Raw genomic sequence first — 451,948 nt, 5'->3', positions numbered from 1 at the left:
TCTCGGTCGGCTCGACGTCCATCCGGCCCGCCTCGATCTTGGACAGGTCGAGGATGTCGTCGATCAGACGCAGCAGATCCGAGCCGGAACCGTGGATGGTGCGGGCGAACTCGATCTGCTTCGGGCTGAGGTTCTGCTCCGAGTTCTCCGCCAGCAGGCGGGCGAGCAGCAGCAACGAGTTCAGCGGCGTCCGCAGCTCGTGGCTCATGTTGGCCAGGAACTCCGACTTGTAGGCCGACGCCCGGGTCAGCTGCTGCGCCTTCTCCTCCAGGCCCAGCCGAGCCAACTCGATCTCCCGGTTCTTCGTCTCGATGTTGCCCTTCTGCTCGGAGAGCAGCGTGGCCTTCTCCTCCAGCTCGGCGTTGGTGCGCTGCAACTCGGCGGACTGCTCCTGCATCTCGTGCGCCAGCCGCTGCGACTGGGCCAGCAGTTCCTCCGTACGCCGGTTGGCCTGGATGGTGTTGACCGCGATGCCGATGGTGAGCACCAGCCGCTCCAGGAACGACAGGTGCAGCTCGGAGAAGGCCGACACGCTGGCGAACTCGATCACCCCGAGCAGCTCACCCTCGAACAGCACCGGGAGCACCACCAGGTCGGACGGGGGCGTCGCGGCCAGCCCGGAGCGCAGGGTGAGCCGGCTGTCCGGGGAGGCGCTGACGCGGATCGTGCGCCGGGACAGCGCGGTCTGCCCGACCAGCCCCTCACCCGGCCCGAAGGTGACGTCGCTCCCCCGCGCCACGTACCCGTACGAGGAGGTCAGCCGAAGCCGCATGCTGCCGTCGGTGTCGTCGGCCAGGAAGAAGGCACCGAGCTGGGCCTCGACCAGCGGGGTCACCTCCGTCATGATCATGCGGCAGACCTCGCCGAGATCGCGCTGGCCCTGCAACAGGCCGCCGATCCGGGCCAGGTTCGAGTCCAACCAGCCCTGCTCGGCGTTCTTCTTGGTCGTCTCCCGGAGGGTGACGATCATCTGGTTGATGTTGTCCTTCAGCTCGGCGACCTCGCCCTGCGCCTTGACCGCGATCCGCTGGGTCAGGTCACCCCGGGTCACCGAGGTGGACACCTGGGCGATGGCCCGCAGCTGGGTGGTCAGCGTCGAGGCGAGCTGGTTGACGTTCTCGGTGAGGTCCCGCCAGGTGCCGGAGACGCCCTTCACCTGGGCCTGACCGCCCAGCTTGCCCTCGATACCGACCTCGCGGGCGACCCGGGTCACCTCGTCCGCGAACGACGACAACTGGTCCACCATCGTGTTGACGGTCGACTTCAGCTCCAGGATCTCGCCCTGCGCGTCCACCGTGATCTTCTGCGACAGGTCACCCTTCGCCACCGCCGTGGTCACCGAGGCGATGTTGCGGACCTGACTGGTCAGGTTCGACGCCATCGAGTTCACGTTGTCGGTCAGGTCCCGCCAGGTGCCCGAGACCCCCTTCACCTGGGCCTGACCGCCCAGCTTGCCCTCGGTGCCCACCTCACGGGCCACCCGGGTCACCTCGTCCGCGAACGACGACAACTGGTCCACCATCGTGTTGACCGTGGACTTCAACTCCAGGATCTCGCCCCGGGCGTCCACCGTGATCTTCTGTGACAGGTCACCCTTCGCCACCGCCGTGGACACCTGGGCGATGTTGCGCACCTGGGCGGTCAGGTTCGACGCCATCGAGTTCACGTTGTCGGTCAGGTCCCGCCAGGTGCCAGCGACCCCCCGCACCTGGGCCTGACCACCGAGCTTGCCCTCGGTGCCCACCTCACGGGCCACCCGGGTCACCTCGTCCGCGAACGACGACAACTGATCGACCATCGTGTTGACCGTGGACTTCAACTCCAGGATCTCGCCCCGGGCGTCCACCGTGATCTTCTGTGACAGGTCACCCTTCGCCACCGCCGTGGTCACCGAGGCGATGTTACGGACCTGACTGGTCAGGTTCGACGCCATCGAGTTCACGTTGTCGGTCAGGTCCCGCCACGTACCGCTGACGCCCTTGACCTGGGCCTGACCGCCCAGGTTGCCCTCGGTGCCCACCTCACGCGCGACCCGGGTCACCTCGTCGGCGAACGACGACAACTGGTCGACCATCGTGTTGACGGTGTTCTTCAGCTCCAGGATCTCACCCTGCGCGTCCACCGTGATCTTCTGCGACAGGTCACCACGCGCCACCGCCGTGGAGACCTGGGAGATGTTGCGGACCTGGCTGGTCAGGTTGCCGGCGAGCTGGTTGACGTTCTCGGTGAGGTCGCGCCAGGTGCCGGAGACGCCGCGCACCTGGGCCTGACCGCCGAGCTTGCCCTCGATGCCCACCTCACGGGCCACCCGGGTCACCTCGTCGGCGAACGACGACAACTGGTCCACCATCGTGTTCACGGTGTCCTTCAGCTCCAGGATCTCACCCTGCGCCGCCACCGTGATCTTCTGCGACAGGTCACCACGCGCCACCGCCGTGGAAACCTGCGCGATGTTGCGGACCTGCGCCGTCAGGTTCGACGCCATCGAGTTGACGCTGTCGGTCAGGTCCTTCCAGGTGCCCGCCACGTTCGGCACCTCGGCCTGGCCGCCCAGCTTGCCCTCGGTGCCCACCTCGCGCGCCACCCGGGTGACCTGCTCGGCGAAGAGGCGCAGCGTGTCGGTGAGGTAGTTGATGGTGTGCGCCAGCTCGGCGACCTCACCCTTGGCCGACACGGTGATCTTCTGGGAGAGGTCACCCTTGGCCACGGCCGTCGACACCTGGGAGATCGACCGCACCTGGTAGGTGAGGTTCGAGGCCATGGTGTTCACCGAGTCGGTGAGGTCCTTCCAGGTCCCGGCGACGCCCCGAACGTCCGCCTGACCGCCCAGCTTGCCCTCGGTGCCCACCTCACGGGCCACCCGGGTCACCTCGTCGGCGAACGACGACAACTGGTCCACCATCGTATTCACGGTGCGCCCGATGCGCAGGTACTCACCGCGCAGCGGCCGACCGTCGATCTCCAGTGCCATGTGCTGGGACAGGTCGCCGTCCGCGACCGCGACGATGACCCGGGCGATCTCGGTGGTCGGTCGGCCCAGATCGTCGATCAGCGAGTTGATCGCCCGCTGCCCCTCGGCCCAGGAGCCGTCCAACCCCTCGTCGTCGAGCCGCTCGGTGAGCCGGCCGTCGCGACCGACGATCCGGCTGATCCGCCGCAGGTCGAGATACTGCCGTTCCTGGAGCGAGACCACCTCGTTGAAGGCGTCCGCCACCTCACCGGCCGTGCCGGCACGGCGGGGAAGCCGAACCTTCAGATCTCCGCGACGGACCCGTCGCAGTGCCTCGGTCAACTCACCGAGGAGCGCCTCGTGGTCGGGCGCGGACGGATCCGCCACCGACTGCTTCGCCGTGGTCATCATTCCTCGCTCAACTCGGGGGCACCGGTCCGTGCGGACACACCGGCACCCCATATTGTGCCCGCGAGCGCCGTAGTGCCAGGGTGTGCGACCCGCCAGGTGGCCCCGATCGCCGTCTATTCCGCCCGATCGGCGGCGCGCCGGCACGACCCACCACAGACCTCGCTGCCAGGGCCTTTCGGCGCGACAGGCCCGCACTCCACCGCAGGTGCCCCTCTGCGTCGCACCGGCCCGCCACGGCCGATCGGCTTGGCACCCAATGGGGGAACGGTGGAGGATACGAGGGTGTCAGCCGAGGCGGGGCCCGCGACGGCCGGGGCCCGGGACGGGGCGGTCCGGCGTGTCCGCCTGCCCGCCGACCGCCGTACGCCCGCTGCCGCCCGCGCCGTCGTCCGCTCGGTGCTGACGGAGTCACACCTGGACGAGTTGGCCAACGAGGCCCTGCTGCTCACCACCGAACTGACCACCAACGCCGTCGAGCACGCCCGCACCGAATTGGACATCGAGGTCGTCGCCGACGAGATCGGGCTGACCGTCACCGTTTCGGACTTCGCGCCCGGTTCGGGCGACGAGCTGACCGTCGGCACCCGCAACGACTCCACCGAGATCAACGAGATCTCCGAGCGGGGCCGAGGCCTGCTACTGGTCGACCACTTCGCCAGCCGCTGGGGCACCACGTACCTGCCCACCGGGAAGGGCGTCTGGTTCCGGCTGGACCGTCCAGGCGCCGACCCAACTGCCGGGGGCACCGTCGGTGGCGAGTCGACGCCATCCAGTGCCGGCCCTCCTGCGACCACCGACAGGTCCGCGCCGAGCGCCAGCGCCATGAGCGAACTCATGCAAACCGCCCCCGACCTGTACGCCGACGACCCGCTGCCCGACTTCGCCACCAGCCTGCTCAGCCGGGTCGCCGAGATGGTGGGCGCCGCTGGCGGCACGATCCGGCTGGACCGGGGCGACGGGCAGGGCCGCCAGGTGCTGGCCCGCTTCGGTCGCGCTCCCCGCCCCGGCACCGAGCTGCTCCGGGTGCCGCTGACGGTGCACCGCCCCTACGCCGGGGAGCTGGAGTTGGACGCCGCACCCTCGGCGTACGCCCGACCGTTGGCGGTGCTCACCGCCGAGCGGCTGTCGCTGCACCTGGAGAACGACCGGCTGCGGAGGGCCGACGTCCGCCGCCAGGTGTGGCTGACCTTCCTGGCCGAGGCGAGCGAACTGCTCGCCCAGTCGTTGGACGTCGAGCTGACCATGGCGCTGATCCCGCAGTTGGTGGTGCCACGACTCGGCCAGTGGTGCGCGGTGCACACCACCGACGAGTGGGGCCGGCTCCGGCTGGCGGCGGCCAGCCACGCCGACGAGTCGGTGCTGCCGCAACTGCACAAGGTGCTGGCGGAGACCGGGCCGGATTCGATCCAGGCCCGTCTGCGCGAGGCGTCCCGCAGCGCGGCGCAGATCCCGCTGGGCGGGCCGATGGAGGGGTTCGCGGTCCCGCTGATAGCGCGCGGGCAGCGGCTCGGCACCCTGGCGGTGGGGCGGCACCAGCGGCACCGGCACGACCCGGACGAGGTGTCCGTGTTGGAGGACGTGGCCCGGCGGGCCGCGCTGGCCATCGAGAACGCCCGGATCCACGCCGAGCGTCGCCGCGTGGCCCAGACGCTCCAGCAGTCCCTGCTGCCGCCGGTGCTGCCGCTGGTCGACGGGATCGGCTTCGCCGCCGAGTACGTCCCGACCGGCGACGACGCGGAGGTGGGGGGCGACTTCTACGACGTGGTGCCGCTGCCCGACGGGCGCTGGCTGGTGGTGATCGGTGACGTCTCGGGCAAGGGCGTCCAGGCCGCCGCGGTGACCGGGCTGGTCCGGGACGTGATCCGGGTGCTCGTCGGCGACGGGAAACCGTTGCCGGAGGCGCTGGCGCGGCTCAACGAGACGCTGGTCGAGCGGGGTAGCGGGCGGTACTGCACGTTGGCGCTGGCGGCGGTCAGGCCGGGTGAGGACGACAAGCTGGACGTGTCGCTGCACCTGGCCGGGCACGACCGGCCGGTGTTGCTGGCCGCCGCGGGCGGCGCCGGGTTCGTGGGCACCGGCGGCACCGCACTCGGCCTGCTCGACACGATCACCTCGCCGACGGCGGAGATCACGCTCGCACCGGGCGACTCGCTGGTCTTCTACACCGATGGCGTCACCGAGCGGCGGCGCGGCCGGGAGCTGTTCGGCACCGACCGGCTGCGGGACGCCGCCGCGCCCCTGGCCGGGTATTCGGCCGACGTCGTGGCCGCCCGGCTGCGCGCCGCCGCGATCAACTTCTCGGTGGAGCCGCCCCGGGACGACATCGCCATCCTGGTGCTCCGCAACGATTCGACCGACCGGCGCACGCGGGCTCCGGATGCCCGGCACGCTCGGTAGATTGACGGCCATGCCGGGTGTCGCGCAGGCCACGTCGTACTCCTCAGCAGCAGTCCGAGCGCTGATCACTGCGCAGCTGGCCACCCTCGGCGCGTTCCTCGCCGTGCTGCTGCTCTACCTGGGTCGGATGGCGGCCGCCGGCGTCGGCCCAGCCGAGATGCTGACCGGCGCGTACGACCCCAAGGAGCTGATTCCCTTCGGGATGCACGGCGCGAACCCGTTCCTGTGGCTCTACGCCGTGGTGGGGATGCTCTACGTGCTGGGCGCGGTGCTCGGGCTGCCGTTGGCGATCGCCGCCGTGGCACTGGCCGCCCGGGAGCGCGACGCACTCCCCCGGGCCACCCGGGCGCTGCTGCTGGCCGGCGCTGCGGCAACCCTGCTGGTGCTGGTGGCCCGGTTCACCCCGCCGCTGCTGGACATGCAGCGGTGGTGGCTGGACTGACTGTGAGCATGGCGGGGTCGGTTCAGCAGTGGTGAGCTGATAGCTGGCAGTGGTGGGCGTGACTCTTGGCCTGACTGGCTTTGTGCCTTTGGCTGGACTTGTCCGTCCGCTGCTGCCGGCGCCGGCCCGGCGGGAGACGTTTGGCCTGATCAGGAGCTTGACCGCCAGTTAGCGGCTGGCGTGTCTCATCACAGTCCTGCCATCTCCGCACCGGACCGGACCTTTGCGTCCCCACGGTGAGGAGAGAACGCATGTCCATGCTGGCAGATCTGGTCGAGGTCGTCATCGGCGTCGACACGCACAAAGACACCCACACTGCTGCGCTGCTCGATACCCGCACCGGCGGGGTCTTGGCGCGGATCACGGTCAACACCGACGCAGACGGCTACGCGCAGCTGGTGGCCCTGGCCGGACAGCATTCAGGGCTGCGGGCCTGGGCCCTCGAGGGCTCCGGCGGCTACGGCGCCGGCCTCGCCCGACACCTGGCCGATGCCGGTGAGCTGCTCGTCGAACTGGACCGGCCGCTGCGACCGGCCCGCCGGGCCGGGGCGAAGTCTGACCCGATCGACGCCGAACGCGCCGCCCGCGACGCCCTGGCCCGCACGCGGCTGGCGCAGCCCAAGACCGGCGCGCAACGAGCAGCACTGCAGGTGCGGCTGACCGCCCGCCGAGCGGCCGTGGAAGCCAGTGCTGACGCTCAGCGGCAGCTGCACGCGTTGGTGATCACCGCTCCCGAGGTGGTGCGGGCCCGCTTCCGCGGCCAGAGCACCCGGGCCATGCTCACCACCGCCACCCGACTACGCCCCTCCAGCAGCGCGGATATCGACGTGTTCACCTGCCTGACCGTGCTGCGCGACCTCGCCCGCCGCGTCCGCTTCCTCGAAGCCGAAGCCGCCGAACACGAAAGGGCGATCCGCACGATCGTCCGCTCCTGGCGACCCGACCTACTCGACCTCACCGGAGTCGGACCGATCGTTGCCGCCACCGTGCTCACCGCCTGGTCCCACCCCGGACGCTGCCGAAACGACGCCGCGTTCGCCATGCTCGCCGGCGCCGCCCCGATCCCCGCATCATCAGGAAAGACCATCCGCTACCGGCTCAACCGCTCAGGCGACCGCCAACTCAACCGCGCCCTGCACACCATCGTCCTGACCCGCCTACAACGCGACCAGGACACCCGCGCCTACGCCGAACGGCGCCGCGCCCAAGGCAAAACCGACCGAGAGATCAAACGCTGCCTCAAACGCTACGTCGCCCGCGAAATCTACCGACGCCTCGAAACCCCACCCCAAACACTTGACCCGGCATAGGAGCGTCCGACCCGGGCCACCGACGGCGGCGATGTCACAGGCCGCCGGGGAGACGCCCGGGGGCGAGCCGATGCTCCGGGTCGAGATGCTCCTTGGCCGCCCGCAGCTGGGCCAGGCCGGCCAGCTCGCCCCAGAGGTCGACGGCCTGCCGGACCGGCGCGGGAGCCGAGACCACCACGCAGCGGCCCTGCCGAGCCAGCAACACCCCTCGGACGGCGGCCAGGATGGACGCCACCCGGTCGGGAGCCAGCGCGCCGGGCAGTGCCGCGTGCACCACGCCCAGCCCGGCGGACCCTCGCACCGGCACCGGGGTGCCGGCCGCGTCACGCAACGCGTAGACGGCGGCGTGCAGATCGCCGATCGGCACCTCCAGGCGCAACGCCGTGTCGCCGGGCGCGAACGGGTAACGGCGCCACCACGTCGGCGCGGAGTGCGCGATCGTCGCCTCCCCGTGCAGCAGGCCGACCAGTCGCTCGGCGCGCTCGGTGACATCGGCGGGGCCGCCCTCCAGCAGCACCACCAGGCTGCCCGCCCGGGACGGGGCACCGACCCGCCCGGACATCGACGGATGGCGCTCACGGGCGGTGGCGGCGGGGTGGCCGGGCGGGTACGGCGTACGCGGCCGGGGCGTGCCTCCGGGCAGGTCCAGCTCGATGGCGGCCGGATCCAGCCGGGCGGCGAGGATCGCCCGAACCAGGTCGTGCACCTCCAGTGGCGTCCACACCGGGCGGGACACCCAGAGCCGGCTCGCCGGCACCGGCTGGACCCGCAGGCTCGCCGAGACCAGGACGCCGAGCGCGCCCTGGGAGCCGCAGAGCAGCCGCGCCAGGTCGAGCCCGGGGGCGCCACCCCCGGTGCTGACCAGCTCACCGTCGGCGGCGAGGTAGCGGACACCGAGCAGTTGGTCGCAGGGGCTGCCGTGTCGGTGACGCAGCGGGCCCGCCTCGCCGGCGGCGAGCACCCCGCCCAGGGTCGCGCCGGGTGACGGGGCGTCCATCGCCAGCCGCTGCCCGGTGCGCTCGAGCGTGGCCTGCACCGCCCGCAGCGGGGTGCCGGCGCCCACCTCGGTCACCAGCGCACCGACCGGCTCGTGACCGATGCCGGCCAGCCGGCCGGTGTCGAGCATGATGTCGACCTGGACCGGGGTGGCACCCCAGTCGATCTTCGTGCCGGCACCCCGGGGCACCACCGCCAGGTCGTGCGCGGCGGCCAGCCGCAGCACCTCCGCGGCGGCGTGCGGGCCGCCCGGCACCGCCACCCAGCGCGCCGGCCGCCCCGCCACCTCGTCGGCCGGCCCGGCCAGCCGGGAGAACGGTGGGCCGCAGATCGCCGCCAACCGCCGGGTGATCTCGAGTGCTCCGGACCGGTCGAGGGAACTAGCTGCTGCCGCCATGGCGCTCATCGTACATGTGTTCGAAAGGCGTGGTGGCGACTATCGGGATGCCGCTGGTCCGGCACATCGTGGGGGGCGGCCGGTAACGTGGCCGCCGTGACCACCGAGACTGCCCCGCCCGCGGCGAAGCGGGTGCCCAGCGAGCGCACCCACCACGGCGACACCGTCATCGACGAGTACGCCTGGCTCGCCGTCAAGGACGACCCGGAGACGATCGCCTACCTGACCGCCGAGAACGAGTACACCGACACGCGTACGGCGCACCTGGCCGAACTGCGCGCCGAGTTGTTCGAGGAGACCCGCCGGCGCACCAGGGAGACCGACCTGTCCGTGCCGACCCGCAAGGGCGGGCACTGGTACTACACCCGGACGGTCGAGGGGCAGCAGTACGGGGTGCAGTGCCGACGCGCGGTCCGCGACGGTGAGACCGAGCCGCCGATCAGCGCGGACGGCGCACCGCTCGACGGCGAGGAGGTGCTGCTCGACGGCAACCTGCTGGCCGAGGGGCACGACTTCTTCGCGCTGGGCGCGTTCGACGTCAGCCCCGACGGTCGCTGGCTGGCCTACTCCACCGACTACTCCGGCGACGAGCGGTTCACCCTGCGCGTGAAGGACCTCGCCACCGGCGAGCTGCTGCCGGACGAGGTACCGGACACGTTCTACGGCACCGCCTGGTCAACCGACGCCTCGGTGCTGTTCTACGTGACGGTGGACGACGCCTGGCGGCCGAACCGGGTCTGGCGGCACACCGTCGGCTCGGCCGCCGCCGACGACGTCGTGGTCCACCAGGAGGATGACGAGCGGTTCTGGGTGGGCGTGGAGCTGACCCGGTCGGAGAAGTTCATCCTGATCGACATCCACAGCAAGGTGACCAGCGAGGTGCTGGTGATCCCGGCCAGCAACCCGACCGGCGCGCCGGCGGTGATCGCTCCCCGCAGGCAGGGCGTGGAGTACACGGTGGAGCACCACGGCCACCGCTTCCTGATCCTGCACAACGACGGCGCGGAGGACTTCGCGCTGGCGTTCACCTCGGCGGACGTGCCGGGCGACTGGGTGCCGCTGATCGAGCACACCCCCGGCACCCGTCTGGAGGCCGTCGACGCCTTCGCCAACCACCTGGTGGTGTCGCTGCGCACCGACGGGCTCACCGGGCTGCGGGTGTTGCCGGTGGGCAGCGACGACGCGCACGACATCGACTTTCCCGAACCGCTGTACAGCGTCGGGCTGGACGCCAACCCGGAGTACCGCACCGGGCAGGTCCGGCTGCGCTACTCCTCCCTGATCACCCCCGACTCGGTGTACGACTACGACCTGGTCACCCGGCAGATGGTGCTGCGCAAGCAGAAGCCGGTGCTGCCCGGGCCGGACGGCCGACCGTACGACCCGGCCGAGTACGAGCAGCACCGTGACTGGGCGCTCGCCGACGACGGGACCCGGGTGCCGATCTCGCTGGTCTGCCGGGTCGGTACGCCCCGGGACGGCTCGGCGCCCTGCGAGCTGTACGGCTACGGCTCGTACGAGGCCAGCATGGACCCGTGGTTCTCGGTGGCCCGGCTGTCCCTGCTGGACCGGGGCGTGGTCTTCGCGGTGGCGCACATCCGGGGCGGCGGCGAGCTGGGCCGGCGCTGGTACGACCAGGGCAAGCTGCTGGCCAAGAAGAACACCTTCACCGACTTCGTCGCGTCCGCCCGGCACCTGGTCAAGGCCGGCTGGACGGCCAGCGACCGGCTGGTCGCCCGGGGCGCCTCGGCCGGCGGCCTGCTGATGGGCGCGGTGGCCAACCTCGCCCCGGACGCGTTCAGCGGGATCGTGGCGCAGGTGCCGTTCGTGGACGCGCTCACCTCGATCCTCGACCCGTCGCTGCCGCTGACCGTCACCGAGTGGGAGGAGTGGGGCAACCCACTGGAGGACCCCGAGGTGTACGCGTACATGAAGTCCTACACGCCGTACGAGAACGTGGCTCCGGTGGACTATCCGGCGATCCTCGCGGTGACCAGCCTCAACGACACGCGGGTGCTCTACTCGGAACCGGCGAAGTGGATCGCGCGGCTGCGGGCGGTCGCCCCGGACGGCGACTACCTGCTCAAGACCGAGATGGGTGCCGGGCACGGTGGCCCGAGCGGCCGCTACGACGCCTGGCGTGAGGAGGCGTTCATCAACGCCTGGATCCTGGACCGCCTGGGCCGCGCCTGACGACGACGGGGCGGCGGCGATGACCGATGAGGACGAGCGCGGGTCGGCGCCCCGGCGCGCCTCCACGTGGATGATCCTCGCGGTGGTCGGCGCCGCCCTGCTCGTCTGCTGCTGCTCCGCCGCCGTCGGCCTGCTGGTCTCCTGGTCCGCCGGCCTCTTCCGCACCCCGACCTGACCGGCCGGGGTTGACGCGGCGCTGGTGCGGCGTCAGCCTCGGCCGGCGCCCACCAGCGCGGCGGCCTCGCCGGTACGCACCATCCGCTGCCAGCGCAGCCGGTTGCCGATCAGCGCGGTGACCACCGACTGCACCACCACCAGGTACATCAACTGTCGGTAGACCAGTTGCTGCAACGGCAGCGCCCACAGCGGGCCGTACCGTTCCCGGTCCAGGCGCAGCGCGTAGCCGGCGGTGACCGCCTGGAGCAGCAGCAGCCCGGCCCAGGCCAGGGCGAGCGTCGACCAGGGCAGGAAGAGCAGGCCGTAGACCGCGAACACGTCGACCGCCGGCGCGGTCAACGGCAGAATGATCTGGAACACCGCGAGGTACGGCAGGCCGCGCCGGCCCAGCTTGCCGCCGGCGCCCGACTCCCATAGCGCGTGCCGGTGCTTCCACATCGCCTGCATGGTGCCGTAGCACCAGCGGTAGCGCTGTCGCCAGAGCTGGCGCAGCGACGACGGGGCCTCGGTCCAGGCGATGGCCGATTCCTCGTAGACCACCCGCCAGCCGGCGCGGAGGACCTTCATGGTCAGGTCGGTGTCCTCGGCCAGGGTGTCCGCGGGCACCCCACCAACCCGCAGCAGCACCTCGCGGCGGAACGCGCCGATCGCACCGGGAATGGTCGGCATGCACTCCAGCACGTCGTACATCCGCCGGTCGAGGTTGAAGCCGATCACGTACTCCAGGTGCTGCCACCGGCCGAGCAGCCGACGCCGGTTGGCGACCTTCGTGTTGCCGCTGATCGCGCCGACCGACGGGTCGGCGAAGCCCTGGACCAGCCGGTGCACGGTGTCCGGTTGGAAGACGGTGTCACCGTCCACCAGCACCAGCAGGTTCGCCCGGGCGGCCCGGATGCCGGTGTTCAGCGCCGCCGGCTTGCCGGCGTTGGCCTGCCGGATCACGCGTACCCCGCGCAGCCGCATCCGCTCGACGATGTCGGCGGTGCCGTCGTCCGACCCGTCGTCCACCACGATCACCTCCAGCGTCGGGTACGCGCTGGCTACCAGGGAACGGACCGTGGCGGCAATGTTCGCCGCCTCGTTGTACGCGGGGACGATCACCGACACGGGTGCCCGCACCTCGGGCCGGTCCCGCTGGGGACGGCGGACCCGGCGCACGTGCCGCTGGGCACAGAACACCTGCACCGCCAGACGTGCCACCCCGAGCGCGAGGGCGATCATGAGCAGCAGGTTCATCACCTCGGCGGACCAGCGCGCGCCGGTCTGGGTCCAGCGCAACGCGGTGCCGCTCAGCCGGGCGCCACCGCCTGCCGGGACCATCGACGACGTGGCGTCGACACCGGCGGAGACGGTGGTGAACCGGTAGCCCTGGTCGGTGAGCGCGGGCAGCAGTCGGTCCAGCGCGGCGATGGTCTGCGCCCGGTCACCGCCGCCGTCGTGCATCAGCACGATCGCACCCCGTCCCCGGTTCGGGGTGGCCGCCCGCACGATCTGGTCGACGCCGGGGCGCTGCCAGTCCCTGGTGTCCAGGTCGGAGAGCACCGCGATGTGCCCGGAACCGGCGGCGGCGCGCAGCGCGGCGTACTCGGGGCCGGTCAGCGCCGTCGGCACCGACGAGAACGGTGGCCGGAGCAGGGTCACCTCCCGGCCGGTGGCCGCGGCGATCGCCTTGCGGGTCAGCGAGAGTTCGAGGTCACGCCGCCACGGCGACACCTCGGCGAGGTCGGCGTGGGTGAAGGTGTGCGACCCGATCTCGTGGCCCTCGGCGAGGATCCGCCGGACCAGCTCGGGATGCTCGTTGACCCGGGCGCCCACCACGAAGAAGGTGGCGTGCGCGCCGTGCCGGCGCAGCACATCGAGGACCTGCGGGGTCCAGCGCGGGTCCGGCCCGTCGTCGAAGGTCAGCGCGATGGTGCGGTCGGGCACCGCCCGGCTGACCGGTTCGGCCTGGTCCAGCCGCAGCACCGGGCCGCCCGAGCCGACCGCGGCCGGCACGTCCGATGCCGGCTGGCCGCCGGCGACGGGGGTGCCGGAGCCGCCGGCCAGACCGCTCACCAGGCCGTTGACGGTGAGCGCCACGAGCAGCGACAGTAGCCCGAGGACGAGCAGGAACCAGTGTGCCCGGGGGTCCCGCCGGGCCACGTGTCTGGCCTTCATCATTGCGGCTTACCGGGCGACCTGCTCGGCTTCTCGGTGTTGCGGTGCTCGTCCCCTCGACCAGGTTGGCTCGTGGCGGACGGCGCCCCGGTGGCCGTGGTGGGGGGTCGTTCACCGGTGGTCGAGGTGGGACGCGGCAGGGGAGGCGACGTGCGGTTCACCGGGGAGGGCGACGGCGAGTCGGCCACCTGTGGCTTGGTGATCCCGTCTACGCCGGCCTCCACCGGCACGGATCCCCGAGGGTCGTCCGACCAGCCGGGCAGCGGCACCGAGGTGTCCAGGAAGAGCCCCGCGAGGATCAGGGCGAGGCTGGTGAGCAGGCCGAGGCCCATGGCGGTGCCGGCGACGACGGTGAGCCGTCGGCGACGCCCGGTGCCGTCGACGAACACCGGCGGGGCAGAGCCCGGTTGACTGTGCATCTGGCGAACTCCCACGGTCACCGTGCCGAGGACCGTCCGGCCCGGCACCGGAGACCCGATGGTCCGGGCCTCCGGTGCACACAGCGACACCACCACCAGCGGCGTTACATCGACTCAGGTCGCGCGCAGCTCGTCCAGAGCGGTGCTGGCGCGCAGGAAGATCAGGCCGACGCCCACCGTGACCAGCACCGCGACCAACGCGCCGGCACCGAGCCAGGCCAGGCGCTCCAGGGGTACGGCAACGGCTCGCTCGATCCCGGGTGTCTCCACGATCCGGGTGTACTGCTTGCGAGTGACCGGGTCGTCACAGAGCGCGGCCGTCGCGTCGCACACCTCCCAGGACGACCCGCCCCCACCTCCCTCCAACCCCCCCGGTTGATCAAGAGGTTTGCGTCACCAGCGCGCCGAGAACTGACGCAAACCTCTTGATCACCGGGGCGGTGGGGGCGGGGGCGGGAGGGGTGGGTGGGGTTAGGGGGTGGGGGGCCAGGTGGGGGTGCGGCCGGTTTGGGACAGCAGATGGGCGAGGTCGGGGGCCGGGGTGGTGGGGGTCGGCACCGGGTCGGCGAAGACGCCCATCTTTCGGGCGGTGGGGCCCAACTGCTCCACCAGCCCGTGCAGCTCGGCCAGCGCCTCCGGGGCCGGCTGGTACGGCTGGCCGGTGGCGACGGCGAGATCCCAGCCGTGCACGGTCAGGTCCAGCAGAGCCATGCCACCGATGACGGCCTGCGGCATGCCCATGCCCGGCGACACGCCCTCCAGGGTGGACGGGTCCGACCAGGCGGCGACCAACCGTCCGGTCTCCGCCTCGAACCGGTCCCGCCAGCCGTCGCCCAGGTGGTCGGGCTTCTCGGCCCACTCCACCTGTCGCTTCTCGGCCAGCTCCTGAAAGTTGACCACCACCTGGAAAAGGTGATTGAGCAGATCGCGGACCACGTAGTCACGGCACGGCGTGGGCAGGTCGAGCTGGTCGTCGGCGATGCCTCGCACCACATCGACGGTTCGCGGCGCGGCAGCCGCCAGCAGATCGCTAGTCTGAGTGGTCATAGGGCCAGCGTATGAGGGTGGTCTTGAACAAATGCGACAGCGACCGCGTGGCGACAGCCGGGGAATTCTCGACCCCGGGCGCATGCTGCGCGAGGTCCGCTTCCGGCGGCACCTGCCGGTGGAGTCGCTACGCCCGTGGGTCGAGCACTACTGGTTGATCGACTGGGCGTTGAGCACACCGTTCGAGCAACGGGTCGTGCCGCACCCGGCGGTGAACGTGGTGTTCCGGTGGGACGGCGACGGGCCCGAGTCCGGCGAGGTGGCCGGGGTGGGCCGCGACCTGTTTCGGATCACGTTGACCGGCACCGGCCGGGTGTGCGGAGTGCAGTTTCGTCCCGGTGGCTTCCACGCGTTCTGGCGGCGGCCGGTCGCCGAGCTGACCGGCCGCCGGGTGCCGCTGCCCGCCGGCCGGCTGACCCGCCCCGACGCCCCGGTGTGCGCGGCCACCGACGACGAGCGCTGCCACGCGTTGGACGCCCTGCTCACCGCCTGGCGACCAGAGCCGGACCCGATGGCCGAGGAGGCCGTCCGGCTGGCCGAGGCGATCCGCACCGACCGGGCGGTGCTGCGGGTCGACGACTTCGCCGCGCGGCACGACCTTCCGGTCCGCCGGTTGCAGCGGCTCTTCATGGAGTACGTCGGGGTCGGACCGAAATGGGTGATCCGCCGCTACCGGCTCCAGGAGGCCGTCGAACAGGCCGCTGGTGGCCCGCTGAACTGGGCGGATCTCGCCGCCGACCTCGGTTACAGCGATCAGGCCCACCTGGTTCGCGACTTCACCGCCGTCGCCGGGATGTCACCCGCGGCGTACGCCCGCTCGGTGCACTGACGCCAGCCGCGTGCCGAAGGCCGGCACCGAACTCAGCGGCGGCGCAGGACGACCACGGCGACGTCGTCCTGGATCTCCGGTGGGGCCAACTCCACCAGCAGCCGGGCACAGAAGCGGTCCAGGTCGTCGTCGACCGTGGCGGCGATCGCGGCGACCGCGGCCAGCCCCTCGTCGATGGTGGCGTCCCGTCGCTCGATCAGCCCGTCGGTGTAGAACACCAGCGTGGCCCCGGCCGGCAGCACGAACTCCAGGTCGGGCGGACGCGGCGCACGGACGCCCAGCAGCGGCGCCGAGTGCTGCACGAACTCGACCTTGCCGTCCAGGCTGAGCACCGGCGGAAGATGCCCGGCGCTGGCCAGCCGGACCCGGCCGGTCGGCGGGTGCAGCAGCAGAACGCAGAGCGTGGCCAGCTCGTTCGGCAGCAGTGTCCGCATCAGCTCGTTGACCCGGTGCAGGATCTCGCCGGGCTGGTGGCCCTCGACCGCGTACGCCCGCACCGCGTGCCGCAGCTCGGCCATCACGGTCGCCGCGTGCAGCGAGTGGCCGGCGACGTCGCCGATCGCCAGCAGCAGGTGCCCGTCGAGCATCACCAGCTCGTAGAAGTCGCCGCCCACCTCGGTCTGCGCGCTGGCCGGTTCGTACCGCACCGCGAGGTCCAGGCCGGCCACCGTGGGCAGCCCGCGCGGGAGCAGGCTGCGTTGGAGGGTGACCGCGATCCGGTGCTCCTCGTCGAACGAGCGCTGCGCCTCCACGGCCGCCGCCACCGCTTGGGCGAGCTGCACCAGCACCGGGGTCCGAGCGGTCTGGGTGGCGGTCGGTACCACCACGTACAGCGGGGCTCGGTCCTCGCGCAGCCGAGCGGCGGCGACCGTCACCGTGTCGTCCGCCGGCCAGTCGACCAGGGCCCAGTTCGCCGGGGTCTCCACCCGGACCGTGGCGCCGGTCGGCACTCCGCTGTCGTCGACGACCCACGGCAGCACGGCCGCCTCCGCGCCCGGACCGGCGCAGATCCCCGCGAGACAGTCACCGTCGAACGTCTCGGCGATCACCGCCGCCGGGCTCTTGAAGATCTGCGCGGCGCCCTCGGCGGCGGCCTCCAGCAGGCGTACGAAGGTCGGCGCGGCGTGCACCGCGACGGTCGTGTCGGCCAGCCCGAGCAGCCGCTCGGCGAGGAGTTCGGCGCGCTGCCGTGCCTGGTAGTAGCGCAACACCGCCCGCGTGGTGGCGATCAACTCCTCCGGCTCGATCGGCTCGGTCAGGTACGCGTCCGCACCCCGGGTCAGCCCCTGAGCGCGGTCGGCCACGTCCACGGCGTGCGCCGACACGTGAATCACCGGCATCGCCGGGTGCCGCGCCTTGATCAGTTCGCAGACCTCGTAGCCGCTCAGGTCGGGCAACCGGACGTCCAGGACCACCAGGTCGATCCGGTCCGTCTCGACCCGGGCCAGCGCCTCGGCGCCGTTCTCCGCCTCGAGCACGGTGAACCCTGCCCGGGTCAGCCAGCTGACCAGCAGGTAGCGCTTGGTACGACTGTCATCGACCACCAGGACGGTCGCCGGCATGCCGTCCACGCCGTCACATCCCGCCTGCGGGCAGGGACACTGTGAAGGTGCTGCCCCGGCCCGGCTCGCTGGTCAGCTCCAGCGTCCCGCCGAGCAGCGTCACCAACCGCCGGGCGTACGGCAGGCCGAGGCCGGTGCCGCCGACCCGGGTGGCACCGGGCACCTGATAGAACTCCTCGAAGATCCGGTCGTGCAGCTCGGGAGCGATGCCCGGCCCGGTGTCGCTGACCTCGAAGTCCCACCGGTCGTCGCGCCGCTGGGCACGCAGTCGCACCTCGCCGCGTTCGGTGAACTTCAACCCGTTGTGCAGCAGGTTGCGCAGCACCTGGCCGAGCAGCACCTCGTCGGTGCGCAAAATGGCCGGCGCGGCCGGCTCCTCCACCACCAGCTCCACCTCCGGGCGGGTGGCCAACGCCCGCAACGTGCCGCGCAGTTGACCGAAGACGGGGCGCAGGTCGACGTCCGCCAGGTCCGGCTCGATCCGGCCGGACTCCGCCTTGGCCAGGTCCAGCAGATCGTTGACCAGCCCGAGCAGGTCCGTGGCGGAGGAGCGGATCAGGCCGACCTGGCGGGCCTGTTCGGCGGTGAGCGGGTCGGAGGCGGAGTCCGAGAGTAGCCGCCCCAACCCGATGATCGCGGTGACCGGGGCGCGCAGCTCGTGGCTCACGTTGGCCAGGAACCGGCTCTTCGACTCGCTCGCCGCGCGCAGCTGGGCCGACTTCTCGTCCAGCTCGGCGTAGAGGGCGACGACCCCCCGGTTGGTCTCCTCCAACTCCTCGGTGAGCTGGTTGTAGAGCGCCAGCACACCACGGTTGGTCTCGGCCAGCTCCTCGTTCAGCACGGCCAGCTCGTCGCGCTGGCTGCGCACCTCGTCGAGTGCCGCGATGAGCTGCCCGTTCTGCACGGTCAACTCGTCCAGCGCACTGCCCGGCGCGGTACGGCCGAGTTCGGCACGGAACTCGGCGAGCCGCTCCGGGGTGGGCATGGGCGCGTTGGCCGGGACTCGTCGGGACATCCTCACGACCGTAACCCCCGCGACGGTCGACACGCTCAACGTGTCGACCAGTCGGGACACCGCACCGGACTGCGGTTGGTAGCGGCCGTCCCGCAGCGGGGCCAGCGGGGCCAGGTCGGCGCGCAGGTGGAACCGGCCGCTGTCGTCCGCGTCGACGTGGAAGGAGACGTCCGCGCCTCCGGCCGTCCGCAGCAGGTCCCGGGCCACCTCGCTGAGCGCGGTGGCGATCCGGACCTGGTCCTGGTGTTCCAGGCCGACCACGGTGGCCACCTCGCGGCCCCGTTGGCGGATCACGAAGATGTCATGTTCGACTCGCAGCGCCATCTGCAGCAGCGGCGGCGCGGCCGACTCCCCGGTCATGCCCAGGACCTCGCGACCAGTACGCAGGCGTCGTCGCGTCGCACACCGGCGTCGCGCAGGAGAGTCGCCGCCATCACCAGCGGGGATCGCTCCGCCAGATCCGGGTAGTCGGTCAACCGCCAACGGTCCACCACCCCGTCGCTGTGCATCACCAGCCGGGAACCAGGGCGGAGCGGGTAGTCGTACCCCCGGATCGTCGGCCGCTGGTGGCCGGCGATGCCGGGCAGCGACACCAGCCCTCGGCGCCGGCCGTCGCCCTCGACGACCACTCCGGCGATGTTGCCCAGGCCGGCGTAGTGCAGCACCCCGGCCGCGGGCACCAGCTCGGCGACCGCGAGCGCGGCGCCACGGGTGTGCGACATGCTCCGGTGCAGGTGAGTGACCACGTCTGCCGGTGGGCCGGCCGGGGCGTCGCGGAACGCGGCCAGCGCGGCATCGGTGGCGGCGGCGGCCAGCGGGCCGTGCCCCAACCCGTCGCTGACCAGCACCTGGTGCCGCCCGTCGGCGACCCGGACGGCGTATCCGTCGCCGCTGACCGTCTCGCCGGTCAGCGGCCGGGCGAGGGCACCGGCCCAGGACGGCTGGGCCGGCTCCGCCGGCCAGACCTGCACGGCCAGGACGGTGCCTCGACCGGGTAGCGAGTATCCGTCGAACCAGCTGGCCTGCCGCACGATGGCACCCAGGCCGATGCCGAGCGTGCCGGTGGTGGAGTGCCCGTCCTGGGACGAGACGGTCAGGTCCGCCATGCCGGGCCCGGAGTCGATGGCCACCAACTCCACGCCGGCCTCCCCGGCCCGGCGCACCGGCCGGAGCAGCAGAACGCCCTCATCGGCGTGCTTCACCAGGTTGCTGGTCAGCTCGGCGGCCACGATGGCCAGGTCGGCGATGCGCGCCGGACCCATCTCCACCTGCGCACCGAGGCGTTCGGCGGCACGCCGGACGGCGCTCGCCGCGCTACTGGCCTCGACCCGGAACCAGATGCCACGGTCGGTGACCGCGTCGCCGTTCACCGGGACCACTTGGTGACCGTGACGCGGGTGCCGGTCTCCGCCGACGTCTCGATCTGGAACTCGTCGACCAACCGTCGGGCACCGCTGAGCCCGAGGCCGAGGCCGCCGCCGGTGGTGTAGCCGTCGGTGAGCGCCAGGTCCAGGTCGGGGATGCCGGGCCCGGAGTCGCTGAAGACGATCTGCACGCCCTGACGTCGGCCGTTGTCCACCGTCGTCACCTCGACCGTGCCGCCGCCGCCGTACACCAGGGTGTTGCGGGCCAACTCGCTCGCCGCGGTGACCACCTTGGTCTGGTCGACCAGGGACAGCTTGACGGCCACCGCCACGGTACGGACCAGCTGCCGGACGCGCACCACGTCCTCGTCGCTCCGGATCGCCTGTGCCTGCGGTTGGTGGCCCAGGTCGATGCCCGCGGTCACGGCGTGGCCGTCTCGGCGTCCGGATCGTCGTCGAGCTGGTGGTCGAGCTCGTCGGCGCGGGCCGCTGCGATCAACTCCATGCCGCGCTCGACGTTGAGCGCGGTACGGATGCCGTTCAACGACAGCCCCAGTTCGACAAGGGTGATGGCGACGGCGGGACGCATGCCGACCACCACCGTCTCCGCGTCGAGCACCTTGGAGATCGCCGCGATGGTGGAGAGCATCCGCCCGACGAAGGAGTCGACGATGTCCAGTGCGGTGATGTCGATGATGACGCCGTGGCAGCCGGTGGCCACGATCCGCTCGGCGAGGTCCTCCTGGAGTTGGACCGCCGTCTGGTCGGACATGTCGAGCTGGATGGAGACGAGCAGGATGTCGCCGATCTTCAGGATCGGCACCCGTTCCATCAGACGTCCCGGCGCGGCTGGCGGCGGGCGGTCTCCACCCCGGTGAGCCGCAGCACGTGACGCAGCGCGTCGGCGAGGCTCGCCTTGGTGGCGATGTCGCCGAACTCGATGCCGAGCGCGACGATGGTCTGGGCGATCTGCGGACGGATGCCGGAGATGATGCAGTCCGCGCCCATCAGCCGCGCGGCCACCACGGTCTTCAGGATGTGCTGGGCGACCTGGGTGTCCACCGCCGGGACGCCGGTGATGTCGATGATCGCGTACGGGGAGCTGGTGTCGACCAGGGTCTGCAGCAGCCGCTCCATCACAACCTGGGCGCGGGCCGAGTCCAGGGTGCCGACCAGCGGGACGGCGACCACGCCCTCCCAGAGCTTCACCACCGGCGTGGAGAGCTCGAGCAGCTGCTCGGCCTGGTCGGCGATCAGGCTTTCCCGGGTGCGGACGTAGCTCTCGAAGGTGAACAGGCCCAGCTCGTCGATCAGCTTGGAGAAGGCGACGAAGTCGTGCAGCGCGTTGGTGCCGCCGGTCTCCTGCACCAACTCGGCCAGCACGTCCTTGAGCGCGAAGATGCTGATCGTGGTCTCGGTGGCCGAGAAGCCCTGCCGGGCCCGACCACGGGACAAGTCGGAGAGCGTGGCCCGCAGCTCGGCCGCGTTCTCGGCGGACAGGTCGAGACCGCCCTGCTCGCCCGCGGTGACGATGGCGCGGTGCAGGTCCTGGACCTGCCGGCGCAGCTCCGCCTGACTCAACCGACCCCGCAACGAACCGGCGACGATCTCGGTCCACTGAGACGTGACCCGTTCGGCGTTCCCGCCGAGCAGCGCGACGAGCCGACCGCTTTCCTCGATGCTCAACGCCATTTCGAACCCCCTTGACCTGGACCGGGCGGACTCTATCACCGGGGGCGACCAACTACTTGCCCCGTAGCAACGGAATGATGATGGCCACCGGATCCCGGCTCCCGTTCGGCGTACGACGCCCATGGTGGGATACCGTTCCCCCGATAACAGGAGGTCTGGCGAATGTCCTTGACGGTGCACACGGAACAACGCGGCGACGTGGTCGTCGTGTCGGTCGCGGGCGAGCTGGACATGGCCACCGCACCGCAGCTGCAGGACCAGATCACCGACCTGCTCGACAAGGGCCGCAACCGGTTGGTGTTCGACCTGGCCGACGTCTCGTTCTGCGACTCGACCGGCCTGTCGGTGTTCGTCCGCGCCAAGAACAGCTGCGACGAGGCCGGTGGCGTGGTCCGGCTGGCCGCCCCACAGCGGGGTGTGCTGCGCATCCTCGAGGTGAGCGGGCTGGTCGAGGTGCTGCACACCTATCCGACGGTGGATGAGGCGGTCGCCGGCGAACCGACGCCGGCCTCCTCCTGACCGCTGGCGTACCTCACTCGTCCTCGACGTAGCGGGGACGAGCGATCGCCATGCCCGCCGTCGTCTGCACGGCGAGGGCGCCCAGCAGGAACCCGATCGGCGCGGTCCAGCCGCCGGTGGCCTCATAGAGGATGCCGACCATCAGCGGGCCGAGGGCGGCGATCACGTACCCGGTGCTCTGCGCGAACGCGGAGAGCGCGACCGTCCCCTCGGCGGTGCGGGCGCGCAGACCGATGGCGGTGAGGATCATCGGGAACGCGCCCTGACCGATCGCCAGCAGGGCGACCCAGAGCAGCGCGGCCCCGTGCGGGGCTAGTGCCAACCCCAGGTAGGCCAGCGCCGACGCGGTGGTCAGCCCGAGCACCAGCGGGCGCAGGCTGCCCAGCCGGCCGGCCAGGGTGGGCATCAGCAGCGCGATCGGCACGCCGAGCGCGGTCACCCCGGCGAGCAGCAGCCCGGCCGACTCCGGCTGGTAGCCGGCGTCGCGGAACAACTGGGCCAGCCAGCCCATGATCGCGTACCCGCTGAGCGACTGCGCCCCGAAGTAGACGGCCATCGCCCAGCCGAGCCGGGTCCGCGCCGGTCGGACCCGCGTCGGCGCGGCGACGGCCGCCGTCGGGGTCGCTCGCCGCGCGGCGGCGCGGGTCCGCAGCGCCAGCGGCACCCACGGGAGTACGGCCACCGCGGCCATCGCGGCCCAGATGCCGAGCCCGGCCCGCCACGACCCGAAGGCGTGCGCGATCGGCACCGCGGAGGCGGCGGCCACCGTCGTGCCCACGGTCAACGCCATCGTGTACGCGCCGGTGACCAGGCCGGTGCGATGCGGGAAGTGCTGCTTGACCAGCATCGGCAACAGGATGTTGGCGACCGCGATGCCGGAGAGCGCAAGCGCGCTGGTGAGCACGAAGATCAGGGCCGAGTCGGTGACGACCCGGAGCACCTGCCCGACGGCGAGGGCGAACATGGCGACCACCAGCACCCGGGCCGGCGCCACCCGGCGGACCAGCCACGGGGTGAGCGCGCCGAGCCCGGCGAACGCGATGGTCGGCAGGGTGGTGACCAGACCGGCGGTGGCGCCGGAGAGGCCCAGCCCGTCGCGGACCTCGTCGAGCAGGGCACCGAGGCTCGTCACCACGGCGCGCAGGTTGAGCGCGACCAGCAGCATCCCGACCAGCACGAGCGCCCCACCGGTCGCCGGATGGGTCCGCCGGCCCGTACCGGGGTCGCGCGCCGGGCGCGGGTCGACGGCAATGGGAGCGGGCAGCGCCGGAGCGGCGGTCGGTGGCGGGGTCATGACCTCTAACCTACAATCATGGGATGAATTTGGGACCGGTGATGTAACAAGTGCCACCGTCGGTCGATTTCGCTTCCGCGCCACCGGTGCCACCCCGCGGCCACCGGGTCCGGCAGACCATCGAGCAGCTCCGCGCCCGGATCCTCGGCGGCGAGTGGCCCGTCGGCGGGCGCATCCCCACCGAGCCACAGCTGGTCGCCGCGCTGGGCGTGGGGCGCAACACGGTCCGCGAGGCGGTCCGCGCCCTGGTGCACGCCGGGGTGCTGGAGTGCCGGCAGGGCTCCGGCACGTACGTGGTGTCCACCGACGAACTGGCGCCGGTGGTGGCCCGCCGACTCGGCGACGACCGGATGACCGAGGTCATCGAGGTACGCCGCGCCTTCGAGGTGGAGGCCGCCCGGCTCGCCGCGCTGCGGCGTACACCGGAGGACCTGGCGGCGCTCGACGACGCGCTCGCCGACCGCGAGGCCGCCTGGCACGGCGGCCGGGTCGACGCGTTCGTCGAGGCCGACGCGGCGCTGCACACGGCGGTGGTCGCCGCCGCGCACAACGCCATGCTCGCCGAGCTGTACGCCTCGGTCGGCGCCGCCCTGCGCAGCACCGTCGCCCAGGCGATGGGGGACGCGCTCACCCCCGAGCGTTACGTCGACCACACCCGGCTGGTCGAGGCGATCCGGACCGGCGATCCGGGCCGGGCGGCGATCGAAGCCGGCGCTTTTCTGGAGCCCGCCGAAGGGGCATAGGTTGTGCCGGACGGAAAACCGGACACCTCGGGAGTACGGATGCTCAAGGGCTTCAAAGACTTCATCATGCGCGGCAACGTCGTCGACCTGGCGGTCGGTGTCGTCATCGGCGCCGCGTTCACGGGCGTGGTCACCGCCCTCACGAACTCGTTCCTCAAGCCGATCATCAAGCTGGTCGGCGGCGGGGAGGACCAGTTCGCCGGCCAGTGGGAGATCAGCAAGGGCAACTTCATGGACTGGGCGGGGTTCCTCAACGCCCTGATCACCTTCCTGCTCACCGCGGCGGTGCTCTACTTCTTCGTGGTCTTCCCCATGAACAAGCTGGCCGAGCGGCGGCAGCGGGGCGAGGAGCCGCCGCCTGCGGCGCCGAGCGAGGAGGTCAAGCTGCTCACCGAGATCCGGGACGCGCTGGTCTCCGCCGGCCACACCACCCCGGGCCAGCAGCGCGGGGCGCTGGACGACGTGCTGGGTCGCCGGACCGAACCCCCGGCGCCGCGCTGATCCGAACGGATGCACATCGGCCCCTGTGGGATTCCCGCAGGGGCCGCACCTTCTCGTACGTGTGTTCGATAGAGTCCCGTCATGGAGCAGCGAAAGCACTGGTGGAACGGGAAGTGGGGGCGGTTGGCCCGGCGGGACGTCTTCCTTCGGGTGGACGCCGACCGGTGGCACGTCGAGCAGCGAGCCGGCGGCGCCGAGGGCATCTCCCGGTTCTACGAGTACGGCAGTGTGGACGAGGCCGAGGAGACCGTCCGGGCGCTGCTCGACGGGCCGGACACCTGGCGGGAACTGTCCCCACGCCCGCCGGGCGGCTGGACCTCGCCGAACGACTGAGCGGTGGGCGGTCGGCGACGGCGTTTAGCGACATCCCGCCCCGGGAACCGCGGTGGGATGGACCAGCAGGACGAGCAGCAGGCGACCATCTCGCGGATCACCACCGGGATGCCGGTGATCGACTCCGCCGGCACCGAGGTCGGGACCGTGGACCTCGTCCAGCGGGGCGATCCGAACGCGGTCACCGTCCAGACGCCGACCGCCGACCCGGGCAGCAGCCTGGACGAGCTGATCGAGGCGACCGCGGTCGAGGAGCCGGACGTCCCGGCCGATCTTGCGGCACGGCTGTTGCACAGCGGCTACCTGAAGGTCTCGACCGACCTGACCCGTACCGGCGCGGTCTACGTGCCGGCCGACCGGATCGGGTCGGTGGCCGACGGCCGGGTCCTCCTCGCCGTGGGCGTGGCCGACCTGCCGCCTGAGGAGTGATCCCCCCTTGATCGACTCGACTTCAGGGAAGTCGGGGCATCCCCGAGACCGGACACCCCGACTTCCCTGAACCCGCGTGGCGCCGCCGGAGCAGGCACCGCCGGAGCAGGCTGATCGGGTGCGGCGGGTGAGCGGCGGTGGAAGAGCAGCAGCATCAGGCAGCCGGCCACCAGGCCCCAGAACGCGCCGCCGACGCCGATCAGCGTCACTCCGGAGGCGGTCACCACGAAGGTGACCACGGCGGCCTCACGGGTCGCCGGGTCGGTCACCGCCGAGGCGAGCGCGGTGGCGAGCGCGCCGAGCAGGGCCAGCCCGGCGACCGCCTCGATGAGGATCGGCGGGGCGACCGCGACCAGCGCGGTGGCCGCGCCGGCGCCCAGCCCGAGCAGGGCCAGCCCCGCGCCGGCGGTGATCGAGGCGACCCACCGGCGCTCCGGGTCCGGGTGCGCGTCGGGGCCGGCGGCCAACGCGGCGGTGATCGCCGCGAGGTTCACCGCGTGCCCGCCGGCCGGGGCGGCCAGCAGGCTGGCCAGGCCGGTGGCCCGCAGCGCGGCCCCGAACGGCGGGCGGTAGCCGTAGCCGACCAGCACCGCCATGCCGGGTACGTTCTGCGCGGCCATGGTGACCAGGAACAGCGGCAGGGCGAGGCCGACCAGCGCGGACGCGTTCCAGGCCGGTGTGGTCAGCGTGACCGTCGGGGCCAGCGCGGCACCGGTCAGGCCGGCTGGCGGCGCGGTCAGCGTGATCGCCACCACCGCCACCACCAGCGCGCCAGGCACCGCCCAGCGGCGGGCGAACCGGTGCAGCAGCAGCCAGCCGACCACTACCGGACCGGCCACCGTGGGCAGGTCGACCAGCGCGCGGACCGGGGCGGTGCAGAGCGGCAGCAGCACCCCGGCGAGCATCGCGCCGGCCACCGGCTTGGGGATGGCGGCCACCGCACGGCCGAGCGGCGGGAACAACCCGGCCGCCACGATCAGCACACCGGCGACGAGGAAGGCGCCCACCGCGACCGGCCACCCGCCCGGCGGTGGCCCGGTCGCCACCAGCAGCGCCGCACCCGGGGTGGACCAGGCCACGCTCATCGGTATCCGGTGCCGCCAGCCCAGCCAGGCGGCGGCGAGGCCACTCGCCACGCAGAGGGCGAGCAGGCCCGAGGCGGCCTGCGCGTCCGACGCGCCGGCCGCCCGGAGCCCGGCCAGCACGACGGTGAACGAGCTGGCGAAGCCGACCAGCGCGGTCACCACGCCGGCCAGCACCGGTTGCACGCGTCCGGCCATCCCGCCCTCCCAACTGTTCCGTTTACGGAACGACAGCGTGTAGCACGATAGCCGGGTGCCGCATCCACCACCAGCCCGCCGCCCGGGCCTCGACGTGGACCCCGCCGTCGTCGGCCGCCGGGTCCGCGCCCTGCGCGAGGAGCGGGGGATCTCCCTGTCCACCCTGGCCCGGCTCGCCGGCGTCGGAAAGGCCACCCTCTCCGGCCTGGAGCACGGCACCCGCAACCCGACGCTGGAGACGCTCTGGGCGGTCACCGCGCAGCTCGGCGTGCCGTTCACCGCCCTGCTGGCCGAACCGGCGGCCGAGCCCACGGTGCACGGCACCGCTGTCACCGCCACCCTGCTGGAGGTGTTCACCGAGACCGACGCGACCTACGAGCTGTACCGGATGCGGGTCGCACCCGGCCCGGGGCAGCTCTCACCCGCGCACCAGCCGGGGGTCACCGAGCACGTCACCGTCTTCGCCGGGGTGCTGCGCGCCGGCCCGGCCGACGCGCCGCTGACCGCCCCGGCCGGCGGTCACCTTCGGTGGGTGTCGGACGTGCCGCACAGCTACACGGCAGTGGGTGACGAGGAGGTCGCCGCCAGCCTGCTCCTGCGCTACCCGCGCCGCTGAGGCCCGGCCGATCGCCCACGATCCGCCCATCCCGACGGCGGATATCGCGATCATTTTCTGGACTACGCAGTGGGCGTAGAGACGAATGCGGGGTGTTCTTGGCAAGCTTGTCCCCATGACGCTGATCCTCCGCTCGGTCATCCTCAACGACATCGGTCTGGTCCGCACCAACAACGAGGACTCCGCCCTCGCCGGTGACCGCCTGATCGCCGTCGCCGACGGCATGGGCGGGCTGCCCGCAGGCGAGGTGGCGAGCGAGATCGTGATCCGGATCCTGGACGAACTGGCTCCACCCACCGAGCCTGACGCCGCCGCCGACGCCCTGCGTGCCGTGGTCAGCACCGCCAACCAACGCATCCACGCCGCCATCACCGTCGATCCGAGCCGGGACGGGATGGGGACCACTCTCACCGCGGCGCTGCTGGCCGGGGAGACGCTGGTGCTGGCCCAGGTCGGTGACTCCCGCTGCTACCTGCTGCGCGACGGGGAGCTGACCCAGCTCACCCGGGACGACACGTTCGTACAGGCGCTGGTCGACCAGGGCACCCTCTCCCCCGAGCAGGCCCGCCACCACCCGCAGCGGTCCCTGGTGACCCGGGCCGTGCAGGGCGCCGACGCCCCACCGGCGATCGGTGTGCTCACCGTGGCCCCCGGCGACCGGCTGTTGCTGTGCAGCGACGGGCTCTCCGACTACGTCGAGGACGAGGCCATCGCGGCGGCGCTGGGCATGTACGCCGACCGCCAGCAGTGTGGCGAGCAGTTGGTGAAGCTCGCCCACCACGCCGGCGCACCGGACAACGTGACCGTCGTGGTCTCCGACGTGGTCGCCCGCTGACCCACACGGCCTGCTCGGCGGCCCATTGGACCAGCCGGTCGGGCTCGGTCGCGCTCACTAGGTAGTTGTGCCATCTAGGTTGCGCCGCTAGTGTCCGGCCTGTGGATTCCGACCGGCGTGGGCAGTGGCTGCGGGGGGTGCTCGACATCTGCGTCCTGGCGCTGCTGGCCGAACGCGAGTCCTACGGCTACCAACTCGCCCAGGCACTCGATGCGGCGGGCGTCGGGCCGATCCAGGGCGGCACGCTCTACCCCGTGCTGCTGCGTCTGCAGAAGACCGGCCTGGTGACCGCGCAGTGGCGGGAGGGCACCGCCGGGCCGGCCCGTAAGTACTACCGGCTCACCGACGACGGGCAGGCGGCTCTACGCGAGGGCGGCACCGCCTGGCTCACCTTCGTCAGGCCGGTCAGCGACATCGTCACGAAGGGGGTCACCGGGTGAACGCCGACGACTGGCTACGGACGTTCGCGGTCGAGCTGAACCAGCGCCGAGTCGCGGCAGACGCCGCCCGGCACGTGGTCGCCGAAGCCGCCACACACCTGCGCGACTCCGGCGGCGACCCGTGGGTCGTCTTCGGTTCGCCCCAGCAGTACGCGGGCGCGATCGTGGAGAGCATCGGCACCGCACCCGGCCCACGCCCGGGACCGGTCCGGCTGCACGCCCGGGGCATCACCAAGCGGTACGGCCGGCAGACGGTGCTGCGCGACGCGACGCTGACCGTGCGGGCCGGACAGATCGCCGCGATCGTCGGCGCGAACGGCTGCGGCAAGAGCACCTTCCTGCGGATCTGCGCCGGGCTGATCTCACCCGACGCCGGTGAGGTGGCCGTCTCCGGGCGACTCGGCTACTGCCCGCAGTCCGGCGGCACCGCCGACTTCCTGCTCGCCGACGAACACTTCGTGCTGGTCGGTGCCGGTCAGGGTGTCGCGCGGGGGCCGGCTCGCCGCGCCGGCAGGGCGGCGGCCCGACAGCTCGGCTGGGAGGCGGGCGGAAACGTGCAGGCCCGACACCTCTCCGGCGGCACCCGCCAGAAGCTCAACCTGACCATGTCCACGCTCAGCGCGCCGGACGTCCTGCTGCTCGACGAGCCGTACCAGGGCTTCGACCAGGGCACCTACGTCAACTTCTGGGACCAGCTCAGCCGGCTGCGCGACGCGGGCACGGCGGTCGTCGTGGTGACCCACCTGCTCAACCAACTCGACCGGGTGGACATCGTTCTCGACCTGACCGCGGCACAACCGTCCGAGTGGAGCGCACCCGGCGTCCAGGGAGGCCGTCCATGAACCAGCTCGTCACCGTCGCCGAGATGACCCTGCGGGAGTTGCTGCGGCGTCGCGGCGTACTCCTGCTGTTGCTGTTGATGCCGTTGACCTTCTACCTGATCCGGCGGGACTCCTACCTCGGGCAGTCGGTCCGGTCGCTGCTACTCGGCGTGAGCTGGGCGGTGAGTACCGCCGCGCTCTTCGCGACCACCGCGGCCCGCGAGCTGGAACCGAGGTTGCGGCTGGTCGGCTACCGCCCGCATCACCTCTATCTCGGTCGGATGCTCGGCCTGTGGGCGGTGGGGCTCGTCATCTCCGTACCGTTCTTCCTGCTCCCCCTGGTCGATGGCGCGGACCTGCGGTACGGCGGTCTGGCCGCCGCGATGCTCTGCTCCGTCGGCGTGGCGGCGCCGTTCGGCATGCTGGTCGGCACGCTGCTGCCCCGCGAGTTGGAGGGAGTGCTGCTGCTGCTCACCGTGGTGACCGTGCAGATGCTGATCGACCCGGCCGGATCGGGGGCGAAGCTCACGCCGTTCTGGTCCAGCCGGGAGATCACCACCTGGGCGGTGGACCACACCGACGACGGTTACCTCACCAGGGGCATGGTGCACGGGTTCGTCGTCACCGCCCTGCTGGTCCTCGGCGTAGCCACCGTGGCCAGTGTCCGGCTGCGCCGTCGCCGGCATCTGCGCCATCTGCCCGTCGGCTGACCGGCGCTCGCCCGTCGGCTGGTTTCGCGCGCCGCCGCCACAGATCGGGCCAATTCGGTTGCTCAGGCCGTCAGGGCAGGTTGAGATGGGCGGATGACCATCCGCCGGGTGACCGCCGACGACCGTCTCACCACCAGCTTCCCGCTTGCCGCGTACGCCTTCGAGTCGTCGCCGCTCGGTGCGGCGCGAGCCGAGCAGTTCCGCGACTACCTGCCCTACCACCAGGGCAACACGACGCTGGTCGTGGAGAAGGGCGGCGAGACGCTGGCCGCCGTCTCGGCCATCCCGATGCGGCAGAACCTCCGCGGAGTGGTGCTGCCGATGGCCGGCGTCGCCGGGGTGGCAACCCATCCGCTGGCCCGCCGGCAGGGGCACGTTCGGGCGCTGCTGCACCAACTCCTCGACGAGATGCGCGACGAGGGGATGCCGCTCAGCGCGCTCTACCCGTTCCGGCCCAGCTTCTACGCCCGGTTCGGCTACGCCGGGCTGCCCAAGCCGCGCACCGTCACCTTCACCCCGACCGACCTGGGGTCGCTGCTCCGCGTCGAGCTGCCCGGTGAGGTGGGCTGGGAGCGAATCTCCGCCGGCTACCCCGTGTGGCGCGCATTCACCGAGCGTTGCCTCCAGCAGCGGCACGGTTTCTCGGTCTTCCCGGACTACCGGGCGATCGGGTTGCGCGACCGGGACGAACACTGGCTGCTCACCGCCCGGGTGGACGGCGAGACCACCGGCGCGGTCACGTACCGGATCGACGAGCACGGCGGCACGCTGCACTGCAACGAACTGCTCGCCACCGACCCGCTCTCCCGGACACTGCTGTTGCAGTTCTTCGCCCGGCACGTCGATCAGGTCGAACGGGTCACCATGCAGGTCCCACCCGACGAGTTGCCAGAGCTGTGGCTGACCGACCTGGACGTGCGCGTCGAGGCGCGGGTGGGCCGACCGGGCTCGTCCGCGCCGATGGCCCGACTGCTGTCACTGGACGCGCTGAGCGGCCTGCCAACCGGGCCGGGCCGGGTACGGATCGAGCTGACCGGGGACCGGTGGCTGGCCGGCAGCCACCTGCTGGACGGCACAACCGGCGCCCTGGAGCTGGTCGCCGACACCGCCGGCCGTGCGCCGACCGCCACGCTGACGGCGGCCGGGCTCTCCGCTCTGGCGTACGGGGTGTTGGACCCGGCCGAGCTGCCGTTGCGGGGCCTGGGCGAGGTGCCTGTGGACGCCGCGGCGGAGCTGCGCGGCATCTTCCCCCGCCGGACGCCGTACCTCTTCGCGGACTTCTGACCTCTTTTAATAAGGGATTAAGCCGGCATGGCGGATTCGTCGGGACGCCGTTGCGGCTCCTAGCATCACGGCGTGCGGATGACCTCGCTTGCTGCTCTGCTCGCCCTGGGTGTCGCCACCGCGACCCTGCCCGCCTGCGCGCCCAACGACCCGGCGCCCACCTTCCAGCCCGGCTCGACGGCTGGGCCGGAGGCGCTGGCGACGGGCGACCAGGGCGAAGCGCCGGCTCCCGTTGCCAGCCCGTCGGCCAGCGCGAGCCCGAAGCCCGCCGACAAGGTGCTCGCGGCCGGCAACCCGAACGGCAGAGCCACCGTGCCGGCCGAGGCGCGGGCGGTGAGCACCTCGAAGCCGACCCGGACCATCGGCACCGGCACCCCGGCGAGCTGCACCTCCGCCGCGGTGGTGAAGGCCGTCGCGGCCGGCGGCGTCATCACGTTCAACTGTGGACCGGCACCGGTGACGATCAAGATGACCGCCACCGCGAAGGTCCGCAACGCCAACGGGCCGAAGGTCGTGCTGGACGGCGGCGGCAAGGTCACGCTCAGCGGCCAGGGGCAGCGCCGCATCCTCTACATGAACACCTGTGACAGCGCCCAGGGCTGGACCACCTCGCACTGCCAGAACCAGGATCACCCGCAGCTCACCGTGCAGAACCTGACCTTCGCCGACGGCAACTCCACCGGCGACGAGGCCGAGGGCGGCGGCGGTGGGGCGATCTTCGTACGCGGCGGGCGGTTCAAGGTGGTCAACTCGCGCTTCGTCCGCAACCGCTGCGACCGCACCGGCCCCGACCTGGGTGGCGCGGCCGTCCGGGTGCTGAGCCAGTACGAGAACAAGCCGGTGTACGTGGTGGGCAGCACCTTCGGCGGCGCCGCCGGCCAGGGCGGCTCCTGCTCCAACGGGGGTGCGCTGAGCAGCATCGGCGTCTCCTGGGTGGTGTTGAACAGCGTGTTCAGCCACAACGAGGCGATCGGCAACGGCGCCAACCCGGCGAAGGCCGGCACGCCGGGCGGCGGCAGCGGCGGCGCGATCTACTGCGACGGCAACGAGTTCACCGTACGGATCGCCGGCACCATCATCGAGAACAACAAGGCCAGAGAGGGCGGCGGCGCGGTCTTCTTCGTGAGCAACAACCGCACCGGCACGATGAAGATCGAGAGTTCGACCCTGCGCCGCAACCCGAGCGGCACGTTCGAGACCCGCGGCTTCCCCGGCATCTTCTTCCTGGGCGCCCGCAACCCCACGGTCACCAGTTCCAAGCTGACCTGACCCCGCCCGTGTCCCACCCCGCGCCTCCGGCCCGCCTCCGGCCCGCCATCGGCCTGCCTCCGGCCCGGTGATCAAGAGGTTTCGGTCACCGGGCCGGCGTTCGCTGACCGAAACTTCTTGATCACCGCCATCCGGGTGGGGTCAGTAGGGGTTTCCCTGGCCTGGGGGGCGGCCTTGGAGGAGGGCTGCGGGGCGTCCGGGTCGGTTGGGCGCGCCGGAGAGGGGCGGGCTTCCGGTGTGGTCGCCGTCGGCCATTCCGACGAAGAGTTCCTTGAGCGCGGCCAGCGCGCTGATCTTGGGTTGCCAGCCCAGCTCGGTCTCCGCGCGCTCGCTGGACATCAGCGGGGCGTTCAGGCCCAGCTCCACCCAGCCCGCGTCGATCGGCTGCAACCGCGCCCGCCAGCTCAGCGCCGCCGCCAGCCGCAGCACCGGCGCGGCGACCGGCACCGTCCAACCGTGGAAGTGCCGGGCCACCAGCTCCGGGGTCAGCACCGGGTCCGCGGCGACGTTGAAGGCGCCGCGCACATCACCCAACACCGCCCGGGTGTACGCGTCAGCCACGTCGTCGGCGTGCACCGCCTGCATCCGCAACCGGCGGTTCGTCGGCACCAGCGGGATCCGGCCGAAGCGCAGCAGCCGCACCGGCGCCAGAGGGCCGAGGAAGTAGCGGGTGATCTCCACACCGGCCGCCCGCTGGAAGATCAACCCGGGTCGCATCCGCACCACCCGTAGCGTCGGGTGATCCCGCTCGACGCCGTCCAGCAGCGCCTCCACCTCCGCCTTGTGCTCGCTGTACGACGAACCCGGCACCCCCGTCGCCGGCCAACGCTCGCTGACCGGGTGGTCCTTCGGGCCGGACGCGTAGGCACCGATCGAGGACGCGTACACCAGCGCCGGCACACCGGCCCGGATGACCGCGTCGAACACCGCCCGGCTGCCCTCGACGTTGGTCCGGCGGAGTACCCGCTGGTCGTGGCTGGGCTGGATCTGCCAGGCCAGGTGCACGACCGCGTCCGCACCCGCGAACACCTCGGCGAGTTGCCCCGACGCACCCGGCGCCCCGATGTCGCAGGAGTGCCACTCCACCTGGTCGTACGGCTCGCCAGCATCCGGACCGGGCAACCGCCGGACCACCCCGGCCAGCTCCACGCCCCGCTCCCGGCGCAGCCGCCGCAGCAACGCCGTACCGACGTTGCCGCTCGCCCCCACCACCACGATCCGCATGCCCGACCCCGTACCCGCCCAGCCGCAGCTCAACCGCCCATCCCGCGCTCTCCCTGGCGCGACCCGCGCGGCGCGCGCGGCCTGGCGCTTGCCGGCGCGGCCTAGCGCTTGATCCACACGACTTCCTGAAAGTCGGGGCATCCGGGCGGGCAGGACAACCCGACTTCCGGCATTCCGAGTCGATCAAGGGCGAGGTGAGTCCCGGACCCAGCCGTGCTTCTCCTTCCCCCGCCGGTCGGTGGTGGCGGCCAGGCAACGCGGGCAGATCCAGCCGACCGCGTCGGCCTCGGTGAGGACGTCCGTGCCCGAGTAGTCGAAGCGCACGTGCGGAAAGCGGCGCAACCTGGTCCGGCTGAGGGCCAGGCCGCAGACCGTCTGGTTCTGACCGGGCAGCCAGGCGTGCACCTCGCCACCTGGCTGGCGTACGCCATCAGGCCCGATCTCCTCCCCGGACGCCGCCACGGCCGCGGTGCTACTCGATCTCATACCTGTCCTGGTTCCCTACCCGCCCGCGCCCATGCACCGCCGCACCTTCCCGACACGGGGGCATCCAGCGAGCCGGACACCGCCGGGTCGCCGATCTGGTGATCAGGTGCGGTGAGCGGCGGCCATCCGTACGCATCGACGGCCGGCCGGAAGCCGAGAGTCGGCGGCGCTCACCGTCGGGTAACCTGAGCGCGCGGGCCGCTAGCTCAATGGCAGAGCTGTGGACTTTTAATCCATAGGTTCAGGGTTCGAGTCCCTGGCGGCCCACTCCTCCGCAGGTCGGTGGTTCTTTCGGGACTAGCGCACGGGTGCGGACAGCCGGGCGAATCGCGGGACGAACCGGACAGAACCTGTCGGCGAGGCGTCCGGATTACCGGCCGGCGTTGGAGCCGTCGTCGGCGCCCCCTATGTATGGCGCCGCGTCGCTACGATGACGCCCGCCGGCGTCGATCGGGGCGCCGCCACGGGGGGAGGAACACGTCCACATGAAACGCCTCAGAGCGGTTATCCCGTTGACGGTCGTCGCGGTCACGGCCTCTGTGCTGACCACCATCTCCCCGGCGTCGGCCGCGGACTCGTCCAATGTACCTCTGACGAGCTGGGCCTATCTCGACTCACAGAAACCGCACGCGAAGGTCGTCGATGCGGCGGTGGCGCCGCCGGTCGGCACGTCCCGCGACGACGCCGGTCGGACGCACACCTACCGCTCCTACTTCACGTACGACCTGACCAAGTTGAAGGGTACGGTCGTCCACAACTCGTACCTGTGGACGAACGAGAAGACGGTCACCGACTGCTCCGCCCCGGCAACCATCGAGGTGTGGCGGACCGGCCCGGTCAAGAGCGACACGACCTGGCTGCGCCCGCCGGCCGAGCTCGAGAAGCTGGTGACCGCCAACCGGGGCGCCGGCGCTATCTACTGCCCGGGCTACCTGGGCTTCGACATGGTGGCCACGCTCAACGCGGCGCTGGGCCGGCACGAGAAGAGCATCACCCTGGAGTACCGGGTGACCGCCAATCAGGAAGCCGACGCGCGGACCGGTCGTACCTTTGACAAGCCGGTGCTCAGTGCGACCGTGAACCATCCGCCCACGGTCACGAACCTCCATCTGGCGTACCCGGACCGGCCGTGCGGCACGCTGGCCAAGCCGTCGCCGGCGGCGCGGAACACGGTGTTCGCGGCCACCGCCAGCGATGCGGACGAGGGCGACCACCCGACCGTGCTGTACGCGATCTGGCCGGTGGGCCACCCCGATCAGCGTCGCGAGTTCAATGACTACGGCGGCACCGACCTGAGCCAGTACGCCGACGGCACGGTCCTCGCCTGGCAGGCACAGGCCAGCGACTACTACGACCCGGGGCCGTGGAGCGCGACCTGCTACCTCGTCATGGACCGGACCGCTCCGGCGAATCCGCCGAAGGTCTCATCGCGGACCTACCCCGAGGGCGACACCCCGGGCGGTGGCACCGGCATCGAGGGGACGTTCCGCTTCGACGGGGCTGGCGACCGCGACGTGGTCGCGTTCGCCTGGCGTGACTCCATGGGGTATTCCGGGCAGATTCCGGCCAAGCGCCCGGGCGGCACGGCGATCCTGAAGTACACCCCGAAGCTACGGTTCATCACTGACCTCTTTGTCGCGTCCGTCGACGCGGCGGGCAACCGCGGGCCCGAGAAGAACTACCAGTTCCGGGTCGCCGAGACGGCGCCGAACGCCGTCGTCACCGTGAACGGCGTCGGCTTGCCGAGCACGATCACGCTAATCGCGTCGAAGCCCGAGACCACCGCGTTCGGGTATCAGCTCAAGGACGGCGCGGAGGTCCGCCTCCCGGCTGTCGACGGCAAGGCGACCGGTCGTATCACGTTCACCGCCACCGGCTCAGTCGACGTGGCCGTCCGGAGCTACGCCAAGAACGTGCTGATCGGGCAGGACACCCTGCAGGTCTGGGTCACCGACGCCCCCGGTGTGGAGTCGGCGGAGTTCAACCTGGACACCGACCAGATCGCTGGCAAGACCGGCTCGTTCCGGTTCATCCCACACAGCAACGATGTCGTGGCCTACGAGTACAACCTCGACAACGAGTGGAAGACCATTCCGGCGGCGGCCGACGACACCGCCGTACTGACGTGGACGGCGACGCCGGGCTGGCATTCGATGACCGTACGGTCGGTGCGGTCGGATGGCTCCACGTCGATGGAGGCGGACTATCAGTTCAACATCATCGACCCACGTCCGATCGCGTACGCCCACGAGCTGACCAGCTGGCCGCGCCGGGACGGTGTCGGCGTGCCGTTGAGCATCGAGTTGGGGAGCCAACTGCCAAACCTGACCGGTTTCGTCTACCGGTTCGACGGCGGCGCCGAGCAGACCGTGTCCAACGAGGGCAACCCGTACGCGTACATCACGGTCACGCCGACGCACGCCGGCGACAATGCCGTGGTCCTTCAGGCGCTGTTGTCGGACGGTACGCGATCGCCCGCTGCCACCCACACGTTCGGTATCTGGTCCGGTCCCGTGGTCACGCACACGCCGGAGGGCAGCGGCACCGTCGGCCGGCCCGCGACGTTCACCTTCCACCCGGGGCTGCCGGATGTCGCCTCCTACCGCTACTCGTTGAACGGCGCCGACGAGGAGACGATCGCGGCCGGTCCCGACGGCACCGCGACGGTCACGTACACGCCGAGCTCGTGGGGTTACCACGAGGTGCGGGTCACGAGCATTGGTGCGGACGGCACCGAATCGGACCTGCGGATACAGCCCTTCGATGTCCGGGACAACAGAGTCGACGTGTACAGCCTCTACGACTGGTCGCGCAGGGGGATCGGCTGGACCGGATACTTCTACTTCCACACCCAGCTGTTCGGCGAGGTGACCGAGTACCACTACCGGGTCAACGACGGCCCGGAGCAGGTGCTGCCGGCCAGCACCGACGGCACGTCGACGATGGTCGCGGTGCCATTCGAACGCAATGGCACGAATACGCTGCACGTACGCAGCCTGACGGCGGGCGGCGAACTCTCGCCCGTGACGGACTACGACTTCACGGTCGGCAACGCTCCCTACGTCGTGAGCGCTCAATATCCGGACAGCGCCTGGTCGGGCGGTGGCGGTGTTCCCGGCACCTTCGAGTTCAGCGGCGGCACCGCGGGAATCGTGTCCTTCTCCTGGCAGATCGACGACGGCCCGTCGACGGACGTGCCGGCCGACAGTAACGGGAAGGCGTCGATCACTTACACGCCGGCGCAGGACTTCGAGACGCACGCCTTGTCGGTGACCGGCCACAAGGCGGACGGCACGGAGACCGATGCCACCCGCTACTACATCTACGTGGCCAACGGCGACTGACGACGACCGCGATGTGCCACGGCCGGCCCCTTGGTGTCAGTGTCCGGGACGCCAGGGGTGCCGGCCGTAGCCCACACCCTCGGTCGCACTACAACCGCCCGCAAGGATGGGTGCCACGGTAACGTTGGATGACGCTCTGGGCGGCCAAGATATCGGGATGTGGAGAGGGCGGGGAACTTCGTCTGGGCCTTCGAGCTTCCGGCTACGTGGTCAGGCGCGCCCAGAGGTCGCGCAGCCTCGCTCGTACCCCGATCGCGCTCGTGGTGCCGACATGCCTGACGGGCACGATGACGGCCTCGCCGCGGTCGAGGTTGAAGTAGGACATCTGCCCCGCCTTGATGAACACCACGTCGCCAGCCACCAGGGGCACCGCAGAGGTCGTCGTCCACAAGGTGGCGGGTTGAAGCGTGTAGAGCGGCCAGAGCGTCAGCCGCGTTTCGCCGTCCTCGACTTCCAGCTTCGCCAATGAGTACGGCGACCAGGCGCTGACCCCATATGACAGCCCGACCGACGTGAGGCCGCTGTTCCCAGTCCCGTCGAGAAGGGCCGCGTGCTGTACGGAGCTCCTGCCCTTCGCGAAGCCATAGCGGACCGGGGCACTGCGCCCGACGGGGTAGGGCGAGCGCTCCCGGTACGAAGAATTGTCGGTGCACGGATGCTTGGGCCAAGGCGGGCCCACTTCATCGAAGAAGACTCGGCTGCCGTGTTCGTTGGAGTAGAAGAACACCATCGCCCCGCACACCGGGCATCGGGCATTCGGGCGCAGCCAACGCTCCGAGAAGCTCCGTGGACGTTGCCGCACGTGAGGCTGCGCGAAGACCGTGGGCTTGTACGAGCTCCGGGAGCTCTGCCGTGACCATCCCGCGGAGCCGGAGCGGGTCACATAGTGGGACCCAACCCAGTGCCGACCACCACCGGGGCTACGTCTCCAGTGCCCACGACGCCGATAGGTGGACATCGGTGTCACAGGCCCGCGAGGACGACGGCGAGGGTGCGCTTCACGCCTGCGCGGGCGAGGAAGCCCTTGCGGGTCATCGTGAGGTAGGCGCCGTCGACGTGAACCTGGCCGGTGTCTCCGTGTGCGGACACCGAGGCTGGCTGAGCGTAGGGAGCATGTGTCACGGCGACGAGTGTCGCTTCCAATGTTCCCGGGGGCACCCGGCGATCGGAGGATGCCTCATCGGCCGGGCGGGGACGCGTACGGCACCGAAGTGCAGCAACCGACGGACGAAGATCATCGGGCACCACCGAACGGCCAGGGGCTGTCAACGGGCCGCAGGGAGTACCGGAGCGGCCGCCCTGGCAAGCTGGCGGCGAGAAGCATCGACGGCAGGACGGAGACGCGCAGGTGGCGGGCTGGAGCGCGATGGCGGGAACACACGACTTCGTCGTGCCGGACGAGGCGGCCGCACAGGCGTCCGCCGGCGAGCTCGCGGCGTACGGGTTCCCGCGCGTCTTCGCCCGGCCGCGCCCGGACGGCGGCTGGGTGGTGATGGCGCTGGACGAGGGCCCCTATCCGGTCGACACCGTGGGCCACCGGCAGATCGAGGAGGTGAGCCGCGAAGCGACGGCGATCGCGCGAGCGCACGGCGGACAGCCCAACGGGGGCAGTCGGTTCGACGTCAGCCGGATCGCTGGTTTTCAAACCTCGACCGCCCCGATCGAGGTCATCGGCACCAAGTCCCGTCCACCGGTCCCGGAGGTCATCATCGCCCCGGCGCCACCCCTGGCGCCCTTGGCGCTCACGCCGGATCTGGCCACGCCCGGGGGAGCTGACCGGGCTCGACGACGTGCCGTGGGCTGATCTGGAGCATGCGCACGGCTCCGCGGACGACGTGCCCGACCTGCTGCGTGAACTGGCGGGCGGGACGCAGGAGTGGGACGAGGTCCTCGACGAGCTGTTCGGTGACGACCTGCTGCACCAGGGCGACTGCTACGAGGCCACGGCCCCGGCGCTGCCGTTCCTGACTGAGCTGATCGTCGCGGACGTGGTGCCGGCGCCGCAGCGTCGCGCTCTCTACCTGTGGCTGACGGTTGCCGGTGGGCGCCGCAACGACAACCTGGTCGGGTTCGCGGAGCTCGCCCAGGACGAGGGGGAACCGCTCCAGCCGGGTGCCTGGACGGAGGAGGTCTTCCGGACCGTCGGCGATCAGGTTCCGGTGTTGCTGGACCGGTGGGACGCCGAACCGCAGGGGATCCGGTTCGTGCTCGCCGTCCTCGCCGCGCAACATCCCGGTCACGGGGTACGAGCCGTCGACGGGATCGCCGCCCTGGCCGACGAGCTCGACGGGACGCAGCAGGGCGCGTACCTGCGGCTCGCCCTGGAGCTCGCGCACGGCCGGGACGAGCGGGCGATTGCGCTCGCGACGGAGATCGTCGGCTGGGCAGATCGGCTGGAGCCGGGGTGGTTGAAGGCTCCCGGCGTGCCCGACGGGATCAAGGCGGCGCACGTGCTCACCGAAGGCGCGCTCTCCACCATCAGGTAGCCGCGACGGCCGGAGGGCCCGGGGCTACGGCATGACCGCCGATGCCACCGGGCCCTCCGGTCACCGTCAGTCGATCACCACAGGTACTTGGACACCACGCCGGCGTCGATGACCGCCTCTTCGCCGCTGGCGACAGTGACCCAGTCGCTGTAGCCGTACCGGTTGTAGCCGCCGGTCTCGTTCAGGTAGTAGACCAGGTCGGAATCGGGCGAGGTGATGAAGCTGTACGGGTCGCGTACGTAGAACTCGGTCCGGTAGGTACCCGGCCGCACCTGGGCGGTGTACGTGCCATCCGGGTTCACGGTGGCAACCGCACCGAATCCCTGGCCACCCACCACGATCTGGTAGATGCCCTGCTCGCCGGGGGGTGCACCGGGCTCGCCGGCGTCCCGGACGTTGTCCCGGTCGCTGTCGACCCAGACGACGCCCCGTACGGTCGCCGACTGGAGGACGGTGACCCGGGTGCGCAGGGTGTTGTTGTCCAGGCTCGTTTCGGTGGAGGTGGTTGCCAGGGTTGCGGTCATGTCGAGGACGTCGCCGGGGTTCGCGCCCGAGATGGTGGCCGCGATGTCGAGTCCGGCGCTGTTCTCCCCCGGGCGCAGCGGCCCGTGGGTGCAGCGCCAGCCCGGCTGGCCCCCGGCGAGCTCGTCGCCGTACTCACAGGCCCAGCCCTCAACGCTCTCGCTGTAACGAACGGCGCCGGCCGGAAGCGGCACCGTGACGGTGAGGTCGCCGGAGGGAGAGGTACCGGTGTTCACCACGTACGAGCTGAGGCCGAACACCTCACCATTGATCAACTCGTAGTCGCGCGACTCGCTCATGAACCCGACGTCCACCGTGCCGGGGATGTAGCGCAGGCTGGCCTGACCGGTGTTGTTGTCGGTGGACGATTCGCGCCCGCCGGTGGCTGTCGCACTCACCACGACCTCGTCACCAACCGTGCCGGCGTCCACGCCGAACGGGATGCGCAACGGCTCTGCCGTCGCACCAGCCGCGATTGGCGCGTGGGTGCAGGTGGCGGGAGCTTGGAAGGTGCACCGCCAGCTCGGTGGGACAGTGAATCCGTCGTTGAACCAGGCGCCGCTGGAGAGGGACAGGACCACTGTGACATCCTCGCTGGCCCTGGTTCCTGCGTTGTGGAGGCCGATCGTCAGGGCGGAGGAGCCGCCGGTGTGCGGCACCTCGGCCGGGTCGACGCTCGTGGTGACGACCAGGTCCGCGCGGGTCGGTGCCGCGCTGGCGGGGGCTGCGACGAGCATGCCCGCCATCGTCACTGCCAGTGAACTCCCCGCGAGTGCACTGAGCCGGACAAGGCGCTGTTTAGGGGTTGCAGACATCGGATCCTTCCGTACCAGGGATCACGCCGGGCCGATGAACCCGGCCGGGACAACAACTTCTGTTGTCCGTCCACTGAGCGCCACAAGATCAATGCCCGTTACATCGCAGTCACCGGCATCGACTGTTCGAGGTCGATGCGGGTCGTGTGGCCGTACGGCTGTCAAGATCGACGTGCGTGAAGGGGCATGATGCCGTGACGTCCTGGGAGTGGCGCGGTGGCCAGACGTGGTCGGGGACGGCAGCGTCGGGTCAGCGAGCGGCTTCGGCCGTCTCGAGATCCGTCGCGATCATCGTGCGCTCACGGTATGTACCAGCGAGACGGACCGGTCGTCACGAGGGCTGGAGTACGTGGCGAGTTCCTGCTCGTAGTGCTTGACGGCTGCCTCGTGGGGGGACATCTGCGCCAGGTCCGTACGGCTGTGTGCGTCCAGGGTCCCGTCCAGCGTGCGGGTCATCAGCGCGACCAACTCGTCGGTGTCGTCGGCTGGGCGGAAGGCCAGGCGCTGGTCGGGCGCGGGCAGGCCGGCCTCGGGGCGCCATTCCAGGCGTAGTCGTTCGACCGTCAGGTGTGCGCCGGTGTTCTCGAGAACGCCCATCCTCAGCCGCACCGCCCGGTACGTGTCCGGGTCCTCGCGCCAGTCCGCCGGGATGAAGCGACCGTATGCCGGAGGGACGGTGCCGGATGGCAGGACCTGCTTCGAGGCCGTCTCATACAGCGCCTGCGCCACCTCGGTCAGGTCCTCGGCGCTGTCGTCGACGTCGAGGATGTCCAGCAGTAGCGGGGTGCTGTCGCCGCTGCGGCCCCACCAGGCGACCCTGGCGAGCAGGCGGTCTCCGTGCAGGGCCACCCACATCCACTCGGGTCGGCGGCATTTCGCGCCGAGGTCGTCGGAGAGTTCGTGGTTGACGGTGTAGGGCAGGTGGTTGAACAGGCCGATCTCGTCCGGCCCGGTGATGGGACGGATCGTGACGCTGTCGGGGGAGGTACTCATGCGGACTCGTCTCCGGCCTGTGCGCGGGTGTAGGTGAGGAAGAGGGCGCCACTGTCCAGGACGGTGTGGTCGGTCAGGCGCCAGGTGCGCGGTGCGAAGACGGCGTCCCGGCCGAACAACGGAATGCCGACGCCGATGGTCAGCGGAGCGAGTTTGACGATCAGTTGATCGATCTCGGGGTAGAGCACGCCGGCAAGGGTGCCCCCGCCGATCACCCAGACGTCCTTGCCGTCGTGTCGCTTGAGCTCGCGTACGGTGGCAATTGGATCCTCGGCCAGGACCTCGACGGCCGGGTCCGGACTCCCACCCAGCGTGCGCGAGAACACCAGGTGACGCAGATGGGGGTACGCGTCGGTCACGCCGGCCTTCAGTCCCACCTCGTAGGAGTGACGCCCTTCCAGAACGGTGTCGAACCGGCTGCCCTCGTCGACGATGCCGAACGCCTGCCTGGCCGGACCCGGCAGGGTCTCCGGATACTCGGCGACGAGGTGGTGCAGGTAGTCGTCTGGAAGTGGCCAGAATCCGCCGGGGCCGGTGGGGTCGGCGCCGTCGGGACCGGCGATGAAACCGTCCAGGGTGGCGGCTATGTAGTACACGAGCTTACGCACGAACAATCTCCTTGCGTGGGTGCCGGATGCTGTTGCTGGCTCCGATGTCCATCAGCGTGCCCGGCGACGCCCCCCGACTTCAAGATCACGTCTGGTAACGTGCCATAACTCTTCGCTAATGCGTGAGGCAGGAAATGCTGATGGAACTTCGGGACATCGAAATTTTTCTCACCCTGGCGGAGGAACTGCATTTCACCCGCACCGCTGAGCGGCTGCACGTGACCCAGGCCCGGGTCAGCCAGGCGATCAAGAAACAGGAACGCCGGATCGGTGCCGCCTTGTTCGAGCGCAACAATCGGAACGTGGCGCTGACACCGATCGACCAACGGCTCTTCGACGACCGGACCTCACTGTCGGCCCGGTCATCTACACCGAACCCATCGTGCTGGCAGTGGGGGCAACCCACCCGCTAGCCAGTCGTGAGTCGGTCTCCTACGAGGATCTGGCGGACGAGACCGTCATGGGCGGGGCCCGGCCCGACTACTGGCGAGAGGTTCTGGTGCCCCTCCGCACACCCAGCGGACGTCTGATCCCGATCGGCCCGTCCGTCTCCAACTTCCAGGAGATGATCCCGATCCTCGCCACGGGCGAAGCCGTGTCGCCTGTCCACGCCCAGGCCGCCCGCTACTACGCGCGGCCGGACATCGCCTACGTGCCCGTCCGCGACGCCCCGCTGGCTCGGTGGGGGCTGATCTGGCGTACCGGCAACGAGACCGAACTGATCCGATCGTTCGCCGACACCGCGCACCGCCTCAACTCCGTCGAATAGCCTGCCCGCGTAGGCCGTCACCGTTCCATCTGCTTCTCGAACCAGTGGTGGGCGTAGTGCTCGGTGTTGTACGGCTCGATCTCCCGATAACCCGCCGCGCGGTACAGGGCGATCGCCTCGGTGAGATTGCGGTTGGTGTCCAGCCGCACGGCGGTCGCGCCACGCTCGGCGGCGTATCGTTCCAGCTCACCCAGCAGCCGCCGCCCGATGCCGAGCCCGCGTACGGTGTCGGCCACCCAGACGCGTTTGATCTCGGCGGGTGCGTCGGGGTGGATTTTGACCGCACCGCAGCCGACCGGTTCGGTGTTGAGGGTGGCGAGCAGGAGCACACCGGCCGGCGGGACGAGTGCCTCGTCGTGGACCGGTTTGCTCAGCGCCGGGTCGAACCCGTCGTCAAACCGACGAGCGATGTCCCGGGTGTAGGCACGCAGGCACGCTCGGGCCCGTGGGTCGCTCGGCGGGCATGGCTCGATGACGACCATCGACCCGATGAGCAACTGTTCGACCTCGGCCATGGCGGCGACGAGTCGTTCGCGGCGGTGCTCGGTGAGCGGTTCGAGGATCGAGGCGGCGAGTTCGTCGGACCGCTCGTCGAGTTGGGCCCATGCCGTACGGCCGGCGTCGGTGAGCGACGCGGTGCGGACCCGGCCGTCGCCGCCGGACCGGTCGGCCGGGCCCACGGTGACCAGGCCGTCGTTCTCCAGGGTGCGGAGGAGCCGGCTGAGGTATCCCGAGTCCAGCCCGAGCCGGGTCCGTAACGCGGCGACCTCGGCGCCGGCGGGGCCGATCTCCCAGAGCAGGCGTGCCTGCCCCAGGGGGCGCCCCTGGGCCATGTACTCGTCGTCGAGTGCACCCACCCGCTGGGTGACCGTCCGGTTGAAGCGCCGCACGGCGGCGATAAGCGCGGAGTCCATATGCCTGACTTTAGTCAGGAGATCGCGGGCGGCGGTAGGACATGATGCCGGCGTGGTCCAGGACGACCACCACGAGCACCACGCCGGTGGCGACCGCGCTGACCGCCAGCAACGGCAATCGCACGACGGCTGCCGCACCGGCCAGCACCAACAGGGCGGCCACCCGGGGCCAGGAGAGCCGCCGGTGGATCGCCAGTGAGAACAGGATCCGCCCGCCGAGAAACAGCATCGGACCACCCAGGATGACGACGACCGCCGTCATGTCACCGACCCTGGTGGGGTGGACGATGCTCAGTTCGGCTCCGACGGCGGTGACCACCAGGCCGGCGATCATCACCAGATGCAGGTATCCGGTGACGACGCCGAGCCGGGACGGATCGGCCCGCTCGATGACCGGCCCCAGGCGCAGGCCGGCGGGCGTCACGTAGAGCAGACCGATCAGCACGGCCGTGGCGAAGACCAGCAGGAAGGCGGCGGTCTGCGGGAGGTCGAGGCGGGTTTCGGCGTACGAGAGGCCGGCGACCAGGACGAGTTCGCCGAGCGCGATGATCATGATCTGTTGGTACCGCTCGGCGAAGTGCTCGCCGGCGAGGTGCAGTTCCTCCCGCACCGCGCGACCCAACTGCGGGGTGGGCCAGCCAAGCCGTGGGCCGGTGAGGTCGATCGCGAGGGCGAACGCCCAGAGTGGCACCCGCCAGTCCGGCCAGAACCCGCCAGCCAGCCACGGCACGGCGGAGACGCTGTACCAGCTGAGGATCCGCAGCGCCCGGCGTTGCCGCGGGTGCCCCCGCAAGGTGAAGGCGGTAATCGCGCTCCGGCCGGTGTGCAGCACGACGAACGCACCGGCGAAGAGCAGGCCCCGACCATCCAACGCCTGCGGAATCGCCACCCCGACCAGCAGGCTGGCCAGCGCGGCGGCGATCAGCAGCCCTCGGACCAACGGGCTCTCCGGGTCGTACCAGTCGGCGAACCAGGTGGTGGTCACCCAGATCCACCAGACCCCGGTCAACAGCAGGGCGGTACGCAGCGCGCCGACGAGCGTGAGGTCGTGCAGCAGATGCGTGGCCAACTGGCTGAGTGCGAGGACGAACGCCAGGTCGAAGAAGAGCTCCAGGAACGAGGCGCTGAGCGGCGACTCGCTTCCCCGCAGCAGCCTTTCGGGCTTGCTCGCCATCGGCGCTCCTCCCGGTGGCACGCCCTGCGTCCGTCGTACCACCCGGGAAGCGCCGCTGGAGGCGAAAGCGGGTCAGCGACGAACGCCGACCCCGGCATAGCCGTGCGAGTCCACGAGATCCGGCTCGCCGTCCGGTCGCCACCGGGTGGTCTCGACCAGGCCGGGCTCCACCAGGTCGTACCCGGCGAAGAAGCGCAGCGTCTCGGCGTGCGTGCGGGGCACCAGTGGGGCGCTGCTGTTGCGGTAGATCGCCTGCCCGCGCTCGGCCAGCTCCGGTGAGATGCCGTCCAACGTCAGGTGCGACAGCACCAGGTGACTGCCGGGCGCGGTGGTGTCGCGCAGCCGCGCGACCGCCGCCCACGGGTCGTCGTCGTTCGACACGAAGTGCAGCACCGCGAGGAGCAGCACCGCCACCGGCTGGTCCAGGTCGAGCGTGGCCCGCACGTCCGGGTGCGCCAGCAACTCGTCGGGCCGGCGCAGGTCGCCCTGGACGACCGCCGTGCCGGGCACGTCCGTCAACAACTGCCGGGCGTACGCGACGGCCACCTCGTCGTAGTCGACGTAGACCACCCGCGCGTCCGGCGCCACCGTCCGCACCACCTCGTGCACCGTGCCCTGGGTGGGCAGGCCGGCACCGATGTCCAGGAACTGGCGTACGCCCTGCTCGGCGGCGTGCCGGACGGCTCGGCGCAGGAAGTGCCGGTTGGTCTGGGCGGCGACCCCGGTCTCCGGGAAGATCTCCAGTACGCGTTCGGCGGCGGCCCGGTCGGCGGCGAAGTTGTGGCTGCCACCGAGAAAATAGTCGTACATTCGGGCGACGTTGGGTTTGGTGGTGGTGTCGGCTGCCTGCTGGTCGGTCATGGGGGTCCCTTCGAGCGCGGGGCGAATCTCGATGTCTAGCACCCGTGCCGACGACCCGCTGACCCCTCGTGTCGTTGATCCGGCTGCGCCCATGGTCGTCGCTGACCACGGTGGGGGCACCGACTCAACGAGGAGGGACGTCGATGACCACTCAGCGGGAAACCGTGCAGGTCGACCACGACCTGTTCCGCGCCGTGTACGACTCGCCCGCGTCGCTGCCCGGCCGACACCGCTGGACCACCCCGGAGTCGGACGTCCGGCGGCTGGAGAAGCTGCTCGGCATGCCGGCACGCAGCATCGGCGCCCCGCTCTGGGTCAGCGGCGACGAACCGGACTGCCCGAAGTGCCGCCGACGGATCACCTGGTACGACATCGTCTCGTCAGCGCTCTCCGGCCTGCACGACAAGGCCATGATCGCCACGGTCATCCTCGGCGAACGCAAGTACGTCAACACCGAGATCCCGGATGCCATCGCCGGCGTGCGCTGCGCCGACTGCCACACCGCGATCGACGGACTACGCAGCTTCAAGTGCCACAACTGGGCGTACGCCTTCGAGGCGCTGGAGGCCGTCCGCGAGCGGATGGCCGGCGGGCCAGCGCAGATCTGAGGTTGGCGCGGCGGCTCCGCGCCGATCTCAGCTGGCCGCGGCGTCTCCCCGCCGATCTCAGCGGGCCGCGGCGGCTCAGTCGGCCGAACGGCGGGTGGGACGGCGACCGGGCGGGGAGGGCGGCTCCGGTCCGGGGTCGGGCACCTGCGGCATCGGCCGGCTAACCGGCTCGGTGCCGGTGACCCGCAACGACTCGCCGTGGTGCCACAGCTCTACCTCGGCGTCGGGGGTGGCGTCGGGCAGCTCGTAGCGGGCCTCGGCCGGAGTGAGCGTGACCCTGAGCCGGTGGCCGCGCCAGCGCAGGCCGAACACCAGCCGGTCGATCCGCCGGGGCAGCCGGGGGTCGAAGGAGAGCACCCCCCGGTCGTCGCGCAGCCCGCCGAAGCCCTGCACCAGCGCCAGCCACGCACCGGCCAGCGAGGCCAGGTGCAGCCCGTCGGCGGTCTTGTCTCCCAGGTCTTCCAGGTCCTGCAGGACCGACTCGGCGAACAGGTCGTACGCCAGATCCAGGTGCCCGACCTCGGCGGCCAGCACCGCCTGCGGTGCGGCCGACAGTGACGAGTCGCGGACCGTGCGGGCCTCGTAGTAGGCCAGGTTGCGGGCCTTCTCGTCGGCCGTGAACTCGCCGGGGCAGAGCTGCATGGCCAGCACCAGATCGGCCTGCTTGACCACCTGCTTGCGGTACAGCTCCAGATAGGGGTAGTGCAGCAGCAGCGGGTAGTCGTCCTCACCCGTGTTCGCGAAGTCCCACTCGGGCTGCTCGGTGAACCCGGCGGCCTGCTGATGCACCCCGCGCTCACGGTCGTACGGGATGAAGACGGCGTCGGCGGCGGCCCGCCAGCCGTCGATCTCGTCGCGATCGACCCCGAGCCGGCCCGCCAGGTCGGGGTGACGCTCGGCGGCGTCGGCCGCGCCCCGCAGATTGCGCCTGGCCATCAGGTTCGTGAAGACGTTGTCGTCGACCAGCGCGGCGTACTCGTCCGGGCCGGTCACCCCGTGCAGGTGGAAGTCGCCCGTGTCCGACCAGTGGCCGAAGCCGTGCCAGAGCCGGGCGGTCTCCACCAGCAGCTCCAAACCCGCCTCGGCGAGGAAGCACTGGTCGTCGGTGGCGGCCAGGTAACGCAGCACCGCGGCGGCGATGTCGGCGTTGACGTGCAGCGCGGCGGTGCCGGCCGGCCAGTAGCCGGAGGACTCCCGGCCGCCGATGGTGCGCCACGGGAAGGTCGCGCCGGTCAGCCGCAGCTCCGCAGCCCGCTCCCGGGCCTCGGGCAGGTGCGCGTGCCGCCAGCTCAGCGCCGCACGGGCCACCGCCGGGGCCAGGTAGGTGAGCACCGGCAGGACGTAGCTCTCGGTGTCCCAGAGCACGTGCCCGTCGTAGCCGTTGCCGGTCAATCCCTTGGCCGGGATGATCCGGCCGGAGTCCGGGCGGCCGGCCTGGATCAGGTGGAACATCGCGAATCGGACCGCCTGCTGGAGTTCCGGGTCGCCGTCGAGCCGAACGTCGGCGACCTCCCAGGCCGCGTCCAGGGCGGCCCGCTGGTCGGTGAGCAGGGCGTCGAAGCCGTCCGCGCGGGCGGCATCCGCCTCGGCCGCCACCAGGGCGGCCAACTCGTCGGCGGGTGTCCCGTCGACCGCCGACCACTCGTACGCGGCGAACTTCGTCAACCGCAGCCGCTCCCCCGCGTGGAGTCGACCGGTCACGGTCAGCCGGATCCGCTCCGGGGTGCGGTCGCCGGTCGTGGTGACCGTGCCCGGCGCGTCCACCAGGTGGCTCACCGCGACCGCGACGCGCTGGCCGCTGCGCTCGGTGCGGTGCACCAGCACCCCGTCGAGGCCGGCCGCGCGGTAGGTCTCGGCCGTCAGCGGGTCGGTGGGCACCGAGGCGGCCCGGGGGTCGTCCGAGCGCTCCGGCACCTTCTCGTTCGCCAGAAGGTCCGAGCAGACCCGCAGCTCGACGGCGGCGTCCAACGGCTCGACCTCGTACCGAACGGCGGCCACCGGGCGACGCGGCAGGGACACCAACCGGGTGCTGCGGATACGCACCCCCCGCCCGGCTGGTGAGACCCACTCGGTCTCCCGACGCAGCACGCCGGCGCGCAGGTCGAGCACCCGTTCGTGGCTGCGCAGCGTCCCGGTCCGGATGTCCAGCGGCTCGTCGTCGACCCAGAGCCGAATCAGCGCCGCGTTCGGCGCGCTGATGACGGTGTCGCTGGCCTGCGGAAACGCGTACCCCTCCTCGGGGTAGCTCAACTCGCGCCGCTCGTGGAAGCCGTTGACGTAACTGCCCGGCATCCCGCACGGCGCGCCCTCGTCGAGGACACCGCGCCAGCCGACCCACCCGTTACCCAACGCGAAGATCGATTCGGTCTCGCCGAGCCGGTCCAGGTCGGCCGCCGTACGCCGGATCCGCCAGGTCTTGTCCTCCACCGCCCCGGCGGTGCGCGGCGGTTGATCGGTTGCCGAACTGGTGTGCACGAAGCCTCCTGTCGATGCCGACGTCGGTGACCAGCCGAGCAGAGCCCGCTGAAGGAACCCTGGACCAAGGTCGTGAAGGCCACCTGACCTTCGACTGGTGCGCTGCCCTCTGACGTGTTCCTACGGTGTCTCCAAGGTGAACAGGGTATGAACATGAAGTGAGGTGATGCATGACTGACAACGGCAGCATGGACGTTCCGGAGATCAGTGCGGAGTGGTACCGCGACGTCGTCGACGCCGCGGCCAGCACCCCAGAGCCCGTGCAGTGGTTCGCGGGGCACGCCACCGAGGGGGTGATCCTGCTGCTCGGCGCGCTGCTGCTGGTGGCCGCGCTGAGACGCCTGGCCGGCGGCCCGCACGACCGGGCGCTCGCCTTGGTCGCGCCCGTGCCGGCCCTCCTGGCGTACGCGGGCAGCGAATGGTTCAAGACCGTGGTGGACGAGGACCGCCCGTGCCGGGCCATCGGATCGGCGATCATCGCGGGTGCCTGTCCACCTCCGGGCGACTGGTCGTTCCCCAGCAACCACTCCACCGTGGCCGGCGCGCTGGCGGTCACCACGCTGCTGCTCTCCCGCCGACTCGGTCTGGTCGCGCTGCCGCTGGCCGCGCTGGCCGCCTTCTCCCGGGTCTTCGTGGGCGTGCACTACCCGCACGACGTGATCGCGGGCGTGCTGTTCGGCGCCCTGGTCGCCGTGGTGGCAACCCCGCTGCTGGCCCGCCCGGCGACCGAGGTGCTGCGCCGCCGGGCCGACGGCCCGATCCCCAAACTGGCCAGCCGCTCCGGCCCCTGACCCCCACCCACCCCCGCCCGTTAGATGGTGAGGAGGAGCGCGGCTGTGGTGCCGAGGAGCAGGAACGGGCCGAAGGGCAGGTGGGTGCTCCAGCGCACCCGACGCGCGGCCAGCAGGACCAGACTGACCAGGGCGGACAGCCCGAAGGCGAGCAGCAGCCCGAGGAGCAGGACCGGCCAGCCGTACCAGCCGAGCAGCGCGCCCACGCTGAGGGCCAGCTTGGCGTCGCCCAACCCGAAACCCCGGCGGCCGAGCAACAGCGTGCTGGTGGCGAAGAACAGCGCCAGCCCCGCGCCGGCGAGGACCGCCCTCAGCCAGTGCCTCGGCTCGGCGTCGAGCGCGGCCACGCCGAGCAGCAGCCAGGTCCCCGCTGCCGCCGGCAGGGTGAGCCGGTCCGGCAGCCGGTGCACGGCCAGGTCGACGAAGACTGCCGGGATCGTCCAGCCGAGCCACCAGGCCAGTGCTGGCAGCGCCCCACCCTGCGGACCTGCCAGTGCCAGCAGCACCACCGCGGCGAGCGCGGCCAACTCGACCGTACCCGGCGGCGGGCCGACCCGGGCTCGGCAGCGACCACACCTGGCGGCCGGCCCCAGCGCCGGCCACGGCCGGGTCAGGCCGACCGGCGCGCCGCAGGCGTCGCAGCCGGTCCGACTGGGCATGCCCGGGGGTACGGCGTAGCGCAGCGCAGCCAGCCGCATCAGCGGGCCGACCGCGAGGACCGCGAGCGCGGTCGAAGCCCGGGCGCGAGCCCCAGCCGAGGCGACCCTCGCCGTTCGTTCGGGGCGCGGAGGTGGCGTTGCCTGGCGGTCGGGTTCCGTCGCGCCACCGGACAGCCGGGGTGCCGGGCTCCGATCGGGTGGGTCTTCCCGACCGGGGACGGCCGCAGGGGGGCCGGTCAGCGCCATGTCGCCTCCATCGCGCCCCGGGGCTCCCCTCCAAAGGCGAACACGGATCGTGACTGAACGATCGCTTTGGTGTAGCGGATGGCGCGGAAAGCGACCTGCCGGCCCGGCCACGAGAGGCCGCACTCGGCCGGATCCGGCCCGGGCGCCCCGGGAGATGAGGCAGCTCCACCATCGGTCGACAACCCCGCCGGGATGCCGGGATGAGGCCGCGATGTCCCACTCGCGGGACCGGCGACGAGGCCGCGGCGACCCCGTCCCACCCGGCGACGCCCGATCATTGACGACCCTTCGCTCGGCCACTGCCCGGGGCGCACTGCGGACACCCGCCACCACCACCTGTCATCACGGAGAGTGTTCACTTGAATTGCCTCTGTTGCATCGGCGAGCGTCAGCCTATGCTCGCCCCTTGGGTGTGACGCAAGCCTCACCTCAACAACCGGACGACTCAGGACCTGGCATTTGTAGAAGATCCGTAACGGTGAATGCGAAGCGCGATGAACGGCTCCGGATGTACTGATCCGGGCGCGCTTCCGCATGCCCGACGGCGGTGACCCCTCACCGCTTCGGGCGACCACGAGGAGGCTCGACGGTGCGCGGACGGCAGCTCAGGCGAGCGGCAATCTGCCTGCTGGCGGTCGCTGTGGCGGTGCCGGTCACCGCCTGCGCCAGCGGGCAGGAGGCCATCGAACGGCCGACAGCGGCCCGTGACAACGGACGACCGGCAGATCCCGACGTCGAACGACGAGCCGCCGAAAAGGCGGCACTTGACGCGTACTCCGGTTATCTCGCGGCCTCGCGGGTGGCGAGTGGGCGCAGTGATCCCCGCGCGCCGGAACTGTCCCGGTTTCTCGCTGATCCACTTCTCACTCGGGTCCGATTGTCCATTCGCGAGGCCAAGGAGCACGGCGCGATGCGTACCGGGACGTTGAAGTCCGACCCGACCGTGACGGCCGTCAGCCTGGACGCGAAACCGGCCACCGTGGAGATCCAGGACTGCCTGGACACGACCGGCTACCGGCTGGTCTACGCCAAGGACAAGCGCGTGGTCCCCGGCAGCGGGGGCGGCAGGCATCTCTCCACCGCCACCGCGACCCGATATCCCGACGGCCGCTGGCTGATCAACTCGGGCGCGACGCACCGGGACCAGCCGTGCTGACCCGGGCCGCGACGACCCGACGGGCCCTCACCGGGATCGGCCTCGCCCTCCTGCTGCTGCTCGGCGCGACCCTGCCGGCCGCCGCTCGACGCGCCGACCCGGGGGCCGGCTGCCCACCCGACCAACCCGACTGCAGCGTCTGGGACGACGAGCCCGGCAACCCCGGCGATCCTGGCGGTGGCGGGGACGACGGCGGTGGCGGAGACTCCGGCGGCGGTGGGGGTGGCGGCGTCTGCCAGTGGGGCGGGCGGACCATCCCCTGCTACGACGATCTGTTGGGGTGGTTCAACAACGGCGACGGGTGCTACTACAAGCTGACCGAGGGGCCGGTCGAGCCGCCCGAGGGTCAGCAGTGGTATCTGCAGACCTGCAATGGCGGCGACCTGGGTGCCCAGGACGTGGTGCTGCTGGATGGGCCACCCCCTGGTTTCGGGGCGCCGCCCGATCCCGAGGAGTTGGCCCGCCGCGCCCTGGCGTCGATCAAGCTGCTGCCGGCGCGGCTCAGGGTCGCACCCCGCAAGGACGTCGGTCCGGGCCTGGTCGGTCTGCCGGTGTGGATGTGGGCGACACCGAGCCCCAGCTATTTCGGCCCGCTGACCGCGTCCGCGTCCGACCGGGGGCTGACCGTCTCCATCGAGGCGAAGGTCAACCGGATCGTCTGGGACATGGGCAACGGCGACAAGGTCACCTGCACACGCCCCGGCACCCCGTACGACGCGAAGGGCAGCCACGCCGGGCTTCCCTCGCCGGACTGCGGCTACGACAACGGCTACCCGAAGGCCGGCACCTACCGCGTCGGTGCCACCACGTACTGGACGGTGCGGTGGTGGACCGACGGTGGCGTCGAGGGCGAACCGATTCCGCAGACCCGCACCAGTGGCACCGTGCCGATCCAGATCAACGAACTCCAGGTGGTGACGCGATGAGCGCGAGGAACACGTGGCTTCGGACGGCGGTGGCCCGGTGAGCCTCGCGACCCGCAACGGGACCGGGTCGGTGGACGCACCGGTCAACCCGCCCAAGGTGGTCCGGCAGCGCCGGGTCCGCCCGGGGCTGCTCGGTCTCGCCGTACTCCTGATCGCCCTGGGTGGGCTGGGCGCGGCGTTCGCGGTCACCTCGGTCCGGGCCACCGGCAGCTATCTCGCGGTGGCCCGGCCGGTGGAGGTGGGCCGGGAGATCAGCTCCTCCGATCTGGTCACCGTGCAGGTCGCCGGCGGCCAGGGGCTGCGCCCGGTGCCCGCCGGCCGGCTCGACGAGGTGATCGGCAAACGGGCCGCCGTGGCGCTCGTCCCGGGCACGCTGCTCACCCTGGGGCAGGTCACCGACGACCCGCTGCTCGGCCCCGGCCAGCAGCAGATCGCGCTCGGCCTGAAGACCGCCCAGGTGCCGGCCCGCGAACTGCATCCCGGGGACAAGGTCCTGCTGGTCAGCACCCCGGACGACAACGCCACCGGAGAAACGGCCGCCGCCGGCACCCGGTTCTCGGCCACGGTGATCGACATGGTCAGCCCGGCGAACGACGACAAGGTCCTGTACCTGGCGCTCACCACCCGGGACGTACCCGCGGTGGTGGCGCTCGCCGCGCAGGAGCGGATCGCCGTCGTGCTGACCGAGGCGGCCTGAGCATGGCGATCATCGCCCTGGTGTCCGCGAAGGGTTCGCCCGGCGTCACGACCTCGGCGCTGGCCTGCACGCTGGCCTGGCACCGACGGCTGGTGCTCGCCGAGTGCGACCCGGCCGGCGGCTCGATCCTCGCCGGCTACCTCGGCGGCCAGTTGGACGGACCACGCGGGATCGGCGAGTTGGCCGTCGGGGAGCTGCGCGACGGCAACCTGGAGACCGCGTTCTGGTCGCAGCTCGTCGACCTGGACGCTCCCCGCCGGGAACGACTACTGCTGCCCGGTCTCGTCGACCCGACACAGGGCGGCAGCGTGACGCCGCTCTGGCAGCGCTTCGCCGACTACTTCAACGCCCTGGATCGCGGCACCCCCGGCTACGACGTCCTGGTCGACTGTGGCCGGCTGCACGTGACCGGGCCGCCCTGGCCGGTGCTGCGGGCCGCCTCGGTGGTGCTGCTGGTCACCCGGGCGCAACTGCCGGACCTCTCCGGCACCCGCGCGGTGGTCACCGCGATCGAACGGGACTTCGCCGAGCACCGGGTGCCGCCGGGCACACTGCGGCTGCTGCTGGTCGGCGACGGGCACGGGCGAGCTGAGATCAGCCGCGGCCTGAAGCTGCCGGTGATCGCGCGGCTGCCGCACGACCCGCGTACCGCCGGGGTACTGGCCCTGGGTGGGACGGTGCGGGCCGGACGGCCGCTGATGCGCGCGGCGGCCGCGCTGGAGGTGCCGATCGGGGCACTCCTGGAGCGGCGGCGGGCCCGGCTCGCGTGGCCCGTGCAGCAGGGGGTGCCGGATGCGGTTTGAGCCGGTCTCCGCCGACCCGCGCCAACAGCCGCCCGGCGTCACCTCCACGGCGCCGCCGCTGGCCGTACCGAACGGCCGGCACCACCCGTCGATGCCGCAGCCGTCGCCCGCGGCCACGCCGCCACCGGAGTCGTCACCCCGGCCCCGGATGGACTTCCAGGTGGTTCGGGAACTGCGGCGGGAACTCACCGAACGGCTCACCCTGTGGCAGCGCGGCCGGGAGTTCACCGTCGACGAGGAGGACACCGAGCGGGCCAGGCTCGCCGTCGCGGTGGTCGCCGCGTACGCGGACTCCGTGCGCCGGGCCGGCACGCCGATGGCCGCCGGTGAGGAACGCCTGCTGCTCGACCAGGTGACCGCCGAGCTGGTCGGGCTCGGCCGGCTACAGACCCTGCTGGTCGACGACACCATCGAGGAGGTGCACATCCTCGGCTGCGACCAGGTACGCATCACCCGGCACGGCGGTGGGGTGGACTGGGCCGAGCCGATCGCCGACAGTGACGCCGAACTGGTGGAGATCCTCCAGGCGGCGGCCCGCCGGGCGGGCGCGACCGAGCGCTCGCTGTCCACTGTGAAGCCCACCCTCGACCTGCAACTGCCCGACGGCAGCCGGCTGGCGGCGGTGTTCCTGGTCAGCCACCGACCGTACGCGGTGATCCGCAAGCACAACACCCTGGACGTGAGCCTCGACGACGTGGCCGGTGCCCGCCCTGACCTGGACGAGATGATCGACCCGCTGCTGCGCGACTTTCTCCGCGCGGCGATGCGCGCCGGGCTGAACATCATGGTCGCCGGGCTGGCCGGCGCCGGAAAGACCACGATCATCCGGGCGCTGATGAACGAGATTCCGCCCGACGAGCCGTACGTGCTGCTGGAGGAGAGCCGGGAGCTGCTGCCGGCCCGTCGCCGGGAGCGGCACCGGGCGGTGATGAGCTTCGAGGCCCGGGAGGGGCACGGCGAGCGCGGCTTCGACGGTCGCCCGGCCGGTGAGGTGACAATCGCCGACCTGATCCCGCTGTCGCTGCGGATGGGCGTACTGCGGATCATCGTGGGCGAGGTGCGGTCCCGGGAGATCGTGCCGATGCTCCAGGCGATGACCACCAGCCGGGGCTCGATGTGCACCATCCACGCCCGCACGGCGGCCGGCGTCGGTGAACGGATCGTCGAACTGGCGTTGGCGCACGGCCGTGAGATGACCGTCGACCAGGCCCGCCGGATGGCCGGCAACGCCCTCGACCTGATCGTCTACGTCACCGTCGAGGACGAGACCGCGATCGGTGGACGTAAACACCGGTTCGTCTCGCACGTGGAGGAGGTCATCGGGGCCGGCGAAGCCGGTCGGATCACCACCACCACGGTCTTCGGGCCCGGCCCGGACGGTCGCGCGGTCCCCCGGCACCTGCCGGAGCGGGTCCGCGACCAGTTGCTGCGGGTGGGCTACGACGCGCGGCTGCTGACCCGGTGGATCGAGGCCGGCGCCGGTGCCTGGCGGCGGCCCCGGCAAACCCGCCTGGCCCGGCGGTGACCTGATGCTGGGCAGCCTGGAGTTGATCGCGGTGGTCTCCGGGGCCGCCTGTGTGGCGGGGCTGCTGCTGGCCGTGGTCGCGCTGGTCGGCACCCGCCGACCCCCCGGGCCACGCCCGGGTGGCGGGCCGGGTCTCGGTCGACTGTGGCGCGGACCCGGCACCACCCCGGCCGAGCAGCGGGCCTACCAGGCGCTGCTCATCGCGGCACTGGTCGCTGGCGCGTTGGCCTTCCTGCTGACCGGGCTGCCGGTGGTGGGTCTGCTGGTCGCGGTGGCGGTGCCCGGCACCCCGTGGCTGTTCGGGGTGGGCAAGGCCGAGCAGCGGGCAATCGCCCGGATCGAGGCGGTCGGCGAGTGGACCCGTCGACTCAAGGACGTCTCCGGCACCGGGCAGGGCCTCCAACAGTCCATCATCGGCACGATCGGCAGCGTCCCACCCGGCGTCGAGGACGAGGTACGGCTGCTCGCCGCCCGTCTGCAGGCCGGCTGGATGGCCCGCTCCGCGCTGCTGGCGTTTGCCGACGACATCGGCGACCCGGTCTGCGACCAGGTGGTCGCGGCGCTGATCCTGCACCTCAGCGACCGGGGTGAGCGGCTCGGTGACGTGCTCGGCTCGATCGCCGGGGCGGCGTCCGCAGAGGTGGCCACCCGCCGGGAGATCGAGGCCAAGCGCACCCAACCCCGGTTCGCGGTCCGCTTCCTCACCGGAATGACCCTGGCCACCCTGGCGTACGGGCTGATCAACACGGAGTACATCAAGCCGTACGGCACGCCGGTGGGCCAGGTGGTGATGGCCGCCCTCGGTGCCGCCTTCATCGGCCTGCTGGCCTGGGTGCGGTCGATGAGCCAGCCGCAGCGGCCGGCCCGGTTCCTGCCGGCGCCCGACCCGACCGAGGTGATCGCGTGAGCGCGAGGAGTGCAGCGCAGCGGAGCCCCGCAGTCGCGAACGAAAGGCGGCTCCGATGATCATTAACTGGCACCTGGCCATCGCGGTGTGCGGTGGAGCCGGGGTTGGTCTGGGCCTGTTCCTGGTGGTTCGCGAGCTGGTGCCGGCGAGCCCGGCGCTCGGGCCGGCGTTACGCCGACTGCACCAGCCGCCGGGCACGGGCCGGGTCGCCACTCCCGCCTCCCGGCGACTGGACTGGCTGACCGGGTTGTCCCGCTGGCTGCGCCCGCCACACCGGCAGCTGGCCCTGATCGGTCAGACCCCCGAGCAGTACGCGCTGTCGGTGCTGCTCTCCGCACTGTTCGGGTTGGCCACGCCGACTCTGCTCGGGGTGGCGCTGTTGGTGCTCGGCATCTCGTTCCCGCTGGTCATTCCGGTGCTCGGCAGTCTCGGCCTGGCGCTGCTGGCCGGCCTGCTGGCGCACCGGGCCGTGCTGACCAAGGCCGATGCCGCCCGGGACGAGTTCCGCCAGGCCGTGTGCACGTACCTGGACCTGGTGGCGTTGCAGCTCTCCGCCGCGCACGGGCCGGTGCAGTCGCTGGAGCGGGCGGCGGCGGTCTGCGACGGGTGGGTGTTCGACCGGCTCCAGGAGTCGCTGCGGATCGCCCAGATGCAGATGCACGCGCCCTGGGACGAGTTGCGCGACCTCGCCGACAAGATCGGCATCCCGGAGTTGGGCGACGTCGGCGCGATCATGCGCTCGTCCGGCAGCGAGGGGGCGCAGGTGCACGAGACCCTGCGCAGCCGGGCCGACTCGCTGCGGGACCAGATCCGCACCGACAACCTGGCTCGCGCCGAGGGTGTGACCAGCAAGCTCGACATTCCGGGCGCACTGCTCGTCTTCGTGCTGCTCGGCTTCGTCGTCTATCCGTTCATCGCCCGTGTCTGACCCGACCCCGAGAAGGAGTAAGACATGTCCATCCTCAGCTATTTGCACGTCGTGATGTCGACGCGCCTGGCCGAGCTGCGCCGTGACGGTGAGCGCGGTGACAGCCCGGTGCCCACCGCGGTGATCATCTTCGGGCTGGTCTTCGTGGCGACCATCGTCACCGGCCTGGCCCTGAGCAAGGCCAACGACTGGATGACCAACATCCCGACCCACGTGAACCCCAAGTAGCCGGCATGCGCCGAGCCGCGTACCCGAGGTGGCGCCGGACGGTCTCCGCCGCCCGGCGCCGCCTCGCGGCCGGCGACCGGGAGCGAGGTGCCAACCCGGTGGAGTTGGCCGTGATGATGCCGTTGATCCTGGTGCTGCTCTTCGCCTCGATCCAGGTCGCGGCCGTCTTCCTGGCCCGCTCCGCAGCGCTGAACGCCGCGCAGAGCGGCGTCAACGCCCAGCGGCTGTACCAGGCCGGGGACGGTGCCGGGGTGGCCAGCGCCACCCGCTTCCTCAAAGCTGCCGGTGGCTGGCTGGTGGGCTGGGAGAAAACCGGCCCGAGCTGCGTCACCACCGACACGGAGGTGACCTGCACGGTGAGCGGCCGGTCCCTGTCGGTGGTACCCGGCGTTGACTTCGCGGTGCGGCAGACCGCCCACGGGACGGTGGAGCGGGTGACCCCGCCATGAACCGCAGCGCCGAGCGCGGCTCGGTCTCCATCGAGGTGGCGGTGCTCGCGCCCGCGTTCATCGCGCTGATGGTGCTGGCCGGTGTGGTGGGGCGCAGCGCGGTGGCGGCGGAGGCGCTCGATGCTGCCGCCCACGACGCCGCCCGCTCCGCCTCGATCTCGCGGAACTCCGGCGCCGCCCGGGAGGCGGCGGTGGAGGCCGCCCAGAAACAACTGGACTGGCACGGCCTGGCCTGCACCAACGACCTGAGCCCGACGTTCACCGGCTCGGTGGCCGGCACGTCCACCAGCTTCGACAACGCCTTCAGCAGCCCGGTCGGTGTGGACGCCACGGTGACGGTGGAGATCAGCTGCCTGGTGTCCTTCAAGGACATCGCACTCGACATCCTGCCCGGGATGCCGACCGACAAGCGCATCACGTCGAGCTTCACCTCGCCACTGGACCGCTACCGGAGCCGGCAGTGACCGCCACCGACTCGGCCACCCGACGCCCGCACGCGGGCGAGCACGGGCGGGTGAGCATCTTCCTGGCGGTGACAATGATCGGCGTACTGGCCATCGTGGCCCTCACCTTCGACGGTGCCGGACAGCTACGCACCCTGCAACGCGCCGAGAACCTGGCCGCCGAGGCGGCCCGCGCCGGCGGCCAGGCCATCGACCGGGCCACCGCGATCGAGGGCGGGCCCAAGCGGATCGACCAGCCGAAGGCACTCGTAGCCGTGGCCAACTACCTGACCTCCGCCGGCACCACCGGCCACACCGTGAGCTTCCCGCAGGTCGGCGGGGAGACCCTGATCCAGGTGTCCGTCACGATCACCTACCACCGCTCGATGCTCGGGTTGTTCGGCTTCGACAACACCGTCACCGTCACCGGTGAGGCGACCGCGCGAGCCATCACCGCAGGACCGTAGGAAGGAAGGCAGCCATGCCCGTATCGGGTGGGTCCGTCGTACGGCGGACCGGACGGATCCTCACCGGCATCGGCGCGCTCGCCGTGCTCTGCGCCCTGCTGGCCGGTGCGCCGATCGCGCTGCTGGCCTTCGCCGGCAACCCCCTGCCTGATCACCTCCCCACGATCAGCGAGGTGAGCACGGCCCTGACCAGCAGGGACGACGGCCAGCTCTTCCTGCGGGCCCTGGCTGTGGCCGGCTGGTTCGGCTGGGCCACCTTCGCCTTCTCCGTCCTCGTCGAGTTGGGAGCACAGAGCCTGCACCGGCCGGCGCCGAAACTGCCCGGGATGGGTCGCCAGCAGAAGGCCGCCGCCGCGCTGGTCGGCTCAGTTGTGCTGATCCTCGCCGCCAGCCCGGCCGCCGCCAGCGCCGCGGCCGTCTACGGCGGCCCGGCGTACGCGAGTCCGGGCGCACCGCCCGCCGCCGCCCTGGCCGCGCCGACCCGTGCGGGCGCGACACCCGACACGGCGGCTCCGTTCGCCCGGAGCGGGCTGCTCGGCCTGGCCGGGACCGGGCTCGCCGCACCCGGTGGCTCGACGGTGAAGGACGAGGCGGCGCCGGTGTACCGGGTGGCGCGGGGCGACTACCTCGGTGAGGTGGCCGAGCGTTACCTGGACGAGTTCGGCGACTACCGACAGCTCGCCGAGCTGAACCAGCTCGACGACCCGGACCGGATCCGCCCGGGCCAACTGCTCCGACTGCCCACGGAGGCCGTCGACCAGGGGGCCCGGCAGCACGCCACCGGCCGGCTGGTCGACCGGCACACGGCGCCGAAGCCGCCTGCGCCCCGGCCCGCGCCCGAACGGGCCGCACCGGAGCGGGTGAGCCCGGCACCACCCGGCGGTACGGAGTCAGCCGGCCAGCCGCCCGCGATGACCGTCGGCGCAGCCGGAGCCGGCGTCACCGACCGGGTGAACCGGCCGTTGGCGGTCTCGGCCGTGCTGGCCGTGGCGAGCATCGTCGGCGCTCAGATCGGCGCGGTACTGGGGCTGCGTCGTCGCCCGGCCACCGCCGGGGCGGCTCCCCGGTTGGCCACGTCCCGCCGCACGCCTCGGGGCGGCGCAGGCCTCGGCACCGGCAAAAGCACGAGCCGGGGTGCCGACGGCACGGGCCGAACCAGCAGTGGCACCCGGCGAACCAGTGGTGGGGCGGCCGGGAGCGGTGCCGCGTGGGCCGCCCGCCGGGCGGCGGCAGCCATCGAGGCACCAGCAACGCCGAACGACAGCACGGCACCGAACGGCGGCGGGATGGCCCCTCCCGGCGGTGGGCCGACGCCCGCGAACGGCGGGATGGCCCCTCCCGGCAGTGGGCCGACGCCCGCTGGCACGTCGGGCTGGAGTGGTGACGACGGTTGGGCTGGGGACCGTGGCGAGGACGGGCTGTTCACCGGCGGGCACGGCCTGGACGCCGTGCCCGACGGACCGCCGGTCGGCCGACACCGACGCACCTGATCGGAGCGGCCAGCGCGGGCGGGCCCGGTCCGAGGTGTCCGGAGAGCGTGATGCCTGTGAGGCATAAATATGACTCAGAGGCATCAGCGTCATGAGCAACACCGCCGTCAGGGCGCGACGCACCGGCGTCGGGCAGGCGGGTCAGGGCAGGCGGGTCTGGAGCACTCCGTTCTCGACCCGGGTCGGCAGGATCTGTTGGTCGTTGCCGGACGGCCCCTGCATGACCTCGCCACCATTGAGCCGGAACGCGCTGCCGTGCCACGGGCAGACCACGCAGGCATGGCCGTCGATCTCCTGAACCTCCCCCTCGCCGAGCGGTCCGCTCTGGTGCGGGCAGCGCTCCAGCATCACGGTGACCTCGTCACCGTGCCGGTAGAGGATCACCGAGATGTCGTCGTCCACCTCTTTGGTGATCAGGGTGCGTTGCGGCAGCGTCGCCATGTCGGCCAGCGAGTGCCAGCCGTCGCTCATCCGATGCAACTCGGAGATGCTCTGGTTGACCTGCGCCCCCTGCTTGTACGCGAGGTGACCGCCGATGTACGCCCCGAGGCTCACCGTGGAGAGGCCGAGAAAGCCGAGGGCACGGCCGACGCCGTGCCGGCCGGACAGCCGCGCGGCCAACGAGCCGGCGTAGAGCGTCAGGCCGACGGTGTTGGCGGCGGCGTGCACCAGGCCCACGCGGCGCTGGTCCCGGGCGAGTGCCGCCCAGTCGTTCAGCCCCGCAACCGCCGCCGGCAACGCGCTGACGGTGCCCAGGCCGACCAGCATGGTGGCGGGCCGGCGTTGCCCCGGCATCAGGTCCAGCACCGCCGCGCTGATCCAGGCACCCACCGGCACCTGCACCATCGCCGGGTGCAGGGGATGTCCCAGGGTCACCCCGTGCAGCAGGTCCCGCAGCCGCCGCGGACGCAGCGTGCCCAGGACCACCCGCTGCAACCGGTCACCCGCCCGGTCCAGCCTGGAATCCTGCTCAACTCTCGTCAGAAGTGCTCGCACGGGTACCGACTTCCCGGCGAACGGGGTCGCAAACCGGTCTCGCACGACAAACTGTCACCCCCGCGATCTTGCAGTTTCTGCCCCGGCAATCCGGACAGGTCGGGGCGGATCGGCGACCCCAAGTGCAAGATCGACGGGGATTGTGGGTGTGGGATGGGGCGGGCATGCTGGCGGGATGGGTGTGCGGGTGGAGCGTGCCGGGGCGGTTAGCACCGTGGTGTTGGATCGAGTGGCGGCTCGGAACGCCGTCGACGGGCCAACGGCTCGGGCGCTGGCGGACGCCTTTCGGGCCTTCGAGGCCGACGCGGACGCGGCGGTGGCTGTGCTCTGGGGCGCCGGTGGCACGTTCTGCGCCGGAGCCGACCTCAAGGCGATGGGCACGCCGAGCGGCAACCGGGTCGAGCCGGAGGGAGACGGCCCGATGGGTCCGACCCGGATGGCGCTCAGCAAACCGGTGATCGCCGCGATCTCCGGTTACGCGGTGGCGGGCGGGCTCGAGTTGGCGCTCTGGTGCGACCTGCGGGTCGCCGAGTCCGACGCGACGCTCGGGGTGTTCTGCCGCCGCTGGGGGGTGCCGCTGATCGACGGTGGCACCGTCCGGCTGCCCCGATTGATCGGCGAGAGCCGGGCGATGGATCTGATCCTCACCGGCCGCCCGGTGCCGGCCGATGAGGCGTACGCGATGGGGTTGGTCAACCGGTTGGTGCCACCCGGCCAGGCGCGGGCCGCGGCCGAGGAGCTGGCGGCGACGATCGCCCGGCACCCGCAGACCTGCCTGCGCAACGACCGGGCGGCGGTGTTGGCCGGCGCCGGGCGGCCCGAGCCGGAGGCGCTGGCGACCGAGTTGGCGTACGGGATGGTTTCGCTTGCCACCGACGCGGCGGCCGGCGCGGCCCGATTCGCCGCCGGGGAGGGTCGGCACGGCACGATGCCGCCGGGAGGGGTGAACCTCCCGGCGGCACCCGGCGCGAGCCAGCTCAGTTGCGGTTGATGGTGAAGGTTGTCGTGGTGTTGCGGATGTCCTGGTAGTTGTTGGTCAGTCGCAGGTTGTTGAAGGTGACCGAGCCGACCGCTGGGCCCTGACCGGGTTCCGGCATCTCGTTGGCCCAGATGGCGAAGCCGGACTTCGCGTCGAACGCGTCTCCGCTCTTACGGACGCCGCTGATCGAGACGTTGGTGAAGATCGTGTCGGTGATCGGGTTCTCCGGCTGCGACCCGTTGTACTTGGTCTGGAACATGATTCCGGTGTACGTCGGATCGACGATGTCCACGTCGGACACCCGGATGCCCCGGAACTCCTTTGAGGCGGAGAAGACCCAGATCGCGGGGAATGTCTGGGCGCCCCAGAAATGTCCACCCGCTCGGATCAGCGAGATGTTCTGGAACTGGGTCGGTGGGCTGGCGCCGAACCCGATGAACGGGTAACCGAAGTCCAGCGAGCTGATGGTGAGCCCCGAGTACGTCAACATGTCCGCGATGTACAGGTTGCGGAAGATGTTGTTGTAGCCGCCGTAGACCGCCAGCCCGGCCGCCCGCCAGGTCAGCGTGGCCGAGAGGTTCTCGAACACGTTGCCGTTGTTGCCGGTCGACGCACCCTGGTCGGTGGCCGAGAAGAGGGCGAACGCGTCATCGCCGTTCGACCGGCCCTCGGTGTTCGTGACCAGGTTGTTGGTGCTGCCGTTGGTCAGGTTCACGCCGTCGGCGAAGGTGTTGCGGAAGCGGCTGTTGCGGATCGTCAGCCCGCTGACGCTCACCCCCCAGTACGCGCAGACGGTGTGCTCGACCCAGACGCTGTCCAGGGTCATGTTGTCGACGTCCTTCAGCTCACCCCAGACCTTGCCCGGCCCGTCCTGACGGACGGTGTAGTTGCCGAAGAAGGCGATGTGCGAGAAGGACGACCCGCTGGCCGAGGACTCCACCCGGAAGCCCGCGTCGGTGTTCTGCTGGTTGGTCGGGGTTTGGAAGCGGGTGTACCACATGCCCGCACCGACCACCGAGATCGGCTTGCCGTACACCTGGAGCTTCTGCGCGGTCTCGTACGTGCCGGCCGGCAGGTAGACGCCGATCAGGTTGCCGGTGGTGTCCATCCGCACCGCGTCCAACGCGTTCTGAACGTCCTGGTGGCTGAAACCGGTCGGCACCCGGTACCGGGCCGGATCCGGGTTGGCCCGAGGTGCGACCAACTCCAGGTTGATGAAGTCGATCGCGTACGTGGTGGTGTTGGCCGGGTCCTTCTGCAGGCGGATCGTGCTGCCGGCCGGGATGGTCGAGTTCAACATCACGTTCGCCTCGTCGTACAGGTGGCGAGGCGGGCCGGCGCTCGGCGAGTCACTCGGGCTGGCCTCCGCGCCGTAGAGCCAGATGTGCTTGGAGGTCAGGTTGATCGGCTTGTGCAGGGTGCCGTTCACGTAGATGTTCAGCGTCGAGTCGATGCCTCCGCCGCCCGGCGAGTCGGGGATCGAGAACCGGGTGACCAGGGTGTTGGTCGCGGCCCGGGTGGTCCACTCGACGTACGCGCCGCTGCTGTTCAGGGTCACCGCCCGACGTCCGGACGCCTCGCCGCCGAGGTTGCCGATGTCCCGGTTCGGCCCGACCTGCCCGGCGCCACCGCCGGTCGTGCCGTCCTCGGCCTCGTACATGTCGTAGCCGAGGTTGGCGCCGCGCCCCACGAAGAGCGGGCGGTCACTGGAGTTGTTGGTCTGCTTGACCGGCAGCTCGTTGCCGTCGACGGCGAGCACCACCCGGACGGTGTACTTCCCGTTCGCGGCGGTCCAGGTGCCTAGGTTGATCGGGCCGACCGTCGCGCCGGCGTTGATCACGCCGGAGTAGGAGCCGGTCAGGGTACGGACCACGGTGCCGGATTCGTTGAGCACGGTCAGGGTGATGCCGTGCGCACCGGACGCGGACGCCTGGTTGCCGGCGTTGCGGATCGACACGGAGAAGGTCACCGTGCTGCCCGGCGGCGGGTTGCCCGGCGACCAGTCGACCGCGGAGGCGACCAGGTCGGAGCTGGCGACCGCGCCGACCACCAGCGGGCTGGGGTTGGTGTAGCTGTTGTTGGTGTCGTCCTGCTCGACGACGGTGTTCGACTCGTCGACCTTCGCGCTGAGCGGGTAGCTGCCCGAGTCCCGCGTGCCGATGTTGGCGTTGACCGTGGTCGAGGCGCCGGCCGCGAGACCGCCGACCGACGCGGTGCCGACCCGGGTGGAGCCCAGGTAGAAGTTGACGTTGGTCGCACCGGAGGCCGCCGAGCCAGCGTTACGCACGGTCGCGGAGAGGGTGATGGTGCTGGTCTCCACGGGCGCCGACGGGCTGAACGACATGCCGGTCACGGTCAGGTCGGGGTTCGGTGCCGGGGTGCCGAAGACCTGGAACTCGGCCACCTGACCGGCCGGGGCGCCGGTGTTCGAGGCGATCGAGAGGCGCACGTCCGCCGCCGCGCCGGAGACCGGGATGGTCACCGTGTTGCCGCTGGCCGGGCTGAAGCTGTAGTTCGTCGCGCCGACCAGGGTGGTGAAGGTCGACGAGCCCTGGTCCCGGCCGAGGACGGTGATGTTCTGGGTACGCGCACCCCAGGCCGAGTCCGGGTTGAGCTTCACCACGACCTGGCTGAGGCTGGCGTTGGCGCCGAGCTGCACGGTCAGCGTGCTCGGGTTGCCGTTGCCCTCCCAGTAGGTGGCCACGTTGTTGTCGTTGGCGTTGGTGGCCACGAACGTGTGCACGAACCCGGAGGCGGTGATCGGCTTGCCGACCGCCAGGTTGGTGCCGACCGGTGGGTTGCCGGTGCCGGTCCGGGTCACGGTGTTGCTGTTCGCCGACTGGTTGCCGGCCGCGTCCTTGGCCCGCACCTGATACGAGACCGTGGCGCTGTCGGGCTGGCTGTCGGTGTACGTCAGGGTCGAGCCGTTGACGCTGCCGCGCAGCGCGCCGTTGGCGTAGACGTCGTACCCGGTCACCCCGACGTTGTCGGTCGACGCCGACCAGGTGAGCCGGATCTGCCCGGTGGCCGGCTGCGTGTACGCCAGGTTTCCGGGGACGCTGGGGGCCTGGGTGTCGGGGCTGCCGACGGCGCCGTAGACCTCGAACTCGGAGAACTGCGCGGCGGGCCAGCCGGTGTTGCCGGTGACCTGCACCCGTACGTAGCGGGTGCTCGCCGCGGTGAAGCTGACGGTCGCGGTGTTGCCGGTGGCCGGGTTGAACGTGTAGCCGGCGGACGCCTTCAGGGTGGTGAAGGACGAGCCGTTCGTCGAGCCGAGCACCGACAGCGTCTGGGTACGGGTCTGCCAGGCCGACGCCGGTGGCAGTTTGAGCACCACCCGGTCGACGTTGACCGTGGCGCCCAGGTCGGCCTGGATCCACTGCGGGAACGCGTTGTTGGCGCTCTCCCAGTAGGTGTCCGCGTTGCCGTCGTTGGCGTTGCTCGGCACGTAGTTCTGGACCTGGCTGCTGGCGGTCATGGTGGCGGAGAGCCCGGCGAGCAGGGCCGCGCGAGCCGCCGCCTTGGACGCGTCGACCGCCGGCGCGGCGCTGGCCGTGGGGGTGACGACCGGGGCGGTGGCGAGGAGCACTCCGGCGAGCACACCGGCGAGCAGCCGTCGGTGGCCCGTACGGGCGGTTCGGGGTGCGAGGGCGGGCGCGCCGGTCGGCGGGGAGCCTCGTCTGATGCCGTTGCTGGACATGGGGTCGCTACACCTCTTTCGGGGGTGGGTGTGGGTGCGTTGCCCGGTGACGGGTGCAGGGGTACGCCCGTCGTGCCGCGACAGGTGGGGGACGGTGCGGGTTGGGGGACGGGATTCAGGCCGGGCCGGGGCGACGCTGCTCCCGGACCGCCCAGACCGGGTGGCCCCCGCCGTGCCGGGGCGGGGGCCACCGGTCTAGCTGGAGTAGACCTCGAACTCGCTGAGCTGACCGGCCGGCCAGCCGGTGTTGCCGGTGACGGTCAGCCGCAGGTACCGCTGGCTGGTCGCCGTGAAGGTCACGGTGACCGTGTTGCCGCTGGCCGGGTCGAAGGTGTGGCCGGCGGACGCCTTGACGGTGGTGAACGACGAGCCGCTGGTCGAACCGAGCACCGACAGGGTCTGGGTGCGGGTCTGCCACGCCGACGACGGCGGCAGCTTCAGCACGACCCGGGACACGGTCCGGGCGGTGCCCAGGTCCACCGTCAACGACTGCGGGAAGGCGTTGTTGGCGCTCTCCCAGTAGGTGTTCGGGTTGCCGTCCACCGCGTTCGGGGCGGCGTACACGTCGGAGTGGCTGGTCTCGGTGACCGGCCGCCCGGCCGCCAGGTTGCCGCTCGGCGGCGGCGTGGTCGGCGGCGGCGTGGTTGGGGGCGGCGTGGTTGGGGGCGGCGTGGTCGGCGGCGGGGTGGTGGGCGTGCCGCCGTACACCTCGACCTCGGAGAGTTGCGCGGCCGGCCAGCCGGTGTTGCCGGCGACGGTCACCCGGATGTAGCGGCGGTCACCAGCGGGCAGCCCGATCGACGCGGCGTTTCCCATGCCGGGATCGAAGACCCGACCGGCGGAAGCCGCCAGCGTGACGTACGACGATCCGTCGGTGGAACCGAGCACCGACAGGGTCTGGGTGCGGCTTCCCCAGCCGCCGGGCAGCTTGAGCACCACCCGGTCGACCGACCGGGCCGAGCCCAGGTCGATGGTGAGTGACTGGGGGAAGGCGTTGTTGGCGCTCTCCCAGTAGCTGGCCGCGTTGCCGTCCACCGCGTTGGCCGCCGTGTAGCTCTGGTTGGTGCTGGTGGCGGTCGCCGGCCGGTTCAGCGCCAGGTTTCCGCTGGTGGGCGGCGGAGTGGTGGGCGGAGGCGTCGTGGGCGGAGGCGTGGTGGGCGGAGGCGTCGTCGTTGTCGGAGGCGGCGTGGTGGGTCCGCCGCCCCACTGCGGGTTCGGCCACGGGCCGCAGTACGGGGTCGGGGTGTACCAGCCGGAGTTGCCGGCGCCCTGGGTGATCTGGAAACCACCACCGACGCAGTTGTGGATCGGGTTGCTCTGCGCGATGTTGCTGGCCCGCACGTTGGTGAACGACACCTGGCTGGGCGCCTGCACCTGGAGCGCGTACGTGCCGGCACCGTCGATCCGTACGTTGTTGAGGTTGATCCCGTTGGTCTGGCCCTCGATCCAGTGCAGCGCCGCGTACGAGCTGTCCAGGATGTCGGTGTCGGTGATGTTGATGGTGGGGTTCTGGAACGCCTCGTTGAGTGCGGAGAACCAGATCGCGCCGACACCGAAGTTCCAGTTGTAGTCCGAGTTGCCGTTACGGATCAACGTGTTCCGGGCGATGGTCCAGGTGCCCTGGACCCCGGTGGCGCCCTGCACGCCCGGGTAGCGGTTCGCGACGTGGATGCCGCCACCGTTGGTGAGCGAGTCCGCGGTCACGTTATCGGTGATCTTGATGTCGCGGCCGCCGTAGCTGACCAGGTGGTTCGCCAGCAGGGTCACGCCGATGGTGTTGTGGGTGAAGGAGTTGTTGACGTTCGGCACGCTCTGCGCCCACATCGCCAGCGCGTCGTCGCCGGTGTTGCGGACGAACGTGTTCGTCACCGTCGAGTTGGTCACGCCGGTGTGGAAGTTCACCCCGTCCGCGGTCTGGTCCAGGATCCGGCTGTTGCGGATGGTGAAGTTGTCCATCGGGCCGTCCATCCACGCCCCGACCTTGGTGTTCTCCAGCCAGAGGTTGTCGACCACCGAGTTGGTCATCGCGCCGCCCAGGGCGTTGACCTGGTCGTCGTCGATCCGTTCGCGGATGTCGCCGATGATGGCGAAGTCCCGCAGCGTCACGTTGCGGCTCGGCCCGTTCGCCTCATGCGGGCGGACCGGCCCGGTGTAGCCGCCACCGGGCACGTACTTGCCGTAGATGCCGACGGATCTGTTCCGCTCGGTGGGGTGCCGCCCGCCGAGCACCGAATACCAGGGGCCCGCGCCGCGCAGGGTCACCCCGTCGACCACCACGTGGTCCCAGAGGGTGAAGGTGCCGGTCGGGATCCAGACCGCCCGACCCTGGGCCTTTCCGGCGTCGACCGCCGCCTGGAACTTCGCGGTCGAGTCGGTCGCGCCGCTCGGGTCCGCGCCGAAATCGGCAACCACGTCGAGCACACCGGTGGGCTTGGTGATCGCCGGGGCGACCAGCTCGAAATCCGCCAGGTCGATGGTGAAGGTGGGCGACTGGGCGGTCGAGGACACCTGCAACCGGATCTTCGTGCCGGCCGGCTGGGTGCTGCCGAACATCGCCCGGGTCTCGTCGTAGAAGTGGTGCGGGTTGGTGTCGCCCGGGTTGTTGTTGAACGGGTAGCCGCCGTAGTACCAGCCGTACCTCGATGTCACCGGGACCGACTTCAGCAGGTTCCCGTTGGCCCGTAGGTCGATGGCGGCGTCCCGGCCCGTGCCGGCCGGGCTGTCGGGCAGGCTGATCCGGAAGGTCACCGCGTTGGCCGGGGCGGTGAGGGTGAACTCGACGTACTCACCGACGGAGTCGAGGGTGACCGCCTCCCGGCCGGATGCCTCGGACGGCAGCGTGCCGTAACGCCGGTCCGGGCCGATCTTCGTGCCGTTGTGGGCGGCCTCCTCCGCCTCCTGCTCCACGAACGGGACGGTGGCGCCGCGGCCGGGGATGTCGAAGGGGGACAGCCCGGCCGCCGAGGCCCGGGTCGCGGTGCCGGTGACCGCGAGGGCGGTCAACGATGTGGCGGCGAGCAGGGTGGCGGCGATGGCGGCCAACCCTGCCCGGGTCGGGTGTCGGAGGTGGTGCGGGGTGCCGGTGGTGTGGTTGGCCATGAGCTGCGCTCTCCCTTTCGTCAGGCAGGCCAGATCCCCCCGTGTCGGTGCGGCGTGGCGAGTTCCCCCCTCGTTCCTCCTTCCTGTGGTGGCGCGGTGCCGGCGGCCGGGACGGGCCGCCGGCACCACGGCGATCAGAGTCAGGTCCGGCCGGGTCCGTCCGCCGCTCGCGGCGCGTCCGCCCATTCGGCGGTACGCAGCCAGACGGCGGTGTCCGACGGCAGCAGACCGTCGTCGAGTGGCCCGCTGGCCAGCAGCAGGTCCCCGTCTGCGGGCAGCGGCACGGGTGCGTCGGCGAGGTTGACCAGACAGCGGAAACCGCCGCCACGGCTGAAGGCGAGCACGCCGTCCGGGGCGGGCAGCCAGGTCATCTCCCCGTCGCCGAGCGCCGGGTCGGCCCGCCGGATCTGGATCGCCGCCCGGTACAGCTCCAGCATGGAGGCCGAGTCGCCGGTCTGCGCGCGGGCCGTCCGGTCCTTCCAGTCGGCCGGCTGGGGCAGCCAGGGCGCCGGAGAACCGGAGGGGCTGAACTCGAACGGCGGCTCGTCACCGGCCCAGGGCAGCGGCACGCGGCAGCCGTCCCGACCGGGGTCGATCCGGCCGGACCGTTCCCACATCGGGTCCTGACGCAGCGCGTACGGGATGTCCTCGACCTCGTAGAGGCCCAACTCCTCGCCCTGGTAGACGTAGGCGGCGCCGGGCAGCGACAGCGAGAGAAGCGCGGCGGCCCGGGCCCGGCGGGTGCCCAGCTCCAGATCGGTGGGCGTCCCCTCGCGCTTGGCCGCGAAGCTGAACCTGGTGTCCGCCCGGCCGTAGCGGGTGACATGCCGGGTGACGTCGTGGTTCGAGAGCACCCAGGTGGCCGGCGCGCCGACCGGCGCGTGCGCGCTCAGCGTCCCGTCGATGCTCTCGCGCAGCGCCGAGGCGTCCCACGCGCAGCCGAGGAAGTCGAAGTTGAACGCGGCGTGCAGTTCGTCCGGGCGCAGGTAGTTGGCGAACCGCTGCCGGTCCGGCAGCCACACCTCACCGATCAGCGCCCGATCGGGGTACTCGTCGGCCACCCGCCGCCAGCCCCGGTAGATCTCGTGCACCCCGTCGAGGTCGTGGAACGGGTGCGGCTGGTCCGGTCGAACCTCGGGCAACGTCCCGTCCTTGACCAGCAACCCGGCCGAGTCGATCCGGATGCCGTCCACCCCCCGGTCGAACCAGAACCGCAGGATGTCCTCGAACTCGGCCCGCACCGTGGGGTGGTCCCAGTTGAAGTCCGGCTGTTCGGGCGCGAACAGGTGCAGGTACCAGTCACCGGGGGTGCCGTCCGGGTTGGTGGTCCGGGTCCAGGTCTCGCCGCCGAACTCGCCGACCCAGTCGGTGGGCCGCTGGTCGCCGTTCGGGCCCCGGCCGGGGCGGAACCAGAACAGGTCCCGCTCGGGCGCGCCGGGCCCGCCGGCGAGCGCGGCCTGGAACCACGGGTGCGCGTCGGAGCAGTGGTTGGGCACCACGTCGACGATGGTCCGGATGCCGAACGCGTGTGCCTCCGCGATCAGCGCCTCCGCCTCGGCGAGAGTGCCGAAGACCGGGTCGATGTCGCGGTAGTCGGACACGTCGTACCCGGCGTCGGCCATCGGGGAGGGGTACCAGGGACTGAACCAGATCGCGTCGACGCCGAGCGCGGACAGGTGGTTCAGCCGGGACCGGATGCCGGCGATGTCGCCGATGCCGTCGCCGTTGCCGTCGGCGAAGCTACGGGGATACACCTGGTAGATCACCGCTCCACGCCACCACGGACTTCTGTCAGCTGTGGACACGAGCACCTGCTTTCTGCGTCAGTACGTCGGCGGGTTCGCCGGACCTGGTTATGTGTCGGCGAACGGTCGTTGTTCGCCGCCGGAGGTTGCGCTGGTGGTTATCCCTTGAGGCTGCCTGTGGTCAGCCCGGACATGATGTTCCGTTGGAAGATCAGGAAGATGATGACGGTCGGGATCGCGGCGATGACCGACGCGGCGATGACCACGTTCATGGGCGTACCACCCGCGAAGGCGTAGATGCCGACGCTGACGGTCCGGGTCTCGGGCGACGGCATGACCAGCTTCGGCCAGAGGAAGTCCTTCCAGACCGCCGTCACGGCGAAGATCGAGACTACGCCGAGGATGGGCCGTGACATCGGCAGGATGATCGACCACAGCGTGCGCAGTGGCGTCGCCCCGTCCACCAGGGCCGCCGCCATCAACTCCTCGGGAATCGAGTCGAAGAACCGCTTCAGCAGGAAGATGTTGAACGCGTTCGCCACCAGGGGCAGCCAGATCGCGAACGGCGAGTCGAGCAGGTTGATGTGCAGGATCGGCAGGTCGATCACGGTCACGTACTGCGGGACGATGAGCACCATCGCCGGGATCATCAGCGTCGCCAGCATCAGGGCGAGGATCACGTTGCCGAACACCGGCCGAAGCTTCGACAGCGAGTACGCCGCCGCGGTGTCGAGGACCAGTTGCAACACCACCGCGCCGGCCGCGTAGTAGAACGTGTTGAACAGCAGCTTGGCGAGGTCCAGGTTGTTCCACGCGTCGATGTAGTTCTGCGGCTGGGGGTCCTTCGGGAACAGCGACGGCGGCGTCTGCGCGATCTCCTGGCCGGACTTGAGCGCGCCGGTGACCATCCAGTAGAGCGGCCCGAGGAAGACGAGCGTGAAGCCCACGACGACGACCGTGAGCAGCGTCCAGTAGATGAACCTGCCACGCCCACGGCGGAGCTGCGCGTGAGAGATGAGGGTCCGGGTCCCGGAGTCCTGTGCCATGTCTCGCCCGTCCTAGTCCTGTTTCGCGCTCAGCCGCAGGTAGACGGCGGAGAAGCCGGCCAGCACCACGAGCATGATCACGCCGAGCGCCGCGGCGCCGTTGAGGTCGTTCTGGAAGAAGCCGTGCTGGTAGATGAGGTACGCCACGGAGGTCGCGGAATCCTCCGCGCCCGCGCCGTTGGCGAGGATCAGTGGCTCGATGAAGAGCTGCATCGTTGCGACGATCTGGATCATCGCCAGGAGCGCGAGGATCAGCCGGGTCTGCGGGATCGTCACGTGGCGGATCCGCTTCCAGATCCCGGCGCCGTCGAGCTCGGCGGCCTCGTAGAGTTCGCCCGGGATGTTCTGTAGCGACGCCAGGTAGATCAGCACGGCGCCGCCCATGTTCATCCAGGTCGACGCGATCACCATCGCCGGCATCGTCATCTCGGGGGACTGCATCCACTGCGACGTGGGCAGGTGCAGCGCCTTGAGGATCGCGTTGAAGAGACCCGCCTCGCTGGGGTCGTACGCGTAGAACTTGAAGAGGTACAGCGCCGAGGCCGGGGGCAGCATCACCGGCAGGTACACCAGGATCCGCAGGTACCCCTTGGCGTGGCGGAACTCGTTGAGCAGGATCGCCACGAAGAACGGCGCCGCGTACCCGAGGAGGAGCGCGAGCAGCGTGAAGTAGAGCGTGTTCTGCCAGGCGGGCCAGAAGCTCGGGTCGGCGATGATGCGGGAGTAGTTGTCCCAGCCCACCCAGGTGGTCTCGCCGCGCCGGGTGCGCTGGAAGCTCATGACGATGCCGCGGACCATCGGGTACCAGGAGAAGACGACGAAGCAGAGCACCGCGCCGATCAGGAACGTGTGACCGGTGAGGTTGTCCCGTACCTTGCGGCCGAGGCTCGTGCGCTGCGGCCTCGCCGAGTACGGCGACGGCGGGCGGCCCGGTTTCCTGGGGGTCTCCGGGACGGTGGTGATCGCCAAGGCAACTCCTGGGTGAGTCGGTGACGTCGACGATGCGGTGCGGATGGCGTGGGGGCCGGGTCGGCGTCCCGGCCCCCACACGATCGGTCAGCTCTCGGCGGCGAGGAGCTGGTTGACCTTCTCCTCGGCGGTCTTGAGCAGGGCGTCGATGTTCGAGTTCGGGTTGGTCAGCACACCGGACATCGCGGCGTCGAGCACCGCGTAGACCGCCTGTGCGTTACGCGGCTCGCCCTTGATCGGGACGGGGGTCGCCTCGAAGAGCGCGAAGTTCGCGGTGTCGACGTTCGCGTTCGCCCTGCGCAGCTCGAGCTCCTGCTTCTGCGCCTCACTGCCGTTCGCGAAGAGCAGCGGCTGGGGCAGACCCACCGGGTAGTTCTGCGGCTTTGCCCGGACGTAGTCGAACTGGCCCTTGCCCGGGGTCAGCTTCTGGTACGCAATCCACTTCAGACCGGCCTTGACCTGCTCGGGGGTGAGGTCCTTCTTGAAGAAGTAGCCCTCGCCACCACCGAGCGTGCCCTTCGCCGCGCCGTCCTGGCCGGGCAGCGGGGCCATCGCCCAGTCCTGGAACTTGCCCTGGAACTGGCTGACGATCGCCTGGGTGGCGTCCGGTGCGCCGATGAACATGCCGACCTTGCCCGCGCCGGCGTTGGTCAGCAGGTCGCCCCACTGCAGCAACTGGCGGGCACCCATGCTGTTGTCGCCGTAGCGCATGTCCTTGAGGTTCTGCAGGACCTGCTTGCCCATGGCGTTGTTGAAGTCGGCCTTCTTGCCGTCCGCCGTCAGCACCTGGCCGCCCTGGGAGTAGAGCAGGGAGGTGAAGTGCCAGCCGCCGGTGTTGCCGGCGCTGTACTCCGAGTAGCCGGCGATGCCGTTGCCGAGCGCGGAGATCTTCTTGGCGGCTGCCCGGACATCGGCCCAGGTCTTGGGCGGGTTGTTGACGTCGAGCCCGGCCTGCTGGAACAGGACCTTGTTGTAGACCAGACCCATCGAGTAGTTCTTCACCGGGACGGCGTAGAGCTTGCCGCCGTCGGTGAAGACCCCCTTGAGTGCGGGATCGACGCTGTCCCAGGTGGGGATCGCATCCTTGTTGGCGTACTGGGTGATGTCCATCGCCTGACCGGAGTCGAGCACCTGCTGGAGGTCGGTCATGTACCCGTAGAAGACGTCGGTCACGGTGCCGCCGGCGAGGCGGGCGGTGAAGTCCGGCGGGTTGTTGCACTGCTCGCCGACGCTCACGCTCTTGATGACGATGTCCGGGTTCAGCCGCTGGAACTCGGCGACATCGTCGTTCCAGTTCTTCAACAGCTCTTTCTGCGCGCCGACCGGCTGGCAGTCGACCGTGATGGTGACCTTGCCGGCAGCGTTCGTGTCCTTGTCGTCGCTCTTCGTGGAGCATGCCGTGAGGCTGAGCCCCAGGCCGGCCACGAGCGCGATCGCCGCAGCCTTTCGGTATTGCGGTACGGACATCTGTCCATCCCTTCGGGGAACGGGTGTCTCGAATGACCTTCGCTGATCTGCGGTGATGCGACCTGACGCCCAGTAGCTGCGTCGGAGCCAGGTGTGAGTGGAGTCACTGTAACGAGGCCGACTCATTTCAGCAAGGTGTCGACCTGGTTTTGAAAAGACGCGACATCTTGACGACAGATATCGACAGCGACACGATTTGCGCCGCATCTGAACCGATTTGGGTGCCTATGCAGCAGCAACGATTGGGGCCCCGCTGCCACTGGCAGCAACGACGAAAACGGCCGCCGACCGCGAGAAGCGGTCGACGGCCGAAGCGTCGTGCGGTGCAGCCCCTAGCGACCCGGGGCGGGCGCGGTGGAGCCGCGTACCACCAACTCGGGCTCGAACAGCAGCTCGTCGTGCAGCACGCCGGCACCTTCGATCTGGGTGACCAGCAGGTCCACGGCCGCCTGCCCCATCGTCTCGATCGGCTGCCGCACCGTGGTCAACGGCGGGTCGGTGCACGTCATGAACGCGGAGTCGTCGAAGCCCACCACCGACACGTCGGTCGGCACCGAGCGACCCAGCCGCCGGGCCGCGCGGATCGTGCCCAGGGCCAGCACGTCGCTGGCGCAGATGATGCCGGTCACGCCACGCTCGACCAGCTTGGTCGCGGCGACCCGCGCCCCCTCCATGGAGAAGCTGGAGCGCTCGACGCACTCAGCGTCGTCGTCGCCCCAGCCCGCGGCCTGGATCATCGCGTTGAGCTTGCGCCGCGACGGCACATGCCCCTCCGGGCCGAGCACCATCCCGATCCGCTCGTGCCCGAGCGAGCGCAGGTGCCCGTACGCCTGCTCCACCGCCACCGCGTCGTCCGTGGAGACCCGGGGGAAACCCAACTCGTCCACACCGGCGTTGACCAGCACGACCGGAAGACCACGATCGGTCAGTCGACGGTAGTGATCGTGCCGGGCATCGGCGAGCGCGTACGAACCACCGGCGAAGATCACCCCGGAGACCTGGTGGTCGAGGAGCATCTCCACATAGTCCATCTCGGACACGCCACCGATGGTCCGGGCACAGAGAGCCGGGGTGTAGCCACGCTGGGCGAGTGTCCCGGTGACGACCTCGGCCAGCGCCGGGAAGATCGGGTTCTGCAACTCGGGCAGCACCAGCCCGACCAGCCGGGCACGTTCGCCGCGCAGTTTGGTCGGCCGCTCGTAACCGAGCACGTCCAGCGCGGTCAGCACGGCGGTCCGGGTCGCCTCGGAGACTCCGTCGCGGCCGTTGAGCACCCGGCTGACGGTGGCCTCGCTGACGCCCGCCTTCTTGGCAACTTCAGTCAACCGCTTGGTCACAGCCGCAATCGTACGTCACCGCTATGAAAGAAATGAACAGCAAATTGCCGAGCACTTGCTAGCCGACTGCCGCGTTCTTCCCATCGCCCACCATTCCGGCGCTGCCACAGCTCGGGTTTGTTGATGTCGGGGTATCCGGATGGCCCGGATACCCCGACTTTCACGAAAGGCGAGTGGATCATGCCGGCGCAGAGTCGGGACCGAGGCCGTGGCTGACGTCAGGACAGGTTGCGCAGCGCGTCCTCGATGGCCCGGTGGAACGTCGGGTACGCGTAGATCATGTGCCGGAGCTGACTCAGCGGTACCGCCGCGTGCACCGCCACCACCAGCGCGGAGAGCACCTCACCACCGGTCGGGCCGACCGAGGTCGCACCGATCAGCACGCCCTGGTCGGCGTCCGCGATGAGCTTGATGAAACCCTCGTCGCCGACCTGGTGGATCCAGCCCCGGGTCGAACTGCCGAGCTTGGTGAAACCGACCTGCACGTTGATGCCGCGCTCGCGAGCCTGCCGCTCGGTGAGCCCGACCGCGCCAACCTCGGGATCGGTGAAGGTCACCCGGGGCAGCGCGCGATAGTCGGCTCGCGGGACGGTGCCGGGCGCCCCGCTCGACCCGCTGGCGGCCAGCGAGCTGGACGCACGCATCGCGCCGCCGACCACGCTGGAGGTCCCGCTGGCGTCCGCGCCCGCTTGCGCCTCGCGGGCACGGGCCAGGATGTCGGCGACCACGATCCCCGCCTGGTACATGGCGATGTGAGTGAACGCGCCTTCGCCGGTCAGGTCGCCGACCGCCCAGACGTGGTCGGTGGCGTGCAACCGGTCGTCGACCGGCAGGAAACGCTGGCCGGCGTCCAGGCCGATGGTGTCCAACCCCAGCTCATCCAGGTGGGCCTTGCGCCCGGTCACCACCAGCAGCCGGTCGGCGGTGAACTCCCTCCCGCCACCACCGTGCAGGGTGAACCGGGTCCCGTCGTGCTCGACCCGCTCGGCGCGTACCCCGGCGTGGATCTCCACTCCGTCGGCGCGCAGCGCCGCGGCGGCGACCTCGGACGCCTCCGGCTCCTCGACGGCCAGCACCCGGTCCAGCGCCTCGACCACGGTGACCCGGACCCCGAAGCGGGCGAAGACCTGCGCCAGCTCCAGACCGATCGCGCCGCCGCCGAGCACCAGCAGCGACTCCGGCAACTCCTCGACCTCGATCGCCTGGTGATTCGTCCAGTACGGCGTGTCGGCCAGGCCGTCGATCGGGGGCACGGACGGACGGGTGCCGGTGCCCAGCACGATCCCGTGCCGGGCCTGGAACACCTGGTCACCGACGCGGACCCGACCCGGGCCGTCGAGCCGGCCACTACCCCGGACGAACCGGCCGCCCTTACCGGTGAACCGCTCCACCGCGACCCTGTCGTCCCAGGTGTCGGTGGCCTCCTCCCGGATCCGCTTCGCCACCGGCGCCCAGTCCGGCTGGACCTGCGCCGTCCCGGCAAGCCCATCGACCCGGCGGGCCTCAGCGAGCGCGTTGGCCGCTCTGATCATCATCTTGCTCGGGATGCAGCCCCAGTACGGGCATTCCCCGCCGACCAGGTCCCGTTCGACGCCGACGACGCTCAGGCCAGCCTCGGCGAGCCGCTCGGCCACCTCCTCGCCGCCAACCCCGAGCCCAACCACGACCACGTCCACCAGCTCCGGCTCCGCCACTGCAACAGCATCCCCCAGCGGCATCGCCCCGGCCACCAGGGTCGGAGGAAAATGTCGACAGGCTCACCGGGCCGGCTCGCCTACGGTGGCGGCATGCACGCACGCTTCGCCCCGGTCCGGGACTGCTTCCACGACCTGCTCACCTCCGGCCGCGAGACCGGCGCCAGCCTTGCCATCAGGTACGACGGACAGCCCGTCGTCGACCTGGTCGGGGGCTCCCGGACCGGTGGTGGGCCGGGCGGCGAGCCGTGGCTGCCGGACACGCTCGCCAACGTCTACTCGGTCGGTAAGCCGGTGGCCGCGCTCTGCCTGTTGATGCTCGTCGACCGGGAGAAGGTCGACCTCGACGCGCCCGTCGACGGGTACTGGCCGGGGTTTCGCACCCCGGCCACCGTGCGTCAGGTGTTGTCGCACACCGCCGGGCTTCCGACCTTTCCGCTGCCCCGGCCGGCCAGCGCGATCGCCAACTGGGCGCTGCTCACCGGCGACCTGGCCGCCGCCGACCCGGAGTGGTCCCCGGGTTCGGTGGCCGGGGAGCACGCCTGGACGTACGGGCACCTGGTGGGCGAGCTGGTCCGCCGGGTCGACGGACGTTCGGTGGGCCGGTTCCTGGCCGAGGAGATCGCCGGTCCGTGGCAGCTCGACCTCGGCTTCGGGCTGGCCGATGCGGACCAGCGGCGCTGCGCCGAGATGCGCTACGGCGACCCGGAGTGGCCCACCCGGATGCTCGGTGAGCCGGGCTCGCTGCGGGCACGCGCGATGGGTAACCCCGCCGGTGGACAGGACCTGACCGTGCTGAACAGCCCCCTCTGGCGGGGCGCGGAGGTGCCGGCGGTCAACCTGCACGCCACCGCGTCCGGCCTGGCCCGGCTCTACGCCGGTCTGCTGGCGGGGGGCGTCCTGGACGGTGTGCGGCTGGTCAGCCCGGAGTTGGTGGCCGAGGCGACCCGGGTTCAGTACGACGGGCCGGACCTGGTGTTGGACCGCCCGGCCCAGTGGACGCTGGGCATGCAGTGGGAGTCGGACGGCAGCTGGGGCATGGGTGGCATCGGTGGCAGCAGCGCGTGGGCCGACCCCGAGCGCGGCTACACCTTCGCGTACGCCACCGCGCACCTCGCCGAGCACGACCGGGTGGACGAGCTGGTCGAGGCACTGCACTCAGTGCTCTGACGTCACCGGGTCGCAGGGTGGACCGTCGGCCCGGGAAGGGTGACCGGGGTACCGGTCGAGCTGAGCAGGGCACGTGCGGCCACCGCCATCCGTCGGCGCTGCGGCACCAGCGCCCGCCGGACGAAGACGTCGTAGCCCTGCGCCGCCACCTCGTCGAGGATGCCGCCGTAGAGCGCGTACGCGGTGCGCATGCAGGCCTGCGAGGCCGGTTCCAGCATGGTGATCCCCGGTGCGGCGGCGGCGTAGTGCGCCTGAGCACGGGTCACCTCGTACTCGATCAGCTCGCGGATCCGGGGCGTACCGCGGCCCCGGGCGCGGGCCTCGACCAGTTCGTCGCGGGTGACCCCGAACTTCGCCAGGTCCTCGTCCGGCAGGTAGGTGCGGCCCCGGTCCAGGTCCTCGGCGACGTCCCGGATGAAGTTGGTGAGTTGGAAGGCGAAGCCGAGCTGCCGTGCCGGCTCCCGCGCCGCCGCCGGGTCGGAGCTGCCCAGGATCGGCAGCATCATGGTGCCGATCACCGCGGCCGAGCCCTCCATGTAGTCGAGCAGATGGTCGTAGGTCGGGTACGCGGTGACGGTCAGGTCCATCGCCATGCTCTTCAGAAACGACGCAAAGTCGTCCCGGTCGAGATCGAAGACGGCGATCGTGTGCAGCACGGCCGGCAGCAACGGGTCGTCGACGGGCGCACCGTGCAGACCGGCCACGAACTGGTTGGCCCAGTCGTCGAGGCGGGCGGCCCGCTCGGCCGGCGGCAGGTCTTCGGTGCGATCGACGATCTCGTCGGCGTACCGGGTGAACCCGTAGAGGGCGTGCACATGCCGTCGTTTCCAAGCGGGGAGCAGCCGGGTGGCGAGATAGTAGGTGCGGCCATGACGTCGGTGCAGCTCACGGCACCGGTCATAGGCAGGGGCGAGATCAGTGTCCACCGGCCCTCCTCGTTTATCGACGCACCAATCGACGCAACTCGTAGCCTAGGGTACGCTCAGCCGCATGGCCAACGACGCGGTTGCGGGCAATGCGACCCGCCTGGCGCCGGCAGGGCCGGGCGACGGGGACGATCCGGTCCGCGCCGTGCTGGCCGCGTACACCCATGACCTGATCACGGCGGTCGACGACACCCTGACCGCCTTCCTCACGGCCGAGGTCGACTCCCTCGCCGAGATCGACCCGGCGATGGGCGGCTTCGCCGCCGCGGCGCGGGAGGCCGTCCTGTCCGGCGGCAAGCGGATCCGGTCCACGTTCGCCTACTGGGGTTGGCGCGGGGCGGTCGGCGGCACCGAGGCACTGCCGCCCGTGCTGCCCGCGCTGGCCGCACTGGAGTTGCTGCACACCTTCGCGCTGGTGCACGACGACGTGATGGACGCGTCCACCACCCGCCGCGGCCGGCCCACCGCCCACGTCGCACTCGCCGAACAGCACATCGCCGCGGGCCACCGAGGTGATCCCGGCCGATTCGGCGAGGCCGTCGCCGTGCTCATCGGCGACCTCTGCATGGTCTGGGCCGACCGGTTGCTGGCCCAGGCCACGGTGCCCTCGGCCCGGCTGTTCGAGGTCCGCCGCTGCTACGACCAGATGCGGGTGGAGACGGTCGCCGGGCAGTACCTCGACGTGCTCGGCGACAACGACCCGGGCAACTGGTCGGTCGAGCAGGCACTGCGGGTGGCCCGCTACAAGACCGCCAGCTACACCGTCCAGCGACCACTGCTCTTCGGCGCCGGTCTGGCCGGGATGCCCGCCGATGCTCCGCTGGTCTCCGCGTACACCCGCTACGGCCTGGCCGTCGGCGAGGCGTTCCAGCTCTGCGACGACCTGCTCGGCGTCTACGGTGACCCGGCCGCCACCGGCAAGCCGGTCGGTGACGACCTCCGCAGCGGCAAACCGACCACACTGCTCATGCTGGCCCGGGAATTGGCCACGCCAGCCCAGCTCACGGCGCTGGAACGGGCCGGCGACGGACCGGTCTACCGGCTCGCCGAACTGGTCGCCGAGACCGGCGCGGTGGCGCGGGTGGAGCGGATGATCGCTGAGCGGGTGGGTGACGCGCTGGCCGCGCTCGACGCCGCACCCGTGGACCGGACGGCACGGACCGCGCTGACCGGGCTGGCCACCGCCGCTACCAACCGGCGGGCCTGATGAGCGACTTTCTGGAGGAGGTGGTCAGGTGCGGACGGTGACAGGACGGACGGACCGGGTGGTGGTCGTCGGTGCCGGGCTGGGTGGGCTCGCCTGTGCGCTGCACCTGGCGGGCAGCGGCCGACAGGTGACCGTGCTGGAGCGCAAGCCGGTGCCCGGCGGGCGAGCGGGCCGGCTCGCCGTGGACGGCTACGAGTTCGACACCGGCCCGACCGTGCTCACCATGCCCGACCTGATCGCCGAGGCGCTCGGCGCGGTCGGTGAGGAGTTGCGCGACTGGCTCGACCTGACCCCGCTCGACCCCGCCTACCGGGCGTACTACCCGGACGGCTCGACCCTCGACGTGCTCACCGACACCACCCGGATGGCGGCCGAGATCTCCCGGGTCTGCGGTCCACGCGAGGCGGACGGATACCTGCGCTTCGTCGACTACGCGCGGGAGCTGTGGCGCCTGGAGCGGGCCGACTTCATCGAGCGCAACCTGGACGCGCCGACCGACCTGATCACCGGCAACCTGCTCAAGCTGCTCACCGGCGGAGCCTTCCGCCGTCTCCAGACGAAGATCAATCAGTTCTTCCGGGACCCCCGTACCCAGCGGATCTTCTCCTTCCAGGCCATGTACGCCGGCCTCGCGCCGCATGACGCGCTGGCCATCTACGCGGTCATCGCGTACCTCGACTCGGTGGCCGGGGTCTACTTCCCGCGCGGCGGCATCCACGCGGTGTCCAAGGCGATGGCCGGCGCGGCCGAGAAGCACGGCGTGCAGATCCGATACGACACCACGGTGACCCGGGTGGAGACCGCGAACGGCCGGGCCACCGGCGTGCTCACCGCCGACGGCGAACTGGTGCCGGCGGACGTGGTGGTGCTCAACCCCGACCTGCCGGTCGCCTACCGGGACCTGCTCCCCGCCGCCCCGCGGCGCCGGCTCACCTACTCGCCGTCCTGCGTCGTTCTGCACGTCGGCTCCCGACAGGCATATGCGAAGATCGCCCACCACAACATCCACTTCGGACGCGCATGGAAGGGCACCTTCGATGAGGTCATCCGGCGGGGCGAGCTGATGACCGACCCCTCGCTGCTGGTCACCAACCCGAGCCGGACCGACCCCTCGGTGGCCCCACCGGACCGGCACACCTACTACGTCCTCGCACCGGTGCCCAACCTCGACCGGGCCCCGTTCGAGTGGCGCGGAGACCTGACCCAGCGCTACAGCGACCAGCTCATCGGCACCCTGGAGGAGCGCGGCTACGTCGGCTTCGGCGCCGGGGTCGAGGTGCTGCAGGCCATCACCCCCGCGGAGTGGGCGGAGCAGGGAATGGCCGCCGGCACTCCGTTCGCCTCCGCGCACACCCTCTTCCAGACCGGCCCGTTCCGCCCGTCGAACCTGCACCGCGACCTGTCGAACGTGGTCTTCGTCGGCTCCGGCACCCAGCCCGGCGTCGGCGTACCGATGGTGCTGATCTCCGGCAAGCTCGCCGCCGGCCGGATCACCGGAGAGGGCCGATGAGCAGCCGCGAGGAGCACCTCGTCGAGTTGGTCGACGAGACCGGCAAGGCCCACGGCGAGACGACCGTCGCGGCCGCACACCAGCCCCCGGGGCGGCTGCACCGTGCCTTCTCGGTGCTGCTGGTGGACCCGGACGGCCAGGTGCTGCTCCAGCGGCGGGCCGCCGTCAAGACCCGGTTCCCGCTGCGCTGGGCCAACTCCTGCTGCGGCCACCCCCGCCCAGGCGAGTCGCTCGCGGAGGCGGCCAACCGGCGGCTGCACGAGGAGTTGGGCGCGGGCCCGGTCGAGCTGACCGAGGTCGGCGTCTACATGTACTACGCCGAGGACCCGGCGACCGGTCGGGTCGAATTCGAGTACGACCACGTGCTGCGCGGCGAGTTCCTGCCCACGGCCCCGCTACTGCCGGACCCGGACGAGGTGGCCGAGTTGCGGTGGGCCGATCCCGCCGCGCTGGAGACCGAGCTGGGCCTCGACCCCCGGTCGTACGCGCCCTGGCTGGGCGGGGTGGTGAACCGGCTGCTGCGCCCCACGGGGCCGACGTCCGGCGCATCCGGCCCGGCGGTGACCCCGCCCGGATCGTCGGCGGATGACACGGCGGAGTGGTCGGGTGGCCGATGAGGCGCTGAGCGCGGGCGCCGTCGCACGCCGGCTCGGGGTCGCGGTGACGACCCTGCGTACCTGGCACCAGCGCTACGGGCTCGGGCCCAGCGAGCACATCCCCGGTCACCACCGTCGCTACACGCCGGCCGACCTGGCCCGTCTCGAGATCATGCGACGGCTCACCGCCGAGGGGGTGAGCCCGGCCGAGGCCGCCCGTTGGGCCCGCCAGGCACCGGATCCGATGCCGACCGGCACCGTCGCCGAGAGCCGGATCCGCCGCCCACCCGGCCGTGACGGTGGCGGCACCATCCCGGTGGGCCGCGCCGGCCCGGCGGCCCGTGGGTTGGCGCGGGCCGCGATGCGACTGGACGCGGCGGCGATCAGCGAGACGATCGCGCACGCCCTGGCTGCTGGCGGGGTCGTCGCGACCTGGGAGGGCCTGCTCCGCCCGGTGCTCGCCGGCATCGGCGAGCGTCACGCCGCCACGGCCGGCCTGATCGAGGTGGAGCACCTGGTGTCCCGCTGCGTGTCGGAGGCTCTCGCGGCGGCCAGTCGGGCCAAGGCTCCCACCGGGCCGGCCCGGATTCTGCTCTCCTGCGCGGACGAGGAGCAGCACACCCTGCCGTTGGAGGCGTTGGCGGCGACTCTCGCGGAGGCCGGGGTCAGTTACCGGATGCTCGGCGCCCGGGTGCCGGTGGCCGCCCTCGTCGAGGCGGTCAACCGGACCGGGCCGGCCGCCGTGGTGCTCTGGTCGCACACCCGGGCCACCGCCGACCCGGCCCAGCTCAGCGCGCTGCTCGCGGCACCCCGCCGTCCGTTGCTGGTGCTCGCCGCCGGCCCCGGCTGGCACGCCGACACGCTGCCCGCCGGGGTGGTGCGGCCGGCCGACCTGGCCGAGGCGGTCTCGCTCGCCGTCGCGGTCCGCGACTCCCTGGACCGGTCGAGGGGTGACTGATCGCACTGTCGTCCGCTGACGACGTGAACTAGCGTCGGGTGGTCCGCCTACCCCGACCCCTCCGGGAGCGAACAGATGCAAGCCCGCGCCGTCGTGGCGTCCGTCCTCGCCATGGCGCTGGTCTTGTCCGGCTGCGCCCAGCCGGACCACACCATCGCACCCGCCGGCGCGCCGCAGCCGGTGGAGTCGCCCACGTCGCCCACCCCTGCCCCACCGCCGCATCCCACCGTCACCAAGCCACCGAAGCCGCCGCTGCGGCCGCTGCCGGCCAAGCTTCCCGCCGGCCTGCGGCGCAACACCGGCGTACGCCCGGTGGCCCTGACCTTCGACGACGGGCCCAGCCCGGCCTGGACGCCCAAGGTCCTCGACCAACTGCGGGCCGCCAAGGTGACCGCCACCTTCTGCGTCGTCGGTCAGGAGGTGCAGCGCCACCCGGAGTTGGTCCGCCGGATCGTCCGCGAGGGACACCAGCTCTGCAACCACAGCTGGCGGCACGACCTCGACCTGGCCCGGCGACCTGTCGCCGAGATCCAGGCCGACCTGGCCCGGACCAACAAGGCCATCCGGACGGCGGCTCCCGGCGCGAAGGTGTCCTTCTACCGGCAGCCGGGCGGTCGGTGGACGCCGGAGGTGCTGGGGGTGGCGAAGGGACTCGGCATGCGTCCCCTGCACTGGTCCGTCGACCCGCAGGACTGGGACAAGCCGAACGCCGCCACGATCGGCAAACGAATCCACACCGCCGCCCGTCCCGGCGCCATCGTGCTGCTGCACGACGGGGGTGGCAACCGGGCCGCGACGCTCGCCGCCTGCCCGCACCTGATCGCCGACCTGAAACAGCGCTTCGGCATCACCCAACTCCGCTAAACCGGCTTTGACCTGCGGTTATGCGCCGACCCAGGCCCTTGCCGATACCGATTTTGTCGACCGACCAGGCATCACGTATGCTTTCCAAGCCTCCGGCGGGGCCGGATGGGAGCAAGTCCGCTTGAAGTTGCGAGTGTGCAATGATGGCGGGGCCGCCCTCATCGTCTAGCGGCCCAGGACGCCGCCCTTTCAAGGCGGTAGCACGGGTTCGAATCCCGTTGGGGGCACGACCGGCGCAAGCCGGAGCAATACAAGCTAGGTCCTGTGGAGCAGTTGGAGTGCTCGCCGCCCTGTCAAGGCGGAGGTCGCGGGTTCAAGTCCCGTCAGGACCGCAGCGCCGACGCCGCGCCTCGCGCGGCGTTCTGCGTATCGGAGCATGTCGCCTTGGCGCCGGTTCGTCCGGCTGGCGGGTAACATGAGCCGAGCGGCACGGCCAGGTAGCTCAGTTGGTACGAGCGTCCGACTGAAAATCGGAAGGTCGGCGGTTCGACCCCGCCCCTGGCCACATAGCCTTTCGCCGGGCTACAGAGGTCCCCACCAGCGGAAACGCAGGTGGGGATCTTGCTTTTTCTGGCCCTGACGCGCTGTTTCTTCCCAATTCGCTGCGGCAAGTCCTGTCCTGCCCCTGCTGTCCGCCGTGACGGTCTGGCGGCACCGGCAGGCGTACAACACTTAGCCCTTGCGCTAAGTATCTGCTCAGAGCAATACTTAGCCGCATGGCACAGTATGCAGCGGAGCTCGACGGCGTATTCGTCGCGCTCGCCGATCCGACTCGGCGTGCTGTCGTCCGTCGCCTTGGCCTCGGGCCCACGAGCGTCGGCGATCTCGCCCGCGAGTTCCCGATGACCCTCCCCTCGTTCATGAAGCACGTGCGGACGCTCGAGTCGACCGGGTTGATCCACACCGTCAAGTCCGGCCGGGTGCGCACCTGTGTGCTCAACCGCGAGCGTCTCGTCCTTGTCGACGACTGGCTCGCGGAGCAGCACCGGATCTGGGATGAGCGCACCGACCGCCTGGAGCAGTTCGTCACCAATCTCAAGGAGAACCAGCAGTGAACCCGGACCTCGACCTCAGCCTGGAGCGGGTCATCCGCGCCCCTCGGACAACCGTGTGGAGCGCGTGGACCGACGCCTCCCGCCTCGAACAGTGGTGGGTGCCCGCTCCGGCCGTGTGTCGTGTCGACCGCCTGGAGGCCCGGCCGGGCGGCGCGTTCGTGACGCGGCTGAGTGACGACGGAACCACGTTCGTTCCGCACATGAACGCGTGCTTCCTTGTCGTCGACGATTTTGAGCGAATCGTGTTCACGAACGCCATCGACAGTGAGTGGCGCCCCACGAGCCCGGCACCGGTGCTGATGACCGCCGAGATCACGCTGCACGATCATCCAGAGGGCACGAGATACCAGGTCGTCGTCCGCCACGGCGATCCCGCCGCCCGCGCTCGCCATGAGGAGCTCGGCTTCTCCGACGGCTGGACGTCGGTCACCGAACAGCTCGCCGGGTTCGCCGAGAGCGTGGCCCCGCGATGAAGATCACCGTTACGGAGTTCATCACGCTCGATGGGGTCAGTCAGGGGCCAGGCTCGGCCACCGAGGACACGAGCGACGGCTTCACGAAAGGCGGCTGGCTGGTCCCCTATATGGACCAGCTGTTCATCCAGCGCGCCTCCGATTGGCTCGACCTCGCCGACGGCCTGCTGCTCGGGCGCCGGACGTACGAGGCGTTCGCGCGCGACTGGCCGCAGATCACCGCGCCGGACGATCCCTTCACCGGCCGGATGAATTCGCTGCCGAAGTACGTCGTGTCGAACACTCTGATCGCGGGGAGCTGGCACCCCACGACCGTGCTGCGGGGCGACCCGGTCCAGACGGTCAGGGCACTGAAGGCGGAGCCGGGGCGGGAACTCCAGATCCACGGGAGCGCACTTCTGGGCAACTCGCTGCTGTCGGCGGGCCTGGTCGACACACTGCGGCTCGTCGTCGCCCCCACGGTCATCGGGTCCGGGCGCCGACTGCTCGCCCACCCGAGTGAGTCTGTCGGCCTCCTGCTGATGCATCAGGAGGCGACGGCGAAGGGTCTACTCCTCCTCGAATACGAAGCCGTCGGCGACGCACCCAGCGGAGAGTACGAGGGGGTCGCCGCTTTCCTGTAGACGCTTCCCACGTATCTGACCACTCCCTGAGCCCTGCTTGCCATCGCTTGCTGCACGCTGGCCGTACATCCGCCGTCCCCGAGACGTTTTCGTGTGCTGCCTACACTGCCGCGATGGACAGAAGGCCTGGTGAGATCGTCGAGACCATCGGAACTCTGGGTGCGGTGATCGGCGGCGGGATCTTCGCCGTTGGCCTGGCTGGCGGAAGCTACGACGGCGAACTCCTTGCCGCGGGTGCGCTCCTGGTGATCGCGGGCCTGTTGCTACGCATCGAGGCTGCGGTCTCGGGGAGCGGCAGAAGGGGATCGGGCTTCTGACGGACGCGGGCCCCTTGCTTTCTGCCGCCCCTGAGCACGGTCAACAGCGCCCAACCATCGCCATACCCGGCTATCATCGCCACATGACGATCGTTCTCGCTCCGGCTGCCGCGCTGTTCCGGTCCCTCGGTGACCCGACCCGGCTGGCCATCCTGCGCCGGGTCGCGTCCGGCGAGGTTCGCGTGGTGGACGTGACCGGCGAACTGGGGCTGGCACAGTCGACGGTGTCGAAGCACCTGGCATGTCTGCGGGACTGCGGTCTGATCGACTATCGGGTCGTGGGCCGCCAGTCGTTCTACTCCCTGACCCGGCCGGAACTACTCGACCTCCTGCGCTCGGCGGAACAGGTTCTGGCCGCCACGGGCGCAGCGGTCGCGCTGTGCCCGACCTACGGCACTCCGGCCGACGCCTCGCCGGCGTCGGGCGCATGAGCGCCGCACTGCTGGCCCCCGAGCGTCGGGCGGTGCTCGCCCGGCGCAGCCTCTGGCTGGCCTACGCCACCGCCGGCTACAACCTGATCGAGGGCCTGGTCGCGATCGCCGCTGGCGCGGCGGCGTCCTCCGCGGCGCTGATCGGCTTCGGCCTCGACTCGTTCGTCGAGGTGTCCAGCGCGGCCGTACTGATCTGGCAGTTCCGCGCTCGGGTTCCCGAGGACCGCGAACGGCTGGCGCTCCGCCTCATCGGCGCATCGTTCTTCGCCCTCGCGGCATGGGTGGTTTTCGATGCCGCTCGCTCGCTGCTGTCCGGTGGCGACGCCGACGCCAGCCCGGTCGGCATCGGCCTCGCCGCCGCGTCACTGCTCGTGATGCCCCTGCTCGTACGGGCCAAGCGGCGCACCGGGCGGGAACTCGGCTCGGCGACCGTCATGGCCGACTCGACACAGACCATGCTCTGCACCTACCTGTCAGCGGTGCTGCTCGTCGGCCTGGTCCTCAACGCCGCCTGGGGCTGGTCGTGGGCCGACCCGGTCGCCGCACTCGTCATCGCCGGGGTCGCGGTCAAGGAAGGCATCGAAGCCTGGCGCGGTGAACACTGCGACGACTGCGCACCCCTGCCCGCCGCCGGCATCGCCGGCGACGGATCTCCGGGCTGCGCCGATGGCTGCTGCACCGACCGGAAGGCGTGATCACGACGCCCAGGCGGGGCATCCCGTCGGTGACGACTCAGCAACCCAGTGTCCGGAACCGGGCACCTCGTGAAGCTGCGCACCCGGGCATCAGCCGGTATGGTCCGGGCCTATGGGACAGGAATTGACTGATCCGGCCGACATCCGGCAGGACGGCGACCGGTTCTCCTTACGGTGCAGCCTCCTGGTCCCGGGCTCCGCTGAGCACGCGTTCGCGGTCTTCACCGACGAGCTGACCGACTGGTGGGTCACCGAGTACACCTGGTCCGGCCCCGATGCTCTCGCCGAGCTGGGCATGGAGCCGCGGGCCGGCGGCATGCTCTACGAGATCGGCCCGTACGGCTTTCGCGCCGACTGGGGCCGGGTGCTCACCTGGGACCCACCGCGGCGGCTGGTCTTCGTCTGGCAGATCGGCCCCGACCGGGCACCGGTGCCGGACCCGGCCCGGGCAAGCGAGGTCGAGGTGCTGTTCCATGCCGAGGGACCGGAGCGCACCCGGGTCGAGCTGGAGCATCGGCACTTCGACCGGCATGGCGAGGCTGCCGAGGGATATCGCAAGGCGCTCACCGCCGGCTGGCACGAGCTGCTCACCCGCTATGTCGCCACGGTGTCGCGCCGCCCCACCACGTCTGCCTGACGAGCCCGCCGAATCACCGGCCGAGCCGCCGATCAGCAGCGAAGCCGCCACCGAGGTCCCGACCACCCAGGTTCGCGCGTTGGCCCGCCTCGGCTCCCGAGCCGAAGCCGGTGCCGCCCAGCCGGCGCGGTGGTGCGGTGCGTAGCCGCGGATATTCCTCGGCGAGCCGTCGCTGCACCCGATCGGACCGGTCGGCCAGCACCAGTGCCACCGATGAGGTGCCCGACTCGCTGGCCGCCGCCGTCTCGGCCGCCCAGAGCCGACCTCCGATCACCTGCGCGAAACCGGCCAGCCAGGACCGGCGGAAGGCGGCGGGATGGTCGTCGGCGGGCACCGCGGTGGCGGCCAGGCCGTGTGCGGCCTGCACGAGCAGTGAGGTGAAGAGCAGGTCGACCCGTTCCAGGTCGCTGGCGAAGCCGAACAGGTGCAGCGCGAAGCCGTTGCTCTGCTGGCGGCGTACGCAGCGGCAGCGCAGGGGTTCGGCGACCGCGGCGAGCAGGCCGACCTTGTCGCGGGCGTACGGAGCGACGATGGCCAGCACCCGGTCGCCGACCGGGTCGGTGGTCGGGTCACGGGCGGCGAGCAGCGCCCGGTCCACGCCGTAGCGGGCGATCAGCTCGGTCGCCTTGGCCGTGAACGCGGCGGACTCGGCGGGCGTGCAGGCCGGGTCCTCGGCCTGAGCCAACAGCTTGCGAACCTTGCTGAGCATGGCCTCGGACATGCCTACAGAGCTACCACACGGGCCGGACAGCATCGGGGCCGCGCCACCATTGATCGATCCACATCATCGTCACGGTCAGATGATCAGTCCAACACGGACGGTCAGTTCCGCACCACGACCCGCTGTCGCGACATCAAGGTCCGCAACGCCGGCGTGTACGCCACCGAGGCGTGCGTGATCTTCGTCGACAAGACGGACGCCTGCAACTACTGGACCTACCTACCGACCAACTCGGGCTGGATCACGGTGGCGACCAACGTCCGGGACGGGGTCAACTTCCGGGTCCGCTTCGAGAACCTGCGGTACGAGTACGAGCCGCTGATCGCGTACCACGCGTTCTGAGTGACCCGCGCGGTCGCGGCGTCCGCCCCCCGACGGACGCCGTGACCCGGCCGCGTGTCACCCGGCTCGGCTGCGCAGGGTGGCGATCGTCGAGCCGGCCAGCGTGAGCAGGCAGTCGGGGAGCAGCCCATCGGCCGCCGCGGCGCCGAACAGCGCCTCCCCGGTCGGTTCGTCCCGGTTGGCGCACGCGCTCACGAAGCGGGCCACCCAGCGGGTGTCGTAGCCGGCCTGATCGATCCCTGGGAAGTCCAGCGTTGCTCCGCTGGCCGCCGGCGTGTCACCGAGCATCGTCGCGGCCAGGCACCAGGCGACCCCGTACGCGCCGCTCAGGCCGGCCCGGTCGACGACCGCGTCGAACGCTCCCACCACCGCCTCTCCATCCCCGATGAGCGCCGAGTGGAGCACGGCGGCCGCGTCGTCGAACGTCTGCTGTGGTAGGTCCGTCACGCAGCGCACAGTAGGACGGGCGGTCAAGACCCCTTTCGATGGTCACTGTCCGTGTTCAACGCGAGCGACCTGCGCATTACGCCACCTCCACGGTCCCGCCGCCGGCCTCGGCACGCTAATGTGCGCAGCGGACCTTCGCCGGAGGAAGGACGACCATGCTCGTATCACGCCGTTCGCGGGTGGCCTCACTGGCTGCCTGCGCGACGATCCTGCTCGCCACAAGCGCCTGCGGGGATGACAAGCCCGAAGAGGCAAGCGCCCAACAGGTGCGCCTCTACGGCACGGACGGCAACATGCTCAACTCCTATCCTGCGGAGTTGAAGGAACGTGCAAGTCTCGTCGACGGGATGAAGGGGACCACGCCGCTCACCCCGCTGCCGGACGACTTCAAGAGCCGGCTACGGGCTGTCGATCCAGCGCTGACGGACTACCTCTATTCCGCCGAGACGTACGACGCGGTGGTGATCGCCGTGCTCGCCGCCCAGTTGGCGGGGAGCACCGACCCGGCTGCCATCGCGAAGCAGATCGTCGGTGTGACCAACGACGGGCAGCGCTGCGAGGACCCGGCCACCTGCCTCGCGCTGGCCCGCAACGGACAGGACATCGAGTACCGCAGCGTGTCGCTGACCCGGGCGGGCTTCACCGACAAGGGTGAGCCGGCCACCGCGAGCTACGCCACGCTGACCTTCGACGGGCAGCAGATCAACGACGGCAAGACCGAGTTCGTCGGGGCCGGCAACGAGTCGGCGGCGAGCACCAAGACGCCGCCGAAGCCGAAGAAGCAGCGCCCGGGCGCAAACCCCGACCAGAAGCCGCTGATCCTGGGTGGCCTGCTGCCGAAAACCGGTGACCTGGCGATCGCCTACCCGCCGATGGCCGCTGGCGCCACGTTGGCGATCAAGGAGATCAACGCCGCTGGCGGCGCGCTGGGCAAGCCGGTGACCTGGATTGACGGTGACGACGGCACCAGCCCGACGGTGGCCAAGGCGACGGTGGCCAAGCACGTGACGGACGGGGTCAGCGTGATCATCGGCGCTGGCGGCTCGGGCATCTCCCGGGAGGTGCTGCCGGACGTGGTACAGGCCGGGAAGATCCTCTTCTCGCCGTCCAACACCGACAGCGGCCTGACCGACGTGGAGGACAAGGGCCTCTACTTCCGCACCGCCCCGCCGGACAGCCTGCAGGGCCGGGCCCTGGCCGACGTGATCCTCCGCGACGGGTCGCAGAAGATCGTCATCGTCGCCCGCAAGGACTCTTACGGTGAGGGCCTTCAGGCCACCGTCCGTGACGAGCTGGAGAAGGCCGGCATCGGCGGCGACCGGCTGAAGCTGATGACCTACGAGCCGCCGGCCGATGCCAAGGCACCCCCGGTCGACTTCGGCGACGGCGCGAAGGAGATCAAGAGCTTCGGCGCGGACGCCGTGCTGATCATCGGCTTCGGCGAGTCCGCCCAGGTGATTCGCGGCTTGGCCGACGCCGGGGTGCAGATCCGGCAGTAAGCACGACAGCGGACCACGACGGCCGCACCGGCATTCCGCCGGTGCGGCCGTTTCGGTGCGGGAGTCACCGCGTTCGGCGGCGCTCCAGGAACTCGGTCATCCGCCGGTGCTTCTCCTCGTCCTCGAAGAGCACCGCCTGGCTGACCAGATCGAGCTGTGGGTGCGCGGCGGCGGGCGCGTCCACCGCCAACTTGGTCAGCCGCAGCGCGAGCGGCGAGCCCAGGGCGATCTCGTCCAACAGCTCGTGTGCCACCGTCAGCAGATCGTCGGGCCTGTCCACCACCCGGTTCACCAGACCGATCCGCAGTGCCTCCGCGGCGTCCACCCGCCGGCCGGTGAAGAGCAGCTCCTTGGCCCGGCCCTCGCCGATCAACGCGGGCAGCCGGTGGGTCGCGCCGGCACCGGCCAGGATGCCCAACCGCACCTCGGGCTGGCCGAAGACCGCCCGCGCCGTGCACACCCGCAGATCGCAGGCGTACGCCAGCTCCGCGCCGCCGCCCAGGGCCGGGCCGTCGACGGCGGCCACGGTCGGCATCGGGAGCGCCCGGATCCGGGCGAAGGCGGCGGAGTTGATCGCGGCGAGGGCGTCCGTGCGGCCCCGTTCCCGGAGCTGACCGATGTCGGCGCCACCGGCGAAGATGCCCGCCGCGCCACCGGTGAGCAGCAGGAGCCGGGGGCGCGCCTCCAACTCGGCGCAGACCTGGTGCAGCTCGGCGATCAGGTCGGCGTCGATGGCGTTGCGCTTCTCCGGCCGGTCCAGGGTGACGACCAGCCGGCCCGGCCGCTCTTCGATCCGGAGCCCCGTCACTGCTTCGCACCGCCGTCCCACCGGTAGAAGCCGTGCCCCGACTTCTTACCCAGCCGCCCCTCGGCCACCATCTCCAGGAGCAGCGGCGGCGGCGCGAAACGGTCTCCGTACGCGGCCTGGAGGGTGCGGGCGATGTCCAGCCGCACGTCGAGGCCGACCAGGTCGGTGAGCTCCAGCGGCCCGATCGGGTGCCGGTAGCCCAGCACCATCGCCTTGTCGATGTCGGCCGGGCTGGCCACCCCGTCGGCAACCATCCGGATCGCCTCCAGCCCGAGGGTGACCCCGAGCCGGGAGGTGGCGAAGCCGGGCAGGTCGCGTACGACGACGGGGTCCTTGCCCAACCGGCCGGCGAGCGCGACGGCCGCGGCGGTGGTCTCCTCGGCGGTGGCCGGGCCGACCACGATCTCCAGCAGCGCCATCGCCCAGACCGGATTGAAGAAGTGCAGGCCGAGGAAACGCTCGGGCGCGTCCAGCCCGGCGGCCAGCTCGCCGATGGCGATGCTGGAGGTGTTGCTGCCCAGCAGCGCCGGGCGCAGCGCGGCGGCGTCGCGCAGCACCGCCCGCTTCAGGTCGAGCCGCTCCGGCACCGCCTCCACGATCACCTCGGGGGTGGGGGCAACCTCGGCGAGCGTTGGGCTCAGCGTCACCCGCTGCCGGTTCGCGGCGGCCTCGTCGGCACTCAGCTTCCCGCGCTGCACCGCCCGCTCCCACAGGTCGGCGAGCCGGTTCAGCGCGCCCGCACCCCGGTCGGGGTCCACCTCGACCAACTCGACGGCGTGCCCGGCTCCGGCCGCCACGTACGCGATGCCGAGCCCCATCGTGCCGGCACCGACGACCACGAAACGATCGCTCATCACGCCTCCCTGTCCCGCCCACCGGCACGCGGGGTCCCCGCCACACCGGCCCGGGTGTTGCGCCCGCTCCGCTCGCTCATGGTGCGACCCTAGACAGCTCGTCGACCCCCACGATGCGTGGGGGAACGCGGGATCGGGTAATGACGGCCCGTCAACCGAGGGAAGGACCGCACCGACATGAGCCAGGCACCGGAGAGCGTCACCGACGGGGAGACCGTGGAGACGCGGGGCGACGAGCGGGTCGAGCTGCTGCGCGCCGACACCAACAACGACGGCCAGACCGACGTGTGGGTGGTGGACACCGACGGCGACGGCAAGGCTGACCTGTTCCAGTTCGACACCGACGGTGACGGCAAGGTGGACATCACCATGGTCGACATCGACGAGGACGGCACCCCGGACGAGGTGGTCGACGGCGACGGCGGCCTTCCGCCCGAGCAGCTCCCCCCGACCGTCCAGGTCTGAGCTGTGCGGAAGGGACCCTTGTCGTCGCCTGGTGCATGACCGGGTCCCTTCCGTACCTCAGCCGGCGAGGCGCAGGGTGGCCAGGTAGTAGGGGGCGTCCCGGTCGTCCACATCGGTCAGCCGCCAGCCGGTGCCGTGCACCAGTGCGGCGAACTCGTCCGCCGAGCAGACCAGGTAGTCGAACCACTCGGTGCCCAGCTCCCGGTAGCGCAGCCGGAGCCGGAGTTGGCCGCCGAGCCGGCCCCGACGGCGATTGCGCTCGTGGTAACCGGTGTGCAGCGGGTCGCGGGTGCCGTACGGGTCGGTGCCGTGCGCGATGATCTGCGCCCCCGGTCGGGCCAGCGCGGCGAGCGCGGCCAGGAACCGGGGGGCACGCTCCCGACCCTCGAACAGTCCGAGATTGTTACCGAGCAGCAGGAAGGTGTCGTACCGCTGACCGTCGGCCACGTGCGTGTCGACGGTGCCGTGCACCAGCCGGCGGACACCGCGACGCCGGCTCACCGCCAGCGCGCCCGCGGAGGTGTCCAGCCCGGTGACCGGTACGCCGCGCTCCTGGAGCAGCAGCGCGATCCGTCCGGCACCGGTGCCGATGTCCAGCGTCTCGCCGCGGACCCGGTCCACCGCCCGGTGGTCGTACGGCTGCCAGTCCGCCGGCCCGTCCAGGTAGTGCGCGGCCGGCGCGCCGTTGATCAGACCGTCGTCCCGCTCGATGATTTCGATGACCGGCCGAGGCAGCCGACCGCCGACCAGTGGTCGGGGGCCCACCCCGGTGGCCACGGCGAGCGTGTCCCGCAGCAGTTCGCCGATCACGTCACCGATTAGAGGCTCTCCCGTCACGACGTTCACGCTATCCGGCCACTCAGTGGCCCGCAGCGGTCGTATCCTGGCGGCGTGACCACGCTGGACCGGCTGTCGGCCGAGAAATACATCCTGCTCACGACCTTCCGCAAGGACGGTCGGGCGGTGCCGACCCCGGTCTGGGCGGTACGCGACGGCGAGGCGTTGGCGGTCTGGACCCGAGCGGACTCGGGAAAGGTGAAGCGGATCCGCCACAACGGAGACGTGACTGTGGCGCCGTGCGACGTGCGGGGCCGACCCCACGGGGCGGAGCTACCCGCCCACGCGACGATCTGCGGTAACGGCGACACCGGTCGGATCCGTGACCTGCTCAAGCACAAGTACCGCCTGATCGGCCGGCTGAGCCTGCTGGGCAGCCGGCTGCGCCGCGGCGAGGGTGGCACGGTCGGCATCCGGGTGACGTTGGCCGAGGCGCAGCGCTGAGACGGGCCGACGTCGGGCCCGGCGGACATGGAAAGGGGCGGCGGATCGAGATCCACCGCCCCTGACCGGAAAAACTGCTGCCGGCTCAGTCGCCCTGCCGCTGCTGCGGGATCTGGCCCTGCAACAGCGCCCTGACCTCCGACTCGCGGTACCGACGGTGGCCACCCAGGGTGCGGATGGCGCTGAGCTTGCCAGCCTTGGCCCACCGGGTCACCGTCTTCGGGTCGACACGGAACATCGACGCCACCTCGGCCGGTGTGAGTAGCGGCTCTGGTTCGTGCGTTCGCGATGCCATCGGTCACTCCTCCACGTGTATAGACATCGGCCGGGGTCCCGCCGGCCGACGCGTCTCCCATGGTCCGGCTAGTCCCCGATGTCCGACATGGGCCGAACGGATGAAGGTCCCTAGACGGACGGATGAACCATGCCCGATTTTTACGACTTTTACATGGCAGAAAGTACCTTATTCGGACTCATGATCACGGTTCGTGATGCGTCAACTACGAGCACAACTCACCTTGGGAGCGTTCCTCGGGTGATATGCCCTAGTTGCACCGCTCCAACAACTGCACCGCGCGCCACCGGGCCACCAGCTTGTCGTACGCGGCGGACGCCTCCTCGGCCTCACCGCGCGACAGCCCCGCGAGGCCGCCGGCGACCAGCTCGGGTGAGTCGTCCGCGGCCAGCGTCTCGTCGGAGAGCAGGTCGACCAGGCCGCCATAGTCCAGCTCCACCACCGACCGCGGATGGAACTCCTCCAGCCAGCGCGCCGCCTCCTCCACCGCCTCGGTGATCGGGGCCTCGCCCACCGACTTGCGCAGCACCGACAGCGCCCGCGACGACCGGCGGCGGGCCTTGGAGATCTCGGTGCGGTAGCGCAGCGCCCGCCGGCCCGGCTGGCTGACCAGGTCCCGCTCCGCCGGGTCGAAGAGCACGAACCAGCGCAGCGGCACCCCCCAGGTGGCGATCTGCTCGTGCACCCGGGGCACCCCGTGCTCCAGCACCCGGGCTCCACTGCGCCAGTCGTCGACCACCGCCCTGGCCTGCCCGGCGAGCACCGGCGGCACGAAGGCGTCGGCGAGCACCGAGGGCACCCCGTCCCGGGCGCTGAGAGCCGCCTCAGCGACCCGGATCCGCAGGTTCCAGGGGCAGACCAGCAGGCTGTCGTCCGTCTCCAGGACGTACGCCTCCTCCGGCAGGTCCGGCAGTCGGGTCCAGCCGGCGCCCAGCGCCTCGATCACCGCCGTCCGCTGCCGACCGGGCCCCTCGACCGGGGCTACCGCCCGGCCTTCGGAGACGTAGCGGCGCCAGTAGGTCTGCCGGTCCCGATCGAAGGCGGTCAGCGGCTCGTACACGCGCAGGTAAGAAGCGAAGAGCGACGGCACGGCGCGATCCTCCCACGAACCGCACGCGAACGCGGTCAGCGGCCGGACCACGCGCGCCGCAACGTGGGACGGCGGCCGGCACGTCGAGCACCCTCACGGCGGCCGATACTAGGCTCGATCACACCGGCAGCATCCCCGCCGGGGTCCAGCAGGTCCGCGTCCCACAAGGGCGCACACCACTCCAGGAGCAGTCATGGGCGTATTCGCGAGCACCGACGACCCGGCATCGACCGGTCACGAACAGATCGTGTTCTGCCAGGACAAGCAGAGCGGGCTGAAGGCGATCATCGGGATCTACTCCACCGCGCTGGGGCCGGCGCTCGGTGGCACCCGCTTCTACCCGTACGACAGCGAGGACGACGCGCTCGCCGACGTGCTCGACCTGTCCCGCGGGATGGCGTACAAGAACGCGCTCGCCGGGCTGGACCTGGGTGGTGGCAAGGCCGTCATCTGGGGCGACCCGGAGCAGATCAAGAGCGAGGCGTTGCTGCGCGCGTACGGTCGCTTCGTGGAGTCGCTGGGCGGTCGCTACTACACCGCCTGCGATGTCGGCACGTACGTGGCGGACATGGACGTCGTGGCGCGCGAGACCCGGTACGTGACCGGCCGCAGCGTGGAGCACGGCGGCGCCGGCGACTCGTCGATCCTGACCGCCTGGGGCGTCTTCCAGGGCATGCGGGCCGCCGCCGAGCACGTCTGGGGCACCCCGAGCCTGCGTGGCCGGCGGGTGGGCGTGGCCGGCCTGGGCAAGGTCGGCAAGTACCTCACCGGGCATCTGCTGGACGACGGCGCCGAGGTCGTCGCCACCGACGTCAACCCGAAGGCGTTGGCGTGGGTCCGCACCAACTACCCGCAGGTCAGCGTGGTGGACGACGCCAGTGCGCTGATCGCCTCGGACATCGACGTGTACGCCCCGTGCGCTCTGGGTGGCGCGTTGAACGACGACACCGTGCCGGCGCTGCGCGCGAAGGTGGTGGCCGGGGCGGCGAACAACCAGCTCGCCCACCCGGGCATCGAGAAGCTGCTGGCCGACCGGGGCATCCTCTACACCCCGGACTACGTGGTCAACGCCGGTGGCGTGATCCAGGTCGCCGACGAGATCGAGGGCTTCAACTTCGACCGCGCGAAGCTGCGGGCGACCCGGATCTACGACACCACCCGCGAGATCCTGCGCCTCGCGGACGCTGAGGGCGTGCCGCCGGCGGTAGCTGCGGACCGGCTGGCGGAGCGGCGGATGGCGGACGTCGGCCGGCTGCGCGCGATCCACCTGCGCTGAGCGTTGCCGGAGGCGGATCGGATCGACGGGATCCGCCTCCGGGCCTCCTTTGCCGGCCTGGGCTCGGTAAGCTGAGGCAGGATCAAGTTTGATGCGGTTTGTCCGGTGTCACGGGTGCTAACCGTTCCGCTCCTTACCCGGTACACTGGGTGACGGCCGGATCGACGCGACGCGCAGAGCCGGCTGACGGTAACCCGAGGTGCCGAACGGTGGCATCCCCATGTACCGTAAGAGCCACGAGAGATGCCTGACGTCATCGGGGCCCGCCTTCGGGCTGCCCCGCATTCTGTGCGAGGGGGTCGAGCCATGGGGCGCGGCCGTGCTAAGGCCAAGCAGACAAAGGTGGCCCGGGAGTTGAAGTACCACTCCCCGAACACCGACCTCACCGCCTTGCAGCGCGAACTGGCGGGTGCTGGTAAGTCTGAGCACCACTTCGACGACGACTCTAAAGAGTTCGTCGACGACGATGATGAGGATCACGCGGACGACGACCCGGATCCCTGGGTCCGTCCGACCCGCTGACCTCTCGACGCAGCTGAGCACGCGGTGACCCCCGCGTGCTCAAGCACGTCCCCTGCGGGTGTAGGTGCCGACGATCAGGGGCCTGGCGCGACCGGAGCCACTCCGGTCGCTCGACAGGCCCCTGATCACGGCTAGCCTCAACGCGGGCGGTTGTTCCAGTTGTAGAACGTCGGGATGTTCTCGAAGTGGTTCCAGGCGCAGACCGCGCCGGCGCCGTCCCCGCCCGACACCTCCGAGCGCAGCCGTCTTGCGTCCTCGGCCTCCTGCAGCAGCGCGACGAGCGCAGGAGCCGCCTCCCGCACCCGCTCGGCGACTCCGTCATCCGCTTCGCGCTCAGGCCGCCGGTGACTGGTGGTCTCGGGCATGCTCCAACACTCCCTCCAATAGGCGGATCTTGCTGTTGCGGCAGTGCTCGGTCTCCGTGCCGTCGAAACGCCCCAGCTCGAAGTAACGGTTGGCGGCATGGCCGCCCCCGCAGAAGCCGAAGTATGGGCAGGACGCCCGACACGCCTCCACCCCAGCCAGGAACTCCCCCACCCACGGCGTCGCCGCCGCACCGGTAAGGATCTCCGCCAGCGGGGTCGTCAGCACGTTGCCGCTGCTGAAGTCGCCGTAGCGGGGGTCGGTGAAGCCGGCCAACTCCGGGGAGAGGACGGTCACCGAGCCGTCGTGACCGACCGTCGGGATCGGGTCCAGTTTGCGGGGCAGCACCCCGTCCGCCGAGTTGTCGAGCACCGCCGCGGCGTAGCGCAGCGACCACTCGATCTCGCGCAGGTGAATCCGGGGCTCACGGCGCCAGGCCGCGACCAACTCGGCCCAGAACGCGGTAACCGCCGACGGGTCGTGGCGGTTGTCGCGGGTGTTGACCCCCTCGGTCTCCTCGATGTTGATGCCCAACACGTCGCAGCCAAGCTCGAGGAAGTAGTCATACAACTCGGTGGCGAGCCCCGACTCAGGCCGCGACACCACGGCCAGCGCGGAGAAGGCCAGGCCGCGACGGCGCAGCACGGTGACGCCGCGCAGAATCCGGTCGTACGCCGGCTGGCCGCTCCGATTGACCCGGTCGCCGTTACGCGCCCGCGGCCCGTCGACGCTCACGCTCACCCGCATCTCATGCCGGGCGAAGAAGTCGCACCAGTCGTCGTCGATCAGGGTGGCGTTGGTCTGCACGTGGTGCTCGACCTCAGGCCCGAACGGCGCGATCAGGGCGGCGAGATGCTCCCGACCGGCCGCCAACGGCTCGCCGCCGTGCCACACCACCGAGAACCGGCCGGCCGCCGCCCAGGGGTTGACCGCCGCCGCCACCGCCTCGGCCACCGACACCGGCATCCGCCGGTCGACCGCACGGAACGGCAGGTAGCAGTACGCGCAGTCGAGGTTGCAGAGGGTGGTGGGCTGCATGACAACGTACGACGGGACGGCGGCAAGACCGCGCATCCCGCTGAACGACTGTCCCCGAGCAGCCATCGCCCTCCTCCGCCTAGCCTGAGCCCTTCAGGCTAGGCGGCATTGGCCACTCGGGTGAAGCCCTGATCAGGTGCCCGTACGATCACCAGAGCGTGATCATCCCCGGGTGTGCTGACCAACCATCTGCACGTTGCCGGTGCCCTCGATGATCTCGCCGGCCTGCCACGCCTCGACCCCACGGCCGGTCAGCGTGGCCAGCGCCCGGTCGGCGTCCTCGGCCGAGACGATCGCGAACATGCCGACGCCCATGTTGAAGGTCGACTCCATGTCCTGGTCGTCGATCCGACCCTTCGACTGGATCAGGTCGAAGATCGGCTGCGGCTTCCAGGTGGACCGGTTGACCACCGCGTCGACGTGCTCCGGCAGCACCCGGACCAGGTTGCCGGGGATGCCGCCGCCGGTGATGTGGGACAGCGCCCGCACCTCGGCCTCGGCGATCAGCTTGAGGCAGTCCTTGGCGTAGATCTTGGTCGGGGTGAGCAGCTCCTCACCGAGGGTCCGCTGCCGACCGAAGTCGTCGATCACGATGTCCAGGCGCATCCGGGCCGCGCCGAGCAGCACGTGCCGGACCAGCGAGTAGCCGTTGGAGTGCAGCCCGGACGAGCGCATGGCGATCACCACGTCGCCCACCTCGACCCGCTCGGGGCTGAGAATGTCGGCCTCCTCGACCACCCCGACACCGGTCGCGGAGATGTCGTACTCGTCCGGGCGGAGCACGCCGGGGTGCTCCGCGGTCTCCCCGCCGAGCAGCGCACAGCCGGCGTACCGGCAGCCGTCGGCGATGCCCGCGCCGATCTCGGCGACCTTGTCCGGCACGACCTCGCCGGTGGCGATGTAGTCGAGCAGGAACAGCGGCTCGGCACCGCAGGCCACCAGGTCGTCGACGACCATCGCGACCAGGTCGATGCCGACCGTGTCGTGAATGTCCATCTGTTGGGCGATCACCAGCTTGGTGCCCACCCCGTCGGTGGACGACGCCAGGATCGGGCTCTTGTACTTCTTCGTGTCCAGCCGGAACAGGCCGGCAAACCCGCCGAGGTCACCCAGCACCTCGGGGCGGCGGGTCTGACGCACCTTCGACTTGAGCAGTTCCACCGCGCGGTCGCCCGCGTCGATGGAGACCCCGGCGTCGGCGTACGAGACCGAGCGTTTGCGCGCCTGACGGCCGGCACCGCCCGTCCAGGGCTGGTGGTCGCCGCCGGCGCCGGTCGGGCTGCTTCCTGCGCCGCTGCGCTCGGACACGTGCGTCACGGTTCTCCCCTTTGGTTCTCGGTGCCGCGCCGGCGGTGGCCGGGCCGCGCCGGTTGGTGCTACGGGCGGTTTGCGGTAACGCCACCCGGAGTGGCGACGGACGAGCCGTTGGTGTGCGGAGCTTCCGGTGCCGAGTTGGTCACCCGTCGGCCCACCCCTTCGAGCACGTGCTTGCCGATCAGGTCGCCGGCCGGCAGCTCGATCGGGTACTCCCCATCGAAACACGCCCGACACAGCCGGGTCTTCGGCTGCTCGGTCGCGGCGATCAGGCCAGGAAGCGAAACGTAACCCAGCGTGTCGGCTCCGATGGAGCGCCGGATGCCGTCGTTGTCCAACCCGTTGGCCAGCAGCTCCGCCCGGGTGGCGAAGTCGATGCCGTAGAAGCACGGCCAGCTGACCGGCGGGGAGGAGATCCGGACGTGCACCTCCAGCGCACCCGCCTCGCGCAGCATCCGCACGATGGCGCGCTGGGTGTTGCCGCGCACGATCGAGTCGTCCACGACCACGAGCCGCTTGCCCCGGACGTTCTCCCGGAGCGGGTTGAGCTTGAGTCGGATGCCGAGCTGACGCAGGGTCTGCGACGGCTGGATGAAGGTGCGACCCACGTACGGGTTCTTCATGAGGCCGGCGCCGTAGGTGATGCCGGACGCCTCGGCGTAGCCGATGGCGGCCGGGATGCCGGACTCCGGCACACCGATGACCAGGTCCGCCTCGATCGGGTGCTCCTTGGCCAACTGTCGGCCGATCTGCACCCGGGTCGCGTGCACGTTGCGCCCGGCGATCGTGGCATCCGGACGGGCGATGTAGACGTACTCGAAGAGGCAGCCCTTCGGCTCCGGCGCGGCGAACCGGGTGGAGCGCAGGCCGTTCTCGTCGATCGCGATCAGCTCGCCCGGCTCGACCTCACGCACCACGCTGGCACCCACGATGTCCAGTGCGGCGGTCTCACTGGCCACCACCCAGCCGCGCTCCAGGCGACCGAGCACCAGCGGGCGGACGCCGTGCGGATCGCGGGCCGCGTAGAGGGTCGACTCGTCCATGAAGACGAAGCTGAAGGCGCCGCGCAGCTGCGGCAGCACCTCCAGTGCGGCCGCCTCGACCGACAGATCCGGTCGGCTGGCGAGCAGCATCGTCACCAGGGAGGTGTCGTTCGTCGAGCCATCCGCGACGAGGCCGCGCTCGGCGACCTCCTTCTCCAGCTCGGCCGTGTTGACCAGGTTGCCGTTGTGGGCCAGCGCGATGGTCGTGCCTGCGGTGGTCGACCGGATCGTCGGCTGGGCGTTCTCCCAGTTCGACGCGCCGGTCGTCGAGTAACGGGCGTGGCCGATCGCCAGGTGGCCGCGCAGGCTCGCCAGGGTCGGCTCGTCGAAGACCTGGGCCACCAGGCCAAGGTCCTTGTAGACCACCACGCCGGAGCCGTCGCTCACCGCGATGCCCGCCGCCTCCTGGCCGCGGTGCTGCAGAGCGTAGAGGCCGAAGTAGGTCAGATTGGCAACCTCTTCGCCGGGGGCCCACACGCCGAAGACGCCACAGGCATCCTGTGGGCCAGGTCGTTGGGGGTCAAGGTCGTGGCTCAGCCGGCCGTCGCCTCGGGGCACCTACCGCTCCCTCATGCTGGTCTGGACCGGCCGGGCGGGGATCACGGGCGGATCCACACTCCTCTGCCGGGACCACTGTCGTCGCCTGACAGTGTACGCGAATCGCCGTCGATACAGCGAGTCACGACTTCCGCGCTCAGCGTTACGCTGAGTAGGACATCGGGACAACTAGAGGGGCAGATACGCCGAGAGGTCCGCCCGGACACCGCTCATCTGGACGCGACCCTCGGTGACCGCCTCCGCCCACCCGATCCTCCCGGTCGCCAGCTCCAACCAGGTGTCCGGACCCATCTCGACCACGTTTGGCGGGTTTCCCCTGGTGTGTCGAGGTCCGGGTACGCACTGGATCGCCCCGTATGGTGGGACGCGCACCTCCACCGATCGGCCGGGGGCGCGCTCCGCGAGGACGGCCAACAACGACCGGACCGCCTCTCGGAACACCGGCCGTTCGGGTGTACGCCCCTCGTCGAGCGCCGACAACGCGGCCGTAACAGCAGCGGACTTACTGTGCGGAGAGGACACGACGGGACGATACGACCCACAGGCCAAGCATCCGACGCTGGCCCTGGGTCGCGCCGATCCAGTCGGACAAGGCATAGTTGCCGACGGCGTATTCGTACCGTGATGATCCCCGGCCCGGCGCCCCGCCGGTCAGAGGGAAGTCAGCCCGGAAGGCGGTGGACGTGTCAACACACCGACGTGCCTGGAAGCAGCGGGCCGGTGTGGTCGTAGCGCTGGTTGCCGGCGCTCTGCTCGCCGTCCCCGCCACACCAGCCATGGCCGCTCCCGACGTTACCGATGTCTCGGCCTCGCCGAGCAGCGTCGAGGCCGGCAAGACCACAAAGATCAGCTACCGGCTCGCGTTCGAAGACGGCGCGGAGCCTGCTGACATCAGTTTCAGCTCCAGCAACCCGAAGTTGACCTGCGTCGACGGGTGCTCGCGCGGCCGGGTGACGGCGAGTGGCAGCTACGACGCCACCTTCAGGCTTGCGGACGACGCAGCCAACGGCAGCGCCACCATCACCGTGAAGGCCACCGACTCCAACGGCCCGATCAGGCAGAGCCAGGACGCGTCGACCACCGTCACGTTGGTCGCCAAGGCCGCACCGCCGCCGCAGGCGCAGACCGTGCGGTCGATCTCCGGCAGGGTGGTCTCGCAGGCCGACAGCAAGGCGGTCGCGAACGCGACGGTCATGCTGCGGGACAGCACCGGCCGGCAATTCGACACCACGAGCAACAGCAGCGGCGATTTCCGCTTCACCGGCACCACCGACAGGCCGATCGCGCCCGGCCGGATCGACCTGGGTGCAAGCTTCGACAACGTGGTGGCCACCAAGACCATCAACGCCGCCGCCGGGCAGGCCGTCACCGGGCAGCGGATCAGCCTCGCGATCAAGGTGGAGGTGACGCCGAGTGCCACGCCGTCCGCCACCCCCGAGGCCACGCCCACCGAGGAGGCGACCGAGGAGGGCACCGAGGAGGAGCCCACCGAGGAGGCCAGCGAGGGTGCCCCGGCAAACGCCGCGAACACCGAGGACAGCGGCGGCATCGGCAACTACCTGATCATCCTGCTCGGTGGTCTTCTGGTCGCCGCCGGTGTCGGCACGATCGTGCTGCTCTGGATGAAGCGCAAGGAGAACGGCGACGACGATGACGACCCGGCGACCGGCGGTGGCGGCGGTGTGGTCCCGCCCGCGCGGGGCGGGTTCCGTGGCGCCGACGACCAGACCCGCGTGGTCGGCGGCCGTCCCGGCGGAGCCGACCCGACCATGGTCGGCGGCGCGGCGTTGAGCGAGGCCCCGACGATGATGCACCGCCCGGTGGTCGACGACGTCCCGCCGGACCCGTACGGCGCGCCGGCTCAGCCGTACGGCGGTGCGGGCCAGCAGGGTTGGGGCGGCACCGGCTACGGCGACGAGCCCCCGGCAACCGGCGGCTACGGGGCGGGCGGCTACGGCAACGCCCCCGCCTCCGGCGGCGGCTACGGCGCTCCGGCAGGCCCCGAGGGCGGCTACGGCGCTCCGGCAGGCCCCGAGGGCGGCTACGGCGCTGGCGCGGCCGGCGACGGCTACGGCGGCGCACCCGGTGCCGGCGCTGGCTACGGCGGCGCACCAGCCTCCGGTGGCAGCTACGGCAACGCTCCGGCCTCCGGCGGTGGCTACGGCAGCCGGGACTACACCGCCCCGGCCGGGACCGCTGCCTACCCGCCGGCTCCCGCTGGCGGAGCGGCCTACGGCGAGCGGTACGACGAGCCGACCGGCCGTTACACCGGCGACAGCACCCAGTACCCGGCTCCGGCCGACCCGTACGCCACCGGCGTCTACCAGCCGGAGCAGGGGCAGGGGTACGGCCAGTCCGACCCGGCCCCGTACGGCGGTCGGGCTGCCGAGCCGACCGCTGGGTACGGCGGCCAGGAGGCCGGCGGCTACGAGCAGGGTGGCTACGGCCAACCGGCCGGTGGGTACGACCAGGGCGGCTACGGCCAGGAGCCCCCGCCGCAGCAGCGCGGCGGCTACGACGACCGGGGCTACGAGCAGGGTGGCTACGGCCAACCAGCCGGTGGGTACGACCAGGGCGGCTACGGCCAGGAGCCCTCGCCGCAGCAGCGCGGCGGCTACGACGACCGGGGCTACGAGCAGGGTGGCTACGGCCAACCGACCGGCCGGACCCGACCGGAAACCCCGCCGCCGACCGAGCGGGGCGGCCGACGCCTCGACTGGCTGGACGACTGACCGAGAACAGCGCACGGAAACGGCCACCCGGAGATCCGGGTGGCCGTTTCGCTGTTGCAAGACCCACTCGGGTTCGGTGAAGTCGGGGCATCCAGGTCAGCGGGATGCCCCGACTTCACGAAAACCGAGTTGATCACCGGGAGGGTAGGCGCCCGGTGCGGGTAGGCGCGCCCGTGTTGCCTGCCAGGCGGCGAGCCGCCCGCGTTGCTCAGGCGGCGGAGAAGACGCCCTGGTGGAGCACCGGCACGACGTCCGACACGCCGATCCGGACGGCGACGTCCACGTCCTCGGCGAAGCCGCCCTCGGTCAACTCCCGCCCGGAGACGCTCCCGCGCACCGCGGCGGGCACATCCGGAGTGCTCGCCAGTGCGGCGAGCGCCATGGCAGCCTCCACGGAGAGCCCACCCGGCACACCGGACAAGGCGTCCAGCACCGAGGCGGCGCCGAGCTGGTCCTCCACCGACGGTCGCAGCGACCCGTCCGGCCACCGCTCCCCCGAGGCGATCACACCGATCGGGGCGTCCGTCGTCCCGTACCCCTGGCGGCGCAGCCAACGCCCGACGGCGCGTGCGTTGCGCAGGCATGCCGCGACCACCGGCAGGCCGGTGGCGCTGGCTGCGGCGCTGATGGCGGAACCGTTGGGCGAGGGCAGCACCAGGTCCGCCACCACCGGTGCGGTGCTGAGTGCGGCGGGCGACAGCGACCAGGGATGTTCCGCGGTCGTCTGCCGCCGCCCGACCGCAGCTGTCGCGCCGACCCGCACCGCGTACTCGGCGGCCTGCTCACCCCACGGGAACGGGTGCACCCGCATGCCACGGGACACCGCCACCTCGACGGCGGTGGTGAACGACAACACGTCCACCACCACCAGCGCCGCGCAGACCCGACCGAGCTCGGCCGCCCCGGTCAGGCCCCAGTCGAACCGGGCACCCGAACCGGGTTGGCCGTAGACAGCGGCCGCCAACGCCTCAGCGCTCGTCAGGCGACGGTTCGGTGTCACCGTAGTCAGACTCGGACGACCCACCGGGCTGCTCCGACTCGACCGGCTCGACAGCGCCCACCTGCGGGGACGGACCGGCCGAAGCGATCGGCTCGGAGACCACCGTCGCCGGGTCGACCGGCTCGGCCTGCGCGGCCGGCAGCGGCACGGCCTCGACCGCACCCGCCATGCCGGCGGCCGGCGCGGGCACCTCGACGGCGGCCGCGCCCCCGAAGAGACGCGGCAACGTCTCGGTGTGCGCGGCGCGCAGCTCGTCCAGGCCGATCCGGAACTGGCCGTGCACCTCGAGTGCACCGCCGGACGGGTCGGTGACGCCGATCAGCTCGAACGGCACACCCCGCTCGGCGCAGAGCGCGGCGAACGCCTTGTCGTGGCCGCGCGGCACCGACACCAGCGCCCGCGTGGCGGACTCGCTGAACAGGTAGACGAACGGCATCGAACCGTCGGTGAACTGCTCCGGCACCGCGACCCGGGCACCGACACCGCGACGCAGGCAGGACTCGACCAGGCTCTGGGCGAGGCCACCGTCGGAGAGGTCGTGCGCCGAGCTGAGGTGACCGACGCGGGCCGCCTCGGCCAGCAGGTCGGCCAGGGCCTTCTCCCGTGCGAGGTCGACCTGCGGGGGGATGCCGCCGAGGTGCTCGTGCGTCACCCAGGCCCACTCCGAGCCGGAGAGCTCCACGTTCGTCTCGCCGAGCAGGTAGAGCTGGTCGTGGTCGCCACCGGCGCGCGGCACGAAGCCCATCGGCACCCGGTCGGCGACGTTGTCCAGTACGCCCAGCACACCGACCACCGGGGTCGGGTGGATCGCCGCCGCGCCGGTCTGGTTGTAGAAGCTGACGTTGCCGCCGGTCACCGGGATGCCCAACTCCAGGCAGCCGTCCGCCAGGCCACGCACGGCCTCGGCGAACTGCCACATCACGCCCGGGTCCTCCGGCGAGCCGAAGTTGAGGCAGTTGGTCACGGCGATCGGCTTCGCGCCGGTCACCGCCACGTTCCGGTACGCCTCAGCCAGGGCCAGCTTGGTGCCGTTGTACGGGTCGAGCCGGGCGTACCGGCCGTTGCCATCCACCGACAGCGCCACGCCGAGCCCGGTCCGCTCGTCGATCCGGATCACGCCGCCGTCCTCCGGCTGGGCGAGCACGGTGTTGCCCAGCACGTAGCGGTCGTACTGCTCGGTGACCCAGGTCTTGTCGGCCAGGTTGGGCGACGCGATCATGCGCAGCACGGTCTCCCGCAGCGCCTCCGGGTCGGCCGGGCGGGGCAGGGTCTCGGCCCGGTCGGCCTGGAGCAGGATCAGGTCGGCCGGCTCGCGCATCGGCCGCGCGTAGACCGGGCCGTCGTCGACCAGGGAACCCGGCGGTACGTCGACGACCAGGTGGTCCTGCCAGGTGATCAGCAGTCGGCCCGGCTGACCGTCCGGCTCGGGGGCGGTGACCTCGCCGATGGCGGTGGCGAGCACGCCCCACTTCTCGGCGGTCTTGAGTACCGCGTCGAGCTTGTCCGGCTCGACGACCAGCAGCATCCGCTCCTGGGACTCGCTGGCCAGGATCTCGTGCGGGTCCATCGAGGGCTCGCGCAGTGGCACCCGCTCCAGCCAGACCCGCATGCCGGTGCCGGCCGCGGCGGCGGTCTCGGTGAGGGCGCAGGTCAGACCGGCGCCGCCGAGGTCCTGGATGCCGACGACCAACTGGCCGTCGTACAGCTCGAGGCACGCCTCGATCAGCAGCTTCTCGGTGAACGGGTCGCCGACCTGCACGGCGGGCCGGCGTGCCTCGCTGCCCTCGTCGAAGGTCGCGCTGGCCAGCACCGAGACGCCGCCGATGCCGTCCCGGCCGGTCTTGGCGCCCATCAGCACGACAACGTTGCCCGGACCGGCGGCGGCCTTGTTCTGCAGCCGGTCGACCGGCAGCACGCCCAGGCAGAGCGCGTTGAGCAGCGGGTTGCCCTGGTAGGAGGGGTCGAAGACCAGCTCGCCACCGATGTTGGGCAGACCGAGGCAGTTGCCGTAGCCGCCGACGCCGGCAACCACGCCGGTGAGCACCCGGGCGGTGTCCGGGTGGTCCGCGGCACCGAAGCGCAGCGGGTCCATCACCGCGACCGGGCGGGCGCCCATGGCGAGGATGTCCCGGACGATGCCGCCGACGCCGGTCGCCGCACCCTGGTACGGCTCGACGAAGCTCGGGTGGTTGTGCGACTCGACCTTGAAGGTCACCGCCAGCTCGTCGGAGATCTGCACGACACCGGCGTTCTCGCCGATGCCGGCGAGCAACCGGTCACTGTGCGGGGCCTTCTCACCGAACTGGCGCAGGTGCACCTTGCTCGACTTGTAGGAGCAGTGCTCGCTCCACATGATCGAGTACATCGCGAGCTCGGACTGCGTGGGCCGGCGGCCGAGGATCTGCCGGATCCGGTCGTACTCGTCGTCGCGCAAACCCAGCTCGGTGTACGGCTGGAGCTCGCCCGGGGTGCCACCGGCGCGCGGCACGGTGTCCACGCCCTCGATCCAGACGGCGGTGGCCGGCTGAGCGGGAGCGGTCGCCGGTGCGACGGGCCGCGACGGGCTCGGCTCGGCCGACTGCGCCGGGGCGGAGTATGCCTCCGGTGTGTCCCGTACCGGGTCCGGATGGGTGGTCATGACCTCTCCTCGCTGCGCTCGTGCCCGCCAGACCGGCGGTTGAGCTGACCGATGATCGTGCCGCCGGTCATGCCGGCGCCCCCACCAGGTGCTTGAGGACCGACGTGAAGAAGCCGAGGCCGTCCAACGAAGGGCCGGTGAGCGCCTCCACCGCGTGCTCGGGGTGCGGCATGATGCCGACCACGTTGCCGGCGGCGTTGGTGATCGCGGCGATGTCGCGCTGCGACCCGTTGGGGTTGCCGCCGACGTAACGGGCGACCACCCGGCCCTCGGCTTCGAGCTGGTCCAGTGTCGCGGTGTCCGCGACGTAGCAGCCCTCGCCGTTCTTGACCGGGATGAGCACCTCCTGGCCGGGCTGGAACGTGTTGGTCCACGCGGTGCCGGCCGACTCGATGCGCAGGATCTGGTCCCGGTTGCGGAAGTGCAGGTGCTGGTTGCGGGTGAGCGCACCGGGCAGGAGGTGCGCCTCGCACAGGATCTGGAAACCGTTGCAGATGCCGAGCACCGGCAGGCCACCCTGGGCGGCGTCCACGATCGTCTCCATCACCGGGGCGAACCGGGCGATGGCGCCGCAACGCAGGTAGTCACCGTACGAGAAGCCCCCGGGCAGCACGACCGCATCCACGCCGTGCAGATCCGGGTCACCGTGCCAGAGCCGGACGGGCTCCGCACCGGCGATCCGGACGGCACGGGCCGCGTCCCCGTCGTCGAGCGAGCCAGGGAAGGTGACCACACCGACCCGGGCGGTCACGAGCGGGCGTCCGCGGTCTCGTCGGCCTCGACCAGGCGGACGGTGAAGTCCTCGATGACCGGGTTGGCGAGCAGCTTGTCGGCAATCTCCCGAGCGCGGTCCAGGTCCGGTTCACCGGTGAACTCGATCTCGATCCGCCTGCCGATCCGAACCGAGGCGACGTCACCGACGCCGAGCCGGGGCAGCGCGTTTGCGACGGCCTGGCCCTGCGGATCGAGGATCTCGGGCTTGAGCATGACGTCGACGACGACGCGAGGCACTGGGCACTCCTGACTGTGTACGCAGTTGGGTGCCGACCCACAAATGGGCGAGCGCAGCCAGCGTACCTGGCAGATACCGTCGCGGACGCACCGGCCGGGTGCAGTTCAGGCAGTGATCAACATTACCGGCACCCAGGGCGGCCCGCCACGCGGGACAGGCGGCCTCAGCAGGGCATTTAAGGCGCAACGGGTCGCCGAATCGTTACATTGAGTTGCCTCGATCAGGTTCTTGAAAACCATTGCCCCGGGCCCTACTGTACATCGACGTAAGTCGATTTAGGCGTCGGTGGGAACCCCCGCTGCCGCCTCCCGCTCCCGGCGACCCCGGGCCCGCCCGTCCAAGGAGTCCACCCGATGCGCATCCGTCCCCTGCTCGCCGTGCTCAGCACCGCATTGGTCGGCGCCCTCGGCGTCGCGTCCGGCGCGTCCGCCGCCCCACCGGGCCCGCAACCCATCATCGGCGGCACCACCGTCTCGTCCGCACCCTGGGCCGCCGCGGTGATGAGCAACGGCTCGTTCACCTGCTCCGGCAGCGTGATCTCCCCGCAGTGGGTGCTCACCGCCCGGCACTGCATCAGCGGCACCATGTCCGTCCGGGTCGGCAGCGTGTACCGCTCCTCCGGCGGGGTCACCCGTACGGTCAGCGCCACCTACACCCGCAACGACCTCGCCCTGATGCGGCTCTCCAGCACCGTCAGCACCTCGACGGTGACCCTGGCCAGCAGCAACCCGCCGATCAACTCGACGAACTCGATCTACGGCTGGGGCATGACCTGCTACAGCGGCTGCTCCGCGTCCAGCCAGCTGAAGACCGCCACCGTGCGGGTGACCAGCAACAGCGCCACCGACGCGTACGGCGGGCAGGCCATCCGCAGCACCGAGATCAGCGGTAACGCGTGGCGGGGCGACTCGGGTGGCCCGCAGTTCTACAACGGCCAGCAGGTCGGCGTCGCCTCCACGGCCGACGGGTCGAGCATCCAGAACTACGGCAGCGTTGCGTACAACCGGGCCTGGATCACCTCGGTGGCCGGTGTCTGACGGTTAACGCCCGACGAGGCGCGGATGGTCGGCCACGTGCCGGCCGTCCGCGCCGCGTCGTTTTGCAGCATCCGATCAGGTGAACAATGCACCCGATCGGGTCCCCCCGCTCCTGACAGCATCGGAAACGTGCTGGTCGTGACGACAGAGCAACTGCCCGGCTACGAGATCCGTCAGATTCTCGGTGAGGTGGTGTCATCGATGGCCAGAACGCGCAACCCGTACCGCGAGGGGGTCAAGAACCTGCGCGGTGGCGCGTACGACCCATTGGCCCCGGACAATCTGACCCGGTGGCGCACCGACTCGGTGGCCCGGCTCGGCGAGGAGGCGCTGCGGCTCGGCGCGAACGCCGTGATCGGCATGCGGTTCGACAGCCGGGACTGCGGTGAGATGTGGATGGAGATCTGCGCGTACGGAACGGCAGTGGTCGCCGTACCCAAGATGCCCGAGGTCATGCCGGCCGACCAGCCGGCGGTCGCCGCGGAGGCGGCGGAGGTCGCCGGGTTCACGGGGTCGCCCGGAGGCATCGCCGAACCGGCCAGCGCCCCCAACCTCCGAACGGCCGCGGAAACCCCAACAGGCGACTAACCCCGCCCGGGCCGGCGGCATCGCGCCGCCCGGGCCGTTGATCATGAAGTTATTGCCGTCCACCTCGGCGTTTCGAGGCAATAACTTCATGATCAACAAATGGGCCGGGTTAGAGGATGGGGGGCGGGCTGTAGGTGGCGGCCTCGGGGTGGGCCGTGACTACGGCGGTGATTCGGCGGGTTACCGCTGCGATCTGGGCGGGGGCTGCGCCGACGAAGGCGGTGCGGTCGGCGACCAGGGTGTCGATGTCGGCGCGGGACAGGCCGAGCCGACCGTCCGCCGCCAGCCGGTCGAACAGGTCGTTCTCGGGCGAGCCCTTCTCGCGCATCGCCAGCGCCACCGCGACCGCGTGCTCCTTGATCACCTCGTGGGCGACCTCTCGGCCGACGCCACGCCGGACCGCCGCGACCAGGATCTTCGTGGTGGCCAGGAACGGCAGGAACCGCTCCAACTCCCGGTTGATCACCGCCGGGTACGCGCCGAACTCGTCGAGCACGGTGAGGAACGTCTGGAACAGCCCGTCGGCGGCGAAGAACGCGTCCGGCAGAGCCACCCGACGGACCACCGAGCAGGACACGTCCCCCTCGTTCCACTGGTCACCGGCCAGCTCGCCGACCATCGACAGGTAACCCCGGATGATCACCGCGAAGCCGTTCACCCGCTCCGACGAGCGGGTGTTCATCTTGTGCGGCATCGCGCTGGAGCCGACCTGACCCGGCTTGAAGCCCTCGGTGGCCAACTCCTGGCCGACCATCAACCGGATCGTGGTGGCCAACGACGACGGCGCGGCGGCGGTCTGGGCCAGCGCGGCCAGCACGTCGAAGTCCAACGAGCGGGGGTAGACCTGCCCGACGCTGTCCAGCACACGGGAGAAACCCAGGTGCTCGGCGACCCGCCGCTCCAACTCGGCCACCTTGTCGGCGTCGCCGTCGAAGAGGTCCAGCTGGTCGGCGGCCGTGCCGACCGGCCCCTTGATCCCACGCAGCGGGTAACGGGCGATCAACTCCTCCAGCCGCTCGTACGCGATCAGCAGCTCCTCCGCCGCCGACGCGAAGCGCTTGCCCAGCGTGGTGGCCTGCGCCGCCACGTTGTGCGAACGACCGGTCATGACCAGCTCGGAATGCTCGTGGGCCAGCCAGGCCAGCCGGGCGAGAGTGGCCACCACCCGGTCCCGGATCAACTCCAGCGAGGCGCGCACCTGGAGCTGCTCGACGTTCTCAGTGAGGTCCCGCGAGGTCATCCCCTTGTGCACGTGCTCGTGCCCGGCGAGCGCGCTGAACTCCTCGATGCGGGCCTTCACGTCGTGCCGGGTGACCCGCTCCCGCTCGGCGATCGAGGCGAGGTCGACCTGGTCGAGCACCCGCTCGTACGCCTCGACCACGCCGTCCGGCACCGGCACGCCCAGGTCGCGCTGCGCGCGGAGCACGGCGAGCCAGAGCCGCCGCTCCATCCGGACCTTCTCCTCCGGAGACCAGAGGGCGACCAATTCGGGCGAGGCGTACCGGTTGGCCAGCACGTTGGGGATCGTCGTCACGTACCTCATTGTCCCGCACCCGCTGGTCGGCGCCGGGACCGGGCCGGGGTCGTCGAGGCTGGCCGTCAGAAGGTGACCCACGTTCCTGACCTGCCCTGGTCTGGTGTCCCTTATGCCGCATGGGACCATCGGCTACCCGAGGACAGGCGAGAATGATCTCTACCAGAGCACCCCCATTCCCAATCCTCGATCGAGGACACCCATGCGCAAATCCCTTCTCGCCGGTCTCACTACCGCCGCGGTGGCCAGTGGTGCCCTGCTGGGCACCACAACTCCCGCTCAGGCGGCCGACGGCGACATTCTTTATGTCAATCAAAAGCCCGCCGCCTGCTCGGACACGGGCTCGGGCACCTTGGCGCAACCGTTCTGCACCATCGGAGCCGCGGCTGCGGTGGTCGCCGCCGGGCAGACGGTCGACATAACCAGCGACCTCTATCCGGAGCGCGTCGTCATCTCCCGTTCCGGCACACCGGGCCAGCCCATCACCTTCCGCGGCAATGCGCCCGGCACGTATCTCACTGGGCCGACCGGTGGCATCGTCATCGACGGTCAGCACGACATCACGATCCAGAATCTCTGGATGATCCACGCGGTGGACGTACCCGGCCTTGAGGTCAGCAACGCCTCGGCCATCACGGTCGACGGCGTGAGGGTGGGTGGGAGCAAGGCCTCGGCGGTACCGGCCGTCCGGCTCTCCGCCGTCACCGCGTCGACCCTGAAGCGCCTCACCGTCCCCGATTGGAATCTGGCCACCGGCCTGACCATGGACGCCGCCACCAGCGGGGTCACCGTCAGCGACTCGTACCTGGAACACAAGGTCGGGGGCACCACCAGCCAGGCCACGGCCATCCACGTCGCCGGGTCGAACAACACCATCGTCAACAACTACGTGAAGGGCTTCGGCGGGGCGGGCATCGCGATCGGATCCGGTGCGACCGGCACTGTGGTCGCCAACAACCAGATCTCCCAGGGCACCGGCTACGGCATCCGCAACAGCGGCGCCACCGGCACCGCGATCACCAACAACACGGTCCAAGACCGGTGCCTCGACGGCATCCGGGTCGACGGAGCCTCCGCCGGGGTTTCCGTGCAGAACAATGTGCTCAGCAAGAACGGGTCGTCGGTCGGAGGGTCCTGCGACTCGCCGGGCGTCGAGATCGCCGTCCATGCGGCCGCGTCCACCCAGGTCGACTACAACAACACGGACCACGGCACCGTGCCGGGGGAGGCCTACTCCTGGAACGGCACCCGGATGGGCCTCGCTGCCTTCCGCACCGCGTCCGGGCAGGCCTCGCACGACAAGGCAACGAACCTGCCGGCCGACAGCATCGATTCGGCGAACTCCGCGGCACCCGGCTACCAGGCCACCGACCGCTTCGGCGCCGCCCGCCTCGATGATCAGGGCGTGCCCAACACCGGTGCCGGCCCGGTGACCTACGCCGACCGGGGCATGGCCGAGACCATGCGGCCGCCAGTGGCCCGCAACGACGTGGCCGTGGACCTGCGCGCGAGCTCCGTCAAGGTGAACTCCTCCGCATCCTCGCCCGGCACCTACCCGATCGCCTCCTACCTGTTCGAATTCGGCGACGGAACCTCTGTCAGTCAGACATCGCCGATCGCTTCGCACCGCTACGCGAAGCCGGGTGACTACTCGATCAGAACCACCGTCACCGGCACCGACAACAGGTCGAACTCGCGGACGACCGCTGTCACCCTGCGCCCATGGATCGGCAGCGTCGGCCTGCTCGCGCTGCACAACCGTCGCTACGTCGCACACGCTCCCAACCATGCGCTCGGCATGAACCAGACCGGGCTGGTCGCGAGCGCGGAATTCGACCTCGCCGACGCGAACAATGGTCAGGTCAACCTCGTTCGCCGGGCAACGGGAAAGTACGTCACGGCCAGCGAAACCGACGAACTGCTGACCGCGAACACCACGACGTCCTCCTCTGGAGTGTTCGCCGTCGTAGCCAACTCGGACGGGACGATCAGCCTCCGGTCGAAGGAGACCGGTGGCTACGTCGGCCCGCAGTCGTCAACGTCGCCGAACCTGACCGCGAAACACACCACCATCGGCACCTCGCAGAAGTTCTACCGGGTCAACCTCACCGACGCCGCTCGCTCACTCAAGGCCAGCGCGAACGGCCGGTACGTCACCGCGTCGAAAGCCGGCGCCGGGCCGCTGATCGCCGCCCAGACCAAGGTCGGCGGCTGGGAACGGTATGACGTGATCGAACTCGGCAACGGACAGATCGCCCTCTTCTCCCGCGCCAACAACCGCTTCGTCAGCGCGGACAGCGCCGGGACGAAGCCGTTGATCGCCAACCGCGACACGGTCGGGCTCTCGGAGAGATTCAGAATCATCCCCAACAGCGATGGCACGGTAAGTATCAGAGCCGCCGTCAACAGCCGGTACGTGACTGCCGAAGACGCCGGAGCGAAGCCGTTGATCGCCAGAGGCGCCACCATCGGCCTCTGGGAGAAGTTCACGCTCGGCTGACGTACCGACCTGAGACGCCCGCCAGGCAACCTGCCTGGCGGGCGTCGGCACGTCCAGTTCCAGCGGGCCCTGCGCCGCCGCCTCGCGGACAAACCCGAGCCGTCGCCGTCGGTCGGTCGGCCTTGAGCACCTGGACGCAGGCCCGGGTGGCTCAGGCCGTCAGGGGCGATTCAGCTCGTAGACGGTGACCGTGCCGGCGACCAGCCGAACCTGTGCCAGCCTGGCCAGCTCCGGCGACACCGCGCCCGCCCTGGTGTCGGCGAACAGCCACCGGACCCCGTGCCGCGTCCGGAGCCGGTCCAGGTCGGCCACGGTCGGCGTGGTGAACACCCCGTCGTTGAACGCGAGCAACTCCTGATCGGGGAAGTTCTGCCGGGCGTACCCCAGGTTGTCGACGCCGTGCGCGGCCACGACGGCGTCGGTGTAGCCCCAGCTCTCCACCACCGTCCGATGCCCGCCCAGACCGGTCACCCAGAACGCCCGGGCATCGCAGTGCGGCGTGGTCCGCACCGGCCGGCAGTGCACGTTGGTCGCCACCACGTCGTCGTCGGCGGCATGCTCGTCCAGCCACAACGCCGCGCTCATCTCGGCGACGGTCAGCGCGTACGGCTGCGGCCCGGTCGTCGGCACCGGCTCGTCGAGGACCGAACGGACGGTCCCGCCCACGGCGACGGCGACGCTGGCACCGAGCATCGCGGCGGTGACGCCGGCCATCGCGATCGTCGCCGCCCGCCGCCGGCCCCCCGGTGACGGGACGCGCCGCCGCCACAGGGCGGCCACCCCGACGGCGAGCGCGGCGGCCACCGCCACGAACAGCACGTACCGGACCGCCGAGGTGCCCAGCACCCGCAGCCACCCCTCGATGGTCGAGGTAGCGGGGGTGCCGGGACGGTCGATCATCGGCACGGCGAAACCCACCACCGTGCCGGCCGTGGCAAGCGCCGCCAACGCGCCGGCCACGGCGGGCACCACCAGCACCGGCCAGGGTGCCCGGGCCGCGGCGAGCGACCACGCGGTCAGCACGACACCGACCGGAATGACACCCATCCAGAAGTAGATCTGACTGATCGACGGGTGCTGGAACACCCAGGTGGTGGCAGCGCCGGCCAGCACCGTGCCGGCGAGCAGCCAGACGGCCGGATCGGCCCGGTGCTCCCGACCGGCGAGCAGGCTCATGCCCACCCACCGTGGCGCCTGGCCCAGCACCCACCATGCGACCACGGCGAACGCCAACAGGAACCCGAGGGCGCCGCCGTCGTTGATGCCCGGCGGCAGCGGCGCGTCCGGCCAGATTCCGTCACCCCCACCGAGGGTCTCGGCGTACGGGCCGATGAAGTGCAGCAACGCCAACGCCTGTACGCGCAGCGTGGAGGCCCCGCCGCCGGCGAACAGCCGGAAACCGAGCGCCATCGCCGCCACGAGGCAGGCCAGCGCCACGAGCCCTGGCCGTGGGATCCGCCGATCCCGCCACCAGACCACGACCGCGGTGAGAGCCAGGCCGGCGATCAGCGGTGGCAGGGCACTGGACTTCGCCCCCGCACAGACCAGCCCGAGCGCTGGGACCAGCGGCCAGGCCGGCCCGAGGGAACGCCCCCGGGCCGCGTCGACGCAGAGCCCGGCGAGCAACAGCAACGGCACCAGCACGTACGTCTGGGACGGGCTGGCGTACGCCAGCGGCATCTCACCGGACGCGCCCACGGCGGAACCGAGCGTGACCGTGGTTCCCACGAAGCCGGCAACGGCGACCACCGGGCCGGTCCAGGCGGCACCGCTCAGGTCCCGAGCCAGCCCGGCGCCGAGCACCACCGCCGTGCCGATCACCGGCACCAGCCAGAGTCGCAGCAGCACCACCGCCGGCGAGATGCCAGTGATCATGCTGCCGCTGGCGATGTGGGCGTCGGAGAGGTAGTGGTAGCGCAGTTCCTCCCCCGCGACGTGCGGCAACTCGAACGGCATCGCCCGGGTCAGCTCCTGCACCAGCCCCAGGTGGTAGAGCAGGTCCTGGTAGTAGCCGCCGTACACCGGAGGCAGCGGAACCATCCGCCACTGGGTGTATCCCCAAACCAGCACCACCAGCAGTGCCGCGCCCATCCCCCAGTGCCACGCGACCGGCAGCGGTCGGCGCTCGCCGATCCGCCAGTGCCGGCGCAGCCCGGGAACGGCGGCGAAGGCGATGAGCACGGGCAGCGGCCACCACCGCAGCAGGGACTGCTGGCCGGTCGCGGCGGCCGACGCCCAGACGACGATCTCGAGCAGCAGGCCGGTGGCCGCGCCGTAGGCGAGGTCCTCCGGAAGGTTGCCCCGGCTGCCGCGCAGTGCGCGGTGCACCAGGGTGCCGGGGAGCACCAGCGCGAATACCCAGTACGCGGAGAACCGGGCGACGTCGGCGGCCGGCACACTGCCCCGCGACCAGACCAGGAGCAGCCCTGCTATGGCGAGCGCCCACGGGAGCGTGGTGACTATCGGCAGCAGGACGTTCCGACGTGCCGCCGGAGCCGGAGTGTCGATCCGCTCGGCCAGCAGGGTATCAGCCACGGACGCCGACCACCGAGTCGAGGCTCTGCGTACGTGAGCCGTCAGCGGCCTGGCCCGGGGCCTCGTCGCGGGAGTCGAACCCGACGTGGAAGGCCGGGCGATTCTGCACGGTGGCGTAGATCCGGCCGACGTACTCGCCCAGGAGGCCGAGGCAGACCAACTGCACCCCACTGAGCAGCAGCACCGCGACGAACATCGAGGTCCAGCCGGGGATCGTCGCACCGGAGACGTGGACGATCATGCCGAACACGATCAGCGCGAGGCAGAGCAGGAAGCTCGACATGCCCAGCCAGGTGGCCAGTCGCAGTGGAGCGGCGGAGAAGTTCGCCGTGCTCTCCCAGGCCAGGGCCACCATCCGGCGCAGCGGGTACTTCGTCTCACCGGCAGCCCGCGCGGCGCGGTCGTAGCGCACCTCGGCGCTGGGGAAGCCGAGCGACGGCACCAGCAGCCGGTAGACCGGTGCGCGTTCCGGCAACCGGCGCAGCACCTCGATCACGTCCCTGCTGAGCAGCCGGAAGTCGCCAGCCTGGGCGGGCAGGTCGGCGCCGACGAGCCGGCGCATCAACCAGTAGTAGACCCGGGCGGTGTTGCGCTTGAAGATCGTGTCGGTGCTGCGGTCGGCGCGGACGCCGTAGACGACGTCCACACCGTCCTCGCGGGCCACCCGGAGCATCTCGGCGATGGTCTCCGGCGGATCCTGGAGGTCGGCGTCGAGGCTGACCACCCACTGGCCGACGGCCCGGTGCAGTCCGGCGGTCAACGCCGCCTGGTGGCCGCTGTTGCGCCGCAGCCGGAGCACCCGCAGCTGCGGCCAGTCCCGGCCGTGGTCGAAGAGCACCGACACGGTGTCGTCCCGGCTGCCGTCGTCGACGGCGACCACCTCGTAGTCGACGCCGAGCGCGTCGAGAACCGGCCGTAGCCGGGCGACCAGGACCGGAATGACCGCGGTCTCATTGAACATGGGGATGACCACCGAAAGGATGGTCTTCCGTAGGACGTCCGACTCCATGGTGTTACGGCCCCGTTCCGCACGCAGGAGTGATCACCTCCGCACCGAGGGCGCGGAAGCGATCACGGTCGCGCGGCGAACCTTCCGCCAGCGGGCCGGCTATTGAACAGGTCGTTAACGTCTGTTGGCCGCTGCCCCGGTATGGGGCGGGCCGGGACGATCGGCGCGCGCTCGGCTCAGCGCTCCAGGACGGCCGTCACGCCCTGCCCACCGGCCGCGCAGATCGAGATCAGCCCGCGCCCGCTGCCCCGCTCGGCCAGCAGCTTGGCCAGGGTCGCCACGATCCGCCCGCCGGTGGCGGCGAACGGGTGCCCGGCGGCCAGCGACGATCCGTTGACGTTGAGCCGGTCCCGGTCGATCGCACCCAGCGGCGTGTCCAGACCGAGCCGGTCCTTGCAGAACTCCGGCGACTCCCAGGCGGCGAGGGTGGCCAGCACCTGCGACGCGAACGCCTCGTGGATCTCGTAGTAGTCGAAGTCCTGCAACGTGAGCCCGGCCCGGGCCAGCATCCGGGGCACCGCGTACGTGGGGGCCATCAACAGACCCTCGTCGCCGTGCACGAAGTCCACCGCCGCCGTCTCCGACCAGCTGAACCAGGCCAGCACCGGCAGGTGGTGGGCGCTCGCCCACTCCTCGCTGGCCAGCAGCACGGTCGACGCGCCGTCGGTGAGCGGCGACGAGTTGCCGGCGGTCATCGTGGCCTGCTCGGCGTCCGGGCCACGGGTGCCGAAGACCGGCTTGAGCGAGCCGAGCTTCTCCAGGCTGGTGTCCGGGCGCAGGTTCTGGTCCCGGGTCAGCCCCAGGTACGGCGTCATCAGATCGTCGAAGAAGCCCCGGTCGTACGCGGCGGCCAGCCGCTGGTGTGAGCGCAGCGCCAGCTCGTCCTGGGATCGCCTGTCGATCTGCCAGCGCAGCGCGGTGCGGGCGGCGTGGTCACCCATGGACAGGCCGGTACGCGGCTCGGCGTTGCGCGGGATCTCCGGCGTGAACGGCTGGAGCGGGCGCAGCTTCGCCGCGACCTTGAGCCGTTCGCCCAGCGTGCGGGCCGAGTTGAGCTTGAGCAGCGTGCGTCGCATCTCCTCGTTGACCGCGAGCGGCGCGTCGGACGTGGTGTCGACACCGCCGGCGATGCCCACGTCGAGCTGGCCGAGGGCGATCTTGTTGGCGACCAGGATCGCCGCCTCCAGGCCGGTGCCGCAGGCCTGCTGAATGTCGTACGCCGGGGTGTGCGGGTCGAGCCGGGAGCCGAGGACCACCTCGCGGGTGAGGTTGAAGTCGCGGGAGTGCTTGAGCACCGCGCCTGCCACCACCTCGCCGACCCGCTGCCCGGCCAGCCCGTACCGGGCGATCAGTCCGTCCAGCGCGGCGCCGAGCAGGTCCGCGTTGGACGCGTCCGCGTAGCGGGAGTTGGAACGGGCGAAGGGGATGCGGTTGCCCCCGATGACCGCGACCCGCCGGATGCTCTGCACGATCCGCCTCCTCGACATGTGTTGCTCGAACCCTACTCGCCAGTAGGCTACGCCCATGACCGACAGGTACGCGAGCTTCGTCCAATCGGCCGCCGGCCGCGCGCTGGTCAAGCGCCTCGGGCTGCCCGACCCGCCGCGACTGCGCCGACACCATCCCGGCGACCCGCTGCTGCCCGGGCCGGCCCTGCTGGGCGCGGCCACCGGCGGCCGGCTCGCCGAGCCGGTCGCCAAGATTCTGACCGCCGCCGGGGTCGAGCTTGCCGACCCGGCCGCCGCAGCGACCGCCGACAGTCCTCAGCGGTACGGGGCACTGCTCTTCGACGCCACCGGGATCACCGACTCGACCGACCTGCGCCAGCTCTACGACTTCTTCCACCCGCAGGCCCGGGCCGTGCTGCCCACCGGCCGGGTGATCGTGCTGGGCACCCCGCCGCAGGAGTGCGCGACGCCGCGCGAGGCGACCGCCCAGCGGGCTCTGGAAGGGCTGGTCCGCAGCATCGGCAAGGAGTTCGGCCGGGGCACCACCGCGCAGCTCGTCTCCGTGACCCGCGGCGGCAGCACCGCCGGCACCCGGACGAGTCTCGAATCAACCCTCCGCTTCCTCCTGTCCGGCCGATCCGCGTACGTCTCGGGGCAGGTCATCCGTGTCGGTACCGGCGAGGCGAGTGCCCCGGCCGACTGGGATCGCCCGCTGGACGGGCAGGTGGTGCTGGTCACCGGCGCCGCCCGGGGCATCGGTGCGGCGCTGGCCCGGGTGCTCGCCCGCGACGGCGCACGGGTGGTGGCACTGGACATTCCGGCCGCCGGAGACGCGCTGGCGGCGGTGGCGAACGACATCGGCGGCACCGCCGTACAACTCGACCTGACCGCGCCGGACGCGTCGACCCGGCTCGCCGACCACCTGGCCAGCCGGCACGGCCGGGTCGACGTGGTGGTGCACAACGCCGGCATCACGCGGGACAAGACGCTCGGCCGGATGGACGCCGACCGGTGGGACCAGGTGATCGACGTCAATCTCTCCAGTCAGGAGCGGATCAACGACGTGCTGCTGGAGCGGGAGCTGATCCCGACCGGCGGGCGGATCGTCGCGGTCTCCTCCATCGCCGGGATCGCCGGCAACCGGGGGCAGACCAACTACGCCACCAGCAAGGCCGGCGTGATCGGGCTGGTCGACTCGCTCGCCCCGGCCCTGCGCGACCGGGGGATCAGCGTCAACGCGGTCGCCCCCGGCTTCATCGAGACCCGGCTGACCGCGCGCATTCCGCTGGTGGTCCGCGAGGCGGGCCGACGGATGAACAGCCTGGCCCAGGGCGGGTTGCCGGTGGACGTGGCCGAGACGATCGGCTGGTTGGCCTGGCCGGCCAGCGGCGCGGTCAGCGGCAACGTGGTCCGGGTCTGCGGCCAGAGCCTGCTGGGGGCGTGATGGGCGCGCGGAGGAGGCCGGGCGACGACGACGACGTCTCCCTGCACGAGTTGATCGAGGGCCCGACGGAGAGGCTGTCGGCGGAGACCCTGGCGGCGGCACAGCTGCCGGAGTCGCGCAGCCGTACCCGGGTCGAACTGCCCCGGATGCCGGCGGCCGGTGCGCTCTACCGGCGGGCGGTGCTCGGTGCGCTGCCCCGCCTCGGCGGCGGGCGGCGTGGGCCCGGCCTGCCGGCGGTCGAGTTGGCCACAGGCGGGGTGACCGTCGACCGGGCGCACCTGGCCGACTACGACCGGGTCTGCGGGTTCCGGCTCACCGACCGGCTACCCGCGACGTTCCCGCACGTCATGGGGTTCCCGCTGGCGCTGCGGCTGATGACCGCGCCGGAGTTCCCCATCCCGCTGACCGGCGTGGTGCACGTCGGCAACCGGATCACCGTGCGCCGCCCGATCAGCGCCGACGAGACCCTCGACTTCACGACGTACGCGGAGGACCTGCGCCCGCACGATCGGGGGCGGCAGGTGGACGTGGTGCTGGTCGGCTCGGTTGACGGGGAGGAGGTCTGGCGCGGCGTCTCGACGTACCTCGGTCGGGAACGCAAGCCCGGCGGCGGTGAGCGGCGCGACCGGAGCGGACGCCCCGAGGCGCCGGCCGCCACGGCCCGCTGGCGGGTGGAACCCCGCGTCGGTACGCAGTACGCGCGGGTCTCCGGGGACCACAACCCGATCCACACGTCCCGGCTCGGGGCGCGGCTGTTCGGCTTCCGCCGGCCGATCGCGCACGGCATGTGGAGCAAGGCGCGCTGCCTGGCCGCGTTGGAGACCCGGTTGCCGGACGCCTACACCGTCGAGGTCGACTTCAAGCTTCCCGTACCGCTACCGAGCACGGTGAGCTTCGCCCTCCTGCCGGACGGCGGGTTCGCCGTGCACGACTCGCGCGGTCGACCACACCTGGTGGGTCTCGTGCGCTGACGCGCCCCTGCCGAGCCGAGTTCGGGCTTGGCAGGGGCGTTCTCGTCCGCTAAGTTGTTCTCACAACGAGATGTTCTCAGAATGAGAGAGTCATGGTTGACGAGCAGGACTTCCTGGCCGCGTACGACCCCCAGGCCTACCCGTCGGTCGCCGTCACCGTCGACGTGGTGGCACTGACCATTCGCGACGGCGCGCTGCACCTGCTGCTGATCCAACGCGGCCAGCCGCCCTTCGAACGGCACTGGGCGCTGCCCGGCGGCTTCGTCCGCCCCGACGAGGACCTGACCGCCGGCGCCCGACGGGAGCTGGCCGAGGAGACCGGGCTCGGCGGTGCAGGGCTGCGCCGCGTACACCTGGAGCAGTTGGGCAGCTACGGGGCTCCCGACCGCGACCCACGGATGCGCGTCGTCTCGGTCGCCCACCTCGCGTTCGCCCCCGACCTGCCGGACCCCGCCGCCGGCACCGACGCCGACGAGGCGATCTGGCTTCCGGTGACCGCGCTGACCAGCCGGCAGCTCGCCTTCGACCATGGCCGGATCATCGACGACGCGCTGGAGCGAGCCCGGTCCAAGCTGGAATACACCCCGCTCGCCACGCGATTCCTCACCGCCGAGTTCACGATCAGCGAGCTGCGCGCCGTCTACGAGACGGTCTGGGGCCACCCGCTGCACGCCGGCAACTTCCACCGCAAGGTGCTCTCGGTGCCGGGCTTCGTGGAGAGCACCGGCGCCAGCACCGAGCGCGGCGGCGCCCGGGGCGGCCCCCGCGCCCGGCTCTACCGGGCCGGCGACGCCCGGCTGCTGCACCCGGCGCTGCTGCGGCCCGCGCGCGAGGAGACCGTGCGATGAGGACGGCGGAGGCCGTCCGCCTGGTCACTGCGGCCCGCACCGACGCCGACCTGTTCGGCACGGACCAACCGGCCCGGCGCTACCGCGAGCTGGTCGCGGCCCTGCACCCCGACCGCCTGCCAGCCGCCCCGGCGGTACGCGCCGAGGCCACCGAGGCGTTCATCCACGTGACCAGCCGGTGGCGGGCCCGGCAGGGCATCGCCCTCGGCGACTACCGGCTCGGCGCGCCCGCCCACTCGGGCGACCTGGCCGACCTCTACGACGTCGGCGCCGACCGGCTGCTCAAGCTTCCCCGGCGGCCCACCGACAACGACCTGATGGCCCGCGAGGCGCACGCCCTGCGCACCATCGCCGAGCGCGGGGACCCGCGCTACCTGCCGTACGTACCCCGGTTGGTCGACGAATTCCGGCACCGCGACGCCGCGACCGGCGCGGAACGGCAGATCACCGTGCTCGCCACCGCGCCCGGCCTGCACGACCTCGACGAGGTACGGCGCGCGTACCCCGGCGGGCTGGACGCCCGGGACGTGGCCTGGATGTGGCGGCGGCTGCTGGTGGCGCTCGGCCTGGCCCACCGGGCGGGCGTGGTGCACGGCGCGGTCCTGCCGCGTCACGTGCTGATCGAGCCGGACGCCCACGGCGTGGTGCTGGTCGACTGGTGCTTCTCCGCCCGCGCCGGGAGCACGATCCCGGCGCTGGTGCCCGGTCAGGAGGACTGGTACCCGCCTGAGGTCGTCGAGAAGCTGCCCTGCGGGCCGGGCACCGACATCGCGATGGCCAGCAACTGCATGACCTCGCTGATGAACCGCCAGGCGCCGCGCGAGCTGCTCGACTTCGCCCACGGCTGCCGGCAGCGGCCCCTGGGCTCCCGACCCGACGACGCCTGGCGCCTGCTCCGCGAACTCGACCAGGTGCTGGACCGGCTCTACGGGCCCCGCACCTTCCGACCCTTCACCCTCACCCCGTAAGGAGCTGTCATGGGCAGTGGCATCTGGTCCACCGACGTGTACGACGCCGCCGACCGCTACCGGCGCTCCACCGGCCGCAGCGCGTTCTCCTACAGCGACAGTGGGGCGCGCACCGTGCACCCGACGCTCGACCCCCGGGACGCGACGCGGGAGAGCCGAGACTCCGACGAGCACCCCCGGTCGACGCCCATCGCGGTGCTCTTCGACGTGACCGGCTCGATGCGCACCGTGCCGCGCGTCCTGCTGACCAAGCTGCCGCAGCTGCTCGGGCTGTTGCAACGGCAGGGCTACGCCAGCGACCCGCAGATCATGTTCGGCGCGATCGGCGACGCCACCTGCGACCGGGTGCCGCTACAGGTCGGCCAGTTCGAGTCGGACAACCGGATGGACGACGACCTCGGCCGGATCGTGCTGGAGGGCGGTGGTGGCGGGCAGATGACCGAGTCGTACGAGCTGGCCATGTACTTCATGGCCCGGCACACCGTCACCGACAGCTGGGAGAAGCGCGGCCGGCGCGGCTACCTGTTCATCATCGGCGACGAGCTGGCGTACCCACGAGTGAAGGCTCGGGAGGTGGCCGGCCTGATCGGCGACGACCTGGCCGAGGACGTCCCGCTGCGGCAGGTCGTCGACGAGGTGACCCGCCGCTGGGACACCTACTACCTGCTCCCCGCGGGCAGCCACTACGCGGGCAACGCCATGGTGCTCGACTTCTGGCGGGACCTGCTCGGGCAGAACACCGTCGTGCTCGACGATCTCGACGCGGTCTGCGAGACCATCGCGCTCACCATCGGCCTCGGCGAGCAGGCCATCGACCTCGACGAGGGCCTGCGCGACCTGGACCACGCCGGTTCCGGCGCCACCGGCACCGTGTCCAAGGCGCTGGCCCGCCTCGCCCGGGGGCGGCAGGCCGAGGTGTCGACGCTGCCCGCCTTCCGCGACACCGGCGGTGGGGTGACCCGGCTGTGAGGCACGTGGCGGTGGTCGACCTCGGCTACGGCGACGCGGGCAAGGGCACGGTGGTGGACTGGCTCTGCGCCACCCGTCCCGTGCACACGGTGGTCCGCTTCAACGGGGGCGCGCAGGCGGCGCACAACGTCGTGCTGCGCGACGGGCGGCACCACACGTTCGCGCAGTTCGGTGCCGGCACGTTCCATCCCGGTGTCCGTACGCACCTGTCCCGGCACGTGGTGGTGGACCCGCTGGCGCTGGCCGCCGAGGCCGACCACCTCGACACGGTCGGGGTGCCCGACGCGCTCGACCGGCTGACCGTCGACGGGGAGGCGCTGCTCGCCACCCCGTACCACCGGGCCGCCAACCGGGCCCGGGAGATCGCCCGGGGAGCCGACCGGCACGGCTCCTGCGGGCTCGGGGTGGGCGAGGCCGTCGCGTACGGTCTCGCCCACCCCGACGACGCGCCCCGGGTCGCCGACTGCCGCAGCCCGGCGCTGCTGCGCCGCAGGCTGACCACCCTGCGGGACCGGCTGACCGCCGAACTCGGCCCGCTGGACGCCCCGCCGGTCGAGGACTGCCTGCCCGCGTTCACCGGGTTCGCCGGGCGGGTCGCGATCGTCGACCGTAGCTGGCTCGCCGGGGCGTTGCGCGCCGGGACCTGCGTCTTCGAAGGCGCTCAGGGGGTGCTGCTCGACGAGTGGCACGGCTTCCACCCGTACACCACGTGGAGCACCACCACGTTCGCCAACAGCGACAGCCTGCTCACCGAGGCGGGCCTGCCCGGCGGCGCGACCCGGATCGGGGTGCTCCGGCTGGTCACCACCCGGCACGGTCCCGGGCCGCTCGTGACCGAGGACCCGGCCCTGCCACTGACCGACCCGCACAACCCGACGAACCCGTGGCAGGGCCGGTTCCGGTTCGGCCACTTCGACGCGGTCGCCCACCGGTACGCCCTCGCGGCGGCCGGCGGGGTCGACGGTCTGGCGCTGACCCACCTCGACCTCGCAGGCCCGGGCCTGCGAATCTGCCGCCGCTACGACACCACCGACCGACTCACCCCGGGCCCGCCCGGGGACCTGGACCGACAGGCCGCGCTCACCGCCCGCCTGCTGCGCTCCCGCCCGCTGTACGACGCCCCGTCGCCCGACTGGGTGGAGGCGGTACGCGCCGAGCTGGGCAGGCCGGTGGTGCTGACCTCGCACGGTCCCACCGCCGACGACAAGACCCCGCACGGCCCGCTGCTCGCCCCACCGGCCCTGGTCCGCTCGGCCTGACGCCCACCACCGAAGGCGCGGGCGATCCGGCGACTCGGCCACCGGGCGGGGCGCGCCCGACAAGCATGGGGGCATGGACTCCGCGCTCGACCTGCTCCGACAGCTGGTCACCTCGCCATGGGTGTACCTGCTGATCTTCGGGCTCACGGCGGTCGACGCGTTCTTCCCGGCCGTACCCGGCGAGGCAGCCGTCATCACAGCCGCTGTGCTCTCCATCGGCGGCAACCCCAACCTGGTGGCGGTGATCGTCGCCGCCGCGCTGGGCGCCTGCGCCGGCGACCACGTCTCGTACGCCATCGGGCGCGGCGGCGGCGCGAACTGGTTCGCCCGGTTTCCCGACGACAGCCGCCGGCGGGCCAGCTCGGAGTGGGCCCGACGCGCGTTGGAACAGCGCGGCGGGCTGATCCTGACCACCTCCCGGTACGTGCCCGGCGGCCGGACCGCGGTCACCCTCACCATGGGCGCGGTCCGTTATCCCCGCCGGGCGTTCCTGCTCTATGACGCGATCGCAACGGTCACCTGGGCGCTGTACTGCGGGCTGCTCGGCTACTTCGGCGGGCTGGCCTTCGAGCGCCACCCCGTCAAGGGCATCCTCGCCGGGATCGGCCTCTCGGTGATCGTCACGTTGGGCATCGAGGGCTTCCGTTGGCTGCGCCGCCGCGCACGCAGCCGCGCCGCTGCCCGCAACTGACCGGCGCAGCCGTCACAGCAGGTCCGCGTCGTGCACCAGGATCGCCAGCTGCACCCGGTTGTCCGCCTGGAGTTTCGCCAGCGCCCGGCTGACGTGTGCCTTCACGGTGGCCTCGCTCATCGTCAGCCGCCGGGCGATCTCCGCGTTGCCGTGCCCGCGCGCCACCTCACGAACGATCTCCAGCTCCCGCGCGGTGAGCGGTGCGAGGCGCTGGCGAGCCGCGTCCCGGCGGGCCGGGCCACGCTCGGCGAACGAGCTGATCAGGCGTCGGGTCACCGTCGGGGCGAGCATCGCGTTCCCGGCGGCCACCGTCCGGACGGCGGCGGCCAGGTCGCGGGGCGGGGTGTCCTTGAGCAGGAAGCCGACCGCCCCGGCCCGCAGCGCCCGGTGCACGTACTCGTCGAGGTCGAAGGTGGTCAACATGATCACCTTCGGCCCGGCGGCGACCACCTCGGGCGCGACGGTCAGCCCGTCCACCCCCGGCATCCGCACGTCGAGCAGCACCACGTCGGGGCGTAACCGGCGGGCCTGCTCCAGCGCGCCGGCGCCGTCCGCCGCCTCGCCCACCACCGTGATGTCCTCCGCCGCCTCCAGGATCAACCGCAGCCCGGCGCGGACCAGTTGCTCGTCGTCGACCACCACCACCCGGATCACGCCGCACCCGCCAGCGGGATCAGGGCCCGGACCAGGAAACCGTCGTCCACGGGCGTCGCCTCCAGCCGGCCGCCGAGCAGTTCCACCCGCTCGCGCAGCCCGAGCAGCCCCTGCCCGGCACCGGGCAGAACGGGTCCGCCCGCGGACGGGCCGTTACGGACCACCACCTCCAACCCGTCGGGCAAGTAGCGCAGGCGGACGGCGGTCTCGGCGTCGGCGGCGTGCTTGCGCACATTGGTCAGCGCCTCGCGGACCACCCGGTAGGCGGTGCGTTCCACGGTCGCCGGTAGTGCCGTCGGAACGCCCTCGTCCCGCCGGTACACCCGCAGCCCGGCGGTGCGGGACTCCCCGATCAACTCGTCCAGCGCGTCGAGCCCTCGCTCCGGCAGCACGGCCGGGCCGGCCTGTCGCAGCACGCCCAGCACCTCGCGCAGGTCGGTGAGCGCCTGCCGGCCGGTCGTACGGATCAGCGCGGCCGCCTCGACGGTCGCCGGGTCCCGGGCGGTCACCTCCAGCGCCCCGGCATGCACCACCATCAGCGAGACCCGGTGCGCCACCACGTCGTGCATCTCCCGGGCGATCCGGGTCCGCTCCTCGGCGCGGACCCGGTCGGCGTGGGCCTCCCGCTCGCGTTCCAACTGCTCGGCCCGGTCCCGCAACGCGGCGAGCGTGTCCCGGCGTGCCCGCACCCACAGGCCGACAACGAACGGGAGCCCGACGCCGCAGGCGGCGAGCAGCAGCACGTTGCCGAAGGTGGCGGTGGTGAGCCGGCGTACACCGCCCACCGCCAGCCCGACCAGCACTCCACCGGCCAGCACGAGGGCGGCGCCGACGAGGAAACCGGTGAGCCGCCGGCCACGCAGCCGCAGGCCCGCCTGGTACGAGGCGACCACGCCGGGTGCCGCGGCGGCGAGCACCAACCAGCCGACCGCGGCGGCCAGGAACAGCGGCCAGCGGCGGGTCCAGGCCAGGCCGGCGGCGCAACCGGAGGCCACGGCGATGAGCAGCACGACGACCCTCGGCAGCGGCGAGCGGACCCCGATCGCGCCGGTCGCGCTGGCCCAGACGGCGGCGGCGACCACGACGGCGAGCAGCAGCGGGGCGTACCGCTCGACGACCCGCCGGGGCACGACGGCGCTGGAGGCCACGCAGTGAGCGTAGGGCTCCACCGGCGGGTCGGCTCGCCCCCGCCCGGCAGACCCGGGTGCGGTGGGGGAAGACCCCTACCCGCCGTCCGGGCCGGTCGCTACCTAAGTAGTGGCGCCCACCTGACCACTGGCCGATGGCGGAAGCCGCCGCCGGTACCAGCATCGGAATCATGAATCTGCTCGACCTGCTGCACGAGACGATGTCTTCACCCTGGGTGTACCTGGCGATCTTCGCGATCGCGGTGCTCGACGGCTTCTTCCCGGTGGTGCCGAGCGAGACAGCGGTGATCACCGCCGGGGTGTTCGCGGCCTCCGGCGCGCCGTACCTGCCCGCGGTGATCCTGGTGGCCGCCGCCGGGGCACTGGTCGGCGACCACGTGTCGTACGCCATCGGCCGGCGCGGCGGCGGCCGGCTGCTCGACCGGCTGCCGCCCGACGGCCGGCGCCGGACCGCCATCGAGTGGGCCCGTCGGGGGATCACGACGCGCGGCGGTCTGATCCTCACCGTGGCCCGCTACGTACCGGGCGGCCGGACCGCGGTCACCCTCACCATGGGCGCGGTGCACTATCCCCGGCGGCGGTTCCTGGCCTTCGACGCGCTCGCCGCCGGCTCGTGGGGGCTCTACTCGGCGCTGGTCGGCTACGTCGGCGGGCTGGCCTTCGAACAGGACCCGGTGCGTGGCCTGCTGCTCGGTCTGGGGCTCGCGCTGACGGTGACCCTGGTCGTCGAGGTGGTCCGCTGGCTCGGCAACCGTCGCCGATCCACGCGACCGGCTCCGACGACCGAGCCGGTGGGTCGGACACGGGTGCGGTGATGTCGGGGCGGTCAGTCGGCCGGCGGTCGCCAGGTGGCGCCGTGCAGGAGCTGGCCGGCACCCAGCCAGGCGACGTTCATCATCCGGGTGGCCGTCTTCTCCGGGTCGGCCTCCGGGTGGTCCGCGAGCCAGTCGGCCAGCGACTCGGTCGCGCCGACCAGCGCGTACGCGACGACCTCCAGGTCGGTGGCGGCGATCTCGCGGCCCTCGGCGCGCAGCGCGTGGTCGAGCATCCCGGCGACCACCTCGACCAGCCGGGCCCGCATGGCGGCCAACTCACCGGCGAACGGCTGCTCCCCCCGAGCCTGCCGGTAGAGCACCGCCCAGCCGTCGCGGTGCGCGCCCACGAAACCGAAGAACGCCCGCAGCCCTCGCCAGAGCCGCTCGTCGGCGGGCAGGTCGGGGGCTGCGGCGCCGGCGATGGCCTGCATCATCCGGGTGCCCTCCCGGTGCAGGCAGGCGACGAAGAGCTCCTCCTTGGTGCCGAGGTACGCGTACACCATGGGCTTGGAGATGCCGGCGTCCTCGGCGATCTCGTCCATGCTGGCGGCGTGGAAGCCACGGCGGGAGAAGACCTTGACGGCCGCGTCGAGCATCTGCTGCTCGCGGACGGCGCGCGGCAGGCGCTTGAAGGCGGGGACGCTGGACACCTTGCGAGCATACCTACTCGTGCGTAAGGTTACGCGCGAGTAGCCAATCTTCCGGAAGGCGCACCTGATGACTGACTTCGACCCGGCCACCTTCGCCAACGTGGGCCCCAAGGAGTTCGCCCAGCTGGTCAAGTCCACCCCGGATGACAAGATCGCCCAGGTGATGTCCGGCGACCTGCGCGGCAAGGTCCTCAGCGAGGTGTTCGGCCGGATGCCGTCCCTGTTCCGCGCCGACCGGGCTGGTTCCACCAACGCGGTCATCCACTGGGTCATCACCGGTCGCCCCGACGGTGGCAGCGACACCTACGAGGTGGTCGTCGCCGACGGCACGTGCGTGGTGAACGAGACCCCGCAGCACGACCCGAAGCTGAGCCTGACCATGGGCCCGGTCGAATTCCTGAAGATCGTCTCCGGTGGCGCCAACCCGGTGATGATGTTCATGACCGGCAAGCTGAAGGCGAAGGGCGACCTCGGGCTCGCCGCCAACATCGCCAACCTGTTCGACATCCCCAAGGCCTGACATGGCTGAGTTCTCGCTCGACCTGAACGAGGAACAGCGGGATCTACGCGACTGGGTGCACGGCTTCGCCGCCGAGGTCGTGCGCCCGGCCGCCGCCGAGTGGGACGAGCGCGAGGACACCCCGTGGCCGGTCATCCAGGAAGCCGCCAAGGTCGGCCTCTACGGCTTCGAATTCCTCGCCACCTGCTGGGCCGACCCGACCGGGCTCTCCCTGCCCATCGCCAGCGAGGAACTCTTCTGGGGTGACGCCGGCATCGGCCTCTCCATCTTCGGCACCTCGCTCGCCGTCGCCGCCATCTACGGCGCCGGCACCCCCGACCAGATGGTCGAGTGGGTGCCGCAGTGCTTCGGCGACGTCGACTCGCCGGCCGTCGCCGCGTTCTGCACCAGCGAGCCGGAAGCCGGCTCGGACGTCGGTGCCATGCGGACCCGGGCCGTCTACGACGAGGCGACCGACGAGTGGGTGCTGACCGGGCAGAAGGCGTACGCCACCAACGGCGGGATCGCCGGGGTGCACGTGGTCACCGCCTCGGTCGACCCCACGCTCGGCTCCCGGGGGCAGGCGGCGTTCGTCGTACCGCCGGGCACCCCCGGCCTGGCCGCCACCCGCAAGCTGCGCAAACTCGGCCTGCGCGCGTCACACACCGCCGACGTCTTCCTCGACGGGGTACGCGTGCCCGGCCGCTGCCTGCTCGGCGGGCGGGACGCTCTGCTGGAACGCCTCGACCGGGCCCGCTCCGGTCAGCGGGCCACCGGACAGGCCGCCATGCGCACCTTCGAACTGTCCCGACCCACGGTCGGTGCGCAGGCGCTCGGCGTGGCCCGGGCCGCCTACGAGTACGCCCTGGACTACGCGAAGGACCGGGTCCAGTTCGGACGGCCGATCATCGAGAACCAGGCGGTCGCGTTCGCGCTGGCCGACATGCGGATGGAGATCGACGCGGCGCGGTTGCTGGTCTGGCGCGCCTCCTGGATGGGCCGCAACAACCGCCCGTTCACGGCGGGCGAGGGCTCGATGTCCAAGCTCAAGGCCGGCGAGGTGGCCGTGTCGGTCACCGAGAAGGCGGTGCAGTTGCTCGGCGGAGCCGGTTTCCTGCGCGACCATCCGGTCGAGCGCTGGTACCGGGACGCCAAGATCTACACCATCTTCGAGGGCACCTCCGAGATCCAACGACTGGTCATCTCCCGGGCGATCTCCGGGACGCAGATCCGCTGACTCCTCGGCCCGGCACCGCCTCGGCGGCGCCGGGCCGAGACGGCCGCCGCATCCGCGTACCACGCCGCCCCGGATTCCACGATCTGTGCCGTCTTCGTCACTCCACGCCGACGCCAACTGGGCCTCCAGCCGCGCCCAGTGCATGATCAAGGAAAGACGCCCTGATGGACGGGGCACCTGATCACCCCGTCCGCGCACCACCCCCTAGGAGGTCTGCGGCATGGACCTGCCGTTCATCGTCGCCACGCTGACCCGTCGCGGGCTACTCACCCCCGGCAGCCCGGTCCGGATCGCCTCGCAGCTCAACGCCTTGCGTACGTGGGGGTGGAGCCTGGCGGGCGAGCTACGCCAGGCAGCGGCCCGGGACCCCGGCCGGACGGCGGTCATCGACGAGAACGGCGTCGAGCTGACGTACCACGACCTGCTCGACCGGGCCGAACGGATGGCCCGATCGATGCGGGCCGGTCTCGGCGTACAGACCGGCGATCGGATCGGCGTGCTCTGCCGCAACCACCACGGGCTGATCGAGACGATCGTCGCGGCCACCCTTCTCGGCGTCGACGCGGTGCTGGTCAACACCGGGCTCTCCGCAGCCCAGCTGGGCACCGTGGCCGAGGAGCAGCGGTTGCGGCTGCTGGTGCACGACGACGAGTTCGCCGATCGGGTCCTCGGCCTTCCCGCCGACCTGCCCCGCCTCGACGAACGCGCCCGCGAGGACCTGGTGGCCGGGGCCCTGCCCGGTGACCTGCACCCGCCGGAGCGGGACGGCCGGATCATCGTGCTCACGTCCGGCACCACCGGTACGCCCAAGGGTGCCCGTCGACCCACGCCGAGCGGCTTCGGCCCGCTGGTGTCCATCATCGACCGCATCCCGCTACACGCCCGCGACCGGGTGATGATCGCCGCGCCGATCTTCCACACCTGGGGGTTCGCCGCCCTCCAGGTCTGCCTGGCACTGCGGGCCACCGTCGTGCTGCACCGACGCTTCGATCCGGCCGCCACGCTCGCAGCCCTGACGGCGAACCGCTGTGACGCGCTGTTCGCCGTACCGGTCATGGTGCAGCGCCTGCTGGAGGTACCCCCGCCGGAACCGCGCCCCCCGCTCAAGGTCGTCGCGGTCAGCGGTTCGGCGCTGCCCGGCGGGCTGGCACCCGCATTCATGGAGGTCTACGGCGACGTCCTGTACAACCTCTACGGTTCCACCGAGGTCTCCTGGGCCTCCATCGCCGGCCCGGAGGACCTGCGCCAGGCACCCACCACGGCCGGTCGACCGCCGCACGGCACCCGGCTGGAGATGCTCGACGACGACGGCCAGCCGGTGCCGAACGGACGGGTCGGGCGGATCTTCGTCGGCAACGAGATGCTCTTCGAGGGCTACACCTCGGGAGCCAGCCGGGAGGCTCACGACGGCCTGCTCGACACCGGCGACCTCGGCCGGCTCAACGCCGACGGGCTGCTCTTCGTCGACGGCCGGGCCGACGACATGATCGTCTCCGGTGGCGAGAACGTCTTCCCGTCCGAGGTGGAGGATCTACTCGCCCAACTGCCCCAGGTCCGCGAGGCGGCCGTGATCGGCGTCCCCGACCCCGAGTACGGCCAGCGTCTGTCCGCGTTCCTCGCCCTGTACCCGGGCGAGACGCTCGACCCCGAGGCGGTACGCGAGTACGTCCGGCACTACCTGGCCCGATTCTCCGTCCCCCGAGACGTGATCTTCGTGAAGTACCTGCCCCGTAACGCCACCGGCAAGGTGCTCGCCCGCGAACTGCGCCGCTACTACGGCTGAGCCCGCGGGTGCCCGGCTCAGCCCGGGATCGTGATCCGATCCTCGATCGCGGCGGTGGCGATGTCGGTGCGATGCTGCGCGCCGGCCAACTCCACCCCGCCCACCAGCGCGTACGCGGCGTCCCGCGCGGAGGCCAGGTCGGGGCCGGTGGCCGTACCGCAGAGCACCCGGCCGCCAGCGGAGAGCAACGCACCGTCGCCGGCCCGGCGGACGGTGCCCGCGTGGATGATGCCCGGCCGGTCGGCGCCGGTGATGACGTCACCGGTACGCGGCGCGACCGGGTAGCCCTGCGCGGCGAGCACCACGGTGACCGCGCTTCCGTCCCGCCAGCGCAGCGGCGGATGCTCGGCCAGCGTGCCGGTGGCCGCCGCGTGCAGCAGCCCGCCCAGCGGGGTCTCCAGCAACGCGAGCACCACCTGGGTCTCCGGGTCACCGAAGCGCGCGTTGAACTCGATCACCCGAGGGCCGGCAGCGGTGATCGCGAGCCCGACGTAGAGCAGGCCAGCGAACGGGGTGCCCCGGCGGCGCATCTCGGCCAGGGTGGGATGGACCACGTCACGCATGACGTCGTCGACCAGGCCGGGCGGGGCCCAGGCCAGCGGTGCGTACGCTCCCATGCCGCCGGTGTTCGGCCCGGTGTCGCCGTCCCCGAGCCGCTTGAAGTCCTGGGCCGGCAGCAGCGGTAGCGCCGCCGCACCGTCGGTGACCACGAAGAGGCTGACCTCAGGGCCGTCGAGGAACTCCTCGACCACGACCCGTCCACATTCGCTGGCATGCGCCAACGCGGCGGACCGGTCGTCGGTCACCACCACGCCCTTGCCGGCGGCGAGCCCGTCGTCCTTCACCACGTACGGGGCGCCGAACTCGTCCAGCGCCCGAGCAGTGCTCTCCTCGTCCGTGCAGACGTACGCCCGGGCGGTCGGCACGCCGGCGGCGGTCATCACGTCCTTGGCGAACGCCTTGGAACCCTCGAGCTGGGCGGCCGCACCGGAGGGACCGAAGACGGCGATGCCCTTGGCGCGTACCGCGTCCGCGACCCCGGCCACCAACGGCGCCTCCGGCCCGATCACCACCAGGTCGGCCGCGGTCTCCACGGCCAGCGCCGCCACCGCCGCCGGGTCGGTCCCGTTGACGGCCCGCGACTCGGCCAGGCTCGCGATCCCGGGGTTACCCGGCGCCGCGATCAACGCGGTAACAGCCGGATCCGCCACCAACCCGAGCGCAAGCGCGTGCTCGCGTCCCCCACCACCCACCAAAAGAACCCGCACGACCCCAGATCCTACTGTCCCCGCCGCCACACTCGTTGATCATGAAGTTGTTGCCCACCACCTCGGCGTTTCTTGGCAACAACTTCATGGTCGACGCCGCCGGGCAGCGGCGATTGCCCGGCGGACGGTCCACGGGATGTAGTCCGGGCGGAGGGTGTCCGACCAGGTGAAGCGAAGCACGGTCCAGCCGGCATTGACCAGGCGGTTCTGCCGGCGACGGTCCGCGTAGGCGGCCTCGGGAACATCATGCGGGCCGCGACCGTCGGCCTCGGCGATGATCCGGGGACCGCGCCAGCCAAGATCGCCGATGCCGAGCAGATAGCCGTCTTCGTCGCGGACCTCGAGCTGCAACGCGTCGGGCGCAACCCTGCCGTCGACACAGCGGAGCCGGGCGCGCGTTTCGAGCGGCGACTGCGCCCGCCCGTCCGCCTCGCCAAGGTAGCCACGAGCAGCGATCGCACCGCGCCGCCCGCGAATGAGACGCGGGATGGTCAGCAGGTCATCGGCGGTCACGAGACGGCGATTCACCGCCGAATCCAGCACGCTCACCGCCGAGAAACGATCAGCCCACAGACAGAGATCTGCGAGGGTCCGCAGCGGCCCAGTAGCGCTGATTCCGTTCACCCGGACGAGGTGCTCAGCTGGAATCACCAACTGATGGACCACGACCTGCGGATGAGCGAGTCGAGCCGGCCTGGCTACAGGACCCGGCACCGACAGATGAATCAACTCGGTGACCCTCATTCCGGCCACCCCGTGCAGCTCGGCGGCCGTTGAGAGCACTGCGGCGGCCGCCAGGCCAAAGGAGGCCACCGCAGCCCTGATCTGCGCCCGTCGGGGCACGTCGTCGTACAGGTCGGCGTCGACGAGGTAGCTTCCCCGCGCCACGACACGCCAGCGCCCGGCCCGGCAGAACCGCCGCACCTCATGCGTGCTCAAGCCTGCGGCTCGCGCCTGCGCGAGCGTCACAATGCCATCCCGCTCGGCCGCGACCCGCCGCACAACCTCCAAGGCGTCCACCCGGCCACCCTGACCGACCAACAAGCCCAGGGCACCCCCCTGTGGACAACCACCCTGCCCCTGTGGATAACCCGCACCTAGATCGCGTCGATCATGAAGTTATTGCCACAACACGCCCAGCGAGATGGCAATAACTTCATGATCGACCAGGATGCCCCCCGGGGGGCAGTGCCCGGGGGGTGGGGTGGGGTTAGGGGAGGAGGGGGTGGAGGAGGACGTTTTCGTCTCGGCCTGGGCCTACGCCTACGACGCTCACTCTGGTGTTGCAGAGTTCCTCTACCCGGGCGATGTAGCGGCGGGCGTTCTCCGGCAGGTCGTCGGCGGTACGGGCCTTGGTGATGTCCTCCCACCAGCCGTCGAGTTCCTCGTAGACGGGCGTGGCGTGGTGGAAGTCCGTCTGGCTCATCGGCATGTCGTCGACCCGGACGCCGTTGATCTCGTAGCCGACGCAGATCGGGACCTTGGGCATCCCCGTGAGCACGTCCAGCTTGGTGATGACCAGGTCGGTGACGCCGTTGAGGCGGCAGGCGTACCGGGCCACGACCGCGTCGAACCACCCGCACCGGCGTTCCCGCCCGGTGGTGGTGCCGTACTCCGCACCGATCTTGCGCAGGTGCTCACCGTTGGCGTCGAAAAGCTCGGTCGGGAACGGCCCGGCGCCGACCCGGGTCGTGTACGCCTTGCTCACCGCGATCACCTTGTTGATCGCGGTCGGCGGGATGCCAGCGCCCACGCAGGCACCACCGGCGGTCGGGTTGGACGAGGTCACGAAGGGGTACGTGCCGTGGTCCATGTCGAGCATGGTGGCCTGGGCGCCCTCCAGCAGCACCGTCTCGCCCCGGTCCAGGGCGTCCCAGAGCATCGCCCGGGTCTCCGCGATGTACGGCTTGAGCCGCTCCGCGTACTCCAGGTACTCCTCGACGGTCGCGTCGACGTCGATCGCCTTGCGGTTGTAGACCTTGAACAGGATCTGGTTCTTCTCACGCAGCGCGAGTTCCAGCTTCTTGCGCAGGATGCCCGGGTCGAGCAGGTCCTGGAGCCGGATGCCGATCCGGGCGACCTTGTCGCCGTACGCCGGGCCGATGCCCCGGCCGGTGGTGCCGATCCGGGACGAGCCGAGGTAGCGCTCGATCACCCGGTCCAGGGCCCGGTGGTGCGGCATGATCAGGTGCGCGTCACCGGAGATGCGCAGCCGGGACACGTCGACGCCGCGCTCCGCCAGGCCGTCGATCTCGGCGAGCAGCACCTTCGGGTCGACCACCACACCGTTGCCGATGACGATCATCGCGTTGGGCGAGAGCGCACCGGAGGGCATCAGATGCAGTGCGTACTTCTGGCCGTCCGGGGTGATCACCGTGTGGCCGGCGTTGTTGCCGCCGGAGTAGCGCACGACGTAGTCGACCCGCTCACCCAGCAGGTCGGTAACCTTGCCCTTGCCCTCGTCGCCCCACTGAGCGCCGATGAGCACGATCGCTGGCATCTTTTCCGCCTCCAGAAGGCTCGGGTGCCAGGTGGCGACCGGTTGGCGAGCCCGGGGTGTCAGGTTAACAAGTAGTGACGGCGTGGCCGGCAGGGGTCGCGTCGAGAGGCAGGAGGCTCCTTCCGTGTACGACGTGGTGCTGCTCACCCTCGGTTCGGAGCGGGACGCTCCAGGGGGCTGTGGCAGCGGAGGGGCCTGCTGCGGCGGTGCGACCGAGGCCGACACCGACCCGACAGGCGAGACAGACAACGGCCGGACCGACACCGGCCAGACGACCCAGGCCGGCGGTGACACCGAGCGGTGCGCCACCGAGCGGCCGCGGGTGCCGGTGCTGGCCTGCGCCGATGCGCTGAACGCCCGGGGCGCCCGGGTGGAGACGGTCACCGCCCGCTCCGACGCGGAGATCGACGCGGTATTGGCTCGCCTCGACGGCCCGGCCCGCCCGGACGGCCTCACCTGGCCGGACCCGGACGGCAAGACCCGCCTGGTCGTTGCGACGGCCAGCGACGGGCAGTTGCGCGCCGTGCTGCGCCGGCTGGTCCGGCGGTACGCACCACCGCCGAGCCGCCGCCCGGCGGATCTGCCCGGCAACCGGACCCTGCCGGATCTGCCGCCGGTGGCCGTACTCCCCCTCGACCCGGCCCGTGGCGGCACCCACCGGGACCTGGCCGCGCAGCTCGGGCTGCCTCGCGACCCGGCAGCGGTGGCCGCAGCGGTGCTGGACGGCACGCCCCGCCGGCTGGATCTGCTACGCAACGACGGCGGCTCGGTGACCCTGGACGGCGCGCTGCTCGGCGCCGCCGACGACGCCGGCCGGCCGCTGCACTGGCGGGCCCGGGTGGAGGTGGACGACACCGTCCTCACCAACGGCGACGAGCCGTTGTTGGCCTGCGCGGTCGGCAACGCCGGCGGGTACGCGGCGCTCGGCGACGTGACGCTGCTGACCGCGCCGGATCCGGCCGACGGTCAGGTCGAGGTCGCGGTGGCCGTACCGGTGGTCGTCCGCTCGGCGTTGGGTCGCAAGCGGGTACGCCTGGAAGTCCGGCGGGCCCGTGGACGAGCGGTGTCGGTGCTGCCCAGGGAGGAGAAGGTGCCGTACCTCGACGATGGTGTCGAGGGCGAGCTGACCCGGAAGCGTTCCTGGTGGGTCGAGCCGGGCGCCTGGGCCGTCTGGTCGATCTGACCTCGACCGCGCCGACCGGCCCTCGTGGGCGGATGGGCCTATCCTCGCAGGAGGACTGGGGAGGGCCGTAATGGACGAGAACGCCGACCGGGCTCAGGTGCCCGGCCAGCAGCCGGTGCCGGAGCGGGACATCGAACCACTCTGGCCACCGGATTCGGCCGACCTGGGCGCGGGTGGTCCGGTACCGCCCTGGGCGGCGGTCTCCGAGCAACGGGGTGCGCCGTCGTCGGTCGCGCCTGCGCCGGTGACACCGCCGGTGGCCGCGCCGCCGATCGGCCGACCGCCGGTTCCCGGGCAGCCCGGGGCTGCGGCCCTGCCGCCGCCCTCTCCGTCCGACTACCCGTCGCTCACGGGCGCCGTCTCGCCGCCTGGGGGCTGGGGGGTGAGCGGCCCGTCCGGTGCCGAGTCGGGCTGGGCGCCGCCGCGGCCGAGTTGGCCACCGCCGGCTGACGCCGCCGAGCCAGCCGCTGCGTCGACTCCGCCCGCTCCGCCGGCAGCGGGCACGCCGCCGGCACCGGCTACTCCGCCGGCACCGCCGGCAACGGGCACGTCCCCGGCACCGCCGGCAACGGGCACGCCCCCGGCACCGCCGGCAGCGGCCACCCCGCGGGCGCCCTCGGCAGCCGGCGCTTCCGCGAGCAGCGACGGGCCGGGCGGCACCGGGATACCCGCCACTCCTGCGAGCGCTGCGACAGCGAACACCGCCTCCGTGCCGACGGACAGCCCACCCGATGCCGCGAGCACCGCCGGGGTGGCGCCGACGCAGGCGGGTGACCGGGGTCGGACCACTGTCCCCGCCTCTCCGAGCACGCCGGGCGGTGTCGACCTGGACCTGCCGTTCACCCTGGATCGGCCCACCGCAGCAGCCACGTCCACCGGCCGCCCCACCGCAGGGGCCGCGCCCACCGACAGCCCTGCCAGCGCAGGCCCCACCGCCGCAGGCCGCACCGGCGCAGGCCCCACCGCCGCAGGCCGCACCCCCGCAGGTCCCGCGACGGCAGACTCCGCGACGGCCGGTCCCGCGCCGGCCGGACCGGCGAGTCAGGGTGGCGGAACCGGGGGCGCGGGGTCCGCCAGCGGAGCGGCGCGGCCGGGCACCGAGTCCCCGTGGGCGTATCCGCCGCAACGTCCGGCCGGGGCGGGTACGCCGGCCCGCGACGAGGCCGCCACCGCGACGCCACCGATCCCCGCCCCGCCCGGACCGCAGGCGCCGCACTCCGGCGACCCGCAGGCCGGCCGTGGCGAAGCGCACTCCGGTCCGACGTACTCGGCTCCGTCGTTCACCCCGGCGATCCCTGGCCAGGCGGGCCCACCGCAGATCCCGCCCCCGCCCGACCTGACGCAGTTCAGCAACCCGCCGCACGGTGGCCCAGCGCCGCAGCAGGCTCCCCCGCAGGCCGGGCCGACGACCCCACCACCCGGGCCGTTCCCGCCGTCACCGGGTTGGTACCCACCGCCATGGCAGCAGGGTTCGCCCGGTGTCCCCTCCGGGCAGCCGTACCAGGAGGCCGAGGGGGTGGCCCGCGTGCCCACCACGGGATACCCGGACGCCACCGGATACCCGGACGCCAACTGGACGCCGGAGGCCACGCCGGCACCGACCGCGGAGGACTTCGCCCGGCGTCGGCAGGTTCGGCCCGCCGACCCGGTGGCGACCATGGGTGTACGCGCGGTGGTCAACAAGATGGGGCTGCTCCGGCTCTCCCCGGGGCGGCACGAGCAGGAACTCAAGCGGGACATCGAGATGGTGCGCCGCAACTTCGGCGGGCTGCGTCAGGTGACGGTGGTCAACCCGAAGGGTGGCGCCGGTAAGACGGTGGCCATCCTGCTGCTCGCGATGACATTCGGCCAGAAGCGCGGTGGCTACGTGCTGGCCTGGGACAACAACGAGACCCAGGGCACCCTCGGGATGCGCGCCCAGCAGGATTTCCACTCCCGCACGGTGCGGGACATGCTGCGCGACCTCGGGCAGTTCCAGGGCGCGCACGGGCGGGTCGGCGACCTGTCGCAGTACGTCCGCTCGCAGGGCGAGGGAATGTTCGACGTGCTCGCCTCGGACGAGTCGGCGACCGGTGGCGAGATGCTGACCGCGGCCGCGTTCGCCGAGATCCGCGAGGTGGTCAGCCGGTTCTACAAGTTGATCTTCGTGGACACCGGGAACAACGTCCGGGCGCAGAACTGGCAGGCCTCGATGGACGCCACCGACCAGTTGGTGGTCACCATGTCGGCACGTAACGACTCGGCGGAGACCGCCGCCCGGATGCTCGACCACCTGGAGCAGAGCGGCCGGCAACGGCTGGTCCGGCAGGCCGTGACGGTGGTGTCGATGCCGCCGTCCCGCAAGGAGATCGATCTGCCGGCCATCCAGGAGCACTTCGCGGCCCGTACCCGGGCGGTGCTGCTGGCCCCGTACGAGCGGCTCATCGACAGTGGTGAGCCGATCCGGTACGGCGGACTCTCCTCGGCCACCCGAGACGCCTGGCTGAAGATCGCCGCCTCGGTCGCCGAGGGGCTGTAACCCGTACGACGGCCGACCCCGCAGCGGGCCGGCCGTCGCAGCGGGGTCAGTTGCTGGCCAGCGCGTCCGCCGCCTCGGGGTCGCAGTCGCGCAGGAACTGGGCGCAGCGGGCCGCCTCGTCGGCCTCGCCGATCTCGTCCGCCGCGCGGGAGAGCACGTACAGGCAGCGGAGGAAGCCCCGGTTGGGCTCGTGTGACCACGGCACCGGGCCGTGGCCCTTCCAACCGCTGCGGCGCAGCTGGTCGAGGCCCCGGTGGTAGCCGGTACGCGCGTAGGCGTACGCCGTCACCACCTGGTCCTGTGCGAACGCCCGGGCCGCGAGCTCCGCCCAGGCTGCACTGTAGGTCGGGAAGCCGGCCGCCACGCTGGCGAACGCCTCATCGGTGCCGGCCTCCTCGGCGGCGGCCAGGGCGGCGTCGGCCTCGTCGTTCGCGGGCAGGCGGGTGGCCGGTGGCTCTGGCAAAAGGTTCTGCATCGCCCCATTCAACCCGCTGGACAGTGCGACACGCGAGCGGGTCGGCCGACGCGTTCCGCTAAACGGCTGAGGAGTTGGTCACGCCTGCGGCCTATGCCGCTGCCAGGTGTTTTCCACTACAACTAATGGTCCGGAGCCTCCCCAGGACCCGGTTAAGCAGGAGCCCGGTGGCCATGGCCGCCGGGCTCCTGTCGGTCCCACTCCGGGGCCGAGGTGTGGCCGGGCCCGGCGGACGGGCAGGATGGCCCGGTGCCGACCCCACCTCCCGCGGACGTCATCGAGCCGCACCTGCACACCGGCGAGATCCAGAGCCGGGACGAACTCGACCGGCAGTTGGCCACCGGCCGGCTGACCGGTCTGACCGTGCAAGGCCTGCGCCTCGACCTCGCGCCGGTGCCCGACCTGACCGGCATCGAGGTCGCCGGCACCCTCTTCGTGGGCTGCCGGTTCGCGTCCCGGGACGTCGGCGCCGACCTGGTCCGGCGCGGCGCGAACGTGGTCCCGCCGTTCTCGGGGCTGCCGTACCCGACCCAGCCGACACACCTCTACACCCCGGAGGACCTGGCCGCCGGGTTCGCCGAGGGCGGGTTCACCGGGATGTACGACAGCCGGGTGTACGACCACTACCGCGCGCACGGCGGTGCGCTGCCGGATGTCAGGGAGGCGCTGGGCCAACGGCTGCACGACCACGGGGTGGACAACGCACTGGTCGACGCCACCCGGGTCTGGCTGGCCAGGTACGGGCCGCAGTCGGTGGTGGGCATCATGGGCGGGCACGCGGTGCGGCGCGGCAGCCCGGCGTACCGGATGGCGGCCGTGCTGGGTTGGGAGCTGGCGCGGGCCGACCGGCTGGTGGTGACCGGCGGCGGTCCCGGGGTGATGGAGGCGGCGAACCTCGGCGCCTACCTGGCGGACCGGCCGGCGACGGATCTGACCGGGGCGATCGACCTGATGGCCACCGCGCCGGACTTCACCGACCAGAGCCGGTACACGGCCGCGGCGTTGACGGTCCGGCAGCGGTACGCGGGCGTGCCCCGGCAGCGCGGCGACGACCTGGCGTGGGCGCGTGCCGGTGGGCTGGCCATCCCGACCTGGCTGTACGGGCACGAACCCGCGAACCTGTTCGCCGGGCGGATCGCCAAGTACTTCTCCAACGCGATCCGGGAGGACACCATCCTGCGACTCGCCCGGGGCGGCATCGTCTTCGCTCCGGGGCGGGCGGGCACGGTGCAGGAGGTGTTCCAGGCGGCCACCAAGACCTACTACGGCACCGACGGGGCCAGCGGCGCGTACATCTTCCTGGACCGGGGCTACTGGACCCGGGAGCTGCCGGTGGAGGCGTTGTTGCGTCCACTGCTGGCCGCGTCCCCGTTCGGTGACCTGTCGTCGACGATCCACCTCACCGACGACGTACACGAGGCCGTTCGCCTGCTCACGACGTAGAAAATGCGGCGGCCGGCCCCCGAGGGGAGCCGGCCGCCGGTGGTACGTCGTTACTTGGCCATCGTGGTGCCGCTGGAGCGCAGGTGCTCGCACGCCTCGACGACACGGGTGGCCAGGCCAGCCTCGGCGGCCTTGCCCCAGGTGCGCGGGTCGTACTGCTTCTTGTTGCCGACCTCGCCGTCGATCTTCAGCACGCCGTCGTAGTTGCGCAGCATGTGGTCGGCGACCGGCCGGGTGAAGGCGTACTGGGTGTCGGTGTCGATGTTCATCTTCACCACGCCGTAGTCCAGGGCCTCGCGGATCTCGCTCAGCAGGGAGCCCGAGCCGCCGTGGAAGACCAGGCTGAGCGGCTTGTCCTTGCCGTACTTCGCGCCGACCGCGTCCTGGATCTGCTTGAGGATCTCCGGACGGAGCTTCACGTTGCCCGGCTTGTAGACGCCGTGCACGTTGCCGAAGGTCAGCGCCGCCATGTAGCGGCCCTTCTCGCCGAGGCCGAGCGCCTCGACCATGGCCAGGCCGTCCTCGACGGTGGTGTAGAGCTTGTCGTTGATGGCGTTCTCGACGCCGTCCTCCTCGCCACCGACGACACCGACCTCGATCTCAAGGACGATCTTGCCCTTGGCGGCCTCATCGAGGAGCTGGGCGGCGATCTGCAGGTTCTCCGCGACCGGCACGGCCGAGCCGTCCCACATGTGCGACTGGTACAGCGGCTCCTCGCCGCGCTTCACCCGCTCCTGCGAGATGCCCATCAGCGGACGGACGAACCCGTCCAGCTTGTCCTTCGGGCAGTGGTCGGTGTGCAGGGCGATGTTGACCGGGTACTTCTTGGCCACCTCGTGGGCGTACGCGGCGAACGCCACCGCGCCGGTGACCATGTCCTTGATCGAGGGGCCGGAGAGGTACTCGGCACCACCGGTGGAGACCTGGATGATGCCGTCGCTCTCCGCGTCGGCGAAGCCCTTGAGCGCCGCGTTCAGCGTCTGGGAGGAGGTCACGTTGATCGCGGGGTACGCGTACCGGCCAGCCTTGGCGCGGTCCAGCATCTCCGCGTAAGCCTCGGGGGAAGCGATGGGCATGTCAAACGCTCCTTACTTACCACTCTCGGCCGTGCTGGCCGCTGTTGTTCATTTGTGCGCCGGACCGCGCTGTCCTCCGCCGGAAGTATCCCGTAGGTGAGGTGCGCCGGAACAACCGGCCCGGTGCTAGCCGTTCACCGCTCACCCAGGTTGTCCGGCACGATGACGCTGATCAGCCAGGTGACCACGGTCATCACAATGGCTCCCCAGAACGCCGCCCAGAAACCGTCCACCTGGAACGGCAGGTCGAGCCCGCGGGCGATCCGGTCGGTGAGCAGGAACAGCAACGCATTGACCACCAGCGCGAACAGGCCCAGGGTCAGCAGGTAGAACACGCAGCCGACGACCTTGATCACCGGTTTGAGCACCGCGTTGATCACACCGAAGATCAGTGCCACCACGATCAGGGTGAGAACGGTGTTGCCACCCGAGCGGCCGTGTACGTCGACCCCGGGCACGATCAGCGTGGTTATCCACAAGGCGACCGCGGTGATCGCCAGTCGGATGATGAAACCCACGGCACCATCCTGGCATCGGGTCGCGTCGCGGAGGGCTGATTCCGCCTACTCCGCTTCCGGGCGCGGCGCCGGCACAGCCCGTACGGTGGGTGGGAACCGTGCCCCGAGACCCCCGGGAGGGACCATGGGTCAGCCCGATGAGGACTTCACCCCCGGCGACCACCTTGCCCCGGACGAACGCGACCCCGAGGCGGAGCCGGCCGACGCGGTCGAGCAGGCCGCGGTGGTCGGCCCCGACGACGTCGACAGCGAGCCGCACCGCGGCCTGGAGGTCGACGACTGGGACGCGATGGAACAGGCCCGGGTGGTCACCGGGGACGAGGACGACTACCGCTGACGGTTCAGCGAGTTCCGTCGACCAGTTTCGGGTGGCGGGCCGCCCAGTCGCCGAGACGATCCTCGCGGAGTGCGGTCAGGAACTCCGGGGCGAGCTTCGGGTCGGCGCGCAGGTAGCGGTCCTGCCCGGTCGGCTCGACGACAGGCAGGCTGAGCCCGACCGGGTCGACCGATCGCAGTGTGGGTGCGAGCCGCAGCAGGTCCAGTAGGGCGGCCCGGTCAGGCGACACCACGAGGTCCGGGCCGACGGCGGCCAGCAGCTTGGCGAGTCGTACCGGATTCGTGAGCACACCCTGGTCGGTGGCCTGGCGGACCAGCCCGCCCGCGAAGATCCGGGCGTTGCGGTCCCGGTCCTGGCTGCCCTCGGGCAGCCCGCGCCGCTGGCGGAGCAGGTCGACGGCGGCGGCACCGTCGAGACGCTGGCACGCGGCCGGGAAAACCCGCCGGGTGTGGGCCGATCGCACCTGATCAGGGAGGCAGACCGGCACTCCGTCCACGGCCTCGGTCAGCGTCCGCACGGCACGGTAGGTCAGCACCACACCGGCGTCCACCCGGATCCCGGTCAGTTCCGCGACCGTACGCCGAGTCAGCTCGTAACCCCTGGTCATCTCCGGCCGGGTGGATCCCACGCCGTGCGGGAACGCGGCGTTCAGCTTGTCGGTCCCGTAGCCCGGGATCGACACCCCCAGGTCACGAGGCAGCGAGATCAGGTACGGGCGACTGCGGTCGGCCGGGATGTGCACCAACAGCACCGCGTCCGCCCGCGTCGCCTGCGGCCCGTCGCCGTCGATACCGAGCAGCAGCATGTTCAGCGCGCCCGTCGGCACCGGCCGACCCGACTCATAGAGCAGCTCGGCGGCGGGCGGCGGCCCGGCGCGCTCCGGAGTCAACAGGGGCACCCCGATCCCCAGTACGCCGAGCATGGCCAAGGCCGTACCACCGGCCTGCCAGCGGCGGCGACGCCGCCGACGTCCGATCGCCAGCCGGTCGATCGCGGCCCGCAGCGGGCCGGTCGGTGGAGTCAGCGGCTCATGCCTGGCGAAGGCGGCACGCAGGTCGTCCTCGATCATGTTCACGCCTCCACGTACTCGGCCCGGAGCGTGGCCAGGGCCCGGGAGATGGACGAACGCACGGTCCCGACGGCGCAGCCGAGGATGTCGGCGATCTCGGCGTCGGGCAGGTCTTCGTAGTAGCGCAGCACCAGGGTGGCCCGCTGCCGGCGCGGCAGCCGGGACAACCAGGACCAGATCTGGTCCCGGTCCACGGCGGACTGGGCGTGATCGGTGGGCACCGGCACCGTCGCGTCGGGCTCCCCGCGCAGCAGCACCCGGCGTACCCAGGAGCCACGCCGCCAGTCGACGTACTGATTGGTGAGCATCCGGCGCACGTAGCGCTCGGGTGAATCCGCCCGGGCGACCCGACGCCAGTTGAGCTGGACCCGGACCATCGTTTCCTGGACCAGATCCTGAGCCTGGTGCGGATCGCCGGTCAGCATGACCGCGTACCGCAGTAGCGGGGCCAGCCGCGTATCCGCGAAATCCTCGTACGTCACTGCACCTCCCGGGTTCCTGTCTGAGATGACGGACGTGGACCCGCGAAACACTGCACTGATCTGCCGAGGTGACATCACGTCAGGTTCATCGGGGTGCACGAGGCGCAACATCGATCAAGCCGATACGTCCGCTCTGATTGGCCGTTCGGTCGGTATCCGCTCAGGACGGCCGGACGGGGCCGACAGCGTCTTAACGAATCCTTAAGATCCGCTAGCCACCCACGGCAGCTCATGGAGGAATCCCCATATGCTCAAGCACTCCACCCGGCGCTGGCTCGCTGGGCTGGGCGTAGCAGGCGCGTTCGTCGCCGCCTCCGCCAGCCCGGCCGTAGCGGCACCGACCCCGGCCGAAGCGCTGGCCGCGCAGGGCTTCGACCTTTACGCAAACAACATCATCGTCGCTCCCGGCGGCCCCGAGAAGTGGGTCTCGCTCTACTCCCTGGTCGAGCAGCCGTTGACCGACTACACCGTCACGGTGGACCGCAGTGCGGTCAATGGCTTCGCCGAGGTGCAGAACCCAGGCGGGCCCGGCTCCTGCACAGAGACCACCACCGTCATCACCTGCACCGTGAAGGATCAGCAGGAGTCGGGCGTACGGCTACTCGCCCTGACCGTGCTGGCCCGTGATGCGGCAAAGGCAGGCCAGAAGGGTGAGCTGACGTTCACGGTCACCACCCCCGAGGCCGGTACGGCCAGCTTCCGCTCCACCATCACAATCGGCGAGGGTGTCGATCTGGTGTCGGAGCCACTCGTGTACCTGGATGGTGCCCCCGGCGCCACCGTGAAGACACCCCTGTCCGTGGGCAACACGGGCGAGAAGACCGCCGAGGACATGGTGCTCTTCTACTTCGGCTCGTACGGCCTCGCCCCGAAACAGCGGTACGAGAACTGCGAGTACACGGAGGAAGACTTCGACGCTCACGCCTTCGCTTGCAAGATCGATGTGACGTTGGCATCGGGTGACGGTGCGAAGCTCGACTCGTCATTCGGTTTCGCCATTCCCGGTGACACCTGGGCGCCCAGCGAGCACTACGGCTTCGCCACGTGGCTCACCCCCGCCGACTGGGAGGCTTTCCGCGCCGAGGTGCCGACCGCAGGCGAGCTGGGCGAGAAAGGCACCGACGGGGTCCTGAAGCTGGAGCCCGTCGAGAAGCCCAAGGCTTTCGCCCGCTCGGCGCAGACCGACGTGAACCCGTCCAACAACGAGACGTTGCTTCGGCTCGAGGTCCAGGGCGACCAGCAGGCCGACGTGGTGGCGAACGGCGCGTCGGTGTCGGCGGAGGTTGGCAAGACCGTGCCGGTCAAGGTCGGTTTCACCAACAGCGGTCCGGCGGCGATCAACGCCGGCGGTGACCGGGGGCTCTACACCCTCGCGGTGGTCACTCTGCCCAAGGGCACCACGGCGGTGGAGGCACCCGAAACCTGCGCGGACGCGGAGGGTGAGTTCGGCGAGGACAACGGCAAGCCCGGAGCAGCCGTGTACACCTGCTTCGTGGACGGCGTGCTCGGCAAGGGCAAGACCGCCGAGTTCCCGTTCTCGCTGAAGGTGACCGAGCCGGGCAGCCTGGCCGGCAGCATCGAGTTGATGCACGGCGGCCCGGACGAGAACCTCGCGAAGGACCTCGTCCCGTCGAACGACGTCGCGAAGATCCTGGTCAACGCGGGCGGCGGCGGCACGGGCGGCGGCGACGGTGACGGCGGCGGTCTGCCGGTCACCGGTCAGTCCACCGGCCTGATCGCCGGCCTCGGCGCACTGCTGCTGGCCGTCGGTGTCGGCGGCTACCTGGTGGCCAAGCGCCGCCGGACCCGCTTCGTCGCCTGATCCACCTCGCACCACCGGTGCCCCGCCGACCACCACGGTCGGCGGGGCACCATCGTTGATCCCATTACGCGGCCGGGTGGCGCGGGGCCGGTCCGGCGCGGCACGGGACCTGAGCTTCGGTACCCTTTGTGGCCGTGGACACAGCTGAGAAGACTCGCGCTCTCGTGGAGAGCGTCGCCCTGAACCCGCTCGATCCCAAGGATCTGTTGCAGACCTTCGGGCTGATCGGCGTGTGGGTGATCCTCTTCGCCGAGACCGGCCTCCTGGTGGGCTTCTTCTTCCCTGGAGACTCGCTGTTGTTCCTCGCCGGGGTGGCGTCGTCACCGGTGGCGGACGCGATCTTCGGCGACGGCACCCGCCTCTCCCTGGCTGGCCTCCTGATCGGCGGGCCGATCTGCGCGATCGTCGGCGCCCAGCTGGGGCACTGGCTCGGCGCGCGGTATGGCCGGCCGATGTTCGAGCGGCCGAACTCGCGGCTCTTCAAAAAGGAGTACGTGGAGAAGGCCGAGTACTACTTCCAGAAGTTCGGCCCGGCGAAGGCCGTGGTGCTGGCGCGCTTCATCCCGATCGTCCGGACGTTCCTCAACCCGGTCGCGGGCGCACTCGGCATGCCGGCGCGGAAGTTCCTGCTCTGGAACATCGTCGGCGCGGTGCTCTGGGTGGACGGCATCCTGCTGATCGGCTACCTGCTGGCCGAGCAGATCTACCAGGCCATCGGCGACAAGATCGACCACTACATCCTGCCGGTGGTGGCCCTGATCATCCTGATCTCGGTGCTGCCGATCTTCTTCGAGTTCCTCCGCGACCGGCGGGCTCGTAAGCGCGGCGAGGCGGTCGCGGTGGTCGCGGCGGCCAGTGCCGCTGGCGCGGTGGAAGCGGCCCGCGAGGCGTTCGACCACGACGGGCACCAGCACGGCCGCCAGCGCCCGGAGCACGGCCAGGACCGCTGAACCCGGCGTACGACGACGGCCGGCCCCCGGTATGGGGGTCGGCCGTCGGCATGTCGGACCCGGCCTCCGGCGGTGCGGCCGGGGACGAGCAGGTGTCACCCACCGGTGGCGCCACCCCTGGCTCGCCACCGGACGCCGTCCCGGCGCGGGACGGCGTGCAGTACCTACGTCAGCGGGCCTTCTTGGTGGCCCGCTTACGCGGCGGGGTCAGCAGGTCGGCGATCGTCGCGATCGCACTCGGGACCAGGCTGTAGTACGCCCAGACACCGCGCTTCTCCCGCTGCAGCAAGCCGGCCTCGGTGAGGATACGCAGGTGATGACTGACCGTCGGCTGAGAGAGGCCGAGCGGCGCCGTCAGGTCACAGACGCACGCCTCACCCTCGGGGGCCGACTGGATCAGGCTGAGCAGCCGCAACCGAGCAGGATCAGCAAGGGCCTTGAGGACCCCGGCGAGACGCTCGGCATCGGCACGTTCGATCGGCTCGCCGTTGAGCGGCGAGATCTGAGGCATAGTCATTTCGGCCAACGCAGTTCCCACGTATTCCATCCTTCCACCAGCAGCATCGATCCGCCTGCATATCAGCAGATCCGAATCGGCAAACTTTTACGCCACAAGGCCGAGGTCAGCCAACGTATAGGCCGCCCGATAGGGCAATCCGGCGGCTCGCACCGCGTCGCCGGCGCCTCGATCAACAATAACCGCCACGCCCACGACTTCCGCCCCGGCCTCACGAAGCGCCTCGACAGCGGTCAAAACACTTCCGCCCGTCGTGGACGTATCCTCCACCGCCAACACCCGGCGGCCGGCCACCTCCGGTCCCTCGATCCGCCGCTGCAAACCGTGCGCCTTGCCCGCCTTGCGCACCACAAAGGCGTCCAGGGCCCGGCCGGTCGGAGCGGCGGCGTGCAGCATCGAGAGCGCGACAGGATCCGCGCCCAGGGTGAGGCCGCCGACAGCGTCGTACTCCCAGTCGGCGGTGAGGTCGAGCAACACCCGGCCGACCAGAGGAGCGGCCTGGTGATGGAGCGTGACGCGCCGCAGATCCACGTACCAGTCTGCCTCACGCCCCGAGGAGAGCACGACCCGTCCGTGGACCACAGCCAGGTCGGTAATGAATTTACGCAGGTCGTCGTGGTCCCCCATGGCGATAGAGGTTACTGCGCAAGTCTGAACGCCGCGTGCGGGGTCCACCCTGATCAGCCCGGCGGGGGACCGATGGTTGGCGATGCACGACTACGCTCAGCGACCGTCCTGGTAGCGGCGCGCCAATGTTGCGCCAACGACCTCCCGGCACTGGCGTGCCGGTCGAGGCTCAGCGTTCGTCGCGACCGATGCGACCGCGGGTGTCCCGCGCGACCGCCTGGAGCAGCCGGCGTGGGGCGTGCCGCATGCCGGCGACGACCACCTTGTACTTCCATGCCGGGACGCTGACCATCTTGCCTTTGCGCAGGTCACGCAGGGCCTCGTCGACCACATCCTCGGCCCGCAGCCACAGCCATTCCGGCGTCTTGGACATGTTGATGCCGGCCCGCTGGTGAAACTCGGTGCGGGTGTAGCCGGGACAGAGGGCCATCACGCGAACACCGAACGGCCGCGCCGACTGACCGACGGACTCGCTGAAGTTGGTGACCCACGCCTTGCTGGCCGAGTATGTCGACCCGGGCATCGCCGTACCGAACCCGGCGACCGAAGAGACATTTATCACTGCCCCATTTCGGCGTTCGGTCATCGGTCGCAGCGCCGCCAGGGTCAGCCGCATGACCGCGTGCACGTTGAGCCGCAACAGGCGCGCCTCGTCCTCCGCCGTGGAGCGCAGGAACGGTTTGTTGAGGCTGATTCCGGCGTTGTTTACCAGCAGGTGAACAGGGCTGCCGTCGGCGAGCCGCTGCTCGACGATGGCGCAGCCGTCGTCGGTGGACAGATCCGCCGGGATCGTCTCCACCTCACGGCCGTACGCGGAACCCAGCTCATCGGCCATCTCGGTCAACCGGGCCGCGTCGCGGGCGACCAGCACCAGGTGCCAGCCGTCGGCGGCGAGCCGCCGGGTGAACGCCGCGCCGATGCCGGCGGTGGCCCCGGTGATCAGGGCCCGGCGCTCGGCAGTCGTGGGGTCGAGCGTCACGGGCGGTCCTCACCTGGGCGGGTACGGGGGAGCGGGCGGGGCGGACGGCGGTTGGTGCGGGGCGGGCGGGAACGCGGGCGGTGCGGATGGCATGGTCGGCGCGGTCGAACGGTGCCGACCGAACCAGGCGTTCGCCGCCGGCAGGGCCAGCAGCGTAGCTACTACAAGGTAACCGAGCCCCTGCCCGACGGAAAGCCCGGCGTTGAGCGGGATCCACCACGACGGGTACGCGTCGCCGATCAGGCCCAGCAACTCGGCGAGAGCCTGCTCGCTGGCACCCAGTTGCAGAGGCGCGGCCCGTTCGCCGATGAGCACCGCCACGCTGCAGCAGCCAGCGAGCAGGCCGAGCCCACTGACCACCCAGGTGGCCACCCGGACGCCCGAGCGCCCCGCCAGCAGCCCGAGGGCCAGGCCGGCGAGCACCAGCGCGGAGAGCGCGGCCACCACCGCCGACAGCACGGCGGACGCGCGGAGCAGGGTCACCACGTCGTCAATCTGCTGCGGGCTCGCTGAGGTGTCGCGAGCGGCGGAGCGGAAGGCGTCGACCGTCCCGTTCAACACCACCAGATCGACCACGGTGTACGCGAGTGCGGCGACCGCCATCACGAGCAGCACGGTTACGGCGAACAGGACGACGGCGGGCCGGCGGGCCGGTGCCGATTCGGGGTACGACACGACGAATCCCTCCGGTAGGCGTCGGGTTGCAACCTACTCGGAGGGATCGTCGGCGTCGTGGTTATCGAGCCGTCAACTCGTCGACGGCGGGGTCGACCCGGGCCGGTCCGCGGGTGGCGTGTCGTCCGGCCGGTTCGCGGGCGGTGCCGGCGGGTAGCTCGGCTCCCCACTGGACGGATAGCCCGGTTGACCGGCCGACTGCGGGTAGCCGGGCTGACCCGGAGCCTGCGGGTAACCCGGGTAGCTGGCGCCCGGGGTCGGGGGCTCCCAGGCCGCGGTGGGCTTGCGGAAGAACGCGTTGGCCTGAGGCAGTGCCAGCAGGATCAGCGCCGCGAGCAGCGCGATCAGGCTGATCACGCCGAGCAGGAGACTGACCGGGGTGACCCAGGACGGCAGTGCCTCCTCCAGTCGGCGCTGGACCTCCTCGCCGCTCGGCCCATTGCCGCCGGTCTCCCCACCGGTGGTGAAGCTGCCGGCTGCCCCGCTGAGCAGGCCGCCACCCGTGCAGCAGACCATGATGCCGCCGACGATCCAGGTGGTGATCCGGGCACCGTTGCGACCCTGGTTGTTGAAGAGGGCCAGGACGCCCAGCACGATCGCGAGCAGCAGCAGCAGGACGCTGCTGGCGAGGCCGATGGCGAAGAAGACATCCGCCACCTGGTCGGCATTGTCGACGGTGCTACCCGCGTACACGTCGCGGAGCGCGTCACGCGTCTTGCCGATGGTGCTGAGCGTGATGATCAGACTGATCACCTGGCACGCCAGGAACAGGAAGAGCAGGTAGCTGGAAATCGACACAATGGATGGCCGCTGACGGGCCGGCGTGCTCTGGGAATCGACCACGATTCTCCTTCCCTAAGATCGCGCCCACACCGTATCGACAACCGGCCACTTCGGCATGCCCTGGCAAGCCCGGCGCGCCCACCCGGTCTGGTTCAGCGCTCCTCGGACGTGGGACGGATCGTCAGGTCAGCGGGGTCGAGCAGGTCGCCGCGGGCCACTCTCCAGCCCTCTTCGCCGTACGCCTCGAAGGAGAGCCGGGCTGCGCCACCGGACTGGTAGTCGTGGTAGCGCATGGTCCCGGCCGACGGCAGCCCGGTCTCCCCGGTGGCGGTGTAGCGCGCCTGCCCGGTCTCGGCCCAGGTGTAGCGCCGCCCGTCAAGGTCGATGGTGGGGGCGCCCGGGGTGACGGTCGCGCCAGGCTCGGCTGTCCAGAGCACCAGCTCCAGTTCGGGGCCGTCCTCCACGGAGAGCCGGTGGCGGGTGCCCGACTCGTCGTCGAGCAGGTGCTGCACCCAGCTCCAGTCCCCCTCGACCAGGCGGATCGTGCCGCTCACCGCGTACTCCCGCTCGCGGATCCGCACGCGGTCGCCCGGGGCCAGGCGGAGCGGGCCGCCGCGCGCTGGCCGGGCGGTCGGCAGCGCGCCGTCGGGCCGGGCCGCCGCCCGCCGCCGGGCCCGCACGACGATCGCGACCACGACAACGGCGAGTACGGCAACCGCCGCCACCAGGTACGTCACTGACCCGCCCACCTCCCCAGGTACGTCGGCGCAGACGGTACAACCTTCGGCACCGGCGGGACCCGTACCGTGACCGACAGCTCAGCTACCAACGGCACCGGCGGTGACGCCCGATGTGCACGTTGCCTCATGGGCGGCCCGGTGGGCGCTGGTTCGCCCGGTGCCGGGAGGGATGGATCACGCTGCGGCGAGCCGCTGGCTGGCGTAGTTCCCGAGGGTTTCGCGGTCCATCAGGCAGCCGACGAAAGTAGTGAACTCGCTCGGGTCGTCCCGCAGCGACGTCCAAACGTCTCGGGCCGCCGCCGGGTCGATTCGCTCCAGCAGCGTGGCCGCGTACGCCCGACCGGCGGGTGTGCCGTCGGCCAGCACCCGGTCGAGCTGCCGGCGTACGTCCTCAGGGTGGTCGTCGAGGGCGGCCTCGACCCGGTGGTACGCCTCGGTGACCGGCAACGTCGTGCCAGCGATCCCGACCCCGCCGAAGGCGAGCGTGTCGGCGGCCACCAACTCGTCAACAGCCGCGTGAAGGTCCCGTTCCCAGGCGTTCCGCATCCCGAACATGACCCAACCCTTTCCCCGCCGACCCCCACTCCACCCTGTTGATCAAGAGGTTTGCGTCATGAGAAGACTCTTCCATGACGCAAACCTCTTGATCACCGCGTTCAGGCGGGGGTGACTGTCAGGGTGTTGGTGGGGGTGGCCAGGTCTACCTTGACCGTTTCGCCGTCTCGGATCTGGCCGGACAGGAGGGCTTTGGCGAGTTGGTCTCCGATGGCCGTCTGGACCAGGCGACGTAGCGGGCGGGCCCCGTAGATCGGGTCGTATCCGTGCTCGGCCAACCAGCCCCGAGCGGCATCGGTGATCTCCAGGCCGAGCCTGCGGTCGGCCAGCCGTCGCCGCATCCGGTCCAGCTGGATGTCGACGATGGAGCGCAGATCGTCTCCGCGCAGCGAGGCGAAGACCACGATGTCGTCCAGCCGGTTGAGGAACTCCGGCTTGAAGTGCGACCGGACCACGGCGAGGACACCCTCCCGGCGCTGCTCGTCGGCGAGCGTCAGGTCGCTGATCACCGACGAACCCAGGTTGGACGTGAGGATCAGGATCGCGTTCCGGAAGTCCACCGTGCGGCCCTGGCCGTCGGTGAGCCGACCGTCGTCGAGCACCTGGAGCAGCACGTCGAAGACGTCCGGATGGGCCTTCTCCACCTCGTCCAGCAGAACCACCGAGTACGGCCGCCGGCGCACCGCCTCGGTGAGCTGGCCGCCCTCGTTGTAGCCGACGTAGCCGGGTGGGGCACCCAGCAGACGGGCGACCGAGTGCTTCTCGCCGTACTCGCTCATGTCGATGCGGACCATCGCCCGCTCGTCGTCGAAGAGGAACTCGGCGAGGGCCTTGGCCAGCTCCGTCTTGCCGACGCCGGTGGGGCCGAGGAAGAGGAAGCTGCCGGTCGGGCGATCCGGGTCGGCGATACCGGCTCGCGCACGGCGTACCGCGTCGGAGACGGCGCCGACCGCCTCGGCCTGGCCGATCACCCGGCCGCCCACCGACTCCTCCATCCGCAGCAGCTTGGTCGTCTCACCCTCGAGGAGGCGACCGGCGGGGATGCCGGTCCAGGAGGCGACCACCGCGGCGATGTCGTCGGCGCTGACCTCCTCCTTGAGCATCGCGCCGTCGGCCTGGAGTCGGGCCAGCTCCTCCTCGGCCTGGGTCAGCTCGACCTTGAGCGCGGGAATCCGGCCGTAGCGCAGCTCGGCGGCGCGCTCCAGCTCACCGTCGCGCTCAGCCCGCTCCGCCTCGCCGCCGAGGCGCTCCAACTCCTCCTTGGCGGTGGAGAGCTTGGTGATGTGGCTCTTCTCGGTCTGCCAGCGCTCGGAGAGCACGGTGAGCTGCTCGCGCTTGTCGGCCAACTCCTGACGCAGCCGCTCCAACCGCTCGGCGGAGGCCGCGTCCGGCTCCTTGGCCAGCGCCATCTCCTCGATCTCCAGCCGGCGGACCGCCCGCTCGATCTCGTCCACCTCGACCGGGCGGGAGTCGATCTCCATCCGGAGTCGGGACGCGGACTCGTCGACCAGGTCGATCGCCTTGTCCGGCAGGAACCGGTCGGTGATGTAGCGGTCCGACAGGGTCGCGGCGGCCACCAGCGCGGCGTCGGTGATCCGTACGCCGTGGTGCACCTCGTAGCGCTCCTTGAGCCCGCGCAGGATGCCGATGGTGTCCTCGATCGTCGGCTCGCCGACCAGCACCGGCTGGAAACGGCGCTCCAACGCCGGGTCCTTCTCGATGTGCTCGCGGTACTCGTCCAGCGTGGTGGCACCGACCATCCGCAGCTCACCGCGGGCCAGCATCGGCTTGAGCATGTTGCCGGCGTCCATCGAGCCCTCGCCCTTGCCGGCGCCGACGACGGTGTGCAGCTCGTCGAGGAACGTGATGACCTGCCCGTTGGAGTTCTTGATCTCCTCCAGTACGGACTTCAGCCGCTCCTCGAACTGGCCGCGGTACTGCGCACCGGCAACCATCGCGCCGAGATCAAGCGAGATCAACTTTTTGTCGCGCAGCGACTCGGGCACATCGCCGGTGACGATCCGCTGGGCCAGGCCCTCGACGATCGCGGTCTTGCCGACGCCGGGCTCGCCGATCAGCACCGGGTTGTTCTTGGTACGCCGGGAGAGCACCTGGATGACCCGGCGGATCTCGGAGTCCCGGCCGATGACCGGGTCGATCTTGCCGTCCCGGGCGCTGGCCGTGAGGTCGACGCCGTACTTGGTCAGGGCCTGGTAGGTCTGCTCCGGGTCGGCCGTGGTGACCCGGCGGTCCCCGCCCCTGACCGTCGGGAAGGCGGCGACCAGGGCCTCCTCGGTGGCACCGGCCGACTTCAACGCTCCGGACACCGCGCCGCCCACCCGGGCCAGGCCGGCGAGCAGGTGCTCGGTGGAGGTGTACTCGTCGCCCAACGGCCGGGCGATCTGCTCGGCGGCACCGATGGCGTTGACGAACTCCCGAGCCAACGTCGGCTCGGCGATGCTGGAGCCGCGCGCGGCCGGAAGGGCGTCGACCGCGCGCTGGGCGGCCCGGCGCAGCTCGGCCGGGTCGGCCCCGACGGCGCGCAGCAGGCCGGAGGCGGTCGAGCCATCGGTGTCCAGCAGTGACAGCAGCAGGTGCCAGGGCTCCACGGTGGCGTGACCACGCTGGTTGGCCAGCGCGACAGCGCCCGTGATGGTCTCGCGGCTCTTGGTGGTGAGTTTTTCCGTGTTCATGGGCTCCCCCGGATCGGCGTTGTCCACTGGGTTGGACACAACCAGAGTTGAGCGTATTCCGCTCAACCTTAGCGCTATGACGCCCATCACTCCCGGCGGCGCCACCGCCAGTCGAACTCCCCGGCCGCCGGAGGTGGGCCGGGCAGCGGGTCTGTGGCCGGCTCCGTCGACAGGCCCGCCAGCAGCACCGCGAGCTGGCGCCGGCGCAACTGCCCGGTGCGCTCCGGATCGGGTACGCGCACCGCGGCGCACGACTCCAGCAGCAGCCCCAGATCCTGTACGACCACATCGCGGCGCAGCCGCCCACTCGTACGGGCCCGCTCGAACAGCGTCGTGGCCAGCTCGTTGGCGCGCATCGCGTCCCGGCCCATCTCCTCGGTCGGGGTGAAGGTGCCGGCCAGGTGGACGGTGAGCGAGTGCACGTCGGCGTCGACCACCCGGGCCAGGAAGCTGGTGAACGCGCTCCAGTCGTCCGGCTCGGCGAGGGCCGCCTCGGCCTCGGCGACGTACCGGCGCAGCCCGTCGTGGCAGAGCTGGCGCAGCAGGTCCTCCTTGCCCGCGTACCGCCGGTAGAGGGCGCTGATGCCGACGCCCGCGCGTTCGGCGACGGCGGCGATCGGGGCCTTCGGGTCGTCGAGGAAGACCGCACGGGCGGCTTCGAGGATGACCTCGTTGTTGCGGGCGGCCTGGGCGCGGCGACCGGCCAGCGGGGCGTCGGTCTTTCCGGGGGGAGTCGGCATGACGCCAGACTAACAGTGGAACGGATCGTTCCGGTCTGCTATCGTCGTAGCAGAACGAAACATTCCGTTCCGAAGGAGTTCCGAGATGACCGGCACCGCGATCCGCCCGTTCCGCGTCGAGATCCCGCAGACCGCCGTCGACGACCTGGCCGACCGACTGGGCCGCACCATCTGGCCCGCCGACCTCCCCGGCGCGGGCGACGCGTACGGGATGAGCACCGACCGGGTGCGCGCCCTCGCCGACCGGTGGCGGGACGGGTTCGACTGGCGTGCCGTCGAAGCCCGACTGAACACCCACCCGCAGTTCGTCACCGAGATCGACGGCGAGCGGATCCACTTCCTGCACGTCCGCTCGTCCCGCCCGGACGCCACCCCGCTGGTGCTCACCCACGGTTGGCCCGGCTCGGTGCTGGAGTACCTGGACGTGATCGCCCCGCTCACCGAGCCGACCGACCCGGACGCGCCGGCCTTCCACGTGGTCATCCCGTCGCTGCCCGGCTTCGGGTTCTCCGGCCCGACCCGCAGCGCCGGCTGGAACCGGTACCGCACCGCCCGGGCCTGGGCCGAGCTGATGAACCGACTGGGGTACGACAGCTACGGCGCGGTCGGCAACGACGCCGGCTCGATGATCGCGCCGGAGTTGGGCCGGTTCGACCCGGAGCACGTGCTCGGCGTACACGTCACCCAGCTCTTCTCGTTCCCCTCGGGCGACCCGGCCGAGTTCGCCGGGCTCTCCGAGGCGGATCAGGCGGCGCTCGGGCACCTCCAGTGGTTCTACGAGAACAAGTTCTCCTTCAACCAGGTGCACAGCCAGCAGCCGCAGACCCTGGCGTTCGGGCTGGCCGACTCGCCGGTGGGGCTGCTCGCCTGGAACGCCCAGCTCTTCGACGAGAGCCTGGATGCCGACTTCATCCTGGCCAACGTGGCGCTCTACTGGTTCACCGGCACGGCCGCCTCGGCGATCCGCCTCTACTGGGAGGACGCGCACGCCGGCCAGCCGCCGAGCGAGCCAACCACCGCGCCGACCGCGCTGGCCATGTTCCCCGGCGACTTCCAGTCCATCCGCCGCTTCGCCGAGCGGGACCACGCGAACATCGTCCGGTGGACGGCGTACGAGACCGATGTCGAGGGCCGCGGTGACGTCGGCGGTCACTATGCCGCGCACCAGGCCACCGAGGTGCTGGTCGCCGACATCCGCGAGTTCTTCGCCAGCCTTCGCTGACCCCGGCGTGCCCAGGTGCCCGCGCCCGCTCTGCCGGGGCGGGCACCGGCGCGTCCGGCCCCGACCCCCGGCGCCCGACGCGGTTGATCCACTCTGCTTTCAGAAAGTCGGGGTAACCGGACCGCCAGGACCCCGCGACATCATGAAAACCGAGTCGATCACCTCAAGGAACGCTGCGCCGGGCCCGGTCCGAGGGTCGCTGTTTCTCCAAGATCTGCGCTCTGTTCACGAAGCGATAGCCTTGACGGGTGCGAGTACGTGTCGAGCAGACCGCCTTACCCGGGATCGGGGTACGTCACGATCTGGTGACGGAGTCCGGACGCCGCCTGGGCGTCGTCTCCCACCGCAACGGCCGCCGTGATCTCGTCCTCTACGACCCGGACGATCCGGACGCCTGCCAGGCGGACATCCCGCTGACCGACGACGAGGCAGAGGCCCTGGCCGACATCCTCGGCGCGTCGCTGATGCTCGGTCAGCTCTCCGGGCTCCGCGAGCAGGCCGCCGGGCTGCTCACCGAACAGATCGCCATCCCGGCGGGATCCCGGTACGTCAACCGCAAGCTCGGCGACACGAAGGCGCGCACCCGCACCAGCGCCTCCATCGTGGCGGTCCTGCGTGAAGGCGAAGTGATCGTTTCGCCACTCCCCTCCTTCCGCTTCGCGGCCGGCGACGTGGTGGTCGTTGTCGGGACCCGTAGAGGTCTCGACGGCGTGTCCGCCATCCTCGCCGACAGTGACCCGGACGGCTGAGGCGGATGCACGATTCCACCACTCTGCTCGTCGAAGTTGGCGCGCTGCTGCTGCTGCTCGGCGTCCTCGGTCGGCTCAGCCGCCGGGTAGGCCTGTCACCCATCCCTCTCTACCTGCTCGCCGGGCTGGCGTTCGGGCACGGCGGGCTACTCCCGCTCGCCGCCAGCGAGGAGTTCTTCGCGGTGGGCGCCGAGATCGGCGTCATCCTGCTGCTGGTGATGCTCGGCCTGGAGTACTCGGCCAACGAGCTGGTCGGCAACCTCCGGTCGGCGGCCCCGGCCGGGCTGATCGACGGCGTGTTGAACGCGCTGCCCGGCGCGGCGTTCGCCCTGCTGCTCGGTTGGGACTGGGTCGCCGCCCTGGTTCTCGGCGGCATCACCTGGGTCTCCTCCTCCGGCGTGATCGCCAAGGTCCTCGCCGACCTGGGACGACTCGGCAACCGGGAAACCCCGGTGATCCTCTCGGTCCTGGTGATCGAGGACCTGGCGATGGCGCTCTACCTGCCGCTGGTCACCGCCGTCCTGGCCGGCACCGGCTTGCTTGGCGGCAGCATCGCGCTCGCCGTCGCGGTGGGAACGGTCCTGCTCGTGCTGGTGGTCGCCATCCGGTACGGCCACCTCATCTCCTCTGCCCTGTCGGCGAAGGATCCGGAGGCGCTGCTGCTCGGCGTACTCGGTCTGACCCTGCTGATCGCCGGGCTCGCGGCGAAGCTCCAGGTGTCGGCGGCGGTCGGCGCGTTCCTGGTCGGCATCGCGCTCTCCGGCCCGGTGGCGCACCACGCGACCGAGCTGCTCTCGCCGCTGCGGGACCTGTTCGCGGCGGTGTTCTTCGTCTTCTTCGGCCTGGTCACCGACCCACGCGACATCCCGCCGGTGCTGCTGCCGGCGCTCGCGTTGGCCGTGGTCACCATGGCGACGAAGACGCTCACCGGTTACCTCGCCGCCCGCCGGGTCGGCATCGCGGAACCCGGTCGATGGCGGGCCGGCCTGGCACTCGTACCCCGGGGTGAGTTCTCCATCGTCATCGCCGGACTCGCGGTGGCCGCCGGGAGCGTCGAGCCGCGGTTGGCCGCGCTGGCCGCGACGTACGTCCTGATCACCGTGGTGACCGGGCCGATTCTGGCCCGGCTGCCGGACTTCCCGTGGTTCAAGCGGTGGCTGCGCACCCGCGCGGCGGCCCAGCGGCAGGAGCGGATTCCGGTCGCCGACTCACTTCACTGACCTGGACAACGTCAGCGGGTGGGTCCTTCGGTCCACCTGAACGCTGCGGCTGCGTGGGTCGCACCCTCACGAAGGTAGAAGCGGTGCGCCTCGGTTCGGGCCAGACCGGACTCCAGGAAGACGTAGTCGGCGCCCTGTTCGTGCGCCCACGCCCTGGCCGCCGCCAGGAGGTTTGCGCCGACACCCCGGGAGCGCCAGTCGGGGTGCACAGCGAGATCCTCGATCGAAGCCCGACGGCCGAAGCGCACCGAGAGGATGTCCACGTAGACGCTGGCCACACCGACCAACTGATCCTCATCCGATCGCGCCTCGAAGAGCGCGGCGTCTTCGTGGGCGAGCAATTGCGCGGTCCGCTCGACGGCGCGGTCGCGGTCCCAATCCACGGGACGGCTACCGGGAGGGGCGAAAAGCCACTCCAGCCCCGTGACGAACTGAGCCTCGGCGCCCCGCTGGAACCGTCGAACGTGGATTGCCATAAGAGCATCATCGGCTGCGCTGTCGATGCAGTGGACCCGCCCATGCCAACGGTTGCGGAATTGCTCCCCATGGGGACTACCGCAGCACCCGGCGGCGGGTTACCGTTTCGCCGCAGCAGCCAGGGTCCGCAGGCAGCGTTGCCAAACGCGGGCGAGAGCGGAAGGTTGGCCGGTGAGCGTGCAGGAGTCGACTTTCCACGGCTTCGCCAACCCCGTCGATCCGACTCCGGCGGAGTTGCGAGCCTGGGCGTACAAGCCCGATTCGGTGCCGTTGGCCTCGATGCCACCCGACTGGGACCTGTTGGTCTCCGGCGACCGCCTGGTGCTGACACTCTTCGAGTTGGCGATGGACCCGACCTGCCCGGCGCGGCGTTTCGCGCTGCACTGCCTCTACATCTACGCGGCCGACGGCATTCGGACGAACTTCCGCGCCCACCCCAAGCGTCGCTTCCGCAAGCTCGTCGAGCAGGCCGAGCGTGACGGCGACGAGCTGATGAAGATCTGGGCGCACAACGGCCGGGTGCTGCTGGCTCGACCGGACCTCTTCGTCTACCGCGACTGGTGCGAGGGCGGCCTGGTCCGGGAGAACCGCCGCCTCGGCTGAGGCGGACGACGGTTCAGGCGCCCGCCTTCGACGAGAACGGCGAACGGGCCGGGACCCCCCGTGGGTCCCGGCCCGTACGTCGGCTTCCGGTCAGTCCTGCTTCCGTTCGGTCTCGGCCGGGGCCTTGTCGCCGCCGTGGTCGCCCTGTTCGGCGAACCGGCCGGCCTTGATCTGGTCCCGGAAGGTTCCCTTGGTCACCTTGTCGAACTTCTCCCGAACGGTGTCGGCCAGGCCTCCCAACCGGTCCTCCGTCTGCTGGGCCACCTTCTCTGCCGGCTCCGTCATCGCTCCCCCTCGCCATGCCGGTAGTCCGTATTGAGATGATTGGACCCTTATCGACAGGCTAACCGAACCGGCCCGGACCGCGCCGGGATTCCGGTGCGGTCCGGGCCGAAGAAGCGGAACCGGGTGAGCGGCTGATCAGCGATCGGGCGTACGGCGGGGCCGCCAGACCACCAGCGCGGTGGAAGTGCGATTGGTCGGCACCAGATCCCGGCCCGGGAAGCGGGCCAGCGACTCCAGCTCGGCCACCCGGCGGTACGCGGCGTCCAGCTCCGCCTCCAGCCGGGCCACCCGCTGCTGCGCCTGCTCCAGCAGCCGCTCCAGCCCGATGATCCGCTTGACGCCGGCCAGGTTGATCCCGTCGTCCTGGCTGAGCCGCTGCACCTCGCGCAGCAGCACCACGTCGCGGACGCTGTACCGACGCCCGCCACCAGCGGCCCGGCCGGGCTGCACCAGCCCCAGTCGGTCGTACTGGCGCAGGGTCTGTGGGTGCATCCCCGCCATTCGGGCCGCAACCGAGATCATCAGCACCTTGGCCTCGTAGGCAGGGTCGCCCGAACCGAGGAACTCGCCCGACATCCCGCTCACCTCCGCGTCCATTCCACCGGACTAACTGACCCGACGCACCCGCGCGTCGAGATGTTCCCGGGCTGCCGGCGGGCTCTGCTCGGCGAACGCCTCCAGCGCCGTACGCGCCTCGTCCGACAGCCGGGCCGGCACCACCACGTCCAACGTGACCAGCAGGTCACCGGCCTGCCCGTCGCGGCGGACCACACCCTTGCCGCGGGCCCGCAGCACCCGCCCGCTCGGCGTGCCCGGCGGAACCCGCAGGGTCACCGCGCCGTCGAGCGTGGGCACCCGCAGGTCCGTGCCGAGCACGGCCTCCGCGAAGGTGACCGGCACGGTCAGCGTCAGGTCGTCGCCGGTACGCCCGAACAGCTCGTCCGGCCGAACCTTGACGTGCACGAACAGGTCACCGGCAGGGCCACCACGCTCACCCGGCTCACCGCGCCCGGCCAGCCGGATGCGCTGGCCGTCGGCCACCCCGGCCGGGAAGCGCACGTTCATCGTGCGGGTCTTGGTGACACCGCCGCTGCCGTGGCACTCCGGGCACTTCTCCTCGACCACGGTGCCGACGCCCTGGCAGGTGCGGCACGGCTCGGAGAAGCTGAACGACCCCTGGTTGCGGGTGGTCACGCCGGCACCGTGGCAGACCGGGCAGGTTTGCGGCTGGGTGCCGGGCTTGGCCCCGTTGCCGTGGCAGGTTTCGCAGACTCCCGGCGCACGCAGCGTCAGGGGCAACGTCACCCCGCGCACCGCGTCACCGAAGTCGAGCGCCACTTCCGTCTCCACGTCCCGACCACGGGCCGGGCCGCGCGGCGCGGCCTGCCCACCACCCTGACCGCCGGTGAAGATCGAACTGAACAGGTCCTGGAAACCGGTGCCGCCGAAGCGACGGTCACCGCCCCCGCCGCCGAACATGTCGGAGACGTCGAACGGCATGCCACCCGCCTGGCCCCCGCCCCGGGCGTTGCGCCGGAACGCGCCCGAGCCGAACAGCGAGCGCATCTCGTCGTACTCGCGGCGGCGGCCGGTGTCGGACAGCACGTTGTACGCCTCGGACGCGGCCTTGAACCGCTCCTCGGCCTTCGGGTCGCCCGGGTTGTGGTCCGGGTGCGACTCCCGGGCCACCTTGCGGTACGCCTTCTTGATGTCATCCGCGGAGGCGGCCTTGTCCACGCCCAGCACGGCGTAGAAGTCCTTCTCGATCCAGTCTTTCGAACTCACCGGTCCACCCCCTTCCGACCGCCGTGGCCCGGCCGTCCCGCCCCCCGCTGCGCGCGGGGCGGGACGGCCCGGTCACTCTCTCGCACTATTCCGGATCCGCGACCGCGACCAGCGCGGGACGCAGCAGCCGCTCACCGAGCTGGTAGCCGCGCCGCATGACCTGCACGCAGGTCGGCTCGCTGACCTCGGCCGAGGTCTGGTGCGCGACCGCCTCGTGCCGGGTCGGGTCGAACGGGTCGCCCTGCTCGCCGAAGGCGTTCAGGCCGAACTTGCCCAGCGCGCTGGTGAGCTGTTCCGCCACCGTGCCGAACGGCCCGACCAGGTCGCCATGTTCCCGGGCCCGGTCCAGGTCGTCCAGGATCGGCAGCAGCGCGGCCAGCACCGAACCGGTCGCCTGCTCCTGCACCAGGCTGCGGTCCCGATCGACCCGCTTGCGGTAGTTGGCGTACTCCGCCGACACCCGTTGCAGGTCCCTGGTCCGCTCGTCCAGCTCGGCCCGGAGCGCCTCCAACTCGGCGCCGAGCGGGCTGCCCGTGCCACCGCCGTCGACCGGCTGTGCCGGGGCGTCCACCACCGGCGGCCCGGACGGCTCCGGACCGTCGGTGGAGTTGACCTCGACCTCGATCTCGTCGACCACGATCTCGGCGTCCTCGACAAGGCCCTCGGCCGGGGCGTCACCGCCCGCGTCGGCGGCGGTGCCCTCCGGCTCGGCTGTGTCGACGAGCTTGCGGTTGTTGCGGATGACGACCCGCTCCCCGTCGCCGGTGGTCGGCTCCGTGGGCGCGGAGCCACCCGGCGTCGACCCGGTGTCGCCCGGGTCGGCGGCTCGTGGCTTCTGCGTCATGCGGCTACCTCATCCCCTTCGCCGTGGATACGTGTCGGAGGCCGACGGTCACTTCTTGCCGTCCTCGTCCACGATCTCCGCGTCGACCACGTCGTCGGCACCGCCGGCCTGGGCGCCGGTCGCGCCGGTCGCACCCGGGCCGGCCTCGCCACCCGGCTGCTGGCCCTGCTCGGCCTGCTGCGAGTAGAGCAGCGAGCCGGCCTGCTGGGAGACCTGGGCCAGCTTCTCGTGGGCGGACTTGATCTTCTCGATGTCCTGGCCGCCGAGGGCACCGCGCAGCTCGCCCAGTGCCTCGTTGAGCTGCTCGCGGTTCTCGCTGGGCAGCTTGTCGCCGCTCTCGGCGAGGAACTTCTCGGTCTGCCACTGGAGCGCCTCGGCCACGTTGCGGGTCTCGGCGTCGTCGCGACGGCGCTTGTCCTCCTCCGCGTGCTCCTCGGCGTCCCGGCGCATCCGCTCGATGTCGTCCTTCGGCAGCGAGGAGCCGCCGGTGATCGTCATCTTCTGTTCCTTGCCGGTGCCCAGGTCCTTGGCGTGCACGTTGACGATGCCGTTGGCGTCGATGTCGAAGGCGACCTCGATCTGCGGAACGCCGCGCGGCGCCGGCGGAAGGCCGGTCAGCTCGAAGGTGCCGAGCTTCTTGTTGTAGGCCGCGATCTCCCGCTCACCCTGGAAGACCTGGATCAGCACCGACGGCTGGTTGTCGTCCGCCGTGGTGAAGACCTCGGAGCGCTTGGTCGGGATGGTGGTGTTGCGCTCGATCAGCTTGGTGAAGATGCCGCCCTTGGTCTCGATGCCCAGGCTCAGCGGCGTCACGTCGAGCAGCAGGACGTCCTTGACCTCACCCTTGAGCACACCGGCCTGGAGGGCTGCGCCGACGGCGACCACCTCGTCCGGGTTGACACCCTTGTTGGGGTCGCGACCGGTGAGCTGCTTGACCAGGTCGGTCACGGCGGGCATCCGGGTCGAGCCGCCGACCAGGATGACGTGCTCGACGTCGGAGATCTTGATCCCGGCGTCCTTCACGGCCTGCTCGAACGGGCCCTTGCACCGGTCCAGCAGGTCCTGCGTCATCCGCTGGAACTCGGCGCGGCTGAGCGTCACGTCGAGGTGCAGCGGGCCGGCCGCGCCAGCGGTGATGTACGGCAGGTTGATGTTGGTGGTGGTGGCGGCGGACAGCTCGATCTTGGCCTTCTCGGCGGCCTCACGGAGCCGCTGGAGGGCCATCTTGTCCTGACCGAGGTCGATGCCGTGCTCACCACGGAAGGTCTTGACCAGGTGGTCGATGATCCGCTGGTCCCAGTCGTCGCCACCGAGGTGGTTGTCACCGCTGGTCGACTTGACCTCGATGACACCCTCGGCCAGCTCCAGCAGCGACACGTCGAAGGTGCCGCCGCCGAGGTCGAAGACCAGGACGGTCTGCTCCTTGGAGCCCTTGTCCAGCCCGTACGCCAGGGCGGCCGCGGTCGGCTCGTTGACGATCCGCAGCACGTTGAAGCCGGCGATCTCACCGGCCTCCTTGGTGGCCTGGCGCTGGCTGTCGTTGAAGTAGGCCGGAACGGTGATCACCGCGTCGGTGATCTGCTCGCCCAGGTACGCCTCGGCGTCCCGCTTGAGCTTCATCAGCGTCCGGGCCGAGATCTCCTGCGGGGTGTACTTCTTGCCGTCGATGTCGACGGACCAGTTCGTGCCGACCTCGCGCTTGACCGACCGGATCGTCCGGTCCGGGTTGGTCACCGCCTGGCGCTTGGCGACCTCACCGACGAGCACCTCGCCGTTGCGGGCGAACGCGACGATCGACGGGGTCGTCCGCGACCCCTCAGCGTTGGCGATGACGGTGGGCTCACCGCCCTCGAGAACGCTGACGCAGGAGTTCGTCGTGCCGAGGTCGATACCGACCGCACGTGCCATGTTCGCTTCCTCGCTTCGTAAGGTTGTGCAGGTGACGGGCATCGCCCGTGGGCTGCCTGGCGAGCACCGCCCGCAGCGGGCCCCACCACAAGTTGAGTGAACTTGACTCAATAGTGCCACGCCCCGGCGAATCGTCAAGTTGAGTTGAGTCAACCCGACGCAACCCACCCGTTATTACTGTCCGGTTGTCTTCCCTTGCGTCGGTCGGGCACGCTTTAGCGGTGACGACGCACGGCGATCCCGCCACCCGTTCCGGCGCGCCCGCCGTCGCAGCCCGCACCGACCCGCCGGACGCCGCGGAGGAGCCACCCCGCACCACCGGGGACGACAGCCTCCCCGGCGCACTGTCGGGCCTCCGGGAGGCGATCGGCGCGACCCGGTACCCCCTCGCGCTGCCCTCCGCCAACTCCGCCCGGCACACCGCGACCGCCCTTACCGACCAACTCGACGACTACCTACTGCCCCGGCTCGCCCGGCTGGACGCCCCGCTGCTCGTGGTGGTCGGCGGCTCCACCGGCGCGGGCAAGTCGACGCTGGTCAACAGCCTGGTCAAGGCCCGGGTCAGCGCCGCCGGTGTGCTCCGACCGACCACCCGCTCCCCGGTGCTGGTCTGCAACCCGTCGGACGCGGCCTGGTTCCGGCAGGGTGATCTGCTGCCCGGGCTGACCCGCACCACCGAGCCGAGCGATGACCCGCGCGCCCTGCACCTCGTCACCGCCCCGGCCCTGCCCGCCGGGCTGGCCTTCCTCGACGCGCCCGACATCGACTCGGTGGTCGATGCCAACCGGGCGCTCGCCACCCAGCTGCTGGCCGCCGCCGATCTCTGGCTCTTCGTCACGACCGCCGCCCGGTACGCCGACGCGGTCCCGTGGGAGCTGCTGCGCAGCGCCCGGGCGCGCGGCGCGGTGATCGCCATGGTGCTGGACCGGGTGCCCGCGGAGGCCACCGACGAGATCGCCGCGCACCTGGCCGAGATGCTCGCCGACCAGGACCTCGACCGGGCGCCGCTGTTCGTGCTGCCGGAGACCTGGGTCGACGGTCAGGGGCTGCTCCCCGAGGGGGTGACCGCACCGCTGGCCGACTGGTTCGCCCGGCTGGCCGCCGACGCGGACGCTCGGGCCGCGGTGGTCCGGCAGACGCTGGACGGGGCGCTGGCCGCGCTTCACCCCGCCGTCGAGCAGTTGGCCGACGCCGCCGACGAGCAGGTTGCCGCCGCCGACGGGCTGGACGAGCGGGTCCGGGCCGCGTACCGGGGTGCCGAACGCACCGTCGAGCAGGGCCTGCGGGACGGCCGGCTGCTCCGCGGTGAGGTGCTCGCCCGCTGGCAGGAGTTCGTCGGCACCGGGGAGCTCTTCCGCACCCTGGAGGCACGGATCGGGCGTCTACGGGACCGGGTGGTGGCCGCTGTCACCGGCCGAGCGGCACCCGCGGCCGAGCTGCGCGACGCCATCGAATCGCAGTTGGTCACGCTGCTGCGTGGGGTGGCCTCGGAGGCCGCCGAGTCCGCGTACACAGGGTGGAAGGCGCACCCCGCGGGGTCCGGGCTGCTCGACCCCGCGCTCGCCCACCCGAGCGACGACCTACCTGAACGCGCCGAACGAATGGTCCGGGACTGGCAGCGCGGGGTGCTGGAGCTGGTCCGGGTCGAGGGCGGCGACAAGCGGTTCGTGGCCCGTACCGCCGCGTACGCGGTCAACGCCACCGGGTTGGCCGTGATGATCGCCGTCTTCGCCTCCACCGCGTTCATCCCGACCGGGCTGGAGGTCGCCACCGGGGCCGGCACCACGGTCGCCGCGCAGGCCGTACTCCAGGCGATCTTCGGCGACCAGGCGGTGCGTACCCTCGCTGCCAGGGCCCGCGCCGACCTGCTGGAGCGGGTGCGGGCGCTGCTCGACGTGGAGGCCGACCGCTTCCTGAGCCGCACCGCCGACGCCCGCCCCGCCGTGGACGCCGGCGACGGGCTGCGCCGGGCCGCCGGCCGGGTCGAGCTGGCCCGGCACCGCAGCGGTCTGTCCGGCGGCGGCGACACCCAGCCGACCGCCGACGAGGAGGGTTCCCGGTGACCAACATCACCGGCCGGGTACGCGAAGCGTTCCGCGGTGACCAGCGGATCGACCCCGACGCGCTGATCGCCCGACTGGATGCGGTACGCCGGTTCCTGACCGCGGTGGACGGCCTGCTGCCGGACGCCGACCTGGTGCCCGCGCACACCCTGGTCGAGCGGGCCGGCACCCGGCTCGCGCTGTCCCGGGACCACACCGTGGTCGCCCTGGCGGGCGCCACCGGCAGCGGCAAGTCCAGCCTGTTCAACGCGCTGGCCCAGCTGGAGCTCTCGCCGGTCGGGGTCCGCCGGCCGACCACCGGCGTCGCTCACGCCTGCGTGTGGGGGCCGCTGGAGGGCGCCAACCATCTGCTCGACTGGATCGGCGTACTACCCCGACACCGCTTCGTCCGGGAGAGCGCACTGGACGCGGACGACGAGACGGCGCTGCACGGGCTGGTCCTGCTCGACCTGCCCGACTTCGACTCGGTACAGCGGTCCCACCGGCTCGAGGTGGACCGGCTACTCGGCCTGGTCGACCAGGTGGTCTGGGTGGTCGACCCGCAGAAGTACGCCGACCGGGTCATCCACGACAGTTACCTGCGCGAGTTCCACCGGCACCGCGACGTCACCCTGGTCGTGCTCAACCAGGCCGACCGGCTGCCTCCGGCCGAGCTGCCCCGGGTCCTGGACGACCTGCGCCGGCTACTCGACACGGACGGGCTGACCGGCGTACCCCTGCTGTCCACCACCGCCATCGACCCGGCCGGGATGGTCGGGCTGCGCGGCGCGCTGGAGCGTACGGTCGCCGAACGGCAGGCCGCGCTGCGCCGGCTCGCCGGTGACGTCGACACGGTCGTCGCCGGGTTGGACGAGCTGGTCGGCTCGGCCCGACCGGCGGGTCGACCGGACGACTCGGCCGTCGACGGGCTGAACCGGGCGTTGGCCGGTGCGGCCGGTGTGCCGGCGGTGACCGAGGCGGTGGAGCAGGCGTACCGCCATCGGGCCGGCGCCGCCACCGGCTGGCCCGTGGTCCGTGGCTGGCGGCGGTTGCGGCCCGACCCACTGCGCCGGCTACATCTGCCCGGCCCGACCGGCGACCCGGCCGACCCGGCCGAGAGCCTGGTCGCGGCCACCTCGGTGCCGGACCCGACGGCGGCCCAGCGCTCGGCGCTCGGTTTGGCGATCCGCGCGGTGGCCGACCGGGCCGCCGTCGACCTGCCCGCCGCCTGGCCCGACGCGGTGACCTCTGCCGCCCGGTCCCGCCTCGGCGACCTGCCGGACGCGCTGGACCGCACGATCGCGGGCACCGACCTCGGCCTCGGCCGCCGACCGTTGTGGTGGCGGGCCGTCGGCGGTGTGCAGTGGTTGGTCACCCTGGCGGCCGTGGTCGGGCTGGGCTGGCTGGTGCTCGGTTACGCGCTGCGGGCGCTCGGCCTGCCCGAGCTGGACAACCCGATGGTCGGTCAGGTGCCACTGCCCACCCTGCTGCTGCTCGGCGGCCTGCTGGCCGGGCTGCTGGTGGCGGCGCTGGCCCGGCCGGTGGTGCGCTGGGCCGCCCGACGCGCCCGGGCCCGGGCCGAGCAGCGGCTGACGGAGAAGGTGGCCCGGGTGGGCGAGGAGTACGTGCTGGCACCGGTGCGGATCGTGCTCGGCTCGTACGCGCAGGCACGCGACGCGCTGCGGGACGCCGCCCGCCGCTGACGCCCCGCGCGGCTCGCTACCCCTCTCCGTACGCCCCGGGCGGCGTAGGGTCGGAGCATGGCCACGCCTCAGACCCCCTACGACGCGGTGCTGCACGCCGCACGCGACGTGACCAAGCTGGAGTCCGCCCTCGACGCCGAGATGCTCGGCAGCGCACTGCTGGGCAGTGTCTACGCCATCGCGGAGACCGACCGCGACACCGCCGTACGGGAGTTCGTCACCGGGTTCCTCGCCGCCACCACCCGCCGCCGGGTCGCGGCGGCGACCACCATTCGACAGGTCTTCGCCGCGCTCGTCCCGAACGCCGAGGGCACCGAGCGGGTACGTCCGGGCAGCCAGGCGCCCACCTGGTCCGGCCAGCTCGGCCGGGTGCACCTCACCGGTAGTTGGGCGTACGGCGACGTGTACGGCGACCAGACCTCCTACCTCGCCACGTTCGCCTACGACGACGCGTCCGGCGGCTCCGAGCACGCGCTGGTGGCCCTGGTGGACCACAACATCGGGATCACCAAGGACATCTTCGTGGGCGGGCCGGCGGAACGGATCCTGGACCAGGTCCGGCAGATGTGCGCGGACGACGAGTTGACCTGGTTCCGTACCGAGGATCCGGCCCGGCTCCGTGGCGAGGTGGCCCGTCACCTCGCGGTGACCGACGACCTGGGCGAGTTGCCCGGCGAGGGTTCCCTCGCCACCGACCGCGCGCTGGTCGGCGCCCGGTTGGCGCTGCTGCCCACGGCGGCCGACCCGACCGGTCCGGCGGAGGTCGAGCCGCTCTCCGCCGCCGAGCGCACCGACCTGGTCCGGCGGTTCCTCGCCGCGCCGGAGGCCGCCCGGTTCGGACTGGACTCCGTCGACGGCCCGGAGTTGGCCTCGCTGCACTTCTGCCTGAGCCTCCTGCTGGACCACTCGGCGACGTTCCCGGACGCCGACCCGATGCGCTGGAGCCCCGCGGTGTCCGGGCTCTTCCTGCTCGACTGGGTGCACCGCCGTGCCGTGCTGGACATGGACGACGCGGCGATGCTGCCCCGGGTGCTGCGCGCCTGGGCCCGGTACGCGTCGCGCCAGCGCGGGCTGCCCGAGGCGGCGGCGACGCGCACCGACGAGGCGATCGAGGAAATGGTGCCGGAGTTCGCCCGCCTGTACTCGACGGGTGAACGGCGCAGCCCGGCCACCGCGGCGGTGGCGCAGCTGATGGCCGACGGGGTGGACCCGGACGACCCGGCCGCACTGGACGCCTGGATCGAGGCGAACCGGCACCGGCTCGCCGACGACGGCGCCTGACGGTGTCCGGGGCCGGGCGGCACGCACCGCCCGCCCCGGGCCCTGACGCCGCCCGCCCCGGGGCCTAACGCAGCGGGCCGAAGACCAGCGCGGCGATCAGCGCGCCGAGCACACCGCCGGCCAGCACCTGCGGCACCGTGTGGTCCCGCAGCCGCACCCTGGACCAACCGACCAACGCCAGCAGCGGCGCGGCGACGACCAGCCGGATCCCGAAGGTCAGCATCAGGATGACCAGCGCGCCGGCGGCCACCGCCGAGTGGATCGACATCTTCCACCAGTGGCTCACCGACACGGCGACCACGAGGCCGACCAGCCCGGCCACCGCCAGTGCCAGCACCGGGCGCGGCGCGCCGAGCACGGCGAGCAGGGCCAGCCCGCCCGCGACCGAGCCGAGGCCGACCAGCAGCGGTGCCCGGCGCTGCTCCCGAAGGCCGACGTGGTGATCGGTGAGCCGGCCACGGCGTACCCCGCCGACGATGTAGGCGAACGGGATGCCGGTGACGAAGAGCGTGGCGAGCAGACCCCAGATGAGGCCCAGACCTGGACGACGTGCGCTGTGCCAGCTCACGGTGAGGATCAGTAGCGACACGAGCACAGCCGGTGCGGTCACCTCGGTGACCAGCCGGGCCACCCGCAGCCCTGGGCCGGGCCGGGTGGTGACCGGGCGGAGTTTCGCACCGCCGCCCACGCCACCCCCTCCGGTACGCGCCTACCGCCGAACGCCGCCGGCACCGGATGGGCCGCGCCTGATCGTCACCGTACCGTCGGAGACGCCGTGGAGTGCGGCGGTCCGGACAGCGGCGACAGGCTGACCGGGGGCGGCGGAACCGCTGGGCCGGGCCGGCTGGTCGGTGTCGCCGGGGTCGCGGGCGGCGCGAATGTGGTGGCCGGCGCGGACAGGGTGATGGTCGGCACGGCGGTCGCGGTCGAGGCGTCCGTCGGCGTGGGCGTCGGGTCCAGCGGGGGCGTCGGGTCCACCGTCAAGGTTGGCGTCGGGTCGGGATCCGTTGGATCGTCGGGATCCGTTGGATCGGGGTCCGGCGGGTCAGTCGGATCGGGAGCTGGTGGGTCGGTCGGGTCGGGGTCCGGCGGGTCGGTCGGGGATCCGGTCGGTGGCGGCGGACCGGGCGGGGGGACCGGCGGCGTGGTGCCCCGGGTGGGCTTCGGCGCCAGCGGCGGGGAGGTCGCTCGCCCGGCGGGCCCCAGGTTGGCCGCGCTTGGCCCTTCCGGCGTACGCCGGGGAGCGGCGGGCAGCCAGCCGCTGGTCGGACCGACGCTGGGGGTGCCGGGTGGCGGGAGCGCCGGTTGGCTGGTCACCGGCAGCGGGATCACCACCGGCCCGACCGACGGGGTCGGGATGAACGGGGTGCTGCTGTCTGGCAGCGCGGTGCTGCCCGGGGTGGCCGAACCCGCGCTGATCGCGGCGAGGATGGGCATCGACGCGGTGCCGGCCAGCAGTGCGACGGTGAGCAGGTAACCCCGGGAGGGGCCGCCGGCACCGGGGGCACGGTGGACGCCGACCACCCGGTGGTAGCCGCCGGCCGACCGGTGCCGGCCGAGCGCCGGTGTGCCGGGACCGTCACCTGGCTCGTACACCGCACACCTCTTGTCGTCGGCCGTCGAAGGGCAGGGAAGGACAGGGAAGGACGCCGCCAGCCAGAAACCCGGCAAACAACCCGATAGGCGCGATCCTGCGGTAATCAGCCTTGCCTAGTCACCCTCCGTCAGCCAACCTCCACCGCGTGTCGACACGCGGAGCTGACCGAACGGTGACGAATCGTCGCCGTAACGCCCTGTGGACGCAGGCCGGCATGATGTCGACAAACAGCATCAAAGCGTGGGCGGTCGGAATGCGGGGCAGGCGTACTGTGGGCGCGCTCACCTGCTCTGCGAATATGGAGCACGACGGCAACGCAGCCGTGACCTCCGCGCACCCTCGCGGCAGGCGCGGTTGAACGCCGGCGCTCCCGATCCGGGTTCGGCCAGAACCCGGCTCACGCCGTGCGGCAACCCCCACCGGGGCTAGGCGCGGCCGCCAGGAACCGGTCCGGCAGCAGCCGGACAGGCGCACGAGTTGCGCGGCCGGGTGACCCCCCGGTGCCGACGCAGACACGACAGGGAGAGACCGATGGCAAAGGGCGACCCCGGGGGCACCAGCCGCAGCAGGCGGGCGGCACCCCGCACCAGGAAACGCGCGGCCGGCGACCCCGAGCTGGTGCAGCTACTCACCCCCGAAGGCGAGCGGATCGACAGCGTCACCGGGCCGGACGGCACCGAGTACCGCGTCGACTTCACCGACGAGGAATACCGCGGGCTCTACCGCGACCTGGTGCTGGTCCGAAAGCTGGACGCCGAGGCGACCGCTCTCCAGCGCCAGGGCGAGCTGGGCATCTGGGCCAGCCTGCTCGGCCAGGAGGCCGCCCAGGTCGGCTCCGGGCGGGCCCTGCGCACCCAGGACATGGCCTTCCCGACCTACCGGGAACACGGCGTCCTCTACTGCCGGGGCATCGACCCGATCATGCCGCTCGGCCTGTTCCGCGGCGTCGACCAGGGCGGCTGGGACCCGAACGAGTTCAAGTTCAACATGTACACGATCGTGATCGGGGCGCAGACCCTGCACGCCACCGGTTACGCCATGGGCATCACCATGGACGGCAAGACCGGCACCGACGACGGCGAAGCCGTGATCGCGTACTTCGGCGACGGGGCCACCAGCCAGGGTGACGTCAACGAGGCGTTCGTCTGGGCCGGCGTGTTCAACAGCCCGATGGTCTTCTTCTGCCAGAACAACCAGTACGCGATCTCCGAGCCGCTGGAGCGGCAGACCCGGATCCCGCTCTACCAGCGGGCCGCCGGCTTCGGCTTCCCGGGCGTACGGGTGGACGGCAACGACGTGCTCGCGACGTACGCGGTCACCCGCACCGCACTGGACAACGCCCGGCACGGGCAGGGCCCGAGCCTGATCGAGGCGTACACCTACCGGATGGGCGCGCACACCACCTCCGACGACCCGACCCGTTACCGGATCGCCAGTGAGGTCGAGGCGTGGCAGGCCAAGGACCCGATCGCCCGGGTCAAGGCCTTCCTGGAGAAGCAGCAGATCGCCGACGCGGACTTCTTCGCCGAGGTCGACGAGCAGGCCCGCCGCGAGTCGGTGCACCTGCGCGAGCGGGTGCTCGCCATGCCCAACCCGGAGCCGGTGACGATGTTCGACCACGTCTACCCCAACGGGTCTCCGCTGCTCGATGAGCAGCGCGCGCAGTTCAGCCGGTACATGGAGTCGTTCGAGGGGAGCGCCCACTGATGGCCACGGAGACGCTCACCCTCGGCAAGGCCCTCAACAACGGCCTGCGCCGCGCCCTGGAGAACGACCCCAAGGTCATCATCATGGGCGAGGACGTCGGCAAGCTCGGCGGCGTCTTCCGGATCACCGACGGGCTCCAGAAGGACTTCGGTGACCAGCGGGTGATCGACACCCCGCTGGCCGAGTCCGGCATCATCGGCACCGCTGTCGGTCTGGCCATCCGCGGCTACCGGCCGGTCTGCGAGATCCAGTTCGACGGCTTCGTCTACCCCGCGTACGACCAGATCGTGTCGCAGGTGGCGAAGATGCACTACCGCTCGCGCGGCAAGCTCAGGATCCCCATGGTGATCCGGATTCCGTTCGGCGGCGGCATCGGCGCCGTCGAGCACCACTCCGAGTCGCCGGAGGCGTACTTCGCGCACACCGCCGGTCTGAAGGTGGTGTCCTGCGCCAACCCGCAGGACGCGTACGTGATGATCCAGCAGGCCATCACCTCGGACGACCCGATCGTCTTCCTGGAGCCCAAGCGGCGCTACTGGGAGAAGGGTCAGGTCGACCTGGACGCGCCGTTGTCCGAGGCGTACCCGCTGCACTCGGCCCGGGTGGTGCGGCCCGGCACCGACGTCACCGTGCTGGCGTACGGCCCGATGGTGCGGACCTGCCTGGAGGCGGCGACGGCCGCCGCCGAGGACGGCCGGGAGCTGGAGGTCATCGACCTGCGCACACTCTCCCCGCTGGACCTGTCCGCGGCCTACGAGTCGGTGAAGCGCACCGGCCGCGCGGTCGTGGTGCACGAGGCACCCTCCAACATCGGCCTCGGTGCCGAGTTGGCAGCCCGGATCACCGAGGAGTGCTTCTACTCCCTGGAGTCGCCGGTGTTGCGCGTGACCGGCTTCGACACCCCCTACCCGGCCGCCCGGGTGGAGGAGGAGTACCTGCCCGACCTCGACCGGGTGCTCGACGCCGTCGACCGCACCTTCGGCTGGTGAGCGGCATGTCCCGGATCGAGACGTTCAACCTGCCCGACCTGGGCGAGGGGCTGACCGAGGGCGAGATCCTGGCCTGGTTGGTCAAGGTCGGCGACACCATCGAGCTGAACCAGCCGATCGTCGAGGTGGAGACGGCCAAGGCGGCGGTGGAGATTCCGGCGAAGTGGGCCGGGCAGGTGCAGGCGATCTTCCACCCGGAGGGCACCACGGTCGAGGTCGGTACGCCGATCATCGCGATCGACACCGACCCGGGCGCCGGCCCGCTGGACGCCCCGTCGACCACCGCCACATCCGGCGGTGACCTGCCCACCCCGTCGGCGGCTTCGCTGGCGGCGGTGGAGGTTGCGCCCGCCGAGGGCATGGTCGAGCCCGGCCTGATCGGCGGTCCCGCCCCGGGTGGGCGGACCGCCGTGCTGGTCGGCTACGGCCCGCGTACGACCGCCGCCAAGCGCCGCCCGCGCAAGGGCGCCGTCCCCGCGCAGGCCCTGGCGGCCCCCGCACCGGCGGTGGATCATGGAGTTGTGGTGGGCGACAAACCCGCCTCAAGCCCCATCGTTCCGGCACCACAGGTCCATGATCGGGGCGACGGGGCGACGGGCGGTCCGGTTCTGGCCAAGCCGCCGGTTCGGAAGCTCGCCAAGGATCTCGGGGTTGACCTCGGCACGTTGACCGGGTCCGGGCCGCTGGGCTCGATCACCCGGGAGGACGTGCAGCGGGCGGCGAGCGGTACGACGGTGACAGCCGAGCCGATCACGGCGACGGCGGTGGCCACGAGTGCCGCGAGCTTCGGTGTGGACCGCGAGCAGCGCATCCCGGTCAAGGGGGTCCGCAAGCTCACCGCCGAGAACATGTCCCGCTCGGCGTTCACCGCCCCGCATGTCACGGAGTTCCTGACCGTCGACGTGACCCGGGCGATGAAGGCACTGGACCGGCTGCGCGGTCGGCGGGAGTGGCGCGACGTACGGGTCTCGCCGCTGCTGCTGGTGGCGAAGGCGGTGCTGCTCGCGGTGAAGCGGCACCCGATGGTCAACTCGACCTGGGCCGGCGACGAGATCGTGGTCAAGGAGTACGTCAACCTCGGCATCGCGGCGGCCACCGAGCGCGGCCTGATCGTGCCGAACGTCAAGGACGCCGGCCGGCTCTCGCTGCGGGAGCTGGCGGACGCGCTGACCGACCTGGTGCAGACGGCCAAGTCCGGCCGCACCTCGCCGGCGGACATGTCTGGCGGCACCCTGACCATCACCAACGTCGGCGTCTTCGGGGTGGACACCGGCACGCCGATCCTGCCGCCGGGCGAGTCCGCCATCCTGGCGTTCGGCGCGGTGCGGGAGATGCCCTGGGTGCACAAGGGCAAGGTCAAGGTGCGTCAGGTCACCACGCTGGGGCTGAGCTTCGACCACCGGATCATCGATGGCGAGCTGGGCTCGAAGTTCCTGCGCGACATCGGCGACTTCCTCGCGGATCCGGAGGCGGCGCTGCTCGCCTGGACCTGATCGTTCGAGACGCCAGCCACGGCCGGTGTGTCACGGGTTAACGCCCGGCACACCGGCCGTGTCCGTTAGGCGACGGAACCGTTGGTCGCTGACCCTGTTGACCTTTGATTGTTAGGCGGGTGTCTCAGCTCACCTAATAATCGATGGAAGTTGCTCGGGTTCTGCGGTTGAATAGATGCATCAGGGGCTGACAACCGAATAGCTAGGGGGACCCACCAATGAGCATGATCGAGCGAATCCGCAACCACCGCGACGCCACCCGCCGCGCCCGTGCCATCGAGCACGCGCTGCGCTCGGCGAACTCGCCGGCAGTTCGCGAGGAACTCCTCGTCATCGCCCAGCGTCACATGAGCTGACGCTCCACGACATTCCTCATCTCCTCCAGATCGATGGCCCGCCCGGCCCACCGGGTGGGCCATCGGCGTTCCCAGCCACCGCCACCGGGATTCCGCCCTGCCGCAGCGCCCGGTACGGTGGGCTTCGGTCGCCGCCCGCCGACCCGGCAGAGGCCGAGTCGATAGAAGCTGCTCGACACCGGCCGGTCACGAGGAGTGACGACCGGTGCTCCTTGGACGTGCTGTGCCGCCACCCGATACCGTGCGGGGAGCCGGCACAGCGGTACGCCGGTGACGCCGGCAGCCATGCCGAGGAGACCGATCGGCACCGGCGAGCCGACATGTGATGGAGGAGGCGCACCCATGACGTCCGAGGGCCCGCACCGCCCCGGCCAGGAGCCGGACGAGGTGTCACCGGGCGCCGGCGGACCGGCGCCGTACGGCGACCGCCCGGCGCAGCCGGACAACGGCCACAACGCCGCCGGCCCCGACCTGGGCTGGGCGCCCCCGCCGCCGACGCGGCCGAACCCGTCGGCGCCGGCATGGGCGACCCAGTCCGAGCAGCCGCCCACCCCCGCCTGGGGTGCTGCCGCTGCTCCGCAGCCCAACGATCCCGCTCAGCCCGCCTGGGGTGCTGCCCCTGCTCCGCAGCCCAACGACCACGCGCAGCCCGCCTGGGCCGCTGGCGGTGGCGCGAGCGAGCCGCCGCAGCAGCAGTCCGGGACCTGGCCTGGCAACGACGGCACGCCGGCCCCGCCGCAGCCCGGCCCCTGGGCCAACCAGCAGCAGGGCTGGACGCCGGCCGAGCAGAGCCCACCCGCACCCGCCTGGACCGCGAACGCCGCTGAGCAGCCCGACTGGGTGCAGGCCCAGCCGGCCGCCCGGGGTGCCGCGCAGGTGCCTCCGGCCACCGCCGCCTGGCCCGCCCAGGAAGACCCGGCCCGCACCGGAGCCTGGGGCGGCACCGCACCGGCCAACGCGCCGGCCGGTGACTGGCGCGGCGCCGAGTCGCAGCAGCCCGAGCCGCCGCAGGCCGCCGGCTGGCCCGGTGGCGCTCAGCAGGACGACGCGTCCGGCAACGGCGGCTGGCCCGCCGGTCCCCCCGCGCGCGACGACCAGCCGGTGTGGACGCCGGCCGAGCAGTCGCCGCCGACCTGGGGCCAGCCCGCCGAACCGACCGAGCAGCCCGCCCCCGGACGGGCGCAGGCCGCCCAGCCGAACGCGGCCCGTGGCGCGGCCCAGGTGCCGGCACCGGCGACGAACTGGCCCGGGCAGGACGAACCGTCCCGCTCCGGCGGTTGGGCCGCCCAGCAGCAGGTGCAGCCCGCTGGTTGGGGCGACGGCGGCGACGTACGGCAGGACCAGGCCGCGCAGCCGGCCGCCTGGGGCGGCGCCGAGAGCCGTCCGCAGCAGCCCGACTGGGTGCTCTCGCCGCAGGACCAGCCGACCGAGCGGCCGGAGCCGGCGGGGTGGACCCCCGCGGAGCAGAGCGGCCTTCCCGCTCGTGCGAGCGCCAGTGTGCCGGGCAACGACGGTGCGCCCGGCTGGGCCGCCAGCCCGGACAACGCCGCGCAGGGCAACTCCGGCGTGCCAGAGGTCCAGCCGTGGGCACCCGGCGAGGTGTGGGGTCGCGCCGAAGCGGAAGCTTCCGCCCAGGCCCGCGGTGGCTGGGAGGCGGACCGGGGCGACGAGGCACCGGCCTACCAGCCGGGGCCCGCACCGGGCATCTCGCCGGCGAACGCGGTGCCGCTGCCTCCGCAGGAGCAGCGCGTGCCGGGCGCCAGCCTGGCCGCCGCCCCGCCGTCCGACTACGCGCCTCAGTCCCAGTTCGCCCCGATCCCCGAGCAGCCCGCGTACGCCGAGCGGGACACTCCGGACGCCGCCGCACAGTACGAGGCGGAGCCGGCCGGTTGGGGCCGCGCCGAGGACGCTGCGGCGAGCGGCGCGGTGGTGCCTGCCCCGCGTACCTCCCCGGAGTCCGGAGCGGGCCGCGCGGTCGTGCCGGTGCCGGAGGTCGAGTCGGCGGCCAGCGCGGCGGCCCGTGCCACGGCGAGCGCGTCGGTGCCGTTGGCCAGCCGGGTGATGCCCCCGACCGACCAGGCCATCCGGCCAGCCGGCGCGGCCACGCCACAACCCCGGGTGTACGGCCGTCCGGCTCGACCCGAGCCGGAGAACGAGCCGGAGCCGGAGGCGTTCCAGGTCGACCCGGGTGCCGAGCGCCAGGGCGCACCGGAGTGGCCGAACGACCCGCAGCGCCAGGGCGCACCCGACTGGCAGAGCGACCCGCAGCGGCAGGTTGGCCCCGGCTGGGGCGGCGAGTCGGCTGCCGAGCCACGCTTCGACGACCGCCAGCCCGCACCGAACTCGTTCAACGAGGCCCCGTCGGCGCCCCCGGCGTTCCCACCCGGTGTGCCGTCCTTCGTCGACGCGCCGGGCAACAACCGGCCGGTGAACGGCACTCGGCCGCACGCTGGTGCCGAACGGCCGGCCGACCAGTTCGGCGGCCCCGGGTCGCCGGCTGCCGGTACCGCCGCCGTCAACGAGACGACGGCCTTCGGCGGCCCGAGCTTCGGCGGCCCGGGCTTCGGCGCCGGGCCGGCAACCGAGGCGGCGCCCAGTGCCGGCTTCCCGCCGGCCTTCCCACCGCCGCAGCAGCCCGTGCCGTCCTGGGGCCAGGAGGCCGGCCAGTCGGACCAGGGCCGGTTCGACGCGTTCAAGCCGGACGCCGAGGAGCCGAAGGCGGAACCACCGACGCCGAAGGTACGCAACGGGCGGGTGCTGGCAGCCGTGCTGATCGCCGCGGTGCTCATCCTGGCGGTGCCGCTCGGCCTGCTGATGCTGCTCGGCAAGTTCGGTGGGAACGACGCACCGACCTTCGATCCGGCGGTCGGCACCTGCGTGAAGCAGTCCGGCCAGGGTGGCGCCTCGGCGGCGGACTGCGGTGAGGCGGGTGCTTTCACGATCGTCTCGAAGGTGGACGCGAAGGAGAAGTGCACCGACACGACGCAGCCCCACGTGGTGCTGCCGGGTGACGGCACCAACCGGGTGCTCTGCCTCAAGCCGGCCACGAAGTAGCTCCACCGACGGCGGGGTCACGGGCAACCGTGGCCCCGCCGTCGTCGTACCTCCAGGGGTGGCGTCGGCGACAACGCGGATCGCCCCCTCCGGCCAGGCTCGGGCCGGTGTTCAGGCACGATGGGTGCATGAGCGCACGAGTACGGGCTCCCGAGCTGCGCGGTCGGGGCTGGCTGAACACCGGTGGACGCGATCTCAAACTCGCTGACCTTCGCGGCAAGATCGTCTTGGCGGATTTCTGGACGTTCTGCTGTATCAACTGCCTGCACGTGCTCGACGAGCTGCGCCCGCTGGAGGAGAAGTACGGCGACGTGCTCGTCGTGATCGGCGTGCACTCGCCGAAGTTCGAGCATGAGAAGGACGCCGACGCGCTCGCCGCCGCCGTCGAGCGGTACGGGGTGCACCATCCCGTACTCGACGATCCTGAGATGGACATGTGGCAGCAGTACGCGGCCCGGGCCTGGCCGACCCTGTCGGTGATCGACCCCGAGGGTTACGTGGTGGCCACCATGGCCGGCGAGGGGCACGCCGAGGGGCTGGCCCGACTGATCGACGAGCTGATCGCCACCCACGAGGCCAAGGGCACCCTGCACCGGGGTGACGGCCCGTACGTCCCGCCACCGGCACCGGAGACGGCGCTGCGGTTCCCGGGTAAGGCGGTGCTGCTGCCCAACGGCAACCTGCTGGTCTCGGACTCGGCCCGGCACTCCCTGGTCGAGGTCGCCCCGGACGGCGAGACGCCGGTGCGCCGGATCGGCTCGGGCGAGCGGGGCCGAGCCGACGGGCCGGCGGGTTTGGCGGCCTTCTCCGAGCCGCAGGGCGTATGCCTCCTGCCCACGCACGTCGCCGAGGTCGCCGGCTACGACCTGGTGGTTGCCGACACGGTCAACCACCTGCTGCGCGGCGTACGGCTGGAGTCCGGCGAGGTGGTCACCGTGGCCGGCAGCGGACGGCAGTGGCGCGCGTCGGTCGACGACCACGCCCACGACGCGCTCGCCGTGGACCTCTCCTCCCCGTGGGACCTGGCCTGGTACGACGACAAGCTGATCATCGCGATGGCCGGCATCCACCAACTGTGGTGGTTCGACCCGATCAAGCGGACCGCCGGCATGTACGCCGGCACCACGGTCGAGGCGCTGCGCGACGGCCCGCTGGCCGAGGCGTGGATGGCGCAGCCGTCAGGGCTCTCCGTCTCTGCCGACGGCACCCGGCTCTGGGTCGCGGACAGCGAGACCAGCGCCGTCCGGTACGTCGAGAACGGTGTGCTGGGCACCGCCGTCGGGCAGGGCCTGTTCGACTTCGGGCACGTCGACGGGCCGGCGGAGTCGGCGCTGCTGCAGCACCCGCTGGGCGTGTGCGCGCTGCCGGACGGCTCGGTGCTGATCGCGGACACGTACAACGGTGCCGTCCGCCGGTTCGACCCGGCCAGCAACCAGGTCTCCACCGTCTCCGACGGGTTGGCCGAGCCGAGCGACCTGGTGCTCACCCCGGCCGGTGAGGTGCTGGTGGTGGAGTCCGCCGCGCACCGGTTGACCCGGCTCGCGCCGGGCGCCCTGACGGCGGCCGGGGCCAGCACGGTGGACGGGCCCCGGCACCGCACCGAGCGCAAGCCGACCGACGTCGCGGCCGGTGAGGTCACCCTGGACATCGTCTTCACCCCGGCGCCGGGGCAGAAGCTGGACGAGACGTACGGGCCGTCGACCCGGTTGGTCGTCTCCGCGTCCCCGCCGGAGCTGCTGGTGGACGGTGCCGGAACGGGCACCGAGCTGTCCCGCCGGCTGGTGCTCAACGGCGAGGTCACCGCCGGAGTGCTTCAGGTGACCGCTCAGGCGGCGACCTGCGACGCGGACGTCGAGCACGCCGCGTGCCATCTGACCCGGCAGGACTGGGGTGTACCGGTCCGGGTGGTCGACGGTGCCGTGACCCGGCTCCCGCTGGTGCTTCGCGGCCTGGACGCCTGACGCGATCGGAGGGGCCGGCTGGGCCCCTCCGGTCAGGTGAACGGGGCCAGGGGGATGCCGGCGTCGATCAGGGTGGCGCGGACGAGCTCGGCGGCGGAGACCGCACCAGGGGTGTCGCCGTGTACGCAGATCGAGTCCACCGAGCAGGGGATGACGGTGCCGTCCACCGCCACCACGCTCCGGTCGATGGCCATTCGCGCCGCCCGTTCGGCCACCTGCTCCGGATCGGTGATCACCGCGCCGGGGGTGCCGCGCGGCGCCAGCGCCCCGGTGGGCAGGTAGGCACGGTCGGCGAAGGCCTCGGCGACGACCGGCAGGCCCGCGCCGACGGCGAGCTGGGCGAGCGTCGAGCCGGGTAGGCAGAGCACGGGCAGCTCGGGGTCGTAGCCGGTGACCGCGGCGACCACCGCCGCCGCCTGGGCTTCGTCGGTGCTGGCCGCGTGGTAGAGCGCACCGTGCGGCTTGAGGTAGCGGACCCGGGTGCCGAACAGCCGGCAGAACGCGTCCAGTGCCCCCAACTGGTAGGTCACCTCGTCGCGTAGCTCGGCGAAGCCGTACGCGATGTGCCGCCGGCCGAAGCCGGCCAGGTCCCGGTAGCCGACCTGGGCGCCCACCGCGACCCCGCGCCGTGCCGCACCCTCGCAGACCCGGCGCATGGTGGACGGGTCGCCGCCGTGAAACCCGCAGGCGACGTTGGCGGAGGTGACGAGGCTCAACAACGCCTCGTCGTCGCCGAGTCGCCAGATGCCGAATCCCTCGCCCAGGTCAGCGTTGAGGTCCATGGAATCTGACGGTAGTCCCTGGCCCGGCCTGCGCGAGCGGGGTCACGTCGGTGACCACCCCGATGACGGGGTATCCGCCGGTTGTCGGATGGTCCGCGAGGAAGATCAGCGGTTGTCCGTCCGCCGGCACCTGCACCGCGCCGAGCACGATGCCCTCGCTGGGAAGCTCGCCGGCGACCGCGCGGGGCAGCGCCGCGCCGGCGAGCCGCGCGCCGACCCGGTTGCTCACCGGGCTGACGGTGTACGCGGTGCCGAACAGCCGGTCGAGTGCGGCCGGGGTGAACCAGTCGTCGCGAGGGCCGGGGCGCAGCATCAGGTGCAGCTCCGGCGGGGGCGCGGGGCAGACGGTCAGGTCCACCGGCGCGGGTGCGCCGAGCGGCTCGCCGAGCGGCAGCCGGTCGCCGTCACGCAGCGGAGGCGGGCCCAGCCCGGAGAGGGTGTCGGTGGCCCGGCTGCCGAGCACCGGCGGCACGTCGATGCCGCCCGTCACCGCCAACCAGCTCCGTACGCCCCGTCGGGCGGGGCCGATCCGCAGCACCGTCCCAGCCGGCACGGTGAGCGGGCGCCCGGTGTCACCGTGCCGATCGTTCGTGCGGACCGTCACCTCGGCGCCGGTGAGCGCCACCGTGGTCGCCCGGGTCAGCCGCAGCGTGCAGCCGGTCAGCGTGATCTCCAGGCCGGCGGCGTGCTCCGGGTTGCCGACCAGCCGGTTGGCCAGCCGCAGAGCCGCCGGGTCGAGGGCACCGGACCGGGGTACGCCCAGGTGCGCCCAGCCGGGCCGGCCCAGATCCTGCACGGTGGTGAGCGCGCCGGCGCGTAGCACCTCGACAGCGGCCTGGTGGGTCACGCCACCGCCATCCGGACCGGGGTGCCCGGGCCGAGCCGTGCCGGCGGATCGGCGTACACGTCGAAGAGGACCAGGTCGGTCCGGCCGACCAGCAGCCAGCCGCCGGGGGACGCGCTCGGGTAGATGCCGGCGTACGGGCCGGCGAGGGCGACCGAACCGGCCGGCACCCGGGGGCGGGGTGTGGCCAGCCGGGGCAGCGCCAACTCGGCGGGCAGCCCGGTCAGGTAGGGGAACCCCGGGGCGAAGCCGCAGAACGCGACCCGGAACCGGGTGTCGGTCAGCCGCCGCAGCACGGCCGGCACGTCCACCTCCCAGTGCTCGGCCACCGCAGGCAGGTCCGGTCCGTCGAAGTCCACCGGGACGATCACCTCCGTACCGTCGCCGTCGCCGTCACCTGGTCCGTCGTCGGCACGACGGGTGGCGGCGGCGTGGACGACAGCGGACGCCCATCGGGTCAACTGCCCGGCCGTGGCGGTCGGGTCGGGCAGCCCGTCGAGCAGGACGGTGTTGGCTGCCGGCACGATCTCGACGGCGGTCAGTTCGCCCTGCTCGCGACGCCGCCACAGCTCGGCCCGCCACGCCTCGACCAGGGCGGCGTCGGGGACGTCGGCGAGGGCGGTGCAGTCGAGCAGCAGGGCGTGCGCCCCGGCAGGTCGGATCCGCATCCGCTCATCCTCGCCGATGTCGTGTCGGTGCGTTGTTCACGGCGACGGTGCCAGGTGTCACCAACGCCACTACTTGCAAGTAACCTACGGTGCCGTAACCTGTTTGTCGTGACCACCTCCGCCCCGCTTCGCCTGAAGCCGGTCGACATCGGTAAGCCCCGGATGCGCGGCTGGCTGCACACGTACGCCTTCTTTGTCGCAGTGGTCTGCGGCATCGTGCTCTGCTCGATCGCCGCCACCCGGCCGGGCTGGGCACCCCTGGTCAGCTGTCTCATCTACAGCCTGACGGTCTGCGGGCTCTTCGGTACGAGCGCGCTGTACCACCGTCGTGTGTGGTCAGAGCGCGGCTACCAGGTGATGCGCCGGATGGACCACTCAATGATCTTCGTGTTCATCGCCGGCACGTACACGCCGCTCTGCGCGATGCTGCTCGCACCCCGGCCGGCCACCGTGATGCTGGCCCTGGTCTGGGGTGGTGCACTGGCCGGCGTGGCACTCAAGGTGGTCTGGCCGCACGCGCCGCGCTGGGTGTCCGCGCCGCTCTACCTGGCGCTGGGCTGGGTGTCGGTGGCCATGCTGCCGGAGATCCTGCACGGCGGCGGCGTCGCGGCACTGGTGCTGCTGATCATCGGTGGCGCGATCTACAGCGTCGGCGCGGTCTTCTACGCGTTGCGCCGGCCCAATCCGTGGCCGACCGTCTTCGGCCACCACGAGTTCTTCCACGCCTGCACTCTGCTGGCGGCGCTCTGCCACCACATCGCGATCTACTTCGCGCTGTTCGCCTGACCGCGGGCACACGTCTCGGGCGCCGGGTCGATGGGTCGGACGCGAGCCGGGGCCCCGCGACGCTGCGGGACCCCGGAGTGCGCGAGCGAGGATCAGACCGGCCGGCCCGGCCGACGCACCTCGCGGTACTCCCGCATGACCTGGTCGTCCTGCACCGGCACCACGGGGTCAGCCATCACGCGCTCCTCGCGCACCGGCGCGGCGACCACGGTGCGGCGACGGCTGCTCCAGAAGTAGAGGGTGACAATCAGACCGGCGACGCCGGCCAGCATCAGCACCCAGCCGACCACGGCCAGGTTCAGCCAGCCCAGGTCGGCCTCCACGGCGAATGCGAAGATCGCGCCCAGCGCGATCAGGAAGATGCTGCCACCAATGCCCATGTCTCGCTCCTCGGCTCTAACCTGGCGTACGCCGCGCCGCGGCCATCGGTAGGGGTGCGGCATCCATCGACTTACCCCGGCACGGAGATCGCCAATCGGGCAAGCTGAGGGCATGACGGACGCGGCCCCTGAGACACGGACACTGGTGCTGCTGCGGCACGCGAAGGCCGAGCAGGGCAGCGACGCGGCGGATGACGCCGAACGGCCGCTCAGCGCGCGCGGGGAGGCCGACGCCGAAGCGGCGGGGGCCTGGCTGGCGCAGCACGGGTTGCTACCCGACGTGGTGATCTGCTCGACGGCCAGACGCACCCGGCAGACCTGGCACGGGGTGGCGACGGGGATGACCGGTTCGCCGCCGGAGGGTGGCCCGACCGGTCCCCGCCCGACCGTCCGCTACGAGCCCGGCGCGTACGACGCCCACCCGGAGGAGTTGTTGGCGCTGGTCCGCACTGTCGACCCGGCTGCCCGCACGGCGCTGCTGATCGCCCACAATCCGGGCATCTCCCTGCTGTCCGCGCTTCTCGCCCCGGAGGGGGTGGATGAGGGGTTGCGCACCGCCGAGCTGGCGGTGCACCGAAGCTCACTCGGCTGGGGGGAGCTGGGGCGCGCGGGAGCGCCGATCACGGCACGGCACACCGCGCGCGACTGAGCCACCCGCCGGTCTGTCGGCGGGTGGCTCAGGGGTACGCGCTCAGGTCGCGCGGCTCAGGACGGCGGCGCGGTTGGCGGCGGCGGGTCTGGCGGAGGCGGCATCATCGCCGTCGGATGAGACAGCCGGTTCTCCTCCACGATGAGGGTCCGGGCCCGCTTGCGCCGGTCCTGCCAGAACCAGAGCGTGGTCAGCAGTACGGCCAGCCCGGCCAGGATGAACACCCAGCCGACCGCCCGCACGTCGATCCACCAGACATTGGCTCTCAGCGCGAACGTCAGGATCGCGCCGATCGCGATGAGAAAAATGCCGCTTCCTACACCCATGTGCGCTGCACTCCCCCGTGCGGTGGCTCTGGGCGTTCCCTTTCGAGGTCACGCGACGGTTACCCGCCACGCCACCGGCATACCCGACCGGGCTCGCCCAATACGTGGCGGCACCGACACCGACGGCCGGCGGGGCAGTAACCCCGCCGGCCGTCGGTGTCGGTGCCGGGTGGTGCGAGGACCCGGAACCTTTCAGGCGTGCCGTGGCACGGTCAGAAGGCCTCCTCGGGGAGGTCCATGATGTCGAGGTCGACGCCCTCGATGATCCGCCGGTCGGCACCGATGCGGGGCAGCACCTCGCGGGCGAAGAAACGGGCAGCGGCCACCTTGCCGGTGTAGAACGCCTTGTCACTGGCGGAGACCTCGCCGGCCAGCGCCTTGAGCGCCACGTCGGCCTGCCGCTGGAGCAGCCAGCCGACAACCAGGTCGCCGATCGCCAGCAGGAACCGCCGGCTGCTCAGCCCGACCTTGTAGAGCGCGCGGGTGTCGCCACCCTGCGCCTCGCCCAGCCAGCCGGTCAGTACGCCGAGGATGTTCTGGATCTCGGCCAGCGCCTTGCCGAGCGCCTGCCGCTCCTCCTTGAGCTGGCCGTTGCCCGCCTCCGAGGAGATGAACTCCTGGATCTCGCCGGAGACCGCCAGCAGTGCTCTGCCGTTGTCCCGGACGATCTTGCGGAAGATCAGGTCCAGGCTCTGGATGGCGGTGGTGCCCTCGTACAGAGTGTCGATCTTGGCGTCGCGGACGTACTGCTCCAGCGGGTAGTCCTGGAGGAACCCGGAGCCGCCGAAGGTCTGCAGGGCCTCGTGCCCGAGCAACTCGTACGCCCGCTCCGAACCGACGCCCTTGACCAGCGGCAACAGCAGATCGTTGACCCGCTTGGCCAGCTTGGTGGCCTTCTCGTCACCGGCGGCCTCGGCGATGGCGACCCTGTCCTGCCAGGAGGCGGTGTAGAGAACCAGGGCACGGAGCCCCTCGGCGTACGACTTCTGCAGCAGCAGCGAGCGGCGCACGTCCGGGTGGTGGGTGATGGTGACGCGCGGCGCGGTCTTGTCCGCCTGCTGGATCAGGTCAGCGCCCTGCACCCGGTTCTTCGCGTACTCCAGGGCGTTGAGGTAACCGGTGGAGAGGGTCGCGATCGCCTTGGTGCCGACCATCATCCGGGCGTACTCAATGATCATGAACATCTGCCGGATGCCGTCGTGCTTGTCGCCGAGCAGCCAACCCTTGGCCGGTACGCCGTGCTCGCCGAAGGTCACCTCGCAGGTGTTGGAGACCTTCAGGCCCATCTTGTGCTCGACGTTGGTGGCGTAGACGCCGTTGCGCTCGCCCAGCTCGCCGGTGGTCTCGTCGAAGTGGAACTTCGGCACCACGAAGAGCGACAGGCCCTTGGTGCCGGGGCCACCCACGCCGTCCACGCCCACCGGGCGGGCCAGCACGTAGTGCACGATGTTGTCGGTCAGGTCGTGCTCACCGGAGGTGATGAAGCGCTTCACGCCCTCGATGTGCCAGGAACCGTCCGGCTGCTGGATCGCACGGGTGCGGCCGGCGCCGACGTCCGAGCCGGCGTCCGGCTCGGTGAGCACCATCGTGGAGCCCCACTGCTTGTCGATGAAGAGCTTGGCCCACTTCTTCTGCCGCTCGTTGCCCTCGACGTGCAGCACGTGCGCGAAGGACGGGCCGGAGGCGTACATCCAGACCGGGGCGTTCGAGCCGAGCACCAGTTCGGCGAGTGCCCACCAGAGGGCGCGCGGCGCGTTGGTGCCGCCGAGAGCCGGCGGAAGGTCCAGCCGCCAGAACTCGGAGTCCATGAAGGCCTGGTAGGACTTCTTGAACGACTCCGGCAGCGGCGCCGTGTGCGTGGCCGGGTCGAAGACCGGTGGGTTGCGGTCACTGTCCGTGTAGCTGGCGGCCAGGTCCTCGCGAGCGAGGCGGTCGACCTCAGCGAGGAAGCTGCGGGCGGTGTCGGTGTCGAGATCCGAGTACGGCTCCTGGCCGAACGCCCGGTCCGCCCCGAAGACCTCGAACAGGTTGAACTCGAGATCCCGGAGGTTGCTCTTGTAGTGGGTCATGCTCACTGGCCCCGCTTCCGGACATGGTTACCGATCAGTAACCCCGACTGTATTACTCGCGGGTAGGCAGCGACAAGCGGATCGCCCAAGTGACGGCGATTACACACCTCCGTGCCACACCGACCGGAATCAGCTCTCGGCGGCGCCGACCTCCCAGCTCGGGACGACCGCCGCCGCGCCGGTACGGGCGCCGACGTACTCCATCAGGACCAGGGCGATGTCGTCATCGAGCCGACCCTGCACCCACTCGACCAGGGCGGTCTCCAGTGAGGCCAACCCGTCGGCGACCGTGCCGTGGCCGAGCAGTCGCCAGGCCCGGTCGGCGGTGGGGAAGAACTCGCCGTCGCGCCGGGCCTCCCCGAGGCCGTCGGTGAACAGCAGCAGCCGGTCCCCGGGTTCCAGTCGTTCGACCCGGGGACGGACCACCGGCATGAACCCGAGCGGAGGCGCGGGCGCCGGCGGCTCCAGCGGGATCACCGCGCCCCGACGCAGCAGCAGCGGTGGCGGATGCCCGCAGTTGACGATCGTGAGCGTGCCGCCACGCTCCTCGACCAGTGCCGCGGTCACGAAGTCCTCGTCACCGACGTTGCGGGCCACCGCGCGGTCCAGGTCGGCGACGACGGCGCGCAGGTCGGCCCGCTCGTACGCGACGTGCCGGTAGGAACCGAGGACGATACTGGCCAGCCGGACCGCGTCCAGGCCCTTGCCACGCACATCGCCGATGATCATGCGTACGCCGTACGGCGTGTCGATCGCCTCGTACAGGTCTCCGCCGATCTCGGCCGTTGCCGTGGAGGAGATGTAGCGACCTGCGACCGCCAGCGTGCCGACCTGCGGCCCGAGCGGACGCAGCACCGCCTGCTGGGCCACCGAGGCGAGCTTGGTCAGCTCGACGATCCGCTCCGCCTGCCGCTGCCGGACCGACGCGACCGCGACCGCCAACCCGGTGGCGAGCGCGACCGCGACCACGTTGACCGAGGTGACCAGTGACATCTTCGGCTCGGCCAGGGCGAAGCCGGCCCCCATCAGGGTCGCCGCGACGCCCACCCCCAGCACCACCAGCCAGGACGCCAGACCGGCGGCCAGGAACGGTACGGCCGCCAGAAGCGCGATGTAGTGCGCCGGACGGCCATCCGCTGCCTCGACCGCCGACACGATGGCGAGCAGAACGAGGGCCGCGCCGAGGCCGGCGCGGGATCCGGGGCTCAGCGGGCGACGGCCCGACTGGAGGAGTCGCGTGGATACGAGGGACAGTTTGCCTGATCGGCGTGAACCGGTGAATGAACCTGACCCGTCGTCCGAGGAGGTTCTGTCCGGCCGGCCCGCTCGACCGACCGAATCGGCGTCACCCGCCACGGTCAGCCGAGGACCTCGTAGCGGACGGTGAGCGCGCCCACGTCGACCGAGGCGATGGTGGCGAACGCGGCCCGGGAAAGGTCCAGGCAGCGGCCGTCGATGAACGGGCCGCGGTCGTTGATCCGCACCACGACCGACTTGCCGTTGGCCGGGTTGGTCACCCGGACCTTGGTGTTGAACGGGAGCGTCTTGTGCGCGGCGGTCAGCGCGTTCGGGTTGAACGACTCGCCGTTGGCGGTGAGCTGCCCGTCGGAGTAGAACGAGGCGCCGCACGAGCCGCTCTCCAACACCTTCGGTGCCGCCGTGGTCCTCTTCGCGGTCGGGCTCGGCTTCGGCGACGCGGTGCGGGCCTTGCCCCGGGAGGCAGCCTGCGACGACCGGGTGGCTGACGGGCTGGCCGTCGCGCTCGGCGAGGCGCTGACACTCGGGGAGACGGTCGGGGAGCCAGGGGTGAGGCTGCTGGCGGCGGTGGTCGGGGTGAGTTCGAGAGTCGCCTGCTCCGACTGGGCGGAGCCGGAGGTCAACTGGACGGCACCGACCGTGCCTCCGACGGCGAGGGCGACGCCGACCGCCGCGGTGGCCACGATGCCCGCAGGGGAGGAGAAGATGCGGGTACGGGAGTGCTTACCAGCCACCAGCCCGGTCCTTTCGTCGACGACTGAACAAACCGGGTCGGACCGTAACGAGAGAAGCACTTCCGAAGTCAACGTGATCATTGTGGTATGCCCGTATTTGAACGGATACGTGTAGCCGATCATCCGATCCCGGGTGGGCCGGCCGGCCCGGGTGTGGAGATGTCGAACTCCCGTGCCGCAGGATGAGCGGATGCCCGCTGAGCTGACCGACCGTTTGGCCGCCCTGTTCCAGTGGATCGACCCCGGCCCGGGCACCAGTCACCTGGTCAGCGACATCTCCGGTTGGTGGCGGGACCCGGCGGTGCTGGCCGAGCTGGGACCGGCCCTGGTGGCGCCGTACCGGGCTGCCGGGCCGACGGTGGTGCTCGCCCCGGCGGTCACCGGGCTGCTGCTCGGGCCGCTGGCCGCCACCGCCCTCGGGGTCGGCTTCGTGGCCGCCCACAAACCCGGCGACGGGCGCCTGCCGGCCGGGCCGCTCACCTGGGCGCAGAGCCCACCGGACTACCGGGGCCGGCGAGTCGACCTGGCCGTACGGGACCGGCACCTCGGCCCCGGCGACCGGGTGCTCGTGGTGGACGACTGGGTACGCACCGGGGCGCAACTCCGCGCGCTCTACGACATCTGCGCCGCACGCGGTGCCGAGGTGCTGGGCACCGCCGTGGTGGCCGTCGACTGCCCGCCCGAGGTCGCGGCCGACCTACGGATCACCGGTCTGATCAGCGCCGCGGATCTGCCGGGTTGACCTGAACCATGGTTCAGGTCAGACGATCGACGCATGAGTGACGGGATCCTCGACGAGGCGTACGAACGACTGCACCGCACCGGCCCCGAATACCAGGGCTGGCTCTCCAACCACGGACCGATGGCCGTCGAGGCGCTGGCCCGACACGGGCACCAGCAGCGGGTGCACCGCTGGCTCGACGACTACCTCGGCCGACTCGACGAGCTGCCCCGGGCTCTGCACCCGATCGACGACTGGCGGGCGGCGCTGGGCGATCCGAAGCGGGCCGGTGACTGGCTGGCGTACTTCGACCGGCAACTGCGCGAACGGCCGTGGCGCGAGGTGCTCGGCACCTGGTGGCCCCGACTACTGCCGGGCATCGCCGCCGGCGCCACCCACGGTGTGATCCGGGTCGGGCACGCCGTACGGGCCCTCGGCGAGGACGACCTGAACTCACAGCGGCTCACCGAGTTGGGCCAGGCCCTCGGCTACTGGGCGGCCCGCTGGCAGCCGGTCCCGGGCGCCGACCGGCTGCGCGACGGCGCCCCCACCGACACGTCGGACGGGCCGGACACTGACGCGATCGACGTGGACGCCGCGTTCGCCGGTCTGCCCCGGATCGACAACCAGACCGGGGGCGTCCGGGACCGGCTGGGCCAACTGCCGGGCGTACCCCGATGGGAGCCGGCGCTCGCGGCACTGCGCCCGGCGCGGAGCCCGGCCGAGGCGGAGCGCGGACTCACCACGCTGGTGCACCGGGCCGGCCTGGACTACCTGCGCTTCGGGCACGCCGCGCCGGTCATGCTCGTGCACGCGGTCACCGCGCCGACCGCGGTGCTGCGTACCCTGCCGGCACTGGACCGGCGACTGTGGGCGCCGAGCCTCGCCGCGGCCTGGGCCGCGACGGCGGCCATGACCTCGGTGTACGCCCCGGCTGACGGCATCGCGCCACCGGCCGTGACCGCCGCGACCCCGGCGGAGGTCTTCGCCCGCGCGGCCCGGCACGGCGACGAGCACGTGGTCAAGCTGGCCGATGCGGTGCTCGACGCGCACGCCGCCACCGGCGACGACCGGCTGCTCAGCGCCGCCGGCTACGCAGGGCAGCTGATCTGAGCCGGGCCGGGCGAATTGCGGCGGCGGCACGGGCCGCGCTGGCCTAGCCTCGGCAGGATGTGGCCTCGGATCGGTGAACTGCGCGCCCTCGCCCTCGGCACCCCCGGCGAGCTGCGAGCGACCCTCAACACCCTGGTGCTGGCCGGCGTGAAGACCGCGACGGCCGGCCGGCTCGCCGAGTACGCGGAGGAGGGCGAGGAGCTGGAGCACGTCGGCGAACGGCTGGCCCTGGTCGACGACGACGACGCGCTGGCGGGGGTCGTGGAGATCACCGGAGTCGAGGTGGTCCGCTTTGCCGACGTGCCATGGGACTTCGCCCGCGCCGAGGGTGAGGGTGACCGCTCGATCGAGGAGTGGCGGGCCGGGCACTCGGCCTACTGGGCGCGCCTCGGCACCCCGGTCGACGACGACACCCCGATCGTCTGCCTGCGCCTGCGGCTGGTCTCCGGCGGCGAGGGCGGCGTGGCCAGCGGCGACCTCGGCACCTGAGCCCTCGCTACCCCGCGGGGCGACTCAGCGCAGCTCGGGCAGCAGCCGGGTCGCCACGTCCACCAGGACGGCCTCGTCGCCGGCGTACCAACTGCTGGCGCGCGGCCAGTGCGTCACCACGTCGGTGAAGCCGAGATCGGCGGCCCGGCCGACCTGATCGGCGAAGAACTGCGCACTGCTGAGCGAGAAGGCCGGTGCCGCGTCCAACGAGAGATAACGGTCCAGAGTCGCCGGATCGCGGCCGGCCTCGTCCAGCGTCCGGTTCATCCGCGCCGACAGTGCCGACACGGTGCCCCACCAGCCCTCCACGTCGTCGGCGTCGGTGCCGGTGGTCACCCAGCCCTGACCGAAGCGGGCCACCAGTCGCATCGACCGTGGCCCGTTGGCGGCGACCACGAACGGCACCCGGGGCTGCTGCACGCAGCCGGGATTATTGCGGGCGTCCACCGCCGCGAACCAGTCACCACGCCAGGTGGTGCCGTCCTCCCGCAGGATCAGATCCAGCAGTTCGGTGAACTCGGCGAACCGGTCGACCCGCTGACGCGGGGGCAGCGTCTCGCCACCCAGCACCGCCGAGTCGAAGCCGATGCCGCCCGCGCCCAGGCCCAGCAGGAGCCGACCGTCGGAGACGTCATCCACCGTGGTGATCTGCCGGGCGAACGCGGCCGGGTGCCGGAAATTCGGCGACGCCACCAGGGTGCCCAGCCGGATCCGGGAGGTCACCGTGGCCGCGGCGGTCAGCGTCGCCATCGAGTCGAACCACGGGCCGTCGACCAGGTCCCGCCAACCCAGGTGGTCGTACGTCCAGGCATGGTCGAAACCCCACTCGTCGACCTGCCGCCAACGACGCTGCGACTCCGCCCAACGCTGGTCCGGCAGGATCACGATGCCAATGCGCATGATCGCCAGCCTAGCCGGGTCGGATACACCTGCCTGAGCATCGTGCCTGCCGGGCCGTAGCCTGCCGGCATGTCCGTCGAACCATCCGGTGCCCGCGCCCCTCTCGGTCGACGACCGCGCACGGTCTTCACGGCGGCGATGGTGCTCGCGGTGCTCGTCCCGGCCGTCATCATCCGCGAGTTGATGGAGGCCCGGTTCGGCCGTGGCCCGATGGCCGACCTCAGCGCGATCACGGTGCCGGTGGCGGCGACCGCCTGGCTCGCGCCGTACGCCTCCTACCGGCGACGCGACGCCCTGCTCTGGCTGGTCGGTCCGGGCATCTACGTGTTCACGGTGATCGCCTGGCGGTTGGCGCTGGCGCCGTACCGCGACTGGAGGCCCCGCCCGGAGGAGGTGCCCCGGATGCGCTGGTCACGCGACCCGGAACACGCGGGGTTGTGGCACCTGGGCTGAACCTCCGATGTGGCACGCATCACAGTTGTCCTCGGTAGGGACGCTCCCGTCGGCTCCGACCTCTGCCTGAGCGGCACCCGGGCAGGGTGCCATCCGAGGAGAGGAACAGGCGTGATGACGAAGGTGACCGCACAGCTGTCGGTGTCGGCGGACGGGTTCTACGCCGGCCCGCAGTTCACCGGCGACGGCAACTGGATGGACTCGGCCGAGAGCGCCGGCTTCTTCCGGGTCACCCGCTGGGTGACCGACGCGATGGCCTGGCGGGAACGACTGGGCTTCGCCGGCGGGGAACAGGACACGAACTCCGAGGTGGTCGCCGAGTCGTTCGGGGCGGCCGGCGCGTACGTGATGGGGCGCCGGATGGCCGACGGGGGTGAGGTGCCCTGGGGCGAGGAGCCGCCGTTCCGCGCGCCGGTCTTCGTCGTCACGCACCGCTCCCGCCAGCCTCTGCTGCGCGGAGGTGGCACCAGCTTCACCTACGTCACCGACGGGGTGGTCAGCGCCGTCGAGCAGGCACGCGCCGCAGCCGGCGGCAAGAACGTCGCCGTGGCCGGAGGGGGCAGCCTGGTGCGGCAGGTCCTCAAGGCCGGCCTGCTCGACGAGTTGGAACTGCATGTCGTGCCGGTCGTGCTCGGCACCGGCCTTCGACTGTTCGACGCGGATCTCGACCTCGGCGACAAGGAGGCGATCGAGCTGACGCCGACCCGCGTCATCCACACACCGCAGGTCACCCACATCCGGTACGCCGTGAACGGTCGCGCCCCGCTGGTGCTCGACGACCGGGGCAGCGGCGGCGGCCCGACGGTGACCACGCACTGAAGCACCCCGACCCGTCGACCTGGAAGGAGATGAAATGCCGCAACTGTTGCGGGTGCAGTGCTTCAACGTTTCGCGCGACGGGTTCGGCACCGGAGAGGGGCAGAGCCTGGAACGGCCCTTCGGCCACGCGGACCCCACCCCGCTGTTCTCCTGGCGGGCCGCCACCGCCAGCTTCGTGTATCGCACCGAGCCCGGCGGTAGTCGCGGCCTGGACGACTACCTGACCCGCGACGCCGAGTGCACCATCGGCGCGGAGATCATGGGTCGCAACAAGTTCGGCCCCCAGCGTGGCCCCTGGGAGAACCATGACTGGCAGGGCTGGTGGGGGGACAACCCGCCGTTCCACACGCCGGTCTTCGTGCTCACCCATTACGAACGCCCGTCGTTCACCCTGGCCGGCACCACGTTCCACTTCCTCGATGCCAGCCCGGCCGAGGCACTGGCCCAGGCGAAGCAGGCAGCCGACGGTCGGGACGTACGCCTCGGCGGTGGGGTCGCCACCATCCGCGAGTTCATCGAGGCCGACCTGGTCGACACGATGCACATCGCCGTCGCGCCCGTCGACCTTCACCGGGGTGAGCGGTTGTGGGGCAGCCCCGACGAGCTGCTCGACCGCTTCCACCTTGAGTCGGTGCTCAGCCCCAGCGGAGTCACCCACCTCCTGTTCTGGCGACGATGACCCGCCGACACGATCACGAGATGGTGATCCGGCCGACCGCTCACCTCATGGCTGGTCGACCGGCTCCTCGGTGACTGTCGCGCCGCCCGCACGCAGCCGGCGGCCAGGCCACCCTCAGATCTTGGACAGTTTCCGTTACGCCTGAACGGAAACTGTCCAAGATCTGTGAGCTTTCGACGGCACCGATCGTCCGAAGGCCCCGGTGTTGCCCGCACTGCCACCAGTCCGGCCTGAGCGGCAACAAGTCCGGTGATGTCGCGAGTCCACGCTCGCGTGGACCGACCCCGATCTTCACCGTTAGCGCCGCCCTAGCGGTCCGACACTGCCGTCTCCCATCGCCCTGCACCGGGAGAATTCGGCCGTTAAATCGCGCTGCGGGAACGCCTAAGGCAGGCGTGACAGCACCAGCAACCGGTTGCCATCGGGGTCGGTGACCCGCGCGGACCGCTCACCCCAGGGCTGGTCGACCGGCTCCTCGGTGACCATTGCTCCGCCCGTACGCAGCGCGCCCACGGCTGCGTCGCAGTCGTCGGCGTAGACGCACAACTCCCAGCGGTGCGAGTCAGCCGGCCCGCCAGCCTCCGGGTTGGCGGCCAGGCCGAGCTCACTGTTGCCCAGTCGGAGCGCGACGAACTCCGGGGCACCCTCGTCCGGGAACCGGTAGGTCAGCTCAAAGCCGACCACGTCCCGGTAGAACGCGATCAGTCGTGGCAGGTCAGGTGTCGTCACGATCGGAAAGGCTTCGGTGAACACGGACCACCTCCAAGCCGGACACTATCCGGTGCCGAAGTGCAGCGGGAACCACCAGGGTCGATCCCAGCAGGGTGTCACCGCACCACGGGAGCTCCTCCGATGCCACCAGGAGTTCCGGGCATCCACCTGACGGCCAGCGTGTCCGGGCGAAGCACCCGTGTCAGTGGTCGTGTCAGGGTCGCGTCAGGGGCGTGACAGGCCGGCCGCCGATGGTAGTCGCATGACGAACTCAGCGATTGCGGTCTCCGGGCTGCGAAAGGCATACAAGGACAAGGTGGTGCTCGACGGCATCGACCTGGACGTCCAGGCGGGCACCATCTTCTCCCTCCTCGGACCGAACGGGGCGGGTAAGACGACGACGGTGAACGTGCTGACCACGTTGGTGAAAGCTGACGGTGGGACCGTACGGGTCGCCGGCCATGACGCCGCCACCCAGGCCAAGGCGGTACGCGCGGCGATCGGGGTCACCGGGCAGTTCGCGGCGGTGGACGAGCTGCTGACCGGCCGGGAGAACCTCCAGCTGATGGTGGACCTGAGCCCGGTGCCCGCCAAGGACGGCAAGCGGGTCGTCACGGAACTGCTGGAGCGGTTCGACCTGGTCGAGTCGGCACAGAAGCCGGTGTCGACCTACTCCGGGGGCATGCGCCGCAAGCTGGATCTGGCGATGACGCTCGTCGGCGACCCGCGGATCATCTTCCTCGACGAGCCGACGACGGGCCTCGACCCGCGCAGCCGCCGCACGATGTGGTCGATCATCCGCGACCTGGTGGCCGACGGGGTGACGATCTTCCTCACCACCCAGTATCTCGAGGAAGCCGACCAGCTCGCCGACCGGATCGCCGTCCTCGACCAGGGGCGCCTGGTCGCTCAGGGCACACCCGACGACCTCAAGCGCCAGATTCCCGGCACGCACGTCCGGCTCCGGTTCAGCACCGTCGCCGAACTCGACGCGGCAGCCCGGGTGCTCAGCGACTCCACGCGGGACGACGAGGCACTGGCCCTGCGGGTTCCCAGCGACGGCGGGACGGCCTCGCTGCGGACCCTGCTGGACCGGCTCGACGAGTACGCGATCAGCGCCGAAGGGTTCTCCGTACAGACACCTGACCTCGATGACGTCTTCCTCGCCCTGACGGGCAACCGCACCCCGGAGGTGGCAGCGAAATGAGCACCAAGTCCCACTCGATCGTCATGTTGCGTCGCAACTTCAAGCACATCGCCCGGAATCCGACCTCGGTGTTCAATGCGGTCCTGATGCCGATCGTGATCATGTTGATGTTCGTCTACATGTTCGGTGACGCCTTCAACGTCGGTGTCGACTACATCGACTACGCGACTCCGGGACTGATGCTGTTGGCGGTCTGCTACGGGTTGGGGTCCACCGCGACGGCCGTGAACTCCGACATGACGAAGGGCATCATCAACCGGTTCAAAGTCATGCACGTCTCCCGTGGTGCGGTGCTGACCGGTCACGTCGTCGCCAGCGTGCTGACCAACCTGGTCGCCATCGCGGCCCTCATCGGGGTGGCCTTCCTCCTCGGATTCAGCCCGTCGGCGACTCCCCTCGGCTGGCTCGGCGCGATCGGCATCATCGTGCTGCTCGCTTTCGCCGCAGGCTGGCTCACGGTCGCCCTCGGGCTGTCGGCGAAGTCGCCGGAGACCGCCGGGCTGGCCTCCGTACCGCTGGTCATGCTGCCGTTCTTCAGTAGCGCGATCGTGCCGGCGGACAAGATGGGGCCCGGGCTCCGGGAGTTCGCCGAGTATCAGCCCTTCACGCCGATCATCGAAACCCTGCGCGGGTTTCTCAACGGCACGCCGTCCACCGGCGACGTGATCCCCGCCCTCGCTTGGTGCGTCGTCATCGCTCTGGTCGGTTACCTGTGGGCGCGTTCCACGTTCACGAAGCGAGCGTGACCGCGACCAACCGACTCCAGTCCGTCCGAGTGCCTTCCAGCGCCGCCTCTGCGAATCCCCCTTCGCCGAGGCGGCGCCGCACTGCCTGCTCGATCCGGGCCACGTCCGGCTGGGAACGATCCGGCCGCCCGCGCACGGCGGTGCTCGCCGCGATCAGCCGTGCGGCCTGCTCGTACTGCTCAAGGCGGAGGGCCAGGTCCGCGACTCCGACGAGTACCTGCGCGATCGAGGGTGCGTGCCCCGTCTCGGCTGCCGCCGCACACGCCGAGGAACGGTGCCGTCGAGCCTCGTCGAAATCATCGGTGAGATAACCGAGCAGGTCGTGTGTCACCGCGCGGATGTGCGCCTGCTTCGCTTCGTCGCGCAACAGGGTCGTCGCGACCCCGATCTGCCGGGCCACCTCCTCGGCGTCGCCGCGCCACCGAGCGAGTTCCGCCTGCGACAGGGCCAGCACGGCCAGCGCACCCGGCCACGTGACCAGTTCCGCGCATCGCCGCGCCTCGGCCACGGCGGCCGCGCTGGACTCCTCATCACCCAACAACCAGTACAGCTGAGCCTGCCGCGACCGCATCCGGATGATGTCCTCAACGGTGCCGACTTCGGTGACGACCGCGATCGCCTCCTCGTAGTGCTCGCAGGCGCCGGCGAACTCACCGCGTACGGCGATCAGCTCCGCCAGCTCGGTGAGGGCGAACGAGATCCCGAACCGCTCGCCGAGGGCTCGGAACTCGGCGAGCGCCGCCTCGAGGTACGCGTCAACATCCCGGCCGTCCTGGCCGAGAATGATCCGCATCTTGCCGAGTTGCAGCCGGGCCAGTGCGCGTACCCAGGGATCCTCGTTGTCCAGCAGCGGTTCCCACGCGGGCAGGATCGCGTCCGGGGCCCGCACCATGCGTTCCAGCGGGACGACGAGCGCCATTCCCGGGTGGCTGCCGTGACTGCGCTGACTCAGCTCGTACGCCTTGTGGATCCACTCCGCCGCCTGGTGTTCGTCGCCCGGCCCGGAGTTCAGGAAGAGCACGACGAGCGCGTACACCGTGGCCCGGATCTCGTCGGCGACCTCGCCGGGCGTCTCGGTAGCCGCCGTGATCAGCTCCATGCCTTCGGTCCGATGGCCGCCGAGCCACCAGTACCAGCCGGCACCGGCGGCCAGCCGCATCGCCGCGTGCGCCTCGCCGGTCGCGAGCGCACCGCGCATCGCGGACCCGATGTTGTCGTGCTCGGCTTCCAGGGCGGCGAGCCATTTCACCTGGTCGGCACGACGAAGCTGCGGCTCCGCGGTTTCGGTGAGTTCGGTGAAGTAGGCCAGATGCGCATGGCGCGCCAGGTCCGATTCCCCCGCCTCGGCGAGCCGGTGCGCGGCGTACTCCTTGATCGTGCCCAGCATCCGGTAGCGCGGGGCCTCGTCGCCCTCGGCGACCAACAGCGACTTCTCGGCCAGCGCGGTGAGCAACTCGAGCACCTCGTCCCGCTCGACCACATCGCCGGCGCAGACCCGTTCGGCCGCTTCCAGGCTCACCCCGCCCGCGAACACCGAGAGCCTGCACAGGACCGTCCGTTCGGCGTCGGTCAGCAACTCCCAGCTCCAGTCGACCACCGCGCGCAGCGTCCGGTGCCGGGGCAACGCGGTACGGCTGCCACCGGTCAACAGGCGGAACCGGTCGTCGAGGCGCCTGGCGAGCTGGTCGATGGACATGGTGCGCAACCTGGCCGCGGCCAGCTCGATCGCCAGCGGCATCCCGTCCAGCGCCCGACACACCCGCGCCATCGTCGACAACGTGTGGGCGTCGGCCCCCAGATCCCTGCGTACCGCGCCCGCCCGGTCCCGCAGCAACCGGACGGCAGGGGAGGATTCGATCTCGGCGGGGCCGGCGTCGGCTGCCGGCATGGCCAGCGGCGCGACCGGCCACAGCGCCTCCCCGGTGATGCCGAGCGGCTCCCTGCTCGTCGCCAGGATCCGCAGCCGCCGGCACTCCCCGAGCAGCCGATGGGCGAACGCCGCCGCCGACTCGATCACGTGCTCGCAGTTGTCCAGGATGAGCAGCGCCTCACGGTCGCGGATCGCGGCGACGAGCCTGTCGATCAGCTCCATGCTCGGTGCCTCGCCGAGCAGGGCGTCCCGGAGCCCGAGCCCGGCGAGCGCCGCCTGCACCACGTCACCGTCGGCGCCGATGGCGGCGAGTTCCACCAGCCAGGCACCGTCCGGCAGATCGTCGAGCATCCTGCGCGCTGTCTCCGTTGCCAGCCGGGTCTTCCCCGAGCCGCCCGGCCCGATCAGGGTCGTGAGCCGATGTTCGGCGACGAGCGCGCCGACCTCGGCGGCAGCGTCGTCCTTGCCGATGAAGCTGCTCAGCTCGGCCCGCAGGTTGGTCTTCCGGTTCTCCTCCCGCCGTCCCACCTCGCCCCGCAGCAGCGCGACGTGCAACGCCGAAAGCTCCGGCGAGGGGTCGACGCCCAGCGCGTCGGCCAGGGCTTCGCTCGTACGCTGGTACACGAGCAGCGCCTCGGTGTCGCGACCGGACGCGGCGAGGGCACGCATCAACGCGATGACAAGCCGTTCCCGCACCGGGTGCGCGGCCACCAGGTCGGTCAACTCCGCGACCACCTCCGGACCGTGGCCAAGGCTGATCTCCGCGTCGAACCGATCCTCGATGGCGGTCAGGCGCAGCCTCTCGAGCCGGGTGACCGCCGCGTCAAGCGCCGCGCTGTCGGCCAGCCCGACGTCCTGCATGGCCGCACCGCGCCACAGGGCGAGGGCCTCACGCAGCCGCCGTACCCGCTGCGGGCCCTCGTCATCGCGAGCCTGGCCGACAAGGCGTTCGAACCGTACGGCGTCGACGACGTCGGGTTCCACCGTCAGCCGGTAGCCGTCCGTCTGCCCCTCGATCAACCCTTCCGGCAGCAGTTTCCGCAGCCGGGAAACCAGGCGTTGCAGGGCGTTCGACGCATCGGAGGGCGGGTGTTCACCCCAGATCCAGTCGACGAGAGTCGCCTTCGGGACCACGTGACCTGGGTTGAGCGCGAGGGCGGCCAACAGTCCGCGCAGTCGCGCGCCCGGCACGTCGGTGAAGGCGCCGTCGTCCGTACGAACCTCGAATGGACCAAGCATCCCGACCTGCACGCAGCAGATCTTGCCACGGACCTGAGAAACATCCGTCTTGGCGATGCGAGGGTGCGACCGCAGAACATCGAAGGCCCTCCCCGACCACAACGGCGGCGAGCACCGCCGGCTTCATGCCGTTCACCACAGCCGCCAACGCGGGGCCAGCCTGAGTCACCAGATCTGCGCTCGCTCGTCGATGAACCGGGGCGGCTCGCCAAGGAAACAGCCGACCGGGACGGGTCCGTGCGCGATGTTGAGGGTGTCCAGGCGGTATCGCCAAGCACCGCCGGAAAGCGCCCTGAAGCGGTAGTTGATCTGCCAGCGCAGCCACTCGCCCTCGGCGATTCGCACGGCGGGCGGGCGGCGATGACGGCGCGGCATACCCCACGCCGACGCAATCAGTTCGACCCGAAGCTGACCGTCCATCAGACGCAAACGAACACCACTCCGATACGGCTCGGGTACCCATGCCGCGCGAGGCTCGAACGCGTTGGCCTCATCCATGTCGACCTCGTGCGTGATGGGCGCAGCCTGTGCCGGCAGCGGGAACGACGCGGGTACGGCGTTCCGTCGAGCTGCCTGCACACCCCCACGTGACTGCTTGGTCCAAGAGGTTCGGACCCACTGCACGACGGCATCCATACGCGGGATTCTTGACGGACCTGCTCCGGCGAGCAACACAGTGAACGATGCCCAGGTCGGGAACGCGTCGGGCCCGGCGGTCCATCCCTTCTGTCAGCGGCGTCCGAGGAACTCGGCGATCCGCATGAACCCGTCTGCGCCATGACCACGTCCGATGACGCGGCGGGCCATGCCCTCGGCCGCGCGCATCATGCCCGCGTCGATGCCATGCTTTTCGGAGGTGTGGACGATATGGGCCATGGACGATGCCGCCGAGGTGATCGGATTACCCTCGACGGAGAAGTTGCCGCTGTCCATCTCCTCGGCGCTCTGTTCGAAGATCGGTGGGAGGATGGCGCCGATGCCCTTGGCGAAGGGTGCCAACTCCCGCCCACTGACACCTTCCGCCTTCGCCACCGCCAAGGCGTGCGCGTAGCCCGCCATCGCGGTCCAGAAGATGTCGAGCAACGCTATGTCGTACGCCGCCGCCCGACCGATCTCCTCGCCGAGGTGCGTGTGGGTGCCACCCAGCGTGTCCAGCACCGGCTGGTGCTTCCGGTAGAGATCCTCTGGGCCGCTGTAGATGACCACCGCGTCCGGCGTTCCGATGGTGGTGATCGGCGTCATGATGGCCCCATCCACGTACGAGATGGCATATCCGGCCGCCCACCGCTCGGTGTCCCGGGCTCGGTCGGGTGTATCGGCAGTCAGGTTCACCACCGTGCGGCCCTTGAGCGCATCGGTGACCGCACTCTGCCGCAGGATCGCGTCCGAGGCGTCATAGTTCACGACGCAAACAACGGTCAACCCGCTTGCGGCAACCGCCTCCTCGGCCGATGGGGCACTGACCGCACCCGCCTCGACCAACTCTTGATCCCTGCCCGGCGTCCGGTTCCAGACCGTGGTCGGCATGCCGGCGGCCAGAAACGCACCGGCCAGAGACCGCCCCATCGGCCCAAGCCCAAGCACGGTGACAGACTTTTCGTTGTACGAGGACATGATTCAACTCCCGTTTTATCAACAAAATGCTATGAATAGGACGAAGATGACGCGCAGTCGTGCCCAGGACCCGAACGTCTGCGGAGTGACCGCCGCGATCGCTGTGATCGACGGCAAATGGAAGACGGCTCTGCTCTGGCTGTTGGAATCCGGTCCGCGCCGCCCCGGAGAACTGCGCAGGCAACTGCCGGGCCTCACGGAGAAGGTGCTGACTCAGGCCCTCCGTGAGATGGAGGCCGACGGCCTGGTGCACCGGGAGGTGCACGACGTGCTGCCGCTGAGAACCGAGTACTACCTGACCACTTTCGGCCGCGAACTCTCCGAGGCGTTGGCTCCCCTTTCCGACTGGGGCCACCGCCGCCTGGCGAAGCTCACCGAGGCCCCAGCCGTCTCCTGAAACATCGGTTACTCCATCTCGTTCAGAACTGGTTTTCCCCGACTGCTCATGACCAGCTTCGACCCGTCGACGATGACCAACAAGTACCCACAAAAAGGTGGCTACTGGGCCGACGCGAGGCGGCTGGCCGCGCTGTCGGACCGTGACGGTCCGCGCGACTCTGGTCGAGCGCCAACGGCAGGCCGTCGCCGAGGCGCAAGCCGCCGATGGATCTCTACGACTGCTCGACGCGCTCTCACGTGCCCTGGTCCGGCCCGAGGTGACACCACTGTCGCCCGTGGGCGGCCCGGCTTGCGCTCCGCCAGGAACCTGCTCTTCAGTCGGCCTGACCGTCGTCGGCGATGGAAACGAAGCCGTCGTTCCACTGGTCCTCGTCGAGGCTGTAGCGGTTGATGTCGAAGCAGTCAGGCTCGTCGCGGAAGCCAGGCAACTTCCTGGCTCGCTGGATCCGTTCCTCCGCTCGCGCCTCCGACGAGTACACCCCCAGAACCTTGAGATCGTCGCCGTCTTCCTCGTCCCAGACCAGCTCGCCGCCTTCGTCCCGGTGCGTTGTCGGTCGCCCGTCGAGCCACCGGGCGTGGCGGACGTGCCAGAGCAGGAAGACCTCCATGCCGGCGCACGCTACCCGCCACCGCTCTGCCTGGTGGGGGGCAGCGTGATCGATCCACGACACGGGCGCGCCGCCCGAGGCAATGCAGCCGTACGCATGAAGACGCTTATCGCACCCCCGGTGCGACGTCACAGGACCGGCAACGGTCCCACCCGGGTGACCAGCCGGCGGATGGCCTCCCCGTGACCTCCACTGGCCGAGGTTCCCCGTGGTTCCCGGCCGTGACGAGCACGTAGGGGGCACGCACGGCGTGCCAGGTACAAAGCCCTGAGTGAGCATGGCGGACGGCGACCGAAGCGACCCGGTGGCAAGCCAGTCCGGAGTGTGGACTGGCGCCGCAGCTGGAAGCCCCGCCACGACCGGCGGCCAACCCCACCGGCTTCCGGGCCACCTCGACGCGGGCGTTTTCAAGGTCAGCTCTGGCCTGAAATCGTGCGGGCAGCCTCGTCCGCGACGTCGCTCCAGACCTCTACTCCTTCCTCGTTGAACGCCTGGGCTAAGGCCACCCGTACCTCTTCAACCGGGCGTCCCCCGTGTGTCACCCGCACCCTCGCCCAGGCTCGCTCGAACTTCGCCAGGTTCGCCTGAACGGCGGGCATGCTCTGGTCGTACTCGCTCGGCTCCGACATCCCGTTGTACCGCGCCATGAGCGCCAGCTTGCCGGACCCGCGCACTGAGTGAAACCTGACCGCCGGTGCATCGCAGTGGCCCACGGCGCGGCGAGCCGGGATCGGAAGATCGTCGACGCGCTGAGCAGGCTCGTTGAAGCAGCTCAACACCGGCAGGCTGGGGTTGGAGAAGGCGGGTGACGGGAATCGAACCCGCACTGTCAGCTTGGGAATTGTCGATCTCGGGTAGGCCCCGGTCTTGAGGCCTGGTCTCGGCAGTCTCGCGTGGCCTCGGCTGGCCCCTGTTGTCCTCGCCCAATGGCACGCTAATGGCGAACAGGTGCTTGCCCCGACCCTCGACCGGAAGCGATCATCGACCACCGCCAGCAAAGATCAAATGCACCCGAAATGTGAGCTCATCGCTTCTGTACGAACTTGACTTGGTGGCCGTCCGGATCGCGGACCCACGCGTAGTGGAGCCGCCCATCAGGCGAGTCCATCGGCGGCACGACGCTCGTCGCACCTGCCGCCATAGCTCGGTCGTAGAACGCGTCGGTGTCCTCGCACCACAGCACGAGCTCGGTTGACGGACTGCTCCCAGGGTCCACACCAAGACCCACAAGCGCATTGGCGACCTGCGCCGAGGTCAGTCCTATCCGAATACCGGCAGCCTCGACCTCGACATGTTCGATGGGACCCGTAGTCGGTGCCCGGAACGCTTCAGCCAGTCCAAGGCGGGTGAAGAAGGTGAGACAGGCGTCGACGTCGGCGCAAAACAAGTTGATCTGAACCTGGCTGGCGATCGCCGTCATGGCGAGACTCTATCCAGACAGGGTGCTAATGGATCCAGCGAGGCCAAGGCAGCGAGTGCGTGACCGTTCGTGCGCACCTTGTGTGGCGGATCTCTGAGGAGGATCAGGGTTCGGGGCGGAGCCCCGAGGTCTTCATGGTCCTGGTCGTCTGTCAGCGTGGCCGGCCGGCCCGGCCGATGCCGGCCGGAGGTCGCCGGCAGGCCGGGGCCGGGTCGGCGCGGCCCGCTTGCGGGCCGCCTTGAAGGCGGCCGTCGAGCAGATCGGGCAACCGCATCTGCACTTCCACGATCTGCGACACACCGGGAACACTCGCGCCGCGCGGACCAGGGCCAGCACCCGTGGCCTGATGGCGCGCATGGGGCACGACTCATCCCAGGCGGCGTTGATTTACCAGCACGCCACGGCTGAGGCGGATCGAGCCATCGCCCAGGCGCTGCACGATGCAATGCGGGTCGACCGGAAGAAGGTTAAGGAGTCGGCCGACGGCTCGGGCAGGGCCAAGGACAAGCCCGGCAAGAAATCGGGCGACAAGAAGGGCAAGAAGCGGGCAGCGAACCCGGACGGAGCCGGGGATGGCCGGGGCTAACGGCACGCCGCATGATCCCTGGCCTTGGTCACGTCCGCGCTGGTGGTGTAGGAGACGGCCATCGTCGGATCCGGTTTGATGTTAGGCGGCAATCTGGGTCGGGTCTGGATGGTTGGTGGTGTGTTGGTCTGGCTGGACGGTGACGCGGCGGGCTTTGGCGAGTAGTTCGATGCCCATGTAGCGGCGGCCTTCGGTCCATTCGTCGGTCTGCTCGGCTAGGACCGCGCCGACGAGGCGGATGATCGCCGGTCGGTTGGGGAAGATTCCGACGACGTCGGTGCGGCGGCGGATCTCCTTGTTCAGCCGCTCTTGCGGATTGTTCGACCAGATTTGGCGCCAGATCTCGCGAGGGAATCCGGTGAAGGCGAGGAGGTCGTCGTGGGCGTCGGCGAGGTGTTCGGCGGCGGCGGGGAACTTCGTGTCGATGGTGGTCACGACGCGGTCGAACTGGGCTCGGACGGCGTCGGCGTCGGGTTGGTCGAAGATCGTCCGGACGAGGGTGGCGATCCACGGCTGGGCCGACTTGGGGACCTTCGTGAGCAGGTTGCGCAGGTAGTGGGTGCGGCAGCGCTGCCAGGCCGCGCCGGGCAGGGCGGCGCCGATCGCGGCGACCAGGCCGCGGTGGGCGTCGGAGATGACCAATTGGACACCGGACAGGCCGCGGGCGGTCAGCGACCGCAGGAACGCCAGCCAGCCGGCGCCGTCCTCGTCGGAGGCCACGTCCAGGCCAAGGACTTCGCGTTGTCCGTCAGCGTTGACGCCGACGGCGATCAGCGCGTGGACGTTGACGGTGCGCCCGTGCTCGCGGACCTTCATCGTCAGGGCGTCCATCCACACGAACGTGTAGTGGGCGGCGTCCAGCGGCCGATTGCGGAACGCCTCGACCTGCACGTCCAGGTGCGCGGCCATCTCCGACACCTGCGACTTCGATAGCTGCCGGATGCCGAGTTGCTCCACCAGCTTCTCCACCCGACGAGTCGAGACGCCGAGCAAATACGAAGTCGCCACGACCGAGACCAGGGCCTGCTCGGCCCGCCGGCGATGCGTCAGCAACCAGTCCGGGAAGTAGCTGCCAGAGCGTAGTTTCGGGATCGCCAGGTCGATCGTCCCGGCGCGGGTGTCCCATTCCCGCACCCGGTATCCATTGCGGGAGTTGACCCGCTCCTCGCTGCGTTGCCCGTAGCCGGCGCCGCAGACCGCGTCCGCCTCGGCGGACATCAACGCCTGCGCAAACGTCTTCACCATCGCCTGTAACACGTCCGGCGACGCGCCCTCGATCTGCTCGCGCAGCAGCTCAACAGGGTTCACACTCTCAGATGCGGCCATCGCGTTCTTCTTCCTTCTCTGACTTGGTCGTCTTGAAGGATCACGCGATGGCCGTCTCCTATCTACGCAACACGCCCATCACGGGCAAGTCGTACACCACTCCCGTGGACGCAACCCTGGCCTTGAAATATCGAAGGCCCTGGCTAGGACTCGCGTCCTGGCCAGGGCCTTGATCGTGGAGCGGGTGACGGGAATCGAACCCGCACTGTCAGCTTGGGAAGCTGATGTTCTGCCATTGAACTACACCCGCAAGCGGCACCACTGTACCCGAGTCGCCGGGCCTGTGCACCCAGGCACCCCCGCTCGCAGCTTGTCCGCGTGCCACTTTGCCCTGATGGGCGCGAGTTGATCCACTCGGCTTCCTGGAAGTCGGGGCGTCCGAGCCGCCGGGACGCCGCGATATCACTGAAACCGAGTTGATCATTCGGGGCGGCGGGCCGTTGTGGTCAGGCGGCCGTGCACTGGACGTCACGACTGCGACGGGTCGGGCGAGTCTGCGGTACGGCGAGCGGCGCGGCCGCCGCCGACGGGGCGTGCGGGTCGAGCCAGACCCGAACGGCCGGCCGGCCCGGCGCGAGACCCGGAATGCCCGCGGTGTGCTGCTCGCGGCGGGTCAGCATCGCCACCTCGACGGTGAATTCGAACAGCCGCCAATCGACCTGCGGCTCCGCGCGGGCGCCCTGCGCCAACCGGGCCACCCGCGCCGGGTCGGTCACCGGACGGGCGCGCCCCGCCACGTAGGCCTCGTCGTCGCTCTCCTCCGGTGGGAACGAGTGCAGCGCGTAACGGCCGTCCCGTTCGAGGTCACGGCGCTTCGGAGAGTCGATGATGAAGCAGAACAGACCCTCGTCGGTGATGACCGGGGAGACCGGATGGACCCGGGGCCCGCCGTCGGCGCGGACCGTGGCCAGGTAGCCGAAGCCCGGCCCGTACTGCTGGAGGAGAACGCGGATCCCGTCGGCGAGGCGGGGCTCGTCAGCGGCGAATTCGGACCAGGAAGCCATGCGGACATTCTATCGAACAAATGTACGAGCAGCGACCTCGACGCGCTGGTCACCGGCACCGAATCCGGCCGCCCTCGGCAGCGCCGCTATGGTGGTCCGATGCTGCTCTCCGACCGCGACCTGGTCTCCGAGATCAAGGCCGGCACGCTGGGCCTCGAACCGTTCGAGCCCACCCTGGTCCAACCGTCCAGCATCGACGTCCGACTCGACCGGCTGTTCCGGGTCTTCAACAACCACCTCTACACACACATCGATCCGGCGATGCAGCAGGACGACCTGACCTCGGCGGTCGAGGTGCCCGACGGCGAGCCGTTCGTGCTGCACCCGGGCGAGTTCGTGCTCGCCTCGACGCTGGAGGTCATCTCGCTCGGCGACCAGCTTGCCGGCCGGCTGGAGGGCAAGAGCTCACTGGGCCGGCTCGGGCTGCTCACGCACTCCACCGCCGGCTTCATCGACCCGGGCTTCTCCGGTCACGTGACGCTGGAGCTCTCCAACGTGGCGAACCTGCCGATCACCCTCTGGCCGGGCATGAAGATCGGGCAGCTCTGCATCTTCCGGCTCTCCTCGCCGGCCGAGCACCCGTACGGCTCGGCGGTGTACGGCTCGCGCTACCAGGGCCAGCGAGGGCCGACGCCCAGCCGCGCATGGCAGCACTGGCGCACCTGGCCCACGCGCTGATCCTCTGAACGCAGACGAGGGCCCGCCGCGACGGATCGCGGCGGGCCCTCGTGCGTCTGGGCTGGGTCAGCCTGGGCGGCCGTAGCTGTGGATCGGGCCGTCGTCGACCTTCTTCATCTTGACCGGTTGGCCGGCCTGTGAGGCGTGCACCACCCAGCCACCGCCGACATACATGCCGACGTGGTGGATGTCGCTGTAGTAGAAGACCAGGTCACCGGGGCGCAGGTCGGCCCTGCTGACGTTCTTGGTGACGCGGCTCTGCTGGGCGGCGTTGTGCGGCAGCGACACACCGGCCTTGGCCCAGGCGGCCAGCATCAGCCCCGAGCAGTCGTACGAGTTCGGGCCCTCGGCACCCCAGACGTAGGGCTTGCCGATCTGCGCGCAGGCGAACTTGACCGCCGTGCCCGCCGCACCGCCGGGGTAGCTGCCCGGGCAGGGTGCCGGACGCAGCGGACCGCCGCCACCGTTGCCGTACACCTTGAGGCGCAGCTTCTGCAGTCGGTCGATCTCCTCGTTGATCTGCTTCTTCTTCGCCGCCAACTGAGCCTCGGTGCGGGTCAGCTGGGCAACCATCTCGTCCAGCGGCGCCTTCTGCCGGGCCAGCTCGTCGCGCAGGTCGGCCACCTGCCGCACGTCCTGCTGCTGGTTGTGCGCGAACCGGTCGAGCATTTCGAGCTGACCGACCACCTCGCTGGGTGACCGGCTGCCCAGCACCGCGTTGACGGTCAGCACGTTCTCGCCCTTGTACGCACGCACCGCCAGTGCGCTGACCTTGTCCATCGCGGCGTCGACCTGACGCTCCAGCGGGGCGATGCGGGCGGCCAGTGCCTCGGCCTGCCTGCGCTTGACGGCGAGGTCGGCGCGGGTGGCGTTGTGCCGTTCGATGATCGGTTCGAGCTTGTTCCAGTCGGCGTCGATCTGGCGCTCGATCTCGGCGACGGACGGGTCGGCGTGGGCTGCCGTGGCGCTGCCCGTCAGGACGACGGCGACGCCGACCAGTGCGGCGAGTGCGGTGGTGAAGCGGGACCAGCGTGGGCGCGGCACGATCGACGCCGGGCCGGCTGATGCCGACCGCTCGGACGACGGCCGCGGGGCATGGAGTGCCACCGGGGTTCCGTACTCCTTCTTCCTGACCGCCTACCGGGTTAGCTGACGGGTTCGGGCGGGAAGTCGGCGCCCTACCGCAGTGGCTGCGGATTCACCCCGAGGGACCTGGGTCCCCGGTTCGCTCGGAAACGACTCGGCGGTGTCGGTCCGTTACCGCCCGGGCTGGGCGGAGCTGATGTCGGGCCGACGAATGACCAGAGTAGAGACGCCTGTTACCAATCCGCAACCCGTGCGGCCGTGACACTCCGTACCAAGAGAATCGGATCACCGAGGGTACCGGCGGGTCCAGTAACGACACGAGGGCCCCCGGTCGGACGACCGGGGGCCCTCGTCGCGCTGTGGATCAGCCGGGTCTGCGGAACCCGGCGACCGGCATGTTGTTGATGCTGGCCACCTGCACCGGTTTACCGGCGCGCGGCGCGTGCACCATCTTGTCGTTGCCCAGGTACAGGCCGACATGATGCAGGTCGCTGAAGAAGAAGACCAGGTCACCGGGGCGGGCGTCGGCCCGCGAGACGACCTTGCCCTCGTGCCACTGGTCACCGGTGTGGTGGGTCAGGCTGATCCCGGCCGCCTTGTAGGCGTACTGGGTCAGACCCGAGCAGTCGAACGAGTTCGGGCCGGTCGCACCCCAGACGTACGGGTCGCCGACCTGCTGGCAGGCGGTCCGGATCGCGGTGCGGGCAGCGGCGCTGACCACACCGTTGATGGTCGGGCAACCTTCGGTCTTGACCGTCGTCTTCGGCAGGGACGCCTCGAGCTGCTTGATCTCGGCGTCGATCTGCTTCTTCTTGGCCGCCAGCTCGTTCTGCTGCCTGGTCTGGGTGGCGATGAGCGCGTCCAGCTTCTGCTTCTCGCCGTCGTACTTGGCCCGCACGGCCAGCACGCCCTCGACCTCCTTGCGCTCCTGCGCGGCCAGCCGGTCGAGGACGGTGAGCTGCTCGGTGAGCGTGTCCGGCTTGGCGCTGATCAGCAGTGCGCCGATGTCGTGCGACGGGCCCGAGATGTAGTAGCGGGAGGCGAGATCGCCGACCCGGTTGAGCGCCAGCTCGCTCTGCAGCGCCAGCGGCTCGATCTTTTTCTGCAGGTTCGCCGACTTCTGCCGGTTGACCTTCAGCTGCGCCCGGACCTTGTTGTACTGCTCGATGGTGGGCTCCAGCTGCTCCCACTTCTTGTCGATCTGCGCCTCGATCTCGTCGACCGTGGGCTCGGCGTGTGCCGGCGCGGCGAGCAGACCGGCGCCGACCGCCGCCGCGGCGACGAGAACAAGCAAACGGTGGGCGGCACGGCGCAGGCCACGTGGCCGTGCGGACGCTTCCAGGTCGTGACGATGAGGGGGCATGGTTGCCACCGGCACCGACTCCTTTGCAACCGACCGCCGGGCGCCTCGCGTGAGGGAAGGGCCGAGGCAGACGACCCACAGCGGTCGGTGCCCCACATTAGGGAAGCTCGGGGCGGTAATCAAGGTGAGCTGAGTAATCATCACTGTCCTGCAACTGCTTGCACACCAAGGGTATTGGTCCATCAACCAACGATTGCGGTCAATACATCGTCGAGTGTGACCACACCGAGTGGGCGCCGGCCGTCGCTGACCAGCACCATGTGCCGCCGCTCGCGGCGCATGGCCAGCAGCAGGTCGGCCAACGTACGCTCCGGCGGCACCACCGCCAGCGGCCGGTAGACCTGGGCCGGCACCGGCGAGCGGCGACCCTGCCCGGCGTACCCGAGCACGTCCTTGACGTGCACGAAGCCGAGCACCCGACGGGTGGACCGCTGCACCACCGGAAACCGGGACCGGCCGGTCCGGGTCGCCAACACCTCCAGCGACGCCGGCGAGACGTCCTCAGCCACCGTCACCACCGTCGACCACGGCTGCAGCGCGTCCGCCGCTGTGCGGCTGTGCAGGGCCAGGGCACCGGTGATCCGGGCGTGCTGCTCCTCGTCGAGCAAACCCTCGGTACGCGCCTGGGAGACGAGACCGGCCAACTCCTCGGCGGTGAACACCGTCTTCACCGACTCGGACGCCTCGATCCGCCAGAACGCGAGCACCCGGCGGGCCGCCCACTTCATCGCGAGCAGCAGCGGCTTGGTGGCCACACAGAACGCCAGCATCGCCGGCCCGAGCCAGAGCGCGGAAACCTCCGGACCGGCCAGCGTGATGTTCTTCGGCACCATCTCGCCGACGACCGTGTGCAGGAAGACGACCACGCCCAGCGCCAGCACGAACGCCACCGGGTGTACCGCCCGCTCGGGTAGGCCGGCCGCGTGGAACGGCGGCTCCAGCAGGTGAGCCAGCGCCGGCTCGGCGATCGCGCCCAGACCCAGCGAACAGACCGTGATGCCGAGCTGCGCCCCAGCGATCATCAGCGGGATCTGGTTCATCGCCGACAACGCCCACCGGGCCCGCTTCGATCCGGCGGCCAGCGGCTCGATCACCGTCCGGCGGGACGCGATGAGCGCGAACTCGCTGCCCACGAAGAACCCGTTGCCGAGCAGCAACAGCACGGTCACCAGCAGCTCAGTCATCGTCGTCCGGCTCCGCCGGGCGCAACACCCGGACCTGTTCGATCCGGTGTCGCTCCACCTCCACCACCGTGAACTCCCAGCCGCCCGCGTCGACCGTCTCGCCGGCCGACGGGATGTGCCCGAGCCGGGCCATCAGGAACCCGGCCAGCGTCTCGTACGGACCCTCGGGCAGGCGGAAGCCGGTCTGCTCGGCCAACTCGTCGGAGCGCAGCACCCCGTCGACCAGCACGGTGCGCTCACCGCCGGGCACGGTCAGCTCGACCGGACCGGCGTCGTCCACGCTGGCCGGGTCGAACTCGTCGGCGATCTCCCCGACCAGTTCCTCGACGAGGTCCTCGATCGTCACCACGCCGTCCGTGCCGCCGTACTCGTCGACCACGATCGCCAGGTCGGCCCCGGCGGCCTTCAACGCGGCCAGTACGCCGTCCAGGTTCAGGCTCTCCGGTACGTACACCGGCTCGCGGGCCACCGAGCCGACCATGGTCGACGCCCGGTCGGCCAGCGGCACGCCCAGCGCGTCGGGTACACCGGCCACTCCGGTGACCAGGTCCAGGGTCTCCTCGTACACCGGGAAGCGGGTCCGCCCGGTTCGCCGGGACTGCTCGAGCAGCTCGGCCACGGTGGCCGTGACCCGCAGCGCGACCACGTCCACCCGGGGGGTCATCGCCTCGGCGGCCCGCTTGTCACCGAACCGGATGGTGCGGCGCAGCAGCATCGCGGTGTCCGTCGGCAACGCGCCGGCCCGGGCCGAGATGGCCGCGAGCAGGCCCAGCTCCTCCGGCGAGCGGGCACTGGCCAGCTCCTCCTGTGGCTCCACGCCGAGCGCCCGGACCAGCCGGTTCGCCGAGCCGTTCAGTCCCCGGATCACCCAGCCGAACATCCGCGAGAAGGTGTGCATCGGGCCGGCCGTGGCCAGCGCCGCCGGCATGGGACGGGCCAACGCCGCGTTCTTCGGCACCAACTCACCGAAGAGCATGGAGATCAGGGTGGCCAGGGCCAACGCGAGGAACGGGGTGAGCCGCCCGGTGTTGTCCCCGGCCAGCGGGCGCAACAGCGGGGTGAAGAGCCGAGCCAGGGCGGGCTCGGCCAGGTAGCCGGTGAGCAGGGCGGTGATGGTGATGCCGAGCTGCGCCCCGGAGAGTTGGAAGGAGAGTTCGCGCAGCGCGGTGCGTACCGTCAGAGCGGTCTGGTCGCCGGCTGCGGCCCGCCTGTCGATCTCCGCGCGATCGACCGTGACCAGTGCGAACTCGGCCGCGACGAAGAACGCGTTGCCCGCGGTCAGCGCAACGAAGCCGACCAGGGGCAACAGCGTTGTCAAGAGTAGGCCGTCGATGTCGCCTCACCTCGGCGAGATTCTTACACGACGGCGGCGGCCCCACGGGGCCGCCGCCGTCGATGTTCAGATGCCAGGTGTACGCGCCTCAGCCGGCGATCGGCGCGGTCTCCTTACCGCCCTGCGGCTGCTCCGGCTTGACCGAACGGAGCAGCACACTCGCCACGTCGATCACCTCGACCTGCTCGCCGGCACCCTTGCCGTTGACCCCGTCGTTGAGCATCGTCGAGCAGAACGGGCAGCCGACGGCCACCGTCCTCGCCCCGGTGGCCATGGCCTCCTCGACCCGGTCCACGTTGATCCGCTTGCCGATCTTCTCTTCCATCCACATCCGGGCGCCGCCGGCGCCGCAGCAGAAGGAGCGCTCGCTGTTGCGCGGCATCTCGGTGAGGTCGCCCGCGATGGCGTCACCAAGGACCTCACGGGGGGCCGCGAAGACGCGGTTGTGTCGGCCCAGGTAGCAGGGGTCGTGGTAGGTGACCCCACCGTCGACCGGTTGCACCGGGGTGAGCTTGCCGGTGGCGACCAGGTGGGCCAGCAGTTGGGTGTGGTGGACCACCTCGAACTCGCCGCCGATCTGGCCGTACTCGTTGCCCAGGGTGTTGAAGCAGTGCGGGCAGGTGGCGACGATCTTGCGCTTGGCCTTCTCCCGGCCCTCGAACGCCTCGTTCAGCGTCTCCACGTTCTGCTGGGCGAGCATCTGGAAGACGAACTCGTTGCCGATCCGCCGGGCCGGGTCACCGGAGCAGGTCTCGCCCTCACCCAGGATCGCGAACGTCACGCCCGCCTCGTTGAGCAGGGTGGCGACCGCCCGGGTGGTCTTCTTGGCCCGGTCCTCGAACGCGCCGGCGCAGCCGACCCAGAACAGGTACTCGAAGTCGTCCACCTCACCGACCCGGGGCACCTCGAAGTCCAGGCCCTTGGTCCAGTCTTCCCGGGTGTTCTGCGGGGCGCCCCACGGGTTGCCCTTGTTCTCCAGGTTGCGCAGCATCACGCCGGCCTCGGAGGGGAAGCTCGACTCGATCAGCACCTGGTAGCGGCGCATGTCGACGATGTGGTCCACGTGCTCGATGTCCACCGGGCACTGCTCGACGCAGGCGCCACAGGTGGTGCAGGACCAGAGCACGTCCGGGTCGATGACGCCGCCCTCCTCGGCGGTGCCGATCAACGGCTTGTCGGCCTCGGCGAGGGCGAGTACGTCCAGGTGGGCGAGCTGCGCCTGGGTGGCCTTCTCCTCACCGGTCAGGTCCTTGCCGCCACCGGCCAGCAGGTAGGGCGCCTTCGCGTACGCGTGGTCCCGCAGGCTCAGCACGAGCAGCTTGGGCGACAGCGGCTTACCGGTGTTCCAGGCCGGGCACTGCGACTGGCAACGACCGCACTCGGTGCAGGTGCTGAAGTCCAGGAGGCCCTTCCAGCTGAACTGCTCGACGTGGGCGACGCCGAACTGGTCCTTCTCCGGGTCGGCCTCCTCGAAGTCGAGCGGCTTGCCCTGGCTGGTCATCGGGCGCAGCGCGCCGAGGCCGGAGCCGGCCGGCTTGGCCGGCTCGCGCTTGAAGAAGATGTTGGGGAACGCCAGGAAGCGGTGCCAGGCGACGCCCATGGTGACGTTGAGGGAGATGACGATCAGCCAGGTCATCGAGATGACGATCTTGATGACCGCGGCGACGCTGACGCCGTCCGCCCAGTCGGGCAGCACCGCACCCACCGCGTGGCTGACCGGGGTGGCCCAGAACGGGAACTCGAAGTGGTCGGTGGCGACCTTGAAGCCCCGGATCACGAAACCGAAGATCAGGACCAGCAGCACGATCCACTCGACGAAGTAGCCCTGCCACATCGTCGAGCCGGTGAACCGGGACCGTCCGCCCGGCCGGGTCGGCCGGTTGCGGAGCCGGATCGCCATCAACACCAGGATGCCGGCCAGACCCAGTACCCCGATGATCTCGGTGACCAGGCCGAAGACCACCCAGTGCCCGATGATCGGCAACCCACCGGTCGTGGTGGCCACCTCGAAGTACGCCTCGAGCACCAGCAGCGACAGCACGACGAAGCCGACCATCACGAACCAGTGCGCGGCACCCACCACGCCCCACTTGAGCATCCGGGTGTGGCCGGCGGTCTCCACCAGCATGGTCCTGGCGCGGGTGACCTTGTCGCCGAACCGCTCCGGTGCGGGCTGCCCGAGCCGGATGACTGCCACCATCTTGAGGACCGCACGCACCGCAAGCCACACCGCCACGGCGGTGATGGCGGCCGCGAGGATCGTGGTGACGATCTGGACGCTGCCCATCGAGTTGGCCTCCCCGGTCTACTGCCTGATGACCTCGCTCTGCTCGGTCATGCAGTGCAGCCTACGCGAAGGTTACCCAGCAGTAACGTGAGTCATCTCGCAGTAGGCCACGCTGCCTGCGGACACCATAGGGGGCCCCACCCGATCACGCCGGGCAGGGGCTCGGTGGGGTGACGCGAAACCGTCGACGCGACGGCGCCGAGTTGGCTCAGCGCCAGCGGGAGAGCAACGCCAGCGAGGCGACCATCGCACCGAAGCCGACGGCGAGGTTCCAGTAACCCCATGCCATGACCGGGTACTCCTGCTCGGACAGGTAGTAGAGCACCAGCCAGCCGATCCCGACGACGATCAAGGCGACCGCGGTGGCCGGCAACCACACCGGGCTAGGCTTGCGCGACGACGCCGTCGTCGTCGGACGGACGTCCGTCGGCGGGGTGTACACCTTCTTCTTACGGACCTGAGACTTGGGCACGGCGCTCTCCAGAGGGGTGACGACCTCGTCCGGCCTGACAACCGGGCGCGGGGGCGACGGTCCATGGCCAATAATGTTCGAGAGCTAGCGTAGTCCCGATTGCCCGCCCGGACCACGAATGGGGTCAGGCCGGTGCACGGAGTGACCGAAAGAGGCGGGACTGTTCGCATCACCGGCCCGCCCGGCGCGAACCGATCCCCGACACGCGGAAGGAACGCTCGGTGGAGTACACATCCGGCGCAACCTCCTGGCAGAAGGTCCTCCGACGGGCCGCCGCCGGGCTGCTGCCCCGGCGACCGCGCCAACGCCGACCAGGCTGGTCGATCGGGGTGCCCCTGATCGCCGCCGCGGCGGGGCTGCTCTTCACCACCACCGCGACAACCGCCGGCGGCACCGCACTGCGCGAGGACCGGCGGCCCCAGCTCAACCAGCTCATCGAGGACCGGCGCGAGCAGGTGGCGGCGAGCGAACGCCGTGCCGCCACGCTGCGCGGCGAGGTCGAGGAACGGACCAACACGTTGGCCGGATCGGACGCCCCGATCAAGGATCAGCAGGATCGCGCTCAGGGCAGCCTCCAGGCCGCCGGGTTCACCGCCCTCAGCGGCCCCGGGGTCACCGTCGAGCTGAACGACGCGCCACAACTCGACCAGACCCAGTCCGACGCCAGCAACGACGACCTGGTGGTCCATCAGGGGGACGTGCAGGCGGTGGTCAACGCGCTCTGGGCCGGTGGAGCCGAGGCCATGTCAATCATGAACGTCCGCGTGCTCGCAACCAGCGCGGTACGCTGCGTCGGTAACACCCTGCTGCTCCATGGCCGGGTGTACTCCCCACCGTTCAAGATCGTAGCAATCGGCGATCCCGCTGCCCTCCAGCAGGCCCTCGCCAGCTCTGAGGGAGTCCGGTTGTTCAAGGACGCGGTCGACGACTACCAGCTCGGCTACAAGGAGGCGACCTCCACGGTGCGAGTTCCGGCATTCGAGGACTCGACCGCCCTGCGCTCGGCGACGGTGCCCAAGTGAGCGGGCCGGACGAGCGTCGCGACGGGCGACACCGGGACCAGGCCGACGAGCCGACCGCCTTCCTACCCAAGGTCGACCGGCCCGAGCCGACACCGGGCCGACCGGCCCCGGCCGGCAACTGGCCCGAGCCGGTGCTGCCCGCCCGGCCTGGCGCGTCGCGCCCACCGGCGACCCCCGAGCCGCACCGCGCCGCCGAGGCTCCCCGCACCCCTGACCCCCTTCGGGACGACCGGTCGGCCGTGCCGCCGCCGGCCCGATCCGAGCACCCGGCGCGCACCGAATACCCGCCTTACACCGCACAGCCGCACCCGGCGCCGCCGAACGCTGGCCGACCCGATCCGGGCCGCCCGGGTGTCGACGCCCCACCGCCCTGGCCGGGCAGCACCGCGCCCGGGCCGGGCCCGCACGGAGGATCCGGCGTTTCCCCCGCGACCGCCCCTGGCCGGCCGACCGCACCCAACCAGGGCCCGGTTCGGCCCGCTGCCCCCGGCAACGCCCCGACCCGACCACCCGCGTCCGGCGCCTCGTCCACCCGACCGGCTGCGCCTGGGGAAACCCCGGGTGCCACCCCGACCCACCCGGGTTCGCCCGCTGCGTTGCCGGCCCGCCCGACGACCTCCGGCACGCCGAGCCGGCCCGCCACGTCCGGCCCTTCGACCCCGCCAGTCGCCGACTCGCCGACCGCGTTCATTCCGCACGTCGTCGCCAGGCCCGCCCGACCGACCGGCTCCCCGGCCGTCCCGGTCTCTCCGGCCGCCCCGGAGCGCGTCGCACCGGTCGGCCAGGATCGCGTCTCGGCGGCCGGGCAGGACGGCGTCCCGCCCGCCGGGCCGGACCGCACCGCCGACCCGACCGCCACCGCCTTGATTCCGGCCGTGCCCGCCGCACCCACCACCCGGCCGCCGGCAATGGACTCGACGGCGCTGATGGGTGCCGTCCCCCGCACGTCGGTCCCCGACGAGCCGACCGGTGGCGACGACAACCCCGCCGAGCCGCCCCGGCCTCGACGCGGCGAACGGGTGGTTCAACTCCGGCCCCACCAGACCGGCGAGGGCTACAAGAGCGTCTACTCGGAGCTCACCCGTCCGTCGCTCGGCTCACGACTGCGCACCGGCGTGCGCGTCACCGGCGAGGTCCTGATCACCTTCGGCCTGGTGGTGCTGCTCTTCGCCGGGTACGAGGTCTGGGGCAAGTCGGCCATCGTCGACGCCCACCAGAACGACCTCACCAACGAGTTGGCTCAGGTCTGGGGCCCGACCGGCGACCCGACGGTCGCACCATCGGCGGCCGGGCCGAGCGCCAAGCCGACACCGCCGGTACGCGGCAAGCCGCTCGCGGGCCTCTACATCCCCAAGCTCGACAAGAACTGGGTCGTCGTCGAGGGTGTCACCCAGGCTGACATCCGCTATGCCCCGGGCCACTACCCGGCCAGCGCGCTACCCGGCCAGGTGGGCAACTTCTCCGTCGCCGGCCACCGCAACCGGGCCACCTTCTGGCGACTGGACGAGCTCAACGACGGCGACGCGATCGTGGTCGAGAGCAAGACCGACTGGTACGTCTACCGGGTGTCGCAGTCGCGGATCGTCAGGCCGACCCAGGTCGAAGTGGTGGCACCGGTGCCTGGCGAGCCGGACAAGAAGCCGACCAAGCGGATGCTCACCCTGACCACGTGCAACCCGAAGTTCGACAACTACCAACGCCTGATCATCCACGCCGAGCTGGACCGGACCCAACCCAAGTCGGCGGGCCGCCCGGCGGAGCTGGGAGGCTGATCCGATGTACGCGTTCATCTGGCGCAAGCTGCCGTTCGGCCTGGCCGGAAAGCTGACCGGCTCGGTGCTGCTCGTGGCCGCCACGGTGGCCCTGCTCTGGTATGTCGCCTTCCCGTGGGCCGAACCCCTGCTGCCCTTCGACGACGTGCAGGTCACCCAGGAGTCCGGCGTACCCGGGGAATCGGGCGACGGCGGCCCGGTGACCGGGGACACCCCGGCCGGGGACGAGCACGAGCTGCCGTACGACACCGACCAGAACAACCCCGCGCCGTCCTCCCCGAGCAGGTGACCATGCGCGTCCTGGTGATCGACAACTACGACTCGTTCGTTTTCAACCTCGTGCAGTATCTTGGCCAGCTCGGCGTGGACTGCGAGGTCCGCCGCAACGACGAGATCGACGTCGCCGAGGTGGGCAAGGTGGGCGCCGCCGGCATCCTGCTCTCCCCGGGGCCGGGCAGCCCCGACCGGGCCGGTATCTGCCTCGACGTCATCCGGGAGTACGCGGGCGAGCTGCCGATCTTCGGCGTCTGCCTCGGCCACCAAGCGATCGGCGAGGCGTTCGGGGCGACCGTGACCCGCGCACCCGAGCTGCTGCACGGCAAGACCTCCGAGGTACGGCACCACTCGGTCGGCGTACTCGCCGGCCTGCCCGACCCGTTCACCGCCACCCGGTACCACTCACTCGCCGTGCTGCCCGAGACGCTCCCCGACGAGCTGGAGGTCACCGGCTGGACCGGGTCCGGTGTGGTGATGGCGATGCGGCACCGGACCCTCCCGATCGAGGGCGTGCAGTTCCACCCGGAGTCGGTGCTCACCGAGGGTGGCCACCTGATGCTGGCCAACTGGCTGGCCGGTTGCGGTCACCGTGAGGCGCTGGAGCGCGCACCCGCGCTGGCCGCCGAGGTCGACGCCCGCCGCCTGGCCGCCTTCGCCACCACCTGAGGCCGGGTCAGGGCCCCGTCACCCGGTCACCGGGCCCGGCACTCATGCCGGCCAGGTCAGGTCCGCAGCGCGTTCTGAACCGCCGGATCGGCGGGCGAGCGGACCGCTGGTGCCCGACCCCGGACCGCGTCCCACGCCGCCTTGCCACTGGCGAAATAGTCCCGGACCGACTTCTCGGCGAGGAGGACGGGTCCGCAACCGTCGCACCGAGCGGTGACTCCGTCGACATCGAGGCCGAGATGCCGGCACAGCGTCACCGCTCGGGACAGGTGATAGGACTGGGTCACGATCAGTGCCCGCTCGACGCCGTACACCTCGCGCGCCCTGGCACAGCTGTCGTACGTGTCCAGGCCGAACGGGTCGGCGACCACGCGCCGCGGATCGACACCGAGTTCGGTCAGGTACGACGTCATCATCGCCGGCTCGTCACCCGAGGTGCCGCCGCCGTCGCCGGACACGAGGACGACCCTGGCCCGCCCGCTGGTCACCAACTCGGCGGCGGTCTCCAGGCGGCCGGCGAGGCGTTCCCCGGGCCGTTGTCGATCGCCCGCCACGGCGGTGCCGAGGACGATCACCACGTCGGCGGCTGGCGCATCGGCCTCGCCGTGCACGTGGTCGCGTGCGGCGAGCGTCGTCCACAGCCACGGCAGGCTGGCGAGCAGCAGCACGACGACGCCCAGAACGGCCAGGCGGCGGAGGCGTCGAGGCCACCGCCGCACCCGCCCCGCAGGGGCCGCCTGCGCATCAGTCATACCGATGCCCGCGGTGTGGTCCTAGTCCTGGGGAAGCCGGCTCGGTGGGGGCGGGAACGGCAGACCGATGCCGCCCCCGGTGCCGGGGGTGGTCGGTGTGCCCGTCGGCGTGCCCGTGGGCGTCACGGTGGGCGTCGGGTCGGTCTCCGGCTCCGGCTGACTCACCTTGATGGTCACCCTCGTGCCGGTCGGCTTCTTGTCCCTGCCGTTCGGGCTCTGGTCGGTGACCTTCCCCGCCTCGGCGGCGGGCACCTCCGGCCCGTCCTGCGGGACGACCGTGAAGCCGGCGTTGCGGAGGACGCGGGTGGCCTCTTCCTGGCTCAGCCCGACGACGTCCGGCACCTCGCGGACCTTGCCGTTCGAGACCGTGAGCGTCACCTGCGTGCCTTCGGGAACGCTCTCGCCCTCGGGCGGCTCGACTTTGAGAACCTCGTCCTGGCTCGCCTCGTCGTTGACCGTCTTGACGTCGTACTTGAGCTTCGCCTCGGTGAGCCGGGCGATGGCGCTCTCCCGCTTGCTGCCCTTGAGCCCTGCGGGGACGACCACCTCGGGTGCGCCGCCACAGACCTGGATGGTCACCAGGCGGGACTCCTCCAGCCGGGTGTCGGGCACCGGATCCTGCTTGACGACGGTGCCCTTCGTGCAGTCACTGGCCAGGACGGGGTCGCCCACCTGCGGGGAGAGACCGGCGTTGCGGATGTCGGCGATCGCGGCGGCCTGGCTCTTGCCGGTGACGGTGGGCACCGACTTCAGGGCCTTGTCCTGCTGCTGGCTCCAGAGCAGGGCAGCCACCAGGGCGATCACCGCCAGCACGCCGACCGCGCTGAACATCGCGATCAGCCAGGAGGACGCCTTGCGCTGGCGCGGGTCGCCCACCCGGGCCGGGATCTGCCGGGTCTGCGGACCACCGGCGGGAGGCGGGTAGCCGCCCCCACCGCCGGCCGGGGCCATCGCCACCGTCTCCGCCTCGCGCAGCACCGGGGTGGCCAGCACGGGCCGGCCGGCGGCGGCGCGGAGCAGGTCGGCACGCATCTCGCCGGCGCTTTGGTAACGGTTGAGCGGATTCTTCGACAGCGCCTTCAACACGATCGCGTCGACGGCCGGGGTGACGTCCGGGTTGATGTCGCTCGGCGTCGGCGGCGTCTCCCGTACGTGCTGGTAGGCGACGCTGACCGGGCTGTCCCCGACGAACGGCGGGTGCCCGCAGACCAGCTCGAAGAGCACGCAACCGGCCGCATACACGTCGGAACGCGCGTCGACGGCCTCACCGCGCGCCTGCTCCGGGGAGAGGTACTGCGCCGTGCCGATCACCGCGCTGGTCTGCGTCATGGTGGTCGCGCCGCTGGCCAGCGCGCGGGCGATGCCGAAGTCCATCACCTTGACCTGGCCGGTCTGGGTGAGCATCACGTTGCCCGGCTTGATGTCCCGGTGGATGATGCCGTGCCGGTGGCTGAACTCCAGTGCCGCGCACATGTCGGCGCAGATCTCCAGCGCCCGGCGCGGTTGTAGCCGCCCCTCGACGCCGAGGACCTCCTTCAGGGTCCGCCCGTTGACGAACTCCATCACGATGAACGGCAGGGTCTCACCGGTCGGCGCGGTTTCCTCGCCGGTGTCGTAGACCGCCACGATCGCCGGGTGGTTCAGCGAGGCGGCGTTCTGTGCCTCCCGACGGAACCGCATCTGGAACGTCGCGTCGCGGGCCAGGTCGGTACGGAGCATCTTGATCGCGACGTCCCGACCGAGCCGGAGATCGCGACCACGGTGCACCTCGGCCATGCCGCCGTAGCCGAGCAGCTCGCCGACCTGGTACCTGCCACCGAGCAGGCGGGCCTGCGCTGTCATCGCGTCTGTCGTCCTTCGCTCGTCGTCGTCCCGCCGTCGCCCGGCTGGAGTCGTATCTCCCGACGGTACGACGTCTGGGTCGGATCGTCGCGCCCGTCGAGTCGTAGCGCGCCGGACGTCACGGTGCGCGGGGTCAACCCGGCGGATTCACCGGTCTGCGACTGCTTTCGTAGGTTGTAGGAAATCACGCCGGAGCACAGCAGGACCAGAACGGCCAACAGGATGGCAAGAAGCACCATGCCGGGCCGGGAACGGCCGGGTTCGGGTGACGGCACCGCCGGGCCGGCCGGCCGGGCGTACGCCGGCGGGTGTTCCTGCCGGGGCGGCGCCGACGGCACGGCCGCGGCACCACGCGGGTACCCGGTCGGCGCGACCGGCGGCCGGCCGGGCTGGACTGCCGGAGCGACCGCGGTGGGCCGCGGCTGCTGGGCCGGCGCGGTCGCGGTCGACCTCAGCCCAGCGGCCGGCGGGCGGGCGCCTGGCGGGCGCTGCGGGTGCGCCTGCGGCACCTGGGCCCGGCCGGGTGCCGCCGGCGAGGCTGGCGCCGCGGAGATCGGCACGGAGTTGCCACCGGCCCTGGCCTGCTGGGAGAGCGCGGCCTTGAGCTGACGGGCGACCCCGGCGAGGGCGGCGGCGCTCGGCCAGCGGGCGGCCGGGTCCTTTGCCAACGCCCGTTCCACCACCGCGCGCACCTGCGGCGGGATGTCGGCGGGCAGTGGCCGGGGCGTCTCCCGGACGTGTCGCATCGCGATGTCGAGCGGGTTGTCGCCCTCGAACGGTCGCCGCCCGGCCAGGCACTGGTAGGCGACCACGCCGAGGGCGTACACGTCGGAGGCTGGGGTGGCCACGCCACCGGTGGCCTGCTCCGGTGAGATGTACGAGGCGGTGCCGAGCACCGAACCGGCGGCGGTGAGCTGGCCGACCATGTCGGAGCGGGCGATGCCGAAGTCGGTCAGCACCAGCGTGCCGTTCGGCCGAACCAGCAGGTTGCCCGGCTTCACGTCGCGGTGCACGATGCCCTTCTCGTGCGCGGCGTGCAACGCGTCCGCGGCCTGTGCGACGAGTGCCATCGTCCGGGCCGGGGTGAGCCGCCCGACCCGGCTCAGCGTGGACGACAGAGCGTCGCCCTCGACGTACTCCATGACCAGGAACGCGATCTGCTGGTCGTTGCCGAAGTCGTAGACGTCCACCACGCCGGGGTGGTTGATGGTGGCCATGGTGCGGGCCTCGCCCCGGAACCGCTCGGCGAAGTCCGGGTCGTCGAGCAGCGCGGGGAGCAGACTCTTCACCGCGACCGTCCGGCCGAGCACCTGGTCGGTGCCGCGCCAGACGTCGCCCATGCCGCCGCTGGCGATCCGCTCGTCGAGACGGTAGCGGTTGCCGAGCTGGACGCCAGGGCTGAGCATGTCAGCGGCCCCCGGGGTCGTTGATGGCGGCCCGCATGATCTGACCGGCGATCCGGGCCGCCTCGGCACTGCCGCCGGGGCCGGCCTGCTCAAGCTCCACGCAGACCGCGGAGACCGGGGTGCCGTTCTTGTCCAGGGCGAAACCGATGAACCAGCCGTGGTCGGGCCGGTCCGGGGCGGACTGCGCGGTGCCGGTCTTGCCACCGACCGTGTAGCCGCTGATCGCGGCCCTCCGCCCGGTGCCGTTCTGGACGACGCTGACCATCATGTCGCGCAGGTCGGTGGCGACCTGCGCGTCGACTGGCTGGCGCAGCTCCCGGGCCTTGGCGCTGTAGTAGCTGGTGGTCCGGTCCGGGGCGAGCAACTGCCGGACCAGGTACGGCCGCATCTGGCTGCCATTGTTGGCGATCGCGCCGGCGATCATGGCGCCTTCCAGCGGGGTCATCCGGACGTTGTTCTGGCCGATCGAGGACTGGGCCAGTGCGGCCGGGTCAGTGCTGCCGTCCGGGTTCTGCATGTCCCCGGTCCGGCTGGCCGCCGTGGGCAGGCCGCCCTCGCCGAGCTGGCCGACGGTGAGGTCCTCCTGCTCGAACCCGAACTGCCGAGCCTTCTCCTTGATGGTGTCGGCGCCGAGACGTACGCCGAGCTGGGCGAAGCCGGTGTTGCACGACTCGGTGACCGCCTCCAGCAGGGTGACCTGCCGCTCCGGGCAGATCGACGGCTCGGCGTTGCGGATCGGGCTGCCCGAGGTGGGCGGGGTCCAGCTGGAACCGGCCGGGATCTGTGTGGTCTTGCTGATGCCGTTCTCCAGCGCAGCCGCGGCCACCACGATCTTGAAGGTGGAGCCCGGCGGCAGCGTCTCGGAGAGTGCGCGATTCTTCAGCGGACCGTCCGGGTCCTGCTCCAGCTTGTTGTACTCCGCAGCCGCCTCGGTGGTGTCGTGGCTGGCCAGCGGGTTCGGGTTGAAACTGGGCATGGAGACCAGCGCCTGCACCGCACCGGTACGCGGGTCGATGGCGATCGCCGCGCCCTTCTTCGCCCCCACCTGGTTGTTAAGCAGCTGGTCGTACGCCACGTCCTGCGCCCGCTTGGAGAGCGTGAGCAGCACGTTGCCACCACCGGTGTCGTCGCCGGTGAACATGTCCTTCAACCGGTCGCCGATCAACTGGTCGCTGGTGCCGGCCAGGAAGTCGTTCTCCACCTGCTCGATGCCCTGGTCGGCCAGGTTGACCGGCTTGTAGCCGAGCACGTGGGCGTACTTGGCGCCGCCCGGGTAGGTGCGCAGGAACTTCAGGTTGCCGGTGGTCTCCTTGCTGGTGGCCAGCGCGGTGCCGCCGGCCTCGATGTTGCCGCGCTTGCGCTTGTAGTCGGCAACCTGGACCCGGCCGTTGTAGTCGCTGTTGCGGTACTCGTCGTCTTTGTAGGCCTGGATCCAGTTGAGGTTCGCGAAGAGCAGGCCGAACAGGACCATGACGACGACGCCAACGCGGCGCAGGGGTGCGTTCACGGCTTGATCACCTCCGTGGGAGCACCGTGCAACTGCTCGGGCGGGCCACCGCTGGGCCGGGCCGCCTTACCGCCGCCTCCGGTCACCGGCCGGCGGGCGCCGTCGGAGACTCGCAGCAGCACCGCGATGAGCAACCAGTTGGCCATCAGCGACGAGCCACCGGCGGACAGGAACGGGGTGGTCTGACCGGTCAGCGGAATGAGCTTGCTGATCCCGCCCACGATCACGAAGACCTGGAGGCCGAGGGTGAACGCCAGACCACCGGCGAGCAGCTTGCCGAACGAGTCCCGAACTGCGAGCGCGGCACGCAGCCCTCGCTCCACGATCAGCAGATAGACGACCAGCAGCGCGGAGAGACCGAAGAGGCCGATCTCCTCACCGATACCGGCGAAGATGAAGTCGTTCTGCACCTCGGGCAGGATGTCCGGTTGACCGCCGCCCGGCCCGGCGCCGAAGAGCCCGCCCGTGCCCAGGGCCAGCAGTCCCTGCACGAGTTGGTAGCCCTTGTCGGTCGGGTCGGCGAACGGGTCCAGCCAGATCTCCGCCCGGACGTAGAAGTTGGCGAACGGCCCGCCGACCGTCGAGCCGAGAAAGTAGGCGAGGTACGCGCCGCCGAAGAAGAGGACCAGGCCGATCAGCAGCCAGCTGACCCGTTCGGTGGCGATGTAGAGAGTCACCACGAACATGCCGAAGTAGAGCAGCGAGGTGCCCAGGTCCTTCTCGAAGACGAGCACCAGGAGGCTGACCAGCCAGACCCCGACCACCGGGCCGAGGTCGCGCCCGCGCGGGAAATCGATGCCGAGAAAACGCCGGCTGGCCAGCGAGAGCACCTCACGCTTGCGGACCAGGTAGTAGGCGAAGAAGACCAGCAGCGCCAACTTGGCGAACTCACCGGGCTGGATGGAGAAAGCACCCACCCGGATCCACAGCTTCGCGCCGTTGATCTCCGAGATGCTCGACGGCAGCACCGCCGGGAGCATCACCAGCACGATGCCGGCCAGGCCCAGGGTGTACGCGTACCGGGAGACCGAGCGGTGGTCACGCATGATGGCGAGCAGGCCGGCGGCGAGGATCACCGAGGCGAGGGTCCAGGCCAGCTGCCGCCCCCCGATCCCGGCGAAGATGGCGAGGCTCTCCCGGTCGACCACCGGGGCTTCGCCCAGATCGATCCGGCGGAGGAAGCCCACCCCCAGGCCGTTGAGCAGGGCCACCGCCGGCAGCAGGGCCGGATCGGCGAACGGGGCGAGGAACCGGATGACCAGGTGCAGCCCGAGGAAGACCGCGCCGAGGGCTGCGGCGGGCATCCAGAAATCCGGTGTGACCGTGTCCAGCAGGCTCGCCTCGACGGTCGCACCGTACGCGGCCACCAACACCATCGCGAGCAGCAGCAGGGACAGCTCGGCGTTGCGGCGCGACCGCGCCAGGCGTACGCCGGACTGCCCGCCCGTGGTGGCGGGCGAGGGTGCCGGTGTGGCCGCTACGGTCACGGGTGGAGTCCTCAGGATCTCAGCCGACGCTCACTCAGGAGACCGGCAACCGGCCGGGTCGAGCGCCGGCGTGGCCGAGTCGGAGGGCGTGACGTCGGGTGTGGTGGTCGGACCGGTCACACCGACAGCAGCGGTGGCACCGACGGTCGGGCTTGCGCTGACAACTCCGTTGGGGGTCGCCGGGGCGTTGGCGCTCGGACTGCCGTTGGGTGTCGGCGTCGTACCGATCGGTGTCGGCGTGGACGTCGGTGTGGGCGTGGGCGTGGGCGTGCCACCCACCGCGCCGGGCGGGCAGAGCGGCTTGAGGTTGGGGTTGCTCGGGGTGTCGCTGGTCAACTCGGAAAGCTGGCGCTCGGCGTCCGGCTCGCTCTTGGCCCGGATGCCCACCTTGACGGTGTCCTGCGCGGCGGCCGTGAGGTCGTCCAGCCGGGTGCTGCTGCGGCGGTGCACGGTGGAGAGGTCCATCCCGGCGATCTGGCCCTGGACGCCACGGAAGACGGCGACCTGCCCCTCCTCGGTGGCTCCCACGTAGTACTGCCGCTGGGTGTACGTCCAGCCGCCGAAGGCTCCGCCGCCGACGATCACCAGCAGGGCCAGCGCCATGGCGACGGTCCGTACCGGGCGTCGCTTCGGTCGGTCCGTTTCGTCGTCGGAGGCCGCCGGCTCCTCGGGAGCGGCCGGGCGTGGCGCGGAGAGCGCCGAGGCCCGGGCGGCCGGCGTCGAGTCGTCGGCCGACGTGGCCATTCCCCGGTCCCGGGCGGCGGCACCGCCGACGATCGGGGTCGCCTCGACGATGTCCTGATCCGTGGCGTCGGCGATGATCACCGTGATGTTGTCCGGACCGCCGCCGCGCAACGCGAGTTGCACCAGCCGCTCGACGCACTGCTGCGGGTCGGCGTACTCCCGCATGGTCTCGCCGATGGTCTCGGCGCTGACCACACCCGAGAGGCCGTCGCTGCAGATCAGGTACCGGTCGCCGGGCAGAACCTGGCGCACCGAGTACTCCGGGTCGATGTCCCGGCCGTCCAGGGCCCGGGTGAGCAGCGACCGCTGCGGGTGACTGCTCGCCTCCTCGGCGCTGATCCGGCCCTCGTCGACGAGCATCTGGACGTACGTGTCGTCCTTGGTGATCTGCGCGAACTCACCGTTGCGCAGCAGATAGGCCCGCGAGTCACCAATGTGGACCATCCCCAGCTTGCTGCCGGTGAAGAGGGTCGCCGTCAGGGTGGTGCCCATCCCCTCCAGCTGTGGGTTGGCGTCCACCGTGTCGCGGAGTTGTTGGTTGGCGGTGCCCACGGCCGAACGCAACGCATCGACGAGGGCGTCCCCGGGGACGTCCTCGTCGAGCGGCGCCATGGCACCGATGACGATGTTGCTGGCGACGTCACCGGCGGCCATGCCGCCCATGCCGTCGGCAACGGCGAGTAGCCGCGGCCCGGCGTAGACGGAGTCTTGATTGCCGTCTCGGATCAGACCGCGGTCGCTGTGGGCCGCATAGCGCAGGGTCAGAGTCATGGCCGTAATTCGAGGGAAGTGCGGCCGATCCGGATCGGCACGCCGAGGGGGACGGGGGTTGGTCCGGTGACCTTAGCGCGATCGAGGTACGTGCCGTTAGTCGAGCCGAGGTCCTCGACGTACCACTGCCCTTCGCGCGGCACGAGCCGGGCGTGCCGCGCGGAGGCGTAGTCGTCGGTGATGACCAGGGTGGAGTCCTCAGCCCGACCAATGGTGATCTGCGCTTCACCGAGAGTGATTCTGGTGCCGGCCAGCTGACCGGCTGTCACCACCAGCTGGTGTGCCGCCCTGCCCCGCTTCACCTTCGCCGGCTTCGCAGCCTGCCCCGTCGACGCGCCCACCGCGCGGGGCGCGGCCACCAGGCGACCGGACCGGGCACCCGCGAAGAGGTCCCGGCGAATCACGCCGACCACCGTGAACACGAAGATCCACAGCAGGATCAGGAATCCGAACCGGGCAACGGTGATGACCAGTTCCGGCAAGGCGGGTCAGCCGTCCACGCGGAAGGTCAGCGTCGTGGTGCCGAGCTGGACCATGTCGCCGGGGTTGAGTGCGACGGCGGAGACCCGCTGCCCGTTGACCATGGTGCCGTTGGTCGACCCCAGATCGGTCAGCACAACCTGGCCCCCATCGAAATCCAGCCGGGCGTGTCGCCGGGAGATTCCGACGTCGGGCAGGCGCAGGTTGGCCTGGTCGCCGCGACCGATCACCGTCGACCCCATCTGGAGAGGGTAGGTGCGACCGTCGCCGGAGACCAGCCGCACGTTGCGACCGCCGCCGTGCCCGGGCGGCGGGCCGTAGCCACCACCCTGGTCGTACGCGGGGTAGGCGGGCGGCCCCGCGTCGTAGCCCGGTGCCGACACCGGGGCGACCTCGCCGCCGGTGTAGACCTCGGCCGTGACGCGGAACATGCCCGTGTCCAGGCCCTCGCCGCGCTCGATCTCGACGATCACGTCGCCGTAGACCGTCCAGGCCTGCTCGCCGATGAACTCCGCCTGCGACTGGGCCAGCTCCTGGGCCAGCGCAGCGGCGTACGGCGCCAGCCGACTGTGGTCGAACGGCGAGAGATCGATCACGTAGCGGTTGGGCACCAACGTGCGCCCACCGGCCAGGATCGCCTTGTGCGCCTCGGCCTCCCGCTGCATGGCGTTGAGGATCTCCACGGGGTGGACCACCCCTTTGAAGACCTTGGCGAAGGCCCCTTCGACCAGGCCTTCCAGACGCTTCTCGAAGCGTTGCAGCACGCTCACCGGCTCCTCCTCGGGTCCCGAGGACATGATGGTATCCGGCCGGCGCGCGCGCAGCTCACACGCCGCTCGGCCGCCTGCTCCCGGCCCGTTCGGACGGGCCGGGACTGCCGTGCTAATCTTTCGTCCGCCACGAACGGTAATCGCTCGTGGCGAGCGCCTGGGACAGCGTAGTATTCCCGGGGCCTGTTGGAGACAACGGGGCCGGGGCGGCTACAGTGTTCCGGGTCGTGCCACGGGGATGTGGCGGAATGGCAGACGCGCACGGTTCAGGTCCGTGTGCCCGAAAGGGCGTGGGGGTTCAACTCCCCCCATCCCCACCACCGACGAGGGCTCCGCGTAACGCGGGGCCCTTCCGTCATATCGGGGCGTGCCGGACGTCACGCTATGCTCCGATGGATTCTGCCTCCGATGGACCAGGAGTGGCGTGTGAGTGTCGCGTTGGTGACAGGGTCGGGCGGTCTGATCGGCTCCGAGGCGGTCCGGCACTTCGCCGGCCTCGGTCTGGATGTCGTCGGCATCGACAACGACATGCGCCGGTACTTCTTCGGCGAGGACGGCTCCACATCATGGAGCCTTGAGCGGCTCGGCCGTGACCTGGGTAGCGCGTACACCCACTTCGCGGTGGACATCCGGGACCGGGACGGCCTGGAGCAGGTGTTCAAGAAGTACGGCTCGGACATCGCCGTGGTGATCCACAGCGCCGCACAGCCGAGCCACGACTGGGCGGCCAAGGAGCCGTACACGGACTTCGACGTGAACGCCGGCGGCACGCTCAACATGCTGGAGAACACCCGTCGGCATGCGATCGACGCGCCGTTCATCCACTGCTCGACCAACAAGGTCTACGGCGACCGGCCCAACAGCCTGCCGCTGATCGAGCTGGAGACACGGTACGAACTGCCCGAGGACCACCGCTGGTACCAGGGCATCACCGAAGAGATGTCGATCGACCACTCACTGCACTCGGTCTTCGGCGCCTCGAAGGTCGCGGCGGACGTGATGGTGCAGGAGTACGGGCGCTACTTCGACATGAAGACCGCCTGCTTCCGAGGTGGCACGCTGACCGGCCCGGCGCACTCCGCCGCCGAGCTGCACGGGTTCCTGGCCTACCTGATGCGCTGCGTCATGGAGGGCCGGACATACAACCTGTTCGGCTACAAGGGCAAGATGGTCCGGGACGCGATCCATTCGCGCGACGTGCTGACCGCGTTCGAGGCGTTCTTCCGGGCCCCGCGGTCCGCCGAGGTCTACAACCTCGGCGGCGGCCGGCACTCCAACACCTCCCACATCGAGGCGTTCCGGATCGCGGAGGAGATCACCGGCCGCGAGGCGCGGATCAACTACGTCGAGCAGAACCGCACCGGCGATCATCAGTGGTACGTCAGCAGCATGGCCCGGTTCGAGGCGCAGTACCCGGACTGGAAGATCACCTACGACGTGCCGATGATTCTGCGGGAGATCTACGAGGCCAACGTGGACAAGTGGGTGGCCCAGCCATGACCACGCGGAGCAAGCGCAACGTCCTCGGCGTCCTGGTCGACGTCACCGACTACGCCACGGCGACCGACGCGGTGGTGGCCGCGGCGCACGAGCGGCGCCCGCTCGCGCTGACCGCGTTGGCCGTGCACGGCGTGATGACCGGAGTGCTGGACCCGGCGCACAACGCGCGGCTCAACTCGTTCGACGTGGTCACGCCGGACGGGCAGCCGGTGCGCTGGGCGCTCAACCTGCTGCACCACGCCGGGCTCACCGACCGGGTCTACGGACCGACGCTGACGCTGCACGTGCTGTCGCGCTTCGCCGACGAAGGGCTGCCGGTCTACCTGTACGGCTCCACCGAGAAGACCCTCGCCAGGCTGATCCCGGCACTGGAGCGGATGTTCCCCGCGCTGAAGATCGCCGGGGTGGAGCCGTCCAAGTTCCGTGCCGTCCAGCCCGGCGAGGACGCCGAGATCGCCGACCGGATCCGGTCCAGCGGTGCCCGGCTGGTCCTGGTCGGGCTCGGCTGTCCGCGCCAGGAGGTCTTCACGTACGCCATGCGGCCCCTGCTCGACATGCCGCTGATGGCGGTCGGCGCGGCCTTCGACTACCACGCCGGGTTGCTGCGCCAGCCCCCGCCGTGGATGCAACGCGCCGGCCTGGAGTGGTTCTGGCGTCTCGGTCTGGAGCCGAAGCGGCTCTGGCGCCGCTACGTCATCCTCAACCCGGTCTACCTGACCCGGCTCGCCGCGCAGAAGACCGGCCTGTGGAAGGCCCGCCCGCCGGCCCCGGCCACCGAGCGGCCGGCCACCTTCTCGGTCTGATCCCGATCGGTACGACACGAGGCCCCACCCGGCGTACGGGATGGGGCCTCGGTCGTGGGAGACCGGTCAGAGGGTCAGGGTCCAGGTGTTGATGTAGCCCGTGTCGGCCAGGTAGACGTCGCGCACCTGGAGCCGCCAGGTGCCGTTCGCCGCCTCACTGGAGAGGTTGGCCGTGTACGTGGTGTTGACGTTGTCGGCGCTGTCCGAGCTGCTGCTGTTCTTGAGCCGGTATGCGCTGCCGTCCGGGGCGAGCAGGTCGATGACCAGGTCGCCGCGGTAGGTGTGCACGATGTTCACCGCGACGGTCGAGGTCGCCGAGGCGTTACGGCCGCAGCCGGCGATGGTGATCGAGCTGGTCACCGCCGCACCGGCGTCCGGGATCGACACGTCGGTGCCGTTGCTGCCGGAGCATCCGCCGCCCGAACCGGTCACGGTCAACGTATAGGTGGCCGTGCGGGTGCCCGCCGCGCCGCTGCCGGTGATGGTCACCGGGTAGCTGCCGGCGGGGGTGCTCGCCGAGGTGGCGATGGTGAGGGTGGACGAGCCGCCCGAGGTCACCGTCGACGGGCTGAACGACGCGGTCGCGCCGGCCGGCAGGCCGCTGGCGGAGAGGCTGACCGACTGGGCGGAGCCGGCGGTGGTGGCCGTGCCGACGGTGGCCGTCACCGAGCCGCCCGGCGCGGTGGAGCCGGAGGTCGGCGACACCGAGACGGAGAAGTCGTTCGCCGGCGGAGTGCCGTTCACGACGTAGAGCAGCTGGTTCGGGGTGCCGGTGCCGACGTTGGTCACCACGTTCGGGGTGGAGTTGTTGACCAGGTAGTCCCGCACCTGCTGCGGGGTCCAGGACGGGTTCGCCGACAGCACCAGCGCCGCCGCGCCAGCGACGTGCGGCGACGCCATCGAGGTGCCGCTGATGGTGTTCGTCGCGCTGCTGCTGGTGTACCAGGCCGAGGTGATGTTGACACCCGGGGCCAGGATGTCGACGCAGGTGCCGAAGTTGGAGAAGCTCGCCGCGGCGTCGTTGTTCTGCGTCGCACCTACGGTGATCGCGGAGGCGACCCGCGCCGGCGAGTAGTTGCAGGCGTTCTGTCGGACGCCGAGGGCGTTGCCGTTGCCGGCGGCGACCGCATACGTGATGCCGGAGTTGATCGAGTTGGTGACGGCCGTGTCGATGGAGCTGTTGGCGCCACCACCGAGGCTCATGTTCGCCACCGCCGGCCTGACCGCGTTCGCGGTCACCCAGTCGATGCCGGCCACCACCTGGGCGTTGGTGCCGCTGCCCTGGCAGTTGAGCACCCGGACACCGACGATCTGGGCGCCCTTGGCCACACCGTACGCCGAGCCGCCGACCGTGCCCGCCACGTGCGTGCCGTGGCCGTTGCAGTCGTCGGCGGAGCCGCCGTCCACCGCGTCGAAGCCCGAGACGGCCCGGCCACCGAAGTCGTTGTGCCCGTACAGCACGCCGGTGTCGATGACGTAGGCGCGGACGTTGGACGCCGTGTTCGGGTAGGTGTACGAGCTGTTCAGCGGCAGGTTCCGCTGGTCGATCCGGTCCAGGCCCCAGGACGGCGGGTTGGGCTGGGTACCGGCGATCGAGACGGTGTGGTTCTGCTCGACGTACGCCACCGCCGGGTCGGCCGCGATTCGCGCCGCCGCACTGGCACTCACCTTGACCTCGAAGCCGCGCAACGCCGCGCCGTAGGTGCGGGCCACCGTGCCACCGTGCCGCCCGGAGAGCCGCTTCGCGGTGTCGCCGACCTGGTCGCGGGCCACCGCGCTGTCCTTGAGAACGACGATGTAGCTGTCCGGCACGGCGGTGGCTCCACCGGCGGCCCGAACCACGCCGACGGGTTCGGCGGCCAGGGCTGGGGTGCCGACGGCCAGCACGGTCGCCGTGGCCACCCCGACCAGTACGAACCTGCGTGGAAGACCCATCTCCCTACCTCCCTCCGACCGGCGGCGGAACGCGACCACCGGTCCAAACACCAATCGACGCTTGCCGATCTAGCTGAGGGTAAATCAGCCACCACGCGGTGGGACATGTCGAAACGTCCATACCATCCGGAGGATGGCCCCCTACGGGCCCGCGTCCGGGGTGAACGGGGGACCGGCCCGGATTCGCCTCGCCGCGATTCGGGAAAGACTCTCGAACATGGAGAGTCAGCTCACCATCCTGCTCCCGGTCGCCGCCATCTGGCTGGTCGCCGGCGTCGTTGCCGACGGGCTGCCCCGGCTGCGCAACACCCGCATGCTGCGCCGGCGTACCGGATGGTTGCTGGTGCTGGCCCTCACCGGCGTGGCGCTCACCGCGGCCGTGCTCGGCGCCGGGCTGTTCAGTGCCGGCACCGCGCCCGTCGACCGGGCCGCGGGCGGGCTCACCCTGGCCGCCGGCCCGGCGTTCGTGGCGGCGGTCTGCTCCGTACGGCGGATCCGCCGGCTGTGGGCCGGGGCCGGCGCGTTCGCCAGTGCCCCCGCCACACCCGCGCCGCACGGGCTGCGTGCCGCAGCGGCCCACCCGCTCGTCGGGCTGCCACCGCAGGTGACCGCACTGGCCACGGTGCCGGCGCTGATCGCGGCGGCCGGCACCGACCTCGGAGCTGACCCCGGTGTCACCGGGCCGGCGATCACCGTGGGTGCGCTCGCGGTGGCCGCCATCGGCGTCCGGCACGCGCTACGGCACAGCCGGTTCGCGGAGCGGGCCCAGCCGGACAGGCCACGGTCAGCGGGGGCGACCGGACCCCTGCACGTATAGCAACTCCAGGATCGCCCGGGTCGCCTCGAACCAGCGGTCCAGCCAGCCCGGCGGTGGCACGCTGCCCTTCGGCGGCAGCTCCATCAGCAGGCCACGCAGCAGTGGGTGGTCGGCCAGCGACCCAGCGGGCTCCATCGGCCAGCCGGTTGGCGGAAACGACGGCTCGACCAGCGGGTTCGGGTCCAGCGAGGGCAGCGAGAGCGGAGGGTCGGCCGACTCCGCAGCGGACGCCTCCCGCCCGCTCAGCTCCTGGTCGGTCGACACCACCTCGGTCAGTACGGTGTCTCGACGCGCTCCGCGGTACTTGCCACCGAACCGCTCCGGTTTGCCCGGACCGTTGGTGAGATTGTCTGACCCGATCGTCGTCATCCGTCTCGCCTGCCTCGCTCGGTTGCGGATCGGTGCGGCGGGTCATCGACCTGCGCCGTACCGACCGGTTCAACGAGACGGGCCCGCTGTGGCGACGGGAATCCCGGCGGAACCTCGCCGACCGCCTCGTGACACGACCGCCCGCCGGTCCTCCACGGACACGGCGAGGTCCCCGTCCGGACGGAACCGGACGGGGACCTCAGCTGACCACCAGGTCAGATCTCGCCGAACGCACCGCCTCGGGTGCCAGCGACGAAGGCGTGCCAGTCACCCGGCGCGAAGACCAGGGCTGGGCCCGCCTTGTCCTTCGAGTCCCGCACTCCGACCGCCCCCGTCACGTACGCCACCTCCACACAGTTGTCACAGTTCGGCCCGCTCTTCGAGCTCTTGAACCATGCTGCCTGCGTCAGGTCCACGGGGAACCCCTTGGTCGCCATTTCCACAACGGCTCCTCTGCCAGTTTCGCGATGTGTGCGACGGACTCCTCCGGACGTATGGCCGCAGCGCGGATGTGATCGAAGATGAAGCTGTACTTCTGTAGTTCGTCGCTCTTCTCGAGGAAAAGCCCACCCGTGGCGTTCTCCGCGTACACAACATCCGGATCACCGGGCTCAGGGAAGCTGAGGATCGTGAAAGTGCCGTCCATGCCGGCGTGCGCACCCACCTCGAAGGGCAGGATCTGCAGCGTCACGTTCGGCAACTCGGCCACCTCGACCAACCGCTTGAGTTGGCCGCGCATCACCTCGTCCCCGCCCACCGGCCGACTCACCACCGCCTCATCGAGCACCACCCACAGATCGACCGGATCGTCCTGGGTCAGTAACGACTGACGGCCCAGACGGACACGCACCCTCTGATGCACCTGATCGGCGGTGAAGTCCGGCCGGGCGGCGCGGATCATCGCCCCGGCGTACTCCTCGGTCTCCAGAAGGCCCGGCACGACCTGCTGTTCGTACGCCCGGATCGAGCTCGCCGCCGCCTCCAGCCCGACGTACGCGCCGACGAGCACCGTGCTGTACGGGTGCCACCAGCCCTTCTGCCGGGCCTCCCGGGCGATCTGCACGAGTTCGTCGCTCTCGGCACCGACCACGCCGTAGATCCGCAGCATGTCCCGCACGTCACGAGGGGTGGCCGTGGTGTGCCCGGTCTCGATCCGGGAGACCTTCGAAGCCGAGCACTCCAGCTGCTCGGCGACCACCTCGATGGTGATTCCGGCGGACTCCCGCTGGCGGCGCAGCTCGGCACCGAGGCGCCGCCGTCTGATGGTGGGACTGCGCCGCTCACTCATCGCGCGACCCGTGCGCCACTGGTCTCCGCCGCTGGCTGCTCGACCCCACTCGGGCTACCTCCGGTTGACGCGCCACTGAGTGACACCCGCCGGGGGCGCGACCGTCGACGGCGAGCGTTCGCGACGAGGGGAGTGGTGCTGGTCCTCGGCCGGCCGCGACGGGCGAAACCGGCTCTCAGTGTGCCGTCAGGACGCGGATGGCTTCAATAGCCCTTTCGCGCGACACGCTCATGTATCGGCAAAAGTCGACGTGCAACTTGCATGAAGCACGTCCCTGATGCACTCTGTCCGTATGGCACGGATCACTCAGCGTCTCCGTCCGCTCCCCCGGAGTGGTGACCCCACCAATCCGGGGAAGCCGGGCACGACGCGGGCCCGGCCGGCGACACCGAGACCTGCTCCGGGGTGATGACCCCGCCGCTGCAAGCCGGCAAGCTGCGGCGGCGGGCGCGGTTCCCGGAAGCAGCCGGGTGATGGTCGGGTGGCGGCACGCCACCAGCGGAGTACGGCCCGACCACCACCATCCGCACCACCGGTTCACGAGGCACGACCCCGTCGCCGGCCGAGACGTCCCCCGTTCAGGCACCGCCGGCACAACCGCCGGCCGACCCTCCCCAGGAGCCCATGTGCTTCCCCGCACCGGTGACGTACTGCACGTGACTCGCGCGGCGAGTGTCCAGTTCCTCAGGCCCATCACGTTCCGGGTCATCCGGGTGCTCGACTGGCCCACCTATGACGGTTGGCTCTGGCTCGACGGCTACGAGTTGAACGCCGCGGGCGACGCGGTCAGCCGACGGTCGATCTTCGTCCAGCGAGAAGGGCTGCAGCAACTGCAGGCCGCACCCGAGCCGCGCCCGCACACCGTACGGCCCCGGCGGCCGGTCGCCCGTACCCCGGTCCGGGTGAGCTGACCGACCCGATCCGCCGCCGGTGGGCGTGCCGTCGCCATAGAATTGGTACGCCCACCCCGGCAATGTTCCACCCGCGCGTCCAGGACCCTGACCCTGGGATGGTCATGGTCAATCAGCCCGCCCTGCGGCGGCACCACCGCTCCCGTATCGCCTACACATTCGGACTACTCGCCCTCCTCGGGGCGATGGCCACACTCATGGTCCTCGTCCACGACCCGGCGATGTCGTCCACCCGGCTGACCGCGCCGGTGCCCGCACCGGAAATCACCGTGGTCGACGCCGACCCACCGATGGACGACGGTCCATCGATGGACGAGGATCCGAGCTGGATCGGCGCCGACGCCCCGAGCAGCCACTCCGGCATTGCCGACCCGACCGGGCCGGTGGCCGGCCGTGGCGGCGGCCAACCCAACGACGGCCAGGAACTCACCGAGGCAGCTCCGGCCGGTCACACCGCGACGGACATCCGCCGCTCCCTGTTCTGGTCCGGGATCTTCGGCCTCGCCATCTCGCTGGCCGGCCTCGGCCTGGTCGGTACCCGCCGTCGGATGTGGTGACCACCGGTCACGGCGTACTCGTCGCCGTCGGGCTCGCCGTGGTCGGGCTCGCCCCGGTCGTGGGCCGTGCCTGGGAGACGACCAGCAACACCTCGTCGTCGGTCGACACCAGCGTGCCTGCCCCCGGCTCGGTGCCCACCACAGTCCCGGGCGGCAACTCGGACGGGCGGTATACCACCCGGTAGGCCAGTCCCAGCCGGCCCAGCAACCCCTCGGCGGTGGCCTGCCGCAGGCCGGCGAGCGGTGGCACCTGCACCTCGGCCGGCGCGGTGGTGGTCGCCGGGCTGCTCGGCGTCTCGCTGGTCGGCGCCGCCGAGGTGGGGGATGCGCTGGTCGGTGCGGCGCTGGTGGCACTGGCAGTCGGGAGCGACGGGGTGGAGTCCGGTACGTCCCGGTCGTCATCCTGGTTGGCGACGAGCCCCAGCCAGAGCGCACCCCCGAGCAGCCCGGCGAGCAGCAGCGCGAGCACACCCCAGAGGATCGGCAGCCACCACGGCCGGCCACCCTGCTCCTCGACGTACCACTCCCCGGCAGGTTCGGCCGGCCGAGGCGGCCGAACCTCCGCCCGCCCGGACCACGACGGCGGCGGGGTCGACCGCTCGGTGTCTATCCGGGTCGTCCGGTCGACCGGCGTGCCGGCGGCGAGATCAATCGGCATGGTCTGGTCGGGCGACACGGCGGGACCAGGCCGGTCGATCGGGGCCGTCTCATCCGGCCCGGCGGCGGGGCGGACCGGTTTCGGTGACTCCCGCCGGTCGGCGGCGGGTGGCAGCGGGCGGGTCCGGTCGTCGTCGTGCTCGTCGGCGGGAGGCTCCTGGCGGTCGTCGCTCATCGCACGTCCTTTCCCGAACCGGACGGGCGTCATGGCCCTCGACCGCCAACCTAGTCGCCCACAGCGCCATCGCCGGGGATCAGCGTGCCGAGCCGCGCCGGCCACCGGCACGGGCGTGGCCCACCGATCTCCGGCGGGTGTGCGCCGGGTCGGCCGGCGAGCCTGAGATCAGGAAGCGGGTTTGGTGGTGGGCGGCTGGAGGGCGTCCGTCCCACACCAGATGCTGACCTCGTCGTTCCAACGGGCAGGGCCGTCCTCAGCGGGCTCCTGCCGGCTGACCTTTCCGCTGCGCCCACTGACGTAACGCGGGTAGAGGCCCTCTTCGATCAGCTCGTCGGCGGCTTCGGCGCAGTCCTCGCCGACCACATCCGGGACTTCGGCGGCTGGCGCTGGCCCCGCCACCCGCAGTTGCACCGTCGTTCCCCGCGCAACCTCGGTGCCCACCTCCGGTGCTGTGCTCTCGACCGTACGACCGCTGCCGCTGCCGAAAACCAGCCGCCAGCCCAGTCGCTGCTTGCGCACCATGTCCCGGGCCTGCACGAAGTCGATGCCAACCACCGGCGGCACGGTCGGGCCGGTTCCCTTGGTCGCGGTCGCGGAGGTCCGGACGGCCGACGGCGTGGTCCGGCCGGTGCTCGGTCGGGGCGTGGTGGCCCGGCCGGTCGGCGAACCGGTCGCGGTCGCGACGGCAAGCGGATCCCCCGGGGGTGTGTCGTCCTCGCCGGCCAGCAGCCAGCCACCGGTCGCGCCGACCGCGGCGAGCAGCACGGCGACCAACCCGCCGCCCAGCAGCACGCTGGCCCGGCCCGCACCGCCGCCGTCCCGGCCACCGACGGAATCCTGCCGACCCGTGTTCGCGTCCGTCATACCGCCCACCGCCTCATCACCGGCGACCGTACCGCTCGCCGCCCAACCCGCTACGCCGGCCGTCCATACCGGCGGGTCGTTGCGGCTCGCCGCGCCGACGACGGGACGTTACGCTGCCCGGCATGGCCAGACAGGGCTGGGGAGTGTCGATCGCGACGGCGATCGGGGTGGCTGCCGGCGCGGGCGCCGCCCAACTGGGCTTCGGCTACGGGCTCGGCGTCATCACCTGGACGCCCACCGAGGCCGGGGCCACCGACACAGCCTGGGCGGACGGCCTGGCCTGGGCCACCTGGCTCGCCGCCAGTTCGACGGTGCTGGGCGCGGTCTGCGCGCAGCGGCTACACCAACGGAACGCACCGGCGGCGGCCGAGCCGCAGGTGACCGGCCCGGAGGCAACGGACGGCTCTGACCTCTCGACCGCGCCCGAGCAGGCGACCCAGAGTGACGGGGGCTCGGCTGCCGCCGGCACCACCGGCCCGGAGGCGACGGAAACGCAGCCGGCGCAGGTGGCCGTGACCCCGCCCAACGAGCGTGGCGGCCTGCTGCGGCGGGTGGCCCTGGCGCTCGGCGCCGGGATCGGCGGGCTGGTCACCGTGCTGCTGATCGCCGTACCCGCGCGGGTCGCGATCGGCGCCGACACCGGCGCACCGCAACGAACGGCCGCTGTACAGGCGACGCTGGGCATCCTGCTCGGCGTGCTCGTCGCGATCTGGGCGCTGCGTTCCCGGGCTGCCGCGATCAACGTGACCGCGACCGCCGCCTGGCTCTGGCTGCTCGCGGTGGTCTCGGTCATCGACGGGGTACGCGTCGGACGAGGCCTGACCGGGGCTCAGCTCGGCACCTGGCAGCTCGACCCGGACCACCCTCGGTACTGGATCGGGGACCAGCTCTACTGGCCCGGTTCGCTGCTGGCACTCGTGCCTGCGCTGCTGATCGGTCTGCTGGCCGCCCGGCGGGCGGCGCGGTCGGCCGGGCACCGCGTCGGCGCGGCGGCTTCCGGCGCAGCCGGACCGGTGCTCGTCGCGCTCGCGTACCTGACCACAGTGCCGCACTGGTCGACGCTGGGCCCCGCACAGTTGTCGACCCAACTGATCGCCCCGTACGCGGTGATCGTCGGCGTCGGCGGCTCGGTGCTGGCAGCCGTCCTCGCCGAGCGCGCCGATCGCAACCGGGCGGCCGACCGGAGTGCGGTCACCCCCGGCACGAGGACCGACCCGGCCCCCGTTCAGACCGACTCGACCCCGGTCGCCGGCTCCGAGCCGTCGACGTCCGGGTCGTCGACCGGCGCCGCGGGTCGCCGCGCAGGCAGAGCAGACGCCACACCGCAGACGACCAGGACGGGCGAGGCTGCCGCCGTTCCCCGCGTGCCGGCCCCACGTACGAAGCCGGACCTGTCCGGCCCTGGCGAATCCGGTCCAGCCGAGCCAGCCGGCGCCGGAGAGGCGGAGGATCTGACACCGAGCAGCCGGCGTGGACGGCCAACGCGGCGAACCAACCGGCCCGCCGCTGACTGACGCCCGGCGCGCGGTTCAGTCGACCGACCAGGTGTGCACGGGTTCGTTGGAGCGCTGGAGTTCCGCGTACCGCTGGACCATGTGGTGCAGCGCCCCGGCCCGGTCCATGCCCCGGTGCCGCTCCGCCGCCCAGACCGCCTCGGTCTGCCAGACGGCACCGTTGCGGCCGGTGCGGCAGCGCTGCTCGATGATGTCGAGCAGCCGGTCCCGCTGTGTCGGGGCGACACCGAACCCGTCCAGGCCGGCCGCAGCGATGGGCAGCAACTGCTCCAGCACCAGCTTGGTGACCGGCACGTCGCCGAGCCCGGGCCAGTGCAGCACGGCGTCGAGGCCACGCCGGGCGGCGGCGTGGAAGTTCTCCTCGGCGGAGCTGAAGGTGAGTTGGCTCCAGATCGGACGGTCCGCCTCGGCCAGACCGCGCGCCAGCCCGAAGTAGAAGGCCGCGTTGGCGAGCATGTCCACCACCGTCGGACCGGCCGGCAGTACCCGGTTCTCCACCCGCAGGTGCGGACGGCCGTTCATGATGTCGTAGACCGGGCGGTTCCAGCGGTAGACCGTGCCGTTGTGCAGCCGCAACTCCCCGAGCTGCGGTACACCGCCGGCGTGCAGCACCTCCACCGGGTCCTCGTCCTCGCAGATCGGCAGAAGCGGCGGGAAGTATCGGACGTTCTCCTCGAACAGGTCGAAGATCGAGGTGATCCACCGCTCGCCGAACCACACCCGGGGCCGTACGCCCTGGGCCTTGAGTTCGTCCGGGCGGGTGTCGGTGGCCTGTTGGAACAGGGCGATCCGGGTCTCGGCCCACAGTTGGCGGCCGTACAGGAACGGGCTGTTCGCCCCGATCGCGACCTGCACACCGGCGATGGCCTGGGACGCGTTCCAGTAGTCGGCGAAGCTGTCCGGTGCCACCTGGAGGTGGAACTGGAGGCTGGTGCAGGCAGCCTCGGGGGCGATCGAGTCGGTATGCGTCCGCAACTGCTCGATGCCCCGGATGTCCAGCTCGATGTCCTCGCCGCGAGCACCGACGATCTGGTCGTTGAGCGCCCGGTAGCGCTCGTTGGTGGAGAGATTGTCCTCGACCAGGTGCCCCTCGGTGAGGGTGGGCAGGATGCCGACCAGGACGATCTTCGCGTCGGACCTGGCCGCGCGCTCGTCGGCACGGGAGAGGCTGCCGCGCAGGTCGCGCTCGTAGTCGGCGAAGCCGGTGCCCTCGATCAGTCGGGGTTCGGCGTTGAGTTCCAGGTTGAACTGCCCCAGCTCGGTCTGGAAGAGCGGGTCGGCGATGTCGGCGAGGATCTCCTCGTTACGCATCGCCGGCTCGGCCGCGGAGTCGACCAGGTTGAGCTCGATCTCCAGGCCGGTCATCGGCCGGTCGGCATCGAAACCGAAGTCGTCCAGCATCAGGGCGAAGACGTCCAGGCAGCGGCGCACCTTCTGCCGGTAGCGGACGCGATCCTCCCGGGTGAAGGCGCCCTGCGAGACGTCCCTGCCCATGTGTCCTCCCCACGCCCGGCGCGGTCGGGATCCTGCCGTCCCGGAAAGCGCATTGTGAACCATCCACGTTAAGAGCGCCCACCTGACCGGGGCCAGAGGCCAACGGCGGTGATCCGACATCGACCGGAGCGGAGGCGCTCGTGGTGCCATCTGTACCCCGTCGCCGGCGGACTGGACCCGATGGCGGTGCGAACAAGTCGTGACAAACACCACGAGCTGATCCAGCCGGCACGCGGAGACGACGCAGGGCCCACGCCGACGTGCGGCGCAGGCCCTGCGTACCGGTGATCCGGGGGATCAGGCCTGGCGGATGGCCTCGCCCTCGATCTCGATCTTGATCTTGCGGCTGACCAGCACGCCCCCGGTCTCCAGGGCGACGTTCCAGGTCAGACCGAACTCCTCGCGGTCGATCTCGGTGCTCGCGGAGAAGCCGAAGATGTCCTGGCCGAACGGGCTTCGGCCGACACCCTCGAACTCCACCTCCAGCTCGACCGGCCGGGTGACGCCCTTGATGGTCAGCTCACCGACGAGCACGAACTCGTTGCCACGCTGGGACTTGACCCCGGTGCTGCGGAAGTCGAGCGTCGGGAACTTCTCGGAGTCGAGGAACTCGGGGCCACGCAGGTGCGCGTCCCGGTCGGCCTGGGTGGTGTCGACGCTGGCGGCCTGGATGGTCGCGACGACCGACGACTGCAGCGGGTCCTCGGCGACGGTGATGGTGGCGGTCGCGTCGTTGAACTCACCGCGAACCTTGCTGACCATCATGTGCCGGGCAACGAAGCCAACCCGCTTGTGCGCCACGTCGAGCGCGTAGGTGCCGGCCGTCGGGATGGTGAGGCCGTCCCAGTCGCGGGTAACCGCATCGGTGCTGCTGGTCATGCTGCTGTCCTCCAGAAGATTGTTTAGTAGCCCAACGACTGCTTGAGCAAATATAACCGCAGCAACATTCCCGGTGTCAAGCACTGCTAGGATGAACGAGTGACCAACGTCTTCGACGATCCCCGGATCACCGCCGTCGGCCTGCTCTTCGAGGCACACGCCGGGCTTTCAGCCCGGTTCACCGCCCAACTCGAGGAGCATGGCCTCTCCGCGGTCGAGTTCGAGGTCATCACCCGACTGGCCCGCTCGCCGGGCAATCAGCTGCGCATGACCGACCTCGCCGCGCAGACCTCCCTGTCGACCAGCGGGGTGACCCGCGTCGTGGACCGGATGGAACGGGACGGGTTGCTCACCCGGCGGGCATGCCCCCACGACCGGCGCAGCTCGTACGCGGTGGTCACCGCCGCCGGTATGCAGCGACTGAACGAGACGCTCCCCGGGCACCTGCAGATGATCGAGCAGTGGTTCACCGGCCAACTCGACCCCGAGGCACTGGCGGCTCTGCTCGACGGGCTGCGCCGGATCCGCGACGCCGTTCATCCGTGTGCCACCGCCGGCAGCGACGACGTCAGTCCTGAGCAGCAGGCCGCCCCGCAACCGTGAGCTGACGGGGGTGGCGGCACCGGCAGAAAAACCGGCAGAACTGGCCCAGCCAAGCTGGAGGACTCGGTCTAAACCGACTTTCTGCCGCCGTAGCGGTGGCAGGCTTCGTTCACCGGGGATCACCGGGGGGTGACGGCGCGGGCGAACAGCGAGGGGTAGCACCAAGGGGGCTTTTCGCCCGCGCCACTCTCCCGTCCCGAGCGGCGGACAGCGCATAGAGCAGCCCAGACTCCTGCGGCAGCAACCGGATTCCGCTCTCCCGGCAGACCAGGTCGAGCCGGTCGAGGACCGCCGGGTCCCCAGTGCTGGCGGCCAGTCCCACCAGCGCCTCCACCACATCCCTACGATCCTGACTCGCGCCGTCGGCGGCGGCGGCGAACCATTCGGCGGCCAACTCCCGGTCACCCCGGTGGAGCGCCAGATTCCCCTCGATCAACGCACAGATCCCCGCCTCCGGCCCACCCCAGGACAGCGCGGCGTCACCCGAGCGCGGTCGTGGCGACACGCCTCGTGGCGACACGGCCACCGCAGCCTCGGCGGCCCCCGAGCGCAACTCGGCCAGCACCTCGGTCGCCTCCGCGCCACGCCCGTCCTGGGCGAACGCCAACCCGACCGTCCCGAGCACCCGGCGGCGGCGACCCAGGTCACCCAACTCGGACAACGCCGCCATCGCCCGCCGGCCATGGTCGACGGCGTCGGCGTACGCGCCTTCCAGGCGGGCGACCTCGGCCCGATTGGCCCAGGCCAGCACCCGCAGTCGCTGCTCCCCGCCCTCGGCGGCGAGTCGGTCCGCCGCGGCGAGCCGGCGGCGGGCCGCGGCCAGGTCACCGGCCCGGATCTCGTGCCAGGAAAGGCTGTTCTGGGCCACCGCGAGATCCCGGATCCGCCCGTTGCGGGCAGCCAACCGCAGCACCGCCTCGGCCTGCTCGCGAGCCTCGTCCTGCCGGCCGACGGAGATCAGCAGGGCGCCGAGCACGTTGCGCGCCTCCAACTCCCCGGCGACGTCGCCGGCCTGCCGGAAGGTGTCCAACGCCGCACGCGCCGTCGGCAGTTCCTCGGCGCCCGCGCCGTGCTCGGCCGCGAGCCGGGCAACCCCGACGGCGGCCCAGCCGCGCAGGATCGGATCGGCGTCGGCGGTCCGGGGGTCCGCCAGCAGCCGCCGCAGCCACTGCCGCCCGGCAACGTCGCGCCCACGGATCCGCCACCAGCGGGGCAGGCAGGCCGCCAGCCGCAGCGCGGTCAACGGATCGTCGGTGGCCGCGTGGGCCAGCGACGAACTGATGTCACTGCTCATCTCGTCCAGCCGGTGCACCGCGTCGGGTGACCGTGAGCCGACCAGGTCGGTCGCGGTCCGTGCCACCAGACGAGCGATCACCTCGGCGTGCCGGCGTCGGATGCCTGTCAACTCGCCCCCGCCGGCCGCCTGCTCGACGGCGTAGTCACGGACCGCGTCGAGCAGCCGGAACCGAAACGACCCGGTGCCTCGTACGCTCAGCAGCCCGAGCTCGACGAGCCGGTCCAGCAGTGGAACGGGATCGATCGCCACCGTGCCGTCCCGGTCGGCCTTGTCGGCGAGCAGCTCCTCGGCCAACTCGACCGACCAGCGGTTGCCGAACGCGGTGAGCTGCCGCAGCGCGGCCCGCTCGTTCGGTGCCAGCAGCCGATAACTGGTCGCCACCGCGTCCCGCAGGGTGACCGTGGCCGCCGCCCTGGAGGCGTCGGGGCCGCTCGACAGACGGGTGAGCGCATCCGGTGGGTCCCAGCCGGGATGGACCGCCGGGTCGGCGGGAGTGGTGAGGTCGAGCACGCGGTCGCCGTACCGGTCGAACAGCTCGGTGAGATCGAGGAGCCGGCCCCGGGCGGCCATCAGCTCGATGGCCAGTGGCAGTCCTCCCAGCCGGCGAACCAGCGCGGTCAGCGCTGGCAGCTCTTCGGGGGTGGGCGGCTCCCGGCGGACCTGAGCGAGCCGGGCGGTGAACAACGCGACCGCCGGCCACGATTCGAGCGTGGCGGGCCCGGAGCGTTCGGCGTCCGGCGGCGGCACATCGAGCGGCGCGACCGGCCAGACCCGCTCGCCGGGTAGCCCGACCGGGTGCCGCCCGGTGACCAACACCCGCAGCGAGGGCAGGGCACCGGTCAGCCGGTGCAGTGTCGCGGCCACCGGGCCCGGGGCGCGTTCCACCGCGTCCATCACCAGCAGCGCCGGGCGCCCGCCGAGCCGAGCCACGAGTTCCGGCAGCCGCGCCGCGCCAAGCACGGCCATCGAGGCGGCGAGCACGTCCGGACCGTCCGCGCCCTCGCCGACCAGCATCCCGGCCACGCCGGCCGGGTGGGCGAAGGCGGCCAGGTGCGCCACCGACGTCGCCAGGGCGGTCTTGCCGACCCCGGCCAACCCGACCAGGCTCACCAACCGGGGGCCGCGCTCGGCCGTCAACATCCCGGCCAACTCGGTGAGATCGCGATCCCGGCCAATCAGCGCGATCGGCGGCGGGAGGGCGACCGGAGGGTCGGCGGCCGATGCCGCCGCGGCGGTGCTGCCGCTGATCGCGAGCGCCGTCGAGGCGTCCGGCAGGGGAGACTCGGCGCCGGAGAGGCCGCGGGCCGCGGCCAGGAAGACAGCCCGGCCGGTGCCGGTCAGTGCCAACGCCCCGGCGAGCAGCTCGACGGTGGTGCGCTGTGGCCGGAGCGACCGGCCACGCTCCAGGTCACGCACCGTGCGCACACCCACCCCGGCCCGGGACGCCAGCTCGGCCTGGGTCAGGCCGGCGGCACGTCGGTGCCCGCGGAGCAGCTCCGACAGGGCGGCACGGCCAGCCGGGCTCCGCGACCGATCATGATCCGGAGTCATGGGCACGAAGAGTACGGATGGACCCCGACGGTCGGCAGTCGAACGTCGGGCTACCGACGCCCGCTCGCCGATATCCGACAGCCGTACGGACAGCCCGCCCGGGACGGATGGTCAGCCGGTTCGGCAGGACCCTTCAGAGACCCAGGTCGCGCGCGATGATCATGCGTTGCACCTCGCTGGTGCCCTCTCCGATCTCCAGGATCTTGGAGTCCCGCCAGAACCGGGCCACCGGGTACTCGTTCATGAAGCCGTACCCGCCGTGGATCTGGGTGGCCTCCCGGGCGTTGTCCACCGCGATCGTGCTGGCGTGCAGCTTGGCGATGGCGGCCTGCCGCTTGAACGGCTCGCCGGCCAGCATCCGGGCGGCGGCGTCGTAGTAGGCCAGCCGGGCTGTGTGCGCCTTCAGCTCCATGTCGGCGATCTTGAACTGGATGGCCTGGTTGTCGCCGATCGGCCGGCCGAAGGCGTGCCGCTCCTTCGCGTACTTGATCGACTCGTCGACGCAGCCCTGGGCGAGGCCGACGGCGAGCGCGGCGATGGCGATCCGACCCTCGTCCAGGATCCGCAGGAACTGGGCGAAGCCCCGGCCCCGCTCGCCGAGCAGGTTGGCCGCCGGCACCCGGCAGTCGTCGAAGGTCAGCTCGTGGGTGTCCGAGGCGGTCCAGCCCACCTTGGAGTAGCCGGGCGCCACGGTGAAGCCGGGTGTGCTCGTCGGCACGATGATGGTCGACAACTCCTTCGAGCCGTCCGGGTTGGTGCCGGTCACCGCGGTGACGGTGACCATGGCCGTGATGTCGGTCCCCGAGTTGGTGATGAACGCCTTCGACCCGTTGATCACCCATTCGTCGCCGTCCAGCACCGCCCGCGTCTGGGTGCCGGCGGCGTCCGAGCCGGTGCCCGGCTCGGTCAGACCGAAACCGGCCAGCGCCTCGCCGCTGAGCAGCTTGGGCAGCCAGGTCGCCTTCTGCTCCTCGGTGCCGAAGCGGTAGATCGGCATCGCGCCCAGCGAGACCGCGGCCTCCAGCGTGATGGCCACGCTGGAGTCGACCCGAGCCAACTCCTCCAGGGCCAGGCAGAGCGCGAAGTAGTCGCCGCCCATGCCGCCGTGCTCCTCGCCGAAGGGCAGACCGAACAGGCCCATCTTGCCCATCTGCCGGATCACCTCGTACGGAAAGGTGTGCTGCTCGTAGTGCTCGGCGATGACCGGCGCGACCACCTCGCGCGCGAAGTCCCGCACGCTTTCCCGCAGCGCCGCTTGTTCGTCGGTGAGCCGGAAATCCATCTCATCCTCCTGTGTGGACGGTCCGCCGGGCGCTCGTGACGCCGGGGCGGGTCGCGGTGAGGGGCTGGGTCGAGGATCAGACCGGGGTGACGCCGTGCCGACGCCGGGAGAAGTGCCGGTCCTTGGTACGCGCGGCCGCGAAACGACGGACCAACTCGGTGCGCAGGTCGTGCGGCTCGACGATGGCGTCCACCACCAACTCGCTGGCGAGCCGGACGACATCGATGTCCTGCTCGTACTCGGCCCGTTTGGCGGCGACGAAGGCCGCCCGTTCGTCGGCGTCCGGGATGGCGGCGATCTTGTTGGCGTAGACCGCGTTCACGGCGGCCTCGGCCCCCATCACCGCGATCTTCGCGGTCGGCAGCGCGATCGTGGCGTCCGGCTCGAACCCGGGGCCGGCCATCGCGTAGAGGCCGGCGCCGTACGCCTTGCGGACCACCACGCAGATCTTCGGCACGGTCGCCTCGGAGATCGCGGTGATCATTTTGGCACCGTGCCGGATGATGCCCTGCTTCTCCACAGCGCTGCCGACCATGAAGCCGGGCACGTCACTGAGGAACAGCAGCGGCACGTTGAACGCGTCGCAGAGCTGGACGAACCGGGTGGCCTTGTCGGCCGAGTCGACGAAGAGCACGCCGCCCTTGAACATCGAGTTGTTGCCGACCACGCCGACGACCTGGCCGTCGAGACGACCGAAGCCGATGGTCAGCTCCTTGGCCCAGAGCGCCTGGATCTCGAAGAACGAACCCTCGTCGAGCAGGCCCTTGACGTAGCGCCGCATGTCGAACGCCTGCCGCTCGCTGGCCGGCACCAGCGCGGCCAGGTCGGCCTTCGCCGGCGCGGCGACCGCCTCGGCGACCGGCGGCTGCTGGGTCCAGTTCGCCGGCAGGTACGACAGGTAGGTCTTCACCACGTCGAGCGCGTCGGCCTCGGTCTTGCAGAGGAAGTGCCCGACGCCCGATTCGGCGGTGTGCACCTTGGCCCCGCCCATCGCCTCCAGGGTGGTCTTCTCGCCGGTGACCATCTCGACCATCCGGTCGGAGCCGAGATACATGCTGGCGTTGCCGTCGACCATGGCCACCACGTCGCAGAACGCCGGGATGTACGCCCCACCGGCGGCGCTCGGGCCGAACAGCGCGCAGACCTGCGGGATCGAGCCCGAGGCGCGCACCTGGTTCCAGAAGATCTTGCCGGCGCCACGCCGGCCGGGGAAGAGGTCGACCTGGTCGGTGATCCGAGCGCCGGCCGAGTCGACCAGGTAGACCATCGGCACACCGGCGCCGTACGCCCGCTCGATGATCCGGATGATCTTCTCGACGGTGCGGGCGCCCCAGCTGCCGGCCTTGACGGTGGAGTCGTTGGCCATCAGGCAGACCTGCCGGCCGTCGATCGTGGCGGTGCCGGTGACCACCCCGTCGGCGGGCAGCCCCTCGGCCAGTGTGTTGGCGTAGAGACCGTCCTCGACGAAGGAGCCCTCGTCGACCAGGAGCGCGACCCGCTCGCGGGCGAAGAGCTTGCCCTTGGCCGCGTTGGCCGCGTGGTACTTGTCCGCGCCGCCGGACCGGGCCCGCTTGCGCAGCTGCTCCAGCGCCTCACCGTCGAGCGTCACGCCGACTCCCTCGCCGTACCGACCTGAACGATCGTTAGGCTAGCGCATCGGCGCGCCCGTCGGCGACCCACGAGCGAATCAGACGGCGAAGCCGAGAGCAATACATTGAAAAACCTGAATCTATGCGGCTAGTCTCCTGGCACCCCCTCCTCCCGGATTGGAGTCAGCGATGACCTCACGACTCGGTCGGCTTGCGGTCGCCCTGGTGGCGACGGCAGGTGCCACTCTCGGCGTCACGGTCGCCAACCCCTCGCCCGCGTCCGCCGCCATGACCATCTGCTACAACACCAGCCAGGCGGGAAGCTACGCCGGCACCGCCAACCAGGCCGCGTCGATCTGGAACAACGCCACCGTCAACCTGACGCTCTCCGCCAACTGCGGCTCCAACCTGCGGATCTACCAGATCACCGGCGGCGGCTCGTACGCCGTCCGGACCAGCCTCGGCAACGGCCGGGTCTACATCGACACCCAGCAGGCGGCGCAGTACAGCCCGCTGCGGATCATGACCCACGAGATCGGGCACATCCTCGGCCTGCCCGACAACTACAACGGCAACTGTGCGCTGCTGATGTCCGGCGGCAGCGCCGGCACCAGCTGCACCAACCCGTACCCGAGCACCACCGAGGCGAACCGGGTGAGCAACCTCTTCGCCGGCACGTTCAGCGCCACCGACCGCAGCGCGGACATCTTCCGGGACAGCTGGCCGGCCACGCTCGCTCCGGTGAGCTGACCGACCTGATCCGTCGGAGGGGCCGGCATCATGCCGGCCCCTCCCCACGTTCCTGAGCGATCAGCTCGGCATCGGCGTCAGCCGGGTCCGCGGGCCGGCACGCAGCACTCCGGACGGGAGCTTCTTGCCGAGCAACTCCTCGGCCAGCTCCGCCACCTCGATGAGGGCCGCCAGGTCGACGCCGGTGTCGATGCCCATGTCGTGCAGCATGTGCACGGCCTCCTCGGTCGCCAGGTTGCCGCTCGCCCCCGGCGCGTACGGGCAGCCACCCAGGCCACCGACGCTGGCGTCGAACTCGGTCACCCCCAGCTCCAGCGCGGTCAACAGGTTGGCCAGCGCCGTACCCCGGGTGTTGTGGAAGTGCAGCAACACCGGGACGTGCGCGTTGCGGTCGCGTACGGCGGTCAGGAGCTCGCGGACCCGGCGGGGAGTGCCCATGCCCGTGGTGTCGCCGAACGCGACCCGGTCCGCGCCGTCGCGGACGACCCGGTCCACGATGCGCGCCACCCGCTGCGGGTCGATGTCCCCCTCGTACGGGCAACCGAAGCTGGTCGCCACGATCACCTCGACCCGCGCGGAGGCGCCGTGCAGCAGGTCGATCAGCTCGGCGATGTCGTCCAGCGACTCGTCGGTCGATCGGTTGACGTTGCGCCGGTTGTGCGTGTCGCTGGCCGAGACCACCACCTCGATCTCGGTGAACCCGGCGGCGAGGGCGCGCTGGGCGCCTCGGGTGTTCGGCACCAGCGCCGAGTAACGCACCCCGTCGGCCTTTCCGGCCCGCTGCCACACCTCGTCGGCGTCCGCCATCTGCGGGATCGCCTTCGGGTGCACGAACGACACCGCCTCGATCCGGCGTACGCCGGTGCCGGAGAGCGCGTCGAGCAGACGCACCTTGGCGTCGGTCGGGATCGGGTCCTCGTTCTGCAACCCGTCCCGTGGCCCGACCTCACGGATCGACACGGAGTTCGGCAGGTCCGTCATAAGGGGTCACCTCACTGTGACGTAGTGCTGTGGCGGTCCTCCCAGCATGCCACCCCGCCGACGGCCGGGTTGATCAAGAGGTTTGCGTCATCCGCGGCGGAAATCCTGACGCAAACCTCTTGATCAACAGGGTTGGGGGTCAGCGCATGCGGGAGACGATTCCGGTGTCGTAGGTGCCGGAGAGGAACTCCTCGTTCTCCAGCAGCTCGGCGAAGAAGGGGACGTTGTTCTTCGGGCCCTCGATCTGGAAGGCCGCGACGGCTGCCTTCGCGCGATCGAGCGCCTCGTCGCGGGTCGCGCCGCTGACGATCAGCTTGGCCAGCAGGCTGTCGTAGAACGGGGTGACCGTGTTGCCCTCGGTGTAGCCGGAGTCCACCCGGACTCCCGTACCCGTCGGTTCCACCCAGGTCCTGATCACACCGGGGCCGGGCAGAAAGCGCTTCGGGTCCTCCGCGTTGATCCGCATCTCGATGGCGTGCCCGCTCGGCGTCAACGCGTCCGGGTCGAACGTCGGCGCCAACCCGGAGGCCACCCGCAGTTGCTCCTCGACCAGGTCGACGCCGTAGACGTACTCGGTCACCGGGTGCTCCACCTGCAACCGCGTGTTCATCTCCAGAAAGAAGAAGTCTTCGGTGGCTGGGTCGAGCAGGCACTCCACCGTGCCCGCGTTGCGATAGCCGACCGCCTCGCCGGCCCGCACCGCCGCAGCCAGGAGCCGGGCTCGCAGCTGCGGCGAGACCGCCGGGGACGGAGACTCCTCGACCAGCTTCTGGTTGCGCCGCTGCACCGAGCACTCCCGCTCGCCGAGCGCCACCACCCGGCCGTCGGCCAGGCCGAGGATCTGCACCTCGACGTGCCGCACCCGGGGGAAGTACCGCTCGATCAACACCGAACCGTCGCCGAACATCCGCTCGGCGAACGCGCGCACCTTGTCGTACTCGGTGCGCAGCGCGGCCTCGTCGACGGCCACGCCCATGCCCATGCCGCCGCCGCCCGCGGCGGCCTTGACCATCACCGGGTAGCCGATCTCGGCGGCGGCCGTCACCGCCGCGTCCAGGTCGGCGGCCGGGTCGGTGGTGCCGGGCGCGACCGGAACACCGGCCGCCGCCATCAGGTTCCGGGCGTTGATCTTGTCACCCATCGCGGTGATCGCGTCCGCGTCGGGTCCGACCCAGATCAGGCCGCTCGCCTCGACGGTACGGGCGAACTCGGCGTTCTCCGACAGGAAGCCGTACCCGGGGTGGATGGCCTGTGCGCCGGTCGCCTTCGCGGCGGCGAGGATCGCCTCGGTGTTGCGGTAGCTCTGCGCCGGGTTGGGCGGGCCGATCAGGACCGCCTCGTCCGCCTCGGCGACGAACGGCAGGTCGACGTCGGCTTCCGAGTACACCGCGATCGCGCGGATGCCGAGCTGCTTGGCGGTGCGGATGATCCGGCGGGCGATCTCGCCCCGATTGGCGACCAGCAGAGACTCGATCATGTTTCCTCCCGGCGTCCGGATGGTGGGACGATGTCAGGGAATCATGACCGACACGGTTCTGACGAGTCGGCTCAGGCGAGCAGCGCGGCCAGGGTGGCGTCGCGCAGCAGCTCGGCGCGGCGCCGCCGGTCCACCTCGCCACCGAGGAACAGGGTCGAGTTCATCAGGCCGAACGCGGCGTGCGCGAGCACCCGCGCCTCACCGTCGGGCATCCCCGGGTGCAGCGCGGTGAGCACGGTCACCCACTCCTCGACGTAGAGCCGTTGCAGTCGACGAATCCGGCGCCGCGGCTCCTCGGGCAGGCGGTCCAGCTCGTGCAGGTGCAACGCGATCACCGCCGGATTGGCCAGCGCGAACTCCACGTGGAAGTCGATCAGCGACTCCAGCACGCCACGCGGGTCGTCCGAACGCCCGGCGGCGCGTTCCCGCCCACCGGCCAGCAACCCCTCACTGACCGGAATCAGCGCGGCGGCCAGCATGGCTTCCTTGCCGGCGAAGTGGTGGTAGAGCGCCGGACCGGTGACCCCCGCCGCCGCGCCGATGTCGTCCATCGACACACCGTGGTAGCCACGGGCGGCGAACAAACCAACCGCGATCTCCAGGATCTCGTCCTTGCGGGACCTGCGCCGGCCCGCACCCGCCGCACCCCGTGCCTGCTGCTCCACCGTCACCGGGCAAGCGTAGACCGCAAGCTGCCTGCGGTGGAGTGGTGGTTACGCCGACTGTGGCGGGCTTGACCCTCGACCCGGTCGAACCCGCACGGTCACCGGATGACCTCCTCCGCTCTCGGCCGGGACTTTCGGCTGCTCTGGTCCGCCACCATCTCGTCACGGTTCGGGGACGCGCTGCGGACGCCGGCGCTGGCGTTGCTGGCCGCGACGCTCACCCGCGACCCCCGGGTAATCGCGGCGGTCACCGTGGCTGGTCAGCTGCCGCCGTTGCTCTTCGGCCTGCTCGGCGGCGTGTACGCGGACCGCTGGGACCGCCGGCGGACGATGGCCCTGGTGGACGGGGTACGCGCCGCCGTGGTGGCGGCGCTGGCCGTGACGGTCGCCCTCGATCGGGTCAGCGTTCCGGTGCTGCTGGTGGTGGCGTTCCTGCTCGCCACGCTGGGGACACTCTTCGACTCCGCCTCGTTCGCGGTGCTGCCCACGCTGGTGCCACCGGACGCGCTGCCTCGGGCGAACGGTCGGCTTCAGGCGGGGTCCGCGGTGGCCGGCGGTTTCCTCGGCGCGCCCGCCGCGGGTGTCCTCTTCGCCGTCGCCCCGGCTCTCCCGTTCGCCCTCGACGCCGTCACCTTCGCCGCGGCCGCCCTGCTCGTGCTGGCCCTCGCCCCAGCTCCCGTGACGAGCGTGCAGGCACGGCCCGGAGCAGGGCGCGGATCGGTGTGGGGCGAGATCGTCGAGGGACTGCGCTGGCTGCGGGCGCACCGGACCCTGTGGCGGGTAACCCTGCTCACCGCCGCGAGCAACCTGGCGATCAGCGGGATCATGGCGGTGTTGGTGCTCTATGCGCTGGACGTGCTGCGGGTGCCCCCAGCCGGGTACGGGCTGTTCGCCGCCGCTGCCGTCGTCGGGGGCGTGGCGGGGGCTCTCGGGGCCGGTCGGCTCGCCGCCCGACTGGGCACGGTTCCGGCGCTGTGCGCGGTGCTCGCCGCACAGACCGTGGCGCTGACCGGGTTCGCGCTGGCTCGGCATCCGGTGCCGGGTGGCTTCGCGCTGGCCGTCTTCGCCGCCGGCACCGTGGTGTGGAACAGCCTGTGGGCGTCGTACGGGCAGCGGCAGGTGCCGGCCGGGCTGCTCGGCCGGGTCGGTGCGGCCCAGCGGATGGTCGGTCTGCTCACCGCACCGATCGGCGCGGCGCTCGCCGGGCTGGCCGCCGCCGCGTACGGGACCGTGCCGGTGGCGGGTGCGGCGGCGGGCACGTTCGCGCTGGTCACCGTGGCCGCGTGGCGGATACTGCGACCGGTGCCGCCGGCCGACACGCCCATCAGCGGCCAGACAGCAGCCCACTCAGCGCGGCACCGGTCGCGCCAGACCTGAGCCACCGGCGCGGCTAGCCCGGCGTGCGTTCCCGGTGGGACAGCCCGGACAGGCGCAGCGCGACCTGCCGGCGGGCCGGCGGCACGGCACCGAGCAGCCGGAGCAGTACGTCACGGACCGGCCGGCGGGCCGGGGAGACGGTGGCCAGTCGGGTCAGCCCGGCGGCGAAGCTCAGCACGTCCTCGGCCATCGGCCGCTGACGGGCGGCGTAGTCGTCGAGCAGCGTGTCCGGGCCGCCGCCGAGCACGTCCGCGACAGCACTGCCGAGGGCAACCCCGTCGCAGATGCCGAGATTCATGCCCTGCCCGCCAGCCGGGCTGTGCACGTGCCCGGCGTCCCCGGCCAGCAGCACCGGCCCGGCTCGGAAGGTGTCGGCGATCCGGTGGTGCACCCGGAACCGGGAGCCCCAGAGCACCTCGGTCACCCGGTCGGGTCGTCGCGACGGGCCGCGCTCGTCGAGCAGCGCCTGAAGGTAGGCCGCATCCGGTTCGGCCGGGGCCGTCGCCACGGCGGCGACCAGCCGGACCACCCCGTCGGGAAGCGGCGCCCAGATCAGCGGCCCGGAGCGGGCGAGGAAGAGTGCCGCCTCGTCGCGAGGCAGCACGCTGCGCACCCGTACGTCGGCGAGCACGAAGGACTCCTCGTCCTCCGGGCCGGCGAAACCGATGCCGGCCAACTGTCGGACCGTGCTGTGCAGGCCGTCCGCGCCGACCACGAACCGGGCGCGCAGCGCCTCGCCGTCGATCTGCGCGAGCACCCCGTCACTGGTGCGGTCCAGCCCGGTCAGCCGGCACGGGCGTCGGACCTGGACGCCGAGGTCGGCCAACTGCCCGGCGAGCACCGCCTCGGTGACCGCCTGGGAGACCAGCAGCGCGTAGGGGAAACGGGACGGCAGCTCATGGAACGGCACCGACAGCAGCAGCCGGTCCCGGTCGCGCACGGTGAAGCGCGGTGACCGCACCCCCTGGGCGAGGAGCGGCGCCGCGGCGCCGATCAGGTCCAACACCTCCAGGGTGTACGCGTGCACGACCGCTGCGCGAGAGGTCGCCGGCGGCTCGGCCAACTGGTCCAGCACGGTCACCTCCATCCCGCGCCGAGCCAGCGTCAGCGCGGTGACGAGACCGGTGGGGCCGGCACCTACCACCAGAACATCGGTGCTCGTGGGCAGCATGGCAACCTCCAGGCGACCATTGCCAACATCTGTTGGCAAACACTTGTTGGCGACGTTAGAGCTCTGTCGATTGGTATGTCAACAGTCGTTGGCATACGGTCGTTGACATGACAGCGTCCGCCCAGCCGACCCCTCCCCGCCGCTCGGACGCCACCCGGGCCGCGATCCTGCGAGCGGCCCGGGAGCGGTTCGCGGCGGACGGATACGAGCGCGCCACGATCAGGGCCATCGCCGCCGACGCCCGAATCGACCCGTCGATGGTCATGCGCTACTACGGCAGCAAGGAGGGGCTCTTCGCGGCGGCGGCCGAGTTCGACCTACGCCTGCCCGACCTGGCCCCCGTGCCACCTGCTCGCCTCGGCGAGGTGCTGGTCCGGCACTTCCTCACCCGCTGGGAGGGCGACGAGACCCTCGTGGCGCTGCTGCGGGCCGCCAGCACCAATCCGGGCGCGGCCGAACGCATGCGCGGCATCTTCGCCGACCAGCTCACCGCCGCCGTGGCCGCGTTCGGCACCGATCCGGCGATGACCGCCCGACGTGCCGGCCTGGTGGCCAGTCAGATCCTCGGCCTCGCCTACACCCGGTACGTCGTCCGCCTGCCACCCATGGTGGACACCACACCGGAGGAACTGGTCTCCTGGATCGCACCGACCCTTCAGCGATATCTGACCGGAATGCCGGAGAGCTGACCCAACCTTTTCCCCCTCTCCGTGCGTCTGCCAGGTGACGTGCGACGCGACGGCGGGGAGGGGGCGGATGGCACCGACGGGGAACGACGGACGTGACGGCTACCTCGCCTTCGTGGAGAGCCACCAACACCGGCTGCTCCGTGCGGCGTACCTGATCTGTGGCAACCGGCACCAGGCCGAAGACCTCCTCCAGGACGCCCTGCTGAAGCTGGCGCTGCGCTGGGCCTCGGTCCGGGACGGCGACCCCGCCGCGTACGTGCGGGCGATCCTCTACCGGGACGCGGTGTCGTGGTGGCGTCGCCGACGGCGGGAATGGCTCAGCGCCGCGCCGCCGGAGCAGATCGCCCACGACCGTGACGGAGCATTGCGGCTGACGCTGCACGACGCGCTGGGCCTGCTGCCACCACGGCAGCGAGCCGTGCTGGTGCTGCGCTACTACGAGGACCTGACCGAGGTCGCCACCGCCGAGGCGCTCGGGGTAACCGTCGGCACCGTGAAGAGCCAGTGTCATGCGGCGCTGCGCCGACTCCGCGAGGTCGCCCCGGATCTCGCCCGGGACGCCCGACCGGGCCAGGGCTCGGCCGACCTGGCCAGCGGCCTGGAGGTGAACCCGTGAACGAACAGGACCTGCGCCAACTGCTGACCGTCAGCGTCGAGGACGTACTGCCCAGCCAGCCGGCAACGGCCGGATGGGAGCGGGCTCGGCGTACCCGGCGCACCCGACGGGCTGTCGGCGCGGTCGCCCTCGCCGTGACACTGGTCGGCGGTGGCACGGTGGCCGCCCTGCGACCGTCCGCCGATCCACCGACGGTTGGTCCGGTCGCCCCGACGGTGACCCCGACCGTCGAGCCCACCCATGCCGGTCCGGTGCAGAAGCCCCCCACCGAGTTGACCTTCCCACCCGATCCGCTGGCGCGGATCGCGGATCCGGCGACCGTGCGGCTGTCCGAGCGACCGGTCCAACGTGCGCTGGCGCTGTTCCAGCCGCTGGACGAGGAGAATCGCGCGGACGGCCCGGTTCGGGTGCTCGGCGACGACGGCGTGGTGCGCAGCCTCGACGTGGTGACGCCGGCGCCCACCCGGGACGCGGGCGGCAACGAGGCGGCCGCCGTGAAGCCAGGCGTCCTGTCGCCGGACGGTCGGTCGGCCGCGTTCGCGCAGACCGGGGAGCTGATCATGGTCGACCTCACCACGGCGGCTGTGCGCCGGATACCGCTCGACGGCTATCTGGAGCTGGTGGTCTGGGCGAACGACCGGGTGCTGGTCGGCGGCGACGACCGGACGTACGCGGTGGACCGGATCACCGGCGCGGCGAGCACGTTCGACGTGTCGGCCTGGGACGTGGTCGCACCCGACCCGGCCGCCGGCCGCGAGGCGGCACTCATCGAGATGATCGGCGAGCGGGGTGGGCTCACGCTGCGCAGTCGGACCGCCCGCGAGGGCACCGTCCGCTCCGAACAGCCGATCACCGGCGACGCGCTGCCCTCGCCGTACCAGGTCAACGAGTTCTACGGCCGGGGCTGGCTGCACGGCGAACGGCTGGCGCGCGCGGCATGGATCACCAACAGCGAGATCGACGGCGCCGAGGGAGTGGCCGTGCTGGACGCCCGCACCGGCGGGGTGACCCACCTGCTCGACCTGGGACGAGACCGCGCCAAGGGCTGTTGCCCGGTGCTGGGCTGGGACAACAGGGGCGCGGTGCTGCTCCGCCTGGAACCGGCCGGCCTGGCGCGCTGGAACCCGGAGACCGGCGAGATCAGCGGCATCGTCCGCGACCTGCGCGGCATGGTGGCACTCGCCGGCTGAACGGCGTCGTCTCGGCGTGATCGACTCGGGTTCATTGATGTTGCGGTGTCCAGGCGCGTGGGATAGCCCGACATCAGTGAACCCGAGTCGATCAGGCGGCGACCGACCGGTGACCCCGGAGGTCAAGCGGCAGAGCCGCCGGCCTGGTCAGGCGGCGAGGCCGCCGGGCTGGTCGCCCTTCACCACGGGGGCCCGGACCAGGTTGCCCCACTCGGTCCACGAACCGTCGTAGTTGCGCACCTGCGGGTAGCCCAGCAGGTGCCGCAGCACGAACCAGGTGTGGCTGGACCGCTCACCGATCCGGCAGTACGCGATCACGTCGTCGTCCGGGCTCAGCCCGAGCTGGTCAGCGTAGATCGCGCGCAGCTCGTCGGCGGACTTGAACGTGCCGTCGGAGTTGGCGGCGGACTTCCACGGCTTGCTGACCGCACCCGGGATGTGCCCGCCACGCAGCGCGCCCTCCTGCGGGTAGTCCGGCATGTGCAGCGTCTCGCCCGTGTACTCACTCGGCGAACGGACGTCGACCAGCGGCCGGCCGGCGGCGATGTGCGCCATGACCTGCTCACGGTAGGCCCGCAGCGGCGCGTCGTCGCGCAGCGGCACCGGATAGTCGGCGCGGGGACGGGCCGGCTTGTCGCGGGTCACCTCGCGCCCCTCGGCGATCCACTTCTGCCGGCCGCCGTCGAGCAGTCGCACATCGGCGTGGCCGAAGAGCGAGAACACCCAGAGGGCGTACGCGGCCCACCAGTTGAAGTTGTCGCCGTAGAAGACGACCGTGTCGCCCCGGCCGATGCCCTTCGCGGCACACAGCTCGGCGAAGCTCTTCGCATCCAGGTAGTCCCGGGTCACCTGGTCGTTCAGCTCCAGGTGCCAGTCGACTTTGACAGCACCGGGGATGTGACCGGATTCGTAGAGCAGCACGTCCTCGTCGGACTCGACGACGACGAGACCCGCATCGCCCAGGTGCACGGCCAGCCACTCGGTGGTGACCAACCGCTGTGGGTCCGCGTACGACTGGAGGCGGGGATCAGGATCGCTCGGCACAGACATGATCCCCAAGGTACGCCGGATCGCCGCCCTCGACCGCTGTAACGGGACCGGCCCACCACCCGCACGGGAATGGTGGGCCGGCCGTTGCGACCTGCTCCGGTTACTGCCCCGATTCGACCGGCGGGGCTTCGGCGACCAGGAAGGTGTACGTCCGCTCCGGGGACACCGTCCCGTCCACGAAGAGGCTGCGAACCGTCAGGGTGTGGGTACCGGCCTGCTCCGGGGCCCAGGTGACGATGGCGCTGCCGTTGACGTCGGCGCCGATCCCCTGCTCGGGGCCGTCGTCGAAGCGGTATCGGAACTCCGTCGTGCCGGGCACCTCGGAGCTGATCCAGAAATCACCCGGCTGGCCCGGCCCGCCGGCCGGATAGCTGGGGTCGTAGAGGAAACCCTGGATCACCGGCAACAGGTCACGCACGAAGAAGGTGAAGCTCGCCGGGTCCGACTGGGTGCCGTCCCGGTTGACGCTCCAGACGGTGAGCGGGGTGAAGCCCGCCTTCGTCGGCGCCCAGGTCACCGACGCCGTACCGTCGGCCGCCGCGGCCACGGTGCTGGTCACCGTGCCGAAGCGATAGCGGTAGCTGACCACGTCGGGCTGGCGCGGGGTGAAGGTGAAGACCCCCGGCACACCCTGGCCTCCGCTGGTGCCGCCCTGCTCGTAGACCGTCGCGGCGATCTTCGGGGCCGTGGTCAGCCGGAAGGTGCGTACCGCGGTGGCCGTCACGCCCTCGGCGGTGACGCTGGTCACGGAGAGCGTGCGGTTGCCGCCCCGGGTCGCGGTGACGGTCAGCGAGGCGGTGCCGTCGGCCGCCGCCTCAACCGTCTGCTCCGGGTCACCATCCAACTGGAAGCGGTAGCGGACCACCCCGGCCATCCCCGGCTGGACGGTGAACGTGGCCGGCACCCCGATCTCGGTGAGGCTGCCGGTGATGATCGGCGTGACATCGCTGGCAAGGAATTCGTACCGCGCCTCGGGCGACCAGTTCCCGGCCGCGTCCACGCTCATCACGCTCAGGCTGTTGAACCCAGTCCGGGGGTTCAGGGTCAGCGTGGCTGAGCCACCGGGCCGCTCGGCGGACACCGTCTGGTAACCGGCGCCGTTGAGTTGGTAGCGGAATCCGACAGCATCCGGCGTCGCCCCGGCGTCGAAGGTGAACTGGCCGGGCAGCGCCGGGTGCCAGCCCTCGGTGGGGAAGTCGGTGGAGGTGACGACCGGCGCGACCGCCGGGCCCTCGAAGTCGGTCCGGAAGTAGCAGAGGCCACTCCACTCGCCGGTAGCCCGGCTGTCCGCCGCGCGCACCTGCCAGGCATATACCCGGTCATGGGTCAGCGTGTCGCCGGGGAAGAGGGCGCTTCCCCGCTCGCCGTCGTGACCGATTCCGGTCCGCTCGATCCGGGCCGCCGGCTCGTCGACCGGCCAGAGCGCGAAGGTGGCGGTCAGCAGGTCGGTGCCACCGGATTCGTTGCGGTTCTGGTCGTGCAGGACGGCGGAGAGCCCCAGGTCACCGCTGAGCTGGAGCTGGTACGGCTCGACCTCGGTGCACGGCTTGCCGGAGGTCTGCAACTCCGTCGGGACGCCCGGCGGATAGTTGAAGTCGATGGAGATGCCAACCGTGCTGGCGTAGCGGCGGCCCAGCGTGGGGTTCGCCTCCACGACGGCCGGCAGCCGGAGCGCGAGGGTGAGCGTCGAGGCGCCCTCGGCCAGCGCCTGCCGCAGCCCCTCGGCCGCGTTCCACTCCACGTACGGCGCGGGGCAGCCGGCGGTGTCGGGCAACGTGGCCGTGTGCAGCTTCGCCAGCTCGGCTGGCGGATTCGCCCAGTTCGACCCGTCGTTGTACGGGGCGGTGCGCCACAGCTCCACGCCCGGACGCTTGGTGCAGTCGACGACGGAGGTCTCCTTGGCGGAGAAGACCGCTGACTCGATTACCGCTCCCCGGTAGCGGGAGATGTCGAAGGTGAAGTAGGCCCGGGCCGTGTGCTTACGCCCCTCGGCGTCCTTCCAGGACCCGACCGGCACGTCGCCAGCCTGATCGATGCTGATTGTGGTGGGCCGTTGTGAGTCCGTGTAGGCCCAGGAGTTGTTCCGCTCGAAGCGCACGTCGTACGCCGCGGCTGGCGTGGCCGTGAGCGTGAGCATCCCGGCGGCGACCGTCAGGGACAGCGCCGTGCCCAGCAGGGCTCGGAGCGGTCTTACGGATGTCGTCGTACCAGGTATGAGGGTCATCCCCCATCCACCTTTCCCCGATGTCCCCGCCTTCCGATCGACGGGGGCAGCGGATGCTATCGGGGATGGCGGACATCGGGCGAACCCGATTTGCTCGGACCGCTCCAGAGTGGATTCGGTCGACCTGCTCAGGCGCGCCGGTGGGCGATCCGACCGGCCACCACGGTTACCAGGCAGACACCGTCGGCACCGTGGACCGCCAGGTCGGCCCGGCCGCCCGGCAGCAGCGCCACCGGCACCGCGAGGGGCAGCGTCAGCAGGTCACTCCTGTCGACGGCGGCCCGCAGCGCCGGGTCGGTCAGGTGCTGTGTGAGCACCGCCGTCACCCCGATTCGCAGCAGCGCGTGCACCCGCTCACGTGGAGTGGGCGCCGCCGGAAGGGGGCCGTCGTGCAGCAGTCCCGGCCCCAGCGTGCCGGGCCAGCGGCGGACCCGCACACCCACGTACGCCTCGCTCAGCTCGGCCAGCGGCTCGACAGCCTCGACTCGGTCGTCGCTGACGAGCACGGCGTGATCCGGCACCGGCTCGCCGTCGGGGGTACGCCGCAGTAACGGCGCGGTGTGCAGGGTGCGCACGCTCAGTCGGCGATCGGCCCGAGCAGCGGGCGCTTCGCCGTCACCGTGTCACCGGACGACCGGCCGGTCAGCCGTCGTTTCACCCAGGGGGCAAGATGCCGCCCGGCCCAGCGCAGATCGGCGGCACGGGCGGCCAGCCACGGCGATGGCTCCGGGTGCGGCGGGACCATGAGCCATTCCTCTTCGCAACCAATCCCGAGCGCGTTCAGCACCTGCCCGGCGACCCGTCGGTGACCGGCGGCGGAGAGGTGCAGCCGGTCGGTGCTCCAGAGCATCGGGTTGAGGAAGGTGTCGTCGGCGTACAGGTCGACCATGATGGCGCCGTGCCGCTGCGCGGTCTCGCCGACCGCCTGGTTGAGCAACTGCACCCGGGGAGCGACGAGGCGCTGACCGGGCAGTCGGGCCATCACGTCGGCGAACCGGAAGAGCAGCACGTCCGCGCCGTTCGACCGCAGTTGCCCGACCACCTCGTCGAAGCGGGCGACCAGCGCGTCCGGGTCGAAGGTGCGGCGCAACACGTCGTTGCCGCCGGCCGCGAAGCTGATCAGATCCGGCTTCATCGCCACTGCGGCGGGCACCTGCTCGGCGACGACGCTGGGGAAGAGACGACCCCGGATGGCCAGGTTCGCGTACCGGAAGTCGGGGCCCGCCTCGGCGGCGAGCCGGGTCGCCACCAGGTCCGCCCAGCCCCGGTAGGTGCCGTCCGGGTACGCGTCGTCCATGCCTTCGGTGAAGCTGTCCCCGACCGCGACAAAACTGCGCCAGCGCACCCGCGCCCCCTCACGCCATTCGTTGCCTGCGGCGACCAGTCTGTCACCGAGAGCTGGCCCGGTCACCGCCCGAGACGTGTGGGCCGTGCCACCCGAGCACCTGGCCGCTCCGCCTGCGCCACACCCGGACAAATTGGATCGCCGCGCCCGCCGCGACGGTTCTAGGCTGCGCCCATGCTGCTACGCATGTCGACCCTGTTGCTGCGGACCCTGCGCGAGGACCCGGCGGACGCGGAGGTGCCGAGCCACCGGCTGCTGCTGCGCGCCGGTTACGTCCGTCGTGCCGCACCGGGCGGCTACACCTGGCTGCCGCTGGGCAAGCTGGTGCTGGATCGGATCACCGAGGTGGTGCGTGCCGAACTGATCGCGATCGGCGACCAGGAGGTGCACTTCCCGGCGCTGCTGCCGGCTGAGCCCTACCGGACCAGCGGCCGGTGGGCCGAGTACGGCGATGACATCTTCACCCTCGCCGACCGGCGCGGTGCCGAGCACCTGTTGGCGCCCACTCACGAGGAGATGGCGGCGCTGCTGGTCAAGGACCTGTTCACCTCGTACCGGGACTTTCCCGTGACGCTGTTCCAGGTGCAGACGAAGTTCCGCGACGAGGCACGGCCGCGTGCCGGTCTGCTGCGCGGCCGGGAGTTCCTGATGAAGGACGCGTACTCCTTCGACCTGGACGACGCGGGGCTGCGGGAGGCGTACGCACGGCATCGAGCGGCGTACCAACGGATCTTCGACCGGTTGGGTCTCGACTACACGGTGGTGCACGCGATGTCCGGCGCGATGGGCGGCTCCGCGTCGGAGGAGTTCCTGGCGGCGACACCGGTCGGCGAGGACACGTTCGTCGGCTGCACCGCCTGCGACTACGCGGCCAACACCGAGGCCGTGATCACCCGCGCGCCGGCCGTCGGGGATCCGACCGGGCAGCCGGCCGTCGAGGTGCACGACACACCGGAGACTCCGACGATCGCCAGCCTGGTGGAGCTGGCGAACGCCCGTCGGTTGGGCGGTCGGGACGGGTGGACCGCCGCCGACACCCTGAAGAACGTCGTGCTCTCCGTCCGCCAGCCGGGCGCTGACCGGGCCGAGCCTCTGGTGGTCGGGCTGCCCGGTGACCGGGAGGTCGACCTGAAACGGGTCGGTGCCGCCCTGCACCCGGCCCAGGTGGCCGTCTTCGAGGAGTGGGCCGAGCATCCGGAGTTGGTACGTGGGTACATCGGGCCGCAACTGCTCGACAAGCTGGGCATCCGTTACCTGGTCGATCCGCGGGTGGTGGTCGGCTCGGCATGGCTGACCGGGGCGAACGAGCCGGGCCGACACGCGACCGACGTGGTCTGCGGACGGGACTTCACGCCCGACGGCACGATCGAGGCAACCGAGGTACGCGCCGGAGACCCCTGCCCCGACTGTGACGAGGGCGAGCTGACCATCCGGCGGGGCATCGAGATCGGGCACATCTTCCAACTCGGCCGGCGGTTCACCGACGCGTTCGCGGTCGACGTGCTCGGGCCGGCCGGCAAACCGGTCCGGCCGACCATGGGCTGCTACGGCATCGGGGTGTCCCGGGCGGTGGCGGCGATCGCCGAGCAGCACCACGACGACCGGGGGCTGACCTGGCCGGCGGCGATCGCTCCGTGCGACGTACACGTGGTGGTTGCGGGCAAGGGCCCGCAGCTCGACGCGGCGCTGGAGCTCGGCGGGCGCCTCGCCGCCGCCGGCCTGCGGGTGCTGGTCGACGACCGCGCGCACGTGTCGGCCGGGGTCAAGTTCACCGACGCCGAGCTGATCGGCATCCCCCGGGCCGTCGTGGTCGGCCGCCGACTCGCCGACGGGTACGTCGAACTGCGCGAACGGGCCGGCGACGGACGCACCGAGCTGCCGGTGGACGGTCTGGTGGACCGGCTTGTCCACGAGGTACGCCAGGAACGTGGAAACCTGGTGTAGGCACCGCACCGCCGGGTAGTGCAGTTGGATCGGGTGGAAAGTCTCGGGAGGCTCTCATGACCGGTTACCGGGTCAGTGACGTGATGACCAAGCAGGTCGTGTACCTGCCGGCGGAGACGCCCCTGGACGAGGCGGCCAGGGTGATGAAGGAGGCGGACATCGGCGACGTGGTGGTCACCGACGGCGCCAGCCTGGCCGGCATGCTCACCGACCGGGACATCGTGGTCCGGGCCGTCGCGGAGAACAGCTCCCCGGCGGCCACCACCATCGGCTCGATCGTCACTCGCGAGGTGGTCATGATCGAGCAGCACTGCACGGCGGGTGAGGCGGCGGCGCTCATGCGGGACCGGGGCATCCGACGAGTGTTGGTCTGCGACAGCGACCGCAAGTTGGTCGGCATCGTCTCGCTCGGCGACCTGGCCATGCAGCTCGACCCCACCAGCGCCCTCAGCGAGATCAGCGAGCAGTCGCCGACGGTGTGAGGACGGATGGGCCACCCGGGCGCGTGCGCCGCGGCCTGTACGCAGGGGCCCCCGTACAACGGCGGTAGCCTCGACACATGGCTGACATGCCGGCCCGACTGGCCGAGATCGTCGACGAGTTCGCCGCCGCGCCGCGCGACCTGGTGCTGGAAATGCTCCTGGAGTACGCGGACGTCATCCCGGTTCTGCCGGAGGACGCCGAGCGCGAGGGCATGGAGCAGGTGCCGGAGTGCCAGACAGCGTTCTTCCTGCGCGCCCGGGTGACCCCGGAGGGCACCGTGGAGACGCTCTTCGACTGCCCGCCGGAGGCGCCCACCACCCGGGCGTTCGCCGGGATCCTCGCCGAGGGGCTGGCGGGCGCGAGCGCCGAGCAGGTGCTGGCCGTGCCGGACGACCTCTACCAGCGGATGGGGCTGGCGCAGGCGATCAGCCCGCTGCGGGTACGCGGGGGCACGGCGATCCTGGGCCGCCTCAAGCGTCAGGTCCGGGAACAACTCGGCTGACCGCGAGGTTGCCACCGATCATGGAGATCGAGATCTACGCGGACGTCATCTGCCCGTGGTGCTACATCGGCAAGCGCCGCCTGGATGAGGCCCTCGCCAGCTACGAGGGCGAGGTGACGGTCCGCTACCGGCCGTTCCAGCTCGACCCGTCGCCGGTGCCGGAGCCCCTTCCGCTGGTGGAGGCACTGGCCGCCAAGTTCGGCGGTCCGGAGCGCGCCCGGCAGATGGTCGCCCACGTGACCCAGGTCGCTGCGGCTGATGGGCTGCGGCTGGACTACGACCGCGCGGTGATCGCCAACACCTTCGACGCGCACCGGCTGGTCTCCTACGCCGCCGACCACGGTCGGGCGGCCGAGATGGTGGAGGCGCTCTACCAGGCGCACTTCACCCAGGGCGTCGACGTCGGCTCTCGGGAGGCGCTGGCCACCCTCGCCGGAAAAATCGGCCTGGACGCTGCCGACGCACGGCGGTTCCTCGATTCCGACGAGCGCGCCACCGACGTCGCCGCCGAGCTGGCCACCGCTCGGGACCTGGGCATCACCAGTGTGCCGACCTTCGTCCTGGCCGGGAAGTACGCGGTTTCCGGTGCGCAGGAGACGCAGACGCTGCTCGCCGCGCTCGCCGAGGTCGAGCAGCGCGAGTCCGGAGCTCACTCACACTGAGTCACCGGCCAAGCCGCTACACATCGACGCCCGTGATGTTTCACGTGCAACGGCATCGATGTCCGTACCTGGTCAGGCCGGCCTGGCCAGCCCTTCCACCACCTGCGCACCGGGCAGCGCGCCCAACGCCGGGCCCGGCAGCGCGATCTTGCTGTGCCGTACGCCGGACCCGATGATCACGTAGGGTGTGGCGATCACCCGCGCGTCCACCAGGATCGGCCACTGCGCCGGCAGCCCGATCGGGGTGATACCGCCGTACTCCATGCCGGTCAACTCGACCGCGTCGGCCATCGGGGCGAAGCTCGCCTTGCGGACGTCCAGCGCCCGGCGAGCCACCCCGTTCACGTCGGCCCGGGTGGTGGCCAGAACGATGCAGGCCGCGTAGCGGACCACACCCTCACGCTTGCCAGCCACCACGACACAGTTGGCCGAGACGTCCAACCCCACCTCGTACGCCGCGCAGAACGCCGCGGTGTCGGCGAGATCGGCGTCGATCGGTGCGACCAGCACGTCGTTGACGTCCACGGGCGCGTCGGCGGGCCACTGGGCGACAGCCTCCGCGACCGGCGGCGCGAGCAGGTCGAGGCGGGCGCGGGCCGGTTCGGTCTTCAGCGTTCCCATCACGGGTGCGATCCTCGCATCCGCCACGCTGGAGCGCCCGGCGACTCCCGGGCTGTCCCGCGACGCCACCGGACCCGGCCGGACCGAGTCGGTGCTCAACTGCCGGCGAGGAATGCGTTGTCGCGCAGGAAGGTGCGGTCGCGGGAAGCGGCCAACTCCTCGGCGCGCTGGGCCTTGGCCCGCTGCAACTCCAGATCCTCCAACGCGTGCCGGACACCCAGCCGGATCACGCCGTAGAGGAAGACGAAGCCGAAGACGTAGAGGATCACCGTGGTGACGACAGCGAACATGAGGTCACCGTAAGGCGAATGTGAACCGGGATCTCTCTCATCTCCGTCCGGTTCCCCCGTACGTGTCCGCGAGATGGTCGGCCCAGGTGCGGACGCCTCGGGGCAGCGCTTCGGTGACCAGGCCACCGGCGCGCAACTCGCGACCGAGCCGGCCGGGAATCCGCACCGGCAGCAGCGGTCGGCGCGAACCCCGAGCCTCCCGCCAGGCGCGGACCGCCTCGTCGAAGCGGAGCACCTGCGGCCCGCCGTACTCCTCGATGCCGCCCAGCGGGCCGGCGGTCAACCGCGCTGCCAGCCGTGCTGCCACTTCGCCCGGGTCGACCGGTTGTGCGAGCACCGAACGGTCCCCGATCACCGGCCCCAACCGCGCGCTCGCCGTCAGCAGCTCGTCCAGGAACTGTGGGAACTGGGTGGCTCGCAGCACCGACCACGGCACCGGACCGGCCGCGATGACCTGCTCGGCGGCGAGCTTGTGCCGGTAGTACGGGATCGGCACCCGATCCACCCCGACGATCGAGATGTAGACGATGTGCCGCACACCGGCCGCGCCGGCAGCCACCACCAGTCGGCGGGTGCCCAGCACGTCCACCTGGTGGGTCTGCCGACCCCGGGGCGAGGACGCCAGGTGCAGCACGGCGTCCACGCCGGTCACCGCCTCGGCCAACCCGTCCCCGGTGGCCAGGTCGGTCATCACCCACTCCACGTCCGAGCTACCACGCGGGCGCCGGCTGGTGGCCCGAACGTTGATCCCGTCCTCGCGCAGCCGGCCCAGCACCGCGTGGCCCAGGTGGCCGCTTGCCCCGGTAACCAGAACCTTCATCTCGTCCTCCCGTTTCGCCACGAACCACGGCCCACCGACTGGCCAACGCCTGCGCCCTGGGCCGACCTGGCGCTGACGGAACGACGCTTCATTCCGTGACGGGTGTGCGGCGGCTCACCCCGAACGGATCAGGTCCAGCACGGTCAGCAGCGCGAAGAACGCGATCACGATCTCGTTGACCAGCCAGGCGTGCCCCTCGGCCCACTGCCGCATCCGGGCCAGCACCCGCGCCGCCCGGCCCCCGAGCAGCAGCAATGCCAGCAGGGGCAGCGCGAGCAGAAACACGGTGAGCAGCACGAACGGCACCAGGTGCCACCACGGCAGGTTGTGCCGGGCCACGCTCGCCCCGACGGCGGCCATGATGAGGTCGTCGGTGGGCGTCACCACGAAGAGCAGCGCACCCAGTCGCAGCGCCTGAGGCGGACCGGCGTGCTCGATGCTCCCCAGCCACTTCGGGGGCCCGGAGCGGTTCCGCCTCAACCAGATCAGCACGGCCAGGCAGACCAGCAGGGCGAGCACCACCAGGTCAATGGCGGGACCGCGATCGACCTTCCCGGCGACGGCGCTGGCGTCGGCGACCAATCCGCCCACCAACCGGGTCAACAGCCAGGCCACCGTCACCCCGGCGGTGACCACCAGCCCGGCGCCCACGAGGAAGCCCAGTGACGCCGCCCGGGGCCGGTCCGACGAGGCGAGGAAGACCGCCACCACCAGCTGGGTCCCGGCGACCATCACCACGGCGAGCGGCAGGACGGTCAGGACGTTCATCGCCCGCCATCCTCCCGGCCCACCCTGGTAGGGCGCGGCCGAATCCCCGGATCACCCGACCGCTCGCGTACTCCCGCCCACCACCACACGGCCGGCCAGCAACGCACCGAGCAGCGCCAGGCCCGCGGCCACCACCAGAGTCATCGTGTAACTGCCCGGGCCGGGCGCACTTCCCGCAGCCAGCACCGCCCCGGTCAGCGCGAGCACGGTCGCCGCGAAGAGCGAGTCACCCAGTTGCAACGACGAGCTGTTGCGGCCCTGTTCACCGGGGGCGGACAGTTCCAGGGTGAGCACCGACAACGACGGATAGAGCAGTCCCATGCCGAGCCCGGCCACCGCCCAGCCGACCACGGCGACGGTCACCGGCAGCTCGGGCCGAACGGCCAGCGCCACCGTGACGGTGCCGACCGTGATGCAGGTCAACCCGGCGCGCGGCAGGCTGGCCCGGGAGGCTGGCACCGGGATCCGGCCCTGCAACCAGGAGCCCGCCGACCACGCCAGCGCGCCGACCGTGAGAACCAGCCCGGCCTCGGTCGGCGAGAGACCCCGCTCCCGGGAGAGCATCAACGGGATGACGACCTCGGCGCCGACGAACGCCGCCGACGCCAGACCGCGCAGCCCGACGACGGTGGGCAACCCCCGGGCCGCCCGGAGGAAGCCGGCCGGCAGCAAGCGCGGGGCAGAGACCAACAGGCCCACCACGGCGAGCGCGATCAACACCAGGGCGGTGGCACCGCGCTGCTGTCCCCCGATGTGCAGCAGTGCGGCACTCACCGCAGCCCCGCACGCCCAACCGATCCGCGCCGCCGCGCCGGCCGGCGGACTGGTCGCCACACTCCGAGCCAACGACCGCAGACCGGGATGGATGAGCAGCACCGCCGGCACGGCCACCGCCGGCACCGCCAGGAAGACCCACCGCCAGCCCAGGTACTCCACGATCAGGCCGGCCACCGCCGGCCCGACCAGCGACGGTACGACCCACGCCGCCGCGAACGCGGCGAAGATCCGCCGGTGCAAATCCTGCGGGTACGCGTGCCCGACGATCACGTAGAGCGCCACCGAGAGCAGCCCCGAGCCGAACCCCTGTACCACCCGGCCAACAACCAGCGCACCCATCACGGGGGCGGTCCCAGCGATCAGCAACCCGACCACGAACCAGGCGACGCCATGCCACATCGGCCCCCGTGGACCTCGAGCGTCACACCAGATACCGGAAACCACCATGGCCAGCACGCCCGTGGCGAACGGGCCACCGAACGCGATCCCGTACAGCGCCAACCCGTCCAGGCTCCGGGCGACGGTCGGCATCGCCGTACCGACCGCCAACGCCTCGAACGCGAGCAACGAGATCAACGCAACGCTGCCCACGGTCATCGCTCTCAGCCGGGGAGCGAACAGCCCGGGTGCGGCGGGTACGGCGGTGGCGGTTGCGCTCGGCATGGATTGAGCGTGCGACCTCAACCCTGATTCATGTCAACCGCGGGTGACCCGGCTCTCGTCAGGCGTCCTGCAGCGCCTCCCCGACGCCGCGTACCAGTCCCGAAAAATGCTGGTCTGCCAGCAGGTGCCCGGCGGTGACCACCAGGGCGATCGGCCACTCGATGACCTGGAGCGCGGCGAGCACCCCGAGCCCCGCGTAATAGGCGACCTTGTCCGGTGGCGGCACCGCCACCTCGCCCAGCATCGGTAGCTCCACCCGCCGGCTGTACATCTGGACGTTCTCGTGCGAACCGTTGAGATGTCGCGTCAGCATGCTCATTCCGGCCTCCCCATGTCCGGTGATGGTCGTCGGATTCCACGGCCCACCCCGTCCATGCGCTGGCATCGGCGGAAAGTTCCCCCACTCGGAGGGCATAACGGACGACAGGTCGGGAAGCCAGGCCGCCGGACGTGAGGCGGTGGGAGGACGAGATGGCCAAGGTCAGGACCAGCAGAAACAGGGAGCCGGGCCGGCGTCCGTCCAGCCGTACGCCTCGATGACGGCGGCGGGACGCGCAGTCGGCCGCATCCTGCCGTCCTTCGGCGTGCCGCACCTGGTCGGCGAGGCGTCCCGGGCCGTCGGCTCGGCCGCGACCCGGCTGGCCCGGACGGCCGGGCTGACGCGGCGTCGGGTCTGGTCCCGGCCGGGCCGGCACCACATCGAGGTGCACGGCGTCTGCCAGGACGGCGGCAACAAGCTGGCACGTCAGGTGGAGAGCGCGCTGGAGCGGATGCCCGGGGTCGCCTGGGCCCGGGTCAACGCTCCATCCGGCCGGGTGGTGATTGCCGTCCAGACCCCCGAGCCGGCGCTGCGCGACCTGATCGCCACGATCAGCCGGGTCGAGGGGACCTGTGATCACGAGCCCGACCCGGAGATCCCACCGCCGCACCCGCCGGAGGAGGGGCCGCGCACCCCTCGCACCCTCGGTGCGCTCGCCTCGGACGCGTTGGGCCTGACCATCTCGGCGGCCACCCGGATCCTGCCGATCGCGCCTCTGCCCGGTGAGGTGGCCGGCCTGCTCTCGGCGGTGGATCTACAACCGAAGCTGCACGAGTTCATCGGCAAGCGGCTGCGCTCCGACCCGCGCGCCGACATCCTCTTTCCGCTGGCCGAGGCGGTGGTGCAGGGCTTGACCGGCCGCTGGACCGGGATCGTCCTGGACGGTGCCCAGCGGATGGTGCAGTGGAGCGAGGCGCGGGCCCAACTCTCCGCGTGGGAGCGCGCCGAGCCACGGCTGACCGGTGACCCGGAACGCGCCACCGCTCGCTGGCCGGTGATCGACCGTCCCCGGCCGAAGCCGGACGGCCCGGTCGAGCAGTACATCAGCCGGATGCTCGCCGCGGGCGCGGCCGCGGGCGCGGCCGCGGCGCCGTTCGCCGGGCCCAAGCGGGCCGCCGCGCTGGGTCTCTCCGCGCTGCCCAAGGCGCCCGGCAGCGGGCGTGAGGGATACGCCGCCCAGCTTGGCCGGATGCTGGCCCGGCGTGGGGTGATCGCGATGGACAGCGGCGTGCTGCGGGAGCTGGACCGGATCGACACGCTCGTGTTGGACGCCGCCGTACTCGGCTCGGATCGGGGCGTACTGGCCGATCTGGCACCGGCGCCCGGAGCGGATGTCGACCAGGTGGCGGAGCGGGCCTTCGCGCTGTTCGACCCGGACGACCCGGCCGCCTCCCGGGCGGCGGACGGTTGGCGGCTCGGACCACTGGACCAGTTGCCCGCCTACCGCCCGGACGACATCCCGGACGCCGACCGGCTGCGGTCAGCCGGTGGCCAGCTACTCGGCCTCGCCCACGGGGATCGGCTCGCCGCGCTGTTGCGGGTCGAGCCGGAACCCGCGCCCGGCGTCGACGGCCTGCCATCCGCCGCCCGGCAGGCCGGACTGCGGCTGGTCGTGGCCGGCGGTGACGAGCAGCGGTACGGCTTCGCCGATGGGATGCTGCCTGGCGGGGACCGGCTGGTCGAATCAGTACGCGCGTTGCAGCACGACGGCGCGGTGGTGATGCTGGTCTCCGCAGACCGGAAGGCGCTCGGGGCGTCCGACTGCGGTCTCGGGTTCGCCGCACCGGAGGACCTGCCGCCGTGGGGTGCGCACCTGCTGGTCGGTGCCGACCTGCGGGTGGTGGCCCTGGTGGTCGAGGCGACCGGCGTGGCCCGGCGAACAGCCCAGCAGAACATTCGGCTGGGCATGGCCGGCACCGGTCTCGGGGCGCTGGGCGCGTTCACCGCGCCACCGACCCAGCTGCCCCACCGGTCGCTCGTCGCGGTCAACGGCGCGGCCGGGTTGGCCTTCGCGAACGGGGTCTGGCAGGCGCACCGGCTACGCGACCAGTCGGACACGCCGGCGCCCGTGGCGACCGCCTGGCACCTGATGCCCGTCAACACGGTGCTCGACCAGCTCGGCACCACGCCCGACGGTCTGGCCGGCACGGAAACGCAGCGCCGACGCGACGGCCGCGGTGCGAACGGCGGCGGCGCACCCGGTGGTGGTGGACTGCTGCGCGCCTTCGTGGACGAGCTGTCCAACCCGCTGACTCCGGTGCTGGCCGCCGGGGCGGTGCTCTCCGCGTCGTTCGGCTCGCTGGTCGACGCCGCGCTGGTGGGCAGCGTGGTCGGTGGGTCCGCCCTGATCGGAGCGGTACACGAGCGCAACACGGAACGGTCGCTGGCGGAGTTGCTGTCCCGTTCGGCGGTGACCGCACGGGTCCGTCGGGACGGCGCCGAGCAGGTGGTCGCCGCCGAGGACCTGGTCCTCGGGGACGTCATCACCCTTGAATCGGGTGACTCGGTGCCCGCCGACTGTCGCGTCCTCGATTCGGTGGGCCTGGAGGCGGACGAGTCGTCACTGACCGGCGAGTCGCTGCCGGTTGCCAAGTCCAACCGGCCGGTGGTGGCCGCCGCCATCGCCGACCGACACTCGATGCTGTACGAGGGCACCACCGTCGCCGCCGGGCACGGCACCGCCGTGGTGGTGGCGACCGGCAACGACACCGAGGCCGGGCGCAGCCTGGCACTGGTTCGGCAGGCACCGCCGACGAGTGGGGTGGAAGCCAGGCTCGGCTCGTTGACCAGCGCCGCCATCCCGTTGGCCGCCGGCTCGGCGGTGGCGGTGGCCGGCGCGGGCCTGCTTCGGGGCGTACCGCTGGCCGAGACGGCGGCGACCGCCGCGAACCTGGCCGTGGCGTCGGTGCCGGAAGGGCTGCCGTTCCTGGTCAGCGCCGCCCAGTTGGCCGCCGCCCGGCGGCTGGCCGAGCACGGCGCCCTGGTCCGCAACCCGCGCACCATCGAGGCGCTGGGCCGGGTGGACGTGCTCTGCTTCGACAAGACCGGCACTCTCACCGAAGGAAAGTTGCTGCTCGCCGGGGTCGGTGACAGCCTCGGCGACCGGTACGCCCCGGTGGACCGGCTGGACGACCGACTCCGGTTGACGCTGGCCGCTGCACTGCGGGCCACCCCTGCCGCAGCCGATCCAGAGGAGTTGGCGTTGCAGACCGACCGGGCGGTTCGGCGGGGCGCCGGGGTGGCCGGGGTGGTGGAGCAGACCGGTGCCGCCGACTGGCGGGCTGCCGGCGGGCTGCCGTTCGAGCCGTCGCGCGGCTACCACGCGAGCATCGGCGAGACCGACGGTCACCTGTTGTTGAGCGTCAAGGGTGCCCCGGAGACGGTGCTGCCACGCTGTTCGGCGCGGCGCATTGACGGCGGCCAGCAGCCACTGGACGACGCCGGCCGGGCGGAGCTGGAGCAGATGCTCGCCGACCGGGCCGGGGCGGGAAACCGGATCCTGGCCGTCGCCGAGTGCCAGGTGGACGACCCGAAGGTGACCGACGGAGACGTCCGAGGGCTGACCTTCATGGGCTTCCTGGCCCTCGCGGACGGAGTCCGGGAGAGCGCCGCCCCGGCGGTCCGCAAAATCCGGCAGGCCGGTGTGCACACGATCATGATCACCGGTGATCATCCGGCAACCGCCGAGGCGATCGCCGCCACCATCAGCGAACACGACGAGCAACGGGTGGTCACGGCTGGCGAGCTCGACCAGCTGGACGACGACGCGCTCGCCGAACGGTTGGCCAACACCGACGTGGTTGCCCGTTGCACCCCGACGCACAAGGTGCGAATCATCCAGGCGTTGCAGAAGTGCGGGCGGACCGTGGCGATGACCGGCGACGGCGCCAACGACGCCCCGGCGATCCGGCTGGCCGACGTCGGCATCGCCCTCGGCCAACGGGGCACCCCGGCGGCGCGGGCGGCCGCCGACCTGGTGGTCACCGACGACCGGTTGGAGACCATCATCGCCACCCTGGTCGAGGGCCGGGCGATGTGGTCGTCGGTGCGACACGCGCTCAGCATCCTGGTCGGCGGCAACCTCGGCGAGATCGCGTTCAGTGTGCTCACCGCGGCGGCGACCGGCCGCTCCGCCCTCACCGGGCGACAACTGCTGCTCGTCAACCTGCTCACCGACCTGGCGCCGGCACTGGCCATCGCGGTCCGGCCACCCGCGTCGGACCGCGCCGACGGGCTGCTCTGGGAGGGCCCGGACACGGCGCTGGGAGAAACCCTCACCAGAGAGATCGGGCTGCGGGCGGCAGCCACCACGCTGGGCGCGACCGCGGGATGGACGTTGGCCCGATACACCGGACGCCGTCAGCGGGCCGGGACGGTCGCCCTGGTTTCCCTGGTCGGCACCCAACTCGGGCAGACCATCCTGGCCGGTGGCACCAGCCCGGCCGTGCTGGCGTCCACGGCGGCGTCGCTGGGGGTGCTCGTCGTGGTGGTGCAGACGCCAGGGGTCAGCCAGTTCTTCGGGTGCACCCCACTGGGGCCGGTCGGTTGGACAATCGGGGCAGGCTCGGCGCTCGGCGCCACCTTCGCCAACGGCGCGCTCACCAAGCTGATGGAACACCTGCCCCAAGCCCGACCCGACACCGGGGCGGCGGACGGCGCGAGCGGCGCCGAGGGCTGAGCACCGGGCGTGCCGCATGCCGACGGCTCCTGATCGCCCGGTGGCTTCGCCGGAGGACCAGGCTCGTCCCCACGCCCGGACCAACGGACGATGCAGGCACCGACACAGCGGTCGCCCCCACCAGCCGGCCAGTGGGGGCGATCAACAGCAGCCGACGGTCAGCTGCGCTCGGAGATGGCCTCGATGAGGTCACCCACCGGGCGCTCCGGCAGGGATCGGGCCACGTCGGCCACCGCCACAATGCCGACCAGTTCGTGACCGTCGATCACCGGCAGCCGGCGTACCTTGTGCTGACCCATGGTGCGCAGGATCTCGGCCGCGTCGTCGTCCGCGCCGATGGTCACCGCCTCACCCTGGGCCAGCTCACCGGCGGTCACGTTGGCGGGGTCACGGCCCTCGGCCAGCACCTTTACCACGATGTCGCGGTCGGTCAGCATGCCCTTGAGTCGGTTGTCGTCACCGCAGATCGGCAGCGAGCCGACCCCCAACTCGGCCATCTGCTTCGCGGCCGACGCCAGGTCGTCCCGCTCGCGGACACAGGTCACGTCGTTCGTCATGATCTCGCGCGCCGTAGGCATTGGTATGACACCTCACTTCCGGGGGGTTGTTGCTGTTTCTCCTACCCCGGTCGGCCACGGCCATGCCGCCTGCCTTGCTGTCACCGCTCTTCCGCCCGGAAGGGATCCCGGGCCGGTCCCTGCTCGGCCCAGCAGAGACCACCGCGGAACTCCACCCCCGGGATGCCGGCGCCGAGTTGGCTGATGTCCACCACACCCGCCAACGAGGTGGCGAGGTCCGACCGAAGCTCCTCGACCGCCGCATCGAGGTCGTCCTCCTCTGTGGACCAGTCGATGTCGGCCGCGCGCAGGTCGGCGATCGCGTGACCGGTGACCGCCACGGGGTCGGTGACGGTCACCTCGACCCGGCAGTAGATGTGCATGGTGACGGGCGCTGGCTGCTCAACCATTCACGGATCATGACAAGTCAACAGCGCGCACCGCCACAGCCCGCCGACCTCTCCGAAACTGCCTTGTCGCCGTGCTGACCCGTGTCTACGGTGCAGTGATGCTCTCGCGAACGCTGACGGTGACCATCGATGCGCACGATCCGGCGCGCCTGGCGAAATTCTGGGCCGGAATGCTCGGCCGGGAGGTCGTCGAGGACGCCGATGGTGCGCTCCTGCCGGGCGATGAGACTCAGGTCAGCCTCCGGTTCGTCCCGAGCGGTGCGAAGAAGATGGGGCCGAACCGCGTGCACCTGCACCTGACCAGCGCCAGCGAGGCCGACCAGCAGCACGCGGTGGCGACGGCACTGGGGCTCGGCGGCGGCCACCTCGACGTCGGACAGCTTCCCGAGGAGGGGCACATCGTCCTGGCCGACCCCGAGGGCAACGAGTTCTGTGTCATCGAGGCGGGCAACGGCTTCCTCGCCGGGTGCGGCCTGCTCGGGGAACTCGCCTGCGACGGCACCCGGGAGGTCGGCCTTTTCTGGAGCGAGGCGCTGGGCTGGCCGCTGGTGTGGGATCAGGACGAGGAGACCGCGATCCAGTCACCCCACGGCGGCACGAAGGTCGCGTGGGGAGGCCCACCCGTGGCTCCGAAAGAGGCGAGGAACCGGCAGCGTTTCGACCTCGCCCCGGCCGATGGCGATCAGCAAGCGGAGGTCGACCGGCTGATCTCCCTCGGGGCCACTCGGCTCGAGGTCGCCGAGGACGGCTCCGTCATGCTGGCCGATCCCGACGGAAACGAGTTCTGCGTCAGAGGGAACTGACCACTGCGGGGCCGGGTCGCCCAGTCGTGACCGCGGCTCGTCGCTCGGTGTCCGTCCCTACCGGTTGAGATCCCGCTCGGCTGCGGGCGCTGTGCCCATCGCCTCGGCGGCGGCGCATAGTGATCATATGGACGAGCGGGACCGGTTGGCGGTAGATGCTGTGAGGTCTTACGCCGTAGCCCTCAGGCGGACGCGCGACCGCCTTTTCGCGGCCTATCCGGAGCTGAGCGGCTTGTCCGACCTACTGAGGGCGGTGAGGTCAACTCACGTGCTCCCTCGGGAGGGCCGATCAGGCACGGGCATCGACTACCTCGTCCACGGGGCCGGTTGTCGCATGACGGACGAGCAGGGCACAGAGGTCGATGTCGACCTGGTCGATGGCGTGGAGGCCTTCGACGGTTGGCGGATCCATGCCTTCCTTGCCGGAGGTGCGGGCGAGAGCCTGTCGATTGATGAACTGCATGCTGCCTGCTCCCGCCTCGCTGGATGGGCTGAGCTACGAGAGGTGCGGGTTCCCCGCTGGTACGCGCTCTGATCTTGCCGACGAGTCCTCAGTTGGGAAGAGCGTGCTCAAGCGACTGGCCTCGTCGGATCCCGCGCCTCACTAACAGCGGTGGGAGTCGGAGTCAAGATCGACCTCGATGGGGGCGTCACTGGCCCGGGTCGCCACGACATCAAGCGGGTTGGTCAGCACAGCGGCTGTTGCGCACGACCGGCCGGGCCGTGACTCCTCGACACGTACCGCCAACCGACCATCCCGCGCCGAGATCTCGTCAATCCGGACGGAGTAACCGCCGCTAGGTTTGGTGCCGAGCACATAGAAGATCACCATCTCGGTCGTCCAGTCGACGGCCGGCGGTGGCGGCGGCGGGGTGTGCCTGATCGTCAACCCCTGCCAGCGCTGCTCCCACTCAGGCTGCGTCCGCACCACGAACAGCCCTGACGAGTGATCGCCGCCGTCGTCGTAGTCCTCCGCCAGAGCGCGGAACTCGACGGGCTCGCCCGCCTCGCCGGCCGACCTCGTGCACCCCGCCATCAAGGCGATCATCACCATGGCCATGCCCAGCAGTCGTCGCATGCCCTGCCCCCGGATCGTCAGGCATGATTGTCTGGCATCCTCCGGGGTTTACGCATCAACCGCTTAGTTGACTCGGGGTTAGGCGCGCTGGTGATCAAGGATGGTCGCGTCGTGCGGAGGCTGGACGGTCTACGACTGCCCGACGCAGGCTTGTTCCTGCGGAGAGGGGCAGCGCCCCGCTGAGGATGGGCGGAGGGAATGATCCATCCGTGAAGAGCCTCACCGAACTTGCTTTCGACCTCTGCTCTGACCTTGAACATCCGGAGCGACCGGGCAGTCACATCAACGACGCCACGCGGGACTTCATCGAGGTGCTGACCTTCGCGGACGCTGACACGATCATGGCGATGATCCGCGAGACGATCCCGGACCTCACCGGGGATCTTCCGGTCTGGGCGAGGAACCTCGCGTACCGCCTGGCATGCCTTCAGTGGCCCCACGACGCCGAACTGCTTCGCGCGGCCGGCGCGGACCTCCACTTTCACGGGCCGGACTGGGACGATCACGCCGAAGAACTCAGGCGTAGAGCCGACGAACTAGACAACTCATCCCCAAGCTGACCTTCCCGGCCACCCTCCACGATCCGAATGATGGCCGACACCCACGGCCATGTCCTGCCGGCGCGGACTCGTCAGGCAGCCTCAGTCATCGAGCGGGTGCTGGGCGAAAAGGGAGCGGATCGACCACTCGGCCAGTGTCGGCCACTGTGGCTGACCTGCGCGACTTGTCGAGCGCCGTCGCTCGTCAACTGTGCCCATCGGCCGGCTTGGCTGTACGGATGGCTGTACAGCCACCCTCTGATCCGTAGGAGCATGCGGTGTCCGCTGGCACCCGGCTCGCCTCGCCGCCAGGTAGTGACAGGGGTTCAGACGATGGCGGTCGTTGGCGTCGCCCTAGGGTCAGACTGGCGTCACGATCGGCTGCGCCGGTGGCAGTGGGTGTCGAGCACAGCTCGCAGCCGCGCTGCGTCCTCCCCAACCAGCCCACGCTTCGGGAGCACGAGCGCCATCGCACCAAGCCCTCTCGAAGCAAGCAGAACGAACGACTGGTCCGACTCGTGGTACAGCGGGTATTGGGACCAAGACGATCTCGACTCCCCAGTCGCGTTGCTTACATGTACCCCGGTGTCAGTCACCGTGGTCTGTATTGGCTGGGAGAGCCACGGGTTCCCGCGCAGGATCAGTCGGGCCTGCCACCGATAGACCAAGAGGAGGAGAAGCCGGTACAGCAGCACGCTGAATCCGACGATGACGAGCGCCAAGAGCAGGGAAGCCACCACGATGATAGAAACGGCATCCGCTGGTAATTCCCAGACCTCCAAGCGGACGAAGCCTTCGGCAAGTCCGAGCAGCGGGGGGACAGTCAGCAGGGCGACCAGCCCGCGGCGCCAGATGCCGCGCTGTTGGGCAGCGACGCCATCGCGCAAATCGTCCGAGGTGAGAGTGTAACGAAGCTCGATCGCGCCGGTCGTGACCTGCTCGGATGACATAGCGGAGCAGCCTACCGGCAGGACGTCGCGACGCGGGCCCGTGCATGCCTTGCCAAGCTCGTCTGCCAAGGGCGGCGACCTATGCATTACGAGATCAAGTTGCCCACCTCGGCCTACCTGCAGGAACTGCGCTTGGCCTGCGGAAACCCCTCTCGGCATCTTTCACTCTCGACGGTCCGCGACACGGGCGCGCATCGCGGCATGGCCGAACCGCCGGCGATGGGCCGCCACGCCCCCGTTGCGATCGGCTCGCGGCAGATCCGGACGTCTGGGTGTCCCCTCTGGCTGGAGCGAACTTGTCCTATCCCTGTGCTCTAATCCCGTCATGCATGTCGTCGTCACCGGCGCACTCGTTGAAGACGGCGCGGTCCTGCTAGTACACCGCAGGCCGACCAAACGGGCATACCCAGATGTCTGGGATCTGCCCGGGGGGCAGGTCGAAGCGGGTGAGTCGGAACTACAAGCCCTCGCGCGTGAGATGCACGAGGAGCTCGGTGTTCACATCGTGGCGGAGTCCGCTTCACGGTTGGGCGTCCTGCATGACGGCAATGGTGAGGACGCCGTTCACGTGGGCGTCTGGCAAATTGGAGACTGGGTTGGCTCTCCGACCAACCGTGCACCTGACGAGCATGACGACATCGCATGGGTCGGGATCAGCGAGCTGGGCGCCCTTCCCCTCGTGCATGGCGTCTTGGCGGCAATGGTTCGTTCTCTGCCTGAGTTTGTGTGGGCCCACAGGCACTCAGATGTCACCGACTGCAACCAGGACGACCGGGGAACCAAGGCCGGCTGTCGTGCATGTGCTGGGATGGATTCGTCAAGCAGGTGACACGTGGCCACCCTTTGCCGTGCGGATCACTGGCTTCCGCTGCTCGGACTTGGCGGATGACTTCGGCTGGTCCCGCCCTGGTGATGAGGGCGAGGACTTCCGGCCAGTCTGTGAGTGCGAAGCGGTCCGCGATGCGGCTTGCTCCGTCAGTCACTGAGCAGGACGGCGCTGGTGAGGTCCTGGATTGGCCGGCTTCCGGTGAGGGCTTCGGCGGTACTCGCGGGCGAGATCAACCCAGGAAAGTGCTGGTGGAGCCCAGGGGACTCGAACCCCTAACCCCTGCCTTGCAAAGGCAGTGCTCTGCCAGTTGAGCTAGGGCCCCGTGGCGTCGATCGCTCGTCGCCGGGCCGGACGTCAGCGCAGGTCGGGCGCGGTGGTCGCCTCGTGCCACAGGGCACGCTCGTCGTTCGCGGCCTTGACCTTGTTGAACACGACGGCGGCCACGCCGACGACGCCAGCCAGAATCAGCAGCTTCTTGAACATGGGGCGACCCCTCAAGCTCGACTACCGTCGGACGACATGCGGTGGGGCTAGATGGAATCGAACCATCGACCTCAGAGTTATCAGCTCTGCGCTCTAACCGACTGAGCTATAGCCCCGCGTTGCGACGAGCAAGATTAACCCATCCGCTGTGTCGGCCCCAAATCGGGGTCCGAGCCTGCGAGCCGGGCCGTCGACGCCTGCAAAACCTACCTGAGTACGGGACGCCGGAGCGACCGCTTTCCACGGTGCCCCGGCGTCCCGATCGCTCAGTCCCGCTCGGCGAGGGTCAGCTCGATCCCGCCGACCAGGTCGGCGCAGACGTTGTAGACGAACGCTCCCAGCGTGGCCAGCGCGGTGAACAGCACCACGTTGACCAGGCCGATCAGCGCCGAGCTGAGGATCACGCCCTTGGCGGTGATCTGGAAACCGCTGGTGCTCTGCCCACCGCCGGCGTTGACCAGGTCACTCAGGCTCTCGTTGACGCTCTGGAACACGCCCATCGCGTCCAGCGCCAGGTAGAGCACCGAGGTGGCGACCACCACCACGATGAACAGCACCACCGAGACGGCGAACGCGAACTTCATCACGGACCAAGGGTCGATCCGCTTCAGGTTCAACCGGGCCCGGCGCGGTCCGCGGGAAGCGGCCGAGCTGACCGACGTACGCGCCGCACGTACCGCGTCACCGACGCGGGCTGCTCCGACGGCGGACGCGCTGCCGATCCCCGGTGGTAGGCCACCGCCGCTGGCCGGGCGGCCGGCAGCGGCGGTACGCGCCGCCTCCGGCTGCGGCTGGGTCATGCCCGGTGTGATCCGCGGCTGGGTGCCGGTGGCCCCTGTCGACGCCGCCTGGCCGGGCCGGACGTTGATCGGCTGGGTGGTCGCCGGACGGGTCGAGGGTGCCGCCGCCGGACCCTGAGGTGTGGCGGCGGCCGACGGCGACGCCTCGGCATCGGACGTCTCGGTCTTGTCGCCCGACCCAGCGTCGTCGCCGGGCTGCTCCGGCGGGGGTGTCATGCCCGGCGCCCTCGTGAATTTCGGGGCAGGCGCGTCGGCGGGGACCGTCGCCCGGCCCACGGCCGCGCGGCCGGTCGGTGGTGTGCCGCCCTTGGCGGCCTCCTCGTCGACCGGGTTGGCCGAGGTCCCCGTGTTCCCCGACTTCGCCTGTGTCTCCGTCATTCAACTAGTCCTGTTCGTCAGGCTCGTCGGCATTGCGAGCAATCGCCACGATAGTCACGCCGTCCGGGAGGTCCATCAGCTTGACCCCCATTGTGTTCCGGTCACGCGTACGGCGTACAGGCTTCACCGGAGTCCGGATGACACCACCGTTGCTGGTGATCGCGAACAGCTCATCGTCCGGATCGATCACCACCGCGCCGACCAGACCACCGCGCCGTTCGGTGATCTTCGCAGTCAACACGCCCTTACCTCCCCGGCCCTGCACCGGGTATTCCTCGATCGGGGTGCGTTTCGCGTATCCCCCGTTCGTGGCCACCAGAACGTCCAAACCATCCCGAACGACCTCCATGGCGAGCAGGACGTCGTCGTCCGTGAAGCGCATGCCGATCACACCCGAGGTGGCCCGGCCCATCGGCCGCAGCGCCTCGTCCGAGGCGTTGAACCGGATCGCCTGTGCCTTCTTGGAGACCAGCAGCAGGTCGTTCTCTGGCGCAACCAGCGCAGCACCGACCAGCTCGTCCTCATCGCGCAGGTTGATCGCGATGATGCCGCCGGAACGGTTGGAGTCGAACTCCTCGAGCCGCGTCTTCTTCACCAGGCCGTTCTTCGTGGCCAGTACCAGATAGGGGGCTACCTGGTAGTTCGGGATCTCGATGATCTGCGCGATCTGCTCGTCGGGTAGGAAGGCGAGCAGATTGGCCACGTGTTGGCCCTTGGCTACCCTACTGGCCTCCGGCAACTCGTACGCCTTGGCCCGGTAGACACGACCCTTGTTTGTGAAGAACAGGATCCAGTCGTGGGTTGAGCAGACGAAGAAGTGGCTGACGATGTCGTCCTGCCGCAGCGTGGCACCGCTGACGCCCTTACCGCCGCGCCGCTGCGAGCGGTAGAGATCGACCTTGGTCCGCTTGGCGTACCCGGTCCGGGTGATCGTGACGACCACATCCTCGCGGGCGATGAGGTCCTCCATCGAGACCTCGCCGTCGAACGGGATGATCTGCGTGCGCCGCTCGTCGCCCCACTTGGCGACGATCTCGCCGAGCTCCTCCGAGACGATCTTCCGCTGCCGCTCCGGCTTGGCGAGGATGTCCTTGAGGTCGGCGATCTCGATCTCGAGCTTGGCCAGGTCGTCGAGGATCCGCTGCCGCTCCAGGGCCGCGAGGCGACGCAGCTGCATGTCCAGGATCGCGGTCGCCTGGATCTCGTCGATCTCCAGCAGCCGGATGAGGCCCTGCCGCGCGTCCTCCACCGTCGGCGAGCGCCGGATCAGGGCGATCACCTCATCCAGGGCGTCCAGTGCCTTGGACAGACCACGCAGGATGTGCGCCCGCTCCTCGGCCTTACGCAACCGGTACGCGGTCCGCCGACGGATCACGTCGATCTGGTGCTCGACGTAGTAGCGGATGAACTGGGCCAGGTTGAGCGTGCGCGGCACCCCGTCGACCAGGGCCAGCATGTTGGCGCCGAAGGTCTCCTGGAGCTGGGTGTGCTTGTAGAGGTTGTTCAGCACGACCTTGGCAACCGCGTCGCGCTTGAGGACCAGCACGATCCGCATGCCCGTACGCCCGGAGGACTCGTCACGGATGTCGGCGATCCCGGCGAGCTTGCCCTCCTTGATCAGCTCGGCGATCCGCTCGGCGAGGTTGTCCGGGTTGACCTGGTAGGGCAGCTCGCTGACGACCAGGCAGGGCCGGCCCCGCTTGTCCTCCTCGACCTCCACCACGGCGCGCATCCGGATCGAGCCACGACCCGTGCGGTACGCGTCCTGGATCGCGGTCGTGCCGACGATCAGACCGTGGGTCGGGAAGTCCGGGCCCTTGACGATGCCGAGCAGCGCCTCGAGGGTGGTCTCCTCGTCCTCCTCCGGGTGCTCCAGGCACCACTGCACCGCCGCGCCGATCTCGCGCAGGTTGTGCGGCGGGATCTTGGTGGCCATGCCGACCGCGATGCCCTCGGAGCCGTTCACCAGCAGGTTGGGAATCCGCGACGGCAGGATCGTGGGCTCCTTGGCCCGGCCGTCGTAGTTGTCCTGCAGGTCGACGGTGTCCTCGTCGATGTCCCGCAGCATCTCCATGGCCAGCGGGTCGAGCTTGCACTCGGTGTACCGCATCGCGGCGGCCGGGTCGTTACCCGGCGAGCCGAAGTTGCCGTTGCCGTCGACCAGTGGATACCGCAGCGACCAGGGCTGCGCCATCCGGACCAGCGCGTCGTAGATCGCCGAGTCGCCGTGCGGGTGGAACTGGCCCATCACGTCGCCGACGACCCGGGAGCACTTCACGTAGCCGCGGTCCGGCCGGTAGCCGGAATCGAACATGGCGTAGAGGATCTTGCGGTGGACCGGCTTGAGCCCGTCCCGGACGTCCGGCAACGCACGACCGACGATGACGCTCATCGCGTAGTCGAGGTAGGAGCGCTGCATCTCCACCTCGAGCCCGACCGGTTCGATCCGGTCGTGCGCGACCACGGCGGCGATGGCCTCGGCGGGGACCTCGGGTTCGTTCGGTGTGGACTCGGGAGAATCGGTCACTGTATACCCTTATCAGACTCAGAGTCGTTTTCGTGCTGTGGATAACGGCTGTGGATACCGGCCAAGCTGTGGATAACTCTGTGGACCGGTGGACCGGCCAGGCAGCGCCCGACCGATCCACCACGGTCCGTCAGATGTCCAGGAACCGCACGTCCTTGGCGTTGCGCTGGATGAACGACCGGCGCGCCTCGACGTCCTCACCCATCAGCACACTGAACAACTCGTCGGCGGTCGCCGCGTCGTCGAGAGTGACCTGACGCAGGGTACGCGTCGCCGGGTTCATGGTGGTTTCCCACAGCTCGGGATAGTTCATCTCGCCGAGGCCCTTGAAGCGCTGGATGTCGTCCGGCTTGGCGTTCGGCTTCTTCTGCTGGCGCAGCACGATCAGCCCGTCCCGCTCGCGGTCGGAGTACGCGTACTGCGCGTCGTCGCCCTTCTTGTTCCACTTGATCTTGTAGAGCGGCGGGGCGGCCAGGTAGACGTGCCCCATCTCGACCAGCGGACGCATGAAGCGGAACAGCAGGGTGAGCAGGAGGGTCTGGATGTGCTGGCCGTCGACGTCCGCGTCGGCCATCAGCACCACCTTGTGGTACCGCAGCTTCTCCATGTCGAAGTCGTCGTGGATGCCGGTGCCCAGCGCGGTGATCAGCGCCTGGACCTCGTTGTTCTTCAGCACCCGGTCGATCCGGGCCTTCTCCACGTTGAGGATCTTGCCGCGGATCGGCAGGATCGCCTGCGTCCGTGGGTCGCGACCCTGCTTGGCGGAGCCGCCGGCCGAGTCACCCTCGACGATGAACACCTCGGACTCGCGCGGGTCGGTCGACTGGCAGTCGGCCAGCTTGCCCGGCATCGAGCCGGACTCCAGCAGCGACTTGCGCCGGGCCAGCTTGCGCGCCTGTTGCGCGGCGATCCGGGCCCGGGCCGCCTGGGAGGCCTTCGTGATGATCATCTTGGCCTCGGCCGGGTTGCGGTCGAACCAGTCGACCAGCCGGTCGTTGCAGACCCGCTGCACGAAGCTCTTCACCGGGGTGTTGCCCAGCTTGGTCTTGGTCTGGCCCTCGAACTGAGGGTTGGCCAGCTTGACCGAGATGATCGCCGCGAGCCCTTCCCGAATGTCCTCGCCGGAGAGCTTCTCGTCGCCCTTGAGCAGCTTCTTGTCGGTGCCGTACCGGTTGACCACGCTGGTCAGCGCGGACCGGAAGCCCTCCTCGTGGGTGCCGCCCTCGTGGGTGTTGATCGTGTTGGCGAAGGTGTAGACCGACTCGCCGTACGACTCGTTCCACTGCATGGCGATCTCGAGCGACATCCCCTCCTCCTCGGCCTCGAACTCGACCACGGTCTTGTGGATCGGGCTCTTCGACGCGTTGAGGTGCCGGACGAAGTCGGCGATGCCGCCCTCGTAGAAGAAGGTCACCTCGCGCTGGCGGCCGTCCTCCTCCTCGGCCACCCGCTCGTCGAGCAGGTGGATGCGGAGGGCACGGTTGAGGAAGGCCATCTCCTGCAGGCGCCGGTAGATGGTCTGGAAGTCGAAGTCGACGGTCTCGAAGACGTCCGGGTCGGGCCAGAAGGAGACCGCCGAACCGCTGCGGTCGGTGGGCTCGCCCTTGTCCAGCGGGCCGGGCTTGGAGTTGTCGTACTGCTGCCGCCAGACGAAGCCGGACTTGTGGATCTCCACGGCCATCCGGGTGGAGAGCGCGTTCACGACGGAGACACCGACGCCGTGCAGACCACCGGAGACCGCGTACGCCTTACCGTCGAACTTGCCACCCGCGTGCAGCACGGTCAGCGCCACCTCGACACCCGGCTTCTTGAGCTTCGGGTGGAGGTCGACCGGGAAACCACGGCCGTTGTCGGTGACCCGGACGCCACCGTCGGCGAGCAGCACCACGTCGATCGTGTCGCAGTATCCCGCCAGCGCCTCGTCGACGGCGTTGTCGACGACCTCCCAGACGAGGTGGTGCAGACCGCGCTCACCGGTGGACCCGATGTACATACCGGGCCGCTTGCGGACCGCCTCCAGACCCTCAAGAACGGTGATCGACTCTGCGCCGTACTCCTGCTTGTCCTGCGCTGCCACCCTCGGCCACTTTCTCGCGTCAGCCGCGCCGGTAGGGCGCGTCGGGCGCGGGTTCGGCGGACAGGACGCGACGTCGGCGCGCGGACCGGTGCCGGAGACCTCCGGACAGCGGGTCGAACGCGCCGGTCGCCGCGGTTGCCCGCGGATCGCGATCGGCTCAACCCGACGTGGAGAATGAACCTGGGGCCGCTGGCCCCATCCCTCTCCCCACCGGGTCTTCGTCTCGCTGTCAATCCTACTGTGCGCGAAGGACAGAACCACCACTCGGCACCCTCAGAGAGGCGGCTCAGAAGTCCGTAGCCGGCAGAACCCCATCGCCCGCGACTCCCCCCACACGCCAGGCTCCGATCGCACGCGCCGCCCCCGGACGGGTTGACCCGCGGCCGGGCGGGTCGGGGGTCGCGGCCGGAGCGTCCGTGCCGTACGTTTGCGGCGCCCCGGAACCGGCCTTGATCTTTACCGGCCGGAACCGGGACGATCGACCCGATCGACCCGACACGTGCTCTTTAAGAGGTGACAGATGGGGCTGGACAACGTCGCGGTGCACTGGCCGCGTACCGGCCGCTTCTACGACCCGGTCGCGCCGGCCGAGTTCGTCGACTTCGGCGAGATCGTCGAGATGCCGCGAATCTCCGCGCCGACCGCGGCGCTGGCTGAGCTCATCGCGAAGACCGGCACCATCCGGGCGACCGCGTACACCGAGTTGGTGGATCTGCTTCTCGGCCTGGAAGGTGTGTTGTACGCCACAGACGCCGCCGCCGAGGACGAGGACCCGGTCATCGACCCGGACGGCTGCTCCTGGATCGCCGGCGGCATCGAGAGGTTCGTCGCCGGGCACCGCGCGTACGGCGAGGCGGTCACCTTCGAGTCGGTGAGCACCGTGCTCCGTTCGCTGCTCGGCGACGGCAGACTGGCCGAGCAGCAGCTGCGGTGGCTGGAGAGCCGGCTCGACGCGCTGCGCGATGAGCGCGGCGATCCGCCGCAGTGGAACTTCACCTGCGCCGAGTTGGGTGTGCTGGCCGCCTTCTACCGGCGCTGTGCCGAGCGCGGTTTCGCCGTCTACGCCGACGCCTGAGCCGCTGCGCCGGTCTCCGGGGCGGCCTGGTCGCCGCTCGGCCGGTTGGCCGCCCCGATCAGCCGCGTGAGCACCGCGTGCAGGTGTTGCAGGTCCTCCACGGGCAGCCCGAGGCGCTGCACGATCGCGGCCGGAATCAGCTCTGCCTGGCTCCGCAGCGCGGCACCGCTGACGGTGAGGGTGACAGCGAGGCTGCGCTCGTCGGTGGCGTCGCGCTCCCGGCGCAGGTAGCCCGCCGCTTCGAGCCGCTTGAGCAGGGGTGACAGTGTGCCCGGGTCGAGCTGCAACAGGCGGCTGAGATCGCGACCGGACAACGGCGCGTGCTGCCAGAGCGCCAACATGACCAGGTACTGCGGATGGGTCAGCCCCATCGGTTCCAGGAGCGGCCGGTAGACGGCCACCACGCTGCGCGCGGCCACCGAGAGGGCGAAACAGACCTGTTGCTCCAGCGCCAGCGGGTCGACGCCGTCCGGTTGTTCGTTCATCGGTTGCCCTCCCCAAGCACGATGACTATCGTACCGATCATTGGTGCACCAACCATTGGGGCACCAACGGTATGTCGGGCGGACGGACGAACCGGCACAGTGCGGGAGAGGGCGGCAGATGAGCGAGGACGGCGCGGTCACCGGGTCCCCGGGTGAGGGTGGCCGATTCCTGCGTTGGGCCTACCGGTACCTCGCCGGCCCAGCCGAGGGGGTTCAGGGCGCGGTACAGGGCGGTTCGGCCGAGGCCCGAGAGGCGTGGAAACGCGACCTCGCCGAGCGCAAGCGCTACACCCGGGAGCAGCGCGAACGGAAGCGAGCGGCCCGGGAGGCCGACCGGCGGGGCTGAGCAGCCCGCTCAGCCGTACGTGTCGCGTGGGCCCCGGCCACGCACCCGGCGCGGCCCCTTCGCCCAGGACGGCGCGGCCGGCCCATGGATGTGCAGCTTGCGCACCACGTTGTGGCCGACCTCGCTGGCGATCTGCTTGAGCAGCGACCCCGCGAGCAGCCGCAGCTGGGTCGCCCACGCGGTCGAGCGCGCCTCCACGGTCAGCTCGCCGTTCTCCAGCTTGACCGGGCGACTGTTCTGGGCGACCTCCGCGCCGACGACCCGCTCCCAGGCGCCGAACACGGTGGCCTCGGCCGCCGGTTGCTGCCAGCCGCGCGCCTTCACCAACCGGTTCAGCACAGCGCTGAGCGGCTGCGGATCGCGCGGGTCGGGGCCGGGGCCGGAGTAGCCACGCAAGCGCCGCCCCGAACCGGCGGCAGCGTCGCCGCTCCCGCCGCCAGGGGTACGCCGGGCGCGGGCCGCCGCCTGCCGCCGCGACAGCGCCGCGTCGAGCACCGCGCGGGCCAGCTCCGGCCCGCTGGCGGCCGCCGGCTCACCGCCCGTCGCCTCCGCCCCGGGGGTACGCGCGGCTGCGGGGTCACCGCCGGCCACGGGTCGGTTGGTGCGTGGCTCATCCGACACGGCGTACCGTCCCTTCGCCGACCTGGTAGCGGGTGCCGCGCAGGGCGGACGGCACGTCGTCGTCCACCGCGCAGGTGACCAACAACTGACTCGCTCCGCCCACCAGCTCGGCCAGCCGCTCCCGGCGGCCGGTGTCCAACTCCGCGAAGACGTCGTCGAGCACCAGCACCGGCTCGATACCGTCGGCGCGTAGGAGGTCGTACCCGGCCAGCCGCAGCGCGAGCGCGAACGACCAGGACTCACCGTGGCTCGCGTACCCCTTGGCGGGCAGTGGGCCGAGAGTCAGTGCCAGCTCGTCGCGGTGCGGGCCGACCAGGGTGGTGCCCCGTTCGATCTCGGCGGAGCGGGACGCGGCCAGGGCGGCGGTCAGTGCCTCGGCCAACGCGGCCCGGTCGGTGGTCGGCTCGGCCAGCTCGATCGAGGGCCGGTAGGCGATGCTCGCCGCGCCCCGACCGGCGGCCACCGCGTCGTACGCCTTGGCGACGTGCGGGGTGAGCGCGGCGACCAGCTCCAGTCGACCGGCGAGCAGCTCCGCGCCGTGCTGGGCCAGGTGGGTGTCCCAGACGGCGAGGGTGCCGAGGTCGCCGCCCCGGGACCCGCCGGTCTTGCGAGCCAGGTACGCGGTGCGCAGCAGGGCGTTGCGCTGCTTGACCACCCGCTCGTAGTCGGCCCGCACGCCCGCGTACCGGGGCTGTCGGTTGACCAGCAGGTCGTCCAGGTAGCGGCGGCGCTCGGCCGGGTCGCCCCGGACCAGTTCCAGGTCCTCGGGGGCGAAGAGCACCAGGCGCAGGGCGCCCAGCACGTCCCGGGCCCGTCGCGCCGGGGAGCGGCCCAGCCGCGCCCGGTTGGCCTTGCCGGGCACGATCTCCAGCTCGACCAGGAGTTCCCGCCCGTCGTGCACCACCACACACCGGATCACCGCCGAGGCGGCACCCATCCGGACCAGCGGGGCGTCCGTGGCGACCCGGTGTGAGTCCAGGGTCGCCACGTAGCCCAGCGCCTCGACGAGGTTGGTCTTGCCGACGCCGTTGGCGCCGGTCAGGACGTTCGCCCCCGGCTGGAGATCGACGGCGACCCGCTCGTACGAGCGGAAGTCGACCAGTTCCAGCCGGTGAACGTACACAGGGTGTGGATACCGCTCAGCGCTTGTGGACGGCGTGGCCGCCGAACTGCTGGCGCAGCGCGGCAACGGCCTTCATGGCGGGCGAGTCGTCCTGCCGCGAGGCGAACCGGGCGAACAGCGACGCGGTGATGACGTTCAGCGGCACGGCCAGCCGGACCGCCTCGTCGACCGTCCACCGGCCCTCGCCGGTGTCCTCGGTGTAGCCGCTCAGGTCGGCCAGCTCCGGGTCCTCGTCGAGCGCCCGGTCCAGCAGGTCGAGCAGCCACGAGCGGACGACGGTGCCCTCCCGCCAGGACTTGAACACCCCCGGCACGTTGGTCACCAGCTCGGAGGCGGTCAGCAGCTCGTAGCCCTCGGCGTAGGCGTGCATCAGGCCGTACTCGATGCCGTTGTGCACCATCTTCGAGTAGTGCCCGGCACCGACCGGCCCGGCGTGGACGAAGCCGAACTCGCCCTCCGGCTTGAGCGCGTTGAAGATCGGCATGAGCCGGTCGACGTGCTCCTGGGCACCGCCGACCATCAGCCCATAGCCGTTCTGCCGGCCCCAGACGCCACCGGAGACACCGACGTCGAGGTAGCCGATACCCCGCTCGTTGAGCCGCTCGGCCCGGGGGGCGTCGTCGCTGAAGCGCGAGTTGCCGCCGTCGATGATGATGTCGCCCTCGCCGAGCACCGCGGCGAGCTCGTCGATGGTGGCATCGGTGACACCGGCGGGCACCATGACCCAGACCGCACGCGGCGACTCGAGCTTCTCCGCCAGGCCCGCGATGGTCGCGACGTCGCTCAGCTGTGCGTTGTGGTCGAAGCCGACCACCTCGTGACCGGCAGCACGCAACCGCTCCCGCATGTTGCCGCCCATCCGGCCGAGTCCTACAAGGCCGAGCTGCATGTGTTTCTACCTCCGTGGATCTGGGTGTTGCTGGGCGCGATCAGCGGGAAACGCGGATCGGCATGATGAGGTACCGGTACCCCGGAACGACCTCGCCATCCTCACCGGCGGGAGAGATCACCGCGGGCTTGAAGGCGTCGACGAACGAGAGCACGGCGGTCTGGGAGCCCAGGTTGGCCAGGCCGTCGATGAGGTACTGCGGGTTGAACCCGATGGTCAACGCGTCGCCGGTGAAGGTGGCCTCCATCGCCTCGCTGGCCCGCGCCTCCTCGGAACCACCCGCCTCGACCACCAGGCCGTCGGCACTGAAGCTGAGCAGCACCGGGGTGGTCCGCTCGGCGACCAGCGCGACCCGCTTGACCACCTCGATCAGGGTGCTGACCGGCACCCGGGCCTCGGCGTTGTGGGTGGCCGGGAAGAGCGAACGCACCGGCGGGTAGTTGGCACCGTCGAGCAGGCGGCTGGTGGTGCGCCGGGTGCCGCCGGCCAGGCCGACCATGCCCTCGCCGGCGGCGCCCTGGGCGAGGGCGAGCGTGACCTCGCCGCCCAGCGGGCCGAGCGCCTTGGCGGTGTCGTTCAGGGTGCGGGCCGGCACCAGGGCGTTGAAGCTCACGTCGGGGTCGTCCGGCCGCCACTGGATCTCACGCAGCGCCAGCCGGTAACGGTCGGTGGCGAGCATCGACAGCGTGTTGCCGGAGAGCTCGACGCGGACGCCGGTCATCATCGGCAGCGTCTCGTCCCGGCCGGCGGCGATGGCCACCTGGGCGACGGCGGTGGCGAAGGTGGCGGCGTCGACCGTGCCGGCGCTCTGCGGCATCTCCGGCAGCGCGGGGTAATCCTCCACCGGCATGGTGGGCAGGGTGAACCGGGCGCTGCCGCAGACCAGCTCGAGGTGGGCGCCGACCGCGGCGATGTCCACCGGCTTGGCCGGCAGTGCCTTGGTGATCTCGGCGAGCAGGCGGCCGGAGACCAGCGCGGCGCCGTCGGCGTCACCCTGCACCTCGACGGTCACCTGGCTGGAGACCTCGTAGTCGAACCCGGAGACCCGCAGGTTGCCGTCGGTGACGCGGAGCATCACCCCGGCGAGCACCGGTACGGATGGCCGGTTGGGCAGGCTCTTCGCGGTCCACGCCACGGCCTCAGCGAGCGCGTCGCGCTCCACTCGGAACTTCATCAATGCCTCCGCGTCGACGTCAGCGACAACTCTCTCATGCCGACCGCTGCCTACCGTCCCGCCCGACCGTGCGGGTACCCATCGCACCTTAGGGCGCGGGGGCATCGGCTGTGCGCCCGACCCCATGGATCGTGTCGGTGCTGACCGGCTCATCCGGCAGCGTTAGGCCCGATCCACAGAAAGCCCAACGGTGATGATTGGTTTTTGTTCTCTTAGAAGAGATAACTCATCGTCTTCATCGCACCTGTGCAAAGTGTGGAAAACCCGGGTCTGCGCAGCTCAGACAGGTTATCCACCGGTGATTTAGCTGTGGAGAACCAGGGGTACAACCTCCTTGCGTGTCCACAGCCGCGTCTCGACGGCCGGTTGTCCACCGTCGTCCACCGGTTGTCCACCGGTAATCCACCGACTTTCTCCCCAAGCCTGTGGACGACGATGAAGATCACCATTGCCGTCATCCCCAGAACCTTCAACAGCTCGTACACAGGTCGACGGTCATCGGTGGAAAACGTGACGGTTGTCCCCAGGCGTCCACAGCCTCGTACACAGGGTTTCTCCACAGCCTGTGGGTAACCGGCGAAGTGCGGACCGTAGTTATCCACCGACGGTGGACAACGAGCTGTGGACAACGAGCGGGAGTCGAGGCGGTCACGGCTTCGATGCTGTGGCCTACACCATGTCGAGAGTCGAGCTGAGGACGAGAAAAAGAACGCCCGGCCGGAGATCCGGCCGGGCGCGTCCCGGGCTGCGTGCCGTCACGACGGCTGGCGTACGCCTCAGCTGTTCTGTTTGATCCGGTTGGTCAGCTCGGCGATCTGGTTGTAGAGCGAGCGGCGCTCCGCCATCTGCTGACGGATCTTCCGGTCGGCGTGCATCACCGTGGTGTGGTCCCGGCCACCGAAGGCCTGCCCGATCCGGGGCAGCGACAGCTCGGTCAGCTCCCGACACAGGTACATGGCCACCTGCCGGGCGTTCACCAGCACCCGGGACCTGGACTGGCCGCGCAGATCCTCCAGGCTGACACCGAAGTAGTCGGCGGTCGACGCCATGATCTGGTCGGCGTTGATCTCCGGCCCGGCGCCGTCGGGCATGAAGTCCCGGAGCACCTCCTCGGCCAGCGACAGCTCGACTGTCGACCGGGTCAGACTGGCGAACGCGGTCACCCGGATCAGCGCGCCCTCCAGTTCCCGGATCGAGTTCGACACCCGGGAGGCGATGAACTCCAGCACGTCCGGCGGGGCGTACATCCGCTCCTGCGCCGCCTTCTTCTGCAGAATCGCGATCCGGGTCTCCAGGTCCGGCGGCTGGATGTCGGCCAGCAGCCCCCACTCGAACCGGGTTCGCATCCGGTCCTCAAGGGTGGCGAGCTGGCGCGGCGAGCGGTCGGAGGTGATCACGATCTGCTTGTTGGCGTTGTGCAGGGTGTTGAAGGTGTGGAAGAACTCCTCCTGGGTGCGCTCGCGGTTCTCCAGGAACTGGATGTCGTCGATCAGCAGGATGTCGACGTCGCGGTAGCGCCGCTGGAACGCACTGGTCTTGTCGTCCCGGAGCGAGTTGATGAAGTCGTTGGTGAACTCCTCGGTCGAGACGTACCGGACCGAGCGGGCGTTGCCGAGTGTCGTGGCGTAGTGCCCGATGGCGTGCAGCAGGTGGGTCTTGCCCAGCCCGGAGTGACCGTAGATGAACAGCGGGTTGTACGCCTTCGCCGGTGACTCCGCCACCGCCACGCTCGCCGCGTGCGCGAACCGGTTGGACGAGCCGATGACGAACGTCTCGAACATGTACTTCGGGTTGAGCCGGTTGCCGCCGGTGTCGGCACCGGGCAGCCGGCGGTCGTCGCGGCCACCCGCCCGATGGTCCACTCCGCTGCGGCCCGGGCCGCTGTCCGTTCCGCTGTCTCTCGGCAGCGCGCGGATCACGTGCTGGTCGCGCGGCGACGCCGCGTCTTCCCGGTAGCGGGGCTCGTAGGGCCGGGTGTCCGGGCCGGGCGGGTCCAGGCGAGCGGCCTGCTCGTCGTAGCCGCGCCGGTCCGGTCCTGGTCGGGACGACCGCATCGGCTCCGCGAACGCGGCGCTGAACAGCGCCTCCTGCCCGTCCCTGCTGGTCGGGATCAGCCCCGAACGGTGCCCGTCCGTGGTCGCCGCGAGCGGCGGACCCGCCGGCGCGGGTGGCGCGACCGGCTCAGGCCCGAGCGCCGCGTGTGGTTGTTCAGGGATCATCGCGTCGGTGGCCGACCGGCCGCCGTGGTCGGTGTCGAGCGGCACGCCGGCCGGACCCTCGATGTCGAGCGGCCCGGTGTCCGGGGCGCTGCGGTAGACGGTGCCGGCCGGTCGGCCGGTGGCGTCCTCGGCCACCCGGACGGTGACCGCGACCTGGATCGGCCGGCCGAGCCGGCGGGTGAGCGCCTCGGTGATCGCCGGGCGCAGTCGTGACTCGATCACGTCGCGGGTGAACGCGTCCGGGACGGAGAGAAGCGCGGTGTCCTCGACGATCGCCCGCAGCCGGGTCAGTCGGAGATAGGCACGCTGCTGAGCGGAGATGATCTCGTCGGCGAGCTCGTCGGTCGCCGCCAACCACACCGCGGCAAGGTCGGTCGTACCGGCCACCGTCGTGCCACCCCCTCGCCTCTGCTCCCGGCCGCCGCTGTCTGCCAGCCGGCCGTCCCGGGCCCGCCGCGTTCGCGGGTGGAACAACACCCACGCGGACGGTCGACCGGTGGTCATCCACAAGTTATCCACAGCCTGTGTACCGACCGATTGTGGCCGCCGCCGGACGCGGGTGGGACCTGCCCCCTGCCTGACCGGGCGCTGAAGCGGGTTCACCGTGCCGAACGATTCACTAGCTTGTCCGGTCTTGCCTGCGCGACGACCGGAGCTTCCGACGCTCACCGCAATCGGGCACGGTAACAGCGTTGTCCCTGCCCCATCAACCGGCGACGCGGCGACGCCCTTGTCGGCATCAGCGAAAACCGCCCTTCGGCCTCGGGCGCGTCCTGTTGTTCGCCGATCGGGGTGTTTGACGGTCATTGCCCCCCTGCGTAGGCTGGAACGGCTGCTTTCTCGCCCTCTGCTAGGGTGATGGGTGCTTGCTGTCCGCGGTCGCATCCCCGCATCGCCGAGGTCCCGCTCCGCCGGACAGCACCGATCGGGGGCCACCGTCGAGGTGGCCTGGACCACCACACGACCCCGGCGATCCCGTCGCGCGGGGCGCGTACGAAAACGGAGAGCCTGACGTGAGCAAGCGCACCTACCAGCCGAACAACCGCCGGCGCGCGAAGACCCACGGCTTCCGGCTGCGCATGCGCACCCGTGCCGGCCGTGCCATCCTCTCGAGCCGTCGCGCCAAGGGTCGCACCACCCTGTCGGCCTGAGCCGACCGGGCCGGTCCAGGGGACGTGGGCAGTCGTGCTGGCCGCCGCACAGCGACTGCGGCGCAGCACTGACTTCGCCGCAGCGGTTCGCGGTGGCCGACGCGCCGGACGTGGCGCCGTCGTGGTCCACCTGACCGTGCCGGTGACAGCCGACCCCAGCACACCGACCTCGCCGGAGCCGGCGCGGGGCAACAGTGCGGAGCAGTTATCCGTGCCGTCCCGCGCCGGCTTCGTCGTGTCCAAAGCCGTCGGCAACGCGGTGACCCGTAACCGGGTCCGGCGCAGACTGCGGGAACTGGTCCGGGAACGGTTGATCGCCCTGCCGGCAGGCAGCACCCTGGTCGTCCGGGCACTCCCCGCAGCGGCAGAGGCGTCGTACCCTCGCCTCGCCACGGACCTGGACGCCGCCATCGCGGTCGCCCGGTCGCCCCGCGAGCGGCGGTCCCGATGAGCGGCACCGACCAGAGCAGCCCACGCCCGCCGACAACCGGTGCCAAGGTGCTGATCGCGCCCATCATCGCGTACCGTCGGTGGATAAGTCCGGCACTGCCGGCCCGCTGTCGGTTCTATCCGTCGTGCAGTGCGTACGCCCAGGAGGCGGTCGCTCGGCACGGCGCGCTCCGGGGAGCCGGGCTGGCGGTCCGGCGGCTGTTGCGCTGCCACCCCTTTCACCCTGGTGGATATGACCCGGTTCCGGAGCCGGGCGGCCGCCGCCGTGCTGATGTGACTGGAGCCCCGAATTGAGTCTGAGTCTCGACTGGATCTACTACGCGATTTCGTGGATCCTGCTGACCTGGCACTCTGCCTGGGACGCCATCGGGGTGCCGGTCGGCTCGGTGATCGGCACCAACTTCGCCTGGATCCTGGCCATCGTCTTCCTGGTGGTCACCGTCCGGGTGATCCTGTTCCCGGTCTTCGTCAAGCAGATCAAGTCGCAGCGAGCGATGCAGGCGCTCCAGCCCAAGGTCAAGGAGCTGCAGGAGAAGCACAAGGGTGACCGGGAGACGCTCCAGAAAGAGATGATGGAGCTCTACCGGAAGGAAAAGGCCAACCCGCTGATGGGTTGCCTTCCGATGTTCCTCCAGATCCCGGTCTTCCTCGGCCTCTTCCACGTGCTGCGCCGGCTCGACCCGGACAAGCAGAGCAAGACCCTCTACGGCTGGACCGTCGACCAGTTCCAGAGCGCCTCGCAGGCGAAGCTCTTCACCGCACCGATCGCCGGCAAGTTCGGCTCCACGCCCGACGAGTTGGCCAGTCTCGGTGCCAACGGCACCACCGTGAAGATCATCGCCGGCGTCCTGGTTCTGGTCATGATCGCGACCACCTACCTGACCAGCCGTCAGATGATCCTCAAGACCGGCTGGGCCGAGGACCCGCAGCAGCGGATGATCCAGCGACTGATGCTCTACGGCATCCCCGCGTCGCTGCTGATCTCCGGCGCGATCTTCCCGATCGGTGTGATCATCTACTGGGTCACCAACAACCTCTTCACCCTCGGGCAGCAGCAGTGGGTGCTGCGGAAGTTCCCGCCGCCGGTGACCGCCAAGAAGGCGGTCGCCCCCACCGCCTCTCGCAACCCGGTGCAGCCCGCCAAGTCCGGTGGTCTGTTCGGTCGTGGCAAGTCGGCCCCGCCGGCGCCGGTCAAGGCCGCCGCGCCCAAGGTGGCCGGGCCGAAGCCGGGTGCCAAGCCGGTCAACAACCCGAAGAAGGGCCGCCCCGCCAAGCGGCAGGGCTGACCGGTAAGGGCCGCCGCCGGGTGACCGGCGGTGACCCGTTCCGCACCGTGCTGCCGCCGTACGGCCGGCACCGGGCGGAACGACCGCGCATCGCGCGGCCACGGGCGACACTGCCCGTACAGACGTGCCTGTGGGCACCGGCGACCTCCCGCCGGCCCCGGGAAACCAGTCGGACCCGACGGTCCGGCCGAGCGAGTACGGAGATGAGACCGTGACCGAGACCAGCATCCCCCACGCCGAGCAGTCCCTGGACGAGGAGGAGACCGCGACGCTCGCGGTGGACGGCGACGACAACGAGGTCGACGACACCGAGACGGATGACGACACCGAGGCCACCACCGGCGTCCGGGTGAAGAAGGCCGCGGGCGAGGGCGACCTGTTCCGGCAGAGCGAGATCGCCGCCGACTACGTCGAGGGGCTCCTCGACATCCTCGACTACGACGGCGACATCGACGAGCTGGTCGCCGGTGGCCGACCGGTGGTCGAGGTGGTCGGCGCCGGACTGCAGAACCTGGTCGGTCAGCGCGGTGCCACCCTGGAAGCTCTCCAGGAGCTGACCCGCCTCGCCGTCTTCCGGCAGACCGGAACGCCGAGCCGCCTGCTGCTCGATGTCGGCGGCTACCGGACGAACCGCCGCAAGGAACTCGCCGCGGTCGCCAAGAACGCCGTCGAGAAGGTCAAGGAGTACGGCGAGCCGGTCCGACTGGAGGCCATGTCCGCGTTCGAGCGCAAGTGCGTCCACGACGTGGTCAACGCCATGTCCGGCGTGGAGAGCGAGTCCGAGGGTGTCGAGCCGAACCGGCGCATCATCGTACGGCCGGCGGACTGACCGGGTGACCCACGACGACACGGCCGACGCCGTGACCGGCCCGGGCGGCACGCCGCCCGGGCCGTCCGCTGTCCAGCCTGATACCGCCGATGCCGATGCGACTCGACTCGGCACCGCCCCGTCGCCAGCTGAGGCGGCGTTGCCGCCCGAGCTCGCTCCGGCCGCACTGACCCTCTTCGGCGATCGTCTCGACCTGGCCGCCGCGTACGCCGAGCTGTTGGCCACCGATGGCGTGGTCCGCGGTCTGATCGGTCCTCGGGAGGCACCCCGCATCTGGGACCGGCACCTGCTCAACTGTGCCGCGGTCGCCGAGCTGATCCCCTCCGGCGCGACCGTGCTCGACGTCGGCTCCGGTGCCGGTCTGCCGGGTCTGGTTCTCGCCATCGCGCGCCCCGATCTCACGGTCACCCTGATCGAGCCTCTCGCCCGACGGACGTCGTTCCTGATCGAGGTCGTCGAGCGACTCGGCCTGGCCAGATCGGTGCGGGTGTTCCGCGGTCGGGCTGACGAGGCGGCCACCGGATCGAGCGGCCGGGAACCGATCAGCGGAGACGTGGTGACCTCCCGCGCGGTCGCGCCACTGGATCGTCTGGCGGGCTGGAGCCTGCCGCTGGCCGTTCGTGGCGGCCGTCTGCTGGCGCTGAAAGGGTCGTCCGCCGCAGCGGAGATCGAGGAGCACGCCGAGGTGGTGGCGCGACTCGGTGGCGGAGAGCCGACCGTGCACCTCTGCGGCGTCGACGTGATTGATCCGCCCACCACCGTCGTGGAGATCGTGCGCGAGCGCATGGTCGGCCCCCGGCCCCCGGCGGCCAACAAGCGCCCTCGGGGTGGACGCGCCCGCCGACGCTGACACTTCGCGCCAGCGGGCTTCCGGCCGGTGGGTTGCCTCGTTGTACCGGTACGGATGGACGAGGAGATGAGAACCCGACGTGGACCGGCCGCGCCCGTCCGCCGTAGGCTGACCGCGCGTCGATAGTGTGGAGCGGGCGACGGACGTCGCGGGTCTCCGACCGCTCCCGAGGGCCGTACGCTCCGGGTTGCGAGCGCGGGTGCGGCCAAGTTGACCGGGGCGCGGACCGACCATCCGAAGCGGGCAGGGATGACAGGTGCATGACGACGGCAGGTACGACGATCCACGCGTGACCGGGTCAACCAGCGATCCCGTTTCACGTGAAACCGACTACCAGAGCTGGTCGCCGGGTGCGACCGGGCCATCGAACCAACCTGCGGACGGCGAACCGCCGTTGCGCGACGAACCCACCGGCTCGGGCCAGCCGGAGGACCCAATCACCCCGGACCCGACGACTGTTCGTCGGACGCCGGAGGGGTTGAGTCGACCGGTCAACGCCGCCGAGGTGCGGTCGACCTCGGGTCGGCGGAACACCGCCGCAGCGGTTCGCTTCGAGCCGGCGGTACCGCACCAACCCACCCCGGCGGCTGTTCGGGACGCCGCACCGGTGGTCGCCGCCGCACCGGTCGCTTCGACCGAGTCGCTGGCCGCCGTGGCCGCCGATCCCACGTACGTTTCACGTGAAACCCCGACGCGCGAAGAGGATGACCCACCGTTGGCTATGGAGGCGATGCGCGCCGTGCAGATCCTGAATCCCAGTGGCGAGGTGACCATGCCTCGGCCGGACCGGACCCGGGTCATGTGCGTCGCCAATCAGAAGGGCGGCGTGGGCAAGACCACGACCACCGTCAACCTTGCGGTGGCACTCGCGCTGCACGGCAACCGCGTGCTCGTGGTGGACCTCGACCCGCAGGGCAATGCCTCGACCGGGCTTAACGTCCCGCACCACACCGGCATCCCCGACGTCTACGACTGCCTGATCAACAGCGTGCCGTTGGCCGAGGTGGCCCAGGCGGTCGAGGGCATCCCCAACCTCTGGTGCGTACCCGCGACCATCGACCTGGCCGGCGCGGAGATCGAGCTGGTGTCGGTGGTGGCGCGGGAGTCGCGTCTGGACCGCGCGATCGCCGCCTACCCGGGCGAGTTCGACTACGTCTTCATCGACTGCCCACCGTCGCTCGGTTTGCTCACGGTCAACGCCCTGGTCGCCGCCCAGGAGGTGCTGATTCCGATCCAGTGCGAGTACTACGCCCTGGAAGGGCTCAACCAACTGATCAACAACATCAACCTGGTGCGCCAACACCTCAACCCGAAGCTCGATGTCTCCACCATCCTGCTGACCATGTACGACCGCCGTACCCGGTTGGCCGACGCGGTCGAGCAGGACGTCCGGAACCACTTCGGCGACAAGGTTCTCCAGGCGGTCATCCCCCGCAACGTCCGGGTCTCCGAGGCGCCCAGCTACGGGCAGTCGGTGATGACCTACGATCCCGGTTCGCGGGGGGCCACGAGCTATTTCGAGGCCGCGCAGGAGATTGCCGAGCGGGGCGTCAAGGAGCCGGTGGGCCGGAATGCGTAGTGCGGACGAGTTGCTGGGAGGCGTGGCATGAAGAACCGTCCTCGGGGCGGTCTGGGTAAGGGCCTGGGGGCTCTGATCCCAACCGGGCCGGTGCCGGGTGCCGCCGGCACCGTGACGGCCGAACCGGAGAGCGAGCACGTCGACGACACGGGCACCGGGGCCGTCCCCGCGGTGTCCACCGGCACGCCGGTTGACGAGCCGGAGCCCACTCTCAGTCCGGTGCCGGGAGCGCGATTCGCCGAGATCCCGGTCGACGCGATCCTGCCCAACCCGAAGCAGCCCCGTCAGGTCTTCGATGAGGAGGCACTGGAGGAGCTCAAGACCTCGATCCAGGAGGTCGGCTTCCTCCAGCCCATCGTCGTCCGACAGCTCGACGACGAGAAGTACGAGCTGGTGATGGGCGAGCGCCGTTGGCGGGCCGCCCAGGCGGTGGGCCGGGAGAGCATCCCGGCAATCGTCCGGGACACTCGCGACGACGCCATGCTTCGCGACGCGCTGCTGGAGAACATCCACCGCGCGAACCTGAACCCTCTGGAAGAGGCTGCCGCCTACCAACAGCTGCTGGAGGAGTTCGGGGCCACCCACGAGGAGTTGGCCCGTCGGATCGGCCGGAGTCGTCCGCAGATCTCCAACACGATCAGGTTGTTGAACCTGCCGGCCCAGGTGCAGCGCCGGGTTGCCGCGGGGATCCTGTCGGCGGGCCACGCCCGCGCTCTGCTGAGCCTCGACGAGGCGGAGGCGCAGGAGCAGTTGGCGTTGCGGATCGTGGCCGAAGGGCTGTCGGTCCGGGCGACCGAGGAGATTGTGGCCCTGGCGCTCAACGATGGGCCGGCGAAGGGCCAGGCCGCGAAGCGGCGACCGAAGGCGCACGCGCCGGCCCTGACCGATCTCGCGGATCGGCTGTCCGACCGGTTCGACACCCGGGTGAAGGTGGACATCGGTCGGAGCAAGGGCAAGATCACGATTGAGTTCGCGACGGTGGACGATCTTGAGCGGATCGTCGGCATCATCGGCGTTCAGCAGGAGGAGGGGGACGGGGACTGAGTTCCCACTTCCGCCCTACGGCCGCGCACCCCTCCGGGTAGCGCGGCCGTTCTGCATCCGGCCCCGCCGCGTTTCACGTGAAACGGGCCGTCGGCCCGTCCTGGGCGGACGGCGACCAGGACGAGGTCAGCCGGCCCGTTTCACGTGAAACGGGCCGGCCCGTTTCACGCTCCGCCGACGGGCGCAGCCGGGACCGGTGAGCCGGGGCGCATACCCGATTACACCAAAACATGGAGCCGTCGTTTCACGTGAAACGGCGGCTCCACGGAGCGCGGCACCTCTGGGGGGTGCCTGAGGATGGCCGTCGGCGGCGTACTTCCCTGCCCGACGGGAGGAGCGCCAGATGGCCACGAGGCGGCGGATGATTTGGTAGCCGGCCATGAGTGCCCCTGCGCGCCGCTCAGCGCCCTCCTGCCGCCCCGCGCGCCGCAGGGGGTAGTCGTGTCCTCCTCAGGCGCTCAGGCCCCTCTCGCGGCGCGTGCGGGCCAGGTTCCCGCCCCAGGCGCACCGACGCCCGGGGCGACCGAGCTGCCAGTCGAAGCGCCCACCTCCTGTCGGCTACCCGCCGTCTGCGCCTCACGTCTGGCGGACGGTGGTCATCCGACCGTCGGACGTCGCTGCGACGTGTCGGCGGCTGCACCGCCCCGGCGTCCTCCGAGGCCAGCGGTGCCACCGATCCCGACCTGATCGACGTCGACCTCCTGCACCATGCGGCCCGAGGTATCGGCTACCGAAACCACCAGTGCGCTTGCCGCGGGCCCCCGTCGAGGGCGTCGGCGGCAATCTGCCGCCACCACACCCGCCAGCCGCGTGCGGGTGGGTGGCAGGCCATGTCCGACGAGGTGTGGCATCCGGTTGAGTGAGCAGGGGACAGGGCCGCACCGGCCGGGTGACTGACCCTCCCGAAGTGCAGACGTCAGGCAGGCTGATGGCAGCCCCGCTGGGCGGATTCGCGGCCGCCGGCGCGCGGCGCCGGCAGGTGGCCTGGGACGCCGACCCGACGGATCGGTGCGGCGTCACCCGCACCCGCACCCGGACCCACCGCCCGCCTCGCCGTTCGACCTCCGCCTCCGGCCTCTCCACCCCCGTGTCTCTTCTCCCGGGTTCGTGGCGGCCCACGGCTCCAGACACGACAGCTCGACACGTCGAGAGGCCCGACGGTGGCTCGCTGCAGCCGGTCCCTTCAGCGGTGCGGGACAACGACCGACGGGCCGAAAAGTTATCCACACCCGTTGTCCACAGGCACCCCCCGTTTCACGTGAAACAGCGCGTGAGAGCGGGTGCGGGCCTGTGGATGACGGGCTGTGTTCAGGATCTCGGCAGCCTGTGGATATCCCTCCACGGCGCAGTGGTGACCCCATGCACGTGGTCGATGGAGGGTGCTGATCCGGTGGGCCGGGACCGATCAAACAGGTAGGGACAGCGGTGCCAGACTCGGTTAGGGTCAGCGTCGTGCACGACACCCCTCCCTCAGTCCCGGACTTCACCCAGTGGCCGTCGTTCCCCTTCGAGGGTGACCTCCACGTGAAGCAACTCGATGATCCGGTCCCGGTCGAACCGCCCCGGAAGGGCGAGGGTCTCCGGGAATGCACCGCCTGCAACGCACCCGACGACGCCTACATCTGGGTGGGTGAGAGGTGGCGCGTACGGGCCATGGACCGGCCCACCGGACTGCCGATGGTGCTCATCCTGGAATCGCGAACCCACCTCGATCTCGGTGATCTGCCGAACCTGCTTGCTGCCGAGTTGGGTGTGATGACCGTACGTCTGGAGCGGGCCATCCGGTCTCTCGACGGCGTGGCGCGGGTGCACGTCAACCGGTGGGGCGACGGCTCGGCCCACCTGCACATGTGGTTCCTCGCCCGGCCGTACGGCCGACTTCAACTGCGGGGCACCTTCCTGTCCCTGTGGGACTCGATCCTGCCCCCGATCTCCGAGGCGCAGTGGCGGGAGAATCTGGCGCTTGTCGCCGCCTGGCTCGCCGAGTTCGGTGGCCGACCGCTCGCCGAGCCACCCCGGATCCAGTGGCAGGCACCGTCCAGCCTGCTGGCCCAGTCCGCTGCCGCGGATGCCGCTGCCGCGGCGGAGGCTGCGTCGGTCATCGAGGCGGCAGAGGAGATTCCGGAACCAGCGGCCGACTCCACTGTCGGCGCCGGGCCGACCGGCGGCCAGACGGCAACCTCAGCCGATCCCATCGCCTTGGATACGGACGCCGCCGCCCGCCCCTCGGCCACGGTCACCGACCCGACGGGTGAACCTCGTCGGCCGGCATTCGCCACCGACGAGGCGAGCAGTGCGTCCGCCGCCCCGGCATCTGTCACCTCCGACGCGGTCGGGCCGCCCACCAACGGATCCACAGTCCTCCGCGACCCGGCGGACGACACCGTTGACGAGACCGGACCCGAAGCCGTGGACGAAGCCGGTCCCGACACTGGTGACGAGGCCGCACCTGGTACCGCCAACGAGGGCACCAGGCAGGCCGCCTCGGACAGCGGAACCGCGCCTGCGACACCTGCCGCAGCCGCACACACCGATGGCATCGACACACCGGACGTACGCGCCACCCGCTGATGCTGGACCGACCATGAGGTTGGCGGGTGTCGCACACCGGGGTGCCCTCGCCAACCTCATGGTCGACCCGGGGGCCGCACCGCGTCGTGGCTGACGCCCTGACGAGTAGGTCAGGAAGTGGTGAGGCGGGCCGCTGCTCGGGTGACCAGGGAGCCGAGGAGCCGGCCGAAATCCAGCCCAGCCGCCTGGACGGCGAGGGGCAGCAGGGACGTCTCCGTCATGCCCGGCGAGACGTTGACCTCCAGCACGTGCGGCCGGCCGGCAGCGTCCACGATCACGTCGACGCGGGAGAGATCCCGCAGACCGAGCGCGGTGTGCGCGGCGAGGGCCACCTCAGCGACCGTCGCGGCCACCTCCGGGTCCAGCCGGGCCGGAGCGTGCCAGGTGGTCCGCCCCGCCGTGTAGCGGGCGGCGTAGTCGTACACGCCGTTGCGGGGCACGATCTCCACCGGCGGCAGCGCCTGCGGCCCGTCGCCGAGGTCGACCACGGAGACCGCCACGTCCATGCCGGGCACGTACCGCTCCACCAGGGCGGTGGAGTCGTACGCGAAGCAGCCGACCATCGCGGCGGGCAGCGCCCCGGCGTCCCGGACCACCGCGCCACCCAGCCCCGACCCGCCCTGAGCCGGCTTGACCATCAGGGGCAGGCCCAGCCGGTCGACGATCCGGTCCAGGACGGCAACCGCGCCAAGCTCGGAGAAGCGATCGTGCGGCAGGGCCACCCAGTCCGGGGTGGGAATGCCAGCCTCGCGGAGCACCGCCTTGGCCGAGGGCTTGTCCCAGGCGACTCGGGAGGCGCGGGCGTCGCAGCCGACGTACGGGATGTCGCACAGGTCCAGGACCCCGCGCAGCGAGCCGTCCTCGCCGGTGGCGCCGTGCAGTGCGATCACCACGGCGTCCGGCGGATCGGCAGCCAGCGCCGGCAGTAGCGCCACGTCGGCGTCCCGCAGCTCGGCCTCCACGCCGACGGCGCGCAACGCGTCGAGCACTCGGCGACCGGAGCGCAGTGACACGTCCCGCTCGTAGGAGAGCCCACCCGCGAGCACCACCACACGCAGGTCGGCCGAGACGGCGGAATCGGTCACGAGGAGACGCCCGGCGGCGGTCGTAGCCATGCCGGCATCATGCCAAGTCGGGCCCGGGCACGTCGGAGCCGGCCCGGCCGCGTCGGCCGGTGACGCCGCCCACGGCACCGAAGACCCGGCGCATCGCGATCTCCTGCTCCATCACACCGGCCAGCCGGCGGACGCCCTCGCGGATCCGCTCCGGCGGCGGAAAGCTGAAGTTGAGCCGCATGGTGTCGGTGCCGGTGCCGTCGGCGTAGAAGCCGGTGCCGGGAACGTAGGCGACCCGGGCGGCGACCGCTCGCGGCATCATGGCCTTCGAGTCGAGCCCCTCGGGCAGGGTGGCCCAGACGAAGAGGCCGCCGGCCGGCGTGGTCCAGCTGGTGCCCTCGGGCATCAGGTCGGTCATCGCGTCGAGCAGGGCGTCCCGGCGTTCCCGGTAGACCTCGCGATAGACCTTGAGCTGCTGCTGCCACGGCATCGTGCTCAGATAGGTGGCCACCGCGGCCTGGGCGTAACCGCTGGGGCACAGGATCTGCGCCTCGCTGGCGATGACCAGCTTGTCGCGGACCGCGTGCGGCGCCAGGATCCAGCCGACCCGCAGCCCGGGCGCGAAGGTCTTGGAGAAGGTGCTGAGGTAGAAGACCCCGTCCCGGCGGCGGGCCCGCAACGGCGCCGGCGCCTCACCCTCGAACCCCAGCTGACCGTACGGGTCGTCCTCGACGACGAGCAGGCCGGCGCGCTCGCAGATGTCGAGCACCCGTTCCCGGCGCTCCTCGGTGAGCGTCACGCCGGTGGGGTTCTGGTAGGTGGGGATCGTGTAGAGGAACTTCACCCGCCGGCCCGCTCGGGCCAGGTCGGCGATGGCCGTCTCCAGCGCCTCCGGGATGAGCCCGTCCGCATCCATCGGTACGTGCGCAACCTGTGCCTGGGCGGCCTGGAACACTCCGAGCGCACCGACATACGTCGGCCCCTCGGCGAGCACCACGTCACCCGGGTCGAGGAAGAGTCGAGCCACCAGGTCCAGTGCCTGCTGCCCGCCCACGGTGACCACGACATCCTCCGGGGAGGCACCGCACGCGGCGTCGATACCGGAGAGCGCCATCACCTCGCAGATTCGCTCGCGCAGGTCGAGGGTGCCCTGCCCGATGCCGTACTGGAGGGTGGTCACGCCGTGCTCGGACCCGAGCCGGCCGAGCATCTCACCGACCGCGTCCAACGGCAGAGCGGCGATGTACGGTGCGCCGCCGGCGAGTGAGACGACCTCCGGGCGGCTGGCCACCGCGAACAATGCTCGAATCTCGGAGGCGGTCATCCCGCGTACCCGCCGGGCGTACCGGTCGGTGTAGTCGTCGAGTGTCGTGCCGGTCATGACCTCACCTCGATCGCTGCTCGGGTGGCTCCCGCCCCGGGTACCCCACACACCCGTGACCATGGCGGCGGGGACACCGATTGTCGATCCTAGTCCGCCTGAGCGACGCCGCCGGTGTGCCGAGACGGATCGACCACATGGCGGACCGTCCCCGGCGTCCCCCGGTCAGGTGGGCATCTGCGCGTCCCCTCCCGTACCGTCGATCGGCGGCGTACGATCGCTCGTCGGGGGCAGGAAGGCGGCGCTGTCGTTCCATGCCGGTTCCACCACCGAGCCTATTGTGGGGATGCGCCATATGTCGCGACGTCTGGTCAGCCTGACCCTCGACACGTTGGAAGACCTTCCTCGGCCGTGCCGGCAGTGCGTCTACTGGGAGCTGGATCCGGTCTCCGCGGACCGGGCCTGCGCCGCCGGTGATCCGGGCCTGGAGAAGGAGGCGTGGGTCTCGCAGACCCTGCTGGAGTGGGGCTCCTGCGGCAAGCTCGCGTATGTCGACGGGATGCCGGCGGGCTTCGTGATGTACGCCCCGCCCGCCTACGTGCCTCGCTCGATGGCGTTCCCGACCTCGCCCGTCTCCGCCGACGCGGCACTGTTGATGACCGCCCACGTGGTCGCCTCGTTCGCCGGCGGCGGGCTGGGTCGGATGTTGGTGCAGGGCGTCGCCCGGGACCTGACCAAGCGGGGGATCAAGGCCATCGAGGCGTTCGGTGACGCCAAGTTCGGCGACGCGGACGACCCTGCGGGTGGCTGCGTGGCACCGGTCGACTTCTTCCTCTCGGTCGGGTTCAAAACCGTACGTCCGCATCCGCGGTTCCCCCGGCTGCGACTTGAGCTGCGTACCGCGCTGAGCTGGAAGTCCGACGTCGAGTACGCGTTGGAGAAGCTGCTCGGCTCGATGAGCCCGGAGACCCTGCTCCGCCCGGTTCGCCCCGCCCCGGCCACCCGCTCCACCAACGGCTGACCGCCGAACCACGCGAAGCATCCGCCTCGTCGCGGATCAGTCGATCACCGTGCCGGCGGTCACCACGGCCCGCAGCTCGCTGACGTCCAGCGACCCCGTCGGAACGTCCCGTTCGATCGGGTAGTACATCCGTTGCACCGCGGCCACGATCGCCTCCACCACCCGGTCCCGGAACCGGGGGTCGACCAACTGGGCGCGGTCCGTCGGCGAGGTGAGGTAACCGACCTCGACCCGGACGGCAGGCATCCGCGTCAGTCGCAGCAGGTCCCATGTCTTGGCGTGGGTACGGCAGTCCCGTAGCCCGGTGCGGGCGACGATCTCCCGCTGCACCAGCCCGGCCAGGCGCTCACCGGTCGCCGAGGTCACCCCGTTGTCGGTGCCGTAGTGGTAGGTCGCCACACCCTCCGCGTCCGGGTTGGCGTGGCCGTCCAGGTGCAGCGAGATGAAGACGTCGGCGCCGAGCGAGTTGGCCAGCAGGGCACGGTCGGTGTCCGGGAGACATCTGTCGGGCGACGGGCCCCGGGTGAGCTGCACCCGCACCCCGGTCGCGGCGAGTCGCCCCTCCAGTCGGCTGGCCAGGTCGTGCACCAGGTCAGCCTCCGTCCAACGCAGCGACCCGTCGGGCACCACCATGCCCGGGTCGGTCCCGCCGTGCCCCGGGTCGATGACGACCGTCTTGCCGACCAGCGCCGGCCCGGACTGCCGGATCGCGTCGGACTCGCGGAGCCACTGCGGGCGGCCGCCGACCACCTTGCGGCCGATCCGGCGCAGCGCGTTCATCGTGTGCGGGCCGCAGGAGCCGTCGGGGGTCAACCCGACCTCGCGCTGGAACTGGGCCACGGCCCGGGACGTCCGGATGCCGTAGATGGCGTCCGCGCGGCCCACGTCGTACCCCATCTCCAGCAGTCGCTCCTGCAGCGACCGGACATCCTCGCCGGTGAGTGGCTCGGGGACCGCGTGGTAGAGCGTGCGGGCGCCGAGCCGCCAGCGGGCGGCGTCCAGGGCCCGCCAGGTCTCCGCTCCGACCCGGCCGTCCACGCTGAGACCCCGGGACTGCTGGAAGGCGCGGACCGCCCGCTCGGTGTCGATGTCGAACTCGTCGGCGTGCGGTGCGGCGACGGCGAGCAGGTCGAGGCCGGTCAGGATGTTACGGATCTCCGTGACCGCGGCTCCCCGGTCACCGGGTCGGATCGGACGCACGCACGACCCCCTCTGCACGACGCTGGCTGGCCGGGCGGCCCAGGCTTGAGGCTATGCGCTCCGGGGCGGCGAGGTGGCTCGGGCCAGGAAAAACGTCGGTGCTGCGGCCGGAAGACACCGAACCCCGCACCCACCGAGCGGGTGCGGGGTTCGGTTGACGTTTCTGCTGGTCAGAGGGCCGATTCGATGAGCCGGACCAGCTCGCCCTTCGGCTTGGCGCCGGCGATCGACTGCACCGGCTGGCCGTTCTTGAACACGGTGAGCGTCGGCACGGACATGACCCGGTAGGCGCGGGCGGTCTCCGGGTTCTCGTCGATGTTGAGCTTCACGATGCTGACCCGGTCGCCCATCTCACCGGCGATCTCCTCAAGCAGCGGCGACACCTTGCGGCAGGGACCGCACCACTCGGCCCAGAAGTCCACCAGAACCGGCTTGTCCGCCTGCAGCACGTCAGCGACAAAGCTCTTGTCGGTGACCGCCTTGGTATTTCCCACTGTGCCCCTCCTCCGGGATGTGTTTCCTTGTTCAGCTGAGCGTCGCGATGAACCGCTCGGCGTCGAGCGCGGCGGCACAACCGGTGCCGGCCGCGGTGATCGCCTGACGGTAGGTGTGGTCGACCACGTCGCCGGCGGCGAAGACACCGGGCACGTTGGTGCGGGTGCTCGGGGCCTGGACCTTCACGTAGCCCTCGTCGTCCAGCTCGACCTGGCCCTGGAACAGCTCGCTGCGGGGGTCGTGACCGATGGCCACGAAGACGCCGGTCACGTCCATCACCTTGGTCTCGCCGGTGTGCACGTTACGGACCCGTACGCCGGTGACCTTGCCGTCGTCGCCCAGGATCTCCTCGACGGTGCTGTTCCACTCGACCTTGATCTTCTCGTTGCTCAGCGCCCGGTCGGCCATGATCTTGCTGGCCCGGAACGAGTCGCGCCGGTGGATGATGGTGACCGACTCGGCGAAACGGGTGAGGAAGGTGGCCTCCTCCATCGCCGAGTCGCCGCCGCCGACGACCACGATCTGCTGGTTGCGGAAGAAGAAGCCGTCGCAGGTGGCACACGCGGACACGCCGTGGCCGAGGTATTCCTGCTCGCCGGGCACGCCCAGCGGACGCCAGGCCGAACCGGTGGAGAGGATGATGGATCGGGCCCGGTAGGCGGTCTCGCCCACCCAGACGGTGCTCACCGCGCCGGAGCCGGCGTCGCCGGTGTCCACCAGCTCGACGCGGGTCACGTCGTCGGTGAGGAACTCGGCGCCGAACCGCTCGGCCTGCTTGCGCATGTTGTCCATCAGCTCTGGGCCGAGGATGCCGTCAGCGAAGCCGGGGAAGTTTTCCACCTCGGTAGTGGTCATCAACGCGCCACCGGACTGCACGCCCTCAATGATCAGCGGCTTCAGATTGGCGCGTGCGGCGTAGACCGCCGCCGTGTAGCCGGCCGGCCCGGAGCCGATGATGATCAGGTTGCGGACCTCGTCCACTGCCGTCTCCCGAGTTGTGTGTGTTCGGCGTCGGCGCGAGCACCGATGCTGATCCGAGTTGCCGACGCCTGGGTGGGGCCGGCAGCTGACTTCCAGAACGTCATCGTACGAACCGGGGATTCCCGAGCCGGGCATCCGGTGGGTCAGGTCACGTGGACGGTCATCGTGCCGTTGACCGTGGATTCACCCTACCCGCGCTGAATACCGGCTGTCCGAGCCGGACCCGGGCACGCCGCACTCCGGGCCGCTCACCCAGGCCCAGCCGGCCCCGGCCGCGTCGGTGAAACGGATGACCAGCGCCTGCTCGCCCTGGAACCGTGCGTAGTCGATCAGCTCGACCACCAGCGGACCGGATCCGTGTTCCGCCGCCACGTCGGCCAGGCAGGTGGTCAGGGCGGCCTCGTCGGTCAGCCGGGCCAGCTGGTCCAGCCCGTCCGGGGAGGGGCGTCGTTCCCCTTCGGCATCCACTCCGGATTTGGTACCGGGGGTGTTGCTGGTGCCCCGGCTGTGGGCCTGTTCGCTCTGCGTGGCACTGCCGAGGGTCTGCGGGGTGTAGTTCGTACCGCTGTTCAGCGCCGGCCCGGTGGTGCGGACCGCCCCGACAGCCGCACCGCCCTCGGGCGCGCTGGCCGGTTGGTTCAGGGTGCGGGCGCTGTCGGCGGTGTCCGACACACTCGTCGGCAGCTGGTTGAGGCCCAGCGCGACCGCGACGACGGCGATCGTGACGGCGGCCACCGGTGCGCCGCGGCGGGCCCAGCCACGCCGGCGGCGAGCCGGGCCGGTGGCTGCCCGGCGCCCTGACCCGGCCGGTGTGGGGACGGCCGGCCGGCGACCAGCCCCGCCCTGGACCGGCACGACCAGCGGCGTCGCGGCGTTGCCACCCCGGTCGACCCCGTGCGCGGCGGTGTCCTCGTTGGCCGAGATGCCGCTCGGCACCGGCTCCGCAGCGGCCAGCGCGGCGGAGAGGCGGTCGGCGATCGCCTCCGGCATCTCCGGCGACGGTTCGGCCCAGCGGGCCAGGTCCGCACGGACCTCCGTCAGCGCGGGAGCCAGCAGCGCGTACGCCTCGGCCCAGGCCGGGTCCGTGGACACCAGCTGGGCGACCTCCTCCTGCTGCGGGGTGCCGTCCAACGCCCCGCCGAGGTAGTCAGCGAGCAGGTCGTCGTCGACCTCCCGGAACCCCTCGGTCGTCACGTGTCCTCCTGGTTGGCATCCCGCCGGTACCGGCCCGACCCCGATCCGACGCCCCCCGCTCGGCCTGGGTTCCCCGGCGTGACGCCCGGCACGTCCCTGATCGGGTCGGTGGGGTCCGGCCGGACCGAAGGCGTTGTGGCGACGGCCGGACGAAGATGCCCGAGTATCACCGCCAGCCGAGCTCGGCCCCGGGCGCACCGGCTCTTGACCGTCCCCTCGGCGACACCGAGGATGCGGGCGACCTCGGCGACCGGGTAGCCCTGTACGTCCACCAGCACGAGCGCGGCGCGTTGCTCAGGGGGCAGCGCGGCCAGCGCCTCGCGAACCACCAGCGCCGTGTCGTGGTCGGGTGCCGGTGCGGCCGGCTCCACCCCGCCGATGCCCGAGCCGTCCCCAGCTCGATTGCCATCCGGCAGGGGCACGGTCGGATGCGCCTGCCGGCGACGCATCCGGTCCAGGCAGGCGTTCACGACGATGCGGTGCAGCCAGGTGGTGACGGCGGAGTCACCGCGGAACCGGGCCGACGCCCGGTGCGCGGAGAGCAGCGCGTCCTGAAGTGCGTCGGCGGCCTCCTCGCGGTCACCGATCGTCCGCAGCGCGACCGCCCAGAGCCGGTCGCGGTGCCGGTGGAACAGCTCGGCGAACGCGTGTTGGTCACCATCCACGTGGGCACGCAGCAGCTCCAGATCGGTAGCTGCGGCGCGCCCGTCCATCACCACGTCCAACGGATGCGGTGCGACGGTGGAGGCGCCAGACTCACGACCCCTGGACCGTGATCTCCTGGACGTCGACCTGGAAGCCCCGCTCGCTGGCCGGCAACTCGGTGATCCAGAAGAGCAGGTACTGGTATTTCTTGTCGGCGTCGAAGCCGTTGAACGTCATGGTGGTGCCGTCGTGGTCCTCGAACGGCTGCCCGATGGCGTTCTTTTCGGTCTTGTAGTGCGCGATCAGTTGCTTGTCGCCGTTGGAGGTCGCCGGCGGGTTGATGGTGCCGGTGAGGAGCTGGGCGGACGCGTTGGTGCCCGAAAGCACCGCCTGCACCGACTTGACGCTGTGCGGCTCGCCGAGATCAAGCCAGATCCCCATGCCGGACTTCTGATTGCCGAACTTGGCCGCCGTGTACGTGTCGGTGCCCCAGCCCTTGTCCGCGTCGCCGTCGATCACCTTGTCGGCGCCGCCCAGCTCGTCGCGCTTCCTGCTGTCCGGGTCGATGATCCGGATGTCCTTGACGGCCAGCTTGCGTGCCGTGGCGGCGGCCGGGGTGGCACCGCCGGCCGGGGCGCTCGCGGTAGGAGTGGGGGCCTGGTTGGCCTGCGGGTCCTCGTCGCCGTCGCCCAGCGCGCTGATCCCGATCAGCAGGCCCACCAGGGCGACCACCAGCAGCCCGGCGATGCCCACGGCGACCTTGCGACCGCCGGCCGCGGCCAGCGGCGACGGCTCTTCCTCGGTGTCGGCGGCGAACCGCAGGGGCCCGCTGTTGTCGAGGTAGTGCTCATCCTCGGCCGGCACGTCCAGCCGGGCCAGCTCGGCGGCGAGCACATCGGAGGACGGCGGCGCGATCTCGGCGTCGAGTAGATCCATGGTCAGGTCGTCCAGGTACGCGGGCACGCCCGCCCGGACCTGGCGGGGCGCCGCGATGGCACCCCCGGCGTCCCGAACCGCGTCCGGGATGGCGGCGCGGCCGTGGCCGGCGGTGGCGCCACGCAGCGGTGCCTCAGCGTGTGGCCAGTAGCCGGTCAGGGCGAAGTACAGGATTCCGCCGACCGCGCGGATGTCGTTCTCCTGGCTGTCGTCGCCATCGGTGCGGGCGTCGGCCAGGACCACGCGGCCCTCGTCGCTGATCATGACGGTGCCGGGGTGGACGTTGCCGTGGACCATGCCGGTGGCGTGCACAGCGGCGAGCGCGCTCGCGACGGCGTTGCCGATCGCGGTGGCCCGGGCCGGATCCAGTGGGCCGTCAGCCGCCAGGTCGCGCAGGGACTGCCCGTCGACCCACTCGCGCACGACGTACGCCCGGTCGGCCTCGTCGATCGCGTCGTAGACGCCGACCAGGTTGGGGTGGATGACCCGGCTGGCCGCGACGGCGGCCTGAAGCATCTCGGTGGCGGAGTCGCCACCCGGGTAGCGCAGCACCACCGCGACGGGACGGCGCAGGATGACGTCGACGCCGCGCCAGACCAGCCGACCCGCGCTGTCGTTGTTGATGTGCTCAACCAGTTCGTACCGCTCGGCGAGGATCTCACCGGCCGTGGGAGCACCGAAGGTCATGACCGGAGGAGCGCTTTCGTCCGCCTCCTGACCCTCGCCGACCTGGGTCACCCGTCCTCCCTCGGTGATCGTGTCGATCGATGGACCCGCACTGCTGGGCATGTGGCTTCCCGCTCTGCCGTTGAAGGAACCGGCCGACCGGTGTCGACGCGCAGCGCCGGCCCCTGCCGTACCCGTCGAGAGCGACCTTACCCGGGTTGCCCGTATCCCCGACATGTCATCTTCCCGCCGTACCCGGCGGGGTTTCCGGCAGTCGGAGAGCTCGTCCGGTTACGACCGTTGTCAGCCACGTTGCTGGCACATGTACTAGCTAATCTACGGCTTCACCGCAAGTGACCGACGCCGGGGCCGGGCTGCCGTTGCGCTCCCGCCAACTGGCATGTTCCCGCCGATCGGACTGCCACGCTCAGCCGTACGGTTGGTTATCCACAGGCTGATGCGGTGGTTGACCGGCGAATCGCGGAGTTATCCACAGATGCATCCCCAGCCTGGTGATCCGTGGTCACGGTCCGTGCGTGGGTCAACTTTTTGTGATCGGATGCTGGCGGTCAGCGACCGAGGCGGCGGCGGACCATGCCGACCACCTCGGTGATCTCGCTGATCCGCAGCAGCATCGCCAGGCCCAGATAGGTCCCGCCGATCACCGCGCCGCCGATGACGAGCTGGATGGCAGCCTCGGTCCAGCTCGGCGTGTCGTCGCCCGGCAGCAGAGCGATCACCAACCAGCCGACCAGCGCCGCGCCGAGTGCGGCGACCACGACCCGGCCGAGAGTGCGCATGATGCCGCCCAGGCCGATCCGGCCAACCCGAGGCCGGAGCAACCAGGCAGAGCCGACCGCTGCGGCCAGGTAGGAGACCGCGTTGCCGATCATCATTCCGGCCGCCGCGAAATGCGCGGCGAACGCGGCGAAGAGCACGATCTGCACGCCGACCCGCAGCGCCACCACCGGAATGTTGATCAGCGCCGGGGTGCGGGTGTCCGGCAGTGCGTAGAAGGCGAAGGTGAAGAGCTGGCTGATCGCGAACGGCACCAGCGCGAGGGCGGCGGCCAGCAGCACGGTGGAGGTGGCCGTCGCGTTCTCGGCGCTGAACGCGCCGTACCTGAAGACCACCACCGAGATCGGGGCGGACAGCACGGCGTAGCAGACCGCGATCGGTGCGAGCACCGCTGTCACCATCCGGACACCCCGCGAGAGGTCGGCGGTGACGTCGTGGAAGCGCCCGTCCGCTGCCGCGGCGGCCATCCGGGGCATCAGCGCCGTGATGATCGAGACGGCGATGATGCCATGCGCCATCATCAGCAGCAGGAAGACGTTGTTGTAGATCAGGATACCGGCCTGGTCCTCACCCGCGGCTCGGGTGAGGAGGTTGACCACCACGAAGAGACCGAGCTGGTTGACGGCCACGTAGCAGAACATCCAGGCGCCGAGCTGGGCCAGCTCGCGCAGCCCCAACTCGCGGAAGTCGAACCGCCACCGCCAGCGGAAGCCGACCTTGCGTAGCGCCGGCAGCAGCCCGGCGGTCTGCACCGCCACGCCGAGCAGGGTGCCGCCACCAACCAGCAGTGTCCGCCCAACGCCCACCTCCCCGGGCTGCAACCCCTTCGCCCCGAAAACCACGATGTAGAGGCCGAAGGTGCCGATCACCACCAGGTTGTTGAGGATGGGGGCCCACATCGGCGCGGCGAAGTGACCCCGGGTGTTCAGCACCGCGGCGATCAACGCGCTGACCCCGGTGAAGAAGAGCATCGGAAGCATCAGCCACGACAGGTGCGTGACCAGGTCGGTGTAGTCCTCGTCCTTGCCGCTGGCGTAGATGGCGGTCAGCAGGGGCGCCGACGCCATGGCGAGCAGGGCCGCAGCGGCCAACGCCAGCACCGCGAGACTGAGCAGCCGCTGGGCGTACGCCTCGCCCCGGTCCGCGTCGCTCTTGCGCCGACGCACCAGGACCGGGATCAGCACGCTGGTCAGCACCCCGCCGAGCAGGAACTCGTACACCTGGTTGGGGAGAAACTGGGCGGTCGTGTACGCGTTGCCGATCAGGTTGCCGAGGGCGGCACCGATCATCAGGTTCCGGATGAAGCCGGTGCCCCGGCTCACCAGACTGCCGATCGCCATGACGGCGCTGTTCGCAGCGGCGCTCGTCTCGCCAACGACCTCGGGCGGGGGTGCCGTGGCCTCCACCGCAGGCTGATTCAGCGGCTCCGCGGAGATGAAGATCGCCCCGTCAGCCGGCGGTACGTTACCGTCCGGCATGGCGTTGGCGCTGCGGTAGAGCCCGCCGCTCATCTCCAGCCTCCCAGGGGTACGTCGAGCCGGACACCGGCCCGCACGTCACAGACCTTAGTCAACCGCTACCCGTTACCCGCGCCCGGCGGATCGGATCACACCCCGGCCCGATAGGCTGGCGATCCCATGTCCGAAGCCTCTGCTCCCCACGCCGCCGACCGCCGCGAACTCACCGCCGCGCAGCGCAACGCCGTCGCCGAACTGCTCCGGGTCTCCCCGGTCGCCGACGAGTTGGGCCGCCGGTTCGTCCGCGCCGGTCACGAGTTGCACCTGGTGGGCGGTTCGGTGCGGGACGCGCTGCTCGGGCGACTCGGGGACGACCTCGATTTCTGCACCGACGCGCACCCCGACGAGACGCTGCGGATCATCAAGGGCTGGGCCGAGTCGGTCTGGGAGACCGGCCGGGAGTTCGGCACCATCGGTGCCCAGCGCGACGGCCTCCGACTGGAGATCACCACCTTCCGCGCGGAGTCGTACGACCAGGTCAGCCGCAATCCGGTGGTGGTGTACGGCACCAGCCTCGACGAGGACCTGAAGCGGCGCGACTTCACCATCAACGCGATGGCGGTCAGCCTGCCGGACCACCGGTTCACCGACCCCCATGGCGGGCTGGAGGACATCTCCGCCAAGGTCATCCGTACCCCCAGCACCCCGCGCGAGTCGTTCGGCGACGACCCGCTGCGGATGCTGCGGGCCGCCCGGTTCGCGGCCCAGTTGGGCTTCGCGGTGCACCCGGACGTGCACACGGCGATGGGCGAGATGGCCGCCGACCTGGACCGGATCACGGCCGAGCGGATCCGCGACGAGTTCACCAAGCTGCTCTGCGGCGCCGACCCGATCACCGGGCTGCGGCTGCTGGTCGACACCGGTCTGGCCGAGCGGTTCCTGCCGGAGCTGACCGGGTTGAAGCTGGAGATCGACGAGCACGCCCAGCACAAGGACGTCTACGAGCACACGTTGACGGTCGTCGAGAACGCGGTCTCCTACGAGGAGGAGGGCTGCGACTTCATCCTGCGGATGGCCGCCCTCATGCACGACGCGGGCAAGCCGGCGACGAAGGCGGTCGGGTCCGACGGCCGGGTCAGCTTCCACCACCACGAGGTGGTCGGCGCCCGGTTGACGAAGGCCCGGATGAAGGCGATGCGGTACCCGAAGGAGATCACCGCGAAGGTGACCGCGCTGGTCGCGCTGCATCTGCGCTTCTACGGGTACGGGCGGGGCGAGTGGACCGACTCGGCGGTGCGCCGCTACGTCGCGGACGCCGGTGACCTGCTGCCCCGACTGCACAAGCTGACCCGCTCGGACTGCACCACCCGCAACCGTCGCAAGGCCGCTCAGCTCGCCGCCGACTACGACGCGCTGGAGGATCGAATCGCCCGGATCGCGGCCGAGGAGGACCTGGCCCGGGTCCGCCCCGACCTGGACGGCAACGCGATCATGGAGCTGCTCGGCGTACCCCCGGGACCGGTGGTCGGACAGGCCTGGAAGCACCTCAAGGAGCAGCGCCTGGAACACGGCCCGCTGGATCGCGACGCCGCTGAGGCCGAGCTGCTGCGGTGGGCCCGCGAACAGGGCCTGATTGGCTGAGGGCGCCACCCCCGACTCGGGGAGCGGCGCCCATCGGCGTACGGCGTCAGCGGGTCTCGACGGCCGTCCCGTCCACGGCGGTGGTGCCCTTGCCGGTCACGGTGCCGTTGCCGCCCGCGCTGGGAGCCGGGCCGAGCCGGGCCAGCAGACCGGCCAGGTCGATCCCGGTCAGGTCGCTGCCGAGCTGGAGCCCCTGGGCGACGTTTCCGGCCACCGACTTCGTCAGTGACGACGCGCCGTCGGTGGAGATGACGGTCATCTTGTCGATCGCCCCGATCGGTGCGCTGGCCGCCGCCACCACCTGCGGCAGCACCTTGACCAGCAGGTCCAGCACCGCCGCCTCCCCGTACGCGGCGAACGCCTCGGCCTTGCGCGCCATCGCGTCCGCCTCGGCCTCACCCTTGGCCAGGATGGCCGCCGCCTCGGCCTGACCCTCCCGCTCCACCGCCTCGGCGATGGCGGAGCGCCGCCGCTGCTCGGCCTCACCTTCCTTGGCGCCCTCGATGGCGTTCGCCTCGGCGAGCGCGGCACGCCGGGCCCGCTCGCCCTCACCGGTGAGCCGGGCTTGTTCGGCGGAGGCCTGCGCGGCGGCGATGACCGACTGCCGCTGCGCGTCCGCGTGCAGCACCGCCGCGTTCCGGGACGCCTCGGCCTCCTGCTCCACCTTGTACCGGGCCGCGTCGGCGGGCTTGCGTACCTCAGTGTCCAGTTGCCGCTGCTTGAGTTCGGCGTTGCGCTCGGCGACCTTCTGCTGCTCGGAGAGGATCGCCTGGTCCCGCTCGGCCTGGGCGAGCGGGCCGGCCGCGGCCGACTTCGCCTTCGCCGCGTCGATCTCAGCCTGGATGCCGGCCTGCTTGAGGGCCAGGTTCCGGTTCGCCTCCGCGATGGCCTCCTCGGCGAGCAGCCGTTCCTGCTCGGCCTGCTGCCGGGCCCGAGCCTCGGCAATGGCCGCGTCCTTGAGCACCCGGGCGGCCTCGGGCCGGCCCAGGTCCTGCAGGTAGGACCCCTCGGCGAGGATGTCCTGAAGCTGGAAGGTGTCCAGCACCAGGCCCTGGTTGGTCATCGAGTGCTCGGCCTCCTCGGCCACCGCGCTGGCGAACGCCGCCCGGTCCCGGATGACCTCCTCGACGGTGAGTCGGCCGACGATCGAGCGCAGCGCGCCGGCTAGCACCTCGCGGGTGAAGTTGTCGATCTCGTCCTGCTGGTGCAGGAACCGCTGGGCAGCGGCCCGGATGGCGTCCTCGGTGCCGCCGACCTTGACGATCGCCACGCCGTGCAGGTCCGCCCGGATGCCCTGCTTGCTCACCGCACCCCGGATGCCGACGTCGATCCGGCGGCTGGACAGGTCGAGTGACTGGAGCTTCTGCACCACCGGCAGCACGAAGACCGAGGCGCCCAGCACGACTTTCTGCCCGGAGTTGTCGGTGGACCGGCCGCCGTCGGCGGTCTGCGTGGTGCGGCCCTTACGGCCGGTGACGATGAACGCCTCGTTCGGCCCGGCCACCTTGATCCGGGAGAGCACGAAGAGCACCAGGATGAGCATGAGAAGGACCGCGCCACCGATGGCGATTAAAAGGGCCATATAAGGAGTCCCGTCTGTGAAGAGGAGGTCAGTAGGTCTCGACGTGCACGCTGGTCTCGCTGAGCGCCTGCACGACGAAGACCTGGGCGCCGATCGGAATCGGGTGGTCCGCGCGGGCGCTGAGCTTGACCGGTTGGCCGGCGAGCCGGATCCGGACTTCGCCGTACCCATTGACCGGCACCGGCGTGACGACCAGGCCGAGCGCGCCGACCAGGTCGTCGCGGGTGGGGGTGGGGTCGGTGCGCATGTTCCGCGCGGCCCGGCTCAGCCGGGACGCCAACCAGCCGATGGGCACGGCGGCGAGCAGGCCGCCGGTCGCCGCGCCGACGATCATGCCGGGTGTACGCGCACCGAGCAGTTCGTTGACGATGGCCGCGCCGAACCCGAACGCTCCGGCGAAGCCGGCGACCGTCTCGACCGAGACCGGACCGTCCACGTCGGCGTGCCCGAACTGGAACAGTTCGGTGCCGAGCAGGGCGAGTGCGAGCACCCCGATGCCCGCCCCACCGACGATCAGAAAGATGAGCGTCCCCGTTGCCACGACCTGCACGGTATCGACGCGGCGCAACGTCGACAGGCTCCCGCCGGCGGGGTATGAGGGGGTCCGCCCGGGTCGGGGAGAATGGGTTGATGCGTTGGACCGTGCTCGACTCACCGATCGGCGAGTTCTCCGTGGCCACCGACGGCACGAGCGTCTGCGGCGCCCATTTCGGTCGGGTCGAGTCAGCGGTCGACGAGCCCGACGACGCGCTGTCCGCGCAGGTTGTCGCCGAGTTGCGGGCGTACTTCGCCGGTGAGCTGACCGCGTTCACCGTTCCGGTGTCGGTGCCGCGTGGCTCGGATTTCGAGCGGGCGGTGTGGCGGGAGATGACCCACATCCCGTACGGCGAGACGCTGACCTACGGCGAGGTGGCGCGACGGGTCGGCGATTCCGGGGCGGCCCGGGCAGTGGGCGTGGCCTGCAACCGCAACCCGGTCCCGGTGATCGTGCCGTGTCACCGGATCGTCGGTGCCGGCGGCAAGCTGGTCGGGTTCGGCGGGGGCCTGCCCCGCAAGGTCAAGCTGCTGGAGCTGGAGGCCGGGGTCGCCCTGCGACACGCCTGGTCCTGACCGACCCGCCGGGTGGGTGTCGGGACGCGGCGAGGGCCGGGTCCGTACGGACCCGGCCCTCGGCCGTGCTGATGGCTCAGCGGGTCAGCGCTCGACCTCGCCGGCGATGAACTCCTCGACAGCCTGGTGGGCGTCGTGGTCGGCGTACTGCACCGGCGGGGACTTCATGAAGTACGACGAGGCCGACAGGATCGGGCCGCCGATCTTCCGGTCCAGCGCGATCTTCGCGGCCCGGACGGCGTCGATGATGACGCCGGCCGAGTTCGGGGAGTCCCACACCTCGAGCTTGAGCTCGGCGTTGAGCGGGGTGTCACCGAACGAGCGACCCTCCAGGCGGATGTACGCCCACTTGCGGTCGTCCAGCCACGGCACGTGGTCCGACGGGCCGATGTGCACGTCGCTCTTGCTCATCTCGTGCGGGATCTGCGAGGTGACCGACTGGGTCTTCGAGATCTTCTTCGAGACCAGCCGCTTGCGCTCCAGCATGTTCATGAAGTCCATGTTGCCGCCGAAGTTGAGCTGGTACGTGCGCAGCAGCTCGACGCCGCGGTCCTCGAAGAGCTTCGCCAGCGCGCGGTGCACGATGGTGGCGCCGACCTGGCTCTTGATGTCGTCGCCGACGATCGGCAGGCCAGCGTCGGTGAACTTCTGGGCCCACTCGGGGTCGGAGGCGATGAAGACCGGCAGGGCGTTGACGAACGCGCAGCCGGCGTCGATCGCGGCCTGGGCGTAGAACTTCGCGGCCTGCTCCGAGCCGACCGGGAGGTAGCAGACGACGACGTCGACCCGCGCGTCACGCAGCGCCTGCGCCACATCGACGGGGGTGGCGTCGGACTCCTCGACGATCTCGCGGTAGTACTGGCCCAGACCGTCGAAGGTCGGACCGCGCTGCACGGACACGCCGGTCGGCGGCACGTCGCAGAGCTTGATGGTGTTGTTCTCGCTGGCGACGATCGCCTCCGCGAGGTCCATGCCCACCTTCTTGGCGTCCACGTCGAACGCCGCGACGAACTCCACGGCGGAGACGTGGTAGTCGCCGAAGGCGACGTGCATGAGACCCGGGACGCGGTCGTTCGGGTCGGCATTCCGGTAGTACTCGACGCCCTGAACCAGGGACGAGGCGCAGTTACCCACACCGACGATGGCGACGCGGACGGAGCCCATAGCGTCTGCCTCCTTCTTTTCTGTCACGGCCGCTCTTTCCTGGTCTCTCCAGGCGGAGGCGGGCTGTTGTCTTCTCGTCGGCCACCGGCCGTCCCGATGTTCGGGACCGTCGGGGCTCGGCCGGAGCGCTCGTTCGCGATGAGCTCCTCCAGCCAGCGGACCTCACGCTCACAGGCGTCAAGGCCGTGGCGCTGCAGTTCCAAGGTGTAAGCGTCGAGGCGCTCGGCCGCCCGGCCCAGCACGTCGCGAAGCCCTTCGCGACGCTCCTCGATCTTGCGGCGGCGACCCTCCAGAATGCGCAGTCGGGTCGCCTGGTCGGTCCGGGCGAAGAACGCGAAGTGCACACCGAAGCCCGTGTCGTCGTACGTCTCGGGCCCGGCCTGTGCGATCAGCTGGGCGAAGCGTTCCTTGCCTTCCGCGGTGATTTTGTAGACCACCCGACCTCGTCGGCTGGTCAGCGCGGGAACCTCCTCGGCGGTGGCGGGTGTCTCAGCAGCTTCGGTGATCCATCCCGCCGCCTGCAACCTGCGCAGGGTCGGGTAGAGCGAGCCGTAGCTGATCGCCGCCCGGATCGCGCCGAGTTTGGCGGTCAGCTCCTTGCGCAGCTCATAGCCGTGCATCGGAGACTCCTGCAGGAGGCCGAGGATGGCGAACTCAAGCACTGGCCACCCTCTCTTTACCCTCCGGCGTCGAGTGGTAACCGCCGCGATGTATCGGACCGATACATCGCACGTTAGCGGGTCGCGCGGGCCAGGGCAAACCCCCGTTCCGAGGTGGTGTTGTCACGGAACGTGAGCGTGGTCGCCTGCTCGGGCCGGACCGCGTACCCTTCTTCGCATGCGTACGCAGCGCCAGGTCGTCGACTACTCGCTTCAGAAGCGAGCAGTGCTGCGTGAGCTCCTGGCGGGCCGGGTCGGCACGTACGACGTCTGCGACGCGTCGCCGTACCTGAAGAACGCCGCCCGGTTCCACGGCGAGCCGACCGACCGGCGTTGCCCGATCTGTCGGAGCGAGAATCTGACCCTCGTCCACTACATTTACGGCGACGAACTCAAGCAGTCCGCCGGGCAGGCCCGGACACTGACCGAGTTGCCCGTGCTGGCGATGACGCTGCGTGAGTTCCAGGTCTTCGTGGTGGAGGTGTGCCTCGGCTGTGACTGGAACCATCTCGTCGAGCAGTACCTGCTCGGCCGGGACGGTCTGACCGGCGACAGCGACGGCACCGGCGAGCGGGACGTGACGGGCGCCGAGGGCGCCGGTCGGCGGAGGCGAGAGGCGCAACGGTGATCGCAGCTGGTTGGACCGGCCCCGGGGCCGTAGAGGACACCCGGGACGGTCGACCGCTCGTTGGTCCGATTGGCCCGATTAATACGGCAAATACCTCGGTGAGTCGGCGCCCCCGTGCCGGTGTCCCGGGTGAAGCAACTCACGGCAACCCGGTGGCGGCGCAGTCGCGCCCCACCGCGACCGGCAGGGTGTGAGGAATGAACTCGTACGGCGATCCCAGTTCTGCGCGCGGACGGGCCCAGTACACGGGCCCGGGCGGCGACGACGACGCGTACCGCCGACCCGGCGCTGACGCGCGCGGGAGCGGCTGGTCGGCCTCGGAGGGCGGCGCGGCGACCCCGGGCCGCGCCTCGGTGACACCGCGGGCCGCCGGTGGGCGGGCCACGGTCGGCGGTTCGGCCTCGGTGCCGCCGCGTGCCGGTGCGGCCGCCGGGTCCGCTTCGGTGGGTTCGGCATCCCCCGGCCGAGCCGGGCGGGCCTCGGTGCCGGTGTCGCCGGCACCGGGTGTGGCCCCCGGTCGCGCCGGCGCGGGCCGGGCCTCGGTGCCCGTCTCCCCGGCACCGGGCGCACCGGCGGGTCGGGCCGTGGTCGGTGCCGCTGCCGTCGGTGCCGCCTCCGTCGGCACCGGCTCGGCGGGTCGGGCCAGTGTCGGCTCCGCGTCGGTGGGTGGCCGTGCCGCGGTCGCCCGGGCGAGCGTCTCACCGGTCTCCGGCGGCCCTGGTGGGCCGGGCGGCCCTGGTGGGCCGAACGGCCCGGGGCGGGGCGGTCGTGGAGCGGGTGACTCGGGTGCGGCGGCGCGAGCGAAGAAGCGCAAGCGGATGAACCTGCTGATCGCCGGCTTCGCGGTCTTCATCATGCTCGCGGGCGTCGGCGTGGTCGGGTTCACCTACTACTCGACCAACGTGGTCATGCCCGACGAGATGCCGTTGCCGCTGTCCACCACCGTCTACGCCAAGGACGGCAAGACCCCGTTGGCCAAGCTGGGCAGCGAGAACCGCACCTTCATCACGATCAAGGACATCCCGCAGCACGTGCAGGACGCGGTGGCGGCAGCCGAGGACCGCAACTTCTACCGGCACTCGGGCGTCGACTACAAGGGCATCGTCCGGGCCGCGTGGAACAACGTCTCCGGTGGTGACAAGCAGGGTGCCTCGACGATCACCCAGCAGTACGCCCGCAACGCGTTCGAGAACCTCCAGGACGACACGTACGGCCGGAAGGTGAAGGAGGCCATCCTCGCCTCCAAGCTGAACGAGAAGTACGACAAGCCGGAAATCATGCAGCACTACCTGAACGTGATCTACTTCGGCCGCGGCGCCTACGGCATCGAGGCCGCGGCGCAGACGTACTTCGGCAAGGCGGCGAAGGACCTGACCGTGGGCGAGGGTGCGGTGCTCGCGGCGGTCATCAAGCAGCCTGTGGCGAGTGAGACCCACCAGGGGTACGACCCGGCGGTCAACCCGACCGACGCCAAGTCGCGGTGGGACTACGTGATCGGCGGCATGAAGAAGGAAGGTTGGGTGGACGCCCCCGGGCGGCCCGCGTCGCCGACCGAGTACCCCAAGGTTCTGGCGCCGAAGAAGGGCGGGAACGGGTTCGGTGTCGACAGCCCGCGAGGCAACGTCATCAACTACGTCCGTCAGGAGATGGACACGATGGGTCTCTGCTCCGACAGCGGTGCGGAGGGCAAGACGAGCTGCGTGGACGCGCTGCGCGACGGCGGCTACCGGATCACCACCACCATCGATCCGAAGCTGCAGACCGCAGCCGAGAACACCGCGATGCAGTCGAAGAAGGGTTCGGAGCTCAACGACCAGCCGAAGAACCTGATGGCGGCGGTGGTCTCGATCGACCCTTCGAAGGGTCGCGTGCTCGCCTACTACGGCGGTGACAGCGGCGCCGACTTCGACTACGCGGGCAAGAACACCGACAAGAACGGCGACCTGACCGGTGGACACCAGCCGGGCTCGTCGATGAAGGTGTACACCCTGGCCGCCGCGATCGAGGCCGGCATCTCGGTCAAGTCGCACTGGGACCCCACCCCGTTCAAGCCGGAGGGCACCAAGGTCGAGATCGGGAACGCCAACCGCACCAACCTCAAGTGCGGCAAGTGGTGCACCCTCGAAGAGTCGACGATCCAGTCGTACAACGTGCCCTTCTACTGGGTCACCGACGAGATCGGCCCCCAGAAGGTGGTCGACATGGCCAGGAAGGCCGGCGTGACCACCATGTGGGGCGTCGACCCGCCGCAGGCCTTCGACCTGTCGAAGAAGCAGAAGACCCCGTTCGACAACTGGACCGGTTTCGGCAAGTACCCGATCACGGTGTTCGACCACGCGAACGCCATGGCCACGTTCGCCAACGACGGCAAGTACATCAAGGCCCACTTCGTCATCAAGGTCGAGCAGCAGGACAAGGACACCGGTAAGTGGAAGGTGGTCGGCAGCGAGCGCATCAAGCCCGAGCAGCGGATCCCCAAGAAGATCACCGACGAGGTCACCGGCGTCCTGAAGCAGATCCCGCGCCCCAACGACCTCTCCCTGGAAGACGGCCGCCAGGCTGCCGCCAAGACCGGCACCTGGGAGTACGACAAGGACGACAACTCGCACGCCTGGACGGTCGGCTACACCCCGCAGAACGCCACCGCAGTGTGGGTGGGCAGTAGGGACCCGAAGAAGCCGGAGATCCGGCTCGCCAGCGGCAAGGACATTGGTGGTTCGACGCTCCCCGGCCCGATCTGGGAGAAGTACATGAACGTCGCCCTCAAGGGCCAGGAAGAGATTCCGCTGCCCAGCGTCACCGGCGAGGGCGACGTCACGAAGGGCAACGGCGTGGAGACGAAGGCGCCGCCGCCGATCTTCCCGGGTCTGCCCGGTGGGCCTGGCGGGCCCGGTGGGCAGCCGCCCTGTGACCCGCTGACCAACCCGTTCTGCCCGCGTGACGGCGGCAACCCGGGGGGTAACCCCGGAGGCCCCGGTGGCGGCGGAGGCGGAGGCGGAGAACTGCTGCCCAGCCTGCCACCGTCCAACCGGGACTGACCCGCACCACCGCACCACGCGCCGCCGCCGGCCGGACGACCTGTCCCGGCCGGCGGCGGCGTATTCGTACCCGGATCTCCGTGCCGGGACGGGACGGGCACCCCCGTCGTACGGCAGGATGCCTGTTCATGAGCACCCAGTCGACGCCCGGCATCGACGACGCCGGAACCACCGACCACCCGTCCCGCTCCGACGGGTTCGTCCGCGGCATCTCCGGCGTGATCGGCGGCCCGCTGGGCGACCACGCGACCGCGCTGGACCGGCCTGCCGGCCGGGAGCGCCGCTTCTGGACTGCCGTCCGGATCGTGCTGGCGATGGTCTGCCTCACGCTCGCGCTGCACTGGGTGCAGAAGTCGCCCTGCCAGGACGGCGCCTGGCAGAACAACGTCCAGTACACCCGGTTCTGCTACACCGACGTCCTCGCCCTCTACTACGCCGAAGGGCTCAACGAGGGCAAGGTGCCCTACCGCGACCACCCGGTCGAGTACCCGGTGCTGACCGGCTACTTCATGGGGGCGCTGGGCCTGCCGGTGCACGCCATCGGTGACGGCGACCCGAGCATCAACCAGGGCCAGTGGTTCTACAACCTCAACGCGCTGGTGCTGGGCGCGCTCGCGGTGGCCACCGTGGCGGTGATCCTGGCGCTGCGGCGCCGACGACCCTGGGACGCCGCGTTGTTCGCGCTCGCCCCGGCTCTGGTGCTCACCGCCACCGTCAACTGGGACCTGCTCGCCATCGGGCTTGCCGCCTTCGGCCTGCTGGCCTGGGCCCGGAAACGACCGGCGGTGGCCGGCGTGCTGCTTGGGCTGGCCGGTGCGGCGAAGCTCTGGCCGCTGTTCCTGCTCGGACCGATCCTCATCCTGGCGCTGCGGGCCGACCGGGTCCGCGCCGCGCTCGTCGCCATCGGTACGGCGATCGCCGCCGTGGTGCTCGTGAACCTGCCGGCCGCGCGGGCCTACCCGGAGAACTGGGACCGGTTCTTCGAACTGAACACCACCCGGCCGATCGACTGGGGCACGCTCTGGTACATCGGGCGTTACCTGGACGGCAAGGTCGGCAGCGACCCCGCTCGGCTCGGCCCGTTCGAATGGCTGAACGTCAACATCCCCACCCTCAACAACCTCTCGTACGCCCTGTTCGGGTTGGCCTGCCTCGGTGTGGCCGTGCTGGCGCTGCGGGCGCCGCGCCGACCGCGGCTGGCCCAGTTGGCCTTCCTGGTGGTCGCCGCGTTCCTGATCTTCAGCAAGGTGTGGTCGCAGCAGTTCGTGCTGTGGCTGCTGCCGCTGGTGGTGCTGGCCCGGCCGAAGTGGGGCGCCTTCCTGCTCTGGCAGGTCGCCGAGGTCTGCTACTTCGCCGCCTTCTACGGGGAGTTGCTCGGTGCGGCGACCAGCCGCCCGGTCTTCCCGGAAGGGGTGTTCGTCCTGGCGGCCACGCTGCGGCTGACCACCGTGGTGGTGCTCTGCGTGCTGGTCATCCAGGAGATCCTGCACCCCGAGCGGGACGCGGTGCGGGCCACCTATCCCGACGACCCGGACGGTGGCGTGCTCGACGGCGCACCCGACGCTCCCTGGCTGGACCGATGGCGCCGCCCCACGACCAGCGAGCCCTCACCCGAACCCGTCACCACCTGAGCCCCACCAGGTCGAACGCGGCCTGCTCACGTCAGGGTTTTCGGGGGAGCCCGCCCGGCGCAGGGATCAAGCCTGACCGCCCGGAGCCGGGCGGGCTCCCCCGAAAAGCCCGCCCGGACAGAGCAGCCACGCCTCAGAGCCGATACACCACGGCGTCGCCGACGTCCTGCCGGCTGATGCCGAGCGACTCCACCGGCGTGTCGATGGTGATCTCCCACGGCGTGCCCGGCACCTGACTGCGCAGTAACACCACCGTGCGGACGCCGAGCGTGCGCAGGTAGTCGACGCTGGTCTGGTCGGGGAACGACTGGCTCACCCGCCGGACGTCGTCGAGCTGGCGCGGAGTGAAGCCGCTACCGCCATTGACCACGTCGGGGAACCCGCTGGTCGACCAGAGCATCACGTGCTGGTCCAGGCTCTGGTTGCTGGGCAGCACCAGCAGCGGCCCCTCCGCCGTACGCATCGCCGCCGGTTGGGTCGGCACCACCGGATGCGGGGTGCTGTTCAGGCCCTCGACGGTGACCAACAGCAGCGGCAGCAGGGTGGCCAACCGCAGCCACGGCCCCGGCCACGACGGGATCCGCTGTGCGGCCAACTCGCGGACCCGGTCGGTGAGCGCGGTGACCGCGCCCGCCGCGAGCAGGCCGAGCAGCAATGTGGTCCAGAGCATCAAACGACCAGGGGTACGCAGCGCGCTCCAGCCCGGCACGTGCTCGAAGAGCGGTACGTAGGTGAAGGTGCCGTCGAAGAAGCGGGTGCCCATCGCGAAGGCCATCGTCACCAGCACCCCGGCCAGCAGCAGCAGTCGGTGCCGCAGCCGCCAGACCGAGAAGAACAGCCCACCCGCGGCGAGCGCGTAGAGCACGAAGCCCGGTAGCAGGGTCATCTCCGGGTGCCACGGCAGCGCCGCGCGTGCCCCCTCGTGCAGTCCACCCCAGATTCGGGACTCGGCGGGCGCCGTCACGAAACCCGACGCCGGCGGCGAGAAGATGCTGATGTCGCGGATGGTCCGCTCGGCGTACGGGTGCAGCTCGGTCACCTTGAAGAACGGGAACGCCATCAGCAGGCCCACACCGGCGAACAACAACCCACCGAGCAGGTCGGCGACGAACAGCCGACGACCGAACGGCACGGCCTGACCGGTGCGCAGCCGCCGCGCGTAGAAGAGGACGACGGCGACCAGCACCGCGCAGGCCAGGAAGTACGCGAACGGAAGCCCGATGCCGAAACCGAGGCTGAGCTGCCAGGCTGCCACCAACCAACCGGCGTAGACCCAGGCGTCGTGCCGGCGCTCGGGCCGGTAACCGTGCCGCAGTGACCAGCCGTGCCCCCGCGCCAACATCGCCAGCGCCAGCGGGATCCCGCCGTTGGAGAGCACGTGCAGGTGCCCGGCCTGGGCCAGCAACCACGGCGCGTAGGTGTAGCTGACGCCAGCGACAGCGGCGGCAATCCGGCCGGCCCCGAGCTGCCGGGCCAGCGCGTACGCCCCGAGCGTGGCGAGCGCGTGCGCCAGCACGAACATGATGTTGTAGCGCAGCACCGCGTCCTCGGGGCCGCTGCCGAGCATCCCGGCCGGGGCGTAGCCGAGCAGTGTGTCGGAGAACGCGAAGCTCCACAACTCGGGGAAGAACGTGTTGGACTGCCACAGGCGCGCCGGGTCGGCCAGCAGGATGTGCCCGGACCAGGCCATCTGCCAGGCCTGCAGGCTCGGGTCCCAGTAGTCCTGCGGGAGCGTGTAGCGGGGATAGCGCAACGTTGGCCAGGTCATCAGCACGGCCAGTGCCAGCGCGCCGAGGGCGGCCAGGGTCCACTCGTGGATCAGGAACCGGCCGACGGCTCGGCCCGCCCGGCTGACGATGGAGGGTTTCGGCTCCGGAGCGGAGACGAACGCCTCCCAACGATCGGGGTCGTCCGGCTTGGCCTCATCGGTCTTGGTGTCACCGTCGGTCTTTGCCTGACCGTCGGTCCTGCCCGCTCTCTTGCCCCTACTCCACCACTTGCCCTTGCCCGCTCTTGTGCCCTTGACCGGGACGTCTTCCGAGCCGCCGCCGTCCGTGCCGTCCTTAGCCGAGGTGCCGTCCTTCGCCAGGGTGTCGGCCTTGGCCGGGTCGGTCGTCGTGCTGTCGGCCTTGGCGGTGCTGCTGTCCTTGGCGGTGCTGTCGCTGGTTGCGGTGCCATCCTCGGTGTCGCCCGCGGCCGCGCTGCCCTTCCGGCCGCCGCCCTCGCCGGTGGCAGCGTCCCCGGCCGCTTCCTTCTTGGCGATGTCGCTCTTCGAGGGCTGCGGGCCGCCGTTCGTGGTGGCTCCGGTTGTTCCGCCGTCGCTCGACCGCGGCTGGTCCGCGACGGCCCCCGCGCTCGGCGCAGTGGTCTCGGCGGCCGGCGCGGGAGTCTTGCCGGAGACGGCGTCGGAGGTGCGAGCCGGCCGGGCGGGGGTGCCCGTTGCGGACGCCGTGGAGGGTCGGATCTCGGCGCCCGCGCCGGCGGAGGTGGGCCGGGCGTTGCCGGTCCCGGGCTGTCCGGTCGTCATGCTGCGGGGCTCTCCGTCCCGAGCTGCTGTCGGAGGAAGTCGATGTCGGCGGCCTGGCCGACGACGCCTCCCGGGGTCTCGACGACCACCGGCGCCCCGGCCGCCCGGATCACCGCTACCACCAGCTCGGGGTCGATCGTCCCGCCGCCCAGGTTGTCGTGCCGGTCCTGGCCCGAGTTGAACGCGCCCTTGGAGTTGTTGGCGTGTACCAGGTCGATCCTCCCGGTGATCGCCTTGACCCGGTCGACCAGGCCGAGCAGTTCCTCGCCGCCCGCGTACGCGTGGCAGGTGTCCAGGCAGAAGCCGACCTCGTAGTCGCCGATGGCGTCCCACAGTCGGGCCAGCGCGTCCAGTCGTCGGGCGCACGCGTTGTCGCCGCCGGCGGTGTTCTCGATCAGGACCGGTACGCCGAAGCCGCCGGAGTCGGCTGCGTACGCGAACGTCTTGCGCCAGTTGTCGAAGCCCACGGCCAGGTCGTCCCCGGCGTTGACGTGACCGCCGTGGACGATCAGACCCTTGGCGCCGATGGTGGCGGCCGCGGTGGCGTGCCCGAGCAGCAGCTTTCGGCTGGGGATCCGGATGCGGTTGTTGAGGGTGGCCACGTTGATGACGTACGGCGCGTGCACGTAGAGGTCGACCTCCGCCGCGAGTAGCCGCTCGGCGTCCTCGCGAGGCTGGGGCGCCTTCCACCCTTGTGGGTCGGAGAGGAAGAACTGCACGGTGTCGGCGGACCGGGCGGCCGCCTCCGCCAGCGGGTCGGTCGAATCGACGTGGGCTCCGATACGCATGCGAGCGAGCCTACGTCGCGAGCCTGACGACCGGGGCGACGGCTGGGCCGTTGTGCCGGGCGGTCGCGTCACCGCACGGACCGACGATCGTTGATGGGATTGAACCGGCGATCAGCGCCCGGTACCGCCGGCGGCGCGAGCGCCGCGTACGGCGACCGGTGGTCGGTGGCCGACAGCGAGGTCACCCCGCCGCGCGGCCCGGCGCGGCGGGGACGACCCTTCGCGACGAACCCGGACCGATGAGGAATCTCGGAAATTTGTGCTTTTTCCCCCGACAAGGTACGAGTGCCGTTGTATCGTCAGGTAACAACACGATAAAGCTCCGCGGGGCGTCTTCGGTCCAACCTCATCGGTGTGGTCGTTCCTCCCCAGGTCCCACCCAAGGAATGCGGACGGGACGCCCCGCGGCCTCGTTGACGGGGGTCCACCACTGGCCGGTAGACGGTCGGGCGGTGGACCCCCGTCGGCGCGTCCGGGCGCTGACCCGACCACCCCGGGCATGATCGTCCGGACCGGGTATCCTGGTCAGGTTGTCCGCGTCCGGCCGGGTTCCCTCGGCACGTGCGGGCAGCGACACAAGACCTCCTGCCACGGAAGGACCGTGGCCGCTTAGCCCACAGGAGGTGAGCACGTCTTGCGTCACTACGAACTAATGGTCATCCTCGATTCCAGCCTCGAGGAACGCACCGTCGCACCGTCGCTCGACACGTACCTGAACGTGATTCGGACCGCGGGTGGCTCGGTTGAGAAGACCGACGTGTGGGGCCGCCGGCGCCTCGCGTACGAGATCAACAAAAAGGCCGAGGGCATCTACGCCGTCATCGACCTGCAGGCCACGCCTGCTGCGGTGGCCGAGCTGGACCGTCAGCTCCGGCTCAACGAGTCCGTGCTGCGCACCAAGGTCATCCGACCGGAAATGCGCTAGAGCATCCAACCCCGGTTCGTCCGGATCAGCCTCCGCGACTCTGTCGTACGGCTCTGCGAGCCTGTACGACGAGACGCTGAGTGCGCGAGGAGATGGTCATGGCAGGAGACACCACCATCACGGTCATCGGCAATCTGACCGATGACCCCGAGTTGCGGTTCACCCCCTCCGGGGCTGCGGTCGCCAAGTTCCGAGTCGCTTCGACGCCCCGTTTCATGGACAAGGCGTCGAACGAATGGAAGGACGGCGAGCCGCTGTTCCTCGCATGCACCGTGTGGCGGCAGGCCGCCGAGCACGTCGCCGAGTCGCTGCAGCGTGGCGCTCGGGTGATCGTGTCGGGCCGGCTGCGTCAGCGGTCGTACGAGACCCGCGAGGGCGAGAAGCGCACTGTCATCGAGCTTGAGGTCGACGAGATCGGCCCGTCGCTGCGCTACGCCACGGCGAAGGTGCAGAAGATGTCCCGCTCCGGCGGCGGTGGCGGCGGCTTCGGTGGCGGCGGTGGCGGTGGCAACCAGGGTGGCGGCGGAGGCAACTTCGACGACCCCTGGGCTTCGGCTGCTCCTTCTCCCGCGCGTGCCGGTTCGGGCGCCAATTTTGACGAGGAGCCACCGTTCTAATGGCGCCGAGCGCCCGCGATCGCAAACCAGGAGCACGTGCAATGGCCAAGGCTGCGGCACTTCGCAAGCCGAAGAAGAAGGTGAACCCGCTCGACAAGGACGGGATCACCTATATCGATTACAAGGACACCGCGCTGCTGCGCAAGTTCATCTCCGATCGCGGCAAGATCCGCGCTCGACGGGTGACCGGCGTGACCTCGCAGCAGCAGCGGCAGATCGCCCGTGCGGTCAAGAACGCCCGTGAGATGGCGCTCCTGCCGTACACGGCCACCACCCGCTGAGAGGAGGCACCGATATGAAGATCATCCTGACTCAGGAAGTGTCCGGCCTCGGTGCCCCGGGCGACATCGTCGAGGTTAAGAACGGCTACGGCCGTAACTACCTGCTGCCGCAGGGCTTCGCGATCGCCTGGACCAAGGGCGCGGAAAAGCAGGTCACGGTCATCAAGCGGGCCCGTGGGGCCCGCGAGATCCGCGACCTCGACCACGCCAACGAGGTCAAGGCTCAGCTCGAGGGTCTCAAGATCAACCTGAAGGTCCGCGCCGGCGACGGCGGACGGCTCTTCGGCTCGGTCACCCCGGCCGAGATCGTCGACGCCGTCAAGGCGGCCAGCGGCCCGGTCCTCGACCGGCGTCGGCTGGAGGTGGCCGGTCACATCAAGTCGACCGGCACCTACCCGGTGAAGATCAAGCTGCACCCCGAGGTGACCGCGTCGTTCAACCTGAACGTCGTTCAGGGCTGACGTCCGCAACACCATCACGAGGGCCCGCACCGAGCGATCGGTGCGGGCCCTCGTGCGTACGGTCATCAAGTCCCGCTTGGCCCGGCCCGAGCTGGCGCCGGCGCTGTCACCCGATCGGCTGACCGGTCACCGCGCTGATCAGCACCGTGGAGAGGCCGCCGCCCACCACCGCGGCGGCGAGCGCGATGGTGGCCGACCGCCATGTCGTACCCACCCGGCGTAGCAGCGCCGCCACCACCAGACTGCTCACCAACGCCAACCCGAAGCGCGGTGAGCCGGCGAGGAGCGACTCCAACGCGCGCGACCGGGGCGAGTCGCATCCGCCCCCGCTGATGTCGGTCACACAACCAGCCGGTGCCTGGCTGTCCAACGTCAACAGCCAGACGAAGATGAACATCGCCGGCACCAGGTAGCAGGCGGCCGTGTACAGCAACGGCCGGAAGGACCCACCCGGATCCGGGTCGAGCAGGTCGTCCTCCAGACGCCGAGCCCAGGCACCCGTAGCCGCCGACTCGACCCGCCGACGCACCGACGCCGCCGCAACCGCAGGCCGGTCCGCGCGACGTCGTGGCGCACCCCCGCGCGGTACAGGCGCGCTGCGCGGCCGGGGAGCGGTGTAGCCCACCACGGGCGACCGGGGCGCCGACGTCGACGGATCCATCCAACGTGGGTCGTCATCGGCCAGCCGAGTGCCGGACCAGAACCCGTCGCCCCGGGTCTGCCCATCCTCCGCCGCCACCGACCGGTCGGAGCGCGGCGGCAGCGTACGGTCCCACTGGTCGTCCTCGACCGCGGACCGCTCCCACTGCCCGGTGCGGTCGGACCGCTCCCAGCCACCGACGCTCTCCACCGCCGACCACTGCCCGCTCAGGTCCACGTCGTCCGCACCGGCCACGGGGGGCCACGCGTGCACGCCCGAGGCGTCCCACGGATCCACCGCTGGCGGGTACGACGGCTCGGGCTCAGCCACCCGGTCCGCACCGCGTGCCCATGGGTCGGCCGGCGGGCGGGACCAGGACTCCTCCGCCGCACGGCGGCTGCGCCGGCTGGGACGGCTCACGTCCTGACCAGGCGCCGGCTCGGTCGGGGTGGGCTCCAGATCCCCGCCCGACCAGATCACCTGTGGACGGCCGGCGGGCGCACGGCGAGGACGGCGGTCCGGGACAGCGCCGGAGATCGGCTCATCCTCCCCGGCGTCGGCGCGCCGACGGCCGGCGTACCCCTGCTCCTGCGGACGGTCGAGCGTCCACTCCCGGGTGTGGTCCGAATCGGGAGCCGCACCGATCGCCGCCTGCTCCCGCCAACTCGTCTCGCTGACCCGCCGTCGGCTGCCCTGCGACTCGATGGACCGCCGGCCGGCACCGGAGGTTGGCCGCTCGGGCTCGGGCTCATCCTCGTCCGGAGCCGCGTGGCGACCGCCACCGTCAGCGTGCCGGACCCCCGACTCCAGAGCCCACCGGGGCAGGTAGGCGTCGACCGGCTCATCCTGGCCGCGGTCCAACGCACGCCGCCGGCTGGAGGTGCGGTAGCGCCCGTCCTCGTCGTACGGGTCAACCGGAAGGGACGCCGCGCGCTCACCCCACGAGGTGATCGGCTGGCGCTCGCGCGGGCTGCCATCCCCGCGTCCCCAGTCCCGGTAACTCACGGCCGGAGTGTGACCCTTCTGAACCGAAAGCGGCATCCGCTGTCCAGGTGTAGCCGTTCGCTGGAGATAGTACGGGACGATCGTGTCACAGGCCCGACCGAAATATTCTCCTCCACAGGCTGGGGAGCATGTTTCCCCAGGTCAGCGGCGAGTGGCCAAGAATTCCCCAAGCGTTATCCACAGCCTGTGCACACGCAACGCACATGCTGTCCACCGGCATCCACAGGTTGTCCCGAGGCTCGTCCACCGGCGTTGTTGAGTCCCTGACCTCGGGGTCCGTATGGTTGGCCCTCGACCGCCGGCGCGATGGCCCCCGATCGACCGGCCCGGTCGGACGGAAGTGTCGTATCCCAGCGGTAGAGCTGGGATCGGATCCGGCGCAGTGGAGGGGGGACCCATGTCGGTCACTGACGACATGCGGGCAGAGCCACGCTCCGGCGGCGGCCAACCACCCGCGCAGCGGGACGGCCAGTTCGACAAGACTCCACCGCAGGATGTTGCCGCCGAGCAGTGCGTCCTCGGTGGAATGCTGCTCTCCAAGGACGCCATCGCCGACGTCGTCGAGATCCTCAAGACCAACGACTTCTACCGGCCGGTGCACGCCACCATCTTCGACATCATCCTGGACATCTACGGCCGGGGTGAGCCGGCCGACCCGATCACCGTGGCCGCCGCCCTGACCGATTCCGGTGATCTGGCCCGCATCGGTGGCGCGCCCTACCTGCACACCCTCATCGCCAGCGTGCCCACAGCGGCCAACGCCGCCTACTACGCCCGGATCGTCAGCGAACGGGCGGTGCTGCGCCGGCTGGTCGAGGCCGGCACCAAGATCGTGCAGCTGGGCTACGGCACGGCCAATGGCGGTAGCCGCGATGTCGACGACATCGTGGACCTTGCCCAGCAGGCCGTCTACGACGTCACCGAACGTCGAGTCAGCGAGGATTTCGCGATCCTGGCCGACATGTTGCAGCCGACGCTGGACGAGATCGAGGCGGTGGGGGCGCAGGGCGGTGTGATGACCGGTGTGCCGACCGGCTTCAGCGACCTGGACCGACTGCTCAACGGCCTGCACGCCGGCCAGTTGATCATCGTGGCCGGCAGGCCTGGCTTGGGTAAAGCGCTCGCGCTCGATACCCCACTGCCGACGCCCGACGGCTGGACCACCATGGGTGACATTCGGGTCGGCGATCAACTTCTGTCGGCGGACGGCAGCCCCACCACTGTCACCCATGCCTTCGACGTCATGCACGGTCGTCCCTGTTACGAGGTGGAGTTCTCCGACGGCACGGTCATCGTGGCGGACGCGGAGCACCTGTGGAAGACGACCACTCGGGTGAGTCGGCGGCAGGGGCCGGCGCGGCAAAGGCGGCACTGGTCCGAATCGTCGCTGGCCAACCTACGTGCGGCAAACAAGAGGCTCAGTGCCGTGCAAAACCAGCCGATTACACTCTTCGACACGATCGAGCAGGTTGGGCCGGAGTTCCGGCATGTCCTGCACACCGTCGCCCGTGAGGTCGGGTCGATCGGCCGGATCAGCCGCCCCATCGTCCGCAGCGGCAAGACACGGAACTGGACTGCGCCCGGCTATCCGGCCGGTCCGCTTCTGAGCGCGCTTCTTGAACGAGCCGAGCGAGAGGTCAATGCTGGCAGTCGGGCCGACCACGACGGCGTCGTTACCACTGCCGAGATCGCGGCCACGCTGCGTACTGACACCGCCGACCGACGGCTCAACCACGCCGTACGGAACAGCGCCCCCCTTCACCTTCCGGATCGGGAGCTGCTGATCCCGCCTTACACGTTGGGGGCGTGGCTCGGCGACGGCCACACCGGGGCCAGCCGATTCACCACCGCAGATCCGGAGATGGTGACGCAGATCGAGGCGGACGGCTTCGCCGTTCGACCCAGCGGGCCAATGGTTTACACCATCCTGTTGCTGCCCCAGCCCGCCGCTCCGGGCAACGGCGTCTGCGTGGACTGCGGCGTCTCCACCCGAGCGTTGCGTGAGAATCCAGCAACCCGGAAGTGTGCCGACTGCCACAACCAGAACGGTTCCTTTCTCGGGCTGCTGCGTCAGGTCGGGGTGGCAGCGGACAAGCACATCCCGGGCGTTTACCTGCGCGCCTCCGAGGTCCAGCGTCGGGCGTTGCTAGCTGGACTGATGGACACCGATGGCACCGTCGCCCCCGCCGGCAACCTTCAGTACACGTCGACCTCGAAGCGGCTGGCAGAGGACGTGCGCGAGCTCGTCGTCAGCCTCGGCTACCGCTGCACGGTCAACGCGAAGCCGGTACGCGGTCGCACCCCCGAGTCGTCCATCGCATACACGTTGAACTTCTCCACGCCGGATGGCATCTTCCGCCTCAAACGCAAGCGGGATGCGCACGGCGAACGCCGCCGCACAGCCTCCGATGTCCGGACGACCTCGCGGTTCATCGTCGATGTCCGCCCGGTGCCGAGCGTGCCGGTTCGATGCGTCACGGTGGACAACCCCGAGCATCTCTACCTGGCCAGCCGGGCGATGATCCCTACCCATAACAGCACCGCAAGCATGGACTTTGCCCGAAATGCTGCGATTCGCGCGAACCAGGCTGCGGCCATCTTCTCCCTGGAAATGAGCAAGGTCGAGATCGTCATGCGGCTGCTCTCCGCCGAGGCGCGGGTGCCGCTGCACGTGCTGCGTAGCGGTCAGCTCTCCGACGACGACTGGACCAAACTGGCCCGCTGCATGGGCGAGATCAGCGAGGCGCCGCTCTTCGTCGACGACACGCCGAGCATGAACCTGATGGAGATCCGGGCCAAGGCCCGCCGGCTCAAGCAGCGGCACGACCTGAAAATGATCGTGGTCGACTATCTCCAGCTGATGACCTCACCGAAGCGCACCGAGAGCCGGCAGCAGGAGGTCGCCGACCTTTCCCGTGGCCTGAAGCTGCTCGCCAAGGAGGTCGAGTGCCCGGTCATCGCGGTCAGCCAGCTGAACCGTGGCCCCGAGCAGCGCACCGACAAGCGACCCCAGCTGTCCGACCTGCGGGAATCAGGCTCAATTGAGCAGGATGCCGACGTGGTCATCCTGCTGCATCGCGACGACTACTACGACAAGGAGTCGCCGCGGGCCGGGGAGGCGGATTTTATTGTCGCCAAGCATCGAAATGGACCGACCGACACCGTGACCGTCGCGGCCCAGCTGCACCTGTCCCGCTTCGTGGACATGGCCATCGGCTGACCGGCGCGACACTCCGCCCGTCGATCAGCCGAGCAGCAGACATCAGCCGAGCAGCGGAAACCAGCCCGCCGACTCGCCCAACTCCAACCGGTCCCGATCGGTGAGCGGGACACGCCCGGTGGCCTTCAGCAGGAAGTCATGATCGTTCCACGCGGTGGGGCGGACCGTGTCATCGCTCAGCAGACCCTCCATGCTCGCCACCGCGACGCGTACCGCCAGTGGGCCGGGCGGCGGCGCGCCGGGCAGTTCCGGTGTCAGGTCCAGGTGGTGGACGACGGCCTCGGTGGTCAGGGTGGCGAGGAGATCCGGTACGCGCAGAACGTGCCCCTGCGTGGTCACGTACCTCTCGGGATCGGCTGACGCGGCGGCGCGGACCGCCGCCGGGGCGGTCTCCCGCCAGAGTTGGACGATCCCGGTCGGACGGTCGAACGCGGCGGCCGATCGCCGGACCCACCAGGCGTGCCGGGTGGCCTCGTCGTCGTTGGCGGGAAAGTCACGCCAGTAGCTCACGTCGTCGACGTCGGCAGGGCCGTCGACGGGGCTGGCCAGTGCGACCAGTGCCCGCTGGGCGTCGCCGAGCACGTGCAGGAGCAGATCCGCGACGAGCCAGCCCCGGCAGCGGGTCGCTCGTTGCAGGCCCGCGTCGTCGAGGCCGCCGACCACCGCGGTGATCCCGTCGTACGCCTGGGCCAGCGCCTCGTCCGGCCGGATCGCGGTCATGCGATTCAGCCTGGCACGGACCATCCCGCCCGCCAACCATCGACGGTGTGGGCGATGTGCCCGGGCCGACGCGCGGATCGGCCCGGGCGGGAGGTCGATCTCGGCTCAGCCGAACATCTCGTCGAGGAAGCCCTTGCGCTTCTTCTGCCGGTAGTGCCCGTGGTAACCGTGGTGCTGCTGCTGGTGGCCGTAGGCCGGGGCCGGCGGGTAGCCGTGTGCGGGCGGGGGCGGCGGCGGGACGGCACCGTAACCGGGCTGGTGCGGCGCCGGAGGCGGCGGGTAGCCGGCCGGCTGCTGGGCCGGCTGCGGTGGCGCGCCGCCAGCCTGTTGGCGGCTCCAGTTGGCCTCCGCCTCGAACAGCTTCTCCAGTTCGCCGCGGTCCAGGAAGATGCCTCGGCACTCCCCGCACTGGTCGATGACGACGCCGCTGCGCTCGTACTGGCGCATTTCTCCGTGACACTTGGGACAGGTGAGGCTCATCTCCCGACGGTACCTGGTCCACCTAGGCAGTTGCTGTGAGCGCCTCGGTGACTTCTTCGTCGGACACCTCGTGGAAGTCCTCGTAGTAGACGCTCACCGCGCCGAAGTCCGGTGGGCGCTGCGCGCAGATGACCTGGTCCGCCTCGGCGGCGAGCAGTTCGTACGCCTCCTGCGCGCCGACCGGGACCGCGACGACGACCCGGCGTGCCCCGAGTTGGCGGGCGACCTCCACGGCGGCGCGGGCGGTCGCGCCGGTGGCCAGGCCGTCGTCGACGATCACCGCCGTCCGACCGGTGAGGTCCAGCTGTGGCCGATTGCCCCGGTAGAGGCGTTCCCGGCGTTCCAGCTCGGCCTGTTCCTTCTGGCTGACCTCGGCGATGTCGTCGCTGCTGAGTCGGCTGGCCACGGCGTCGTTGAGCACCTGGACATTGCCCGGCCCGAGCGCGCCGAAGGCGACCTCCCGAGCCCACGGCATGCCGAGCTTGCGCACGACCAGCACGTCCAGTGGTGCCCCGAGGCGTTCGGCGACGACCCGTGCGACCGGAACGCCGCCACGGACCAGGCCGAGAACCACGACGTCCGGTTCGCCGATGAGTGCGGAGAGTCGGTCGGAGAGCATCCGGCCCGCCTCGGCCCGGTCGCGGTAGGTCGTCATGCCTTCAGGTCTACGCCCTGGAGCGTCGTTTCGCCCGGCAGTTACGCCGAAGTGGTCCGACCGGACATGTTGCCGAGAACCGGGGCGGCCGGCGCGTCGACCGGGCGGTGCAGGGCGGGTGCCCAGGTGAGCAGCGCCATCGGGTACAGCAGATAGCCGAAGCGGGTCGAGGGCATCAGGGCGATGGCGACGAGCAGCCCGTATCCGCAGATCAGCGCGGTGGCGACGGCGGTGCGGGGCGGGCGGCGGGTGAGCCGGACGGCGATGGCCACGCCGGCCGCGACCAGCAGCGCGGCGGCGATCAGTCGCCCGGCGGGCAGCGCGTTGGCGATCAGGTAGCCGGGGAACGGGGACTGCGCGGGACTGGTGACCAGGCCGTGGCCGAGGGGGAAGCGGAGCACGTTCTCGGTCAGCGCGTCGCGGTCGACCAGCATCGCTGGCAGTAGGGCTGCGACGGGCAGGCCGATCGCGCCGGCGGCGACCCGTGTGCCCGCGCGTCTGGTGAGACCCCAGACGATCAGGACCAGGGCGACCGGCCAGGCGAACAGCTTCAGGGCACCGGCCAGCCCGACCGCGAGGCCGGCCCGGCCGGGTCGGTCGGCGGCCGCGAGCGCGAGGGCCAGCAGGCAGAGCGCGAGTACGGGCAGGTCGTCGCCGCCGGTGGCGAGGGTGAGAGCGCAGATCGGCAGCACGGTGGCGGCCTGCACGCCGCGTAGCAGAGCCGCGTCCCGCCGGTGACGGGTGTCGGCGGGGGTGGCCTGACCGGCGGTGGCCGGTGTGCGCAGGGCGGCCACGGCCAGGGCGAGCGCCAGCGCGGTGCCTACCGCGAACCAGACCCGGGAGTCGGTCCACCAGGTGTCGGCGAGTGCCCTGGGCAGGCCGAACATCGCCATGCCGGGCTGGTACGGGGTGTAGCCGAGTAGTTGCTCACCGGGCGGCAGGACGGCGATCGCGTCGGGCCCGAGGTACGGCGTGCCGTGCTCCAGGAGACGGGCGCCGGCCTGCTCCACGACCAGCACCTCCTCCTGGGCCCGATCGGTGCGTCCGCCGGCCCGTTCGATGCTCTGCCAGAGGAGGGGCAGCAGTGCGGTGCTCGCCCACGCGAGACCGGTGACCGCCCAGCGGGCTGGCAGACCGGCGAGTCGGGAGGTTGGGGAGCGCCGTCGAAGCAGAAGTTGGGCGATCACCGCCAGCGTGGCGATCAGGTAGCCGACGGTGGCGACCGCGCCCCAGGCTCGGTGTGGCAGCAGGGTCGACGTGACCGCGGTGATCGCGGCGAAGATGGCCGAGACGGCATAGAGGCCGAGGTCGAGGGCGAGCCCGCCGGCGGCGTTGTCGAGCGTCCGCCAGTGCCGGCGACGGCGGCGGTCGGTCGGGTCGTCGGCGGTCACGGCGCCAGTCTGGCAGACCGGCGTGCTCGCTCAGGCGGGCAGGTGCGGGAGGCGGTCGGGGCGGGAACGGCCGGTCTGGCGGCGGTTCTGGCTCAACCGGATCACCGCGCCGACGTCGTGTAGCGGCGGGGCCAGGGTGCCCGGGCGGCCGCCCGAACCGCGTTGCATCGCCGCGAGCAGGGTGCCGGCCGGCATCGGCCGGGCGAACAGGTGCCCCTGGCCGGCGACGCAGCCCAGCTCCCAGAGGGCCCGCCGCTGCGGCTCGCTCTCCACCCCCTCGGCCACCACGTCCAGGTTGAGGCTGCGGCCCAGGTCGAGGGTGGAGCGGATGACGGCGGCGGCCTCCGTCGAACTCTCCATCGTCGTCACGAAGCTCCGGTCGATCTTCAGCTCGTGCACCGGGATCCGGGAGAGCAGGGAGAGGGAGGAGTAGCCGGTGCCGAAGTCGTCCAACGCCAACCGGACACCCTCGTCGCGCAGTCGGCTGAGCACCCGGTCGACCACGTCGAGCTGGCTGAGCGTCAGCGTCTCGGTCAGTTCCAGCACGAGCCGGTCCGGTGGTAGGTCGTGGGCGCGCAGGCGGGCCAGCACCGCGCCCGGGAACCGCGCGTCGAGCAGGCTGCGCGGGGACACGTTGACCGCGACCGGTACGTCGAAGCCGGCGTCGCGCCAGTTGGCCGCCGCGATCAGCGCCTGGTCGAGGATCGCTTCGGCGAAGGCGGGTAGCAGACCCGAGCGTTCCACCGCCTCCAGGAAGCGCAGGGGGTCGATCATGCCGTGGGTGGGGTGGTGCCAGCGGGCGAGCGCTTCCGCGCTGGTCACCTCGCCGGTGCCCAGATCGACGATCGGCTGGAAGTTGACGATGAACTCGTGGTCGGCGACCGCACGGGGCAGCTCGCCACCGAGGGTGAGGCGGCCCAGGTCGGCGGTGTCCCGGGTCGGGGCGTACGTGGAGATCCGTTGCCCGGCCCGCTTCGCCTGGTACATGGCGACGTCGGCGCGGCGCAGCAGCTCGGCCATGCCACCGCTCGACGGGGCGACGGAGATCCCGCCGCTGGCCTCGACGCTGATCCGCATGCCGTCCAGCTCGAACGGCTCGTGCAGAGCGGCGAGCAGGGTGTCGGCCCGGTGCGCGGCCACCGCGGGGGCCGGGAGCCCACGCAGGAGTACGGCGAACTCGTCGCCGCCGAGGCGGGCCACCAGGTCACTCGCCTGGGCGGCGTTCCGCAACCGGTCGGCGACCTGCACCAGCACCTGGTCGCCTGCGGCGTGCCCGAGCGTGTCGTTGACCTCCTTGAAGTGGTTGAGGTCGATGAGAACCAGGGCGGTCACCCCGTCCGCGTGTCGGGCGCTCAGTTGCTCGGTGCCCTGGTCGAGGAGGTGCCGGCGGTTGGCCAGGCCGGTCAGTGCGTCGTGCGCGGCGGCGTACGCGTGCTCGTCGGCCACCCGGGCCAGTTCGGCGTACGCCTGGGCGTTGCGGACGGCCGTGCAGAGCGCGGAGGCGAAGGTGCGCAGGGTGTACTGCTCCCGCTCGGACAGTTGCACCGGGCCACGGAAGCGCAGCCGTAGCATGCCGACGTCGACGGTCCGGTCATGTCCTTCCAGCCGCGTGGGAACGACGGTGCCGTCCACGTCGGTGGGCGTACCGGTCGAGCCGTCGAAGGTGATGCCGCCGGTGCCACCGCGGACGGTGCGCTCACCGTCGCGTAGCTCGATCTCGACCTCGTCGGCGGAGAACAGCTCGGCGGCCTGGGTGACGGCGGTGGTGAGGACGTTGTCCAGGTCGACCACGTTGAGCGCGTCGGTGGTGCGGGCCAGGCGTTGCCACGCCTGCTGCTCGGTGCGGCCCCGGATGCGGGCGGAGTAGGCCAGGTGCAGGCTCAGGACCAGGGGCGGGACCGCGAGCAGTAGTCGGGGATCCAGCCGGATGATCAACAGCGTGCAGGCTGTGACGGCGAACCGCACGGCGAAGCCGGCGAGCCGGAGGTCGAGATTGCTGCGGAACTGCTTCGCGATCCTGGTCCGGGAGGCGAGTGCGATGACCGGAATGGCGAGCAGATCGTCCAGGAGCGCAGCGACCACGTAGGCGAACGCCAACAGCACCAGCAGCATCACGGAGGGTGTCCCGGTGGGCGGCCAGGTCCAGGTCGTCATCGCGAGCGCCGTGCCGGCACCCCAGGCCACGATGACGTTCTTACCGATGCCGAAGGCCAGCTTCATCGGTGTGAGGCGAAGCGAGGCGAGGGCGATCCCGATCGCCGTGCAGAGCACGACCACCGAGGTCGGAGCGATGGCTGCGCCAACGATGATGGCTGTCTCGTTCCAACTGATCGACTGGGTCGTCGACCGGATCCGTACCCGGGCCTTGACCAGCGTCCCCAACGCGATCATGAGCGTGAGCATGCCGAGGGCCGCGGCGTCGTTCACCGTCGCAGAGTTCACCGACCTCAGTGCGGCCGGAATCGAGGTGGCGACGATGACTGCGGCACCAACGACGACGAGACCGACGAGCAGCACCAGCCGCCGATCGGTCTCAATCTCTCGTCGCTGAGGAAGGGTCATGCCGCTCCCGAAGGACTGCCTGCGCGTTCTCGCAGCCTACTGCTCGGGCCCTCAGAAGTCCTGTGTCGAGCTTGTCAGTTCCAGTCGGTGCCGCGCATCGCAATGCCCCCTTCTCTCGCTGTGCCGGTTGGAGTACCTGTCCCGCGATGGGGAGGTCTTCCTTCCGAAAGGCAGCTTAAGAGTAGGAAGGGCGGCTTAGAAGGAATAAATGTCGGTATGCGCAATATTAGTCAAGTTGGAGACCGTTTATCACGTTCTGTCCATCGGTGCTGAACGGAGTGCGGTCGAGCTTGCCGGTTCTGATTCCAGCGGCACCTTGCAACTGGGGACGGTATATGGTCGCGTTATTCCTGAGTCTGAGGGCTCTTCAGGAGCTACCTCATCCGAAGTTTGGTCAGGCGTAAGAGCGGCATGGGCAGAGTTGACGCGGTCGAGGTGTCTGGCCGGGCAGGTAATGGTGCCGGTCTTCCGCTGGTTCGCCGGTGACGACTGGTGGATAATCGCGTTTCGGCAGTTGGTGATGCAAGTTGCCGCCCGCATGGTGCTGTCCCGGATTGGCATTCGAGCAGCTCCTCGCCACATTCCTGAGGTACCCGAGGGTCGTCCGCTTCGCTCCGTGAGCGGTACGCCACACAGAGGGTCGTAGACTTCGTTGCGTGATCGGCTGAATACCTGGCACGGCTGGCAGGGGACGGGTGGAGATTCAGGTTCTGGGCGGCCTTTCGGTGCAACTGTCTACCCGCGCGTTGCGTCTCGGTACACCCAAGCAGCAGGCAATCTTCGCGATGCTCACTGTTCATCCCCGGCGGCTGGTGACGGTAGACGACCTCGTCGATGAGTTATGGGCCGATCGCCCACCGCGATCGGCCATCGCTAATGTGCGGACCTATGCCGCCAATCTGCGCCGGACTTTCGAGGCTTTCCCGGCCGGTCGAGGGGCCATCACGCGCGAACGCAACGGCTATCGACTCGTTGTGGACCCTGAACTGGTTGACGTCTTTCGCTTCGAGTCGGAGCGGAACGCGGGTCGGGAAGCGCTGACGGCTGGCCACCTGGACAGTGCCCGGGAGCTACTGGGGCGCGCCTTGGTTCGGTGGCAGGGCCCGATGCTCGCCGGCATCCCGCTCGGGCCGGTCCTCACCTCTCGAACCGTCGCTGCCGAAGAGGAGCGGCTGTTGGCCGTGGAGCTTCTCGCCGACGTCCAACTGCGATCGGGTCGGGACGACCTGGCGATTCCGCTGCTGCGTGAAGTGGTGGCTCGCCATCCCCTCCGGGAGCCGGCCTACGTCCTTCTGATGCGGGCCCTGTACGAGCGCGGCGACAACGCGGAGGCGCTGGCGACGTACGACGAGATCGAAGCAACGCTGAGCACGGAGTTGGGGGTAGGCCCCGGGGGTAACCTCCAGGAGTTGCGCCGCTCGATCGTCGCGGCCGTGTCGCGCCCAGGTTCGGCGCGTGCCGTCGTCTCCGTTGGCGGCACCGGCCCGGCGCGCTCGGTGGCCGCCGGGGCTGATGTGGCGGTCGGTGCGGCGGCCGAACAGACCGGTCGGGTCAAGCCGGTGGACCACCTTCCCCGAGCGGTGACCGACTTCGTCGGTCGGGAGGACGTGGTGTCGCGGCTGCTGGCGGAGACCCGGAGGGTCGAGGCGCGGGTGCCGGCGGTGCACATCATCGATGGCATGGCGGGTAGCGGCAAGACCACCCTTGCCGTGCACCTGGCACGTCGGCTGTCCGATCGATACCCGGACGGCGCGTTGTTCATCGACCTCTGTGGGCATGGCGACAAGAACCGAGTGGAGCCGGCGAGTGCCCTCGTCACCCTGCTTCGACAGTTGGGTGTTCCCGCCGACCGCGTTCCGGTGGAATTCGACGCCAGGGTGGAGGTCTGGCGACAGGAGCTGGCCCGTCGACGGTCAGTAGTGGTGCTCGACAACGCCGCGAGCAGCGAGCAGATCATGCCCCTCCTGCCGGCCGAGCCGACCGCCGTCGTGCTGGTGACCTCACGGCGACGACTGTCCCACCCGGATGTCGGGCCCTCGCAGACGCTGCCGGTGATGAGCCTGCAGGAGAGCGTGGATCTGCTCGGTCTGAGCGTCGGCCGGGACCGGGTCGACGCCGAGCCGGAGGCGGCCGCCGAGGTGGTCCGGCTCTGTGGGCACCTTCCCCTGGCGATTCGGCTGGCCGGGGGCAGACTGGCCCACCGGCGCGGCTGGCGGTTGACGGACCTCGCCGAACAGCTGGCTGGCGACGCTCCGGTGCTGCGCCACCTGGCTCAGGAAGAGAGCACTGTCACCGGTGCCTTCGCTGCCTCCTACGAACCGCTGCCGAGCTCGACCAAGCGGGTGTTCCGGTTCCTGGGTCTGTATCCCGGTAACCGCTTCAGCCCGTCAGCAGTCGCCGCACTGGCTGGCCTGGGTGTCGCGGAAGCGCGCGCGGCGCTCGACGACCTCGTCGACAGGAACCTGGTGGAGGACCTGGACTCGACGCGATATCGACTGCACGACCTCATGCGCCAGTACTCCGTGGAGCTGTGCTCGCTTACCGACTCTGCGAGCGACCGAAGGGTTGGGCTGGCCCACCTGTTCGACTTCACTCTGGAGGTGGCGCTGAGGGTCGCCGAGGCGCTGGAACCCGGCGACGTGAGGTCCCAGGTCTCACACCCTCCGTTCGCACGCCCTGAGCTGGTCGAGGGCATCGGCGAGGCCACCGCCGACTGGATCGAGGCGGAACGGACGGACCTGGTCACGATGGTGTTGTCAGCGCTGGACGCGAGCTTTCACGAGCACTCCTGGCGACTGGCCCGTACCCTCTGGCGATTCTGTTACATCCGCGGATACTTCGAGGACATCATCGTGACCCACCGTCACGCGCTGACTGCGGCGGAGGCATCTGGGAACGTCGCCGCACTGGCTCTGATGAACAACTACCTTGCCTCCGCCTACGTCCGGACCGGCGATAATCGGGCGGCGCTCGATCACCTGGCCCGTGCCGTCGACCTGTCCCGTGGCTCGCCGGACATCATGAACGCCGCGCGCTACCGCGCCAACCTCGCCGCCGTCTACCTGTGGAACGGTCAGCTGACCGAGGCGGTGACGTTGGGTTTCAGCTGCCTGCGCGACTACAAGGTGTACGGAAGCGTCGGAGTGCCGATTCTGCTGCCGAACCTTGGCTTGGCGCTGACGGCTCTGGGACGGTACGAGGAGGCGTTACGCCTGCACCGCCGGCATCTGGCGTGGGCCCGGACGAACTCCGACGACTTCCATACACTCAACGCTCTCAGCCACATCGGCGCCGTACGCGTCCGAATGGGCGATCTTCCGCAGGCGATCCGGATTCTCCTGGCCTCCCTGGCCCTGCGCGATCGCACCGGTCACCGGTATGCCGAGGCCGAGGTGCGCAATGATCTCGGGATCGCCTATCGCGGTCTCGGCCGTCTGGTCGAGGCCCAGCAGGAACACGAGATGGCCCGGAAGCTGTCGATCGGTTCGGGGGAACGACACATCGAGGCGATTGCGCTGAACGAGCTCGGGCGCACCCTGGCGGCGCAGGGGCGAGGTGGCGAGGCGTTCGGGATGCACCAGGAAGCGTTGCGGTTGGCTACTCGGATCGCGCATCCGTACGAGCAGGGACGAGCCCTGGCCGGGCTTGCCGAACACTTCACCCGCGTCGATCCCGTCGAGGCCCGGCGGCACTGGGAGCGGGCGCTGGCGATCTTTCGGCGGATGGGCGTGCCGGAGCGCTTCGAGGCCGAACGCCGCCTCGCCGAGCTGACTGACCGAGCCGCGAACGCGGAGCGCTGACCAGCCCGAACCGCTCTTATCGATTTCTTATCGCTGCGCTCGATAGCTTCTCCGCCGTATCGACAAACGGGGGAGGTTCTGCCCGCGGGCAGAATCGGAGTGTCGAAACGCGCCCGCCGCCAGGTCTCCCCCCGGTGACCTCGGCGGCGGGTCGGCGAGGAAGGAGCGGCGTCCCTCCGCTGCGCCGTCAGCACCCGGCGTGGTGGTCAGCGCGACGCCGCTCCTTCCGAGCGCGTCGTACCGCAGCGATAGGCTCACGACCGTGACCGAACCCGCGCAGCTCAGCCACGTCGACCGCGCTGGTGCGGCCCGTATGGTCGACGTTTCCGCCAAGCCCGTGACGGGCCGGCTGGCCGTGGCTGCCGGCCGTTTGCGGACCACGCCCGAGGTCATCGACCTGCTGCACCGCGACGGGCTGCCCAAGGGCGACGCGTTGGCGGTCGGTCGGCTGGCCGGGATCATGGGTGCCAAGCGCACCCCGGACCTGATCCCGCTCTGTCACCCGATCGCCCTGCACGGCGTCACCGTCGACCTGACACTGACCGGTGACACCGTGGAGATCACGGCCACCGCGCGCACGGCGGACCGTACGGGGGTGGAGATGGAGGCACTCACGGCCGTCGCCGTCGCCGGTCTCGCTCTGGTCGACATGGTGAAGGCGGTCGACCCGGCGGCCTCGGTGGACGCGGTCCGGGTGCTGCGCAAGGAGGGCGGCAAGACCGGCGAGTGGGTCCGTCCGGGGAACCGGCCGTGATCCGGGCCCGAGTGATCGTCGCGTCCAACCGGGCGGCGGCTGGCGTCTACGCCGACACCAGTGGGCCGCTGCTCGTCGCCGGCCTGCGGGAGCTGGGCTGCCAGGTCGACGAGCCGGTGGTGGTGCCCGACGGTGAGCCGGTCGGTGCCGCCGTGCAGGCCGCCCGGGCCGACGGCATCGACGTGGTGCTGACCAGCGGCGGCACCGGGGTCACCCCGTCGGATCGGACACCGGACGTGACCCGGAGTCTGCTGGATTACGAGATTCCCGGCATCGCCGAGGCGATCCGCGCGCACAGTCGCGACCGGGTGCCCACCTCGGTGCTGTCCCGGGGTCTGGCCGGGGTCGCCGGCCGGATGCTGGTGGTCAACCTGCCCGGCTCGACCGGCGGCGCCCGGGACGGGTTGGCGGTGCTCGGGCCAATCCTCGGGCACACCGTCGACCAGCTTCGCGGCGGAGATCACTGACCGGTCCAGGCCAGGCCCGGGCGGGTGTCGGTCGGTGCCGATAGGCTCGGTTGGTGAGCACGGAAACCGCACCAACCGCGGGTCGCGTCGACGCACTCCCGCCAGCCGGGTGGGAGGAAGCGCGGTCGCGGGTCTACGCGGTCGGTCTGGCCGCCGCGCTGCCCGCCGTCGCCCGACCATTGGTCGATATCGACGGGTCGACCCTGGCTGAGCCATTGACCACCCGCACCGATCTGCCCGCGTTCCCGACCTCCAGCGTGGACGGTTGGGCGGTGCGCGGCGACGGCCCGTGGCGGGTCGTCGGCCGGGTGTTGGCGGGCAGCACCCCCGCGCCGCTCACCGAGGACGACACGACTGTCGAGATCGCGACCGGGGCCATGGTGCCCGAGGGCGCCACCGCCGTGCTGCGCGTGGAGGAGTCCACGAGCACTGATGGCCTGGTCAGCGGCGTTCCTCGAAGGACACCGGAGTGGCGGCAGCCCGGCGAGGAGGCGTACGCCGATGAGGAGCTGTTGCCGGTCGGCACGCCGGTGGACCCGGCGGTGATCGGCTTGGCGGCCTCCTGCGGGCACGACACGTTGCGGGTCCGGCGGGCGCCGCGCGCCGCGCTGCTGGTGTTCGGCGATGAGCTGCTGACCGCGGGCCCGCCCGCGGCCGGTCGAGTCCGGGACGCGCTGGGCCCCGCGGTGCCCGCGTGGCTGCGACGGTACGGCTGTCAGGTCCGCCCGTCCGACGTGGTTGGCCCGGTGGCCGACACGCTGCCCGCGCACGTGGCGGCCCTGCGCTCGGCGCTGGCGGACGCTGACCTGGTGTGCACCACCGGCGGCACGATGAACGGCCCGGTCGACCACCTGCACCCGACCCTGGAAGCGCTCGGCGCCGACTACGTGGTCAACACGGTGGCGGTCCGCCCCGGTTTTCCGATGCTGCTGGCCCGGCTTACCGGCGAGGACGGGCGGGTCCGGTTCGTGGCCGGGTTGCCGGGCAACCCGCAGTCCGCCATCGTCGCCCTGGTCTCGCTTGTCGCCCCGCTGCTCGCCGGCCTGCAGGGCCGCTCGATGCCGGTGCTGCCGCAGGCCACGTTGGCCGAGGCGGTGCCCGGGCGCGGTGATCACACCCACCTGGCACTGGTCCGGCTGGACCGGGCCGCCGGCACCGCGTCGCCGGTGCGACACGTCGGTTCGGCGATGCTGCGCGGCCTGGCCGGCGCGGACGGGTTCGCCGTCATCCGACCCGGCACCAGCGGCGAGCCCGGTGACCGCGTGCCGATCGTGCCACTTCCACTGCTACCCGGGGAGCGTGCCTCGTGACCGCGCCTGCAATCACCTTCGGCGAGATCACCGATCAGCCCCTCGACCTCGCCACGCACGAGGCGGCGGTCGCCGACCGCCGGGCCGGCGCGGTGGTCTCCTTCCAGGGCGTGGTCCGCGACCACGACCACGGCCGCCAGGTCACGAGCCTGGAGTACGAGGGACACCCGAGCGCCGCGCAGGTGCTGCGCGAGGTGGCCGCGGAGATCGCCGCCGAGCCCGACGTCTACGCGGTGGCGGTCTCGCACCGGGTCGGCCCGCTGGCGATCGGTGACGTGGCGCTGGTCGCGGCGGTGAGCACCGCGCACCGGGCGGCGGCGTTCGCGGCCTGTGCCCGGCTGGTCGACGAGGTCAAGGCGCGACTGCCGATCTGGAAGCGGCAGGTCTTCACCGATGGCACCGAGGAGTGGGTCAACTGCCCCTGACCGCGCTCACCGGCGGCCGTTGACCGCCACGGCCCTGGCGAGCCGGTCGCCGTAGAACGCCGGCTCCGCCCCGGGGCGCCAGGGCAGTGCGGCGACCAGCACGATCAGCGCGACCGCGAGCGAGTTCTCCATCAGCGCCCCGAAGAGACCGTCCTGGTAGTGCGACATCTCCGGCAGTTGGTGCTCGTACGGCCAGATCGGGGAGATCAGGAACAGCAGGTAGAGCCCGATCGCGGCGACGCCGTGGCGGAGCCCGGTCAGGGTGGGATACCAGATCGGCGGGCGGAGCCCGTTGACCCCGGGCAGCCCGCCGAACACCGCCCCCTGGCCGGTGCGCTGCGGCACTCCCCGGCTCGCCTCCCGGCGGCGCACCGCGGCGTCGGCCAGCACGATGATCGCCGGGATCACCCAGACCAGGTGGTGCGTCCAGGAGATCGGGCTGATCACGTTCGCGGTCAGACCGACCAGCGTGAACGCGGTCAGCTCGTCACCGTCGGCGCGGGAACTGGCCGCCCGGGACAGGCCCAGCGCCAGGATCAGCACGGAGAAGGCGAGCCAGAGCAGCCCGGGGGTCTCGATGGAGTCGTACAGCCGGGCGAGTAGGCCGGCGAGTGACTGGTTGGGTGTCATGTCCGCCGCGCCGACACGCTCGGTCTGCCAGAGCACGCTGCCGAAGTACGCCCGCGACTCGTTCCCGACGATGAGGAAGCTTCCGACCGTCACGCCGACCGTGGTGCCGATGGCGGTGGCAGCCACCCGCCACTGGCGGGTGATCAGCAGGTAGGCGATGAACAGCGCCGGGGTGAGCTTGACCGCGGTGGCCAGGCCGATGCCGGCGCCAGCCCAGGCGCCGCCGTAGACGAAGCGGAGCAGCGGGCCGTCGGTCGCGGCGTAGTGGGTGCCCCGGCGGGAGCGCCAGCGCAGGCCGATCAGATCGGCCATGATCAACGCGAACAGCAGGATGTTGACCTGGCCGTAGCCGAGGGTCTCCCGAGTCGGCTCGATGGCGACCGCGAGCGGCACCGCAATGGCCACTGTGAACCACAGCGGCCACGCCAGCCGGTCCACGATGGGGCGGAGCAGCCCGGCAAGCACCAGGGCCAACGCGGCGATGCTGGCGACGGCGTTGACCATGCCGGCCGCTTCGATCGGGAGCTGCGCCATCGGCAGCATCACCAGCCCGGCGAACGGCGGGTAGGTGAAACCGAGTGTGGTCCCGGGTGCGATGAACTCGTAAAGCTCGTGACCGCTCGCCCACCACACCACGGCACCGTGGTAGATCTTCATGTCGAAGAAGTTGTACGGCCGCCCGAACGCGCCGATGGCGAGCCATGCGGCGTAGGCGACGGCGACCACGATGGCGCCTCGTACGACGTTCCTGCGATCGATCCGACGCATCACGCGTTGGATTGGGGCGAGGCGGTCCGCCCGACTACCGACAGCCGTCGGCATGGCGTGGCCACCCCCGTACCAAGATCGTCCTACCCGTCCAGGTCCTGCACGGAGCCTAGAACGGCGCCTCACGTCAGTGCCTCCCGCGTTATGCGACCGTGTCCGATCCCACACATGTTTTTGACATTTCCACCGCGTTAACGCCTACCGGGTGGTTCAGGTAATTCGTGGCCTTAGCGGGGGGTGGGGGTGGCGCCGGGACGGATCGACGCAGTTCAGCCGGGGAGTCGACGTGCCGTGGCGGCGGACCGGACGGCGATCCGGGCCTCGCGTCGGGCGGTACGGACGGCGCGCTGCACGGAACGTCGAGAGTGGCCGATGCGATGGCCGGTTCGCCACCGCAGACCCGGCTTGCCGCCGGTGTCGGCCGCGGCGAGCAGCAGACCGCCGAGGAGACCGAGGTTCTTCAGGGCGTGGATCTGATTGTTGTTCTTGGCGGCCGGGTCGTCGTTCTTCCAGAAGGGATGCCCGGCGACGGTCACCGGCACCAGCGTGCCGGCGAGGACCAGCGCGGCGGGGCGGCTGAACCGCCCGGTGGCCAGCATCAGCCCGGCACTGACCTGCACCGCCGCGTTGAGCCGGATCAACGTCACGGTCTCGGTGGGGAAGCTCGGATGTGCCTTCTTGAGGATCGGCGCGACCTTCTCGGTCACCGGCTTGGCGGCTACCGCCAACCGGTCCGGCTGGCGGAAGTTGCGATACCCGCTGACCACGAAGATGCCGCTCAGCATGGCACGGGCGAGGGAGCGTACGGGCGTCATGAATCAGTCATACCCCTTCGCGGGGTTTGCTACCCCGGCAACCGCCGGATCCGGATCGGTGGTCGTGTACGTGCGCCACGCCGATTCGAGCGACAGTCACGGATGGACGGGCCGTGGCGGGTAACGTCGCGCGGGTGACCACGCTGCGGCTACGCCCCGAGGACCCGGCCGACGCCGGCCCGGTACGCCGCGTGCTGGCCGCCGCTTTCGCCCGCCCGGACGTGGCGACGCCGCCGGAGGTGAGCCTGGTCGACGAGTTGCGCGGCAGCGCTGCCTGGTTGCCGGAGCTGGCCATGGTCGCCGAGTACGGCGGCGAGGTCGTGGGTTACGCGCTGCTCACCCGGGTGCGGGTGCGGCCTGAGCGGGGCTCGGACGTACCCAGCCTGGCATTTGGCCCGGTGGCGGTCGCGCCGCACCGGCAGCGCGTCGGGCACGGCACGGCGGTGGTGCAGGCCGCCCTGGACGCCGCCACCGAGCTGGGTGAGCGGTTGGTCGTGGTTCTCGGTGACCCGGCGTTCTACCGCCGGTTCGGCTTCGGCCCCGCGACCGAGCTGGGCCTGACCGGCCCGTGGGCCGGTCTCGGTGAGCCCTGGCAGGCGCTGGTGCTGCCGCCGTCCACCAGCGAGGAAGGGCCGCCGCCCCGCGGTGAGGTGCTCTTTCCGGCGCCCTGGTCCAAGGTCTGACCGCGCCGACGCGGTGTGTGCCGGTCAGGCTGGTTGGGTGCGCAGGTACCGGCCGAAGTGCGGGACCGTGAAGGCTACCGTGCCCCGCTCACCGGAGTAGATCAGCCCCTTCTTGATCAGCGCGTCCCGGGCTGGGGAGAGGCTGGCGGGTTTGCGGCCGAGGGCCCGGGCGATCTCCGCGGTGGGCACCGCGGCATCCATGTCGTCGCGGACCACCGCGCCGGACTCGCCCTCGACCACGGACATGGTGGCCATCGCCCGCATGTACTCGCGCTCGGCGGGGGTGGCCCGCTCGAACCGGGAACCGAAGAACCCGACCGCCAGCTCGGCTTCCGCCTCGGGCGCGGCGACCCGCACGTCGGCGGCGGTGATCGGCGAGCGCGGCGCGTGATCCCAGGTCGCCTTGCCGTACGCCTGGACGAAGTAGGGATAGCCGCCGGACTTCTCGTAGAGCAGGTCGAGTGCCTTCTGCTCGTACTCGACCTCCTCACGCTCGGCGGGCGCGCAGAGTGCCTGGTCGGCGGCGATCCGGTCGAGCCGGTCGATGCGCTGGTAGCGGAACAGCCGTTCGGAGTACGACTTGGCGGCGCTGAGCACCGCCGGCAGGTGCGGCAGGCCGGCGCCGACGACGATCAGCGGCGCGCCGAGCTGGGACAGCTCATGGCAGGCGGCGCAGAGCGCCGACACGTCCTCCGGGCCGAGATCCTGCATCTCGTCGATGAAGATGGCGATGCCGGTGCCGACGTCGCTGGCCACAGCGGCGGCGTCACTGAACAGCTCGACCAGGTCGATCTCGATGTCGCCGGAGTCGGCCCGGCCGCTGGCCGCCGGCACGTCGATGCCGGGCTGCCACCGGTCGCGCAGCTTGGGGGCGGCACCGGCCCGGCCGGTCGGGGCGGACCGTTGGGCGAACGCCTTGAGGACGCCGAGGAACGTGTCGATCCGGTCGGGCGCCCGGTGTCGGGGGGCGAGCTCCCGGACCGCCATGTGCAGCGCGGCGGCGACGGGGCGACGCAACGACTGCTCCGGCCGTGCCTCGATCTTGCCGCTGCCCCAGAGTCGGTTGATCGCCTGCGACCGGAGGGTGTTGAGCAGGACCGTCTTGCCGACTCCGCGTAGCCCGGTGAGCATCAGGCTGCGTTCGGGTCGGCCCCGTGCGATGCGCTCGAGCACGATGTCGAAGACGTCCAGCTCCCGCCCCCGCCCGGCGAGTTCGGGCGGACGCTGGCCGGCGCCCGGCGCGTACGGGTTGCGGACCGGATCCACGCATCGCAGATTATCGGGCCATCTAGCTGCGAGGCTAGACATGGATAGATGGGGCTACCGGCGTGTCGAGACCGTCGACAAGAAGTCGAGGCCGTCGACAAGAAACTAGGGCTGTCTAGCCTGGACGCTAGACAGCCCTAGTTTTGGCAATCGGCGCTACCGCTTCTTCAGACAGAGCACGTAGTCGAACAGGTCGACCGAGTTGTCGTGCACGTAGTTCGCGGTCGCCTGCGGCGCGAGCGTCTCGCACCGGTCCCCGTCGGTGGTCGCCGGGATTCGCAGGAGCACCTGATAGGTGTTCGGGCCGCACGGCACCTTGCGCAGTTCCGCGTCGTCCTCGGTGCCGTCGTTCACCACGCAGTCGCCCTTGGCGAACTCGTCATCCGGGGTCGGCGCGGCCGAAGGCGGCGCGTCGCTGGGCAGGGCGGGCGGAACGACCGGCGCGCTCGTCGCTGGCGTACGCGTGGCGTCGCCGCTGGCGTCGGCGACCCTCCAGACCGCCCAACCGGCCAGGCCGAGACACGGGCAGAGGACGAGCAGCAACACCAGCGTGATGATGAGGGCCACCTTGCCGCCGGTCTTTTTCACCGGCGCGACGGGCGGCATCCCGTAACCACCGGGAGGCGGTTGGCCCCACGGCCCGGCCGGCTGACCCGGCATCGGTACGGGCGGTTGGCCCGGCATCGGCCCGGCCGGCGGGAACGGCCCAGGCGGCGGGTAACCGGGGCCCGAGGTGGGCGGCGGTGCCCACATCGGTGCGGTCGGTGGCTCCGCCCCGGCCGGCGGTGGCCCCCACTGCTGACGGGTCGGGTCATCGCCGGGCGGCGGGGCACCCCACTGGGGCAGGGTCTGCTCGCCCGGTGCCGAGCCCTCGGACCCGGTGGGCGGGCGATGGTACGGGTCGTCCGGCTGACCGGAACCCGTTGGTCCGTAGGTCGTCATGTCATCCCCAGGGGTGGGTGGTCTCAGCGCTGCTTGAGGCAGAGGACGAAGTCGAGAGTGTCCAGCTCGCTGTCGAACGAATACCAGTCGGTGTAGCCCTGGACCTTCTCGCACTTGGTCTTGGCATCGCGTTCGCCGCTGGTCGGGCCGTCGATCCGACTCAGCACCTCGTACGACTTCGGGGCACAGGCGCTGATCAGCAGCTTGGGCTTGCCGCCGGCCACGCCGTCATTGCGGATGCACTGGCCGACCTTGACGAACCGGGGATCCGCCGACGACTCCGGCGCGGCGGCGCTCGGTGCCACCTCGGTGGCGTCCGGGTCCGCGCTGGGCTCACCAGCGACAGCCGAACCGGATGGCGCGGCCACCGGCGCTGAGTCGCTCTGCCCGCGGAGAAGCCAGAACGCACCGCCGACAGCCACCACCAGCAGCACGACGGCCAGAACCGCGATCAGCGGCCCCCGGCCGCGCCTGCCCGGTGCCGGGACGGGATCCCCGCCGTACGGGCTGTCGTCGGGTCGGTACGGCTGACCGCCGTACGTCGGGCCCGCCTCGGTCGGCCGGTACGAGCCTGGGTAGGGCGTCGCGGGCTCGTGCCCGTAGGGCGTCTCCGTTCCGCCGCCGTACGGCGTCCCGGGCGTACCGCCGTAGGGCGTCCCCTGCCCACCGTGGTACGGCGCTCCCGAACCGTCTCCGTAGGGTGCGGCGGGTGCCCCGCCGTACTGTCCGGGTCGTCCCTGCGGCGCGGGCGGGTAGGACGGAACTGCCGGCGGGTAGGGCTGGGGCGCTGCCGGGTAGGGCTGCTGCGCCGGCCGTCCAGGTGTCTCGTCGGGTCGTCGCCCACGCCACGGTCCCGGGTTGTCGCCCTCCGGTGGCCCGTAGTTCGTCATGCCGCCCTCCTGAACAGGTGGTGAGAGGCCGGCCACCAAAGCGCGACGCCGACTCCGACGTCACCGTAGCGTGGTCCACCGATGAGCTCACCTCCACCGAGCGCCGCAGCCCTCGCCGGCCGCCGCGCAGGCGCAGCACCGACCCTGATCTGGACCGCGTTGATCGTGGTCTACCTGCTCTGGGGTTCCACCTATCTGGCCATCCGGATCGCCGTGGAGACGCTGCCTCCACTGATGTCGGCCACGCTCCGGTTCACCGTCGCCGGCCTGATACTGGCAGTGGTGTTGCGGCTGCGTCGAGGGCCGGGCGCGCTGCGGGTGGACCGGCGGCAGCTCGGCTCCGCCGCACTGGTCGGGGTGCTCCTGCTCGCCGGCGGCAACGGCCTGGTGGTGCTCGCCGAATCCGGCCCACCCGGAGTGGCGGTGCCGTCCGGGATCGCCGCGCTGCTGGTGGCGACCGTGCCGCTGCTCGTGGTGCTGTTGCGCTCCGGCACCGGGGACCGCCCGCCGGTCTGGACGTTCGCCGGGGTCACCCTCGGCTTCGTGGGTCTGGTCCTGCTGGTGCTGCCCGCCGGCAGCGCGGACGCCGTACCGCTGGTCGGGGCGTTGACCGTGGTGGCGGCGGCCACCTCCTGGTCGGTCGGCTCGTTCCTGTCCGGGCGGATCCGGATGCCCACCGACCCCTTCGTGGCCACGGTGTACGAGATGCTGGCCGGCGCGTTGGCGCTGGCCGTCGTCGCCGTCTGCCGGGGCGAGGTGGCCGACTTCCACCCGACCACGGTCAGCACCCGCTCCTGGCTGGCGTTGGGCTACCTCATGGTGGCCGGCTCGCTGGTGGCCTTCACCGCGTACGTGTGGCTGCTGCACAACGCGCCCATCTCGCTGGTGTCGACGTACGCCTATGTCAACCCGGCGGTCGCGGTGGCGCTCGGCGCGCTGCTCGTGGCCGAGCCGATCACCCCGCAGGTTTTGCTCGGCGGCGCGGTCATCGTCGCCGGGGTTGCTCTGGTCGTGAGCACCGAGCGCCCCCGCCGGGCGGGCGCGGGATCACGGTCGGGGGCCGCGCCGACAGGGGACCGCCGGTAACGTCCGGCCCATGTCGGCCGCCGCGCTGGTGCCGGTCGCGCTGCTCGGCGCGCTGGTCGGCCTCGTCGTACCCCGGCTGGCCCGGCGTTTCACCACCCCGCCGGGCGGGTCGTGGGGCGACCCGCGACCGCGCCCCGGCAGGTCGACGTGGCTCAGCCCGATCGTGGCGGCCGTGGTGTTCGCCGGGCTCGCCGTCGCACGGGCTGACGACCCGGCGCTGCCGGTCTTCCTCGCGGTCGCAGCGGTGGGGTTGGTGCTGGCCGGGGTGGACCTGGCCTGCCTGCGACTGCCTGACCCGTTGGTCCTCGCCGCCGGGGTGCTGGCCCTCGGTGGCCTGGCCGGTGCGGCGCTGCTGGCCGATACTCCCGGCCGGGTGCTCGACGTGCTGGCCGGCGCGGCCGTCGCTGGCACGGCGCACGTGCTGCTGGCCCTGCTGCCCGGGTCCCGGTTGGGCTTCGGGGACGTGAAGCTCGCCGCCGTGCTCGGCCTGCCGCTCGGCTGGCTGGGCCGGGACGCCCTGCTGGCCGGGCTGCTTCTGCCCCATCTGCTGCACGGTGGCCTGGTGCTCGGGCTGCTCGCCGCGCGACGGGTACGCCGGGACACCCTGCTGCCACTCGGTCCGGCCCTGCTCGCAGGCACCTGGTTAGCCGTCCTCCTCAACTGACCAGCGCCGCCGCCCACCCCCGCGCGATCTTGCACTTTCGGCGTCGACAAAAGGTGCGTCCCACGCATCACGGCGACCGAAAGTGCAAGATCCCGCGGGCCCGGCGCGGGCGACCGTCAGATGAGGCGGAGTTGGCGGTCCCTGGGGCGACGCGGCTCCGTCTCGCCGAACCGCTCGAACAGGCCCGGGTCGACGACGCCGAGGAACGGCGACGGGGCGCACTCACGCTCCACGCCGTGTCGGGTGCGGCGGGCGGCGTGACTGACGTACAGCCGGTCCTGGGCCCGGGTCAGGCCGACGAAGAAGAGACGGCGTTCCTCGGCGACCGCGTCCTCGTCGGGCGTCGAGCCCGGCCAGCGCAGTGGCAGCAGCCCGTCCTCGACGCCGACCAGGAAGACCACCGGAAACTCCAGGCCCTTCGCGGCGTGCAGGGTGAGCAGCGTGACCGCCTCGGCGCGCGGGTCGAGCGCGTCCACCTCCGCGCCGGTGGACAGTTGCGCCAGGAACGTCCCCAGGTCGTAGCCGCAGCGTCGGGCCAGCGGGGTCAGCAGGTCCACGGCCGAACGGACGTCCTCGGGACGTACCGTGCCGGCGCCGTCCAGGGTCGGTACGGCGAACCGCTCCGCGACCACCTGGCCGGCCAGCCGCACCCGGGCGGCCAGCGAACCGTCCAACCCGTCGGCGTGCCGCAGCTCGCGGGCAATGGCCGCCACCCCGGGCCGGTCCCGCAGCCGGTCGTGTGAGCGCTTCTGCACCGGAATGTTGGCCCGGGTGAGGGCGTCGACGATCGGCGCGGCCTGCGCGTCGGTGCGGTACAGCACCGCGATGTCGGAGAAGGACAGCGAGGTGGACCGGCCGTCGATCCGGCCCGAGTCCAGCGAACGGTGCGACAGCCCGCCGACCAGGTCGTCGACGGTACGGACCACGAAGTCGGCCTCCTCGGCGACGGACGCCGCCGGGTAGCGGCCGACCAGGGGCGCCTCCGGGTCGAGCCGGGCCGGGTCCAGTCGTCGGCCGCGCACCAGCGAGGACGGTGCGATGGCCTGCACGGCGGCGGCCAGGATCGGAGCCGACGAGCGGTAGTTGCGGTTGAGGCGGACCAGCCGGGCGTCGACGAAGTCCTCGGAGAAGCGCAGGAAGTAGCCGACGTCGGCACCCCGGAACGAGTAGATCGCCTGGTCCGGGTCGCCGATCGCACACAGGTTGCCGTCCGCCGGGCTGAGTAGCCGCAGCAGCTCGTACTGCATCGCGTCGACGTCCTGGTACTCGTCGACGAAGATCCACCGCCAGCGGTCCCGGTACCGCTCGACCAGCTCACGGTCGGCCCGCAACAGCTCCACCGGCAGGCTCACCAGCTCGTCCAGGTCGACCAGGTCCTGCTTGCGCAGCAGCGTCGTGTAGCTGGCGCTGTCATCGCCGGCCTCGGACCGGGCCGCCGCGCGCTCCGCGTCGTCAGCGATGCGGAAGTCCGCCGGTAGGCCCGCCGCGTCGGCGTTCTCCCGCAGGATGGTCAACCCCAGTGCGTGGAAGGTGCCCACGGTGACGTCCTCGGCGACCGGGCCGAGCAGGGCGTCGAGGCGGTGCCGCAGCTCCTCGGCGGCCCGGCGGGTGAACGTGATCGCGAGGCAGTGCTCGGGGAAGACGTTCAGCTCCGCGCAGAGGTACGCGATCCGGTGGGTGAGCGTTCTGGTCTTGCCGGTGCCCGGACCAGCAACGATCAGCAGCGGACCACCGGGTGCGGAGGCCGCCACCCGCTGCATCGCGTCCAGCCGGTCCAGCAGGCCGGTGCCGACCTCCTCCATCCCGGAGAGCATCGGCTCGAACGGTTCGTGGGGAGACGGCGGCGACGCGATCGGCGGCGCGGGGGCCGGGGTCGGCTTACGCTTCAGCTCCGCCTTCGCCGCCGGGCGCTTGGCCGTGGAGCGGGCCGCCGGCTCCGCGGGTCGCCGCTGCGCCGGCACCGGTACGTCGAAGAGTGTCTCCTGGGCGGTGCCGCCGTTGGAGCCCAGCTCCGCCGGGTCGAAAAGGGTGATCACCCCGTACTCGCCGTCGTAGCCCGGCACCCGGCGCACATCGCCGCGCCGCAGCCGCCCGATGCCCTCCGCGAGCAGCTCACCACCGGCCTGCGCGATGTCGGTCAGCGGCGTCGTGGTGAGGATCTCCAGCTCGGGGCCGAGCGCGGCGACCAGCTCGTTGAGTCGCCCCTCGACCTTCTTCGACCGGGCGCCCACCTTGTTGATCTCGCCGAGGATTTCGGCCAGCGGCACCAGATGGGTGACCTGCCGGGCGTGCGCCGGCCGGTGCCCCTCCGGGCGGTCCGCCAGCTCCTCGACCCGGCTGAGGACGCCCACGGTGAGCGGCTTGCCGCACTCGGGGCAGCGCCCGCCGGCCGCGCGGGTGCGCTCCGGGGACCAGTTGACCCCACACAGCCGGTGCCCGTCCGCGTGGTACTTGCCCTCCTCGGGGAAGAACTCGATGGTGCCGGCCAGGCCGTCGCCGGTCCGCAGCGCCTCCCGGACGGCGAAGTAGTTTCGCTCGGCGGTCAGCACGGTCGCCTCCCGGCCCAGTGCCGGTGGGGAGTGCGCGTCCGAGTTGGAGACCAGTTGGTAGCCGTCGAGGCTGCCGACCCGCCAGTTCATCGCCGGATCGGAGGAGAGGCCGGTCTCCACGGCGAAGATGTGTTCGGCCAGATCGGCGTAGCAGTCCGCGATCGCGTCGAAGCCGGACTTCGAGCCCAGCGCGGAGAACCACGGCGTCCAGATGTGCGCCGGTACCAGGAAGCCGTCCGGGCTGGCCTCCAGGGTGATCTCCAGCAGGTCGCGGGAGTCCAGCCCGAGGATCGGCCTTCCGTCGGAGCCGAGGTTGCCGATCCGGCCGAGCGCGGTGTTGAACCGGGCCACCGCGTCCAGATCCGGCAGGTAGATCAGGTGGTGCACCTTGCGGGTCCGGTCGTCCCGCTTGTAGATGGTGGAGATCTCCACGCTGAGCATGAACCGGACCGGGTCCGACTCCGCCGCCGAGGCCAGTCGGGGCGGCAGCCGCCGGGCCACGTCCCGCTCCGCATCCGGGTCGAGTCGGTACAGCCCCGGTTCGGCCGGACGCAGTGTCTCCCGCAGGTGGTCGTACCAGGCGGGATGGGTGAAGTCACCGGTGCCGAGCAGGCCGATGCCCTTACGCCGAGCCCACCACGCGAGGTTCGGCGTGGTGAGGTCGCGGCTGCACGCGCGCGAGTATTTCGAGTGGATGTGCAGGTCCGCGACGAATGGCGGGAGGCCACCGGGGGGTACGGCGCTGAACGGGGGCACGCCGCATCCTGTCACGCCCGCCGCGCCGGCCGCCCGCCGCCACGCGCGGACGTGACGCCCGCTATGCCGAGCGCAGCTCGACCAGACTGATCTGCGGCTCGGCCCCGACCCGGACCGGCGGCCCCCAGAAACCGGCGCCGTTGGTCACGTAGACCTTGGTGCCGTCGACCTCACCGAGCCCGCTGACCACCGGCTGCTCCAGCCGGACGGCCAGGTTGAACGGCACCATCTGCCCGCCGTGGGTGTGCCCCGACAACTGCAGGTCGACGCCGTACCTGGCGGCCTCCTTCGCCGCCAGCGGCTGGTGGGCGAGCAGGACCACGGGACGACTCGGATCGCGGTCACCGAGGGCGGCGGCGAAGTCCGGACCGGCGGCGAGGCCGGTGCCCGCGCCGGTCAGGTCGTTGACGCCGGCCAGGTCGAGCACACCGCCCCGGGCCTGGATCTCCTGCCGCCGGTTCTGCAGCACCCGCAGGCCGAGCCGGTCGACCTCCTGGACCCACTCCTCCACGCCGGAGTAGTACTCGTGGTTGCCGGTGACGAAGAAGCTGCCGTACCGGGCACGCAGGTCACGCAGCGGTGCCGCCGCTGAGCCGAGCTCGGCGACGGAGCCGTCGACCAGGTCACCGACCACCGCGACCAGGTCCGCGTCGAGCCGGTTGATCGCGGCGACGATCCGCTCGGTGTGCGCCCGGCCGCGCAGCGGGCCGAGGTGGATGTCGGAGACGGTGGCGATGCGCAGGCCGTCCATGCTGCGGGGGAGCTTGGCGAGCGGGATCTGCACCCGGTCCAGTCGTGGCGGGCCGAGCGCCGTGCGGATGCCGTACCCCGTGATGCCGGTGGCGGTGAGGCCGGCGAAGATGGCCGCCCCACGGGCCAGCAGCAACCGGCGGGACGGGTCGTGGTCCGGTGCCGCGACGGCGCCCGCGGCCGGCGGCTCGGTCGGCCCGGCGGCACCGACCAGCACCGGCTCGGGTGCGGCGGCGGTCGGCTCCGCGGCGACCACCCGGCGGCGTAGCACCAGCCGGGTGACCAGCATCGGCACTTCCAGCACGACCAGCATGACCAGCAGGTAGAACATCAGCGCGAGCCACAGGTAACCCGGCCAGGCGAGCCAGTAGAGCCCGGCCTGCGTCCCGGCCATGGTGACCGGCACGAGCAGCGCCAGCACCAGGGCGGCGATTCCGCCGACCCGCCGCCAACGGCCCGGGGTGGTGGTGTCCCGAATGAGCCGCTTCCACAGGTATAGGTGGATGAGGCCGGTGACCAGTGCCAGGACAGCCACGAACCCCAGAACCGCCAACATGTGTACGCCTCCCTCAGCCGCCCGCGAACGGGGGCAGGACATCGATCGTGGCCCCGGCCGGTAGGGGTGCCTGACGATCATGACAGGTGACGCCGTCCACCAGAAAACTCGCCACTCGGAGCACGGCGGCGAGTCGGTCGCCGTGTCGCCGGGTCAGCTCGGCTGTGAGGTCGTCGAGCGACCGGCCTGAGGGTATGACCTCCTCGGCGCGCCCGGCGGCGGCGCGCGCACCCGCGAAGTAGCGGACGGTCAGCGGCGTCATGACCACGCCTCAGCCTCCGATCGCGGACATCGGCCGGGTCGGCTGGAGGAAGGTGGGGTCGTCGATGCCGTGCCCGGCGCGTTTGCCCCACATTGCGGCACGCCAGCGCCGGGCCACCTCGTCGTCGTCCGCGCCGGTGCGGAGCGCGGCGCGCAGGTCGGACTCCTCGGTCGCGAAGAGGCAGGCGCGGACCTGGCCGTCCGCAGTCAGCCGGGTGCGGTCACAGTCCCCACAGAAGGGGCGGGTGACGCTGGCGATCACACCGACCCGGGCGGGGCCGCCGTTGACCAGCCAGGTCTCCGCCGGTGCCGCCCCGCGCTCGGCCGGGTCGGGGCTGAGAGTGAAGGCGGTACGCAGCGAGGTCAGGATCTCCTCGGCGGTGACCATCGTGTCGCGGTCCCAGCCGTGCTGGGCGTCCAACGGCATCTGCTCGATGATCCGCAGCTGGTAGTCGTGGTCGACGGCGAAGCGGAGCAGGGCCGGCGCCTCGTCCTCGTTGACACCGCGCATCAGCACAGAGTTGATTTTCACGGGGCTGAGCCCGGCCGCAGCCGCTCCGGCGAGCCCGGCCAGCACCGCGTCGAGGCGGGGGCGGCGGGTCAGCCGGGTGAAGCGTTCCGGGTCCAGGGTGTCCAGTGAGACGTTCACCCGGTCCAGGCCGGCCGTCCGTAGCGCCGGGGCCAGCCGGTCCAGGCCGATGCCGTTGGTGGTCAGCGAGACCCGGGGGCGGGGTGTCAACGCGGCGACCGCGGTCACGATGCCGACCAGCCCGGGTCGGATCAGCGGCTCACCCCCGGTGAACCGCACCTCGGTCACGCCGAGCCGCTCGACGGCCACCCGGACCAGCCGGATGACCTCCTCGTCGGTCAGTAACTCGGGGCCGGCCAGCCAGGGCAGCCCTTCCGCCGGCATGCAGTAGGTGCATCGCAGGTTGCACTTGTCGGTGAGAGACACGCGCAGGTCTCGGGCGACGCGGCCGTACCGGTCGACGAGGACGCCGGCGGTCCCCGGGGCGACGCTCACCTGTCGACCGTAGCGCGCTCGGCCCGGCCCAGGACGGCACGGGCGGTCTGGACGACCACATCGCGGTAACTGCCACCGAAGAGCGCGGTGTGCACGAGCAGCAGATGCAGTTGATGCAGTGGCACCCGCTCGCGCCAGCCCTCCGGCAGCGGCCAACTCTCCTGGTAGGCGGCCAGCACCCGATCCAGGTACGGGATGCCCCCGAAGAGTGCGAGCTGGGCGAGATCCGTTTCCCGGTGCCCGCCGTGCGCCGCCGGGTCGACCAGCCAAACCCGATCGTCGGCACCCCACAGCACGTTGCCCGGCCACAGATCGCCGTGGATGCGCGCGGGCGGCTCGTCGCCGCCGAGCCCGCCGACCCGACCGATCACCTGCTCGACCAACGTGGCGTCGGCGTTGGTCAGCGCACCGCCGTCGACCGAGCGCCGCAGATAGGGGCTGAGGCGTCGCTCGGCGAACCACGTCGACCACGGCCCGTCGGCGGGGGTGTTGTCCTGGGGAAGCGCGCCGATGAAACCGGGCCAGGTCGCACCGAAGGCGGCTGCGCCCGCCCGGTGCAGGCCGGCCAACTCCCGGCCGAAGCGGTCCGCGGCCTCCGGCGTCGGCTCGCCGGGCTCCACCCAGTCGAGCGCCAGCAGGTCGGGCAGCGCCACGATCACCTCGGGTACGCCGACAGATTCGGCCTCCCGCAGCCAGCGCAACCCGGCGGCCTCAGTGGCGAAGAAGCCCTCCGGCACCGGTCGGCCCGCCCCCTCGGGCCAGGACTTGGCGAAGACGGAGTGGCCGTCGTCCAGGGTGAGCCGGGCGGCGGCGCAGATGCTCCCACCGGCGACCGGTGTCTCCCGGAGCCGCTGGTGCGTCCGGAACGTCGGCAGGTGTGCCGGGTGTGCGCGCAGGTACGCCAGGTCCATCAGCGCACGGTAACCGCTCCTTCCGACACACGGCGTCGCCCGAGGACATCGGGTCACTTTCGGCCCCCTGCGAAAACGGGATGAGCAGCGAAAACACGCTGAGTAACTGTGGATAAACCGCGTGTCGTCCACAGGGGCGGCGGGGCCCTGCACACCCGCCGCAGGCTTCCGACATGACCTCGACCGAACGCCCGCAGCTCGCCGTCCGCTCACCCGCCGACCTGATCGCCGCTGTGCCGTACCTGCTCGGCTTTCATCCCACCGACAGCGTGGTCGCCGTGGCGTTGCTCGGCCGGCAGATCATCTTCGCCGCCCGTGTCGACCTGCCCGACCCGTCGACCGATCCGGTCGAGCGGGCCCGGCACCTGGCCAGCGTGATCCGCCGGCAGGGCGCGGAGGCCGCCACCGTGGTCGGTTACGGCCCGCCCGACCGGGTCACCCCGGCGGTGGACGCGGTGCGCGCCGCACTGAGCGGCGCCGGGATGGACGTGCTCGACGCGCTGCGGGTGACCGATGGTCGGTGGTGGTCCTACCTCTGCACCGAGCCAGACTGCTGCCCGCCCGAGGGGCGGCGCTACGACCCGACCGCCAACCCGGTGACCGCCTCGGCGGTCTTCGCCGGTCAGGTCGCACTCCCCGACCGGGCCGCCCTCGTGGCGCAGGTGGCATCGGTGGACGGCCCGGCCCGGGACGCGGCGCGTGCGGCCACCGCCCGTGCCGAGCTGAGACTGGGCGAGCTGATCGGGCAGGCGCCCGCGAGTGACCTGCTCGGTGGTCGGGCACTGCGCTCCGCCGGGGTGGTGGCGGTCCGTGAGGCCCAGCGACGGCAACGCCGTGGTGAGCGGCTTGACGACGACGAGGTGGCCTGGTTGTGCGTGCTGATGACCCACCTGCCGGTCCGCGATCACGCCTGGGAACGCACCGACGGCCGGGACCGGGACATTGCCCTCTGGACCGACGTGCTGCGCCGGGCCGAGCCGGAGCTGACCGCCGCGCCCGGTGCGCTGTTGGCGTTCGCGGCCTGGCGCGCGGGGCAGGGTGCACTGGCCGCGGTAGCGCTCGAACGCACGCTGAGCGTGCACCCCGACTACTCGCTCGCCGTGCTGCTGGACGACCTGCTCCGGCGCGGCGTGCCCCCCTCCGAGCTGGACGGCTGGCCGTCGGTCGGGATGCCCGGGGTGATCCGTCCGCGCAAGCGGAGCCGACGTGGCCGCCGCTGACCAGCCCGGCCAAGCGCGCGGTAATACCGTGGGTGCTACCAGAGTTGGTAGGCTGACGGCCATGACCGTGAAGCGCTCCGTGAGCCTCCCCGACGACGTCGCGGAGTGGCTCGACCAGCAGCCCAACGTCTCGGCGGCGATCACCGCGGCGGTGCGGGCCCAGATGGCCGTTGTGCACCTCCATGAGGTGCTGCGGCGAGCCGGCATCGAGGTGACCGAGGCGGGCAGGGCGCGGTGGCGGGAGCGGCTGTCGACGCCCATCCCGGCGGATGCCCTGGCTGAAGGGCGCCGGATGTTGGGACGCGCCGGGTGAGTGATCAGATCGCGGCTGTGTTCGACGCGTCGGCGTTGACGGCCTACATCGAGGGCAATGTCTCGGTGGGGGAGTTGATGCTGGAGGTCGCCGATGAGGGCCGGCAGTTGGCCGTCCCCGCGACCTGTCTGGCGGTCGCCATCGCGGCCGTGGGCGACGAGGTGGGCACCGCGCTGTTGGCCCTGATGATGAGTACCCCGGTGATACGCCTGCTGCCGCTCGATGCCGACGATGTGCGAGACACCGGCACGCTGGCCCGCGCCGTGGATGGGGACATCTCGCTCGGCCATGCCGCTCGTGCGGCACTCAGCCACGAGGCGCACTACGCGACGGCGCGGCCCAAGCTGGCGGCGAAGGTGTTACCAACCAACTGGAGCATCCTCGACCTGGCCTGACGTGCGACAGAGCAGTGGTTGATCGACTCCGCTTCACGGAAGTCGGGGTGTCCACGCTGCCGGGTCACCCTGTTCTCAGCGAACCCGAGTCGATCACGGCCTGACCGAACGATTCATCGGTTGGGTCCAGGCTCGGTAGCCCCGCTGGCCTCCGTCGAACGATGTACGCGTTTCTCCTGTTCGCGGCCGACGCGGTGGCGTAGCCGCCGACGAACAATGATCCGGTGTTCACTCTTCGCTCGGGTACCCCATGACCGCCGGGTTGCTGCTGACGCTGGCCGGGCTGGCCCTGGTGGACAGCACCAGCATCGGCACCCTCTTCATTCCGGTCTGGTTGCTGCTCGCGCCCGGGACGGTCAACGCCCGGCGGATCCTTGTCTATCTCGGCACGATCCTCGCCTTCTACTTCGCGGTCGGGCTGTTGCTCGCCGTTGGCGGCAGCCGGCTGGCCGACGTGCTCGGCGGGGCGCTGGACAACCGGCCGGTGCTCTGGGCGCAGCTCGTCCTCGGGATCGGGCTGTTCGCGCTGAGCTTCCGCTACGACGGCAAACGACGCCCGCGCGGCGGTGGTGTGCTGCGCTGGCGGGACCGGGCCACCGCCGGTGACTCCTCGGTGCGCTGGCTCGTGGGGCTGGCGCTGCTCGCCGCGCTCGCGGAGGTGGCGACGATGCTGCCGTACCTCGGCGCGGTCGGCCTGCTGACCACCTCCGGGCTCGGCGTGGCGGAGATCGTGGGGCTGCTCGCCGGCTACTGCCTGGTCATGGTGCTGCCAGCGGTGCTGCTGCTGGGCGCGCGGATGGCGTGGCCGAGGCTGGTCGAGCCCGTGCTGGCCCGACTCAACGCCTGGATCGTGCGGCACTCCGGCGGCATGCTCGGCTGGATCCTCGGCATCGCCGGATTCCTGCTGGCCCGCGACGCCGTGATTCGGTTGGGGCTGTTCGACTAGGTGGGCCCCAGTTGGCTGGCGCGAGGGGCTGGCATCCGTGCTCCGTGGGGGCGGTGGTGGTGGCCGAGGTGGTTCGCGGTCAAGGGGTCGTACGACGCTTTCGAGCTGAGTCGCTTGTGACATCAGGTGGCGTCTCGGCCCGCGGTGGCGCCAGTCGACCCACTGATTCGTTTACGACATCAGCTCGACAGCGTCTCGCGGGCGGATCCTCCACCTGCACCCGAGCGGATCCTGGCGGATCAGATGGTGACCCGTTCGGGACGGGCGTAGACGTTCATCGTGTTGCCGCGCAGGAAACCGACAAGCGTCATCCCCGCCTCGTCGGCCAGTTCGACGGCGAGGGTGCTCGGGGCGGACACCGCGGCCAGCAGCGGCAACCCCGCCATCCACGCCTTCTGGGTCAGCTCGAAGCTGGCCCGGCCGGAGACCAGCAGCAGGTGCCCGGCCAGCGGCAGCCGGCGTTCCCGCACCGCCCAGCCGATCACCTTGTCCACGGCGTTGTGCCGGCCCACGTCTTCCCGGAGCACGACCAGCCCGCCGTCGGGGCTGAACAGGCCCGCGGCGTGCAGCCCACCGGTCCGTTCGAAGCCCCGCTGGGCGGCGCGCAGCCGGTCGGGCAGCTCGGCGAGGAGCGCGGCGGGCACGCTGAGCGGGTCGGCCGAGACCGAGAACAGCGACCGGGTGCGGATCGCGTCGATGCTGGCCTTGCCGCACACCCCGCAGGAACTGGTCGTGTAGAAGTTCCGGGACGGGTCGGCGGTCGGCTCCGGCACGCCGGGGGCGAGCACCACGTCCACCACGTTGTACGTGTTCGGCGTCTCCGCGCCAGCACAGAGCTGGGCGGTCAGCACGTCGTCGGTCGACCGGATCAGCCCTTCCGTCAACAGGAACCCGATGGCCAGGTCCAGGTCGTCGCCGGGGGTGCGCATGGTGACGGCGAGCGGCCGTCGTCGGCCGGGGCCGGCCGCGCCGACCCGGATCTCCAGCGGCTCCTCCACCGCGAGGGTGTCCGGCCGGCGGACGGACCCGCGTCCGGCCGCGGCGTCAAGGTCGATCCGGAGTACGCCCCGTCGATCAGTTGCCCGTCCCATCCCGCCATCCTCCACCCCGCGCCGGCACGCCCGCACGACCACCGGGCATCGGGCACGTGGCAGCGAGCGCGTCCGGGCGTTCACCCGGCTACCGTGGCCGGGTGGAGACGTACGCCGCAGTGGTGCTCGCGGGTGGGGCAGCCCGCCGGATGGGCGGGGTGGACAAGCCCGCGCTTCCGGTCGGTGGCCGACCGATGCGCGACCGTGTGCTGGCCGCCGTCACCGATGCGACGGCACGGGTGCTTGTCGGTCCGATCGACGCGGTTCCGCCGGGCGTGCGGGTCACCCGGGAGGATCCGCCCGGCGGGGGCCCGGTCGCGGCGGCGGCTGCCGGGCTGGCGCTGCTCGACCCCGACACGGCCCTGGTCGCGCTGCTCGCCGCCGACCTGCCGCTCCTCACCCGGTCCGCGATCGGGGAGTTGCTGAACCACCTCGCGCGGGAGGGAGCCGGCACCGGGCCCGACGGGGCGTGCTTCGTGGACGCCGACGGGCGACGGCAGTCGCTCTGCGGTGTCTGGCGGGTCGCCGCGCTGCGGGCCGGCCTGGACCGGCTGGCGGTCGAGCGGGACGGCAGCCTGGCCGGGGCCCCGGTCCGGGCGCTGCTGGCCAATCTCGTCGTGCGGGACGTGCCCTGGTCCGGCGACGGCCCGCCGCCCTGGTTCGACTGCGACACTGACGAGGACGTACGCCGGGCTGAGGAGTGGGCGCGATGACGGTGATGGACGACTGGGTCACGGCGGTCTGCGCCGAACTGGACCTGGACCCGGCCGGGGTGCCCGTGCCAGCGGTGCTCGATCTGGCCCGCGACGTCGCCCACCAGGTGCTGCGGCCGGGCGCGCCGGTCACCGCGTACCTGTTCGGGCTGGCGGTCGGCCGGGGTGCCGACCCGGCGGACGCCGCGGCGCGGCTCAGTGCTCTGGCCGGCACCTGGCCGGTCGAGCTGGGCGCCGACCCCGCCGATCCGACCGCCCCCTGATCGCCGTTGTCCGATCCCGGTCCGGGCTGATTCGGCCTCCCGGCCGCGTGGGTAGGGTGATCGTGACGGACGGAGGCGATCATGACGGCTGACCACCCCTCGGCGCCGCACGGTGAGCTGCCTGGCGCTACGGCTGAGCCGGCGGAATCGATCCTGCTCGACGAACCCAGCACCACCGACCTACGGGCGAAGGTGACCGAGGCGTGGCGGGAGTTCGCCCGCGCGCTCGCCGTACGGCTGCGGGAGCTTCCTGAGGGCGCGCACCTTGAGGTGACCCTGGACCCGACCGCCTCGGGCACCGGGGACGCCGTCTACTCGATCAGCGTCGACGTGGACGGCGACGGCGTGCTGTCCGCCCGGGCGGTCGGGAACGCCACCCTGCCGGCGGGCTATCGACTGGACCGCAGCGCGGTGGCGGACATGGTCGCGCTCGGCTGGTCCCCGCCCGGTGTGGTCGCCGGCTCCGGCGGTTCCTTCGGGATGGACGGTACGACGACCGAGTCGACCCGGATCGCCGCGCTGCTCTCCCGGACGCTGCGGGACGTCTACGGCGCCCCGCACCCGGCCTTCCTCGTCTATCTGGTGCAGGACGCCGAGGGCGAGCCGCTGGCCGTGGACCCGCTGGGCACCGCGCGCAGCGAGTTCGGCCCGGACGCCGACGTCGAGGCCGACCTGGAGGAGGCGCTCGCCGAGGCGGCCGCCGCGCAGGTCGAGCGGGACGACGTGCTCGACCTGGCGGATCGGGTCCGCACCGTGGTCTCCACCATGTTGAAGTCGGAAGCCGACCGGTTGCAGGTCGACTCGGACGGCGACATCACCATCCGCGCCGGCTCGGCGATGGTCTTCGTGCGGGTGCGGGACAATCCGCCCCTGGTGGACGTCTTCTCCCCGGTGCTCACCGAGGTGGAGCCGACCGAGCGGCTCTACGTCAAGCTCTCCGAACTGACGAACCGGATGCCGATCGGCCGTCTCTACTGCGCCGATGACACGGTCTGGGCGTCCATCCCGGTGTTCGGCCGCAACTTCCAGGCCACCCACCTGATGCTGGCGGTGCAGGTGATGACCGGTCTCGCCGACGAGTTGGACGACCGCCTGCACGGGGAGTTCGGCGGCAAGCGGTTCTTCGGTGAGGGCGACAAGCCGGTCCGTCGCGACGAGTCGCAGCACCGCACCGGCATGTACCTCTAGGAGACGTCCAGCAGCGTCTTGCCGACCGTCGCGCGTGCCTCGATCGCGGCGTGCGCGTCGGCGGCGCGTTCCAACGGGAACCGCTGGCCGATCAGCGGTCGTAGGTGGCCGGCCGCCGCGTCCCGCAGGGCCTGCTGGGTGTACGCCCGCAGCCGCGCGGGTGGCACGTCCGGCCGGACCAGAGTCACCTGCCGTGCCGTGGCGGCCTCCGCCGACACCGGGGACCACTCCCCGCTCGCCAACCCGAAACTGACCATGCGGCCGCCCGGCTCCAGCAGGTCGAAAGCCGCCCCGGCCACCGCCCCGCCGACCCCGTCGAGCACCACGTCGATCCCGCCCATCGCGGCCCGGACGCGGTCGGCCCAGTCGGGCAGGAGGTAGTCGACGGCCAGCTCGGCGCCCAGGCCGGGTAGCAACTCCACCTTGCGTGGCCCGCCGGCCGCGCCGATCACCCGGGCGCCCGCCCGGGACGCGATCTGCACCAGCAGGTTGCCCACACCGCCGGCGGCGGCTTCCACCAGCACTCGGTCACCCGGGTGGATGCCCACCGTCTCGACCAGCATGGTGGCGGTGCGCCCGTCGGCCAGCAGTGCCACCGCCTCGTCCAGCGCCAACGCGGCGGGCACCTCGATGGGCGCGGACGCGTCCACCGCCACACGTTCGGCGTATGCGCCGGAGCCGCCGGTGGCGCTGACCACCCGGCGCCCGGTCAGCACCACGTCGACCTCCGGCCCGACGGCGGTGATCACCCCGCCGACGCCGTTGCCGGGGATCAGCGGTGGGGTGACCTGGAACGGGCCGGGGCGACCGGAGCGCTGCTGGGTCTCGACGAAGGTGATGTTCGCGTGCGCGACGTCGATCACCACCTGCCCGGGCCCGGGCGTCGGGTCGGGCGCGGTGCCCGGCACCAGTACGTCGGGCCCCCCGAACTCACGCAACCAGATCGCCCGCACGTCGTCCCCCTCGGTCGCGGCGGGCGTCGTGCCACGCCATGACCATTGCAACTGTTGAAGTGGGCTTGAGGTCAAGGTCAGGTGGAGGGACCCACGCCGGGGGATTCCACCAGTCGGGAGAGCACGATGGTGCTGCGGGTGGAGGTCACGAAGGACTCGGCACGCAGCCGCTCCAGCGCTGCCTCCAGATGGGCGATGTCCGCGGCGCGCAGGTGCACCAGCGCGTCCGCCTCACCGGAGACCGTGTACGCGCCGACCACCTCCGGGTGCCGTCGGGCGGCCACGCCGATCTGCGCCGGGGTGGTCCGGCCGGCGCAGAACAGCTCGACGAACGCCTCGGTGGTCCAGCCGACGGCGGCCGGATCCACGACAGCCGTGAATCCCCTGATCACGCCGGTGGCCCGTAGTCGGTCGACGCGGCGCTTGACCGCCGGGGCGGAGAGTGACACCCGGGTACCGATGTCGGCGTACGACGCACGGGCGTCGGCGACGAGTAACGCAATGATCCGCTGGTCTACCGCGTCGATCTGCAACGTTCCGCCTCTGAGAAGCAACGGTTGTGGCTGTTACCAAAGTTCAACGGTACCTACTCTTGGTGACCGTGAACCAGCAGCGAGTCCCGCGAAAGCGGACATATCTCATGTGCTCGCCCGAGCACTTCGCGGTCGAGTACGCGATCAACCCGTGGATGGACGTGACCACCCCGGTCGACCGGGACCTGGCCGTCAAGCAGTGGGACCGGCTGCGCGAGACGCTTGTCGTACTCGGGCACGAGGTGCACCTGCTCACCCCCGAGCAGGGCCTGCCCGACATGGTCTACGCCGCCAACGGTGCCTTCGTGGTGGACGGCAGCGTCTACGGCGCACAGTTCAAGCACGAGCAGCGGGCCGCCGAGGCCGCCGCCCACCACGCCTTCTACGAGTCGCAGGGCTGGCGGTTCATCGCACCGAGCGAGACCAACGAGGGTGAGGGCGACTTCGCGTACGTGCCGGAGGCGCACGGCGGGCTGATCCTGGCCGGGCACGGCTTCCGCACCGACGTCGCGGCGCACGCCGAGGCGCAGGAGGCGCTGGGCCGGCCGGTGGTGTCGCTGCGCCTGATCGACCCCCGCTTCTATCACCTGGACGTGGCGCTGGCGGCTATCGACGACTCGAACGTGGTCTATTTCCCGGGCGCGTTCTCCGCCGCCAGCCAGCGGGTGCTCACCCAACTCTTCCCGGACGCGGTGATCGCCGATGACGAGGACGCGATGGCCTTCGGGCTCAACCTGGTCAGCGACGGGGCGAACGTGGTGCTCAACAGCGAGGCCACCCGGCTGGCCGGCAAGCTCAAGGCCGCCGGCTACACCCCGGTCCCGGTCGACCTGGCCGAGCTGAAGAAGGGCGGCGGCAGCGTGAAGTGCTGCATCGCCGAACTGCGGCACTGACCCATCCCGCACCGCGTACGTCAGGGGCCGGCCTCTCGAACGGGAGACCGGCCCCTGACCGTCGCTGCGGTGGGCGGTCAGCCCAGCGTGGCCAGCTCGTTGATCAGCACGTTCGACATGACCTGGCCGTCGCGCTGCACCTCCCGCAGGTACCACTTCTGCTGAGGGGTACGCGGCTGGTTGAACTGCCAGATGCCGCGCGGGCTGTCGATCTGGCCGATCTTGCCCAGCGCCAGGTTGACCTGCTGCGGGGTGGGCTTACCGCCGGTCAGCTGGATCGCCTGGTCGAGCACCTGCGCCGCGTCGTACGACGCCATGGCGTACGTGGTGGGCGTGACCTGGTGCTTCTTGCGGTAGGCCGAGGCGAAGACCCGGTTTGACGTGTTGTTCAGGTCGGCCGAGTAGTTCAGCGCGGTCTGGATGCCCAGCGCGTTGTCCTTCAGGTTGTCCAGCACGTTGCCCTCGGTGAGGAAGCCGGGTGCGTAGATCGGCCCTCTGAACTTCTCGCGCAGTTGCTTGATGAACTCCACGGCGGCCGCCCCGGCGAAGAAGCAGAAGACCGCCGTGGGCCTCTTGGCCAGCGCCTTGCTGATGTCCGCGGCGTACGTGGTCTTGCCCGGGGTGGGGGTGGCGTTGGTGTAGGTCACCGGGTCGCCGATCCGCGGGTCGGTCGCCCCGAACTCCTGCCGGAAGCCGCGCACCACGTCTGGGCTGCCGACGTTCTCCGGCATGATGATCGCGACGCGGCCGTTCGCCGGCAGTTGGTCGCGCAGGTAGCGGCCCAGTGCCCGGCCGGCCTCGTCCAGCACGTAGGACGTCCGCCAGATGTAGAAGACGCTCTGCAGGCTGCTCGGGGAGGCGTTCGAGCCGATCAGCGGGACCCGGGCCTGCTCCACGGTGTCGCGGATGCCGACCATCACCGCCGAGTTGACCACCCCGGTGAGCGCCAGCACGCCCTGCTTGAGCAGGCCGTCGACGGCGGCCTTGCCCGTCTGCGCCGTGTCGCCCTCGTCGGCGGTCAGCAGCTCGACCGGGTGGCCACCCAGCCGCTGGTCGTGCAGGTCGAGGAAGAGCTGGAAGCCGTTGGTGATGTCCTCGCCGATGCTCTTGAAGCCACCGGCCTGCGGCGTGATCATCCCGATCTTGACCGGGCTGCGGTTGGCGGTCGGCTGGGCGTCGGTGTCGGAGCCACATCCGGCGACGAACCCGGTGGTACCGAGCGCGGCCAAGAGTTGGAGCGCCCGCCTGCGATTCATCTGCGACACCGAGTTCCTTCCAAGGAGCGTTGCAGGGCAGAACACGGCCCCTCCGGCGTTCTACCTGGTCCGCGACGCTGCGTCAATGGCTAGTGATCATCGTGCAGGGACCGCAACACATCGAGGAGCTGAGGCCAGGCGGAAGACTCCGGGTCGATCAGCCCGAAATGCTCGCATCCGGGCAGTTCGACAAGGGAAATATCGGATCCCGAGGCACGCGCCTCCACGACGAAGTCCCGGCTCATCTCCGCCGGAACCTGCAGATCCTCCGAGCCATGCATGACTACTGTGCGTGTTCGTGTGGGCACCAGCATCCGTGGATCCGCTGCCGCGTACCGGTCCGGGACCTCGGTCGGGCCGCCGCCGAGCAACGCGGCCACCGCGCCCGAGTCCAGATTTCGCCGGTACGCCTCGCCCAGGTCGGCCACCGGGGCCAGGGCGAGCACCCCGCCCACCGCCGCCGGGGCGGTCGCCGCAACGTACAGCGCCAGGTGACCGCCGGCGGAGTGCCCGATCAGGATCGGCGCGGCCAGGGTCACCCGGCCGGGCAGCGCCTCGGCGGCCAGCGCGGGCAGCTCGGCCACCCCGGTCAGGACGTCGGTCAACGTGCCCGGCCAGCCACCTCCCGGCTGCCCGGTCCGCCGGTACTCCAGCTGCGCCACCGGGTAGCCGCGCGCGGCGAGGGCCGCGGCCAGCGGGCCGGTGTGCCGCCGGTCGTACTCGACCCGCCAGAAACCGCCGTGCAGCACGATGACCAGCGGCCGTGCCGGGCCGGTCCCCGCCGGGCGCCGCAGGTCGGCGACCTGATCCGGGTGGTCGCCGTACGCCACGGTGCGGTCGGGCTCCGGTGCGGGCCGGGTCAGGACGGCGCGCGGGTCGGCAGGCATGGCGCGACGGTAGCGCGCCCCACCCGGGTGGTTCAGCACCGGTAGTCGGTCCCGGGCGGCATGGGTCGCGCCCGCTGGGTAAAGATGGACCCCATGACCGAAGCGCGCTCCGCTGGACAGAACGACGAGCCCGGCCCCGACGACTCCGGCCACTCCGGCACGGTGGTGGTGGTCGGCCCGGACGGCCGGCCGATCGGCACGATGCAGACCGACGAGGGCCAGGGCGAGGACCCGACCCGCCTTGTCGAACAGCCGGCCAAGGTGATGCGGATCGGCAGCATGATCAAGCAGCTGCTGGAGGAGGTGAAGGCCGCGCCCCTCGACGACGCCAGCCGCAACCGGATGCGAGAGATCCACGAGCGGTCGATCGTCGAGCTCAAGGAGGGCCTCGCTCCCGAGCTGCGCGACGAGCTGGAGCGCATCTCGCTGCCCTTCGCCGAGGACAAGGCCCCCAGCGAGAGCGAACTGCGGATCGCGCACGCCCAGCTCGTCGGTTGGCTGGAGGGCCTGTTCCACGGCATCCAGGCGGCCCTGGTGGCTCAGCAGATGGCCGCCCGGGTTCAGCTCGAGCAGATGCGTGGCGGCCGGCAGGCGCTGCCCAGCGGTCCCGGTGGCGTCGTCCCGGGGATGCCGGGCATCGGCCAGCCCGGCGGCGGCGAGGGGCACAGCACCGGCCAATACCTCTGAGCGACCCCGCTCAGTCCACCCCGAAGACCTTCTCCAGGTACGCCGCCACGCCGTCCTCGGTGTTCGCCGTCGTCACCTCGTCGGCGACCGCCAGGACGGCGCGGTGCGCGTTGGCCACCGCCACGCCGCGCCCGGCCCAGGTCAGCATCGGCACGTCGTTGGGCATGTCGCCGAAAGCCAGCACATCTGCCGCCTGCACCCCGAGCCGGTCGCAGTACCAGGCCAGCCCGGCCGCCTTGGTCACCCCGGCCGCGGAGATCTCCACCAGACCGGACGACGACGAGTGCGTCGCCTCGGCCAGCCCGGCCACCGCAGCGGCGATCAGCGCGGCGAACGCGTCCGGGTCCTGCTCGCCGGCTCGGGCGAGCAGCTTCACCGCCGGCACCGAGAGCAGCTCCTCAGGCGTCTCGATCGGTCGGATACCGTCCGGGTCGACGTCCCAGCGCAGCGGGTAGTGCGCCTCGTGCCGCATCTCCCGGCTGTCCAGGATCTCCACGGCGAAACTGATGCCGGGCACCTCGGCGCGCAGCCTCCGGGCCACCTCGGCCAGGTGCTGCGGCGCGAGGGGGTCGGCCCGCAGCACCTCGTCGGAGAACGGGTCGTACACCACGGCGCCGTTGGCGCAGACAGCCGGCAGAGGCTTGGCCAGTTGGTCGTACACCATCTTGAGCCAGCGGACCGGACGGCCGGTGACCAGGACGACCGGCGTGCCGCGCGCGGAGATCCGCGCGAGCACGTCGGCGGTGCGTGGGCTGACCGTGCGATCGTCGCGGATCAGCGTGCCGTCGATGTCGGTGGCGATGAGCCGGGGTGTCTCTCCCATCACCGGGACAGTAGCCGGTCCAGATACACCGCCACCCCGTCGTCGTCGTTGCGCAGGGTCACCTCGTCGGCGGCGGCCCGGACGTCGGGGTGCGCGTTGGCGACCGCCACCCGCGACCAGCCGGCCCACTCGAACATCGGCAGGTCGTTGGGCATGTCGCCGAAGACCAGCACATCGGCCGGGTCGACCCCGAGGGTCTGCGCCACCACGGTCAGCCCGCTCGCCTTGTCCACCCCGGGCGGGCAGATCTCGATGAAGCCGAGCCCGGCCTGGGTGAGGGTGGCGACCTGCGGCGGGACGATCCGGCGAGCCACCGCCAGCAGTTCGTCCACGTGGTGGTCGGCGGTCCGGGCGAACGCCTTGATCACGTCGCAGGAGAGGCACTCCGCGCGGCTACGCGCCTCGAACCGGTCCTGGTAGGGCCAGCTCTCGTGGTAGTCACCCCAGAGCGGGGCGTCGTGCTCGTCGGACGCCTCGACCATCACGGTCAGCGGGCCGACCTCGGCCTCCAGGTCGGCGAGCAGTCGGGCCAGCACCTCGGCCGGCAACCGCTCGTCTCGGAGCACCACCGGGCCGGTCGGGTCGCTCTGGTCGACGACCCGTCCGCCGCCGGCCATCACCAGGAAATCGGCGGCACGGATGTCGTTGCGGGTCAACTCGGTCAGCCGAGGGCCGCGACCGGTCGCGCCGACCACCGGAATTCCGGCGGCCCGCACCCGGTCGAGCACCCCATGGGTGTACGCGGAGACGGTGTCGTCGCTGCGGACCAGCGTCCCGTCGAGGTCGGTCGCGATCAGCTTGGGCAGTCCCGGGCGGGTCATCGTTCCTCCTTCGCCCGCCGCCGTCGCACCTGCCGCGGTCAACGAAACCGAGACCCGGCGTGACGGCGGGCAGCAACCGTACCTCGCGGAACGGGTCGCAACCATGGCTTCCAGGCGAATCGGGCGCCAACGAGCGGCACCCGTGAGGTGTCCCCCCACCCCCGCGCGATCTTGCACTTTCGGTAGTCGTGATGCGTGGAATGCGAGTTATGTCAGGGCAGGAAGTGCAAGATCCGCGCTGAGGGCGGGCGCGGGGCAGCTCAGGACGGGGTTTCGGGGCGGGCGAACGGGGCCGCCGGGGTGACGGTCAGGTCGGCCGGCGCGGGCAGGCCGTCCTCCTCGACCGGGTCGCGGTCCCGGCGACGACGCCAGCTTCGGGTCGCCGACCCGTCCCCGGGCCGGTCGTCCTCCGATGGACCGGTCAGTGCGCCGGGCGCCGCGGCCGGGGCCAGCCGCAGAGCCGCGCCGAGCAGTACGCAGGCGGCGAACGCCATCACCAGCCCGCGTCCGTACTCGGCCCGGAAGCCGTCCTGAGGTGAGTAGAAGAAGTTTCGCTGACCAGGGTCGTTGAGGGTGGCCGTGGCGGCGACGAGCAGCGCCAACAGGGCGCCGGCCAGGGTGAGGCCGGCGAGCCGGGCGTTCGGCCGCACGGCCGCCGTGCCCCGCAGCGCCAGTGCCACGGTGCAGACGAGGCCGAGCAGCCCGACCAGGTAGCCGACCCCGAAGCCGCCGACCTCGGACACCCCGGCGGGCACCTCGATCGTGGCGTCCCCCTCGGGCCCGCCGTTCGGCAGGCTCATCACCAGCCACTCACCGACCAGCGAGGCGACCCCGGCCACCGCGCCCAGACCGGCGAGCAGCAGGGGCAGCCGAGGGTCCTGCGTGAAACCGGCCAGGGACCAGCCGAACCGGCGCCGCGGGGCCGGATCGGCGGCACCCCACTCGATCACGGCCGCGTCCTCGGACCGGTCGCCCTGCCGTGGGATTGGAAGCTCCTCGGACATCGGCCATCCTTCCGCCGGTCACGGACCTGAGTCGCATCATGGCACAGCCGGCTGATGGTGACCGGGATCGCAAGGCGGGCGTCCGTGGCGGTCGGTCGCTCGGCGGTCACCTTTCCGCTAGCGTTCTCCTCATGCCTATCCGTACCGCTTCAGCACAATGGCAGGGCAATCTCACCGAGGGCTCTGGCACCGTCCGCACCGGTAAGGGCGGCCTGTCGGGCAACTACTCCTTCAAGTCGCGCTTCGAGGAGGGCGAGGGCACCAATCCCGAGGAGCTGATCGCCGCCGCGCACGCCGGCTGCTTCTCGATGGCGTTCTCGAAGGCTCTCGCCGACGCTGGCTCGACGGCCACCTCGGTGGAGACCACCGCCAAGGTCCACCTCGACAAGACCGACGCCGGGATGACCGTGACCCGGATCGACCTGGAGACCGTCGGCCAGGTCCCGGGGATCGACGACGCGGAGTTCCAGAAGCTCGCCGAGGCCGCCAAGGCCAACTGCCCGATCTCCCGCCTGCTCTCGCCGGGCGCCGAGATCACCCTCAACGCCCGCCTGGCTTCCTGAGCCGGTCGACCCACACACCCGCGCGTCCACGGCCGGGGTTCCCGCCCGCCGGGCGGTCCTCTTCCGTGGGCGCGCGGACCGGTCGGCGGCCCATCGTGTCCGGGCGGGGCGCAGCCGGCGTCGGGCAGAATGGGTGAGATGCCGGTGGAGATGACCCGCGAGCGCTTCGAGGAGTTGGTCGGCGAAGCCCTCGACGAGGTGCCCGAGGAACTGCTCGGCCTGATGAACAACGTGGTGATCCTCGTCGAGGACGACCCGCCGCAGGGGGAGCCCGACCTGCTCGGCCTCTACGAAGGCCACGCCCTCACCACCCGCGGCTGGGACTATTCCGGCGTCCTGCCGGACCGGATCTTCATCTACCGGCACCCGATCCTGCGAATCTGCGACGACGACGACGATGTCGTCGATGAGGTCGCGGTGACCGTGGTGCACGAGATCGCCCACCACTTCGGCATCGACGACGAGCGGCTGCACGCACTGGGCTGGGGCTGAGCCCACTGGTCGGCGGCCGGATCGCGGCGCGCCGCTCGGCCGATGGCCCGTGGTTGCCCTGGTCGCCTACCGTCGGTGCAGCGACCGCAACCCTGTCAGGAGGCACCCTTTCATGCGCAGCGAGCTGTTCTCCTCGGAGAATCTGGAGAAGGAGTCCGCGCAGCCCGGCATGCGGCTGCAGAACTCCAAGATGTTGAAGATCGAGCTCAACGGCGAGGCGATGGCCCGGGTCGGGTCGATGGTCGCCTACCAGGGGAACGTGCAGTTCCAGGCGCTGGGCTCGGGCGGGCTCGGCAAGTTCCTCAAGCAGAAGCTCACCGGCGAGGGCGTCCCGCTGATGAAGGTCTCCGGCCAGGGGGACGTCTTCCTCGCCGAGCTGGCCAAGGACGTGCACATCATCGACCTGGAGCCGGGCGACGCCCTCTCCATCAACGGCTCCAGCGTGCTCGCCTTCGACTCGACCCTCCAGTACGACATCAGGATGGTCGGCGGTGCCGGCATGGCCTCCTCGTCCGGCCTGTTCAACTGCGTGTTCAGCGGCTACGGACGGATCGCCATCACCACCAAGGGCACCCCGGTCGTGCTCAACGTGGACGCGCCGACGTACGTCGACCCGCAGGCCGCGGTCTGCTGGTCGGCCAACCTCCAGACCGGGTACCACCGAGCCGAGCAGCTCGGCCTCGGCACTCTGCTGGGCCGCCGCACCGGTGAGTCGTTCACGATGAGCTTCGCCGGCCAGGGTTTCGTGGTGGTGCAGCCGTCCGAGGAGCCGCCGGTCATGGGCAGCGGTCAGCAGCAGCAGGAGGGCGGTCTGCTCGGCGGTCTGCTGAGCTGACCGCAGCGGTGCGGGCGCTCCCGGACCGCGGGGGCGCCTCGCCCGGTCAGGTCAACTCGCCGGTGCGCAGCCGGGCCAGCCAGGCCGCCGCGTCGGCGTAGTCGACATCGGACAGGCCCGCCGGTGCCGGGACCGGCCGCTCGCCCGCTGCCTCGGCCCATCGGTGCCGGGGATACGAGCCCAGGAAACGGACGTCGGCGCAGACCCGGCGGAGCCCCTGCAACGCCTCGCCCAGACGCACGTCGGCCACGTGCCCGGTGCAGTCCAGGAAGAAGACGTACCGGCCCAGCGCCTCGCCGGTCGGACGGGACTCGATCCGGGTCAGGTTGACCCCACGGACGGCCAGCTCCATCAGCACGGACAGCAGCGCGCCGACCCGGTCGTGGGCGATGTAGACCGCGAGCGACGTGAGGTCGTCGCCGGTCGGCGGCGGGGGCGGCCCGGGGCGGGACACCAGCGCGAAGCGGGTCACCGCGTCGGGATGGTCGGCGATCTTGTCGGCGAGTATCGCGAGCCGGTGCCGGGTCGCGCCGATCGGTGCGCAGATCGCCGCGTCGTACTCGCCCGCACCGGCCCCGGCGGCGGCCGCGCCGTTGGAGAGCACGTCGACCACCACGGAGTCGGGCAGGTGGTCGCGGAGCCAGCCCCGACACTGGGTCGACGCCTGCGGATGGGCCGCCACGGTGCGGATCGAGGTCAGCGAGGTGCCGGGCCGGGCACCGAGCACGAACTCCACCGGCAGGATCACCTCACGGGTGATCACCAACGGCTCGCCCTCGACCATCTCGTCCAGCGTGACGCCCACCGCGCCGCCGATCGAGTTTTCCAGTGGCACCAGCGCGGCGTCGGCGTCCCCGGCCCGGACGTTGTCCAGCGCCTCCCCCACACTGCGGGCAGGCGTACGGCTGCCGCGCTCGGCGGCGGGGACGGAACGCAGGGCCTGCTCGGCGAACGTGCCCTCCGGACCGAGATAGACGAAGCGGGTCGGCGGTGTTCCTGGCATGCCGATCAGCCTACGCACCCGGGCCGGTGGCCGGACCGGCGTCGCAGGCGAGGGCTCGGATCCCGGCCGGACCGGTGGCGCGTACCTCGATGGTGCAGACGTCTGTGCCGGCGGTGACCAGCGCCGGTGCGGTGGGCTGGCCCCGGGTGACCACCTGGAGTTCCTCGTGCCCGGTCACGTCCAGCACGGTGTACTGCCAGTCAGCGGCGCAGAGCGGCCCGGTGCGGACCTGGACCCGGACGTTGGCCGGGAGCACTCCTGCACGGCCGCGCAGCAGTTGCACCACCCGCTGCCCGGTCGGCCCGTTCCGGCAGGCGGTCGCGATCAGCCCGGCGTCCGGGGTGGGCGTGGCCGCGCCGAGCGGGGGTGCGGTGACCCGTGGGGGGACGGTGCTCGGGCCGGGAGTCGTCGGGGCTGCGGTGCGGGTGGGCACGGCAGTCGGCTCCCCGAGCCCCGGTGGGGCGCCGCAGCCGGCGAGCACCACGACGGTGAGCGCCGCGAGCGCCACCGGCCGGGTCCGGGCCAGGCTCCGTGCGGGGACGAGGCCGGGCACCGGGTCGCGGGTCGCCGGTGGGATGTGGGACATGGCGCGCGGTGGGGGAGACGCGCGGCGGGGCGGGGTGAACGGCACGGGCCGATCCTCGGGACATCGGAGAATTCGTCGCGGCCGGGGTGGCCGAGCCCATCGTAGGGTGAGCGGCCGGTTGGGTGAAGCTCAGCCGATGACGCGGTGCCCGGCGCGCTCCAGCGCGGCCCTGCCCTCGGTCAGCCGGACGGCCGGCACCAGCAGGTAGTCGGTGTCGAAGGTGGAGAACGTGACCACGCTGACCCGTGCCTCGGCGAGCGGGTCGACGAGCGCGGCCAGGCTTCCGGTGCCGGCCAACTCCACCGGGGCGATGACCCGTAGACAGCGCCACGCGGTCTCCACCACGGCCTGCGCCGGGGCCCGGTCGGTCGGGCAGATCACCGAGATCCCGTCCGCGGTCCAGCTCACCGTGACCACGTCGGCATCGCGCAGCCCGCTCGACAACGCGTACGGCAGGGTGGCGCCGGCGGCCAACCGGCACACTGCGTACTCCCCCGGCAGCAGAGCGATATCGAGCATGAGGGCACCTTACGGCCTTCACCCGGGTGGACCCCAGCAACGGCGCGTGCGGCGCGGGACACACTCCGCCGCAGGTCAGACCTCGGAGAAGAAGGTGAGTGAGCCGGCGACGGCGCCGTCGGTGAGCACCGGGGTGGAGATCGCGTCGACGGTCGCGTCGGAGCTGTTCGCCGAGGCGGCCTGAACCCGGAGCAGCCCGCGGGCGAGTCGACCGGAGGAGAGCGCCAGCAGGGGCGGGATCTTGTCGATCTCGGCCTCGGTCAGCTCGCCCCGGTTGGCGGTGAAATCGAGCAGGCGCAGCCCGCCGTCGAGCAGCGGTCGCCCGATCAGGCCACCCGGCTCGCCCAGGCCGAGCAGCTCACACCCGGCCGCGGAAATCGCGACCACCCGGGTGTCGGCGTCGATCAGCAGGCAGGGCTCATCGGCCCGGGAGACCGTCGAGGACCATTGGCCGACGTTGTCGGACTCCGGCTCTGTCGAGGCCCGCGCCGCCGGCACGAACGCTTCCGAGAGCGAAAGTTCGACGTGGGCCACCGCGCCTCCTATGTACACCGATCGACTGTCCACGCTAGCTGGTCGCCGACGGAATCACCGAGCGCACCGGGTCACCGGGCCCCACAGCCTGAACCGGGGCGGCCGGTGACGGCGCGGGAACCGGTGAGGTGAAGAGGGGACCGGAGCCGCGTGGCGTCGCCGGTGACGTTACCGGCGGTGGGCCGACTTGTCAGCGGCCGTTCGGCCCTCGTCATACCACCGGTAGTCACCAGTTGGACGGTACGTGCCGTTCAGCCAGGTGCCGGGGTGCTGCGCGACCCGGGAAAGCTTCTCGGCAGTGGCAGGGCTGATCCGGCTGCCGCCGGCCACGAGGAGCCGGTCCAGCTCCCGGTGGGTGGCCATCAGACAGTCCTTCGGAAGGCCGTAGACGCTGATCACGCCGGAGCCGACGAAGGTCAGCACCGGCGTCACCGGAACGGGCAGCCCCACCGCGTCGGAGAGGGCCTTGCTGGCCCGCTTGGCGTCCCGGCGGGACTCGGCCACGTACGGCGGCCGCTTGCCGTTGATCTGCACGACGTCCCCGGCGACGAGCACCCTGGCCCGACCGTGATCGGCGATGGTGACGGCGAAGAGCCCGCTCGGCCCGATGGCGAGGAACCCGGCGCGCTCGTCCTGACCGCGGTCGAGGACGTCGGTCACGTCGGTCCGCGGCCACTCGATGACATGCCAGGCAGGCCCGAGGTGGTCGAGTTGGCCCAGCGCCCGAGCCCCGGCCGCCTCCAGGCGGCGGGCACCCCGCTCGGCCCGACGACGGCGGGCCCATTCGAGCGGTGTCGGACGGACTGGTTCGAGAACCCCCGGCGACTCGACGCGGGGGTGTGGCACCGCGACGGGCGGCAGTGCCCGAGCGGACGGTACGGCTCGTCGTGCGGGAAAGACAGTCATCGCGACCTCCGGCAAAAGGTCCCTCGAAGTTATGTCCTCACTACCCTACGTTGCCACTACCGGTGTTCTGCAAGCCGGAACGCCGGAGTGACTGTGGATGAATGCCATATTCATCCACAGTTCTTTTCTCGGATGCCGCCAAACCCTGCCCTACGCTGCGGGAGTGACCCACTACGTCGACAGTGAAGTCGGCCGGCTCGGCACCGTCCTGCTGCACCGGCCCGGCCCCGAACTGGCCCGGCTCACCCCGCGCAACAACGACTCGCTCCTGTTCGACGCGATCCCCTGGGTCGGACGCGCCCAGGAGGAGCACGACGCGTTCGCCGCCGCCCTGCGCGAGCGCGGGGTCGAGGTGCTCTACCTGGCCATCCTGCTGGCCGAGACACTTGCCGTCGCGGACGCCCGTGCCGAACTCACCGAACAGGTGCTGCGCTCGCGCCGGCTCGGCGACACTTTGCGAGCCCGCGTCGCCGACCACCTCTCCTACCTGGACCCGGCCGCCCTGGCCGACGTGCTCACCGCCGGACTGGCACACGAGGAACTGCGGATCAGCTCGGAGCGCCCGGGCGGTCTGGTCTACACCCTGATGGACCGACACGAATTTGTCATCGATCCGTTGCCCAACCTGCTGTTCACCCGCGACTCGTCGCTGTGGATCGGCGATCGGGTCGGCGTCACCAGCCTGGCCATGCCGGCCCGCCGCCGGGAGACCACCCTGACCGATGCCATCTACCGCCACCACCCACGCTTCGCCGGCACCGAGTTCGTCTACCGTCCGAACCTCGAGCACCTGGAGGGTGGGGACGTGCTGCTGCTCGCGCCCGGGGTGCTGGCGGTCGGGGTGGGCGAGCGAACCACGCCGGCCGGTGCCGAACGCCTCGGTCGGCAGGTCTTCGCCGCCGGACTGGCCCACACCATCCTGGTGGTGCCGATCGCCCAGAAACGCGCCACCATGCACCTGGACACCGTCTGCACGATGGTCGACGTGGACGCCGTCCTGATGTACCCCAACATCGCGAGCACGCTGTCGGCGTACACGGTGATCGCCGGCGCGGACGGTGAGGACCCGAGGGTGGACGGGCCCGCGCCGTTCCTGCGGGCCGCCGCCGACGCGATGGACCTCGATCTGCTCCGGGTCATCGACACCGGGCTGGACCCGGTCACCGCGGAACGCGAGCAGTGGGACGACGGCAACAACACCCTCGCGCTGGCGCCCCGGCTCTGCGTTGGCTACGAGCGCAACACCGAGACCAACGCCCAACTGGAGCGGGCCGGCATCGAGGTGATCCCGATCGCCGGCTCCGAGCTGGGCTCCGGCCGGGGCGGGCCGCGCTGCATGTCCTGCCCGATCACCCGCGATCCCCTGCCAGGAAGGGCCGCCCGCTGACGAGGGGTCCTTCCTGCCGTCAGCGGAGAGTCAGCTGGCGGCCGAGCAGCCCCTGGCGGGCCCGGCGACCGGCGGCGTCGAGCGGGTCGGTGGCCGTGAGCGCCTCGGCGTACCGCTTGGCGAACTGCGCCACCGGCTCCTCCCACTCGGTCGCCGGAGTCTCCTCCGGCAGGTCCCAGACCGGCACCAGCCGACCGTGTGCGCGGAACATGCCGGCGAACCGGGTCTGGTCGCCGAGCGGCAGCGTGCCGGCCGCGCCGAGGCGGGCCAGTGCGTCCAGGGCGGCGTCCTCGTCGTCCGGCAGCACCCAGCGCACGTGTGCCTTCTCCGGGACCTGGCACCAGTACGCGGCCTTCGACGCACTCAGCCGCACCGTCGGGTAGATGGCCGCGTTCGCCCGCTCCAGCGACGCCTGGACGGTCGGATCGTCGGCGGCCCCGGGGTCGAGCCAGAACTCGAAACCGTCGTGCATGCTGATCTCCAGCGGCCCGTCCACCAGGATGTCCTGCAGGCGGGGGCCGGGGCCGGGCAGCGGTGGCACGGCCACCTGACCGCCCGGCTCGGTCCGCAGCGCGCAGAGCAACGCCTCGGCCAGGTCCCGGGAGACGTCACCGGACTGCTGGTGTCGCTGGAGACCGATGAGCACCCTGCCGTCCGGCTTGGTGATCGCCGGGGCGGCCATCGGGAGCACCGTGGCGAGCGTCGCCGACCGGTCACCGAACTCCTCGACCAGGGCCGGCGCCAGCCTCAGCGGCGCGGAGGCGGCGGGCACCAGCTCGCGCAGCGCGATCCACTCGGGCTCGTCGACCAGCCCGTCGAACGGACGCGGCACGAAGACGTCCCGCACCTTGTCTCGGCGGGGGGCGGTGTCGGCGGCGGTGCGCTGGCTCTTTCGACGCTTACTCACGGCGTCACAGCCTAGAGCCCCGACCGGCTCGCCGTGGGCGGGACCCGCCCGAGCCTCACTCAGCCCGCCGGCACCAGGTCGGGTCGGGGTGTGGGCGCCGGGTCGAACTCCGCCCAGACGCGCTGGCCCATGCCGTCTCGTTCGACACCCCAGCGGCTGGCCAGACCGGCGACGATGTGCAGCCCCCGCCCGTCCGCCGCGTCGGGGCTGGCCGTGCGGATCCGGGGCCTGGTGCTCGCGCCGCCGTCGGTGACCCGCAGCTGGATCCGTGGACCCTCGGCCGAGGCCCGCATCCGCCAGGCCACCCGAACCACCCCGCCGGGTAGCGGTCGCGCGTGCCGCACCGCGTTGCCCACCAGCTCCGCGAGCACCGCGATCAGATCCGCGAGGAGCGTCGGGGGTACGACGTCCGCCAGCTCACCGGCGAGCCGGTGCCGGGCCAGCCGTGCCCCGGCCGGGTGGTGGGGAACCACCACGCACCACGCCCGTTCCCTCGCTGCCGCTGCCGCTGCCGCTGCCGCTGCCACCGTCGCCTCCACGTCGCGCCACCTCGGTCAACCGCGCGGTAGCCGCACCTCTGCGACCGTACCGCCGCCGGTCCTTGGACGTAGGGATACCCATCCATTCTGCTGTTCAACGATTCGGCGGACGAGATAGAGGCCCAGCCCCGCCCCCGGGTAGCCGCGCCGGTCGCCGGACTCGCCCTGCCAGAACCGGTCGAACGCCCGCTCCACGTGCTCCGGTCGGATGCCGATGCCCCGGTCGCTGACCCGGAACGCCACCAGTTGACCGTCGACCGAGGCGGTGACGTCGATCGGGGAACCCGGTGGCGAGTACTTGCAGGCGTTGGTCGTCAACTCGGTCAGCACGGTGGCGAGGCTGGGCCGGTGGCCGAGTGCCTTGGGTAGGTCGGCCGGAAGGTGGAGCGCCAGCCGGCGACGCACCTCCGTCGGCAGGTCCACGACGGCGGACCGCAGCGCCTCGCCGAGGTCGAACGGGGTGGGCGGGTCGTCTCCCGGCCCCGCCTCGGCCGCTGAGGAGAGGAGTCGGTCGACCAAGCGGGCCAACTCGTTGGCGCGTTGCCCGATCACCCGGGCAGCCTGCCGTCGGTCGACGTCGGTCAGCGACTCCCAGTGGTCGGTGAGCGTGTCCGCGTATCCCTTGATCACGGTGACCGGGGTACGCAGCTCGTGGCTGGTCACCGCGACGAACAGCTCCCGGTCGTGGTCGCGGCGCTGCTGGTCGGTGATGTCGCGGAAGGTGACCACCCGCAACGTGCCCGGGCCGGGCAACTCTCCGGAGGTGATCCGCAGCCAGCGGCCGTCCGGCATCCGGTGGTCCCGTACCTGGCCCGAGGGCGGCAGCGGGAACGGCAACGGGCGGCTCAGCGCCTGCTCGACCGACCGGCCGGTGACCTGGGCGGCGGCCGGGTTCCAGAGTCGGACGTGCCCGTCCCGGTCGACGACGGCCAACCCGTCGGCGAGTGCCGCCACCACCGGGCCGTCGCCGTGCACCGGCAGGCCGCTCTGGTCGCCGTACATGTGCCCGACACAGGACGCGAGATAGGCGACCACGCCCCGCTGCTCGGCGCCCGGCTCGTCATCGCCCGAATAGAGCGCGTGCAGGCTGCCGACGGTGTGGCCGCCGATCTCGGCCCGGGAGACCACCATCCGGCGCAGGCCGCTGCCGGCCAGTTCGCCGGCCAGCTTGCCGTTGAGGTGGCCCACCCGGACCTGGCGCACCCGTGGCCCGGAGAGCAGGCAGACGGTGTCCGGGTCGTCGGCCGCCAGCGGACGGCCGAGGGCCCACTCCGCCGCGCCGGTCGCCGCGATCACGCGACCGCCGGTAGGACCGAACTCGACGAACGCCATACCGGTCGCCCCGAGTGCCGGCTGGGCCACCCGGAGCAGTTGGGTGAGGACCGGCAGGCCCGCGTCCCCAGAGTTGATCATTTCGATCACGACGGTGTGGCCGGCGATGAGAGCGGGGAAATCGATACGCTCCGGCATGTGCCGAGTCTGCCCCGCCGACCCGGTTTTGGGCACCCCCGCCCGGCCGTCGCGGTCAGCGGTCCAGCCGGGCCAGGGTGTGCGCCGGCCGGTCGGTGATGATGCCGTCCGCCCCGGTGGCCAGCACCAGCTCCAGGTCGGCCGGCTCGTTGACCGTCCAGACGTACACCTGGTTGCCGGCCGCGCGTAGTGCGGGCAGCAACTGCGGGCGGGCCCGGACCAGGCCGATGCCCGGCCCCGCGATGCGGGTGCCGAACGGCAGCCGCCCCAACCGCAGCCAGCGCGGCAGCACCTCCAGCAACAGCACGGTGGGCAGCGTCGGAGCGAGTTCGCGGACCCGGCGGACCGCCAGCGGGGAGAACGACATGACGGTGACCTGCACCGGGTCGTCCGGTGCCGGATCGGCCAGTCCGTACCGGCGCAGCAGGCTGACCAGTCGCCGTTCCACGTTCGAGCCGTAGCGGGACGGGTGCTTCGTCTCCACCAGCAGCCGGACCGGCCGGCCGGCGGCGAGCACCGCGTCCAGCAGTCGGGCCAGGGTCAGCAGCCGGGTGTGCGACTCGTCCGGCGGTATGTCGCCGTTCGGCGCGCTGCCCGGATGCCACGAGCCGAAGTCCAGCGCATCCAGTTCGGCGAGCGTCCGCGCGCTGACCAGACCGCGACCGTTGCTGGTGCGATCGAGTCGTCGGTCGTGCACGCAGACCAGATGACCGTCCCGGGTCAGCCGGACGTCGCACTCCAAGCCGTCCGCGCCCTCGTCGAGAGCGCGCAGGTACGCGGCGAGGGTGTGCTCGGGAAGGTCGTACGAGGCACCGCGGTGCGCGAAGACCAGTGGCCCGCCCATCCCGGCGCCTCAGATGACCTGGCCGGGCTGCCCGTTCGCGTCGACCACCGGGCGGCCGACCGCGGCCCACTGGCGCATCCCGCCGTCGGCGTTACGCACCCGCTCCCAGCCGTTGTTGACCAGGTAGGCGACGACCTGGGCGGAACGTCCGCCGGAGCGGCAGACGACCGCCACGTCCCGGTCGGTGGGCACCTCGGCGAGCCGGGCCGGCAGCTCCATCATCGGCAGGTGGTGGGCATTGGGTGCATGGCCGGCCGACCACTCGTCGTCCTCCCGCACATCCAGCAGGTAGGTCTCGTCGGCGATCTCGGTCACGGGCACGGTGGGAACCTGGGGTCCGAACACAGGAAGCAACACTAGATCCTCATGGACCAGTTCGGCACCGACCCGGCCGTCGAAACCGTCACAACCGGGTCACCCAGCGGGGGTTGGCCTGCGCCCACGCCGGCACCTGTGTGCCGCGAACCGCCTGGAAGAGCCCGTTGCCCCCGTTGTCCAGCACCACGTACGAGACCTCGTCGATCGTCTGTGGGGAAGACGGCACCTGGACGCCGCGCATCCCGTCGGGCGGCAGCGCGCGCAGCGCGAGGAGCAGGTCCTCCAGGGGTACGCCGTTGGTGTCGACGGTCAACGAGCCACCCACCGCCCGGAGCACCTGATCCAGTTTGACCGGGTTGCTGCGCAGGTCCGCCTTGCCGGCACTGTCCAGCATCGCCCGGAGCAACTGCTGCTGGTGGTGCTGTCGGTCGTAGTCGCCGCCGGGCAGGTCGTAGCGCTGTCGTACGTAGTCCAGCGCCTGCGCCCCGTCCATCTGCTGACATCCGGTGGGGAAGACCCGGTTGGTGTGGATCGACCGGACCTCCGTGTCCACGCACATCTCCACTCCGCCGAGCAGGTCGATGACCTTGCGGAAGCCGGAGAAGTCGATCAGCGCGGCACCGTCGAACCGGATTCCGGTGAGCCGGTTCAGGGTGGCGGAGAGCAGTTGGGCCCCGGCCTGCCCGCCGCCACCGTGCTCGTACGCCGCATTGATCTTGTCTTGACCGCCGCCGAAGCCGTTCCCGGGCGGGATGGCGACCAGGAGGTCACGCGGGATGGAGACCAGGTAGGCCTCCCGCTGCCCGGCGGGCACGTGCACGATGAGGATGGTGTCCGAGCGTTGGTCCGGCCCGGTGTCGCCCGGTCGTCGGTCGGAGCCGACCAGGAGATAGTTGAGGGGCCCGTCCAGGTCGGTCCGCTCGGTGCGGGCGTCGGCGTCGAGCAGTTGCTCCTTGGTCACTGTGCGGTCGTACCGGTGGGTGAGCGTCTTGAGCCCGACCATGGCGAGCCCGGCCAGCAGGACGAGGGCCAGGCCGAGGCCGAGCATGATCCGTGACCCACGGGCGCGGCGTGGTCGGGCGGATGGGGCCGCTGCGGCCCGGCCCGCCGAGTTCCGTCCCCACCTGGACGTGACCGCCTCCCCGCAGCCGACACGTGAAACCTACCCACGTCAGGCTACGGGTAGTGACGGCGTCGTCACCGGCTTTCCGGGACTCCCGACCGCCGTGCGGGAACGCTCGTCCCTACTTGCGGGTGGAGATCACCTCGGGGTGGGTGAAGACGAACTCGGCGAGCTTGTCCTGCTTGACTGCCCGGAACATCGCCAGCGTCTCTTCGTTCAAGCCCTCGGTGTTGTTGCCGTTGGCGTTGAAGGTGCCGTTGTTGGTCTTGAGCATGGTCAGCTCGTTGGCGGTCACCCCGCGCATGGTGAAGATGAATTTCTCGATCGCCACGCCGCCGGTGTCCAGCACGAACGCCTTGCCCGCCGCCTTGATCAGCTGATTCAGCTTCGCCGGGTTGGTCAAACTCCCGCCATCGGTGGCCTTCTTGGCCATCGCCTTGATCAGTTGCTGCTGGTTCGCCTGCCGGTCGTAGTCGCCGTTGCGGAGGGATTTGCGCTGCCGGGAGTAGTCGAGTGCCGCCCAGCCCTCCATCTCCTGGCAGCCCTTCTTGTGCACCACCGGGGTCCTCGGCTTGCCGGTCTTCTTGGCGTCGGCGTTCCACATCGGCTTGCCGTCGACGTACGACATGTGCAGCGACTTGACCTCCTGGCTGACGCAGATCCGCACCGTGCCCAGGGTGTCGATGACGTTCTTGAAGCCACCGAAGTTGATGATCGCCGCGCCGTCGAAGCTGATCCCGGTGAGCCGCTTGATCGTCTGCGCCATCAGTTGGGCGCCACCCTCCCAGCCGCCGCCGTTGGCGGCACCGGCCTGGAACGCGGCATTGATCTTCGCGGTGCCGCCGGCGAAGCCGCTCTTCGGGAACGCCGGGATCTGCGCCTCGGTGTCCCGGGGGATCGAGATCAGGTACGCCTGGTCGTGCGAGGCCGGGATGTGCAGGATGATGATGCTGTCCGAGCGGACGTCGTCGGCGGCCCAGCGCTCCCGCGCGTCCACGCCGAGCAGCAGCATGTCGATCGGGCCGTCCAGGTTCGCACCGCCCTCGGCGTCGGACTTGCCGGCCTCACCCAGCAGGTTGCGCTGAGCGATGTCACCGGTCGCCTGGCCGATCAGCACCTTGCTGCCGACGATGGCCACCCCGCTGCTGAGCATCAGGACCGCCCCGAACACCACGGTCAGCCGGGCCCAGAGGGGATCCTTGCGCTTGGTCCGCTTCTTCGCCGACCCGCCGCCGCCACCCGCGCGGCCCTCGTCGCCGCTGCCGGGCGGTCGGGCGCCCGGCCCGCCGCCCGAGGGGCGCGGCTGTGCGGGTATGGCCGCGGCGACCCGGCCGCTGGAAGCGGCGGATCCGGGGGACGAAGGGCGACGACTGGCCTGAACCGGCATGCGTGCTCCAGCTCGTGATCAGGAGGGGGCGGCACCACTGTACGTACATCAAATCGACTTGGCGAGTTCATCCCGGGTCAATCCGGACGTCGATTTTATCGGGTTCGAACGATCGTCGCCGCTCGATGACCCGAACGGTGGGGTGGCCGTCGGCCCGCCGGCCGCCGTACCGCCAGGCACCCGCCCTACCCGCCAGGCCACCCGCCCAGGACGGTCAGCCGCCGTCGTTGCTCTTCGGCGGGTTGGCCTTGACCCAGTCCGCCATGGTGTCCGCCGACATGGCCTGGTACATGGCGAGCGCCTTCTCCCGGTCCGACACAACCACCGACTCGCCGTTGATCGTCTCGCTGCCCGAGTTCGGGCTGGTCACGAAGATGAGGTTCTGGCCGCGCAGATTGCGGAACTGTAGCGCCATGTCTGTAACCGAGAAACCCTGGTCGACGGTTACGGCTGCGGTCACCGACTGGAGGAAGTCGTTGAGCTTCTTCGGATTCGCCAGGGTTCCGGTGCTCGCCGCCTTGTCCATCAGTGCCCGGAGGAACTCCTGCTGGTGCCGCATCCGGGCGAAGTCCCCGTCCGGGAACTGCTTGCGCTGCCGGATCCAGTCCAGCGCCTCCGCGCCGTCCATGTGGTTGGTGCCCTTGGTGAACGTCCGGTACGGCTTGTGGATCGAGGTGATGGTTCGCTCCACCTTCAGGTCCACCCCGCCGAGGGCGTCGGTGACCTCCTTGAAACCGCCGAAGTCGATCGCCATCACGTGATCGATCCGAACGTCGGTGAAGCACTCCACGGTGCGCACCGCCAGCGGCAGCCCACCGAACGCGAACGCCGCGTTGATTTTCGCGCGCTGGCCGGAGCCGCAGTCCGCGCCCGCGCTCTCCGGGATCGGTACGTAGAGGTCACGGGGGATGGAGACCAGGTACGCCTCCTGGTGGTCGGCGGGAATGTGCATCACGATGATCGTGTCGGCACGCCACTGACTCTTGGTGTCGACCGGCGCGTCCGGGTCCCGAGAGTCGCTGCCGACCAGCAGGATGTTCAGCGCGCCGTCGACCGGTTTGACCGGCCGCCCGCCGGTGATCTCCGCAAACGGGTCGGTGCGGGCCAGGTCGCCGTTCAGGTTGCGGGCGTACAGCCAGGCGCCCACGCTGCCGAGCAGCGCCAGCACCAGCACCGCCATCCCCGCCACGAGGGCGATCCGACCCCAGCGCGGCCGTGGGCCACGCCGCCCTGGCCGGCCGGTGCCACCCGGCCCGCCGGGCCCCCTCGGCCCCGCCGGGCCGCCCGGCCCGGGCTGCTCCTCGTCGTACGACGGGTAGAAGCGCGCCTCGGTCGGACGGGCACGCCCGGACGCGCCCCGATCGGGGCCGGGCACCGCGGCGCGCCCGGCGCTGCGGTGCAGGAACGGATGCGGGACGCCGGCAGACGAAGTCGCGGACATGTCACTCAGGGTACGTAGCGGGAGCCACCGCCGCCTTCAGGCGACACTCAGCGACAGGCGGTGCGCAGTGAACCGGTTACCCTAGCCGGGCCCGGAAGTGCTCGATCGTGCGTCGGAGGCCATCTTCGGGCGCGACGGTCGGCTCATATCCGAGCAGTTCACGGGCGAGCGTGAGATCGGGGCGGCGCATCTCCGGGTCGTCCGAGCTGCGGGTGACGTAGGTCACCTTCGAGCTGCTTCCGGAGAGCGACACGATCAACTCGGCGAGTTGCCGCATGGACAACTCGTGCTCGGTGCCGCAGTTGACCGGGCCCGTCTCGGTCGAGTCGAGCAGCAGCAGGATTCCCCGCACCAGGTCCTCGACGAAGCAGATGGACCGGGTCTGATTGCCGGTGCCGTGCACGGTGATCGGCTCGCCGCGCAACGCCTGGGAGATGAAGGTGGGGATGGCGCGGCCGTCGTCCGGGCGCATCCGCGGGCCGTACGTGTTGAAGATCCGGACGATCGCCGCGTCGAGCCCGCGGTAGCGGTGGTACGCCATCGTCGCGGCCTCGGAGAAACGCTTCGCCTCGTCGTAGACGCTGCGGACCCCGATCGGGTTGACGTTGCCCCAGTAGGTCTCGCGTTGCGGGTGCTCCTTCGGATCCCCGTACGCCTCCGAGGTGGAGGCCATCAGGAACCGGGCGCCGTCGGCGGCCGCGCGCTCCAACAGGTGCAGGGTGCCCACCGAGCCGACCCGGAGGATCTCCACCGGCAGGTGGGCGAAATCGGTGGGGCTGGCCGGCGACGCCATGTGCAGGATCGCGTCGAACCGCTCGGCCAGCGCCGGGTGGTGGGTTGGCAGGCCGTCGGAGATGTCCGCTTCGACGAGAGTGAAGGTTGGCCGATCCAGCAGGTGGGCGACATTCTCCTTGGAGCCGGTCACGAAGTTGTCCAGCGCCACCACCGTGCAACCCCGAGCGATCAGGACGTCCACCAGGTGCGACGGGACGAAACCAGCTCCCCCGGTGACGAGGACGCGGTGACCGGAACCGAAGCGCTCAGCAACCTTCATACCGTTCAGCCTACCGACCCCCTTTTGTGAGGCAGGGCCCCCTGTTGACGTCTGGCGTCGTACAGGGGGCCCGTCTTGACGAAGTGCCCGTCAGTGGGCGCCGGCGCCGGTCAGGGCGCGGACCTCCAACTCGGCGTACTTGTCCTCGTCGTGCTCCTTGGAGATGACGGTGCCGATCCACCCGCACAGGAAACCGAACGGGATGGAGAGGATGCCCGGGTTGGACAGCGGGAACCACTGCCAGTCGTGATTCGGGAACATCGAGGTCGCCGCACCGGACACCACTGGCGAGAAGAACACCAGCAGTACGGCCGAGAGCAGACCGCCGTAGATCGCCCACACCGCGCCGGAGGTGTTGAACCGCCGCCAGAAGAGGCTGTAGAGGATCGCCGGCAGGTTGCCCGAAGCGGCGACCGCGAAGGCCAGCGCCACGAGGAACGCCACGTTGAGGTTCTGCGCGTAGATCGACAGGGCGATCGACACCGCGCCGATTACCAGGGCGGAGATCCGGGCGACCCGCACCTCCTGCCGTTCCGACGCCTCGCCTCTCTTGATGACGTTCGCGTAGAAGTCGTGCGCCAGGCTGGAGGAGGAGGCCAGGGTCAACCCTGCGACCACCGCCAGGATGGTGGCGAAGGCGACCGCTGCGATGATCGCCAGCAGGGCCGCCCCTCCCAGGTCGCCGCCGAAGAAGTCGATGCCGAGTGCCTCGGCCAGTTGTGGCGCGGCGGTGTTGCCGGCCTTGTCCTGCGCGGTGATCGCCTCACTGCCGACCAGCGCCGCCGCACCGAAGCCGAGGGCCAGGGTGAGCAGGTAGAAGGTGCCGATGATGCCGATCGCCCAGAGCACGCTCTTACGGGCCGCCTTCGCGGTCGGCACCGTGTAGAAGCGGATCAGGATGTGCGGCAGGCCGGCGGTGCCGAGCACCAGAGCGATGCCCAGGGACAGCAGGTCGACCTTGTTGTAGAAGGTCTGTGTCGCGTTGCCGGCGACCTCGACGCCGTACCGCAACCCTGGTTCGAGGAACGCGCTGCCCTTGCCGGACGAGGCGGCGGCGTCGCCGAGCAGCGACGACAGGTTGAACTTGTACTTCGCCAGCACCAGCAGCGTCATCAACAGCGCGCCGCCCATCAGCAGGAACGCCTTGACGATCTGCACGTAGGTGGTGCCCTTCATGCCGCCTACGGTGACGTAGACGATCATCAGGGCGCCGACCATGATGATGGTGGCCACCTTGGCGGTGGACGCGTCCATACCGAGGAAGGTCGTCCCCGGCCGGATGCCGAGCAGCAGCGCGACCAGCGCGCCGGCGCCCACCATCTGCGCCAGCAGGTAGAAGATCGACACCGTGATGGTGGAGACCGCCGCCGCCGTACGCACCGGACGCTGACGCATCCGGAAGGCCAGCACGTCGGCCATCGTGTACCGGCCCGAGTTGCGCAGCAGCTCCGCGACGAGCAGCAGGGCCACCAGCCAGGCGACCAGGAAGCCGATCGAGTAGAGGAAGCCGTCGTAGCCGTAGAGCGCGATGATGCCGGCGATGCCGAGGAACGAGGCGGCCGACATGTAGTCGCCGCCGATCGCCATGCCGTTCTGGAAGCCGGAGAAGGACCGGCCGCCCGCGTAGAAGTCGGTCGCCGTCTTGGTCTGCCGGCTGGCCCAGATGGTGATGGCCAGGGTCACCGCCACGAAGACCAGGAAGAGTGTGATGGTCAGGTTGCGGGCGGTGTGGTTGCCCGCCTCAGCCGCGAGGAACGTCTCAACCGCGTGGACCGTGCTCATGGGTCACCTCCCCGATCTCGGCGCGGATCCGGTCAGCGATGGGGTCGATCTTCCGGTCCGCGTACCGGGAGTAGAGCCAGGCGATCAGGAACGTGGAGACGAACTGGAGCAGGCCGAAGACCAGCGCGACGTTGATGTTGCTGCCGAACAGCTTCGTGCCCATGAAGTCCCGGGCGTACGCGGAGAGAATGACGTAGAGCGCGTACCACAGGAAGAACGCGACGGTCATCGGGAAGACGAAGCCGCGCAGCGCACGCCGCAGCCCGGCGAACTCGTCCGACCGTTGTACGGCCAGGTACTTGTCCGACTGGGAAGCGGCCGGAGCGGGTGTGTCCGTGGACATCTGTGGATCACCACCTTCACAGGCGTCAGAGGAGTTTCGCGCACCGTAGAGAGCACGCTCCCCGACGGGGAAGGGTGAGATCGACACCGGTCGCCGAGTGCGCCGAGCGGTTGGCTGGCTGCGCCGAGTGACCCAGATCACTCCGGTGACCGGTTGGTCTGCGTGAGCCGCCCGTTCAGCCCGGCAGCTCGTGATAGCGACCGCGATAGTGCAGCAGCGGCGTGGTCTCCTCAGCCAGGTCGATCGCCTCGATGGTGGCCTCCACCAGCAGGGCCCAGCCGTACTCCCGGGCGGTGTCCAGCCGGCACCCGGCCCAGCCGCCAGCGTCCCCGGGCACCGGCCCGTACGGCGTGTCGATCCACTCGCCGGTGGCGAAGAGCCCGCCCGGGGCGGGAAAGAGGCCGGCGAACCGGTCGGCGAGCTGCCGGTGGGGTGGGCCGAGGGGCGCGACCGCGAACCGGCCCGCCTCCTCGACCGCCGTCCACAGGTCGGAATCGGGGTCGATCAGCCCGATCAGCCGGTCCGGTTCCCCCTCGGCAACCAGGGTGGACGAGACCGTCAGCCCGGCCGGTCCGGGCGCCGTCCAGAGGGTCACCGGTGCCGCGAGCCGACCACGCAGCCGGCGGGCCGGGGACCGCTGCCCGCTCGGCACCGCGAACGGATCGGTGTGATGGATCTCGGCGCCCGGTTCATGATTCACGTGAAACATTGTGCCGCCCCGGCCCCGCGCCCAACCCAGGAAGCGCTCGTGCAGGTCGCTGGGTCGCCCATTGAGTTGGGCGAGCTGATCACCCGCCTCCGCCATCGCCGCGCCCAGGTAGACCAGCAGCGCCACGCGGTCGTGCCGGTACTCGGCGAGCAGCGCCAGCCGCGCCGGCTGGCATGGCCAGAGCGCGCCGCAGCTTCGACACCGCCAGAGCGGCCGCATCGGCAGGTGTGGCCGGCTCACCACCGCCCTCCGGTCGACGGCAGCGGCGCCGGCCGGCTGTGGCGCGGTCCGCTGGCCGGAGGGCGATGCCCGGATGACCGTGATGACTCTGAGGCATATTTATGCCTCAGAGTCATAGTGCTCGTGGGGACACGGCGGTCCCGGCCGCAATGCTCCCGGACGGCGCAGGTCACCAGCGGCCGCCGTTCGCACGCCAGGTCTGCGCCGGGGTCAGCCAGCCGGCCCGGCCCGGTCGCGGCAGGGCCACCGTCGGCCCGTTCGCCCACGCAGGTGGTCGAGCCGACTCGGCCGCCGGGCGCTCTGATCCAGTCGCGCCCTGCACGGCCGCCGGTGCCGCCACCTTCCTTTTCCGGTACGACCACCGCGCCCCGTTCCTGCCGCGGACGAACCCGAACATGGCTGGTCTCCTCCCAGTCGGCGGGGGCCGCCCCGATCGGGGGATGACCGGGGCGGCCCGAACGCAGGACCGGACGCCGGGACGTCGCCTCCACCGACCGGGCCGCGTGCCATCCACCCTGGACGGAAAGGCGCGGACAGGGGAGGATGCCAGGGCTTACTACGCAGCGGGGTCACGTACTTACCGGGAAGGTAAGGATGAACGTCGAGATGTGGGTACGGGCGTTGAAGGCCGCCCGCGCCGGTGCCGAGGTGTCCCAGGAGGCATTGGCGACCCTGACCAGGTGGAGTCCGTCCACGGTGGCTGCCATCGAGACCGGCCGGCGTCGGCCGACCATGGAGTTCGCGGTCGCCGCAGACGAGGCCCTCGCCACCGGCGGCCTCCTCGCCGAGCTTCTCAAGGCCGCCGACCAGGAGCGCGGTCCATCCTGGTTCGTCCCATGGCGCGGATACGAGCAGCAGGCGACGCGCCTACGTGCCTTCGAGGCATGCCTCGTGCCCGGCCTCCTCCAGACCGAGGAATACGCCCGCGCTGTTATCTCGGCGGGTGGACTACATCCGCCGGCTGTGGTCGACGAACTTGTTGCGGTTCGGTTGGAACGCCAACTGCTGCTGTCCCGGGATACGCCGCCGTATTGCGTCTTCCTGGTGGACGAGATGGGCCTTCACCGGCCGGTGGGCGGCCCTGCCGTGCTCAATGCCCAGCTTGGCCGAATGCTTGAGGTGGCAGACCTGCCTTTCGTCCGGTTGCACGTCATCCCACTGAGCGTCGGTGAGCATGTCGGCCTTGGCGGTGGGTTCGTGTTCGCCGAGTTGCCGGACGGGGACAGGGTGCTCTACCTGGAGAATGCGGCTCGCGGACACGTCATGGATGACCCCGAAATGATCGGATTGATTGATCGCAAATGGGATAGTCTGCTCGGCGAAGCGCTCTCGACAGGCACCTCAATGGATCTGATCCGGAAGCTGAAGGTGACGCCATGACGATGAACGGGCCACGCTGGCGCACGTCCACCCGGTCGACGGACTCCGGCGGCAACTGCGTCGAGGTGGCGGACAACCTGCCCGGCGTCGTCCTGGTTCGGGACAGCAAGGACCGCTCCGGCCCGACCCTCACCTTCGCTCCGGCCGCCTGGCGTGGCTTCATCGCCGGCGCTGCCCAGGCCCCCGGGCGACGCGCCGGTTAGCGGCGCGGGGTGACCGTCGCCAGCAACTCCGGCTGGCGCCGGTCCAACACGTCGCCGGCCACGTATGCGCCCAGCAGCGCCGCGCCCAGCCCGTACGCCGCACCCACCGGCAGGGCCAGCCAGAGCCAGGCATCGCCGAGCAGCGCCGCGGCCACCACCATCGGCACCGCGACGACCGCCGAGGCGAGCATGGCCAGCAGGGTGAGCAGGCCCTTCGCCACGCCAGCGCCGCTGTTCATCGCGAACGGATTGCTCGTCTCCGGCAGCGAATATGCGCCGAGCACCGAAACGAGGCTGTTCACCGCCAGACCGGCACCGTAGGTGGCGGCCAGGCTGCCGGCCGTGAGACCGATCCAACCCGGTCGGCCGAGCAGCAACGACAGCACCACTCCGACGACGGCCAGCATCGGCAGCACGTACAGCGAGAAGGCTGTCATCCGCGCCCGCAGCTCGACCCGGCCGGGCACCCCCGCCACCACGTTCGCGGCGTACGCGCTGCCGTCGAAGCCGAACTGGTTGGCCAGGGTGACGGCGGCGAGCACGCCCACGAAGAGCATCGAGATGGTGACCACGACCGGTGAGCTGTTGCTGGCAGCCGCCGTCAATCCCTCGTCCTCCATGGCCGCGAAGTCCCCGCCGGTAACGTTGATCATCACTGGCACGAAGATGCCGACCACCGCGATCGTGATCAGGTTGGCGCGGCGGCGAGCGTCCCGCCACCAGTACCGGGCCTCCCGGGCGACCAGGGCGCCGAACCGGTCCCGACGAGCCCAGCCCGCCACCCGGGGAAACAGTTGGGCGACCGCGCCACCGGTGACACCGCGCCGCACCGGAGCCCTACCGGCGCTCGCCGCACCCACCATCGCCGACTCGATCGACCGCGACCACCAGGCCAGCAGGGCGCCGAGCGCCACCACCGTGATCAGCAACTTGACCGGCGCGGCCCAGACCCGACCCTGGGCCACGTCGATGCCGGCGGTCCACGGTGCGCCGAACGGCGTCCAGCCGATCACGGTCGCCACGCCGGCCAGCCGGGTCCAGTCCGCCTCGCGCAGCGCCGCCAGGCCGAAGACCTGCAACGGGCCGAGCAGTGCGGCGGTCACCGCCAGCAGCACGGCCGCCAGGTCTCGTACCCGGCGGGACCGCAGCATGGTGGCGAAAGCACTGGTCACCGCCCGGCTCGCGGCCACGCAGAGCAGCAGGCCGGCGATCACGCCGAGCACGCCGACCAGGCCCGCCGACCAACCGCCCAACGACCACGCGGTGAGCACCAACCCGAGCGACGCGATCAGCGCCGCCAGCACCGGCACGCTGATCAGGGCCGCGACGAACAGGCCGGTCACCAACGTGCGGCGGGGCAGTGGCAGCAGCGCGAACCGGGCCGGGTCGAGTGTCTCGTCCACTCCGAAGAAGACCAGCGGCAGAAGCAGCCAACCGAGCACCAGCAGCCCGCCGCCCGCCGCCGCGACCAGCACCGCGTACTGACCGTTGCCCGACAGGCCGGGCGCGGCGAGGAGGAAGAAGCCACTGATGGCGAACCAGAGCCCGAGCACCGCGCCACCGATGAACAGCGCGATCCGCCAGCCCTGCCCCCGGAAGTTGTTGCCCATCACCCGCAGCTTGAGCCGCGCGAAGTGCCGAGCGGAGACAGCGCGTACCGGCGCGGCGGGTGTGGCCGCCGCGCTCACCGGGAGAGCCACGACAGCTCCTCGCCGGTCGCGGTGCGACCGCCGACGACCTCGACGAAGACCTGCTCCAGCGAACGGTCGCCGCGGACCTCGCCGATCGTCCCGACCCGGTTGATGGTGCCGCCGGCCAGGATCGCCACGTGCGAGCAGAGCCGCTCGACGACCTCCATCACGTGACTGGAGAAGACCACCGTGCCGCCGCCGGCCGCGTACCTGGTGAGGATGTCCCGGATCAGCGCGGCCGAGACCGGGTCGACCGCCTCGAACGGCTCATCCAACACGAGCACCCGAGGGCCGTGCAGCAGCGCGCAGGCCAGGCCGATCTTCTTCTTCATGCCGGCCGAGTAGTCAACCACCAGCGTCCGGCCGGCGTCGCCGAGCGCCAGCACGTCCAGCAACTCCGCGGCGCGCTGGTCCACCACCGTCGGGTCCATCCCCCGCAACAATCCGTTGTACGCCAGCAACTCCGCCCCGGTCAGCCGGTCGAAGAGGCGGACCCCGTCGGGCATGACGCCGAGCAACCGCTTGGCGGTCACCGGGTCCCGCCAGACGTCGTGCCCGAGCACCCAGGCCGAGCCCGCGTCTGGCCGCAACAGCCCGACCGCCATCGACAGGGTGGTGGTCTTGCCGGCGCCGTTCGGACCGAGCAGGCCGTAGAAGGACCCGGCGGGGACGTCCAGGTCGACGCCGGCCACCGCGATCGTGCCGTCGAACCGCTTGGCCAGGCCACGCAGTGCGAGTGCGGGGTGCTCAACAGTCATGGGCCGACGTTATCCGTCGTTCGCCAGTTCCGCCGTCCGGCGGCGGGCGGACCCGTCGTCATCCCGGAGGCGGAGCTACGGCCGCTCGCGGAGAGAGTCAGGTGTCCGACTCCCCGTACGACCTCGTTGGCGGCGCATGCAACCGGACGTCGCGATGGCGGGTGACAGTGGCGACAGCGACGCGGGGAGGGGACATTGGACAGAGACGAAGGGTTCGAGGAGTTCTATCGAGCCACCAGGCATCGGGTCGTCACCGTGCTTTTTGCGCTCGGTGGTGATCTCGGTGAGGCGCAGGACGCCGCACAGGAGGCATACGTGCGGGCCTGGCAGCGCTGGCAGCGCATCGGCGAGTACGGCGATCCAGAGGCGTGGGTGCGTGCCGTGGGGCATCGTCTCCTGATGAACAGGTGGCGCAAGATCCGCAACGGAATCACCGCGTACCGACGGCACGGCCCGGCTGCCGCGGTGGGACCTCCATCGGAGAACACCGTCGCGTTGGTGACCGCGTTACGCCAACTGCCCAGCGAACAACGCGAGGCGGTCGTGCTGCATCACCTGACCGACCTCTCCGTTGCGGACATCGCGCTGCAGACCGGTGTGCCGGTAGGCACCGTGAAGGCTCGCCTCGCCCGGGGTCGCAAGGCCCTGGCTCTCCTGCTCGGCACCACTATCTCGGAGGAGGTCAGCCATGCCTGATTCGCTCTTCACCGACCTGTTCCGCGACACCGAGCAGCTGACCTGGCATCCGACCGAGCAGGTGCGGCAACGCGCCCGGCGGCGTACCCGCCAGACGCGGATCGCGTCGGTGCTCGCCGGCGCGGTGGCGGTGGCTGTGGTGGCCACCGGCGCGGTGGCCCTGGCCGGCGGCCAGGATGGGGCGCCGACACCGGTGCTGCCGGCCACCGGATCACCCACCCCGACGCCCGTGCCGTCGGCCACCCCGAGCCGGACCCCGTCCCCGCCGCCGGCGACCTCCAACACGCCCGTCGCCCCGCCGTCGAGCCCGTCGGCGACCAGCGACCGGTCGCCGACCGGTTCCACCAACCCGGCCGTCCCGGCTGCGGCCATGCTGCGGCTGTCGGATCTGCCCGCCGGCTTCACGATGACGGAGGGCGATGTCGACGGCGACTGGAGCCTGGAGTCGGTGTCGATCTACTGCCGTAACGCGTCCTCGTCGACGGCGGTGGGGCAGATCGCCCAGCGGACCGTGTCGTTCGACTCGCCCACCGCCAGCATGATCCAACGGGTCACCCGCCACTCGGCTGGCAATGCCGCCACCGTGCTGGACCGGGTACGTGCGAAGTTCAGCGACTGCACCCCGATTCGGACGGGCGATTCGCTGTCGGTCCTGGCCGACGGGTTGGGAGCCGGTGACGAGTCCCTGCTGGTGGGCTCGACGATCGAGGGCGAGCCGAGCCGCTGGCTCGTCGTACGGCAGGGCGACCTGGTGGCACAGGTGACGCTCGACATGGACACCACGCCGGAGGAGGCGCGGACGTACGCCCGTCCGGTGGCGCAGCGGCTCTGCGCCGGCACCGACGCCTGCTGACCGGCGGGTCGTCAGCAGGGCCCGGCCTCCCTTTACATGCGGAGGGCTTCGGGGGTGTGCAGGCGGAGCATGGTGGCCGCGACGTCGGCGGGAGCGCGGCGGCGGGTGGCCATCGACACCGCGACCATCACGGTGAAGGCCAGTGGCACCGTCCAGGCGGCCGGCTGCGCGATGAGCGTGGCCGGCCAGCCGGACAGGGTCGGGCCGAGCACCGTGATCAGCACCGCTCCGATCGCCGCACCGCCGCCGGCCAGCACCCCGGCGGCAGCGCCCAGGTCGGTCAGCCCGCGCCACCAGATGCCGAGCACCAGCAGCGGGCAGAAACTCGACGCGGCGACCGCGAAGGCCAGCCCGACCACCTGCGACACGTCCAGCCCTGAGACGTGCAGCGCCAGGACCGTCGGCACCGCTCCCGCTATCACCGTGGCCAGCCGGAAGCCGCGTACCGAGCCCCGGCCGAGGACGTCCGTCGAGATCACCCCGGCGACGCTTGTCAACAGCCCGGACGAGGTGGAGAGGAAGGCCGCGAACGCGCCCGCCGAGACCAGGGCGGCGAGCAGCCGCCCGACCATGCCGTCGCCGAGGGCCGCACCGGGCAGGAGCACCACCACCGCGTCGGTCTGCCCGCTGATCAGCAACTGCGGCGTGTAGATCCGGCCGAGCACCCCGTACAGGGTGGGCAGCAGGTAGAAGGCGCCGACCAGGGCCAGCACGACCAGGGTGGTACGGCGTGCCGCCGCGCCGTCCGGGTTGGTGTAGAAGCGGACCAGCACGTGCGGCAGGCCCATGGTGCCCAGGAAGGTCGCCAGGATGAGCGAGTACGTGGCGAACAGACCCCGGTCGTCGTCACCCGCGGCGCTGGGCAGCAGCCAGTCGCTGGCGTCGGTGGCCACCCCGGACACCTCCGGCACCGGGTCACCGGCGGCGAAGGTCAGCTCGTCGCCGGGGCGTACCTCCCGGACGTCGCCGTCCGGCAGCGTGAGGGTCGCGCGGTGCTCGACCACGACGGTGGTCGCGGTCCGGAACGTCGGCCCGTCGGGCGGAGTCACCGCGGGGCGGGCGTCGGCCTGCCACTGCAACGCCAGGAAGATCGCCGGTACGGCGAGAGCGGTCAGCTTGAGCCAGTACTGGAACGCCTGCACGAAGGTGATTGCCCGCATCCCGCCCAGCGCCACGTTCGCGGTGACCACGGCGGCCACCAGCAGGGCACCGAGCGGGTACGGGGAGCCGGCCACCGTGGCCAGGGTCAGCCCGGCGCCCTGAAGCTGCGGCACCAGATACAGCCAACCGATGAAGATCACGAAGACGGTGGCCAGGATGCGTAGCCGGCGGGAGCCGAGCCGCAGTTCGCAGAAGTCGGGCAGGGTGAACGCGCCGGAGCGGCGCAGCGGCGCCGCCACGAAGAGCAGCAGGGCCAGGTAGCCGGCCGCGAACCCGACCGGGTACCAGAGCACGTCCACGCCGTACTTGAGAACCAGGCCGGCGATGCCGAGGAAGCTCGCCGCCGACAGGTACTCCCCGCCGATCGCCGCGGCGTTCCAGGTGGGACTGATCGCGCGGGAGGCGACCAGGAAGTCGGAGGTGGTGCGGGCCAACCGCAGCCCGTAGAAGCCGATTCCGACGGTGACCAGGGTGACCGTGACGATGGCCGGGACCACGTAGTCGTTGCCCACCTCAGCGCTCCGGCCGCTGCACCAGGTCGGTGAAGTCCTGTTCGTTGCGCTCGGCCAGCCGCACGTACGCCCAACCCACCCCGATCAGGAACGGGAAGGAGGCGACACCCAGCAGCAGCCACGGCAGGTTGACGCCGGCGACGGTGGTGCGGCCGAGTGACGGTGCGATGGCGAACAACCAGGGCAGCCCGCCCAACCCGATGGCGACCACCAGCGAGAGCCGCAGCGCCAGGGCGAGCTGGGCCCGCACCAGGCCACGGACCAGCGCCTCGCCGACCTGGGTCTGCTGGGCCAGCTCGGCGCGTGTCCGCTCAGCCCGGGTGTCCTGCCGGCTGATCTCGGCCAGCACGATCCGGGCCCGCCGGGGCGGCGGTACCGAACCGCCCGACCCCACGTCAGGGAGTTGCTTGGCCACCCCGGCAGTCTCGCCCGCCGTGCGGGATTGTCAAGCGGTGTCCGTCACCAGCGTCGCGTACCTGGGCAGTCTGTGACGCCGGCGGTCGCCGGGATCGCGGTGCGCTGTGGAGATCGGCGGCTGACGTTGTGGATAACCTGTGGAGAACCGGCCATGCCTGTGGATAACTCGGCAGCCATGCCCGCTGGCCTCCACGAACAGCCGAGGCTCGTTGTGGACGACCGGCCGAGCTGTCAGGGTGGTCCGGTAGAGAGGAGGTGTGACGGTGACCAATCCTGCCCGGCCCGGCTGGGGCGACGCCTGGACGGTGGACGACCTCCAGAGTCTTCCCGAGGACGACCAGGTCTACGAGATCTTCGACGGGAGCCTGCTCGTGTCCCCCCATGCGGACGTCTTCCACGGAGCGGTCGCCAACCGCCTCCGCCGGCTGCTCGATCGGCAGGCCCCCGCCGGCGTGTTCGTCGGTCAGGACATCGGTGTGAGCGCGAAGCGCTCTTCGTACTTCGTGCCGGATCTCTTTGTGGCCAACGAGAGCGCGATGGACCGGGGTGGTGCCGCGCTCGACCCGACCGACGTGCTCCTCGTCGTCGAGGTGATCTCGCCAAGCAACGCCGGTCGCGACCTGGTGCTCAAACGCCATGAGTACGCCGCCGTCGGCATTCCCCGCTACTGGCTGGTGGAGCCCCGGAAACAGACCCTGACCGTGTTGGTGAACGGCGCGGGCGGTTACCGCGAGCAGGCCGTTCTGCCGGTTGGCGAGGTCTACCGCACCGAGCAGCCGTTCCCCCTCGCGCTGCCGCTGGTCGACATCTTCTGACCCTTCGCCCGGACCTTGGGACAACTGCTCGCCGCGTTGCGCGAACTGCCCTATGGGGCAGCGAGACCCCTGGCCCTGCATGACCTCGTCGACCTGCCGGGCTTGATCCACTTGATATTCCGGAAGTCGGGGCATCCGGGGCGTGGGATGGCCCGTCTTCCGGGAATCCGAGTCGATCAAGGGCGAGGGCTGGTGGCGCGTGCGGTCACGCCAGGCCGACGCGCTCCGGTCGGGCCGAGGCGGAACCGAGCCAGGTGTGGGGGTTGCCGTACCAGCACCAGCCCAGCTTCGGTGCGCCCTGGCTGATCCAGAGTGCCGGCACCCGTTTGTCGCCGCACCGCGATCCGACCAGCGAGAAGCACCTGTTGCTGGCCAGCGCGGTCGGGTACAGCGTGATGAAGGCGAGCCCCTCGTCGATGGTGAGCGGCAGGCGGCCCTGGGCGGTCATCCCGGCCAGCGCCGCAGCCGGCGGCAGGTTGCGGAACTCCTCGCCCCGGTCGACGTCGAAGAGGAGGTACGCCGGCCCGGCCGGCACCTCCAGCTCCTTGATCGGGTCGAAGCGCGGCAGGTCGTCCTCGGCGTAGTGCCGGTCGAGGAATCCGGGCTTGCGCTTGCCGGCGAGCGTGGTGAGGGCCAGTCGCGCCTCCACCTCGACCAGGTCCCGCGTGGTGACCAGCAGGAACGGCACCCGGGCATCGGTGGGCTCGGGTAGGCCGGCGGTGCCGTCGACCGCCCTGGCCCGCAGGGGTGCGACCAGGTCACGGAAGGTGCTCTCGGGCAGCCCGGCCAGCCCGGGGTAGTCCAGTTGCACCAGCAGGTCGAGCTGGCGGTCGAATTCGGTGGCAGCGTCGAACACGGCGGCTCCATTCGTCGTTCGGGATACCGTACAACGTACGACAGGCGCGGCTATTCCCGCTGCCGTGATGCAACCCCCACGGGCGAGATCGAGGCGCTGACCGGTAAGCGGCAGAAGAGCGTGCAGTACCTCATCGTGGTCGAGTTGCCCGGCGACCGGGCGCTCGAGGCGAGCGTGCTGAACATGGTCGGGGTCGACGAGTCGGCCGTTCCCGCGCAGCCGCAGGCTCCGCTGTCCAGGGAACAGCTGAAGGACCTCGCCCTGGCCATCGCCGACCAGGTCAAGGCCTGACGACCACCGAGGCGGGCGCGGAGACGACGAGCAGGGCTGGGAGCCGGGTCACCGGCCCCAGTCCTGCTTCGCCGCCCTGACCAGCTTGTCCTTCAGCTCCCGGGTATGCCGCCGGCTCACCGGCAGCTCGGTTCCGTCGATCACCACCACGTAGCCGGAGTTGACCAGCCGCAGCTCCGCGATCAACTTCAACTGCACCAGGTACGACCGGTGCACCCGGACGAAACCGGCATCGGCCCAGCGCTCCGCCAGCGTGGCCAGCGACACCCGCACCAGGTGCGACCCCTCCGCGGTGTGCAACCGGGCGTAGTCACCCTGCGCCTCCACCCAGCGCACCGCCGAGCGGGGCAACATCCGGGTGGTGCCGGCCAACTCGATCGGGATGGTCGGGTCCTCCTCGGCACGGGCCAGCGCCGCCGGATGCGACGGCACCACCCGTGAGCCGATCACCCGGCGCAACGACTCGGCGAGTCGGTCGGCGCGGACCGGTTTGCGGACGTAGTCGGTGGCCCCCAGATCGAACGCGTCGACCGCGCCGTCGTCGTACGCGGTGACGAAGACGATCGCAGGCGGCCGGGCGAACCGGCGCAGCACCCGGGCCAGCTCCATCCCATCCAGCCCGGGCATCCGGATGTCCAGGAAGACCACGTCCACGTCACCGTCACGGAGCAGCCGCAGCGCCTCGGTCGCGTCCCCGGCGGTGTGCAGCCGGGCCACCCGGGGGTCGGCCCGCAGGTGGTACGCCAGTTCGTCGAGCGCGGGCGGCTCGTCGTCCACCGCCAGGACCCGCAGAAATCCGGACGCGCTCACCGCAGCCGTCCCGATTCGCTCGCTCACGATCCTGCCCGCACGCCGGGATGGAACTTCGGCACCCGCATGCTCACCTTCGTGCCCGAACCCAGCCCGGTCTCCACGACCAGGCCGAACCGGTCCCCGAAGACCGACCGCAACCGCTCGTCGACGTTGGAGAGGCCCACGTGCTGGCCCGTGTCGTCGCCCGGGTCGCCCGTGCCGCGGGCCAGCTCGGCGATGCCGGCGGTCAGCGTGGTCGGATCCATTCCCACTCCGTCGTCCTCCACCGTGATGTGGCATTCGGCGCCCGCGTCCCGGGCCTCGATGCTCACCATGCCCGTGCCCGGCTTGCGGGACAACCCGTGGCGGACCGCGTTCTCCACCAGTGGCTGCAGGCAGAGAAACGGCAGCGTCACCGGCAGCACCTCCGGGGCGATCTGCAACCGCACCTGCAACCGGTCGCCGAACCGGGCCCGCTCGATGGTCAGGTAGCGGTCGATCGACCGCAACTCCTCGGCGAGGGTGGTGAACTCCCCGTGCGCCCGGAACGAGTACCGGGTGAACTCCGCGAACTCCAGGATCAGCTCCCGGGCCCGCTCCGGATCGGTGCGTACGAACGAGCCGATCGCGGTCAGCGCGTTGTAGATGAAGTGCGGGCTGATCTGCGCCCGCAACGCCCGGATCTCGGCACGGGCCAACCGCTCCCGCGACGAATCCAGCTCGGCCAGAGCGAGCTGGTTACCGGCCCAGTGCGCGGTCTCCAGGGTGGCCTGCACCAGCCCGGGCGCCGGTGGGCTGTCGGCGATCGCCACCAGCGCGCCGACCACCCGGCCGTCCGCCCCCTGCAACGGCGCGACAACCGCCCCTCGGATCGGGCAGTCGACCCGGTCGCAGCGCAGCTCCTGCTCGCCGAGCACCGTCGAGCGGCCGGTGTCCACCGTCCGCTGGGCCGCCGCGAGCAGTTGTTCGCCGTGGTGCGTGCCGCGCCCGTCGAGGGCGAGCAGCCGGTCGGCGTCGGCGAGTGCCAGCCCGGCCGCGCCCACCAGGGCCCGCAGATGGCGTACGGCCTTCGCCGCGCCCGCCTCGCTCAGCCCCGCTCGTAGCGGCTCGGCGGCCAGCCCGGCGGTGTGCAGCACCTCGTAGGTGGCTCGCTGGGTGGCGGTGGCGATGCCACGGCGGGCACGTAACCGCAGCACCGCCCACAGGGCAGCGGTCAGCGCGGTGACGAGTGATACGACGCCGACCACGGCGGAGAGGTTGGCACCCACGCAGCGATCCTTGCCCCTGCGACCCGGCGCGCCAACCCCCTAGTACGCGCCCTTGCGGGCGAGTACCACACCGACGGTGCGCCACAGGATGCTCAGGTCGTACGCCAGCGACCAGTTGTCGACGTAGTAGAGGTCCAGCCGGACCGACTCGTCCCAGGACAGGTCGGAGCGGCCGGAGACCTGCCACAGGCCGGTCATACCCGGGCGGACCAGCAGCCGGCGGCGCACGTCACCCAGGAAGTCGCCGTCGTCGGCCGGCAGCGGGCGGGGGCCGACCAGCGACATCTCACCCCAGAGCACGTTGATCAGCTGCGGCAGCTCGTCCAGCGACGAGGCCCGCAGGAAGCGGCCGACCGGGAAGACCCGGGGGTCCTGCTTCATCTTGAACAACATGCCGTCGGTCTCGTTCCGGTCGACCAGGCTGGCCAGCCGATCCTCGGCGTCGACGTACATCGTCCGGAACTTCCACACCCGGAACGTGCGCCCCTCGTGCCCCACCCGGGGCTGACGGAAGAACACCGGCCCACGGTCGGAGAGCTGGATCGCCACGGCGATGCCCAGGAAGAGCGGAACCAGCAGCAGCAGGCCCAGGCCGGCGGCGACCCGGTCCATCAGGTTCTTGGCCAGCAGCGCAGGCCCGGAGAGGGTCGGTTCCTCGACGTGCAGCAGCGGCAGACCCTCGATCGGCCGGATGTGCACCCGAGGGCCGGCGATGTCGGTGAGCTGCGGGGCGACCACCAGGTCGACGCCGGAGCCCTCCAGTTGCCAGGCCAGGCGGCGCAGCTCACCCGGCTCGGCGCTGGCCGACCCGCAGACGGCGATGGTGTCCCCACCGACCTCACGGACCAGGGCCAGGACGTCACGCCCGGCGTACACCGGCACGGGGGTTGGCATCCCCCGCGCCGCCGCGTACCCGTCGGTGATGTGGATGGCGACGGGCATCAGCCCGGCGGCCGGGCTGCGGGTGACCGCCGCGTAGACCTCCAGGCACTCGGGCAGGGTGCCGACCAGCACCATCCGGTGGGCGGCCTGACCGGCGCGCCGACGGATGTAGTGCAGCGCCCAGCGGGCCACGAACCGGCCCCAGAGGATCAGCAGTGTCGCGCCGACCAGCGCCGTGCCCACGGTGAACCGGGAGAGCTGGGTGACGGTGGAGAAGGCGAGGAAGGAGACGCTCGCGGCCACCGTCACCGATGCCCGGATCACCCGCTTGAACTCGTCCGGGCCGAGCCCCAGGTAGCGCCGGTCGTAGGCCCGGTTGCTCCAGAGGATCACCACCCAGCCGAGCGGAAGCAGCAGGTAGGAGACGGTGTGGAACCACGTCGGGTCCTGTTGGGTGCCGGAGAACCCGGAAGCGGCCTGGTCGAAGAGCTGGATCGCGATCCAGCTGGCGAACGCCGCCGCGCCGAAGTCGAGCAGCAGCAGGATCGCGATGTAGGGGCGGTGCCAGCGGGAGACACGGCGTCGCGCCCTCGTCCAAGCCGACCGAGGGACGCCGTTGTGTGACGGCGGCGTCGGCGGCTGGATCTCGAAGCTGTCGACGTGCCGCACGAGTCTGCTCCGGCCTTCGTTGGTTACCGGGCGCTGGAGGCTTGCCGTCACCTCACCCATGTCCTCCCGCATGACACGGGCCGCTCACTCGGCGTGAGGGCCCGGGTCGCCCACCGTCCCAGTCTCCCACGCGGGCTCCGACCGGTCGCCGCCCGAAGGAGATTGGCGACCGATGGTGCCGGCGGGATCTGGCCGGCTCCGCACCATTTCAGAAGCCGGGGACCGGGCCACTATACCGATGGATGCGCTCGTGGCGAGAACGGCGGACCGGAGCTTCCGCTCAGTCGGGCCGATTCCACTCCGTAGTCGCCGAGTGGGATTACTCACCGTACGAGACGGGACAACCGTCGGTCAGCGAGCGGCTTTCCGCCGGTCTGGCAGGTCGGGCAGTACTGGAGGCTGGAGTCAGCGAACGACACCTCCCGCACGGTGTCTCCGCACACCGGGCAGGGCAGCCCGGTGCGGGCGTGCACCTTCAACCCGGAGCGCTTCTCACCCTTCAACTCCGCCGCCCGCTGACCGAGGGACCGCTCGACCGCGTCACCGAGGACCTGCCGGGTCGCCGCGTGCAGGGTTGCCATCTGGGCGTCGGTGAGCCGATCGGTGATCGCGAACGGGGACAGCTTCGCGGCATGCAAGATCTCGTCGGAGTACGCGTTGCCCACCCCCGACAGCACCGACTGGTCGGTCAGCACCCCCTTGACCTGCCCTCGCCGGCTACGCAGCCGCTCAGCGAAGGCGGGCAGGTCCGCGGCGAGCGCGTCGGGGCCCAACTTGGCCACCCCGGGCACCGCAGCCACGTCGGTGACCAGGTACGCGGCCAGCTTCTTCTGGGTGCCGGCCTCGGTGAGGTCGAAGCCGGAACCGTCGTCCAGGCGTACGCGGAGTGCGATCGGGCCCTTGCCCGGACGCAGTGGGGTGGTTGCCGGGAAAGCCTCCCGGTAGTGCAGCCAGCCCGCCCGGGCCAGGTGGACCACCAGGTGCAGGTCGCCCTCGAAGAGGACGTCGAGGAACTTGCCGTGCCGGCTGGCGTCGACCACCGCCCGACCGGCGACCGCGGTCGGTGCCGGTTCGTACGTTTTCAGGGCGCTGATCGCGGCGATCTCCAGCCGGTCGACACGGCGCCCCACCGCGCGCTGTCGCAGGTAACCCGCGAGCGCCTCAACCTCCGGTAGTTCGGGCACGACACAACGGTAGCCTTCTTTACCGTGAGAATCGTGGTGGCGCACAACCGGTACCGGGAAGCTCAGCCCTCCGGCGAGAACACGATCGTCGACTCGGAGATCGCTCAGCTCACCGACGCTGGCGTCGAGGTGCTGCCGTTCATCCGAAGCTCGGACGAGATCCCGTCGATGTCGAAGGTGGCGAAGGCACTGCTGCCGATCTCGCCGATCTGGGCTCCGCGGGCCCAGCACGACCTGAGCCGGCTGCTCACCGAGCACCGACCGGACGTTCTGCACCTGCACAACCCGTACCCCCTGCTCTCGCCGTGGGTGGTGCGGACGGCGCACCGGCACGGCGTGCCGGTGGTGCAGACGGTGCACAACTACCGGCAGGTCTGCTCCTCGGGGATCTACTTCCGGGACGGCGTGATCTGTCAGGACTGCAAGGGGCGGGCGCTGGGCGTGCCGGCGATCAAGCACCGCTGCTACCGCGACTCGGCGGCACAGAGCGCGTTGATGGCGACCACCCTGGCCGTGCACCGGGGGACCTGGCGTTCGGTGGACCGGTACATCGCGCTCACCTCGGCGATCGCCGACCACCTCCGTGATTACGGCATTCCGGACGAACGAATCGTGGTGAAGCCGAATTCGGTGCCTGATCCGGGGCGGCCGACGCCGCTCGGGGACGGGTTCCTCTACATGGCCCGGCTCTCGCCGGAGAAGGGCGTGGACCTCCTGCTGGAGGCCTGGCGCAGGCACCCGGTGGGTGCGCTGGGCACGCTCCGCGTGGCGGGCGGCGGCGAGCTGCGCCCGCTCGTCGAGGCGGCCGCCGCCGAGCGACCCGACGTGGTCTACCTCGGCCAGCTCGACCGGGCCGGAGTGCGGGCGGCGGTCGAGGCGAGCGCGGTGGTGATCGCCGCTTCCATGTGGCACGACGTGCTGCCGACCGTGATCATCGAGGCGCTGGCGAGCGGCCGGCCGGTGCTCGGCACGGCGTTGGGCGGCATCCCGTACATGGTCGGGGCGGATGCCCCGCACGAGCCCGCTGGCACCGGCCCAGCCGACGTCGCCTCCGCGGTGGTCGGGGGCGGCGGGTCGCCCGTGCCGGCCGGGATCGCACCGGGCGAGGCCGGCTGGGTGGTCGCCCCGGAACCAGCCGCGCTGGCCGCCGCTCTGCCGGTGGCCCGTGCCGGTGCGCCCGGTCTGGCGCCGGCAGCCCGCGCTCGCTACGAGCGGACCTTCCATCCCGATGTGGTCACCAAGCAGCTCATCGACATCTACGCCGGCGTGACCCGCACCCCCAGCCGCGTCTGACCCCCCCCGGCTGGCGGTCAGCGGAGGGAGGCGCGGGCCGAGAAGGCGATGCTGGCGAGCAGGAAACCTCCGTTGACGATGGTGAACGCGACCATCACCCAGAGGACCAGCGCGGGGGCCACAGCCAGCACCAGGGCGGCCACGAAGATCACCGCGCCGTAGTCGCGGACGAGCTTCACCAGGCGGACCGGCAGCGAGGTCGAGGTGACCATGCTGGCCGCGTTCGGGCCGGCCTGCATCACCGAGGTGACCAGGTTGACCATCCAGGTGCCCGCGAAGGTCGCGACCAGCCAGGTCGGGGTGGACGGCTCCTGCGCCACCGCGGTGGCGGCCAGCGCTGCCACCAGGGCGATCTGCGCCGCCACGTCGCAGAGCACGTCGACCCGGGCGCCGGCTGCGCTGCCCTGGCCGGTCACCCGGGCCAGTTGCCCGTCGGCGCAGTCCAGGGAGTACGCCACCTGCCAGCCGATCAGGGCGAGCAGGCCGACGACCCAGGCCGGTACGTCGCCCGCGGCGACCGGGCCCGCGAGGGCCACCACGGTGACCGAGGTGGCCAGACCGAGCACCAGGTTGGTGATGGTCAGCGCGGTCGGGCGCAGCCCGAGCCGCTGGGCGACCAGCGCGAAGACGGCCCCCAGCCACTGGCTGATCGACTCGCTGAACAGGCCGCCGCCCCGGTTCACCCGGTGGAAGTCGGCGACGGTGGGACGGGGGTCAGCCAAGCTGGTCGCGGATTGCACCGGCGTAGTCTGCCAGCCGCTCCCGCGTCTCGGTAGGCGACAGCGCGAGGTGTTCGAGGATGGTGTACCGGTCCGGCCGGGTGCGCGGTGCGAACTGCACCGCCTCCACGAACTGGTCGTCGGTGAGCGCCACCTCGGCGGGGAGCCGGGGCAGGCCGTGCCGGGCCAGGCAGGCCGACATCTCCCCGAAGCGGCGCAGGTCCCCGCGCAGCCAGGTGCAGAAGAGCGCGCCCAGCCCGGCCAGCTCGCCGTGCGAGGCGGTGCCGGGGTAGAGCGCATCCACCGCGTGCATGATCTCGTGACAGCCGCCACTGGACGGACGGCTGGTGCCGCAGATCGCCATGGCAAGGCCGCTGGAGATCAGCGCTTCGGCCAACACGGTGACGAAGGCGTCGTCGCTCATGTCGCCCGGGTGGTTGAGCACCGCTTCGGCGCCCGCCCGCGCCAGCGACGCGGCCAGCCCGTCGACCGGCTCGCCGCGTACCTGCCGGGACAGCTCCCAGTCGGCCAGGGCGCTGATGTTGCTCACCACGTCGCCGATGCCGGCCCGGTTGTGCCGGTCCGGGCCGCTCTCCACGAAATCCAGGTCGACGATCACCGCGATCGGGATGTGCACCCCGTAGGAACCCTTGATTCCGTCGGTGATCAGGCTGGCAACCGGAGAGGCGATGCCATCGTTGGCGAGGCTGGTGGCCACCGAGACCATTGGCAGTCCCCGCCGGGTCGCCGCGTACTTCGCCACGTCTATGGTCTTGCCGCCGCCGATGCCCACGACCGCGTCGTACGACCGGGCGCGGAGCTTGCCGCCGAGATCGTCGGCGGCGTCCAGAGTCCCCCCGGTGACCGTGAACACGTCGGCGGTCCGCAGCGACGGCCGGATCAGCTCCGCGATCTGGGAACCCTGACCTGGGCCGACCACGACCGCCACGTCACCGCCCGCGGAGATCCGCCCGTCGGCCAGGATCGCGCCCAGGTCGGCGACCGCCCCGCGTCGCACGTCGATGTGCAGCGGGGTGAGGACGCTCCGCGCTAGTAGCGGCACGCGATCTCCCGCGCGCGGGCCAGGTCGGCGTGGTTGTCGACCTCGACCCACGGGACGTCGCCGATCGGCGCTGCCCGCACCTCGCCACCCCGGTCGGAGAACTCCTGGTAGCCGTCCTCGTAGTAGAGGTTCGGGTCACGCCGCCAGGTCGCCTCCAGGGCGTCGGCCAGCGCGTCGGCGACCTGCGGCTCAATCAACGTGGCGCCGATGTACTCCCCGTACGCCTCGCCCGGGTCCATGATCTTGGTGATCCGGGTGAGCTGGCCGGCGGCGTCGAAGGTGGTCTTCATCTCCTCCTCGGCCAGCGGCTTGAGCGTGTCCACGGCGAGCAGGATGCCCGGCCCACGCTCGGCGAGCAGGGTCTTCTCCACGCTCACCGGGTGCACGGTGTCCCCGTTGACCAGCAGCACCCCGCGCGCGAAGTACTCCCGGGCCAGCCAGAGCGAGTAGGCGTTGTTCCACTCCTCGGCCTTGTCGTTCTGCACCAGGGTGAGCGTGACCCCGTACCGCTTCTCCAGGTCGGCCTGCCGGTCGCGGACCGCGTCCGCCGCGTAGCCGACCACGATCACGATCTCGTTGAGCCCGACCTCGGCGAGGTTGCCGAGCGCGATGTCCAGGATCGTGGTCTCGCCGTCCACCGGCACCAGCGCCTTGGGCAGGGTGTCGGTGTACGGGCGCAGCCGGCGTCCCGCTCCGGCCGCGAGCACCATTCCGATCATCGCGACATCCTCCCTCGTCCTGCTCCCCGTCACCGCTGGAGGATAGCCCCGGCTGGCCGCGCCGCTCCGGCCAACCGGGTCAGCCGGGCAACGCCGCCAGGTCAATCGAGCAGTGCCCGCCGGGTCAGCCGGGGAGGGCGGCCAGGTCGGCGAGCATGGTCAGGCGCTCCTCCGCGCCGAGCGCGGCGTACGGACCGGCGGCCCGCCGGTCGGTCTCCAGCTCGATGGCGAGCCGTTCGGGGCCGGTCGGCAGGGCGGCGATGCTCGACGCGGTGTGCCCGGCGGCAGCCCAGGCGGCAGCGTGCGCGTCGGCCCGGTGGTACCGCAGCGTGCCGAGCCGGTTGAGCAGCAGCACGCCCGACGGGGTGCCGTCCGGCTCGTACGGGGGCGCCATCGCGGCGAAGGCCGAGCCGCCCCGGTCGCCCTCCTCGTCGGCCAGCACCAGGGCGTACGACAGCAACCGGCCGAGCACTGCCACCAGCCGGGACACCCGCTCGTCGTGCCCGGCCCACAGCTCCTCGGTGACCTCGGCGTGCACCTGGTACAGCCCGGTGAGGAAGGCCGCACCACGCTCGGTGGCGGAGAGCGCGCCGTCCGGGGCGCGGTAGATCATCCCGTGTGCCACCTGTTTGTCGACGGTCCGCTGGCAGGCGGCCGGGTCCTGGTACCGGGTGATCGCTGCGAACCCCGGCCCGTCGACCGTGCCACCGGGTGCGGCCAGCCGGGTGCGCAGGTCGACGAGGAAGCCGGTCGCCGCCACTCCGCCGTAGCGCTGGGACAGCTCGGCGCCACCACCGTCCCGGCCGGCCAGCATGCCGGCGCGGAAGATCCGGTCCACGGCCGGGGCGAGCAGCCCGGCGATCCGGTGCGGCGCCACCGCGACGGTGTTCACAGACCGATCGACCGCAGGACGGCGAAGCCCTCCTCCGCGATCCGCCGGATCAGCCCGTCGTTGACGTCGCGGTGCTCGTCCAGCATGGTCACCTCGTGCTCGGCCAGCCAGCGGTACTCGGTGTGCTTGCCAGCCTCCAGCGTCGGGCGGTCGAGGTCGCCGTCGACCCGGACCAGGAAGTCGTACTCGATCCGGGCCAGGCCGTCGTCGCCCACGTAGCTGTACTCACCCACCTGGCCCAGCACGTGCGAGAGGACCCAGCCGGTCTCCTCGGTGATCTCCCGGCCGAGTGCTTCCTCGATCTCCTCGCCGGGCTCCAGGTGCCCGCCGACGATGTCCCAACAATTGGGAAAGAGGCGTCGGTGCGGTGAGCGGCGCTGGAAGAAGATGCGGCCGTCGTGGTCGACGACCAGCGCGCCGGCACAGCGCAAGGGCTCGGTGGACACCGTTCGACAGTAGCGACCGCCCGGAGTCGCGGCGATGTTCGGCCTTGTCCCGGAAACATCCACGGACCACCATGTCCATACCGGATGCCACCGTCCCAAAGGGGTGATGCGTGATGCAGGTACGGGAAGCGATGTCCAGCCAGGTCCTCGTCGTCGGTCCGGAGCACACGCTCCGCCAGGCGGCCCGGATGATGTCGGCCCGTGGTGTCGGGTCGGCGGTCGTGGTCGACCCGGATTCCGAGGGAATCGGGATCATGACCGAACGGGACGTGTTGAAGGCCATCGGCGCCGGGCTGGACTGCGACGTGGAACGCACCGGCGCCCACCTGACGTGGGACGTGGTCTACGCGGGGCCCGAGTGGACGGTGGCCGAGGCCGCCGCCGCGATGGCCCGGGGCGGGTTCCGGCACCTGGTGGTGCTGGACGGCCGGGAGGTCGCCGGGGTGATCTCCGTCCGGGACATCATGCGGGTCTGGGCGGAGAGTCAGGCCGCGATCGCCGCGACCTGACCGGCCGGGCCGGATTCTTGGCGCTCGCGGGTGTGCCCGGCTGAACAGCCGGGTAGGGATTCCCTGCGGGCGCGGAGATGCCGTGGGCTCGCGGGGGAGGTCCCGATGCGCGACGCGGAGCGGCTGGTCGAGCAGCAGTACGCCATGCTCCTGCGTCGGGACGTGGCCCGTCTGCCGGATCTCTACGCCCCGGAGGCGTTCTACGCCATGCCGGGCGTGACGGTCCGTCCGATCGAGCTGCCCGCGCTGCTGCGAACCTGGACCGGCGCCTTTCCGGACCTACGGGTCGACCCGCTGGGCGCGGTCCGTACGGGCGGTGGTGCGGCCGTGGAACTGCGCCTGACCGGCACCCACACCGGCACACTGCACTCGCCGTACGGCACCGTCGCGCCCACCGGCCGGGTGGTGAGCTGGGAGGTGGCCGACGTGGTGCGGGCCCGCAAGGGTCAGATCACCGCGTGGCGCTCGTACTTCGACTGGAGCCAGCTCCTCGACGCGCTCGGCGTGCAGCTGGAGGGACTTTCCCGGGCGGCGCAGCACGACGCGCTCGCCCTTCCGGTCTGATCTGCCGCCGACCGGTGGAGTCGGGTCACCCGACCCGGTGGCTCAGGATGCGGACATCGCCGTGCCGTCCGCGCGTCCCCCGCCGTCGCCCGTACGCTCAACATCCATGACCGCCGAGCAGTTGATCTCCTTTGCCCGTGGGGCTCCCTCGCTGGACATCGTCGATGTCGAGGGGCTCAAGGCCGCCGCCGTCCGCGCCTTCGACGCCGACCCCGCGGGGGTCACGGCGTACGGCACCTCCGTCGGTTACCGACCGCTGCGAAAGTGGATCGCCGAGAAGCACGGGGTCGAGGCCGACCAGGTGCTGGTCACCAACGGGTCGCTCCAGGCCGACGCGTTCCTCTTCGACCACCTGGTCCGCCCCGGCGACGCGGTCGTGGTGGAACGTCCGACGTACGACCGGACGCTGCTCAACCTCCAACGGATGGGCAGTGAGCTGCACGGCGTTTCAGTCCAGCCGGACGGCCTCGACACCGCCGAGCTGCGCAAGCTGCTGGAGTCCGGGGTCCGCCCCCGGCTCGCGCACGTCATCCCGAACTACCAGAACCCGGCCGGCATGACGCTCTCCCTGGAAAAGCGTCGGGAGTTGCTCGACCTGGCCGCCGAGTACGAGTTCACGATCTTCGAGGACGACCCGTACGCGGACATCCGTTTCCGCGGCGAGGCGCTGCCGTCGATGCTCTCACTGGACACCCGCAACGTGGTGGTGCACGCGTCGAGCTTCACCAAGACCGTCTGCCCGGGTGTGCGGGTCGGGTACCTGGTCGGTCCGGCCGACCTGATCGCCGCGATCGCCAAGAACGCGACAAGCCTCTACATCTCGCCCGGGATGGTCTCGCAGGCGATCGTGCACCAGTTCTGCGTCTCCGGCGACATCGACCGCTCGATCGAGACCGTGCGGGCGGCGTTGGGCGAACGGGCCCGGGTGCTCGCCGAGTCGCTGCGCCGGCACCTGCCGCAGGCGCGGTTCGTGGAGCCCGACGGCGGCTACTTCCTCTGGGTGGAATTCCCGGAGGACGTGCTGGTCGACCGGCTCGCCCCGGCGGCGGCCGAGCGCGGGGTCGCCGTCGTGAAGGGCAGCGACTTCGTGCTGGACGGTGGGCGGCACGCCCTGCGGCTGGCCTTCTCGGCGGTGACCGCCGACCGGATCGACGAGGGCGTCCGTCGGCTCGCGGAGGCCGTCGAGGCCGTCCGCAGCTGATCTATCTGTCGGGTTCCCGACAGAACGACGATGCCGGCCGTCCCGGGACTCCCGCCCGGGCGGCCGGCGGCCCACAATGCTGCGAGCGTCACCCGTCAGATGTAGCGGAACTCACCGCCTGGCCTCCGGGCTGGTCGCGACCCGGATGACGCGGCAGCACAACCCCCGCCCCCACAGGCGCCGGGTGGGCCGTGTCGTCCCCGCACCCCCGATGCGGCCCGGCCCGCCCGGCGTCACCCCCACGCGACGGCTGTCACACGTGGCCTCGACCGCAGTCGGCGTAGCCTGCAAGCCGCAGCTGAGCGCGGGAGGTGACGCGATGACGGATCGGACAGAGCGGGACCGGACGGCACCGTCGACCACCGGTCGGGTCCTTCGACCTCGGGCGTGGCCGTCCCCGGTCCGGGCCATGACCCGGATACTCAACGCCGACGGCTCGCCGCCCGTGCCGGCCCCGGCTGGCACCGGTCGCAGCTCGGTGGTCGACTGCGCGCTCTACGTCGACGGTAAGCGGCAACCCGGCGACTGGACGTACGCGGACGCGCTCGCCGCGGCCCGCCGCGAGGAGCACGGCTTCGTCTGGATCGGTCTGCACCAGCCGGAGTTGGCCGAGATGACCGCCATCGCGGAGACCTACGGCCTGCACGAGCTCGCCGTCGAGGACGCGGTGAAGGCCGAGCAGCGTCCCAAGCTGGAGCGGTTCGGCGATGTCGTCTTCCTGGTGCTGCGTACCGCCCGGTACTGCGAGCACGCCGAGCTGACCGAGAACTCCGAGGTCGTGGAGACCGGGCAGGTGATGCTCTTCATCGGGCCGAACTTCGTGATCAGCGTCCGGCACGGGGATGCCTGCCGGCTCGCGCCGATCCGTGCCGACCTGGAGACCAAGCAGGAGTTGCTGCTCCAGGGCCCGTGGGCGGTGGCGTACGGGGTGACCGACCGGGTCGTCGACCTCTACCTGGAGGTGGCCGACCAGATCGAGGACGACCTGGACGTGCTGGAGGCCGAGGTCTTCGATCGCCACGGCCACGGGCGGATCCAGCGGATCTACCAGATGAAGCGGGAGCTGGTGGAGTTCAAGCGGGCGGTGGTGCCGTTGCAGCGGCCGCTGATGACGCTGACCTCCCAGGTCAATCGGGACGTGCCCAAGGAGATCCGGCGCTACTTCCGGGACGTGCAGGACCACCTGAGCCGCACCGTTGAGCAGGTCAACTCCTACGACGACCTGCTGAACTCGATCCTCCAGGCGCGGTTGGCCCAGGTCACCGTCGACCAGAACAACGACATGCGCAAGATCGCCGCATGGGCCGGCATCGCCGCGGTCTGGACCGCCATCGCCGGCATCTACGGCATGAACTTCGACAACATGCCCGAGTTGAAGATGACGTACGGCTACCCGGTGGTCCTGGCCCTCATGCTCGGCGTCTCGCTTGCCCTCTATCGCTGGTTCCGCCGCAACGGCTGGCTCTGACCCGCGCGGCTGGCTCTGACCCGCGCGGCGGAACGCCGACACGGGCCCGCCGGGACACGGGCCCGCCGGGACACGGGAGCGCCGGCGGGCGGGGTGACCCGCGTCGCCGGCGCTCGATGCGCTGTCCCTGGGTCAGCGGCGGCCGTTGGTGCGGGTCGTGTTCTTGCCCAGCGCCTTGGTGAGGTCGTCGGTCGGCCGACCGGAGACGTCCGTGGCGCCCTCGGCGACCGCCGGGACCTTGTCCGTCGGGCGGATGCCGGTCTGCTTGGCCGTGCCGGTGGTGCTGGCGCTGGTGCCGCCGGCCACCGCCGAACTTCCGGCACCGTTCATCCCCGCCGCGCCGGTCATGGCGGACCCGTCGGTCCCCTTGGTGGCGGACGGCGTCCGCACCTCGATCGAGTCGACCTCGTCGTGCATCGGCTCGAGGGTGCGGGTCGGGTCGTACTCGGCCCACTCCTGCTGCTCGCGGCGGCGGCGCAGGGCGACCGCGCCGGCCAGGCCGGCGATGGCACCCGCAGCCAACAGGCCGGTCATCATCGAGCCGCGACGGCGCGGCTGCTTCTTCTTGCCGGTGATCCGCATGTTCTTCGACCTGGCCTTCCTGGTCAACGGCCCTGCCTGCGCGGCGCCGTCACGGGCCGCCGCGGCCAGCGGTGCCAGCGTGGTGAGTGTCGTCCCCCAGCCGGTCGTCGCGCGGTCGCGAACCTTCGCCGCGGTCGGCCCGACGTAGCCCCGGGCCACCTGAATCCGCGGCCCGACGGTCGCGCCGGTGCCCCTGGCAGCGTGGTTGGCTGCCTGCATCAGGTGGCTGATGCTCTGGTTCAGCTCGGCCTTGGCGAGCTGCCCCTGGGACTTGCGCCGCCCGAATCCAAACACGGTCCTACCTCCTGGGAGTTGTTCCTTCGTCATCCTCCACCTTCGGATGCCTCCGCGATGCCAGATCGGGCACATGGGAGGATCCGCATGGAACTGACCAACGAGTGAGGAGTACCCGTGGCCGAGGCTGTCTACGCCACCTTGCACACCAACGCTGGCCCGATCCGGCTGGAGCTCTTCCCGAACCACGCGCCGAAGACGGTCCGCAACTTCATCGACCTGGCCGAGGGGAACCGGGAGTACACCGACCCGCGCACCGGTCAGCCGGGCAGCGGTCCGTACTACGACGGCACCATCTCGCACCGGGTCATCAGCGGTTTCATGGTCCAGATGGGCGACCCGACCGGTACGGGCCGGGGCGGGCCGGGCTACAAGTTCGCCGACGAGTTCCACCCGGAGCTGCGGTTCGACCGTCCGTACCTGCTGGCGATGGCGAACGCCGGACCGGGCACCAACGGTTCGCAGTTCTTCATCACCGTGTCCCCGACGCCGCACCTCAACAACCGGCACACCATCTTCGGGCAGGTCGCTGACGAGGCGTCGGTGAAGGTCGTGGACTCGATCGCGAACACCCCGACCGGCCCGAGCGACCGTCCGCTCCAGGACGTCGTCATCGAGCGGGTCGAGATCGAGCGGTCTGCTGCCTGACGAACCGGCGAGGTACCTTTGCTCGCATGATTGAGCGCTCCGGAGCACCGCGCCGGCCGGCGCCGGTGGATCGCGCGGCGGTGGACGGAGGGTCGGCCCGGTGAGCGAGTCTCCGCCGACCACCCCGGTCTGCTACCGGCACCCCGGCCGGGAGACCTATGTCCGGTGCACCCGCTGCGACCGGCCGATCTGCCCGGACTGCATGCGGGAGGCGTCCGTCGGGCACCAGTGCCCGGAGTGCGTCAACGAGGGACGTCGCACTGTCCGGCCGGCGCGTACCGCCTTCGGTGGCGGTACCGCCGGCCGGCATGGCTATGTCACCAAGGGGATCATCGCGCTGAACGTGCTGCTCATGCTGCTCTCCATCGCCTCCGACCGGGGTGGGGACGCGGCGGTGGGTGGTTCGGGCTTCGGCGGCCTGATGGGCGGCAGCACCCCGCTGACCAACTGGGGGTCGGTGCTCGGGCTGGCGTTCCTCCCCGACGGCACGCTCGGTGGCATTGCCGATGGCCAGTGGTACCGCCTGGTCACCGCGATGTTCCTGCACTACGGCGTGATCCACCTGCTGCTCAACATGTGGGCGCTCTGGGTGCTCGGCCGGTCCCTGGAGGCCAACCTCGGCCCGCTGCGCTTCGGCGCGCTCTATTTGGTCGCGGGCCTCGGCGGCAACGTCGCGGCCTACCTGTTCAGCGCCCAGAACTCGGCCACCGCCGGAGCGTCCACCGCCGTCTTCGGTCTCTTCGCCGCGCTGATCATCATTGAGCGCAAGCTGGGTCGGGACATCTCCCAGGTGATCCCGGTCCTGGTGATCAACCTGGTGTTCACGCTGGCCGTGCCGGGCATCTCCATCCCCGGGCACCTGGGCGGCCTGGCGATCGGCGCGGTGATGGCGCTGGTGCTCGCGTACGCGCCGCGCGGCCGGCGCACGCTGGTGCAGGTCGCCGGTGGTGCGATCATCCTGCTGATCCTGCTCGCGCTGGCCTACTTCCGGACCACGCAACTGTTGGGGTGACCGGGCGAGGGCTATCCGGTGGTGTTCGGGCGGACGGCACGCAGCTCGGCGGCCACCTCCTCCGGGGTGGCCCCGAGGTCGTACCGGCCGAACAGGTGCAACGAACTGCCCGCGTCGATCTCCAGGGTCTCGCTGCTCAGCCCCAACCGGGGCCGGCGGTCCACGGCGATCGCCTCGATTGCCGACCAGGGCAGCAGCCGCCGGCCGGCGAACCCGTGGATGACGGTGAGCCCCGCCGGGGCCACCGTCAACCGCACCGGCGCGACCAGGTCGCGTACCGCCCAGCCGGCCAACGTGGCGGCGGCCAGGGCGGCCACGACGAGCCGGACCGGGTCACCGTCGGCGAAGAGCAGCCCGAGCGCGACCAGCAGGACCGCGCCGGCCAGTTTTGCCGCCGGCAGGCTCGCCGGCACCCGCCACTGCCGCACCGGGGAGGTCTCATCCACCCGCCCAGCATGCCAGCGACTGTCGGGTGCCGGGGTTACGGGCACCTCGACGCCGGGGCGGACGACCGGTCCATGGACGACGTAGGATCGAGGCAGCCCAAGTTACCGGGGAGTAAACATGAGTGACGCGGTCATCGTCGGCGCGGTACGGACCCCGGTCGGGCGGCGCAAGGGCAGCCTCGCCAGCGTCCACCCGGTCGACCTCTCGGCGCACGTGCTGCGCGCCCTCGCCGAGCGCACCGGGCTCGACCCGGCGCAGGTCGACGACGTCTTCTGGGGCTGCGTGTCGCAGGTCGGCGAGCAATCGTGGAACATAGCCCGCAACGGCGTGCTCGCCGCCGGCTGGCCCGAGACGGTGCCCGGCACGACCCTGGACCGACAGTGCGGCTCCAGCCAGCAGGCACTGCACTTCGCCGCCGCGACGGTCCTCTCCGGCCAGGCCGACCTGGTGGTGGCCGGCGGGGTGGAGTCGATGACCCGGGTGCCGATGGGCTCCAGCGTGGCCGGCGGCATGCCGTTCAGCGACCAGCTACGCGCCCGCTACCGGGGCGTCGAGGGCTTCGCCGACGACGCGCCGTTGCCGTTCAACCAGGGGGTCGGCGCCGAGCTGATCGCCCAGCGGTGGCGTCTCTCGCGTACACAGCTCGACGAGTTCGCGCTGGCCAGCCACGAGAAGGCGGCGGCCGCGCAGGACGCCGGGGCCTTCGATCCGGAGCTGACGCCGGTGCCGCTCGCCGATGGCGGCAAGTTCGCCGCCGACGAGGGCATCCGCCGGGACACCACACTCGACAAGCTCGGCGAGCTGGCAACCCCGTTCCGTGCCGATGGTGTCGTGACCGCCGGGTCCGCGTCCCAGATCTCCGATGGCGCCGCCGCCCTCGCGGTGACCACCTCCGAGTGGGCCAGCCGGCACGGCCTGCGCCCGCTCGCCCGGATCCACACGGCCGTGGTCGCCGCCGACGACCCGGTCACCATGCTCACCGCGCCCATCCCGGCCACCGCGAAGGCGCTGCGCCGTGCGGGGCTGGGCATCGAGGAGATCGGGGTGTACGAGGTCAACGAGGCGTTCGCCCCGGTGCCGCTGGCCTGGCTGGCGGAGACCGAGGCGGACCCGGAGCGGCTCAATCCGCGCGGTGGGGCGATCGCCCTCGGTCACCCGCTCGGAGGCTCCGGTGCTCGGATCATGACGACGATGCTCCAGCACATGCGGGACAACGGGATCCGCTACGGCCTGCAAACCATGTGTGAGGGTGGCGGCATGGCCAACGCCACCATCGTCGAGCTGGTCTGACGTTCGGGCGGAAAACGCCTCGCCCTCGCCACGGAGGCCCCCTATGGTGCCCAGCGTGACGACGATCGCCGGTGAGCGCGCCCCCGACTGGTCCAGCGAAGAGTGGCAGGTGCGGGCCCGTTCCTGGGTCGACGCACGGCTGAGCCAGGCCGGCCGGCGGGTGACCGGGCTGGTCGAGCCCCGGGTGCGTCCCTGGTCGCTGGTGTGGCGGGTGCCCACCGACGGCGGGCCGGTCTGGTTCAAGGCCAACAACCCGGGCACGGTGCACGAGACCGTCCTGATCGCGACGCTCGCCCGGCTGACGCCCGAGCGGGTGCTGACACCGATCGCGGTCGACGCCGAGCAGGGCTGGTCGCTGCTGCCCGACGGCGGCGAGTCGTTGCGTGACGTGCTGGGGCGCGACCCCGATCTGGCGCACTGGGAGCGGGCGCTGCCCGGGTACGCCGCGCTGCAACTGGCCACCGCGCCGTGTGCGGACGAGCTGGTCGCCCGCGGCGTGCCGGATCACCGCCCCGAGGTGCTGGCCGGGCTGTTCGCCGGGCTGCTCGACGATCGCGAGTCGCTGCTGATCGGTGGCGAGGGTGGGCTCAGCCCGGAGATGTACGAGCGGCTGCGGTCCGAGGTTCCGTCGTACGCCGAGCGGTGCCGCCGGCTCGCCGACATCGGTATTCCGGCCACGGTGCAACATGACGACCTGCACGACGGCAACGTCTTCGCAGGCGAGGACGGGTACCGCTACTTCGACTGGGGCGATGCCTCGGTGGCGCACCCGTTCGGCACGCTGCTGGTGACTCTGCGCTCCATCCGGTACGCCAAGAAGCTGGCGGCCGATGACGCCCGGCTGGTTCGGCTGCGCGACGCCTACCTGGAGGCGTGGACCGACCGGTACGACCACCGGACCCTCGTCGAGGCCGCCGACCTCGCGATCAACCTGGGCCCGGTGAGCCGGTCGCTCTCCTGGCGTCGAGCCCTGGACACCCCGGAGGAGTCCCGCGCCGAGTACGCCGACGCGGTTCCCGGCTGGCTGGAGGAGTTGTTCGCGGCTGATCCACTTCAGCCGGACTCCTGACCACGATCCGTCCGGCTCGGAAGTCGGACAGGCAGTGCGACACGCCGCGTGGAACTTCCAAAAAACCGGCGTGACCCACGTCACCCCGCCGGGGAGGTCGTTGGGCAGGTCATGGACGTCTTCTCCCGAACGTTCCTTCCGGCCGCCGCCGAGGCTGGCCTGGCTGTGCAGACCCTGAGCCGGCACATGCCGGTCTTCCGGCGCTGCGTCGGCTCCGGTGACGCCACCATCCTGGTCACCCGTTGCAGCCGCCCCGACCGCCCGGTCACCGGCGACTACCTGCTGCTGCTCACCCACCGTCGACTGGTGGTGACCCAGCAGACCCGGCTGCTGCACCGGCTGCGCCTGCACCTCAACACCGAGCTGCGCGAGCTGAGCAACGTCACCTGGAGCCCGGACCCGCGGCTGCAGTCGGTCGAGTTGGCGGCTACCGCGATCGACGGGATCCGCGAGCGGTTCCTGATCCGTACCAGTCAGCCGAAGAGGGTCTGGCAGCTCGACGCGTTGCTCAACCACGCGTTCCGGACCCGCCTGCGGACACCCCGCGAGCGGATCGTCGCCACCATCGGTGACACCCCGGCCGCCGTGCGGCCCAGTGTGTTCCGCCCCGCCGTGGTGAGCTGACGCTCCAGCGGCCTCGCATCGCCTTTACCGAACTCGAACACGCACCGATCGCCCCGAGCCCACCGGGTCGGCAATCATGGGCCGGTGACCGTCGAACCGCCGCACCGCGGGCTCGTCCTCGTGGTCGAGGACGAGCCGGCCATCGCCGACCTGGTCCGGCTGTACCTCACCCGTGACGGGTTCGGCGTCCACCTGGAACGGGACGGCACGGCCGGCCTCAGCGCCGCCCGCCGGCTGCGCCCGGTGGCCTGCGTCCTGGACATCGCGCTCCCGGGCCTGCCCGGCACCGAGATCTGCCGCCGTCTGCGCGAGGTCGGAGACTGGACCCCGGTCATCTTTCTCACCGCCCGCGACGACGAGGTGGATCGGATCGTCGGCCTGGAGTTGGGTGCCGACGACTACGTCACCAAGCCGTTCAGCCCTCGGGAGTTGGTCGCCCGGGTGCGAGCGGTACTGCGCCGGTCCGCCGGCGGCCCGGAGGGCGCGGACCGGCCACGTGTCGTCGGCCCGGTGACCCTCGACCCGGCCCGCCGAACGGTCACCGCGGCGGGTGTCCCGGTGCAGCTCACCTCCACCGAGTTCGACCTGCTGGCCCACCTGATGGCCCGGCCCGGCCGGGTCTTCACCCGGGAGGAGTTGTTGGCCGGCGTCTGGGGTTACGCGGCACACGCCGGCACCCGCACGGTCGACGTACACGTCGCCCAGGTGCGGGCGAAGCTCGGCCCGGCCAGCGTGATCCGGACCCATCGCGGCGTGGGGTACGCGGCCGATGCCTGACGATCCCGCCCGGCAGCGGCCGACGCCGAGCGCCGATTCGCCGACCATGGCCCTGCCGGTGGTCGGCACCGGCCCACCGGCCGCACCTCGACGTAGCCGGCTCGGCCGTACGCTGACCGCCCGCGCGGTGCTGGTCACCTGCGCGGTGGCGCTCGTGTCGGTGCTGGTCACCGCGATCGTCGCGGTGCCGCTGGCGATCCGCGGCGCGGAGCGACGCGATCAGGAGGCGCTCGCCGCGCAGGCCCGGCTCGCCGCCGAGGTGCTGCGGACGAGACTGGACCGGGGTCGCGGTGCCGACGAGGAGCGGCTCATTCAGCAACTGCGCAACCAGGGCATCGACGCGTACCTGATCCGGGGCGGGACGGTCGACCGGCCGGGTCTGCCGCCCCGGGTGGTGCAGCGGATCGAGCAGGGCCGCAACGTGTCGGTCCGCCGCCCGGTCAACGGCCACCGTGCCCTGGTCGAGGGGCGGGCGCTGGCAGGCGGCAACGGGGTGGTGCTCACCCGTCGCTCGGCGGACGGGTTGTGGGCCCGGGTGCTGCTCAGCCTCTGGTTACCCCTGCTGGCCGGGCTGACCGCCGGTGTGGTGGCCGGGCTACTGCTGGCCCGCCGGCTGGCCCGGCCGATCCGCGTCGCGGCCACCGCCGCCGCCCGGCTACGCGCCGGCGACCGGGCGGTCCGGGTGCCGGTCGAGCCGCCGGACGAGGTCGCCGACCTGGCCGAGGCGTTGAACGGGCTGGCCGCCGCACTGGCCACCAGCGAGGGGCGACAGCGGGAGTTCCTGCTCTCCGTGTCGCACGAGCTGCGCACCCCGCTGACCGCGATCCGGGGGTACGCCGAGGCACTCGCCGACGGGGTGCTCGGCGCGGACGACACGGTCGACACCGGCCGGACGATGCTGACCGAGGCCCAACACCTGGACCGGCTGATCGGCGACCTGCTGGCGCTGGCCCGGCTGGAGGCCGCCGACTTCCCCCTCGAACCGGTGCCGGTGGACCTGGCCCGGTTGGCCATGGACGCGGAGCCGACCTGGTCCGGCCGATGCGCGGCGGTGGGTGTGCCGTTCCGGGTCGAGACGCCAGGTCAGCCGGTGCCCGCGTACACCGATCCGGGGCGCATCCGGCAGGTGCTGGACGGGCTGCTGGAGAACGCGCTGCGGGTCGTACCCCCGGGGTCGCCGGTGGTGCTCGCGGTCCGGCCCGCCGGCGCGGACCCGGCCGCCGGTGGTGTGCTGGAGGTCCGGGACGGCGGGCCCGGCTTCACCGACGACGACCTGGCGGTGGCGTTCGAGCGCGGTGCGTTGCACCAGCGCTACCGGGGGGTGCGCAAGGTGGGCAGTGGGTTGGGGTTGGCGCTGGCCGCCGGGCTGGTCCGCCGGCTGGGCGGAGAGATCACCGCGGGCCACGCACCGGAAGGCGGCGCCGCCTTCACGGTCCGGCTACCCGGAGATCCTTACCTGGCTCGAACATCGGCCTGACGCTCCGCTCGTCGTCGGAGGGAATGCTGAGGGCTCCACGGACGAGAGGGAACGCCATGCCACGTTGGGGATTCGCCACCGGCACCACGGCACTGCTCGCGGCGGTCGCGCTGGGTCTCAGCGGCTGCGGTGCGGCCGAGGTGGCCAGCCAGCCCGCCCGGGAGGCCGCTGTCGAGGTCGCCGCCGCGATGGGCGTCGAGGGCCAGGCGCTGGCCGCGATGGGCTTCGACGCCGACGACCTGGACGTGCTGACCGTCGCTGCGCCGGCCACCCCGGCGCCGGGTGCCTCCCCCACGGCCAACGAGAAGGCCCGGGAGAAGCGCGGCGAGGAGTGGCGCAAGCGCCGCCAGGCCCGCGTGCTGCTGCGGAAGAACACCCTGCACGGCGAGGCGGTGGTGCAGGCCAAGGACGGTACGCGGACCGTCGCCGTGCAGCGGGGCGAGGTGACCGCGATCGACGGCGACTCGATGACCGTCAAGTCCACCGACGGCTTCACCATGACCTGGACGTTCGGCGACGACCTGCGGGTCGTCGAGCGGCGCGCGGCCGTGCAGCCGAGCGAGGTCAAGGTTGGCGCGACGCTCGGTGTCGCCGGTGCGAAGGATGGCGACAAGGGCGTGGCCCGCCTCATCCTCATTCCCCGCACCAAGTGAGCGGAGGGAGGGGCCCTGGTCGACACCAGGGCCCCTCCCTCGGTCAGTAGACGCGGGAGCCGATGAAGTCGTCGTGACCGTAGCCGACCGGGTCGGCGGCGGTACGGGCCTCGAACGACCGCTGCTGCCGGGTGCTGCTGGAGCACCCGGTCAACCGCGGATTCTTGCGCGCGGGATGCAGAACCGCCCGGATCGGACTATCCGGGCGGTGAGGTCGTGATGTCACCGGCCGGGCGGTAGCGCGTAGCCGACGTAGCCGCGGAACTCCAGCCGCCAGCCGGCCGGGACCAGCTTCGCGCAGGCCGGCTGGCTGCCGGTGCAGACGATCGCGTCGACCGAGGAGGGATCGGCCGGCGGCCGTTCCGGCAGAACCGACTGCAACGCCACCAGCTCCGGTGAGCGCCCGTCGGGCTGCCGCAGCAGCAGCCACCACGGGTACTCCCAGTTGTCGTTCTGCTGTACCAGCCCGATCCGTCGGGCACCGCTGTCGCGGACCGCCGCCGCGGCCCAGCGGAACTCGTCGGCCCACTGTGGGCGACGCAGGAACCGGGTGTCCCAGTCCGAGGTGGTGAAGACCGAACCGGCGCCGACCAGCCGTCGTGGGAAGCCGTACGACAGTGCGAGCATCCCGGCCAGTGCCGCGGTGGCCAGCACGGTGACGGCCGCCAGCGTGGCCACCGTCCGCTGCGCCGCCCTTCCGGTCGTGCCGGCAGCCCCAGTCGTGCCGGCGTGGCGGCGGAGGAACGCGTCCAGCCAGAGCCCGGCCAGCGGCACCGCGAGCACCAGGGCGTAGAGGATCAGCCGGTTGCCCCACGGCTGCCACTTGATCATCGAGGTGTGCAGCAGGACGGTGGCCAGCACCACCACCGCGTACGCGCGCAGCGGCCCGGCCTGCTCGGAGTCGATCCGGCGCGGGCGCGCGAGCGCGACCAGCGCGCCGATCACCACAAGTGCCCCGGCCAGGGGAAAGGCCACCCGGTCCTCGTCCGGATACCAGGCCGGCTCCGGAAAGATCTCCCGCCCGAAGGTGATCGCGCGGTCCTGCGGGTCGACCCCGATCACGCCCGCGCCGTCGATGATCACCTCGGCACCGGCCCGGCGCAGGGGCGCCAGTGGTGTGTCGAACGCGGTGTGCCCGATGCGTAGCGCGTTGACCAGGATCGACGGCGGATCGTGCCGTTCCATCGGGATCGACTCGCGTAACCGGGGTGGCCCCAGCGGATGCCCGAACTCGGCGGTCACCCGGGCCAGGAACGGGCCGACCACCACGGCCGCGACCAGCAGGATCAGCACCGACCCGCCGATCGTGCGGGCCGTCGCGCCGACCGGCCGACCCCGGGCCGCCAATGGCGCGCCCCCTGCGTCCGCGCTCCTGGCCAGGGCCAACCTGAGCTGGGCCAACCCCCAGAGCACCAGCAGCGGGCCGACCGCGATGAGGCCACTGGTCTTGGTCACGGCGGTCAACCCGGTGGCGGCCCCCAACCCGAGTACCGTGCCCCAACCGGTCCGCCGACGTAGCCCGTCCAGCACCAGGGTCGCGGCGCAGGCCACCCACGCCGCGCAGACCAGGTCGGTCTGCGTGCTGGTGGCCTGGAGCACCACCATCGGCGTGGTCGCCAGCACGAACGCGGTGAGCAGCTGGGCCCGTCGGCTGCCGCCGAGCTGCGCGGTGATCCGTGCGGCCACCAGGAGGCAGACCACCCCGGCCGCCCACTGCACCAGGTTGTGCAGGTGATCCCCGCCGGTGAGGAGGCGCAGGTGCAGCAGCAGATACTCGGCTCCGGGCGGGATGGTGACCTGCCGGTGGATGGCGGTGGGCCAGAAGTCCAGGTCGCCCTGCGCCACCCAGTGCTCCACCTTGGGCAGGTGGTACGTCTGCGAGTCGAAGTTGTTCGGCTCGGCCAGCAGCGCGACCAGCAGCTCCACCAGGACCAGCGCGCCGACCGTGCCGGCGAGCAGCCGCTCGCCCCGACCCGCCGTACGCCAGGTGTCCACCGCCACGGCGAGGAGACCGGAGGGCGCCCGGCCGGCCCGGATCGGCGCGGGGTCGGGCCCGGCCGAACCGCGGTCGACAGCCGGGGCGGACGTCTCGGGGTCGGCCCCGGCCACCACAGCGCCGACCGGCACCGGTCGCGGCGCGGCGGCGGGCGGCTGGGCGAGCCGGGTCGCCCGCCGCCGCAGCCCGGCTGCCGTCGCGGCGGCGGCCAGGAAGAGCAGCCAGGCGGCAACGAACGCCGGCCGGGTCAGCGCGTGCAACGCACCGAGCACCTCGACGACGAGCACCGCGTACGCCCCGGTGAGCAGTGCGGCGCGCACCGCGGCGAGCCTCAGCGGTGCCACCGCGCCGACCTCGCGCGGCCTTGTCGCGACGATGAGCAGGAGCACCGAGGCGGCAGGAACCGCCGCGAGCAGGGAGCCGGCAGCCGACATGGCCGGAAGTAAACACCATCGGTCTGAGCCCGCCACGCCGACTGCCCGATGGTGGCGGTGAGCAGCGGACTAACCAGCCAGGATAGGCTGGGTCTGACGTGTCGTCGCCACCGTGGAGATTCCCGTGAAGCTCTCGATCCTCATGCCGGTCTACAACGAGGAAGAACGCATCGCGGATGCCCTCAAGCAGGCGTTGGCGGTTGACTATCCCTGTGAGATCGAGCTGGTCGTCGTCGACGACGGCAGCCGGGACGGCACCGGCGAGGTCCTCGGTCGCGCGGACGACGCTCGCCTGCGGGTCATCACCCACCAGCGCAACGCCGGCAAGGGTGCGGCCATCAAGACGGCGGTCGACAGCGCGGAGGGCGACTACATGGTCATCCTCGACGCCGACCTGGAGTACGACCCGCAGGACATCCCCAAGCTGCTCGACCCGGTGCTCGACGGGCGGGCCACGGTGGTCTACGGCAATCGCACCTTCGGCAGCCACAGCGCCTACAGCTTCTGGTATGTGATGGGCAACAAGGGCGTCACGATGGCGGCCAACGTGCTGTTCAACTCGTACATCGGCGACCTGGAGACCTGCTTCAAGCTGATGCCGGTGGCGCTCTACCGGTCGCTTGACGTGCGCTCGCGTGGCTTCGGCATGGAGGCCGAGGTGACCGGCAAGCTGCTGCGCCGCCGGATCCGCCCGTACGAGGTGCCGATCAGCTACCGGGCGCGTGGCCGGGAAGAGGGCAAGAAGATCACCTGGAAGGACGGCGTCGAGGCGATCTGGATCCTCGGCCGGGAGCGGGCCCGCCGCCGGCCCGCCGTCTCCTCCCCGCGCTGATCCCAGGACCCGCTGATCGACCTCCGCAGGCCGTCGGCGTCCGGCAGTGCCACTGGGCATGATCGGCCCGCTCGCCGTACTGTGTGAGTTGAAGTGCACTTCAACTCAAGGACCTGGTGATGCAGGATCTGTTGACGATCGGCGAGCTGTCGGTCCGCTCCGGCGTGGCGCCGTCGGCGCTGCGTTACTACGAGCGACTCGGGCTGATCCGCGCCGACCGGACCGGCGGCAACCAGCGCCGGTACGCCCGCGCCGAGCTACGGCGGGTCGCCTTCATCCGGATCTCCCAGCAGGTCGGCGTCTCGCTGGACGAGATCCGCGAGGCACTGGACTCGCTCCCCGAGACCCGTACGCCCAGCCCGCAGGACTGGGCGCGGCTCTCCGCGAACTGGCGGAGCCGGTTGGACGAGAAGATCCGGCTGCTCACCAGGTTGCGCGACGACCTGGACGGCTGCATCGGCTGTGGCTGCCTGTCCATGCAACGCTGCGCGCTCTACAACCCCGCCGACGCGCTGGCCGGCGAGGGTCCGGGTGCCCGCCTGGTGCTGCCCCGACCGACGGACGACGTGACCCCGGCAGACGCGCCCGCCTGACTGCCGGCGCCCCGTCCGCCCGGCACCCCCGCCCGCGTCAGCCCAGCGTGAGCAGCACCTTGCCGAAGTGCTCGTTCGACTCGACGAGCCGGTGCGCCTCCGCCGCCTCGGCCATCGGCAGCCGCCGGTCCACGACCGGCCGGATCGTGCCGGCCTCGACCAACGGCCACACCTCGTCCCGTACGCCCTGGACGATCTCCGCCTTCTCGGCGAGCGGTCGGGCGCGCAGCGACGTCGCGGCGACGCTCGCCCGTTTGGTCAGCAGCGCGCCGAGGTCCAACTCGGCTTTGCGCCCACCCTGCATCCCGATCACCACCAGCCGGCCGCCGGTGGCCAGCGCGGCGACGTTCCGACCCAGGTAGGACGCGCCCATGATGTCGAGGATGACGTCGGCACCGCGGCCGTCGGTGGCTCGGCGGACCTCCTCGGCGAAGTCCTGCTCCTGATAGTCGATCGTGTGCGACGCGCCCAGCTCACGCAGCCGGGGGTGCTTGGCCGCCCGGGCAGTGGTCAGGACGGTGGCGCCGAGGGCCGCCCCGAGCTGGATCGCGAACGTGCCGATTCCGCTGCCCCCGCCATGCACCAGCAGCGTGTCCCCCACGCTGAGCCGCCCCACCTGGACCAGGTTCGACCAGACCGTGCAGGCCACCTCGGGCAGCGCTGCGGCGTCGACCGGGTCGCAGGCCGGCACCGGCAGCAACTGCCCGGCGGGCACCGCGACCCGCTCGGCGTACCCGCCGCCGGCCAGCAGCGCGCAGACCTGCTGCCCGACCGCCCACCCGGCGACCTCCGGGCCGACCACGGTGATCACTCCGGAGCACTCCAACCCGAGGTACGCGGGCGCACCCGGCGGTGGCGGATAGTGCCCCTGTCGTTGCAGCAGGTCAGCGCGGTTGACCCCACTGGCCCGCACATTCACGATCACCTCGCCGGGGCCCGGCTCAGGGTCGGGCACCTCGGCCCAGACCAGCGCATCGGGTCCACCGGGCTGCGGAATGGTAATGGCTCGCATGGGCTCAGTCTTCCCGAGTTCGCCGGGTATCGCAGCAGCACCCTCCAGCCCACTGTGGACGCGCTGGACCGCCTCGCCGGCCCATTCGGGGGAGGGACGCCGGGCCGCCCGGAGCGAGCCGTGGCAGACTATGCGTGGCCGTGCACCCACGGGTGACGGCCCGGGAGGGTTCGCCTAGTGGCCGATGGCGCTGGTCTTGAAAACCGGTAAGGCAGCGATGTCTTCGTGGGTTCGAATCCCACACCCTCCGCCGCGAACAGTCCCGAGTCGATCTGGTACGTGTGAGCGGCGGCCCGGCGGCCGGGTCGGGGTTGATCGACTCGGGTTTCAGGAGTTCGGGGTGTTCGGGCCCGTGCGGATGCCGCGGTTTCCTGAAGGTCGAGTGGATCTGGTGCCTGTGAGTGGCGTTGGGGCGGCAGTTCGGCACCCTGCGGCCCGGTCACTCCGGTGGGTCTTCGGCCCGCCGGGCCTCGCGGATCGTCTCCTCGGCCAGTCGCTCGACCGCGCGTCGGCGTTCCTCGGCGATGGCCTCGTCCCGGTGGCGGAACGCGGTGAGGACGGCCACCACGAAGTCCCGCCAGATTCCGGCCACGGTGTCCCCCTGAGGAACGCTGCCCGAACTTAACCGTAGCTCCGGAAAACCACTGTCGGTCAGCGCGTGCTTCGGGTCGTCGGAGGGGCCGCGGCGGGGTAAGAAGGGGCTGGTATCTCCGCACACCGGAAGGACGCGTCCCAATGACCCTGGAACGACCGATCGCCCCGGACCCGTACGAACTGCTACCGACGCTGCCCTCGTTCACGCTGACGAGTGACGACGTGCAGAACGGCGAGCCGATGGACGCGCGGCACGCGCACGGCAGCACCGGGGGTGACAACGTTTCCCCGCAGCTGACCTGGTCGGATTTCCCCGCCGAGACGAAGAGTTTCGCGGTGACCTGCTACGACCCCGACGCGCCGACCGGCAGTGGCTTCTGGCACTGGGTCCTCGTCAACGTGCCGGTCGACGTCACGCAACTACCCAGAGGCGCGGGTGGCGCGGCGGGCACCGACCTCGGTGGGGCGTTCTCGGTCCGCAACGACTACGGCGAGCAGGGGTACGGCGGGGCCGCCCCGCCGGCCGGTGATCGCCCGCACCGGTACGTCTTCGCGGTGCACGCCGTGGACGTCGACCGCCTCGACCTGACCCCGGACGTGAGCCCGGCGTACGTCGGCTTCAACCTCACGTTCCACACTCTGGCCCGAGCGGTGATCCGCCCGACGTACCAGATCAAGGAATGATCCCTACCCCGCGATCTTGCGCTCGTTCACGAAGGGCGGCGCAAGATCGCGGGGGTGGGGGTGGGTCAGGACGGAACGCGGGCCACCGCGAAGACGGACTGGCCGAACGGGGGACGGATGCGCTGCTCGGCGGCCTTGGTGGCGGGCAGGACGACGGTGTCGTACACCTTGACCATCGGGCCCTCCTTCGGCATCAGCCGGAAGACCTTGGTGGCCATGAAGTAGCCGATCAGACCCAGCGCATTGGCGTAGTGGATCTTTTCGACGGCCAGGCCGGCCTCGGTCATCGCCGCCTCGAGCGTTTTCTTCGTGTAGCGGCGGACGTGCCCGGTGGCGATGTCCGCCGGGCTCATCGCGAACTGGAACGCCGGCACGATGATGACCACGGCGCCGCCGGGTCGGACCAGGTCGCGCATGCTGCGCAGCGCGCCCACGTGGTCCTCGATGTGCTCCAGGACGTTGTACGAGACCGCGGCGCTGTAGTCGCCCCGGTCGTTGTGGGGCAGGAGCATCTGCCGGACGTCGATGTTCGGCCGGTCGGCGAGGCGCTCCTTGAGCTGCACCAGCCGGTCAGGGTCGGCTTCCGTGGCGGTGAACCGGGGCAGCCGCTCCGACCATTCCAGCGCGTAGTCACCGAGGCCGCTGCCGATCTCGATCGGGTCGTCGCCGAGGTACGGCACCGCCAGTTCGATGAACCAGCGGCGGTGGTTGACAGCGGTCGCAAGGCCCTCCAGCACCTCGGACTGCACGCGCTGATCCCCAGTGATTTCTGCCATGCGTCGATTCCTCACGATATGAACTCGACCCGTGCCTGGACCGACAGAGTGAATCATCCGCTGGGACGGCAGAAGAATCGGGGCATCGGGGGTGGCCGAATTGTGGTCGGGGGGTGGGTTCGTGATCGGCGGTCGGCGAACCCGGCACATAGTACGGCAGTACCCCGAAACATGTCACGGCAGCGCCATACGCTGACTACCCTATGAATTGTCATGACTACTCCTGAACCGGACGCGCCCAGCGGCAGCGACGGCCCGGCCGCTGTGTCGTCGGTGGAGGGGTCTCCCGGTGGCGTTCGGCCTTCCCGCAGGGGAAAGTTGGCCGATCTGGCCGCCGTACTGAGCTTCGTGGTGCTCGGCTTCTGGGTCACCGGTCGGCTCTGGCTGGACCCGGATAGCGCGGTGCGGGACAACCAGTCCGATCAGTCGCAGTTCGAATGGATGATGGCGCACGGTGCGCGAGTCGTCACGCATTTCGCGTACCCGTTCCATTCCGATCAGATGAACGTTCCGGACGGCGTGAATCTGATGGCCAATACGTCCGTATTATCCATTTCTTTGCCACTGACGCCGATCACCCTGCTTTTGGGGCCGCGGTCGACATTCCTGGTCTTTCTCACCGCCGGCATGATTGCCACCGCCACGGCCTGGTACTTCCTGCTCTCCCGGGTTCTGATCGGCGCCCGCGGCCCGGCGTGGCTGGGCGCCGGCTTCTGCGCGTTCGCGCCGGCCATGGTGTCGCACGCCAATGGGCACCCGAACATCGTGTCGCAGTTCGTCGTCCCGTTGATCATCTGGCGCACGCTGCGGCTCGGTGAACCGGGCCGCTGGCTGCGCAACGGGGTCCTTCTCGCGCTCGTGATCGTCTGGCAGGCCTTCCTCAACCTGGAGATCCTGCTGATGACCGCGATCGGGCTCGGTGTGATCGTCGGCGTGCTCGCGCTCGGCCGCGCGGAGCTGCGCTCGCGGGCCCGGCCTTTCATCGCCGGCCTTGCCGTGGCCGCCGGGCTCGCCGGGCTGCTGCTGGCGTACCCGCTCTACGTGCAGTTCTTCGGGCCGGGCGCCTACTCCGGGCTGTCCCGCCTGATCCGTGGCTACTCCAGCGACCTGGCCTCGTTCGTCGCGTACTCGCGGGAATCACTCGCCGGTAGCCCGCGCACCGCAGCCGGCCTGGCCAAGAACCCGACCGAGGAGAACAGCTTCTTCGGCTGGGCGCTGGTGGTGCTGGTGATCGCCCTGGTCTGGTGGCTACGCCGCTCGGTCGTGGTGCTCGCGCTGGCCGCGCTCGGGCTGCTCTTCGCGGTGCTCTCGCTGGGCCGGGAGGTCCGCTTCGACAACCGGGGTACGGGTGTGCCGGGGCCCTGGGCGGCGCTGGAGAATCTGCCCATCCTGCACTCGGTGGTGCCGACGCGGTGGGCGTTGGCGATCACCCCGATCATCGGCCTGCTGCTCGCCTACGGTGCCGAACGGGCCCGCGAGCTGGCCGCAGCGCACCCGGCCGACAGGGGCCAGGTCCGTTTCGTCACGGCCACCGTGCTCACGATGGCCCTGTTGCCGATCGCCCCCACCCCGCTGCCCGTGGCCGACCCCGACCCCGTCCCCACCTTCGTGACCAGTGGGGCCTGGCGTCCCTACGTGACGGGTGGGCGCAGTGTGGTGGCCCTGCCGCTGCCGGACACCACCTACGCGGAACCGCTGCGTTGGTCCGCGGCGACCCGGCTGGACATGCCGCTGGCCCGCGGCTACTTCCTCGGCCCGGACACCCGGCCGAACGCGGAGCCGCCGAGGGTTGCCCTGTTCGGTGCGCCGCCCCGCCCCATGAGCAGTTTCGTCGCCACCATCCGGCGTAGCGGGGCGGTGCCGCCGATCACCCCGCAGAGCCGGGTCGAGGCGGTCGACGACCTGCGTTTCTGGCGGGCGGGCGTGGTCATCCTCGGGCCGCACGAGCATGAGGCCGCGCTGCGCCGGGGGATGACCGAGCTGACCGGGATCCAGCCGGCCTTCACCGGCGGGGTGTGGGTGTGGGACGTGCGGCCGTTGACCGACTGACCGAGAGTCAGCCCTGGCGGACGCAGCAGCCCTGGCAGACCTTCGGTCGGGGCAGGGTGAAGGCGAGGCAGCAGGTGCGCCGCTGCACGCTCGGCTCACCGGTCGGCCCCGGGACCAGCTCGATCAGGTCCGTGAGGTCGAGCGCGCCCAGCAGGGTGTCGATGCTCTGCACCGTCGAACCGGGCAGACCGTCCGCGGCCCGCAGGATGCCGTGCGCGATGCCGGAGGCAACCGAGCCGAGCAGCGTCCGGGTGCCCACCCGGACCTCCGACTGGATCGCCGTGATGAGCGGCGCCAGGTGAGCGTCGAGCAGTGAGGCGCGCAGGACGGCCAGCAGCTCCGCCTCGTCGGCGACGACCCGCACCTCCGGCAGGTTGGCGAGCGCCAGCGGGTCGCTCGGCAGCACCGCCACGGTGGTGCCACGGCGCAGACCCAGGGTGAGCAGCTGCCGGTGGTCTTCGAAGTGGATCAGCACGTCGGCCGGGTCGAGCAGCGGCACCCGCCGCGCGGAGGCCCAACCCAGCACGACCGGCAGCGCCGTCCAGTAGCTGTACGACTTCCAGGCCAGCGCGGCGCAGGCGTGCGGGGTGCCGCCCCAGCGGACGGCGGCGCCGCGCAGCAGCTCCGGCAGCCGACTGCCGTCGATCAGGGTGGTGGCGGGCGCCCAGCCGAACTCGTCGTCGACCAGTAGGCCCCGGGCGAGCCCGGGAAGGTCGTCGGTGCCGAACATGGCCCGCAGCGCCGCGGTGACGGGGGCGAGCGGCGTGGCGGCGGTATCCCGCCTCGGCATCACCGCTGTCACCTGAGTCATCCCCCGTCCGCGTGACCGAGGAGTCTGCCCCGGCGGACGACCACCGTCGTCCTGAGCTAAGGCTAGCCTAACCAGGCCCTCGGGTCTAAGGGAAGCCTCACCTTGCTCGGAATCGGGAGGCCCAGGTCACCCCGACCCCCGGCGGAAGCGGTGCTCCGCCCCCGCGTACTACCCGGCGTCAGCGCCCGGAAACGCCGCCGCAGGATCGATGACTGTCGGTCGATTGTCAAGCGGTGTGTCGGCAAGGTGCCAGATGCGTGTGTGTTCGGGCACAGAAAGTGAAACTTATAGCCCCGGCCACGAGGAAGCCGATGACGACCTCACCCCTCGAACGGGCTGCCGACTCCTTCGCGGCCGAACTCGCCCGGCAACGGACCGGACGAGGGCTGTCCAAGAAGCAACTGGCCGTCCTGATGGGGTTCGACCCGTCCTACGTGAGCCACGTCGAGGGGCGCCGGCACCGCCCAACCGAGGACTTCGCTCGCCGCGCCGAGGCGGTCCTGGAGGCCAGCGGAGCGATCTGGCAGCGCTTCCGGGAGTACGACGACCTGCGGCACGCCCGCGCGGGTCAGCCGCACCGTGAGCCGTACCTGCCCGGACAGTGGCTGCCACCTGGCACCGGCCTCGTCGTGGAACGGGAGCTCGCCGCCCTCACCCACACCGACGACGGCTACCGGTGCGTCATCCACCGCGAGCTGTACAACGCCGGCACGGAGCCGGTCACCCGCTACCTGGTCCGGATCGCCGTCGACCGCTACCCGAACGACCCCGGCCGCTCCAATCGGCACCACCGGGAGCACCCGCTCAGTTTCGCCGAGCTGCAACTACAGGCCCGTCGCGACGACGGCGGGGGTGACCCGGAGCCGATGCACTGGCGGGCCAAACACGACCGGGACGCGTTCAAGGAGATCTGGCTGCTCTTCGAGAACGGGCAGCGGCGCTTCCCGCTCTACCCGGGCGACCGGGCCACCATCGAGTACGCGTACAGCGTCGGGCACGAGAAATGGGGTCCCTGGTTCCAGCGAGCCGTCCGGCTGCCCACCCGGCAGCTCGCCGTACGCCTCGACCTGCCGGCGGCGCTCGACCCGCAGGTGTGGGGCGTGGAAACCTCGCTCTCCGCGGAGGAGGGCCCGCTGCGGACGGCGCCGCAACGTCACGACGAGGATGACCGGGCGATCTACGACTGGCAGACCGACGACCCGCCGCTGAACGCCCGCTACCGGATGCAGTGGCGCTTCCGCGCCCGCCCGGAACCCGACCCGGACGGCGACCCCGGGGGCGCCCGGGTCCGGCCCAGCGACCGGATGCGCGGCCTCGGCATCGTGCAACGCGGCGCCGACCTGCTCCGCCAGCCCGTCCGCCCGTTCGACCTGCCCGGAGAGGAGCAGGTCGCGCGGGACGTGGTCGACCGGCTCACCACGGCCCTGGCCCGGCTCGACGACCTGCACCCGTTCAGCAAGGGTGTGGGCGTCGCCGCCCCGCAGCTCGGCATCGACCGGGCGGCGGCCGTGGTCCGGCCTCCCGACCGGTCGGCGGAGCCGGTCCTACTGCTCAACCCCCGGGTGGTCGACGCCGACCCGGACACCGACGAGCAGTACGAAGGCTGCCTCTCATTCTTCGATCACCGAGGTCTGGTGCCCCGGCCGTTGCGACTCGACGTGGAGCACGCCCAGTGGGACGGCAGCAGGATCATCACGTCGTTCGAGTTCGGCATGGCTCGGCTGGTCGCACACGAGATCGACCACCTGGAGGGCCGGCTCTACGTCGACCGGATGGCGCCCGGCGTGCCGCTGGTGCCGGTGGAGGAATACCGCGAAACCGGCCGCCCCTGGCGCTACTGAACAACGAGGGACCGGGGCGCGCGCCCCAGGGGGCAGGGGCACGCGCCCCGGTTTGGGGGGAGGAACGTCTAGAGGTCGCCGAAGGTGTCGTAGCGGATGTGCGGTGGCGGCACCTCGTCCGCAGCGAGCACCCGCAGCGTCGACCGGACCATCCGGGCCGAGCCCGAGACATAGCAGTCGTGCGTGGTCCACGGGCCGTACCGGGCCACCACGTCCGGGATCTCTCCCAGCTCACCGTCGAAGTCCGGGTCCTCGCTGCACGCCGCGGTGACCGACAACCACGGGTGCACGGCGACCAGCTCCTGCAACCCGGCCAGGCCGTACAGGTCCGCCGCCTGTCGGGCACCGTAGAAGACGTGCACCCACCGGGTCCGGTTGTAGGTGGCCAACTCCTCCACGAGCGCCTTGATCGGCGCCAGGCCGACCCCGCCGGCCACACAGAGGATGTCCCGTTCCGAGGTGCGGTCCAGGGTCATCGACCCCATCGGTGCCGCCAGGCGGAGCAGTTCGCCCGGCCGTACCCGACGCACCAGCGCGCCCGACACCCAGCCGGCCCCCGGGGACCGCACGTGGAACTCCAGCACGTTGTCGTCGTTCGGGGCGTTCGCTATCGAGTAGTTCCGCCACACCCGGGGGTGGTGGCGGGGCACCTCCAGGCTGAGGTACTGCCCCGCCTGCCAGCGCAGTGGATGCTGCAACGCCTGGCAGGTCAGGACGGCGGTGTCCGGGCCGTACCGCTCGTGGGTCAGCACCTCGGCATGCCAAAACGGCGGGTCGTCGTCGGCCGCCGCCCCGGCCACCATCAGGGCGGCGATCGCCGCGTACGCCTCCCGCCACGCCTGGTCGTACTCCAGGTTCCAGCCGTCGCCGGCGGTGCTGCGCAGCGCGTCCAGCAGCGCGACGCCCATCGTCGCGTAGTGCCGCTCGTCGACGTGGTACTTGCGGTGGTCGCGGCCCAGCGCCCGGAGGAACTCGTCGAAGCTCTCCGGGTCGTCGACGGTGTGGATCGCCGTGATGATCGCTTCCAGGAGGCGGTCGCCCTGGCCGGTCATCTGCACCGGAAAGAGTTGCCGCAGGGCGGGGTCGAGCAGGAACAGCCGGGCGTAGAAGTGCCCGCTCAGCCGGACCCGGTCCTCCTCGACCAGGGTCCAGCTCTCCTTCAGCAACCGCGCGAGGTTGTCCACGGGCACTCCTTCTCCAGACGGCAGCGGATCGGGCGCTCATAGAATCTCCACGGAGAGTGTTTACCGGTCGCACAGAATGTGCGACCGGCTCATGGTGGCCGGTCGGCCGTGTCACCGGTGCCACCGGTCGGGCAGAGTGGTGCGGTGACCGTTGAGCTGACCCGACCGGTGTCCCGCCAACTGCTGGGGACCGAGACGCTGCTGGTCCTCGGCCTCTCCCTCGGCCAGTCCGCGGTCTACGCGGTGGTCTCGATCGTCGCGAAGCTGACCGCCGACGGTCCGCTCTCCAAGCAGACCGCCTCGCTGAACACCTCAGCGTCGGCCCGCCCCTGGCTGGACCTCACCTACCAGCTACTCGGCATCGTCTTCGCGCTGCTGCCGGTGCTGCTCGCCGTACACCTGCTCAGCCGTGACCCCGGCGACCCGGCGCGGACCCTCGGCCTGGACGCCCGGCGGCCCGGTCAGGACCTGGCACGCGGTGCGGGCCTTGCCGCGCTGATCGGCCTGCCCGGGCTGGCCCTGTTCTGGGTGGCGGCCCAGTTGGGCATCAACGCCACGCTCGTGCCGGCCGCGCTGCCGCAGGTCTGGTGGGCGGTCCCGGTGCTGATCCTCGCCGCCGCGCAGAACGCCGTGCTGGAGGAGGTGATCGTGGTCGGTTACCTGGTCACCCGACTGCGTCAGCTCCAGTGGCGGCTCGCCGCGATCATCGCGGCCAGCGCCCTGCTCCGCGGCTCGTACCACCTCTACCAGGGCTTCGGCGCGTTCCTCGGCAACGCCGTGATGGGCGTCGTGTTCAGCCTCTTCTACCTGCGTACCCGGCGGGTGATGCCGCTGGTCATCGCGCACACCCTGCTCGACGTGGTCGCCTTCGTCGGCTACGCCCTGCTGCCCCGGGAGTGGTTCGACTGGCTCTGACCGGTCAGGGCACGTCGGGTCGGTAGAGGGCCGCCGCCCGGGCCGCGAGCCGGTCGGCCGCCGCCGCGTCACCGAGCGCCGCCGCGAGCACCGCCGCGCCCGGCAGCAGCCGGGCCACCAGCCGCAGCGCGACCCAGCCGCCGGCCTGCGCCGTGAGCGGCGCGGCCAGCCGCCAGGCGGCCTCCGCCGCGCGCGGCCAGCCCCTCTCGACCGGGTCGCCCGCCGACTGCGCGGCAGCCAGCGCCGCCTGTGCGCTCGCCGTGTCCGGGTGCACCTGGGCGAGTACCAACAGCTCGGCGACCCGGTCGGGATGCGTCGGATCCTTGCCGTACGCCGCGGCCAGGTGCAGCACCAGGTTCGAATGGGTCCAGAGCACCGAGGCCAGTTCGGCCAGCGGAGCGAAGAACCCGGCCAGCGCCGCTGTCGCCCCGCCCGCACCCGCCGAGCGGACGAACCGCCGGGTCGCCAACCGGGCCAGGCCGTCCGCCGGCGCGTCCGGATACCGGACGCGCAGCCGCGCGGCCCAGTCGCCCGCGCCGGGCCCGAGCGCCCGCACCGCGGCCAGGGCCAACAGCTCCGGCGCGAAGCCAGGGTGGTCGAGCACGCGCGCGGCGACCGCCCGCAGCTCCGATTCCGGGGTACGCGCCGAAGCCGGCGCGATCTGCTGCTCGGCGGGGGATACCGGCGCCGTGTGCTGCTCGGCCGAGGGCTCCGGTGCGGCCTTCTTCGCCGTGGTGCTCTTGCGGGGGGTCGCCGTCCGTTTGGTGGGGCTCGCGGCGCGCTTGCTCGGTGTGGGAGTCGGAGCCTGCGTGGTCGGCGTCACATCCGCTGCCTTCCTGGTGGCAGCCTTGCGAGCAGGCGTGGCCCGGGCCTTCGGCGCCCGGCTCGCTGGCTCGACGACCGTCGGCGGGCCCGGCTGCTCGACGCTCGCTGGGTTGCTCGGTGGACCTGGATGGTCGGCGCTCGCTGTGTTGCTCGGTGGACCTGGCAGGTCGGCGCTCGCGTCGCCGGTCGGTGGGCCCGGCTGGTCGGCGCTCGCGTCGCCGGTCGTGTCGGCCGGTGGGCGCCTCGGCTGTGGGGGCAGGGGGCGGTCCGGCTCCGGTGGCTGGAAGAGCACCGCCGGGGCGGCCTTGGCCCGCCGAGGACGCTGACCGGCCGGAGCGGTTGCTGGCTGTACCGTCGTCTCCGCGGACTGCTCGGCGGCAGTCGGCGGCGTGAAGGTGGCCCGTGGAGAGCGTCGACGCGCTCTCTCAGCAGGCTCTCGACGGGTCGGCTCGCTGGGCGGCTGCTCCTGCATATCGATGGAGCGTAGTCCCGATCACGCCGCCGCACAGCGTCGAATCACGGGGGCGGGCGGCCACTGCGGGCGTACCCCGGAAGTCGTTTTGCTCCCGGTGGGTCGCGACCTGTATCCTCGGGCGCGGTGGTCTGCGGATCACCAGGGAGACTTCGCCTAGTCTGGTCTATGGCGCCGCACTGCTAATGCGGTTGGGGTCTTAAAGCCCCTCCCGGGTTCGAATCCCGGAGTCTCCGCGCGAAAGCCGGGTGTGTACACTGGCTGAGCACAAGCGCCCGTAGCTCAATGGATAGAGCATCTGACTACGGATCAGAAGGTTAGGGGTTCGAGTCCCTTCGGGCGCACATAGTTGAACAGCAAGAACGCACAGGGCCGGTCGCTTGCGACCGGCCCTGACAGCAACCGGTGACAGCAACGTCATTTCTCGGGTTCCTCATCCAGCAGGCCGCCCAGCTGATCCAGCGCCGCCCGCGTGTCGTCCAGACTCACATGCCCGTAGACCGTCATGGTCATTTCCAACGTGCTGTCCGACGATGTCCATCACCGTCCGGGGCGGCACACCCAGGGCAAGCAGCACCGAGACGCAGCCGTGCCGCAGTTCATGCAGCCGGATCGCCGGCAGCCCGGCCGCCGAGCACTCGGCCTGAACCAGACGAGTGCAGTTGCGCGGATCCAGCGGCGTGCCGATCGGCGTGGTGAACACGTAGCCGAGGCTCGGCCGCTTCGTCCCGAGCGCGAGTCGTTCCGCCTCCTGGCCGCGCTGGTGATCCCGCAGCGCCCGCACGACCATCCCCAGCAGCGGCACCGCCCGAGTCGATCGCTGCGTCTTCGTCGGAAAGGTCGCCAACTGCCCCTCGACGCGGTGCAAGCTGCGCCGCACACCCGGCGACGGCAAGCGGCGGGTTCGCTCCACCAAGCGGCGGCAGGACGCCCCGGTCCTGCCCCGCCTCCCGGTGGAGAACCGGACTTTGCGCTGGTCACCGCCCTCCAAGTGAAGCATCAGGAGGATGAGCCGGACAGGCCAAGCCCTGAAGGTGAGGCCCTGGTTCGTCGGTATGCCCAAGCCGTGAAGAACCACCCGCTGACACCGACATCGCCCGACAACGACAGATGGGCTGACCAGGGCCGCACACCCCTGGCCAGCCATTCGCGATCTTCTTCTAATCCCAAGGCCGCTGCCGGCCGCCCTCGGTGGGGAGAGGGCGACCGAGACGTTGGCTAGAGCTTCCCGCAGGGCCGGACGGTCCGGTGGCCCAGCCGGTTGGAGACCGCGGCGACGAAGCCAGGGTCAAGCATCGGCCAGTTCCAGAACTCAAACCCGAGGTAGCCGAAGCCCCAGGGCGGGCTCCATCGCCACTCGTTGATGCCGGCAGGCTTGCCGCAGTGCCTGCATGCGCGCACGCCGGTCCCGCCCATGTACCACTCGTCAATGACCGGCGAGAAGTTGTTCCAAGAGTCCTTGTCTTGGTCGTCTACGACAACTGCTCCGCAGCGTGGGCAGACGACTTGGTCGACGCCCATCGAGTAGAAGACCGACCGTCCCGCGACCACGCGGAATCCGTTGGTGCCAAGCTCGTGCAGGTCTGCCCATGGTTCGACCGTCGCGGCGGGGTAGTTCGGCCCGGGACGGTGTCCTTGGTTGCCCAGGATGCAGTCCGTCTGTTCGGCCATGACGATGCCCTGCTCAACGAGCCAGGACAACACCTCGGCGCCCAACCGGTCAGCTTCCTCCGGGGTTGCCTCAACGTCGGCAATCGTTTCGAACCAGTCGCCCATCGCTGACTCCCTTCGCCCACCGTCCGCCGGACATCCTGACGGCAACGAGTGACAGCAACAGCTTCGGACTCGACAGCACCGACGAGGACGGCAACCGTCACGAGACGAGGGCGCAGGCCGACGTTCGGACGGATCCGGACCGCCTCGCTGAGGCTACGGATCAGAAGGTTAGGGGTTCGAGTCCCTTCGGGCGCGCCACCTGAGCAGGGAATATAGCCAACCGGATATATTCCCTGCTTTCGTATGGGTCACGTGTGGGACACGCCGATTCGACTACGGCGGGCCTCTGTCGTGGCTCCCCGCTTGGCGAGACACGATGCCGGCGACCCGACCGGCCTAGATCAACTTCGAGATCTTCGAACCGCCCTTTGAAGAGCGCAGTCCCGTGGCATCCCTGCTGTGGGTGGTGCGGGAGACGGCCGGAGCGTTACGCCTGTTCGGCCTTGGCCAGTTCGGCGAGCTGGTCGAAGGTTCGGACGAGGTGGGCGCGCCGCTGTTCCTTGTGGTCGGGTGTGGGCTCCAGGTCGTCGATGGCCTCGTCCCAGACGGTCAGGAACTTGGTTTTCCAGCCGGCGATGGTGTCCGGGTCGGGCAGGCTGGCCCCGACGT

The 451,948-nt window shown here is 71.1% G+C and carries 432 protein-coding genes, 11 tRNA genes, 4 pseudogenes and 1 riboswitch (2 of these 448 running past the window's edge); of the genes and pseudogenes, 206 read left to right on the top strand and 241 right to left on the bottom strand.

The features are described 5' to 3' along the window. On the bottom strand, positions 1–3,358 hold the 5' portion of the coding sequence (locus ACQEUX_RS29055; protein ID WP_433055034.1) for a HAMP domain-containing protein. 1,010 nt of this gene lie to the left of the window's left edge; only the first 3,358 of its 4,368 coding nucleotides appear in the window; its start codon is at positions 3,356–3,358; its stop codon lies beyond the left edge, outside the window. Positions 3,359–3,643: 285 nt separating this feature from the next. Here ACQEUX_RS29055 and ACQEUX_RS29050 point away from each other — a divergent pair, with 285 nt between their 5' ends. From ACQEUX_RS29050 to ACQEUX_RS29040, 3 genes are all read left to right on the top strand, one after another. Next, positions 3,644–5,758, top strand: a complete 2,115-nt coding sequence (locus ACQEUX_RS29050) for a SpoIIE family protein phosphatase (RefSeq protein ID WP_433055031.1) — start codon at positions 3,644–3,646, stop codon at positions 5,756–5,758. A 10-nt stretch (positions 5,759–5,768) separates the two neighbouring features. After that, the gene (locus ACQEUX_RS29045; RefSeq protein WP_433055028.1) at positions 5,769–6,200 is read left to right on the top strand and encodes a hypothetical protein; all 432 of its coding nucleotides are present in this window, start codon (positions 5,769–5,771) and stop codon (positions 6,198–6,200) included. A 251-nt stretch (positions 6,201–6,451) separates the two neighbouring features. Next, positions 6,452–7,510 (top strand): IS110 family transposase, encoded by a 1,059-nt coding sequence (locus tag ACQEUX_RS29040; RefSeq protein WP_433046162.1) that lies wholly within the window; start codon positions 6,452–6,454, stop codon positions 7,508–7,510. A 34-nt stretch (positions 7,511–7,544) separates the two neighbouring features. On the opposite strand, the gene ACQEUX_RS29035 is transcribed toward ACQEUX_RS29040, so the two are convergent. Then, positions 7,545–8,903: an FAD-binding oxidoreductase gene (locus tag ACQEUX_RS29035; protein ID WP_433055025.1), complete on the bottom strand. Its 1,359-nt coding sequence runs from the start codon at positions 8,901–8,903 to the stop codon at positions 7,545–7,547. Positions 8,904–8,999: 96 nt separating this feature from the next. Between ACQEUX_RS29035 and ACQEUX_RS29030 the strand changes: the two genes are divergently transcribed. Then, complete coding sequence (locus ACQEUX_RS29030) at positions 9,000–11,096, top strand: S9 family peptidase (RefSeq protein ID WP_433055022.1); 2,097 nt, start codon at positions 9,000–9,002, stop codon at positions 11,094–11,096. A gap of 19 nt (positions 11,097–11,115) precedes the next feature. Beyond that, positions 11,116–11,271 (top strand): hypothetical protein, encoded by a 156-nt coding sequence (locus ACQEUX_RS29025; protein ID WP_433055019.1) that lies wholly within the window; start codon positions 11,116–11,118, stop codon positions 11,269–11,271. A gap of 32 nt (positions 11,272–11,303) precedes the next feature. Here the strand turns inward: ACQEUX_RS29025 and ACQEUX_RS29020 are convergent, their stop codons facing one another. The 4 genes from ACQEUX_RS29020 to ACQEUX_RS29005 form a co-directional block, all read right to left on the bottom strand. Then, positions 11,304–13,430 carry a bifunctional polysaccharide deacetylase/glycosyltransferase family 2 protein gene (locus ACQEUX_RS29020; RefSeq protein ID WP_433055016.1) on the bottom strand — a complete coding sequence of 709 codons (2,127 nt, stop codon included), beginning with the start codon at positions 13,428–13,430 and terminating at the stop codon, positions 11,304–11,306. Continuing rightward, positions 13,430–13,849, bottom strand: a complete 420-nt coding sequence (locus ACQEUX_RS29015; RefSeq protein WP_433055013.1) for a hypothetical protein — start codon at positions 13,847–13,849, stop codon at positions 13,430–13,432. Before ACQEUX_RS29015 ends, ACQEUX_RS29020 begins: the two co-directional genes overlap by 1 nt. Before the next feature lie 114 nt (positions 13,850–13,963). Next, positions 13,964–14,182 (bottom strand): hypothetical protein, encoded by a 219-nt coding sequence (locus ACQEUX_RS29010; RefSeq protein ID WP_433055010.1) that lies wholly within the window; start codon positions 14,180–14,182, stop codon positions 13,964–13,966. A gap of 138 nt (positions 14,183–14,320) precedes the next feature. Continuing rightward, complete coding sequence (locus ACQEUX_RS29005) at positions 14,321–14,896, bottom strand: TIGR03086 family metal-binding protein (RefSeq protein ID WP_433055007.1); 576 nt, start codon at positions 14,894–14,896, stop codon at positions 14,321–14,323. A gap of 31 nt (positions 14,897–14,927) precedes the next feature. Here ACQEUX_RS29005 and ACQEUX_RS29000 point away from each other — a divergent pair, with 31 nt between their 5' ends. After that, positions 14,928–15,725 carry a DUF6597 domain-containing transcriptional factor gene (locus tag ACQEUX_RS29000; RefSeq protein WP_433055005.1) on the top strand — a complete coding sequence of 266 codons (798 nt, stop codon included), beginning with the start codon at positions 14,928–14,930 and terminating at the stop codon, positions 15,723–15,725. Positions 15,726–15,757: 32 nt separating this feature from the next. On the opposite strand, the gene ACQEUX_RS28995 is transcribed toward ACQEUX_RS29000, so the two are convergent. From ACQEUX_RS28995 to ACQEUX_RS28970, 6 genes are read right to left on the bottom strand one after another with little or no spacing between them, the layout of a single operon-like run. Then, a complete protein-coding gene (locus tag ACQEUX_RS28995; protein WP_433057213.1) occupies positions 15,758–17,287 on the bottom strand; it encodes a SpoIIE family protein phosphatase in 1,530 nt (509 codons plus the stop codon). 13 nt (positions 17,288–17,300) lie between these two features. Next, entirely contained in the window at positions 17,301–18,662 is a 1,362-nt protein-coding gene (locus ACQEUX_RS28990) for a sensor histidine kinase (protein ID WP_433055002.1), read from the bottom strand. Further along, the gene (locus ACQEUX_RS28985) at positions 18,659–19,672 is read right to left on the bottom strand and encodes a SpoIIE family protein phosphatase (RefSeq protein WP_433057211.1); all 1,014 of its coding nucleotides are present in this window, start codon (positions 19,670–19,672) and stop codon (positions 18,659–18,661) included. Before ACQEUX_RS28985 ends, ACQEUX_RS28990 begins: the two co-directional genes overlap by 4 nt. Next, positions 19,669–20,091 (bottom strand): ATP-binding protein, encoded by a 423-nt coding sequence (locus ACQEUX_RS28980; RefSeq protein WP_433054999.1) that lies wholly within the window; start codon positions 20,089–20,091, stop codon positions 19,669–19,671. Before ACQEUX_RS28980 ends, ACQEUX_RS28985 begins: the two co-directional genes overlap by 4 nt. Then, a complete protein-coding gene (locus ACQEUX_RS28975; protein WP_433054996.1) occupies positions 20,088–20,498 on the bottom strand; it encodes an STAS domain-containing protein in 411 nt (136 codons plus the stop codon). The genes ACQEUX_RS28980 and ACQEUX_RS28975 overlap by 4 nt, the downstream gene beginning before the upstream one ends. Beyond that, complete coding sequence (locus ACQEUX_RS28970; protein WP_433054993.1) at positions 20,498–21,358, bottom strand: STAS domain-containing protein; 861 nt, start codon at positions 21,356–21,358, stop codon at positions 20,498–20,500. Before ACQEUX_RS28970 ends, ACQEUX_RS28975 begins: the two co-directional genes overlap by 1 nt. A gap of 162 nt (positions 21,359–21,520) precedes the next feature. Here ACQEUX_RS28970 and ACQEUX_RS28965 point away from each other — a divergent pair, with 162 nt between their 5' ends. Next, positions 21,521–21,877, top strand: coding sequence for an STAS domain-containing protein (locus tag ACQEUX_RS28965; protein ID WP_007454464.1), 357 nt, complete (start codon positions 21,521–21,523; stop codon positions 21,875–21,877). Positions 21,878–21,890: 13 nt separating this feature from the next. On the opposite strand, the gene ACQEUX_RS28960 is transcribed toward ACQEUX_RS28965, so the two are convergent. Beyond that, a complete protein-coding gene (locus ACQEUX_RS28960) occupies positions 21,891–23,171 on the bottom strand; it encodes an MFS transporter (RefSeq protein ID WP_433054990.1) in 1,281 nt (426 codons plus the stop codon). Positions 23,172–23,221: 50 nt separating this feature from the next. Here ACQEUX_RS28960 and ACQEUX_RS28955 point away from each other — a divergent pair, with 50 nt between their 5' ends. The 4 genes from ACQEUX_RS28955 to ACQEUX_RS28940 all read left to right on the top strand — a co-directional run bounded on the left by ACQEUX_RS28955 (position 23,222) and on the right by ACQEUX_RS28940 (position 25,177). Then, positions 23,222–23,914, top strand: a complete 693-nt coding sequence (locus ACQEUX_RS28955) for a FadR/GntR family transcriptional regulator (protein ID WP_433054987.1) — start codon at positions 23,222–23,224, stop codon at positions 23,912–23,914. 39 nt (positions 23,915–23,953) lie between these two features. Then, positions 23,954–24,415, top strand: a complete 462-nt coding sequence (mscL, locus tag ACQEUX_RS28950) for a large conductance mechanosensitive channel protein MscL (protein ID WP_433057209.1) — start codon at positions 23,954–23,956, stop codon at positions 24,413–24,415. Between the two features lie 81 nt (positions 24,416–24,496). Further along, positions 24,497–24,748, top strand: a complete 252-nt coding sequence (locus ACQEUX_RS28945; RefSeq protein ID WP_433054984.1) for a hypothetical protein — start codon at positions 24,497–24,499, stop codon at positions 24,746–24,748. Positions 24,749–24,805: 57 nt separating this feature from the next. Next, positions 24,806–25,177, top strand: coding sequence for a hypothetical protein (locus ACQEUX_RS28940; RefSeq protein WP_091395802.1), 372 nt, complete (start codon positions 24,806–24,808; stop codon positions 25,175–25,177). Here ACQEUX_RS28940 and ACQEUX_RS28935 read toward each other — a convergent pair. Continuing rightward, complete coding sequence (locus tag ACQEUX_RS28935) at positions 25,090–26,457, bottom strand: benzoate/H(+) symporter BenE family transporter (RefSeq protein WP_433054980.1); 1,368 nt, start codon at positions 26,455–26,457, stop codon at positions 25,090–25,092. The two genes, ACQEUX_RS28940 and ACQEUX_RS28935, sit on opposite strands and share 88 nt — an antisense overlap. A gap of 55 nt (positions 26,458–26,512) precedes the next feature. On the opposite strand from ACQEUX_RS28935, the gene ACQEUX_RS28930 reads away from it, so the two are divergent. The 7 genes from ACQEUX_RS28930 (at position 26,513) to ACQEUX_RS28900 (ending at position 32,432) form a co-directional block, all read left to right on the top strand. Further along, positions 26,513–27,073 (top strand): helix-turn-helix domain-containing protein, encoded by a 561-nt coding sequence (locus ACQEUX_RS28930; protein WP_433054977.1) that lies wholly within the window; start codon positions 26,513–26,515, stop codon positions 27,071–27,073. A 115-nt stretch (positions 27,074–27,188) separates the two neighbouring features. After that, on the top strand, positions 27,189–27,908 hold the full coding sequence (locus ACQEUX_RS28925; RefSeq protein WP_433054974.1) for a PP2C family protein-serine/threonine phosphatase: 720 nt from the start codon (positions 27,189–27,191) through the stop codon (positions 27,906–27,908). Positions 27,909–28,009: 101 nt separating this feature from the next. Then, on the top strand, positions 28,010–28,348 hold the full coding sequence (locus ACQEUX_RS28920; RefSeq protein ID WP_433054971.1) for a PadR family transcriptional regulator: 339 nt from the start codon (positions 28,010–28,012) through the stop codon (positions 28,346–28,348). After that, entirely contained in the window at positions 28,345–29,190 is an 846-nt protein-coding gene (locus ACQEUX_RS28915) for an ATP-binding cassette domain-containing protein (RefSeq protein ID WP_433054968.1), read from the top strand. Before ACQEUX_RS28920 ends, ACQEUX_RS28915 begins: the two co-directional genes overlap by 4 nt. Then, a complete protein-coding gene (locus ACQEUX_RS28910; protein WP_433054965.1) occupies positions 29,187–29,879 on the top strand; it encodes a hypothetical protein in 693 nt (230 codons plus the stop codon). Before ACQEUX_RS28915 ends, ACQEUX_RS28910 begins: the two co-directional genes overlap by 4 nt. A 93-nt stretch (positions 29,880–29,972) precedes the next feature. Then, entirely contained in the window at positions 29,973–31,163 is a 1,191-nt protein-coding gene (locus tag ACQEUX_RS28905) for a GNAT family N-acetyltransferase (RefSeq protein WP_433054962.1), read from the top strand. 78 nt (positions 31,164–31,241) lie between these two features. Next, positions 31,242–32,432, top strand: coding sequence for a hypothetical protein (locus ACQEUX_RS28900; RefSeq protein ID WP_433057207.1), 1,191 nt, complete (start codon positions 31,242–31,244; stop codon positions 32,430–32,432). A gap of 141 nt (positions 32,433–32,573) precedes the next feature. Here the strand turns inward: ACQEUX_RS28900 and ACQEUX_RS28895 are convergent, their stop codons facing one another. Next, the gene (locus ACQEUX_RS28895; protein ID WP_433054959.1) at positions 32,574–33,656 is read right to left on the bottom strand and encodes an NAD-dependent epimerase/dehydratase family protein; all 1,083 of its coding nucleotides are present in this window, start codon (positions 33,654–33,656) and stop codon (positions 32,574–32,576) included. A gap of 183 nt (positions 33,657–33,839) precedes the next feature. Continuing rightward, on the bottom strand, positions 33,840–34,142 hold the full coding sequence (locus ACQEUX_RS28890; protein WP_433054956.1) for a hypothetical protein: 303 nt from the start codon (positions 34,140–34,142) through the stop codon (positions 33,840–33,842). A 195-nt stretch (positions 34,143–34,337) separates the two neighbouring features. On the opposite strand from ACQEUX_RS28890, the gene ACQEUX_RS28885 reads away from it, so the two are divergent. After that, a tRNA-Lys gene (locus ACQEUX_RS28885) sits at positions 34,338–34,409 on the top strand. Positions 34,410–34,627: 218 nt separating this feature from the next. Then, positions 34,628–37,486 (top strand): hypothetical protein, encoded by a 2,859-nt coding sequence (locus ACQEUX_RS28880; RefSeq protein WP_433054953.1) that lies wholly within the window; start codon positions 34,628–34,630, stop codon positions 37,484–37,486. Positions 37,487–37,688: 202 nt separating this feature from the next. Here the strand turns inward: ACQEUX_RS28880 and ACQEUX_RS28875 are convergent, their stop codons facing one another. Both ACQEUX_RS28875 and ACQEUX_RS28870 read right to left on the bottom strand, forming a co-directional pair. After that, complete coding sequence (locus ACQEUX_RS28875; RefSeq protein ID WP_433054950.1) at positions 37,689–38,216, bottom strand: hypothetical protein; 528 nt, start codon at positions 38,214–38,216, stop codon at positions 37,689–37,691. Between the two features lie 233 nt (positions 38,217–38,449). Next, entirely contained in the window at positions 38,450–38,575 is a 126-nt protein-coding gene (locus ACQEUX_RS28870; RefSeq protein ID WP_433054947.1) for a hypothetical protein, read from the bottom strand. A 277-nt stretch (positions 38,576–38,852) separates the two neighbouring features. Between ACQEUX_RS28870 and ACQEUX_RS28865 the strand changes: the two genes are divergently transcribed. Together ACQEUX_RS28865 and ACQEUX_RS28860 are read left to right on the top strand one after the other, a co-directional pair. Further along, the gene (locus ACQEUX_RS28865; RefSeq protein ID WP_433054944.1) at positions 38,853–39,290 is read left to right on the top strand and encodes a hypothetical protein; all 438 of its coding nucleotides are present in this window, start codon (positions 38,853–38,855) and stop codon (positions 39,288–39,290) included. Next, positions 39,277–39,972, top strand: a complete 696-nt coding sequence (locus tag ACQEUX_RS28860; protein WP_433054941.1) for a hypothetical protein — start codon at positions 39,277–39,279, stop codon at positions 39,970–39,972. Before ACQEUX_RS28865 ends, ACQEUX_RS28860 begins: the two co-directional genes overlap by 14 nt. 74 nt (positions 39,973–40,046) lie before the next feature. Here ACQEUX_RS28860 and ACQEUX_RS28855 read toward each other — a convergent pair whose 3' ends face one another. From ACQEUX_RS28855 to ACQEUX_RS28845, 3 genes are all read right to left on the bottom strand, one after another. Further along, on the bottom strand, positions 40,047–41,231 hold the full coding sequence (locus tag ACQEUX_RS28855) for a hypothetical protein (protein WP_433054938.1): 1,185 nt from the start codon (positions 41,229–41,231) through the stop codon (positions 40,047–40,049). Positions 41,232–41,597: 366 nt separating this feature from the next. Continuing rightward, the gene (locus ACQEUX_RS28850) at positions 41,598–42,302 is read right to left on the bottom strand and encodes a hypothetical protein (protein WP_433054935.1); all 705 of its coding nucleotides are present in this window, start codon (positions 42,300–42,302) and stop codon (positions 41,598–41,600) included. Continuing rightward, on the bottom strand, positions 42,299–42,910 hold the full coding sequence (locus ACQEUX_RS28845) for a dihydrofolate reductase family protein (protein ID WP_433054932.1): 612 nt from the start codon (positions 42,908–42,910) through the stop codon (positions 42,299–42,301). The genes ACQEUX_RS28850 and ACQEUX_RS28845 overlap by 4 nt, the downstream gene beginning before the upstream one ends. Before the next feature lie 140 nt (positions 42,911–43,050). Here ACQEUX_RS28845 and ACQEUX_RS28840 point away from each other — a divergent pair, with 140 nt between their 5' ends. Next, entirely contained in the window at positions 43,051–43,323 is a 273-nt protein-coding gene (locus tag ACQEUX_RS28840; protein WP_433054929.1) for a LysR family transcriptional regulator, read from the top strand. Continuing rightward, the gene (locus ACQEUX_RS28835; RefSeq protein ID WP_433054926.1) at positions 43,302–43,679 is read left to right on the top strand and encodes a LysR substrate-binding domain-containing protein; all 378 of its coding nucleotides are present in this window, start codon (positions 43,302–43,304) and stop codon (positions 43,677–43,679) included. The genes ACQEUX_RS28840 and ACQEUX_RS28835 overlap by 22 nt, the downstream gene beginning before the upstream one ends. Before the next feature lie 17 nt (positions 43,680–43,696). On the opposite strand, the gene ACQEUX_RS28830 is transcribed toward ACQEUX_RS28835, so the two are convergent. From ACQEUX_RS28830 to ACQEUX_RS28820, 3 genes are all read right to left on the bottom strand, one after another. Further along, positions 43,697–44,593 (bottom strand): bifunctional helix-turn-helix transcriptional regulator/GNAT family N-acetyltransferase, encoded by an 897-nt coding sequence (locus ACQEUX_RS28830; protein ID WP_433054923.1) that lies wholly within the window; start codon positions 44,591–44,593, stop codon positions 43,697–43,699. Positions 44,594–44,603: 10 nt separating this feature from the next. Then, positions 44,604–45,767: a low temperature requirement protein A gene (locus ACQEUX_RS28825; protein WP_433054920.1), complete on the bottom strand. Its 1,164-nt coding sequence runs from the start codon at positions 45,765–45,767 to the stop codon at positions 44,604–44,606. A gap of 72 nt (positions 45,768–45,839) precedes the next feature. Then, positions 45,840–46,628, bottom strand: a complete 789-nt coding sequence (locus ACQEUX_RS28820; RefSeq protein ID WP_433054917.1) for an SAM-dependent methyltransferase — start codon at positions 46,626–46,628, stop codon at positions 45,840–45,842. A gap of 143 nt (positions 46,629–46,771) precedes the next feature. Here ACQEUX_RS28820 and ACQEUX_RS28815 point away from each other — a divergent pair, with 143 nt between their 5' ends. Next, the gene (locus ACQEUX_RS28815) at positions 46,772–47,236 is read left to right on the top strand and encodes a hypothetical protein (protein ID WP_433054914.1); all 465 of its coding nucleotides are present in this window, start codon (positions 46,772–46,774) and stop codon (positions 47,234–47,236) included. Between the two features lie 75 nt (positions 47,237–47,311). Here ACQEUX_RS28815 and ACQEUX_RS28810 read toward each other — a convergent pair whose 3' ends face one another. Further along, a complete protein-coding gene (locus tag ACQEUX_RS28810; protein WP_433054911.1) occupies positions 47,312–49,711 on the bottom strand; it encodes a glycoside hydrolase family 65 protein in 2,400 nt (799 codons plus the stop codon). A gap of 170 nt (positions 49,712–49,881) precedes the next feature. On the opposite strand from ACQEUX_RS28810, the gene ACQEUX_RS28805 reads away from it, so the two are divergent. After that, positions 49,882–50,502, top strand: a complete 621-nt coding sequence (locus ACQEUX_RS28805; protein WP_433054908.1) for a phosphatase PAP2 family protein — start codon at positions 49,882–49,884, stop codon at positions 50,500–50,502. A gap of 20 nt (positions 50,503–50,522) precedes the next feature. On the opposite strand, the gene ACQEUX_RS28800 is transcribed toward ACQEUX_RS28805, so the two are convergent. After that, positions 50,523–51,200 (bottom strand): prepilin peptidase, encoded by a 678-nt coding sequence (locus tag ACQEUX_RS28800; RefSeq protein WP_433054905.1) that lies wholly within the window; start codon positions 51,198–51,200, stop codon positions 50,523–50,525. 796 nt (positions 51,201–51,996) lie between these two features. On the opposite strand from ACQEUX_RS28800, the gene ACQEUX_RS28795 reads away from it, so the two are divergent. The 12 genes and pseudogenes from ACQEUX_RS28795 to ACQEUX_RS28740 all read left to right on the top strand — a co-directional run. Continuing rightward, on the top strand, positions 51,997–52,563 hold the full coding sequence (locus tag ACQEUX_RS28795) for a hypothetical protein (protein WP_433054902.1): 567 nt from the start codon (positions 51,997–51,999) through the stop codon (positions 52,561–52,563). Next, complete coding sequence (locus ACQEUX_RS28790) at positions 52,557–53,489, top strand: hypothetical protein (protein ID WP_433054899.1); 933 nt, start codon at positions 52,557–52,559, stop codon at positions 53,487–53,489. Before ACQEUX_RS28795 ends, ACQEUX_RS28790 begins: the two co-directional genes overlap by 7 nt. Before the next feature lie 37 nt (positions 53,490–53,526). Further along, positions 53,527–54,186 (top strand): SAF domain-containing protein, encoded by a 660-nt coding sequence (locus ACQEUX_RS28785; RefSeq protein WP_433054896.1) that lies wholly within the window; start codon positions 53,527–53,529, stop codon positions 54,184–54,186. 2 nt (positions 54,187–54,188) lie between these two features. After that, the gene (locus tag ACQEUX_RS28780) at positions 54,189–54,989 is read left to right on the top strand and encodes a ParA family protein (protein WP_433054893.1); all 801 of its coding nucleotides are present in this window, start codon (positions 54,189–54,191) and stop codon (positions 54,987–54,989) included. Continuing rightward, positions 54,979–56,514, top strand: a complete 1,536-nt coding sequence (locus ACQEUX_RS28775; RefSeq protein WP_433054890.1) for a CpaF family protein — start codon at positions 54,979–54,981, stop codon at positions 56,512–56,514. The genes ACQEUX_RS28780 and ACQEUX_RS28775 overlap by 11 nt, the downstream gene beginning before the upstream one ends. A 4-nt stretch (positions 56,515–56,518) precedes the next feature. Next, positions 56,519–57,421, top strand: coding sequence for a type II secretion system F family protein (locus tag ACQEUX_RS28770; RefSeq protein WP_433054887.1), 903 nt, complete (start codon positions 56,519–56,521; stop codon positions 57,419–57,421). 58 nt (positions 57,422–57,479) lie between these two features. After that, positions 57,480–58,349, top strand: a complete 870-nt coding sequence (locus ACQEUX_RS28765; protein ID WP_433057205.1) for a type II secretion system F family protein — start codon at positions 57,480–57,482, stop codon at positions 58,347–58,349. 24 nt (positions 58,350–58,373) lie between these two features. Continuing rightward, positions 58,374–58,577 (top strand): hypothetical protein, encoded by a 204-nt coding sequence (locus ACQEUX_RS28760; RefSeq protein ID WP_433054884.1) that lies wholly within the window; start codon positions 58,374–58,376, stop codon positions 58,575–58,577. A gap of 5 nt (positions 58,578–58,582) precedes the next feature. Then, positions 58,583–59,026, top strand: coding sequence for a TadE family protein (locus tag ACQEUX_RS28755; protein ID WP_433054881.1), 444 nt, complete (start codon positions 58,583–58,585; stop codon positions 59,024–59,026). Beyond that, positions 59,023–59,490 (top strand): TadE/TadG family type IV pilus assembly protein, encoded by a 468-nt coding sequence (locus ACQEUX_RS28750; protein WP_433054878.1) that lies wholly within the window; start codon positions 59,023–59,025, stop codon positions 59,488–59,490. Before ACQEUX_RS28755 ends, ACQEUX_RS28750 begins: the two co-directional genes overlap by 4 nt. 74 nt (positions 59,491–59,564) lie before the next feature. Continuing rightward, entirely contained in the window at positions 59,565–59,936 is a 372-nt protein-coding gene (locus tag ACQEUX_RS28745; protein ID WP_433057203.1) for a hypothetical protein, read from the top strand. Positions 59,937–59,950: 14 nt separating this feature from the next. After that, positions 59,951–61,036 (top strand): annotated as a pseudogene (locus ACQEUX_RS28740) (LysM peptidoglycan-binding domain-containing protein); the annotation flags it as partial. 531 nt (positions 61,037–61,567) lie between these two features. On the opposite strand, the gene ACQEUX_RS28735 reads toward ACQEUX_RS28740, so the two are convergent. Beyond that, positions 61,568–62,422 (bottom strand): DUF2231 domain-containing protein, encoded by an 855-nt coding sequence (locus tag ACQEUX_RS28735; RefSeq protein WP_433054875.1) that lies wholly within the window; start codon positions 62,420–62,422, stop codon positions 61,568–61,570. A gap of 175 nt (positions 62,423–62,597) precedes the next feature. Between ACQEUX_RS28735 and ACQEUX_RS28730 the strand changes: the two genes are divergently transcribed. Continuing rightward, positions 62,598–63,413, top strand: coding sequence for a crotonase/enoyl-CoA hydratase family protein (locus ACQEUX_RS28730; protein WP_433054872.1), 816 nt, complete (start codon positions 62,598–62,600; stop codon positions 63,411–63,413). Here the strand turns inward: ACQEUX_RS28730 and ACQEUX_RS28725 are convergent. From ACQEUX_RS28725 to ACQEUX_RS28690, 8 genes are all read right to left on the bottom strand, one after another. Then, positions 63,400–67,101: a discoidin domain-containing protein gene (locus ACQEUX_RS28725; protein WP_433054870.1), complete on the bottom strand. Its 3,702-nt coding sequence runs from the start codon at positions 67,099–67,101 to the stop codon at positions 63,400–63,402. The two genes, ACQEUX_RS28730 and ACQEUX_RS28725, sit on opposite strands and share 14 nt — an antisense overlap. A gap of 195 nt (positions 67,102–67,296) precedes the next feature. Beyond that, a complete protein-coding gene (locus tag ACQEUX_RS28720) occupies positions 67,297–70,200 on the bottom strand; it encodes a galactose-binding domain-containing protein (protein ID WP_433054867.1) in 2,904 nt (967 codons plus the stop codon). Positions 70,201–70,340: 140 nt separating this feature from the next. After that, positions 70,341–71,966, bottom strand: coding sequence for a glycoside hydrolase family 13 protein (locus ACQEUX_RS28715; protein WP_433054864.1), 1,626 nt, complete (start codon positions 71,964–71,966; stop codon positions 70,341–70,343). A 137-nt stretch (positions 71,967–72,103) separates the two neighbouring features. Then, the gene (locus ACQEUX_RS28710; protein WP_433054861.1) at positions 72,104–72,991 is read right to left on the bottom strand and encodes a carbohydrate ABC transporter permease; all 888 of its coding nucleotides are present in this window, start codon (positions 72,989–72,991) and stop codon (positions 72,104–72,106) included. 12 nt (positions 72,992–73,003) lie between these two features. Continuing rightward, positions 73,004–73,960 carry a carbohydrate ABC transporter permease gene (locus tag ACQEUX_RS28705; protein WP_433054858.1) on the bottom strand — a complete coding sequence of 319 codons (957 nt, stop codon included), beginning with the start codon at positions 73,958–73,960 and terminating at the stop codon, positions 73,004–73,006. Between the two features lie 87 nt (positions 73,961–74,047). Further along, positions 74,048–75,427 (bottom strand): ABC transporter substrate-binding protein, encoded by a 1,380-nt coding sequence (locus ACQEUX_RS28700; protein ID WP_433054855.1) that lies wholly within the window; start codon positions 75,425–75,427, stop codon positions 74,048–74,050. A gap of 332 nt (positions 75,428–75,759) precedes the next feature. Beyond that, the gene (locus ACQEUX_RS28695; RefSeq protein WP_433054852.1) at positions 75,760–76,764 is read right to left on the bottom strand and encodes a LacI family DNA-binding transcriptional regulator; all 1,005 of its coding nucleotides are present in this window, start codon (positions 76,762–76,764) and stop codon (positions 75,760–75,762) included. Between the two features lie 218 nt (positions 76,765–76,982). After that, positions 76,983–78,482 (bottom strand): dihydrolipoyl dehydrogenase family protein, encoded by a 1,500-nt coding sequence (locus ACQEUX_RS28690; RefSeq protein ID WP_433054849.1) that lies wholly within the window; start codon positions 78,480–78,482, stop codon positions 76,983–76,985. A gap of 69 nt (positions 78,483–78,551) precedes the next feature. Between ACQEUX_RS28690 and ACQEUX_RS28685 the strand changes: the two genes are divergently transcribed. After that, complete coding sequence (locus tag ACQEUX_RS28685; protein WP_433054846.1) at positions 78,552–79,628, top strand: serine hydrolase domain-containing protein; 1,077 nt, start codon at positions 78,552–78,554, stop codon at positions 79,626–79,628. A gap of 2 nt (positions 79,629–79,630) precedes the next feature. On the opposite strand, the gene ACQEUX_RS28680 is transcribed toward ACQEUX_RS28685, so the two are convergent. Continuing rightward, the gene (locus ACQEUX_RS28680) at positions 79,631–80,554 is read right to left on the bottom strand and encodes a phytoene/squalene synthase family protein (protein ID WP_433054843.1); all 924 of its coding nucleotides are present in this window, start codon (positions 80,552–80,554) and stop codon (positions 79,631–79,633) included. Between the two features lie 64 nt (positions 80,555–80,618). Between ACQEUX_RS28680 and ACQEUX_RS28675 the strand changes: the two genes are divergently transcribed. From ACQEUX_RS28675 to ACQEUX_RS28605, 15 genes are all read left to right on the top strand, one after another. Then, the gene (locus ACQEUX_RS28675; RefSeq protein WP_433054840.1) at positions 80,619–81,761 is read left to right on the top strand and encodes a polyprenyl synthetase family protein; all 1,143 of its coding nucleotides are present in this window, start codon (positions 80,619–80,621) and stop codon (positions 81,759–81,761) included. Between the two features lie 28 nt (positions 81,762–81,789). Further along, the gene (gene crtI / locus ACQEUX_RS28670; RefSeq protein ID WP_433054837.1) at positions 81,790–83,271 is read left to right on the top strand and encodes a phytoene desaturase family protein; all 1,482 of its coding nucleotides are present in this window, start codon (positions 81,790–81,792) and stop codon (positions 83,269–83,271) included. Then, entirely contained in the window at positions 83,268–83,888 is a 621-nt protein-coding gene (idi, locus tag ACQEUX_RS28665) for an isopentenyl-diphosphate Delta-isomerase (RefSeq protein ID WP_433054834.1), read from the top strand. Before crtI ends, idi begins: the two co-directional genes overlap by 4 nt. Continuing rightward, entirely contained in the window at positions 83,878–84,825 is a 948-nt protein-coding gene (locus tag ACQEUX_RS28660; RefSeq protein ID WP_433057201.1) for a MerR family transcriptional regulator, read from the top strand. Before idi ends, ACQEUX_RS28660 begins: the two co-directional genes overlap by 11 nt. Positions 84,826–84,900: 75 nt before the next feature. Next, complete coding sequence (locus tag ACQEUX_RS28655; RefSeq protein WP_433054831.1) at positions 84,901–85,689, top strand: polysaccharide deacetylase family protein; 789 nt, start codon at positions 84,901–84,903, stop codon at positions 85,687–85,689. Positions 85,690–85,843: 154 nt separating this feature from the next. Next, positions 85,844–85,916, top strand: a tRNA-Glu gene (locus tag ACQEUX_RS28650). A 31-nt stretch (positions 85,917–85,947) separates the two neighbouring features. Then, positions 85,948–86,021 (top strand) — tRNA-Asp (locus ACQEUX_RS28645). A gap of 99 nt (positions 86,022–86,120) precedes the next feature. Beyond that, positions 86,121–86,194 (top strand) — tRNA-Phe (locus ACQEUX_RS28640). A 211-nt stretch (positions 86,195–86,405) separates the two neighbouring features. After that, the gene (locus ACQEUX_RS28635) at positions 86,406–86,744 is read left to right on the top strand and encodes an ArsR/SmtB family transcription factor (protein ID WP_433054828.1); all 339 of its coding nucleotides are present in this window, start codon (positions 86,406–86,408) and stop codon (positions 86,742–86,744) included. After that, a complete protein-coding gene (locus tag ACQEUX_RS28630) occupies positions 86,741–87,217 on the top strand; it encodes an SRPBCC domain-containing protein (protein ID WP_433054825.1) in 477 nt (158 codons plus the stop codon). The genes ACQEUX_RS28635 and ACQEUX_RS28630 overlap by 4 nt, the downstream gene beginning before the upstream one ends. Continuing rightward, positions 87,214–87,840, top strand: a complete 627-nt coding sequence (locus ACQEUX_RS28625) for a dihydrofolate reductase family protein (protein WP_433054822.1) — start codon at positions 87,214–87,216, stop codon at positions 87,838–87,840. The genes ACQEUX_RS28630 and ACQEUX_RS28625 overlap by 4 nt, the downstream gene beginning before the upstream one ends. A 113-nt stretch (positions 87,841–87,953) precedes the next feature. Next, positions 87,954–88,157 carry a hypothetical protein gene (locus tag ACQEUX_RS28620; protein WP_433054819.1) on the top strand — a complete coding sequence of 68 codons (204 nt, stop codon included), beginning with the start codon at positions 87,954–87,956 and terminating at the stop codon, positions 88,155–88,157. Between the two features lie 83 nt (positions 88,158–88,240). Beyond that, positions 88,241–88,588 (top strand): ArsR/SmtB family transcription factor, encoded by a 348-nt coding sequence (locus ACQEUX_RS28615; protein ID WP_433054816.1) that lies wholly within the window; start codon positions 88,241–88,243, stop codon positions 88,586–88,588. Continuing rightward, positions 88,585–89,283 (top strand): cation diffusion facilitator family transporter, encoded by a 699-nt coding sequence (locus tag ACQEUX_RS28610; protein WP_433054813.1) that lies wholly within the window; start codon positions 88,585–88,587, stop codon positions 89,281–89,283. The genes ACQEUX_RS28615 and ACQEUX_RS28610 overlap by 4 nt, the downstream gene beginning before the upstream one ends. Before the next feature lie 112 nt (positions 89,284–89,395). Further along, the gene (locus ACQEUX_RS28605; protein ID WP_433054810.1) at positions 89,396–89,920 is read left to right on the top strand and encodes an SRPBCC family protein; all 525 of its coding nucleotides are present in this window, start codon (positions 89,396–89,398) and stop codon (positions 89,918–89,920) included. Between the two features lie 13 nt (positions 89,921–89,933). On the opposite strand, the gene ACQEUX_RS28600 is transcribed toward ACQEUX_RS28605, so the two are convergent. Further along, positions 89,934–90,641: a DUF2786 domain-containing protein gene (locus tag ACQEUX_RS28600; protein WP_433054807.1), complete on the bottom strand. Its 708-nt coding sequence runs from the start codon at positions 90,639–90,641 to the stop codon at positions 89,934–89,936. A gap of 153 nt (positions 90,642–90,794) precedes the next feature. Between ACQEUX_RS28600 and ACQEUX_RS28595 the strand changes: the two genes are divergently transcribed. After that, positions 90,795–90,983, top strand: a complete 189-nt coding sequence (locus tag ACQEUX_RS28595; protein WP_433054804.1) for a hypothetical protein — start codon at positions 90,795–90,797, stop codon at positions 90,981–90,983. 57 nt (positions 90,984–91,040) lie between these two features. Here the strand turns inward: ACQEUX_RS28595 and ACQEUX_RS28590 are convergent, their stop codons facing one another. Continuing rightward, positions 91,041–91,430 (bottom strand): hypothetical protein, encoded by a 390-nt coding sequence (locus ACQEUX_RS28590; RefSeq protein ID WP_433054801.1) that lies wholly within the window; start codon positions 91,428–91,430, stop codon positions 91,041–91,043. A gap of 155 nt (positions 91,431–91,585) precedes the next feature. Here ACQEUX_RS28590 and ACQEUX_RS28585 point away from each other — a divergent pair, with 155 nt between their 5' ends. Then, positions 91,586–92,929, top strand: coding sequence for an ABC transporter substrate-binding protein (locus tag ACQEUX_RS28585; RefSeq protein WP_433054798.1), 1,344 nt, complete (start codon positions 91,586–91,588; stop codon positions 92,927–92,929). A gap of 64 nt (positions 92,930–92,993) precedes the next feature. Here ACQEUX_RS28585 and ACQEUX_RS28580 read toward each other — a convergent pair whose 3' ends face one another. After that, complete coding sequence (locus ACQEUX_RS28580; protein ID WP_433054795.1) at positions 92,994–93,737, bottom strand: enoyl-CoA hydratase/isomerase family protein; 744 nt, start codon at positions 93,735–93,737, stop codon at positions 92,994–92,996. Next, positions 93,734–94,591 (bottom strand): 3-hydroxyacyl-CoA dehydrogenase family protein, encoded by an 858-nt coding sequence (locus ACQEUX_RS28575; protein ID WP_433054792.1) that lies wholly within the window; start codon positions 94,589–94,591, stop codon positions 93,734–93,736. The genes ACQEUX_RS28580 and ACQEUX_RS28575 overlap by 4 nt, the downstream gene beginning before the upstream one ends. 177 nt (positions 94,592–94,768) lie before the next feature. Here ACQEUX_RS28575 and ACQEUX_RS28570 point away from each other — a divergent pair, with 177 nt between their 5' ends. Further along, entirely contained in the window at positions 94,769–95,056 is a 288-nt protein-coding gene (locus ACQEUX_RS28570; protein ID WP_433054789.1) for a hypothetical protein, read from the top strand. A 57-nt stretch (positions 95,057–95,113) separates the two neighbouring features. Here the strand turns inward: ACQEUX_RS28570 and ACQEUX_RS28565 are convergent, their stop codons facing one another. Then, positions 95,114–95,893, bottom strand: coding sequence for a class I SAM-dependent methyltransferase (locus ACQEUX_RS28565; RefSeq protein ID WP_433054786.1), 780 nt, complete (start codon positions 95,891–95,893; stop codon positions 95,114–95,116). A 54-nt stretch (positions 95,894–95,947) separates the two neighbouring features. Here ACQEUX_RS28565 and ACQEUX_RS28560 point away from each other — a divergent pair, with 54 nt between their 5' ends. Next, entirely contained in the window at positions 95,948–96,337 is a 390-nt protein-coding gene (locus tag ACQEUX_RS28560; RefSeq protein WP_433054783.1) for a PPOX class F420-dependent oxidoreductase, read from the top strand. Between the two features lie 85 nt (positions 96,338–96,422). Here the strand turns inward: ACQEUX_RS28560 and ACQEUX_RS28555 are convergent, their stop codons facing one another. Both ACQEUX_RS28555 and ACQEUX_RS28550 read right to left on the bottom strand, forming a co-directional pair. Beyond that, on the bottom strand, positions 96,423–96,632 hold the full coding sequence (locus ACQEUX_RS28555; protein WP_007073996.1) for a BldC family transcriptional regulator: 210 nt from the start codon (positions 96,630–96,632) through the stop codon (positions 96,423–96,425). Positions 96,633–96,882: 250 nt separating this feature from the next. Next, a complete protein-coding gene (locus tag ACQEUX_RS28550; RefSeq protein ID WP_433054780.1) occupies positions 96,883–97,722 on the bottom strand; it encodes a hypothetical protein in 840 nt (279 codons plus the stop codon). A gap of 193 nt (positions 97,723–97,915) precedes the next feature. Between ACQEUX_RS28550 and ACQEUX_RS28545 the strand changes: the two genes are divergently transcribed. After that, the gene (locus ACQEUX_RS28545) at positions 97,916–98,998 is read left to right on the top strand and encodes a Glu/Leu/Phe/Val family dehydrogenase (protein ID WP_433054777.1); all 1,083 of its coding nucleotides are present in this window, start codon (positions 97,916–97,918) and stop codon (positions 98,996–98,998) included. Between the two features lie 306 nt (positions 98,999–99,304). After that, positions 99,305–99,520 (top strand): DUF3073 domain-containing protein, encoded by a 216-nt coding sequence (locus tag ACQEUX_RS28540; protein ID WP_030332207.1) that lies wholly within the window; start codon positions 99,305–99,307, stop codon positions 99,518–99,520. 137 nt (positions 99,521–99,657) lie between these two features. On the opposite strand, the gene amcA is transcribed toward ACQEUX_RS28540, so the two are convergent. The 5 genes from amcA to ACQEUX_RS28515 all read right to left on the bottom strand — a co-directional run bounded on the left by amcA (position 99,658) and on the right by ACQEUX_RS28515 (position 104,358). Then, positions 99,658–99,885, bottom strand: a complete 228-nt coding sequence (amcA, locus tag ACQEUX_RS28535; RefSeq protein WP_433054774.1) for a multiple cyclophane-containing RiPP AmcA — start codon at positions 99,883–99,885, stop codon at positions 99,658–99,660. Next, entirely contained in the window at positions 99,854–100,957 is a 1,104-nt protein-coding gene (gene amcB, locus ACQEUX_RS28530) for a cyclophane-forming radical SAM peptide maturase AmcB (protein ID WP_433057199.1), read from the bottom strand. The genes amcA and amcB overlap by 32 nt, the downstream gene beginning before the upstream one ends. 126 nt (positions 100,958–101,083) lie before the next feature. Further along, positions 101,084–102,238, bottom strand: a complete 1,155-nt coding sequence (gene purM, locus ACQEUX_RS28525) for a phosphoribosylformylglycinamidine cyclo-ligase (RefSeq protein WP_433054771.1) — start codon at positions 102,236–102,238, stop codon at positions 101,084–101,086. A 59-nt stretch (positions 102,239–102,297) separates the two neighbouring features. Beyond that, positions 102,298–103,836: an amidophosphoribosyltransferase gene (gene purF / locus ACQEUX_RS28520; protein WP_433054768.1), complete on the bottom strand. Its 1,539-nt coding sequence runs from the start codon at positions 103,834–103,836 to the stop codon at positions 102,298–102,300. Between the two features lie 168 nt (positions 103,837–104,004). Continuing rightward, positions 104,005–104,358 carry a sterol carrier family protein gene (locus ACQEUX_RS28515; RefSeq protein ID WP_433054765.1) on the bottom strand — a complete coding sequence of 118 codons (354 nt, stop codon included), beginning with the start codon at positions 104,356–104,358 and terminating at the stop codon, positions 104,005–104,007. A gap of 161 nt (positions 104,359–104,519) precedes the next feature. Between ACQEUX_RS28515 and ACQEUX_RS28510 the strand changes: the two genes are divergently transcribed. Further along, the gene (locus ACQEUX_RS28510; RefSeq protein WP_433054762.1) at positions 104,520–106,568 is read left to right on the top strand and encodes a carboxypeptidase regulatory-like domain-containing protein; all 2,049 of its coding nucleotides are present in this window, start codon (positions 104,520–104,522) and stop codon (positions 106,566–106,568) included. 208 nt (positions 106,569–106,776) lie between these two features. Here ACQEUX_RS28510 and ACQEUX_RS28505 read toward each other — a convergent pair whose 3' ends face one another. The 4 genes from ACQEUX_RS28505 to purS form a co-directional block, all read right to left on the bottom strand. Further along, on the bottom strand, positions 106,777–107,532 hold the full coding sequence (locus ACQEUX_RS28505; RefSeq protein WP_433057197.1) for a 2-phosphosulfolactate phosphatase: 756 nt from the start codon (positions 107,530–107,532) through the stop codon (positions 106,777–106,779). 4 nt (positions 107,533–107,536) lie between these two features. Further along, a complete protein-coding gene (gene purL, locus ACQEUX_RS28500; protein ID WP_433054759.1) occupies positions 107,537–110,206 on the bottom strand; it encodes a phosphoribosylformylglycinamidine synthase subunit PurL in 2,670 nt (889 codons plus the stop codon). Positions 110,207–110,273: 67 nt separating this feature from the next. Next, positions 110,274–110,957: a phosphoribosylformylglycinamidine synthase subunit PurQ gene (gene purQ / locus ACQEUX_RS28495; protein ID WP_433054756.1), complete on the bottom strand. Its 684-nt coding sequence runs from the start codon at positions 110,955–110,957 to the stop codon at positions 110,274–110,276. Then, positions 110,954–111,217, bottom strand: a complete 264-nt coding sequence (gene purS / locus ACQEUX_RS28490; protein WP_030491392.1) for a phosphoribosylformylglycinamidine synthase subunit PurS — start codon at positions 111,215–111,217, stop codon at positions 110,954–110,956. Before purS ends, purQ begins: the two co-directional genes overlap by 4 nt. Positions 111,218–111,571: 354 nt before the next feature. Here purS and ACQEUX_RS28485 point away from each other — a divergent pair, with 354 nt between their 5' ends. Further along, the gene (locus ACQEUX_RS28485) at positions 111,572–112,255 is read left to right on the top strand and encodes a S1 family peptidase (RefSeq protein ID WP_433054752.1); all 684 of its coding nucleotides are present in this window, start codon (positions 111,572–111,574) and stop codon (positions 112,253–112,255) included. A gap of 24 nt (positions 112,256–112,279) precedes the next feature. Then, on the top strand, positions 112,280–112,843 hold the full coding sequence (locus tag ACQEUX_RS28480; protein WP_433054749.1) for a YbjQ family protein: 564 nt from the start codon (positions 112,280–112,282) through the stop codon (positions 112,841–112,843). Positions 112,844–112,952: 109 nt separating this feature from the next. Here ACQEUX_RS28480 and purB read toward each other — a convergent pair whose 3' ends face one another. Then, positions 112,953–114,377, bottom strand: coding sequence for an adenylosuccinate lyase (purB, locus tag ACQEUX_RS28475; RefSeq protein ID WP_433054746.1), 1,425 nt, complete (start codon positions 114,375–114,377; stop codon positions 112,953–112,955). A gap of 202 nt (positions 114,378–114,579) precedes the next feature. Here purB and ACQEUX_RS28470 point away from each other — a divergent pair, with 202 nt between their 5' ends. After that, positions 114,580–116,877: a right-handed parallel beta-helix repeat-containing protein gene (locus tag ACQEUX_RS28470; RefSeq protein ID WP_433054743.1), complete on the top strand. Its 2,298-nt coding sequence runs from the start codon at positions 114,580–114,582 to the stop codon at positions 116,875–116,877. 159 nt (positions 116,878–117,036) lie between these two features. On the opposite strand, the gene ACQEUX_RS28465 is transcribed toward ACQEUX_RS28470, so the two are convergent. The 3 genes from ACQEUX_RS28465 to ACQEUX_RS28455 all read right to left on the bottom strand — a co-directional run bounded on the left by ACQEUX_RS28465 (position 117,037) and on the right by ACQEUX_RS28455 (position 121,890). Continuing rightward, positions 117,037–119,412, bottom strand: coding sequence for a hypothetical protein (locus tag ACQEUX_RS28465; protein ID WP_433054740.1), 2,376 nt, complete (start codon positions 119,410–119,412; stop codon positions 117,037–117,039). Further along, on the bottom strand, positions 119,405–120,421 hold the full coding sequence (locus tag ACQEUX_RS28460; RefSeq protein WP_433054737.1) for a glycosyltransferase family 2 protein: 1,017 nt from the start codon (positions 120,419–120,421) through the stop codon (positions 119,405–119,407). The genes ACQEUX_RS28465 and ACQEUX_RS28460 overlap by 8 nt, the downstream gene beginning before the upstream one ends. A gap of 176 nt (positions 120,422–120,597) precedes the next feature. Further along, entirely contained in the window at positions 120,598–121,890 is a 1,293-nt protein-coding gene (locus ACQEUX_RS28455; RefSeq protein ID WP_433054734.1) for an acetyl-CoA C-acetyltransferase, read from the bottom strand. A gap of 55 nt (positions 121,891–121,945) precedes the next feature. On the opposite strand from ACQEUX_RS28455, the gene ACQEUX_RS28450 reads away from it, so the two are divergent. From ACQEUX_RS28450 to ACQEUX_RS28420, 7 genes are all read left to right on the top strand, one after another. After that, positions 121,946–123,313, top strand: coding sequence for a 3-oxoacyl-ACP reductase (locus ACQEUX_RS28450; protein WP_433054731.1), 1,368 nt, complete (start codon positions 121,946–121,948; stop codon positions 123,311–123,313). 146 nt (positions 123,314–123,459) lie between these two features. Further along, complete coding sequence (locus ACQEUX_RS28445) at positions 123,460–124,284, top strand: MaoC/PaaZ C-terminal domain-containing protein (RefSeq protein WP_433057195.1); 825 nt, start codon at positions 123,460–123,462, stop codon at positions 124,282–124,284. Positions 124,285–124,376: 92 nt separating this feature from the next. Continuing rightward, complete coding sequence (locus ACQEUX_RS28440; RefSeq protein ID WP_433054728.1) at positions 124,377–125,132, top strand: NUDIX hydrolase; 756 nt, start codon at positions 124,377–124,379, stop codon at positions 125,130–125,132. Beyond that, positions 125,129–126,100, top strand: a complete 972-nt coding sequence (locus tag ACQEUX_RS28435) for a serine/threonine protein kinase (RefSeq protein WP_433054725.1) — start codon at positions 125,129–125,131, stop codon at positions 126,098–126,100. The genes ACQEUX_RS28440 and ACQEUX_RS28435 overlap by 4 nt, the downstream gene beginning before the upstream one ends. 9 nt (positions 126,101–126,109) lie before the next feature. Beyond that, on the top strand, positions 126,110–127,069 hold the full coding sequence (locus ACQEUX_RS28430) for a hypothetical protein (RefSeq protein ID WP_433054722.1): 960 nt from the start codon (positions 126,110–126,112) through the stop codon (positions 127,067–127,069). Next, complete coding sequence (locus ACQEUX_RS28425) at positions 127,066–128,328, top strand: adenylosuccinate synthetase (protein ID WP_433054720.1); 1,263 nt, start codon at positions 127,066–127,068, stop codon at positions 128,326–128,328. The genes ACQEUX_RS28430 and ACQEUX_RS28425 overlap by 4 nt, the downstream gene beginning before the upstream one ends. A 73-nt stretch (positions 128,329–128,401) precedes the next feature. Further along, a complete protein-coding gene (locus tag ACQEUX_RS28420; protein WP_433054717.1) occupies positions 128,402–129,019 on the top strand; it encodes a DedA family protein in 618 nt (205 codons plus the stop codon). 12 nt (positions 129,020–129,031) lie between these two features. Here ACQEUX_RS28420 and ACQEUX_RS28415 read toward each other — a convergent pair whose 3' ends face one another. Both ACQEUX_RS28415 and ACQEUX_RS28410 read right to left on the bottom strand, forming a co-directional pair. Beyond that, positions 129,032–129,673 carry a response regulator gene (locus ACQEUX_RS28415; RefSeq protein ID WP_433054714.1) on the bottom strand — a complete coding sequence of 214 codons (642 nt, stop codon included), beginning with the start codon at positions 129,671–129,673 and terminating at the stop codon, positions 129,032–129,034. Continuing rightward, positions 129,670–130,821 (bottom strand): sensor histidine kinase, encoded by a 1,152-nt coding sequence (locus ACQEUX_RS28410; protein ID WP_433054711.1) that lies wholly within the window; start codon positions 130,819–130,821, stop codon positions 129,670–129,672. Before ACQEUX_RS28410 ends, ACQEUX_RS28415 begins: the two co-directional genes overlap by 4 nt. Positions 130,822–130,991: 170 nt before the next feature. On the opposite strand from ACQEUX_RS28410, the gene ACQEUX_RS28405 reads away from it, so the two are divergent. Continuing rightward, positions 130,992–131,636: a DedA family protein gene (locus ACQEUX_RS28405; protein ID WP_433054708.1), complete on the top strand. Its 645-nt coding sequence runs from the start codon at positions 130,992–130,994 to the stop codon at positions 131,634–131,636. 11 nt (positions 131,637–131,647) lie between these two features. Here the strand turns inward: ACQEUX_RS28405 and ACQEUX_RS28400 are convergent, their stop codons facing one another. Then, entirely contained in the window at positions 131,648–132,286 is a 639-nt protein-coding gene (locus ACQEUX_RS28400; RefSeq protein ID WP_433054704.1) for a TetR/AcrR family transcriptional regulator, read from the bottom strand. 67 nt (positions 132,287–132,353) lie between these two features. Between ACQEUX_RS28400 and ACQEUX_RS28395 the strand changes: the two genes are divergently transcribed. The 3 genes from ACQEUX_RS28395 to ACQEUX_RS28385 all read left to right on the top strand — a co-directional run bounded on the left by ACQEUX_RS28395 (position 132,354) and on the right by ACQEUX_RS28385 (position 135,805). Beyond that, positions 132,354–132,806, top strand: a complete 453-nt coding sequence (locus ACQEUX_RS28395; RefSeq protein ID WP_433054701.1) for an SCP2 sterol-binding domain-containing protein — start codon at positions 132,354–132,356, stop codon at positions 132,804–132,806. A gap of 1 nt (position 132,807) precedes the next feature. Next, positions 132,808–134,022, top strand: a complete 1,215-nt coding sequence (locus ACQEUX_RS28390) for an acyl-CoA dehydrogenase family protein (RefSeq protein WP_433054698.1) — start codon at positions 132,808–132,810, stop codon at positions 134,020–134,022. A gap of 220 nt (positions 134,023–134,242) precedes the next feature. Further along, complete coding sequence (locus ACQEUX_RS28385) at positions 134,243–135,805, top strand: AMP-binding protein (RefSeq protein ID WP_433054695.1); 1,563 nt, start codon at positions 134,243–134,245, stop codon at positions 135,803–135,805. Between the two features lie 17 nt (positions 135,806–135,822). Here the strand turns inward: ACQEUX_RS28385 and purD are convergent, their stop codons facing one another. The 3 genes from purD to ACQEUX_RS28370 all read right to left on the bottom strand — a co-directional run bounded on the left by purD (position 135,823) and on the right by ACQEUX_RS28370 (position 139,573). Next, the gene (gene purD / locus ACQEUX_RS28380) at positions 135,823–137,073 is read right to left on the bottom strand and encodes a phosphoribosylamine--glycine ligase (protein WP_433054692.1); all 1,251 of its coding nucleotides are present in this window, start codon (positions 137,071–137,073) and stop codon (positions 135,823–135,825) included. Between the two features lie 84 nt (positions 137,074–137,157). Continuing rightward, positions 137,158–138,093: a type IV toxin-antitoxin system AbiEi family antitoxin domain-containing protein gene (locus ACQEUX_RS28375; RefSeq protein ID WP_433054689.1), complete on the bottom strand. Its 936-nt coding sequence runs from the start codon at positions 138,091–138,093 to the stop codon at positions 137,158–137,160. A gap of 190 nt (positions 138,094–138,283) precedes the next feature. Next, on the bottom strand, positions 138,284–139,573 hold the full coding sequence (locus ACQEUX_RS28370) for an adenylosuccinate synthase (RefSeq protein WP_433054686.1): 1,290 nt from the start codon (positions 139,571–139,573) through the stop codon (positions 138,284–138,286). A 124-nt stretch (positions 139,574–139,697) separates the two neighbouring features. Between ACQEUX_RS28370 and ACQEUX_RS28365 the strand changes: the two genes are divergently transcribed. Further along, positions 139,698–140,756 carry a hypothetical protein gene (locus ACQEUX_RS28365; RefSeq protein WP_433054683.1) on the top strand — a complete coding sequence of 353 codons (1,059 nt, stop codon included), beginning with the start codon at positions 139,698–139,700 and terminating at the stop codon, positions 140,754–140,756. A gap of 336 nt (positions 140,757–141,092) precedes the next feature. Here ACQEUX_RS28365 and ACQEUX_RS28360 read toward each other — a convergent pair whose 3' ends face one another. Beyond that, positions 141,093–141,458, bottom strand: a complete 366-nt coding sequence (locus ACQEUX_RS28360; RefSeq protein ID WP_433054680.1) for a hypothetical protein — start codon at positions 141,456–141,458, stop codon at positions 141,093–141,095. 7 nt (positions 141,459–141,465) lie between these two features. Here ACQEUX_RS28360 and ACQEUX_RS28355 point away from each other — a divergent pair, with 7 nt between their 5' ends. Next, positions 141,466–143,274: a chromosome partitioning protein gene (locus tag ACQEUX_RS28355; protein WP_433054677.1), complete on the top strand. Its 1,809-nt coding sequence runs from the start codon at positions 141,466–141,468 to the stop codon at positions 143,272–143,274. A gap of 46 nt (positions 143,275–143,320) precedes the next feature. Here the strand turns inward: ACQEUX_RS28355 and ACQEUX_RS28350 are convergent, their stop codons facing one another. After that, on the bottom strand, positions 143,321–143,749 hold the full coding sequence (locus ACQEUX_RS28350) for a DUF3151 domain-containing protein (protein ID WP_433054674.1): 429 nt from the start codon (positions 143,747–143,749) through the stop codon (positions 143,321–143,323). Between the two features lie 249 nt (positions 143,750–143,998). On the opposite strand from ACQEUX_RS28350, the gene ACQEUX_RS28345 reads away from it, so the two are divergent. Next, entirely contained in the window at positions 143,999–145,192 is a 1,194-nt protein-coding gene (locus ACQEUX_RS28345) for an LOG family protein (RefSeq protein ID WP_433054671.1), read from the top strand. 50 nt (positions 145,193–145,242) lie between these two features. On the opposite strand, the gene fbaA is transcribed toward ACQEUX_RS28345, so the two are convergent. Both fbaA and ACQEUX_RS28335 read right to left on the bottom strand, forming a co-directional pair. Further along, positions 145,243–146,268 carry a class II fructose-bisphosphate aldolase gene (fbaA, locus tag ACQEUX_RS28340; RefSeq protein WP_433054669.1) on the bottom strand — a complete coding sequence of 342 codons (1,026 nt, stop codon included), beginning with the start codon at positions 146,266–146,268 and terminating at the stop codon, positions 145,243–145,245. Positions 146,269–146,402: 134 nt separating this feature from the next. Next, the gene (locus ACQEUX_RS28335) at positions 146,403–146,786 is read right to left on the bottom strand and encodes a phage holin family protein (RefSeq protein ID WP_433054666.1); all 384 of its coding nucleotides are present in this window, start codon (positions 146,784–146,786) and stop codon (positions 146,403–146,405) included. Between the two features lie 124 nt (positions 146,787–146,910). Here ACQEUX_RS28335 and ACQEUX_RS28330 point away from each other — a divergent pair, with 124 nt between their 5' ends. After that, positions 146,911–147,123 (top strand): hypothetical protein, encoded by a 213-nt coding sequence (locus ACQEUX_RS28330; RefSeq protein ID WP_433054664.1) that lies wholly within the window; start codon positions 146,911–146,913, stop codon positions 147,121–147,123. Between the two features lie 4 nt (positions 147,124–147,127). On the opposite strand, the gene ACQEUX_RS28325 is transcribed toward ACQEUX_RS28330, so the two are convergent. Together ACQEUX_RS28325 and ACQEUX_RS28320 are read right to left on the bottom strand one after the other, a co-directional pair. Next, positions 147,128–148,192 carry an LCP family protein gene (locus ACQEUX_RS28325; RefSeq protein WP_433054661.1) on the bottom strand — a complete coding sequence of 355 codons (1,065 nt, stop codon included), beginning with the start codon at positions 148,190–148,192 and terminating at the stop codon, positions 147,128–147,130. Positions 148,193–148,194: 2 nt separating this feature from the next. Then, the gene (locus tag ACQEUX_RS28320) at positions 148,195–148,674 is read right to left on the bottom strand and encodes a SigE family RNA polymerase sigma factor (protein WP_433054658.1); all 480 of its coding nucleotides are present in this window, start codon (positions 148,672–148,674) and stop codon (positions 148,195–148,197) included. 247 nt (positions 148,675–148,921) lie between these two features. Here ACQEUX_RS28320 and ACQEUX_RS28315 point away from each other — a divergent pair, with 247 nt between their 5' ends. Continuing rightward, positions 148,922–150,496 (top strand): LPXTG cell wall anchor domain-containing protein, encoded by a 1,575-nt coding sequence (locus ACQEUX_RS28315; protein ID WP_433054655.1) that lies wholly within the window; start codon positions 148,922–148,924, stop codon positions 150,494–150,496. 128 nt (positions 150,497–150,624) lie between these two features. Then, positions 150,625–151,446, top strand: a complete 822-nt coding sequence (locus ACQEUX_RS28310; protein ID WP_091396153.1) for a DedA family protein — start codon at positions 150,625–150,627, stop codon at positions 151,444–151,446. A 169-nt stretch (positions 151,447–151,615) separates the two neighbouring features. Here ACQEUX_RS28310 and ACQEUX_RS28305 read toward each other — a convergent pair whose 3' ends face one another. The 9 genes from ACQEUX_RS28305 to ACQEUX_RS28265 all read right to left on the bottom strand — a co-directional run bounded on the left by ACQEUX_RS28305 (position 151,616) and on the right by ACQEUX_RS28265 (position 159,755). Beyond that, a complete protein-coding gene (locus ACQEUX_RS28305) occupies positions 151,616–151,993 on the bottom strand; it encodes an ArsR/SmtB family transcription factor (RefSeq protein ID WP_030332125.1) in 378 nt (125 codons plus the stop codon). 57 nt (positions 151,994–152,050) lie between these two features. Beyond that, positions 152,051–152,590, bottom strand: coding sequence for an orotate phosphoribosyltransferase (pyrE, locus tag ACQEUX_RS28300; protein WP_088950918.1), 540 nt, complete (start codon positions 152,588–152,590; stop codon positions 152,051–152,053). A gap of 169 nt (positions 152,591–152,759) precedes the next feature. Then, the gene (locus tag ACQEUX_RS28295) at positions 152,760–153,569 is read right to left on the bottom strand and encodes an SDR family NAD(P)-dependent oxidoreductase (RefSeq protein ID WP_433054650.1); all 810 of its coding nucleotides are present in this window, start codon (positions 153,567–153,569) and stop codon (positions 152,760–152,762) included. A gap of 9 nt (positions 153,570–153,578) precedes the next feature. After that, entirely contained in the window at positions 153,579–154,244 is a 666-nt protein-coding gene (locus tag ACQEUX_RS28290) for a hypothetical protein (RefSeq protein WP_433054647.1), read from the bottom strand. A gap of 72 nt (positions 154,245–154,316) precedes the next feature. Beyond that, positions 154,317–155,087, bottom strand: coding sequence for a hypothetical protein (locus ACQEUX_RS28285; RefSeq protein ID WP_433054644.1), 771 nt, complete (start codon positions 155,085–155,087; stop codon positions 154,317–154,319). Positions 155,088–155,179: 92 nt separating this feature from the next. Further along, positions 155,180–155,776 carry a DUF4178 domain-containing protein gene (locus tag ACQEUX_RS28280; RefSeq protein ID WP_433054641.1) on the bottom strand — a complete coding sequence of 199 codons (597 nt, stop codon included), beginning with the start codon at positions 155,774–155,776 and terminating at the stop codon, positions 155,180–155,182. 165 nt (positions 155,777–155,941) lie between these two features. Next, positions 155,942–156,322: a hypothetical protein gene (locus tag ACQEUX_RS28275; protein ID WP_433054638.1), complete on the bottom strand. Its 381-nt coding sequence runs from the start codon at positions 156,320–156,322 to the stop codon at positions 155,942–155,944. Between the two features lie 101 nt (positions 156,323–156,423). Further along, positions 156,424–159,015 (bottom strand): ATP-dependent chaperone ClpB, encoded by a 2,592-nt coding sequence (gene clpB / locus ACQEUX_RS28270; RefSeq protein WP_433057193.1) that lies wholly within the window; start codon positions 159,013–159,015, stop codon positions 156,424–156,426. 86 nt (positions 159,016–159,101) lie between these two features. Beyond that, positions 159,102–159,755 carry a TetR/AcrR family transcriptional regulator gene (locus ACQEUX_RS28265; RefSeq protein ID WP_433054635.1) on the bottom strand — a complete coding sequence of 218 codons (654 nt, stop codon included), beginning with the start codon at positions 159,753–159,755 and terminating at the stop codon, positions 159,102–159,104. Between the two features lie 85 nt (positions 159,756–159,840). On the opposite strand from ACQEUX_RS28265, the gene ACQEUX_RS28260 reads away from it, so the two are divergent. From ACQEUX_RS28260 to ACQEUX_RS28250, 3 genes are all read left to right on the top strand, one after another. After that, a complete protein-coding gene (locus ACQEUX_RS28260; RefSeq protein WP_433054632.1) occupies positions 159,841–160,977 on the top strand; it encodes an epoxide hydrolase family protein in 1,137 nt (378 codons plus the stop codon). A 248-nt stretch (positions 160,978–161,225) separates the two neighbouring features. Then, positions 161,226–161,726 carry a cation:proton antiporter regulatory subunit gene (locus ACQEUX_RS28255; protein WP_363608703.1) on the top strand — a complete coding sequence of 167 codons (501 nt, stop codon included), beginning with the start codon at positions 161,226–161,228 and terminating at the stop codon, positions 161,724–161,726. A 5-nt stretch (positions 161,727–161,731) separates the two neighbouring features. Next, on the top strand, positions 161,732–162,946 hold the full coding sequence (locus ACQEUX_RS28250) for a cation:proton antiporter (protein ID WP_433054629.1): 1,215 nt from the start codon (positions 161,732–161,734) through the stop codon (positions 162,944–162,946). Between the two features lie 11 nt (positions 162,947–162,957). On the opposite strand, the gene ACQEUX_RS28245 is transcribed toward ACQEUX_RS28250, so the two are convergent. After that, positions 162,958–163,422, bottom strand: a complete 465-nt coding sequence (locus tag ACQEUX_RS28245; RefSeq protein ID WP_433054626.1) for a GNAT family N-acetyltransferase — start codon at positions 163,420–163,422, stop codon at positions 162,958–162,960. Positions 163,423–163,594: 172 nt separating this feature from the next. On the opposite strand from ACQEUX_RS28245, the gene ACQEUX_RS28240 reads away from it, so the two are divergent. Beyond that, the gene (locus ACQEUX_RS28240; protein WP_030332093.1) at positions 163,595–164,026 is read left to right on the top strand and encodes a hypothetical protein; all 432 of its coding nucleotides are present in this window, start codon (positions 163,595–163,597) and stop codon (positions 164,024–164,026) included. 90 nt (positions 164,027–164,116) lie between these two features. Here ACQEUX_RS28240 and ACQEUX_RS28235 read toward each other — a convergent pair whose 3' ends face one another. From ACQEUX_RS28235 to dnaK, 5 genes are all read right to left on the bottom strand, one after another. Next, positions 164,117–164,311: a hypothetical protein gene (locus ACQEUX_RS28235; RefSeq protein WP_433054623.1), complete on the bottom strand. Its 195-nt coding sequence runs from the start codon at positions 164,309–164,311 to the stop codon at positions 164,117–164,119. 135 nt (positions 164,312–164,446) lie between these two features. Continuing rightward, the gene (locus ACQEUX_RS28230; RefSeq protein ID WP_030332087.1) at positions 164,447–164,887 is read right to left on the bottom strand and encodes a heat shock protein transcriptional repressor HspR; all 441 of its coding nucleotides are present in this window, start codon (positions 164,885–164,887) and stop codon (positions 164,447–164,449) included. 30 nt (positions 164,888–164,917) lie between these two features. Continuing rightward, the gene (gene dnaJ / locus ACQEUX_RS28225) at positions 164,918–166,096 is read right to left on the bottom strand and encodes a molecular chaperone DnaJ (RefSeq protein WP_433054620.1); all 1,179 of its coding nucleotides are present in this window, start codon (positions 166,094–166,096) and stop codon (positions 164,918–164,920) included. Positions 166,097–166,181: 85 nt separating this feature from the next. Beyond that, a complete protein-coding gene (gene grpE / locus ACQEUX_RS28220) occupies positions 166,182–166,940 on the bottom strand; it encodes a nucleotide exchange factor GrpE (RefSeq protein WP_433054617.1) in 759 nt (252 codons plus the stop codon). A gap of 48 nt (positions 166,941–166,988) precedes the next feature. Beyond that, entirely contained in the window at positions 166,989–168,848 is a 1,860-nt protein-coding gene (dnaK, locus tag ACQEUX_RS28215; protein WP_433054614.1) for a molecular chaperone DnaK, read from the bottom strand. 221 nt (positions 168,849–169,069) lie between these two features. On the opposite strand from dnaK, the gene ACQEUX_RS28210 reads away from it, so the two are divergent. From ACQEUX_RS28210 to ACQEUX_RS28200, 3 genes are read left to right on the top strand one after another with little or no spacing between them, the layout of a single operon-like run. Further along, complete coding sequence (locus ACQEUX_RS28210) at positions 169,070–170,911, top strand: ABC transporter (RefSeq protein ID WP_433054611.1); 1,842 nt, start codon at positions 169,070–169,072, stop codon at positions 170,909–170,911. Then, positions 170,908–172,593: a GTPase gene (locus ACQEUX_RS28205; protein WP_433054608.1), complete on the top strand. Its 1,686-nt coding sequence runs from the start codon at positions 170,908–170,910 to the stop codon at positions 172,591–172,593. The genes ACQEUX_RS28210 and ACQEUX_RS28205 overlap by 4 nt, the downstream gene beginning before the upstream one ends. 57 nt (positions 172,594–172,650) lie before the next feature. Beyond that, on the top strand, positions 172,651–173,874 hold the full coding sequence (locus ACQEUX_RS28200) for a hypothetical protein (RefSeq protein ID WP_433054605.1): 1,224 nt from the start codon (positions 172,651–172,653) through the stop codon (positions 173,872–173,874). Between the two features lie 64 nt (positions 173,875–173,938). On the opposite strand, the gene ACQEUX_RS28195 is transcribed toward ACQEUX_RS28200, so the two are convergent. Together ACQEUX_RS28195 and ACQEUX_RS28190 are read right to left on the bottom strand one after the other, a co-directional pair. Continuing rightward, on the bottom strand, positions 173,939–174,562 hold the full coding sequence (locus tag ACQEUX_RS28195) for a phosphatase PAP2 family protein (RefSeq protein ID WP_433054602.1): 624 nt from the start codon (positions 174,560–174,562) through the stop codon (positions 173,939–173,941). A gap of 65 nt (positions 174,563–174,627) precedes the next feature. After that, a complete protein-coding gene (locus ACQEUX_RS28190) occupies positions 174,628–175,470 on the bottom strand; it encodes a hypothetical protein (RefSeq protein ID WP_433054599.1) in 843 nt (280 codons plus the stop codon). A 532-nt stretch (positions 175,471–176,002) separates the two neighbouring features. On the opposite strand from ACQEUX_RS28190, the gene pdhA reads away from it, so the two are divergent. From pdhA to ACQEUX_RS28160, 6 genes are all read left to right on the top strand, one after another. Beyond that, positions 176,003–177,178 carry a pyruvate dehydrogenase (acetyl-transferring) E1 component subunit alpha gene (gene pdhA, locus ACQEUX_RS28185; RefSeq protein WP_433054596.1) on the top strand — a complete coding sequence of 392 codons (1,176 nt, stop codon included), beginning with the start codon at positions 176,003–176,005 and terminating at the stop codon, positions 177,176–177,178. Further along, on the top strand, positions 177,178–178,167 hold the full coding sequence (locus ACQEUX_RS28180) for an alpha-ketoacid dehydrogenase subunit beta (protein ID WP_433054593.1): 990 nt from the start codon (positions 177,178–177,180) through the stop codon (positions 178,165–178,167). The genes pdhA and ACQEUX_RS28180 overlap by 1 nt, the downstream gene beginning before the upstream one ends. 5 nt (positions 178,168–178,172) lie before the next feature. Next, positions 178,173–179,660, top strand: coding sequence for a dihydrolipoamide acetyltransferase family protein (locus ACQEUX_RS28175; RefSeq protein ID WP_433057191.1), 1,488 nt, complete (start codon positions 178,173–178,175; stop codon positions 179,658–179,660). 218 nt (positions 179,661–179,878) lie between these two features. After that, the gene (locus tag ACQEUX_RS28170; RefSeq protein WP_167454674.1) at positions 179,879–180,016 is read left to right on the top strand and encodes a hypothetical protein; all 138 of its coding nucleotides are present in this window, start codon (positions 179,879–179,881) and stop codon (positions 180,014–180,016) included. A gap of 342 nt (positions 180,017–180,358) precedes the next feature. After that, positions 180,359–183,070 carry an LppU/SCO3897 family protein gene (locus tag ACQEUX_RS28165; protein ID WP_433054590.1) on the top strand — a complete coding sequence of 904 codons (2,712 nt, stop codon included), beginning with the start codon at positions 180,359–180,361 and terminating at the stop codon, positions 183,068–183,070. Positions 183,071–183,198: 128 nt separating this feature from the next. Continuing rightward, on the top strand, positions 183,199–185,031 hold the full coding sequence (locus ACQEUX_RS28160; RefSeq protein WP_433054587.1) for an NHL domain-containing thioredoxin family protein: 1,833 nt from the start codon (positions 183,199–183,201) through the stop codon (positions 185,029–185,031). A 32-nt stretch (positions 185,032–185,063) separates the two neighbouring features. On the opposite strand, the gene ACQEUX_RS28155 is transcribed toward ACQEUX_RS28160, so the two are convergent. Genes ACQEUX_RS28155 through ACQEUX_RS28145 form a run of 3 tightly spaced genes read right to left on the bottom strand, consistent with a single transcriptional unit; the run spans position 185,064 to position 187,325 of the window. Next, on the bottom strand, positions 185,064–185,813 hold the full coding sequence (locus ACQEUX_RS28155) for a LamB/YcsF family protein (protein WP_433054584.1): 750 nt from the start codon (positions 185,811–185,813) through the stop codon (positions 185,064–185,066). Beyond that, on the bottom strand, positions 185,797–186,660 hold the full coding sequence (locus ACQEUX_RS28150) for a biotin-dependent carboxyltransferase family protein (RefSeq protein WP_433054581.1): 864 nt from the start codon (positions 186,658–186,660) through the stop codon (positions 185,797–185,799). Before ACQEUX_RS28150 ends, ACQEUX_RS28155 begins: the two co-directional genes overlap by 17 nt. Further along, on the bottom strand, positions 186,657–187,325 hold the full coding sequence (locus ACQEUX_RS28145) for a 5-oxoprolinase subunit B family protein (RefSeq protein WP_433054578.1): 669 nt from the start codon (positions 187,323–187,325) through the stop codon (positions 186,657–186,659). Before ACQEUX_RS28145 ends, ACQEUX_RS28150 begins: the two co-directional genes overlap by 4 nt. Positions 187,326–187,433: 108 nt before the next feature. Between ACQEUX_RS28145 and trhA the strand changes: the two genes are divergently transcribed. Then, positions 187,434–188,111, top strand: a complete 678-nt coding sequence (gene trhA / locus ACQEUX_RS28140) for a PAQR family membrane homeostasis protein TrhA (RefSeq protein WP_433054575.1) — start codon at positions 187,434–187,436, stop codon at positions 188,109–188,111. 92 nt (positions 188,112–188,203) lie between these two features. Here trhA and ACQEUX_RS28135 read toward each other — a convergent pair whose 3' ends face one another. Further along, the gene (locus ACQEUX_RS28135; RefSeq protein WP_433054572.1) at positions 188,204–188,491 is read right to left on the bottom strand and encodes a DUF6458 family protein; all 288 of its coding nucleotides are present in this window, start codon (positions 188,489–188,491) and stop codon (positions 188,204–188,206) included. A 112-nt stretch (positions 188,492–188,603) separates the two neighbouring features. On the opposite strand from ACQEUX_RS28135, the gene ACQEUX_RS28130 reads away from it, so the two are divergent. After that, positions 188,604–189,140: a SixA phosphatase family protein gene (locus ACQEUX_RS28130; RefSeq protein WP_433054569.1), complete on the top strand. Its 537-nt coding sequence runs from the start codon at positions 188,604–188,606 to the stop codon at positions 189,138–189,140. A 56-nt stretch (positions 189,141–189,196) separates the two neighbouring features. On the opposite strand, the gene ACQEUX_RS28125 is transcribed toward ACQEUX_RS28130, so the two are convergent. From ACQEUX_RS28125 to ACQEUX_RS28110, 4 genes are all read right to left on the bottom strand, one after another. Beyond that, positions 189,197–189,466, bottom strand: a complete 270-nt coding sequence (locus ACQEUX_RS28125) for a DUF6458 family protein (RefSeq protein ID WP_030332052.1) — start codon at positions 189,464–189,466, stop codon at positions 189,197–189,199. A gap of 212 nt (positions 189,467–189,678) precedes the next feature. Then, complete coding sequence (locus ACQEUX_RS28120; protein ID WP_433057189.1) at positions 189,679–191,535, bottom strand: acyl-CoA dehydrogenase; 1,857 nt, start codon at positions 191,533–191,535, stop codon at positions 189,679–189,681. A 129-nt stretch (positions 191,536–191,664) separates the two neighbouring features. Then, entirely contained in the window at positions 191,665–192,789 is a 1,125-nt protein-coding gene (locus ACQEUX_RS28115) for a PP2C family protein-serine/threonine phosphatase (RefSeq protein WP_433057187.1), read from the bottom strand. A gap of 104 nt (positions 192,790–192,893) precedes the next feature. After that, complete coding sequence (locus tag ACQEUX_RS28110; protein ID WP_433054565.1) at positions 192,894–193,526, bottom strand: septal ring lytic transglycosylase RlpA family protein; 633 nt, start codon at positions 193,524–193,526, stop codon at positions 192,894–192,896. A 190-nt stretch (positions 193,527–193,716) separates the two neighbouring features. On the opposite strand from ACQEUX_RS28110, the gene ACQEUX_RS28105 reads away from it, so the two are divergent. The 3 genes from ACQEUX_RS28105 to ACQEUX_RS28095 are packed head-to-tail and all read left to right on the top strand — an operon-like array spanning position 193,717 to position 195,849. Next, on the top strand, positions 193,717–194,268 hold the full coding sequence (locus ACQEUX_RS28105; protein WP_433054562.1) for a phosphoribosyltransferase family protein: 552 nt from the start codon (positions 193,717–193,719) through the stop codon (positions 194,266–194,268). Between the two features lie 33 nt (positions 194,269–194,301). Beyond that, positions 194,302–195,360, top strand: a complete 1,059-nt coding sequence (locus tag ACQEUX_RS28100; RefSeq protein ID WP_433054559.1) for a questin oxidase family protein — start codon at positions 194,302–194,304, stop codon at positions 195,358–195,360. A gap of 57 nt (positions 195,361–195,417) precedes the next feature. Further along, positions 195,418–195,849, top strand: coding sequence for an ASCH domain-containing protein (locus tag ACQEUX_RS28095; protein ID WP_433054556.1), 432 nt, complete (start codon positions 195,418–195,420; stop codon positions 195,847–195,849). A 24-nt stretch (positions 195,850–195,873) separates the two neighbouring features. On the opposite strand, the gene ACQEUX_RS28090 is transcribed toward ACQEUX_RS28095, so the two are convergent. Next, a complete protein-coding gene (locus ACQEUX_RS28090) occupies positions 195,874–196,749 on the bottom strand; it encodes an LLM class flavin-dependent oxidoreductase (RefSeq protein ID WP_433054553.1) in 876 nt (291 codons plus the stop codon). A gap of 69 nt (positions 196,750–196,818) precedes the next feature. On the opposite strand from ACQEUX_RS28090, the gene ACQEUX_RS28085 reads away from it, so the two are divergent. The 3 genes from ACQEUX_RS28085 to ACQEUX_RS28075 all read left to right on the top strand — a co-directional run bounded on the left by ACQEUX_RS28085 (position 196,819) and on the right by ACQEUX_RS28075 (position 198,700). Continuing rightward, complete coding sequence (locus tag ACQEUX_RS28085; RefSeq protein WP_433054550.1) at positions 196,819–197,202, top strand: hypothetical protein; 384 nt, start codon at positions 196,819–196,821, stop codon at positions 197,200–197,202. Positions 197,203–197,316: 114 nt separating this feature from the next. Next, complete coding sequence (locus tag ACQEUX_RS28080) at positions 197,317–198,021, top strand: dihydrofolate reductase family protein (RefSeq protein ID WP_433054547.1); 705 nt, start codon at positions 197,317–197,319, stop codon at positions 198,019–198,021. A gap of 34 nt (positions 198,022–198,055) precedes the next feature. Continuing rightward, positions 198,056–198,700 (top strand): dihydrofolate reductase family protein, encoded by a 645-nt coding sequence (locus ACQEUX_RS28075; RefSeq protein ID WP_433054544.1) that lies wholly within the window; start codon positions 198,056–198,058, stop codon positions 198,698–198,700. 384 nt (positions 198,701–199,084) lie between these two features. Here the strand turns inward: ACQEUX_RS28075 and ACQEUX_RS28070 are convergent, their stop codons facing one another. Then, entirely contained in the window at positions 199,085–199,429 is a 345-nt protein-coding gene (locus ACQEUX_RS28070) for a VOC family protein (RefSeq protein ID WP_433054541.1), read from the bottom strand. 244 nt (positions 199,430–199,673) lie between these two features. Here ACQEUX_RS28070 and ACQEUX_RS28065 point away from each other — a divergent pair, with 244 nt between their 5' ends. Both ACQEUX_RS28065 and ACQEUX_RS28060 read left to right on the top strand, forming a co-directional pair. Continuing rightward, a complete protein-coding gene (locus ACQEUX_RS28065; protein WP_433054538.1) occupies positions 199,674–200,618 on the top strand; it encodes an ATP-binding cassette domain-containing protein in 945 nt (314 codons plus the stop codon). Then, on the top strand, positions 200,615–201,364 hold the full coding sequence (locus tag ACQEUX_RS28060) for an ABC transporter permease (protein ID WP_433054535.1): 750 nt from the start codon (positions 200,615–200,617) through the stop codon (positions 201,362–201,364). Before ACQEUX_RS28065 ends, ACQEUX_RS28060 begins: the two co-directional genes overlap by 4 nt. On the opposite strand, the gene ACQEUX_RS28055 is transcribed toward ACQEUX_RS28060, so the two are convergent. The 3 genes from ACQEUX_RS28055 to ACQEUX_RS28045 form a co-directional block, all read right to left on the bottom strand. Next, on the bottom strand, positions 201,348–204,485 hold the full coding sequence (locus tag ACQEUX_RS28055; RefSeq protein ID WP_433054532.1) for a BTAD domain-containing putative transcriptional regulator: 3,138 nt from the start codon (positions 204,483–204,485) through the stop codon (positions 201,348–201,350). The genes ACQEUX_RS28060 and ACQEUX_RS28055 overlap by 17 nt on opposite strands. Positions 204,486–204,638: 153 nt before the next feature. After that, positions 204,639–205,109, bottom strand: a complete 471-nt coding sequence (locus ACQEUX_RS28050; RefSeq protein ID WP_433054529.1) for a hypothetical protein — start codon at positions 205,107–205,109, stop codon at positions 204,639–204,641. A 93-nt stretch (positions 205,110–205,202) separates the two neighbouring features. After that, entirely contained in the window at positions 205,203–206,087 is an 885-nt protein-coding gene (locus ACQEUX_RS28045) for an NAD(P)-dependent oxidoreductase (RefSeq protein ID WP_433054526.1), read from the bottom strand. Positions 206,088–206,133: 46 nt separating this feature from the next. Between ACQEUX_RS28045 and ACQEUX_RS28040 the strand changes: the two genes are divergently transcribed. Next, positions 206,134–206,484 (top strand): winged helix-turn-helix transcriptional regulator, encoded by a 351-nt coding sequence (locus ACQEUX_RS28040; protein WP_433054523.1) that lies wholly within the window; start codon positions 206,134–206,136, stop codon positions 206,482–206,484. Positions 206,485–206,800: 316 nt separating this feature from the next. On the opposite strand, the gene ACQEUX_RS28035 is transcribed toward ACQEUX_RS28040, so the two are convergent. From ACQEUX_RS28035 to ACQEUX_RS28025, 3 genes are all read right to left on the bottom strand, one after another. After that, a complete protein-coding gene (locus ACQEUX_RS28035) occupies positions 206,801–207,094 on the bottom strand; it encodes a DUF7336 domain-containing protein (RefSeq protein WP_433054520.1) in 294 nt (97 codons plus the stop codon). A 413-nt stretch (positions 207,095–207,507) separates the two neighbouring features. Further along, positions 207,508–207,741 carry a hypothetical protein gene (locus ACQEUX_RS28030; RefSeq protein WP_433054517.1) on the bottom strand — a complete coding sequence of 78 codons (234 nt, stop codon included), beginning with the start codon at positions 207,739–207,741 and terminating at the stop codon, positions 207,508–207,510. 377 nt (positions 207,742–208,118) lie between these two features. After that, entirely contained in the window at positions 208,119–208,514 is a 396-nt protein-coding gene (locus ACQEUX_RS28025; protein ID WP_433054514.1) for a VOC family protein, read from the bottom strand. 226 nt (positions 208,515–208,740) lie between these two features. Between ACQEUX_RS28025 and ACQEUX_RS28020 the strand changes: the two genes are divergently transcribed. Beyond that, complete coding sequence (locus tag ACQEUX_RS28020) at positions 208,741–209,100, top strand: tyrosine-type recombinase/integrase (RefSeq protein WP_433054511.1); 360 nt, start codon at positions 208,741–208,743, stop codon at positions 209,098–209,100. 81 nt (positions 209,101–209,181) lie between these two features. Here the strand turns inward: ACQEUX_RS28020 and ACQEUX_RS28015 are convergent, their stop codons facing one another. The 3 genes from ACQEUX_RS28015 to ACQEUX_RS28005 all read right to left on the bottom strand — a co-directional run bounded on the left by ACQEUX_RS28015 (position 209,182) and on the right by ACQEUX_RS28005 (position 211,430). After that, positions 209,182–210,426, bottom strand: a complete 1,245-nt coding sequence (locus ACQEUX_RS28015; protein WP_433054508.1) for an IS256 family transposase — start codon at positions 210,424–210,426, stop codon at positions 209,182–209,184. A 176-nt stretch (positions 210,427–210,602) separates the two neighbouring features. Then, a tRNA-Gly gene (locus ACQEUX_RS28010) sits at positions 210,603–210,676 on the bottom strand. 196 nt (positions 210,677–210,872) lie between these two features. Beyond that, a complete protein-coding gene (locus ACQEUX_RS28005) occupies positions 210,873–211,430 on the bottom strand; it encodes a pyridoxamine 5'-phosphate oxidase family protein (RefSeq protein WP_433054505.1) in 558 nt (185 codons plus the stop codon). A gap of 99 nt (positions 211,431–211,529) precedes the next feature. Between ACQEUX_RS28005 and dcd the strand changes: the two genes are divergently transcribed. Continuing rightward, positions 211,530–212,108: a dCTP deaminase gene (dcd, locus tag ACQEUX_RS28000; protein ID WP_285792496.1), complete on the top strand. Its 579-nt coding sequence runs from the start codon at positions 211,530–211,532 to the stop codon at positions 212,106–212,108. 66 nt (positions 212,109–212,174) lie between these two features. Here dcd and ACQEUX_RS27995 read toward each other — a convergent pair whose 3' ends face one another. The 6 genes from ACQEUX_RS27995 to ACQEUX_RS27970 form a co-directional block, all read right to left on the bottom strand. Continuing rightward, on the bottom strand, positions 212,175–213,152 hold the full coding sequence (locus tag ACQEUX_RS27995; RefSeq protein WP_433054501.1) for an NlpC/P60 family protein: 978 nt from the start codon (positions 213,150–213,152) through the stop codon (positions 212,175–212,177). A gap of 76 nt (positions 213,153–213,228) precedes the next feature. Then, positions 213,229–213,364: riboswitch (cyclic di-AMP (ydaO/yuaA leader) on the bottom strand. A gap of 194 nt (positions 213,365–213,558) precedes the next feature. Next, positions 213,559–214,557 (bottom strand): NlpC/P60 family protein, encoded by a 999-nt coding sequence (locus ACQEUX_RS27990; protein ID WP_433054498.1) that lies wholly within the window; start codon positions 214,555–214,557, stop codon positions 213,559–213,561. A gap of 182 nt (positions 214,558–214,739) precedes the next feature. Beyond that, entirely contained in the window at positions 214,740–215,741 is a 1,002-nt protein-coding gene (locus tag ACQEUX_RS27985) for a hemolysin family protein (RefSeq protein WP_433054495.1), read from the bottom strand. After that, positions 215,734–217,059, bottom strand: a complete 1,326-nt coding sequence (locus ACQEUX_RS27980; protein ID WP_433054492.1) for a hemolysin family protein — start codon at positions 217,057–217,059, stop codon at positions 215,734–215,736. Before ACQEUX_RS27980 ends, ACQEUX_RS27985 begins: the two co-directional genes overlap by 8 nt. A gap of 103 nt (positions 217,060–217,162) precedes the next feature. Continuing rightward, positions 217,163–219,361, bottom strand: coding sequence for a (Fe-S)-binding protein (locus tag ACQEUX_RS27975; RefSeq protein WP_433054489.1), 2,199 nt, complete (start codon positions 219,359–219,361; stop codon positions 217,163–217,165). A 208-nt stretch (positions 219,362–219,569) separates the two neighbouring features. Continuing rightward, the gene (locus ACQEUX_RS27970) at positions 219,570–219,833 is read right to left on the bottom strand and encodes a cell division protein CrgA (protein WP_124821296.1); all 264 of its coding nucleotides are present in this window, start codon (positions 219,831–219,833) and stop codon (positions 219,570–219,572) included. Between the two features lie 221 nt (positions 219,834–220,054). Between ACQEUX_RS27970 and ACQEUX_RS27965 the strand changes: the two genes are divergently transcribed. The 4 genes from ACQEUX_RS27965 to ACQEUX_RS27950 are packed head-to-tail and all read left to right on the top strand — an operon-like array spanning position 220,055 to position 223,569. Beyond that, entirely contained in the window at positions 220,055–220,855 is an 801-nt protein-coding gene (locus ACQEUX_RS27965) for a DUF881 domain-containing protein (RefSeq protein WP_433054485.1), read from the top strand. Beyond that, a complete protein-coding gene (locus ACQEUX_RS27960) occupies positions 220,852–222,627 on the top strand; it encodes a class E sortase (RefSeq protein ID WP_433054482.1) in 1,776 nt (591 codons plus the stop codon). The genes ACQEUX_RS27965 and ACQEUX_RS27960 overlap by 4 nt, the downstream gene beginning before the upstream one ends. Before the next feature lie 4 nt (positions 222,628–222,631). Beyond that, entirely contained in the window at positions 222,632–222,916 is a 285-nt protein-coding gene (locus tag ACQEUX_RS27955) for a hypothetical protein (RefSeq protein WP_433054479.1), read from the top strand. A gap of 2 nt (positions 222,917–222,918) precedes the next feature. After that, positions 222,919–223,569 carry an aminodeoxychorismate/anthranilate synthase component II gene (locus ACQEUX_RS27950; RefSeq protein ID WP_433054476.1) on the top strand — a complete coding sequence of 217 codons (651 nt, stop codon included), beginning with the start codon at positions 222,919–222,921 and terminating at the stop codon, positions 223,567–223,569. Positions 223,570–223,625: 56 nt separating this feature from the next. Here ACQEUX_RS27950 and ACQEUX_RS27945 read toward each other — a convergent pair whose 3' ends face one another. Genes ACQEUX_RS27945 through ACQEUX_RS27910 form a run of 8 tightly spaced genes read right to left on the bottom strand, consistent with a single transcriptional unit; the run spans position 223,626 to position 233,355 of the window. Next, positions 223,626–224,321 carry a SanA/YdcF family protein gene (locus tag ACQEUX_RS27945; protein ID WP_433054473.1) on the bottom strand — a complete coding sequence of 232 codons (696 nt, stop codon included), beginning with the start codon at positions 224,319–224,321 and terminating at the stop codon, positions 223,626–223,628. 21 nt (positions 224,322–224,342) lie between these two features. Beyond that, the gene (gene pknB / locus ACQEUX_RS27940) at positions 224,343–226,163 is read right to left on the bottom strand and encodes a Stk1 family PASTA domain-containing Ser/Thr kinase (RefSeq protein WP_433054470.1); all 1,821 of its coding nucleotides are present in this window, start codon (positions 226,161–226,163) and stop codon (positions 224,343–224,345) included. Then, positions 226,160–227,569 carry a protein kinase domain-containing protein gene (locus ACQEUX_RS27935; RefSeq protein WP_433054467.1) on the bottom strand — a complete coding sequence of 470 codons (1,410 nt, stop codon included), beginning with the start codon at positions 227,567–227,569 and terminating at the stop codon, positions 226,160–226,162. Before ACQEUX_RS27935 ends, pknB begins: the two co-directional genes overlap by 4 nt. 1 nt (position 227,570) lies before the next feature. After that, complete coding sequence (locus ACQEUX_RS27930) at positions 227,571–229,076, bottom strand: peptidoglycan D,D-transpeptidase FtsI family protein (RefSeq protein ID WP_433054464.1); 1,506 nt, start codon at positions 229,074–229,076, stop codon at positions 227,571–227,573. After that, entirely contained in the window at positions 229,073–230,563 is a 1,491-nt protein-coding gene (locus ACQEUX_RS27925) for an FtsW/RodA/SpoVE family cell cycle protein (RefSeq protein WP_433054461.1), read from the bottom strand. The genes ACQEUX_RS27930 and ACQEUX_RS27925 overlap by 4 nt, the downstream gene beginning before the upstream one ends. 30 nt (positions 230,564–230,593) lie before the next feature. After that, positions 230,594–232,078: a protein phosphatase 2C domain-containing protein gene (locus ACQEUX_RS27920; protein WP_433054458.1), complete on the bottom strand. Its 1,485-nt coding sequence runs from the start codon at positions 232,076–232,078 to the stop codon at positions 230,594–230,596. Beyond that, the gene (locus ACQEUX_RS27915; protein ID WP_269681725.1) at positions 232,075–232,560 is read right to left on the bottom strand and encodes an FHA domain-containing protein FhaB/FipA; all 486 of its coding nucleotides are present in this window, start codon (positions 232,558–232,560) and stop codon (positions 232,075–232,077) included. The genes ACQEUX_RS27920 and ACQEUX_RS27915 overlap by 4 nt, the downstream gene beginning before the upstream one ends. A gap of 6 nt (positions 232,561–232,566) precedes the next feature. Continuing rightward, positions 232,567–233,355 carry an FhaA domain-containing protein gene (locus ACQEUX_RS27910; protein ID WP_007454122.1) on the bottom strand — a complete coding sequence of 263 codons (789 nt, stop codon included), beginning with the start codon at positions 233,353–233,355 and terminating at the stop codon, positions 232,567–232,569. A 207-nt stretch (positions 233,356–233,562) separates the two neighbouring features. Here ACQEUX_RS27910 and ACQEUX_RS27905 point away from each other — a divergent pair. The 3 genes from ACQEUX_RS27905 (at position 233,563) to ACQEUX_RS27895 (ending at position 235,631) form a co-directional block, all read left to right on the top strand. Next, a tRNA-Leu gene (locus tag ACQEUX_RS27905) sits at positions 233,563–233,648 on the top strand. Between the two features lie 64 nt (positions 233,649–233,712). Then, positions 233,713–234,828 carry an NAD-dependent epimerase/dehydratase family protein gene (locus ACQEUX_RS27900; RefSeq protein WP_433054453.1) on the top strand — a complete coding sequence of 372 codons (1,116 nt, stop codon included), beginning with the start codon at positions 233,713–233,715 and terminating at the stop codon, positions 234,826–234,828. Then, positions 234,825–235,631, top strand: a complete 807-nt coding sequence (locus ACQEUX_RS27895; protein ID WP_433054450.1) for a WecB/TagA/CpsF family glycosyltransferase — start codon at positions 234,825–234,827, stop codon at positions 235,629–235,631. Before ACQEUX_RS27900 ends, ACQEUX_RS27895 begins: the two co-directional genes overlap by 4 nt. Before the next feature lie 66 nt (positions 235,632–235,697). Here the strand turns inward: ACQEUX_RS27895 and ACQEUX_RS27890 are convergent, their stop codons facing one another. Further along, positions 235,698–237,566, bottom strand: a complete 1,869-nt coding sequence (locus ACQEUX_RS27890; protein WP_433054447.1) for a S8 family peptidase — start codon at positions 237,564–237,566, stop codon at positions 235,698–235,700. A gap of 217 nt (positions 237,567–237,783) precedes the next feature. Here ACQEUX_RS27890 and ACQEUX_RS27885 point away from each other — a divergent pair, with 217 nt between their 5' ends. Then, positions 237,784–238,383, top strand: coding sequence for a hypothetical protein (locus tag ACQEUX_RS27885; protein WP_433054445.1), 600 nt, complete (start codon positions 237,784–237,786; stop codon positions 238,381–238,383). On the opposite strand, the gene ACQEUX_RS27880 is transcribed toward ACQEUX_RS27885, so the two are convergent. The 3 genes from ACQEUX_RS27880 to ACQEUX_RS27870 form a co-directional block, all read right to left on the bottom strand. After that, complete coding sequence (locus ACQEUX_RS27880) at positions 238,351–238,752, bottom strand: hypothetical protein (RefSeq protein ID WP_433054442.1); 402 nt, start codon at positions 238,750–238,752, stop codon at positions 238,351–238,353. The two genes, ACQEUX_RS27885 and ACQEUX_RS27880, sit on opposite strands and share 33 nt — an antisense overlap. Before the next feature lie 215 nt (positions 238,753–238,967). Beyond that, on the bottom strand, positions 238,968–239,189 hold the full coding sequence (locus ACQEUX_RS27875) for a DUF397 domain-containing protein (RefSeq protein WP_433054439.1): 222 nt from the start codon (positions 239,187–239,189) through the stop codon (positions 238,968–238,970). Then, entirely contained in the window at positions 239,159–240,040 is an 882-nt protein-coding gene (locus tag ACQEUX_RS27870; protein WP_030487606.1) for a helix-turn-helix domain-containing protein, read from the bottom strand. Before ACQEUX_RS27870 ends, ACQEUX_RS27875 begins: the two co-directional genes overlap by 31 nt. Positions 240,041–240,666: 626 nt before the next feature. Between ACQEUX_RS27870 and ACQEUX_RS27865 the strand changes: the two genes are divergently transcribed. Both ACQEUX_RS27865 and ACQEUX_RS27860 read left to right on the top strand, forming a co-directional pair. Then, positions 240,667–240,951: a hypothetical protein gene (locus ACQEUX_RS27865; RefSeq protein ID WP_433054435.1), complete on the top strand. Its 285-nt coding sequence runs from the start codon at positions 240,667–240,669 to the stop codon at positions 240,949–240,951. Positions 240,952–241,049: 98 nt separating this feature from the next. Continuing rightward, positions 241,050–241,508 (top strand): hypothetical protein, encoded by a 459-nt coding sequence (locus ACQEUX_RS27860; RefSeq protein ID WP_433054432.1) that lies wholly within the window; start codon positions 241,050–241,052, stop codon positions 241,506–241,508. Between the two features lie 7 nt (positions 241,509–241,515). On the opposite strand, the gene ACQEUX_RS27855 is transcribed toward ACQEUX_RS27860, so the two are convergent. Together ACQEUX_RS27855 and ACQEUX_RS27850 are read right to left on the bottom strand one after the other, a co-directional pair. Then, positions 241,516–242,340 carry a PASTA domain-containing protein gene (locus ACQEUX_RS27855; RefSeq protein ID WP_433054429.1) on the bottom strand — a complete coding sequence of 275 codons (825 nt, stop codon included), beginning with the start codon at positions 242,338–242,340 and terminating at the stop codon, positions 241,516–241,518. A 168-nt stretch (positions 242,341–242,508) separates the two neighbouring features. After that, the gene (locus ACQEUX_RS27850; RefSeq protein WP_433054426.1) at positions 242,509–243,207 is read right to left on the bottom strand and encodes a PASTA domain-containing protein; all 699 of its coding nucleotides are present in this window, start codon (positions 243,205–243,207) and stop codon (positions 242,509–242,511) included. A 122-nt stretch (positions 243,208–243,329) separates the two neighbouring features. Here ACQEUX_RS27850 and ACQEUX_RS27845 point away from each other — a divergent pair, with 122 nt between their 5' ends. Beyond that, a complete protein-coding gene (locus tag ACQEUX_RS27845; RefSeq protein WP_433054423.1) occupies positions 243,330–244,721 on the top strand; it encodes a hypothetical protein in 1,392 nt (463 codons plus the stop codon). A 15-nt stretch (positions 244,722–244,736) separates the two neighbouring features. Here ACQEUX_RS27845 and ACQEUX_RS27840 read toward each other — a convergent pair whose 3' ends face one another. After that, entirely contained in the window at positions 244,737–246,215 is a 1,479-nt protein-coding gene (locus tag ACQEUX_RS27840; protein WP_433054420.1) for a glutamate--cysteine ligase, read from the bottom strand. Positions 246,216–246,512: 297 nt separating this feature from the next. Then, a complete protein-coding gene (locus ACQEUX_RS27835; protein ID WP_433054417.1) occupies positions 246,513–247,094 on the bottom strand; it encodes a YceI family protein in 582 nt (193 codons plus the stop codon). A 99-nt stretch (positions 247,095–247,193) separates the two neighbouring features. On the opposite strand from ACQEUX_RS27835, the gene ACQEUX_RS27830 reads away from it, so the two are divergent. Then, positions 247,194–247,697 carry a MarR family winged helix-turn-helix transcriptional regulator gene (locus ACQEUX_RS27830; RefSeq protein ID WP_433054414.1) on the top strand — a complete coding sequence of 168 codons (504 nt, stop codon included), beginning with the start codon at positions 247,194–247,196 and terminating at the stop codon, positions 247,695–247,697. Between the two features lie 205 nt (positions 247,698–247,902). On the opposite strand, the pseudogene ACQEUX_RS27825 reads toward ACQEUX_RS27830, so the two are convergent. The 3 genes and pseudogenes from ACQEUX_RS27825 to ACQEUX_RS27815 all read right to left on the bottom strand — a co-directional run. Continuing rightward, a pseudogene (locus ACQEUX_RS27825) lies at positions 247,903–250,545 on the bottom strand (ATP-binding protein); the annotation flags it as partial. A 133-nt stretch (positions 250,546–250,678) separates the two neighbouring features. Further along, a complete protein-coding gene (locus ACQEUX_RS27820) occupies positions 250,679–251,827 on the bottom strand; it encodes an acyl-CoA dehydrogenase family protein (RefSeq protein WP_433054411.1) in 1,149 nt (382 codons plus the stop codon). Positions 251,828–251,903: 76 nt separating this feature from the next. After that, the gene (locus tag ACQEUX_RS27815) at positions 251,904–253,436 is read right to left on the bottom strand and encodes an acyl-CoA carboxylase subunit beta (RefSeq protein WP_433054408.1); all 1,533 of its coding nucleotides are present in this window, start codon (positions 253,434–253,436) and stop codon (positions 251,904–251,906) included. 169 nt (positions 253,437–253,605) lie between these two features. Here ACQEUX_RS27815 and ACQEUX_RS27810 point away from each other — a divergent pair, with 169 nt between their 5' ends. Further along, positions 253,606–254,166, top strand: coding sequence for a snapalysin family zinc-dependent metalloprotease (locus ACQEUX_RS27810; protein WP_433054405.1), 561 nt, complete (start codon positions 253,606–253,608; stop codon positions 254,164–254,166). A 60-nt stretch (positions 254,167–254,226) separates the two neighbouring features. Here the strand turns inward: ACQEUX_RS27810 and ACQEUX_RS27805 are convergent, their stop codons facing one another. The 3 genes from ACQEUX_RS27805 to ACQEUX_RS27795 form a co-directional block, all read right to left on the bottom strand. After that, positions 254,227–255,147, bottom strand: coding sequence for a hydroxymethylglutaryl-CoA lyase (locus tag ACQEUX_RS27805; RefSeq protein WP_433054402.1), 921 nt, complete (start codon positions 255,145–255,147; stop codon positions 254,227–254,229). 139 nt (positions 255,148–255,286) lie between these two features. Then, on the bottom strand, positions 255,287–256,624 hold the full coding sequence (locus ACQEUX_RS27800; protein ID WP_433054399.1) for an acetyl-CoA carboxylase biotin carboxylase subunit: 1,338 nt from the start codon (positions 256,622–256,624) through the stop codon (positions 255,287–255,289). A gap of 71 nt (positions 256,625–256,695) precedes the next feature. Further along, on the bottom strand, positions 256,696–257,295 hold the full coding sequence (locus tag ACQEUX_RS27795) for a TetR/AcrR family transcriptional regulator (RefSeq protein ID WP_433054396.1): 600 nt from the start codon (positions 257,293–257,295) through the stop codon (positions 256,696–256,698). Positions 257,296–257,394: 99 nt separating this feature from the next. Between ACQEUX_RS27795 and ACQEUX_RS27790 the strand changes: the two genes are divergently transcribed. Beyond that, positions 257,395–258,666: an MFS transporter gene (locus ACQEUX_RS27790; protein ID WP_433054393.1), complete on the top strand. Its 1,272-nt coding sequence runs from the start codon at positions 257,395–257,397 to the stop codon at positions 258,664–258,666. Positions 258,667–258,679: 13 nt separating this feature from the next. Here the strand turns inward: ACQEUX_RS27790 and ACQEUX_RS27785 are convergent, their stop codons facing one another. After that, a complete protein-coding gene (locus tag ACQEUX_RS27785) occupies positions 258,680–259,837 on the bottom strand; it encodes an FAD-dependent oxidoreductase (RefSeq protein WP_433054390.1) in 1,158 nt (385 codons plus the stop codon). Positions 259,838–259,944: 107 nt separating this feature from the next. On the opposite strand from ACQEUX_RS27785, the gene ACQEUX_RS27780 reads away from it, so the two are divergent. The 3 genes from ACQEUX_RS27780 to ACQEUX_RS27770 all read left to right on the top strand — a co-directional run bounded on the left by ACQEUX_RS27780 (position 259,945) and on the right by ACQEUX_RS27770 (position 262,332). Next, entirely contained in the window at positions 259,945–260,526 is a 582-nt protein-coding gene (locus ACQEUX_RS27780) for a TetR family transcriptional regulator (RefSeq protein WP_433054387.1), read from the top strand. A gap of 67 nt (positions 260,527–260,593) precedes the next feature. Next, complete coding sequence (locus ACQEUX_RS27775) at positions 260,594–261,142, top strand: SigE family RNA polymerase sigma factor (protein ID WP_433054384.1); 549 nt, start codon at positions 260,594–260,596, stop codon at positions 261,140–261,142. After that, positions 261,139–262,332 (top strand): hypothetical protein, encoded by a 1,194-nt coding sequence (locus ACQEUX_RS27770; protein ID WP_433054381.1) that lies wholly within the window; start codon positions 261,139–261,141, stop codon positions 262,330–262,332. The genes ACQEUX_RS27775 and ACQEUX_RS27770 overlap by 4 nt, the downstream gene beginning before the upstream one ends. Before the next feature lie 147 nt (positions 262,333–262,479). On the opposite strand, the gene ACQEUX_RS27765 is transcribed toward ACQEUX_RS27770, so the two are convergent. From ACQEUX_RS27765 to ACQEUX_RS27750, 4 genes are all read right to left on the bottom strand, one after another. Continuing rightward, complete coding sequence (locus ACQEUX_RS27765) at positions 262,480–263,382, bottom strand: sulfurtransferase (RefSeq protein ID WP_433054378.1); 903 nt, start codon at positions 263,380–263,382, stop codon at positions 262,480–262,482. A 100-nt stretch (positions 263,383–263,482) separates the two neighbouring features. Then, on the bottom strand, positions 263,483–265,606 hold the full coding sequence (locus ACQEUX_RS27760; RefSeq protein ID WP_433054375.1) for a hypothetical protein: 2,124 nt from the start codon (positions 265,604–265,606) through the stop codon (positions 263,483–263,485). Between the two features lie 128 nt (positions 265,607–265,734). Then, positions 265,735–266,181 carry a hypothetical protein gene (locus ACQEUX_RS27755; protein ID WP_433054373.1) on the bottom strand — a complete coding sequence of 149 codons (447 nt, stop codon included), beginning with the start codon at positions 266,179–266,181 and terminating at the stop codon, positions 265,735–265,737. 2 nt (positions 266,182–266,183) lie between these two features. Then, complete coding sequence (locus tag ACQEUX_RS27750) at positions 266,184–266,951, bottom strand: SGNH/GDSL hydrolase family protein (RefSeq protein ID WP_433057185.1); 768 nt, start codon at positions 266,949–266,951, stop codon at positions 266,184–266,186. A 174-nt stretch (positions 266,952–267,125) separates the two neighbouring features. Between ACQEUX_RS27750 and ACQEUX_RS27745 the strand changes: the two genes are divergently transcribed. From ACQEUX_RS27745 to ACQEUX_RS27730, 4 genes are all read left to right on the top strand, one after another. Next, positions 267,126–268,895 carry a proline--tRNA ligase gene (locus ACQEUX_RS27745; protein WP_433054370.1) on the top strand — a complete coding sequence of 590 codons (1,770 nt, stop codon included), beginning with the start codon at positions 267,126–267,128 and terminating at the stop codon, positions 268,893–268,895. A gap of 56 nt (positions 268,896–268,951) precedes the next feature. Beyond that, positions 268,952–269,377: a CBS domain-containing protein gene (locus tag ACQEUX_RS27740; protein ID WP_433054367.1), complete on the top strand. Its 426-nt coding sequence runs from the start codon at positions 268,952–268,954 to the stop codon at positions 269,375–269,377. Between the two features lie 77 nt (positions 269,378–269,454). After that, the gene (locus ACQEUX_RS27735; RefSeq protein WP_433054364.1) at positions 269,455–269,880 is read left to right on the top strand and encodes a SufE family protein; all 426 of its coding nucleotides are present in this window, start codon (positions 269,455–269,457) and stop codon (positions 269,878–269,880) included. 20 nt (positions 269,881–269,900) lie between these two features. Further along, positions 269,901–270,542 carry a DsbA family oxidoreductase gene (locus tag ACQEUX_RS27730; RefSeq protein WP_433054361.1) on the top strand — a complete coding sequence of 214 codons (642 nt, stop codon included), beginning with the start codon at positions 269,901–269,903 and terminating at the stop codon, positions 270,540–270,542. Between the two features lie 72 nt (positions 270,543–270,614). Here the strand turns inward: ACQEUX_RS27730 and ACQEUX_RS27725 are convergent, their stop codons facing one another. The 6 genes from ACQEUX_RS27725 to ACQEUX_RS27700 form a co-directional block, all read right to left on the bottom strand. Then, positions 270,615–271,163 (bottom strand): YbaK/EbsC family protein, encoded by a 549-nt coding sequence (locus ACQEUX_RS27725; RefSeq protein WP_433057183.1) that lies wholly within the window; start codon positions 271,161–271,163, stop codon positions 270,615–270,617. Between the two features lie 95 nt (positions 271,164–271,258). Beyond that, complete coding sequence (locus ACQEUX_RS27720; protein ID WP_433054358.1) at positions 271,259–271,453, bottom strand: hypothetical protein; 195 nt, start codon at positions 271,451–271,453, stop codon at positions 271,259–271,261. 37 nt (positions 271,454–271,490) lie between these two features. Then, complete coding sequence (locus ACQEUX_RS27715) at positions 271,491–272,273, bottom strand: SDR family oxidoreductase (RefSeq protein ID WP_433054355.1); 783 nt, start codon at positions 272,271–272,273, stop codon at positions 271,491–271,493. 114 nt (positions 272,274–272,387) lie between these two features. Further along, entirely contained in the window at positions 272,388–273,041 is a 654-nt protein-coding gene (locus ACQEUX_RS27710; RefSeq protein WP_433054352.1) for a GAP family protein, read from the bottom strand. 51 nt (positions 273,042–273,092) lie between these two features. Continuing rightward, entirely contained in the window at positions 273,093–274,481 is a 1,389-nt protein-coding gene (locus ACQEUX_RS27705) for an MFS transporter (RefSeq protein WP_433054349.1), read from the bottom strand. Positions 274,482–274,539: 58 nt separating this feature from the next. Beyond that, complete coding sequence (locus tag ACQEUX_RS27700) at positions 274,540–274,800, bottom strand: hypothetical protein (protein WP_433054346.1); 261 nt, start codon at positions 274,798–274,800, stop codon at positions 274,540–274,542. Between the two features lie 217 nt (positions 274,801–275,017). Between ACQEUX_RS27700 and ACQEUX_RS27695 the strand changes: the two genes are divergently transcribed. Next, the gene (locus ACQEUX_RS27695) at positions 275,018–279,478 is read left to right on the top strand and encodes an HAD-IC family P-type ATPase (RefSeq protein WP_433057181.1); all 4,461 of its coding nucleotides are present in this window, start codon (positions 275,018–275,020) and stop codon (positions 279,476–279,478) included. A gap of 158 nt (positions 279,479–279,636) precedes the next feature. Here ACQEUX_RS27695 and ACQEUX_RS27690 read toward each other — a convergent pair whose 3' ends face one another. Next, positions 279,637–280,056 carry a CBS domain-containing protein gene (locus ACQEUX_RS27690; RefSeq protein WP_433054343.1) on the bottom strand — a complete coding sequence of 140 codons (420 nt, stop codon included), beginning with the start codon at positions 280,054–280,056 and terminating at the stop codon, positions 279,637–279,639. A gap of 80 nt (positions 280,057–280,136) precedes the next feature. Continuing rightward, on the bottom strand, positions 280,137–280,445 hold the full coding sequence (locus ACQEUX_RS27685) for a hypothetical protein (RefSeq protein ID WP_433054340.1): 309 nt from the start codon (positions 280,443–280,445) through the stop codon (positions 280,137–280,139). 98 nt (positions 280,446–280,543) lie between these two features. On the opposite strand from ACQEUX_RS27685, the gene ACQEUX_RS27680 reads away from it, so the two are divergent. Beyond that, positions 280,544–281,248 (top strand): VOC family protein, encoded by a 705-nt coding sequence (locus tag ACQEUX_RS27680; protein WP_433057179.1) that lies wholly within the window; start codon positions 280,544–280,546, stop codon positions 281,246–281,248. A gap of 127 nt (positions 281,249–281,375) precedes the next feature. Next, positions 281,376–281,783 (top strand): DUF6896 domain-containing protein, encoded by a 408-nt coding sequence (locus ACQEUX_RS27675; protein WP_433054337.1) that lies wholly within the window; start codon positions 281,376–281,378, stop codon positions 281,781–281,783. Between the two features lie 69 nt (positions 281,784–281,852). Here ACQEUX_RS27675 and ACQEUX_RS27670 read toward each other — a convergent pair whose 3' ends face one another. Continuing rightward, a complete protein-coding gene (locus ACQEUX_RS27670; protein ID WP_433054334.1) occupies positions 281,853–282,326 on the bottom strand; it encodes a protease complex subunit PrcB family protein in 474 nt (157 codons plus the stop codon). Positions 282,327–282,535: 209 nt separating this feature from the next. Between ACQEUX_RS27670 and ACQEUX_RS27665 the strand changes: the two genes are divergently transcribed. Further along, complete coding sequence (locus ACQEUX_RS27665; protein ID WP_433054331.1) at positions 282,536–282,886, top strand: hypothetical protein; 351 nt, start codon at positions 282,536–282,538, stop codon at positions 282,884–282,886. A gap of 350 nt (positions 282,887–283,236) precedes the next feature. Here the strand turns inward: ACQEUX_RS27665 and ACQEUX_RS27660 are convergent, their stop codons facing one another. Then, entirely contained in the window at positions 283,237–283,815 is a 579-nt protein-coding gene (locus ACQEUX_RS27660; protein WP_433054328.1) for a YcxB family protein, read from the bottom strand. 325 nt (positions 283,816–284,140) lie between these two features. Here ACQEUX_RS27660 and ACQEUX_RS27655 point away from each other — a divergent pair, with 325 nt between their 5' ends. Beyond that, positions 284,141–284,644: an NUDIX domain-containing protein gene (locus ACQEUX_RS27655; protein WP_433054325.1), complete on the top strand. Its 504-nt coding sequence runs from the start codon at positions 284,141–284,143 to the stop codon at positions 284,642–284,644. A 246-nt stretch (positions 284,645–284,890) separates the two neighbouring features. On the opposite strand, the gene ACQEUX_RS27650 is transcribed toward ACQEUX_RS27655, so the two are convergent. The 6 genes from ACQEUX_RS27650 to gyrB form a co-directional block, all read right to left on the bottom strand. Then, positions 284,891–284,966, bottom strand: a tRNA-Ala gene (locus tag ACQEUX_RS27650). Positions 284,967–284,998: 32 nt separating this feature from the next. Then, on the bottom strand, positions 284,999–285,127 hold the full coding sequence (locus ACQEUX_RS27645) for a DLW-39 family protein (RefSeq protein WP_007453934.1): 129 nt from the start codon (positions 285,125–285,127) through the stop codon (positions 284,999–285,001). Positions 285,128–285,169: 42 nt separating this feature from the next. Further along, positions 285,170–285,243: transfer RNA gene (locus ACQEUX_RS27640), tRNA-Ile, on the bottom strand. A 150-nt stretch (positions 285,244–285,393) separates the two neighbouring features. Further along, positions 285,394–286,305: a DUF3566 domain-containing protein gene (locus ACQEUX_RS27635; protein ID WP_433054322.1), complete on the bottom strand. Its 912-nt coding sequence runs from the start codon at positions 286,303–286,305 to the stop codon at positions 285,394–285,396. Between the two features lie 4 nt (positions 286,306–286,309). Then, positions 286,310–288,832, bottom strand: coding sequence for a DNA gyrase subunit A (gene gyrA / locus ACQEUX_RS27630; protein ID WP_433054319.1), 2,523 nt, complete (start codon positions 288,830–288,832; stop codon positions 286,310–286,312). A 130-nt stretch (positions 288,833–288,962) separates the two neighbouring features. Continuing rightward, positions 288,963–290,909 (bottom strand): DNA topoisomerase (ATP-hydrolyzing) subunit B, encoded by a 1,947-nt coding sequence (gene gyrB / locus ACQEUX_RS27625; protein ID WP_433054316.1) that lies wholly within the window; start codon positions 290,907–290,909, stop codon positions 288,963–288,965. Positions 290,910–291,429: 520 nt separating this feature from the next. Between gyrB and ACQEUX_RS27620 the strand changes: the two genes are divergently transcribed. Continuing rightward, positions 291,430–291,984, top strand: a complete 555-nt coding sequence (locus ACQEUX_RS27620; RefSeq protein ID WP_433054313.1) for a hypothetical protein — start codon at positions 291,430–291,432, stop codon at positions 291,982–291,984. On the opposite strand, the gene ACQEUX_RS27615 is transcribed toward ACQEUX_RS27620, so the two are convergent. Then, positions 291,969–292,469, bottom strand: a complete 501-nt coding sequence (locus ACQEUX_RS27615; RefSeq protein ID WP_433054310.1) for a MarR family winged helix-turn-helix transcriptional regulator — start codon at positions 292,467–292,469, stop codon at positions 291,969–291,971. The genes ACQEUX_RS27620 and ACQEUX_RS27615 overlap by 16 nt on opposite strands. Positions 292,470–292,587: 118 nt before the next feature. Here ACQEUX_RS27615 and ACQEUX_RS27610 point away from each other — a divergent pair, with 118 nt between their 5' ends. Beyond that, positions 292,588–292,815: a hypothetical protein gene (locus ACQEUX_RS27610; RefSeq protein ID WP_433054307.1), complete on the top strand. Its 228-nt coding sequence runs from the start codon at positions 292,588–292,590 to the stop codon at positions 292,813–292,815. Between the two features lie 9 nt (positions 292,816–292,824). On the opposite strand, the gene ACQEUX_RS27605 is transcribed toward ACQEUX_RS27610, so the two are convergent. From ACQEUX_RS27605 to dnaA, 5 genes are all read right to left on the bottom strand, one after another. Next, on the bottom strand, positions 292,825–293,436 hold the full coding sequence (locus ACQEUX_RS27605) for a DUF721 domain-containing protein (protein WP_433054304.1): 612 nt from the start codon (positions 293,434–293,436) through the stop codon (positions 292,825–292,827). Continuing rightward, a complete protein-coding gene (recF, locus tag ACQEUX_RS27600) occupies positions 293,426–294,559 on the bottom strand; it encodes a DNA replication/repair protein RecF (RefSeq protein ID WP_433054301.1) in 1,134 nt (377 codons plus the stop codon). Before recF ends, ACQEUX_RS27605 begins: the two co-directional genes overlap by 11 nt. A 16-nt stretch (positions 294,560–294,575) precedes the next feature. Next, the gene (gnd, locus tag ACQEUX_RS27595) at positions 294,576–295,448 is read right to left on the bottom strand and encodes a phosphogluconate dehydrogenase (NAD(+)-dependent, decarboxylating) (RefSeq protein WP_433054298.1); all 873 of its coding nucleotides are present in this window, start codon (positions 295,446–295,448) and stop codon (positions 294,576–294,578) included. A gap of 40 nt (positions 295,449–295,488) precedes the next feature. Further along, on the bottom strand, positions 295,489–296,622 hold the full coding sequence (gene dnaN / locus ACQEUX_RS27590; protein WP_433054295.1) for a DNA polymerase III subunit beta: 1,134 nt from the start codon (positions 296,620–296,622) through the stop codon (positions 295,489–295,491). A 776-nt stretch (positions 296,623–297,398) separates the two neighbouring features. Then, on the bottom strand, positions 297,399–299,345 hold the full coding sequence (gene dnaA, locus ACQEUX_RS27585; RefSeq protein WP_433054292.1) for a chromosomal replication initiator protein DnaA: 1,947 nt from the start codon (positions 299,343–299,345) through the stop codon (positions 297,399–297,401). A 509-nt stretch (positions 299,346–299,854) separates the two neighbouring features. On the opposite strand from dnaA, the gene rpmH reads away from it, so the two are divergent. From rpmH to ACQEUX_RS27540, 9 genes are all read left to right on the top strand, one after another. Continuing rightward, positions 299,855–299,992 (top strand): 50S ribosomal protein L34, encoded by a 138-nt coding sequence (gene rpmH / locus ACQEUX_RS27580; RefSeq protein ID WP_007453904.1) that lies wholly within the window; start codon positions 299,855–299,857, stop codon positions 299,990–299,992. 34 nt (positions 299,993–300,026) lie between these two features. Further along, positions 300,027–300,443, top strand: coding sequence for a ribonuclease P protein component (rnpA, locus tag ACQEUX_RS27575; RefSeq protein ID WP_433054289.1), 417 nt, complete (start codon positions 300,027–300,029; stop codon positions 300,441–300,443). Further along, the gene (gene yidD / locus ACQEUX_RS27570) at positions 300,440–300,736 is read left to right on the top strand and encodes a membrane protein insertion efficiency factor YidD (RefSeq protein ID WP_433054286.1); all 297 of its coding nucleotides are present in this window, start codon (positions 300,440–300,442) and stop codon (positions 300,734–300,736) included. Before rnpA ends, yidD begins: the two co-directional genes overlap by 4 nt. Positions 300,737–300,738: 2 nt before the next feature. Continuing rightward, positions 300,739–301,728, top strand: coding sequence for a membrane protein insertase YidC (yidC, locus tag ACQEUX_RS27565; protein WP_433057177.1), 990 nt, complete (start codon positions 300,739–300,741; stop codon positions 301,726–301,728). Positions 301,729–301,939: 211 nt separating this feature from the next. Then, positions 301,940–302,557 (top strand): protein jag, encoded by a 618-nt coding sequence (locus ACQEUX_RS27560; RefSeq protein WP_433054283.1) that lies wholly within the window; start codon positions 301,940–301,942, stop codon positions 302,555–302,557. Positions 302,558–302,696: 139 nt separating this feature from the next. Next, positions 302,697–303,407, top strand: coding sequence for a 16S rRNA (guanine(527)-N(7))-methyltransferase RsmG (gene rsmG, locus ACQEUX_RS27555; protein ID WP_433057175.1), 711 nt, complete (start codon positions 302,697–302,699; stop codon positions 303,405–303,407). Positions 303,408–303,663: 256 nt separating this feature from the next. After that, a complete protein-coding gene (locus ACQEUX_RS27550; protein WP_433054280.1) occupies positions 303,664–304,986 on the top strand; it encodes a ParA family protein in 1,323 nt (440 codons plus the stop codon). Between the two features lie 27 nt (positions 304,987–305,013). Beyond that, positions 305,014–306,030 (top strand): ParB/RepB/Spo0J family partition protein, encoded by a 1,017-nt coding sequence (locus ACQEUX_RS27545; protein ID WP_433054277.1) that lies wholly within the window; start codon positions 305,014–305,016, stop codon positions 306,028–306,030. Positions 306,031–307,482: 1,452 nt separating this feature from the next. After that, on the top strand, positions 307,483–308,601 hold the full coding sequence (locus ACQEUX_RS27540) for a hypothetical protein (RefSeq protein ID WP_433054274.1): 1,119 nt from the start codon (positions 307,483–307,485) through the stop codon (positions 308,599–308,601). A 110-nt stretch (positions 308,602–308,711) separates the two neighbouring features. Here ACQEUX_RS27540 and ACQEUX_RS27535 read toward each other — a convergent pair whose 3' ends face one another. Both ACQEUX_RS27535 and ACQEUX_RS27530 read right to left on the bottom strand, forming a co-directional pair. Further along, the gene (locus tag ACQEUX_RS27535; protein ID WP_433054271.1) at positions 308,712–309,716 is read right to left on the bottom strand and encodes a D-alanine--D-alanine ligase family protein; all 1,005 of its coding nucleotides are present in this window, start codon (positions 309,714–309,716) and stop codon (positions 308,712–308,714) included. 7 nt (positions 309,717–309,723) lie between these two features. Then, positions 309,724–311,037 (bottom strand): PLP-dependent aminotransferase family protein, encoded by a 1,314-nt coding sequence (locus ACQEUX_RS27530; protein ID WP_433054268.1) that lies wholly within the window; start codon positions 311,035–311,037, stop codon positions 309,724–309,726. Between the two features lie 295 nt (positions 311,038–311,332). On the opposite strand from ACQEUX_RS27530, the gene ACQEUX_RS27525 reads away from it, so the two are divergent. Continuing rightward, positions 311,333–311,998, top strand: a complete 666-nt coding sequence (locus tag ACQEUX_RS27525) for a GNAT family N-acetyltransferase (RefSeq protein WP_433054266.1) — start codon at positions 311,333–311,335, stop codon at positions 311,996–311,998. A 36-nt stretch (positions 311,999–312,034) separates the two neighbouring features. Here the strand turns inward: ACQEUX_RS27525 and ACQEUX_RS27520 are convergent, their stop codons facing one another. From ACQEUX_RS27520 to murJ, 7 genes are all read right to left on the bottom strand, one after another. Continuing rightward, positions 312,035–313,198, bottom strand: coding sequence for an N-acetylmuramoyl-L-alanine amidase (locus tag ACQEUX_RS27520; protein WP_433054263.1), 1,164 nt, complete (start codon positions 313,196–313,198; stop codon positions 312,035–312,037). 170 nt (positions 313,199–313,368) lie between these two features. Next, on the bottom strand, positions 313,369–313,692 hold the full coding sequence (trxA, locus tag ACQEUX_RS27515; RefSeq protein ID WP_053651673.1) for a thioredoxin: 324 nt from the start codon (positions 313,690–313,692) through the stop codon (positions 313,369–313,371). Positions 313,693–313,723: 31 nt separating this feature from the next. Next, the gene (trxB, locus tag ACQEUX_RS27510) at positions 313,724–314,674 is read right to left on the bottom strand and encodes a thioredoxin-disulfide reductase (RefSeq protein WP_433054260.1); all 951 of its coding nucleotides are present in this window, start codon (positions 314,672–314,674) and stop codon (positions 313,724–313,726) included. A 183-nt stretch (positions 314,675–314,857) separates the two neighbouring features. Continuing rightward, positions 314,858–315,868: a hypothetical protein gene (locus ACQEUX_RS27505; protein WP_433054257.1), complete on the bottom strand. Its 1,011-nt coding sequence runs from the start codon at positions 315,866–315,868 to the stop codon at positions 314,858–314,860. Then, positions 315,865–316,581, bottom strand: coding sequence for an RNA polymerase sigma factor SigM (gene sigM, locus ACQEUX_RS27500; RefSeq protein ID WP_433054254.1), 717 nt, complete (start codon positions 316,579–316,581; stop codon positions 315,865–315,867). The genes ACQEUX_RS27505 and sigM overlap by 4 nt, the downstream gene beginning before the upstream one ends. Positions 316,582–316,624: 43 nt before the next feature. Then, on the bottom strand, positions 316,625–318,238 hold the full coding sequence (locus ACQEUX_RS27495; RefSeq protein ID WP_433054251.1) for a protein kinase family protein: 1,614 nt from the start codon (positions 318,236–318,238) through the stop codon (positions 316,625–316,627). A 446-nt stretch (positions 318,239–318,684) separates the two neighbouring features. Next, positions 318,685–320,424 carry a murein biosynthesis integral membrane protein MurJ gene (gene murJ / locus ACQEUX_RS27490; protein ID WP_433054248.1) on the bottom strand — a complete coding sequence of 580 codons (1,740 nt, stop codon included), beginning with the start codon at positions 320,422–320,424 and terminating at the stop codon, positions 318,685–318,687. Between the two features lie 126 nt (positions 320,425–320,550). On the opposite strand from murJ, the gene ACQEUX_RS27485 reads away from it, so the two are divergent. Beyond that, the gene (locus tag ACQEUX_RS27485; protein WP_433054245.1) at positions 320,551–322,011 is read left to right on the top strand and encodes a CCA tRNA nucleotidyltransferase; all 1,461 of its coding nucleotides are present in this window, start codon (positions 320,551–320,553) and stop codon (positions 322,009–322,011) included. Positions 322,012–322,057: 46 nt separating this feature from the next. Here the strand turns inward: ACQEUX_RS27485 and ACQEUX_RS27480 are convergent, their stop codons facing one another. Both ACQEUX_RS27480 and ACQEUX_RS27475 read right to left on the bottom strand, forming a co-directional pair. After that, a complete protein-coding gene (locus ACQEUX_RS27480; RefSeq protein WP_433054242.1) occupies positions 322,058–323,593 on the bottom strand; it encodes a flotillin family protein in 1,536 nt (511 codons plus the stop codon). 28 nt (positions 323,594–323,621) lie between these two features. After that, complete coding sequence (locus ACQEUX_RS27475) at positions 323,622–324,143, bottom strand: hypothetical protein (protein ID WP_433057173.1); 522 nt, start codon at positions 324,141–324,143, stop codon at positions 323,622–323,624. Positions 324,144–324,223: 80 nt separating this feature from the next. On the opposite strand from ACQEUX_RS27475, the gene ACQEUX_RS27470 reads away from it, so the two are divergent. Continuing rightward, the gene (locus ACQEUX_RS27470) at positions 324,224–324,703 is read left to right on the top strand and encodes a methylated-DNA--[protein]-cysteine S-methyltransferase (RefSeq protein ID WP_433054239.1); all 480 of its coding nucleotides are present in this window, start codon (positions 324,224–324,226) and stop codon (positions 324,701–324,703) included. Between the two features lie 84 nt (positions 324,704–324,787). On the opposite strand, the gene ACQEUX_RS27465 is transcribed toward ACQEUX_RS27470, so the two are convergent. Together ACQEUX_RS27465 and ACQEUX_RS27460 are read right to left on the bottom strand one after the other, a co-directional pair. Continuing rightward, complete coding sequence (locus tag ACQEUX_RS27465; protein WP_433054236.1) at positions 324,788–325,867, bottom strand: inositol-3-phosphate synthase; 1,080 nt, start codon at positions 325,865–325,867, stop codon at positions 324,788–324,790. Between the two features lie 23 nt (positions 325,868–325,890). Then, positions 325,891–326,529, bottom strand: coding sequence for a PadR family transcriptional regulator (locus tag ACQEUX_RS27460; protein ID WP_074315526.1), 639 nt, complete (start codon positions 326,527–326,529; stop codon positions 325,891–325,893). Positions 326,530–326,704: 175 nt separating this feature from the next. Here ACQEUX_RS27460 and ACQEUX_RS27455 point away from each other — a divergent pair, with 175 nt between their 5' ends. The 3 genes from ACQEUX_RS27455 to ACQEUX_RS27445 all read left to right on the top strand — a co-directional run bounded on the left by ACQEUX_RS27455 (position 326,705) and on the right by ACQEUX_RS27445 (position 331,823). Beyond that, positions 326,705–327,154 carry a DUF5318 domain-containing protein gene (locus ACQEUX_RS27455; RefSeq protein WP_433054232.1) on the top strand — a complete coding sequence of 150 codons (450 nt, stop codon included), beginning with the start codon at positions 326,705–326,707 and terminating at the stop codon, positions 327,152–327,154. Positions 327,155–327,351: 197 nt separating this feature from the next. After that, positions 327,352–330,192, top strand: a complete 2,841-nt coding sequence (locus tag ACQEUX_RS27450; RefSeq protein ID WP_433054229.1) for a transglycosylase domain-containing protein — start codon at positions 327,352–327,354, stop codon at positions 330,190–330,192. A 128-nt stretch (positions 330,193–330,320) separates the two neighbouring features. Then, positions 330,321–331,823: a glycosyltransferase family 87 protein gene (locus tag ACQEUX_RS27445; RefSeq protein WP_433054226.1), complete on the top strand. Its 1,503-nt coding sequence runs from the start codon at positions 330,321–330,323 to the stop codon at positions 331,821–331,823. A 133-nt stretch (positions 331,824–331,956) separates the two neighbouring features. On the opposite strand, the gene ACQEUX_RS27440 is transcribed toward ACQEUX_RS27445, so the two are convergent. After that, positions 331,957–334,350, bottom strand: coding sequence for a hypothetical protein (locus ACQEUX_RS27440; RefSeq protein ID WP_433054223.1), 2,394 nt, complete (start codon positions 334,348–334,350; stop codon positions 331,957–331,959). After that, positions 334,347–335,138: a deoxyribonuclease IV gene (locus ACQEUX_RS27435; protein ID WP_433054220.1), complete on the bottom strand. Its 792-nt coding sequence runs from the start codon at positions 335,136–335,138 to the stop codon at positions 334,347–334,349. Before ACQEUX_RS27435 ends, ACQEUX_RS27440 begins: the two co-directional genes overlap by 4 nt. Positions 335,139–335,772: 634 nt before the next feature. On the opposite strand from ACQEUX_RS27435, the gene rpsF reads away from it, so the two are divergent. From rpsF to rplI, 4 genes are all read left to right on the top strand, one after another. Further along, positions 335,773–336,063, top strand: a complete 291-nt coding sequence (gene rpsF, locus ACQEUX_RS27430) for a 30S ribosomal protein S6 (protein ID WP_036391391.1) — start codon at positions 335,773–335,775, stop codon at positions 336,061–336,063. Positions 336,064–336,143: 80 nt separating this feature from the next. Further along, a complete protein-coding gene (locus ACQEUX_RS27425; RefSeq protein WP_181518404.1) occupies positions 336,144–336,680 on the top strand; it encodes a single-stranded DNA-binding protein in 537 nt (178 codons plus the stop codon). 41 nt (positions 336,681–336,721) lie between these two features. Beyond that, positions 336,722–336,961: a 30S ribosomal protein S18 gene (gene rpsR, locus ACQEUX_RS27420; protein ID WP_013289355.1), complete on the top strand. Its 240-nt coding sequence runs from the start codon at positions 336,722–336,724 to the stop codon at positions 336,959–336,961. A 14-nt stretch (positions 336,962–336,975) separates the two neighbouring features. Then, the gene (gene rplI, locus ACQEUX_RS27415) at positions 336,976–337,422 is read left to right on the top strand and encodes a 50S ribosomal protein L9 (protein WP_334500238.1); all 447 of its coding nucleotides are present in this window, start codon (positions 336,976–336,978) and stop codon (positions 337,420–337,422) included. 106 nt (positions 337,423–337,528) lie between these two features. Here rplI and ACQEUX_RS27410 read toward each other — a convergent pair whose 3' ends face one another. After that, on the bottom strand, positions 337,529–339,067 hold the full coding sequence (locus tag ACQEUX_RS27410) for a hypothetical protein (protein WP_433054213.1): 1,539 nt from the start codon (positions 339,065–339,067) through the stop codon (positions 337,529–337,531). A 397-nt stretch (positions 339,068–339,464) separates the two neighbouring features. Here ACQEUX_RS27410 and dnaB point away from each other — a divergent pair, with 397 nt between their 5' ends. Beyond that, a complete protein-coding gene (gene dnaB, locus ACQEUX_RS27405) occupies positions 339,465–342,287 on the top strand; it encodes a replicative DNA helicase (protein WP_433054211.1) in 2,823 nt (940 codons plus the stop codon). 42 nt (positions 342,288–342,329) lie between these two features. Here the strand turns inward: dnaB and ACQEUX_RS27400 are convergent, their stop codons facing one another. From ACQEUX_RS27400 to ACQEUX_RS27380, 5 genes are all read right to left on the bottom strand, one after another. Then, the gene (locus ACQEUX_RS27400; protein WP_433054209.1) at positions 342,330–343,007 is read right to left on the bottom strand and encodes a maleylpyruvate isomerase N-terminal domain-containing protein; all 678 of its coding nucleotides are present in this window, start codon (positions 343,005–343,007) and stop codon (positions 342,330–342,332) included. A 105-nt stretch (positions 343,008–343,112) separates the two neighbouring features. Continuing rightward, the gene (locus tag ACQEUX_RS27395) at positions 343,113–343,487 is read right to left on the bottom strand and encodes a zf-TFIIB domain-containing protein (protein WP_433054206.1); all 375 of its coding nucleotides are present in this window, start codon (positions 343,485–343,487) and stop codon (positions 343,113–343,115) included. A 22-nt stretch (positions 343,488–343,509) separates the two neighbouring features. Continuing rightward, the gene (locus tag ACQEUX_RS27390) at positions 343,510–344,142 is read right to left on the bottom strand and encodes a phosphoribosyltransferase (protein ID WP_433054203.1); all 633 of its coding nucleotides are present in this window, start codon (positions 344,140–344,142) and stop codon (positions 343,510–343,512) included. Positions 344,143–344,183: 41 nt separating this feature from the next. Further along, entirely contained in the window at positions 344,184–345,533 is a 1,350-nt protein-coding gene (locus ACQEUX_RS27385; RefSeq protein WP_433054200.1) for a glycosyltransferase 87 family protein, read from the bottom strand. Between the two features lie 30 nt (positions 345,534–345,563). Then, positions 345,564–348,095, bottom strand: coding sequence for a putative bifunctional diguanylate cyclase/phosphodiesterase (locus ACQEUX_RS27380; RefSeq protein WP_433054197.1), 2,532 nt, complete (start codon positions 348,093–348,095; stop codon positions 345,564–345,566). A 695-nt stretch (positions 348,096–348,790) separates the two neighbouring features. On the opposite strand from ACQEUX_RS27380, the pseudogene ACQEUX_RS27375 reads away from it, so the two are divergent. The 6 genes and pseudogenes from ACQEUX_RS27375 to ACQEUX_RS27350 all read left to right on the top strand — a co-directional run. Then, positions 348,791–349,054: pseudogene (locus tag ACQEUX_RS27375) on the top strand (AfsR/SARP family transcriptional regulator); the annotation flags it as partial. Between the two features lie 15 nt (positions 349,055–349,069). Beyond that, positions 349,070–351,895: an ATP-binding protein gene (locus ACQEUX_RS27370; protein WP_433057171.1), complete on the top strand. Its 2,826-nt coding sequence runs from the start codon at positions 349,070–349,072 to the stop codon at positions 351,893–351,895. 262 nt (positions 351,896–352,157) lie between these two features. Further along, complete coding sequence (moaC, locus tag ACQEUX_RS27365) at positions 352,158–352,649, top strand: cyclic pyranopterin monophosphate synthase MoaC (RefSeq protein WP_433054194.1); 492 nt, start codon at positions 352,158–352,160, stop codon at positions 352,647–352,649. Then, complete coding sequence (locus ACQEUX_RS27360) at positions 352,646–353,116, top strand: MogA/MoaB family molybdenum cofactor biosynthesis protein (protein ID WP_433054191.1); 471 nt, start codon at positions 352,646–352,648, stop codon at positions 353,114–353,116. Before moaC ends, ACQEUX_RS27360 begins: the two co-directional genes overlap by 4 nt. Before the next feature lie 53 nt (positions 353,117–353,169). Next, entirely contained in the window at positions 353,170–354,426 is a 1,257-nt protein-coding gene (locus tag ACQEUX_RS27355) for a molybdopterin molybdotransferase MoeA (protein WP_433054188.1), read from the top strand. Continuing rightward, entirely contained in the window at positions 354,423–354,851 is a 429-nt protein-coding gene (locus tag ACQEUX_RS27350) for a molybdenum cofactor biosynthesis protein MoaE (RefSeq protein ID WP_272614319.1), read from the top strand. Before ACQEUX_RS27355 ends, ACQEUX_RS27350 begins: the two co-directional genes overlap by 4 nt. A 6-nt stretch (positions 354,852–354,857) precedes the next feature. Here ACQEUX_RS27350 and ACQEUX_RS27345 read toward each other — a convergent pair whose 3' ends face one another. After that, positions 354,858–356,303, bottom strand: coding sequence for a glycosyltransferase 87 family protein (locus ACQEUX_RS27345; RefSeq protein WP_433054184.1), 1,446 nt, complete (start codon positions 356,301–356,303; stop codon positions 354,858–354,860). Between the two features lie 215 nt (positions 356,304–356,518). Then, positions 356,519–357,064: a DoxX family protein gene (locus tag ACQEUX_RS27340; RefSeq protein ID WP_433054181.1), complete on the bottom strand. Its 546-nt coding sequence runs from the start codon at positions 357,062–357,064 to the stop codon at positions 356,519–356,521. Positions 357,065–357,198: 134 nt separating this feature from the next. Between ACQEUX_RS27340 and ACQEUX_RS27335 the strand changes: the two genes are divergently transcribed. Then, positions 357,199–357,747 (top strand): GNAT family N-acetyltransferase, encoded by a 549-nt coding sequence (locus tag ACQEUX_RS27335; protein ID WP_433054178.1) that lies wholly within the window; start codon positions 357,199–357,201, stop codon positions 357,745–357,747. Positions 357,748–357,771: 24 nt separating this feature from the next. On the opposite strand, the gene ACQEUX_RS27330 is transcribed toward ACQEUX_RS27335, so the two are convergent. The 3 genes and pseudogenes from ACQEUX_RS27330 to ACQEUX_RS27320 form a co-directional block, all read right to left on the bottom strand. Next, a complete protein-coding gene (locus ACQEUX_RS27330) occupies positions 357,772–359,013 on the bottom strand; it encodes an AAA family ATPase (RefSeq protein WP_433054175.1) in 1,242 nt (413 codons plus the stop codon). 156 nt (positions 359,014–359,169) lie between these two features. Next, complete coding sequence (locus ACQEUX_RS27325; protein WP_433057169.1) at positions 359,170–359,619, bottom strand: LppU/SCO3897 family protein; 450 nt, start codon at positions 359,617–359,619, stop codon at positions 359,170–359,172. 359 nt (positions 359,620–359,978) lie between these two features. After that, positions 359,979–360,473: pseudogene (locus ACQEUX_RS27320) on the bottom strand (LppU/SCO3897 family protein); the annotation flags it as partial. A 453-nt stretch (positions 360,474–360,926) separates the two neighbouring features. On the opposite strand from ACQEUX_RS27320, the gene ACQEUX_RS27315 reads away from it, so the two are divergent. Both ACQEUX_RS27315 and ACQEUX_RS27310 read left to right on the top strand, forming a co-directional pair. After that, positions 360,927–361,931: an EamA family transporter gene (locus ACQEUX_RS27315; RefSeq protein WP_433054172.1), complete on the top strand. Its 1,005-nt coding sequence runs from the start codon at positions 360,927–360,929 to the stop codon at positions 361,929–361,931. Positions 361,932–361,941: 10 nt separating this feature from the next. Then, positions 361,942–362,595: a prepilin peptidase gene (locus tag ACQEUX_RS27310; protein WP_433054169.1), complete on the top strand. Its 654-nt coding sequence runs from the start codon at positions 361,942–361,944 to the stop codon at positions 362,593–362,595. Between the two features lie 116 nt (positions 362,596–362,711). On the opposite strand, the gene ACQEUX_RS27305 is transcribed toward ACQEUX_RS27310, so the two are convergent. The 5 genes from ACQEUX_RS27305 to ACQEUX_RS27285 form a co-directional block, all read right to left on the bottom strand. Continuing rightward, positions 362,712–365,900, bottom strand: coding sequence for a UvrD-helicase domain-containing protein (locus ACQEUX_RS27305; RefSeq protein WP_433054166.1), 3,189 nt, complete (start codon positions 365,898–365,900; stop codon positions 362,712–362,714). Positions 365,901–365,961: 61 nt separating this feature from the next. Continuing rightward, positions 365,962–367,206 (bottom strand): metallophosphoesterase, encoded by a 1,245-nt coding sequence (locus tag ACQEUX_RS27300; RefSeq protein WP_433054163.1) that lies wholly within the window; start codon positions 367,204–367,206, stop codon positions 365,962–365,964. A gap of 13 nt (positions 367,207–367,219) precedes the next feature. Then, entirely contained in the window at positions 367,220–367,468 is a 249-nt protein-coding gene (locus ACQEUX_RS27295) for a MoaD/ThiS family protein (RefSeq protein ID WP_433054160.1), read from the bottom strand. A 9-nt stretch (positions 367,469–367,477) separates the two neighbouring features. Then, positions 367,478–368,491 (bottom strand): GTP 3',8-cyclase MoaA, encoded by a 1,014-nt coding sequence (gene moaA / locus ACQEUX_RS27290; protein WP_433054157.1) that lies wholly within the window; start codon positions 368,489–368,491, stop codon positions 367,478–367,480. Beyond that, positions 368,488–369,402, bottom strand: coding sequence for a fructosamine kinase family protein (locus ACQEUX_RS27285; protein ID WP_433054154.1), 915 nt, complete (start codon positions 369,400–369,402; stop codon positions 368,488–368,490). Before ACQEUX_RS27285 ends, moaA begins: the two co-directional genes overlap by 4 nt. 173 nt (positions 369,403–369,575) lie before the next feature. Between ACQEUX_RS27285 and ACQEUX_RS27280 the strand changes: the two genes are divergently transcribed. The 4 genes from ACQEUX_RS27280 (at position 369,576) to ACQEUX_RS27265 (ending at position 372,276) form a co-directional block, all read left to right on the top strand. Next, positions 369,576–370,622, top strand: a complete 1,047-nt coding sequence (locus ACQEUX_RS27280; RefSeq protein WP_433054151.1) for a DUF4192 domain-containing protein — start codon at positions 369,576–369,578, stop codon at positions 370,620–370,622. 61 nt (positions 370,623–370,683) lie between these two features. Next, positions 370,684–370,935: a hypothetical protein gene (locus tag ACQEUX_RS27275; RefSeq protein WP_433054148.1), complete on the top strand. Its 252-nt coding sequence runs from the start codon at positions 370,684–370,686 to the stop codon at positions 370,933–370,935. Next, complete coding sequence (locus ACQEUX_RS27270; RefSeq protein WP_433054145.1) at positions 370,932–371,330, top strand: hypothetical protein; 399 nt, start codon at positions 370,932–370,934, stop codon at positions 371,328–371,330. The genes ACQEUX_RS27275 and ACQEUX_RS27270 overlap by 4 nt, the downstream gene beginning before the upstream one ends. A gap of 250 nt (positions 371,331–371,580) precedes the next feature. Then, positions 371,581–372,276, top strand: a complete 696-nt coding sequence (locus ACQEUX_RS27265) for a GAP family protein (RefSeq protein WP_433054142.1) — start codon at positions 371,581–371,583, stop codon at positions 372,274–372,276. Positions 372,277–372,515: 239 nt separating this feature from the next. Here ACQEUX_RS27265 and fdhD read toward each other — a convergent pair whose 3' ends face one another. Continuing rightward, complete coding sequence (gene fdhD, locus ACQEUX_RS27260; protein ID WP_433054139.1) at positions 372,516–373,367, bottom strand: formate dehydrogenase accessory sulfurtransferase FdhD; 852 nt, start codon at positions 373,365–373,367, stop codon at positions 372,516–372,518. 101 nt (positions 373,368–373,468) lie between these two features. Here fdhD and mobA point away from each other — a divergent pair, with 101 nt between their 5' ends. The 3 genes from mobA to ACQEUX_RS27245 all read left to right on the top strand — a co-directional run bounded on the left by mobA (position 373,469) and on the right by ACQEUX_RS27245 (position 375,531). Then, entirely contained in the window at positions 373,469–374,080 is a 612-nt protein-coding gene (mobA, locus tag ACQEUX_RS27255; RefSeq protein ID WP_433054136.1) for a molybdenum cofactor guanylyltransferase, read from the top strand. After that, a complete protein-coding gene (locus ACQEUX_RS27250) occupies positions 374,077–374,343 on the top strand; it encodes a DUF6457 domain-containing protein (RefSeq protein ID WP_433054133.1) in 267 nt (88 codons plus the stop codon). Before mobA ends, ACQEUX_RS27250 begins: the two co-directional genes overlap by 4 nt. Before the next feature lie 81 nt (positions 374,344–374,424). After that, the gene (locus ACQEUX_RS27245) at positions 374,425–375,531 is read left to right on the top strand and encodes a T3SS (YopN, CesT) and YbjN peptide-binding chaperone 1 (RefSeq protein WP_433054130.1); all 1,107 of its coding nucleotides are present in this window, start codon (positions 374,425–374,427) and stop codon (positions 375,529–375,531) included. Here the strand turns inward: ACQEUX_RS27245 and ACQEUX_RS27240 are convergent. Both ACQEUX_RS27240 and ACQEUX_RS27235 read right to left on the bottom strand, forming a co-directional pair. Beyond that, entirely contained in the window at positions 375,528–376,484 is a 957-nt protein-coding gene (locus ACQEUX_RS27240; protein ID WP_433054127.1) for a zinc-binding dehydrogenase, read from the bottom strand. The genes ACQEUX_RS27245 and ACQEUX_RS27240 overlap by 4 nt on opposite strands. A 77-nt stretch (positions 376,485–376,561) precedes the next feature. Beyond that, entirely contained in the window at positions 376,562–377,017 is a 456-nt protein-coding gene (locus tag ACQEUX_RS27235; RefSeq protein WP_347660642.1) for an Lrp/AsnC family transcriptional regulator, read from the bottom strand. A 59-nt stretch (positions 377,018–377,076) separates the two neighbouring features. Between ACQEUX_RS27235 and ddaH the strand changes: the two genes are divergently transcribed. After that, positions 377,077–377,910: a dimethylargininase gene (ddaH, locus tag ACQEUX_RS27230; RefSeq protein ID WP_433054124.1), complete on the top strand. Its 834-nt coding sequence runs from the start codon at positions 377,077–377,079 to the stop codon at positions 377,908–377,910. Positions 377,911–377,987: 77 nt separating this feature from the next. Here ddaH and ACQEUX_RS27225 read toward each other — a convergent pair whose 3' ends face one another. Together ACQEUX_RS27225 and ACQEUX_RS27220 are read right to left on the bottom strand one after the other, a co-directional pair. Beyond that, positions 377,988–379,175, bottom strand: a complete 1,188-nt coding sequence (locus ACQEUX_RS27225; protein WP_433054121.1) for an ABC transporter substrate-binding protein — start codon at positions 379,173–379,175, stop codon at positions 377,988–377,990. Positions 379,176–379,255: 80 nt separating this feature from the next. Beyond that, positions 379,256–380,053 (bottom strand): alpha/beta hydrolase family protein, encoded by a 798-nt coding sequence (locus tag ACQEUX_RS27220; protein WP_433054118.1) that lies wholly within the window; start codon positions 380,051–380,053, stop codon positions 379,256–379,258. A gap of 84 nt (positions 380,054–380,137) precedes the next feature. On the opposite strand from ACQEUX_RS27220, the gene ACQEUX_RS27215 reads away from it, so the two are divergent. Further along, a complete protein-coding gene (locus ACQEUX_RS27215; protein WP_433054115.1) occupies positions 380,138–380,740 on the top strand; it encodes a bacterial proteasome activator family protein in 603 nt (200 codons plus the stop codon). A 10-nt stretch (positions 380,741–380,750) separates the two neighbouring features. On the opposite strand, the gene ACQEUX_RS27210 is transcribed toward ACQEUX_RS27215, so the two are convergent. The 3 genes from ACQEUX_RS27210 to ACQEUX_RS27200 form a co-directional block, all read right to left on the bottom strand. After that, positions 380,751–381,563, bottom strand: coding sequence for an HAD family hydrolase (locus ACQEUX_RS27210; RefSeq protein ID WP_433054112.1), 813 nt, complete (start codon positions 381,561–381,563; stop codon positions 380,751–380,753). Then, positions 381,563–382,384, bottom strand: a complete 822-nt coding sequence (locus ACQEUX_RS27205; protein WP_433054109.1) for an HAD family hydrolase — start codon at positions 382,382–382,384, stop codon at positions 381,563–381,565. Before ACQEUX_RS27205 ends, ACQEUX_RS27210 begins: the two co-directional genes overlap by 1 nt. A 260-nt stretch (positions 382,385–382,644) precedes the next feature. Then, the gene (locus tag ACQEUX_RS27200) at positions 382,645–383,388 is read right to left on the bottom strand and encodes a hypothetical protein (protein WP_433054106.1); all 744 of its coding nucleotides are present in this window, start codon (positions 383,386–383,388) and stop codon (positions 382,645–382,647) included. A 131-nt stretch (positions 383,389–383,519) separates the two neighbouring features. Here ACQEUX_RS27200 and ACQEUX_RS27195 point away from each other — a divergent pair, with 131 nt between their 5' ends. The 3 genes from ACQEUX_RS27195 to ACQEUX_RS27185 all read left to right on the top strand — a co-directional run bounded on the left by ACQEUX_RS27195 (position 383,520) and on the right by ACQEUX_RS27185 (position 385,278). Continuing rightward, positions 383,520–383,951 carry an OsmC family protein gene (locus ACQEUX_RS27195; RefSeq protein ID WP_433054103.1) on the top strand — a complete coding sequence of 144 codons (432 nt, stop codon included), beginning with the start codon at positions 383,520–383,522 and terminating at the stop codon, positions 383,949–383,951. A gap of 144 nt (positions 383,952–384,095) precedes the next feature. Further along, complete coding sequence (locus ACQEUX_RS27190; RefSeq protein WP_433057167.1) at positions 384,096–384,443, top strand: metallopeptidase family protein; 348 nt, start codon at positions 384,096–384,098, stop codon at positions 384,441–384,443. 112 nt (positions 384,444–384,555) lie between these two features. Continuing rightward, entirely contained in the window at positions 384,556–385,278 is a 723-nt protein-coding gene (locus tag ACQEUX_RS27185) for an AIM24 family protein (RefSeq protein WP_269681844.1), read from the top strand. A gap of 46 nt (positions 385,279–385,324) precedes the next feature. Here ACQEUX_RS27185 and pheA read toward each other — a convergent pair whose 3' ends face one another. The 5 genes from pheA to ACQEUX_RS27160 form a co-directional block, all read right to left on the bottom strand. Next, on the bottom strand, positions 385,325–386,281 hold the full coding sequence (pheA, locus tag ACQEUX_RS27180) for a prephenate dehydratase (RefSeq protein WP_433054100.1): 957 nt from the start codon (positions 386,279–386,281) through the stop codon (positions 385,325–385,327). A 10-nt stretch (positions 386,282–386,291) separates the two neighbouring features. Next, positions 386,292–386,912 carry a hypothetical protein gene (locus ACQEUX_RS27175; protein ID WP_433054097.1) on the bottom strand — a complete coding sequence of 207 codons (621 nt, stop codon included), beginning with the start codon at positions 386,910–386,912 and terminating at the stop codon, positions 386,292–386,294. An 84-nt stretch (positions 386,913–386,996) separates the two neighbouring features. Continuing rightward, entirely contained in the window at positions 386,997–387,386 is a 390-nt protein-coding gene (locus ACQEUX_RS27170; protein WP_433054094.1) for an ACT domain-containing protein, read from the bottom strand. Positions 387,387–387,461: 75 nt separating this feature from the next. Further along, positions 387,462–387,920, bottom strand: coding sequence for a hypothetical protein (locus ACQEUX_RS27165; RefSeq protein WP_433054091.1), 459 nt, complete (start codon positions 387,918–387,920; stop codon positions 387,462–387,464). 168 nt (positions 387,921–388,088) lie between these two features. Further along, entirely contained in the window at positions 388,089–388,826 is a 738-nt protein-coding gene (locus tag ACQEUX_RS27160) for a hypothetical protein (RefSeq protein WP_433054089.1), read from the bottom strand. A 163-nt stretch (positions 388,827–388,989) separates the two neighbouring features. Between ACQEUX_RS27160 and ACQEUX_RS27155 the strand changes: the two genes are divergently transcribed. Next, positions 388,990–390,213: an arginine deiminase gene (locus tag ACQEUX_RS27155; protein WP_433054086.1), complete on the top strand. Its 1,224-nt coding sequence runs from the start codon at positions 388,990–388,992 to the stop codon at positions 390,211–390,213. Between the two features lie 19 nt (positions 390,214–390,232). Here the strand turns inward: ACQEUX_RS27155 and ACQEUX_RS27150 are convergent, their stop codons facing one another. The 12 genes from ACQEUX_RS27150 to ACQEUX_RS27095 form a co-directional block, all read right to left on the bottom strand. After that, on the bottom strand, positions 390,233–391,120 hold the full coding sequence (locus tag ACQEUX_RS27150) for a DUF5926 family protein (RefSeq protein ID WP_433054083.1): 888 nt from the start codon (positions 391,118–391,120) through the stop codon (positions 390,233–390,235). 59 nt (positions 391,121–391,179) lie between these two features. Next, entirely contained in the window at positions 391,180–391,596 is a 417-nt protein-coding gene (locus tag ACQEUX_RS27145) for an ATP-binding protein (protein ID WP_433057165.1), read from the bottom strand. Between the two features lie 78 nt (positions 391,597–391,674). Further along, positions 391,675–393,129 (bottom strand): PAS domain-containing sensor histidine kinase, encoded by a 1,455-nt coding sequence (locus ACQEUX_RS27140; protein ID WP_433054080.1) that lies wholly within the window; start codon positions 393,127–393,129, stop codon positions 391,675–391,677. Positions 393,130–393,184: 55 nt separating this feature from the next. After that, a complete protein-coding gene (locus ACQEUX_RS27135; RefSeq protein WP_433054077.1) occupies positions 393,185–393,973 on the bottom strand; it encodes a glycerophosphodiester phosphodiesterase in 789 nt (262 codons plus the stop codon). 9 nt (positions 393,974–393,982) lie between these two features. After that, positions 393,983–394,318 carry a rhodanese-like domain-containing protein gene (locus ACQEUX_RS27130; RefSeq protein WP_433054074.1) on the bottom strand — a complete coding sequence of 112 codons (336 nt, stop codon included), beginning with the start codon at positions 394,316–394,318 and terminating at the stop codon, positions 393,983–393,985. A gap of 58 nt (positions 394,319–394,376) precedes the next feature. Continuing rightward, positions 394,377–395,339 carry an LCP family protein gene (locus tag ACQEUX_RS27125; RefSeq protein WP_433054071.1) on the bottom strand — a complete coding sequence of 321 codons (963 nt, stop codon included), beginning with the start codon at positions 395,337–395,339 and terminating at the stop codon, positions 394,377–394,379. Positions 395,340–395,535: 196 nt separating this feature from the next. Beyond that, complete coding sequence (locus ACQEUX_RS27120) at positions 395,536–396,801, bottom strand: LCP family protein (protein WP_433054069.1); 1,266 nt, start codon at positions 396,799–396,801, stop codon at positions 395,536–395,538. A gap of 214 nt (positions 396,802–397,015) precedes the next feature. After that, positions 397,016–398,242, bottom strand: coding sequence for an LCP family protein (locus ACQEUX_RS27115; protein WP_433054066.1), 1,227 nt, complete (start codon positions 398,240–398,242; stop codon positions 397,016–397,018). 76 nt (positions 398,243–398,318) lie between these two features. Continuing rightward, the gene (locus ACQEUX_RS27110) at positions 398,319–399,296 is read right to left on the bottom strand and encodes an NAD-dependent epimerase/dehydratase family protein (protein ID WP_433054063.1); all 978 of its coding nucleotides are present in this window, start codon (positions 399,294–399,296) and stop codon (positions 398,319–398,321) included. A 90-nt stretch (positions 399,297–399,386) separates the two neighbouring features. Then, positions 399,387–401,078: a solute symporter family protein gene (locus tag ACQEUX_RS27105; protein ID WP_433054060.1), complete on the bottom strand. Its 1,692-nt coding sequence runs from the start codon at positions 401,076–401,078 to the stop codon at positions 399,387–399,389. Then, positions 401,056–401,421, bottom strand: coding sequence for a DUF485 domain-containing protein (locus tag ACQEUX_RS27100; protein ID WP_433054057.1), 366 nt, complete (start codon positions 401,419–401,421; stop codon positions 401,056–401,058). The genes ACQEUX_RS27105 and ACQEUX_RS27100 overlap by 23 nt, the downstream gene beginning before the upstream one ends. A 175-nt stretch (positions 401,422–401,596) precedes the next feature. Beyond that, positions 401,597–402,349: a flavin reductase family protein gene (locus tag ACQEUX_RS27095; RefSeq protein WP_433057163.1), complete on the bottom strand. Its 753-nt coding sequence runs from the start codon at positions 402,347–402,349 to the stop codon at positions 401,597–401,599. Between the two features lie 615 nt (positions 402,350–402,964). On the opposite strand from ACQEUX_RS27095, the gene ACQEUX_RS27090 reads away from it, so the two are divergent. Both ACQEUX_RS27090 and ACQEUX_RS27085 read left to right on the top strand, forming a co-directional pair. After that, complete coding sequence (locus ACQEUX_RS27090) at positions 402,965–403,750, top strand: helix-turn-helix domain-containing protein (protein WP_433054054.1); 786 nt, start codon at positions 402,965–402,967, stop codon at positions 403,748–403,750. Then, positions 403,747–403,953: a DUF397 domain-containing protein gene (locus tag ACQEUX_RS27085; protein ID WP_433054051.1), complete on the top strand. Its 207-nt coding sequence runs from the start codon at positions 403,747–403,749 to the stop codon at positions 403,951–403,953. Before ACQEUX_RS27090 ends, ACQEUX_RS27085 begins: the two co-directional genes overlap by 4 nt. On the opposite strand, the gene ACQEUX_RS27080 is transcribed toward ACQEUX_RS27085, so the two are convergent. After that, positions 403,950–405,653 carry an ABC transporter permease gene (locus ACQEUX_RS27080; RefSeq protein WP_433054048.1) on the bottom strand — a complete coding sequence of 568 codons (1,704 nt, stop codon included), beginning with the start codon at positions 405,651–405,653 and terminating at the stop codon, positions 403,950–403,952. The two genes, ACQEUX_RS27085 and ACQEUX_RS27080, sit on opposite strands and share 4 nt — an antisense overlap. Beyond that, positions 405,638–406,402, bottom strand: coding sequence for an ABC transporter ATP-binding protein (locus ACQEUX_RS27075; protein WP_433054045.1), 765 nt, complete (start codon positions 406,400–406,402; stop codon positions 405,638–405,640). Before ACQEUX_RS27075 ends, ACQEUX_RS27080 begins: the two co-directional genes overlap by 16 nt. A 195-nt stretch (positions 406,403–406,597) precedes the next feature. On the opposite strand from ACQEUX_RS27075, the gene ACQEUX_RS27070 reads away from it, so the two are divergent. Beyond that, entirely contained in the window at positions 406,598–407,098 is a 501-nt protein-coding gene (locus ACQEUX_RS27070; protein ID WP_433054042.1) for a SigE family RNA polymerase sigma factor, read from the top strand. Continuing rightward, positions 407,091–407,951 (top strand): hypothetical protein, encoded by an 861-nt coding sequence (locus ACQEUX_RS27065; RefSeq protein ID WP_433054039.1) that lies wholly within the window; start codon positions 407,091–407,093, stop codon positions 407,949–407,951. Before ACQEUX_RS27070 ends, ACQEUX_RS27065 begins: the two co-directional genes overlap by 8 nt. Before the next feature lie 32 nt (positions 407,952–407,983). Here ACQEUX_RS27065 and ACQEUX_RS27060 read toward each other — a convergent pair whose 3' ends face one another. Both ACQEUX_RS27060 and ACQEUX_RS27055 read right to left on the bottom strand, forming a co-directional pair. Further along, a complete protein-coding gene (locus tag ACQEUX_RS27060) occupies positions 407,984–409,624 on the bottom strand; it encodes a cation acetate symporter (protein ID WP_433054036.1) in 1,641 nt (546 codons plus the stop codon). A gap of 1 nt (position 409,625) precedes the next feature. Then, on the bottom strand, positions 409,626–410,039 hold the full coding sequence (locus ACQEUX_RS27055) for a hypothetical protein (RefSeq protein ID WP_433054033.1): 414 nt from the start codon (positions 410,037–410,039) through the stop codon (positions 409,626–409,628). A gap of 265 nt (positions 410,040–410,304) precedes the next feature. Here ACQEUX_RS27055 and ACQEUX_RS27050 point away from each other — a divergent pair, with 265 nt between their 5' ends. Then, positions 410,305–410,856: a Uma2 family endonuclease gene (locus tag ACQEUX_RS27050; RefSeq protein ID WP_433054030.1), complete on the top strand. Its 552-nt coding sequence runs from the start codon at positions 410,305–410,307 to the stop codon at positions 410,854–410,856. A gap of 205 nt (positions 410,857–411,061) precedes the next feature. On the opposite strand, the gene ACQEUX_RS27045 is transcribed toward ACQEUX_RS27050, so the two are convergent. After that, positions 411,062–411,712, bottom strand: coding sequence for a DUF5701 family protein (locus ACQEUX_RS27045; RefSeq protein ID WP_433054027.1), 651 nt, complete (start codon positions 411,710–411,712; stop codon positions 411,062–411,064). Positions 411,713–411,832: 120 nt separating this feature from the next. Here ACQEUX_RS27045 and ACQEUX_RS27040 point away from each other — a divergent pair, with 120 nt between their 5' ends. After that, positions 411,833–412,003, top strand: a complete 171-nt coding sequence (locus tag ACQEUX_RS27040; RefSeq protein ID WP_433054024.1) for a hypothetical protein — start codon at positions 411,833–411,835, stop codon at positions 412,001–412,003. 48 nt (positions 412,004–412,051) lie between these two features. On the opposite strand, the gene ACQEUX_RS27035 is transcribed toward ACQEUX_RS27040, so the two are convergent. The 4 genes from ACQEUX_RS27035 to ACQEUX_RS27020 form a co-directional block, all read right to left on the bottom strand. Then, a complete protein-coding gene (locus tag ACQEUX_RS27035) occupies positions 412,052–412,813 on the bottom strand; it encodes a LytR/AlgR family response regulator transcription factor (RefSeq protein ID WP_433057161.1) in 762 nt (253 codons plus the stop codon). Between the two features lie 23 nt (positions 412,814–412,836). Then, positions 412,837–414,063, bottom strand: a complete 1,227-nt coding sequence (locus ACQEUX_RS27030) for a sensor histidine kinase (RefSeq protein WP_433054021.1) — start codon at positions 414,061–414,063, stop codon at positions 412,837–412,839. Positions 414,064–414,102: 39 nt separating this feature from the next. Then, complete coding sequence (locus ACQEUX_RS27025) at positions 414,103–415,674, bottom strand: sugar transferase (protein ID WP_433057159.1); 1,572 nt, start codon at positions 415,672–415,674, stop codon at positions 414,103–414,105. A 263-nt stretch (positions 415,675–415,937) separates the two neighbouring features. Beyond that, entirely contained in the window at positions 415,938–416,798 is an 861-nt protein-coding gene (locus ACQEUX_RS27020; protein WP_433054018.1) for an Fpg/Nei family DNA glycosylase, read from the bottom strand. A gap of 24 nt (positions 416,799–416,822) precedes the next feature. On the opposite strand from ACQEUX_RS27020, the gene ACQEUX_RS27015 reads away from it, so the two are divergent. Beyond that, positions 416,823–418,091: a glycosyltransferase gene (locus ACQEUX_RS27015; RefSeq protein WP_433054015.1), complete on the top strand. Its 1,269-nt coding sequence runs from the start codon at positions 416,823–416,825 to the stop codon at positions 418,089–418,091. Between the two features lie 17 nt (positions 418,092–418,108). On the opposite strand, the gene ACQEUX_RS27010 is transcribed toward ACQEUX_RS27015, so the two are convergent. From ACQEUX_RS27010 to ACQEUX_RS26990, 5 genes are all read right to left on the bottom strand, one after another. Beyond that, the gene (locus ACQEUX_RS27010) at positions 418,109–418,831 is read right to left on the bottom strand and encodes a CDP-alcohol phosphatidyltransferase family protein (RefSeq protein ID WP_433054012.1); all 723 of its coding nucleotides are present in this window, start codon (positions 418,829–418,831) and stop codon (positions 418,109–418,111) included. Further along, complete coding sequence (locus tag ACQEUX_RS27005; RefSeq protein ID WP_433054009.1) at positions 418,806–419,873, bottom strand: iron-containing alcohol dehydrogenase family protein; 1,068 nt, start codon at positions 419,871–419,873, stop codon at positions 418,806–418,808. Before ACQEUX_RS27005 ends, ACQEUX_RS27010 begins: the two co-directional genes overlap by 26 nt. Next, on the bottom strand, positions 419,861–420,592 hold the full coding sequence (locus tag ACQEUX_RS27000; protein WP_433054006.1) for a sugar phosphate nucleotidyltransferase: 732 nt from the start codon (positions 420,590–420,592) through the stop codon (positions 419,861–419,863). The genes ACQEUX_RS27005 and ACQEUX_RS27000 overlap by 13 nt, the downstream gene beginning before the upstream one ends. Before the next feature lie 124 nt (positions 420,593–420,716). Then, positions 420,717–421,484 (bottom strand): hypothetical protein, encoded by a 768-nt coding sequence (locus ACQEUX_RS26995; protein ID WP_433054002.1) that lies wholly within the window; start codon positions 421,482–421,484, stop codon positions 420,717–420,719. Beyond that, the gene (locus ACQEUX_RS26990) at positions 421,481–421,930 is read right to left on the bottom strand and encodes an NUDIX hydrolase (RefSeq protein ID WP_433053999.1); all 450 of its coding nucleotides are present in this window, start codon (positions 421,928–421,930) and stop codon (positions 421,481–421,483) included. The genes ACQEUX_RS26995 and ACQEUX_RS26990 overlap by 4 nt, the downstream gene beginning before the upstream one ends. 113 nt (positions 421,931–422,043) lie before the next feature. On the opposite strand from ACQEUX_RS26990, the gene ACQEUX_RS26985 reads away from it, so the two are divergent. The 4 genes from ACQEUX_RS26985 (at position 422,044) to corA (ending at position 425,672) form a co-directional block, all read left to right on the top strand. Then, a complete protein-coding gene (locus tag ACQEUX_RS26985) occupies positions 422,044–422,439 on the top strand; it encodes a CBS domain-containing protein (RefSeq protein ID WP_433053996.1) in 396 nt (131 codons plus the stop codon). Positions 422,440–422,544: 105 nt separating this feature from the next. Further along, the gene (locus ACQEUX_RS26980) at positions 422,545–423,003 is read left to right on the top strand and encodes an ester cyclase (RefSeq protein WP_433053993.1); all 459 of its coding nucleotides are present in this window, start codon (positions 422,545–422,547) and stop codon (positions 423,001–423,003) included. Between the two features lie 106 nt (positions 423,004–423,109). Beyond that, positions 423,110–424,204, top strand: a complete 1,095-nt coding sequence (locus ACQEUX_RS26975; RefSeq protein WP_433053990.1) for a PLP-dependent aminotransferase family protein — start codon at positions 423,110–423,112, stop codon at positions 424,202–424,204. A 319-nt stretch (positions 424,205–424,523) separates the two neighbouring features. Then, positions 424,524–425,672, top strand: coding sequence for a magnesium/cobalt transporter CorA (gene corA / locus ACQEUX_RS26970; RefSeq protein ID WP_433053987.1), 1,149 nt, complete (start codon positions 424,524–424,526; stop codon positions 425,670–425,672). Positions 425,673–425,804: 132 nt separating this feature from the next. Here corA and ACQEUX_RS26965 read toward each other — a convergent pair whose 3' ends face one another. Continuing rightward, complete coding sequence (locus ACQEUX_RS26965; protein ID WP_433053984.1) at positions 425,805–426,581, bottom strand: hypothetical protein; 777 nt, start codon at positions 426,579–426,581, stop codon at positions 425,805–425,807. An 84-nt stretch (positions 426,582–426,665) separates the two neighbouring features. On the opposite strand from ACQEUX_RS26965, the gene ACQEUX_RS26960 reads away from it, so the two are divergent. Continuing rightward, a complete protein-coding gene (locus tag ACQEUX_RS26960; RefSeq protein ID WP_433053981.1) occupies positions 426,666–427,196 on the top strand; it encodes a peptidylprolyl isomerase in 531 nt (176 codons plus the stop codon). Between the two features lie 100 nt (positions 427,197–427,296). Next, the gene (locus ACQEUX_RS26955; RefSeq protein WP_433053978.1) at positions 427,297–428,208 is read left to right on the top strand and encodes a rhomboid family intramembrane serine protease; all 912 of its coding nucleotides are present in this window, start codon (positions 427,297–427,299) and stop codon (positions 428,206–428,208) included. 11 nt (positions 428,209–428,219) lie between these two features. On the opposite strand, the gene ACQEUX_RS26950 is transcribed toward ACQEUX_RS26955, so the two are convergent. Next, the gene (locus ACQEUX_RS26950) at positions 428,220–428,654 is read right to left on the bottom strand and encodes a PH domain-containing protein (protein ID WP_433053975.1); all 435 of its coding nucleotides are present in this window, start codon (positions 428,652–428,654) and stop codon (positions 428,220–428,222) included. A gap of 118 nt (positions 428,655–428,772) precedes the next feature. Here ACQEUX_RS26950 and ACQEUX_RS26945 point away from each other — a divergent pair, with 118 nt between their 5' ends. The 6 genes from ACQEUX_RS26945 to ACQEUX_RS26920 all read left to right on the top strand — a co-directional run bounded on the left by ACQEUX_RS26945 (position 428,773) and on the right by ACQEUX_RS26920 (position 434,545). Continuing rightward, on the top strand, positions 428,773–429,945 hold the full coding sequence (locus ACQEUX_RS26945) for a thiolase family protein (protein WP_433053972.1): 1,173 nt from the start codon (positions 428,773–428,775) through the stop codon (positions 429,943–429,945). Between the two features lie 55 nt (positions 429,946–430,000). Further along, positions 430,001–431,014: an aminoglycoside phosphotransferase family protein gene (locus tag ACQEUX_RS26940; RefSeq protein ID WP_433053970.1), complete on the top strand. Its 1,014-nt coding sequence runs from the start codon at positions 430,001–430,003 to the stop codon at positions 431,012–431,014. Between the two features lie 111 nt (positions 431,015–431,125). Next, complete coding sequence (locus ACQEUX_RS26935) at positions 431,126–431,638, top strand: hypothetical protein (RefSeq protein ID WP_433053967.1); 513 nt, start codon at positions 431,126–431,128, stop codon at positions 431,636–431,638. Positions 431,639–431,722: 84 nt separating this feature from the next. Beyond that, positions 431,723–432,415 carry a response regulator transcription factor gene (locus ACQEUX_RS26930; protein WP_433053964.1) on the top strand — a complete coding sequence of 231 codons (693 nt, stop codon included), beginning with the start codon at positions 431,723–431,725 and terminating at the stop codon, positions 432,413–432,415. A 46-nt stretch (positions 432,416–432,461) separates the two neighbouring features. Next, entirely contained in the window at positions 432,462–433,892 is a 1,431-nt protein-coding gene (locus ACQEUX_RS26925; RefSeq protein WP_433057157.1) for a sensor histidine kinase, read from the top strand. A gap of 56 nt (positions 433,893–433,948) precedes the next feature. Continuing rightward, entirely contained in the window at positions 433,949–434,545 is a 597-nt protein-coding gene (locus ACQEUX_RS26920) for a hypothetical protein (protein ID WP_433053961.1), read from the top strand. A gap of 222 nt (positions 434,546–434,767) precedes the next feature. Here ACQEUX_RS26920 and ACQEUX_RS26915 read toward each other — a convergent pair whose 3' ends face one another. Beyond that, positions 434,768–436,975, bottom strand: coding sequence for a glycosyltransferase family 39 protein (locus tag ACQEUX_RS26915; protein WP_433053958.1), 2,208 nt, complete (start codon positions 436,973–436,975; stop codon positions 434,768–434,770). A 124-nt stretch (positions 436,976–437,099) separates the two neighbouring features. On the opposite strand from ACQEUX_RS26915, the gene ACQEUX_RS26910 reads away from it, so the two are divergent. Then, positions 437,100–437,807, top strand: a complete 708-nt coding sequence (locus tag ACQEUX_RS26910) for a glycosyltransferase family 2 protein (protein WP_433053955.1) — start codon at positions 437,100–437,102, stop codon at positions 437,805–437,807. Between the two features lie 119 nt (positions 437,808–437,926). After that, entirely contained in the window at positions 437,927–438,400 is a 474-nt protein-coding gene (soxR, locus tag ACQEUX_RS26905) for a redox-sensitive transcriptional activator SoxR (RefSeq protein WP_433053952.1), read from the top strand. A gap of 37 nt (positions 438,401–438,437) precedes the next feature. Here soxR and ACQEUX_RS26900 read toward each other — a convergent pair whose 3' ends face one another. Continuing rightward, positions 438,438–439,412, bottom strand: coding sequence for an NAD(P)H-quinone oxidoreductase (locus ACQEUX_RS26900; RefSeq protein WP_433053949.1), 975 nt, complete (start codon positions 439,410–439,412; stop codon positions 438,438–438,440). Positions 439,413–439,575: 163 nt separating this feature from the next. On the opposite strand from ACQEUX_RS26900, the gene ACQEUX_RS26895 reads away from it, so the two are divergent. Next, positions 439,576–439,662: transfer RNA gene (locus tag ACQEUX_RS26895), tRNA-Ser, on the top strand. Between the two features lie 189 nt (positions 439,663–439,851). Here ACQEUX_RS26895 and ACQEUX_RS26890 read toward each other — a convergent pair. After that, the gene (locus ACQEUX_RS26890; protein ID WP_433053946.1) at positions 439,852–440,004 is read right to left on the bottom strand and encodes a hypothetical protein; all 153 of its coding nucleotides are present in this window, start codon (positions 440,002–440,004) and stop codon (positions 439,852–439,854) included. A 143-nt stretch (positions 440,005–440,147) separates the two neighbouring features. Between ACQEUX_RS26890 and ACQEUX_RS26885 the strand changes: the two genes are divergently transcribed. Beyond that, entirely contained in the window at positions 440,148–440,690 is a 543-nt protein-coding gene (locus tag ACQEUX_RS26885) for a YbhB/YbcL family Raf kinase inhibitor-like protein (protein ID WP_433053943.1), read from the top strand. Between the two features lie 65 nt (positions 440,691–440,755). On the opposite strand, the gene ACQEUX_RS26880 is transcribed toward ACQEUX_RS26885, so the two are convergent. Next, positions 440,756–441,466, bottom strand: coding sequence for a class I SAM-dependent methyltransferase (locus ACQEUX_RS26880; protein WP_433053940.1), 711 nt, complete (start codon positions 441,464–441,466; stop codon positions 440,756–440,758). Positions 441,467–441,679: 213 nt separating this feature from the next. On the opposite strand from ACQEUX_RS26880, the gene ACQEUX_RS26875 reads away from it, so the two are divergent. Continuing rightward, positions 441,680–443,515, top strand: a complete 1,836-nt coding sequence (locus ACQEUX_RS26875; protein ID WP_433053937.1) for a hypothetical protein — start codon at positions 441,680–441,682, stop codon at positions 443,513–443,515. A gap of 7 nt (positions 443,516–443,522) precedes the next feature. Here ACQEUX_RS26875 and ACQEUX_RS26870 read toward each other — a convergent pair whose 3' ends face one another. After that, positions 443,523–444,305, bottom strand: a complete 783-nt coding sequence (locus ACQEUX_RS26870) for a hypothetical protein (RefSeq protein ID WP_433053934.1) — start codon at positions 444,303–444,305, stop codon at positions 443,523–443,525. A gap of 332 nt (positions 444,306–444,637) precedes the next feature. Here ACQEUX_RS26870 and ACQEUX_RS26865 point away from each other — a divergent pair, with 332 nt between their 5' ends. Continuing rightward, on the top strand, positions 444,638–446,167 hold the full coding sequence (locus ACQEUX_RS26865) for a peptide deformylase (RefSeq protein ID WP_433053931.1): 1,530 nt from the start codon (positions 444,638–444,640) through the stop codon (positions 446,165–446,167). Between the two features lie 68 nt (positions 446,168–446,235). On the opposite strand, the gene ACQEUX_RS26860 is transcribed toward ACQEUX_RS26865, so the two are convergent. Next, complete coding sequence (locus tag ACQEUX_RS26860) at positions 446,236–447,351, bottom strand: globin domain-containing protein (RefSeq protein WP_433053928.1); 1,116 nt, start codon at positions 447,349–447,351, stop codon at positions 446,236–446,238. Between the two features lie 144 nt (positions 447,352–447,495). Between ACQEUX_RS26860 and ACQEUX_RS26855 the strand changes: the two genes are divergently transcribed. Then, positions 447,496–448,266, top strand: a complete 771-nt coding sequence (locus tag ACQEUX_RS26855) for a CPBP family intramembrane glutamic endopeptidase (protein ID WP_433053925.1) — start codon at positions 447,496–447,498, stop codon at positions 448,264–448,266. 4 nt (positions 448,267–448,270) lie between these two features. Here the strand turns inward: ACQEUX_RS26855 and ACQEUX_RS26850 are convergent, their stop codons facing one another. Then, positions 448,271–449,089, bottom strand: a complete 819-nt coding sequence (locus tag ACQEUX_RS26850; RefSeq protein ID WP_433053922.1) for a hypothetical protein — start codon at positions 449,087–449,089, stop codon at positions 448,271–448,273. 619 nt (positions 449,090–449,708) lie between these two features. Here ACQEUX_RS26850 and ACQEUX_RS26845 point away from each other — a divergent pair. Together ACQEUX_RS26845 and ACQEUX_RS26840 are read left to right on the top strand one after the other, a co-directional pair. Beyond that, positions 449,709–449,799: transfer RNA gene (locus ACQEUX_RS26845), tRNA-Ser, on the top strand. Positions 449,800–449,834: 35 nt separating this feature from the next. Next, positions 449,835–449,907 (top strand) — tRNA-Arg (locus tag ACQEUX_RS26840). Positions 449,908–449,996: 89 nt separating this feature from the next. On the opposite strand, the gene ACQEUX_RS26835 is transcribed toward ACQEUX_RS26840, so the two are convergent. The 3 genes from ACQEUX_RS26835 to ACQEUX_RS26825 all read right to left on the bottom strand — a co-directional run. After that, complete coding sequence (locus ACQEUX_RS26835) at positions 449,997–450,563, bottom strand: tyrosine-type recombinase/integrase (RefSeq protein ID WP_433053920.1); 567 nt, start codon at positions 450,561–450,563, stop codon at positions 449,997–449,999. Between the two features lie 218 nt (positions 450,564–450,781). Further along, positions 450,782–451,339 carry a hypothetical protein gene (locus ACQEUX_RS26830; RefSeq protein WP_433053917.1) on the bottom strand — a complete coding sequence of 186 codons (558 nt, stop codon included), beginning with the start codon at positions 451,337–451,339 and terminating at the stop codon, positions 450,782–450,784. Positions 451,340–451,766: 427 nt separating this feature from the next. Beyond that, positions 451,767–451,948, bottom strand: partial view of a DUF4259 domain-containing protein gene (locus tag ACQEUX_RS26825; RefSeq protein ID WP_433053914.1) — the 3' portion only. Its footprint extends 193 nt past the window's final position; only the last 182 of its 375 coding nucleotides appear in the window; its start codon lies off the right edge, out of view; it ends in the stop codon at positions 451,767–451,769.

Origin of the sequence: Micromonospora sp. CA-259024 (assembly GCF_050936255.1) — a bacterium.
Classification (GTDB): Bacteria; Actinomycetota; Actinomycetes; order Mycobacteriales; family Micromonosporaceae; genus Micromonospora.
The sequence above is the reverse complement of the archived record's forward strand: the minus strand, read 5'-3'. Positions and strand labels throughout refer to the sequence as shown.

Coding starts and splice junctions, on each gene's coding strand:
- ACQEUX_RS29045 (WP_433055028.1), top strand. CDS start 5,769: ATGCCGGGTGTCGCGCAGGCCACGTCGTACTCCTCAGCAGCAGTCCGA.
- ACQEUX_RS29040 (WP_433046162.1), top strand. CDS start 6,452: ATGTCCATGCTGGCAGATCTGGTCGAGGTCGTCATCGGCGTCGACACG.
- ACQEUX_RS29035 (WP_433055025.1), bottom strand. CDS start 8,903: ATGGCGGCAGCAGCTAGTTCCCTCGACCGGTCCGGAGCACTCGAGATC.
- ACQEUX_RS29025 (WP_433055019.1), top strand. CDS start 11,116: ATGACCGATGAGGACGAGCGCGGGTCGGCGCCCCGGCGCGCCTCCACG.
- ACQEUX_RS29020 (WP_433055016.1), bottom strand. CDS start 13,430: ATGAAGGCCAGACACGTGGCCCGGCGGGACCCCCGGGCACACTGGTTC.
- ACQEUX_RS29015 (WP_433055013.1), bottom strand. CDS start 13,849: ATGCACAGTCAACCGGGCTCTGCCCCGCCGGTGTTCGTCGACGGCACC.
- ACQEUX_RS29005 (WP_433055007.1), bottom strand. CDS start 14,896: ATGACCACTCAGACTAGCGATCTGCTGGCGGCTGCCGCGCCGCGAACC.
- ACQEUX_RS29000 (WP_433055005.1), top strand. CDS start 14,928: ATGCGACAGCGACCGCGTGGCGACAGCCGGGGAATTCTCGACCCCGGG.
- ACQEUX_RS28995 (WP_433057213.1), bottom strand. CDS start 17,287: ATGCCGGCGACCGTCCTGGTGGTCGATGACAGTCGTACCAAGCGCTAC.
- ACQEUX_RS28990 (WP_433055002.1), bottom strand. CDS start 18,662: ATGACCGGGGAGTCGGCCGCGCCGCCGCTGCTGCAGATGGCGCTGCGA.
- ACQEUX_RS28975 (WP_433054996.1), bottom strand. CDS start 20,498: ATGGAACGGGTGCCGATCCTGAAGATCGGCGACATCCTGCTCGTCTCC.
- ACQEUX_RS28970 (WP_433054993.1), bottom strand. CDS start 21,358: ATGGCGTTGAGCATCGAGGAAAGCGGTCGGCTCGTCGCGCTGCTCGGC.
- ACQEUX_RS28965 (WP_007454464.1), top strand. CDS start 21,521: ATGTCCTTGACGGTGCACACGGAACAACGCGGCGACGTGGTCGTCGTG.
- ACQEUX_RS28960 (WP_433054990.1), bottom strand. CDS start 23,171: ATGACCCCGCCACCGACCGCCGCTCCGGCGCTGCCCGCTCCCATTGCC.
- mscL (WP_433057209.1), top strand. CDS start 23,954: ATGCTCAAGGGCTTCAAAGACTTCATCATGCGCGGCAACGTCGTCGAC.
- ACQEUX_RS28945 (WP_433054984.1), top strand. CDS start 24,497: ATGGAGCAGCGAAAGCACTGGTGGAACGGGAAGTGGGGGCGGTTGGCC.
- ACQEUX_RS28940 (WP_091395802.1), top strand. CDS start 24,806: ATGGACCAGCAGGACGAGCAGCAGGCGACCATCTCGCGGATCACCACC.
- ACQEUX_RS28935 (WP_433054980.1), bottom strand. CDS start 26,457: ATGGCCGGACGCGTGCAACCGGTGCTGGCCGGCGTGGTGACCGCGCTG.
- ACQEUX_RS28925 (WP_433054974.1), top strand. CDS start 27,189: ATGACGCTGATCCTCCGCTCGGTCATCCTCAACGACATCGGTCTGGTC.
- ACQEUX_RS28910 (WP_433054965.1), top strand. CDS start 29,187: ATGAACCAGCTCGTCACCGTCGCCGAGATGACCCTGCGGGAGTTGCTG.
- ACQEUX_RS28905 (WP_433054962.1), top strand. CDS start 29,973: ATGACCATCCGCCGGGTGACCGCCGACGACCGTCTCACCACCAGCTTC.
- ACQEUX_RS28900 (WP_433057207.1), top strand. CDS start 31,242: ATGACCTCGCTTGCTGCTCTGCTCGCCCTGGGTGTCGCCACCGCGACC.
- ACQEUX_RS28895 (WP_433054959.1), bottom strand. CDS start 33,656: ATGCGGATCGTGGTGGTGGGGGCGAGCGGCAACGTCGGTACGGCGTTG.
- ACQEUX_RS28890 (WP_433054956.1), bottom strand. CDS start 34,142: ATGAGATCGAGTAGCACCGCGGCCGTGGCGGCGTCCGGGGAGGAGATC.
- ACQEUX_RS28880 (WP_433054953.1), top strand. CDS start 34,628: ATGAAACGCCTCAGAGCGGTTATCCCGTTGACGGTCGTCGCGGTCACG.
- ACQEUX_RS28875 (WP_433054950.1), bottom strand. CDS start 38,216: ATGGTGTTCTTCTACTCCAACGAACACGGCAGCCGAGTCTTCTTCGAT.
- ACQEUX_RS28865 (WP_433054944.1), top strand. CDS start 38,853: ATGGCGGGAACACACGACTTCGTCGTGCCGGACGAGGCGGCCGCACAG.
- ACQEUX_RS28855 (WP_433054938.1), bottom strand. CDS start 41,231: ATGCTCGTCGCAGCCCCCGCCAGCGCGGCACCGACCCGCGCGGACCTG.
- ACQEUX_RS28850 (WP_433054935.1), bottom strand. CDS start 42,302: ATGAGTACCTCCCCCGACAGCGTCACGATCCGTCCCATCACCGGGCCG.
- ACQEUX_RS28840 (WP_433054929.1), top strand. CDS start 43,051: ATGGAACTTCGGGACATCGAAATTTTTCTCACCCTGGCGGAGGAACTG.
- ACQEUX_RS28830 (WP_433054923.1), bottom strand. CDS start 44,593: ATGGACTCCGCGCTTATCGCCGCCGTGCGGCGCTTCAACCGGACGGTC.
- ACQEUX_RS28825 (WP_433054920.1), bottom strand. CDS start 45,767: ATGGCGAGCAAGCCCGAAAGGCTGCTGCGGGGAAGCGAGTCGCCGCTC.
- ACQEUX_RS28820 (WP_433054917.1), bottom strand. CDS start 46,628: ATGACCGACCAGCAGGCAGCCGACACCACCACCAAACCCAACGTCGCC.
- ACQEUX_RS28815 (WP_433054914.1), top strand. CDS start 46,772: ATGACCACTCAGCGGGAAACCGTGCAGGTCGACCACGACCTGTTCCGC.
- ACQEUX_RS28805 (WP_433054908.1), top strand. CDS start 49,882: ATGACTGACAACGGCAGCATGGACGTTCCGGAGATCAGTGCGGAGTGG.
- ACQEUX_RS28800 (WP_433054905.1), bottom strand. CDS start 51,200: ATGCGGCTGGCTGCGCTGCGCTACGCCGTACCCCCGGGCATGCCCAGT.
- ACQEUX_RS28780 (WP_433054893.1), top strand. CDS start 54,189: ATGGCGATCATCGCCCTGGTGTCCGCGAAGGGTTCGCCCGGCGTCACG.
- ACQEUX_RS28775 (WP_433054890.1), top strand. CDS start 54,979: ATGCGGTTTGAGCCGGTCTCCGCCGACCCGCGCCAACAGCCGCCCGGC.
- ACQEUX_RS28770 (WP_433054887.1), top strand. CDS start 56,519: ATGCTGGGCAGCCTGGAGTTGATCGCGGTGGTCTCCGGGGCCGCCTGT.
- ACQEUX_RS28760 (WP_433054884.1), top strand. CDS start 58,374: ATGTCCATCCTCAGCTATTTGCACGTCGTGATGTCGACGCGCCTGGCC.
- ACQEUX_RS28755 (WP_433054881.1), top strand. CDS start 58,583: ATGCGCCGAGCCGCGTACCCGAGGTGGCGCCGGACGGTCTCCGCCGCC.
- ACQEUX_RS28750 (WP_433054878.1), top strand. CDS start 59,023: ATGAACCGCAGCGCCGAGCGCGGCTCGGTCTCCATCGAGGTGGCGGTG.
- ACQEUX_RS28745 (WP_433057203.1), top strand. CDS start 59,565: ATGATCGGCGTACTGGCCATCGTGGCCCTCACCTTCGACGGTGCCGGA.
- ACQEUX_RS28730 (WP_433054872.1), top strand. CDS start 62,598: ATGGGTGTGCGGGTGGAGCGTGCCGGGGCGGTTAGCACCGTGGTGTTG.
- ACQEUX_RS28725 (WP_433054870.1), bottom strand. CDS start 67,101: ATGTCCAGCAACGGCATCAGACGAGGCTCCCCGCCGACCGGCGCGCCC.
- ACQEUX_RS28720 (WP_433054867.1), bottom strand. CDS start 70,200: ATGGCCAACCACACCACCGGCACCCCGCACCACCTCCGACACCCGACC.
- ACQEUX_RS28710 (WP_433054861.1), bottom strand. CDS start 72,991: ATGGCACAGGACTCCGGGACCCGGACCCTCATCTCTCACGCGCAGCTC.
- ACQEUX_RS28700 (WP_433054855.1), bottom strand. CDS start 75,427: ATGTCCGTACCGCAATACCGAAAGGCTGCGGCGATCGCGCTCGTGGCC.
- ACQEUX_RS28690 (WP_433054849.1), bottom strand. CDS start 78,482: ATGCCGCTGGGGGATGCTGTTGCAGTGGCGGAGCCGGAGCTGGTGGAC.
- ACQEUX_RS28685 (WP_433054846.1), top strand. CDS start 78,552: ATGCACGCACGCTTCGCCCCGGTCCGGGACTGCTTCCACGACCTGCTC.
- ACQEUX_RS28675 (WP_433054840.1), top strand. CDS start 80,619: ATGGCCAACGACGCGGTTGCGGGCAATGCGACCCGCCTGGCGCCGGCA.
- idi (WP_433054834.1), top strand. CDS start 83,268: ATGAGCAGCCGCGAGGAGCACCTCGTCGAGTTGGTCGACGAGACCGGC.
- ACQEUX_RS28655 (WP_433054831.1), top strand. CDS start 84,901: ATGCAAGCCCGCGCCGTCGTGGCGTCCGTCCTCGCCATGGCGCTGGTC.
- ACQEUX_RS28635 (WP_433054828.1), top strand. CDS start 86,406: ATGGCACAGTATGCAGCGGAGCTCGACGGCGTATTCGTCGCGCTCGCC.
- ACQEUX_RS28625 (WP_433054822.1), top strand. CDS start 87,214: ATGAAGATCACCGTTACGGAGTTCATCACGCTCGATGGGGTCAGTCAG.
- ACQEUX_RS28620 (WP_433054819.1), top strand. CDS start 87,954: ATGGACAGAAGGCCTGGTGAGATCGTCGAGACCATCGGAACTCTGGGT.
- ACQEUX_RS28615 (WP_433054816.1), top strand. CDS start 88,241: ATGACGATCGTTCTCGCTCCGGCTGCCGCGCTGTTCCGGTCCCTCGGT.
- ACQEUX_RS28610 (WP_433054813.1), top strand. CDS start 88,585: ATGAGCGCCGCACTGCTGGCCCCCGAGCGTCGGGCGGTGCTCGCCCGG.
- ACQEUX_RS28605 (WP_433054810.1), top strand. CDS start 89,396: ATGGGACAGGAATTGACTGATCCGGCCGACATCCGGCAGGACGGCGAC.
- ACQEUX_RS28600 (WP_433054807.1), bottom strand. CDS start 90,641: ATGTCCGAGGCCATGCTCAGCAAGGTTCGCAAGCTGTTGGCTCAGGCC.
- ACQEUX_RS28585 (WP_433054798.1), top strand. CDS start 91,586: ATGCTCGTATCACGCCGTTCGCGGGTGGCCTCACTGGCTGCCTGCGCG.
- ACQEUX_RS28575 (WP_433054792.1), bottom strand. CDS start 94,591: ATGAGCGATCGTTTCGTGGTCGTCGGTGCCGGCACGATGGGGCTCGGC.
- ACQEUX_RS28570 (WP_433054789.1), top strand. CDS start 94,769: ATGAGCCAGGCACCGGAGAGCGTCACCGACGGGGAGACCGTGGAGACG.
- ACQEUX_RS28555 (WP_007073996.1), bottom strand. CDS start 96,632: ATGGCATCGCGAACGCACGAACCAGAGCCGCTACTCACACCGGCCGAG.
- ACQEUX_RS28545 (WP_433054777.1), top strand. CDS start 97,916: ATGGGCGTATTCGCGAGCACCGACGACCCGGCATCGACCGGTCACGAA.
- ACQEUX_RS28540 (WP_030332207.1), top strand. CDS start 99,305: ATGGGGCGCGGCCGTGCTAAGGCCAAGCAGACAAAGGTGGCCCGGGAG.
- amcA (WP_433054774.1), bottom strand. CDS start 99,885: ATGCCCGAGACCACCAGTCACCGGCGGCCTGAGCGCGAAGCGGATGAC.
- amcB (WP_433057199.1), bottom strand. CDS start 100,957: ATGCGCGGTCTTGCCGCCGTCCCGTCGTACGTTGTCATGCAGCCCACC.
- purL (WP_433054759.1), bottom strand. CDS start 110,206: ATGACCACCCATCCGGACCCGGTACGGGACACACCGGAGGCATACTCC.
- ACQEUX_RS28485 (WP_433054752.1), top strand. CDS start 111,572: ATGCGCATCCGTCCCCTGCTCGCCGTGCTCAGCACCGCATTGGTCGGC.
- ACQEUX_RS28480 (WP_433054749.1), top strand. CDS start 112,280: ATGGTCGGCCACGTGCCGGCCGTCCGCGCCGCGTCGTTTTGCAGCATC.
- ACQEUX_RS28470 (WP_433054743.1), top strand. CDS start 114,580: ATGCGCAAATCCCTTCTCGCCGGTCTCACTACCGCCGCGGTGGCCAGT.
- ACQEUX_RS28460 (WP_433054737.1), bottom strand. CDS start 120,421: ATGGAGTCGGACGTCCTACGGAAGACCATCCTTTCGGTGGTCATCCCC.
- ACQEUX_RS28450 (WP_433054731.1), top strand. CDS start 121,946: ATGACCGACAGGTACGCGAGCTTCGTCCAATCGGCCGCCGGCCGCGCG.
- ACQEUX_RS28445 (WP_433057195.1), top strand. CDS start 123,460: ATGCCGGCGGCCGGTGCGCTCTACCGGCGGGCGGTGCTCGGTGCGCTG.
- ACQEUX_RS28440 (WP_433054728.1), top strand. CDS start 124,377: ATGGTTGACGAGCAGGACTTCCTGGCCGCGTACGACCCCCAGGCCTAC.
- ACQEUX_RS28435 (WP_433054725.1), top strand. CDS start 125,129: ATGAGGACGGCGGAGGCCGTCCGCCTGGTCACTGCGGCCCGCACCGAC.
- ACQEUX_RS28430 (WP_433054722.1), top strand. CDS start 126,110: ATGGGCAGTGGCATCTGGTCCACCGACGTGTACGACGCCGCCGACCGC.
- ACQEUX_RS28420 (WP_433054717.1), top strand. CDS start 128,402: ATGGACTCCGCGCTCGACCTGCTCCGACAGCTGGTCACCTCGCCATGG.
- ACQEUX_RS28405 (WP_433054708.1), top strand. CDS start 130,992: ATGAATCTGCTCGACCTGCTGCACGAGACGATGTCTTCACCCTGGGTG.
- ACQEUX_RS28395 (WP_433054701.1), top strand. CDS start 132,354: ATGACTGACTTCGACCCGGCCACCTTCGCCAACGTGGGCCCCAAGGAG.
- ACQEUX_RS28390 (WP_433054698.1), top strand. CDS start 132,808: ATGGCTGAGTTCTCGCTCGACCTGAACGAGGAACAGCGGGATCTACGC.
- ACQEUX_RS28385 (WP_433054695.1), top strand. CDS start 134,243: ATGGACCTGCCGTTCATCGTCGCCACGCTGACCCGTCGCGGGCTACTC.
- ACQEUX_RS28370 (WP_433054686.1), bottom strand. CDS start 139,573: ATGCCAGCGATCGTGCTCATCGGCGCTCAGTGGGGCGACGAGGGCAAG.
- ACQEUX_RS28350 (WP_433054674.1), bottom strand. CDS start 143,749: ATGCAGAACCTTTTGCCAGAGCCACCGGCCACCCGCCTGCCCGCGAAC.
- fbaA (WP_433054669.1), bottom strand. CDS start 146,268: ATGCCCATCGCTTCCCCCGAGGCTTACGCGGAGATGCTGGACCGCGCC.
- ACQEUX_RS28330 (WP_433054664.1), top strand. CDS start 146,911: ATGGGTCAGCCCGATGAGGACTTCACCCCCGGCGACCACCTTGCCCCG.
- ACQEUX_RS28325 (WP_433054661.1), bottom strand. CDS start 148,192: ATGATCGAGGACGACCTGCGTGCCGCCTTCGCCAGGCATGAGCCGCTG.
- ACQEUX_RS28315 (WP_433054655.1), top strand. CDS start 148,922: ATGCTCAAGCACTCCACCCGGCGCTGGCTCGCTGGGCTGGGCGTAGCA.
- ACQEUX_RS28305 (WP_030332125.1), bottom strand. CDS start 151,993: ATGGAATACGTGGGAACTGCGTTGGCCGAAATGACTATGCCTCAGATC.
- pyrE (WP_088950918.1), bottom strand. CDS start 152,590: ATGGGGGACCACGACGACCTGCGTAAATTCATTACCGACCTGGCTGTG.
- ACQEUX_RS28275 (WP_433054638.1), bottom strand. CDS start 156,322: ATGTTCGGGATGCGGAACGCCTGGGAACGGGACCTTCACGCGGCTGTT.
- clpB (WP_433057193.1), bottom strand. CDS start 159,015: ATGAACACGGAAAAACTCACCACCAAGAGCCGCGAGACCATCACGGGC.
- ACQEUX_RS28265 (WP_433054635.1), bottom strand. CDS start 159,755: ATGCCGACTCCCCCCGGAAAGACCGACGCCCCGCTGGCCGGTCGCCGC.
- ACQEUX_RS28260 (WP_433054632.1), top strand. CDS start 159,841: ATGACCGGCACCGCGATCCGCCCGTTCCGCGTCGAGATCCCGCAGACC.
- ACQEUX_RS28250 (WP_433054629.1), top strand. CDS start 161,732: ATGCACGATTCCACCACTCTGCTCGTCGAAGTTGGCGCGCTGCTGCTG.
- ACQEUX_RS28245 (WP_433054626.1), bottom strand. CDS start 163,422: ATGGCAATCCACGTTCGACGGTTCCAGCGGGGCGCCGAGGCTCAGTTC.
- ACQEUX_RS28235 (WP_433054623.1), bottom strand. CDS start 164,311: ATGACGGAGCCGGCAGAGAAGGTGGCCCAGCAGACGGAGGACCGGTTG.
- ACQEUX_RS28230 (WP_030332087.1), bottom strand. CDS start 164,887: ATGTCGGGCGAGTTCCTCGGTTCGGGCGACCCTGCCTACGAGGCCAAG.
- grpE (WP_433054617.1), bottom strand. CDS start 166,940: ATGACGCAGAAGCCACGAGCCGCCGACCCGGGCGACACCGGGTCGACG.
- dnaK (WP_433054614.1), bottom strand. CDS start 168,848: ATGGCACGTGCGGTCGGTATCGACCTCGGCACGACGAACTCCTGCGTC.
- ACQEUX_RS28200 (WP_433054605.1), top strand. CDS start 172,651: ATGGCCACGCCTCAGACCCCCTACGACGCGGTGCTGCACGCCGCACGC.
- pdhA (WP_433054596.1), top strand. CDS start 176,003: ATGGCAAAGGGCGACCCCGGGGGCACCAGCCGCAGCAGGCGGGCGGCA.
- ACQEUX_RS28180 (WP_433054593.1), top strand. CDS start 177,178: ATGGCCACGGAGACGCTCACCCTCGGCAAGGCCCTCAACAACGGCCTG.
- ACQEUX_RS28175 (WP_433057191.1), top strand. CDS start 178,173: ATGTCCCGGATCGAGACGTTCAACCTGCCCGACCTGGGCGAGGGGCTG.
- ACQEUX_RS28170 (WP_167454674.1), top strand. CDS start 179,879: ATGAGCATGATCGAGCGAATCCGCAACCACCGCGACGCCACCCGCCGC.
- ACQEUX_RS28165 (WP_433054590.1), top strand. CDS start 180,359: ATGACGTCCGAGGGCCCGCACCGCCCCGGCCAGGAGCCGGACGAGGTG.
- ACQEUX_RS28160 (WP_433054587.1), top strand. CDS start 183,199: ATGAGCGCACGAGTACGGGCTCCCGAGCTGCGCGGTCGGGGCTGGCTG.
- ACQEUX_RS28155 (WP_433054584.1), bottom strand. CDS start 185,813: ATGGACCTCAACGCTGACCTGGGCGAGGGATTCGGCATCTGGCGACTC.
- ACQEUX_RS28145 (WP_433054578.1), bottom strand. CDS start 187,325: ATGCGGATCCGACCTGCCGGGGCGCACGCCCTGCTGCTCGACTGCACC.
- ACQEUX_RS28135 (WP_433054572.1), bottom strand. CDS start 188,491: ATGGGCATTGGTGGCAGCATCTTCCTGATCGCGCTGGGCGCGATCTTC.
- ACQEUX_RS28130 (WP_433054569.1), top strand. CDS start 188,604: ATGACGGACGCGGCCCCTGAGACACGGACACTGGTGCTGCTGCGGCAC.
- ACQEUX_RS28125 (WP_030332052.1), bottom strand. CDS start 189,466: ATGGGTGTAGGAAGCGGCATTTTTCTCATCGCGATCGGCGCGATCCTG.
- ACQEUX_RS28120 (WP_433057189.1), bottom strand. CDS start 191,535: ATGACCCACTACAAGAGCAACCTCCGGGATCTCGAGTTCAACCTGTTC.
- ACQEUX_RS28105 (WP_433054562.1), top strand. CDS start 193,717: ATGCCCGCTGAGCTGACCGACCGTTTGGCCGCCCTGTTCCAGTGGATC.
- ACQEUX_RS28100 (WP_433054559.1), top strand. CDS start 194,302: ATGAGTGACGGGATCCTCGACGAGGCGTACGAACGACTGCACCGCACC.
- ACQEUX_RS28095 (WP_433054556.1), top strand. CDS start 195,418: ATGTGGCCTCGGATCGGTGAACTGCGCGCCCTCGCCCTCGGCACCCCC.
- ACQEUX_RS28090 (WP_433054553.1), bottom strand. CDS start 196,749: ATGCGCATTGGCATCGTGATCCTGCCGGACCAGCGTTGGGCGGAGTCG.
- ACQEUX_RS28085 (WP_433054550.1), top strand. CDS start 196,819: ATGTCCGTCGAACCATCCGGTGCCCGCGCCCCTCTCGGTCGACGACCG.
- ACQEUX_RS28080 (WP_433054547.1), top strand. CDS start 197,317: ATGACGAAGGTGACCGCACAGCTGTCGGTGTCGGCGGACGGGTTCTAC.
- ACQEUX_RS28075 (WP_433054544.1), top strand. CDS start 198,056: ATGCCGCAACTGTTGCGGGTGCAGTGCTTCAACGTTTCGCGCGACGGG.
- ACQEUX_RS28065 (WP_433054538.1), top strand. CDS start 199,674: ATGACGAACTCAGCGATTGCGGTCTCCGGGCTGCGAAAGGCATACAAG.
- ACQEUX_RS28060 (WP_433054535.1), top strand. CDS start 200,615: ATGAGCACCAAGTCCCACTCGATCGTCATGTTGCGTCGCAACTTCAAG.
- ACQEUX_RS28050 (WP_433054529.1), bottom strand. CDS start 205,109: ATGGATGCCGTCGTGCAGTGGGTCCGAACCTCTTGGACCAAGCAGTCA.
- ACQEUX_RS28045 (WP_433054526.1), bottom strand. CDS start 206,087: ATGTCCTCGTACAACGAAAAGTCTGTCACCGTGCTTGGGCTTGGGCCG.
- ACQEUX_RS28040 (WP_433054523.1), top strand. CDS start 206,134: ATGACGCGCAGTCGTGCCCAGGACCCGAACGTCTGCGGAGTGACCGCC.
- ACQEUX_RS28035 (WP_433054520.1), bottom strand. CDS start 207,094: ATGGAGGTCTTCCTGCTCTGGCACGTCCGCCACGCCCGGTGGCTCGAC.
- ACQEUX_RS28030 (WP_433054517.1), bottom strand. CDS start 207,741: ATGGCGCGGTACAACGGGATGTCGGAGCCGAGCGAGTACGACCAGAGC.
- ACQEUX_RS28025 (WP_433054514.1), bottom strand. CDS start 208,514: ATGACGGCGATCGCCAGCCAGGTTCAGATCAACTTGTTTTGCGCCGAC.
- ACQEUX_RS28015 (WP_433054508.1), bottom strand. CDS start 210,426: ATGGCCGCATCTGAGAGTGTGAACCCTGTTGAGCTGCTGCGCGAGCAG.
- ACQEUX_RS28005 (WP_433054505.1), bottom strand. CDS start 211,430: ATGGCTTCCTGGTCCGAATTCGCCGCTGACGAGCCCCGCCTCGCCGAC.
- dcd (WP_285792496.1), top strand. CDS start 211,530: ATGCTGCTCTCCGACCGCGACCTGGTCTCCGAGATCAAGGCCGGCACG.
- ACQEUX_RS27990 (WP_433054498.1), bottom strand. CDS start 214,557: ATGCCCCCTCATCGTCACGACCTGGAAGCGTCCGCACGGCCACGTGGC.
- ACQEUX_RS27985 (WP_433054495.1), bottom strand. CDS start 215,741: ATGACTGAGCTGCTGGTGACCGTGCTGTTGCTGCTCGGCAACGGGTTC.
- ACQEUX_RS27975 (WP_433054489.1), bottom strand. CDS start 219,361: ATGGGCAGCGTCCAGATCGTCACCACGATCCTCGCGGCCGCCATCACC.
- ACQEUX_RS27955 (WP_433054479.1), top strand. CDS start 222,632: ATGTACGCGTTCATCTGGCGCAAGCTGCCGTTCGGCCTGGCCGGAAAG.
- ACQEUX_RS27950 (WP_433054476.1), top strand. CDS start 222,919: ATGCGCGTCCTGGTGATCGACAACTACGACTCGTTCGTTTTCAACCTC.
- ACQEUX_RS27945 (WP_433054473.1), bottom strand. CDS start 224,321: ATGACTGATGCGCAGGCGGCCCCTGCGGGGCGGGTGCGGCGGTGGCCT.
- pknB (WP_433054470.1), bottom strand. CDS start 226,163: ATGACAGCGCAGGCCCGCCTGCTCGGTGGCAGGTACCAGGTCGGCGAG.
- ACQEUX_RS27935 (WP_433054467.1), bottom strand. CDS start 227,569: ATGCTCAGCCCTGGCGTCCAGCTCGGCAACCGCTACCGTCTCGACGAG.
- ACQEUX_RS27920 (WP_433054458.1), bottom strand. CDS start 232,078: ATGACTCTGACCCTGCGCTATGCGGCCCACAGCGACCGCGGTCTGATC.
- ACQEUX_RS27910 (WP_007454122.1), bottom strand. CDS start 233,355: ATGTCCTCGGGACCCGAGGAGGAGCCGGTGAGCGTGCTGCAACGCTTC.
- ACQEUX_RS27900 (WP_433054453.1), top strand. CDS start 233,713: ATGCTCCGATGGATTCTGCCTCCGATGGACCAGGAGTGGCGTGTGAGT.
- ACQEUX_RS27895 (WP_433054450.1), top strand. CDS start 234,825: ATGACCACGCGGAGCAAGCGCAACGTCCTCGGCGTCCTGGTCGACGTC.
- ACQEUX_RS27890 (WP_433054447.1), bottom strand. CDS start 237,566: ATGGGTCTTCCACGCAGGTTCGTACTGGTCGGGGTGGCCACGGCGACC.
- ACQEUX_RS27885 (WP_433054445.1), top strand. CDS start 237,784: ATGGAGAGTCAGCTCACCATCCTGCTCCCGGTCGCCGCCATCTGGCTG.
- ACQEUX_RS27880 (WP_433054442.1), bottom strand. CDS start 238,752: ATGACGACGATCGGGTCAGACAATCTCACCAACGGTCCGGGCAAACCG.
- ACQEUX_RS27875 (WP_433054439.1), bottom strand. CDS start 239,189: ATGGCGACCAAGGGGTTCCCCGTGGACCTGACGCAGGCAGCATGGTTC.
- ACQEUX_RS27870 (WP_030487606.1), bottom strand. CDS start 240,040: ATGAGTGAGCGGCGCAGTCCCACCATCAGACGGCGGCGCCTCGGTGCC.
- ACQEUX_RS27860 (WP_433054432.1), top strand. CDS start 241,050: ATGGTCATGGTCAATCAGCCCGCCCTGCGGCGGCACCACCGCTCCCGT.
- ACQEUX_RS27855 (WP_433054429.1), bottom strand. CDS start 242,340: ATGAGCGACGACCGCCAGGAGCCTCCCGCCGACGAGCACGACGACGAC.
- ACQEUX_RS27850 (WP_433054426.1), bottom strand. CDS start 243,207: ATGACGGACGCGAACACGGGTCGGCAGGATTCCGTCGGTGGCCGGGAC.
- ACQEUX_RS27845 (WP_433054423.1), top strand. CDS start 243,330: ATGGCCAGACAGGGCTGGGGAGTGTCGATCGCGACGGCGATCGGGGTG.
- ACQEUX_RS27840 (WP_433054420.1), bottom strand. CDS start 246,215: ATGGGCAGGGACGTCTCGCAGGGCGCCTTCACCCGGGAGGATCGCGTC.
- ACQEUX_RS27835 (WP_433054417.1), bottom strand. CDS start 247,094: ATGACCAGCAGCACCGATGCGGTTACCCGCGACTGGGACGGCCTCACC.
- ACQEUX_RS27820 (WP_433054411.1), bottom strand. CDS start 251,827: ATGGATTTCCGGCTCACCGACGAACAAGCGGCGCTGCGGGAAAGCGTG.
- ACQEUX_RS27810 (WP_433054405.1), top strand. CDS start 253,606: ATGACCTCACGACTCGGTCGGCTTGCGGTCGCCCTGGTGGCGACGGCA.
- ACQEUX_RS27805 (WP_433054402.1), bottom strand. CDS start 255,147: ATGACGGACCTGCCGAACTCCGTGTCGATCCGTGAGGTCGGGCCACGG.
- ACQEUX_RS27800 (WP_433054399.1), bottom strand. CDS start 256,624: ATGATCGAGTCTCTGCTGGTCGCCAATCGGGGCGAGATCGCCCGCCGG.
- ACQEUX_RS27790 (WP_433054393.1), top strand. CDS start 257,395: ATGACCTCCTCCGCTCTCGGCCGGGACTTTCGGCTGCTCTGGTCCGCC.
- ACQEUX_RS27785 (WP_433054390.1), bottom strand. CDS start 259,837: ATGCTGCCCACGAGCACCGATGTTCTGGTGGTAGGTGCCGGCCCCACC.
- ACQEUX_RS27780 (WP_433054387.1), top strand. CDS start 259,945: ATGACAGCGTCCGCCCAGCCGACCCCTCCCCGCCGCTCGGACGCCACC.
- ACQEUX_RS27775 (WP_433054384.1), top strand. CDS start 260,594: ATGGCACCGACGGGGAACGACGGACGTGACGGCTACCTCGCCTTCGTG.
- ACQEUX_RS27765 (WP_433054378.1), bottom strand. CDS start 263,382: ATGTCTGTGCCGAGCGATCCTGATCCCCGCCTCCAGTCGTACGCGGAC.
- ACQEUX_RS27760 (WP_433054375.1), bottom strand. CDS start 265,606: ATGACCCTCATACCTGGTACGACGACATCCGTAAGACCGCTCCGAGCC.
- ACQEUX_RS27745 (WP_433054370.1), top strand. CDS start 267,126: ATGCTGCTACGCATGTCGACCCTGTTGCTGCGGACCCTGCGCGAGGAC.
- ACQEUX_RS27740 (WP_433054367.1), top strand. CDS start 268,952: ATGACCGGTTACCGGGTCAGTGACGTGATGACCAAGCAGGTCGTGTAC.
- ACQEUX_RS27735 (WP_433054364.1), top strand. CDS start 269,455: ATGGCTGACATGCCGGCCCGACTGGCCGAGATCGTCGACGAGTTCGCC.
- ACQEUX_RS27730 (WP_433054361.1), top strand. CDS start 269,901: ATGGAGATCGAGATCTACGCGGACGTCATCTGCCCGTGGTGCTACATC.
- ACQEUX_RS27725 (WP_433057183.1), bottom strand. CDS start 271,163: ATGGGAACGCTGAAGACCGAACCGGCCCGCGCCCGCCTCGACCTGCTC.
- ACQEUX_RS27720 (WP_433054358.1), bottom strand. CDS start 271,453: ATGTTCGCTGTCGTCACCACGGTGATCCTCTACGTCTTCGGCTTCGTC.
- ACQEUX_RS27715 (WP_433054355.1), bottom strand. CDS start 272,273: ATGAAGGTTCTGGTTACCGGGGCAAGCGGCCACCTGGGCCACGCGGTG.
- ACQEUX_RS27710 (WP_433054352.1), bottom strand. CDS start 273,041: ATGAACGTCCTGACCGTCCTGCCGCTCGCCGTGGTGATGGTCGCCGGG.
- ACQEUX_RS27705 (WP_433054349.1), bottom strand. CDS start 274,481: ATGCCGAGCGCAACCGCCACCGCCGTACCCGCCGCACCCGGGCTGTTC.
- ACQEUX_RS27700 (WP_433054346.1), bottom strand. CDS start 274,800: ATGAGCATGCTGACGCGACATCTCAACGGTTCGCACGAGAACGTCCAG.
- ACQEUX_RS27695 (WP_433057181.1), top strand. CDS start 275,018: ATGACGGCGGCGGGACGCGCAGTCGGCCGCATCCTGCCGTCCTTCGGC.
- ACQEUX_RS27690 (WP_433054343.1), bottom strand. CDS start 280,056: ATGCCTACGGCGCGCGAGATCATGACGAACGACGTGACCTGTGTCCGC.
- ACQEUX_RS27685 (WP_433054340.1), bottom strand. CDS start 280,445: ATGGTTGAGCAGCCAGCGCCCGTCACCATGCACATCTACTGCCGGGTC.
- ACQEUX_RS27680 (WP_433057179.1), top strand. CDS start 280,544: ATGCTCTCGCGAACGCTGACGGTGACCATCGATGCGCACGATCCGGCG.
- ACQEUX_RS27675 (WP_433054337.1), top strand. CDS start 281,376: ATGGACGAGCGGGACCGGTTGGCGGTAGATGCTGTGAGGTCTTACGCC.
- ACQEUX_RS27670 (WP_433054334.1), bottom strand. CDS start 282,326: ATGCGACGACTGCTGGGCATGGCCATGGTGATGATCGCCTTGATGGCG.
- ACQEUX_RS27660 (WP_433054328.1), bottom strand. CDS start 283,815: ATGTCATCCGAGCAGGTCACGACCGGCGCGATCGAGCTTCGTTACACT.
- ACQEUX_RS27655 (WP_433054325.1), top strand. CDS start 284,141: ATGCATGTCGTCGTCACCGGCGCACTCGTTGAAGACGGCGCGGTCCTG.
- ACQEUX_RS27645 (WP_007453934.1), bottom strand. CDS start 285,127: ATGTTCAAGAAGCTGCTGATTCTGGCTGGCGTCGTCGGCGTGGCCGCC.
- ACQEUX_RS27635 (WP_433054322.1), bottom strand. CDS start 286,305: ATGACGGAGACACAGGCGAAGTCGGGGAACACGGGGACCTCGGCCAAC.
- ACQEUX_RS27620 (WP_433054313.1), top strand. CDS start 291,430: ATGGGGCTGGACAACGTCGCGGTGCACTGGCCGCGTACCGGCCGCTTC.
- ACQEUX_RS27615 (WP_433054310.1), bottom strand. CDS start 292,469: ATGAACGAACAACCGGACGGCGTCGACCCGCTGGCGCTGGAGCAACAG.
- ACQEUX_RS27610 (WP_433054307.1), top strand. CDS start 292,588: ATGAGCGAGGACGGCGCGGTCACCGGGTCCCCGGGTGAGGGTGGCCGA.
- gnd (WP_433054298.1), bottom strand. CDS start 295,448: ATGCAGCTCGGCCTTGTAGGACTCGGCCGGATGGGCGGCAACATGCGG.
- dnaN (WP_433054295.1), bottom strand. CDS start 296,622: ATGAAGTTCCGAGTGGAGCGCGACGCGCTCGCTGAGGCCGTGGCGTGG.
- dnaA (WP_433054292.1), bottom strand. CDS start 299,345: ATGACCACCGGTCGACCGTCCGCGTGGGTGTTGTTCCACCCGCGAACG.
- yidD (WP_433054286.1), top strand. CDS start 300,440: ATGAGCGGCACCGACCAGAGCAGCCCACGCCCGCCGACAACCGGTGCC.
- ACQEUX_RS27545 (WP_433054277.1), top strand. CDS start 305,014: ATGAAGAACCGTCCTCGGGGCGGTCTGGGTAAGGGCCTGGGGGCTCTG.
- ACQEUX_RS27535 (WP_433054271.1), bottom strand. CDS start 309,716: ATGGCTACGACCGCCGCCGGGCGTCTCCTCGTGACCGATTCCGCCGTC.
- ACQEUX_RS27530 (WP_433054268.1), bottom strand. CDS start 311,037: ATGACCGGCACGACACTCGACGACTACACCGACCGGTACGCCCGGCGG.
- ACQEUX_RS27525 (WP_433054266.1), top strand. CDS start 311,333: ATGTCGCGACGTCTGGTCAGCCTGACCCTCGACACGTTGGAAGACCTT.
- sigM (WP_433054254.1), bottom strand. CDS start 316,581: ATGGACGGGCGCGCCGCAGCTACCGATCTGGAGCTGCTGCGTGCCCAC.
- ACQEUX_RS27495 (WP_433054251.1), bottom strand. CDS start 318,238: ATGCCCAGCAGTGCGGGTCCATCGATCGACACGATCACCGAGGGAGGA.
- murJ (WP_433054248.1), bottom strand. CDS start 320,424: ATGAGCGGCGGGCTCTACCGCAGCGCCAACGCCATGCCGGACGGTAAC.
- ACQEUX_RS27485 (WP_433054245.1), top strand. CDS start 320,551: ATGTCCGAAGCCTCTGCTCCCCACGCCGCCGACCGCCGCGAACTCACC.
- ACQEUX_RS27480 (WP_433054242.1), bottom strand. CDS start 323,593: ATGGCCCTTTTAATCGCCATCGGTGGCGCGGTCCTTCTCATGCTCATC.
- ACQEUX_RS27470 (WP_433054239.1), top strand. CDS start 324,224: ATGCGTTGGACCGTGCTCGACTCACCGATCGGCGAGTTCTCCGTGGCC.
- ACQEUX_RS27465 (WP_433054236.1), bottom strand. CDS start 325,867: ATGGGCTCCGTCCGCGTCGCCATCGTCGGTGTGGGTAACTGCGCCTCG.
- ACQEUX_RS27455 (WP_433054232.1), top strand. CDS start 326,705: ATGCGTACGCAGCGCCAGGTCGTCGACTACTCGCTTCAGAAGCGAGCA.
- ACQEUX_RS27450 (WP_433054229.1), top strand. CDS start 327,352: ATGAACTCGTACGGCGATCCCAGTTCTGCGCGCGGACGGGCCCAGTAC.
- ACQEUX_RS27445 (WP_433054226.1), top strand. CDS start 330,321: ATGAGCACCCAGTCGACGCCCGGCATCGACGACGCCGGAACCACCGAC.
- ACQEUX_RS27440 (WP_433054223.1), bottom strand. CDS start 334,350: ATGACGACCGGACAGCCCGGGACCGGCAACGCCCGGCCCACCTCCGCC.
- ACQEUX_RS27435 (WP_433054220.1), bottom strand. CDS start 335,138: ATGCGTATCGGAGCCCACGTCGATTCGACCGACCCGCTGGCGGAGGCG.
- rpsR (WP_013289355.1), top strand. CDS start 336,722: ATGGCCAAGGCTGCGGCACTTCGCAAGCCGAAGAAGAAGGTGAACCCG.
- rplI (WP_334500238.1), top strand. CDS start 336,976: ATGAAGATCATCCTGACTCAGGAAGTGTCCGGCCTCGGTGCCCCGGGC.
- dnaB (WP_433054211.1), top strand. CDS start 339,465: ATGTCGGTCACTGACGACATGCGGGCAGAGCCACGCTCCGGCGGCGGC.
- ACQEUX_RS27400 (WP_433054209.1), bottom strand. CDS start 343,007: ATGACCGCGATCCGGCCGGACGAGGCGCTGGCCCAGGCGTACGACGGG.
- ACQEUX_RS27395 (WP_433054206.1), bottom strand. CDS start 343,487: ATGAGCCTCACCTGTCCCAAGTGTCACGGAGAAATGCGCCAGTACGAG.
- ACQEUX_RS27390 (WP_433054203.1), bottom strand. CDS start 344,142: ATGACGACCTACCGCGACCGGGCCGAGGCGGGCCGGATGCTCTCCGAC.
- ACQEUX_RS27380 (WP_433054197.1), bottom strand. CDS start 348,095: ATGACCCTTCCTCAGCGACGAGAGATTGAGACCGATCGGCGGCTGGTG.
- ACQEUX_RS27345 (WP_433054184.1), bottom strand. CDS start 356,303: ATGCCGACGGCTGTCGGTAGTCGGGCGGACCGCCTCGCCCCAATCCAA.
- ACQEUX_RS27340 (WP_433054181.1), bottom strand. CDS start 357,064: ATGACGCCCGTACGCTCCCTCGCCCGTGCCATGCTGAGCGGCATCTTC.
- ACQEUX_RS27325 (WP_433057169.1), bottom strand. CDS start 359,619: ATGCCGCCCGTCGCGCCGGTGAAAAAGACCGGCGGCAAGGTGGCCCTC.
- ACQEUX_RS27315 (WP_433054172.1), top strand. CDS start 360,927: ATGAGCTCACCTCCACCGAGCGCCGCAGCCCTCGCCGGCCGCCGCGCA.
- ACQEUX_RS27310 (WP_433054169.1), top strand. CDS start 361,942: ATGTCGGCCGCCGCGCTGGTGCCGGTCGCGCTGCTCGGCGCGCTGGTC.
- ACQEUX_RS27300 (WP_433054163.1), bottom strand. CDS start 367,206: ATGTTGGCGGTTCTGGGGTTCGTGGCTGTCCTGGCACTGGTCACCGGC.
- ACQEUX_RS27295 (WP_433054160.1), bottom strand. CDS start 367,468: ATGACGCCGCTGACCGTCCGCTACTTCGCGGGTGCGCGCGCCGCCGCC.
- ACQEUX_RS27285 (WP_433054154.1), bottom strand. CDS start 369,402: ATGGACCTGGCGTACCTGCGCGCACACCCGGCACACCTGCCGACGTTC.
- ACQEUX_RS27280 (WP_433054151.1), top strand. CDS start 369,576: ATGACCTCGACCGAACGCCCGCAGCTCGCCGTCCGCTCACCCGCCGAC.
- ACQEUX_RS27275 (WP_433054148.1), top strand. CDS start 370,684: ATGACCGTGAAGCGCTCCGTGAGCCTCCCCGACGACGTCGCGGAGTGG.
- ACQEUX_RS27265 (WP_433054142.1), top strand. CDS start 371,581: ATGACCGCCGGGTTGCTGCTGACGCTGGCCGGGCTGGCCCTGGTGGAC.
- fdhD (WP_433054139.1), bottom strand. CDS start 373,367: ATGGGACGGGCAACTGATCGACGGGGCGTACTCCGGATCGACCTTGAC.
- ACQEUX_RS27250 (WP_433054133.1), top strand. CDS start 374,077: ATGACGGTGATGGACGACTGGGTCACGGCGGTCTGCGCCGAACTGGAC.
- ACQEUX_RS27245 (WP_433054130.1), top strand. CDS start 374,425: ATGACGGCTGACCACCCCTCGGCGCCGCACGGTGAGCTGCCTGGCGCT.
- ACQEUX_RS27220 (WP_433054118.1), bottom strand. CDS start 380,053: ATGCCTGCCGACCCGCGCGCCGTCCTGACCCGGCCCGCACCGGAGCCC.
- ACQEUX_RS27215 (WP_433054115.1), top strand. CDS start 380,138: ATGGACCCCATGACCGAAGCGCGCTCCGCTGGACAGAACGACGAGCCC.
- ACQEUX_RS27210 (WP_433054112.1), bottom strand. CDS start 381,563: ATGGGAGAGACACCCCGGCTCATCGCCACCGACATCGACGGCACGCTG.
- ACQEUX_RS27205 (WP_433054109.1), bottom strand. CDS start 382,384: ATGACCCGCCCGGGACTGCCCAAGCTGATCGCGACCGACCTCGACGGG.
- ACQEUX_RS27200 (WP_433054106.1), bottom strand. CDS start 383,388: ATGTCCGAGGAGCTTCCAATCCCACGGCAGGGCGACCGGTCCGAGGAC.
- ACQEUX_RS27195 (WP_433054103.1), top strand. CDS start 383,520: ATGCCTATCCGTACCGCTTCAGCACAATGGCAGGGCAATCTCACCGAG.
- ACQEUX_RS27185 (WP_269681844.1), top strand. CDS start 384,556: ATGCGCAGCGAGCTGTTCTCCTCGGAGAATCTGGAGAAGGAGTCCGCG.
- pheA (WP_433054100.1), bottom strand. CDS start 386,281: ATGCCAGGAACACCGCCGACCCGCTTCGTCTATCTCGGTCCGGAGGGC.
- ACQEUX_RS27170 (WP_433054094.1), bottom strand. CDS start 387,386: ATGCTCGATATCGCTCTGCTGCCGGGGGAGTACGCAGTGTGCCGGTTG.
- ACQEUX_RS27160 (WP_433054089.1), bottom strand. CDS start 388,826: ATGACTGTCTTTCCCGCACGACGAGCCGTACCGTCCGCTCGGGCACTG.
- ACQEUX_RS27140 (WP_433054080.1), bottom strand. CDS start 393,129: ATGCCGGAGCGTATCGATTTCCCCGCTCTCATCGCCGGCCACACCGTC.
- ACQEUX_RS27135 (WP_433054077.1), bottom strand. CDS start 393,973: ATGGGCGGGCCACTGGTCTTCGCGCACCGCGGTGCCTCGTACGACCTT.
- ACQEUX_RS27125 (WP_433054071.1), bottom strand. CDS start 395,339: ATGCTCGGCCTCGGCCTGGCCCTCGTCCTGCTGGCCGGGCTCGCCATG.
- ACQEUX_RS27120 (WP_433054069.1), bottom strand. CDS start 396,801: ATGCCGGTTCAGGCCAGTCGTCGCCCTTCGTCCCCCGGATCCGCCGCT.
- ACQEUX_RS27115 (WP_433054066.1), bottom strand. CDS start 398,242: ATGTCCGCGACTTCGTCTGCCGGCGTCCCGCATCCGTTCCTGCACCGC.
- ACQEUX_RS27110 (WP_433054063.1), bottom strand. CDS start 399,296: ATGAAGGTTGCTGAGCGCTTCGGTTCCGGTCACCGCGTCCTCGTCACC.
- ACQEUX_RS27105 (WP_433054060.1), bottom strand. CDS start 401,078: ATGAGCACGGTCCACGCGGTTGAGACGTTCCTCGCGGCTGAGGCGGGC.
- ACQEUX_RS27100 (WP_433054057.1), bottom strand. CDS start 401,421: ATGTCCACGGACACACCCGCTCCGGCCGCTTCCCAGTCGGACAAGTAC.
- ACQEUX_RS27095 (WP_433057163.1), bottom strand. CDS start 402,349: ATGCGGCCGCTCTGGCGGTGTCGAAGCTGCGGCGCGCTCTGGCCATGC.
- ACQEUX_RS27090 (WP_433054054.1), top strand. CDS start 402,965: ATGAACGTCGAGATGTGGGTACGGGCGTTGAAGGCCGCCCGCGCCGGT.
- ACQEUX_RS27085 (WP_433054051.1), top strand. CDS start 403,747: ATGACGATGAACGGGCCACGCTGGCGCACGTCCACCCGGTCGACGGAC.
- ACQEUX_RS27075 (WP_433054045.1), bottom strand. CDS start 406,402: ATGACTGTTGAGCACCCCGCACTCGCACTGCGTGGCCTGGCCAAGCGG.
- ACQEUX_RS27065 (WP_433054039.1), top strand. CDS start 407,091: ATGCCTGATTCGCTCTTCACCGACCTGTTCCGCGACACCGAGCAGCTG.
- ACQEUX_RS27025 (WP_433057159.1), bottom strand. CDS start 415,674: ATGGGTGAGGTGACGGCAAGCCTCCAGCGCCCGGTAACCAACGAAGGC.
- ACQEUX_RS27000 (WP_433054006.1), bottom strand. CDS start 420,592: ATGATCGGAATGGTGCTCGCGGCCGGAGCGGGACGCCGGCTGCGCCCG.
- ACQEUX_RS26985 (WP_433053996.1), top strand. CDS start 422,044: ATGCAGGTACGGGAAGCGATGTCCAGCCAGGTCCTCGTCGTCGGTCCG.
- ACQEUX_RS26980 (WP_433053993.1), top strand. CDS start 422,545: ATGCGCGACGCGGAGCGGCTGGTCGAGCAGCAGTACGCCATGCTCCTG.
- ACQEUX_RS26975 (WP_433053990.1), top strand. CDS start 423,110: ATGACCGCCGAGCAGTTGATCTCCTTTGCCCGTGGGGCTCCCTCGCTG.
- corA (WP_433053987.1), top strand. CDS start 424,524: ATGACGGATCGGACAGAGCGGGACCGGACGGCACCGTCGACCACCGGT.
- ACQEUX_RS26965 (WP_433053984.1), bottom strand. CDS start 426,581: ATGACGAAGGAACAACTCCCAGGAGGTAGGACCGTGTTTGGATTCGGG.
- ACQEUX_RS26945 (WP_433053972.1), top strand. CDS start 428,773: ATGAGTGACGCGGTCATCGTCGGCGCGGTACGGACCCCGGTCGGGCGG.
- ACQEUX_RS26935 (WP_433053967.1), top strand. CDS start 431,126: ATGGACGTCTTCTCCCGAACGTTCCTTCCGGCCGCCGCCGAGGCTGGC.
- ACQEUX_RS26925 (WP_433057157.1), top strand. CDS start 432,462: ATGGCCCTGCCGGTGGTCGGCACCGGCCCACCGGCCGCACCTCGACGT.
- ACQEUX_RS26920 (WP_433053961.1), top strand. CDS start 433,949: ATGCCACGTTGGGGATTCGCCACCGGCACCACGGCACTGCTCGCGGCG.
- ACQEUX_RS26915 (WP_433053958.1), bottom strand. CDS start 436,975: ATGTCGGCTGCCGGCTCCCTGCTCGCGGCGGTTCCTGCCGCCTCGGTG.
- soxR (WP_433053952.1), top strand. CDS start 437,927: ATGCAGGATCTGTTGACGATCGGCGAGCTGTCGGTCCGCTCCGGCGTG.
- ACQEUX_RS26900 (WP_433053949.1), bottom strand. CDS start 439,412: ATGCGAGCCATTACCATTCCGCAGCCCGGTGGACCCGATGCGCTGGTC.
- ACQEUX_RS26885 (WP_433053943.1), top strand. CDS start 440,148: ATGACCCTGGAACGACCGATCGCCCCGGACCCGTACGAACTGCTACCG.
- ACQEUX_RS26880 (WP_433053940.1), bottom strand. CDS start 441,466: ATGGCAGAAATCACTGGGGATCAGCGCGTGCAGTCCGAGGTGCTGGAG.
- ACQEUX_RS26875 (WP_433053937.1), top strand. CDS start 441,680: ATGACTACTCCTGAACCGGACGCGCCCAGCGGCAGCGACGGCCCGGCC.
- ACQEUX_RS26870 (WP_433053934.1), bottom strand. CDS start 444,305: ATGCCGAGGCGGGATACCGCCGCCACGCCGCTCGCCCCCGTCACCGCG.
- ACQEUX_RS26865 (WP_433053931.1), top strand. CDS start 444,638: ATGACGACCTCACCCCTCGAACGGGCTGCCGACTCCTTCGCGGCCGAA.
- ACQEUX_RS26835 (WP_433053920.1), bottom strand. CDS start 450,563: ATGCTTCACTTGGAGGGCGGTGACCAGCGCAAAGTCCGGTTCTCCACC.
- ACQEUX_RS26830 (WP_433053917.1), bottom strand. CDS start 451,339: ATGGGCGACTGGTTCGAAACGATTGCCGACGTTGAGGCAACCCCGGAG.